General features: G+C 33.6%; 358 protein-coding genes, 5 tRNA genes, 3 rRNA genes, 1 other RNA gene, 2 pseudogenes and 1 riboswitch (2 of these 370 only partly in view). Of the genes and pseudogenes, 149 read left to right on the top strand and 220 right to left on the bottom strand.

The features are described from left to right. The 17 genes from LNQ81_RS12500 to LNQ81_RS12425 form a co-directional block, all read right to left on the bottom strand. A protein-coding gene (locus LNQ81_RS12500) for an SDR family NAD(P)-dependent oxidoreductase (protein ID WP_229947199.1) crosses the window boundary here: on the bottom strand, positions 1-410 show its 5' portion. The gene continues 268 nt to the left of window position 1, outside the view; 410 of the gene's 678 nt are visible here — the first part of the coding sequence; its start codon is at positions 408-410; its stop codon lies off the left edge, out of view. 4 nt (positions 411-414) lie between these two features. Beyond that, a complete protein-coding gene (locus LNQ81_RS12495; protein WP_229947198.1) occupies positions 415-963 on the bottom strand; it encodes a GNAT family N-acetyltransferase in 549 nt (182 codons plus the stop codon). Positions 964-975: 12 nt separating this feature from the next. Then, positions 976-1,926, bottom strand: coding sequence for a hypothetical protein (locus LNQ81_RS12490; protein ID WP_229947196.1), 951 nt, complete (start codon positions 1,924-1,926; stop codon positions 976-978). Then, on the bottom strand, positions 1,923-2,627 hold the full coding sequence (locus tag LNQ81_RS12485) for a WbqC family protein (protein WP_229947195.1): 705 nt from the start codon (positions 2,625-2,627) through the stop codon (positions 1,923-1,925). The genes LNQ81_RS12490 and LNQ81_RS12485 overlap by 4 nt, the downstream gene beginning before the upstream one ends. A gap of 10 nt (positions 2,628-2,637) precedes the next feature. Beyond that, a complete protein-coding gene (locus LNQ81_RS12480) occupies positions 2,638-3,711 on the bottom strand; it encodes a DegT/DnrJ/EryC1/StrS family aminotransferase (protein WP_229947194.1) in 1,074 nt (357 codons plus the stop codon). Then, entirely contained in the window at positions 3,712-4,581 is an 870-nt protein-coding gene (gene rfbA, locus LNQ81_RS12475) for a glucose-1-phosphate thymidylyltransferase RfbA (RefSeq protein ID WP_229947193.1), read from the bottom strand. Between the two features lie 160 nt (positions 4,582-4,741). Then, the gene (rfbB, locus tag LNQ81_RS12470) at positions 4,742-5,788 is read right to left on the bottom strand and encodes a dTDP-glucose 4,6-dehydratase (RefSeq protein WP_229947191.1); all 1,047 of its coding nucleotides are present in this window, start codon (positions 5,786-5,788) and stop codon (positions 4,742-4,744) included. Positions 5,789-6,371: 583 nt separating this feature from the next. Further along, the gene (locus LNQ81_RS12465; RefSeq protein WP_229947190.1) at positions 6,372-8,075 is read right to left on the bottom strand and encodes a sensor histidine kinase; all 1,704 of its coding nucleotides are present in this window, start codon (positions 8,073-8,075) and stop codon (positions 6,372-6,374) included. Beyond that, complete coding sequence (locus LNQ81_RS12460; RefSeq protein ID WP_229947188.1) at positions 8,072-9,202, bottom strand: sensor protein KdpD; 1,131 nt, start codon at positions 9,200-9,202, stop codon at positions 8,072-8,074. The genes LNQ81_RS12465 and LNQ81_RS12460 overlap by 4 nt, the downstream gene beginning before the upstream one ends. Continuing rightward, a complete protein-coding gene (locus LNQ81_RS12455; RefSeq protein ID WP_229947186.1) occupies positions 9,203-10,294 on the bottom strand; it encodes a porin in 1,092 nt (363 codons plus the stop codon). Position 10,295: 1 nt separating this feature from the next. Further along, on the bottom strand, positions 10,296-10,856 hold the full coding sequence (gene kdpC, locus LNQ81_RS12450; RefSeq protein ID WP_229947184.1) for a K(+)-transporting ATPase subunit C: 561 nt from the start codon (positions 10,854-10,856) through the stop codon (positions 10,296-10,298). 7 nt (positions 10,857-10,863) lie between these two features. After that, complete coding sequence (gene kdpB, locus LNQ81_RS12445) at positions 10,864-12,879, bottom strand: potassium-transporting ATPase subunit KdpB (RefSeq protein ID WP_229947182.1); 2,016 nt, start codon at positions 12,877-12,879, stop codon at positions 10,864-10,866. 3 nt (positions 12,880-12,882) lie between these two features. After that, a complete protein-coding gene (gene kdpA / locus LNQ81_RS12440) occupies positions 12,883-14,577 on the bottom strand; it encodes a potassium-transporting ATPase subunit KdpA (RefSeq protein WP_229947180.1) in 1,695 nt (564 codons plus the stop codon). A 102-nt stretch (positions 14,578-14,679) separates the two neighbouring features. Beyond that, positions 14,680-14,757 carry a K(+)-transporting ATPase subunit F gene (gene kdpF / locus LNQ81_RS18260; RefSeq protein ID WP_080694226.1) on the bottom strand — a complete coding sequence of 26 codons (78 nt, stop codon included), beginning with the start codon at positions 14,755-14,757 and terminating at the stop codon, positions 14,680-14,682. 456 nt (positions 14,758-15,213) lie between these two features. Then, the gene (locus LNQ81_RS12435; protein ID WP_229947179.1) at positions 15,214-15,924 is read right to left on the bottom strand and encodes a DUF3307 domain-containing protein; all 711 of its coding nucleotides are present in this window, start codon (positions 15,922-15,924) and stop codon (positions 15,214-15,216) included. Next, positions 15,912-16,517 carry a SatD family protein gene (locus tag LNQ81_RS12430; RefSeq protein WP_229947177.1) on the bottom strand — a complete coding sequence of 202 codons (606 nt, stop codon included), beginning with the start codon at positions 16,515-16,517 and terminating at the stop codon, positions 15,912-15,914. Before LNQ81_RS12430 ends, LNQ81_RS12435 begins: the two co-directional genes overlap by 13 nt. A 110-nt stretch (positions 16,518-16,627) precedes the next feature. Next, the gene (locus LNQ81_RS12425; RefSeq protein ID WP_229947171.1) at positions 16,628-17,977 is read right to left on the bottom strand and encodes a sigma-54-dependent transcriptional regulator; all 1,350 of its coding nucleotides are present in this window, start codon (positions 17,975-17,977) and stop codon (positions 16,628-16,630) included. Positions 17,978-18,150: 173 nt separating this feature from the next. Between LNQ81_RS12425 and LNQ81_RS12420 the strand changes: the two genes are divergently transcribed. Beyond that, complete coding sequence (locus LNQ81_RS12420; RefSeq protein ID WP_229947169.1) at positions 18,151-19,059, top strand: glycosyltransferase family 2 protein; 909 nt, start codon at positions 18,151-18,153, stop codon at positions 19,057-19,059. 68 nt (positions 19,060-19,127) lie between these two features. Here LNQ81_RS12420 and LNQ81_RS12415 read toward each other — a convergent pair whose 3' ends face one another. The 10 genes from LNQ81_RS12415 to thrA all read right to left on the bottom strand — a co-directional run bounded on the left by LNQ81_RS12415 (position 19,128) and on the right by thrA (position 31,353). After that, positions 19,128-19,673: a YncE family protein gene (locus tag LNQ81_RS12415; protein WP_229947166.1), complete on the bottom strand. Its 546-nt coding sequence runs from the start codon at positions 19,671-19,673 to the stop codon at positions 19,128-19,130. Further along, positions 19,657-20,169, bottom strand: a complete 513-nt coding sequence (locus tag LNQ81_RS12410; RefSeq protein ID WP_229947164.1) for a YncE family protein — start codon at positions 20,167-20,169, stop codon at positions 19,657-19,659. Before LNQ81_RS12410 ends, LNQ81_RS12415 begins: the two co-directional genes overlap by 17 nt. 10 nt (positions 20,170-20,179) lie before the next feature. Beyond that, positions 20,180-21,370, bottom strand: coding sequence for an alpha/beta hydrolase (locus LNQ81_RS12405; protein ID WP_229947162.1), 1,191 nt, complete (start codon positions 21,368-21,370; stop codon positions 20,180-20,182). A gap of 10 nt (positions 21,371-21,380) precedes the next feature. Further along, entirely contained in the window at positions 21,381-22,670 is a 1,290-nt protein-coding gene (locus LNQ81_RS12400; protein WP_229947159.1) for a hypothetical protein, read from the bottom strand. Position 22,671: 1 nt separating this feature from the next. Next, positions 22,672-25,038: a TonB-dependent receptor domain-containing protein gene (locus LNQ81_RS12395; protein ID WP_229947157.1), complete on the bottom strand. Its 2,367-nt coding sequence runs from the start codon at positions 25,036-25,038 to the stop codon at positions 22,672-22,674. A 271-nt stretch (positions 25,039-25,309) separates the two neighbouring features. Further along, on the bottom strand, positions 25,310-25,819 hold the full coding sequence (locus tag LNQ81_RS12390; RefSeq protein ID WP_229947154.1) for a hypothetical protein: 510 nt from the start codon (positions 25,817-25,819) through the stop codon (positions 25,310-25,312). A 64-nt stretch (positions 25,820-25,883) separates the two neighbouring features. Next, a complete protein-coding gene (locus LNQ81_RS12385; protein ID WP_229947152.1) occupies positions 25,884-26,612 on the bottom strand; it encodes an MBL fold metallo-hydrolase in 729 nt (242 codons plus the stop codon). A gap of 82 nt (positions 26,613-26,694) precedes the next feature. Continuing rightward, a complete protein-coding gene (gene thrC / locus LNQ81_RS12380) occupies positions 26,695-27,984 on the bottom strand; it encodes a threonine synthase (protein WP_229947150.1) in 1,290 nt (429 codons plus the stop codon). Beyond that, entirely contained in the window at positions 27,984-28,904 is a 921-nt protein-coding gene (locus LNQ81_RS12375) for a homoserine kinase (RefSeq protein WP_229947149.1), read from the bottom strand. The genes thrC and LNQ81_RS12375 overlap by 1 nt, the downstream gene beginning before the upstream one ends. Position 28,905: 1 nt before the next feature. Beyond that, on the bottom strand, positions 28,906-31,353 hold the full coding sequence (gene thrA, locus LNQ81_RS12370) for a bifunctional aspartate kinase/homoserine dehydrogenase I (protein WP_229947147.1): 2,448 nt from the start codon (positions 31,351-31,353) through the stop codon (positions 28,906-28,908). Positions 31,354-31,457: 104 nt separating this feature from the next. Between thrA and LNQ81_RS12365 the strand changes: the two genes are divergently transcribed. Then, complete coding sequence (locus tag LNQ81_RS12365; protein ID WP_229947145.1) at positions 31,458-31,661, top strand: hypothetical protein; 204 nt, start codon at positions 31,458-31,460, stop codon at positions 31,659-31,661. Between the two features lie 214 nt (positions 31,662-31,875). Here the strand turns inward: LNQ81_RS12365 and LNQ81_RS12360 are convergent, their stop codons facing one another. From LNQ81_RS12360 to LNQ81_RS12345, 4 genes are all read right to left on the bottom strand, one after another. Beyond that, a complete protein-coding gene (locus LNQ81_RS12360) occupies positions 31,876-32,928 on the bottom strand; it encodes a CNNM domain-containing protein (protein WP_229947143.1) in 1,053 nt (350 codons plus the stop codon). Positions 32,929-33,216: 288 nt separating this feature from the next. Further along, positions 33,217-34,473 carry a hypothetical protein gene (locus tag LNQ81_RS12355; RefSeq protein WP_229947134.1) on the bottom strand — a complete coding sequence of 419 codons (1,257 nt, stop codon included), beginning with the start codon at positions 34,471-34,473 and terminating at the stop codon, positions 33,217-33,219. Between the two features lie 4 nt (positions 34,474-34,477). Next, positions 34,478-34,981 (bottom strand): DUF2199 domain-containing protein, encoded by a 504-nt coding sequence (locus LNQ81_RS12350; protein ID WP_229947132.1) that lies wholly within the window; start codon positions 34,979-34,981, stop codon positions 34,478-34,480. Then, positions 34,981-36,051, bottom strand: a complete 1,071-nt coding sequence (locus tag LNQ81_RS12345; RefSeq protein ID WP_229947131.1) for an SMI1/KNR4 family protein — start codon at positions 36,049-36,051, stop codon at positions 34,981-34,983. The genes LNQ81_RS12350 and LNQ81_RS12345 overlap by 1 nt, the downstream gene beginning before the upstream one ends. Before the next feature lie 93 nt (positions 36,052-36,144). On the opposite strand from LNQ81_RS12345, the gene LNQ81_RS12340 reads away from it, so the two are divergent. Then, on the top strand, positions 36,145-36,675 hold the full coding sequence (locus LNQ81_RS12340) for a GNAT family N-acetyltransferase (protein ID WP_229947129.1): 531 nt from the start codon (positions 36,145-36,147) through the stop codon (positions 36,673-36,675). A 227-nt stretch (positions 36,676-36,902) separates the two neighbouring features. On the opposite strand, the gene LNQ81_RS12335 is transcribed toward LNQ81_RS12340, so the two are convergent. Further along, positions 36,903-37,745: a hypothetical protein gene (locus LNQ81_RS12335; RefSeq protein ID WP_229947127.1), complete on the bottom strand. Its 843-nt coding sequence runs from the start codon at positions 37,743-37,745 to the stop codon at positions 36,903-36,905. Between the two features lie 191 nt (positions 37,746-37,936). Beyond that, positions 37,937-38,821: a hypothetical protein gene (locus tag LNQ81_RS12330; protein WP_229947125.1), complete on the bottom strand. Its 885-nt coding sequence runs from the start codon at positions 38,819-38,821 to the stop codon at positions 37,937-37,939. Between the two features lie 112 nt (positions 38,822-38,933). On the opposite strand from LNQ81_RS12330, the gene LNQ81_RS12325 reads away from it, so the two are divergent. Beyond that, positions 38,934-40,322 (top strand): hypothetical protein, encoded by a 1,389-nt coding sequence (locus LNQ81_RS12325; RefSeq protein WP_229947123.1) that lies wholly within the window; start codon positions 38,934-38,936, stop codon positions 40,320-40,322. Between the two features lie 405 nt (positions 40,323-40,727). On the opposite strand, the gene LNQ81_RS12320 is transcribed toward LNQ81_RS12325, so the two are convergent. After that, on the bottom strand, positions 40,728-40,967 hold the full coding sequence (locus tag LNQ81_RS12320) for a hypothetical protein (RefSeq protein WP_229947117.1): 240 nt from the start codon (positions 40,965-40,967) through the stop codon (positions 40,728-40,730). Positions 40,968-41,395: 428 nt separating this feature from the next. Further along, complete coding sequence (locus LNQ81_RS12315; RefSeq protein WP_229947115.1) at positions 41,396-41,605, bottom strand: HAD domain-containing protein; 210 nt, start codon at positions 41,603-41,605, stop codon at positions 41,396-41,398. A 251-nt stretch (positions 41,606-41,856) separates the two neighbouring features. On the opposite strand from LNQ81_RS12315, the gene LNQ81_RS12310 reads away from it, so the two are divergent. Both LNQ81_RS12310 and LNQ81_RS12305 read left to right on the top strand, forming a co-directional pair. Then, a complete protein-coding gene (locus tag LNQ81_RS12310) occupies positions 41,857-42,183 on the top strand; it encodes a TM2 domain-containing protein (protein WP_229947113.1) in 327 nt (108 codons plus the stop codon). After that, a complete protein-coding gene (locus tag LNQ81_RS12305; protein WP_229947111.1) occupies positions 42,176-42,481 on the top strand; it encodes a DUF2752 domain-containing protein in 306 nt (101 codons plus the stop codon). Before LNQ81_RS12310 ends, LNQ81_RS12305 begins: the two co-directional genes overlap by 8 nt. A gap of 88 nt (positions 42,482-42,569) precedes the next feature. Here LNQ81_RS12305 and glyA read toward each other — a convergent pair whose 3' ends face one another. Continuing rightward, positions 42,570-43,844: a serine hydroxymethyltransferase gene (glyA, locus tag LNQ81_RS12300; RefSeq protein ID WP_229947109.1), complete on the bottom strand. Its 1,275-nt coding sequence runs from the start codon at positions 43,842-43,844 to the stop codon at positions 42,570-42,572. A 166-nt stretch (positions 43,845-44,010) separates the two neighbouring features. Here glyA and fahA point away from each other — a divergent pair, with 166 nt between their 5' ends. Continuing rightward, the gene (gene fahA, locus LNQ81_RS12295) at positions 44,011-45,294 is read left to right on the top strand and encodes a fumarylacetoacetase (protein WP_229947107.1); all 1,284 of its coding nucleotides are present in this window, start codon (positions 44,011-44,013) and stop codon (positions 45,292-45,294) included. A 324-nt stretch (positions 45,295-45,618) separates the two neighbouring features. Here fahA and LNQ81_RS12290 read toward each other — a convergent pair whose 3' ends face one another. Both LNQ81_RS12290 and LNQ81_RS12285 read right to left on the bottom strand, forming a co-directional pair. Continuing rightward, the gene (locus LNQ81_RS12290) at positions 45,619-45,975 is read right to left on the bottom strand and encodes a four helix bundle protein (RefSeq protein ID WP_229947106.1); all 357 of its coding nucleotides are present in this window, start codon (positions 45,973-45,975) and stop codon (positions 45,619-45,621) included. Positions 45,976-46,176: 201 nt separating this feature from the next. Then, positions 46,177-47,106 carry a hypothetical protein gene (locus LNQ81_RS12285; RefSeq protein WP_229947105.1) on the bottom strand — a complete coding sequence of 310 codons (930 nt, stop codon included), beginning with the start codon at positions 47,104-47,106 and terminating at the stop codon, positions 46,177-46,179. A 272-nt stretch (positions 47,107-47,378) separates the two neighbouring features. Between LNQ81_RS12285 and LNQ81_RS12280 the strand changes: the two genes are divergently transcribed. Continuing rightward, a complete protein-coding gene (locus tag LNQ81_RS12280; protein WP_229947104.1) occupies positions 47,379-48,104 on the top strand; it encodes an SDR family NAD(P)-dependent oxidoreductase in 726 nt (241 codons plus the stop codon). Between the two features lie 156 nt (positions 48,105-48,260). Here LNQ81_RS12280 and LNQ81_RS12275 read toward each other — a convergent pair whose 3' ends face one another. Both LNQ81_RS12275 and LNQ81_RS12270 read right to left on the bottom strand, forming a co-directional pair. Further along, positions 48,261-49,145 (bottom strand): FG-GAP repeat protein, encoded by an 885-nt coding sequence (locus LNQ81_RS12275; protein ID WP_229947103.1) that lies wholly within the window; start codon positions 49,143-49,145, stop codon positions 48,261-48,263. Positions 49,146-49,248: 103 nt separating this feature from the next. Continuing rightward, complete coding sequence (locus LNQ81_RS12270; RefSeq protein WP_229947102.1) at positions 49,249-49,431, bottom strand: hypothetical protein; 183 nt, start codon at positions 49,429-49,431, stop codon at positions 49,249-49,251. A 323-nt stretch (positions 49,432-49,754) separates the two neighbouring features. Between LNQ81_RS12270 and LNQ81_RS12265 the strand changes: the two genes are divergently transcribed. After that, complete coding sequence (locus tag LNQ81_RS12265; protein ID WP_229947101.1) at positions 49,755-50,189, top strand: DsrE family protein; 435 nt, start codon at positions 49,755-49,757, stop codon at positions 50,187-50,189. Positions 50,190-50,242: 53 nt separating this feature from the next. Here LNQ81_RS12265 and LNQ81_RS12260 read toward each other — a convergent pair whose 3' ends face one another. Both LNQ81_RS12260 and ytxJ read right to left on the bottom strand, forming a co-directional pair. Next, a complete protein-coding gene (locus tag LNQ81_RS12260; RefSeq protein WP_229947100.1) occupies positions 50,243-51,181 on the bottom strand; it encodes a DUF7638 domain-containing protein in 939 nt (312 codons plus the stop codon). Position 51,182: 1 nt separating this feature from the next. Further along, on the bottom strand, positions 51,183-51,521 hold the full coding sequence (gene ytxJ, locus LNQ81_RS12255) for a bacillithiol system redox-active protein YtxJ (RefSeq protein WP_229947099.1): 339 nt from the start codon (positions 51,519-51,521) through the stop codon (positions 51,183-51,185). Positions 51,522-51,684: 163 nt separating this feature from the next. Between ytxJ and clpB the strand changes: the two genes are divergently transcribed. Further along, positions 51,685-54,270, top strand: coding sequence for an ATP-dependent chaperone ClpB (gene clpB / locus LNQ81_RS12250; RefSeq protein ID WP_229947098.1), 2,586 nt, complete (start codon positions 51,685-51,687; stop codon positions 54,268-54,270). Positions 54,271-54,756: 486 nt separating this feature from the next. Here the strand turns inward: clpB and LNQ81_RS12245 are convergent, their stop codons facing one another. Together LNQ81_RS12245 and LNQ81_RS12240 are read right to left on the bottom strand one after the other, a co-directional pair. After that, positions 54,757-55,656, bottom strand: a complete 900-nt coding sequence (locus LNQ81_RS12245; protein WP_229947097.1) for a DnaJ domain-containing protein — start codon at positions 55,654-55,656, stop codon at positions 54,757-54,759. 194 nt (positions 55,657-55,850) lie between these two features. Then, positions 55,851-56,042, bottom strand: a complete 192-nt coding sequence (locus tag LNQ81_RS12240) for a hypothetical protein (RefSeq protein WP_229947095.1) — start codon at positions 56,040-56,042, stop codon at positions 55,851-55,853. 254 nt (positions 56,043-56,296) lie between these two features. Between LNQ81_RS12240 and LNQ81_RS12235 the strand changes: the two genes are divergently transcribed. Next, complete coding sequence (locus LNQ81_RS12235; RefSeq protein ID WP_229947094.1) at positions 56,297-56,515, top strand: putative signal transducing protein; 219 nt, start codon at positions 56,297-56,299, stop codon at positions 56,513-56,515. Positions 56,516-56,556: 41 nt separating this feature from the next. Here LNQ81_RS12235 and LNQ81_RS12230 read toward each other — a convergent pair whose 3' ends face one another. Together LNQ81_RS12230 and LNQ81_RS12225 are read right to left on the bottom strand one after the other, a co-directional pair. Further along, positions 56,557-58,479 (bottom strand): LTA synthase family protein, encoded by a 1,923-nt coding sequence (locus tag LNQ81_RS12230; RefSeq protein WP_229947093.1) that lies wholly within the window; start codon positions 58,477-58,479, stop codon positions 56,557-56,559. 658 nt (positions 58,480-59,137) lie between these two features. After that, on the bottom strand, positions 59,138-61,063 hold the full coding sequence (locus tag LNQ81_RS12225; protein WP_229947092.1) for an LTA synthase family protein: 1,926 nt from the start codon (positions 61,061-61,063) through the stop codon (positions 59,138-59,140). A gap of 876 nt (positions 61,064-61,939) precedes the next feature. Between LNQ81_RS12225 and LNQ81_RS12220 the strand changes: the two genes are divergently transcribed. The 7 genes from LNQ81_RS12220 to LNQ81_RS12190 all read left to right on the top strand — a co-directional run bounded on the left by LNQ81_RS12220 (position 61,940) and on the right by LNQ81_RS12190 (position 70,759). After that, positions 61,940-63,715 carry an AMP-dependent synthetase/ligase gene (locus LNQ81_RS12220; protein WP_229947091.1) on the top strand — a complete coding sequence of 592 codons (1,776 nt, stop codon included), beginning with the start codon at positions 61,940-61,942 and terminating at the stop codon, positions 63,713-63,715. 89 nt (positions 63,716-63,804) lie between these two features. Beyond that, a complete protein-coding gene (locus LNQ81_RS12215) occupies positions 63,805-64,242 on the top strand; it encodes a MarR family winged helix-turn-helix transcriptional regulator (RefSeq protein ID WP_229947090.1) in 438 nt (145 codons plus the stop codon). Between the two features lie 55 nt (positions 64,243-64,297). Then, on the top strand, positions 64,298-66,703 hold the full coding sequence (locus LNQ81_RS12210) for a 3-hydroxyacyl-CoA dehydrogenase/enoyl-CoA hydratase family protein (RefSeq protein WP_229947089.1): 2,406 nt from the start codon (positions 64,298-64,300) through the stop codon (positions 66,701-66,703). A 29-nt stretch (positions 66,704-66,732) separates the two neighbouring features. Beyond that, complete coding sequence (locus tag LNQ81_RS12205) at positions 66,733-67,914, top strand: acetyl-CoA C-acyltransferase (protein WP_229947088.1); 1,182 nt, start codon at positions 66,733-66,735, stop codon at positions 67,912-67,914. A gap of 33 nt (positions 67,915-67,947) precedes the next feature. After that, complete coding sequence (locus tag LNQ81_RS12200; RefSeq protein ID WP_229947087.1) at positions 67,948-69,741, top strand: acyl-CoA dehydrogenase family protein; 1,794 nt, start codon at positions 67,948-67,950, stop codon at positions 69,739-69,741. Between the two features lie 256 nt (positions 69,742-69,997). Further along, a complete protein-coding gene (locus LNQ81_RS12195; protein ID WP_229947085.1) occupies positions 69,998-70,369 on the top strand; it encodes a hypothetical protein in 372 nt (123 codons plus the stop codon). 108 nt (positions 70,370-70,477) lie between these two features. Beyond that, positions 70,478-70,759: a DUF3817 domain-containing protein gene (locus LNQ81_RS12190; RefSeq protein ID WP_229947083.1), complete on the top strand. Its 282-nt coding sequence runs from the start codon at positions 70,478-70,480 to the stop codon at positions 70,757-70,759. Positions 70,760-70,782: 23 nt separating this feature from the next. Here the strand turns inward: LNQ81_RS12190 and LNQ81_RS12185 are convergent, their stop codons facing one another. After that, entirely contained in the window at positions 70,783-71,208 is a 426-nt protein-coding gene (locus LNQ81_RS12185; protein WP_229947081.1) for an NUDIX domain-containing protein, read from the bottom strand. 165 nt (positions 71,209-71,373) lie between these two features. On the opposite strand from LNQ81_RS12185, the gene LNQ81_RS12180 reads away from it, so the two are divergent. The 3 genes from LNQ81_RS12180 to LNQ81_RS12170 all read left to right on the top strand — a co-directional run bounded on the left by LNQ81_RS12180 (position 71,374) and on the right by LNQ81_RS12170 (position 75,161). After that, entirely contained in the window at positions 71,374-72,615 is a 1,242-nt protein-coding gene (locus LNQ81_RS12180) for an OmpA family protein (protein WP_229947079.1), read from the top strand. A 96-nt stretch (positions 72,616-72,711) separates the two neighbouring features. Next, positions 72,712-74,697, top strand: a complete 1,986-nt coding sequence (gene uvrB, locus LNQ81_RS12175) for an excinuclease ABC subunit UvrB (RefSeq protein ID WP_229947077.1) — start codon at positions 72,712-72,714, stop codon at positions 74,695-74,697. Between the two features lie 32 nt (positions 74,698-74,729). Further along, complete coding sequence (locus LNQ81_RS12170; protein ID WP_229947073.1) at positions 74,730-75,161, top strand: DUF1456 family protein; 432 nt, start codon at positions 74,730-74,732, stop codon at positions 75,159-75,161. Between the two features lie 124 nt (positions 75,162-75,285). Here the strand turns inward: LNQ81_RS12170 and sucC are convergent, their stop codons facing one another. The 3 genes from sucC to LNQ81_RS12155 all read right to left on the bottom strand — a co-directional run bounded on the left by sucC (position 75,286) and on the right by LNQ81_RS12155 (position 79,609). Continuing rightward, positions 75,286-76,479: an ADP-forming succinate--CoA ligase subunit beta gene (gene sucC, locus LNQ81_RS12165; RefSeq protein WP_229947071.1), complete on the bottom strand. Its 1,194-nt coding sequence runs from the start codon at positions 76,477-76,479 to the stop codon at positions 75,286-75,288. Between the two features lie 143 nt (positions 76,480-76,622). Beyond that, a complete protein-coding gene (locus tag LNQ81_RS12160; RefSeq protein ID WP_229947068.1) occupies positions 76,623-77,243 on the bottom strand; it encodes an L-threonylcarbamoyladenylate synthase in 621 nt (206 codons plus the stop codon). A 29-nt stretch (positions 77,244-77,272) separates the two neighbouring features. After that, the gene (locus tag LNQ81_RS12155; RefSeq protein ID WP_229947065.1) at positions 77,273-79,609 is read right to left on the bottom strand and encodes an ATP-dependent helicase; all 2,337 of its coding nucleotides are present in this window, start codon (positions 79,607-79,609) and stop codon (positions 77,273-77,275) included. Positions 79,610-79,731: 122 nt separating this feature from the next. Between LNQ81_RS12155 and LNQ81_RS12150 the strand changes: the two genes are divergently transcribed. Both LNQ81_RS12150 and LNQ81_RS12145 read left to right on the top strand, forming a co-directional pair. Beyond that, positions 79,732-80,265 carry a DUF7935 family protein gene (locus LNQ81_RS12150; protein WP_229947063.1) on the top strand — a complete coding sequence of 178 codons (534 nt, stop codon included), beginning with the start codon at positions 79,732-79,734 and terminating at the stop codon, positions 80,263-80,265. Between the two features lie 11 nt (positions 80,266-80,276). Continuing rightward, a complete protein-coding gene (locus LNQ81_RS12145) occupies positions 80,277-81,068 on the top strand; it encodes a DUF4197 domain-containing protein (protein ID WP_229947061.1) in 792 nt (263 codons plus the stop codon). Positions 81,069-81,293: 225 nt separating this feature from the next. Here LNQ81_RS12145 and LNQ81_RS12140 read toward each other — a convergent pair whose 3' ends face one another. The 12 genes from LNQ81_RS12140 to LNQ81_RS12085 all read right to left on the bottom strand — a co-directional run bounded on the left by LNQ81_RS12140 (position 81,294) and on the right by LNQ81_RS12085 (position 95,800). Further along, complete coding sequence (locus LNQ81_RS12140; RefSeq protein WP_229947059.1) at positions 81,294-82,094, bottom strand: ABC transporter substrate-binding protein; 801 nt, start codon at positions 82,092-82,094, stop codon at positions 81,294-81,296. Further along, positions 82,091-82,912 (bottom strand): orotidine-5'-phosphate decarboxylase, encoded by an 822-nt coding sequence (gene pyrF / locus LNQ81_RS12135; RefSeq protein WP_229947058.1) that lies wholly within the window; start codon positions 82,910-82,912, stop codon positions 82,091-82,093. Before pyrF ends, LNQ81_RS12140 begins: the two co-directional genes overlap by 4 nt. Positions 82,913-82,987: 75 nt before the next feature. Continuing rightward, positions 82,988-84,061 carry a peptide chain release factor 1 gene (gene prfA, locus LNQ81_RS12130; RefSeq protein ID WP_229947056.1) on the bottom strand — a complete coding sequence of 358 codons (1,074 nt, stop codon included), beginning with the start codon at positions 84,059-84,061 and terminating at the stop codon, positions 82,988-82,990. Between the two features lie 95 nt (positions 84,062-84,156). After that, on the bottom strand, positions 84,157-84,765 hold the full coding sequence (locus LNQ81_RS12125) for a YceI family protein (protein WP_229947055.1): 609 nt from the start codon (positions 84,763-84,765) through the stop codon (positions 84,157-84,159). 170 nt (positions 84,766-84,935) lie between these two features. Next, on the bottom strand, positions 84,936-86,408 hold the full coding sequence (locus LNQ81_RS12120) for an aminoacyl-histidine dipeptidase (RefSeq protein WP_229947053.1): 1,473 nt from the start codon (positions 86,406-86,408) through the stop codon (positions 84,936-84,938). Positions 86,409-86,745: 337 nt separating this feature from the next. Further along, on the bottom strand, positions 86,746-87,378 hold the full coding sequence (locus LNQ81_RS12115; protein WP_229947051.1) for a LexA family transcriptional regulator: 633 nt from the start codon (positions 87,376-87,378) through the stop codon (positions 86,746-86,748). Between the two features lie 1,006 nt (positions 87,379-88,384). Then, positions 88,385-88,963 carry a helix-turn-helix domain-containing protein gene (locus LNQ81_RS12110; RefSeq protein WP_229947050.1) on the bottom strand — a complete coding sequence of 193 codons (579 nt, stop codon included), beginning with the start codon at positions 88,961-88,963 and terminating at the stop codon, positions 88,385-88,387. Positions 88,964-89,022: 59 nt separating this feature from the next. Then, positions 89,023-89,511, bottom strand: coding sequence for a hypothetical protein (locus LNQ81_RS12105; RefSeq protein ID WP_229947048.1), 489 nt, complete (start codon positions 89,509-89,511; stop codon positions 89,023-89,025). Between the two features lie 14 nt (positions 89,512-89,525). Further along, complete coding sequence (locus tag LNQ81_RS12100) at positions 89,526-90,617, bottom strand: efflux RND transporter periplasmic adaptor subunit (RefSeq protein ID WP_229947047.1); 1,092 nt, start codon at positions 90,615-90,617, stop codon at positions 89,526-89,528. 4 nt (positions 90,618-90,621) lie between these two features. Next, positions 90,622-93,780 carry an efflux RND transporter permease subunit gene (locus tag LNQ81_RS12095; RefSeq protein ID WP_229947046.1) on the bottom strand — a complete coding sequence of 1,053 codons (3,159 nt, stop codon included), beginning with the start codon at positions 93,778-93,780 and terminating at the stop codon, positions 90,622-90,624. Positions 93,781-93,786: 6 nt separating this feature from the next. Next, a complete protein-coding gene (locus tag LNQ81_RS12090) occupies positions 93,787-95,178 on the bottom strand; it encodes a TolC family protein (protein WP_229947044.1) in 1,392 nt (463 codons plus the stop codon). Positions 95,179-95,386: 208 nt separating this feature from the next. After that, complete coding sequence (locus LNQ81_RS12085) at positions 95,387-95,800, bottom strand: HYC_CC_PP family protein (RefSeq protein WP_229947042.1); 414 nt, start codon at positions 95,798-95,800, stop codon at positions 95,387-95,389. Between the two features lie 480 nt (positions 95,801-96,280). Between LNQ81_RS12085 and LNQ81_RS12080 the strand changes: the two genes are divergently transcribed. Further along, the gene (locus LNQ81_RS12080) at positions 96,281-96,778 is read left to right on the top strand and encodes a GNAT family N-acetyltransferase (RefSeq protein WP_121965048.1); all 498 of its coding nucleotides are present in this window, start codon (positions 96,281-96,283) and stop codon (positions 96,776-96,778) included. Between the two features lie 58 nt (positions 96,779-96,836). Here LNQ81_RS12080 and LNQ81_RS12075 read toward each other — a convergent pair whose 3' ends face one another. Next, positions 96,837-97,829 (bottom strand): hypothetical protein, encoded by a 993-nt coding sequence (locus LNQ81_RS12075; RefSeq protein WP_229947040.1) that lies wholly within the window; start codon positions 97,827-97,829, stop codon positions 96,837-96,839. A 91-nt stretch (positions 97,830-97,920) separates the two neighbouring features. Next, the gene (locus tag LNQ81_RS12070) at positions 97,921-98,295 is read right to left on the bottom strand and encodes a winged helix-turn-helix transcriptional regulator (RefSeq protein WP_229947038.1); all 375 of its coding nucleotides are present in this window, start codon (positions 98,293-98,295) and stop codon (positions 97,921-97,923) included. A gap of 144 nt (positions 98,296-98,439) precedes the next feature. Between LNQ81_RS12070 and LNQ81_RS12065 the strand changes: the two genes are divergently transcribed. Then, entirely contained in the window at positions 98,440-98,814 is a 375-nt protein-coding gene (locus LNQ81_RS12065) for a DoxX family protein (RefSeq protein WP_229947037.1), read from the top strand. Positions 98,815-98,958: 144 nt separating this feature from the next. Here LNQ81_RS12065 and LNQ81_RS12060 read toward each other — a convergent pair whose 3' ends face one another. From LNQ81_RS12060 to LNQ81_RS12030, 7 genes are all read right to left on the bottom strand, one after another. Beyond that, positions 98,959-99,795 (bottom strand): bifunctional transcriptional activator/DNA repair enzyme AdaA, encoded by an 837-nt coding sequence (locus LNQ81_RS12060; protein ID WP_229947035.1) that lies wholly within the window; start codon positions 99,793-99,795, stop codon positions 98,959-98,961. A gap of 168 nt (positions 99,796-99,963) precedes the next feature. Further along, positions 99,964-100,920, bottom strand: coding sequence for an AraC family transcriptional regulator (locus tag LNQ81_RS12055; RefSeq protein ID WP_229947033.1), 957 nt, complete (start codon positions 100,918-100,920; stop codon positions 99,964-99,966). A 12-nt stretch (positions 100,921-100,932) separates the two neighbouring features. Continuing rightward, positions 100,933-101,436, bottom strand: coding sequence for a DUF2938 domain-containing protein (locus tag LNQ81_RS12050; protein WP_229947032.1), 504 nt, complete (start codon positions 101,434-101,436; stop codon positions 100,933-100,935). Between the two features lie 13 nt (positions 101,437-101,449). Then, complete coding sequence (locus LNQ81_RS12045) at positions 101,450-101,755, bottom strand: thioredoxin family protein (protein WP_229947031.1); 306 nt, start codon at positions 101,753-101,755, stop codon at positions 101,450-101,452. Positions 101,756-101,911: 156 nt separating this feature from the next. Beyond that, positions 101,912-102,490 carry an NAD(P)H-dependent oxidoreductase gene (locus LNQ81_RS12040; protein ID WP_229947029.1) on the bottom strand — a complete coding sequence of 193 codons (579 nt, stop codon included), beginning with the start codon at positions 102,488-102,490 and terminating at the stop codon, positions 101,912-101,914. Beyond that, positions 102,490-103,515: a saccharopine dehydrogenase NADP-binding domain-containing protein gene (locus LNQ81_RS12035; RefSeq protein WP_229947027.1), complete on the bottom strand. Its 1,026-nt coding sequence runs from the start codon at positions 103,513-103,515 to the stop codon at positions 102,490-102,492. Before LNQ81_RS12035 ends, LNQ81_RS12040 begins: the two co-directional genes overlap by 1 nt. A 61-nt stretch (positions 103,516-103,576) precedes the next feature. Beyond that, positions 103,577-104,161 (bottom strand): Crp/Fnr family transcriptional regulator, encoded by a 585-nt coding sequence (locus LNQ81_RS12030; RefSeq protein WP_229947025.1) that lies wholly within the window; start codon positions 104,159-104,161, stop codon positions 103,577-103,579. Between the two features lie 85 nt (positions 104,162-104,246). Between LNQ81_RS12030 and LNQ81_RS12025 the strand changes: the two genes are divergently transcribed. Beyond that, a complete protein-coding gene (locus LNQ81_RS12025) occupies positions 104,247-104,774 on the top strand; it encodes a thioredoxin family protein (RefSeq protein ID WP_229947023.1) in 528 nt (175 codons plus the stop codon). A 34-nt stretch (positions 104,775-104,808) separates the two neighbouring features. Here LNQ81_RS12025 and LNQ81_RS12020 read toward each other — a convergent pair whose 3' ends face one another. Beyond that, positions 104,809-105,384, bottom strand: a complete 576-nt coding sequence (locus LNQ81_RS12020; protein WP_229947020.1) for a hypothetical protein — start codon at positions 105,382-105,384, stop codon at positions 104,809-104,811. A 237-nt stretch (positions 105,385-105,621) separates the two neighbouring features. Between LNQ81_RS12020 and LNQ81_RS12015 the strand changes: the two genes are divergently transcribed. Beyond that, the gene (locus tag LNQ81_RS12015; RefSeq protein WP_229947018.1) at positions 105,622-106,434 is read left to right on the top strand and encodes a hypothetical protein; all 813 of its coding nucleotides are present in this window, start codon (positions 105,622-105,624) and stop codon (positions 106,432-106,434) included. A 96-nt stretch (positions 106,435-106,530) separates the two neighbouring features. Here the strand turns inward: LNQ81_RS12015 and LNQ81_RS12010 are convergent, their stop codons facing one another. From LNQ81_RS12010 to LNQ81_RS11975, 8 genes are all read right to left on the bottom strand, one after another. After that, entirely contained in the window at positions 106,531-107,733 is a 1,203-nt protein-coding gene (locus LNQ81_RS12010) for a YncE family protein (protein ID WP_229947017.1), read from the bottom strand. A gap of 9 nt (positions 107,734-107,742) precedes the next feature. Continuing rightward, entirely contained in the window at positions 107,743-110,103 is a 2,361-nt protein-coding gene (locus LNQ81_RS12005; RefSeq protein WP_229947016.1) for a TonB-dependent receptor, read from the bottom strand. Between the two features lie 581 nt (positions 110,104-110,684). Then, entirely contained in the window at positions 110,685-113,570 is a 2,886-nt protein-coding gene (locus tag LNQ81_RS12000; protein WP_229947014.1) for a glycoside hydrolase family 3 N-terminal domain-containing protein, read from the bottom strand. Between the two features lie 84 nt (positions 113,571-113,654). Continuing rightward, positions 113,655-114,140, bottom strand: a complete 486-nt coding sequence (locus LNQ81_RS11995) for an ABC transporter ATPase (RefSeq protein ID WP_229947013.1) — start codon at positions 114,138-114,140, stop codon at positions 113,655-113,657. 7 nt (positions 114,141-114,147) lie between these two features. Further along, positions 114,148-114,939, bottom strand: coding sequence for a (Fe-S)-binding protein (locus tag LNQ81_RS11990; protein ID WP_229947010.1), 792 nt, complete (start codon positions 114,937-114,939; stop codon positions 114,148-114,150). Positions 114,940-114,990: 51 nt separating this feature from the next. After that, entirely contained in the window at positions 114,991-116,316 is a 1,326-nt protein-coding gene (locus tag LNQ81_RS11985) for a 4Fe-4S dicluster domain-containing protein (RefSeq protein WP_229947008.1), read from the bottom strand. Positions 116,317-116,379: 63 nt separating this feature from the next. Then, entirely contained in the window at positions 116,380-117,342 is a 963-nt protein-coding gene (locus tag LNQ81_RS11980) for an MlaD family protein (protein ID WP_229947007.1), read from the bottom strand. Positions 117,343-117,398: 56 nt separating this feature from the next. Beyond that, the gene (locus tag LNQ81_RS11975; protein WP_229947005.1) at positions 117,399-118,556 is read right to left on the bottom strand and encodes an N-acetylmuramoyl-L-alanine amidase family protein; all 1,158 of its coding nucleotides are present in this window, start codon (positions 118,554-118,556) and stop codon (positions 117,399-117,401) included. A 122-nt stretch (positions 118,557-118,678) separates the two neighbouring features. On the opposite strand from LNQ81_RS11975, the gene LNQ81_RS11970 reads away from it, so the two are divergent. Together LNQ81_RS11970 and LNQ81_RS11965 are read left to right on the top strand one after the other, a co-directional pair. Then, positions 118,679-121,375: a putative LPS assembly protein LptD gene (locus tag LNQ81_RS11970; protein WP_229947003.1), complete on the top strand. Its 2,697-nt coding sequence runs from the start codon at positions 118,679-118,681 to the stop codon at positions 121,373-121,375. Between the two features lie 63 nt (positions 121,376-121,438). Then, entirely contained in the window at positions 121,439-121,819 is a 381-nt protein-coding gene (locus LNQ81_RS11965; protein WP_229947001.1) for a RidA family protein, read from the top strand. 71 nt (positions 121,820-121,890) lie between these two features. Here LNQ81_RS11965 and LNQ81_RS11960 read toward each other — a convergent pair whose 3' ends face one another. The 6 genes from LNQ81_RS11960 to LNQ81_RS11935 form a co-directional block, all read right to left on the bottom strand. Continuing rightward, a complete protein-coding gene (locus LNQ81_RS11960) occupies positions 121,891-122,946 on the bottom strand; it encodes a linear amide C-N hydrolase (RefSeq protein ID WP_229946995.1) in 1,056 nt (351 codons plus the stop codon). 128 nt (positions 122,947-123,074) lie between these two features. Then, a complete protein-coding gene (locus LNQ81_RS11955; RefSeq protein WP_229946994.1) occupies positions 123,075-123,461 on the bottom strand; it encodes a methylglyoxal synthase in 387 nt (128 codons plus the stop codon). 8 nt (positions 123,462-123,469) lie between these two features. Then, positions 123,470-124,315 carry a BadF/BadG/BcrA/BcrD ATPase family protein gene (locus LNQ81_RS11950; protein WP_229946992.1) on the bottom strand — a complete coding sequence of 282 codons (846 nt, stop codon included), beginning with the start codon at positions 124,313-124,315 and terminating at the stop codon, positions 123,470-123,472. Positions 124,316-124,328: 13 nt separating this feature from the next. Beyond that, positions 124,329-125,330, bottom strand: a complete 1,002-nt coding sequence (gene gap, locus LNQ81_RS11945) for a type I glyceraldehyde-3-phosphate dehydrogenase (RefSeq protein WP_229946990.1) — start codon at positions 125,328-125,330, stop codon at positions 124,329-124,331. A 23-nt stretch (positions 125,331-125,353) separates the two neighbouring features. Continuing rightward, positions 125,354-126,340 (bottom strand): 6-phosphofructokinase, encoded by a 987-nt coding sequence (gene pfkA, locus LNQ81_RS11940; RefSeq protein ID WP_229946988.1) that lies wholly within the window; start codon positions 126,338-126,340, stop codon positions 125,354-125,356. 71 nt (positions 126,341-126,411) lie between these two features. Continuing rightward, positions 126,412-130,848, bottom strand: coding sequence for a translocation/assembly module TamB domain-containing protein (locus LNQ81_RS11935; RefSeq protein WP_229946986.1), 4,437 nt, complete (start codon positions 130,846-130,848; stop codon positions 126,412-126,414). A 203-nt stretch (positions 130,849-131,051) separates the two neighbouring features. Here LNQ81_RS11935 and tsaD point away from each other — a divergent pair, with 203 nt between their 5' ends. The 7 genes from tsaD to LNQ81_RS11900 all read left to right on the top strand — a co-directional run bounded on the left by tsaD (position 131,052) and on the right by LNQ81_RS11900 (position 137,352). Beyond that, the gene (gene tsaD / locus LNQ81_RS11930; protein ID WP_229946985.1) at positions 131,052-132,074 is read left to right on the top strand and encodes a tRNA (adenosine(37)-N6)-threonylcarbamoyltransferase complex transferase subunit TsaD; all 1,023 of its coding nucleotides are present in this window, start codon (positions 131,052-131,054) and stop codon (positions 132,072-132,074) included. Between the two features lie 9 nt (positions 132,075-132,083). Next, positions 132,084-132,788: a 16S rRNA (uracil(1498)-N(3))-methyltransferase gene (locus tag LNQ81_RS11925; RefSeq protein ID WP_229946983.1), complete on the top strand. Its 705-nt coding sequence runs from the start codon at positions 132,084-132,086 to the stop codon at positions 132,786-132,788. A gap of 10 nt (positions 132,789-132,798) precedes the next feature. After that, positions 132,799-133,893 (top strand): AI-2E family transporter, encoded by a 1,095-nt coding sequence (locus LNQ81_RS11920; protein WP_229946982.1) that lies wholly within the window; start codon positions 132,799-132,801, stop codon positions 133,891-133,893. Beyond that, positions 133,890-135,068 carry a class I SAM-dependent methyltransferase gene (locus tag LNQ81_RS11915; RefSeq protein WP_229946980.1) on the top strand — a complete coding sequence of 393 codons (1,179 nt, stop codon included), beginning with the start codon at positions 133,890-133,892 and terminating at the stop codon, positions 135,066-135,068. Before LNQ81_RS11920 ends, LNQ81_RS11915 begins: the two co-directional genes overlap by 4 nt. Positions 135,069-135,634: 566 nt before the next feature. Then, positions 135,635-136,213: a hypothetical protein gene (locus LNQ81_RS11910; protein ID WP_229946979.1), complete on the top strand. Its 579-nt coding sequence runs from the start codon at positions 135,635-135,637 to the stop codon at positions 136,211-136,213. A 279-nt stretch (positions 136,214-136,492) separates the two neighbouring features. Then, positions 136,493-136,933, top strand: coding sequence for a hypothetical protein (locus tag LNQ81_RS11905; protein ID WP_229946978.1), 441 nt, complete (start codon positions 136,493-136,495; stop codon positions 136,931-136,933). A 197-nt stretch (positions 136,934-137,130) separates the two neighbouring features. After that, on the top strand, positions 137,131-137,352 hold the full coding sequence (locus tag LNQ81_RS11900; RefSeq protein ID WP_229946977.1) for a hypothetical protein: 222 nt from the start codon (positions 137,131-137,133) through the stop codon (positions 137,350-137,352). 238 nt (positions 137,353-137,590) lie between these two features. Here LNQ81_RS11900 and LNQ81_RS11895 read toward each other — a convergent pair whose 3' ends face one another. The 6 genes from LNQ81_RS11895 to mnmE form a co-directional block, all read right to left on the bottom strand. Beyond that, a complete protein-coding gene (locus LNQ81_RS11895) occupies positions 137,591-138,058 on the bottom strand; it encodes a copper resistance protein NlpE (protein ID WP_229946975.1) in 468 nt (155 codons plus the stop codon). A 347-nt stretch (positions 138,059-138,405) separates the two neighbouring features. Then, positions 138,406-139,089, bottom strand: a complete 684-nt coding sequence (locus LNQ81_RS11890; protein ID WP_229946973.1) for an MBL fold metallo-hydrolase — start codon at positions 139,087-139,089, stop codon at positions 138,406-138,408. A gap of 53 nt (positions 139,090-139,142) precedes the next feature. After that, entirely contained in the window at positions 139,143-139,742 is a 600-nt protein-coding gene (locus tag LNQ81_RS11885; protein ID WP_229946971.1) for a Crp/Fnr family transcriptional regulator, read from the bottom strand. A gap of 822 nt (positions 139,743-140,564) precedes the next feature. Next, on the bottom strand, positions 140,565-140,921 hold the full coding sequence (locus LNQ81_RS11880; protein ID WP_229946970.1) for a helix-turn-helix domain-containing protein: 357 nt from the start codon (positions 140,919-140,921) through the stop codon (positions 140,565-140,567). Between the two features lie 3 nt (positions 140,922-140,924). Then, positions 140,925-141,218 carry a type II toxin-antitoxin system HigB family toxin gene (locus LNQ81_RS11875; protein ID WP_229946968.1) on the bottom strand — a complete coding sequence of 98 codons (294 nt, stop codon included), beginning with the start codon at positions 141,216-141,218 and terminating at the stop codon, positions 140,925-140,927. Between the two features lie 766 nt (positions 141,219-141,984). Next, positions 141,985-143,376, bottom strand: coding sequence for a tRNA uridine-5-carboxymethylaminomethyl(34) synthesis GTPase MnmE (gene mnmE / locus LNQ81_RS11865; RefSeq protein WP_229946967.1), 1,392 nt, complete (start codon positions 143,374-143,376; stop codon positions 141,985-141,987). A 239-nt stretch (positions 143,377-143,615) separates the two neighbouring features. On the opposite strand from mnmE, the gene LNQ81_RS11860 reads away from it, so the two are divergent. Further along, complete coding sequence (locus LNQ81_RS11860; RefSeq protein WP_229946966.1) at positions 143,616-144,449, top strand: universal stress protein; 834 nt, start codon at positions 143,616-143,618, stop codon at positions 144,447-144,449. Between the two features lie 579 nt (positions 144,450-145,028). Here LNQ81_RS11860 and LNQ81_RS11855 read toward each other — a convergent pair. From LNQ81_RS11855 to rlmF, 4 genes are all read right to left on the bottom strand, one after another. After that, entirely contained in the window at positions 145,029-145,676 is a 648-nt protein-coding gene (locus tag LNQ81_RS11855) for a DUF6891 domain-containing protein (protein ID WP_229946964.1), read from the bottom strand. Between the two features lie 6 nt (positions 145,677-145,682). Continuing rightward, positions 145,683-146,789 (bottom strand): enoyl-CoA hydratase/isomerase family protein, encoded by a 1,107-nt coding sequence (locus LNQ81_RS11850; RefSeq protein WP_229946962.1) that lies wholly within the window; start codon positions 146,787-146,789, stop codon positions 145,683-145,685. A gap of 560 nt (positions 146,790-147,349) precedes the next feature. Continuing rightward, positions 147,350-148,993, bottom strand: coding sequence for a mechanosensitive ion channel family protein (locus LNQ81_RS11845; RefSeq protein ID WP_229946960.1), 1,644 nt, complete (start codon positions 148,991-148,993; stop codon positions 147,350-147,352). Between the two features lie 157 nt (positions 148,994-149,150). After that, on the bottom strand, positions 149,151-150,059 hold the full coding sequence (rlmF, locus tag LNQ81_RS11840; protein ID WP_229946958.1) for a 23S rRNA (adenine(1618)-N(6))-methyltransferase RlmF: 909 nt from the start codon (positions 150,057-150,059) through the stop codon (positions 149,151-149,153). A gap of 189 nt (positions 150,060-150,248) precedes the next feature. Continuing rightward, a riboswitch (cobalamin riboswitch) is annotated at positions 150,249-150,411 on the top strand. A 92-nt stretch (positions 150,412-150,503) separates the two neighbouring features. Between rlmF and LNQ81_RS11835 the strand changes: the two genes are divergently transcribed. Both LNQ81_RS11835 and LNQ81_RS11830 read left to right on the top strand, forming a co-directional pair. After that, entirely contained in the window at positions 150,504-151,316 is an 813-nt protein-coding gene (locus LNQ81_RS11835; RefSeq protein ID WP_229946956.1) for a DUF4465 domain-containing protein, read from the top strand. Positions 151,317-151,524: 208 nt separating this feature from the next. Then, the gene (locus LNQ81_RS11830) at positions 151,525-152,883 is read left to right on the top strand and encodes a hydroxymethylglutaryl-CoA synthase family protein (RefSeq protein ID WP_229946955.1); all 1,359 of its coding nucleotides are present in this window, start codon (positions 151,525-151,527) and stop codon (positions 152,881-152,883) included. A 220-nt stretch (positions 152,884-153,103) separates the two neighbouring features. On the opposite strand, the gene LNQ81_RS11825 is transcribed toward LNQ81_RS11830, so the two are convergent. The 3 genes from LNQ81_RS11825 to LNQ81_RS11815 all read right to left on the bottom strand — a co-directional run bounded on the left by LNQ81_RS11825 (position 153,104) and on the right by LNQ81_RS11815 (position 155,032). Then, on the bottom strand, positions 153,104-153,766 hold the full coding sequence (locus tag LNQ81_RS11825) for a phosphatidylserine decarboxylase family protein (protein WP_229946953.1): 663 nt from the start codon (positions 153,764-153,766) through the stop codon (positions 153,104-153,106). Positions 153,767-153,802: 36 nt separating this feature from the next. Continuing rightward, positions 153,803-153,873 (bottom strand) — tRNA-Cys (locus tag LNQ81_RS11820). Between the two features lie 16 nt (positions 153,874-153,889). Then, on the bottom strand, positions 153,890-155,032 hold the full coding sequence (locus LNQ81_RS11815) for a DegT/DnrJ/EryC1/StrS family aminotransferase (RefSeq protein ID WP_229946951.1): 1,143 nt from the start codon (positions 155,030-155,032) through the stop codon (positions 153,890-153,892). Positions 155,033-155,258: 226 nt separating this feature from the next. Here LNQ81_RS11815 and LNQ81_RS11810 point away from each other — a divergent pair, with 226 nt between their 5' ends. After that, on the top strand, positions 155,259-155,987 hold the full coding sequence (locus LNQ81_RS11810) for a beta/alpha barrel domain-containing protein (RefSeq protein ID WP_229946949.1): 729 nt from the start codon (positions 155,259-155,261) through the stop codon (positions 155,985-155,987). A gap of 19 nt (positions 155,988-156,006) precedes the next feature. Here the strand turns inward: LNQ81_RS11810 and LNQ81_RS11805 are convergent, their stop codons facing one another. Continuing rightward, positions 156,007-156,909 carry an arginase family protein gene (locus LNQ81_RS11805; RefSeq protein ID WP_229946945.1) on the bottom strand — a complete coding sequence of 301 codons (903 nt, stop codon included), beginning with the start codon at positions 156,907-156,909 and terminating at the stop codon, positions 156,007-156,009. Positions 156,910-157,001: 92 nt separating this feature from the next. Next, positions 157,002-157,871 (bottom strand): helix-turn-helix domain-containing protein, encoded by an 870-nt coding sequence (locus tag LNQ81_RS11800; protein ID WP_229946943.1) that lies wholly within the window; start codon positions 157,869-157,871, stop codon positions 157,002-157,004. Positions 157,872-158,178: 307 nt separating this feature from the next. Here LNQ81_RS11800 and LNQ81_RS11795 point away from each other — a divergent pair, with 307 nt between their 5' ends. The 10 genes from LNQ81_RS11795 (at position 158,179) to lgt (ending at position 172,057) form a co-directional block, all read left to right on the top strand. After that, positions 158,179-159,345 carry an MFS transporter gene (locus LNQ81_RS11795; RefSeq protein WP_229946941.1) on the top strand — a complete coding sequence of 389 codons (1,167 nt, stop codon included), beginning with the start codon at positions 158,179-158,181 and terminating at the stop codon, positions 159,343-159,345. Positions 159,346-160,223: 878 nt separating this feature from the next. After that, positions 160,224-162,953 carry a TonB-dependent receptor plug domain-containing protein gene (locus LNQ81_RS11790; RefSeq protein WP_229946940.1) on the top strand — a complete coding sequence of 910 codons (2,730 nt, stop codon included), beginning with the start codon at positions 160,224-160,226 and terminating at the stop codon, positions 162,951-162,953. Between the two features lie 6 nt (positions 162,954-162,959). Further along, on the top strand, positions 162,960-164,351 hold the full coding sequence (locus tag LNQ81_RS11785; protein ID WP_229946938.1) for a DUF4876 domain-containing protein: 1,392 nt from the start codon (positions 162,960-162,962) through the stop codon (positions 164,349-164,351). A 3-nt stretch (positions 164,352-164,354) separates the two neighbouring features. Next, positions 164,355-165,842, top strand: coding sequence for a DUF6850 family outer membrane beta-barrel protein (locus LNQ81_RS11780; protein WP_229946937.1), 1,488 nt, complete (start codon positions 164,355-164,357; stop codon positions 165,840-165,842). Continuing rightward, complete coding sequence (locus LNQ81_RS11775; protein ID WP_229946936.1) at positions 165,842-166,972, top strand: cytochrome-c peroxidase; 1,131 nt, start codon at positions 165,842-165,844, stop codon at positions 166,970-166,972. The genes LNQ81_RS11780 and LNQ81_RS11775 overlap by 1 nt, the downstream gene beginning before the upstream one ends. Positions 166,973-167,150: 178 nt before the next feature. Continuing rightward, positions 167,151-167,618 (top strand): hypothetical protein, encoded by a 468-nt coding sequence (locus LNQ81_RS11770; protein WP_229946935.1) that lies wholly within the window; start codon positions 167,151-167,153, stop codon positions 167,616-167,618. Between the two features lie 932 nt (positions 167,619-168,550). Continuing rightward, positions 168,551-169,222 (top strand): GTP cyclohydrolase I FolE, encoded by a 672-nt coding sequence (folE, locus tag LNQ81_RS11765; protein WP_121965587.1) that lies wholly within the window; start codon positions 168,551-168,553, stop codon positions 169,220-169,222. Between the two features lie 17 nt (positions 169,223-169,239). Beyond that, positions 169,240-170,715, top strand: a complete 1,476-nt coding sequence (gene cysS / locus LNQ81_RS11760) for a cysteine--tRNA ligase (protein WP_229946934.1) — start codon at positions 169,240-169,242, stop codon at positions 170,713-170,715. A gap of 49 nt (positions 170,716-170,764) precedes the next feature. Beyond that, the gene (gene yidD / locus LNQ81_RS11755; RefSeq protein WP_229946932.1) at positions 170,765-170,989 is read left to right on the top strand and encodes a membrane protein insertion efficiency factor YidD; all 225 of its coding nucleotides are present in this window, start codon (positions 170,765-170,767) and stop codon (positions 170,987-170,989) included. A gap of 138 nt (positions 170,990-171,127) precedes the next feature. Further along, positions 171,128-172,057, top strand: a complete 930-nt coding sequence (gene lgt / locus LNQ81_RS11750; RefSeq protein ID WP_229946930.1) for a prolipoprotein diacylglyceryl transferase — start codon at positions 171,128-171,130, stop codon at positions 172,055-172,057. A 68-nt stretch (positions 172,058-172,125) separates the two neighbouring features. On the opposite strand, the gene LNQ81_RS11745 is transcribed toward lgt, so the two are convergent. Then, positions 172,126-172,317 carry a DUF4177 domain-containing protein gene (locus LNQ81_RS11745; protein ID WP_229946929.1) on the bottom strand — a complete coding sequence of 64 codons (192 nt, stop codon included), beginning with the start codon at positions 172,315-172,317 and terminating at the stop codon, positions 172,126-172,128. 194 nt (positions 172,318-172,511) lie between these two features. Here LNQ81_RS11745 and LNQ81_RS11740 point away from each other — a divergent pair, with 194 nt between their 5' ends. After that, positions 172,512-174,644 (top strand): class I SAM-dependent methyltransferase, encoded by a 2,133-nt coding sequence (locus LNQ81_RS11740; RefSeq protein WP_229946927.1) that lies wholly within the window; start codon positions 172,512-172,514, stop codon positions 174,642-174,644. A gap of 159 nt (positions 174,645-174,803) precedes the next feature. Beyond that, on the top strand, positions 174,804-176,852 hold the full coding sequence (locus LNQ81_RS11735) for a M48 family metalloprotease (RefSeq protein ID WP_229946925.1): 2,049 nt from the start codon (positions 174,804-174,806) through the stop codon (positions 176,850-176,852). Between the two features lie 145 nt (positions 176,853-176,997). Here LNQ81_RS11735 and secDF read toward each other — a convergent pair whose 3' ends face one another. The 8 genes from secDF to LNQ81_RS11695 form a co-directional block, all read right to left on the bottom strand. Continuing rightward, positions 176,998-179,997 (bottom strand): protein translocase subunit SecDF, encoded by a 3,000-nt coding sequence (secDF, locus tag LNQ81_RS11730; protein ID WP_229946924.1) that lies wholly within the window; start codon positions 179,995-179,997, stop codon positions 176,998-177,000. Between the two features lie 141 nt (positions 179,998-180,138). Then, a complete protein-coding gene (locus tag LNQ81_RS11725) occupies positions 180,139-181,068 on the bottom strand; it encodes a malate dehydrogenase (protein ID WP_229946923.1) in 930 nt (309 codons plus the stop codon). A gap of 77 nt (positions 181,069-181,145) precedes the next feature. Further along, on the bottom strand, positions 181,146-183,086 hold the full coding sequence (gene gyrB, locus LNQ81_RS11720) for a DNA topoisomerase (ATP-hydrolyzing) subunit B (protein WP_229946921.1): 1,941 nt from the start codon (positions 183,084-183,086) through the stop codon (positions 181,146-181,148). A 922-nt stretch (positions 183,087-184,008) separates the two neighbouring features. Then, on the bottom strand, positions 184,009-184,506 hold the full coding sequence (locus tag LNQ81_RS11715) for a hypothetical protein (protein WP_229946920.1): 498 nt from the start codon (positions 184,504-184,506) through the stop codon (positions 184,009-184,011). Between the two features lie 123 nt (positions 184,507-184,629). Next, positions 184,630-186,393 (bottom strand): TonB-dependent receptor, encoded by a 1,764-nt coding sequence (locus LNQ81_RS11710; protein ID WP_229946918.1) that lies wholly within the window; start codon positions 186,391-186,393, stop codon positions 184,630-184,632. Positions 186,394-186,418: 25 nt separating this feature from the next. Next, entirely contained in the window at positions 186,419-189,442 is a 3,024-nt protein-coding gene (locus LNQ81_RS11705; RefSeq protein ID WP_229946916.1) for a tetratricopeptide repeat protein, read from the bottom strand. 247 nt (positions 189,443-189,689) lie between these two features. Continuing rightward, on the bottom strand, positions 189,690-190,388 hold the full coding sequence (locus LNQ81_RS11700) for an LrgB family protein (RefSeq protein ID WP_229946915.1): 699 nt from the start codon (positions 190,386-190,388) through the stop codon (positions 189,690-189,692). Next, a complete protein-coding gene (locus LNQ81_RS11695; protein ID WP_229946914.1) occupies positions 190,385-190,729 on the bottom strand; it encodes a CidA/LrgA family protein in 345 nt (114 codons plus the stop codon). Before LNQ81_RS11695 ends, LNQ81_RS11700 begins: the two co-directional genes overlap by 4 nt. Before the next feature lie 462 nt (positions 190,730-191,191). Between LNQ81_RS11695 and LNQ81_RS11690 the strand changes: the two genes are divergently transcribed. Beyond that, positions 191,192-191,881 (top strand): cell division ATP-binding protein FtsE, encoded by a 690-nt coding sequence (locus tag LNQ81_RS11690; protein ID WP_229946912.1) that lies wholly within the window; start codon positions 191,192-191,194, stop codon positions 191,879-191,881. Positions 191,882-191,948: 67 nt separating this feature from the next. Here LNQ81_RS11690 and LNQ81_RS11685 read toward each other — a convergent pair whose 3' ends face one another. From LNQ81_RS11685 to thrS, 5 genes are all read right to left on the bottom strand, one after another. Then, positions 191,949-192,467, bottom strand: coding sequence for a class IV adenylate cyclase (locus LNQ81_RS11685; RefSeq protein ID WP_229946910.1), 519 nt, complete (start codon positions 192,465-192,467; stop codon positions 191,949-191,951). A gap of 137 nt (positions 192,468-192,604) precedes the next feature. Continuing rightward, positions 192,605-192,949, bottom strand: a complete 345-nt coding sequence (rplT, locus tag LNQ81_RS11680; protein ID WP_121965571.1) for a 50S ribosomal protein L20 — start codon at positions 192,947-192,949, stop codon at positions 192,605-192,607. A 103-nt stretch (positions 192,950-193,052) separates the two neighbouring features. After that, positions 193,053-193,250, bottom strand: coding sequence for a 50S ribosomal protein L35 (gene rpmI, locus LNQ81_RS11675; protein ID WP_121965570.1), 198 nt, complete (start codon positions 193,248-193,250; stop codon positions 193,053-193,055). Between the two features lie 53 nt (positions 193,251-193,303). Next, positions 193,304-193,798: a translation initiation factor IF-3 gene (infC, locus tag LNQ81_RS11670; RefSeq protein WP_229949290.1), complete on the bottom strand. Its 495-nt coding sequence runs from the start codon at positions 193,796-193,798 to the stop codon at positions 193,304-193,306. 105 nt (positions 193,799-193,903) lie between these two features. After that, entirely contained in the window at positions 193,904-195,856 is a 1,953-nt protein-coding gene (gene thrS / locus LNQ81_RS11665) for a threonine--tRNA ligase (protein WP_229946909.1), read from the bottom strand. Positions 195,857-196,276: 420 nt separating this feature from the next. On the opposite strand from thrS, the gene LNQ81_RS11660 reads away from it, so the two are divergent. Beyond that, a tRNA-Ser gene (locus tag LNQ81_RS11660) sits at positions 196,277-196,361 on the top strand. A gap of 790 nt (positions 196,362-197,151) precedes the next feature. Next, entirely contained in the window at positions 197,152-197,895 is a 744-nt protein-coding gene (locus LNQ81_RS11655; protein WP_229946907.1) for a hypothetical protein, read from the top strand. On the opposite strand, the gene LNQ81_RS11650 is transcribed toward LNQ81_RS11655, so the two are convergent. From LNQ81_RS11650 to LNQ81_RS11635, 4 genes are all read right to left on the bottom strand, one after another. Next, complete coding sequence (locus LNQ81_RS11650) at positions 197,882-198,775, bottom strand: IS1595 family transposase (RefSeq protein WP_229946906.1); 894 nt, start codon at positions 198,773-198,775, stop codon at positions 197,882-197,884. The genes LNQ81_RS11655 and LNQ81_RS11650 overlap by 14 nt on opposite strands. A 236-nt stretch (positions 198,776-199,011) precedes the next feature. Further along, positions 199,012-200,241, bottom strand: a complete 1,230-nt coding sequence (locus tag LNQ81_RS11645) for a S41 family peptidase (protein WP_229946904.1) — start codon at positions 200,239-200,241, stop codon at positions 199,012-199,014. Between the two features lie 48 nt (positions 200,242-200,289). Then, positions 200,290-200,856 carry a hypothetical protein gene (locus tag LNQ81_RS11640; RefSeq protein ID WP_229946903.1) on the bottom strand — a complete coding sequence of 189 codons (567 nt, stop codon included), beginning with the start codon at positions 200,854-200,856 and terminating at the stop codon, positions 200,290-200,292. A gap of 127 nt (positions 200,857-200,983) precedes the next feature. Next, positions 200,984-201,532, bottom strand: a complete 549-nt coding sequence (locus LNQ81_RS11635) for a GNAT family N-acetyltransferase (RefSeq protein ID WP_229946901.1) — start codon at positions 201,530-201,532, stop codon at positions 200,984-200,986. Positions 201,533-202,184: 652 nt separating this feature from the next. Here LNQ81_RS11635 and LNQ81_RS11630 point away from each other — a divergent pair. From LNQ81_RS11630 to LNQ81_RS11620, 3 genes are all read left to right on the top strand, one after another. Continuing rightward, positions 202,185-202,910, top strand: a complete 726-nt coding sequence (locus tag LNQ81_RS11630) for an SDR family oxidoreductase (RefSeq protein WP_229946900.1) — start codon at positions 202,185-202,187, stop codon at positions 202,908-202,910. A gap of 510 nt (positions 202,911-203,420) precedes the next feature. Further along, positions 203,421-203,930, top strand: a complete 510-nt coding sequence (locus tag LNQ81_RS11625; RefSeq protein ID WP_229946899.1) for a GNAT family N-acetyltransferase — start codon at positions 203,421-203,423, stop codon at positions 203,928-203,930. 26 nt (positions 203,931-203,956) lie between these two features. Next, the gene (locus tag LNQ81_RS11620; protein WP_229946897.1) at positions 203,957-204,763 is read left to right on the top strand and encodes a hypothetical protein; all 807 of its coding nucleotides are present in this window, start codon (positions 203,957-203,959) and stop codon (positions 204,761-204,763) included. 66 nt (positions 204,764-204,829) lie between these two features. Here the strand turns inward: LNQ81_RS11620 and LNQ81_RS11615 are convergent, their stop codons facing one another. From LNQ81_RS11615 to LNQ81_RS11590, 6 genes are all read right to left on the bottom strand, one after another. Then, complete coding sequence (locus LNQ81_RS11615) at positions 204,830-205,342, bottom strand: hypothetical protein (protein WP_229946895.1); 513 nt, start codon at positions 205,340-205,342, stop codon at positions 204,830-204,832. 84 nt (positions 205,343-205,426) lie between these two features. Next, on the bottom strand, positions 205,427-206,833 hold the full coding sequence (locus LNQ81_RS11610) for an aminotransferase-like domain-containing protein (RefSeq protein WP_336245918.1): 1,407 nt from the start codon (positions 206,831-206,833) through the stop codon (positions 205,427-205,429). Between the two features lie 364 nt (positions 206,834-207,197). After that, a complete protein-coding gene (locus LNQ81_RS11605; RefSeq protein WP_229946892.1) occupies positions 207,198-207,848 on the bottom strand; it encodes a metallophosphoesterase family protein in 651 nt (216 codons plus the stop codon). 74 nt (positions 207,849-207,922) lie between these two features. Continuing rightward, complete coding sequence (locus LNQ81_RS11600) at positions 207,923-208,099, bottom strand: histone H1 (protein ID WP_121965554.1); 177 nt, start codon at positions 208,097-208,099, stop codon at positions 207,923-207,925. A 326-nt stretch (positions 208,100-208,425) separates the two neighbouring features. Continuing rightward, the gene (locus tag LNQ81_RS11595; protein WP_229946890.1) at positions 208,426-208,851 is read right to left on the bottom strand and encodes an acetyltransferase; all 426 of its coding nucleotides are present in this window, start codon (positions 208,849-208,851) and stop codon (positions 208,426-208,428) included. A gap of 59 nt (positions 208,852-208,910) precedes the next feature. Continuing rightward, positions 208,911-209,489: a Crp/Fnr family transcriptional regulator gene (locus LNQ81_RS11590; protein ID WP_229946887.1), complete on the bottom strand. Its 579-nt coding sequence runs from the start codon at positions 209,487-209,489 to the stop codon at positions 208,911-208,913. Between the two features lie 259 nt (positions 209,490-209,748). On the opposite strand from LNQ81_RS11590, the gene LNQ81_RS11585 reads away from it, so the two are divergent. Together LNQ81_RS11585 and LNQ81_RS11580 are read left to right on the top strand one after the other, a co-directional pair. Further along, positions 209,749-209,833 (top strand) — tRNA-Ser (locus LNQ81_RS11585). Positions 209,834-210,107: 274 nt separating this feature from the next. Then, positions 210,108-211,430 carry a site-specific integrase gene (locus tag LNQ81_RS11580; protein ID WP_229946884.1) on the top strand — a complete coding sequence of 441 codons (1,323 nt, stop codon included), beginning with the start codon at positions 210,108-210,110 and terminating at the stop codon, positions 211,428-211,430. 271 nt (positions 211,431-211,701) lie between these two features. Here the strand turns inward: LNQ81_RS11580 and LNQ81_RS11575 are convergent, their stop codons facing one another. Then, positions 211,702-211,956, bottom strand: coding sequence for a helix-turn-helix domain-containing protein (locus LNQ81_RS11575; RefSeq protein WP_229946883.1), 255 nt, complete (start codon positions 211,954-211,956; stop codon positions 211,702-211,704). Positions 211,957-212,172: 216 nt separating this feature from the next. On the opposite strand from LNQ81_RS11575, the gene LNQ81_RS11570 reads away from it, so the two are divergent. Further along, the gene (locus tag LNQ81_RS11570; RefSeq protein WP_229946881.1) at positions 212,173-212,589 is read left to right on the top strand and encodes an XRE family transcriptional regulator; all 417 of its coding nucleotides are present in this window, start codon (positions 212,173-212,175) and stop codon (positions 212,587-212,589) included. 232 nt (positions 212,590-212,821) lie between these two features. On the opposite strand, the gene LNQ81_RS11565 is transcribed toward LNQ81_RS11570, so the two are convergent. Both LNQ81_RS11565 and LNQ81_RS11560 read right to left on the bottom strand, forming a co-directional pair. Continuing rightward, positions 212,822-213,391: a hypothetical protein gene (locus LNQ81_RS11565; protein ID WP_229946879.1), complete on the bottom strand. Its 570-nt coding sequence runs from the start codon at positions 213,389-213,391 to the stop codon at positions 212,822-212,824. Positions 213,392-213,419: 28 nt separating this feature from the next. Then, positions 213,420-215,144: a hypothetical protein gene (locus LNQ81_RS11560; RefSeq protein ID WP_229946877.1), complete on the bottom strand. Its 1,725-nt coding sequence runs from the start codon at positions 215,142-215,144 to the stop codon at positions 213,420-213,422. Between the two features lie 404 nt (positions 215,145-215,548). On the opposite strand from LNQ81_RS11560, the gene LNQ81_RS11555 reads away from it, so the two are divergent. The 15 genes from LNQ81_RS11555 (at position 215,549) to LNQ81_RS11485 (ending at position 231,762) form a co-directional block, all read left to right on the top strand. After that, on the top strand, positions 215,549-215,914 hold the full coding sequence (locus LNQ81_RS11555; RefSeq protein ID WP_229946876.1) for a BfmA/BtgA family mobilization protein: 366 nt from the start codon (positions 215,549-215,551) through the stop codon (positions 215,912-215,914). Positions 215,915-216,100: 186 nt separating this feature from the next. Beyond that, positions 216,101-217,006 carry a DUF5712 family protein gene (locus tag LNQ81_RS11550; RefSeq protein WP_229946874.1) on the top strand — a complete coding sequence of 302 codons (906 nt, stop codon included), beginning with the start codon at positions 216,101-216,103 and terminating at the stop codon, positions 217,004-217,006. A gap of 88 nt (positions 217,007-217,094) precedes the next feature. Next, positions 217,095-218,714 (top strand): hypothetical protein, encoded by a 1,620-nt coding sequence (locus tag LNQ81_RS11545; RefSeq protein ID WP_229946872.1) that lies wholly within the window; start codon positions 217,095-217,097, stop codon positions 218,712-218,714. Positions 218,715-219,067: 353 nt separating this feature from the next. Then, on the top strand, positions 219,068-219,298 hold the full coding sequence (locus LNQ81_RS11540; protein WP_229946871.1) for a DUF2188 domain-containing protein: 231 nt from the start codon (positions 219,068-219,070) through the stop codon (positions 219,296-219,298). A 3-nt stretch (positions 219,299-219,301) separates the two neighbouring features. Next, a complete protein-coding gene (locus tag LNQ81_RS11535) occupies positions 219,302-219,925 on the top strand; it encodes a Cap15 family cyclic dinucleotide receptor domain-containing protein (RefSeq protein WP_229946869.1) in 624 nt (207 codons plus the stop codon). Position 219,926: 1 nt separating this feature from the next. Further along, positions 219,927-220,934 (top strand): cyclic GMP-AMP synthase DncV-like nucleotidyltransferase, encoded by a 1,008-nt coding sequence (locus LNQ81_RS11530; protein WP_229946867.1) that lies wholly within the window; start codon positions 219,927-219,929, stop codon positions 220,932-220,934. Then, a complete protein-coding gene (locus LNQ81_RS11525) occupies positions 220,924-221,547 on the top strand; it encodes a hypothetical protein (protein ID WP_229946866.1) in 624 nt (207 codons plus the stop codon). The genes LNQ81_RS11530 and LNQ81_RS11525 overlap by 11 nt, the downstream gene beginning before the upstream one ends. An 80-nt stretch (positions 221,548-221,627) precedes the next feature. After that, positions 221,628-222,323: a hypothetical protein gene (locus LNQ81_RS11520; RefSeq protein WP_229946864.1), complete on the top strand. Its 696-nt coding sequence runs from the start codon at positions 221,628-221,630 to the stop codon at positions 222,321-222,323. A gap of 165 nt (positions 222,324-222,488) precedes the next feature. Continuing rightward, complete coding sequence (locus LNQ81_RS11515) at positions 222,489-223,085, top strand: DUF4145 domain-containing protein (RefSeq protein ID WP_229946862.1); 597 nt, start codon at positions 222,489-222,491, stop codon at positions 223,083-223,085. Between the two features lie 35 nt (positions 223,086-223,120). Next, the gene (tnpA, locus tag LNQ81_RS11510; RefSeq protein ID WP_229946861.1) at positions 223,121-223,411 is read left to right on the top strand and encodes an IS66 family insertion sequence element accessory protein TnpA; all 291 of its coding nucleotides are present in this window, start codon (positions 223,121-223,123) and stop codon (positions 223,409-223,411) included. Beyond that, complete coding sequence (tnpB, locus tag LNQ81_RS11505; RefSeq protein ID WP_255669468.1) at positions 223,411-223,749, top strand: IS66 family insertion sequence element accessory protein TnpB; 339 nt, start codon at positions 223,411-223,413, stop codon at positions 223,747-223,749. Before tnpA ends, tnpB begins: the two co-directional genes overlap by 1 nt. 49 nt (positions 223,750-223,798) lie before the next feature. Beyond that, entirely contained in the window at positions 223,799-225,373 is a 1,575-nt protein-coding gene (tnpC, locus tag LNQ81_RS11500) for an IS66 family transposase (protein ID WP_229946857.1), read from the top strand. Positions 225,374-225,764: 391 nt separating this feature from the next. Further along, complete coding sequence (locus LNQ81_RS11495; protein ID WP_229946855.1) at positions 225,765-228,299, top strand: AAA family ATPase; 2,535 nt, start codon at positions 225,765-225,767, stop codon at positions 228,297-228,299. 778 nt (positions 228,300-229,077) lie between these two features. Beyond that, on the top strand, positions 229,078-230,724 hold the full coding sequence (locus LNQ81_RS11490; RefSeq protein ID WP_229946853.1) for a serine hydrolase domain-containing protein: 1,647 nt from the start codon (positions 229,078-229,080) through the stop codon (positions 230,722-230,724). A gap of 630 nt (positions 230,725-231,354) precedes the next feature. Continuing rightward, complete coding sequence (locus tag LNQ81_RS11485) at positions 231,355-231,762, top strand: hypothetical protein (protein ID WP_229946851.1); 408 nt, start codon at positions 231,355-231,357, stop codon at positions 231,760-231,762. Between the two features lie 38 nt (positions 231,763-231,800). Here the strand turns inward: LNQ81_RS11485 and LNQ81_RS11480 are convergent, their stop codons facing one another. Together LNQ81_RS11480 and LNQ81_RS11475 are read right to left on the bottom strand one after the other, a co-directional pair. Continuing rightward, positions 231,801-232,994: a helix-turn-helix domain-containing protein gene (locus LNQ81_RS11480; RefSeq protein ID WP_229946848.1), complete on the bottom strand. Its 1,194-nt coding sequence runs from the start codon at positions 232,992-232,994 to the stop codon at positions 231,801-231,803. A 2-nt stretch (positions 232,995-232,996) separates the two neighbouring features. Continuing rightward, positions 232,997-234,211: a LuxR C-terminal-related transcriptional regulator gene (locus LNQ81_RS11475; RefSeq protein ID WP_229946847.1), complete on the bottom strand. Its 1,215-nt coding sequence runs from the start codon at positions 234,209-234,211 to the stop codon at positions 232,997-232,999. 384 nt (positions 234,212-234,595) lie between these two features. On the opposite strand from LNQ81_RS11475, the gene LNQ81_RS11470 reads away from it, so the two are divergent. The 4 genes from LNQ81_RS11470 to LNQ81_RS11455 are packed head-to-tail and all read left to right on the top strand — an operon-like array spanning position 234,596 to position 237,807. Then, entirely contained in the window at positions 234,596-235,495 is a 900-nt protein-coding gene (locus LNQ81_RS11470) for a CsgG/HfaB family protein (RefSeq protein ID WP_229946845.1), read from the top strand. Between the two features lie 19 nt (positions 235,496-235,514). Then, positions 235,515-235,991, top strand: coding sequence for a hypothetical protein (locus tag LNQ81_RS11465; protein ID WP_229946843.1), 477 nt, complete (start codon positions 235,515-235,517; stop codon positions 235,989-235,991). Further along, the gene (locus LNQ81_RS11460) at positions 235,991-236,911 is read left to right on the top strand and encodes a DUF6175 family protein (protein ID WP_229946841.1); all 921 of its coding nucleotides are present in this window, start codon (positions 235,991-235,993) and stop codon (positions 236,909-236,911) included. The genes LNQ81_RS11465 and LNQ81_RS11460 overlap by 1 nt, the downstream gene beginning before the upstream one ends. 2 nt (positions 236,912-236,913) lie before the next feature. Then, complete coding sequence (locus tag LNQ81_RS11455) at positions 236,914-237,807, top strand: hypothetical protein (RefSeq protein WP_229946839.1); 894 nt, start codon at positions 236,914-236,916, stop codon at positions 237,805-237,807. A gap of 151 nt (positions 237,808-237,958) precedes the next feature. Here LNQ81_RS11455 and LNQ81_RS11450 read toward each other — a convergent pair whose 3' ends face one another. The 7 genes from LNQ81_RS11450 to LNQ81_RS11420 all read right to left on the bottom strand — a co-directional run bounded on the left by LNQ81_RS11450 (position 237,959) and on the right by LNQ81_RS11420 (position 248,111). Further along, on the bottom strand, positions 237,959-239,119 hold the full coding sequence (locus LNQ81_RS11450; RefSeq protein WP_229946837.1) for an efflux RND transporter periplasmic adaptor subunit: 1,161 nt from the start codon (positions 239,117-239,119) through the stop codon (positions 237,959-237,961). Between the two features lie 142 nt (positions 239,120-239,261). Then, the gene (locus LNQ81_RS11445) at positions 239,262-240,653 is read right to left on the bottom strand and encodes an efflux transporter outer membrane subunit (protein ID WP_229946836.1); all 1,392 of its coding nucleotides are present in this window, start codon (positions 240,651-240,653) and stop codon (positions 239,262-239,264) included. Between the two features lie 29 nt (positions 240,654-240,682). Beyond that, a complete protein-coding gene (locus tag LNQ81_RS11440) occupies positions 240,683-243,844 on the bottom strand; it encodes an efflux RND transporter permease subunit (RefSeq protein WP_229946834.1) in 3,162 nt (1,053 codons plus the stop codon). 46 nt (positions 243,845-243,890) lie between these two features. After that, positions 243,891-245,075, bottom strand: a complete 1,185-nt coding sequence (locus tag LNQ81_RS11435) for an efflux RND transporter periplasmic adaptor subunit (protein WP_229946832.1) — start codon at positions 245,073-245,075, stop codon at positions 243,891-243,893. A 295-nt stretch (positions 245,076-245,370) separates the two neighbouring features. Beyond that, on the bottom strand, positions 245,371-246,138 hold the full coding sequence (locus LNQ81_RS11430) for a LytR/AlgR family response regulator transcription factor (protein ID WP_229946831.1): 768 nt from the start codon (positions 246,136-246,138) through the stop codon (positions 245,371-245,373). A 27-nt stretch (positions 246,139-246,165) separates the two neighbouring features. Next, positions 246,166-247,308, bottom strand: a complete 1,143-nt coding sequence (locus tag LNQ81_RS11425; RefSeq protein ID WP_229946829.1) for a sensor histidine kinase — start codon at positions 247,306-247,308, stop codon at positions 246,166-246,168. Between the two features lie 275 nt (positions 247,309-247,583). After that, the gene (locus LNQ81_RS11420) at positions 247,584-248,111 is read right to left on the bottom strand and encodes a hypothetical protein (RefSeq protein ID WP_229946827.1); all 528 of its coding nucleotides are present in this window, start codon (positions 248,109-248,111) and stop codon (positions 247,584-247,586) included. A 247-nt stretch (positions 248,112-248,358) separates the two neighbouring features. Here LNQ81_RS11420 and LNQ81_RS11415 point away from each other — a divergent pair, with 247 nt between their 5' ends. The 4 genes from LNQ81_RS11415 to LNQ81_RS11400 all read left to right on the top strand — a co-directional run bounded on the left by LNQ81_RS11415 (position 248,359) and on the right by LNQ81_RS11400 (position 255,276). Beyond that, complete coding sequence (locus LNQ81_RS11415) at positions 248,359-249,033, top strand: response regulator transcription factor (RefSeq protein WP_229946826.1); 675 nt, start codon at positions 248,359-248,361, stop codon at positions 249,031-249,033. A gap of 130 nt (positions 249,034-249,163) precedes the next feature. Further along, a complete protein-coding gene (locus LNQ81_RS11410) occupies positions 249,164-250,519 on the top strand; it encodes a sensor histidine kinase (RefSeq protein WP_229946824.1) in 1,356 nt (451 codons plus the stop codon). Positions 250,520-250,839: 320 nt separating this feature from the next. After that, positions 250,840-253,887, top strand: a complete 3,048-nt coding sequence (locus LNQ81_RS11405) for a SusC/RagA family TonB-linked outer membrane protein (RefSeq protein WP_229946822.1) — start codon at positions 250,840-250,842, stop codon at positions 253,885-253,887. A gap of 12 nt (positions 253,888-253,899) precedes the next feature. After that, a complete protein-coding gene (locus LNQ81_RS11400) occupies positions 253,900-255,276 on the top strand; it encodes a RagB/SusD family nutrient uptake outer membrane protein (RefSeq protein WP_229946820.1) in 1,377 nt (458 codons plus the stop codon). Positions 255,277-255,463: 187 nt separating this feature from the next. Here LNQ81_RS11400 and LNQ81_RS11395 read toward each other — a convergent pair whose 3' ends face one another. From LNQ81_RS11395 to LNQ81_RS11375, 5 genes are all read right to left on the bottom strand, one after another. Further along, positions 255,464-256,375, bottom strand: a complete 912-nt coding sequence (locus LNQ81_RS11395; RefSeq protein WP_229946818.1) for a helix-turn-helix transcriptional regulator — start codon at positions 256,373-256,375, stop codon at positions 255,464-255,466. 625 nt (positions 256,376-257,000) lie between these two features. After that, positions 257,001-257,843 (bottom strand): CvfB family protein, encoded by an 843-nt coding sequence (locus LNQ81_RS11390; RefSeq protein ID WP_229946816.1) that lies wholly within the window; start codon positions 257,841-257,843, stop codon positions 257,001-257,003. Between the two features lie 40 nt (positions 257,844-257,883). Beyond that, positions 257,884-258,624 carry a hypothetical protein gene (locus LNQ81_RS11385; RefSeq protein ID WP_229946814.1) on the bottom strand — a complete coding sequence of 247 codons (741 nt, stop codon included), beginning with the start codon at positions 258,622-258,624 and terminating at the stop codon, positions 257,884-257,886. A 26-nt stretch (positions 258,625-258,650) separates the two neighbouring features. Then, the gene (dnaX, locus tag LNQ81_RS11380) at positions 258,651-259,736 is read right to left on the bottom strand and encodes a DNA polymerase III subunit gamma/tau (protein WP_229946812.1); all 1,086 of its coding nucleotides are present in this window, start codon (positions 259,734-259,736) and stop codon (positions 258,651-258,653) included. 47 nt (positions 259,737-259,783) lie between these two features. After that, entirely contained in the window at positions 259,784-260,479 is a 696-nt protein-coding gene (locus tag LNQ81_RS11375; protein ID WP_229946810.1) for a DUF4294 domain-containing protein, read from the bottom strand. Positions 260,480-260,560: 81 nt separating this feature from the next. Between LNQ81_RS11375 and LNQ81_RS11370 the strand changes: the two genes are divergently transcribed. The 4 genes from LNQ81_RS11370 to punC all read left to right on the top strand — a co-directional run bounded on the left by LNQ81_RS11370 (position 260,561) and on the right by punC (position 264,570). Beyond that, positions 260,561-261,652, top strand: a complete 1,092-nt coding sequence (locus LNQ81_RS11370; RefSeq protein ID WP_229946809.1) for a M42 family metallopeptidase — start codon at positions 260,561-260,563, stop codon at positions 261,650-261,652. A 116-nt stretch (positions 261,653-261,768) separates the two neighbouring features. Further along, on the top strand, positions 261,769-262,545 hold the full coding sequence (locus tag LNQ81_RS11365; protein WP_229946808.1) for an enhanced serine sensitivity protein SseB: 777 nt from the start codon (positions 261,769-261,771) through the stop codon (positions 262,543-262,545). 6 nt (positions 262,546-262,551) lie between these two features. Then, the gene (locus tag LNQ81_RS11360; protein WP_229946807.1) at positions 262,552-263,214 is read left to right on the top strand and encodes a CatA-like O-acetyltransferase; all 663 of its coding nucleotides are present in this window, start codon (positions 262,552-262,554) and stop codon (positions 263,212-263,214) included. A 180-nt stretch (positions 263,215-263,394) separates the two neighbouring features. Next, positions 263,395-264,570, top strand: coding sequence for a purine nucleoside transporter PunC (gene punC / locus LNQ81_RS11355; protein WP_229946806.1), 1,176 nt, complete (start codon positions 263,395-263,397; stop codon positions 264,568-264,570). Positions 264,571-264,664: 94 nt separating this feature from the next. Here the strand turns inward: punC and LNQ81_RS11350 are convergent, their stop codons facing one another. From LNQ81_RS11350 to LNQ81_RS11330, 5 genes are all read right to left on the bottom strand, one after another. Continuing rightward, entirely contained in the window at positions 264,665-265,924 is a 1,260-nt protein-coding gene (locus LNQ81_RS11350; RefSeq protein WP_229946804.1) for an aminotransferase class I/II-fold pyridoxal phosphate-dependent enzyme, read from the bottom strand. 238 nt (positions 265,925-266,162) lie between these two features. Continuing rightward, positions 266,163-268,568 (bottom strand): alpha-ketoacid dehydrogenase subunit alpha/beta, encoded by a 2,406-nt coding sequence (locus LNQ81_RS11345; protein ID WP_229946802.1) that lies wholly within the window; start codon positions 268,566-268,568, stop codon positions 266,163-266,165. Positions 268,569-268,793: 225 nt separating this feature from the next. Further along, complete coding sequence (locus LNQ81_RS11340; RefSeq protein WP_229946800.1) at positions 268,794-269,429, bottom strand: nitroreductase family protein; 636 nt, start codon at positions 269,427-269,429, stop codon at positions 268,794-268,796. Between the two features lie 10 nt (positions 269,430-269,439). Then, complete coding sequence (locus LNQ81_RS11335) at positions 269,440-270,393, bottom strand: phosphoribosylaminoimidazolesuccinocarboxamide synthase (RefSeq protein WP_229946797.1); 954 nt, start codon at positions 270,391-270,393, stop codon at positions 269,440-269,442. 33 nt (positions 270,394-270,426) lie between these two features. Beyond that, complete coding sequence (locus LNQ81_RS11330) at positions 270,427-272,412, bottom strand: alpha-ketoacid dehydrogenase subunit alpha/beta (RefSeq protein ID WP_229946795.1); 1,986 nt, start codon at positions 272,410-272,412, stop codon at positions 270,427-270,429. Positions 272,413-273,238: 826 nt separating this feature from the next. Between LNQ81_RS11330 and LNQ81_RS11325 the strand changes: the two genes are divergently transcribed. Beyond that, complete coding sequence (locus LNQ81_RS11325; RefSeq protein WP_229946794.1) at positions 273,239-273,664, top strand: acyl-CoA thioesterase; 426 nt, start codon at positions 273,239-273,241, stop codon at positions 273,662-273,664. Between the two features lie 166 nt (positions 273,665-273,830). Here the strand turns inward: LNQ81_RS11325 and LNQ81_RS11320 are convergent, their stop codons facing one another. The 5 genes from LNQ81_RS11320 to LNQ81_RS11300 form a co-directional block, all read right to left on the bottom strand. Next, positions 273,831-274,766: a siderophore ABC transporter substrate-binding protein gene (locus tag LNQ81_RS11320; RefSeq protein ID WP_229946792.1), complete on the bottom strand. Its 936-nt coding sequence runs from the start codon at positions 274,764-274,766 to the stop codon at positions 273,831-273,833. A 20-nt stretch (positions 274,767-274,786) separates the two neighbouring features. After that, on the bottom strand, positions 274,787-275,545 hold the full coding sequence (locus LNQ81_RS11315; RefSeq protein WP_229946790.1) for an iron ABC transporter ATP-binding protein: 759 nt from the start codon (positions 275,543-275,545) through the stop codon (positions 274,787-274,789). Then, positions 275,542-276,489, bottom strand: a complete 948-nt coding sequence (locus tag LNQ81_RS11310) for an iron chelate uptake ABC transporter family permease subunit (RefSeq protein WP_229946788.1) — start codon at positions 276,487-276,489, stop codon at positions 275,542-275,544. Before LNQ81_RS11310 ends, LNQ81_RS11315 begins: the two co-directional genes overlap by 4 nt. Beyond that, positions 276,482-277,432 (bottom strand): ABC transporter permease, encoded by a 951-nt coding sequence (locus tag LNQ81_RS11305; protein WP_229946786.1) that lies wholly within the window; start codon positions 277,430-277,432, stop codon positions 276,482-276,484. The genes LNQ81_RS11310 and LNQ81_RS11305 overlap by 8 nt, the downstream gene beginning before the upstream one ends. Positions 277,433-277,745: 313 nt before the next feature. Continuing rightward, entirely contained in the window at positions 277,746-278,639 is an 894-nt protein-coding gene (locus LNQ81_RS11300; RefSeq protein WP_229946779.1) for a LysR substrate-binding domain-containing protein, read from the bottom strand. A 90-nt stretch (positions 278,640-278,729) separates the two neighbouring features. On the opposite strand from LNQ81_RS11300, the gene LNQ81_RS11295 reads away from it, so the two are divergent. After that, the gene (locus tag LNQ81_RS11295) at positions 278,730-279,956 is read left to right on the top strand and encodes an MFS transporter (RefSeq protein ID WP_229946777.1); all 1,227 of its coding nucleotides are present in this window, start codon (positions 278,730-278,732) and stop codon (positions 279,954-279,956) included. Positions 279,957-280,007: 51 nt separating this feature from the next. Here LNQ81_RS11295 and LNQ81_RS11290 read toward each other — a convergent pair whose 3' ends face one another. Both LNQ81_RS11290 and bioB read right to left on the bottom strand, forming a co-directional pair. Further along, positions 280,008-280,451, bottom strand: coding sequence for a hypothetical protein (locus LNQ81_RS11290; RefSeq protein WP_229946775.1), 444 nt, complete (start codon positions 280,449-280,451; stop codon positions 280,008-280,010). A gap of 813 nt (positions 280,452-281,264) precedes the next feature. Next, a complete protein-coding gene (gene bioB, locus LNQ81_RS11285; RefSeq protein WP_229946773.1) occupies positions 281,265-282,236 on the bottom strand; it encodes a biotin synthase BioB in 972 nt (323 codons plus the stop codon). A 410-nt stretch (positions 282,237-282,646) separates the two neighbouring features. Here bioB and LNQ81_RS11280 point away from each other — a divergent pair, with 410 nt between their 5' ends. Next, positions 282,647-284,728 carry an LTA synthase family protein gene (locus tag LNQ81_RS11280; RefSeq protein WP_229946772.1) on the top strand — a complete coding sequence of 694 codons (2,082 nt, stop codon included), beginning with the start codon at positions 282,647-282,649 and terminating at the stop codon, positions 284,726-284,728. 372 nt (positions 284,729-285,100) lie between these two features. Beyond that, positions 285,101-285,673 carry a Crp/Fnr family transcriptional regulator gene (locus LNQ81_RS11275; protein ID WP_229946771.1) on the top strand — a complete coding sequence of 191 codons (573 nt, stop codon included), beginning with the start codon at positions 285,101-285,103 and terminating at the stop codon, positions 285,671-285,673. Between the two features lie 45 nt (positions 285,674-285,718). Here LNQ81_RS11275 and LNQ81_RS11270 read toward each other — a convergent pair whose 3' ends face one another. From LNQ81_RS11270 to LNQ81_RS11255, 4 genes are all read right to left on the bottom strand, one after another. Continuing rightward, on the bottom strand, positions 285,719-287,209 hold the full coding sequence (locus LNQ81_RS11270; RefSeq protein ID WP_229946769.1) for a PH domain-containing protein: 1,491 nt from the start codon (positions 287,207-287,209) through the stop codon (positions 285,719-285,721). After that, complete coding sequence (locus LNQ81_RS11265; protein ID WP_229946768.1) at positions 287,196-287,768, bottom strand: PH domain-containing protein; 573 nt, start codon at positions 287,766-287,768, stop codon at positions 287,196-287,198. The genes LNQ81_RS11270 and LNQ81_RS11265 overlap by 14 nt, the downstream gene beginning before the upstream one ends. 368 nt (positions 287,769-288,136) lie before the next feature. Further along, positions 288,137-288,859, bottom strand: coding sequence for a hypothetical protein (locus tag LNQ81_RS11260; RefSeq protein ID WP_229946766.1), 723 nt, complete (start codon positions 288,857-288,859; stop codon positions 288,137-288,139). Between the two features lie 101 nt (positions 288,860-288,960). Beyond that, on the bottom strand, positions 288,961-289,485 hold the full coding sequence (locus LNQ81_RS11255; RefSeq protein ID WP_229946764.1) for a hypothetical protein: 525 nt from the start codon (positions 289,483-289,485) through the stop codon (positions 288,961-288,963). 528 nt (positions 289,486-290,013) lie between these two features. Here LNQ81_RS11255 and LNQ81_RS11250 point away from each other — a divergent pair. Then, a complete protein-coding gene (locus LNQ81_RS11250; RefSeq protein ID WP_229946763.1) occupies positions 290,014-291,807 on the top strand; it encodes a hypothetical protein in 1,794 nt (597 codons plus the stop codon). A 65-nt stretch (positions 291,808-291,872) separates the two neighbouring features. On the opposite strand, the gene LNQ81_RS11245 is transcribed toward LNQ81_RS11250, so the two are convergent. The 10 genes from LNQ81_RS11245 to LNQ81_RS11200 all read right to left on the bottom strand — a co-directional run bounded on the left by LNQ81_RS11245 (position 291,873) and on the right by LNQ81_RS11200 (position 313,174). Then, positions 291,873-292,304: a carboxymuconolactone decarboxylase family protein gene (locus tag LNQ81_RS11245; protein ID WP_229946762.1), complete on the bottom strand. Its 432-nt coding sequence runs from the start codon at positions 292,302-292,304 to the stop codon at positions 291,873-291,875. Positions 292,305-292,372: 68 nt separating this feature from the next. Next, positions 292,373-292,960: a Crp/Fnr family transcriptional regulator gene (locus LNQ81_RS11240; RefSeq protein WP_229946760.1), complete on the bottom strand. Its 588-nt coding sequence runs from the start codon at positions 292,958-292,960 to the stop codon at positions 292,373-292,375. Between the two features lie 26 nt (positions 292,961-292,986). Further along, on the bottom strand, positions 292,987-293,934 hold the full coding sequence (locus LNQ81_RS11235) for an alpha/beta hydrolase (RefSeq protein WP_229946758.1): 948 nt from the start codon (positions 293,932-293,934) through the stop codon (positions 292,987-292,989). A 67-nt stretch (positions 293,935-294,001) separates the two neighbouring features. Further along, entirely contained in the window at positions 294,002-294,571 is a 570-nt protein-coding gene (locus tag LNQ81_RS11230) for a Crp/Fnr family transcriptional regulator (RefSeq protein ID WP_229946757.1), read from the bottom strand. A gap of 197 nt (positions 294,572-294,768) precedes the next feature. Continuing rightward, positions 294,769-295,284: a hypothetical protein gene (locus tag LNQ81_RS11225; protein WP_229946755.1), complete on the bottom strand. Its 516-nt coding sequence runs from the start codon at positions 295,282-295,284 to the stop codon at positions 294,769-294,771. A 427-nt stretch (positions 295,285-295,711) separates the two neighbouring features. Further along, complete coding sequence (locus tag LNQ81_RS11220; RefSeq protein WP_229946753.1) at positions 295,712-296,326, bottom strand: alpha-ketoglutarate-dependent dioxygenase AlkB family protein; 615 nt, start codon at positions 296,324-296,326, stop codon at positions 295,712-295,714. Positions 296,327-296,605: 279 nt separating this feature from the next. Beyond that, positions 296,606-299,305 carry a hypothetical protein gene (locus LNQ81_RS11215; protein ID WP_229946752.1) on the bottom strand — a complete coding sequence of 900 codons (2,700 nt, stop codon included), beginning with the start codon at positions 299,303-299,305 and terminating at the stop codon, positions 296,606-296,608. 51 nt (positions 299,306-299,356) lie between these two features. Further along, positions 299,357-301,867, bottom strand: coding sequence for a hypothetical protein (locus LNQ81_RS11210; RefSeq protein WP_229946750.1), 2,511 nt, complete (start codon positions 301,865-301,867; stop codon positions 299,357-299,359). A gap of 26 nt (positions 301,868-301,893) precedes the next feature. Further along, on the bottom strand, positions 301,894-312,102 hold the full coding sequence (locus LNQ81_RS11205) for a hypothetical protein (protein ID WP_229946748.1): 10,209 nt from the start codon (positions 312,100-312,102) through the stop codon (positions 301,894-301,896). A 682-nt stretch (positions 312,103-312,784) separates the two neighbouring features. Next, on the bottom strand, positions 312,785-313,174 hold the full coding sequence (locus LNQ81_RS11200; RefSeq protein ID WP_229946746.1) for a group III truncated hemoglobin: 390 nt from the start codon (positions 313,172-313,174) through the stop codon (positions 312,785-312,787). A 58-nt stretch (positions 313,175-313,232) separates the two neighbouring features. On the opposite strand from LNQ81_RS11200, the gene LNQ81_RS11195 reads away from it, so the two are divergent. From LNQ81_RS11195 to LNQ81_RS11175, 5 genes are all read left to right on the top strand, one after another. Further along, positions 313,233-313,982, top strand: coding sequence for a Rossmann-like and DUF2520 domain-containing protein (locus LNQ81_RS11195; RefSeq protein WP_229946744.1), 750 nt, complete (start codon positions 313,233-313,235; stop codon positions 313,980-313,982). Then, the gene (locus tag LNQ81_RS11190; RefSeq protein WP_229946743.1) at positions 313,982-314,509 is read left to right on the top strand and encodes a KdsC family phosphatase; all 528 of its coding nucleotides are present in this window, start codon (positions 313,982-313,984) and stop codon (positions 314,507-314,509) included. The genes LNQ81_RS11195 and LNQ81_RS11190 overlap by 1 nt, the downstream gene beginning before the upstream one ends. A gap of 24 nt (positions 314,510-314,533) precedes the next feature. Then, positions 314,534-315,118 (top strand): Maf family nucleotide pyrophosphatase, encoded by a 585-nt coding sequence (locus LNQ81_RS11185; protein ID WP_229946741.1) that lies wholly within the window; start codon positions 314,534-314,536, stop codon positions 315,116-315,118. A gap of 5 nt (positions 315,119-315,123) precedes the next feature. Further along, positions 315,124-315,648: a mechanosensitive ion channel domain-containing protein gene (locus LNQ81_RS11180; protein WP_229946740.1), complete on the top strand. Its 525-nt coding sequence runs from the start codon at positions 315,124-315,126 to the stop codon at positions 315,646-315,648. Positions 315,649-315,985: 337 nt separating this feature from the next. Beyond that, positions 315,986-317,674, top strand: a complete 1,689-nt coding sequence (locus tag LNQ81_RS11175) for an SLC5/6 family protein (RefSeq protein ID WP_229946739.1) — start codon at positions 315,986-315,988, stop codon at positions 317,672-317,674. A gap of 305 nt (positions 317,675-317,979) precedes the next feature. Here LNQ81_RS11175 and LNQ81_RS11170 read toward each other — a convergent pair whose 3' ends face one another. After that, positions 317,980-318,588, bottom strand: a complete 609-nt coding sequence (locus LNQ81_RS11170; protein ID WP_229946737.1) for a trimeric intracellular cation channel family protein — start codon at positions 318,586-318,588, stop codon at positions 317,980-317,982. A gap of 17 nt (positions 318,589-318,605) precedes the next feature. Beyond that, entirely contained in the window at positions 318,606-319,343 is a 738-nt protein-coding gene (locus LNQ81_RS11165) for an RDD family protein (RefSeq protein WP_229946736.1), read from the bottom strand. Positions 319,344-319,360: 17 nt separating this feature from the next. Between LNQ81_RS11165 and LNQ81_RS11160 the strand changes: the two genes are divergently transcribed. The 9 genes from LNQ81_RS11160 (at position 319,361) to LNQ81_RS11120 (ending at position 329,617) form a co-directional block, all read left to right on the top strand. Then, the gene (locus tag LNQ81_RS11160) at positions 319,361-320,326 is read left to right on the top strand and encodes a stage II sporulation protein M (RefSeq protein WP_229946734.1); all 966 of its coding nucleotides are present in this window, start codon (positions 319,361-319,363) and stop codon (positions 320,324-320,326) included. Positions 320,327-320,329: 3 nt separating this feature from the next. After that, entirely contained in the window at positions 320,330-321,259 is a 930-nt protein-coding gene (locus LNQ81_RS11155) for a hypothetical protein (RefSeq protein WP_229946733.1), read from the top strand. Beyond that, positions 321,256-322,080, top strand: coding sequence for a DUF4129 domain-containing protein (locus LNQ81_RS11150; protein ID WP_229946732.1), 825 nt, complete (start codon positions 321,256-321,258; stop codon positions 322,078-322,080). The genes LNQ81_RS11155 and LNQ81_RS11150 overlap by 4 nt, the downstream gene beginning before the upstream one ends. A gap of 1 nt (position 322,081) precedes the next feature. Beyond that, positions 322,082-323,287: a hypothetical protein gene (locus tag LNQ81_RS11145; protein ID WP_229946731.1), complete on the top strand. Its 1,206-nt coding sequence runs from the start codon at positions 322,082-322,084 to the stop codon at positions 323,285-323,287. A gap of 9 nt (positions 323,288-323,296) precedes the next feature. Beyond that, positions 323,297-324,295 carry an AAA family ATPase gene (locus LNQ81_RS11140; protein WP_229946729.1) on the top strand — a complete coding sequence of 333 codons (999 nt, stop codon included), beginning with the start codon at positions 323,297-323,299 and terminating at the stop codon, positions 324,293-324,295. 13 nt (positions 324,296-324,308) lie between these two features. Then, positions 324,309-325,643 (top strand): DUF58 domain-containing protein, encoded by a 1,335-nt coding sequence (locus LNQ81_RS11135; protein WP_229946728.1) that lies wholly within the window; start codon positions 324,309-324,311, stop codon positions 325,641-325,643. A 4-nt stretch (positions 325,644-325,647) separates the two neighbouring features. After that, complete coding sequence (locus LNQ81_RS11130) at positions 325,648-326,442, top strand: TrmH family RNA methyltransferase (protein ID WP_229949288.1); 795 nt, start codon at positions 325,648-325,650, stop codon at positions 326,440-326,442. A 113-nt stretch (positions 326,443-326,555) separates the two neighbouring features. After that, positions 326,556-329,153, top strand: a complete 2,598-nt coding sequence (locus LNQ81_RS11125) for a tetratricopeptide repeat protein (RefSeq protein WP_229946726.1) — start codon at positions 326,556-326,558, stop codon at positions 329,151-329,153. Further along, positions 329,153-329,617 carry a GNAT family N-acetyltransferase gene (locus LNQ81_RS11120; protein WP_229946724.1) on the top strand — a complete coding sequence of 155 codons (465 nt, stop codon included), beginning with the start codon at positions 329,153-329,155 and terminating at the stop codon, positions 329,615-329,617. Before LNQ81_RS11125 ends, LNQ81_RS11120 begins: the two co-directional genes overlap by 1 nt. A 475-nt stretch (positions 329,618-330,092) precedes the next feature. On the opposite strand, the gene LNQ81_RS11115 is transcribed toward LNQ81_RS11120, so the two are convergent. The 5 genes from LNQ81_RS11115 to LNQ81_RS11095 all read right to left on the bottom strand — a co-directional run bounded on the left by LNQ81_RS11115 (position 330,093) and on the right by LNQ81_RS11095 (position 336,484). Continuing rightward, positions 330,093-331,466, bottom strand: coding sequence for an MFS transporter (locus LNQ81_RS11115; protein ID WP_229946723.1), 1,374 nt, complete (start codon positions 331,464-331,466; stop codon positions 330,093-330,095). 147 nt (positions 331,467-331,613) lie between these two features. Then, positions 331,614-332,378 (bottom strand): ABC transporter ATP-binding protein, encoded by a 765-nt coding sequence (locus tag LNQ81_RS11110; protein ID WP_229946721.1) that lies wholly within the window; start codon positions 332,376-332,378, stop codon positions 331,614-331,616. After that, positions 332,378-333,427, bottom strand: coding sequence for a FecCD family ABC transporter permease (locus LNQ81_RS11105; protein WP_229946720.1), 1,050 nt, complete (start codon positions 333,425-333,427; stop codon positions 332,378-332,380). The genes LNQ81_RS11110 and LNQ81_RS11105 overlap by 1 nt, the downstream gene beginning before the upstream one ends. Continuing rightward, a complete protein-coding gene (locus LNQ81_RS11100; protein ID WP_229946717.1) occupies positions 333,414-334,307 on the bottom strand; it encodes an ABC transporter substrate-binding protein in 894 nt (297 codons plus the stop codon). Before LNQ81_RS11100 ends, LNQ81_RS11105 begins: the two co-directional genes overlap by 14 nt. 11 nt (positions 334,308-334,318) lie before the next feature. Then, on the bottom strand, positions 334,319-336,484 hold the full coding sequence (locus LNQ81_RS11095) for a TonB-dependent siderophore receptor (RefSeq protein WP_229946715.1): 2,166 nt from the start codon (positions 336,482-336,484) through the stop codon (positions 334,319-334,321). A 200-nt stretch (positions 336,485-336,684) separates the two neighbouring features. Between LNQ81_RS11095 and LNQ81_RS11090 the strand changes: the two genes are divergently transcribed. Beyond that, the gene (locus tag LNQ81_RS11090; RefSeq protein ID WP_229946713.1) at positions 336,685-337,587 is read left to right on the top strand and encodes a helix-turn-helix transcriptional regulator; all 903 of its coding nucleotides are present in this window, start codon (positions 336,685-336,687) and stop codon (positions 337,585-337,587) included. A gap of 100 nt (positions 337,588-337,687) precedes the next feature. After that, a complete protein-coding gene (locus tag LNQ81_RS11085) occupies positions 337,688-338,158 on the top strand; it encodes a GNAT family N-acetyltransferase (protein WP_229946710.1) in 471 nt (156 codons plus the stop codon). Between the two features lie 132 nt (positions 338,159-338,290). Here the strand turns inward: LNQ81_RS11085 and LNQ81_RS11080 are convergent, their stop codons facing one another. Continuing rightward, the gene (locus tag LNQ81_RS11080; RefSeq protein WP_229946709.1) at positions 338,291-338,560 is read right to left on the bottom strand and encodes a hypothetical protein; all 270 of its coding nucleotides are present in this window, start codon (positions 338,558-338,560) and stop codon (positions 338,291-338,293) included. 1,041 nt (positions 338,561-339,601) lie between these two features. Here LNQ81_RS11080 and LNQ81_RS11075 point away from each other — a divergent pair. The 8 genes from LNQ81_RS11075 to LNQ81_RS11040 all read left to right on the top strand — a co-directional run bounded on the left by LNQ81_RS11075 (position 339,602) and on the right by LNQ81_RS11040 (position 351,028). Then, positions 339,602-341,818 (top strand): RelA/SpoT family protein, encoded by a 2,217-nt coding sequence (locus LNQ81_RS11075; protein ID WP_229946707.1) that lies wholly within the window; start codon positions 339,602-339,604, stop codon positions 341,816-341,818. Between the two features lie 97 nt (positions 341,819-341,915). Beyond that, entirely contained in the window at positions 341,916-342,386 is a 471-nt protein-coding gene (locus LNQ81_RS11070; protein ID WP_229946705.1) for a Fur family transcriptional regulator, read from the top strand. Positions 342,387-342,413: 27 nt separating this feature from the next. Further along, positions 342,414-343,685 (top strand): adenylosuccinate synthase, encoded by a 1,272-nt coding sequence (locus LNQ81_RS11065; RefSeq protein WP_229946704.1) that lies wholly within the window; start codon positions 342,414-342,416, stop codon positions 343,683-343,685. Between the two features lie 211 nt (positions 343,686-343,896). Then, on the top strand, positions 343,897-345,579 hold the full coding sequence (locus tag LNQ81_RS11060; RefSeq protein WP_229946703.1) for an OstA-like protein: 1,683 nt from the start codon (positions 343,897-343,899) through the stop codon (positions 345,577-345,579). Positions 345,580-345,583: 4 nt separating this feature from the next. Further along, the gene (locus LNQ81_RS11055) at positions 345,584-346,777 is read left to right on the top strand and encodes an aspartate aminotransferase family protein (protein WP_229946702.1); all 1,194 of its coding nucleotides are present in this window, start codon (positions 345,584-345,586) and stop codon (positions 346,775-346,777) included. A gap of 27 nt (positions 346,778-346,804) precedes the next feature. After that, entirely contained in the window at positions 346,805-348,196 is a 1,392-nt protein-coding gene (locus LNQ81_RS11050; protein ID WP_229946701.1) for a tetratricopeptide repeat protein, read from the top strand. 45 nt (positions 348,197-348,241) lie between these two features. Then, positions 348,242-348,997, top strand: a complete 756-nt coding sequence (locus LNQ81_RS11045; protein ID WP_229946700.1) for a shikimate dehydrogenase family protein — start codon at positions 348,242-348,244, stop codon at positions 348,995-348,997. A 132-nt stretch (positions 348,998-349,129) separates the two neighbouring features. Then, positions 349,130-351,028 carry a DUF349 domain-containing protein gene (locus tag LNQ81_RS11040; RefSeq protein ID WP_229946699.1) on the top strand — a complete coding sequence of 633 codons (1,899 nt, stop codon included), beginning with the start codon at positions 349,130-349,132 and terminating at the stop codon, positions 351,026-351,028. 45 nt (positions 351,029-351,073) lie between these two features. Here the strand turns inward: LNQ81_RS11040 and LNQ81_RS11035 are convergent, their stop codons facing one another. Then, entirely contained in the window at positions 351,074-352,342 is a 1,269-nt protein-coding gene (locus LNQ81_RS11035; protein ID WP_229946697.1) for a tetratricopeptide repeat protein, read from the bottom strand. Positions 352,343-352,367: 25 nt separating this feature from the next. After that, entirely contained in the window at positions 352,368-354,896 is a 2,529-nt protein-coding gene (gene gyrA, locus LNQ81_RS11030; protein ID WP_229946695.1) for a DNA gyrase subunit A, read from the bottom strand. Between the two features lie 250 nt (positions 354,897-355,146). On the opposite strand from gyrA, the gene LNQ81_RS11025 reads away from it, so the two are divergent. Beyond that, positions 355,147-357,681 (top strand): ATP-dependent Clp protease ATP-binding subunit, encoded by a 2,535-nt coding sequence (locus LNQ81_RS11025; RefSeq protein ID WP_229946693.1) that lies wholly within the window; start codon positions 355,147-355,149, stop codon positions 357,679-357,681. 203 nt (positions 357,682-357,884) lie between these two features. Here the strand turns inward: LNQ81_RS11025 and LNQ81_RS11020 are convergent, their stop codons facing one another. Continuing rightward, positions 357,885-358,055, bottom strand: a complete 171-nt coding sequence (locus LNQ81_RS11020; protein ID WP_229946690.1) for a hypothetical protein — start codon at positions 358,053-358,055, stop codon at positions 357,885-357,887. A gap of 1,154 nt (positions 358,056-359,209) precedes the next feature. On the opposite strand from LNQ81_RS11020, the gene rimK reads away from it, so the two are divergent. Together rimK and LNQ81_RS11010 are read left to right on the top strand one after the other, a co-directional pair. Continuing rightward, complete coding sequence (rimK, locus tag LNQ81_RS11015) at positions 359,210-360,574, top strand: 30S ribosomal protein S6--L-glutamate ligase (protein ID WP_229946688.1); 1,365 nt, start codon at positions 359,210-359,212, stop codon at positions 360,572-360,574. A 48-nt stretch (positions 360,575-360,622) separates the two neighbouring features. Beyond that, positions 360,623-361,786, top strand: a complete 1,164-nt coding sequence (locus LNQ81_RS11010; RefSeq protein ID WP_229946686.1) for an LETM1-related biofilm-associated protein — start codon at positions 360,623-360,625, stop codon at positions 361,784-361,786. Between the two features lie 3 nt (positions 361,787-361,789). On the opposite strand, the gene LNQ81_RS11005 is transcribed toward LNQ81_RS11010, so the two are convergent. Further along, positions 361,790-362,440, bottom strand: a complete 651-nt coding sequence (locus LNQ81_RS11005) for a carbonic anhydrase (protein WP_229946684.1) — start codon at positions 362,438-362,440, stop codon at positions 361,790-361,792. 4 nt (positions 362,441-362,444) lie between these two features. Beyond that, a complete protein-coding gene (locus LNQ81_RS11000; RefSeq protein WP_229946683.1) occupies positions 362,445-363,089 on the bottom strand; it encodes a carbonic anhydrase family protein in 645 nt (214 codons plus the stop codon). A 483-nt stretch (positions 363,090-363,572) separates the two neighbouring features. Between LNQ81_RS11000 and metK the strand changes: the two genes are divergently transcribed. Next, entirely contained in the window at positions 363,573-364,865 is a 1,293-nt protein-coding gene (gene metK, locus LNQ81_RS10995; protein ID WP_229946682.1) for a methionine adenosyltransferase, read from the top strand. A gap of 262 nt (positions 364,866-365,127) precedes the next feature. On the opposite strand, the gene LNQ81_RS10990 is transcribed toward metK, so the two are convergent. The 7 genes from LNQ81_RS10990 to LNQ81_RS10960 form a co-directional block, all read right to left on the bottom strand. Continuing rightward, positions 365,128-367,056, bottom strand: coding sequence for a polysaccharide biosynthesis protein (locus LNQ81_RS10990; RefSeq protein ID WP_229946681.1), 1,929 nt, complete (start codon positions 367,054-367,056; stop codon positions 365,128-365,130). A gap of 533 nt (positions 367,057-367,589) precedes the next feature. Next, a 5S ribosomal RNA gene (gene rrf / locus LNQ81_RS10985) occupies positions 367,590-367,699 on the bottom strand. A 135-nt stretch (positions 367,700-367,834) separates the two neighbouring features. Beyond that, positions 367,835-370,729 (bottom strand): 23S ribosomal RNA (locus LNQ81_RS10980). Positions 370,730-370,863: 134 nt separating this feature from the next. Next, a tRNA-Ala gene (locus LNQ81_RS10975) sits at positions 370,864-370,937 on the bottom strand. Between the two features lie 83 nt (positions 370,938-371,020). Next, positions 371,021-371,094, bottom strand: a tRNA-Ile gene (locus tag LNQ81_RS10970). A gap of 77 nt (positions 371,095-371,171) precedes the next feature. Continuing rightward, positions 371,172-372,689 (bottom strand): 16S ribosomal RNA (locus LNQ81_RS10965). Together the 16S, 23S and 5S rRNA genes with 2 tRNA genes alongside form the textbook arrangement of a ribosomal RNA operon. 1,155 nt (positions 372,690-373,844) lie before the next feature. Further along, positions 373,845-375,833, bottom strand: coding sequence for a S8 family serine peptidase (locus LNQ81_RS10960; RefSeq protein WP_229946680.1), 1,989 nt, complete (start codon positions 375,831-375,833; stop codon positions 373,845-373,847). Positions 375,834-376,075: 242 nt separating this feature from the next. Here LNQ81_RS10960 and LNQ81_RS10955 point away from each other — a divergent pair, with 242 nt between their 5' ends. After that, a complete protein-coding gene (locus LNQ81_RS10955) occupies positions 376,076-378,202 on the top strand; it encodes a M3 family metallopeptidase (protein WP_229946679.1) in 2,127 nt (708 codons plus the stop codon). A 164-nt stretch (positions 378,203-378,366) separates the two neighbouring features. Here LNQ81_RS10955 and LNQ81_RS10950 read toward each other — a convergent pair whose 3' ends face one another. The 3 genes from LNQ81_RS10950 to LNQ81_RS10940 form a co-directional block, all read right to left on the bottom strand. Beyond that, entirely contained in the window at positions 378,367-380,790 is a 2,424-nt protein-coding gene (locus tag LNQ81_RS10950) for a hypothetical protein (RefSeq protein WP_229946678.1), read from the bottom strand. A 56-nt stretch (positions 380,791-380,846) separates the two neighbouring features. Continuing rightward, positions 380,847-383,300: a hypothetical protein gene (locus LNQ81_RS10945; RefSeq protein ID WP_229946676.1), complete on the bottom strand. Its 2,454-nt coding sequence runs from the start codon at positions 383,298-383,300 to the stop codon at positions 380,847-380,849. 120 nt (positions 383,301-383,420) lie between these two features. After that, positions 383,421-389,096 carry a hypothetical protein gene (locus LNQ81_RS10940; protein ID WP_229946675.1) on the bottom strand — a complete coding sequence of 1,892 codons (5,676 nt, stop codon included), beginning with the start codon at positions 389,094-389,096 and terminating at the stop codon, positions 383,421-383,423. Positions 389,097-389,452: 356 nt separating this feature from the next. Between LNQ81_RS10940 and LNQ81_RS10935 the strand changes: the two genes are divergently transcribed. Further along, positions 389,453-389,980 (top strand): NADPH-dependent FMN reductase, encoded by a 528-nt coding sequence (locus tag LNQ81_RS10935; protein WP_229946674.1) that lies wholly within the window; start codon positions 389,453-389,455, stop codon positions 389,978-389,980. A gap of 44 nt (positions 389,981-390,024) precedes the next feature. On the opposite strand, the gene LNQ81_RS10930 is transcribed toward LNQ81_RS10935, so the two are convergent. Next, positions 390,025-390,381, bottom strand: coding sequence for a hypothetical protein (locus tag LNQ81_RS10930; protein ID WP_229946672.1), 357 nt, complete (start codon positions 390,379-390,381; stop codon positions 390,025-390,027). A gap of 284 nt (positions 390,382-390,665) precedes the next feature. On the opposite strand from LNQ81_RS10930, the gene LNQ81_RS10925 reads away from it, so the two are divergent. Next, positions 390,666-391,787, top strand: coding sequence for an FUSC family protein (locus tag LNQ81_RS10925; protein WP_229946670.1), 1,122 nt, complete (start codon positions 390,666-390,668; stop codon positions 391,785-391,787). A 48-nt stretch (positions 391,788-391,835) separates the two neighbouring features. Here the strand turns inward: LNQ81_RS10925 and LNQ81_RS10920 are convergent, their stop codons facing one another. From LNQ81_RS10920 to LNQ81_RS18215, 3 genes are all read right to left on the bottom strand, one after another. After that, positions 391,836-393,356, bottom strand: a complete 1,521-nt coding sequence (locus LNQ81_RS10920; RefSeq protein ID WP_229946668.1) for a WG repeat-containing protein — start codon at positions 393,354-393,356, stop codon at positions 391,836-391,838. Positions 393,357-393,765: 409 nt separating this feature from the next. After that, on the bottom strand, positions 393,766-395,442 hold the full coding sequence (gene ggt / locus LNQ81_RS10915) for a gamma-glutamyltransferase (RefSeq protein WP_229946666.1): 1,677 nt from the start codon (positions 395,440-395,442) through the stop codon (positions 393,766-393,768). A gap of 102 nt (positions 395,443-395,544) precedes the next feature. Continuing rightward, entirely contained in the window at positions 395,545-395,673 is a 129-nt protein-coding gene (locus LNQ81_RS18215; RefSeq protein WP_336245917.1) for an HPP family protein, read from the bottom strand. Between the two features lie 605 nt (positions 395,674-396,278). Here LNQ81_RS18215 and LNQ81_RS10910 point away from each other — a divergent pair. Then, positions 396,279-396,773 (top strand): hypothetical protein, encoded by a 495-nt coding sequence (locus LNQ81_RS10910; RefSeq protein ID WP_229946664.1) that lies wholly within the window; start codon positions 396,279-396,281, stop codon positions 396,771-396,773. Further along, positions 396,760-397,008 carry a hypothetical protein gene (locus LNQ81_RS10905; RefSeq protein ID WP_229946663.1) on the top strand — a complete coding sequence of 83 codons (249 nt, stop codon included), beginning with the start codon at positions 396,760-396,762 and terminating at the stop codon, positions 397,006-397,008. Before LNQ81_RS10910 ends, LNQ81_RS10905 begins: the two co-directional genes overlap by 14 nt. 80 nt (positions 397,009-397,088) lie before the next feature. Here the strand turns inward: LNQ81_RS10905 and LNQ81_RS10900 are convergent, their stop codons facing one another. Both LNQ81_RS10900 and LNQ81_RS10895 read right to left on the bottom strand, forming a co-directional pair. Continuing rightward, complete coding sequence (locus tag LNQ81_RS10900) at positions 397,089-397,817, bottom strand: ZIP family metal transporter (RefSeq protein WP_229946661.1); 729 nt, start codon at positions 397,815-397,817, stop codon at positions 397,089-397,091. Between the two features lie 4 nt (positions 397,818-397,821). After that, positions 397,822-398,553 (bottom strand): class I SAM-dependent methyltransferase, encoded by a 732-nt coding sequence (locus LNQ81_RS10895; protein WP_229946658.1) that lies wholly within the window; start codon positions 398,551-398,553, stop codon positions 397,822-397,824. 227 nt (positions 398,554-398,780) lie between these two features. Between LNQ81_RS10895 and LNQ81_RS10890 the strand changes: the two genes are divergently transcribed. Further along, entirely contained in the window at positions 398,781-399,929 is a 1,149-nt protein-coding gene (locus LNQ81_RS10890; RefSeq protein ID WP_418887961.1) for a THUMP domain-containing class I SAM-dependent RNA methyltransferase, read from the top strand. A gap of 2 nt (positions 399,930-399,931) precedes the next feature. Continuing rightward, complete coding sequence (locus LNQ81_RS10885; RefSeq protein WP_229946655.1) at positions 399,932-400,165, top strand: hypothetical protein; 234 nt, start codon at positions 399,932-399,934, stop codon at positions 400,163-400,165. 219 nt (positions 400,166-400,384) lie between these two features. On the opposite strand, the gene LNQ81_RS10880 is transcribed toward LNQ81_RS10885, so the two are convergent. Beyond that, the gene (locus LNQ81_RS10880; protein WP_229946652.1) at positions 400,385-400,930 is read right to left on the bottom strand and encodes a GNAT family N-acetyltransferase; all 546 of its coding nucleotides are present in this window, start codon (positions 400,928-400,930) and stop codon (positions 400,385-400,387) included. A gap of 165 nt (positions 400,931-401,095) precedes the next feature. Between LNQ81_RS10880 and LNQ81_RS10875 the strand changes: the two genes are divergently transcribed. Then, positions 401,096-402,466 (top strand): Gfo/Idh/MocA family protein, encoded by a 1,371-nt coding sequence (locus LNQ81_RS10875; protein WP_229946650.1) that lies wholly within the window; start codon positions 401,096-401,098, stop codon positions 402,464-402,466. A 364-nt stretch (positions 402,467-402,830) separates the two neighbouring features. Here the strand turns inward: LNQ81_RS10875 and LNQ81_RS10870 are convergent. Further along, positions 402,831-405,035, bottom strand: a pseudogene (locus LNQ81_RS10870) (S9 family peptidase). A 415-nt stretch (positions 405,036-405,450) separates the two neighbouring features. Between LNQ81_RS10870 and LNQ81_RS10860 the strand changes: the two are divergent. Continuing rightward, positions 405,451-406,860: a glycosyltransferase gene (locus LNQ81_RS10860; RefSeq protein WP_229946645.1), complete on the top strand. Its 1,410-nt coding sequence runs from the start codon at positions 405,451-405,453 to the stop codon at positions 406,858-406,860. Positions 406,861-407,182: 322 nt separating this feature from the next. On the opposite strand, the gene LNQ81_RS10855 is transcribed toward LNQ81_RS10860, so the two are convergent. From LNQ81_RS10855 to ffs, 7 genes are all read right to left on the bottom strand, one after another. Beyond that, positions 407,183-410,146 carry a S9 family peptidase gene (locus tag LNQ81_RS10855; RefSeq protein WP_229946644.1) on the bottom strand — a complete coding sequence of 988 codons (2,964 nt, stop codon included), beginning with the start codon at positions 410,144-410,146 and terminating at the stop codon, positions 407,183-407,185. A gap of 62 nt (positions 410,147-410,208) precedes the next feature. Continuing rightward, positions 410,209-411,861: a fatty acid--CoA ligase gene (locus LNQ81_RS10850; protein ID WP_229946643.1), complete on the bottom strand. Its 1,653-nt coding sequence runs from the start codon at positions 411,859-411,861 to the stop codon at positions 410,209-410,211. A 166-nt stretch (positions 411,862-412,027) separates the two neighbouring features. Next, a complete protein-coding gene (locus LNQ81_RS10845) occupies positions 412,028-412,360 on the bottom strand; it encodes a hypothetical protein (RefSeq protein WP_229946642.1) in 333 nt (110 codons plus the stop codon). A 164-nt stretch (positions 412,361-412,524) separates the two neighbouring features. Next, positions 412,525-413,931, bottom strand: a complete 1,407-nt coding sequence (locus tag LNQ81_RS10840; protein ID WP_229946640.1) for a sigma-54-dependent transcriptional regulator — start codon at positions 413,929-413,931, stop codon at positions 412,525-412,527. A 412-nt stretch (positions 413,932-414,343) separates the two neighbouring features. Next, complete coding sequence (tamL, locus tag LNQ81_RS10835) at positions 414,344-416,653, bottom strand: translocation and assembly module lipoprotein TamL (RefSeq protein WP_229946639.1); 2,310 nt, start codon at positions 416,651-416,653, stop codon at positions 414,344-414,346. Continuing rightward, positions 416,634-421,682 (bottom strand): translocation/assembly module TamB domain-containing protein, encoded by a 5,049-nt coding sequence (locus tag LNQ81_RS10830; RefSeq protein ID WP_229946638.1) that lies wholly within the window; start codon positions 421,680-421,682, stop codon positions 416,634-416,636. Before LNQ81_RS10830 ends, tamL begins: the two co-directional genes overlap by 20 nt. 108 nt (positions 421,683-421,790) lie before the next feature. Then, an RNA gene (gene ffs, locus LNQ81_RS10825) (signal recognition particle sRNA small type) lies at positions 421,791-421,889 on the bottom strand. A gap of 88 nt (positions 421,890-421,977) precedes the next feature. Here ffs and LNQ81_RS10820 point away from each other — a divergent pair. Continuing rightward, positions 421,978-423,072 carry a glutaminyl-peptide cyclotransferase gene (locus LNQ81_RS10820; protein WP_229946637.1) on the top strand — a complete coding sequence of 365 codons (1,095 nt, stop codon included), beginning with the start codon at positions 421,978-421,980 and terminating at the stop codon, positions 423,070-423,072. 468 nt (positions 423,073-423,540) lie between these two features. Here the strand turns inward: LNQ81_RS10820 and LNQ81_RS10815 are convergent, their stop codons facing one another. The 3 genes from LNQ81_RS10815 to LNQ81_RS10805 form a co-directional block, all read right to left on the bottom strand. After that, positions 423,541-424,215, bottom strand: a complete 675-nt coding sequence (locus LNQ81_RS10815; RefSeq protein WP_229946636.1) for a DUF2461 domain-containing protein — start codon at positions 424,213-424,215, stop codon at positions 423,541-423,543. Further along, on the bottom strand, positions 424,212-424,709 hold the full coding sequence (locus LNQ81_RS10810) for a DNA-deoxyinosine glycosylase (protein WP_229946635.1): 498 nt from the start codon (positions 424,707-424,709) through the stop codon (positions 424,212-424,214). Before LNQ81_RS10810 ends, LNQ81_RS10815 begins: the two co-directional genes overlap by 4 nt. 817 nt (positions 424,710-425,526) lie before the next feature. Further along, positions 425,527-426,348, bottom strand: a complete 822-nt coding sequence (locus LNQ81_RS10805) for a helix-turn-helix domain-containing protein (RefSeq protein ID WP_229946634.1) — start codon at positions 426,346-426,348, stop codon at positions 425,527-425,529. 121 nt (positions 426,349-426,469) lie between these two features. Between LNQ81_RS10805 and LNQ81_RS10800 the strand changes: the two genes are divergently transcribed. Then, entirely contained in the window at positions 426,470-427,393 is a 924-nt protein-coding gene (locus tag LNQ81_RS10800) for a GNAT family N-acetyltransferase (protein WP_229946633.1), read from the top strand. A gap of 64 nt (positions 427,394-427,457) precedes the next feature. On the opposite strand, the gene pdxY is transcribed toward LNQ81_RS10800, so the two are convergent. The 3 genes from pdxY to LNQ81_RS10785 all read right to left on the bottom strand — a co-directional run bounded on the left by pdxY (position 427,458) and on the right by LNQ81_RS10785 (position 430,241). Then, complete coding sequence (gene pdxY, locus LNQ81_RS10795; protein WP_229946632.1) at positions 427,458-428,315, bottom strand: pyridoxal kinase; 858 nt, start codon at positions 428,313-428,315, stop codon at positions 427,458-427,460. 195 nt (positions 428,316-428,510) lie between these two features. After that, the gene (locus tag LNQ81_RS10790; RefSeq protein ID WP_229946631.1) at positions 428,511-429,578 is read right to left on the bottom strand and encodes an SDR family oxidoreductase; all 1,068 of its coding nucleotides are present in this window, start codon (positions 429,576-429,578) and stop codon (positions 428,511-428,513) included. Positions 429,579-429,668: 90 nt separating this feature from the next. After that, positions 429,669-430,241, bottom strand: coding sequence for a Crp/Fnr family transcriptional regulator (locus LNQ81_RS10785; RefSeq protein ID WP_229946628.1), 573 nt, complete (start codon positions 430,239-430,241; stop codon positions 429,669-429,671). 82 nt (positions 430,242-430,323) lie between these two features. On the opposite strand from LNQ81_RS10785, the gene LNQ81_RS10780 reads away from it, so the two are divergent. From LNQ81_RS10780 to LNQ81_RS10770, 3 genes are read left to right on the top strand one after another with little or no spacing between them, the layout of a single operon-like run. Then, positions 430,324-430,698, top strand: coding sequence for a hypothetical protein (locus LNQ81_RS10780; RefSeq protein ID WP_229946626.1), 375 nt, complete (start codon positions 430,324-430,326; stop codon positions 430,696-430,698). Between the two features lie 11 nt (positions 430,699-430,709). Then, positions 430,710-431,366, top strand: coding sequence for a hypothetical protein (locus LNQ81_RS10775; RefSeq protein WP_229946623.1), 657 nt, complete (start codon positions 430,710-430,712; stop codon positions 431,364-431,366). Positions 431,367-431,375: 9 nt separating this feature from the next. Next, positions 431,376-431,864 (top strand): GNAT family N-acetyltransferase, encoded by a 489-nt coding sequence (locus LNQ81_RS10770; protein ID WP_229946621.1) that lies wholly within the window; start codon positions 431,376-431,378, stop codon positions 431,862-431,864. 12 nt (positions 431,865-431,876) lie between these two features. Here LNQ81_RS10770 and LNQ81_RS10765 read toward each other — a convergent pair whose 3' ends face one another. The 3 genes from LNQ81_RS10765 to dnaK form a co-directional block, all read right to left on the bottom strand. Further along, the gene (locus tag LNQ81_RS10765) at positions 431,877-432,221 is read right to left on the bottom strand and encodes a type II toxin-antitoxin system RelE/ParE family toxin (RefSeq protein ID WP_229946619.1); all 345 of its coding nucleotides are present in this window, start codon (positions 432,219-432,221) and stop codon (positions 431,877-431,879) included. Positions 432,222-432,225: 4 nt separating this feature from the next. Next, the gene (locus tag LNQ81_RS10760; RefSeq protein ID WP_229946617.1) at positions 432,226-432,462 is read right to left on the bottom strand and encodes a hypothetical protein; all 237 of its coding nucleotides are present in this window, start codon (positions 432,460-432,462) and stop codon (positions 432,226-432,228) included. A 133-nt stretch (positions 432,463-432,595) separates the two neighbouring features. Beyond that, positions 432,596-434,491 carry a molecular chaperone DnaK gene (dnaK, locus tag LNQ81_RS10755; protein ID WP_229946615.1) on the bottom strand — a complete coding sequence of 632 codons (1,896 nt, stop codon included), beginning with the start codon at positions 434,489-434,491 and terminating at the stop codon, positions 432,596-432,598. A gap of 1,061 nt (positions 434,492-435,552) precedes the next feature. On the opposite strand from dnaK, the gene LNQ81_RS10750 reads away from it, so the two are divergent. The 5 genes from LNQ81_RS10750 (at position 435,553) to LNQ81_RS10730 (ending at position 440,957) form a co-directional block, all read left to right on the top strand. After that, on the top strand, positions 435,553-436,977 hold the full coding sequence (locus LNQ81_RS10750; RefSeq protein ID WP_229946613.1) for an L-serine ammonia-lyase: 1,425 nt from the start codon (positions 435,553-435,555) through the stop codon (positions 436,975-436,977). A 4-nt stretch (positions 436,978-436,981) separates the two neighbouring features. Then, complete coding sequence (locus tag LNQ81_RS10745) at positions 436,982-438,160, top strand: SH3 domain-containing protein (RefSeq protein ID WP_229946612.1); 1,179 nt, start codon at positions 436,982-436,984, stop codon at positions 438,158-438,160. Between the two features lie 54 nt (positions 438,161-438,214). Next, positions 438,215-439,033 carry a 3-methyl-2-oxobutanoate hydroxymethyltransferase gene (gene panB / locus LNQ81_RS10740; RefSeq protein WP_121965489.1) on the top strand — a complete coding sequence of 273 codons (819 nt, stop codon included), beginning with the start codon at positions 438,215-438,217 and terminating at the stop codon, positions 439,031-439,033. Positions 439,034-439,111: 78 nt separating this feature from the next. Continuing rightward, positions 439,112-439,810: an RluA family pseudouridine synthase gene (locus LNQ81_RS10735; RefSeq protein ID WP_229946610.1), complete on the top strand. Its 699-nt coding sequence runs from the start codon at positions 439,112-439,114 to the stop codon at positions 439,808-439,810. Between the two features lie 70 nt (positions 439,811-439,880). Next, complete coding sequence (locus LNQ81_RS10730; protein ID WP_229946608.1) at positions 439,881-440,957, top strand: hypothetical protein; 1,077 nt, start codon at positions 439,881-439,883, stop codon at positions 440,955-440,957. Between the two features lie 65 nt (positions 440,958-441,022). On the opposite strand, the gene LNQ81_RS10725 is transcribed toward LNQ81_RS10730, so the two are convergent. Then, on the bottom strand, positions 441,023-441,865 hold the full coding sequence (locus LNQ81_RS10725) for a sulfurtransferase (RefSeq protein WP_229946606.1): 843 nt from the start codon (positions 441,863-441,865) through the stop codon (positions 441,023-441,025). 34 nt (positions 441,866-441,899) lie between these two features. Further along, the gene (locus LNQ81_RS10720; protein ID WP_229946605.1) at positions 441,900-442,850 is read right to left on the bottom strand and encodes a hypothetical protein; all 951 of its coding nucleotides are present in this window, start codon (positions 442,848-442,850) and stop codon (positions 441,900-441,902) included. Positions 442,851-443,094: 244 nt separating this feature from the next. On the opposite strand from LNQ81_RS10720, the gene LNQ81_RS10715 reads away from it, so the two are divergent. Continuing rightward, positions 443,095-445,629, top strand: coding sequence for a heavy metal translocating P-type ATPase (locus LNQ81_RS10715; RefSeq protein WP_229946603.1), 2,535 nt, complete (start codon positions 443,095-443,097; stop codon positions 445,627-445,629). 603 nt (positions 445,630-446,232) lie between these two features. Here LNQ81_RS10715 and LNQ81_RS10710 read toward each other — a convergent pair. After that, positions 446,233-446,541 (bottom strand): DUF6804 family protein, encoded by a 309-nt coding sequence (locus LNQ81_RS10710; RefSeq protein ID WP_229946602.1) that lies wholly within the window; start codon positions 446,539-446,541, stop codon positions 446,233-446,235. A 218-nt stretch (positions 446,542-446,759) separates the two neighbouring features. Here LNQ81_RS10710 and gcvT point away from each other — a divergent pair, with 218 nt between their 5' ends. Then, complete coding sequence (gene gcvT, locus LNQ81_RS10705; RefSeq protein WP_229946600.1) at positions 446,760-447,842, top strand: glycine cleavage system aminomethyltransferase GcvT; 1,083 nt, start codon at positions 446,760-446,762, stop codon at positions 447,840-447,842. Positions 447,843-447,943: 101 nt separating this feature from the next. Then, complete coding sequence (locus LNQ81_RS10700) at positions 447,944-448,654, top strand: YebC/PmpR family DNA-binding transcriptional regulator (RefSeq protein WP_229946598.1); 711 nt, start codon at positions 447,944-447,946, stop codon at positions 448,652-448,654. Between the two features lie 62 nt (positions 448,655-448,716). Here LNQ81_RS10700 and LNQ81_RS10695 read toward each other — a convergent pair whose 3' ends face one another. Then, positions 448,717-449,700: a helix-turn-helix domain-containing protein gene (locus tag LNQ81_RS10695; RefSeq protein ID WP_229946596.1), complete on the bottom strand. Its 984-nt coding sequence runs from the start codon at positions 449,698-449,700 to the stop codon at positions 448,717-448,719. 120 nt (positions 449,701-449,820) lie between these two features. On the opposite strand from LNQ81_RS10695, the gene LNQ81_RS10690 reads away from it, so the two are divergent. From LNQ81_RS10690 to LNQ81_RS10680, 3 genes are all read left to right on the top strand, one after another. Next, positions 449,821-452,226, top strand: a complete 2,406-nt coding sequence (locus LNQ81_RS10690) for a TonB-dependent receptor (RefSeq protein ID WP_229946593.1) — start codon at positions 449,821-449,823, stop codon at positions 452,224-452,226. A 267-nt stretch (positions 452,227-452,493) separates the two neighbouring features. Beyond that, positions 452,494-453,351, top strand: a complete 858-nt coding sequence (gene ypfJ, locus LNQ81_RS10685) for a KPN_02809 family neutral zinc metallopeptidase (protein ID WP_229946590.1) — start codon at positions 452,494-452,496, stop codon at positions 453,349-453,351. Between the two features lie 121 nt (positions 453,352-453,472). Then, positions 453,473-454,255 (top strand): hypothetical protein, encoded by a 783-nt coding sequence (locus tag LNQ81_RS10680; protein ID WP_229946587.1) that lies wholly within the window; start codon positions 453,473-453,475, stop codon positions 454,253-454,255. Here LNQ81_RS10680 and LNQ81_RS10675 read toward each other — a convergent pair. Next, positions 454,247-455,791, bottom strand: a pseudogene (locus LNQ81_RS10675) (YifB family Mg chelatase-like AAA ATPase). The gene LNQ81_RS10680 and the pseudogene LNQ81_RS10675 sit on opposite strands and share 9 nt — an antisense overlap. 311 nt (positions 455,792-456,102) lie before the next feature. Between LNQ81_RS10675 and LNQ81_RS10670 the strand changes: the two are divergent. From LNQ81_RS10670 to LNQ81_RS10660, 3 genes are all read left to right on the top strand, one after another. Next, positions 456,103-457,245, top strand: coding sequence for an efflux RND transporter periplasmic adaptor subunit (locus LNQ81_RS10670; protein WP_229946585.1), 1,143 nt, complete (start codon positions 456,103-456,105; stop codon positions 457,243-457,245). Positions 457,246-457,310: 65 nt separating this feature from the next. Continuing rightward, positions 457,311-460,460, top strand: a complete 3,150-nt coding sequence (locus LNQ81_RS10665) for an efflux RND transporter permease subunit (RefSeq protein WP_229946584.1) — start codon at positions 457,311-457,313, stop codon at positions 460,458-460,460. Positions 460,461-460,471: 11 nt separating this feature from the next. Continuing rightward, a protein-coding gene (locus tag LNQ81_RS10660) for an efflux transporter outer membrane subunit (protein WP_229946582.1) crosses the window boundary here: on the top strand, positions 460,472-461,373 show its 5' portion. Its footprint extends 571 nt past the window's final position; the window shows 902 of its 1,473 coding nt (coding positions 1-902); it begins with the start codon at positions 460,472-460,474; the stop codon falls past the right edge of the window.

The raw sequence follows: 461,373 nt of genomic DNA, 5'->3' as shown, positions 1-461,373 counted from the left end.
GCATACGCACTAGTGCCTGCAACTCCTTTTTGAGCTACTACTGACGAAAAATTAACGATTCTACCATAATTCCCTTCTCTCATAAAAGGCAACAACTGCTGTGTTAAGTTAAACAAACTCAACAAATTAACATCTAAAACCTTTTTCCACTCCAAGAAATCAGTTTTATGAGCAAAGGCATTATAAGAAATTCCCGCTGTATTAATTAGTACTAGATCAGAAAAAGAATGCTTATTGTTAGTTACAAATAATTTTACCTCTTCTTCATTTGTTATATCAATTTTATAATAATCATCTAAACAAGAAGGTACAGTTGTATTGTAAAAACCAATTACACTCTTGCCTTCCTGTTTGAATTTATCAAATAAAAATTTACCTATCCCTCTTGAAGCACTCGTTATTACAATCATATTTCTACAAATTATAGGTACTTTTAATTAGCTTATACTCTTCTTCAATAATACTCAACAGCCACGTATTTAATGAATTGCCATTTTTAAATACATTTTTTCTCATCAATCCTTCTTTGAAAAACCCTAATTTATCTAACATACGTATAGCTGGTTGATGTCCCTCTTGTGCTTGTGCTGTGCAACGAACCATTCTCATTTCTTCAAACACATGATTTAGGACAAGTAGTCCAACTTGTAAACCGTATCCTTTTCCTGCAACACTTGGAGATAGTTTAATTCCACTCCAAAAACAACTACCATTTCTATAATCGATATCTGAAATAGAAGTATATCCTATAATAGAATCCGATTCAGATGTGGTAACAGCAAAATACATTACAGATTGTGAGTCACCTAAAATGATGTCTTCAACCCATTTCTGTTCTCTACACAAAGATACATATCGTTTAGATCCTCCTATATACTTCTCTCTCTCATCTTCATTTCTAAGCTGATTGATAAATAAAGCATCTTCCTTTTCAAAAGCTCTAAGTCTAATATTAAATTCCATTATAGTTTTTTTTTAGTTTAAAATTAGTTTAACCATTTCTTCTAAATCTTCAGGTAACACCCTTTGATCGATTGGCAAATAAACCACTTCTTTAGTTAATTGATATGCTAAATTTGATTGTTCTGTCCATTGCAATACATTAGCCCAATATGTTGCAGTATAATATCTTTGTTGATGTAATTTCTCTTTTATGTTTTTATCAATCCAAAGTGGAAATACCATAGGTACACTTTCTTTAGCTAAGGGCAAGTTTAATTTATTTACTTTTTTAAACACTTCGTATAAATACATATAGTTGCTTACTCGCTTTTCTCTTATTCCCTTGTGATCTTGACTATCAATTAAGTGCTGTGTCAACACTGACATTTGCTTTATTGGTTGTCTGTTTAAGCTTTCTTCATTAATCAAGAAATCACTATAACCTGCTTCAGCTCCAAGTTCCAAGCGTTTTAATAGGTGCATCATTCGGTTGTATGATACGTCCTTTTCTTCTACAATTAAAGTGTGATTACAATATACATAGCCACCATCTGCTACTCCCAGAAACTTACGAGGAGAATAAAAGCTATCATACATAGAAGGCACCTCTGCATAAAAAGCTTGTGCATTATCTATAATAAAATGACAAGGATATTTTACCAATTCTTTTATATAACTATCTTTTACTCCAAAATAGTTAGTATACATAAATACTTCATCTGTTTTGATTGTTTGCCAATCAAATAAAGGCTCTAAATTGATATTGATATCGTAAAATTCATAGAAAAGCCCTTCCTCTTTTATTGTATCTAGGACAACATCACAAGTAAAGTAAGGAAGATAAATCTTCTTATATTTTTTTGCTTGCAAAATATAACGCAACCCATTGCGTCCAGTATTTACCGCAATAGCTTGCTTGTGCATCAAATCCGTTTTTTTTTGTGCTAGTGCTAATTCAAAATACCCTCCTTGTGCTTTCTTCATACCAATTCGTATTGATCTAAAATTATATTAACTTCTTCAATACTATTAAACATCAAAATATCTATGATAGATAACCAAGGTACAAACTCGTTATTAAACTGCTTATACTCCTTTTTAATAGATTGAATAAAATACAGCTCTATCCCTTGCAAAGAAAACTCTTCTTTATCGTATAATTCTTGCCCTCCTATGGGATTGATATAAACAGTAGCTTGTTCTTGATCACAGATAGACATGACTCTATGTTTTCCAGACAATTCACTATTATTATAATTAGTAGAACTATATACAAATGTAGTTGGTAATTTCAAATATTGAGCTACTGCAATAATACCTTGTTTTGCCAGTACACTAATATGGCTAGTATCAATATCTAAAACACTCCTTACTAATTGATAAACCTCTAAGAAATATGGCGCCTTTTTATAGTTTTGTTCTATGGAACGAAGAAACTTTTTTTTCCAACTTTCAAACAAAACAGGGTGTAACTTCACTTCATTTATTTTGGAAAAAGAACTTGCTTTTTCTAATGGCAAAGTAAACAACGAAGCTTGACCTTGCAATAATAAATTGTTCCTATTAATCCATCCTTGTTTAATGTAATTTACATCATCATAAAAAATAAACTTATCTACTGCTTTTATCAGTTGAAAATAACCTATATAAGGCATAAAATAAGGTTGCATAATAGCAATTTTCATCTGTGTTATTTTATAAGTTATTCATTATCTCACATATACGCTCTACCTCCTTTATTTCCAAATCATAATAGAAAGGCAAACATATCACGCGTTTTGCAATATCTTCTGTCACTTCTAACACTTGCTTGGGTAGATATGGAAGTGATGAGGCTAAAGAAGGATAGAAATATCGTCTAATGTGAATATCCTCTTTTAATAATGCTTCTTTAACTTTAAACAACAATGTTTCACTCTCTAAAACTATTGGAAAATAAGGGTAATTCATAGTAGCTCCTTCTCGCCAAACAGGTTGAACTGAGGCAAATGATGTTAACCCTTTTGTATATGCTTCATATAATTCCTTACGTTTACTAGATATCTGGTCAATATACTTAAGATTGGCAATCCCCATTGCTGCATGCATTTCGGAGTTCTTACCATTTATTCCTAAATCAGAAAATAGATCAAAACCTGCTATTCCAAAATTTCGAATACGCTGCAACTTTTCATTGATATCATCATATTTAGTAACTATAAATCCTCCTTCTGTTGTATGATATAACTTAGTAGCGTGAAGTGAACAAGTAGAGATATCGCCGTACTGGAAAATTGACTTCCCCTTATACTCCACTCCGAATGCATGTGCACCGTCGTAAATTACTTTTAAGTTATGCTTCTTGGCTATCATATCGATAGCTTCTACATCACAAGGATTACCATACACGTGGGTAGCCAAAATAGCAACTGTGTCTTTAGTAATAGCCTGTTCTATCTTGGTTACATCTATTGTAAGACTTTTTTCATCAATATCAACAAATACAGGAGTACAGCCTTCCCAAACAATAGTGCTTGTAGTAGCTACAAACGAAAATGGAGTTGTAATAATCTCTCCCTGCAACTCTAATGCCTTAATAGCCATTTGTAACGCAACTGTTCCGTTAGTCACAAACAACAGGTTCTTAACCCCCAATTGCTTTTGTAACTTATCCTCTAATTCTATCGCTAAAGGCCCCATATTAGTTAGCCAATGACGTTCCCAAATTCCTTTTAACAACATTTGATACTCGTCAAATGGTGGTAAAAATGGTTTAACAACTGGAATCATTTATAAAAATCTTTTTTTAATATAGTCGTAATAATCTCCTTTTAAACCCTCTATCTGCTTTGCAATATCTTGCTTAGATATCCATTGATAGGTTAATGCTATCTCCTCTAAACAAGCTATTTTCAACGAAGTACGTTTCTCTACTGCTTTTACAAACTCTGTGGCCTCTGTTAGTGACTCATGTGTTCCTGTATCTAACCAAGCAAAACCGCGACTCAAAGTCTGCAACTTCAATTGATTATTATCTAAATATGTTTGATTAACAGTAGTTATCTCTAACTCTCCTCTATGCGATGGTTTAACTCCTTTTGCTATCTGTACCACTGAGTTAGGATAAAAATATAGTCCTACCACAGCATAATTAGACTTAGGTGTAATCGGCTTTTCTTCTATACTCAAAACATTACCCTCTGCATCAAACTCTGCTACTCCATAGCGTTCTGGATCATTGACATAATATCCAAAAACCACTGCTTTATCTTCTTGTTTAACGGTCTCTACTGACCTCATTAAAATCTGCTGCAACCCTGCCCCATAGAAGATATTATCTCCTAAGACCAAACATACATCGTCATCCCCTATAAACTCTTGTCCTATAATAAAAGCTTGTGCTAATCCATCAGGACTCGGCTGTTCTGCATAACTCAACGATATCCCAAACTGACTACCATCTCCAAATAACTTCTTGAAGTTTGGCAAATCGTGCGGAGTTGATATAATCAAAATCTCCCTAATACCCGCCAACATCAACACTGACAGTGGATAGTATATCATAGGCTTATCGTATATAGGCAACAATTGCTTTGATACCGCTAAAGTTAGAGGATGTAAGCGAGTACCTGATCCACCTGCTAATATTATTCCTTTCATTTCTTATTGTCTTTTTGTGATTTTGTTGTTTTATCCTTTTGTTTAAGATATTCTCTATCAACAAGAGTACAAACTAACAAACAGCATTTTTATAATTCTATAATTTATTAGGCGCAAAGTATTGTTTCTCCACCTTCGTAAACCACTAACTGTCAACTTATTATTTATACTGCTCTTTATAATAATCAGCATACACTCCACTTGTCACATTAGCCAACCATTGTTGATTGTTCATATACCAATCTATAGTCTTGGCTAATCCTTCTGGGAAAGTAACCGAAGGACTCCATCCTAACTCTTTATTAATCTTAGTGGCATCAATAGCATAACGCAAATCATGTCCTGGTCTATCCTTAACAAAAGTGATTAACTGTTCACTTTCTCCTTCTGTACGACCAAGTACTTTATCCATTTGCTTACACAGTTCTCTGACCAAGTCGATATTCTGCCATTCATTAAATCCTCCTATGTTATACGTCTGAGCATTCACTCCCTTGTGAAATACATCATCAATTGCTCTAGCGTGATCAATCACGAACAACCAATCGCGCGTATACTTGCCATTTCCATAGATTGGCAACGGTTTGTTATTAATTATATTGTGAATACACAGTGGAATTAGCTTTTCAGGAAAGTGATTAGGACCATAATTATTTGAACAATTACTAATAACATAAGGCATATTATAAGTCTCTCCATAGGCCCGTACAAAGTGATCAGAGCTCGCTTTAGACGCTGAGTAAGGCGAATTAGGATCATAAGCAGTCGTTTCATAGAAGAATCCCGTTTCTCCTAGACTCCCATATACTTCATCTGTACTTACATGATAAAAGCGCTTTCCTTCCCAGTTATCTTGCCACACCCCTTTAAAGGCTTGTAACAAATTAACCGTTCCTATTACATTTGTCTTCACAAAAGCCAATGGGTCAGTAATGGAACGATCTACATGAGACTCTGCTGCTAGGTGAATCACAGCATCAAACTTTTCTTTCTGAAATAGCTCTTGAATAAATAGCTCATCTGTAATATCTCCCTTTATAAAAGTATAATTAGGTAGATTTTCTATATCTCGTAAGTTCTCTAAATTACCCGCATAAGTCAAGGCATCCAAATTATAAATATGACAAGCTGGATATTTAGTTACAAATTGTCTTACAACATGAGATCCAATAAAACCTGCTCCACCAGTGATTACTATCTTTTTCATTAATTTACTTTATACTTTATCTACTCACAATCAATACATTTCTATTTGCCTATTTCTTTAATCAATTAAAAATATACTATATCTTATCTAAAGATATTTCTAATAATTTAAAGAAGTAAACAAATTTAAGTTTTTACTCTTAAAAAGACTACTCATTTACAATAAACTTACTACCTACATAGCTTCCTTCTGTAATATCCAAGAAACAAATAAGGAGGAATAATGATATCTACTATTCTTCAACACCTCGACAACACTTCTATAGCATTTCTTCAACAAATAACTCGTCTACTAAAGCAATCTTGGAGAAATCTTGAATGAATAAAGTAAACTGCATAATATCACAAATTTGAAGGGTTAATCTCTCACAAAAAAACACAACACTTTGTTTTACAAAAAAAAAAGGATTGAACAAAGTCAATCCTTTTGGGTTATCAAGTAAATCTAGAAACAACATTAGCCATATACAACAACACAATTCTACTTCATAGCTCTTTTATTAGTTCCTCAACAATAGTATGCTTTAGTCACTAACTCAGGTCTCTCTTGTATAGATACTTTTTGTTTATCTGCCGACTCTAGGTTAAAAAATCAATACAAACTCGCTTCCTACACCATATTCACTGTGCACTTCAACTATTCCGTGTTGTGCTTCTATGATCTCCTTGCTGATAGAAAGCCCTAATCCTGTACCTTCCTTATGTGTACCAGGTACTCTAAAATAACGGTCAAATACACGTCCTAAGTACTCAGGTGGTATTCCCATTCCTTCATCTTTTACCTTTATGATGGTATGAAACTCATCTTGTGTTACATTAACCTCAACTATTGATGATTCGTGAGAATAATTAATTGCATTAGCAATAAGGTTTGTCAACACCCAAGTAGTCTTTTCTGCGTCTAATCTAATTTTATCGATTCGCTCCGGTATTTTTACACTTAAAGTAATGCTTTTTTGGTCTGCTTGAATGTGGTTTGCCTCCACCGCATACTGTACGATCTGCGCTATCTCAGCTGGTTTGATATTCATACTTATTTTACCACTTTCGATCTGTGTGAGATTAAGTAATTCGGAAGTAATCTTTAATAATCGCCCTGCATCATCTTGAATACTGTCTATTAGCGTGCTTTGCTCTTCATTTAGATTGCCTATTCGCTCGTTTTTCAACAACTGTAAACTCATCTTCATAGAAGATATAGGAGTCTTAAATTCGTGAGAAACTGTCGCGATAAAGCGTGTCTTAGCCGCATCTAACTCTTTAAACTCTGTGATATTCTTTAAGATGATTACGTGCCCAACCAGTTCTTTGTGTTCCTCTCCTGTAGGGGTAATCTCAATGTGTAAAAACTCCTTGTTAAAGTAGTTCTCTTTATCGTTGTGAATAATCTTTAACGGTTCTTTCTCTGTCTGCTCTACATTCATTTCCTTTAGTAGCATACGCATTAGATCGTTGTAGATAGCAATATCTTTGCTACTCTTACCAACCATCTGCTCTTCTGTTAACCCCAATACCTTACAGGCCTGCTCATTCACAAATATCACTTGCATATTCTCGTCTAACCCTATAACCACATCAGGCATATTGTTAATCAGCGCTTCTATCCTCTTCTTCTGACGCATTAGTTTTGCCAAGTGGCTATTGTTGTATTCTTCTAACTTCTGTGCCATCGTATTAAACGACTGTGCCAACTCACCAAACTCGTCATTCTTATCTAAAAACACGCGCTCCTTATAGTTGCTACTGGCAATCTGTTTAATACTCATGGTCAGTTTCTGAATCGGATTAGCAATATTAGAAGGCAGGTTAATCAATAACCCTAAGGCAATCACAAAACATGCTGTCCCAGCGATAGCTATCCATACTGTTGCTTGTATTGCAGTCTTATTAGCTAGTTCACTCTTGAGTTCGATAGCCTGCATATTCATTTCCATCACCTCTATTAACCACTCTCTAATCTGAAGCAAATCTTCGCTGCGTTGACCATCATTCTTATACGCTTCAAAATAGGTGCGCAGCGTAGCATTCATCTCCTTTTCACCCTCTTCTGTGGCATTGCCCTCTTGTTTCTTTAACTGCTCTTCAAATTGGGCTAAACGACTATCTCCAGACTTATCTAAAGCGCGTAACATACTCTTCGCATACAAAAGCGAATTGTAGTTATCGTGTAGGATATTACGCGTATCAAGCTTCAAGAAGTGAATATACACAGCTGCTATTGCCCCTAAGAAAATAATAAGTGTAAATAATAGTCCTAAACCTAAAGTTAGTTTTGTTTTAATTCTCATTTCGAAAAGATTATAATATCAATGGGTAAAGACGACAGTTTCTTCAACAATTGATTAAATACATTAGTTGCCAAAATAATCTGATATAAACGCAGCCTTGGCTTGCCAATACAGATAGTAGTGACTTGTCGTTGATCTACCTGTATCATAATTGCTTTGGCTATATTCTGATGTTCACTCTTTATAATTTCAGCTCCCAATTCTGTAGCTAATTTAAAATTATTAATCAAATGTCGTTGCTTGTCTAACGCTATTTTATCAGGGTGTTCTTTTGGCGTCTGTACATAGAGTACATACCACTTCGAATTAAAATATCCTGCTAGGCGAGCTGTCTTTCTAATGACAATCTTTGCATTTCGATCATTCGAACTAATACACGCCATAAAGCGATTGGGTTTAGCAGAGATAGACATACTTACTTCACTTGCCACCTTATTCTCTACGTGAGAAGCCACCTCCCTTAATGCCAATTCTCGCAATTGCAAAATATTAGACGAAGTAAAGAAGTTCTGCAATGCAGCAGGTACCTTTTCTGCTGGATATATCTTCCCCTCTTTTAATCGTTCGATTAGATCGTCAGAAGTTAAGTCAATATTCACTACCTCATCTGCTTCTTGCAACAACTTATCTGGCACACGTTCTGTGACATCGATATTCGTAATGTCTTTTACTGCATTATACAGACTCTCTATATGCTGGATATTAAGGGCAGATATCACATTGATACCTGCCTCTAATATCTCCATTACGTCTTGCCAACGCTTTGCATTTTTGCTTCCTGCAATATTAGAATGAGCTAATTCGTCAATAATAACTATCTCAGGGCGATCATTAAGGATGGCTTCAATATCCAACTCCTCAATCATCTTTCCCTTATAGAAAACTTCCTTACGTGGTATAATAGGCAATCCCTCTAATAGGGCGTGCGTCTCCTTGCGATTGTGAGTTTCTATAAACCCCAACTTCACATCTATGCCATTTCGCTGCAAATCTCTTGCTTCTAATAGCATACGATAGGTTTTACCCACCCCTGCACTCATCCCTATATATACCTTAAACTTACCTCGTTTAGAACGACGAATAAGTTCTAAGAAATCTTCTGCACTTTGACGACTTTCTCTTTCCATCTACAACCGAATTGAAATACTACTTCCTATAAATGTTTGTCCTGATACCTCTTTATCATTTCTCATAAAGATAGCATCTTTACTGCTTAAAGACCTTGCCTCTATGCGCCATAATACCTCATCTGTAATCTGATAATCTACATTGACAGAATATCCCCAAGTCTGGAAGCCATTAGAGGTATCTGTACCTATAATTACTCCGTCTTTATCACAGTAATACTCAGCTCTTGCCGCTACTCGCCACTTATCGGTTAGCTTATACTGCCCCATAACCAAAGGCGCATACCAATTGCTATATGCCTTACCGTCTTTCTCCTTTTGTTGAACACCAATATCAAACCCCGCTAGTAACTTTAAGTTCTCATCCCATTGATAACAGGCATATAGATTGTGAAAATAACGCATCTTTCGCTCTACATCTGGTGTATCACTACCTATAAATGAACTACTGTTGATTGTCCATTTGCTATTAGGTGTATAAGTAACCTGGTGTCCCACTGCTATAGTAGAATTTCCTTCAGGACGCTCAATACGTTGCCAACCGTTCATTACATTCAAGGCAAGCATCCACTTCTGATTTGGCGTTAAATAAGACAGTTTCACTGCAGAAGAAAAGTACGGAGAGTTCTCCGCCATCATACTGCGTGACATTGTCATAATATCCGATCCTATATTACTCTCAAACCCTATATGAGAAGGCATAATTCCTGCATCTAACCACAACTCTCGCGTTGACGATAGTTTAACTCCTATATTTGCCTCATAGATATTTTTTAGTTCATCAGGTTCATTCACAAGATTAGACTTGACATAAGTCCCTGCCATAAAGGCAAGGTTAGCCCGTACACGCTCTTTTGAATAGTTTAGTTTAACCATTGCGAAGTTAAGATTCACCTCGTTATGTCTATTAAACGAATATAGAAAGTTGTTAAGTTGTCCTTTTTTAGGTTGGTTGAAGTCATATGTATAATATAACTCCCCATAGGCTTGTACTTTAAGATCATCTGTCCATTTGCGCTCTTGAGCTTGGACTGATGAAATAGCAAGTGCACCGATGACAAGTGCACCTACTAAAGAAATTCTCTTCTTCATCTTATTTTAACGCATCTAATGCGATATTTAATTCTATAACATTCAGTTTTTCTGGTCCTAATATACCTAACAGTGGTGTTTGTGTTTGTTCTACCACTAATTGTTCTAAGCGACTCGCTTCAATTCCCCTTGCTTTAGCAATACGAGCGATCTGTACTTTAGCTCCCTGAACAGAGATATTTGGATCTAGACCACTACCACTTGCAGTGACTAAATCAACAGGTATATCTTCTTTCTTAACCTCAGGATTCTTAACCAAGAAGTCGTCTATACGCTGCTGTACAGTGCTTAAATATTCTCCATTGGTAGTCGCCTTATTACTTGCTCCAGAACCTGCCGCGTTATAATCAACAGCTGATGGACGAGACCAAAAGTATTTATCGGAAGTAAACGACTGTCCGATGTTTACATAGTTCTTTCCATTAGCGGCTTCAGTTACAAATCCCTCTCCTGAGTTAGGAGAAAGCTTAGCTATCCCCCACATCGTTAGAGGATAAGCACCACATAGTAATACTAATAAGGCTGTGGTTAATATAATAGAGGGTAATAGATTTGTTTTCATTGTTTTATTACATAAATAGTGATACAAAAAGGTCGATTAGCTTAATCCCTATAAAAGGAACAATCACACCACCTAATCCATAGATTAGTAAATTGCGTCGCAATAGTGCGCTTGCACCGATTGGTTTATACGCCACTCCTCTTAACGCTAAGGGAATTAAGAATGGAATAATAATCGCATTGAATATTACAGCAGATAAAATAGCACTCTCAGGGCTGTGAAGATTCATAATATTTAAACCTTGTAAAGCTGGAATAGCTGTAATAAATAGAGCTGGTATAATAGCAAAATACTTGGCTACGTCATTGGCTATACTAAACGTAGTTAAGGTACCACGAGTCATTAGCAGCTGTTTCCCTATCTCTACAACCTCAATCAGTTTGGTTGGGTCGTTGTCAAGGTCTACCATATTCCCTGCCTCTTTAGCCGCTTGTGTTCCGCTGTTCATCGCTACCCCTACGTTTGCTTGTGCTAAAGCAGGCGCATCATTTGTACCATCTCCCATCATTGCTACTAAGCGTCCTTCTGCTTGCTCACGCTTGATGTAATTCATCTTATCTTCTGGTTTTGCCTCTGCGATAAAATCATCCACTCCAGCCGCATTAGCGATATACTTTGCCGTCATTGGGTTATCTCCTGTCACCATCACCGTCTTAATCCCCATTTTTCTCAATCGAGCAAAGCGCTCTTGTATTCCTGGTTTTATTACGTCTTGTAGTTCTACCACACCTAAGACTTGCTCGTTTTGAGATACCACTAATGGTGTACCTCCATTCTCTGCTACATTGCGCACACTTGTTGCCACCTCGTCAGGAAATACGTTACCTGCTTGTACACATATATTCTTAATGGCATCTACTGCTCCTTTGCGTATGCGTATATCGTCATAGTCAATACCTGAACTTCGAGTCTCTGCTGTAAAGGAAATAAAGCGGGGGTTGTTAACTGTGAAATCAGTAGGATCTACACCTGCCAACTCTATAATAGACTTCCCTTCTGGTGTATCATCACTTAACGAGCTCAAGACTGCTGCCTTGATCAGCACATTCTTATCTACACCATTTGCAGGATGAAAGTTTGTTGCCTTACGGTTACCAATAGTAATCGTACCTGTTTTATCTAATAGCAACACATCTATATCTCCTGCTGTCTCTACAGCCTTACCACTTTTAGTAATCACATTAGCTCTTAGCGCTCTATCCATCCCCGCGATACCGATAGCAGATAATAATCCACCTATCGTAGTAGGGATTAAACAGATATACAGTGATATTAAAGCGCTAATTGTAATCGCTACATTAGCAAAGTCAGCAAAGGGCTTTAATGTAATAATAACAATAGTAAACACTAAGGTAAAACCTGCTAATAAGATTGTCAGGGCTATTTCATTTGGCGACTTCTGTCTATTTGCTCCCTCTACTAAAGCAATCATCTTATCAAGGAAGCTTTCTCCTACCTGAGCAGTGACACGTACCTTAATACGATCAGACAATACCTTGGTACCACCAGTCACAGAACTCTTATCTCCTCCAGCTTCTCTAATCACAGGAGCACTCTCTCCGGTAATAGCACTTTCATCTATAGTAGCTAAACCCTCTATGATCTCCCCATCTGCTGGGATTATATCTCCTGCTACACATACATAGATCATTCCTTTTAGTAAAGTAGAAGACGATACTTGTGAGCCATCATCTAAAGTTGCAGGGGTTTCCTCTCTTGTTTTGCGCAAGCTATCTGCTTGCGCTTTTCCTCTTGCTTCAGCGATAGCCTCAGCAAAGTTGGCAAACAACAGAGTCACAAACAACAACAAAAAGATGGTGAAATTGTATCCAAAGCTACCTTGGCTTGTTTCACCTAATAATATCCATATACACACCCCTAACATAATCGCTGTTCCTATCTCTACTGTGAACATCACTGGATTGCGCAATAGCGTTCTTGGGTCTAACTTAATAAAAGCTTCTTTTAATGCTTTCATCACTACCTCTTTTTGAAAAAGAGCTTTATTATTTTGAGTTGCCATTTTCTATAAACTTATTATTGTAAAATAATCAGCAATTGGTCCTAAAGTCAATACTGGGAAGAAAGCTAATGCCGCTACGATTAAGATCACGGTAAGCACAATCAATCCGAATGTTGAAGTATCTGTTGCCAGTGTACCTGCGCTCTCAGGCACATAGCGTTTCTGTGCTAAACATCCTGCTAATGCTACAGGCCCGATGATAGGTAAGAAACGTCCAAGTAATAATATGATACCTGTCGAGAAGTTCCACCAAGGTGTATTATCTCCCAGTCCCTCAAATCCACTACCATTATTGGCTGCAGAAGAAGTGTACTCATACAGTATTTCACTAAATCCGTGGAACGAAGGGTTGTTTAAAGTCTCTCTTGTCAAATCAGGAAAGGCTGCCGCTAGTGCTGTACTACTCAAGATAAGCATTGGGTGAATTAACGCTATCACCATCGCTATCTTCATTTCCTTTGCTTCTATCTTCTTACCAAATAACTCAGGTGTTCTACCTACCATCAGACCACTGATAAACACTGCTAATACAATGAATACAAAGAAGTTTAAGATACCCACTCCTACACCGCCGTAGAAACTGTTAATCATCATTGCCAGTAGTTCATTCATTCCCGATAACGGCATAGAACTATCGTGCATAGAGTTGACCGAACCAGTAGAAATAACAGTTGTAACTATACTCCAGAATCCTGAAGCAGTAGCGCCTATACGCACTTCTTTCCCTTCCATAGACCCGATAGAGTTATCTATACCCATCGCCGTAATATTAGGATTTCCTCCTGCTTCCATTAGTACGTTTGGTACCGCTAGACATAAGAAACCTACTGTCATTACCCCAAACATCATCCATGAGAATCGCTTGCGTTCGATATAGTACCCAAAAGCAAAGATCATCGCCAATGGAATAATCAACTGAGCGATCATCTGAGTCATATTAGTCAAGTAAGTAGGGTTCTCAAAAGGGTGCGCGGAGTTGGTTCCAAAGAATCCACCACCATTAGTTCCCAAGTGTTTAATGGCGATAAAAGGAGCCGCTGGTCCACGCGAAACCTCTACTTGCTGTCCTTCTATTGTTGTAATGGTATCTTTTCCTTCAAAAGTCATTGGTGTACCTTGAAAAATCAAGATAGCAGCCACGATAACACTTAGAGGTAATAGAATACGAGTAATCGACTTCACAAAGTACACATAGAAGTTCCCTAACAGTGTTGTTGTTTTGTGTTTAAATGCTTCGAACACTGTTACTGCAGCGGCCATTCCTGTTGCTGCACTTACAAATTGTAAGAACATCAACCACATTTGTGTCAAGTAAGTTACTCCTGTTTCTCCTGCATAGTGTTGTAAATTACAGTTGACTAAGAAAGATATTATCGTATTAAACGCTAAGTCAGCAGGCATACTTGGATTGTTATCTGGATTAAGGGGTAACGAGCCTTGTGTCATTAATAAGATAAATCCCATTACAAACCATACAGCATTTATTGTTAGTAAGGCTACTAAGTGCTGCTTCCAGTTCATTCCTTCCTCAGGCTTAATCTTACTGCTTTTGTAAAACAGATTCTCTAAAGGCGACATGATGCCGTCTAAGAAGGTAGGTTTACCTGCGTATACCTTTGCTATATATTTCCCTAAGGGAATTGAAATCCCGACTGCCACTAAGAAAGTGACAATGATTCCGATCATTTCTGTATTCATTATAATTAATCAATTAATAGTAATAGTTGATGTATTAAATACACAGTGATAAACACTAGTATAAAAATCAATAAGGCTGCCCCTATTTCCTTTTGTATTTTCTTAGAATTTTTCTGGTTTAAGTAAGACATAACACAGATAGGCAAATACTGCCAAAGCAATAATTAATAATAGAATCATTGGTTGTTGAATTATAGATTGTCAAAAAACTGAATGGCTTTGTAAAACAAGGCAAAGCACACAACGCCTAAAACGATACACGCTAAAATTGTCATTGATAATATATTTAAGTTAGGTTTGATTGTTTGTTATAGCTCTAAGAGCTATATTTTGTAGGTAGAGTAATCTTTTGTTACGCCTACTTTGTAATGTGTATTGTGTTTTCATTAAGTATTGTTTTGCCAATGTATAAGCGAATGGCGTACCACTTTGGCACAAAAAACAAACATCACTATCAATCAATTAGTTATAAAAAATTGGCACAGATGCCAAAAAAGAAACCCTATCGTTTTGATAGGGTTTTATGGAGTGAACCTTTCATTTTGAAAGGGGTATATAAGTTATTTATAAAGCTTCCCTTATTCTAAGGCATAAAAAAGCTCCCTAATCAGGAGCTTATATATCATAAAAATATCTCTAAAGTGAAATAACAAAACTATACAGTAACGCTATCGCAATTCCCAATCCAAAACTCATAAGGGTTCCAATCAAAATATACTCTGTCAGTTTGACTTCTTTATTTGCTTTCAAGTCTCCGAATCTAAAGATAGACTTAGCAGCTAATAGAAAACCTATTCCCTCCCAACGTTGCAATACCACAAATAAGAATATAAACAAGCGTTCTAAGATACCGATATACTTTCCTGCATTAGCTAATCCATTACTAGGTACAGTAAAATTTAGAAGCTCTATCAGTTTCTTAATAATAATCGGAGATGCATATACTAGTAATACTATTGCGCTATAGAGTGCTAAAGCATTTTTACCCATTATTATGGTCCAATTTACCTCAAAAGGATAATAATAGTACACAAACAAAGCAATACTAATAGCGTGTAGTCCTTGATCAATAAGTAGTACCTTAATTGAGTTTAGTTTTTTTGACAAGTAAATCTTAGTAAAGATATCAATCACTAAATGTAACATAGATAATATCCACACTCCTATGATATACTTCTGTTCAAATCCTGTAATAACTAATAGAGTGATAAAATGAATAGCAGTATGCGTAAGTAAAGCTGGAGACTTAATCCCCTTATGCTTAATGTCCGCTACCATTTTATTTGTTTGCAGTACAAAATCTCCTATTAAATGAGCAAATACTACTTTGATGATTAAGTCAAGCATAATGTTACTTTATTAGCATATAATTTTAGAATATCCGTTATCTCTTCATAAGCAGCTCGTTTTAATGCTCTACTAATAGTAGTACTGTCTTTATTCATCAATACAGCTATTTCTTTCTGCAACATATTTCTATTGCTTAGTGCATAGAAGACTGCTTCTGCTGTTGCAGGTTTCCATTGATCAGCTATAAAACTAATCAACCCTAAGATAGGGTTAAAATAATCGTCAAACTTTCTGTCATTCGTTTTTATACGCAGAGTCTTATCCTTTAATTCTTCAAACGCCTCTCCCGAATTAATGAATGCTTGTCCATAAGACTCTGTTACTTTCTCAGAAGTATAACCTTGCTCACCTATTCCTATGCTCATTCTCACATCAAGATTACTGATGTGTTTAACTAGAGCCTTAATCATCAAAACAAGTTCAAAAGCCTTTTCTATCGTTGTTTCAATCTGAAAACTATCTCCTCTATATACTTCCCATTTAGACATGTTATTAATGCTTGTCTCCAAAAAAGACTTCAATTGAGGTTGCCATTCCTTGGGATCTACACTTCTCGAATTAACAATATCTCCAGTAATAACTGCTATCATAACTATCTATTTACTTCTACGAATATACATAAAAAATGCACTAATTAATACATCTTTTAGAAAATGTATTAATTAGTGCATTTTCATACAAAGTGCTATAATTAGCACATCTACCCTATCCCATACTCTGCCATCTTGCGATACAGCGTAGTTAAGGCGATACCTAACAGTTCTGCTGTCTTGGTCTTATTGCCATTAGTATGTTGGAGTACTTTTTGAATATGTTGTTTTTCTACAGACGCCAAATCAAGAGCTGATAAACCGTCTTCTGTAGGTTTGTATTTTTGTTGTACTTCATAAGGCAAGTCTCCTACCTCTAACTTGGTGTGCATACACAAGATAATGGCACGCTCCATAGCATTGCGCAATTCTCTGATATTACCCGGCCAAGGATATAACTTCATCGCTTCTAATGCCTCAGTAGAGATAGCCTGTACAGCACTGCGTTGTTCTGCTGCAAACTGCTTTCTAAAAAGCTCTGCTAATAACGCAATATCATCAATGCGTTCTCTTAGTGCAGGTAGGTTAATCTCAAATACAGAGATGCGATAATACAAGTCCTCTCTAAAGTGCCCCTCGTTTATCTCCTTCTCGAAGTTGCGATTAGTAGCCGCGATTATACGCACATCTACCTTCGTGGGTTTGGTATCTCCTATTTTTAAGAACTCACCTGTTTCTAATACACGAAGTAACTTAGCCTGAAGTTCTATTGGCATTTCTCCTATTTCGTCTAAGAATATAGTTCCTTGATGTGCTTCTTCGAATAGCCCTTTTTGGTCTTTCATCGCATTGGTAAACGAACCAGCTTTATGCCCAAACAATTCACTCTCTAATAAGTCTTTACTAAAAGCAGAGCAGTTAAGCGCGACAAAGCTGTGTTTCGATCTAGTACTTGCACGGTGTATAGCCTGTGCGAATACTTCTTTTCCTGTTCCTGTTTCTCCAGTTAATAATACCGTAGCATTAGTAGGAGCAACTCGCTTAGCCAAGTGAATAGCTGCCGTAAAGGAAGAAGACTTACCAATTACTTGATCAAAGCCTGTAATCTCTTCTTCTATGTCCACTTTACTCTCTGCTAAAGTGCGATTTACTGCCACGCGTTCTAAGGCGCGATATAGTAATGGAAGTATTTTATTGTTGTCATCCCCTTTAGTGATATAGTCAAAAGCTCCATTTTTAATGGCTTGCACCCCATCAGGAATATTCCCATAAGCTGTAAGCAAGATGACCTCAACAGTAGGATGTACTAATTTAATATGTTCTACGAAGGCTACTCCATTTCCATCAGGTAACTTGACGTCGCATAACACTACGTCGATAGGCACTTGTGCCAACTTTTTAGTCGCTGATTTTAAATCAGGGGCTTGATGTACTTCAAAACCTTCTAACTCTATAATACGCGATAAGAGCTTGCGCAACTTCTCTTCATCATCTACCACTAAGATCTTCTGTAGTGCCATATCCACTGATTTTATATAAAGGGATAAAGGTATGAAAGAATTAACTAGACTGTCAATCCTCTTTAAAATTACTTTATACGAAAAGTACAAAAAATCCTTTATAGTCTTTTTTTTTAATACAATGCGCATTATCTTTAACACCATTCCATTTTTATTATTAATCTTATCCCTATATGGTCAAAGAACCTTTAATATCAGTAATAGTTCCAATATATAATGTAGAAGACTATCTAGGAGAATGCCTAGATTCTATTATTAACCAATCTTACGAAAATTTAGAAATCATTCTAATAAATGACGGTACTCCAGATAATTCTGCCGAAATATGTAGGGAGTATGCGGCTAGAGATAATAGAATCGTTTTCTTAGAAAAAGAAAACGGAGGCCTATCTTCGGCTCGCAACTTTGGTCTAGATCACGCTACTGGAGATTATATTTCATTTATTGATTCTGATGACTTTATCCATGAAGATTACTTTAAAATCTTAATTGAGTACACTGAAGATCACGAACTTATATTCTGTAATTTCTCAGCATATTATGCTAATCAACCTCAACATGAAATAACGATAGAAGATTTTAATTCATTTGAATCTGTAACGTTTACTTCTACCGAGTTATTAAAACAAATAAGTACATTTAAAAGGCCTTTAGTTATTGTTGCTTGGGCAAAACTATATAAAAAAGAACTTTGGACTAAGCTAAGATATCCTATCGGCAAAACCCATGAAGATGAGTATGTGGTACATCACTTTATAGATAAGGCAAAGAAGATAAAGTTTATTGATCTGCCTCTTTACTACTACAGACAGGATAGAGAAGGAAGTATTATGCACACTCAGTCTGAAAAGAAAATAAGAGATTACTATAACTCTTGTCTAGATAGAGAACAATTTTTCTTACAAAAAGGAATGAAAAAAGATGCTAAAGCCACCTATAATAACGGCAAAAGCTACCTCATTAGACATCTTCTGAAAATTAAAATAAAAAATGAAGACAATAGCTTTAAGGCTATTCTAAAAGATAGTAAGCTATCTATCGCAACTAAACTAGAGTTGCTCTTCAAAAGACTAATAAAATAAATCTATACAAAAATGGCTACCCCACCACAGGATAGCCATTTTCTAATTATAATAGATGAGCTTTGATTTTACAACTGAACTTTACTAACTGTATCTCCGTTAGTATCTACTTGAGCTTCTTGCCCTTCTACTACAGGCATTTTCTTAGTCTTATTGGTTACATAAGCAATACCTGAGTTTTTATTTACAGCTACAGTATTAGGATGACTTCCTGTCTCTAATTCTTTCACTACCTCATAAGATTTACCATCTACGATAACAGTCTTACCGCCTACTCTATTTGCCAAGACAATTTTATCTTGTTTTGGCAAGTAGTTAACTCCTAAAGAACCTCCATTAAACTTAACTACTTTAAGTAATTCTCCGCTATCTGCATTTAATACAGTTAGACCTGTTGACGAATTAGTAACAAATAATCTTCTTCCTGCTTCATCGATTGATACGTTGATAGGACTTTCACCACCTGAAGCGAACTTCTTGATTACTTTCTTGCTCTGAGGATCAATAATAGCCACCTCATTTGTTCCCATATTTACAGCATATAGTTTTTTAGTCTTTGTGTCAAACGTCAGACCAGCTGTATGAATTCCTGTGTTGTCAATATATCCTTTCAATATATCCTTTCAATACATCTTTCGCTCCATCAATAATCCAAATCTTACCGTCTTCTTGTGTATCTGAAGCATAGATAGTATTTGTCTTTTCATCAATAGCAATTTCTCTATTGTGTCCACTTTCATTAGTACCAGGGATTACTTTAGTTTCCCCTGTTTTAAGGTTTAATACAGTTACAGCATTTGTGATTGTATTGGTTCCATAGATCTTTTGAGACTTCTCATTTACAGCGATACCAAACACAGGGTTTCCATTCACACTATACTCTTTCTCTACAGATAAGTCATTTCCATTTAACTTAAAGATCTTTCCTTCTTTTGTTTTAAAATCAAGTACAGAAGCTACATAAACTCCATTGTCTACACTGTTATAAGCTACCTCATAAAGTCCCTTTCCTACTTGTTGATTTTTATCTATCGTTTGTGCTGTAGCAGTAGTTCCCATTGCTGCTAATACCGTAGCACTCATAAATGTTAGTGATTTGATGTATTTCATATTGTTATTATTAAAAATTATTACTTTCTATTTTAGATAAGTCTGCTATCATCCAATTAAAAGCCTGTTGCCAATACCAAGCGCCGTGCTTTCCTCTTGGATTAATATTTAACTCATAATTCAACTTTAATCTAGACTGGTGTACTTCTAAAAATCTCAAGATATCTTCATCCATTCTAACTACATTTCCATCTGCTTTCTTTCTATTCTCACGTTCACCACCATAGATATAATACTTTTGTTTTTGAATTTTCTCTAGTTGATTAGCAGATAACTTATTTATATAAGTATCTAGATTATGGTCATCTTGCCATATCGACGGAGAGAATACCCCAATCTTGCCAAATGTCTCTGGATATGTTAATCCTGCATATAATGAGATTAACCCTCCTAGTGATCCTCCTGCTATACCTGTATACTTAGCCTCTTTTACAGTTCTATACTGTGCATCGACATAAGGCTTTAAGGTCTTTACGATAAACGAGATATATGCCTGTCCTTCAGCTATCGGGTTTCTTTGAGTAGGAAAGAATGAATACTCTTTCTCCCTAAGATTCTTTTGATAATCGTGGTCTATCCCTACGATGATATATTGATCACCATATTTAGCTACAGTCTCATCGACTTCCCATTCTACAGGTCCTAATCTCCCCTCTGATGTTGCCTCGTCAAACAAATCTTGTCCATCGTGCATATACCATACAGGATATTGTTTTGCACTAGAGTCATAATCTTTCGGTAGATAAATTCGTATATCCCTTACTCTGTTGAGTTCTGGCATATAGAAGTTCTTTAGAACGATCAAATCCTCAGGAGCAGTAGAAGCTTTAAACTGATCTCTCCACGCCTTGATTTCATTCTTTAGCACAGTATCTTCTGTTATCATCACATCGTGCAGATTGATTAATCTTCCCTTAGTAGAAGACTCTAAAGACTGCCAAGTTCCTCTTGTGAATTTGTATTCTAACACTCCCAGAGCAATGTTCTCTACCTCTACAGCATACTGATTCCCAGTACCTGCTACTTTCTGCATTAGATAGCGCTTATCTTTAGGTTTCCACTGATTGAAATTTCCCGTTAGATAAATTGCATCCTCTGTCTTAGCGAAGTCATCTACTGTGACCTCTACCCTTACTTTAAAACTATTCTGTGCTTGCATACTCATTACCATCATTAAAACAATAAACACATACTTCTTCATTGATAATCTCTTATAACTTATTTACTTTAAAAATCCCCTGAGGTTTACCTCCTTTTTGAATCTCTATAGACGGAGTTGCTTTCTGCAAATCACTTGATAATTCATAGTACCCAAGCTTGGTGTCATTCACCACGCGGATAAACTTCTTGTCGTCTACTTTAGATACTCCTAAAGAAGCTGCTGGTGTCTCTACTAATGTTACTCCTTCTATCTCAATAGGTTTAATAGCCTTACTCTTGATATCAATAACGACATATTTCCAAATAGGCGTTAAATTAATCTTCTGTGGGTCTGCTAACGGTACATCATTTACTAGTGTTACGATCTTGCCTTTCTCTACATAAATAGTTGAGAATTTACCTGGAGAAACACTGTTGAATAAACTATTGAAATCTAACTCCCAAGACTGGTCTACTTCATTTGAACCATTCTTTATACGAGCGATCTTAGATTGGTCTCCTAATCCTCCTGTTTTTATCCCTTGACAGATAAAATACAAGTCCTTATTCTCATCGAAGTAGTATAATGGATTCTCATCCACAAAGGCGATATTCCCTGTGTTTTTCACACTTGTATCCCCTATCCATTTGCCATTAGTCAAATCAATAACAGCAATATGCACATCTTTAGACACTCCATCAAACATACCTCCCTGAGCACCTTGATTCTTTCCAAAAGTGATATCTGCATATAACTTATTGCCATTGATTGCTAGTAGATGCTGACCTATCGCTTTAAAGTTCACCCCTTGTAAGTTTAGCTTTTTCTCTAATGCATTAATCTGCTGTGAGTAATCACCTAACATGCTTTTCTTTGCCATACTCACGGGATCAAAAACCTGTAGTTGAGTTGGTTGTGCTCCCTCAAAGTAATACCCTGTTGTAAAGTCATTTGTCAATGTAAAGTTTCCTGAACCTGCAATCTTAGGCTCTACAGCAATACTTTTAGTAGTATAAAATCCTTTCTCATCAAAGACAAATTGTCCTAAAGCGCGAGAGTTATTGTCATCAAACATTCTATATACACGGTTACCATACTGACGGTAACCTCCCATTCCTCCTGATGCAGTAGTATTACCTGTTGCATTGTCTATCGCTGCTTTTGGCAAGGTAGAATAGGCTTTTAAGAAACCATTTTTAATAGGTCCTTTCCCCTCAGATAAAGACATTACGAAATATTGACTTGGTTTAACTTCTGGGTCTACTGGAGTGACAGGACTATTGTCATCAGAAGAAGAACAAGATGTCATCACAAGTGCAAACACAAACGACATTGATAATAGTGGTTTTATAAGTTTCATACTAATTGAGTTTATAGTTAAGTTTTAAATAGATACTTCTACCTGCTTTTTGTATTTTGAAGTAGTCATATAAGTCTTGATTCAATAGATTTCGAACCTCAACACCTACAGACACTCCTTTATCTTTTAATTCATACACTGTTCCTAACGTAACTGATGTTTGATCAGGAACTATGTTCTTTACATCTCCTTTACTACTGCCAAATAATCCTAAGAATCCACTTGGTTCCATTGATTTGTCTATGGGTTGAATATAGAACTCACGCACGAAGTTTACATTCATATACGCAGTCCATTGATCTTGTTTGCGCAGTATATTATCGAACTTGGCTTCAGCTCCTATATTTGCGAAGAAGTAAGGAATATTAGGCACTCTATTGCCTTTTAGCCATTTGTCAGCAGCTTTATCAAACTCCCCATAGCGAATACTCTGCCAGGTAAAGTTTCCATAAAACTTGTAATGATTAGCTACCTTTAGACTTACATCTCCTTCAAATCCATAGCCATTAGCCTTCTCCTTATTCACATAAATAGAAAGAGGTGGGTTACCTGAAACTAAAACAACTATATCTCGTGTATGTCTGAAAAAACTATTAAAACTATACGCCAAGTTTCCCACCTCTTGCTCTATCCCTAAATTTAGATTTAGACTTTCTTCTGGTTTTAAATTAAAGTTTGATGCTATAAATATATAATCACCAAATAACTCCGTATATCCTGGTAATCTTCTAGCATTCTCTATAGAGAAGCGAAGATTAGTTTGTTTGCCTATTTTATATTTAGCGCCTAATGCCCACCCAAAATCACTATCTGACACACTGTGTATATCTCTAGCTGTTAGATCTACATTACTCCCTGTGTTCAGTCCTCTACTTGAATAATTATACATCTTAAGGATAGCATTAGTCTCTAACTTATTATCCAACCACTGACTCGTTAATCCTACTGCTAATACATTTTTCTTATAATGTGTAGGCAACTCTATCACTGTTTGATTTAAATCTTGAAGAACTCTTCCATAAGGATCTACTCCTTTTCGCTTAGTATAATTATAAGTATTGTTTAACCACAATTGATGATTGGTATTTATCTCATAGCCGATTAATGTTCTAGAAGTAAAGAAAGTCATATCAATATCAGCATCCATCGGCATATCTCCTTCTGCTCTAAATCCTCTAGGAGTAAACTCTCCTAACCAATTATATCTCCCTTTCAGGGTATCTATAGCTTGTGATTTAACAACGTTATAAGAAAGGAATTGATCTACAGAAATCTTGTCATTTAGAAACTTCTTTTTATAGCGAAGTGTAGGAACGATACTGTGTTGCTTATCTTGAATACCTCCATAAGGAACAGCCATAGAAGTAGGGCTATTCTGAAGTTGTTTATCTATCGTATAATAACTAATTCCCAACTCTAGCTTATCAGCCCAAGATAGATTATTAGCTCCGATATATGCATTGCTATAGAAGTGTTTATAGCGATTGTGAAACAGCTTAACCTTAGCGTGAGTCTTTGCTAACTCTGCATCTGGTGTATTAATCCTATAATTGTTATCTGAATAGTTATAGAATACTTCACCTCCTATATAGAAATTGTCATTTAGATTATAATGCCCTCTCACAGCAGAGCGCACAGTATTAAATGATCCATACTCGGTAGAAACTCTTAATTGATTGTTTTGAATAGCAGAAGAGACTAAGTTAACCGCTCCTCCTAATGCATCACTTGCCAAGTGCACAGGAATAATCCCTTTATACACTTCCACTTTATCTAACACATCTAGAGGTACATTTGACAAGTTATATCCCTGCCCCATATAGTTAATAGGAATGCCATCTTTAAAGAATCGTATCGCATTTCCCTGAAAGCCGTTTAGATTAATATTCGTCTCTGCCCCTAATCCTCCTGCTTGTCTGACACGTATACCAGTTGTCTTATTCATCAAGTCATTTAGAGAACTTGGACGTAGTATTTCACTCTTGGTATCCACTGTAACTGCGCGAATAATATCGCGATTACTACTCTTCTGTTCATCTCTAGTGTGAACGACAATATCAGATAGCATCGTGTTATCCACATCTAAGGCTATCGAATTACTAATCTGCTCAATAGCGGTTACTGTCTTAAAAATGCTTTGATAGCTATCTGCAAAAACTTGAATCGTGTAGGTGGCATCTTGTTTTAAGTCAAACTGTACCTTCCCTTCCCTATCTGTCTTATGCTGTTGATCATTAATAACTACCACAGCACTCTTCACTGCTTGATTATGGTGATTCGTGATTATTATGCTCTTCTTCACTTGACTCCAACCTATGGAAGTCATCGTTAGTGCCATCAATAATGTAACTTTATTCAGCGTACTCACTTGTTATTTAGAATTACTTTAAACAGTAACAAATGTAGACTTATTTATATCACTAACAAGAATAATTCTAAATAGACAGCATAACAACACCTATTATAAAACAATAAAGTACACAGAAAAGACTAATTAAAAATAAAAAGTATAGAATTATAAATTATATAACTCAATATATCTATCGATAAAATAAAGAAAACTCAGAATAGTTAAAGTTTAAATACGCCATAGACACAACATAAAAAAACCTTCTAATCACAAGACTAGAAGGGTTATATTATTCCTCTTTATTCCATTTGACAAACCACTTGGCTATTCTTCCGAAATTAGTCAAGAGTAAAAATCCTAAAAGTGCATTACCAATAGCTACAAAGAAAGAATAATTATCATATACATTGGCATTGATACCTGATACGTCACTATAAAATCGCTGTATAACCCACGATATAGTATAAGGAATATTATTAATAAAAAGCATTACTCCCATAATAAACACTCCTACTTTAACTATGTCAGCTGCTACCAAGTTATCTAAGGCTATAAAATCTCTCTCATAACCTTTATTCAAACGAAAGATACTTACTATCTTATCTCCATATACCATCAAGATAACGGATAATACAAGTAGAGCAACATATAATCCTATATCTGAAGCTTGATACCCGAAAGAGTTTCTCTCTCCTAATATTAAATAGTAGGCAGTATTCAATAAAGAAGTAAAACTTCCCATAAAACTAGAAAAACCAATTAACTTCACTAACGCAATAAACAAATCTCTTTTACTCATAGCTACTCATATTATAAGAATGAGTATCTAATATACAATACTTTAAGAGATTTATTATAACTTCCTACTCACAACTATACACTGCTCGTTCCATATCGTGATAGAATAACACTGTCCAATGCTCTGCCTCCGCCTGTATCTTCCATTCAGTACGCCACTTCATCGCTAGTTTGCCATCATAATCACTCTTAAATGCCATATTAAACTCTAAGTAACTATGCTTCGGTAGATTATCCGCACCATAGAATATGATTTGCCCTTCATCTTTAATCCAAAATACCTGCATATACGGCGTATGCCCTCCTACCACTTGATAAGTAATCTGTTCATCAATACTTCCCTGATTATCATTCATCCATACAATATTTGGCAAGGCTAATGCCTGCTCTAAAATATCATAATCAAAAGAAATATCATCCATCGACAACTCTGAAAAGGCAACCTCTCTACGCTGAATGTATATCTTCGCATTCGGAAAACGCCCTTTATATCCATTATCTATTTCTTCTACTAGTCCATTGATGTGATCTTTGTGCAAATGTGACATCAGCACCCTGTCAATATCTAAAGGAGTTAACCCCTCTTTTGCCAATAGTTTATCGATGACATACTCCCCATTCTCTTGATAGCCTAACCCAACATCAAGTAATGTATTGTGATTATCAGTTCTAATTAAAAAGGGTTGTACTGCTAACTGTATTTCTGTGGTTAATACCTTATCTCCTATGGATAAAAAGTTCTTCACCTCATCTTCATAAAAATCTCCTTCTTTTAAGGGTACTACTTTAATCATATTCACTGTATTTTGAGGTGTAAAGATAAGTAGAAATAAAGAAAAAGGATTGTTCTAATCACAATCAGAACAACCCTTTCTATTATTTTAAAAGCACTCGTTTTAACTCTTCATAATTCTGAATCACAATACTCTTCTTCTCTCCTTTCATAATATCTTTAAGTCGATCTGGAATAGGAATCTCAATGTTTAGCAATTGTTCTATGCACTCAGGAAACTTAACAGGATGTGCTGTTCCTAAGAACACACCTGTAAAATCTTGATGCTCTTTAGCATATTCCTTAATCCCTAAATAGCCTACTGAAGCGTGAGGGTCTAATAGATACCCATTCTTAGCATACTGTTCTTCTATTAGGGCTAGTGTAGCCTTATCCGTAAATGAATAGGCTGATAAATCTCTGCCTAACTCTTCAGCATCCTTAGCAAATAGCTCTAAAATACGCACAAAATTACTCGGATCACTTACATCCATCGCATTAGAGATAGTCTCTATTGTTTGTTTTGGGGTGTATGCTTTAGACCAGAAGAATCTTGGTATGGTATCATTAGCATTAGTAGCTGCGATAAAATGGCTGATAGGCAATCCCATTTGCTGTGCGAGCATCCCTGCGCAAATATTCCCAAAATTACCACTAGGCACAGATACCACTAATGGTTTATTTAGGTGTTGTAATTCCTTATACATCAAGAAATAGTAAAACATCTGTGGCAACCAACGTGCGATATTAATGGAGTTAGCAGAAGTTAGATGACAGTCTTTTAAACTCTCATCTAAGAATGCTTTTTTCACCATCGCCTGACAGTCGTCAAAACTTCCCTCTACCTCTATTGCCTTAATATTCTTGCCCAATGTAGTTAGTTGCTTCTCTTGTATGCTACTCACTTTCCCTTTTGGATAAAGGATAACAACCTCAATGCCCTGTACATCATAAAATCCGTGAGCTACAGCTCCTCCTGTATCACCCGAAGTAGCCACTAGAATAGTCACTTTCTCTTTCTTCCCTTTGACAAAACTTCTCAAGCATCTAGACATAAATCCTGCCCCAACGTCCTTAAACGCTAACGTAGGCCCGTGAAATAATTCTAATGTATAAATGTCTTTATCTATCGGCACTACAGGAAAATCAAAAGCTAAAGTCTCTCTGACAATTTGTCTTAACTCTTGTTCTTCAATATCGTTGCCCACAAAGCAAGAGATAACTAGGTACGCTATCTCTTCTTTGCTTAGATGCTGCATATTATCAAAAAACGCCTTGTCTAATCGAGGAATCTCCATTGGAAAGAACAATCCTTTATCCTCTGCAATACCTTGTATTGCCGCTTCTTTAAAAGAAGCGATTCGCTGAGGGTTATTTAAACTATAATACTTCATTACAATACTTTTATACCTTGTGAATTAATAGGTGACACGTGAATATCAAATTCATATCCTGCATCTTTAACTACTTGTCTCATCGCTTCTGCTACGCGCTCTGCATTTGCTTTTCCTTTACTTAGGGCAAATACAGAAGGGCCTGATCCTGAGATACCACCTCCTAATGCTCCGTTATCACAAGCCGCTTGTTTTAACTGTGCATAGTTAGGAATTAGCAGTGAACGCTTAGCTTCGACGAACTCATCGTGCAATGAATTACCTATCAAATCATAATCCGAAGTATAAAGCCCGCAGATCAATCCACCTAGATTACCACATTGTGTAATGGCTTGCTTTAATGTCACTGATTGTTTTAAAACCGAACGAGCATCTTTAGTCTTTAACTCTATCTGCGGGTGAATAACAGTAGCGTATAACTCCTCTGGGGCCTTAATATGTATAATATTTAAAGGGGCATAGCTGTGTATAAAGGCAAAACCACCTAATAACGCAGGAGCCACATTATCAGCGTGAGGTGCTCCACTTGCAAGAGCCTCCCCTTGCATTGCGTAGTAGATTAACTCTTTATTAGATAGTGGATATCCGCATAACGCATTGATACCATAGACCGCACCTGCACTACTAGCAGCGCTACTTCCGATACCGCTTCCTGCCTTGATATTCTTGTGAATAACAATCTCAAAACCAAAGTCAGGTTGCAACTTCTCTAATAAGGCTAAGGCTGCTACTCCTGCTACATTCTTTTCTACTTCGAGTGGTAAATCAGCGCCTATAATCGCCTTGATACGCACGCCTTTTTCTGCTGTCTTAGTGATGATCATCTGATCACCTACATTATCTAAACACACTCCTAATACATCGAATCCACAAGATAGATTAGCGATAGTAGCAGGACAAAATATCTTAATTTCTTTCATCTTATAACAATTTACTTCCTATTCTTATTACATCAGAGAATATCCCTGAGGCTGTAACTTCTGCTCCGGCACCGGCTCCTTTTATCAATAGCGGTTGTTCTTTATAACGATCTGTGTAGAACATCACGATATTATCTTTACCCTCTAAGTGATAAAATGGGTGATTAGACATAATCTCTTGCAGACCTACGCTAGCCTTACCATCTTTAAGTGTTGCCACTACTTTTAGACAAGCTCCTTTTGCTTTTGCACTTTCATACATCGCCTTAAAATGAGCTTCTTCTTTAGCTAAAGCAGCTATAAATGTATCAGCATTCTTTGCCTGCATACAAGACACCGGTAAAAAATTAGCTACTGCGATATCCTCTTCTTCTACCCAATAATTACTCTCACGCATTAAGATCATTAGCTTTCGCTTTACATCTACACCACTCAAATCAATCAATGGATGAGGCTCTGTGTACCCTTCTTTTTTGGCTAATGCCACAACCTCAGCAAAAGGTTTAGAACCGTCATATTGATTAAATATAAAGTTTAGACTTCCACTTAATACCGCTTGAATTTCTTTTACTTGATCTCCTGATGCCACTAAGTTTTTGATTGTATCTATAATCGGCAATCCCGCTCCTACATTCGTTTCATATAAGAATGGAGCATTGTATTTCTTTGACAGGTTTTTTAATTCCTTGTAATAATCCATAGTAGAAGAACAAGCAATCTTGTTACACGTTACCACAGCGATACTGTTCTTTAAATAAGCACCATAAGTCATCGCCACTTCAGCAGTAGCAGTATTATCCACCAATATACTGTTGCGCAAGTTCAATTCCTTAATCTTATCTAAGAAGCCCACCTGAGTCATCGGGGCGCCGCAGTTAGACAAATCCTTTACCTCTGCCAAATCAAAACCCTCTACATTAAAGCACATCAATTTAGAATTAGCAATACCTACTACCCTGATATTTACCTTAAGGTGATCTCTTAAATAGTTGTGCTGTTGTACGATTTGCTCTAAGAATTTACCTCCTACATTTCCTATTCCCATCACAAATAGGTTCAACTGAACCACCACTTCCTCAAAGAAAGCCTCGTGCAATACATTCAGTGCTTTCTTGACATCTTTCTCTAAGATTACAGCAGAGATATTACGCTCTGATGCCCCCTGGGCGATAGCACATATATTAATATTATTACGCCCTAGTGCGCTAAACATTCTACCACTTACCCCTTGGTGACCCTTAATATAATCCCCCACCGCAGCGATAATAGACATTCCCAGTTCTACACGCACCGGTTTCACTTTCTTATTGTGTATTTCGAATTCAAAAGCAGTGTTGATTACTTTCTCTGCTTTCTCAGCATCTGCCGCGATAATAGCAAAACAGATAGAGTGCTCAGAAGAAGCTTGTGTAATGAAAATAACGTTGATATCCTCAAGTGATAACACCTCAAATAAACGCTTAGAAATACCTGCTACACCTACCATACCGGGTCCCTCTAATGTCAACAACGCTAGATTGTCAATATTGGTAATTCCCCTTACAGGATTAGGGTCTGTACTTCCCAGTGCACTCACTAAACTCCCCTCCGCTTCAGGTTCAAAAGTATTCTTTACGATCAATGAAATCCCCTTAGGTAATATAGGTGCTAAAGCAGATGGATACAATACTTTCGCCCCAAAGTGAGAAAGCTCCATTGCCTCTTGGAAGTTGATGTGTTTAACTATTTTAGCTTGCTTCACTACCCTTGGGTTAGCTGTATAAATACCACTTACATCAGTCCATATCTCCAATTCCTTTAGGTTCAATGCCGCGGCAATGATAGCTGCTGTATAATCAGAACCTCCACGCCCTAGTGTAGTCACTTGCTTTTCTTCAGACTCTGCAATAAACCCAGGAACAATAGTCACTGCACATTTATGCTCTTGAAAATAGTCTACAATTAAGGCATCTGTCACCTCGAAGTTCACTGCCGCCTTTCCAAACTTGTCATTTGTTTTGATAAAGGCACCACTGTACCCCTGACGACAGTCTTTCCCTTGTGCTTTTATCACCTCAGCGATAATGTAAGATGATAAACGCTCCCCAAATGACATAATTAAGTCCTTAATACGAGCAGATAATTCGCGAAGTAGGTAACACCCCTGTAACAATACCTCCAGCTCATTTAACTCTCTAATCACACTGCTTAATATACCTGCCTGTTCATTCACAGGGATTAAAGCACGTATAACTTCTAAATGGCGGAAGCTAATTTCTTTAAATTGGTCTACGTATTCATCCTTGTGATCTGCTGCTTGTACAGCTGCTAATTGTAGTAAATCTGTTACTCCACTTAAGGCAGATACCACCACGATAACCGGTTCTTCTATATTGTTGATGATATCTATACATCTGTTTATATTCACGGCATTAGCCACTGATGACCCGCCAAACTTTATTACTTTCATAAAAATTTCATTGATTTGGTTGAGTCCAAAAAAAGTAACTAATTGATACTGTTAATTTTGGACAATAAATAATACAGCCGTTAAAAAATAAACGACCACAGACGATGGTTATATGTAATAAATTCCCCCTTTACAGGGTTGAGATAGACGACGATGACGATGATGTCAACGTAGATGTAGTTACTGTAGAAGTAGTAAGGTTAGAAACACGAGAAGTTGCACCACTTAAGACAGTAGTGTTTAAAACAGGGTTATATGTTCTAAAATTCGCGTTCATTGATAAGGCTAAGATACCAAAACCATTTTGAAATAAACTAATAAATTATTAAAACAATTCAAACATTCTTAATTTAGAGGCAATTATATTATAACCGTATCTCAATGATATCAAGGTTTTAGAGATATATAGTTGTTAATGAAAAAAATCACAGAAAGGGTATAAAACAACAAACTCTACCACAATCAAGTGATAGAGTTCGGTGTTTTTATCTTTTATAATTCAACAGACAGTGTCTGTTGAATCTATTTATCCTCTGCTAAATAAGCATATTTCTTTTGTCTGTTTTGCCATCTCTCTTCTGCAAATTGTCTCAAGTCAACAATCTTGTCCTTCTCGTCCACAATCTCAAACCCCAATAGTGTTTCTAAGATATCTTCCATCGTCACTACACCATCTACCTCACCGTATTCATTAACGACAATAGCGATATGCTCGTGATTCTCCTTCATCTTGTTCCAAGTCGTAATTACATTCAACTTCTCAGATACAAATAATATCTTTCTCTTGATGTCTTTTAGTTTCACATCAAATCTATCCTCGGCCAAGTACTCAAAAGCAACTTCTCTCAATACATAACCTGTGATATTATCTTTCGAATCGCTATACACTGGAATCCTTGAGAAATGCAATAGCTCTTTATTCTTTAGGAATTCTCTCAATGTCATCTCCTGATCAGCACTCACCATCATAATACGCGGTGTGTGAATCTCATCTATGCGCACTGCATTTAGTTTAAATACGTTTTGGATAATCTTATTCTCCTTTACAGCGATAATCCCTTCTTGCTCACCTATACTCGCTAAAATAGCGATCTCTTCTCTACTGGTAGATGACTCTGTAGTCTTCTTGCTCAATCGCTTTGTTAAGAAAGACGACATCACCACCAAAGGGTAACTCACTATCATCATCACTAAAATAGTAGACGCCATAGATCCGTAGATATCTTTTGCATAGTTAGCACCTAATGTTTTTGGGATAATCTCTGTCAATACTAAGATCAACAAGGTCAATACAGCAGATACCACACCAAAATAAGCTTCGCCGAATACAATAGTGGCTTGTGCACCTACTCCTGCTGCACCTACTGTGTGGGCAATAGTATTTAAGGATAGAATAGCAGAAAGAGGCTTGTCTACATCTTGTTTTAATTCAATCATTTTTAAGGCTTTCTTATCTCCTGATTCTACCTTTGTTTTTAAGAATGAAGTGGATAAAGAAAGTAAGGTTGCTTCTGCGATAGAACAGATAAATGATACCGCTAAGGCTAGAAACAAGTAAACTAATAATAATGTCATCTATTTTTAAATATATCGACAAGATTACTCATTTAAACCACGTAATTAGATAAATAACTAATCAAAACATACAAAATAAGCACTGAAACGTCAATATATTTAACCCAAAATACGCGTTAGTCAAATACTACAAAGCAATCTTACTTCATAGCTCTTTCATTAGCTCTTTCATTAGCTCTTTCATTAGCTCTAAAACCATACTATAGTATGCTTGTATCATTAATTCAGACCTATCTTGTATAATTACTTTTCGTTTATATGCCTATCACGTATTTCGGGTTTAACTGATTAAGTACACTGCATCACATATCCGCTCACTCTACTCTTCTCACAGTAGAAAATATAACATATTCCGCCACTGCCGTAATAGACTTCGCCTCCCTGCACATCAGGGATTTCAGAATCTAATTGCATAATGAATTGCATCTTCTCACCGCTAATCGGACACGTTAATAAATCTGCATTCTGTACCCAAGTAGGCTCACCACCTATTCTGAACAAGTTCTCCCTACTGTTACTACTTGCCCAAGATTGGTATGCCCATCTAGCTTCTGTTGGTACTATACTTACTTCTGTAGGTACCATCGCGTGCTCTTCTGTCCATTCGATCGTTCCTAATTCTCCTATCTTATGTGGTATCCCTTGCTCATCGTGTTGATAATAGACTACGCCATTTTCATTTAATTCGCGTAAATGACACCCTAATACTAAAGCAGGCAAGCTTATGTTTAAGCCTTTAGGAATAGGGTCTAACGTGATGATATGCATAAACGGATTGTTCTCGTCTTCTGCTAAATACCCACCTACTTTATATTTATCCACTAAAGATGTACCATTCCATGTTGGGTGATCTGTACGGTTTAGATGAACTACACTTGACTTGTTTAGGTAATTTGGTTCAAATAGAATATGATAGGTTTGATCAGAACAATAGCTCTTTACTTTTCCTTGCTCACTATAAAGCCCTACACTTTCTAAATACCCTTCTATATAATCTGAAGCACTTGCATAAATACTCAATTCTAATGTTAGTGCGTGTGGAATAAGCTGTTCTATCGTATGAATATTACGTGATTCAATTAAACAGTTAAACAACTTTATCTTCGTTTCTAAATCTGTGTCTATATGTAAAAACTGCATTAGATAAGGCTGTAGCTGTGCTGATGGTAAGTAACGCCAATAATAATCAGCGTAATAACTATCACCATTGGCATTAATAGCCAACAATTCTTCTACATAAGGATGAAGAATATGAGGCATTTGAATACTTGCATATTCTAATAAGCTCTCAGCTAACTTACTCTCTTTTTCTTGCAATATTGAGATAGCAGTCTTTGCCAAAATGCTAAAGTGCTCTTCGCTAACGTAGCTTAATGCAGCATCAAATAAGGTACTCCCCTTTATATTATTGGTCAGAAACTCCAAGCAGAAAGCATACACTTCCTCTTTGTCTTTCATTATTGCTCTAAGCTGGTTATAGACATTGGGAGTATTCCACTCTGTCTGCTTAAAAGCTATGGCTAATTGTTGTCCTGTGTTATTCATCTACTTACTGATTTATTAAAGCATCTATTCTACGCAAAGCTTCCTCTGTAGAGATACCCTCGTAAAACTCCTTGATAAAGATAGAATCACCTTTTTGATGAGGAAGAATAGTTGGTATTCCCTTGCTATTATCCACCTCAACATTAGTTGGTAAAGCAAACGAGGTACTGGGTGGATAATTAGGCAGATTAGTCACTAACCAACCGAAGTAAGTAGTCTTATATTCTTTGTCTTCATAATGTTCATAGTAGTCCTTCATACTCTCTGAGCTAAGGCTTACCCATACCCCGTAATCCAAATATTGACAAGCATCATAGACATACTGTGTTAACACACCTCGTAGATACCACAGTGTCTCTCCATCTTTATCTATACTACACACCTCACTGGTTAGATCAGCATGTTCTCTTTCTTCGTCTGTTAACCCCAGATATGTATCCGGAGCTTTAAACACTAACGCAGGCCAGTCTTCGTGTTCTTGCCCACAATCTGCACATATATACTTCATTAGAATGTTCCGTTATCAATTATAAATTGTTGATGTTCTGTTACCTCTGCTTCTAAAGATTCTATCTCTCTATAAATTAGTTCTTCTAAACAAAACGCTATGACAGTGCGTTGCCAAGACTCGTTCTGCAATTCTATAATTTGCCCATACATACCCGTCTCACTTGGATCCGTATCTATCAGTAGATAATCTCCATTCTTACCTTCTGCAAAAGGAATCCATTTGGGGTTAGTATAACCTGTACATTTTAGTTGTACATCATACTCTGCCAATGTATCTTCATCCACATCCTCGTCATCATCGAACAATTCATTGATACCTTCCCACTCATCTGCTATCTTCTCAAAAGGCAACAAATCATAATCCCAACCATTCACTTGTAGGCTTAAAGCTGAAGTTACTGCATTCCACTTGACATTGGCTATTTTATAGAAGTTAACTAAAATAGCAGGTAATTCTACTGCGTCTAGTTGCGCGACGACAGTGTCTAATTGTTCTTGTGTAATACCGTGAGTAGGGTTATAGTATTTATTATCTGCTCCTACTCTATTTTCTATTACTTTTTTCCACTCATACCACACTGCTTCTAGGTATTCGAAGTTTTCATCTACCTCAAGTAATGCTACTTCTTCTTCCTCTACCTCTTCATAAGCTTGTAAAGAAAGAGAGTACAGCTCTTCCCTTCTGATACTATACCACACCGTCACATCATTAAATACAAAAGCCCCTGTATCATCAGTATCCCAAAGTTTTATACGTTCTTGTTTATGTTCGTTATAATACTTGATTACATCTGATTCCCCATTTAGCTTTAATTGACCTATAAATGCTGATTTCACAGCTGTGGTGTAATCTTCTACCATATAGGTTACTTCTATGGTGTTAATATTTATCCTATCCTTAGCGAAAGCTCGTAATCCTACTGTATGCCAAATATAAACATCATTGTGTTCTCCTGTGAATACCTCTGGCTCTCCAAATAATGCATATAGATCTTCTTTAGCTATCGGAAAGCTGTATTGTTTGCCATTTATCTCAAATCCTTTTGATGTAAAATCAAAGTTTATCATCTTTTTTATTTTGGGCTAAAATACTATTAATTTCAAACAATAAATTCACTGAATATATGGAAGTATTTATTATTTTTATAGAAACCTTAAACTATGAAAACACTAGAGTTAACCACAGAACGCCTTCTTTTAAATCAACCTAATCTACAGGATATCCCTGGTCTGATAGAGATAATGAAGGACCCAGTATATCATCAGAATACCACTAATATTCCCTTTCCTTATACGGAGACAAGTGGTCAGTTTTGGGTGAAATTAGCAAAGGAAGGACTTGAGGCTGGTAATGCATACATCTTTGCTATTCGTCTAAAAGGTAGTTCTACAATCATCGGAGGCATCGGATTAGGAATAGACAAAGCAAATAACAAAGCGGAGATGGGCTATTGGTTAAATAGTGAACATTGGAATAAAGGCATCGTGACAGAAGCTGCAAAGACGATACTACAGTTTGGTTTTGACACCCTTCATTTAAAGAAGATCTTTGCTAGTTACTTTACCTTTAATAAGGCTTCAGGAAAAATTATGCAGAAGATTGGTATGCAAAAAGAAGGAGTACTAAAGGCACATACTTTAAAAGATGGTAAATATATTGATCATGTATTTTATGGTATTGTTAATAAATAGTAAGATACCTTTTTCTCCCACATCTGGGTATTCCAACGCTCATTAGCTTATAACGAAAAACGCTCTCAAGAGTTAGCTACACTAACTGCTGAAGAGCGTTATAAAAGTTGATTATAGAACACCTTGAAATACTCAGGTATATCCCTATTCAATATATTGCATCTTTTTTAGGGGTGAACCCTAAAAGCTTAAATCGTATTTGCAAACAGATTAACAAATAAGAAGCCTTACTCTTTAAGCTTTACTTTTACTTTTTGAGTTGTATTATTTGTTACATTAATTGTCAGGCTTTCTTCAGTTTCAATGTTCATGGTAACATTTGTTGAACCTGATACAGACTCAATATACTGTTTCTCTATATTATAGATTACTTCTTTTGTTCCTTTGCCTTTTACCTTAGCAAATTTTACTGATTTACTCTCTGATGTAATTGTTGAGAGAATAACTAAATACGCCTTTTTATTCTCTATTTTGCTAAACTTAATATCTTCACGAGTTAATACATCTACTTCATTATCTTCAGATAATTTCATTACCTTATTATTTTGTACTGAAAATGTGTCGTTTACTTTAATTGGTTTAGATGGATATCCTTGACTATTAAATAAATCGTCTAATAAGGCTAGAATATCACTATTCTCATTCTTATATTTTGCTTCAATATCTTTCGTTGCTTTAACCCCTTCTTTACCTAAATATCCATTGGTTATTCCCTTTTCTTCACCTTCATTAAGTGTACTCTCTAAAGCGTTTGCTTTAAAGTTTCTTATCAATTGTTTGACCAAATCTAATTCAAAGGTAGCTTTATTCTTATCTGCTTTCTTCCAGTTCAACATATACTTAGCAGTAAACTCTTGCGTTTCATATTTAGGAAATTCAGAGCCTTCTTGTTTTAATAGTGCAATTAATTCTTTATTCCCATTAAGATTTGTAATCATACTGTTTTTATCCTCTGTTGTGATTTCAAAAACAGCATTAGGTTTAGCATTCAACACTAAAGCAACAGACTCTTGTGCATGTAGTTGAACAGTAGCAAGCACACAAGAAATAACTAATAATAACTTTTTCATAACCTTTTATCTTTTTCAAAAACCTCAACAAGATTAGCAGATTTTAACAATTAAACTAAAATGTGCAATATTTGTGAAGTGTGTTGATTCTCGCCATTTGCACAATAAAACAAGTCATCAGATATAGAACCAAACAACTTACCTCTAGTGTCAGGAGCAATGATCACTTAGGCGATAACTGAGTAAGACTATTACTTCCACATGCTCACCGAGTATATCAGACTTCTCAAATCTTGTTGTACAGTACGTACACTCGCTTGGAGTTCATTATTCATATCAGACATTAAGTGAATATCATCAGACTTGAATAAACCTCCTCTACCAAAATACAACTCCTCCTCTTTCTTATCTACTTCCTTGTCAAAAGCAAATAACAGCCATCTATTCTTTAAAGTCTGTACCAGTGATAACTTCCCTTCGTTACTAAACGATTTATCATTCATCACTCTCCATAAGGCTGGTGGAAATGCGATATCGTCATTATTCTCCCTCCATACGTTTCTCAGCAAACTGCGATATGTCCTCAATTCAATCTTCTTCCCTTTTGGGTTCAACAGTAAGAATCCCAATCCTGTACCTACTACCCCTCCTGCTATATTTAGCCCTTTATTTGTATTGTCATTGGTGATTAAAGCAGTAGATAAGGTTACAGCTGCACCTATGGCGATAGACGCTACAGTCAACTGCGTGTTACTAGTATTATTCTTTGAGTCTAGCACACGAGCCAACTGATCATATCGCTCGCCATTACAATCTAACTCTGCTGCCAAAGCATCTATCTCTGTCTGGAAAAGCTGTGTACTGATTATGATCTGTTGCTTTGCTTCTATTTTCTCTATGGGATCTGTACTGTTTAGAAACTTAGCCATCTGAGGAACTAATCCAAGGTGTGTAGCAAGGTTATAATCGTGCTGAGAGAGTTTTTCAGCGACTAGTGTGTCTTTAAAACTCCTTTGCTCGGCTGTCGTATTATCTTGGTAAGCAATATTCGGTGCACAGTAATTCTCTTGTAAGGCAGTCACTCGTGAACTCTTAATTACAGAAGAACACGATGCTAAACTTCCAAGTACTGCCATAACATAACACAAACTAGCTTAAGGGATTTCATTGTCATACATTTTAAGGTAAAAATAGTTAACAAAAGTTAAAATAGTTGTTATTATTTGATATTTTTACAAAAAAAATACTATGCTAAATAATATACTAAGTGTATTCACAACGCAATCAGCATTAGCCTTTAAAAAATGTTGGATGCTATTATTGTTATTCTTCTTTACCGAATTATTAATTCAGTATGATGTGATAATAGATATTACTATTATCCGTATTAGATATATAACAATATTTAGTTTACTAACTAGTTGGTATTTTATTGTAAACAAACAATGGACAAAAGCTATTGTTACATTTATATTGAATACTCTTTTTTACTTAGTTCATACTAGTTTTTTTATTGATTTTATTTTTGAACAATTTCAATTTGACACTGTTGATGCTAATGACTCACTAGCGATTATGTTTCTAAAAATAGGTGTTTTGCTTACAACAGCTTTAATTACCTCATATTTTTACCTCAATACAAATACTAAAATCAAAAGGAGCATATTCATAGAGTCTATCCTGATAAACATCATTTTCTTATTTGCATTTAGAACTATTGTAATCAATAATGACATTTTAGATCTTATCATTGAAAAAGCTGGTTTAGAATTTATAATACACGTAGTCTATGGTCTTTTAATATCTATCTATCTTGGTAGTTTATTCTATATTTACTATCTATTACTTACTAACTATCAACAACATGGGTCTTTAGTTAAAATAAACGAAAATACGTTAAACAAAATATCTGACAACTTTATTCTAGCCTTTCCTCTTTTGTATCTAGCCTTAATATTTACAATATTTTACAATGTATTTGAATATATGTTGGGAAGTCTTTCATACTATTATTTCATTCATACCTTTTATGAGTACATACAGTTATTCATAACATACTTAACACCTCTGGTTTTCATTATTATTATTAGTCAAATACTTCGAAATAAAACCATTAGAGAGGATAGTTTTTTTGGTCTTTTTGGAATCCTACTATATATACCTATAGTCAATCTATTATTTTATGGTCTATTGCTACTAAATCAAAAATATAAGATTTTCTCTATTAATAAATTCTATACCCATAAAGTAGCTCATGTACTTATCGGTTTAGTCTTAATTATCTTATATTTTGGTTATAAACAAAACAATTCTTACATAGGTCCGAATGCTGGAGAAGTCATAACAACACTTGTCATTTACGTTATTAGTATAATCAATTTTAAAAAGATATGGTTTGTTTCTCTATCAATAGCAATATTATCATTAGTTGTTTTTGATTTATCTGATTTAATTACCATCAATCGTAATTTCTTTATGGATCAAGCCCCAAAAAGTGATTTCGTACTTATGCTAGAAGGTATATTCGATAACTCTCCAAAACTAACAGTAGTGATATTATTAAAATGGATTAGCTATGCTAGTTATATCTATATACTACGCTACTCTTTCTTAACTAAAGAAGAATGGAGTGAATAAGAGTTATTCTAAAACCTGACTATAAAAAAACGAGACTGATTAATCTTGTTTTTTATATTACTTTATCCTATATTTATCTCTATCACCTTGCTTAAACATCTACAAAATCAACAGGGTCAACTTTATATTTACTAGACAAGTGATCTACTAAAAGCTCAAACAGCCCCTTAATCTGCATAAGATAGTTATAATCTACCCCTGCTTCATTAATGTAAAGAGCTAGCTCATAATGACCATCAAATAAGATTTCTTCTTCCCATATTCCTTTATTTTGACTTATAAATAGTCCTTCTATATTTAGATCAATATATAACTTGCGAACAATGGTGTTTAGGATGCTTCCTATATCGCGATTAGAAGAATGCAGTACATACCGCTGATCAAACTTTTTATCGTTTGTTTTGATTAATTTGCACTAAACACATTGACTATCTTATTGAGAAAGCCTGCTCTATCTATCCTTAATTCAATTGGATAAGCATAAGCAAATCTACAGTAGACTCTGGTTACTCCACGATACTCGTCAAATACAATACTAAAGCCCTTATATGTATATATAGCTTTTGCAGAATACCAATAAGCAGCCTCGTTAAACTGTCCGTTAATTAGTGTACTAAATTCTGTCCAATACTCATTATTAGTCATCGCAATCCTATTTATCTACTCTGTTTAGTTTTAATAGTCAAACTTACAACAAACCTTGTTATTCTATTAAGGCTTTATACTTGTATTAAAAATAAGCCTCACAGAAGTATTAGTAAACAAATCTGCTATTACTTATAATCAACCGTATCCTCAGTCACATTATTAGTCATATTCAGAATTTGATATGTAGTAGTCTTATTAATAATGGATGAAATAGAAGGAATATCACTATTACATAAACCCCTAAAAGAGCTAGTTAGAACTACTCTTTCCTTGAGAAAAAGAGCCAAACCATTTAGAGTCTTATCATCATCCAAAATAATTATTTCATTCGTATCATAATTCCTCTTTACTATCCACCACATTATTTCTTCTCGTCTAGATCTTGTAAGGGATTCACTGTCAATTCTTGATACTTTATCAAACTGCTACCCTCTATCTTTGAGTAATTCATTCCACTGCTCTAAAGTAAATCTATTCTTATGAGAAGTCGAAAGAATGATTTCCTCAACAGGTATAGTGTTAAAAACGTCTACTGCTTCGTCTAAAAAAGCATAAAAGCCATCCTCAGCCATCTCAACTCTCTTGTTGGGATTACTGTGAACCATTACACCTTCTATGTCTAAAAAAACTCTCATAAAAGCATCTGGACATTATTAAGCATCTATATTTCATAAAGTTAATAAATTATTCTTAAGCTTAAATAAGTACAAGCATTTTAATTAGTGTCACAATAACACTAAATAGTCAAAGAGAAATTGGTATATACTTTAATTAAATACATTGTTAAAATCATTTCATTATTAAACACTTTATTTCATAAATTTGGCGTTATATAAAATTGTATATAAAATATTTTAGTTAGAAACTAATAAAACATTATCAAAGAATGAAAAGTATAAGTGAAAAGTATTGCTCTGAATGTGGTTCATTAATCAACGTAAAAGCTGAAATATGTCCTAAGTGTGGTGTAAGACAAGCTGTAGCAATCGATACTCAAGCACAAGAATTAAAAAGCAAATGGTTAACCACTCTTCTACTATGTTGGTTTTTAGGTCCATTAGGTGTACATAGATTCTACACAGGACATACAGGAATTGGTATTATCCAACTATTTACATTAGGAGGTTGTGGTATCTGGTTTCTTATTGATTTTATTATGATAATTGTTGGAAACTTTAAAGATGCAGATGGAAATATTCTGAAGAATGCTTAAGCTGATAATATCATATATTAAAAGCTATAAGATTATAGTAGCTATAGGAATGTATATTATTTTGTCAGTACTTTTAAGAGCTACTACAGGAATTGATGTATGTATTCCTTGTCTATGGAAAACTTTATTTGGAGTTGAATGCCCTGGATGTGGTCTGACAACTGCTTTTGAAAGGTTAATACAATTAGACATAAATGGCGCTAAAAAAAGTAATTGGTTAATATTTATTATAATACCTTGTGCATTAAGTTACATTGTAAAGGATTTTCTTAGTTTTAAAAAAAGACAATATTTATAATAATATAAACTCTACTTTCAGATAAAAGAATAAAAAAAGGGCACTCATCACGAGTGCCCTTTCTTATAAAATTATATGTATTAGAGAACTACCAAACGAACATTGGTCTTTCTTCCATCATTTCATTTACTTCATCAGCTACAGCTTCTAGAGTAGCCTCATCTGTATGATTCATAATAACTCTATCGATAAGATCTACGATAGTATCCATATCTGCTTCTACAAGACCTCTTGTAGTAATAGCTGGTGTACCGATACGGATACCAGATGTTACAAATGGAGATTTGTCATCGAAAGGCACCATGTTTTTATTTACAGTGATTTCTGCTTTTACTAACGCTTGTTCAGCATCTTTACCAGAGATATTCTTATTTCTAAGGTCGATAAGCATCATGTGGTTATCTGTACCACCAGAGATAATGTTATATCCTCTCTTAACGAAAGCTGCAGCCATAGCCTTAGCATTCTTCTGTACTTGCATCATATAGCGGAAATACTCATCCGTTAATGCTTCACCGAACGCTACAGCTTTAGCAGCGATAATGTGCATTAATGGTCCTCCTTGATTTCCTGGGAATACAGCGCTGTCTAATAAAGCAGACATCATACGTACTTCTCCTTTAGGTGTAGTTAATCCAAATGGATTAGGGAAGTCTTTACCCATCATGATCATACCTCCACGTGGTCCTCTCAATGTCTTGTGAGTCGTCGTAGTGATAATGTGACAATGAGGCACAGGATCGTTCATTAATCCTTTAGCGATTAACCCAGCTGGGTGTGCGATATCAGCCATTAATAAAGCTCCTACGCTATCAGCGATCTCTCTAAAGCGTTTAAAGTCCATATCACGAGAATATGCAGACGCTCCAGCGATGATTATTTTTGGTTGCTCTTTAGTAGCTACTTCTTGAATCTTGTCATAGTTTAACAATCCTGTCTCTTGATCTACTCCGTAGAATACAGGGTTATATAACTTACCTGAGAAGTTAACTGGCGATCCGTGAGTTAAGTGTCCACCGTGAGATAAGTCAAATCCTAAGATTTTATCACCAGGCTTAAGACATGCGAAGAATACAGCTGTGTTAGCTTGTGATCCAGAGTGAGGCTGTACGTTTACATACTCAGCACCGAATAAAGCTTTAGCACGGTCTATCGCGATTTGCTCCACTACGTCCACTACTTCACATCCACCGTAGTAACGTTTGTTAGGATATCCCTCAGCATACTTGTTAGTCAAGCAAGAACCTGCCGCTTCCATAGTCTCTTCACTCACGAAGTTCTCAGAAGCAATTAATTCAATACCATGAATTTGTCTATCCTGTTCTTCTACGATCAGGTCGAAAATTTCAGAATCTCTTCTCATTTAGTTTGTGTGTTTCGTTAATTTGATTCCAAATGTACAAAAAACGTTTGTTATATTCAGTCTTAATTATATATTTGGATATACTATTAACGAAGCTCCTTTTTTTAATTAAAACTCCTGAAAACAGGCATAATTAATCAAAAGGACTAAACAACTAAAAACAATTATGATGATAAGTGCGAATGATCCGATGAGAAAAACGTGGTTACCGGTAGAGAAAGATTCTGACTTTCCAATTCAGAATATTCCGTTTGGCGTTTTTATCACCAAAGATGATATTATAACTATAGGAACTCGTATCGGGGATTATGCGATTGATCTGAGTGCCTTACAAATGCTTGGATACTTTAAAGGTATTGAGCTTACAGATGACGTTTTCTTACAAGACACCCTGAATGACTTCATCTCTAATGGGAAAAAAACGTGGCGAGCAGTAAGAAATAGAATTGCTGAGATATTTGACCAAAATAATACTGAACTAAAAGACAACTCTAAACACAGAGATGTTATCATCTTCAAGATAGAAGATGTAGAAATGCAATTACCTGTGTATATAGGGGACTATACTGACTTCTACTCTAGTAGAGAACATGCTACTAATGTAGGTACGCTGTTTAGAGATCCTGCAAATGCTTTATTCCCTAACTGGCTTCATATACCGATAGGATACCATGGTAGAAGCTCGACTATCGTCCCTTCTGGAGTAAATGTAAAACGTCCAGTAGGACAGACTTTACCTAAAGGAGCTACTGTTCCTGTCTTCGGAGCATCACAACGCGTAGACTTCGAACTAGAAACTGCTTTTATCACTACAGATGCTAACCTTATGGGAGATAGTGTTCTAGTAGATAATGCAGAAGAGTACATCTTCGGTATGGTACTTCTAAATGACTGGAGTGCCAGAGACATTCAGACATGGGAATATGTACCATTAGGGCCATTCTTAGCGAAGAACTTCGCTTCTTCTATCTCTCCTTGGATTATCACTCTAGATGCTTTAGAACCTTTCAGAGTAGCTGGGCCTAAACAAGACCCTACCCCTCTTCCTTATTTGCAACAAACTGGAGATGGAGCTTTTGATATCAAATTAGAAGTATATCTACAGCCTGAGAATGGAGTAGACAAACTTATTTCTGCTTCTAATCTTAAATATATGTATTGGACGATGAGCCAACAATTAGCACACCATACAGTAAATGGATGTAAAGTTAATTCTGGTGATCTAATGGGGTCAGGAACTATCTCAGGACCAACTCCAGATAGCTATGGCTCTATGTTAGAATTGACTTGGGCAGGGGCTAATCCACTAACCCTAGCAGATGGTAGCACACGTACATTCTTACATGATTATGATACTGTAACGATGAAAGGGTTCTGTCAAAATGAAGAGGTAAGAATCGGTTTTGGCGAGGTAAGAAGTACTTTACTTCCTGCTACAATCAAGTTTTAAACTACTACACCGATCAAGTGTAAAATCACATACGAAAGCGTGAAATAACACTGTTATTCCACGCTTTCATTTTTAATAAACCTGTACTCTTTTCTAATTATTAAGTGCATTTGAACCTTCTACCCAGAATCAGCAATAAACTTATAAACGAAAAGTAATTATACAAAACAGGTCTGACTTAGTGATTCAGGCATACTGTAGTATGATTATAGAGCTAATGAAAGAACTATGAAGTAGAATTGCTTTGTAGTATTGGGTTAATGCTAATTCTGGATTTAAGACAAACAGTCTTTTTCCTTAGTTAGTACTTCGTAGACTCCCTCTTTATTCCTTGTTCTTTTTCAGTGATTTGATTAAAGTATACAGCATACTTCTGATTTCTGTAATAGTAGAATCATATTGAGCGATATTATCTAAATAATTTAGATCATGTGCTATCACTAATTGAGTTTCTAACTCTGCTAGATTTCCTAAAGCAATATATAAAAACTGTTTATATTCCTTATTCCCTTTTCTAGCACCACCCTCTGCTATATTAGAAGGGATAGCTACAGCACTCTGTCTTAACTGATTGCTCAATCCATATATTTCCTCTTTAGGAAAGTCCTTTGTAATATCATAAACAGTAGAGACAAACTCTACACTATACTTCCAAACCTCTAAATTTCGATGTGTATTCATAATTAAATTTTTGCCGAAACTACTTATAATAATGAAGGTATAGACTATCCTAAATATTACGAAATAATTAAGTTATCGTAAAGTAGAGATTACACACTCCTCTACACTTACATCCTTAATGTAAAGTAAAAAAGCCTCCTAGTAATTAAACTAAGAGGCTTTTAAAAAAGTACATTTATTTACTCTGAAAGTAAATCGCAATTAACACCCTATACTTTCGTGTGCCGCTACCGGCTGTATAGAAACATTATTATTGGTTGTATCTGATAGATACAATGTCGGTCTAGAGATATTGTACTGCGTAGAAGTATTAATCAATATATCTATTATATTATCACCATTAAGATCTCCACTAAAAATCACTTTAGGTACTTGCCCTTCTTCAAAGTACTTCTGAGATAACAGCATCATTTCACTGATTTGCTCTCCATCTTTTACCTCTATACGCAAAGTATAATTCTTTACATAATATTTAGGCATTTCATAACCTTGCTCTACAGAGTTTAGGAAGTCTGCTTCACTTACTCCATTAAGTTTTCTTGTACCTGTAGCATATAAAGTATATTCCTTTCCTTTAAAACTAAACTGTACTTTCTCTCCTGGATAAATATAGGAAGGGATATTTGCTGCCTCAACAACAGTTTCTTTTAGAGAGCTATTCTTCTTCTCTATAAACATCAGACAAGCCTGTTTTCCATTGTTAGAAATGGCTATTCCAGTCATTCCTTCCTCCTCTTCAGCCTCTCCTAATATTTTCGATACCATAGGTGTCATGGTAACTAACTTATATGTATTAATGCTGTCAGATATTAATCCTAGCCATTCTTTAGATTCTATTCTTTCAGGAACTTCGTCTATATGAAATGCCCCCGGTGTAAGAAGGGTATTGTCAAAAGAAAAATGTTTTGGATAATCTTTAATGTTTTCGGTTCCAGACACTATACTATAGTGTTCAAAACCATCGTCATCTATTCCTAAGTTACTGATGACTATCTCTTCAGGTTCTAGGTTAGCGTAACTAATATTCCGCTCGCCTTCAGTAGATATTTCGTCTACTTCTTTGTTTTTACAACTGTTCATAGCTAGACCAATTGTCAAAACCATCACTGCAATTAGTGATTTTCTTTTCATCGTTATTTCGTATTTTTAAGGTGGTGCAAAATTAGATGTTCTTATGACATACTAACTATAAAAAACAGACTTTAACACTATACTCAAACAACTACAAAACAACACTTTACACTATTAAACCACAACATATCCTTGCTATTTAATGTCAAAACACCTAAAAACGTTCCTAAATAGTTCACCTTACTTCTTCTTTTTGTAAATTGCTGATTGCAAAACAATACGGTCTTATCACTATTTGTATAAGCTCCCTAGAAGACAAATCACAAAATACAATGAATTCTAAAACATACTTAATATACGGTGTAAGCAAAGGCTTAGGCAAAGCTATCACGCAATACATTCCTAATGAACAAGATATCATCTATGGTGTCTCACGCAGTCAACCTGATTATCTAACTACGGCTCTTGCTAATAAACACTGGATAGCAGCAGATCTATCAAACCCTATCTTTGCTACTAATACTCTAAAACAAGAAATAACAGATCAAAAGATCGATTACTTTATCTATAATGTAGGGATATGGGAACACAATGCATTCTCTGTAGACTATACGTTTAGTGATAATACACAAGATGAAATCATCACTATGATTAATACGAATATCTCCTCGTGTATACTAATGGTTCAGGCATTTATAGAGAACTTAAAGTTATCAGATAATGCTAAGATTATCTTGATTGGCTCTACCTGGGGATTAGACAATCACAATGGAAAAGAAGTTGCCTTCTCAGCGACTAAATTTGCCTTAAGAGGAGTTATTCACGCTTTAAGAGAGAACCTTAGAGAGGATAATATTGGAGTCTCTATTCTTAACTTAGGCTATCTAGCCACAGAATATGGATGTGAAGAAACTGCAACTTCTATTATCGAAAAATCTAATGGAGAACTTATCCCTCTACAAGATGTATTACAAGCCATCCGTTTTATTATATCAACCTCTAAAGCTAGTTGTGTTAAGGAAATCAATATGCCTGCAATGAAAGATAGTAATATGTAGTAAAATAGAGACTAAACAAAAACATAACAACCTATAAGTATTAAAAACACATTATAAATACCACATCCTGTATTTAAGGTAGAGACGATTACTATGATATAAACAAAAAGCCTGTGAATGATGTTCACAGGCTTTTGTTATTATATTAGTTACTTACTAGCATCCTAAACTCTCTAGTGCAGCTACAGCTTTTACATTAAGTTGTCCTGATTTTGTATCAGATAGATATAAAGTAGGGCGACTCATATTATAATTATAAGTAGTATTGATCAATAAATCAAGATAACCATCTCCATTTAGATCACCTGCAAACTCTATCGTAGGTGTAGCTTCCTCTAGGCTTTTTAAATCTAATAGAGTAATCACCTTATCTTGCCCCTTTACTTTAAGATATAATTGGTATTTCTTAATCTCGTATGTCTTGATTACCTCACCTTCATTGTTCTCATAAGTATACGGAGCTCCTTTTTCTCCCTCTGCATAGATAGTATACACCTTCCCTTTATAAGTAAACTCCTTACTCTGGCCAGGATAAATTATTGTAGGTAACTGAGCTATCGCAAGATCACTCCCCTGACTAATAAGACCTTCGTTTGTCATAAACACTATCTCACCTACACTCTTAGCAGAAACCTTTACTCCTGTCATTTCTCCTACTTCATCTACCACTTCATCATGTACTATTTTTATAGTTGGATTCATTTTATGTACACTATATGCACCATCTGTTTCTTTGACTAATCCTACCCAAGATTTGCTACTCACATCTGTAGGTACTTCTCCCTCGTGGAACGTACCTGTCAATATCAAATCGTGTTTAAACTTAAATGACGTCGGATAGATCGTGGGATTATATTCCGCTTCATCCCCCTCTATTGCAGCTTCATCTACTGTTGCCATTGGTTCTTCTGTTTGTACAGCAGTCGTTACTTCTTCTGTAGTAGTGTCTGTTGATGGAACTTCTGTCTCTTTATCTTTACACGCTACTGATACACTTAGCACTGCTGTAAAAAAAAATATTGTAGTCAGTCTTTTATTCATATTTTGTGAGTTTTTAAAACTTTGCTAAAATATAAATATTCTTGTATTATTTAATATTCTATATTTTTACTGCAAAACACTATCTATCAACATCTAAACTTGTTTATCTGATTTTACACTGCTCATTTTTACAACCAAAATTAAAAAATGTCTGCAAAAACAAGTATGCTGCCGGAATACTTAATATCCATAACTCCGCATCTATTGCCTGAAACAACAGTAATATCCCCAGTGCTAAGCGAATCCACCTGATCGCTGACCATTTCTTAAAATATGTGATTATCATTCTATCGGATTTAATACTTCAAAACTAATTACTAATTTGGAACCGTACTGTAACCAATGTTACATAGTCATAGTTATCTTTTCTCAATTACGATCTCCCTTAAGAATACGAGCCTAATGCTAGAGGTGTTCTTGCTGAAAAAACTCTCCTGAGCAAACATTCCTCACGAATTGGGCACGAAATAAGCAAGTAACCGCAACATGGAGAGATTTACTCTTCAGGATTTACAAACTTAGTAATTAACTGTTGTGTAACAATTGTTACTTCCCACCTCTACTCCATAGGCTACTTTAGCCACTATATAAACCATAATATAGTAAACAATGAGAAAATTAGTTTTAGCAATTGCTTTATGTTCTATCGTGAGTACACAGGCTGTAGCCTTTAATACATCTAAAGTAGTTACTATAGCCTACGAACAGGATACTAAAGGAGATAAATACGCTATTCTAGTCCAATCTATAAAAAACCTTCGCTCTTCTATTATGACTGGAAGCGAAATCAAGAAAGCTAATCCTAAAGCTGATTTCCAAATCGTAATCATGGGGCAAATGGTACAAGAATTAAACAATAAAGAATTGCGCGCAGAGCTAGATGCTGCTGATAAAGCAGGTGTAAAACTAGTAGTATGTGAGTTTGCTTTAAAAGTATATGGTGTAACATTGAAAGACTTGCCTTTGTACTTTATCGGCACACCTAATGCACATAAATACATGTTTCAGTTAAATGAAAACAACTACAACACACTTTCTATTTAATTAAGAAAGTCCCCCTTGTATTTATGACAAAAGAGGCCGAAAGCCTCTTTTGTTTATTCTATATCCTCGTGTTTCCAATAATCAGGTCCATATATAATGTCTATATATTCTCCATCCTTACTATCCATATCACCTAAATACATCTGTAGATGTTCAGGGATACGTTCATAAGCTATTTTTAATGCTTCTTTTAATGCTTCACTAGGATTCTCTTGATAAGCATCCAAAGCTTCTCTGCATAACTCAAGTAAAGTCTTCTCTCCATTTAGCTTTCGATAGTCATCTTCTAATTCAACAAATATCTCTTCAATCTCATTGCTGTAAAATTCTTCTGCTATACTAAACTCTCCTAAGTTCTCAATAATCACTCTAGATCCACGGGGAATTGTACTACAAACAATACCTTGGTCTATCAACTTTCTTAAACTTTCAAAGCCTAATACTTTCTCCTCTCCACAACCGTGAACCAAAATAGTTTTATCCTTAAAAAGCAATAGTTGGACTAGGTAATATTTGTCTTCACATATATAAAACAAACTGCGATTCTCTCCTTTCACTTTCTTAGGAAAAAATACATCTACATCCACTGTATCCTCTTTATACAAGGTACCTGTTCCTGACTCCCCTACCGTAACACCATTGACTTTTCGCTCTTGATAAGTATATATATTAGACCAATTAGGATTTAATTCAAGCACTAAACTTTTAATATAGTCGATATAAGATTCAGGTGTATAATACCATTGTACCTTTTCTATTTTCCAAGAGCCTAAGTTAAAACAAGAGATTTCCTCTCCATCAGGGATACTTGTTACTACCCATCCATTCTGTACATCTTTAATAAAGTGCTCAAAATCTTCAAAGTTCCAATTCGCTACTCTACCGTCTTCATAAACATCAAAATGAGTAAAATGGTAGCCTCCATTATGAATAATCCCAGGTGTCTTTACCCCTTGTAAAGTTCTCGTTCTATACACTAATGTTCTGGCCATCTTATAATCTCAACAATAGTTTCTCGGTATCAACCCCATCTATACTTTCGTGCGAAGTATTAAATACTGCTTTTCCTTTAGTAACAATAATCAGTTGAGGAGATTCATGTTGTACTCCTAGCTCTTCCTTAACTTCGATAGACTGCAACCTATTGTTAACTACATCTACTAAATAACAATCTACTGCTGTAGGATTAGTAAAACTAGCTTCAAAATTGCGCAAAGCAAATTTGCTAATATGGCAACGTGGACTGTGCTTAAATATAATAACGGCTTTATCGTTTGACTTCTCGATAAGCTCTTTTATTTGACTACTCTCTGTTATATTGATCCATTTCATAAGACAAAATGTTAGTTTGATTAAGTGTATATACGCAAATTTATGACTTTTTGACATCTTTTACTAATGCGAATTATGCAAACATTGTCAAAATGTCTTAAACTTAGTAATGGAACACCTTTTGTCTATTACGATATAACCAAACAAATAAACAGATCAGTATATGAACTTAAATAATTTTACAATAAAATCGCAAGAAGCTTTACAGCAAGCACAGGTAATCGTGCAAGGCTTAGGGCAACAGCAAATAGAAAATGAACACATTTTCAAAGCGATAATGGAAGTAGACGAAAACGTCACTCCTTTTATCTTAAAGAAACTAAACATCAATGTAGATACTTTTAAATCTGTATTAGATGCAACAATCTCTAGCTTCCCTAAGGTAGACGGAGGTCAAATGGGCTTATCAAGAGAAGCAGGTACTGCTATCACTGAAGCACAGTCTATCGCTACTAAGATGAAAGATGAATATGTATCTATAGAGCACTTGATCTTAGCTATTTTTAAATCTAAGAGCAAAGTAGCACAGATATTAAAAGATCAAGGTGTAACAGAAAAACAACTTGAAGCTGCTATTAACGAAATCAGAAATGGAGCAAGAGTAACTTCTGCATCTGCTGAAGAAACTTATAACTCTTTAAATAAATATGCTAATAACCTTACCAAGTTAGCTAACGAGGGTAAACTAGATCCTGTAATCGGACGTGATGAAGAAATCAGACGTGTGTTACAAATCTTAAGCCGTCGTACAAAAAACAACCCAATGCTAGTCGGTGAGCCTGGAGTGGGTAAAACAGCTATCGCAGAGGGATTAGCACACCGTATCGTACAACAAGATGTACCTGATAACTTAAAAGACAAGCAAATCTTCTCATTAGATATGGGAGCTTTAATAGCAGGTGCCAAGTACAAAGGAGAGTTTGAGGAGCGTTTAAAATCAGTTGTAAAAGAGGTAACTTCTGCTGAGGGAAACATCATCTTATTCATCGATGAGATTCACACTTTAGTAGGTGCTGGAGGTGGTGAAGGGGCTATGGATGCTGCAAATATCTTAAAACCTGCTTTAGCACGTGGAGAACTTCGCTCTATCGGAGCGACTACATTAGATGAGTACCAAAAGTACTTTGAGAAAGACAAAGCCTTAGAGCGTCGTTTCCAAAAAGTAATGGTAGATGAGCCAGATACAGAAAGTGCTATATCTATCTTACGTGGTATTAAAGAGAAATATGAAGCTCACCACAAAGTACGTATAAAAGATGAGGCGATTATCGCTGCGGTTAACTTATCAGAGCGTTATATCACCAACCGTTTCTTACCAGACAAGGCAATTGACTTGATGGATGAGGCTGCGGCTAAATTGAGAATGGAGATCAACTCTAAACCAGAGGAATTAGATGTGCTTGATCGTAAGATTATGCAATTAGAAATTGAGATTGAAGCTATCAAACGTGAGAATGATGAGGACAAACTTAAATCTCTTGGATTAGAAGTTGCTAACTTAAAAGAAGAAAGAAACGATATCTATAGCAAATGGCAATCTGAAAAAGAGGTTGTAGATCGTGTACAGGCTATTAAACAAGAAATAGAAACCTATAAACTGGAAGCTGAAAAAGCTGAACGTGATGGTGACTATGGTAAGGTAGCTGAGCTTAGATATGGAAAAATAAAAGACGCTCAAGAAGACCTTGAGAAAGCACAAAAACAATTAGACGAAAACCAAAGTGGTCAATCGCTAATTAAAGAAGAGGTTACAAGTGATGATATCGCTGAAGTAGTAGCAAAATGGACTGGTGTGCCAGTGACTAAAATGCTACAAAGTGAAAGAGAAAAACTGCTTCACTTAGAAGGCGAATTACACAAACGCGTGGTAGGTCAAGAAGAAGCTATTGAGGCGATTAGTGACGCTGTACGTAGAAGTCGAGCTGGATTACAAGACCCTAAAAAACCGATAGGTTCATTCCTATTCTTAGGAACTACTGGGGTTGGTAAAACAGAGTTGGCTAAAGCATTAGCAGTGTACCTATTTGATGACGAAAGTGCTATGACGCGTATTGATATGAGTGAATATGGAGAAAGACACAGCGTAAGTAGATTAGTAGGAGCACCTCCAGGATATGTAGGGTATGATGAAGGGGGACAATTAACTGAAGCGGTACGTAGAAAACCGTACTCTGTAGTACTGTTAGACGAGATCGAAAAAGCACACCCTGATACATTCAACATCTTGTTACAAGTACTGGATGAAGGACGTTTAACAGACAACAAAGGTCGTCTAGCTGACTTCAAGAATACCATCATTATCATGACTTCAAATATGGGTAGTCACATTATCCAAGAGAAGTTTGAGAATGCTACAAATATAGAACAGGCTTCTGAAGAAGCTAAAAAAGAAGTGTTGAACGAGTTAAAACAGCAAGTTCGCCCTGAGTTCTTAAACCGTATTGACGAGGTGGTAATGTTTACGCCATTGAGCAAAGACAATATCTTACAAATCGTAGATATTCAATTGCAAAGTGTATTCAAGATGCTGGCACAGCAAAACGTACACATGGAAGCCACTGCAGAAGCAAAAGAATTCTTAGCAAACAAAGGGTATGAACCTGAGTTCGGTGCACGTCCTGTAAAACGCGTTGTGCAGAAAGAGGTATTAAACCGCTTGTCTAAAGAAATCTTATCTGGTAATGTAAAAGCAGATAGCATGATCTTATTAGACTCTTTCAACAACGAATTGGTCTTCAGAAACCAATAATATTATTCGAATTGATTAGTTAGTTATAAAAACAAAACCACCCCAAGTCACAATGACTTGGGGTGGTTTCTGTTTTTAATAGATTGTTTATTTCTTATACTATTTAAAAACAATTTATTGAATAACGAAATAAAGATGTGTCTTGTTAGGATTAAACTATAAAAGCAAATTATGAAAACGATTACTAAAAAAGACCTATACTACATTAGTACATTTATGTTTGTGATAGGTTTCTTTGGAGGACTAGCTATAGGTATAGCTAAGTGGTACTAAAAACAAAACACCCCGAGTCACAATGAATCGGGATGTTTTGTTTTATCGCAAAATCAGTGATAGACATATAAACGAAAAGTAATTATACAAAATAGGTCTGAATTAGTGATTTAACCATACTATAGTATGGTTATATAGCTAATGAAAGAGCTATCAAGTAGAATTGCTTTGTAGTATTTGGCTAATTGCTGATTCTGGGTTTATAATATACTTCTAATTAATTACCTTTCCATTTTTAAACTTAACTTTCACTTTTCCATAATACCATATCTCGATATCGCCTTCTATTTTTACATCTGTAGGATCCCCTTTCACCGCCCACACATCATTTTTAGTTGCTCCTACATTAAAAGAGCGTTTCGTACCAAACTCATCTTTTAAATCATTAGTTTTACTCGCTGCTACAGTTTTATCACTAGGAGGTACTTTAGGAGATTTGTCCTTATTCTCTTGTTTTGCTATCACTGGAGTCAGATCTTTTTTCTCTTGTTTTACTACTGGCAGGGTTTCGTTTTCTTCACTCTTCTTAAGAGATTCTATTACCGGTTTTACAGGGGCTTCTACTGGTATCACCTCTGTAGTTTCTTTTGTATTCACAATATCTACTTCTGCAATATTCGATTCCTTCTCTGGAGTTATCACATCACTTTGAGTATCTACTTTTTCTTCTAGGCTGATATCGCTGTTAAATGCAAAATATGCAAAAGCTCCTCCTCCAACAATAATTATCCCAATGATTACAAAAAGAAATACATAGGCCTTATTATTACTATCACCTATGTATAAATCATTGTTCGTACGCTGTAACGTTGGTTGTATTCTCTCCTTACTGTTACTTTGCTTAACACTACTTTCCTTATAAATACTTTCCTCTACTACACTTTCAACAGGCTTTTGAAAACCCTGCTCTACATTGTATTCTATTCGCTTAGTCTTATCACCGAGTATTTCGTATGCTTGGTTGAGTTGCTGATACATCGTTCTTAAATACGCACTATTGGGGTTACTTGAAGGATTATACCTCGCAAATAAAACCTTAAAAGCCTTGTGCAGCTCATCATCAGACACAGCAGGGTCTACTCCTAAAACCTTATAATAATTAACCTTATTCATATCGCTATTTTAAGTCAAAATTATAGAAATAGATTTACAATAAATTACACTATTCAAACATGCATCCATTTTATCTTCCTAATCCATGTGAGCTAGTTCATATCAAATCGCTTACTGAGGTATAGATATAAAAAAACACCATAAGTACGTAGCACTCATGATGTCTTATTTCTCTTTTTCTGCTTATGTACTAGCTACTGAGCTAGTTCTTTTACTATACCATGCCATAAAGGAGGTAAATTAGTTATACTGGACCATTTATCAAACCCTATATTATTAACAATAACAACTGCTTCTAGTATTTGCTTTTTTGAGGCACTCTTATTTGCAATAGTCTGCGCTATATTCGTTAATTGTCCAAATGCCTTTGTCTCTTCTATTTTCATAATCTCATCTCATTTATTAAAAATCAACAAAACTAAATAGTATGTAACACTACTATTTATAAAGTGTTTACTTATACCCTATCACCTCCATAGCTAAATAATATATGGTGATTCAGATAGTAGTACAAATCTTTTATTAAGATAGCATATTTTTTTCAGATTAAAAACTTTTAGATGCTCTAAAAACTATTTTAACCTAATCTTAAAACTCTAGTCCTATATTTTTTTATAACTTACATTCAAATATGATAATTATGGGGCACAAAAAATTATTTGCAGGTAGCGAAATTATGTCACTAGCTGTACGCGATATGCTGGAAGAGAACAACATTCCTTATATCATAAGAGATGATATACAGTCTGCTATTGGTATCGGGGCTGGAACTCTGGATAGGGCTGTACATATCCTAGTCAACGAAGAAGATCTAAATGTAGCACAGACATTATTAAAAGAAGGTGATTTAGACGAATAATAAAAGGGACTCATAGTATGGGTCCCTTAGCTTTTAGATAATTAGTCATCGAGTTTTCGATTGATTATTCTATCGAAATAGTCTTGAAGAAATGCTTTACAGCTCATCTCTAACTCCTGCATTTCTTTATTCTTCTGCTTAATTAGATTTTTGCTCAATGCTTTGTCATTTATCGCATAAAAACCTGTAGCTTTAAGTCCATTAAAACGAACAATATACTTATCTCCTTGATATGTAATTTCATTTGCCCCATAGCTAATAGTAAAGCGATTGTCTACTGACCCGTTAATCAAACTACTTCCCCAACTTCTAAACGGTTCATTATATCCTACTAAATCTAAGATGGTAGGGTATATATCCATTTGTTGTGCTAGTCGATTATCTACCCCCTTTAGCCTGCCATCTGGCGTGTATATCATAATAGGAATAGCCGTCCTATTTACTAGCTCTTTATATTTATTATAATAAATCTGATTAGTATGATCTGCTGTAATGATAAAAATAGTATTCTCAAACCAGGGCTCATTTTTACTCTCTTCAAAAAAACGCTTAAAAGCATAATCCGTATAGCCTACTGGAGCGTGAATCTGCAAGTTTCCCTTTGGAAATTTCCCTTCGTATTCTTCAGGTATTCCAAATGGTTCATGTGAAGAAACAGAAAATAATGTAGCAAAGAATGGAGCCTTTTTTTCGTTTAATGTCTTTCTCATAAACTGAAAGAATGGCTCATCCCATATCCCCCAAGTACCATCGAAGTCATCATCGTTATCATACTCCGTCATACCATAATAATGATCATACCCCAAAATATTGCCAAACCCTAGAAACCCCATAGAGCCATTCACCGCTCCGTGAAAAAAGGAAGTATCATATCCTCTAGAGTTTAATATAGACACTACAGACTCTATCTTCTGATTAGGAAATGGAGACGAAGTAAACGCATCCTTAAACGAAGGAATACCTGCTAAAATAGAAGGAATAGCATGAATCGATTTAGATCCATTAGCGTAAGCATTCGTATAGATTAAACTATGCTGAGCTAGAGAATCTATAAATGGTGTATAACTCCTATAGTTGGGAATATCTGTATCTTTATTAAATGCACCGATGTATTCGCGTCCGAAACTCTCTGTGATAAACAGGACAATATTAGGAGTACTCGGTTTATTGACATTATATTGTTTAACTCCATCTACATACTTAGCTAGAGTTTCTTTATTCATATAATTCACCATCTTATAACTGCTTTTCCCTATCGTTCGCAAGATAGCAAATGGTGTATTTAGCACGATATCACCATGCTCAGGCTTAACAGTATGCCTGTTAGCATCTACAATATTAATAGGTCTTGTCTTTTTAGTAAGTCCTCCTCGAATCCCCGCTACTACTCCTACCGATGCTATGCCTAAAATAACAATACTAGAGATCAAATAAGCCTTAGTAGATTCTCGCTCTACAGTCTTCATTTTTACTCTTATATATAAATAAATCCAAAGAGATGAACAAATCAAAAACAAAAATAACACATGCCAGTAATTTACTAAAAAGTTGGTAAATAATTGTGTCTTATTCTTCTCGTGTTCTAAGCTGTCTAATACCGCTATAGTGGTTCTGGACAAGATAAATCTATAGTAGACTAGGTCTATAAAATTGGTCGAATAAACCAATAGATTAGGTACGAAGTAGGCTATAAATACTAGTTTTTGATATCCTGCTTTTGTATTTATAAATACAGGTGCCATAGATAGCAAGATAAATAGAATACTTACATACAATATAGATGCACTATCAAATGATAATGCATAAAATGATAAAGATAAAAATTGTGTTATCGTATCAACGTTTAATAAATCTGCATTGTAAAAGTAAAATAACAGACGTGCAACGAAGTAAAAAATAAAAGCAAGTGATAATCGATATAACATTACTTTTACCTCGTATACTCTAAACTTATTAGGGGTCATTAGGTTATTTGGTTTTATTTAAAATAAGGTAGCCAAAAATAGCCAAAAAACAACTCTAAAGAGTTAACCTACAACAAGTTTAATACTTCCATTTTTTTTTAATACAATTTTCACAAAAAACAAAATCACCAACATTTCGTTTTTTTACTTAAATTAAGACAAGGTTCTCATGTCAACAATAAAAAAACAAATATCAACAACCTTTTTTATCAAAATACCGCGAAAACCAAAGCGTATTCACATGTTGTGATGTAAGCCCTTGAGTATCGTTTTTCTTAAATACAAGGTATAACTCGTTTAAAAACCAACAAACACCATTTATATGAACCCTAACTCATAAAAAAGAGCTGCATTAGCAATACAATGTCATTTTAACCCAGAATAAGTGATAGACATATAAACGAAAAGTAATTATACAAGATAGGTCTGAATGAACGATACAAGCATACTGTAGTATGGTTTTAGAGCTAATAAAATAGCTATGAAGTAGAATTGCTTTGTAGTATTTGGCTAACGCTGATTCTGGGTTTAACCCCAAATAAGTGATAGACATATTAAAAGAACAACCATCTAGACCAATTACCTAAAACAAAGAGGGTGACCTTACAGGACACCCTCTTTGTTATTATTAAGTATTTATAGACAATTGCATTGCCTTTTATTTATCTAATCGCTTATCTATAATTCGAGAGAAATAATCTTGTATAAATGCTTTACATTTTTTCTCTAACAATTCCATTTCTTGATTCTTTTTACTAATTAAATTAGTATTCATCCCTTTGTCATTGATATCATAGAATCCAGTTATCTCTCTTCCATTAAATCTTGCGATATAATTCCCTTCTTGATAGATGTATTCATTCACTCCGTAGTTTATCGTGTAAGGCTTAGTTATAGTATCATTGACTAAACTTCTTCCCCAACTTCTAAAAGGTTTATCATATCCTATTAAGTCTAGTACGGTTGGGTAGATATCTATTTGTTGGGCTAATCTCTTATCCACTCCTTTTAATCTCTCATCCGGAGTATAAATAAGAATAGGTACAGCTGCGCGATTCACTAGCTCTTTATATTCATCATAGTCAGACTGATTAGTGTGATCTGCGGTAATAATAAAAATTGTATTCTTAAACCATGGTTCTTTACTACTCTCTTCGAAGAACTTTTTAAATGCATAATCTGTATACCCTACAGTCTTGTGTATTTGTTGATTTCCTTTTGGAAACTTACCTTCATACTTAGCCGGAATATTAAATGGCTCATGTGATGATACGCTAAATAATGTAGCGAAGAATGGTCCTTTTTTCTCACTTAAGGTTTGTTTCATAAACTGGAAGAATGGCTCATCCCATATCCCCCAAGTACCATCGAAATCATCATCATTATTATACTCTGTTTTACCATAATAATGATCATATCCAAGTATATTACCAAATCCTAAGAATCCCATAGAACCGTTAGGTGCACCATGGAAAAATGAAGTATCATATCCCTTAGACTTTAAAGTAGAGACTAACGACTCTATCTTCTGTTTAGGATAAGGCGATGATGTAAAAGCATCCTTAAACGAAGGAATACCTGCTATCACTGATGATACACCATGTATAGATTTATACCCATTAGCAAAGGCATTAGGAAATATCAAACTGTGCTGTGATAATGAATCTAAAAATGGAGTATAACTCTTATAATCTTTAATATTCATATCCTTATTAAAAGCCCCAATATACTCACGTCCGTAACTTTCTGTGATAAATAACACGATATTAGGCGTACTCGGTTCATTTGTATTGTACTGTTTCACACTACTCACATACTTATTAAGTGTAGCCTTATCCATATAGTCTACTTTCTTAAAGCTACTAGTACCTAGTGTACGTATGATAGCAAATGGAGTATTTAAGATAACATCAGCATGCTCTGGCTTCTGCACATATCTATTAGCATCTATAATATTTAGAGGACGAGTTGATTTCTTAAGATCTCCTCGAACTCCTGCTAACACCCCTACTCCAGTCAAAATAAAAATAATAACACTTGATATCCAATAAGCACCTTTAGCTTCTACTTTTAAATATCTAGTGAACTTCACTTTCTTATATAGATATACCCATGCTATACATAGTGCGATACAAATCAAGAATACATGCCAATAACTAGTCAAGAAATTAAAAAACAACTTGCCTTTATTTGATTCGTGTTCTAAACTATCGAAAACAGCTATAGTAGTACGAGAATAGATAAATCTATAGTAAATTAGATCAATAAAGTTAGTAGAATACGCAATCAAGTTTGGTATAATATACACATAGAACACCACCTTCTGATATCCTTTTTTTGTATTGATAAACAAGGGCACTATAGATAGTAATATAAACAGAAGATTGACATAAAAAATCGCCATTCTATCAAATGTAATTCCGTGGTAGGCCAACTCCATAAACTGACCAAAAGAATCTACATGTAATAAATCACTATTGTAGAAATAAAATAAGGTACGTGCGATGAAGTAAAAGAAAAAGGCTAAGAATAATCTATATCCTATCACTAACACCTCATTTAATCGATATCGATTAGAAATCATAAGTATTTATTTTTTAGAAACACAAACTTAATCATTTCTATTTTGAATTACAGAACTAGACAAAGCATTTTACATTCCATTAGCATAATTATCTACTTTCGATAATTTATCCTAGTCAAAACAAAGTTTTTTTAGACTTATTGCTCACTATTTTACTTAGAATAAGAAATAGACATATAAACGATAAGAATTATGAAGTAGAATAACTTTGTAGTATATAGCAAATGCTGATTCTAGGTGTAGGTAAATTAGATACAAACATGCTATAGCCAACTCTTAACATTAATGAATCAGTAAATCAGACAATAATTTATAGCTAAATATAGGATGTTATAAAAATAGTTGACTTTTAACACTCATACCCACAAAGCTTTAACTATCAACACAATAACATTATACAAACTAACCTACTAGGTCAAAATTTTAAAACAATCAAATCACAAATTAATAAGACAGCCTAGGCATTTTGAATAACTAAGTTATAAATTAAAATATAGTATAAATGAAAGATATTGGATAAAATAAATTCTATTTTAAATATTAAGATAACCCCACCATCTAAACAGTAATAAAGCTTACTTTATCTACCTAAAAGTAATTATTCTTAAAATTAAATTTCCCGAATTATCCGATATATCATATAGAAACTTCGATACACTTCATATTTCAAATAAAAACAACAGCATCTGAATATCAGTACCTTAAAAACAAGACACCTAATTTAACCTCATTTTACTAGAATAACGAATAATGTAATTTAGAAGAAAATCAACTACAAGAATAGCAATCAAAATATTTAAAACTTGTCAAGTATACATTAAATAGAGAAAATCTTATATTTTTTTCGTACTTTGCGTTTAGCTAATTAATGATAACATGATAAATCCTACAAGACTTTTTGATATTCCCTATTTGCAGAATGAACATTTTCCACTAGCTGCGGCACTAGTTACTAAGGTAAATGGAATATGGGAAAAAACATCCTCACAGGAATATATAGACAAGGCTAATATGGTTTCGCGTGCCTTACTACGTCTAGGTATAGAAGCAAATGATAAAATAGCTGTCATCTCAACAAATAACCAAACTAAATGGAACCTTTTAGATATTGGTATTTTACAAATTGGCGCTCAGAACGTGCCTATCTACCCTACTATCGCTGCAGAAGACTATCAGTTTATTCTGAGTCATTCTGAGGCTAAGTATTGTGTTGTTTCTGATCAAGAAATCTATGACAAACTAATGAGTGTTAGAGATCAGTTACCTGAATTAAAAGGTATCTGTTCTTTTGATCATATTGAAGGTTGCAAAACTTTTGATGAAATTCTTGAATTAGGAAAAGACGAATCTAATCAAGCAGAAGTAGATCGAATTAAAGATTCTATCACACCTGATCACTTAGCTACGCTAATCTATACCTCAGGTACTACAGGTAGACCTAAAGGAGTAATGTTGTCTCATAACAATATACTATCAAACGTAATCGGCAGTTGGGATAGAGTTCCTTTTGGTCGTGAAGATCACTATAAAGCACTTAGTTTCCTACCGTTGTGTCACGTATTTGAAAGAATGCTTATCTATCTATACCAATTCTCAGGAACGTCTATTTACTATGCAGAGTCTATCGATAAAATGGGAGATAACTTAAAAGAAGTTAATCCTAATGTGATGACTGTAGTACCGCGTCTATTAGAGAAAGTATACGATAAGATATTCGCTAAAGGTTCTTCTTTAACAGGAATTAAAAAGCGTATTTTCTTCTGGGCACTTGAACTTGGATTTAAATATGAACCTTATAAGAGAGGCGCATTCTATAACTTCCAATTAAACATCGCTAGAAAACTAGTCTTTAGCAAATGGCAAGAAGGACTAGGTGGAGAAATGAAAATTATCGTTTCGGGTAGTGCTCCTCTTCAAGCTCGCCTATCGAGAGTGTTTAATGCTGCAGGTATCCCTGTGATGGAAGGATATGGTCTTACAGAGACTTCTCCTGTCATCTCAGTAAATGATGCTCGAAATGGTGGATTGAGATTCGGAACAGTAGGGCGTCCCTTAAATAACGTAGAGGTAAAAATAGCAGAGGATGGCGAGATACTGTGCAAAGCTCCAAACGTGATGATGGGATACTTTAAAGACGAAGAAAAAACAAATAGCGTTATAAAAGATGGTTACTTCCATACAGAAGATATCGGTAAGATAGACGAAGACGGATTCTTACATATTACAGATCGTAAAAAAGAAATGTTTAAAACTTCTGGAGGTAAATATGTAGCTCCGCAGATGATCGAAAATATGATGAAACAATCTCGTTTTATCGAACAAATAATGGTAATCGGTGAAGGAGAAAAAATGCCAGCAGCGTTTATCCAAATTGATTTTGACTTTGTAAAAGAGTGGGCTCGTCGCAAGAGATATGACATCGGTACTACAAATGAAGAAATCGTCAAAAACCCTAAAGTTATTGAGCGTATATCAGCAGAGATAGAAGAAATCAACAAAAAATTTGGTAAATGGGAACAAGTTAAGAAATTCGAACTTACTCCAGATGTTTGGAGCATTGATAGCGAGCACTTAACCCCTACTTTAAAACTACGTAGACGTATTATCTTAGCTAAACATCAAGACCTTTACGACAAAATCTATAGAGGTTAATTAAAAAAAATTACACTTAACGAATAAATATTTCAAAAATAGTATGCAAGCATACTATTTTTTTTTATATTTGAATTATTCAATACAATATGAAAAACACAACAATCGACTACGTATTAAGAGCAACATGGCAAGCAGTGGCTAGAATGTACAATGAAGAAGCGTCTAAATATGATGCTACGATGTCTCTTGCATTTGCACTTTTAAGTATAGATAAAGAAGGAACTCCCTCTACTCTATTAGGACCTAATATGGGGATGGAAGCAACTAGTCTTACACGCACACTGAAAAAATTAGAAGAAAATAAATTAATCACGCGTGAGAAGAATCCAAATGATGGTCGTGGTGTAATCATTAAACTTACTCCTCTTGGTTTAGAAAAGAGAGAGCTTTCAAAAGCGAAAGTAAAGCGATTTAATGAAAAAATACACGCACAAATATCTGAAGAAAAAATCAAACACTTTATGGAAGTAACTGAAGTTATCAATCAGTTAATCAATGACAAAGGTATTTTTGAAGACAAATAATTGTCGTATATTATCCAAGTGTTACAATAATTTAAAAACCAAAGAACAATAAAATATGAAAAGAATAATTAAAAAGGTAGCAGTAGTAGGATCTGGTGTAATGGGATCAGCTATTGCTTGTCATTTTGCTAATATTGGACTAGAAGTATTGCTTCTTGACATTGTACCTAGAGAATTAACTCCTGAAGAGGAAAAAAAAGGACTTACATTAGAAAGTAAAGCCGTTAGAAATAAAATAGCAAGTACTCACTTAGCTAATGCACTTAAATCTAAACCTGCTCCTATCTATTCACAAGCTTTTGCTTCACGCATCGCAGTTGGAAATATCGAAGATGATTTAGTAAAAATAAAAGATTACGACTGGGTAATCGAAGTTGTAATCGAAAGATTAGATATTAAAAAATCTGTCTTTGAACAGATAGAAAAATATAGAAAACCAGGTTCATTGATTACTTCGAACACATCAGGTATTCCAATGAAACTAATGGTGGAAGGTCGCTCAGAAGATTTCCAAAAACACTTCTGTGGAACGCACTTCTTCAACCCTCCGAGATACTTACAATTATTTGAGATTATTCCTGGACCACAAACTGCTCCAGAGGTACTTGAATTCTTCCAAAAATACAGCAGTCTATACTTAGGTAAAACACCTGTATTATGTAAAGATACACCAGGATTTATCGGTAACCGTGTAGGGGTATACTCTATGGCTATGGTAATGCAATTAGCTCAAGAGATAGGATTAACTATCGAAGAGGCTGATACATTAACCGGATCTATCTTAGGTCGTCCTAAAACAGGTACATTTAAGTTAGGAGATTTAGTAGGTCTTGACACAGCAATCAATGTAACTAATGGACTAAAACAAAACTGTCCTGCTGATGCAATGATCCAACAAGTAAAAGACAGCAAACCATTAAACTTCTTATTAGAAAACAAATTCTTAGGTGATAAATCAAGAAAAGGATTCTACTATAAAGAGATTGACAAAGAAGGAAAGACTAATCGCTATGCATTAGACTTAGAAAAATTAGAATATCGCCCACTAGAACGCGCTAAAATAGCAGTTCTAGAAACAGCTAAACAAGCTGGTGGAACGAAAGCTAAATTGGCTTTATTATTAGCAGATCAAACAAAAGCTGGTGAATTAATCAGAAAACACTTTGCTTCATTATTTGCTTATGTTTCTCAACGTGTTCCAGAAATTACAGATACCCTATTCCCTATCGATGATGCTATGCGTACAGGATATGCATGGAAATACGGACCATTCCAAACGTGGGATTTGGTAGGTATCGACAAAGGTATTGCTTTAATAGAGAAAGAAGGATATACAGTAGCTGATTGGGTTAAAGAACTTGCTGCTTCTGGAGCGAAGAGTTTCTATAAAGTAGAAAACGGTAAAAAACTATACTACAACCAAAACACAAAAGCTTTTGAACCAATTCCTGGACAGGATGCTTTCATTATCCTTGACAATATTAGAGCAACTAATAAAGTATGGGGAAATAGCGAGGCTTCTTTAATTGACTTAGGAGATGGTATTGTGAACTTAGAGTTTCACTCTAAAATGAATACAATCGGTGGTGGAGTATTAGCAGGATTAAATAAAGCTGTTGAAATCGCTGAGAAAGACTTCCAAGGATTAGTAGTAGGTAACCAAGGTAGCAACTTCTCTGTAGGGGCTAACTTAATGATGATCTTCATGATGGCTGCAGAGCAAGATTGGGATGAATTAAATATTGCGATTAAAACGTTCCAAGATACAATGATGAAAATGCGTTACTCTGGTATCCCAGTAGTAGCTGCTCCTCATGGAATGACTTTCGGTGGTGGATGTGAATTAAGCTTACACGCTGATAAAGTAGTAGCTGCAGCTGAGACTTATATCGGATTAGTAGAATTCGGTGTTGGACTTATCCCTGGTGGTGGTGGTTCTAAAGAGATGACTGTGAGAGCTGCTGACCTATACCGCAAAAATGATGTGGAATTAAATACATTACAAGAGCATTTCTTAACAATCGGTATGGCTAAAGTAGCTACATCTGCACAAGAAGCTTTTGATTTAAATATATTACAAAAAGGAAAAGATATAGTTGTCGTAAATAAAGACTTACAAATTGCACAAGCAAAAAGAGAGGCTTTAGTAATGGCACAAGCTGGATATACACAACCTGCTCTTAGAAAAGACATCAAAGTACTTGGTCGTCAAGCATTAGGAATGTTCTTAGTAGGAACAGACAGTATGTTAGCTGGTAAATACATCTCTGAACACGACCGTAAGATCGCTAATAAATTAGCGTATGTAATGGCTGGTGGAGATTTATCAGAACCTACTTTCGTTACAGAACAGTACTTATTAGACTTAGAGAGAGAAGCATTCTTATCACTATGTGGAGAACGCAAAACGCTAGAGAGAGTTCAGTATATGTTGAAAAATGGTAAACCATTAAGAAACTAATCTTTAACCAATTAAAACGACAGACAAATATGAAAACTGCATATATAGTACAAGGATATAGAACAGCTGTGGGTAAAGCGCCTAAAGGTGTATTCAGATTTAAAAGACCTGATGAACTGGCTGCTGAAACTATCGAATACCTAATGAGTAAACTACCAGAATTTGACAAGACTCGTATAGACGATGTTATGGTAGGTAATGCAATGCCTGAGGCAGAGCAAGGATTAAATATGGGACGTCTAATCTCTCTAATGGGATTAAAAATAGATGATGTACCTGGTGTAACTGTTAACAGATACTGTGCCTCAGGAATAGAAACTATCGGGATGGCTGTAGCTAAGATACAAGCCGGAATGGCTGACTGTATCATCGCTGGTGGTGCGGAGAGTATGAGTTATATCCCTATGGGTGGATATAAACCAACTCCTGATTATGGCGTAGCTAAAGAAGGACACGAAGACTACTACTGGGGAATGGGACTTACTGCTGAAGCTGTAGCTAATCAATTTGGTGTTTCACGTGAAGACCAAGATGTATTTGCTTACAACTCACATATGAAAGCACTTAAAGCACAGGCAGATGGTAAATTTGACAATCAAATCGTACCAATTACTATTAATGAGGTATTCATTAATGAGAAAGGTAAAAAAGATAGCAGATCTTATACGGTAACTAAAGATGAAGGGCCAAGAGCTGGTACATCTATAGAAGCGTTAAACAAACTTAGACCAGTGTTCGCAGCTGATGGATCAGTAACGGCGGGTAACTCATCACAAATGAGTGATGGTGCAGCCTTTGTGATGGTGATGTCAGAAGAAATGGTAAAAGAGTTAAACATCGAGCCTATCGCTCGTATGGTGAACTATGCCGCAGCAGGTGTTGAACCTCGTATCATGGGAATCGGACCTGTAAAAGCAATTCCAAAAGCGCTAAAACAAGCAGGGTTACAACTAAAAGACATCGACTTGTTCGAATTAAACGAAGCGTTTGCTTCTCAGTCTTTAGCTGTAATGAGAGAATTAGATATCAATCCAGATATCGTGAACGTAAACGGAGGTGCTATCGCACTAGGACACCCTCTAGGATGTACAGGTGCTAAACTATCTGTGCAATTATTCGATGAGATGAAACGCCGCGGTTCTAAATACGGAATGGTTACAATGTGTATCGGTACAGGACAAGGTGCTGCTGGAATCTACGAATTATTATAGAATGCTATTAACCAAAATAAAAAAAAATATATTATGAGTAAAGATATCATTAGAGGAGGTCAATTCTTAGTAAAGGAAACTAAATGTGAAAACATATTCACTCCTGAAGACTTCACAGAAGAGCAAGTAATGATGCGTGAATCTGTAAAAGAGTTTATCGACAAAGAAATATGGCCAAATAAAGACCGCTTTGAGAAAAAAGATTACGCATTCACAGAATCATCTATGCGTAAAGCAGGAGAACTTGGACTTTTAGGAGTTGCAGTTCCTGAAGCTTACGGAGGGTTAGAAATGGGATTCATCTCTACAATGTTAGTATGTGATTACATCTCTGGAGCTACAGGTTCTTTCTCAACAGCTTTTGGTGCTCATACAGGTATTGGTACTATGCCAATTACGTTATATGGAAACGAAGAACAAAAACAAAAATACGTTCCTAAATTAGCTTCAGGTGAATGGTTTGGTGCTTACTGTTTAACAGAGCCAGACGCAGGATCAGATGCTAACTCTGGAAAAACAAAAGCAGTATTATCTGCTGATAGGAAACACTACTCTATCACAGGACAAAAAATGTGGATCTCTAATGCTGGGTTCTGTAATGTATTTATCGTATTTGCGCGTATCGAAGATGATAAAAATATCACTGGATTTATCGTAGAAAACGATCCAAGTAACGGAATTACTTTAGGAGAAGAAGAGCACAAATTAGGCATTAGAGCTTCTTCTACTCGTCAGGTTTTCTTCAGTGAGACAAAAGTTCCTGTAGAGAATATGCTTTCTGAAAGAGGAAACGGTTTTAAAATAGCAATGAATGCATTAAACGTAGGTCGTATCAAATTAGCAGCAGCTTGTTTAGACTCACAACGTCGTCTAATCACACAATCTGTAAGATATGCTAATGAGCGTATCCAGTTTAAAACACCTATCTCATCTTTCGGTGCTATCCGTACTAAACTAGCTGAGATGGCAACTAATGCTTATGTAGGTGAAGCAGCATCATATAGAGCTGCAGCAGCTATCGAAGAGCGTATCAACCAACGTATCGCAGAAGGCAATACACACCAAGAAGCAGAATTAAAAGGAGTGGAAGAATTCGCTATCGAATGCTCTATTCTTAAGGTTGCTGTTTCTGAAGATGTACAAAGTTGTGCAGACGAAGGAGTACAAATCTTCGGAGGTATGGGATTCTCAGAAGACACACCAATGGAAAGCGCATGGAGAGATGCTCGTATCTCTCGTATCTATGAAGGTACTAATGAGATCAACCGTATGCTTACTGTAGGTATGTTAATCAAAAAAGCAATGAAAGGACACGTAGATTTATTAGGACCAGCTATGAAAGTAGCTGACGAACTAATGAGTATCCCAAGCTTTGACGTTCCTGATTATTCAGAATTATTTGCTGAAGAAAAAGAAATGGTTAGCAAATTAAAACAAGCTTTCTTAATGGTAGCTGGTAGTGCAGTTCAGAAATATGGACCAGAATTGGATAAACACCAAGCGCTATTAATGGCTGCTTCAGATATGTTAATCGAAATCTATATGGCAGAAAGTGCTATCCTTAGAACTGAGAAATTAGCTAAACTTAAAGGAGAAGCAAATATTAAAGAACAAATCGCTATGGCTCAATTATACTTATATCACGCTGTAGATATCATCGGATTAAAAGGAAAAGAAGGAATCTCTTCTTTCACCGAAGGTGATGAGCAACGTGTGATGTTAATGGGACTACGCAGATTTACAAAATATGTGAACCTACCAAATGTAAATGCACTTAGAGAAACTATTGCTACTAAATTGGTAGAGACTAACGAATACGTATTCTAATTATAGGATACAGACAATTTGGTTTAGTTTGTTTGAAAAAAACCGTCACTTTTCTTCTGAAAATGGCGGTTTTTTGTTTAAATACTACATTGACTATCCAATTTAAAGACCAGAGTAGAAACAAAACACAACTTAACAATCACATATAAAGTATTTTATATAAAAACAATCAAAATATTTCATCTTTTATTTCACTATAATCATCTAAAAAGATTACTTTTGCACCATAATTTTTTATACTTAAAAGATATTTACTGTGGAAAACGCAAATGCTTTAAAATTGATTAAAAAGATTCAATCAGATCTAATTGCTGATGGTCTTGTTGTAGAAAACATTGTAGCAGATTTACAAAAACTTAGAGAATTTGCTTTACTTGAAGAGAAACCTGTGTTAGTTAAGTCTATCCGCTTAGCATACGAACACATTCAAAACAACAATGCATTTTTAATTGCAATTCCTTCTGATGAACCAGTTGAAGAGGAAGAAGAAGGAGCTACTAAATCAGAGCAAGAAGCTAAAAATGATTTAGAAAGCTTACAGTATTTATTATCTTTATACAAAGACATCGATAATAAACATAACTTAGAAGATTTAAGAGACTACAACACTCGCTTATTAGCTTTCTAATTATAAATGTTAATCATAACACAAAAGCCTAACAGAATTCTTGTTAGGCTTTTTTTGTTCTCATAATAAAAGTATATTAGCATACTTAAAACTTCTAATTCAACAAGGATGCTTAAATTATTTAAAATCGTAGCCCTACTAGAGGGACTATCATTACTAGCGCTACTTTTTATCGCTATGCCATTAAAGTATATCTGGGAACAACCAGAGATGGTAAGAATAGTAGGAATGGGACACGGAGTGTTATTCATACTATATATAGTAATGGCAACTGTACTTAAAGGAGATGAAAAATGGAGTTTGAAGAAATATGGATTAATTTGTATTGCATCAATCATTCCTTTTGGGACTTTTGTAATGGAAAAGAGATTACTAGAAAGTAAAGCATAAAAAAAAGGTAAGTCTAATTAGACTTACCTTTTTTTATGCAGCGATATCGCATCTGTAACAATATCTAAATGATCAAATGCCAAATCAGGCAATTCATCTATATTAAACCAAGCTAACTCTTTAGCATCATCAGCAGCTTTACCAACAATATCCCCTGCTACCTCACCATAGAAAGCAACAGTAACCATATGTGATCTCGGATCTCTAAAAGGCTTGCCATAAGCTTTAATTTGTACTAACTCGTTAACCGCTATTGATGTTTCCTCAACTAATTCACGCTTAGCAGCGACAACTAAATCCTCATTTTCGTCTACAAAGCCCCCAGGTAGAGCCCAATAATCGCGAAATGGTTCATTTTTGCGCTTTATTAATAAAACATGTGAATTACTTGAAGATTTTTTAAACAAAACAACATCTACTGTAACGAATATCTTTGAAACATATCCCATATTATATATCTTTTATGAAACAAAAGTAAAAAATATATCACTTTTTACAAAAAAAAGTAAATTTCTGTTTCTATTACAAATCTTTACCGTATATTTGCTCCATAAGCGATTAGTAAATAGTGTGATTATTTTAGATCACATTTAATGGAAATTAAAAAGACAACTATGAAAAAATTAACATTACCGTTATTGGCTTCTGTATTAGCTTTTGGTGCTGTTCATGCTCAAAGTCCTTACAACAAATGGTCTATTGACTTAAATGGAGGATTTGCTAAACCTGCAAGAGTTTTATCTTCAGGATACACAGCTGAGACTTTCAAAAACTTACACTTAGATGGAGGTGTACGTTACAGTTTAAACAATAAGTTTGGTATTAAAGCTTCTTTTGGCTATGATAAATTAGACAACTGGACTAATGATGCTGACTTAAACACAAACCACTACAGAACAAGCTTAGAAGGGGTTGTTAACGTTGGAAGACTTTTAAACTTCGAATCTTGGACTAAAGTATTAAACGTACAAGCTCACGCAGGGGGAGGTTACTCTTGGATGAATGGAGATAAGTTAGAAGGAACTGACAACATGGGACACTTAATGGCTGGTTTAACTGGACAAATTAAAGTTCACCCACGTGTTGCTTTAAACGCTGACTTCACAGTTATTCAAAGTTTACAACAAAACAATACTTGGGACGGATTAAACGCTACAAATCGTTCAATCGCTCAAGGTACTATGTTTAATGCTTCTGTTGGAGTTTCTATCTATTTAGGTAAAAACGGACAACATGCTGACTGGTATGTTGCTGAAGAAGAAGACAACAAATTGTTAGGTGAAATCGAAGGAAGAGTTTCTAAAATCGAAGGTATGCTTGTTGACTCTGATGGAGACGGTGTAGCTGATTACCTAGACTTAGAGCCTAATACTCCAGCTGGTGCTTTAGTTGATTCTAGAGGTAGAAATATCGATAAAAACAACAATGGTATCGCTGATAACATCGAAGCATACATTGCTGAGAAATATGGTAATCAACCAGAGAAAGCTGTAGCTAACACTGGAGATGCTAACATGATTAAAGAATTAATCAACAAAGGATATGTAGCTGCTTACTTTGACTTTGATAAATCTCAACCATCAAACGTTGACGGAATCAACTTCATCGTTAACTACTTAAAAGCTAATCCTAATGCTTCTGTAGAAGTTCTTGGATATGCTGATGCAGTAGGAAACAAATCTTACAACAACAAGTTATCTGAAAGACGTGCAAATGCTGTTAAAGATATCTTAGTTAAATCTGGAGTTTCTGCTTCTAAAGTTTCTGCTAAAGGAAACGGAATTGATGATGCAGTATCTAAAGATTCAGCTGCAGCTCGTAGAATTGCAAGAAAAGTTGTTTTCAAAATTAACTAATTTTAGAATTCAATTTTAATCATATTAAAGCGCAAGATTATTCTTGCGCTTTTTTTGTTTATAATAAGTAACTTTGCATTACTTATTTAAGCAACTATGAAATTTAATCTAAATTCAGAATACAGCCCTACTGGTGACCAGCCTCAAGCTATAAAAAAACTAGCAGACGGAATCAATGCAGATGAAAAATATCAAACATTAGTTGGTGTTACTGGTTCTGGAAAAACTTTTACTATAGCTAATGTAATTAAAGAAGTCAACAGACCTACTCTAATTCTAGCACACAATAAAACGCTTGCAGCTCAATTATATACAGAGTTTAAAAGCTTTTTCCCAAACAATGCGGTCGAGTACTTCGTATCTTACTACGACTACTATCAACCTGAGGCTTTCTTACCTGTTACAGGTACTTATATAGAAAAAGACCTATCTATCAACGAAGAGCTTGAAAAGATGCGACTAAGCACTACCTCTGCCCTACTATCAGGAAGAAGAGATATTATAGTGGTAGCTTCTGTTTCTTGTCTATATGGTATCGGAAATCCAGTAGAGTTTCAAAAGAATGTTATTGCACTAGAAGTAGATCAACAAATAAGCAGAACTAAACTATTACATCGTTTAGTACAAAGCTTGTATGCAAGAACAGAAGTTGAGTTTACTGCTGGTACATTTAGAATAAAAGGCGATACAGTAGAGGTATTTCCTAGTTATGCTGATAATCCTTTTAGAATACACTTCTTTGGAGATGAGATAGAAGATATTGAGGTTTTCAATCCAAGTACTTCAGCAGTTATTGAAAAATACACTAATCTTACAATCTATCCTGCTAATATGTTTGTTACATCACCTGATGTATTACAGGCCGCTATATGGGAAATACAACAAGACCTAGTCAAACAAGTAGATTACTTTAAAGAAATAGGAAAACACCTTGAAGCTAAACGCCTAGAAGAACGTACTAATTTCGATCTTGAAATGATTAGAGAGTTAGGGTACTGTTCAGGAATTGAGAACTACTCAAGATACTTAGATGGTAGAGAACAAGGAACACGTCCTTTCTGTTTGATTGATTACTTTCCTGATGACTACTTAATGGTAATAGACGAGAGCCACGTAACAGTATCCCAAGTACACGCAATGTATGGAGGAGATAGGTCACGTAAAGAGAATCTAGTAGAATACGGTTTTAGACTACCTGCCGCACTTGACAATAGACCACTTAAGTTTGAAGAATTTGAAGCTATGCAAAATCAAGTCGTTTATGTATCAGCTACACCTGCTGATTATGAACTACAAAAATCAGAAGGAGTCTATGTAGAGCAATTAATACGACCTACAGGTCTATTAGATCCGATTATCGAAATAAAACCTACAGAAAATCAAATAGATGATTTGATTGAAGAAATTCACAAGAGAGTAGAAAAAGATGAGAGAATCCTTGTTACAACTCTAACCAAGCGCATGGCTGAAGAATTAGCTAAATACTTCACCCGTGTAGGGATTAGATGTAGATATATACACTCTGATGTAGATACATTAGAACGTGTTGAGATTATGCAAGACCTACGTAAAGGGCTATTCGATGTACTAATTGGAGTTAACTTACTAAGAGAAGGACTTGACTTACCTGAAGTATCTCTTGTAGCGATATTAGATGCTGATAAAGAAGGTTTCTTACGAAGTCATAGATCTCTTACCCAAACAGTTGGTAGAGCTGCTAGAAACGTTAATGGCCGCGCTATCATGTATGCGGATAAAATCACCGCTAGTATGCAACGTACTATAGACGAAACCAACTATAGACGTGAGAAGCAAATGAACTTTAATAAAAACAATAACATTACACCAACAGCTATTGTAAAGAAGATCTCTAGTGAATTAGTCAAAGCCTCTTATGAAGATTTACAAAAAGAATCTATTCTTCAAGCTACAGAAGAAACTCTGAAGTACAAAACTAAAGCTGATATTGAAAAGATTATTAGAACGAAAAGAAAAGACATGGAAAAAGCAGCTAAAGATCTTGATTTTCTAAATGCAGCTCGATTAAGAGATGAAATAAAAGCTTTAAAAGACAAACTGTAGATATTTTAATTACCTTTGCAAAAAGACATTGAATGAACAATAACGATATATTAAAGAAACTGAGAGTCGCTTTACAATTACGCGACGATCAAATAGTAGAAATTCTAGAGTTAGTTGATTTTAGAATTTCGAAAGCTGAAGTTGGAAGTCTATTTAGAAATGAGGATCATCCTAAATACGTAGAATGTGGAGATCAGATTCTTAGAAACTTCTTAAACGGATTAGTTATCCACTTAAGAGGAACGAAAGAAAATCCTAAAAATCCAACAGAAGTACTTACCTCTAATAAAGCAGAAGTAAAACCCTTTAAAGAACAGAAGAAGACTGAAAGTAAAGGCAAATCTTACGCTAAACCTGCTAACAAATCTGCAGACAATAAAAAGAAAAGTACTTTTAACAAAAAGGACTTACCTAAATCTCCTTTAGCAGGAATTAAATTTAATAATGGTAAAAAATCAAAATAATAAAAAAAGCTATTCAGTTTATTGAATAGCTTTTTTATTTCCCTCTACCCTTACACGACAGAACAAATACAATAAAAAAGGCGAACTCAAATGAGTTCGCCTTTTCCTATAACTTTTAAATCAATTATGATAAAGCAACTTTAACTTGGTCTGCAGCTTCTTGGAAAGCGATAGCAGATAAGATTGGCATACCTGATTGGTCAATGATTTCTTTTGCTAATTCAGCATTTGTTCCTTGTAAACGAACAATGATTGGCACTTTAATATCATCTCCCATGTTTTTGTATGCATCAACTACACCTTGAGCAACACGGTCACAACGAACGATTCCTCCGAAGATGTTAATTAAGATAGCTTTTACGTTAGGATCTTTTAAGATAATACGGAAAGCGATTTCAACACGTTTAGCATCAGCAGTTCCTCCTACGTCTAAGAAGTTAGCAGGCTCGAAACCAGCATACTTAATTAAATCCATAGTAGCCATTGCTAATCCAGCTCCGTTAACCATACATCCTACAGTACCATCTAAATCTACGTAGTTTAATCCAGCTTCTTTAGCTTCTACTTCGATTGGTCTTTCTTCAGTTGTATCTCTGTATTCAGCGTATGTTTTTTGTCTGTATAATGCGTTATCATCAAGAGTAACTTTTGCATCAACAGCTAAAATCATGTTATCTGAAGTTTTTAATACTGGGTTGATCTCAAACATAGAAGAGTCACTTCCGATATATGCTTTGTATAAAGCATCTACGAACTTAACCATTTCTTTGTGTGCATTTCCAGATAATCCTAAGTTAAAAGCAATTCTTCTAGCTTGGAATCCTTGTAATCCTACAGCAGGATCAATTTCTTCTTTAAAGATTAAGTGTGGAGTATTTTCAGCAACTTCTTCGATATCCATTCCACCTTCAGTAGAATACATAATCATGTTACGTCCTTTAGCTCTATCAAGTAATACTGACATGTAAAACTCACTAACTTCACTTTCTCCTGGGTAGTAAACGTCCTCAGCAACTAATACGCGATTAACTTTTTTACCTTCTGGTGGAGTTTGCGGAGTAATTAAATCCATACCGATAATGTTACCAGCGATTGTTTTTACTTCGTCTAAGTTTTTAGCCAACTTAACTCCTCCTCCTTTACCTCTTCCTCCTGCATGGATTTGAGCTTTAATTACATACCAACTTGTTCCAGTTTCTTCTGTAAGTTGTTTTGCTTTTTCAACTGCTTCTTCCGCGTTGTTAGCTACTAATCCACGTTGTACTCTTACACCGTAGCTAGCTAATATTTCTTTACCTTGAAATTCATGTAAATTCATAGTGTGATACGTTTAGCTTTTAATTTAAACAGTTACAAAAATAACAATTCAGTTTGAAAAACCCTAATTTAATTAAGGTTATATACTTTGTAACTATAAATTAACCTTGTTAATTATTTATTCTTTAATTTTAATCTATTCTTTTAGAAGATATCAGTATCTCCTTTACCAACTCTGATAACTTCTGGTTCCTCTCCTGAGAGATCGATTACTGTTGAAGCTTCATTATTTCCATACCCTCCATCTATAACTAAATCGACAATATTCTGCCATTTCTCGAAGATTAATTCAGGATCGGTAGTATACTCCAGTATTTCATCTTCATCGTAGATAGAAGTAGACACTATAGGATTACCTAATTTTCGCACTATCTCTCGTGCAATATTATTATCAGGAACACGAATACCTACTGTTTTTTTCTTCTTAAAATCCTTAGGCAAGTCATTATTACCTGGTAGAATGAATGTATATGGACCTGGCAATGCCTTTTTAAGTATTTTAAACGTAGATGTATCTATTTGTTTCACATAAGTTGAAATATTGCTCAAATCATGACATATAAAAGAAAAGTTAGCTTTCTCTAACTTAACCCCTTTTATCTTGGCTATCTTCTCTAAAGCTTTTGAATTCGAAATATCACATCCCAACCCATATACGGTATCTGTTGGATAGATAACTAATCCTCCATCTCTTAATACCTTTACTACTTTATCTATCTCTTTTTCACTTGGATTCTCAGGATAGATTTTTATAAACTGTGACATACTTACTATTATTAGTTTACTTAAATTTACTATAAAACTTGAAGCTTAGCAAATCTCAGAAGTAGTTTTTTGATTCCACCTACATCGAATTTAATTTCTGCTTTCTTATCCGCCCCCATTCCTTCTAATCCTATAATAACTCCTTTCCCAAAGCGCTCATGCATTACAGTTTGTCCCACCACTAAATCTTGATTCCCATTTGTCAAACTGGTCACTTTAGCACTTGAAGCATCTACTGGTTTTAGTTTCCTAATATTTCGATTCTCTCTTGGTTCTTCATTATCTGTAACGTAAGCAGGTGGAGTACCTCCTACAGGTTTAGTTAATCGCAGTTTACTCTTATCTACATCACCAAAAATATCTGCATTAATCGTCGGCTTATACCTATAGTTTGTCTCTACAGGAGTCAAATACTCTAGATATTCATCCTTGACCTCTTCTATAAAGCGCGAAGGATCACTATCTACTAATTTACCCCATCTATATCTAGATTGAGCATAAGTAAGATATGCCTGATGCTCTGCACGAGTTAGTGCCACATAAAACAACCTTCTCTCCTCTTCTAACTCACTTCTTGTATTCATACTCATCGCACTTGGAAACAAATCTTCCTCCATCCCTACACAGAATACCGTAGGAAACTCAAGCCCCTTAGCCAAGTGAATAGTCATTAACGCTACTCTATCATCATCTCCTGTATCTTTATCTAAATCCGTAGCTAATGCCACATCTTCCATGAACTCACTTAAAGCTCCCCTAGCACCGTCCACTTCTTTCTGCCCATCGATAAAGTCTTTAATACCATTTAGAAGTTCCTCTATATTTTCCATACGAGTGATCCCCTCAGGTGTAGTATCTTTTCGCATCTCTTGTACCAGTCCAGTCTTCTTCACGATATGCTCTGTTAACTGATAGGCATCCATTGTTGTTTCTAATGCTTGAAACGCCTTAACCATATTGCTAAAGTCACTCAACTTATTACGCGTTCCTGCAGTAATCTTCAAGTCGATTTTATCGATATGCTCTATAACTTCAAATATCGAACGCTTATAGTGATTAGCTGCTATAGTTAATTTATCCATTGTAGTATTTCCAATACCTCTAGCAGGATAATTTATCACACGCACTAGCGCCTCTTCATCCTTGGGATTAATCACTAATCTTAAGTAACATAATACATCCTTGATTTCTTTGCGTTGATAGAACGACAATCCTCCATATATGCGATAAGGGATATCTTTTTTACGCAGGGCATCCTCCATCGCACGTGACTGCGCATTGGTTCTATATAAAATAGCAAAATCACTATTGTTCTTTTGATTCTGCATTCTTTCTTCAAAGATTGTTGACGCTACAAAACGTCCTTCCTCTCCATCTGTTAAAGATCGGTGTACTTTTATTTTTGGTCCATTATCATTAGCAGTCCATACTACTTTATCTAACTTCACCTTATTGTTATCGATAACAGAGTTCGCCGCCTCTACTATATTTCTAGAAGAACGATAATTCTGTTCTAGTCGATACGTTTGCACCCCTTCATAATCTTTCTGGAAGTTCAATATATTGTTAATATTTGCCCCTCTAAAGGCATAGATACTCTGAGCATCATCTCCTACCACACAAATATTCTGAAAGCGATCTGACAACGCTCTTACAATTAAATACTGTGAGTGGTTTGTATCTTGGTACTCATCTACTAAGATATATTTAAATCTATTTTGATATTTTGACAACACATCTGGAAAACGAGTAAGCAACTCATTGGTCTTTAATAATAAGTCATCAAAGTCCATTGCACCTGACTTAAAACAGCGCTCTACATAATTCCCATATATTTCTCCAATACGCGGTCTTTTACTCATCGCATCAGCCTCCTGAAGTTCTGGATTATTATAATAAGCCTTAACCGTTACTAAACTATTCTTATATGAAGATATTCTACTTAATATCTCTTTAGGTTTATAGATATCCCTATCTAATTGCATTTCCTTAATAATCTGACTTATAAGACGCTGACTATCCTGAGAATCATAGATAGTAAAATTACTTGGATAGCCTAATTTATCAGCCTCAGCTCGTAGTATTTTTGCAAATACAGAGTGAAATGTACCCATCCACAAGTTCTTTGCCTCAGAACTACCAACTATCTGTGCAATCCTAACTTTCATTTCACGAGCTGCTTTATTAGTAAAAGTCAGTGATAAGATATTAAATGCATCCACTCCTTGGTGCATTAAATAAGCTATACGTAAAGTCAAAACCCTCGTTTTCCCTGATCCTGCTCCAGCGATTACTATCATTGGTCCTTCTTTTTGAAGTACAGGCGCTCTTTGAGCCTCATTTAACTGATCTATATAATTTTGCATATCTAATTTACTCGAAAGTGTCAAAATTACAATTACTATACCTTTATAACAAGTTTTTTACTGCTATAAAAATTAGCACTTAAAACAGAATATTCCATACTTTTGTTTAAAAAAAAATCGCAATGAGTATAGATTTAATACTACAGCTAGTCGCATATACATTTCCTGCGCTAGTCACGGCAGGTATAGCGTACATGGCTTTTAATAAAATACTGGAGAAACAAACCAGAAAAGACCTTTACCTATTAGAACAATTAAAGTCTCAAAGTACTGTAGATATACAAGCGTTGAAACTACAAGCTTTTGAACGCTTGGTCATTCTTGTGGAGCGAATAGACCTAAAGAAACTTGTTCTTAGAGTAAATCCAAACGCTGAGGATAAGAATCTTTACCTTATCAATCTGATTACGCATTTAGAACAGGAATTTGACTACAATGTTTCACAACAAGTTTATGTAAGCACAGAGCTTTGGCAAATATTAGTACAAACTAAAAATGATATTACTGAACTAATTCAACTAACTGGTGCTAATCCAAACATACTGGACGCAACACAATTAAGACAGGCTTTAATAACCAAAACGATTCAAATAGAACAAAAACTAGATGTCGTTAGAAAAGCAGTAAAACTAGAAGCAAATACAATTACAAAATAATAAAAAACACTATGAAAAAAACAATGATTGCTACTGCATTGATGATATGTGCTTTAGCCAATTCCCCAATCGTTAATGCTCAAAGCAAAAAAACAAATAATCTTATCAATAACATCACTCAAGATAAAGTAGCTAACGGACTTAAAGAAGCCCTAGATAAAGGAATCGCTGATCAAGTTAGCAAATTGTCTCAACCTGATGGTTTCTTAAAAAATGAGTTAGTTAAAATCGCTATGCCAGAGGAGTTTAAAAAAGTTGAAAAAGCTTTAAAAAGAATGGGAATGGGAAGTTTAGCTGATCAAGGCACTACTTTAATCAATCGCGCAGCAGAAAGTGCTGTCAAAGAAGCTACTCCTATTTTTGTAGATGCTGTTAAAAACATGACTTTTAGCGATGCTAAAGATATATTAATTGGAGGTAAATCTGCAGCAACTGATTACTTAAAGAAAAGTACTACTAAAAGTCTTTATGACAAATTTAACCCTGTAATTCAATCTTCACTATCAGATGTAGGCGCTGATGTAATTTGGGAAAAAATGTCAACTACGTATAACGCACTTCCTTTAGTATCTCCTGTTAATACTAATTTAACAGACTATATCACAACCCAAACAATGGATGGAGTATTTAAAATGATATCTATTGAAGAGAATAATATTAGAGAAAATATAGGTGGAGCTAGAAATACGAAATTACTAAAAGACGTATTCGCAATTCAAGATAATATAACAAACTCAACCAAAAATAACACATCAAACAATTCTACCAAGAAACAATTGATAAATAAGCACAAAAACAACTAAACAACTATACTAATTATTGTTTTTTGTACAAAAAAATAAAAATAACATTATTATAACATTCAATTAACTCTCCTATTGAGAATTTTTTTTGATATTTGCTGTATTAAAATGATTGATTTCATAACAGTTAGGGTTAGTTAAAAAAAGCCGAGTAGTTTCACTACTCGGCTTTTTATTTATAGTACATTGGGTTAAACCCAGAATCAGCCAAAAACCTAATTCTACTTATTCTAATCGCTTGTGTATCTGTTTAAAATAGTCAAATGCATTGTGTAAATGGGTACCGTGCCATGAGAACATTTCACCATCTACAAATATCGTTTTTGCATGATGGGAACATCTACCTATCTCAAACGCATGCTCTTCTTTAAACGGATAAGGCTCAGAAGACAAAAACACTAATTCGGGATCCCCCTGTATTCTCATTTTTCTAATCTCTACCTCTGGATATCTTCCTTCCTTATTAGCATATACATTCGCAAACTTATTTAGTGTCATCAGCGTATTGATAAACGTATTGTCTCCAGCCGCCATATAAGGCTCTCTCCAGATAAAGTAAGCCGATGTCTGCTGCTCTCTTGTACTGATGAAAGACATAAAGTCCTTAATCGCGAAGTCAATCTTGTCATTCCATTTTTTGGCTTCTGTTCTTTTATTAAACAATACACCGAAGTCTTCAATCATTTGCTTATTATCTTCTAAAGTAACTACATCAGTTACCCAAACAGGACATATCCCCTTAAGACTTTCAACGATCTCAAGTGTATTCTCCTCTTTATTAGCGATAATAATATCAGGATTAAGTGCCTTTATCTTTTCTACATGCACCTTCTTAGTTCCACCTACTTTTATTTTTACTACTCCTAAGTGATAAGGGTGTACACAGAACTTAGTTATCCCCTTAATTTCATCTTCTAATCCCAAATCACATAATGTTTCTGTCTGTGATGGAACTAACGAAATTATTCTCTTGGGTACATTTTCGAAGTGATGCTCTTGCCCTATCTGATCTTTTAATACTATCATACCATTTTATTTAATATCTCTTCCATTTCTATCTGGATAGCCTTAGCTTCTAATCCTGCTTTCTCTGCAAAATCTTCCGCCTGTGATGCAAAGATAATTCCTCTAGATGAATTGATTAGTAATCCTACATTTTTATTTAATCCGTATTTGCATACATCTTGTAAGTTTCCTCCTTGAGCTCCTACTCCAGGTACTAATAAGAAACTATCAGGTACTATTTTTCTAATTTCCTCAAAGTATTCTGCTTTTGTTGCTCCTACCACATACATTAGGTTTTCTGCATTTTCATACTCTTGAGAAGTCTCTAATACTTGCTGATAAAGCGGTTTACCATCCACCTCTTTGGTCTGAAAATCAAAAGCTCCTTTATTAGAAGTTAATGCTAATAGTATCGTATGCTTATCTTTAAAAGCCAAGAAAGGCTCTACCGAATCTTTCCCCATATAAGGAGCTACAGTAACACTATCAAACGACATATCCTCAAAGAATGCCTTCGCATACATAGAAGCAGTATTTCCGATATCTCCACGCTTTGCATCTGCTATAGTATATAGCTCTGGATAATACTCATTAATATACTCTATCGTCTTGTTTAGTGACATCCATCCCTTAATACCATAAGCCTCATAAAATGCAATATTGGGCTTATAAGCGACAGCATATTGATGAGTTGCATCTATAATTGCCTTATTAAAACTAAATATAGGATCTTCCTCTTTTAATAAAAAACTAGGTATCTTATCTAAATCAACATCTAATCCTACGCATAGAAAAGATTTCTTTACTCTGATTTGCTCTATTAATTGTTGTGTAGTCATTGTGCAGCAGTTGTAGTTTAAAAAAAACCACACTATACATAAGCAAGTGTGGTTTATAATATTTAATAAAGACGATTAATAAACGTCTCCTTCTTTTAATTTCTCTGTATTACTTACTAATTGTAACTCATCGATAACTTTCTGAATATTTCCATTCATTACACCATCTAGATCATATAATGTAAGTCCTATACGGTGATCAGTTACACGTCCTTGAGGGTAGTTATAGGTTCTAATCTTAGCAGATCTATCACCACTACTTACTTGAGAAGAACGTTTAGTGGCATCTTCTGCTTGTTTTTTCGCCAACTCCATCTCGTATAAACGAGAACGCAATACAGTTAAAGCTTTGTCTTTGTTTTTGTGTTGAGATTTCTCATCCTGACATTGAGCTACCAGTCCTGTAGGAATATGCGTCATACGTACAGCTGATTTAGTTGTATTTACAGACTGACCTCCAGGTCCTGATGAACAGAAAAAGTCAATACGAACATCATTCATATCTATCTGCACATCGAACTCTTCTGCTTCTGGTAATACCATTACAGTCGCTGCTGATGTATGTACACGTCCTTGCGTCTCCGTTTGAGGAACACGCTGTACACGATGTACTCCAGCTTCATACTTTAATGTACCATAAACATCCTCTCCTGTTACCTCAAAGATTACCTCTTTATATCCTCCTGAAGTTCCTTCATTCACATCTACTACAGATGTTCTCCATCCTCTACCTTCACAGTATTTAGTATACATTCTGAATAAATCTCCTGCGAAGATACTCGCCTCATCACCACCTGTACCAGCACGTACCTCTACCATTACGTTCTTAGCATCCTCAGGGTCCTTTGGTATCAATAAGAATTTAATCTCTTCTTCTAATTCTGGCAAACGTCCTTTAGCTTCGTCTAACTGCATCTTAGCCATCTCCACCATCTCAGCATCACTTCCATCAGCTAATATCTCATTAGCCTCATCCATATTACCTTTAAGAGTTACATATTCAGCGCGTTTCTCAACTAGCTGTTTTAAATCTTTATATTCTTTATTTAACTGTACGTAACGTTTTTGATCAGCTATAACATCTGGCTGAATAATCAAGTCAGAAACTTCGTCAAAACGTTGCTTAATAATTTGTAGTCTATCTAACATATCCTAAAATAGATAATTTATTTGGTTTGCAAAGGTAAAAAAAAAGAGGAATATTTTATCATACTCCTCTTCAATTACACTACAAAAGTAGTTAATTATTTTTTAATCTCTGCAGAAAGCTCTACTTCTGTGAAAGTTTTACCTTCGTGTAAATCTTTACAAGCTGTATGTAAGCTATCAAAAGCTGCTTGTGCTGTAAAGTCTGCGATGATGTCAATACCTCCATTTAACTTAAGCGCATCTCCTTCTACTGTGTAAGTAAACTCTTTCTCTTTACTTACTCCATTCATTGTCAAGTTTACCATTACTTTACCGTCTTTAAACTCTCCAAAGAAACCATTGATATTTCCCATCATCTTAGCGAAGAACTCTACTTTTAATTTCTCATCTCTTCCTGCATCATTAGTACTTACAGACGAAGTAGTAATCACGAAGTTAGCTCCTTTTAAAGATTCTTCTAAAGTCGCTGCATCAGCTTTGACATCATTTAATTTGATATCTGTAAAAGTTCCTTTAACACCTACTTTTTTAGGAGTTTTAAAAGCTGTCCATTCCATTGTGTAGGTCAACTCTTTTGCTACAGGTGCTTCTACTTGCTCTGTTGTAGTTTCAGTAGTTGGTTCTGTTGTATTCGCATCTTTTTTCTCACCACAAGAGATTGCAAAAGCTCCAATAAAAGCTAAGGCTAAAAGTGATTTTTTCATAAATATTGAGTTTTTATTTGATAACGTCTAAAGTACTAATTTCATAACAGTTTAATCTTAATTAAACATTAATTTTTCTATAGCCTCAAAAAAGGTTATCTATCCTTACTAAAATAACAACAATAAAAAAGACGCCGATTAAGGCGTCTTCTATATGTAACTATATTAGATTATTTCTTCTCAGGTATCTGAGTTAAAATCTCTAATAAGAATTTCCAATATTTCTGTACAGATGCGATATTAGCACGCTCTACAGGGGAATGAGCTCCACGGATAGTAGGTCCAAAAGAAATCATATCCATATCAGGATAGTTAGTTCCTAAGATACCACACTCTAATCCAGCGTGACAAGCTACTACACTTGGTTTCTCTCCTACTTGTTTTTCGTAGATATCTACTAATACATCTAAGATTTCAGATTCTGAGTTAGGAGTCCATCCTGGGTAAGAACCAGAGAACTCTACTTCACATCCCATTAATTCGAATGCAGAACGCAATCCATTAGCTACATCTAACTTAGATGATTCTACTGACGAACGCGTTAGACACTTCACTACTAACTTTCCATCTCCTAATTCTACCTTAGCGATATTATTAGATGCTTCTACTAAATCTTCGAAGTCAGGAGCCATACGGTGTACACCATTATGAGCTGTATACATCGATCTCACAAAGAAGTACTGTGCCATAGAAGGCATTACTAACTTAGGAGTCTCTGCTTCTTCTAACTTATCAAATACTACTTCAAAGTCAGGGTCTACAGTATGTAACTCAGCTTTGATTTCATCTACGATAGACATCATATCAAATACGAATGCCTCGTCAAAAGTACTTGCGATGATTACCTCAGCAACGCTCTCTCTAGGAATAGCATTACGCAAACTTCCGCCTTTAATCTTAGCAATCTGTAATCCAAAGTTGTCAAAAGCATCAAATAACAATCTATTCATGATCTTATTTGCATTTCCTAACCCCTTGTGAATATCCATACCAGAGTGACCTCCTTTAAGACCTTTTACAGTGATTCTATATCCTACAGATCCTTCTGGAGTAGCTTCTTCATCATATTCAGCAGATGCAGTTACATCCACACCACCAGCACATCCGATATCTATCTCGTCATCCTCTTCAGTATCTAAGTTCAAAAGAATCTCTCCTTCTAACATACCACCTTGAAGGCCTTTAGCACCAGTCATACCAGTCTCTTCATCGATAGTAAATAACGCTTCGATAGCTGGGTGAGGGATTTCATTACTCTCTAAGATAGCCATGATAGAAGCCACACCGATACCGTTATCAGCACCTAATGTAGTACCTCTAGCTCTAACCCATCCATCTTCTACATACATGTCGATTCCTTGTGTGTCGAAGTCAAATACTGTATCGTTATTTTTTTGGTGAACCATATCTAAGTGTGATTGCATCACAATAGTCTTTCTGTTCTCCATTCCTTTAGTAGCAGGCTTTTTAATAATAACATTACCTACTTCATCTTTTATAGTTTCTAAACCTAAAGACTTACCAAAGTTCATCATAAACTCAATCACACGTTCTTCTTTCTTTGAAGGACGTGGCACTGCGTTTAGATCAGCGAACTTGTTCCATAAGTTCTTAGGCTCTAATCCTCTAACTTCTTGACTCATATCTTAATCTATTTTATTATTCAAAATATCACTTCAAATTTAGAACATTCTAAACAAATACAAGGCAATTCCCTAATAAAATTCAATAATCTAATTGTTAATATAAATCCTTATGTTTACCTAACTTAAACACTCCTTTTAAGCAAAAAACACTCTTTCCTAGTCTATTACACTAAATTTAAATCTGTATCTCTCCAACTCATCAAGATGATTCTATTTCTTTAAAAACAATTTGATTCTATTGCGCAAGAATCAACATCCCCTTAATTAATCAAAGTGAATATAAAAAAAAGGTTTCCACATAGTGAAAACCCTTTTACTAAAATAAATATAAAAACTATGAAAGATTTTTCAAATTCCCTAAGAAAGCTCCTCTTACACAGAATACTTCCCTAACATCCTGAGGGCTAACAACCAAATTATCGTAGGTCTCATTATCACTAATAAATGATAACTCACCACTCTCTGTATATCTCTTAAATCTATAACACAATACCCCTTTACCTTCTATGACTACTACATAAATACCCCATGGTTTAATATCTTCGATTGTTATTCTTTTTGTCAAAACATACGAAGACACCTTAACAGTAGGATACATATTCTCTGCCGAAATCTGAAAGGCTGTATCAATTTCTTCTTCCGTTGGAAAAACAAAACTAGGTGATGTAGCCCACGTTCTCTCTGGATTTAAGAAATACTCAAAGTGGTGATCTACTGATATCATTTTGACCTTTCTCTTTTGCAAATCTGTATTAAACACTTTATGTGTATTAGAGAAAAACAACTCATTCAAATCTATTTTGTGTTCTTTACACAGATTCATGATTTTTTCATATTGCAAAGTTTCTCTAGATTTCCATGAAGAAACTGTATTTGGTTTTACCTCTAATATATTAGCTAATTCTAAATCAGTTTTGATTCCTAATAACTGTTTTAACTTCTTAATTACACTTTCACTATTTTTCATATTTTTCGCATTTTTTAATTCTATTTTTTTTCAACCACTTTATTCGCATATTGACAACTAAACAATTATTATGCCATTAAATTAACTCAATATATTTTTATTGACATTTATTTCAAAAACAAAAAACCAAACAATTAAAAATCAGCAAATTAAATACATATACATTAACAATAAAAGTAGACTTGTAATTTTTCAATCAAGCATTATAAGGTCATATTCTAATGAATAAGTGAAGTTCTATCTAATTTAAAATCACAAATAAGATTGAACTGATTGACAATACTATTAATCGCTTTACCCTCTCCTTTCAGTACCTATATAGGTATATTTGACGTTTAAAAGTAACGGTATACACAAGCTATCCCATAGAATAACAGGTTATTTTCGGTTTTATTAGGGTATATATTACAGTTAATAAAAGCCTTTATGTAAATAAAAATTTCTCTTGTACAAACATAGATTATTCAACAATACAGTCCACACTTTGAATTTATTTTCAATAAAAATCACTTTAAACAATATTTTACATAACAAAATACCAACAATTAACTTATAATATATATTTAAAAAACAGTACAACAAATCAAATAAAACACATAGAAACAATCTTTAAAACACATTTAATCACTTAATGAGAATATCACATTTATAGCTTTTTATCAGCAGAGACATAATCTCATTCAGTGACTAAATCACAAAAAGCTAATTCCTTATTTTATATTCAATGTATAATCGCCCCTACTTTATACCCTTAGGGTATAAAGTGACATATTAAGATATAATCCTTTAGAAAAAACTCATTTAATCATAAAAAACATGGCTAGTATTACTCTTATTATTCTACAAAAAAAGAGGATCATCTCCCGACGTCCTCTTTTAATCCTGAATTACAAATAGACAGGCTATTCTACATTCAGGGTAAGTACAAATAAAAAAATACTATGCACTCTCACCTGCATAGCGCATCAAACTAAGTAATAATCTTAAACTCTTAGTAGTTTCAGATTTAAGTAATTATTTTATCAATATAATTTCTATTATAATTTTGTTCCTTTTTATATTGAGATGGAGACATTCCCATTACACTTTTAAACTGTTTGCTTAAATGACTTAAATCGTTGTAATACATCTTATTGGCAATCTCTAATAAAGTCATTTCCCCATAAGATATATACTCTTTCACACGCTCAATACGTTGATAGATATAAAACTTCTCTATCGTAATAGACTCTCGCTCCGAAAACATCTTACTTGCGTAACTATAATCTATCCCTAGATTCTCTGATATCAAATAAGATAATTTAGTAGCTAGTCTTGTGTCCTTCTGAACAATCTCTAGAATTAACTGTTTAATACTCTCTATAACGATCTCTTGCTTCTCCACTAACAACTCAAATCCTAACACCTGTAATCTTTCCTCAAAACTCGTAAGCGTCTGTTCACTTAAACTATACATGAGTGCCACTTTACCTAACTGTACCTTTGCTTCTAGTATTCCTATCTTCTTAAGCTCTTGCTCCACGACTAAAATACATCGATAGCAAACCATATTTTTAATGTGTAAAATAACTGAATACTCCTCCATATCTCCTCTTTTTAAAAAGGAGTGCCGAATGACTAATCAGCACTCCTATTATTCTATTATTAACCTAGTTTACCTTCAGCCACAAACTTCTTGTAGTTATCTTCGTTTTCGAAGTAAGCTACCTCTCCATTGTTACCGATTATTACAATGTAAGCCTCTGCTTTATCCACCGATTTTAATGAATAAGGATCTACAGCTGCACGTACAGTTGCATCCTGTGGGATTCTTGTTTTACACATTTCACAACATCCGTAATACATTTTTCCTTCGTGCTCTACTTCTAATTGTTTGTTCCCCATGTACGCATCATTTACCATACACACTAAATCACTTGGAACAGCATCTCCTTTTTTAAACTGACCATTGGCAGCCATCGCTCCAGCAGGTTCTTCGTTTTTATGCATTGAATGCATGTCGTGGTTTGCGTGATCCGCATGGTTTTCTTGTGCAGGAGCTGCTTCTACTACAGCTTCTTTTTTCTCTCCACAAGCGATAGTAAGTAAACTTAATCCTACTACTGCTAAACTTCTAATTGCAAATGTTCTCATAATCATCATTTTTATTACATTAATTTTTGTTCATTCATTATCTCTTCTGTTGCCATCTTTAAGATTTTAGCACCTGGTGTTATATCACCGAATACCTCTACCATCATTCCGTTTACACGTCCTTTAGCAACTTTTATATGGTAAGCTGTACCATTCTTTACCTCTATTATATACATCCCAAGATTGCTATCTACTAAGGCTGACTTAGGAACAAAGAATGTAGGCTCAGTACTTTTTAAGTTTACAGTAGCATCTGCTATCATATTGGGCTTAAGTAAATGCTCACCATTGCTGATATCAGCTTGGATCTGCTCAGAACGCAACTTTAAGTCTAAACTTCCTGCCCTACGTGTTACTACACCTGTAAACTCCTTTTGTGGTAGTGTACGCACTTTAAACTTCACGGTATCTCCTTCTTTTACATAAGGTGTATTAGCCTCCGAAATAGATAAATTTAAACGCAACTTACCTGTATCCTCTACAATAAGAAGTGGCAACTTACTCATCGGCCCTACATAAGCTCCTTTATCCACCTGTCTATCTGTAACTACCCCGTCAAATGGCGCTCTAATCACTAAGTACTGATCGATATTTTTCATCTCCTCATACGCTGATTTAGATGCTGCTAACTGTGCTTTATCAGCTAACATCTTAGCGGTTACTTGCTCTAAATAATCAGGTGCTATCGCTCCCTGCGTCTGATTTGCTTTTAATGTTCTGTCGTACGTTGCTTTAGTTGCAATATAGATTGCCTCTTGTCCTTTCCATTTAGACTGTGCATTTGCTACCTGTGCTTGTATCTCTGGAGCGTCAAGTATCATCATCACTTGTCCTTTCTTTACTGTACTCCCGATGTCTACTTTTAGGTCAGTCACATAACTGTTCACTTTAGCAAATATCTCTGTACGCTGGTCTGCTCTTAACTCACCAGGCAGTTGTAAGGGAACAGCAGGATTCATCTTCTCTATCGCTACTGTTTCCATTTTATTCATCGCCATATTCATTCCTCCCTTTTCATCTTTTGCGTCTTTTACTTCAGGAGTCTTCTTATCTGCACACGCCGTAAATACAACAAGGCTAACAAGTGCTATATATAATCTTTTCATTTTCTTATTTATTTTCAATCGGTGAATAATGAGTACTTTCTTCGTCTTCTGGGTCTAATGATGGAGATGTTCTATCCACTTTATTCATTACCCAAGCAAATACCATCGGCAAGATGATCAACACAGATACAGTAGAAGCTAACAAACCTCCGATAACTGCTCTTCCCAGTGGTGCTACCTGCTCACTTCCTTCTCCGTGTCCTATCGCCATAGGTAACATACCTGCTATCATCGCTATCGTTGTCATCGCAATTGGTCTAATACGAAGCTTAGTAGCCTCTATAGCCGCAGCTGTTGCTGTCCATCCTGTTTTTCTCAATGTCTCCGCATTGTTAATCAACAGTACAGCATTGGCAATAGACACCCCGACTGACATAATGATTCCCATATAAGACTGTAGATTGACAGTAGACCCCGTTGCTTTCAGTAATAATAAAGATCCCAACATAACAAATGGCACTGTAGTCAAGATCACAAACGACACTTTAAATGATTGGAAGTTAGCCGTAAGCATTAAGAAGATTACTATAATAGCAATTAACAGTCCACTTGCCAAGCTATTCATCGTATCATCTAACACTGGAGCCATACCCATTAACTGTACGTTTACTCCTTTTGGCAATTCACCTAATTCAGCTATCGCTTTTTCCACATCTTCTTTTGCTCTATTTAAGTCTGTTTTATGCACGTTAGCAATCACAGTAATGTATCCCATCGTTCCCTCATTGTAACTTTCTGCAAGTGCTTTGCCCTCTGTTACTGTAGCCACGTCACTTAACACAGGTCTATCTGAGTTCTTGCTCAACGGAATATTCTCTAATTCCTGCTTACTGTTTAATTGATTTTGAGGCATCTGTACTTGTACATCATACGCAATACCCATCATACCTCCTACCCACATATTACGATTCGTATAACGAGACGAAGCAGTAGTAGCTACTAATGATTTGGCAATATCCATAGCGTCTAAGCCAAGCTGTGCTGCACGTACTCTATCTATATTGATTTCGTATGATGGATAATTCATTGAGATAGGCATCTTCTGATCACGCATATAGTCTATCTCATTTAACTTCACTAACAACTTATTAGCTGTCATCATATTCATCTTACGCATCATACCAGATACCCTAATCTCGATAGGCGTATTTGTTCCTTGACTCAAGATCTTCTCTGTTAATTCGATCGGTTCGAATGTCAGTTTTAACTCTGGCATTTTCTCTTTAATACGCTCGCGTATCTGATCTTTTAACTCATCTGTATTACCACCGAAATCTTTAAATGCGATCTGCATAGAAGCTTCGTGAGGCCCTGCATTATATAAGTAAATAGGGCTTACCGCAAACGATGAAGGGTGCTGTCCTACGAAAGCTGATGATATCGCTATCTTCTCTTTTCCAAACAAGTCTTCTAACTCTGTCAACAGTTTCTTCACTTTAATTTCCGTATGCTCGATACGCGTCCCCTCAGGTGCTGTAATACGCAGTTGTACTTGACTTGAGTTCACTGTTGGCAATACGTCTTTACCAATGTTTTGGTACATAAATGCCACTGATAAAAACGCCAATACAATAGATCCTACAACAATCATCTTCTTCATTGGCATCACTTTCTCGATACCTGCCACTACTCTATTCTTAAACTTATCAAATCCTTTGGCTTCTTCAGGAATCGCGTGCTTAGATGGATCATACTTCATCAGCCAGTTAGCCATAATCGGCACGAAAGTCTGAGATAATAAGAAGGATACTGTCATCGCAAATCCAATAGACATCGCCAATGGCATAAATAATGCTCCTGGAATACCCGTCATCATAAAGGCTGGTGCAAATACCGCCAAGATGCTAAATAAGATTAACAGCTTAGGGAACGCAATCTCCTTACACGCATCCCATATCGCCTGTGCCTTATTCTTGCCAAGGGCAAAGTGCTGATGTATATTCTCTATGGTCACGGTACTCTCATCCACCAAGATTCCTATCGCTAAGGCTAATCCAGATAAAGTCATAATATTAATCGTCTGACCAAACATCTTTAAGAATAGTACTGCTGATATAATAGCAATCGGAATAGTCATAATCACGATTAAGGCTCCACGTGGATCTCTTAGGAACAGCATAACCATTAACCCTGTTAACAATGCTCCTAGTACTCCCTCTACGATTAAACTCTTTACCGCATTAATAACATTCACTGATTGGTCAAACTCATAAGAGATTTTCACATCATCAGGTAAGTTATTCTGAATCATTGGCAACGACTCTTTTAACTTCTCTACTACATCATATGTAGATGCTTTACCTGATTTAGCAATGTTGATATATACAGATCGTTTTCCATCTACTAAAGCGTATCCTGTAGTAATATCTGCACCATCTTTTACCGTTGCAACATCACGGATAAACACGTTATCTACTTGTCCTTTAAACAAAGGAATATCTCCAAACTCCGCTACTGTCTTAAGCGTATTATTAGTAGGAGTCAAATAGTTCTTGTCTCCTACATATACGTTACCAGAAGGCATCGTTACGTTTTGTCTAATAATCGCTTCTACCACTTGCTCTGGGCTGATATGGTGTGTGCGTAGTTTATTTGGGTCGATATTAATCTCTATCGTACGAGGCGATCCCCCAAATGGTGGTGCTGTAGTCAGTCCAGGAATCTTAATCAAGAAAGGACGTGCAGCAAAGTTGGCAATATCTTGAAGCTCATTATTCGTCTTCGTTTCTGAACGGAATACTAACTGCCCAACAGGTTGAGAAGAAGCATCAAAACGAATAATAAACGGTGGCGGTGCTCCTGGTGGCAAGAAGATTACTGAACGGTTAGACAGTGCTGAGATAGACGCAATAGCCTCTCCCATATCTGTACCCTCGTAAAACTCTATTTTCATCAGGGTCAACCCTTGTGTATTCTTAGTATCGATACTCTTAATACCATTGGCGAAAAGCATCATATTCACATACATCTTCGTGAAATAACCTTCCATTTGCTGTGGTGTGTACCCATTAAATGAGTGGGCAATGTACACCACTGGTAAGTTCATTTCAGGAAGTATATCTACTGGAATCTCTTTAGAAGACTTTATTCCGAAGAACAACAATCCTATTACCAATACCATAATAGATATCGGCTTGCGCAGGGCAAAACGAATTAAATTCATACTATCTTATTTTAGGGGAATAGCGTTTAACAAATATTGAATATCACCATAAGCTGATGCTTGTAACAGTAGCGATTGCCACACATTGTTTTGAGCGATTTCGTAGTCTATCTCTGCGCGTTGTAGGGTATACAGCGCTTGAGTAAAATCAACTAAGTTGCTCAATCCATTGTCGTATAAAGCTTTCTGTTGTTTAAAAGCTACATCTGCAGCCTCTAACTGTATCTTGCTTTGTGTCCACACCGCTTCTGCGTTAGTATACTTCTCTTTGGTTAAAGTGATTTGGTTAGCCAATTCTTTATCCATTTGATCGAATTCATACGCATAGCTCTTTGTGATGTATTCTTGTTGTTTACGCTTATATGTTGTTCTAAAATAATTAGATATATTCCAAGTCAATTGAAGCCCTACTAAGTAGTTCCCTCTATCGATACCTACCCCCTTACCATAAGCTGTAGAGTAAGCACTGTTATCCTGCACGTAGTTATAATCAAACCCAGATCCTCTACCTTGTAGTACTCCGAAGGCATTCAGCGTAGGTAGACTACCTTTAGTCACTAAGCGTTCCATAGACTCACTTTGCTCTATTTTGCTCTCTTGCCATAATAGTACAGGGTGTTGATCTCTTGATTTAGTAGGCTCTTCTAATAGCATAGGCTTGTCTAATACGAATACATCATCTAACGTATAAAGCTTCGTTTGCTCATCTAATAACACTGCTAAGTGTTTATTAAACTCTATCTCTTTATCATACGATTTGATGTGTAATGCTTCTGCATTAGCTACTTCAGCCATTGCTAATCGCTCATCTACTTGTGGTAATAAGCCACTCTTTGCCTTAGCAGCTGTAACTTCGTGGAATACTCTCGCGCGCTCCAAATTCTTTTGTTGCACATATTTAATACGCTGAGAGGCTAATAGGTTCAAGTACGTAGCACTTACTTTTACTTGTTGTTGAAAAATCTCTTGTTCTAAATCCTTAAGATTAACCGACTGTTGAGCCTTTGCCATAGTTATGCTTTCCTTCGTTTTACCAAAAGAGAAGATATTCCAATTGACATTAGCAAAATATAATGAACCAAAAGCTGCATTCCAACTCTGCTCTGCTAAGGGCATAGAGGTAGCTGCAGATCCTAATCCTCCGTATGCATACATCGGACCGTTCTGCGCATTGATGGTACCGAAACTTTGTTGGGCACCGAATGTTAAATCAGGAAAGTAATTTCCTTTTTGGTTGGTAGTATTTTCTTCAGAAGCACGAAGTCTTGCTTCTTTGACCTTAATCAGGTCATATCGTTCTATAGCCTGTTTTAATGCAGCGTCTAACGTGAGTTTTTGTCCATAAGACATAGACGTCGCACCCAATAGGACAAACAGTGCTATCCTATTAATTTTCATATGAAAAGATGTGATTAATTATACAATATTATTGTATACTTATCCTCCTCTTTAGGGCAATATTACCCTACTAATTAAGCCTATATATCTATTAACGATTCACAAGACCTCCAGTCTTAGCTAATCAGATAAGGACAATAAATGGATAGGGACAGTATCTGCTAAAGCAAAATACGGTGAATAAGTATGCTTAAAACATTGTATTTAATCAAAGTCTATAAACGCAATTCTTGATATACAGCGGGATAGATTTAACCTTGTATAAATAGTAAGTATAAGTAGTAAAATTATCTTGTACAGTAGTGGCGAACTCATATACAGCACCGAAGTAACGGTGCAATATCGCATCTGCAAAGAAGTTTATTTTTAAGATTTTAAATGAATTGTTCTGTACCTCAGCTTTCACCTTTACCACTTCTACTTTTTCTTCGCAGCAGTACTTCTTAGGTTCTTTTACTGTCTTACCTGTTCTTGCACAGAATCCACAGTTATAATCGTCAGTCTGGGTATTAGACATACTCGTTTGCTGCACTAATCCTTGGCAGATGTGCTGATATGTACTGAAGCCTGAAGCCAAGCCTGTGTACAATAATGCGAATAATATGACGAATAGTTTTTTCATAATCTTAGGGTCAAAAGTAATACTCTCATCCCACGGAGTTGTTATATTATTTTGGTTAGTTGTTGTATAATTATTGTGTTTATCTCTTTAGTTGATAGTTATAAAGAAGTTCTAGCAAGTCAGACTGTGAAGTATTAAAAGAATAACCTCCTAAGCGGTATGCTTAGGAGATTATATATTTTCAACTATACTATAACCGAAACTCTTAAATCAAGAGTCCTCTAACTTTAGTTCATTAATTAACAGCACTTTTGTTTCCATTATTCCCTTTTAGCTTCTTATCCTAAATCATCTTCTATCATTTTATCTTGACTTTCTATACACCTTCATAAAGTTAACCGTTACTCTCTCAACGCACTATCACTATTCAAAAACATTTACCACCTCCCACAGGACTACTAAACTATTTAAAAACTGGTCTATTCTTCCCTACCTAATTTACAAGACATTTGCCTCGAAATTTTAAACGAATAAATACTTATGACAACAACTAACACTGGAGTAACTAAACTACAAGTAACTCTTAAAAACACAACGGCTACTCTAGTAAAAGCAACTTTAGAACACTTAGAAGACGCAGCGATGTTATTCGATATGTATCGCGTATTCTACAGACAAGAATCTAACTACGAGAAAGGAAAACAATTCTTAAAAGACCGCCTATCAAATGATCAGTCACATATCTTCTTAGCCTATGTAGATGGGCAGGCAGTGGGATTCGTACAGTTATACGAACTGTTTCACTATATCAAACTAGAGAAACAATGGCTGTTAAGTGATCTATTCGTACACCCAGAGTACAGAGGTATTGGGCTATCAGTGGCGATTATCGACAGAGCGAAGCAGTGGTGTGACGAGACGAATGCGTGTGGACTTATGCTAGAAACAGAGAAGACGAACGACATCGGTAATACACTATACCCTAGATGCGGATTCGTATATGACGGTGGACATAACTATTACTACTGGTGGAAGTAGTATTTGGCTAATACGTGATGTAGGTTAAAAAGGTATTCTCACGAATACCTTTTTTTGTTTATTTTATATAGCCATTGCTCTTAAATATCTCAATCGCTTTTTGGTAAAAGTCTTCTTGATTATCCCCTTTAGTCGGCAGTAGGAATCTTCTTACTTTTCGCTTGCCTATACTATCCTTAAATCGAATATCAAATCCTATGGTATTGATATTCGTACGTTTGACAAATTCAACATCGATAACGTCTTTCTTCTCTATTACACTAGCTTTAGATAAATCACTGTTAGTATAAATACTATAAATAAGATACCCCATAATAGCCAGTGGAATAAGAGCGTAATACCAACTCACATAGATGTAGGAAAGTACTGATAACACTATCATAATCAAAACAATAAACTTCATCCACTTCAGGAATCCTTCCTCTTGTCCTAATACGATTGCTTTTTTATATGTGATATTACCGTCGTGTGTAAACACTAATCGCTCACTCGGTTCTAAGATAAGATGGCAATATTCGCTTCTGCCTTTTATTACAGCCTGACGCACTGTAGACTTATCAACTTCTGTAATACTTAGCTTATATCTATAACAATTAGCACTTTCTTCTAATTGCTCGAAGTCTTCTTCCATTATATCAGTCAGTGTATCCCAAATCAATTCAGACACTTCTTTGCCTTCTTTTTCTATCGCTAGAGGAGTACCTTCACTGACTATCTCCTCGTCATTAGTAGTGATCAGTACACGCTTATGACCTACTCCATCACTATACATAATCCTAGACATCTTCATCGTGTCTGATAACACAAAGGTCATCACCTTAGCATCCTTAATCAGATACATCTCCTCACATAGATTCTCTTCTATAAACACTACCGTTCCATGATCCGTAAAGCAGATATCGCAGTATCCGTGCTCGGTATTACCCGAAGTCGCTTCTTCGAATGAAATCTCTTTCACCAATTCTAACTCTAAACCGATCTGTTTTTTTAATAGATCAAGAGAATTCTTATATGTCTTACCAATGACAATGCCCGATAAACTGTAACCCATAGTCTACTTTATTAGCTGTTCAATATCAATACTAAATTTACATTGTTTTTAGATACAAAATACTGATAGCTATAAGAAAATGAAAAAATAATTACATTTGATTACCATTACTATTAAAAACTGTTTTTCGATAGTGCTGTCCCCACGCCATAATCTCAGTGATAACTCCCTCTAAGGTCTTGCCATATTCTGTTAATTCATACTCCACAGTAATCGGTTTTGTATTTACCACAGTGCGGCTAATTAGGTGATTTGCCTCTAAGTCCTGAAGTTCTTTTGACAGCATCTTAGTACCTATTCCCTCTACTTCACGCATCAGATCCATATACCTCATCTTCCCTCCATATAAGAGCGTTCCGATGATATACACCTTCCATTTTCCCGAGAGTAAACTCATGGTATCCTTGATTGCAACTATTCTAGTTTGGCATTGGGAAGACTTGTTTAACGGAGTTTTATCTTTCATCTCTATTTCTTTTTTAATACCTATTTTAGGTACTATAAAAGTAATTATTTCAGTAGTAGTATCCTATAGGAAAGTAGTTCCTTTTTGGAAAGTAATAGGGAAGCTCTAAACTAGAATCTTGACCTTTGACAAAAATACAATATTATGAAAACAACAAAAATAACCTTTTGGGTATCCACTTCTTTATTTTCTCTTTTTATGTTATTTAGCGCCTATAACTATATAGCATCACCAGAGATGAAAGAGGCGTTTGTATACCTAGGGTTTCCTGATTACTTCAGAATAGAATTAGCCATAGCAAAAGCATTAGGAGCCATCGTTATCTTACTTCCATTCTTATCATCAAAGATAAGAGGATTTGCCTATGCAGGGTTTACCATTAACCTAATATCCGCAGCAGTAGCACATCTATCAATGGGAGAACCTATTAGTTCATTAGGTTTTATAGTAGTGGCAGCAGTTTTATTAGGAGTTTCTTACTGGAGTTCATTAACCCAAAATAGCACTAAGCAAAACTAATTCTATTGCATTAAGGCCAGACTAGATAAGTCTCGCCTTAATGCATTTATGTACAGATCTACTATAAAGTAAACAAGATTATCTACAATTATCCCAAAATCATCGTTAACTAAATACTACAAAATAATTCTATTTCATAGTTCATTACTGCTGAGCCTTGCTTAGCTCCCAACTCACGATAAGTCTTTTCTTCTCAGGTCCCCACATATATCCACCTAGTAGTCCCGTCTGCTGTATCACACGATGACAGGGGATTAACACTGCGATAGGATTGCGTCCTATGGCTGTCCCCACTGCTCTACTAGCTCCAGGATTTTCTAACTGCTCAGCCAATAATCCATAAGTACTTAATTGCCCTTCAGGAATCTGTAACAACGCCTCCCAAACTTTTAATTGGAATGGAGTTCCCTTTAGGTGTAGTTTGACTTGGGTTAAATCTCCTTGTCTGTTTAATATACTGATAACCGCCTTATGTATCTCCTTCTTCTCTTCTATTAATGTCGCATTTTTAAAGTCTTGACGTACCCGATCTAATCCATCATTATCATCCACGACAAATGCGATATGACATATCCCCTTCACAGTAGAGGCGACAACCATCTTGCCAAACAAGGTATCCCAATAGCTGTAGCTAATCACTAAAGTAGCTCCCCCATTAACATACTCATTCGGAGTCATTCCTTCGATAGACACAAACATATCGTGTAGTCGGCTACTACTGCTCAGTCCTACCTCATCTGCTACATCAAACAGGGTGTTTTCTAACTTCGCTTTGATGACATATTTAGCATAATTCAGTGTGATATACCTCAAGAATTGCTTAGGACTACTACCTACCCACGCTGTAAATAAACGTTGAAAGTGAGAATCACTTAACCCCACAGCACTTGCTATCTCAGATAGACTAGGCTGTCGATAGTGATTAGCTACGATATAGGCTATCGCTTCTCTTGCTGTTTCATATTGTTTATTTACTTCCATATCATTCATTAGGTTATACAAGTATACAAAGAAATACAATCGTATTAATTCCTACAATCCATTTCTTGCTATTCATTAATAATAGCTTTATACAACAAAGCTTACTTATATTATATTTCTTTGCTACATAACTAGTTACTTTCTAAACATATAATATGGGGTACAACATTAATGCTGCTTATGCTGTTTTCTATATTGTATAGGTGTTAACCCTGTCTTCTTCTTAAAGAATCTCCCGAAGTATGACTCTTCTTTAAAGTTCAAGTCTAAAGCGATCTGAGATACCGTAGCATTAGTCTGTATTAATCTACTCTTAGATTCTTCTATCAGATATTTATGGATAAAATAACTAGCGGGTTGATTAGATATCTCTTTCACTAGATCATTGAGGTAATGAGGGTGTACATTGAGCAGTTCTGCATACTGAGACACTTGTTTTAATTCTATCGCACGCTGAGTAACTAAGAGCTGATACTTCGCCACTAATTGCTCTTGTCTAGATAATACAAAAGGAGTTGCTGTGACTTGTTTATTATAAATACGCTCTGCTTCAATCAAGATAATATTCAAGAACATTCTCACTAATAGATCATCGTTGAAAGTTTCCTTTTGACATTGCTCTTGGTTCAACTTCCAAAACAGGTGACTCATCATCTCTACCTCTCTTTCTCCGAGCTGTACATAAGGAGCCTTATCCATCTGAAAGAATGGGATGCTATTTAGCTTTATCTGATGCTTAATACACAACAAGAAGTAATCTGAATCAAATAGGCACATAATCCCCTCTAAATCTTCTGTCCACGTTTTAATCTGGTGTAACTGATTATCAGATACGAAGTACATCATCTGCTCGCCAAACTTATATTCTTTATGTCCTATGGTTTCTATCACCTCTCCTTTAGTCACTAGTACCATACTGTAAAAACGCTTGCGTGTACGGCTTCCTAAGAATAGGTCACCTCTCTTCTTTAAATCAGCTAAAGAAAAGACTTCCATATACCCTGCACCTTCCTTATAAAGGAGTGTGCTACACTCTTCACAGCTGTTATCCTCAGGTACTAAGAAATGATTCTTAAAGTCCTGTATAGTATCTAAATCCTTGATTTCTTTATTCTTTTGGCTCATACTTAATCTATGCTATTGCCCTATTATTAAACTTATCACTACTCCTGCTAAATATAAACCTACTCCATAAATAGTATGCGCCTGAAGACTGCGAAATCTTACTATACTAGGTTTGGGTGTTTTAGAGGCTGCTATTCCAAAGCCAAAGGCGGGTTGCATCATAAAGAATGGAAACACAGTCGTCCCTATTCCTATAATTAAAGCAGGTAAGAATGTAGGTGCTGAAAGCCATTCTATTCCACAAATCAACAGTAATACAAAAGCAAAACTTATACCAATCATATAATGCACTACCCAGCCTAATACTCGCTCATTCTTCACAGGGGTAGCCTGCATAATATTGGGGTGGCTAAATATTCCTTTAGGGAATGAACCTATCCACCTACCAACCATCGCATAATCTAAAGAAGGGATATTAAATAGCTTCTTAATCACTACTGCATACACATCCATAAATATAGTCGCTCCAATACCTAGTAATAAAGCATACTCCACTAATAATACAACGTTATTCATTATTCTAATTAAATTATTCTTTATCTACTTGCCACACGTGCTTCATTATTTCTTCAGGAGAAACCACACCAGTTTGACGCCAATAAATATCTCCCTGCTTATTTAATAAAATCATCGTGGGTACAGAACGAACAAAGAACTCATCTTTTAGCTCTTTACATTGATCTATATCTGCTCTTATCAGATCTACCTCGGCTTCTATATCCGCCTCTATATGGTCGATTATACCTGATAGTGTCTTACACGGTGCGCACCAATCTGCGTAAAACTGTACTAACACAGGGCGTTTTAAATCGTCAAAGTCTATAAACTCTTCCATTGTTCTTGTCTTTTTTAAAATTGAATAATAACGTTGTTGCTATTTGTATGTAATAAAAAAACGCTATTATTTTGACAATACAAAACTAATAGCGTTCTAATTATTTCTTCTTACTCTTATGGGAGATAAAATAGGACAAAATACAGATTATGACAACTAACTTAATTGAGTACCTAAATACTCGGCTTTAGTAATCCATTTGGCTCTTTGTACATCTGTTGAATTTCTGATAATCCCCATATATGTAACCTTGACAGGAGACACTCCACAGAACTGTAGTGTTGATTTCTTTAGTTGATTCACACTAGGTCTTCCATACATCAGGCGATAGTACCATCCTGGCTGATCTAAAGTCGTGATAATATGCGCAGTCTTTCCTTTCAGTAGTTTGTCCCATAGCATGCTACTCTCTCTGTACTGATACATAATACCAGGTAGGAAAGTCCTATCTATAAATCCCTTAAGCAACGCAGGTACACCACCCCACCATACTGGATGCACCCATACGAGGTGGTCTGCCCATTTGATATCTTCTATGGCTTTTAATAAATCTGGTTCTAGCTCTATACGCTTCTGATACCCATATTGTAAGTTTGTGTTGAAGCTCATCTCTGCTAATGTGACTTCTCTCACTTCGGCTCCTTTAGACTTGGCTCCTTTTATGTATGCTTCTACAATAGCGAAGCACAGTGATTCTTGATTAGGATGCCCGTTGATTATGGTTATTTTCTTCATTATATCTCTTTTACTATTATAGAATCATATTGTTCTAAACCTGTGAAAAGTGCTTTATCTTGGTGAAGTTGATGTGCAAAATACTGCCCAGGTAGAACTTCATTACTAACTAAAGCTTCTGTATGTAATACGGCTGATAAAGCTGTTAATTCTGCTTGTCCTTTTTCACTCTTTAATAGAATCCTTCTCACTTGTTGGCTCCCTTTAATAATGATTTCGAAGACTGAGATATCTCCAGCTCCACTACCTCCAAATATCTTTCTCCTTGCCTTTAAAGACATTCTCTTAAATACACCGAACTGCTGCATCCAACCTAATACACGAGTTACAAACTTAGAATTATAAGTCATCTTCACACTTACAGTAGGTACAGCTTCTACTTGATTCAAAATATATAAATCAGGAGTATCAAAGTTGTAAACTTGCCTATTTCTCAACCCAAAAGAGAAACAATAAGATTCACTATCTAAAAAGTGTAAAACTTCCTTAGGTTGATTCTTTTGATACTGAACAAAAGGAATTGCAACATGCTCTGCCATAAAATGAGCTGAACTTTCGCCTGCTTTATCTTTTATAGAGTAATACACCATCAGTTGTATGCTCTCTATTTTTTCTGTAGTAGGTACAGCAGATTTGACTAATCCAGGAACAATCCCTCCCATCCAGCCTGAGCCAAATACAATACGGCTATTAAACTTATTATAGTCTGTAGTAATCTGTATTGCCTTATGTAAAGCGGGTGTTGGTTTAGTAATATCCAGATAATCAATCCCATACTCTATCGCAAAACGCAGTACATGGTCCTTCTGGTCATTAACAGATAAAATAATTAAACTGATACTTCTAGATAGAATAACTTCTAATGAAGATGGGGTATTCACATCTATCTGTACTTCTTTTTGTAGATTCTTAGGAGCTCTTGTTCCTAAGACTATATTGTATTGAGAGTTTCGCTCTTTTAAGATACGAGCTATAGTACTCCCTACTAACCCCTTACCTCCTATGATTAAAATATTGTTCTGCATAATTGATTTGATTTGCAGACAAAACTAATAGCATATAGAGGTCTAAATACTGGACAAATGTCTAAAAAGAAATTTCTTTCCTGATACGGCTAAGGTGACGCTGAGTAATCCCAAGATAAGAAGCTAGATACTGTAAAGGGAGATATTGAACAAAAGTAGGATGGTTAAACAGCAAGTGCTTATAACGCTCCTGAGCTGTAGTTCGTTGAAACTGTATAACGCGCTGCTCCAATTCTAGATACTGCTGTTCCGCTATCGTTTTTAAGAAAGTGTTCCACTGTGGTAGTGTATTTGCTAACGCATCTAAATCTCTCTTGTCAATCACCCATACGACAGTAGAAACTACCGCCTGAATACTCTCAATACTCTTGCCTGCTGTGATAAATGCAGAATATGCACCTACCAAATCATCTGGAAAGCGAAAACAATAGGTTAACTCATCTCCTGATTCTATAGTATAAAAAGATCGAAAGATTCCTGATTCTATAAAAGCTATTTCTTCACAATAGTCACCTTCTCGTACCAAATAATCAGCTTTGGCAATAGTGCGTTTTGTAAATAGAGATAATATTGACACTATCTCTTGTTCTGAAAATAGAGTAAAGCGTTGAAAAAATGTTTTAAGCATAATAGATACCATGTTCATGGTAAAAGTAAGCTTATCTACCTAATATCTTATTATTTTTTATTACATTTCCACCGCAAAACAACAATATCTAAAACTTCAATTTATGAAAAAATTAATTCTATCAGCATTATTAATTACTTCGAGTTTATCTTTTGCTATAATAAAAGACAATGGAAAAGTAAAAGCTATAACTTCTAAAGAAACTGTACAACAAGAGAAAGAATCTTTTTCTAAACCTTATAACGACGAGGAAGATGCCGATGCAAAGCTAACTCAACTAATAGCTAAAGCTAAAAAAGAGGGCAAAAACGTATTCGTACAAGCGGGTGGTAACTGGTGTATATGGTGTCTTCGTTTTAACGATTTTGTTCAAAAAGATAAAAGTATTAAAGCGATTGTAGATAAAAACTATGTATATTATCACTTAAACTATAGCCCTAAGAATAAAAACACAGCTGCTTTTGAAAAATATGCTCCAGAAGGACAGAAGCTAGGATACCCTTTCTTTATTGTTATCAATGGACAAGGGAAAACAACTAATATTATCGCTTCTGGCGATTTAGAATCAGGAAAGAGTTACGATGTAGCAAAAGTGAAAAAATTATTCACTGACAATGCTCCTAAGAAATAATAACAACAAAGGCTGTCTAGAAGAACAGCCTTTGTTATTTTATAAGAATTCCCTGTAAATTTGCTGCAATAGGTACTACAAACACTCCTTTTTCTCCGATGAAAAGAAAGAGTGTATCACTTGTCTTTCCTATGAGTATTCCCTCTACTTTATCTCCGTTTATATAATATACCTTCACATTATCTTGTGTCAAGGTATTCTGATATGATATCTTACCATAATACTGAGAGACCATGGTCAAATACCAAATAAAAATCACAAAAAACAAAGCTCCTTTTATTTTTCTATACCAAGAGTAGCGCTCTAAGTTAAAAGAGGACTTACTATAACTAGATGGAAAGTTCTCTTTCCAATACACATCCCCTTTAAACAGTAAATACGTTAATAACAAGGTCAAAACTGTAAAAGCAACAATCTTAAAGTCTGCAAATGGTGCTATAAGAAAATCAAAGATAGAAGCATAATCAAAGATATTAATCTCAAATGCATCGTACTTCTGATAGTTAAACAACATTCCTATTGCTATAGCCATCAGATAGGCTAAAGTCAACACTAGTTGTGCTGATTTCATTAATTTATTAACTAGTTTTTTTACTATATTTTCATCCATAAAAAGAGTTATAACAATAACACAAAACAACCTCTCTGTCTTTATCAAATATATACTTTTTTTAAACTAGAATAAAAAATAGTTATGCTTAGACCCTTATTATCATAAAAATAATGGAAGTAATATATAGATGATTCAGAAGCTAACTATATTAGCTTATCTTTGGACATATAATTCATTATATACAAAGGTTTTAGTCTGTTCAATCTATTGATTGTTTCACTACATTTTCTATCCATGTCCGTTATTCGATATCTTCTTATCTCTTTTCTAATGATCTTACTCTTGAATGGGTGTACAGATAAATTAAGTAATCAAGATGATACTGATTCTTCTATTCGCTGGAAAGCCTATTTTGATATAAAAGGCGCGAAAGTTCCTATTATCTTTACCCTAGATAGCATTCCACTTAATATTCATGGCTATCGTACTATCTTTATAGATGGACCGATTACAAATCAAAAAGAATATACCAAAATAGCTGGTGATAGCTTTATCAATCCTTTAGATTACAGCGGTCATGTACTCCTAAAAGGAATTATAAAAAGTGATACAATCAAAGGAACATTTGAAGATAAGAAAGATAAAAACACTTTTATGAGCATCCCTTTTATAGCTTATAAGACAGAAGATCCTCGTTTTTCTCTTCCAACTACTTATACAGATATTAATGTAACTGGACAGTGGGAATTTACTTTCTCAGAACAAGACTCTTTAATTAAATTTACAAAATACTCTAAAATAGAGAACTTCCATTTATTCCAAAATGAAGGTACACTTATAGCACGTACTGTAAAGAATGAAGGGTTTGAAGGAGTAATGACTAAAGAAGGTTTTATCTGTTCTTCTATGACTAAAGATAGGCCTACTCTTCTTCAAACTACTCTAATTGACACGAATCACTTAGAAGGAACTATTCTTACTTCTGATGAATCATTCTCCTTTACTGCTAAACGAAAAAGCAAACTCGAAAGCACTAGTGAAAACAGTGTAACTCTATTTAAGATGCTAAAGAATCTATTCAAGGCTTATGATGAGTATCCTAAATAAAAAAGGCCACTCCATCTTGGAGTGGCTTCTAACCTTAACCAAACTAATAGAAAGATATTCCTTCCTATAAAAAAATCAAACTTATTATTCTAATTACTAATCGTAGAACTTATCAAAACGAGCAAATCCTGATATTTTATCTGGAATAGACATCCCTTTAGTTACCTTATCGGTCTTCAGATCATAGATCCAAACATAGTTACCCCCTTCTGCACTATTAATCGCTATATAAGTTTTATTATCATCTGTAAAGAACCCTAGTTCATAAGGTTCGTCTAATGGTAATTCTGTCAATGTTCTAACTACACGCTTTGTCTCTAAATCAATAATAGCATAACGCGCATTATAACTTCCCCCTTTAGAAGTATCTCTATAAGAGATAATCATTTTATTATCTCCTATATAATCTAAAGCAGTCTCTGGTCTTATCCCACCTAATACCTGAGATAAATTCATGCTATAGGATTGATCTGAAGTTTGTTCTCCTGTCTTCGCTCTAAATAGATATATATCATTTTGACCTGTCTCAGGACGTGGATAGCAAGTGTAATAAAACGTAGCGTTATCTTTAATAAATGAGTTTTTAAAGTAAGGAGAACCACTTCCTATACCTAGACTACGTGCATCTCTATCTGTCTTGATTACCTTAAAGTCGCTATAGGCTACTGTAGCAAAATTATGAAACTTCGGAGTAAGCCATTTATCATCTCTAAACCCATACTGCATATACACCACTCCGTCCATATAAGCTATCGCCCCAATGTCATAATGATTATAACCTTGAGGAAACATTTCTAATCCCTCTATTACTCCTTGCTTAATAACCTTTAATGTTGTGGTATCAAATACAGCATAACGAATTTGTGCAGAATCATTTGGCAAGCCCAACACCAATAAAGTCTTACTATCAACCCAAGTAAAAGAAGAAACATCATTAATATAGGTAAAAGGCACTTCTAATTCGGTCACTAACTTATCCTTTGTATACTTCATTTTCTTAAATACACCTTGGTCAGTCTTATAGTTATATATATACCCATTCTTTACGATATAGGCATAGGTACCTTTAGAGTTAATCTCATCCCCTTCTCTATTTAAGTCAATCGCTCCTTGGGTAACATCATTAGTACCCGTCATATAATGTACGGTATTAGGCCAGCTACCTAGTGCAGATAATAAAAAGTACTTATAGGTCTCTTCTCCTTCAAACCCTCCACTTGATGAAGGTTCTTTACTACATCCTACTGCTGTTAATACAAGTAATAAAGCAGATACGATTGAATATATTTTATGTTTCATCTGTAATGTCTATTTTAAAGAATATCTGAATTTGAAATAAAAGGCTCTACCTTGTTTTTGTAACTTAAAGTTGTCATAAGCAAGAGCATCGCCAACATTAGTACAGTTTAAAGCAAAGTTATACTTCCCTTTTGACATAGAATAACTAACACCTATATCGTGTAGCGTCTGACGAGGGATAGTCGGTATATTGCGTTTGTTTCCATACGCTTGCCAGTTTTTATAGAACCACTCTGTCATACTAACTCCCCAAGATACTTCGATACGAGAGTCTTTTTGAAACAAATCATCCTGTCCTACACTCACATCTATATTTCCGTATAACCAAGGTTGGTTAGGTACTTCTTTTTTATACGTAGCTGACTCTACATTATCACTCTTATTTGCATACTGTGTATTATCATACGCGTAATTATAAGTAATATTAGCCATTACATTCACGATATTCTTATACTTATAATTAAACTCCCCTTCTACCCCTTTAGTAAAGATATTAGATAAGTTCTCATATTTAAAAGTACTGCTGTACAAGTTAGGAACGGTGTAAATGTAATCTTTCGTATCTCTAATATAACCTGCTACATCCACACGCATAAAGTGATCTCCAAAACTCTGACTATAATATGTCCCTAAATTATAGTTATTACTATTCTCAGGTAGTAAATTCATATTACTTGTAATAGATATACCATCACCGAATATCTCTTGTGTCTCTAATAAGCGATACGCTTTCTCGAAAGAAGCTTTAACACCCCACTCATTCGTTATCTTAAAAGTAGAAGCTATACCATATCCCCAGTTACCAGTTTGATTTTTTACAGATGTACCAGTTTTAGTCCAAGCATTCCATATCGTTTTTTGCAAATCAACCATATAGTATTTCCCAAAGAACAAATTAGTCCAACGTTTATCAAACCAATCCTGTTGGTAGTTAAACGAGAATATTTGCTTTGCCATCTTAGCAGCAGGAGTCGTTTCTTTACTTTCATACACCGCATTGTAAGTAGTGTTCTTGTTATAATCTAACATATAGTTTAGATTAAATTTATGAAAGTCATTAATTCTATACTCCGTAGTCAATTGAGAGAATACGCGTTCTGTATGTTGTCTAGTTAATGATAATCCACCTAACTCACTAGCAGATGAAGGTAAATAACTACCATCCCAACTATACTTACGCATCAAGGTATCAGTCCCTTTGTCAAGGCTTTTAGAATATCCTAAATAGTAATTAATATCAAAGCGACCATTCATTAAGTCTTTCTTTTTGTACTTTAAGAAGTAGTTATTCGCATCACCTTTTTGCTTTACTCCACCATAAACAACCTCTTGATTAGAACCTGTTTGAATTTGCTTGTCAAAAAGAGAATGTGATAATCCCACAAATAACATATCAGCCCAAGACTTATCTTCAATACCGAATTCGGTCATTACGAACATTGACTTGTATTGATCATTAAAACGCTTCACATCTCTATACTCATACTTACCAGCAGTAGCGTTATATATCTTCATATCACGCATCTTATAATCATTATCAGAATAATTATAGAACGTATTTAACCTCATTACGATACCTGTCTTTTTATCCTTAAGTTGACCGTTTAGATTCACTTTATGTGTATTAAACGACCCTGTAGTATAACTGGCATCTAAATAATCTTTAGAGCTTCCGTTTGTGATAATATCAACAGCACCTCCCATAGCATCCGTACTTAAGTGTACAGGTACCACTCCTTTATAAATCTCCACGCGCTTAGCCATATTAATAGGTAGCGTATTCATATCTACTCCCTTACCTAACATCTCTAAAGGAACACCATCTATAAAGAACTTTACAGACTTACCTGACATACCATTAACTGAAAAGTTGTAATCTGATCCGACACCACCCTGCTGTCTAACCTTAATCCCACTACTTTTATTAAGTATCTGGTTTAAGTCAAAAGTACTATTAGCCATCTTCTGCATATCAACAGCACTAACAGTAAAAGCCTGCTCTTTTAAAGCATCTACTTTTCCCTTTACACTTACCACCACATCGTCTAATACTGACTGTTCATCTTGCATAACAATAGTATACGATTTAGGGTTATTTGCAAATTGAACAATGCGACTTTCTTCAATAAGTCCAACATAGCTAAACACTAAAGTTTGTTGACTTTCTTTGTGCTCTAATTCGAATTTACCATCCAAATCGGTCTGAACACCAATTGTACTTCCTTTAATTGTTACTGAGACTCCAATAACTGGGCTTTTTTGAGAATCTAAGACGACCCCTTTTACCTTACCTATAGTACCTTGAGCAAATATCAAATTCGGTAGAAAAAGTAGTAAAAAACAGAAATAAACTTTCTTAAACGGTTTCATTATTTAAATTTGTTATAAATAGCAAAAGTATTGGCATTGTTAATAAAAACCAAAGAAATAAGCATTTATTTTTAAACAGTCTAATTAATAGTATCTATCAACTAGAACAATACTCTTATAAACAACTCCTTAACAAAGAAAAAGAAGCAAACCATTTGATTGTCAGAATTAACACCTCTAACTTAAGCTCAGAATCAGCGTTAGCCAAATACTACAAAGCAATTCTACTCCATAGCTCTTTCATTAGCTCCTCAACCTTATTATAGTATGCTTTTGTCTCTAATTTAAATCTATCTTGTATAATTACTTTTCGTTTATCTATCTATCACTTATTCTTGGCTAAAAGTTCTAAAACTAACCATGCTTTAACTCCAAGCCCAACAGTAGTAGAATACGAGAACAATCCTTCGACAAAACACCCCTTTTTCTACCAATAAACCAGAAATACCTCACGAATAGTGCAAGGATTTTGTAGTCGTAGAATTCACTATAAACAATCTCCTAGAATCAAATAGACAATAAATTGTTCTTTTTAGACCATAAAAAAAGCACAGACTAAGCTGTGCTTCATTCTTATTTAATTAGTCTTTAATCGACTCGTAAATCACTTTCTGAATATCTTCTCTAATATTTGCTTTAGATAACTTATTTACGTTGCTATCTGGGTAGGTACGGTTAGACAAGAATACATAAACTAAGTCTTTCTCTGGATCAGCCCATGCCATAGTACCTGTGAATCCTGTATGCCCAAAACTAGACATTGATGCGCAACCACATGTTGGTCCTGCTGAACCAGGTTTTTGTGGTTTGTCAAAACCTACTCCTCTACGGCTTCCTTTTGTACAATAAACACATTCATTAAATGCATCAAAAGTATTCGTAGAAAAGAAATGTTCACCACCATACTGTCCTTTATTTAAATATAATTGCATCATTTTAGCTACGTCTAAGGCTGATCCGAAAAGTCCAGCGTGTCCAGCTACTCCTCCTTGCATAGCTGCTCCCATATCATGAACATAACCGTGAACTGTCGTATAGCGATAATAATTATCTTCTTCTGTTGGTGGAATCACATTAATATCAAACTTACGCAATGGTAAATAAGTCAAACGCCAAGCTCCTATCTTATTGTAAAACTCCGAATCAACTACTTGATCTAAAGACTTGTGATATTTACTCTCCACATACTCTTTCATCAGGATGAATCCTAGATCACTGTATTTATAATCCTTTTTAGAACTCAATGTTGATTCACCGATCTGTTTTAGCATCTCATTTGTGTATCCCTTTTTTATATAAAGATTCTCTGACACCTGCGTAGGGTAGTCGGGTGTATAAAAGTAACTATACAAACTAGGGTCAGGACGATTATTCTCTGCCAAAGTACGTTTATAAAATGGAATCCATGCTACTAACCCTGACTGATGCGTTAGTAAATCCTTAAAGGTAATATCTTCTTTATCTGTATGTTTCATTACAGGAACTAAAGTTCCTAACTTCGAGTCCATTTTAATTTTGTGTTCATCAAACATTTTTACTAATACTGGTAATGTACCTAGTATCTTAGTCAAAGAAGCAAGATCATATAGATCTGTATTCTTAACTGCTGTGTTTTTATCATAAGTATGATATCCAAAAGCTTTTTGATATACTACCTTACCACGTCTAGCTACTAGTACTTGAATACCTGGTGTATATTGTTTATCAATAGCTCCTTGAGCAATCTCATCTATCTTAGCTAAGACTTTAGGATCCATGCCTTCATTAGCTGCAGTAGAAAAACCTAATCGATCTATAGCTTTAGTAGAAACACCTGTGTCTACTGTAAATTGGCTATTGATAGACACAGGTAACTTTCCTTTTGCGCCAATCGCTCCAAAAAGAACTTGTGCAGCCGCATCCTGAGCAAACTTATTATTCTGATACCCTACTACAACTCCATTAACTTTATCCATAGGAACACTAGATAATGCATAAGGCTTAGCAAAAGAAACTAATACAGTCTTATTTTTAGCAGAAAGATTTTGTACTAATGCTTTTTCACTGTCAGACATATCGTGTTTACGCCATGGATTATCTACTTTATGATACCCAATTACAATAGTACTGTACTCTGAAAGATCGCCCAAACTATCTATCTTAATATCATTTAGCTCAGTCACCTCTGCATAATTACGCATCATTTCTAAAAAGCCTGTTCCGTCATCATCACCTAGTTTTACGTAAGCTATCTTTTGTTTTTCTAAATGTTTAAACGGAATAAGTCTATCCTCATTTTTAACAATAGTCATTGCCTCTTGATAGAGCTTTTGATTTAAATCATCATATATAGGCGCATTTAGGTCTTCAACCAACTTGTTTACTTCGATTGGAGTGAATTTATTCATTCCAGATTTATACTTATAAGCCAATACTTTTTTCACAGAATGAGCTAGACGCTCTTCTGTAATATCTCCAAGATTATAGGCTTCTAATATTTTTGCTAAAGCTGTAGGAACATCTTCAGAAAATAACAACAAATCATTACCTGCCTTAAAAGCGGCTAAATCTACTTCTCCTGGTTTGAGAAAATTAGAAGCTGCTTTCATATTCAAAGCATCAGTAAAAACTAATCCTTCATACCCCAACTCCTCTTTTAATAATTTAGTCACGACATTATAAGAAAGAGAACTTGGTACATTAGGATCTGGTTCAATTGCAGGCAAATTTAAATGTGCAATCATCACACTTGACAATCCTTCTTCAAACAACTTTTTATAAGGATATAGTTCTACTTTATTTAAACGTGCCTTATCAAAATCAATAACTGGTAATTTATGATGTGAATCTGTAGATGTATCACCGTGCCCAGGGAAGTGCTTCCCTGTTGCAAAAATATTTTGACTTTGATATCCTCTAGTAAATGCAGCAGCTCTATCAGTAACAATCTCTCTTGTTTCTCCAAAAGAACGAACACCGATAATAGGGTTCTTAGGGTTGATATTAATATCTAGTACAGGGCCGAAATTAAATTGCATGCCTAAACGTTTCGTTTGCATAGCCATAGCTACACCTACTTTCTCTATTAAATCTAAATCTTGAACAGCGCCTAAAGTCATATTAAAAGGAAAGCGATACGTATCTTCTAAACGCATACTCAATCCCCATTCCCCATCTATACCAACTAACATCGGTATGCGACTTAACGCTTGTAGACGATTAGTCATATCAGCTTGCTTAACAGGTCCTCCTTGAAAGAAAATTAATCCACCTACATGCTGTTCTTGTACAAGTTTTTCTAAACTCTGTACATGTGCTTCATTTTTATTTGAATAAGCTGCAATCATAAAAAGTTGCCCTATTCTCTCTTCTACACTTAATTTATTATATACACTATCTACCCATTGCGTTTGTCTAGTAGTATTCACTTTCGTTTGTCCGAAAGCACTAGAAGCAACTAAAAGCAGTATTACAGTCAGTCTTTTCATCAGTTCTTTTTTAAATCAAAAAAAAATCATCACCAAAAGTCTATTTGATGATGATTTTGATATCGTAAATATAATTATTAGATTCTATTTAAAAAAGCGTGAATGCCAACTTTCCTCTGCTGGAACTTCCCAAAACTCTCTAAATTCACCTAAATCATTAACTAAATTATTGAATACAATTGTATTAGCAGAAACTGCTTTAGATTTTACAAGACTTTTAAACTCGATTAAAGTTTTAAAAGCGATAAACTCACCTGTTTTATAAGTTACATTCATCTTGTCTAATAAATCTACACTGTATTTCTGTTCAAGATCTTGTATTACACGTACAGATGCATCAATAGAACATCCTGATGCAGGATGAACTTCTTGATCTACTGCCAATACTATAAAACGATTATAGAATATCTTATAAGAAGCTTCTAAAGGTGTAGCATGTGCTGCCCACTCAGCTACGAATGCAGCTAAGTCTTTGTCTATATCTTGAACCTCTTCATCTGAGAATTTACGATTAGATTGGTAAATCCAAACTCTCGAATGATCAGGCATTTCTTCAAATGGTTTGTACATAATTATTTTATAAATCTGCTGCGTTAGCAATTAACTCAGCTACGTCTAATACTTTCACTGAGGTTTCTTTATCTTTAAACTTAACTCCATCTGTAAGCATTGTATTACAGAATGGACATCCTGCAGCGATAATCTCTGCATTAGTATCTATAGCTTCTTCAGTGCGCTCTACGTGTACTTCTTTTGATCCGTGTTCTGGTTCTTTAAAAAGCTGTGCTCCACCAGCTCCACAACACAATCCATTTTGTCTAGAACGTTTCATTTCAACTAATTCTGCATCTAGCTTCTCAATCAATTGACGAGGTGCCTCATATACTTGGTTAGCTCTTCCTAAATAACAAGGGTCATGGAAAGTAATTCTTTTCCCTTTAAACTGTCCCCCTTCTATGGTTAATCTTCCATCATCTAGCAATGACTTTAAAAACTGCGTGTGGTGAACTACTTCATATTTCCCTCCTAAATCAGGATACTCATTCTTTATGGTATTAAAACAGTGAGGGCAAGCCGTTACTATTTTCTTTACTTCATAACCATCTAGCACTTGGATATTCATCATAGCAGCCATCTGAAAAGCAAATTCGTTACCAGCTCTTTTGGCTGGATCGCCAGTACATCCTTCTTCTGTACCAAGTACAGCAAATGATACATTAGCCTTATTTAATATCTTTACGAATGCTTTTGTAATCTTTTTTGCTCTATCGTCAAAACTCCCTGCACAACCAACCCAAAAAAGTACTTCTGGTTGTTCTCCTCTTGCCATCATTTCTGCCATTGTAGGCACTACTAAATTTGCTGACATAATATTTGTATGTATTGAGATAATCCCCAAAAGGATTATGATAGTTAATGTTTAATTCTCGTCTTTCCAATTCAAGCGATCCATTTGATTGTATTGCCATGGAGCTGCATTGTTTTCGACATTTTGCATCATATTATTTAATTCTATTGGAGCAGCACTTTGTTCCATAACTAAGAAACGACGCATATCCATAATAATAGAAAGTGGACTAATATCGATAGGACATTCTTCTACACAGGCATTACATGTATTACATGCCCATAACTCTTCTGGAGTGATATAGTCATTCAATAATGTTTTGCCATCATCTACAAACTTACCATTATTAGCATCTAATATTTTACTTACATCTTCTAAACGATCACGTGTAGACATCATAATCTTACGTGGAGATAGCTTTTTACCTGTAATATTCTGTGGACAAGATGAAGTACAACGACCACATTCCGTACAAGAATAGGCATTCAATAGTTGCACCCAATTTAAATCCATCACATCTTGTGCTCCGAACTTTTCTGGTTCTCCTACTGGTTCAGCAGGCGCTGCATACGGATCCGCATTAGGATCCATCATTAGAGAAACTTCTTTTTTAACTGCTTCAAGATTATCAAACTCACCCATTGGTTGCAAGTTTGCAAAATACGTATTAGGGAAAGCTAAGAAAATATGTAAGTGTTTAGAATAGTATAAGTAGTTCATAAACACCATTACTCCTGCTATATGTGCCCACCAACAAAAACGCTCTATAAAAGCAACTGTTGCTGGATTAACTCCATCAAAGATAGGGCTAATTAAGCCAGAGATAGGAAATGCTCCTACTGTAGTATAGTGTGTATAACCAATGCCTTGAAGATAGTAATCTGCTGCATTCATGATTAAAAAGAAACACATCAATACTGTTTCAATATAGATAATATTATTAGCATCTCGTTTTGCCCATCCTTCCATCTCTGGTTGATTAAAACGTTTCAACTTGATAATATTTCTACGAATCCAGAATACTACTACTCCAAAAATAACTAAGAAAGCTAGTACCTCAAAGATTCCTATTAAAGCATTATAAGCAGTTCCTAAAAAGCTAAATGCTCGGTGAGTACCAAACAAACCATCCACGATGATTTCTAGCATCTCAATATTGATAATCACAAAACCCGCATAAACAAAAATATGCAAAATAGCAGGGATAGGTCTTTTCACCATTTTTGACTGTCCTAGTGCTACGCGGATCATATTTTTCCATCTAGCAGAAGAATTATCAGTTCTATCAATATTCCTTCCTAATTTGATGTTGCGTACAAGTTTCTTCAAATTTTTAATAAAGAAACCGAACCCAACAACTAAAAGAAGTAAAAATAATACTTGGCCTAAATACTCCATAGTTGTAATAATTGTTTCAGTAAATTGTTAGTTTTTTGTTAGTTGGTTAGATTTGTTTGAACATTATTTTTCTTGTTCTTTTAATTCTTCTTTAGATTCTTGATAAGGTGTCGCCTTTTTACCAAACAAAGAGAAATGAACATAACGCTTAGGGTTTTCTTTTAAATCACGTAATAAACCTTCTAGTTCTTTACTTGCTCCTTCTAGATTACTATAAAGTTGTTCATCTTTAAGTAATTTTCCTACAGACCCTTTTCCATTCTGGATATCACCCATGATTTTATCCATATTTGCTGTAGCGTTATCTAAGTTACTAAAAGTAGACTTGATATCCAAAGTTTTTAAATCTGCTGAAAGAGAAGCAAAATTACTACTCATTGTATTTAAGTTGGTTAGTGTACCATCTAACTTTGGTTGAGTAGACGCCACTAATTTATTAGTAGTAGACATTAAGGTATTAGCTCCAGCTAATGTCCCGTCTAACTGATTTACGGCACTTTTAAGAGTAGCTTGAGTATTCTCATCCATTATATTATTTACAGACGCTAACATCGTATTTAAGTTTACTAATGCCTCTTCTATCTTTTGTTGTAATGGTGCGATTTGACTAGCTAGTTTTTCAGTCATATCTTGTACCACCTCACCTTTTAAAGTTTGTCCAGACTCTGCATAAACCGTCTCTCCAAACAAAGGATCAATCATAATCCCCTTACCCCCTAATAGACCAGGAGAATAAATTTTAGCGATACTATTCTTAGATATATTTACTTTTTGCGTCATTAAAAGCTCCACTTTTAATTTACCGCTTGTATTATCTAACTCTATTTTCGATACTTTCCCTACAACTAAACCATTAATAGTAACAGTTGAAGACATAGTCAGTCCTTCGACGTTATCATACTCTACATAATATCTAGTACTGTTATCAAATAGGTTTCTTCCCTTTAAAAATGAGTATCCCCAAATGAACAAAGCTATAGCCCCTAATACTAAAATCGCTGTTTTAATTTCTCTTGATATTTTCAAAACTTTTCATTTTTATAACACGCAAAAATAAACTTTTATTTCTAAAGCGCTTGATATTATTTTAATGCTTCATCTACATTGATTACAGTACCATCTTTAAAAGCAACTATAAAAGCTGAACTATGCCCGCTATTTTTAGCTACTTTCAAGTGCTCTTTAACTGTATCATAATCACTTGTCTCTCCATAATAGTATCTACTAGTACCATTAGTACGAATGGTAGTAACACCTCTTAGTCCTTTAAAATTCTGAGGTTTTAAAGTCAGAATAGATGAACCCGCAGCTATTTGTACCTTAAATACAATTCCTTTAGCATTAGAAGAGGCTGATGAAGTCTCTTTAATTGTGTTTTTAGTCTCTGTTGTTTCTTTACTACTATTCTTAGAACTACTAGAGTCTTTCGCTACAGTTTTATCACTAGAACTTACAACTAAGTTCTTGCTTCCACCATAATAAGCTGCCTTGTAATTAATAATTCCTTGAGCGATTGAACTTGCTAATTCCTTTTGCCCGCGGCTAGAACTTAAGTAACTTCCCTCTTCTGTGTTAGATACAAACCCAAGTTCAATTAAAATACTAGGCATAAACGCTCCATGAAGTACCCAAAACGGTCCTTGTTTAACACCTCTGTTTTTTCTTTTCAAATCATTGGTAAAACCATCTTGCACTCTACTTGCTAAATCAATACTTTGATGAATATAGTCCTCTTGTATAAGAGTTAGACCAATAATAGACTCAGGTGACTTAGGATCAAACCCAGCATACTTAGTCTTATAATCATCCTCCATCATAATTACGGAGTTTTCTGTTTTTGCTACATCTAAGTTTGATTTATTCTTACTAAGCCCCATCACATAAGTTTCAGTTCCTGAAGCCGACTCAGTATTCACACCATTACAGTGGATAGACACAAATACATTTCCATTATTGTTGTTAGCCAGAACAGATCTTTCTTTTACAGCAACAAAGACATCCGTTTTACGGGTATAAAAAACTTCTATATCAGACTGCTTCTCTAAAATCTTCCCTACTTCTAATGCAACGGCAAGTACAATGTCTTTCTCAACATTTCTTTTGTGATTAGTTCCTGTATCTTTTCCACCGTGACCTGGATCCAATACAACTTTGAACTTCTTACCATTCTGCGCACTTACAGAAAAACTCAATAATAAAATGGCTAATAAAGCAAACAGTTTAGAACGACTGCAATTCATAAAAAAGATGTTTATAATGTTTTATAATTTAAATAAAAATACATTTTTCAGAAAAAATATATGTAAGTTTGACACGTTAAAAACAACGCGCTTAATTTTACAAAAATAGCATATATATAGGTTTGCGAACAAATATTTTTAATATCGTTTTCATTTTATCTGTTCTTGGAGCTACTTTAACACAAAAAAGTATAGCACAAGACTACGATAAAAAATTTACTGCTGTAAATACTACACAAAAAAAAGACTCCATATTATCAACAAAAGATACTATAGAGAAGTCTTCTATGCCTCAAACAGACTCTTTAAAAAAACCTAAAGACACACTAGCTTTAAAACCAAAACCTTTGTTAGAGGACATGGTTTACAGAAAAGCAACAGATTACGAGTCTTTAAACTTAGCCAAAAAAGAGATAACCTTATATAATGAAGCTGAAATACGTTACCAAGATTATGAACTTAAAGCTGGTAAAATAATTTTTAATTATGAAAAGAATGAAATCTATGCTGGTGGGATTAAAGATAGTGTTGGAAACATGTCACAATATCCCGTTTTTAAACAAGGTAGCCAAATAGTAGAACCTGATTCTATTCGATTTAATACTAAAACCAAGAAAGCACTTGTATTTAAATCTCGTACTTCTCAAGGAGAATTTAGAATCAAAGCTCAAGTAAGTAAAAAAGAAAATGACTCTGTTTACTTTATGAAGGATGTAATCTTTACTACTGCGAAAGACTTAGATGATCCCGAATACTACTTCAAAACTAATAAAGTAAAACTAGTTCCTGGTAAAAAGGTAGTTACAGGAGTAACTAATATGGTTATAGCAGATGTACCGACTCCTCTTGGTTTGCCATTTGCATTTTTCCCCATGTCAGAGAAAGCTGAATCAGGATTTATCATTCCTAGCTTTGGAGATACTAACCAACAAGGTTACTATATCCAAAATGGTGGATACTACTTTGCCATTAGTGATAAAATGGATTTAAATCTATTAGGTGATTACTATACTAATGGAAGTTGGGGACTTCGATTAAGCAGCTCTTATGCAGAAAGATACAAATACAATGGTAGAGTATTACTTCGCTATGAAAATAATATTTTTTCTGAAAAAGGATTACCTGACTATTCATCTAGTAAACTATATAATATCCAATGGAATCACAGCCAAGACGGAAAAGCAAATCCTAACTCAAGGTTTTCGGCTTCTGTGAACTTAGGTAGTAGCCAATATTTTAGACAAACAAATAATACCTACAACGTAGGTTCTTCTCTAAATAATACGATGAGTTCGTCTGTTAGTTACCAAAGAACGTTTGAGTCTGTACCACAGGTCAATATGTCCCTTACAGCAACACACTCTCAGTCTACAAATACAAAAGAGATCAATATGACTCTACCTACACTACAAGTGAATGTAGACCGTATATTCCCTTTTGCCCCTAAATATGGATCAAAAAAAGGTATCATAAAGAACTTAAACCTATCTTACTCTGTACGTGGTGAAAATCGCGTTAAGACTCATGAAGATTATTTCTTTAAAAGAGAAATGTTCGATAGTCTGAACACTGCTTTTCAACATAGTATTCCTATTGCTACTAACTTTAAAGTATTTAAACACTTCTCAGTTACAGCAGGAGCTTCTTATAATGAAGTATGGTACTTTAATACAATAGAGAAAAAATACAATGCACAAACAAATAAAGTAGATGATATAAGAGTAAATGGCTTTGATAGCTTTAGAACCTATAGCGCGAATGCAAGTGTTGGTACAACTATATATGGTACTTTCAATTTTGGAGAAGATAAGAAATTACAAGCTATACGCCACGTAATGCGTCCTAGTGTTGGTTACTCTTATACTCCTAGTTTTGAACAGTATTACGATACTTACGCAATAGATGCTACAGGACAAACGATGCAGGACTATACTCGATTCCAAAATGGTATCTTTGGTGCCCCAGGCAGATATAACTCTAACATGATGTCGTTTAACTTAAGTAATACATTTGAAGCTAAAGTCAGAGATGATGAAAATGAAAAAGGTGACCCTAAGAAACTAATGCTATTAAATAGTTTGAACTTCTCTTCTAGCTATAATATGTCTGCGGATTCATTAAAATGGTCTCCAGTTCGAGTTAGTGCAGGTACTGCTATATTTAAGGATAAGATGCAAATTAACCTAGGAGCTACACTTGACCCTTATGCCTTAGATAATAATAATCGTCGAATAGATACTTATAATATAAACAATGGTGGAAGTCTATTCCGTCTTACAAGTGCAAACTTAACGGTAAACTGGTCAATGTCTAGTAAAGATGCTTTATTCGGTGGTACTGAGGATAAGAAAAACCAGAACTCTTTAGATAATGGTGGTCGTGCAGATGACCTGTTTGGTAGAGCTGTAGATTTAGGTAATCAAAGAAAAAGTACACTAGGAGATGAAGATGAAGACAAACCTTTTGGTGGCTTCTTTAATGCAAAACTCCCATGGGATTTAACCTTTGCTTACTCCATGACATATAACAACTCCTCTAGGCAAAATGAAATAGTCAATAACTCTGTCATGATGTCTGGAAATATAGAAGTTACACCTAACTGGAAAGTTGGATTTTCTACAGGATATGACTTTGTTCAAAAAGGAATTACCTTTACTCAATTGAGGTTTGAACGGGATCTTAAAAGCTGGCGAATGGACTTCTCTTGGGTTCCAATCGGTACCTATACAAGCTGGGGATTCTTTATTGGTATTCGCTCTTCAATGCTAAGCGATATTAAATGGGAAAAACGAAAAGCTCCAGACAAATTATACAGATAATATTTATATATCAGAGGAGGGAGTATTATTTTACCCCCTCCTTTTTATTTAAAACCATAAACCATGAAAAAAATAATCAACTCTGACAAAGCACCTAGTCCTATTGGACCATATAATCATTCTGTTATGACGGGAGACTTACTATTCATCTCAGGACAAATCCCTTTTAATCAAGCTACAGAAACACTTGTAACAACAGGTATTGAAGATGAAGCAAAGCAAGTAATGACTAACCTAAAAGTTATTTTAGAAGCTGCTAATATGACTTTTGAAAATGTAGTAAAAGCTACTATATTCTTGACAGACATGAATGATTTTGCTAAAGTAAATGAAGTCTATGGAAATTTCTTTACAGCAGAAACTGCACCAGCAAGAGAATGTATTCAAGTGGTAAAACTACCTAGAAATGTAAACGTTGAAATCTCAATGATTGCTTCTAAATAAACATAGAATGACAATAAAAAAGGCGTGATCACCATAAAGATAATCACGCCTCTTTTATATATATTATACAACTAAATTCCTAAAAACTGAAATGCTTTAGCTTTCTCTAGTTTGTTATTAACTAGCCCAGCATGTTGTTGTTTCTTAGATACATCTAATTTTCTAACACCTGCATTAGCACTAAAATCTATTGCTTTCAAATCTAACCACATTGGCGTTAAAGCTATCGGATCTTCGTAATAATAAACTAAGTTCTTTTGATCAGAAACGGTTCTCCACTTAGTAGAAGATAAGTTAGGTTCGCCATCTATGTGTACTCCATAAGGTACAGATACATTACGTACAATACTAAATACCGCACCTACAGATACACGTTCATCAGCACTCTGCTCTACTGCAGTAGCATAATATGAAGCTCTAGCAAAACGATCTTCTGATCTTCCTGTACCAGGTAACACCTTATTTCCTGGCAAATAATTCCAATAATCTCTAATCGCCAATTGCTTATCATACGTAGGAGAGTTAGTAACTACTGTATAAGATGAATCGTGATATATCTTAAGTTTGCCATCTATAAACTCAAAAATAGCATTATCCCCTTTAGCATCAGAAATAGTCAAGTGAACTGTAGCTAACGTAGTACGACCAGGAGTATTAGCAGTTACAACTATTAAAGGATTTTTCTGCAAATCAAGCACAGCTTCATTTACATCAGCATAATTATCTAATACATACTGAGCCCAAGCTGCTAGACTTATTCCTTTATCTGTTCCATCAGGATTATATTCTGGATATTGAGACTCTACTAACCAAAGAATATTGGCTACCAACCCTTTTTCGTTCATTCCATCAGTAGTAGCAATATCAAAAGCTGAAGTAGTCACACTACCATATTTTGACTTCCATTTGACAGATGCCTTACCTACTTCCCCTGTTCTTTCCATTCCTCTAGGGAACACCCATATATTAGGCATGATTTCTTCTTTCCAGTCCATAGAACGACCTGTAATAACAGTATTATTAGGTCCTTTATAAACAACGCGAGTACATGCGTCAGCGTCAGCTGTCCCCAACACAAATGCTCCTAAAACTACAGCTCCTGTCAAGACTCTTTTTATTTTTTTCATAATTTACCAAGTTTTGTTTCTACTAATTTAAATCTTTTTATTCTAACTCTCACATTAACAAATCAAAAACAATACCAATAAAAAAAGGCGCAATAATATGCACCTTATCTATATCTGAGAATAAAATTTTATTCTTTTACTACTTCTTTAATACTTATTGCGTTTAACAACAATTGAGCAGATGCTTCATTTGTAGCTAAAGGAACATTATGAACGTCACATACACGAAGTAACATATTAATATCTGGTTCATGAGCATGCTTACCTAACGGATCTTTAAAAAACAAAACCATTTCTGTTTTTCCTTCTGCTACACGACCAGCTATCTGAGCATCTCCTCCCAAAGGCCCTGAAAGCATTCTCCTAACTTCAAACCCCACATCTTGAGCCATACTCCCTGTTGTACCAGTTGCAATTAATTGGATTCCATCTGCTGACAAGATCGTTCTATTTTTTTTGATAAACTCCAGCATTTCTTTCTTCTTAGCATCATGTGCTACAATAGCTATTTCCATAATTTATCTTATTTATGATATTCGATTAAACCATCTAGTGGTTTTTGTATTATTTTACCAACTTGAATATTATGCTCACTCATCACTTCTCTAAAATCGTCTTGTAAAAAATAAGCTACAGAACCCACAAAGTGAACAAGAACTTCTTTATACTCTGGGTGATTCTTAATATAATAATCAGCAAAGAAAGCTATTTGCTCTCTTATCATTTGTTTAAAAAAAGGTTTGTCTTTATGTTCTATTAAAAAAGGAAGAAATGATGCCATATACGCATTAGGATTTTCTTTTTTATAAAAATTATACTTTACCACATCTGCATCCAAGTCATATTTACTCTTAAACGAAGTAGCTAAGTCTACAGGCATCATATTTAAAAACAAACTCTTAAGCATTATTCTTCCTAATGCACTACCACTACAGTCATCCATAGCCATAAAACCGAGAGACTGTACACGCTGGTGCACTTTGACACCATCAAAATAAGAAACATTAGACCCTGTACCATTTATACAAACAATACCTGATTCGCCCCTACCTACTGTAGCATAAACGGCTGCATACGTATCTTCGTGAACATTAATATTAAGACAATTGGTAAAATATTCTTCTGCGAATTTTTTTACGATATTCTTTGTGCGATCAGATCCGCATCCTGAGCCATAAAAATAAAGTTCTTTAACCTCGTCTTTATTCTTACAGATATCTGGCACTGTATTAACACGGGTAAAGAACTCTTCTAAAGTAATAACTTCGGGATTTAGCCCAAGGCTAGTCACCGAAGTTATAACATTATTATTTTGGTCAAAGAAAATCCAATCTGCCTTAGTTGAACCACTATCGACAATTATTTTCATTCAAACCTTTTTATTATTTGATACTATTTAATAGAATAGCCATTTCAACCATTTTAGCTGAATAACCATACTCATTATCATACCAAGCAACTAATTTAAAGAATGTATCATTTAAAGCAATACCTGCTTTAGCATCCACTATACAAGTATGAGTATCAGACACAAAATCTTGAGATACCACATCATCTTCTACGAATGCCATGATTCCTTTAAGCTCGTTCTCACTTGCTTTTTTAAGCACTGCCATAATTTCTTCATATGTAGTACCTTTGGCTACTTTTACAGTTAAATCAACTACTGATACATCTGCTGTAGGAACACGCATTGACATACCTGTTAATTTTCCTTTTAGCTCAGGAATAACTTTACCGACAGCTTTTGCAGCACCAGTAGAAGCTGGAATAATATTATTCAACGCAGAACGTCCTCCTCTATAATCTTTTTTAGATGGTCCATCAACAGTGAATTGCGTAGCAGTAGCAGCGTGAATAGTAGTCATTAAAGCCTCTACAATACCAAAGTTATCATTAATCACTTTTGCTAATGGAGCTAAACAGTTCGTTGTACATGATGCATTAGATATAATTGTATCTGCTGCCGTAAGTTTACCTTCATTAACTCCCATTACAAACATAGGAGCTGTTCCAGATGGAGCAGAGATTAATACTTTTTTTGCACCAGCATCAATATGTTTTTGAGCGCTATCCAATTCTTTAAAAATACCAGTACAATCAGCAACTACATCTACTTTAACCTCATCCCATTTCAATAGAGAAGGGTCTTTTTCAGCTGTTACACGAATTGTCTGACCATTCACCACTAAATGACCATCCTTCACTTCAACAGTTCCATCAAAACGTCCATGAACAGAATCATACTTAATTAAATAAGCTAAATGCTCTACTGCCATTAAATCATTAACTGCAACAATCTCTACATTAGGATTTTTAGCAGCTTCTCTTAACATTAAACGTCCGATACGACCGAAACCATTAATACCAATTCTTGTTTTCATAATCTTTATGTTTTATTATTTCTTTAAATTGTTATGATATCAGAAACTCTTAAAAGATCCTGATCAATAGGAGAATGCCCTTTTACAGCTTGTTCTAATGGAGTTAAAGCTACTTGGTCATTAATTAACCCTACCATATAATTACTTCCACCTTCTAGGAGAGTCTCAACAGCCTTAACACTAAGTCGGCTAGCTAATACCCTGTCAAAACAAGAAGGAGCTCCTCCTCTTTGCATATGTCCTAAGACAGATACACGTACTTCATATTCAGGTAAATTAGTCTCTACATACTCTCCTATTTCGAATACATTCTTACCTAATTTTTCTCCTTCAGCAACGATGACAATACTTGATGATTTTCCTGATTTTTTACTTTTCTTAAGGGATTCTAATAATCGTTCCATCCCCATATTTTCTTCAGGGATAAGAATTTCTTCTGCACCAGCACCTATACCAGCATTTAAAGCGATATGTCCAGCATCTCTCCCCATTACTTCTACAAAGAATAGTCGTTTATGAGAACTTGCAGTATCTCTTATCTTATCCACAGCATCTACAACTGTATTTAGCGCTGTATCAAATCCAATAGTATGGCTTGTCCCGTGAATATCATTATCTATGGTACCTGGAATCCCCATTACAGGAATATCATATTCTTTACTTAGAACCATTGCACCTGTGAAACTACCATCACCACCTATTACTATAAGTGCATCTATCTCTGCTTTCTTTAAGTTTTCATAAGATGTTCTACGGCCTTCCTCTGTTCGAAAAGCAACACAACGTGCAGTTTTTAGGATAGTACCTCCCTTGTTAATGATATAGTTTACATCACGAGGACCTAGTACTTCAAAATCTCCTTCTACCAACCCTTGAAATCCCCTAAATATACCAACACACATTACATTGTGGTAAGAACAAGTACGAACAATTGCTCTAATTGCTGCATTCATCCCTGGAGCATCTCCTCCAGAAGTCAAGACACCGATTTTTTTAATCGCCTTACTCATATTTTATCGTTTTGAGTAAATTTACGAATATTAGACCATTTTAACAAAAATAGACTCTCTAATTATTGTTCTTATTTTGTTAAATTATAAGTGTCTGTAGAAGGGCCTGAAGACTTCCTTCTTGTTTCGTAAAATTTGATAAAATCCCTATTAAAATCAGAGTCTGGCAACTCTTCTGATCGATTATTTTCTTGTTGCTTTTTGTTGTTTTTTTGTCCTTGTTTATCGTCAGCTTTATTTAATATTTTTGAAAGTAATTCCTTAAAAGTATCAAAATCCACCTCATATGACAATCCTACACCTTGTGTATATCCAATTCCCTCACCTATATAATTTATATCATTTTCGCGATTAAATACTCTGGCACTTAAAGAACCTGATTCATTTAAACGCAGTAAAACTTCTACGTCACCAACAATAACAGATTGCTCCACTCCTCCTACTGGCACCCCTAGTTTACCATTGACAGAAATACGATCATTAACCTTAGTCGAAAAAGTTACTCCTACACGCCCTTCTGTTTGTGTATATGGGTTACGCTCTCCTTGAGCATAGTTTAAACCTACTTTAAATTTATCATCCTCATCAGAGAACAAATCATCAAAAATACTACTTGCACGCTCAAACAAACTTCCTGCTAGAGTAGACGAAGAGTTATCTGAAGAAAAGAAAGCACCCGTAGCCAATAAAGCCATCGCTTGACGTTCACGAGTATCTCTATCACTTAATTTATAATCTAACTCTGATTTAACAACTGAACTTACTGTAGGGAAGTTTATCTCAAAGTCTACCTCTGGACTACTTAAACTTCCGTTTAAAACAATGGCAACATCAGTAGGCACTTTTCTATTTATTATTGAATTATCTACAATAACACTTGGGTTAGCATCAGTGTGATAGATTGCCTGTAAGTCTAGTATTGCATTCATAGGATCTCCATCCCATCTAATGGTTCCATACTTCTTCACAACAAACTTCTTATCAATCAATCCTCCATATCTAAAATTATACTCCCCTTCATAAGCTTGGAAATCACCCCACATATTAAATTTACCCAAAGTATTAATCTCCATAGTGATGAATCCTGCGCCACGTCCACGCATAGCATGCCCTGACTCTCTATCTAAAATGATTTCGATCAAAGCATCTGGTGTCAAAATAAACTCGAAGTCTAATTCTATCCCACTATTTCTATATTTATAGGCATCGTAATCTTTTCCTTTTAATCGCAAAGCTTTTTCTAGGGGAGTTAAGAAATAAATAAAATTATTCTCTCCAGTACCCTGAGCCTCTTTTAAAGGGATTTTAATAGCAGTACCTTTATTAGATGTCGCGTTAATACTAATAGACAACATTTCGACTGGTCCGTTTAACTTAGCCATTCCATTGATAAACGCTGTCCCATAATAAATACTTCCTTCTTCGTACTGAGTGTCTAATGCTAATAAATTAGCAGATGATAAAGATAAATTTAACGCCCAATCATTAAACATCTTATGAGAAATATCTCCATCTATAATTCCTTCAGTTTTATACTTAGTATCTAGTATGCGTACTTTACGGAAAATAAATTGTCTCTCTGTCAAATCTAAAGCAGCATCCTCTTCAAAATTATAGTCTACACCAGTAAATTTAGATTTCATACCTGCTTTATTCAAATGCAATCTTCCATTTACTTCTGGTTTCTTAGCTGTACCTTGTATATTTATTTTACCAGACATTGTCCCTCTTACATTAGAGACGATAGAAGCTAATAAGGGTTCTATTGGCTTAACTTCAAAATCTTTAAACCCTGACTCCAAATTAAGCTGCATCTGCTTATTGACGATATCTAAATCTCCATTTAGATAAAATCGTTCTATATCATTATCTGTAATGTTTGATCTAACATTAAACTTTCTCAAACGCTCATCACCATCTACATTAAGAGCAAGATTACCTAATCTTACCTTATTAATCGCCAAATCCTGAATACCAATATTCACATTAGGCTGAAACACATCTTTTATTTGGGAGAAATGAACTTCTCCATCTATATTACCTGCAAAATCTAGATTATTCAAGTCAGGAGTAAACTTAGCCAAATCGACTTGCTTAAATTCTAAATCGAAATGCTTATACGTGGAATCTCTAACAGCTCCTTTTAAATTAACCTCTTGACCATTATGAGATAGCGACAAATCATTAATTGTAAAATCTTCAAGTTTTTTATTAAAGACGATATTATTCTTTTTATCATCCTTTTCATTTATACTCCACAAGAAATCTTTAAAAAACACATCTGATTTTTTAAATCCTACAACAGATAAATTATCGTCATTGATAGTATGGTACAAGTTTAAGTTAAACTTATCCCTACCACTTACTCCTCCTTTAAATTCAGATCGAACAAATAATGTATCATTATGTGTTACATTTAACAAGTTAAAATCTGATACTTTATAAAACTTAGATTTCATACTATCTACAGAAACATAAGCATTATAAAGTGGATTAGAATTATTGACATCTAAAAGAATATTATAGAAATTAAAATCCTCTATGCCAATACTAGGTGACGAAAAATTTAGTTTAAAAACATTGTTATCATTATCAATATTCCCTTCCACATGAGTGGATGCACTGACTGTTAATTGAGGTAAAAAAACTTCTATCAATCTATTGTGTACAGTAATATCAAAGTCTAAATACTGATCTTCTTTTATCTTATAAGGAGAATAATTAGTATACAAGCTACCTAATGCATTTGTAAATAAAGCACGCAAATCTTTAAATAAGAATTTACCTTTGACATATCCATCTATTGCTTGCTCTGAGCTAAATGATATATGGCGTTCTCGCTGTTCATTAAAAATAGAATTTAATGTAAAGTTCGTAAATACATAGGTATCTTTACTATTAACATACTCTGTATTACGCATAGTGAATGTCCCTGCTAAATCATCCAACGTATTCCCTGTGGCTTTAAACTCAAACTCTCCTTTAAACTTAGATAATGTATCATTCACTAAGTTTAAAGCATAGAAATCCGCATAGTCAATTTGTGCAACAAAGTCATAATTCTTAACCTTAGAACTTAAATCTATTACTCCGTTAAAGTCTAGCTTTAAATTAGGGTCTTCACTGTGCAATAATCCTCGGTAATATGGCATCTTCATCAGACCATCTACAGCGATATTCGTATATTTATACTTAGCAAAAACAAACGAAAACACATCTCCTTTTATAGTCGTATTTAATGATTTTTGGTTAAACCCGACTCCATCTATTTCTAAATCTAAGGAAGATACTCCAAAGTTATTATCTTTAATAAGTTCGCCAATATCAAATTTATCAAGTACAATATTACCTTTATAAGCTGCTAAATTAGGGTTGTCTAAATTCTCTATTTCTATTAACCCTCTTCCTTTGCCAATTGATGTTAGAACATCCACATTAGTCTTCAAGGTACGCTTAGTCATTTCTATATTTCCACTAAGATCTACTGTTCCAAGACTAGACAACTCTACAGGAAGTAGTGCTCCTAACAAGTCAGGCATTAATCCGACGATATTATCACGTGTGATATATAATCTATCAACATCCGCATTCATCCAAAAAGGTTTGTCTTGGTCAAAAACATTCTTAAAATGAAACAAACCTATAATATTAGACATATTAGGATCAACTAGATTTACATTCTTCATATAAAAATCATTCATCACTCCATCTATATGTCCAGTCACATAAACCATCTTATTCTGAGCGAATATCCCAGTAAAAGTATTTAAATCAGATGAATTTAGTGCCCCTTTTCGAATCTTAAAATCCCATTTTACTTTATCCGTAAAATACTTCATATCTCCTAAAGAATAAGTAAACTTCAAATCTCCCTCTATCGCAGATTTTGTAGTTTGAAGGTCTAACTTATCCATTGTGATACTTGTCTTGGTATGTTCAAAATTACCAGATAAATTAGTAACTCCCATCCCCCAATTATCTTTAAAGCTCGACTTAATCACATTAGCATAAATATTAGGTCCTTTAATAAAAAAGTCTTTTATCTGTGCATTAATGTCTCTAAAATCTATTGCAACAGGAGTCGCTGCTTCATCATCAGATATAATAAGGTGAGTATCTTTAATAGTCACAGAAGAGGATTTTAATCTAAACTTTCCTTGTCCTTCTTTTCCATCATCAAAAGCATTAATAAAATGATCCAATGTGGTTAACTCTTCACCTTTATATTTGTGAATTCTAAGGTACAATCCATCTACATCTGCTTTTCCAAAATACAAACGTCCGTTAATAAGTTCATTAAAATCTAAAATACTGGTAGTAAAGGCTTTTATTTCAATAAAATTAGTGTTGTGGTTATCCTTTGCAGTAACCTCATTTAATGTAATTTGTCCAAAAATAGTAACACCTAATCTTTCAATACCTAATTGCGTACCAAATTCATTGTTGATTTTTTCTACTGCTTTCTGAGCTAAGAATGTCTGAACCCCTGGTAGAGTCAATGCTCCCATAATGATAATAATCAATGCGAACACACATACAACTAAGCGAAAAAGTATTTTATTAAATTTTTTGATAACGTTTTATGTTTTAAATTTGCCTAAATCTACTCATACGTTTACAAAACAAACGTAACAACTAGCAAATTTAAGTAATTTTCCATAGGGTTGAGTAGATTTAGCTCTAATAAATTATCTAATTATAGAATAAAATAATGTCTTCAAAACCCATCTATATTTTAGCGATAGAAAGTTCGTGTGATGATACTTCCGCAGCTATCCTAGCAGACAACAAAGTACTATCTAATATCGTAGCTAGACAGGAAATACACGAAGAATATGGAGGTGTAGTACCTGAACTCGCATCACGTGCTCATCAACAAAACATCGTTCCTGTGGTAGATATCGCTCTTAAAAAAGCAGGTATTACTAAGGCAGATTTAAATGCCATAGCATTCACACAAGGTCCTGGACTAATGGGATCTCTTTTAGTTGGTGGATCTTTTGCTAAGAGCTTATCACTCGCTTTAGGTATTCCATTAGTTGCTGTTAATCATATGCATGCCCATATTTTGTGTCATTTTATAGAAGAGGAAGGTTATGACAAGCCAGAATTCCCTTTTTTAGCCATGACTATTTCTGGTGGGCATACCCAAATCGTCAAAGTAAATAGTTTTTTTGATTTAGAAATCTTAGGAGAAACGACAGACGATGCTGTTGGAGAAGCATTTGATAAGTCAGCCAAAGTACTTGGTTTTCCTTATCCAGGTGGTCCCTTAATCGACAAATACGCTAAAGAAGGCAACCCTAAAGCATTTGCTTTTACCAAACCAAAAGTAGAGGGGCTTAATTTTAGTTTTAGTGGACTAAAAACGCAGATTCTGTATTTTATACAACGAAATGTAGCTATCAATCCTAACTTTATAGAAGAGAATAAGGCAGATATCTGTGCATCAATACAATACACAATTATTCAAATCTTACTCGACAAATTAAAATTAGCAGTTAAAGAAACTAATATAAAACAAATCGTTATCGGCGGTGGTGTTTCGGCGAACTCTGGTATTAGACAAGCACTAAAAGATGGTGAGACAAAATACAAATGGAAAGCTTTTGTACCCAAATTTGAATATACTACTGACAATGCTGCTATGATTGGTATAGTAGGCTATTACCGATTTAAAGAATCACTTTTTGCTGATTCTTCTGTAGTTTCTAAAGCGCGTATTGAATTTTAAAACTTAGCTATGCAATTATTTTATTCTCCTGAAATAGAAAAAGGACAGTCATCTTTCACTTTTGACAAAGATGAAAGTAAACACATTATTAAGGTACTTAGACGCAAGATGGGTGATACTTTACATGTTACCAATGGAAAAGGAACTCTTTTTACCACTAAAATAACTTTAGATTCTGATAGAAAATGTGTTACAGACATTATTAACTCTGAAGATCAAGCATATACACCATTTCGTTTGCACCTAGCTGTTGCACCAACTAAGATGAATGAGCGATATGAATGGTTTTTAGAAAAAGCTACAGAGATTGGTATTCACGAGATTACTCCAATTATTTGTGATCATTCTGAAAGAAAGATAGTAAAAACTGAACGCTTTGAAAAAATCATACAATCTGCTATGAAACAATCTCTTCAATACCACTTACCTATCCTCAATGAGCCAATTAGTCTTAAAGATTTTTTAAATCAAGATCACAAAGATGAATTATATATAGCTCACTGTGAAGAAACAGAAAAAATCTTATTAAAAGACTGTATAGACACTCATAGAAATTACTTACTTTTAGTAGGTCCAGAAGGAGACTTCTCTACCTCAGAAATAAACTTAGCACTAGAGAAAGGCTATCGCCCTGTATCATTAGGACACACTAGATTAAGAACAGAGACAGCTGCACTAGTTGCTGTACATAGTTTTGTATTTGCTAATGAATAAAAGTAAAAATATGACAGACGCTAAAACGATTTCGAAGGGAATAGTACGTGCAGTTTTAATTTTGTTTGCACTAACTATATTAGGAGCCATGCTTCTAAAAATCACTTCAATTATTGTATACATGGGCTTTGCCTTTGTACTCGCTTTAATAGGAAAACCCATAGTGGAATTCTTAATGAGAAAACTACGCTTGTCAAAAGTGATATCTGTAACAATTACGATTACCATATTCTTAGCTTTTTTTCTAGGCTTTATCTTTATGTTTGTACCACTGTTTACAACACAAGCGCAAAACCTTTCTGTACTAAACACATCACATCTACAAGAAGACTTTAATGGACTAATCCAAAAAATAGATTTCTACTTAGATAACAAAGGATTTAGTTTAGACAAAATATTAGAAGACGCCAACTTTAAATCTCATATTAAACTTGATTTCGTACCAAATTTATTCAACACAATATTAGGATTACTTAGCGAGTTTGGTATGGGAGTATTTGCTATTCTATTTATTACTTTTTTCTTTCTAAAAGATCAAGTATTGTTAGAGTATCAATTTAAGAAAATATTCCCTTTAAAACACGAGAACAAAGTATTAAAATCCATTGATAAAATTAATAATCTTTTATCACGTTATTTTTTAGGACTAGTAGCACAGATGACCATTATATTTGTACTATCATTTATATTACTTGCTGTCGTAGGAGTCAAAGGAAGTCTTATGATAGCTTTCTTAGTGGCTATTTTGAATATTATTCCCTACATCGGCCCCCTAATTGGGAATGTGCTGTCTGTATTATTTACAATGCTTAGTTTTATAGGAGATAACTTTAGTGAAGTGACACTACCAAAAGCAATAACAGTAATGATCGGATTCTTAGCTATACAATTAATAGATAATGTATTCAATCAACCACTTATTTTCTCCAATAGTGTTAAATCACATCCATTAGAAATATTCATTGTCATACTAGCAAGTGGAATGTTTGGAGGAATATTTGGAATGATTGCGGCTATACCTATTTACACTTGCTTAAAAGTTATTGGCAAAGAGTTTTTGCCTAATAACCAATTTGTGCAACTACTTACAAAAAAACTATATTGAAAACGGAACTATTATTGTCTGAAGAAGTACAACAATACATACTAGATAACTTAGATAAAGATTTAACAAAACTCGCTTTCAAAAAAAGTCCTTTTGAAGGCATTGAAATGAGTGAATTATTAATTCAGTTGGAATCTAAAAAAAAGTCTAAAACAAAACTACCTACTTGGTTTAAGACAAATAATATTTTATTTCCTCGAAAGTTATCTATAGAGCAAACTTCTTCTGAGCCTTGTGCGGCATATAAAGCATCCTTAATACAAGGAAATACGTTAATAGACTTAACAGGCGGTTTTGGTATTGACTCCTTCTATTTTAGTCAAAAAATAAAAACTGTTTTACACTGCGAAATGCAAGAGGGATTAAGTAAAATAGTAGCTCTAAATAACCAAGCATTAGGAGTAGACAATATAGAATATTACACTGGTGATAGCCTATCCTACCTAAACGCTAACAATAAAGATTGGGATTATATATATGTAGATCCACATAGACGTAATGATGCTAAAGAAAAGGTATTCTTTCTAAGCGATTGTTTACCCAATGTCCCAGAGCATTTAGATTTACTCTTCTCTAGAAGTAGCAACATACTTATAAAGACCTCTCCCTTGCTTGATTTACAAGCTGGTATAGGCGAATTAAAGTATGTTAAGAGTATTCATATCGTTGCTTTAAATAATGAAGTCAAAGAGCTTCTATGGATCTTAGAAAAAGGATATAAAGAAAATATTGAATTAGTAGCCATTAATATTACCAAAGAAGATACCCATGTATTCTCTACTGTATTAGAGCAAGAAGCTATATCTACGTTCAGTATACCACTAACCTATCTATATGAGCCTAATGCAGCTATCTTAAAAACAGGCAAATTTGATGCAGTTAGTCAATATTTTAACTTAGCTAAACTACATCCTCTCAGTCATCTTTATACCAGTGACACCCTAGTAGGTTTCTCTGGTAGGAGATTTAAAATAGAGCAAGTACTCCCATATAATAAACAAACGGGTAAAGAATACTTACTTAATCTAAAAGCAAATGTTACCACACGTAACTTTCCTATAAAAGTAGAAGAAATTAAAAAGAAATGGAAAATGAAAGATGGTGGAGAAGTCTATTTATTCTTTACCACAAACCTAAAAGATGAGCGAATCATCATCCTCTGTAGTAAACTATAACCTGGTTAAATATAAACTAACCAAAGCCAAAATACCAAAGTGTAATTTGGCTTTTTTATTTCTTCTAAAATTTATCATTAGATAGTACGATTTGAAGAATTTTACTTAAAAAATTTCAAAAAAAATCAGACTCTCATTATCCGTAAAAGATAAAAATAACAAATCATCACCCCGATTCATTCCCATCAAATATCCATAGAGCAAAATTAGTTTGCCGTGTGTCTTCTAGAAGGTCTCTTGAGGTTCTCTTGCAGTTTTCTTAGAGAAAACCACCTTTCAGGCAAGGAATACTCAAGGAAACTCTTAGAGCCCCCAAAAGAAGTGCTAGCTAAACATTGTTTTATTCCTCATAAGTAATGAAGTCAAAATTCTTTGTTCAATTTAGAAAGCTAAGAAGATGCGAGTGAATGACAATCCATATACTTTTGAATAATGACTCTTATTTTGTATATTTCAACATAACTCCTTTATTCCATTTGCTTAAAATATTTTTTAATCGCGTTGAGGCTATAAATATTGTAATTCTGAAAATAATATTATAATTTGCCTCAAAACCATTTAACCAAATGAAAAAAGCTACACTCTTACTACTACTCGCTTTAGGCTTTAATACGTTAAGTCAAGCACAAACAAAAAATTGCTCTATAGACTATGAAGAAAAAACGGATTCAATACATTTCAAAAAAACTGATAATGTATTGGTCTATGAATTCGATAGAGTTTCGACTACTAGCTCCTTGTTTTTCTCTCTAATTACGAGTAACGATCATCCCTTCCTAAACATTCAATACTTACAAAAGAGTTCAGAATTTATACCGATTACATGTGTTGCAAGAAAAAGTATCGTATCTATCAAACTAGTAAACGGAACTACGGTATCGGCTCACTATATCGATGAAGATAAATGTGATACTTTTACATATGATAGTGAAGGAAAAAGAAACATTAGAATACTAGATGCTAATTTTTACATTAAAAAAGAACACCTAGCACTATTAAAATCCTCACCTATATCGATGGTACAAATTAGATTTGCTGGATCGAATGAACTGTTTATTATACAAAATGAATTAAAATCTACTATCGTCGATGTAACAACTAATCCAACTCAATTCTTTATCGACAACATTCCATGTATTGAGTAGCTATATTGAGAATATAACAACTAATAATAATCACTATTTATAAAGGTTTTTAGAAATTCTAAAAACCTTTTTTTGTATCTTTAACCGTCATAATTTGACATTTCAATAGGTTTAAATTTAGCGCATTAGAAATTAAAACTAGGTATATAGATTAGACACCGTTACATTAAAACTACATTTTATTAAAAAATAATTTGTTATTGTTATAATTTTATCATAATTTTAATTACAATTAATAATCAAGACCACCACATTTGATTATGCTAAATTTAACAAACTATGAAGAAATTTATCGTATTTTCCGTTTCCTTGTTATCGATTTTAACGATTTCAATGCTTCAAAGTTGTTCTACTTCAGAAGAGAACAACCTACTCCAAGAATCGCAAAGTGTAACAATTACACAAAACAATTTAGATAAAAAATGGTTAACTACATTTTATGGCTTTACTAATGCTATAAGTCAAGCTAGTAAAACCGCATATCAAGTTTCTTCTGTAGAAATACATCTCAACAATGGCAAGTACAATATTTATGATAGATATAGTGAAAAGAAGGATAAAGGAACATATCTTTTAGATAAAAACACATTAACACTAACGTCAACTGAGACAGGAGAAACTATTCTATTTAAAATAGAAAAGCTGACACAAACAGAAGTATTTATATCTGTTATAAACCATAAAGATTTAACAGCTGTAGAATTAATAGCAATAAGATAAGTTATAAAATGCACTAATATAAAAAGCTTCCATGTGGAAGTTTTTTTTTGGTCTGACTTTTGCATAGTCATATTTAAAGTTTAATACTATCATTAAACTAAAACCATTTAAATAAAATAAATCAATAAATTATATTTTATAACAAATTATACATTTATTTTTTTATACATTAAACTAATGATAAAAACTAGAGTAATATGAAAAGAAAACTAAAACTTACAAGCTGTTTCATAATCATTGCTTCTTTGTTTATACTAGCTTATCAACTTTATAGTTATAGTACACATGTTGAAACACTAAAGCATTTAGATAGCTTTAATCCAAGTGAATTAGACAAAGAAATCTTTATCAGCATTGTTATGTTAGTAATTGGTTCTATTATGTTTCTTAGATCAACTAAATTAAAAGAAGAAAGTTAATTCCTCTTTAACCCAAAATATGCAATTAGTCAAATACTAGAAAGGAATTCTACTTCACAGCTTTTTCATTACCAATATAAGCTTACTGTTATCGATAATTTAGAGTTGTCCTGTATAATTAATTTTTAATTTATATATCTATTGCGTATTTTAGGTTTAACAATAGACCACCTTACGCTATAAAACAAAAAAAACCTTTCTTGCGAAAGGTTTTTTTATTGACACTAAAGTGTATCTATTATTTTTTCTTTAATTCATAAAGTTTAGCAGTATCACCAGTAATTTCTTTACCTTCTTGATCTAACTGTAAAAGACTTCCTTCTTGTACTTTATATTGAAACGCATCTCCACCATCAGCTTTTAAAGTAACAATAGTACCTTCTGCATTCCAAGTAAAACTTCCTTTTTCTTCAAACTTCTCATCTGCTTTTTTATCTGTATAGATAGAAGTTTTTGCGAACGTTTTATCTTGATTTAATACAATAGTCGTTTTGATATCACTGTTAGCTCCTGGAAGAGTTCCCTCATAAGTACCAGCCCAATCTAATGATGTTTCTGATGTATCTGCAGTTGGAGTAGTTTCTACCTCAGGAGTAGCAGTTTGCTCTGTTACAGGAGCTGCTTCTTCTTTTTTCTCTTCTTTACATCCTACAAATACAATACCTGTAACTAGTACAGCTAATGCTAACATTTTTTTTCCTTTCATATCTCTATTTTTTTAATTATTTAAGTGACTAAATTACAACAAATTTCACATCAACCAACATTCATTATATTTTTTTTCATAAAATCAAATTTAACCCCCTTTTTTTAACTATTATAACAAAAAATATCTAAGACAAGATACTTTCTAGTAATTCTAAGAGTTACTAATTAATTATACTTAGAATCTTAATTAGTAGCTCTTTTTTTTATGTGAAGTTTATTTATCTTGTTATAATCTAAAGCTACCTGTATCATAATATCTAGAGACACAAGTACTCCGAAATCACCGGCACTAATCGAATCTTAATATCTACGAATTTAATGCTTTACATAGCCAATAGGATTGCTTTAAACATCCATACTATACTTAGCTACAAAATCCTCAAACTCTTGATTTGTATTTTTCATAATTGGTCCATGACCAAAACAGATAATAGTAGGCTTTAATTCTGCTAACTTTTGAAGTGATTGAATATTTTGCTGTTGATCTGATGTAAAAATATTGGGTGGAAGTCGCAGACCACTGACTGTTGTAAGTAAGTTCATATTTACTGCCGCATCACCAATTATCAATACCCCATCTTTTTCTCGGAATAATGAGATATGACCATCAGAATGTCCTGGTGTTTCTATTACTTTAAAATTCCCAATCATATCATTTTCAACTATTGTCCTTTCAACTATATGTCCCTGACCTGCCCAATACCTTTGTTGAAGTTTTGCTACCCAATTTTGAGGATTTGGATAATCATTCGTGACAATACCTGTTTCTGTTCTAAAGACTTCCTTTGGATGACAAAGCAAGGGTATAGAAAACTCTTTACATATTTGATCACTGCATCCTTGATGATCTGCATGAGCATGTGTAAGTACATGCTGATTGACAGGGATTTCTTGAATAGCTCTTTTTATAGCTCCATAGGAGCTTCGTATTCCTGAATCTACTAATACTCCTTCGATAATATAACAGTTAATGCTGTTTCTTGGCGTTAAGGGTATTTGAAATACTTCCTTTGCAATTTGATGTAACATATTTTTTTTTCAAATCTACATTACTCTTTTAAGCCATTACATAGACATTTGTCCTATAAAGTATTCTTATGTATTTGTCCTTTAGCTCGTGTAAGTGATCGTTGTGTGATTCCTAAATACGATGCTAAATCTTGAGTTGTTACACGTTTGATTAGCATTGGTTCGTTAAACAACATATAAGTATATTTCTCTAAAGCAGTCTTATTATTATAATTCAGCATATATCTTTGCTTTTGATTATACTCCTGCTGCAAAACTGATTGTATAATTTTGTTCCAAACTGTAACCTTATCAAGTAGATACAAGTAATCTGAATAACTTATCCTATAAATTATACAATCTTCAATAGCTTTAATACTTCTTATAGAATTCCCTTGAGATATAAACTCTGAAAATGAAGTAACAAATTCATTTTCAAACTTAAAACAAGTTACATTCTCCTTATCCTCTTTGTCACTACCATACGCTTTAACAGCGCCGCTAGCAATAAAACCGATAAAGCGACATACTTCATTCTCCTGAATAAAAAATTCTCCTTTTTTTACTAAAACAGATTCAAAAAACTGTGAGGATATATTAATCTCTTCAACTTGTAATGCCCCTGTTGAAACTAGATAATTTTTAAATATATCAGTCATTTCGATGTTATCCATTACCCTATTGTTATTATTAATCTTTTATTGAGCTCTATCTCTAGTTGAATATTCAAAACTAAAAAATATTTTTAAATACTATACATCTTCATTTCTCAGTCTAAAAACTATTATTCATAATCAAATCTTAAATGAATATTTAATAGAAACCAATAGATAAAACTCCCTCGAATCACCCTGACAATGAACTATTGTATAAAAACTTATGATTGTACAAGGGAGTAGTTACTATTAAACCAAGTTAGTTTTCCTTGATTAAGATTTTGTAATTTAAATTTTTCTACGAAACCCTTATCCAAAGCAGTTTTAAATGATGGAGCAAAGTTTAAAAGTAGTATTCTAAAACACTTCATTCTTCTTAAATACCTCTTTTTTTCAAAGCGTACTTACGAGCGTTATCTTGAATCTGATCTTCCGAAAGAGACTTATTTTTTAAAAGCCACTGGTCCATTTCTGATTTTTGAAAGAATAGGTATTTGCCATTAGGTTTGGAGTATGGAATCTCACCATAATGAACTAAATGGATATTCCACTCTATACTGCACCACGAATCTAGACTAGACTGGTGCACTTTCACCGGAATATACAATCTTGAACTGTGAAAAGTAATGTGTTTGTGAATACCCGCTCTGTTACACCAACAAACTATTTCATTGTTGTAAACAGCTGAGTATTTAAGACCAGTGAAAAACGATTTGATTCAGTGATTCTCTATTCCCTACGAGTTTTCTTGATAGCTAACTAATTTGGAAGGTTTTTTATTAGTTAGTTGATATGTATAAAGGATTTAAGTAGTAAAGCCTCCTCTTAAGGAGGCTTTTTTTAATATGTTTGAATTAAAACTTCTGAAGGAATATGCAATTTTTTGGTTAGTGTGCGGATCATATCTAAAGATAATTTTCGCTTTCTATTTAAGATTTCACTTGCTCTACTTTTTAATCCGATCATTTCTGCTAAATCCTTTTGTGTGTAGCCCATTTGCTCCATTCTAAACTTAATCGCTTCAATTGGATCTGGTAAATCTATAGGATAATGTTCTTTTTCATATTTTTCAATCAACATTCCCAAAATCTCTAATTCATCACTATCTTCCGTTCCAGGAAGTGCATCAAAAATCAACTCTAGTCTTTCTAAAGCTGCTTCGTAATCTTGTTCTGATTTTATCGGTTTCAATTTCATAATTTAAATGGTATTAGCATTGATTTTATCATATTCTGCGTGGGTTCCTATAAAGCGAATCCACATCATTTGATGCGCAAAGTTTATTTTGACAATTAATCGGTAATGATTTCCTTTAATATTAAAACATATTCTATTATCATCTAATATACTTGCGCTTGGATATTCGGCCTTTATTTCATTACTATTTTTCCAAGTTGCTTTTTCTGCCTCTTGATACCAAGCCTTTAATTGTTGCTCACTGTCTGCATGCTTTGTCCAAAACACACGTAACGTTTTTATCGCTATTACTCTCAATTAAAATAGTTTATACAAATTTACAAATTATTTCCCAATTCGGGAACTTCTTTTAAATGTTTTATTGAATTACTCTCTAGGATGTAATCAACTCCTTAGTTTAAAAACCAAACTCATTAAGCTCAGGAATAAGCTCTGAAGCTTCTTTCATCTTGCTGTTGAGTATTCCAGTCCAAACTGAACACGTCATCTAAAGTAAATGTTGTAGAGATACAGCGTTTCAAATGAAGTAATGTCGCTGTCCAGTTTCCATAACTTTTAGGACTATCGTATTTTTCTTCTGTCTTCTCATGAAAGAAGTCTAGAACAACGTTGTCCTTTTGTTTGTTTTTAATTCCATACTTACCTCGCAGATTTTCACTCTGTCTAATAGCTAAGATATTTTCAGCCGTCTGGAGGGATTCTTTATTCTCTTTTCGCTCTTGCGCATTTGAAGGAGGAGATCCATGAAGAAAGAGTTTGAGTTTTTCAAACTCTCTGATATGTCTTTTTTTGCCCTCTAGGGAAACTTCATACCCTTTATAGTATTCTATTTGAAGGTTGATTCTAACACTAGGTAGTTTTCTTTGTTTAAGTGTGATGTTTATAATTTCTATATTAGGTTAGGGAAACCATTTTTGTACCACATTTGTATCACACTTTTCAATTATGTGGTACAATTGCGGTACATAATATAGAAAATAAAGACATCTTATAAAAAAACATAACATTTAATTATTTGATTTCCAATACAAACTAAATCAAACAAAAGCATTAAAAAGATAGATTATTTACCGATACAAAAGTTCGCAAAAATATTACCTAATAACTCATCATTTGTAACTTGTCCTGTTATTTCTCCAAAGAAATATAATGCTTGGCGAATATCAATAGCCATTAAGTCAGCTGACAAATTAGTTTGAAGTCCCCATTTCACTTTTTCTATTTCTTCTAATGCTTTTAGCAGTGAGTCATAGTGACGTGTATTTGTTATTATCGTTTCATTATTGCGTAAAGCGCCAGTATTTACGAAGCCTAATAAAGCTTGTTTTAACTCCTCTACTCCTAAGTTTTGTTTTGCAGACATCAGCATCAGATTCTCAATATCAGATTGATATAATGCTATTTGTTCAGCAGATAACAAGTCTTTTTTATTGCATACCACTAATAGTGGTTTTAAAGGATACTTGTTCTTTAATTTCTCTAATTCTATCTTGATATTATCTAGAGAACTACTATTAAGTTGCGCGCCATCGATAAGGTAAATTACTACCTGTGCACTCTCTATTTTCTCAAAAGTCTTTTGAATACCAATACTCTCCACAACATCTTTAGTCTCACGGATACCTGCAGTATCAATAAATCTAAACCCAATACCATCTATTACTAATTCATCTTCGATAGTATCACGAGTAGTACCAGCTATATCAGAGACTATAGCACGTTCTTCATTAAGCAAAGCATTTAAAAGGGTTGATTTACCTACATTGGGCTCGCCAACAATAGCTACAGGTATTCCATTTTTAATTACATTCCCTACTGCAAAAGAATCTATCAGGCGTTTTAAAACAAATTCTATACGTTCTATTAACTCTCTAAACTGTGTACGATCAGCAAACTCTACATCCTCCTCTGAGAAGTCTAGCTCTAACTCAATTAATGAAGCAAAGTTTAATAACTGCTCTCTTAATAAAGCAATCTCACTAGAGAAACCACCGCGCATTTGTTGCATTGCGATTTGATGACTCGCTTCATTATCTGACGCGATTAAGTCAGCTACAGCTTCTGCCTGTGATAAATCTAACTTTCCATTCAAAAAAGCACGCATCGTAAACTCCCCTGCTTGTGCCATTTTTGCCCCTTTTCGCAAACACAATTGAATAATTTGTTGCTGAATAAAAGTAGATCCATGACAAGAAATCTCTATTGTATCTTCACCTGTATAAGAATTAGGTCCCTTAAAAAGAGAAACTAATACCTGATCTAATACTCGTTCCTGATCTATAATATGTCCTAAATGTAAAGTATGTGTCTTTTGTTTGGTTAAGTCTTTATTCTTGATCGATCTAAAGATACTATTTACTAAAGTAATAGCCTCTTTACCCGATACTCTAATAATGGCAATAGCTCCTGCACCTGAAGGAGTAGCTAAAGCTACGATGGTATCTTGTAATATCATATCTGTCTATAAATATCAACAAAGATAATATTTATTCAACCATTTTAATCACATTGGCCTACCCTCTATAGATGAACGCTCTAATTTAGAACGCTAAACATATACCTTAAAGGTATAATATATTCATATTATCATAAATTAATGATAGTGCATTACCATTTTACAACTTTTGAAGCATATAATACTAGAAGAAAATAAACTTTATTCTTATCTTTATAGAAATAAAACAATTGAACACCATGAAAAAAATACTTTTCCCAACAGACTTTTCTGAAACAGCAAATAACGCTTTAGTATATGCTTTAAGAATGGCAGACAATCAAAAAGCAACTCTTTTTGTGTTGCATGCATACGAAATGCCCGTAATATCTGCCACTGCTAACCCTGTAATGGTTCAGGATGTATACAAATCAATTGAGCTTAGTAATTTTGAAAATTTTAAAGACCAAGTTCCTCAAATTAGAGATATAGCTAAACAGCATAATTTAGACCATGTCCCTATGCATTTTATCTTAGAAGAAGGTTTCTTAAATACGATAATGAAGAAACGTGTAAAAGAAGAAAACATTGACCTTGTCGTAATGGGTACTAATGGAAATTCAGGATTAGATAAAAAAATACTTGGTTCAAATACTGCTAATGCAATAGGTTCATTAGGAGTCCCTGTTTTAAGTATACCTCATGATGCTATATTTGACGGTATTAAATCAATTGCATTTACTACCTTATTTAGCTCTCAAGACAAATCTACTTTAGAAACTATAATCCAAATTGCCAAAGGATTTGATGCTACTGTTAAATGTATCCATGTTGCAACTAATAAAGACAAAGTAGATGCTGCTGTGATCAATAGTTGGAAAGAAAACTTTAAAAATGAAAATGTAAAATTCAATATTATTGAAAGTAATGATGTTGAAAAAGCTGTCTTTGATTTCTTAGATCAAGAAAATATTGACCTGCTGGTTTCTGTAAAAAGAAATAGAGGTTTCTTTGAGAAATTATTTACAAGTAGTATGACAAAAAAATTAAGCTATCACAACTACGTTCCTGTATTAGCTTTCCATGAAGATTAACACTCTTTAAGTATAACAAAACAAAGGATATTAACTGTAGTTAGTATCCTTTGTTTTGTTATAAAGGTTTTACATTAAAAAAAACTCTCTACATGGGAGATGTAGAGAGTTCATATATGTACCTATATTTCTTCAATAAAATAATAGATTAGAGAAAAGTATACCTAATAATTGTGCGCAATTATCCAGTTGTAAATATTTCTATTAGTTACATGATAGAATCCTTTTATACAGATACATTAAATTAGTTGATTTATTAACAACTTTATTTTTTAAACTTTATAAAAAACAATATACTTTTACTAGTATTAGCAAATTCCACTTAAATATTTATAGTAGAGAATCTCTTTTAAAAATCTCTAATACATGTAATCTTATTAGAAAAAAGTTGTGCTTTTTATTTATAGTACAAAATACGATATTATAATTAACTGTAAACATGATAAATAACAGTTTTTAGCTATTTTAGTTAACTGTGAATTAAATATTCATGTAATTATTGATATCAGAAGCTATATAACAATAAAGAAGCTTTTCTCAAACCATATAACTGCAGTAAAATAAAGTACAAAATGTACCCTATTTTATACCTAACAATCTTTCCGTTACATTATCGTAATCTAAAATACTAGTATTCTCAGGCTTATAAACTTGTTGCCAAGCAAAGTTCTTTATTGTTATTTTCTCAGATACAGTATTATTCCATTCAGTCAAAAATCCATTGTTATTTAATACCTCAACTATACTTCTACCTACTGCTATAGAATCCTGCTCTTGATTAGAGTTTAAATCATAAAATGCTAATGTCAATATCGGATCCTTTGTATCAAAACTTCTCTGAAGATCTTGCTCATGATAAAAACAAATACCTTTAGATTTTTTGCCATTCTCTCTTAACCTATCTTCTATTTGTTCTACTTCATAATAACCGTCCTCTGAGGAATACCCCGCATGATGAAGAGCAATTATATTTTTATCAATTAATTGATCAAAGGCTACCATTAGTTTCTGAGTAGTTGTAGGTACATGCCAATTTTTACTCTCCTTTAGTACATTCCTTTGTTCTTTCTGAATAATCTCTTTTACCCATTTCTCACTTACCTCTTTCTGCAACTCATTTTCCTGGATCTCATGTGTAATGAATTCCTCTATTTCTTCAGTATCCCAAAATCCCGATTTAACTAGGTAACTTATTGACTCTAATATAAACTTTTGTTCTCTTGTCATGATCTATTATTGTTTTAATGTATTAAAAGGATGTTTTGAACTATCCCAAAGTAAACTAAAGTGACTTTCTACCCAGTCTTCAGTAACTTCTAGTAATCTACTAGGGCTCCACTTAGGAGACTGATCTTTATCTATTAAAAGTGCTCGAACACCTTCCGAAAAATCCGGATGTAATGTAAATTGGCAAGTCAAATTCAATTCTGATTTAAAAACTTCTTCTAAGCTATATTTTCTACTATCTAACAACTGTTTTAAAATAACACGAGTAGAGGTAGGCGATCCTTTTTCAAAGAAAGAATATCCTCCTGCTATCCAATCATTGGTTTTAGAAAGAGGTTCTACAATTTGAACAAAATCTTCAACTGTATTTATATTTTCTAATTCTAAAATAAAAGGTTGATGATTTCTTGCTTGAGATATTGGCTTTTCTTTATCTTCAAGTTGTACTTCATTTAATATTGAGGTAATATTATCGCTTATATCACCATTGTCACTCATACCTAGTAAAGCATCTATCACTTCTTGCTTTTTAAGAGAAGAGATACAATAATCTGCTATTCCTAAGAATAAAGCGTCCGAACAATTAAATCTAGTTCCTGTAAGTCCTAAATATAAGCCATAAGCTGAAGGCATTTTATTAAGAAAATAAGATGCACCAACATCAGGATATAAACCAATACTTATTTCAGGCATAGCGAGAAGACTTCGTTCTGTTACCACTCTGTGAGAAGCACCTGCTAATAATCCTAGTCCACCTCCCATCACAATGCCATCTCCCCATACTACTATAGGTTTACTATAAGTATGTATTAAATAATCTAGGCTATATTCCGTCACAAAATACTCAATACACATTGGAGAGACTTTAGACGAGTCTATCTTCTTTTGTTCTTCCATCGCTTGGCGTACTTCGCGTATATCACCTCCAGCGCAAAAAGCTTTTTCGCCTGCTCCTTGTAAAAACACACACTTTACACCATCTTCATCTTTCCACTTTACTAATGTATTTTTTAGCTGTGTTACTATCTCCATTGATAGTGCATTAAGTGATCTTTCTGAATTAATCGTTATTAGACCTACACTCCCTCTTATATCAGTAATAATTACACTCATAGTTCATTTTATATTTAGAATTTATAGAACACTCATTTTGCTTAATTCTTATTACAAAGCAAAGCCACTTTAAATTTAGTAAAATATAAATAAACAGCAGCACTGTGATAGATAAGTTAAAAATAAGCATAAAAAATCCGAGTAAGGTGTTACTCGGATTAAAAGCGCTAGTAAGAAAATTAAAATACTCTTTATTGTTAGTAGTATATTTTTTATAATGGATTTAAAAGAATATACTATTATTTTTAAAATAATATTTGCAACAACAAATAACTACAATAATTAATCAAATATAGCATTTTTAATAACATGTATACTACTATCTTAAATAATGACTCATCTTTCAATGTTAAAACAAATAATTATGCACTATATTATTTGTTAAAAAATATGTTTTTAATTACAATTAAAGCAAACAAAGACAACCCTTGTCAGTGATATATCTTTTAAAAAAAAGAAAAACACAATAATATCTAAAAAAAAATATCGAATTAAACTATGTAAATTCTAAGAGTACTATCTCTGAATTTAATGTCTAAACAAAAGAAGGATGTCATTTTCTACTTCTCTGGTTGTTCTTTTATATATTTAGGTGGTACGGTACTATCCTCGCCATCTACTATGCGATTTACACTAAAATGAGGAGCTACCATTTCTATATTATTCTCTGCAAAAACATCTTGGGCATGCTGACGCAAATCAGAATAAACCTTTGCACTAAGTTTAGCTTCTTTAATATATACGTTCAATTGATAGTCTACATAAAAATCTCTAAACTGATCCTGTAAGATAAATGGCTTTTGACGTTTTAACACATGCTCCGTTCTATTCGCTATCTCATATAGCATCTCGTGTACCTTTTGCCAAGGTACATGATATCCAGCACCTATAGTTAAGTATAATATTAAGCCATGTTCTTTAGCTGACTGCGTATAATTTACCGTCTGAGCAGACATAATATTAGAGTTAGGTATAGTGATAACTTCGTTTTTAGGAGTCTTTATCCTAGTCACTAATGCTGTCTTCTCTAATACATCTCCTGTAAATTCACCTAACTTAATTCGATCGCCTAACTTAAAAGGTCGCATATACGTTATAACTAACCCCGCAACTAAATTTCCAATGACTGATGTTGATCCCAGTGATAACATAATACCTGCAAATACGGATACTCCCTGAAATATTTGTGAATCTGAATTAGGTAGATAAGGGAAAATCAATATAAACATAAAGATAAATAACAAGCCACTGATAAGATTATAAGTCGGCATTGCCCAATCAGGATAAAACCCTTTAATTGTTATTTTATTTGTTGCTATCTTCTCTGCTAGAGATCGTATGAACTTTTGGATGTATTTAAAGATAAATACTATTACTGCTATCGTGAATAATTTAGGCATATATGCTTTCACACTCTTACCTACTGAACGAAGAGGTGATAAGACATATTCTAAAAGTTGATCCGAGATATGTTTTGTATAAGGGAATAATTTAAAGACTGCTAATAACCCTAAATACAAGAAGATTAAAACGACTAAAAACTTAATTACTTTCGCTATTGAGATAGTAGTAAGCATCGCTCTATGATCATCGATAATACCGAATATTCCTTTAATCTTCTTACCTCTTTGTTTCCAGATAGCGACTTTACATCTTCTATAGAAGTATCGTATTCCTTTAAGAATAAAGAACTCAACAATTATAATACCTACTGTCCCCGCAACTTGAATCAATATCTGTTGCCAACTTGTATTTTCTTTTTGTAATTCTACCGCAGATATAATCTGATTCTTATAATATTGTGCTGCCTGTGCTTTCGTTTTACTCTCTTGTGCAGCTTGTATACTATCTACGCTCATCAGAATCTCGTTCTGATACATTAGATTTAAATAATTACCTGTATCCACTAATCGAATAGAATCTCCAGCAAACTGATAATTCTCCGCTAAGGCATCTATCTTGCGTTCTATTGATTTAGCTCGCTGCTTTGAAGTAAACGAACCGATATTGCCATAGACGTTAAACAACGTATCATTAAAACTAATAACAGGCGTCTTTTCCATAACGACCACTACTGTGCGTATTACCTCAACTTGCTCAGGAGTTTTAGCAGCAGGTTTCTTTGATTTAGCCCAAGTAAAACCAGTGGTAAAAACCAGCATCAACAAAATAAAAAAGCGAATATTCGGCATGGTGAATCGCATAAAAAACAATCTTAAAATTAAAGTAAATGTAATCAAATTTTACAAAAACTATACCGATTGTGATTTATGTACTCCTTTTTAAACAAGAAATCAATATTCATACACTAGCGCGTAATTAACCAAAAAACAAAAGGTGCTCATAGCGAACACCTTTCTCTTAATATTTCCAAGCCAATATACGGCTAACTTTATTTCCTTGTTCCATATTTATCACGCGTACTTCCTTTGTTTCTGACTTCTTAAGTAAGGACTGTAACGGTTTTAAATGCTCTTTATTAGAGACCAATGTTGTGAACCATACAGCTTGTCTCTTAAAGTGTTTACTCTCATAAATATAATTAGTTATAAAAGCGAGTTCTCCTCCATCACACCATAGTTCATTATTCTGCCCACTGAAGTTCTGTACTGGTTTTCCTACAACCTGTTTTCCTAAGTTTCTAAGCTTCTGAGTAGTCTTAGCTAACACCTCTTCTCTAGATTTAAAGAAAGGAGGGTTACAGATTACTAAATCAAAGTACTCTCTTTCTCCTACTATATTCTTTAGAATATTTCGCTTACTTACTTGCTGGCGAATAGTTACATTACTGTTTAGATGTGGGTTATTTGTTATGATATGATTTGCCGTTTTTAAAGAGACTACATCTATCTCAGATCCTACGAACTCCCATCCATATTCTGCTACACCTATGATAGGATAAATAACATTAGCTCCTATCCCTAGATCTAACACCTTTACTCCTGTCCCTGTAGGCACTTGTCCATTATTACCTTCTGCTAATAAATCAGCTATATAATGTATATAATCAGCACGACCTGGGATAGGTGGACATAGATTCGTCTTAGGCATATCCCAAAACGTGATCTTATAATCCTTCATCAAGATAGCCTTATTAAGTAATACAACTGCTTCTGGCAATGCAAAATCAATAGTGTCTATTCCTGATGGATTCTTAATGATGAAAGCCTCTAACTCTGGCACCACACGTTTCAACTTATCAAAGTCATATAACTGTTGATGCTTATTGCGTTCATGTAATTTCTTCTGCGTTTTTTTAGAGTCTTTCATTATCTTGATATTTGGTGCAAAATTAGCGTATTTAAACGGTATTTCTATATCCTTTATACAACTTCTAACCACAAATAATATTCTTAAAGAACCTAGTCCTAGTAAAAACAATAACTGATATACAATCACTTAAAAAACAATTAAGTTAAATTAACAACAATCCAACTATCTAATCAACTATTTATCTACTTTAGCACTCTTAATTTCGGATTCACTAATTGCCTTCGCCTTTAGAGATGAAAAGGGGAATTAGGTGCAAATCCTAAACAGACCCGCTACTGTAAGTATAGTTATACTCCTTGATGGAAATAGCAATATAAGTCAGAGTACCTACCAAAGTTAACAAGACTAATAACCTGCGGGAATCAGGGGTGATGTCATTTATCTATCTTTTTAGGTATCCTACACACTTCTAATACTCGCCTTATACATATTTAAATAACAATGAAACGTTTAAACCAAAAACTAACTCACTTGTTTAGCTTGTTACTTATAGCAGGACTAACATACTCATGTAGTAGTGATAACGATGTGAAGGTAACTCCTACTCATACAATTACTTTCGAAGATGTAGAAAGAGATTTTTTAGCAGGTCCTACTTCTTATGGAGAGAATCTATATCCTCACTATGATGGTTCTACTCCTGCTAAATATACTGGATACGTAGATAAAGTAACAGGGCTAACATTTAATATGACGACTTCTGGTTACGGATTTGCATCTGGAGGAATTGCTATCTCTCAGTGGAACAATAAAGAAGAGGCGGGATATACTAACCAATCTAGTGTATATTATGGTGACCACGATAAGAAAAATGGAGGTAACAACAACTCTTCTACATTTGCCGTAGCCTTTACATCTACGAGTAATAACTCTGGTGCTTTTATGTCTTTTAGCGAAGGTACAGAACACACTTTTGACCATGCTTATTTTACTAATAATACCTATGCAGTCTTATCTATGACCAATGGGGATGGTTTTGCTAAGGCACATACCTATGAAAGAAAAGATTGGTTTAAACTAATCGTTGTAGGAATGGACAAAGATGGTAAACAAACAGGAGAAGTAGAAGTTATGCTTTCTGACTTTAGACAAGCTGATGCTCCTGGAATAGTAAAACAATGGGTAAAAGCAGACTTAAAACCTCTAGGAAAAGTTAATAAAGTCTACTTTAAGATGGCTAGTTCAGATGGAGATAGTTACTGGATGAATACGCCTGCTTACTTCTGTATGGATGACCTAACGATTAATTTATAAGATCAATAGCAAAAATATAAACAAGAAATGCTCTCTAATATAGAGGGCATTTCTCGTTTATATTATTTCTCCATTTAAACATTGCACTCAACAAAATCATCAACTTCCAACCAACAATCCCATATTATATGACAAACTTTATTCATTTTATCTAGTTATTTATTCCAAATGCCTGTAATTTTACGGTTCACTTAAATACCAGATTAAAATGAAAGTCGGAATAGATAGTTTAGCATACTTTATCCCTAAAATTCACCTTCCTATAGATACATTAGCCATAGCACGTAATATCGAACCTTTAAAACTGACTAAAGGACTAGGATTACAGAAGATGGCACTATTAGATACTTATCAAGATGTCATCACGATGGCTGCCAATGCTGCTTATAGCTTACTTCAAGATAACCCTACTGTATTACCTCAAGATATAGCTAAGATCTACGTAGGTACAGAGAGTGGATTAGACAACTCTAAACCTATTGCCTCTTATACACTAGGACTGTTAGAGCAAATCTATGGTCAAGGGACTTTCAGAAACTGTGATGCTGTAGATCATACCTTTGCTTGTATTGGTGCTGTAGATGCCATGCAAAACGCAATTGACTTTATCAAAGCAAATCCTACGAAAAAAGCGATTGTTATTGCTACTGATTACGCAAAATATGACCTTGCCTCTACAGGAGAATATACTCAAGGAGCAGGTGCTATTGCTTTATTAATCACTGTTAACCCTCGTGTCCTAGCTTTTATAGGTCAGACAGGAGTTGCTACAGATAGTGTATTTGACTTCTTTAAACCATATCATTCTATAGAGAAACAATCTATCACAGGTAACGCTACAAATGAAGCTTGGCATGGAATAGAAGAAACAGAAATCTCTATTCACAAGGACCAACCTGTATTCGAAGGTCAATATTCTAACGAGTGTTATATCAACCGAATTACGGAAGCTTACACACACTTTAAGAAGCTAAATAGTAAACAAAACAAAAAAGTATATCAAGATTGGAAAGCAATCTTAATGCACCTTCCATATTGTTTTCAAGGACGTAGAACATTCCACGAGATTGTATTACAAGAGAATCCTACTTTAATAGACAGAACTGCTGATAATGCTAAAGACCAAATCAAAGCTTTTGCCAAATCAGAGGAGTATATGCAAATCGTAAATAGCAAGATATCTCCATCAGAACTAGCATCTGGTGATGTAGGGAACATCTATACAGGCTCTATCTTCTTAGGGTTGTTATCTACTCTTACACACTTCGCAGATACGAAAGAAAACTTAATAGACAGTACATTAGGATTTATTGCTTATGGTTCAGGTTCTAAGTCTAAAGTATTCGAAGCAGAAGTTCAAAGTACTTGGCAAGAAGGATTGCCTAAGACTTCTATCTTCAAAACTTTGAAACAATCAGAAGCGATTGACTTCAATACCTATGTTGCACTACACAAAAAAGAACAAAAAACAGCGATTAGAACAGCCTCTAATGAGTTCGTACTAGATTATATCGAATCATCTATCCCTCATCTATTAGGAGCGAGATATTATAAGTTCGTCAAATAATTTATAAACTAAACCCGGAATACGCGTTAGACATATAAGCGAAAAGGAATTGTAAAAAATAGGTCTGAATTAGTGATTTCAGCATACTATAGTATGATTAAAGAGCTAATGAAAGAACTATGAAGTAGAATTACTTTGTAATATATGGTTAACGCTGATTCTGGGTTAAAGAAACCACCACTAGTAATTCTAATGGTGGTTTTCTCTTTGTGACAACTAATCACTTCCACTTGGCTAAAGTAGTTATACCACTTTTGACATTATCTCCTAATTTTACATTAACCTTTACATCTAAAGGCAATAACAAATCCACTCTAGATCCAAACTTAATAAAACCCATTTCTTCACTCTGCTTCACTACAGTACCAATAGTAAGATAATTAACTATTCTGTTAGCCAAGGCTCCTGCTATTTGTTTTGCTAATACTTCTTCTCCATTTTGATGTTGATAGACTACAGTATGTCGTTCATTCGCTGTTGACGACTTAGGATGCCAAGCCACTAGATTTTTTCCTTTATGGTATTGGCTATACATTACTTCTCCTTCTATAGGGTTGCGATTGACATGAACATTAAACACGCTCATAAAGACTGAAATCTGTAATCTCCTTTGGGTGAAATATTCGTCAGGCTCAACCTCTTCTATCACTACCACCTTTCCATCACAGGGAGCTAATATTAAACTATCTCCTTCTAACAATGTTCTTTTGGGTATTCTAAAAAAAGAAATCACCCATCCTGTAATCCCTATTGTCAGTAATAAGATTATACCTTGTATTATTACCCACTGTTCACTAATAAAAATATATGACAACAGATTCAATACAAAACAACTAATCAATGCTACTAGAATAGAACCTTTTCCCTCTTTGTGTATGTTCATTTATTTAAATTTTAAAACTCAATACTGATAAAATAGAGGTTCCGATTGGATTCGAACCAATGTATTGGCTATTGCGTAGCCAAACCTAACCACTCAGACACAGAACCATTCCATATATAAGAGTTATTTTTTTCCTCTTAACTCTTCTACAACCTTTAGCACTCCTTCTGTTATAAAAATAAACTCCTCTTCTGATAACTCCGTATGTATAGGAAGAGATAATACCCTTGATGTCAGATATTCTGTATTAGGTAATATATACTCTCTATCGGTTAGATGTTTAAACATCTCTTGTTTATGACAAGGGATAGGGTAATAAATCATACTTGGGATACCTAATTTGGCTAACTCGGTATGTACCTCATCTCTATCTACACCTTCTAATATCATCGTATATTGATGATATACATGATAACTATATTCAGGTTCAAAAGGAGTTATAATCGCAGGTGTATTTGCGAAAGCTCGATTGTAGTAATGGGCAACTTCTCTTCGTTTATCACAGTATTCATCTAAGTATTTTAACTTGACATTTAGTACAGCTGCCTGTATAGAGTCTAGTCTGCTATTTACTCCTACTATTTCATGATAGTACCGCTTTTCTGATCCGTGATTACATATCTTACGCATCGTATCAGCGAGTGTATCATCATTAGTCATCATTACTCCTCCATCACCATAAGCTCCTAAGTTCTTAGAGGGAAAAAAAGAAATACAACTAACAGTCCCCATCGTTCCTGTCTTATGACTATTACCATCCGCTATATAGTGCCCTCCTATACTCTGTGCATTATCTTCTATGACTGCAATATTATGTACATCCGCAATCTTCAGAATATCTCCCATATTAGAACATTGTCCATATAGATGAACGGGAATAATCGCTTTAGTATTAGGAGTAATCGCTTGCTCTAAGCTATCTGTATTAATGGTAAACGTATCTTTATCTACATCCACGAACACTGGCGTCAATCCTAACAATGCTACGACTTCCACAGTAGCAATAAATGTAAACGAAGGTGTGATTACCTCATCACCAGCCTTTAATCCCAACGCCATAAGTGCTATCTGTAATGCGTCAGTTCCATTAGCACAAGGAATTACATGTTTAACTCCCGTATACGCAGCTAGATTATCTGTAAATTCTTTTACAGCAGGTCCATTGATATAAGTACTTGTTTTAATAACCTGTTCTATACCTGTATCTATTTCACTTTTTATCTTTGCATATTGACGTTGCAAGTCAACCATTTGTATATTCATCATTCTCTATTTTGAAAGACAAATGTAGGACTGGTTTTTGTCTGCTGCATAGTCCAGTTTTCAGATTAACTAACAAGCCAGATAGAGGAGACTTGATTAATACTACTTATATCCATTTCATTACACAAATTCCCTATTTGACTACACTTATACATAAGTTAACAGCAGAGTCCTCTCAACAACAGACAAAAAAACAAAACTTTGTACTACTAATTCTAAATCAGTAGCTATGAGTATCGCCAACAATATAAATTCGATTTGGGTTAATACTAGGCATAAAAGAAGTCTTATAGATATCCTATTATTTTGGAAAAAAAGACCATGTCCTAATGTAAAACTCCCTACCCCGCTACACCTCATCAACTCGTGCAAAGGGCTTATCTTAAATAACCAGAAAATAAAGTCTATCCTATTCTCTACAGATATAGCACTAATAGAGAATAATGATGCAGATGCCATACTTGCTGTTTACCCTTTCGCCCCATCAGAGCGAATCATAAAAACCTTGATAGAGTTCTGTAATAAACCTGTTATCTGTGGGATAGGTGGAGGAATTACCCAAGGAGAATTTGCCATAAATATGGCAAAGAAAGCCCAAGGCTTAGGAGCCTCAGCTGTTATTGTAAATCAACCTTTTAAAAATGAGGATATAGCAGCTGTAAAGCAGCATATCAATATCCCTATTATCTCTAGTGTCTCTACTTTAAACTTTGATTTTAAAGCGCGCATTGAAGCAGGTGTATCTTGTTTTAATGTTACAGGTGGAGCAGAAACACAAAAGATAGTCGATTACATCAAAGCAACATTTCCTAACTTCCCTATTATTTCAACGGGAGGAAAGACTATTCAGTCACTTAAAAGTATAACTGACAAGAAGATAAATGCTGTCATTTTAACTCCACCATCTAATGGAGATCTATTTCGTTCTATTATGGATGGCTATAGAGAGACTGAATAATCTTTAGCCCTGAAATAAGCTATAGACATTTAACTGTTTTAATCACTGATACGATATGCCCTATAAACTCCTGTGTATACGCACCTGTAGGGTCTAAATCAGGATCAAGAATAGTAATCTCTATGCCATAACACTTCTTGTTTATAAGCAATGGCAGTAAGACGCTTTTTAATTCCTCATAACTTAGGCCGTCTGCTTGTGGACAATCCACTGCAGGCATTACCTCATCATTCAGTACATCTACATCAAGATGCACGATATACCCATCTAGATTCTCTACCTCTACCATAAATAGAAAATGTGTAACTACACTATCTACCCCCACATCTCTTAATCTATCCAGAGGATAATAATTGACTTGAGATTCTTTTATTGGTCGTTCATAGTCTTCATCATATTCACGATTCCCCACAGCATATACATGGTCTTGCTCTACATAAGGGGCTAAGTCCATAATATTGGTCAAGTTCTGATGTCCATGTCCACAGACAATACTTAGATCCATACCTGCTGCCCCGTGTGTATTAGACTCCGCAGGGATCATATAATCCGTATGTCCATCTAGATAGAACATACCGAAGCGTCCTTTTCGTCTAAGCGCCAATGCCGTACCAATTAATACACTACAGTCCCCTCCTAATAAGACAATAAATGTATTCTCGTTAATCTCTTGTTCCATCATGTCCATCTGCTCAGTAGCATACTTTATAATAGCATCAGCATTTCTCACCTGTGTGACTACATCTAGTTCCATTGCGTATTTAGGAGCTTCCAACCGAAGTGTTTTAGAAGGGCTAACTGCCTTATGAAAACCCCATTGTCTAAGCCAGTCAGGTAATTTATTTACTCCAGGTTCACGTGCATATTCACTTTGAGCAAGACCTAAACTAGTTGGACATTCCATTATGATTATTTCTTTCATCTGTTTTTATCATTTTCATTTTAGCACGCTAAGCTATCTTATGAGTATACTCATTCACCCGAAGTTGCATCATTTCAATCAACTTAACTATTCTATTGATTCTTATATTCATTAGGTGTCATCCCTATATATCTCTTAAAATATCTACAGAACAACGACGCATCAGCAAACTCTAGTTTATCACTGATTTGCTTTATTGATAATGGGGTTGTATTCAGGTATTCTTTTGCTTTATTAATGACTTCATATCCTATCCAAGACTTCACTGACTTCCCTGTTCTCTTCTTTATCAGCGTACTTAGGTGTTGTGGTGTTAGATGAAGATGGTCTGCATAGAACGCTACATTTCGCTGTACTGCCCCATGTTCATTTAATAACTCAAAAAAATGATCTGTAATCTCATTGACTCTATTTTTCTGCAAGTTCTCTTTTTCTGATAGCGAAACATAGCTTTTAACTACAGCTGTCACTAGTGAGAATGCGAGGTACTGTATCATCTGTTCTAACATCAGTGATTTTGGCATGTCATAGTACTTGCAGATTAGTAGTGATAACTCTTCTATCATACTACTATCTTGTTGATTTGGAGAAACAGCTAACTGATTCAATACCTCTTTATTACTACTAAGTTCTGGTAATATCGAATACTTTTCTATAAAGTCATACGCCATCACAAAAACAGCAACATCCAAATCCTCACTCCATTTAACAGGAGATACAATCATTTCTGGTAATATCGTCAATACCTCTCCTTTAACTACACGATAGCTTATATTATTAACCTTAATAGCTAATGTTCCCTGTTTACAAAATAATAGAATCAACCCTCTAAATTGATAATTCAACTTAAAGAAGGAATCATTCCACTGCTTATTATAATTAATAATAAACAAGCCATCCATCGAAATAGGATAGTCAATACCGTACATCTCATTAAGATCAATAACTTTTAGGAGGTTCATTGTTTTTTATTGTAAAAATATAAAACGTAACAACAGTCCATACACATTCTCTAAGTTAATTCGTATCAATACTTAAAATGGAACATAAATACATTAAAATGGAATATCTCTAAAAGTACTCAGTACGCTACTTTCGCAACGAAATAAACCCAGAATAAGTGATAGACATATAAACTACAAGATAGGTCTGAATTAGTGATACAAGCATACTGTAGTATGGTTTTAGAACTAATGAAAGAGCTATGAAGTAGAATTTCTTTGTAGTATCTGGCTAACGCTGATTCTGGGATAAACACAACTTATCAATATGACACAAACAAACAACAAACAATACAGCAGAATACGTTTAGCAGTATCTCTTTTCTTCTTCTCACATGGGCTAATATTGTCTTCTTGGGCAAGTAGAATACCTACTATAAAAACATACTTAGGGATATCAGAAGCTGAATTAGGGACATTACTTCTACTAATGCCCATCGGACAGATTAGCACAATGCCTTTATCAGCCAAATTAATAAATCAATATAGTAGTAAAACCATTGTCAAATTTGGGTTCTTAATTTACCCAATTATCTTATTAATCTTAGGGCTATCTACGACTTATATCCAATTAGCAATAGGACTATTCTTATTTGGCGTTGCAGGTAATCTATGCAATATCTCTATCAATACACAAGGAGTCGAATTAGAATCCCTAACACATAAACCCATGATGTCTTCCTTCCATGGGGTATGGAGTATATCCAGTTTTGTAGGTGCTTTGATAGGGTTATTAATGTTTAGCCTAAAACTAACTACTTCCATTCACTTCGCTATAGTTATGATTATAATATTCACAATATGGGTACTTAATTTTAAGTTATTAGTTCACACATCCCCTACTAACAAGGAAGAACAAGACAAAGGTTCTATTTTTAAACACCTGGATAAAACACTTATTCAATTAGGACTTATTGGTTTTCTGAGCATGGCTATAGAGGGTGCTATGTTTGATTGGAGTGGTGTCTACTTTCAGGATATTGTTAAAGCACCAGAACAATTGATTATTATCGGTTATACTTCTTTTGTATTAATGATGGCTATAGGACAGTTCTTAGGGGATTATCTAGTCACTAAATTAGGCAGAAAACATGTCATACAACTATGTGGTACATTTATGAGCACAGGACTTATCATCGCTGTACTGACTCCTAATATTTGGGTATGCACCTTTGCTTTTATGATTGTCGGATTAGGAAGTTCATGTAGTGTCCCTACAGTATTTGGCATCGCAGGTAAGCACAGTAAGGTTAGTGCTAGTATCTCCTTAACCTTAGTGTCTACTATCTCTTTCTTAGGTTTTTTAATAGGACCTCCAGCTATCGGATTTATAGCCCAATGGCTAGACCTAAGATACTCATATGCGTTATTCGCTATGTTTGGTATTATTATGGTGATTATGGCAATTAGATTAAAGGTATTGCAAGATAACTAGCTAATATTTACTTTAAAATAAAATATAAGGGTGTAGTAAAAATGTTATTGTTTTTTATATATCTTTAAAAAGTACTGAATATCAATATTTTTTATCATTTTTTCAGACCAATCTTCCAAGTCAGTATTTAAACTTACTATACCATATATTAAGAGAACCAAAACAAGTGTTTTATGTTTCCGTTCGAGTGAGTCCATAGTGATTCCATTAAAACAGCCTTTTTAATGGAATCACTATGGATTTACTATGCTATCAATATACTTTCATACAAAACAAAGCAGCAACATCATAAAAAGGAATTGGTAAAAAACTAAGTTTATCTTGCGATAAGTAATAAGATAGAAACTATAATCCTTTTTTGGACTAGTACAATTGATTTCTAATGAAATAGGAGTCATTAGGACAAATAAAAGTACAAATTTAAAATGAACATTTTCGAAAAAGAGAAACTTGACTAGTTATATTTTTTAAAATACGTTATTATCTAAATCAAGGTTAACATAAGATATCTCAACTCCTTTATTTTACTATTCTATTTACTTTCATTATAATTAAAGACCTACATTATGACATAATACAGACTATATATACTGGATTTAATCAACTAAAATGACAATAACAGACACTTAATCTCACTTTTGTGAATATTTCTTATTTCACCTGTTATATTAGAGTTATTCTAAATAATATAACTCTATTTAGAATTAATATAATTAATTAGTAATTCAAATCATTCTAAACTCTCAATTTCATTAATAAAATACACTTACCTAATTACCAATAAGTTAAATAAAATAAACAACACAGCTATTTTAACTGAATTTTTACTATTGGGATAATATCTACATTTGCACTACTATTTTAATTAAGTCCAAATAATGAAATTATTATCAAATGTAGTTAAGTTACTCTCACATTACTTAATCTACATATTTCTATTCCTACTTGCGGGAAATAGTGTCGCCCAGAATGCTAAAAAGTTTACAGGAACAGTCATAGACTCCCAAAGTATTCCCTTAGAATTTGCTTCTATTGTACTGAATAACAATGAAGTGTATTATACTAACAGTAAAGGGGAATTCTCTTTTACGATTAAGAAAGACTTTGAACCGTTTAGCATCAACTACGCCAATAAAAAGTCTGTTTTCATTTCCGACTTAAAAGCATTTAACGCTTATAATCATCGTTTTACGTTAGTAGATCTATCAATCACCTTAGAGGAGATCAATATTACAGCTCCTATCTTAAAAGCCCAATCTGGCTCTAACTCTGCGATAGTCATCGATAAAGAGAAGATTAGTGAAGCGCAAGCCTTCAGTTTAAAGGATGTCTTAAATACACTGCCTGGTCACGCTACTGTAGCTCCTAATCTAAATACAGCCCAGACGATTAACCTTAGAGGAGCTAGCTTTGATAAGATGACTGGCGGTACGTTACAGTCTATGAATAACTCCTTCGGAGTAGCTATCATCGTAGATGATGTAACGATATCAAATGATGCAAATATGCAGGCACGAAGTCTAAATCAGTTTGGTATCACTACTAGTGCGAATGTAGGTAGTATAGCTAACCTTACCTATCAAGGGGTTGACTTACGTGAAATACCTGTGGAGAATATTGAAAGTATCGAAGTGGTACAAGGGGTTGCTTCTGCGAAGTATGGAGAACTAACAGATGGTGCTATTATCATTAATAAACAGGCAGGAAAGACACCGTATAGCTTCACTACGAATATCAATAGAGGGTCTACCTCATATAGTTTATCTAAGGGATTTGGACTGCCTAATAAATGGGGAGCACTTAACTTCTCAATGAATTACTCTAAAAGTAACAATGACCCTAGAGATAAAATCAAAGAATACAATAGAATAAATCAAAGTGTACTGTGGACTAAATCATTCTCTCCTCGAGTTAAAAACAACTTAAGTTTAAGCTTTAGCAAGAGAATGGACGGGGTACGGGAAGATCCAGATGATCAGCAAGGCCGTAAACTAAAGGCAACAGACGAATTCTTTAGATGGTCTAATAGAACAACTGTACAGTTGAACTCAAGGGTTATCAAATCATTAAACTTAAATATAAATGGGGCATACGGTATTAGCAATACCTATAATCAAGAAAGGATTAACAAAGGCCCTTTCCCTATCGCCAACAGAGATACTACAGGCGTCTATCAGGGATATTATGTAGATGGTAGATATATCGCTGTAGAGGAAATACAAGGAAGACCGTTAAGTTTAGGATCAACACTTAGTATCTCTTCTGATGCATTCGGTAATAAGTTAGAACATCTTATCACAGCAGGATTTTCAGTAAACTACCACGACAATCTAGGAAAGGGTACAATCTATAAAGCTGACCAACCACGTTGGTTTCAAAACAACAATCAAAATGAGCGTCCTTACGACTTCAGAAAGAATGAAGGGCAGACTAACTATGGTGCTTACATTATGGACAACTTTAAGTGGTATCTATTTGATAAGCCCATTGATGGTAACTTAGGGTTCCGTATGGATGTACAGAATAATAAGGCCAGCTACCAGCCAAGAATCAACTTAGCTTACCAAGTATCTCCTAGTAGTAGATTAACCTTAGGATATGGTATCTCTACTAAAGCGCCTTCGTTAGCACACCGCTACCCTGCTCCTATTTGGTTAGACTTCCCATTGTTAAATTACTTTGATGATTCGAATATTACCAATAGCTTATACCTTGTCAAGACAGTAAAAGTAGAAAGTGACAATAATCACTTAAAGCCTTCTACATCTACCCAATTTGAGATCGGATATACATTCACGAATAAGTTTTTATCGAATAGCTTCTTTGGATATTTTAAGGATAATAAAGATGGTTTTGGAGTCAAGAAAGAATTCTTTCCTATTGATGTTCCTGAGTATAAGATCATAGGTGAATTAGAAAAAGGAAAGCCTATAGAATATGAAGATACAGGTAACTATAAGACACTGACGAATTATAGCATACGCCGTATGACAAATAGTGTACGCTCTAAGTCATATGGTTTTGACTGGACTATGTCTACCCAAAAGATTAAACCTCTAAATATGTATTTATCGCTATCGAATAGTCTTTCATACAGCGAGTATTATGATAATAATCCTACTTATAACGAGGTAACAGAAGAAAACTACAAGCAAGACTACGGTGTGTATTATACTGTCTTCTATCCTAATAAGACCAAATCACTTTCTCTAATGAGTAAGTTAAGATTGACATATCACATCCCTAAGATAGGATTTATACTAACGATGAACAGTGATGTATTTTGGTTTAGAAAGAGCTTTAATACAGAACAGAAGTATGCTAATGAGTACTTAGATATCGCAATGCAACCAATTAAAGTTGAGTTGCCTGAAGATATAAAACAGTCGATATCTACAGCAGGTAGTAATTATGAGCAACCAACATTCTACGTAATCAACTTAAATGCAACTAAGGAAATACGCAAAAACATCCGTATAGGTATAAATACGTACAACTTCTTTAATATCAGAATAAACAAAGAGAAAGAGTTATCTGATGGAACAAGGTCTATTATAAACTATAATGCTCCATTTAGTATAACAGGTTCTATATCAATTAAATTTTAAAACAAGATGAGAAATACACTACTTTTACTACTTGCTATCGTAAGTATAGCCTTTACTACTAGCTGTAGTAAAGATGATAATGCTAGCGACTTCGCTAATACACTTAATGTCAACTTCATTACTACAGTCTCACAAACAAATACAAACCTTACTATTCCACTAGAGGGAACTACAATAGAATTTACCAATAGAGCTAATGGAAATAAAAACACAGTCACACTAGATAAACAAGGTCTTGCGTCTGCTAATCTACGTGTAGGTAACTATAACATCATCGCTAAACTGACAATGAGTAAACAAGCTTATAATCAACTAATCGATGCTAGTAATAGCAAGGAAGAAAAGATAGAAGAAGACTCTATTACGTTTACGGCTAACATAGATAACCTAACTGTAAATGACGCTAAGGATATCAAGATCGAACTACAGATGAATAAGATGAGTACATCTGGACTAATCTTTAAACAAATATTCTACGCGGGATCAAGTATAAATGAAGGTTCAGGATATAGAGATCAGTTTCTAGAAATCTATAACAACAGTTCTGAGACACTATACTTAGATGGTATTATTGTAGCGATGCTTCACAACACTACAAATAGACAAGCTACAGGACCCAACGACATCAGTTACTTACCTTCTCGCCAATATGACTGGTCAAAAGCTCCAGAAAACTCAGGAAGTGGTAATCTAAACAACGATTATGTCTATGCAAAAAAAGTATTGCGTTTCCCTGGAAGTGGTACACAACACCCTATCGAAGCAGGTAAAAGTATCATCGTAGCCTCTACGGCTATTGATCACACTAAGAACTTCCTTACAAATGAATCTTCTAAATTAGTTGACCCTACCAAAACTATTGATTTAAGTAATGCAGACTTTGACGTTTATATCTTAGATTACCTTCAGAAAAAATATGGTGTTGATATTACGCAAGCTAAATACCGTTATAGCTTAAACACACTAGGTATTTATAAAATGCAAGTAATAACAGCACAACAGAGTGACTTAGCGATGCGCTTCGCTACAGATGATGGAATATTACTCATACAACTTCCGAAAGATGTAGCTGTAGAATCATTCCCTACAATCAAAGCTCCTAAGAGTAACGACTCTACACAGTGCTTAAGAATACCTGTGGAATACATCATCGATGGAGTACAAGTAAGACACTCTACAGAGAGTCGTGTTGCTCCACGTAAAGTACCTGTATCTGTAGACCGAGGTAGCTCATTCGCTCCTAATGGAACTTATTCTAGTCAATCTTTATTAAGAAAAACAAGATATAGATTAAACAATGGACGTCGTGTATTACAAGATACAGATAACTCTACAGAAGACTTCGTAGTAATCAATAAACCAGTAGCATCTAAAGGAGAAGATTCTTTTACCAATTAATACATGAGAAAATTATATATCTTCATAACGCTATTTTTAATTCAAATGCTAAATGCTCAGAACCATTCTGAGCATTTAGACCTTTGGTTAATACAGAAGAATAAACGTAGTTATGTACCAGAGCACATTCTGTTTCTAAATAATCAGACTAGTGAGTTTGGACGTTTAGCCGTGGATTATAACAACACAAAAGGAGACTACAAAAAAAGTCAAGAAGCTAATGACAGTAAGGACTTTAAGTTCTCTGCTGAGGGATATACTGATATATATAAGTTTAAGGCGTATGGAAACTTTGTATATGGAAAGACTTTTGAGAACGAACTAGCAAATGATCTTAGAGGGAAAAAAGATGAGTTTAACCCCTACTACTTCTATGCTAATCACCCTAACAACTTTCAGAACCAACAGTATCTAGCCAATACTATGTTTAGTTATGAGTTAGTGAACAAAAAACTAACAATCGGTTTTGGTCTTGACTTTGATTATAATTGGACTACGGGTAATAATGATCCTAGACCAGATGTAGTGAATTACTTTATCCGTTATAAAGCAGATATTGCATGGAAGATACAGAAACACGCAATAGGATTAGGTGTTGCCTATGGTAAGGTAACTGAGGAAAATAACATCATGTATAAAAACAATCAATACAAGAGTAGCAATCAGTATAAAGATCGCTTCTTAAACATTAGTTTAGGATACGGAGATATTGTATTGAGTGATCAGAATCTTCTACTTGATAGAAAGGCAAAAGAGAATTCATATAAGCTAGCGCACCTTTATACAGGTGACAAATTAGAGGTAGCAACATTTGCTAAGATAACGCATTATGACGAAAACTCTGAACTAAATAAGTATAAGCAGAGTTTTGATGTGTATAATCGGTTTAAAAATAAGCAACTCACAGTACAAAGTATGTTGACTTATACACCCTCTGATGCTAATCAATATCAACTAAGCTTAAAGTATAACAACTATGATGGTAAAAACCTTAGAGAGATAGAAGGGCTGAATTATAAAGTCGATCACTACAATTTTAATACTCAGCTATTAACTTCTTTTACTAATCTATGGAAGGATACAGATATACAGATAGGATTAGATCACACACTTTATTCTACTATCCGCAAAGACTATGCTATCGGAGTATACAGTGATGAAAAGCAACTATTAAATAAACTTATAATCAACACGATATTTAAACATGAAAGTCACTTTTATCAAATTAGTGCCACTCCCCTATATAAGTTGAAACTAGTAAATGATCTGACCATACCTGATACGCAACACACTAATTTTACAGATAGTGTAATTATACCTAACTACTATTACAACAATAATAATGCATGGGGACTACAGGGTGAAGTAGGATACGGAAACAAAACGTGGCTTAACCAATACAGCCTTTATTTCTCTGTATCAGGCCACTTCTTAAAATCAAATGGTTTGGACCGAAGCAGTATTAATCTCAGCTTAAAACTATATTTATAATGAACAAGGCTATCTATCTAGCTATATTACTATTTACACTATTATTTCTAAATTTTCACAAACTAACATATACCTACTCAGAATACCAATCTATAGAAGATCTACGTCAGGCTTATGAGCGCAACAGTACCCTATGGCCTGCTGCAACTATAGATAGTACAGTTGTTTTTAAAGAACTAGGAGTATTACTCGCTCCTCCTGTTGTAGTTAAAGAAGATATATATAAAGTAGAATTAGGTAAGTTACTGTTCTATGATCCAAGGTTGTCTTCCTCTAATCAAATCTCTTGTTCTACCTGTCATATTGATAAAGAACATTGGGCAGATAAACAGACACTAGCCATCGGACATCAGGGATTAGTAGGAACGCGCAATACCCCAAGCATAGAGAATACATGGATACAACAAGAGTTATTTTGGGATGGAAGAGCAAATAGCTTACAGGAACAACAAATAATGTCTATCGAAAATCACGTAGAGATGTTTCAAGACATAAATGAACTACCTACTAAAATAACGCAGATCAAAGGGTATAAAAAACACTTTAAAAAAGCATATGGAAACAATCAAATAACGAAAGATAAAATACTAGATGCAATAGCGTTATTCCAAAAGACGATTGTCTCTAATCCTACTCCATTTGATGCTTTTATAAATGGAGATTATCACAAGTTGTCAGATCAGCAAGTACACGGCTTACACTTGTTTCGTACCAAGGCTAGGTGTATAAACTGTCACAGTGGACCTTACTTCACTGACTTACAGTATCACAATGAAGGTTTTACTTTCTACAAGCGAAAAAGAGAAGATCTCGGGAGATATAACGTCACACATAAAGCCTCTGATGTGGGTAAGATGAAAACTCCAGGACTGCGTAATGTGATGCATACGGCACCGTGGTTTCACCAAGGAATATTTCCTAATATTCAGAGTGTTATAGGAATGTATAATGCAGGAATGAATATTCCTCATCGAAGAGAAGAATATAAGAATGATTCGTTATTCCCTGTAACTTCTCCCCTTATTAAAAGATTGGGATTAACTAAAGAAGAACAACTCGCAATCATTGCTTTCTTAGAAGCCCTTTCTTCAGAACCAATGCTTATAGAGAAACCTATTTTACCTAGATAAAAAATCACATAAACTAATTATATACCTTGCCTTTGATTAAGTAATATTGAGCTTTAATATGTGATATAAACACCATTTATCAAATAAATTTATCTTTTAACCGTTTTTAAAACATAATGGCGAAATTTGACTTACATATTTTTTAAAAAAATCGTATTTTGCCGACAAATTATAAAACATGAAACTACACTTTACTTACATACTATTTTTTGTGCTCTTTACAGTGAATACATTCGCTCAAAAACTTGAGTTATATACGAATGATGGCAAAGAAGAATACCTAGGTTGTTTAACTTGTGATGCTAAAGACTCTAAATCCATCTGGAATTCTTATGGTACTTATGGCAATCTTTATAACCCTAAGTCTATCTGGAATAGATATGGTATATACGGAGACCAGACTAGCAGTTTCTCTCCATGGAATATACATGCTGATAATCCTCCTATTGTTAAGAAAGATGGTGTGCTCTATGGTTACTTCACGATGAATAAACACTTTGTAGGCAAACGCGTAGAAACAGAATTGACTAAAATGTTGTTCGAATACTACTTAGACATTAAAGAAGATCCTTCTAAATGGAGTAAAGGTAGTGAAGGAGTTAAAGCAAAAGAGATAACAAAAGCAAAAGAAGTTACCAAGAAATAATAAAAAAGTGATGGACTACCATCACTTTTTTTATTTTAATTATACTCTCTCTCTCCTAACCATGTAATCTTGGCATAAACTTCATTCTTAAAATACTCTTTCATCAAAAAATCCAAAAAGTTTCGATCTAAAAATAACAACTTATTTTTTTAAACTCCCCAAATCCCACTATAATCACTTCCCACTTAAACCTTTGATAGATTGTTTTTTTTCTAATTGTCCGAAATTTGAAGTTTTAAGATGTTCTTTTTAAACAACAAACAACATAAACAGCTAATAATAAAGCACTAACACTTCTTTTCTACTTTTTCTCTTTATAAGAGTCGCGTCACAATCCCAACAAAAGTCAATATTAATGGTAAATTGCTCAATAATTACTCGTGTATTAGCCCTAAATGGTGGGCAGAGAAACTATATTCTACGAAGACTTCTCATATAGATAGGCAACTTATCACCAGCTGAGCGTTTAGATTAAAATGTGTTATACTCTAATTAACTTCAAATAAAAAGTTATTGAAATTTTTCATTCTAAACTCACAACAAGCGATACACATATAAATTAAAAGTAATTATACAAGATTGATCTGAAGTAGATACAAGTACACTATAGTATGGTAAAAGAGCTAATGAAAGGGCTATAAAGTAAAATTGATATGTAGTATTTATTAATGGTAGTCTGGAGTAAAGCGCAAAAAACTAATACAGCACACAATATGGTGCACCTATTCATAAACTATCACAACTGCTATATAACATCATTCAGAAACCAAGTATCAAATGTTAGAAACATCCCTAGAACTAATACTGTGGCCAAACTTTAACTATTCACTAGGCTTAGACGTAGATTATTTATAAATAAGCGGGGAGTTATATCTATAATAATTATTTATATTTGTAGCGAGTTATAACAATATGTATTAAAAAGAAATAGAATGAATACAGACGAAAAGTTTCACGACGAAATGGGAGACAACCACATCGCATCTAGTGATGCTACTCCACTTAGAAGTGACGCATTTGACCTTACAGATGACCAAAAAATAGAATCAATAAAGAAAGATGTAGAAAGCATCTTAAACACTTTAGGATTAGACCTTACAGATGACAGTCTTAAAGGGACTCCTAATCGAGTAGCTAAGATGTTTGTAAAAGAAATGTTCGGTGGGCTTAATCCTGCTAAGAAACCTAGTGCTTCTACATTTGACAATAAATATAAGTATAACGAAATGCTAGTAGAAAAAAACATTGTTGTTTATTCTACTTGTGAACACCATTTATTACCTATCGTAGGGAGAGCTCACGTAGCTTATATCTCTAATGGTACTGTAGTAGGCCTTTCTAAAATGAACCGTATCGTTGATTTTTATGCAAAAAGACCTCAAGTACAGGAGCGATTAACAATCCAGATAGTAAATGAGTTAAAGCGTGTATTAAATACTGAAGACGTAGCATGTATCATCGATGCAAAGCACTTATGTGTGAACTCAAGAGGTATCCGTGATATCGAGAGTAGCACTGTAACTGCTGAGTTCGGTGGGAAATTCCAAGACGAGAATGTTCGCAAAGAATTTTTAAACTACATCCAATTAGAAACTAAGTTCTAATCACTATAAATTAAACTATGTTATATCAAGAACAACAACTAAAAATGTACAACTCCATCACTGGAGAAAAAGAAGTTTTCAACCCTATCCATGAGGGTAAAGTAGGTATGTACGTATGTGGGCCTACTGTCTACAGCTATGTACACCTTGGGAACTGCCGTACTTTTATATCTTTTGACTTGGTATATCGCTATTTAAAACACTTAGGGTATTCAGTGCGTTATGTGCGTAATATTACGGACGTAGGTCACATGGTGGATGATGCTGACGAAGGAGAAGATAAAATCGCTAAAAGAGCGCGAATTGAACAAATAGAACCAATGGAAATCGTTCAGAAATATACGTTGAACTTCCACAATATTCTAAAACAGTTTAATAACCTACCTCCTAGCATTGAACCAACAGCAACAGGGCATATTATCGAGCAGATAGAGATTATTCAATCGATTATTGCCAATGGTTTTGCTTATGAAGTGAATGGTTCTGTATACTTTGATGTGGAGAAATACAATCAGTCTCACCAATATGGTATTTTAAGTGGTCGTAAGATAGAAGATATGATTTCTAATACTCGTGAGTTAGATGGTCAGTCTGATAAACGCAGTCCATTAGACTTCGCATTATGGAAGAACGCAGAGCCTCAGCATATCATGAGATGGCCTTCTCCTTGGGGTGATGGATTCCCTGGATGGCACTTAGAGTGTACTGCGATGAGTACTAAATATCTAGGTAAACAATTCGACATACACGGAGGAGGAATGGACTTAAAATTCCCTCACCACGAATGCGAAATAGCACAAAATGAAGCTTCTACTGGTAACTCTCCAGTAAACTACTGGATGCATGCTAATATGCTTACGTTAAATGGTAAGAAAATGGCGAAGTCAACAGGTAACAATATTTTACCTGAAGAATTATTCTCAGGAGAGAATACTATTCTTAGTAAGGGATTTGCTCCTGCAGTAGCTCGTTTCTTTATCTTACAAGCACATTATAGAAGTATCTTAGACTTCTCTGACGACGCGATAATAGCTTCAGAAAGAGGATACCAAAGATTAATGGAAGCTATTAAATCGCTAAAAGACTTAAAAACTTCTAGCAATTCTTCTGTTGATGTAGCGAAGTGGAAACAATCGTGCTATGATGCAATGAATGATGACTTTAACAGTCCTATCTTGATTGCTAATATCTTTGAAGCAATTAAGTTTATCAATCTTATCAAAGAAGATAAAGAAACGATAACAGCATCAGATTTAGAAGACTTAACAACTAGTCTAAACGCCTTTGTATTTGATGTATTAGGGCTTGAGGATAGTGAAGGTACTAGTGCTAATAACGAAAAACTAGAAGGTGTAGTGAATATGCTTATCGGTATGCGTAATGAAGCCAGAGCTAATAAAGACTTCGCGATGTCAGATCACATCAGAGATGAATTATCTAGAATAGGTATTCAATTAAAAGACGGTAAAGAAGGTACTTCCTTCTCACTATAATACTTAAAAGCTATAAGTTCTCTTATAGCTTTTTCTCATTTGATCTATTATGATAAAGAAAATACTAATCTTCCCATTTATCCTACTTGTTCGATTTTATCAAGTAGCAATCTCCCCTTTGTTTCCACCAGCATGTAGATATAGCCCTACATGTTCTCAGTACACACTAGATGCATTGAGAAAACACGGTCTTTTTAAAGGAGGATGGCTAGCCATAAAACGCATTATAAGTTGTGGACCTTGGGGAGGTAAAGGATATGATCCTGTCCCATAAGGAACAACGAACAAAAAAGGAAAATAAAGAAATAAAAGATTAGTCACTTTCTTCTAATTACTTTTCACTGATTACTAATTACTTTTTCACAGATAAAGTTTATTTCATACATTTATCATCTAACAGTATAGAAACACTATGATACATTCATTACATATGGTATGGAACCCTTCAGAGGGACTTGATTTAGGATTTATAAAACTGAGATATTACAGTCTTATGTTTGTTATTGCATTTGGTTTAGGATGGTTTATAATGAAGAAAATCTATGACCGAGAAGGAGAAAGTGTCGAGAAACTAGACAAATTATTTATATATACTGTACTAGCTACATTAGTAGGAGCGCGTTTAGGCCATGTATTCTTTTATGATTGGGCATACTATAAGGATCATTTATTCGAGATTATATCACCTGTTCGTTTCACTCCTAAGTTTGAGATAGTAGGTTTTAGTGGACTAGCGAGTCATGGGGCTGCTATTGCAGTGATTACTGTAATGTATTTTTATAGCAAGAAGATAGTCCAAAAGCCTATATTATGGACATTAGATAGAATAGCATTACCTATTGCTATCGGTGGAATGTTTGTGAGATTAGGAAACTTCTTTAACTCAGAGATTATAGGACATGAGACTACTAGTGCATTAGCAATACGCTTTATCAGAGATAAATTCACTCCTAGAGAGGCAATGCAGATCACAGGTCTTAATGATTATAATCAAGCGTATGACGCCATACAGACTAATCCTCAGTTCACTGAAGCTTTAAATCTAGTAGTAGCGAAACACCCTACTCAGTTATACGAGGCTTTCGGATACATATTAGTTTTCTTAGTTGTTTACTATATGTATTGGAAAACAGATGCCCGTAACAAGCTAGGGTATATCTTCGGTGTATTCTTAGTACTACTATGGAGCGTGAGATTCGTAGTAGAATATATGAAAGAAAGTCAAGGTGGTTTTGAGGATCAACTAGGTAATGTATTATCGACAGGACAGTGGTTAAGTATCCCGTTCATCTTAGTAGGTATCTACTTATGGGCAACTGCAAAAAACAGAAAATACGAGTAATAATACTCAACATTATACCAAAAAGAGCTAGTCAATATTGATTAGCTCTTTTTGGTATAATACACTTCTTAGATTTCTCTTTTAAACGACAGGAGATACCCTGTAGTTGTTCCTGTTGAATTTATATCTATCATAGTGACTAATTCCCAGCCTTGTTTTCCGTACTCATTTAGAACATCTTCTACCTCTTCTACACTTACATTAAAACTCCACAAACTAGACGGCTTAAGTTGTATTGCCTTGTATTCAAATCTTTTCATAGTATTTCAGTTATTTATAATACCCTAATATAGCTAATTAATCTCTACTATTACTTTACTCTATCAAATTAGATGATTGTATTTAATTGCTATAGAATTAACACCTTATAATGACTGTAAAGAAACAAAAGTTTAATCATGATATATATTACCAGATAAATGTATTACTTTTCTGGTACAATTGATATGACACTATGCAAACTAAATATACCACCCAAGATAGAGGTGATAAACAAAGCTATCAACAATACTTAGAGGCCATGGATACTATTGCTATTGAGAAAGTAGCATCTGCTAGTGTATTCTTTGAATCTAAAGAAGGTAATATCCTTGTGGATGTAGGAATGGCATCAGGAACAAGTACAGCTATATTAGCACAGTTATTTCCTAAGCTTCAAATAGTAGGTGTGGATATCAACCCTAAGATGGTAGATATCGCTACTGACTTATATAAATTACCTAATCTATCGTTTAGAGAAGATGATGGAGAAAAACTATCTACTTTTGAAGAGAATACTATCAGTGGATTCTTTAACTGCTCTGCCATACATCATATCACTTCATATAATGATTATGACAACAACAGAGCGCTTAATACCTTGGGTAGACAAGTAGAGCTACTTAAGGAAAAAGGTGTCCTGGTCATAAGAGATTTCGTCAAAGTAGATCAGCAAGTAGTTATCTTAGAACTATCAACCACGGAGAAAAGTAATCGACCAAGTGATGCTGACCTTTTTTTACAATTTGCTAAAACAGCGAGATCACTTGCTACCGAACGTGGTTTTCCTATAGAAGAATTAGATACACTGACATCTGATACCAGAAGATTCCAGGCATTTTATACAGACGTAGTAGAGTTCATTCGTCGAAAGGACTATTTTGCAAATTGGGATATCGAGTTACAAGAAGAATACGGCTATTTCACACAAAGAGAATTTGAGAATGTCTTTAAAGAACTAGGATTGCGCATCATTCTATCTACACCTATATACAATCAATGGATCATAGAGAATCGCTATAAGAATCAATTCAAAATATATAATCTACAAGGCCAAGAAATAGGCTTCCCTCCTACTAATTATCTTATCGCAGGAGAGAAAGTAACAGGTGCCAAAGAGTTACAACTAACTAGGCATTTACCAAAGAATGAAAGACCTTATTTAATCCACTCTTCTTATGTCAATACTAAAAACAATAGAATATATGATGTAGTAGCTCGCCCAAATAGTGTTACTGATATCATTCCATATTATAAGACTACTAACGGCTTAAAAGTCATAGCAAAACACGGTTATCCTCGTCCATTAACTACGATTGCTACAGATAGCCCAGTAATAGATGGCAAAAAATATAGTGGATACATTCCTGAAGGAATTGCTATTGCTAAAGATAAGGATATCTATGAAGAGTTACACAAGAGATTTGGCATTGCATATAATATGATTAAAGCAAGTACTCCAGCACTTAGCTACTATACTTCACCAGGTGGTATAAACGAGAAAGTAACTTCTATTTACCTAGAGTTAAATAACCCTATCAAGACAAATATCCCTTTAAGAGAGGGTTTTTCTGGCTTCACAGATTCAGGATATTTACAGCATTATGATGCAATGCAATTGTTAAATACAGCTCAGACAGGAGCGTTAGTAGAAGCTCGATTAGAACTTAACATCTATAATCTATTTTTAAAACTAAACATCCCACTACCTAAATGGTTGGGACAAAACATAGTGATAAAAGATACAGAAAATATAGCAGTGACTTCATTTGAAGAGTTATCTACAACACAGTACACAGACTATGAAGAGACCAATAAGAGTGGAAGTTTTCTAAAAACAAGTAGAGCTAACTTTAGTGAAGTTGGTATTAATCATAGTAATGCTATTTTAGAATTTGTATACCCTAGTAACTATAGTGCTAATACATTAGTAACCATCCCTGTCTATAAATGTCAAGAAAACATATATGTCGGACTAGAAATCAGAAGCCTACCTATCCCACAGTTATACTCAGGTAATAGTGCTATTGTGACAGTTCCAGCATTTCGTTTACCCAAAGAGATAGAGAACTTCTATGACTTAGAAAACTTTATCAAACAAATACAAATAGGACAAAGCAATATAATACACTACTCAAAACTAGGAGAAAAATACTTCCCTAGCATAGGTATTACAACAGAACAAGTATATCCTTTTATAGTAACGCTAGAAACTCCGACAGACAACCTATGCTGGGTTAACATTAACGAATTATCCTCTAATCTAGACCACATAGATGATGCTCATTTACTCATAGCATTATGTAGGCTAAAACATAGTTTATCGTAAAAGACACCTATACAATGCATGAAAATAGGGATCATCATCCCTATTTTATTTCCCACTACTTTAATCCTTAAAAAACACACCAATAAACCTTTAAATTACCATAGTTTAAAATCTTAAAAAGAGTTAAATTAGCTAGATAGAACGCCTAACTTTAATAAGATGAATAAAAATATAGAAGTATCGAAAGAATTTAAAAACACAGCTACAAAAGCGATAATAAGTATTATTTTATTTTTGCTTTTCTATATCACTATTTTATCTGCAGCTATCTATGGTGTATGGTTAGCAATACAAGCTGGCGTGGCTATTATAACAAATAAACCAACATTTGGATCACTGTTTGTAGGAATCTTAATTATAGGATTTACAGTATCAATCTTATTTTTCTTAATCAAGTTTGCCTTTAAATCAAATAAATATAATCGTTCAAAATACGTTGAAATAACTAAAGAAGATGAACCTAAGCTATTTGCTTTTGTTAACGAGATAGTTATAGATGTGGGTGTCGATTTTCCTAAAAAGATATATCTAACCAATGAAGTTAATGCTTGTGTATTTTATGATTCGAATTTCTTAAGCATGTTTATGCCTGTACGAAAAAACTTAATGCTTGGATTAGGCTTAATAAATACGTGTACAGAACTAGAACTAAAGGCGATAATAGCACATGAATTTGGACACTTTTCACAGAGAAGTATGAAGATGGGGAGTTATGTCAGTAATGTGAATCACATCATTTTTAATATGCTTTATGACAATGAAGGCTATAACAACTTTATTAATAAAGCTTCCAACATACACGGTTTTATCACCCTACTAGTCTTCATTATTCAATTAGTTATATTAGGCATAAAATGGGTCTTGATACAACTATATGGTCTAGTGAATAAGAGTTATCTCGCATTATCTAAACAAATGGAATATCATGCAGATGAAGTTGCAGCTACATTAGTAGGTTATAAATCGCTAGAAACTTCACTATATCGCATGGAACTAGCTGATCAAGCATATGATTCTGTGTTAAACATTTACGTTAATCAGATCAAAGAACACACAAGAAGTGAAAACATATTTTTAGAACAGTCTTATATTTTAACCGAATTAGGCAAAGAAAATGACAGTGAATTTCATGGTGGATTACCACTTGTAAAAGAAGGTGATACCAAAAGATTTAATCGCTCTAAAATAGAGTTTAGTGATCACTGGAACTCTCACCCAAGCACATTACAACGTATAGAAAAACTTAAATCACTATACTTAATCGAAAGAGAAGACAATCTCACCCCTGCAGGACATTTATTTAAAGACTTTACTAAAACACAAGTAATGCTCACAGATAGACTCTTTGATGAAGTATCAGAAAACAAAATATTACCTCTAACAACTCTAGAACAGTTTAAGCAATACTATCAACAATACATTAAAGAAAACACATTTAATAAATTCTATAGCCATTATTACGACTATAACAATATTAAGCTTTTTGACCTAGAAACGGCATCTCTTATAGAAAAACCAATAGATCATCTAGAGATCTATAACATGGTTAACACAGAACTTTCTCTTCAATTAGCAGGTCTATATGATGACCACAGAACCATGAATGATCTAATCCAAGATAATAATGGTATAGAGTATTTACACTATAATAAAGAAAAATATCTACACAAGCATTTTAAACAACTAAACAACAATCTAATAGAAAACACAAAAGATATTGAGAATAGATTAAAATCACATGATATTAAAGTTTATCAATATTTCTTACATCTAGAAGGTCAGCAACATAGAGAAACAGACTCTAAGTTAAAAGCTTACTATCAAGACCTGTTCGATGAGGATGTGAGATATGACAAGAGAATGGAGTACTACAATCAAGTCATGGAACAAACTGCTTACTTAGCTGGTGACATAGATCTTGATAAAGCAAAGGTAATAATCAATCAACTCAACATCGTTTTAAAGCCTTTTAAAGAAGAAATGCAGTTCTTATTAGAACTAGAAGCCAACCAAAAAGAGATCACATTAGAGACAGCTAAATACTTTAATGACCTTATAGATACTAAGACCTTTCTATATGGAAACAAATTAAATGAAGTAAGTTTCGAAGCATTAATAAACTGCCTTGACACATTTAAAGTACTTACTTTAAAACACTTCTTTTATATGAAGAAAAGAGTGCTAGATTACCAAATTACATTATTATAAGAATTAGTTATAAGCCGATTAAGCTACAACAATTTTTCACTAGCATAAATAGTAAGTAGACAATACCTTTAAACCTCTTTTTTGCACATAAAAAAAGCCACTCTATAACTAAATAGAGTGGCTTTTATATTTTAATCTACAAAGGTTAAGCTTTCTCAGCTAACAGCTCTTCTTGAGCTTCTTTGTGTCTTCTTTCAATTTCTTCTTTATCTTTTCTTGGCATCGTATCCACTAATACTGGAGTAGCTAAGAATAATGAAGAGTATGTACCTACGATAATACCGATTAACATCGCGAAGATAAATCCTCTAATAGAATCACCTCCGAATACGAACATGATTAATAATACAAGGATTAAAGTAAGTGAGGTATTAATAGTTCTTGATAATGTAGTATTTACAGAGTCATTAACGATTTTGTTGAAATCACCTTTTGTTTTACCTGCGATGTACTCACGTACACGGTCAAATACAATAACGGTATCATTCATAGAATATCCGATAACAGTTAAGATAGCAGCGATAAAGTGCTGATCAATCTCCATATGCCATGGCATAAACTTGTAAGTTAAAGAGTAAATACCTAATACGAAGATAACGTCATGCGCCACAGATACAATAGCTCCTAATGAATATTGCCATTTACGGAATGAAATCACTAAGTAAACGAAGATCGCTAACATAGATCCTAATACAGCCCAATACGCATTTTGTTTAACGTCTTTTGCCATACTTGGTCCTACTTTAGAAGCTTGAATAACTCCTAATGTTTTACCTTCTGTAGCATTTACGAATTGCTCGTAAGTCATTGGCGAAGAATAAAATCCTTTTAATCCTTCATATAATTTCTCGTTAACCTCTTGGTCAACTGAAGCACCTTCTTCTTCTACTTTATATTTAGTAGTAAGTTTTAACTGTTGTTTGTTTCCAAACACTTTAGCCTCAACATTTACCCCGAATACTTCTCCTAACTTATCACTTACTTCATTAGCAGTAACTTCTTTATCAAACTTAACTTGGAATGTTCTTCCTCCAACAAAGTCTGTTCCTTGGTCAAATCCATTGACAAAGAAAGAAGCAAAAGAAACAACTACAATTATTAATGATAAACCATAAGTAACTTTCTTAACTTTAAGGAAATCAAAATGGAAATTAGTAAACCAATTCTTAGTTACACTTGTACAGAAAGCTAATGATCTACCTGCTTTAACATCTCTATCCATAAAGATACGAGCGATAAAAATAGAAGTAAATAAAGAAGTAGCGATACCAATCAATAATGTAGTAGCAAATCCTTTAATAGGTCCTGAACCGAATGCAAATAAGATAACACCTGTCAAGATATGAGTAACGTTAGCATCAACAATAGGACGCATAGCACCATGCCAAGAATAAGATTCTTTAATCGTCTCAGCCAAGCTCATCCCCTTACGAAGACATTCCTTCGCTCGTTCTGAGATAATGATATTAGCATCTACTGCAGTACCCATAGTAAGTACAATACCCGCAATACCAGGTAATGTCAATACAGCACCTAAGCTAGCTAAGATACCAAACATGAACAGTAAGTTAGCTAATAAAGCTACGTTTGCATACCATCCAGCTCTACCATAGTAGAATGCCATCCATGCAGCTACAATTATTAAACCAGCTACAGCTGATAACATACCTGCGTCAATAGCTTGTTGTCCCAATGAAGGTCCTACGATTTCAGATTGAACAATATCTGCACCTGCAGGTAATTTACCAGCACGTAAGATATTTGCTAAATCTTTTGCATCAGCTACTGTAAAGTCTCCAGAGATAGAAGATCTACCACCTGAAATAGGTCCACTAGTAACTCCTGGTGCAGAATAAACAATATTATCTAATACAATTGCAATATTTGAATGTTCTGTATAGGCTTTTCCAGTTAACTCTTCCCACACTTTAGCACCCTTAGGACTCATAGTCATACCTACCACAGGGCGGCTAAACTGATCATACTCATCTTGAGCACCAGTAATAACACTTCCACTTAATGGAGGAATACCTTCTCTATTTGTTTTTAAAGCGTACAACTCCACTAAATCTGGAGTTTTCTTACTAGGTTTACCCCATGCAAAACGAGCATACTTTTGATCTGCAGGTAATAAATTACGCACATCTGCTCTATTTATAAATGAGTTTACCTTAGCTGTATCTTTAGTTTGGAAATATCCTAAAATTGGACTTCCTTGTTGTCCTCCCATAGCAAATAAATCTAATAAAGGATTAAACTCCTTACTAGCTGTATTCCCCATCGAATCTTTAGCAACTGTTCCTAATAATGCTTCTACATCAGATTTTGATTTATCATCTTGAGTTTTATCAGCTACTACATCCTTAGAAGTAGATTGCTTTTCTGTAGTTTTTAAATACTCATTAGCAGACATGATATAGTTTCCTATTTCATCTACTTTATAAGTCTCCCAAAACTCTAACTGAGCTGTACTTTGTAATAAATTTTTAATACGGTCAACATCTTTTGCTCCAGGAAGCTCAACTAAGATACGTCCTGAATCTCCAAGCATTTGAATATTTGGTTGAGAAACTCCAAACTTATCTATACGCTCTCTAAAAACGCGATAAGCACTCTCAATAGATTCTTTTACTTTTTTGTCTAAAATAGATTTAACTTGACTATCAGACATACCAACAGTAATCTCACTTAGATTTCTGTTTGCAAAAATATCTGCTGAAGCTAACTTTACATTTCCTTTTGCTTCTTTGTCAAAAGCCACAAAAAAAGCATCTAGATAACTTTGATTACCTTGTCTTTGTGATTCTGCTTCTGCTAAAGCTTTATTGAAAGTTGCATTTTTTGAGTTATTAGCTAAACCTTTTAAAATGTCTTTGATTGATATTTGCAACGTAACATTAATACCTCCTTCTAAGTCTAATCCTTTATTGATCTGCTTAGCTCTTACTTCATTGAATGTTTGTCCTAGAAATACCGTTTGGTTACCAATTGAATCAAGGTATTGTAATTCTTTTGTTGAATCACCACCAGCAAAAGCTTTTGCTTTATCTTCATAGTGACTGGTAACAAAGGTAAATGACAGTTGGTAAATACTTACCAATGCAAAGATAATTGCAAAAAATTTAACGAGTCCTTTGTTTTGCATTATTACTAAAAATTAATTATTTACTTTTTTTAAAACGAGCAAATATATGATATAGACAATGATTAACCAATTCTTTCGTTAAGAATATCAACAAAAGAAACAATTTATTTAACCTATATTTTAACATTTAAACTCTTACTCCTAGATATTCGTTAATTCTTTATTTGTATCACGAACAACATTAGCACTTGCTAAGAACAATTCCTGCTCTTTATCACTTAATTCTAATTCTACTATCTCCTCTACTCCATTCTTACCAATTATACATGGAACACCGATACAAAGGCCTGTCTGTCCATATTCTCCCTCTAAGAAAACAGAACAAGGAATCATTCTTTTAAAATCATTTAGAATACTTTCCACAACATTAGCCACAGCTGCTCCAGGTGCATACCATGCAGATGTACCTAATAATTTAGTTAGAGTAGCCCCACCAACCATCGTAGATTTACATACTTCTTCTTGTTGCTCTAAGCTCAATAATTCACTAACTGGAATTCCTTTATATGTAGCATATCGAATCAAAGGTATCATAGTAGTATCTCCATGACCACCTATAACTATACCTTCTATATCATAGACTGGTTTGTCTAACTTCTCAGATAAGAAATATTTAAAACGAGCTGAATCTAAAGCTCCTCCCATACCTATAATTCTCTTACGATCTAAACCTGTAATCTTTAAAGCCGCCAAAGTCATAGTATCCAAAGGATTTGTAACAATTATAAAAATTGCTTCAGGAGAATGTTTTAAAGCTTTTTCAATTACTGTTTTAACAACAGTAGCATTAGTACCGATCAACTCTTCTCTTGTCATCCCTGGCTTTCTTGGAATACCAGAAGTAATAACTACTACATCACTATTAGTTGTTAACGAATAATCATCAGTAGATCCTTTTACGATAGTATCAAAACTTGAATTAGATGCACATTGCATAATATCCATAGCCTTACCCTCTGCATATCCATTTGCTATATCCACCAAAACCACTTCACTAGCAATACGTCTATTTGCAATAACTTCAGCACATGTAGCTCCTACATTTCCTGCCCCTACAATAGTAACTTTCATAAACTTTATATTTTTTGTTGAAAAAAAGGTCAAGGCATTTAAAATGCTTGACCTCAATTAAATTATTTATCTAAATACTAAGCATCAATTTTAGCATAAGTAGCGTTCTTCTCAATAAACTCTCTACGTGGTGGAACTTCATCCCCCATTAGCATAGAGAAAACTCTATCAGCTTCTTGTAAACTATCAATTGTCACTTGTCTAAGAGTACGATGCTCAGGATTCATTGTAGTATCCCATAACTGTTCTGCATTCATTTCTCCAAGACCTTTATAACGTTGAACACTAGATCCTGAACCCATTTGTTCCATTAATTCAAGACGTTCTTCATCTGTCCAAGCATATTCTTTTTTCTGTCCTTTCTTTACCATATATAAAGGTGGAGTAGCAATATACACATGTCCGTTCTCAATCAAACCTCTCATATATCTGAAGAAGAAAGTCAAAATTAATGTAGCAATGTGACTACCATCGACATCGGCATCACACATAATCACAATCTTATGATAACGAAGTTTTTCAATATTCAATGCCTTGCTATCCTCTTCTGTTCCCATTGTCACACCAAGTGCAGTAAAGATATTTTTAATCTCTTCACTCTCAAATACTTTGTGTCCCATTGCTTTTTCAACATTAAGAATCTTACCTCTTAATGGCAAAATAGCTTGGAAATTTCTATCACGACCTTGTTTTGCAGTTCCCCCTGCAGAGTCACCCTCCACTAAGAACACTTCACATTTCGTAGCATCTTGCTCTGAACAGTCAGATAACTTACCTGGTAGACCTCCTCCGACCATCACAGTCTTACGCTGAACCATCTCACGTGCTTTTTTAGCAGCATGCCTAGCTTGAGCAGCTAAAATAACTTTCTGAACTATTATTTTAGCATCATTAGGATGTTCCTCTAAATAACTTTCTAGCATCTCTGCTACAGCCTGACTAACAGGAGATACAACTTCTCTATTACCTAATTTAGTTTTAGTTTGTCCTTCGAACTGTGGTTCCATAACCTTTACAGATACAATCGCTGTCAAACCTTCTCTAAAGTCATCTCCAGTTATTTCAAACTTTAATTTTTCTAATAATCCTGAAGCATCAGCATATTTCTTAAGAGTTCTAGTTAAACCCATTCGGAAACCTTGTAAATGCGTACCCCCTTCATGGGTATTAATATTATTTACATAAGAATAAATATTCTCAGAATAAGTATCATTATAAATCAAAGCTACTTCTACAGGCACTTCACCTTTATCAAGTTCCATTGAGATAACATCTTCGATAATTGGCACACGGCTTCCATCTAAGAATTTGATAAACTCTTTTAGTCCCTCTTCAGAGAAAAACATTTCATTTTTAAACTCTCCTTTTTCTTCAACAACCCTTCTGTCGGTTAAAGTAATTTTCAATCCTTTATTTAAAAAAGATAATTCTCTTAAACGACCAGCTAAAGTATCATAAGAAAACTCTAATATTTGAGTAAATATCGTAGGGTCTGGTTTAAACATAACCGCCGTACCACGTTTCTCAGTTTCGCCAATAACCTTAACAGGATATAAAGCTTTCCCTTTTGAATACTCCTGTTCATAAACTTTTCCATCTTTATAAACAGTTGCTCTTAACAAGTCTGATAACGCATTAACACACGATACCCCTACTCCGTGAAGACCTCCAGATACCTTATAAGAATCTTTGTCAAACTTACCTCCTGCACCAATTTTAGTCATTACAACCTCCAATGCTGACACTCCTTCTTTCTTGTGAATATCTACAGGAATACCACGTCCATTATCCTCTACAGTAACAGAATTATCCTCATTTATAGTAACACTTATCGTATCACAGTAACCAGCTAAAGCCTCATCAATAGAGTTGTCTACCACTTCATAAACTAAATGGTGTAATCCTCTTACTCCTACATCACCAATATACATCGAAGGACGCATCCTTACGTGTTCCATTCCCTCAAGAGCTTGGATGCTATCCGCTGAATAATTATTCTTATTTGTTTCTTGGCTCATAATAATAATCTAAAATATCTAACGTACAAATATAACATATTCTATAGACTTTATCAACTCTAATCTATCTTAAAATACTGTATTCATACTCCTTTTTCGAAAAATATATACTTTTTGCAAGCAGATTAGTTTAATCACAAAATGAGCTATTATTAGTACAAACAATATATACTCCACTAAGAACCCAAAAAAAACAAATTCGCTATACCTTCTAAATATTAGAGATGATATCACTTACCCCAAGACAAATATCATTTTCTATCTACGAAGTTACTATATAGCTTTATATAATAGTAGATTGACAGCATCGTATATCCATAGTGACTCCATTAAAACAAGCTTTTAATGGAGTCACTATGGACTCAACCGAACCAAGGTTGCATAAAAATAGCTATCCATATTATTAACGTATATTTCTCTGATTATTCCTAAATTTCAGCCTAGAAGATTGGCCTAAAGAAAAATACTGAATACTTAAAATCAATACTATGCAAAGATACATATTTAAAAAAAAACTATTTTATACCTCTTTGTTTTTTTACTATAACCTAATTAATAAATTCAAGAAATCTAGGTTAAATCTAATATTACAATAATGAATAACACGCCTGATATAATCCACGATTATGCGATAAATATATACACAAAGAGAGCTTATACAAAATAATGCAGAAGTACCGAGTAAAGCATACTACAGTATGTTTTTGGAACTAAGTAAAAGAAATGTGACAAGGAGTTGCTTTGTAGTATTTGACTAATGCTAATCTGGGATAATGCTCAGAAATAAGTATTGTAACAAGCGTACAGTTAAAAGTAGGATTCTAAATAATATCTGTACAGATATGGGGAAAACGGATATAGAATAAACAAAAAACGCAGATGTATACACATCTACGTCCTTTATCTTTTTTTAAAAGTCTTTTTAGACTAATTCATGTATTGTAAATTCACAATTATTAAATGTAAATCTATCATGTAACTTTCTTCCTAATATCTCCTTGGCGATTGGAGCATCCATAGAAACAGCTAATACTGAACGATCATCTACGATAATCTTAGGCAATGCTGCTGAGAAAAATAAATACACTGTATTGATTTGCACTAAGCTTCCGAATTCTACTACTGAGCTAACTTTTTCTTCGTCTATCTTATTTACTATATCACGCATAGCAATATTTTCTAAGATTTTTCTACTCAAGTTTTCTTGTTCTAAATGCATCATTGACAAACCTGTCTCATGCTTATCCCCAGCAGAACTTTTGGCGTCGTTCTGTGCGTCTAAAGACATATCTGCTATGATTCCCTGCAACGCTTCTACCTTGTCATTTAACCGTTCTAAACAAATTGTTTTTAACTTCTTTTTTAATGTCATCATTACGTCTTTTAATCCCTTTACTTTTCTTGCGAAAAAGTAAAACATGTTTTGTTGTTTGTGAGGACAAAAGTAAGTTATTAATCAATGTAATAAAACAGTATTGTGCATCTTTTAGCAAGTTTTAATCATAAATTATCAGTTTTTAGCCTTATTTCTAACTACAAAATCTCAAAAATCGAATTTATACATTGCTCCTCCCATAACTTGTAATCCTTGTGTCCTAAAATTATCCCACTGATTATACTTTTGATTAAACAAGTTATTAGCCTTTAAAAACACAGTCCAATTCTTAGTAGGTCTGTATCCTACTTTCATATTTAAATCTACATAATCTTTTACATCGACTATCGTTGGGTTTTCCCATGTATTATACTCTCCTATCAAGCCCGTAGAATCAATCACAAAAACATCCTTGCGTTTACCAACATAGAATACATCCATAGTAGCAAACCACTGTTCTGTAAAATCAAACTTAAAATCAGCACCCGCTTTTACAGACGGAAGATTCCATGCCTCTAGTGTATTTGTATTATAACTATTATACTCTCCATGAACCCCTATAGATACATTGTCTTCAAAATCAAAACGCAACTCTCCAAATAGGTTTAATGTTTTTACATCTGCATATTCTACCCCAAATGAGTTACCAAACATATAAGGAACCCTACTCTTATTTAGCGAATACTCATTATGTAAGAACATGGCTTTATCTTTCTCACGTTTATAAGACCCTTTTACATTATAAGAGATATTATTATCTAACTTCCCTTTTAACCCGATGTATAAGTCATATTTCTTATCTGTCGGAGTGATTAAGATATTAGGTGATATAAACGGATTCTCTTCTGAAAATTGTTGAAAAGAATTTTGTTCTAAACCTCCTTCTATTCCAGCATAAGTAACTAAAAGGCCTGGTACTAAATCAAGTGAAGCTTTTACATTAGGATATATATAAAAACTATTTTGGGTTTTGCCTGCTAATTCACCATTATTGTAAAATGTACTAACTCCTAATTCTAAAGAGTAATTATCATCTCTAAAAGTAAGCGTTGGTTTTAATCCTACATTTAAATGATTGTATTTATCTGTGGTACCTACAAAATAATTTTTATACGTAGTCCCAACATAATCCACTAATAAACCAACATTTAATTCCCCTATTTCCAAAGCTGTTTTTACATTTGGACGTATTTTAAATCGATTCTCTACTGTTCCAAAATCATCCCAGAAATAATCGTATCTAAAATCCATATTGGTAAAAGGAGAATTTCTAAACTCTAGTCCTCCATTGACAAACACGTTCTTATAATGTTGTGCTTCACTTACACCATTCACGTCTGCACGATCTAAATCAATCTCCTTAGTTGGCAATCCATAATAATTACTTAATTGGTATCGTGCTCCTGCTTCTACTGTCCAACCAAAGTCTTTTAATTGACCTCCATAAACTAGCCCTCCTTTAGTATTCGAAAAACTATCATCTAAAATCTGATTTTTAATTCCACCTTGTGAAGAGAAATGGCTTGCATACCCAGCTAAGAAACTATTCTTATTCAGTTTATGACTAAGAAAAACCTCGCCATTAATATTAGTATAATTACCCGCTGACAACAACGCATAATTATTAAAACTCATTAATCTACTTGATTTTTCCACCGCTGCTGCTTGTCCCTTCTCTGGAACAAACGTTGACGCTACAGGAAATGAGCTGATTGTATAAATCACTGGTTTCTTATTACCTACTGCATCATCATCACTATTAGCTGTTGTTCTAACCTTAAATGCATCCGAAATAGTAGCATCATAAGCTCTTACAACATTAACTACCTCTGTCCCTAACTTATTAGGATCTGTATTCTTATCTTGAGCAAAACCTACCCCACATACTAATGTAACAGCAGATAATATCGTATATATGTTCTTATTGTTCATTTTAAATCAATTCTTTATTAAAGTACTATTGAGCAATCGAAGAGTTGCGTTTAGCCTCTTGATTTTTTATTGTCTGAAGCTCTTTCTTAGCTTCACTTACTACATCTGGGTAATCAGTAAAATTATTAGTAACACTTTCCAGAATATAAGTTGCTTGATAACTATCTTTTAACTGATAGAAGTTCTTAGCCATTAAGACTAATCCTTTTGCTCCATAATACTTATAGCCAGAATATTCCTTAGCTATTTTTTGTACTGTTTCGTTTGAAGCATCATATTTACCTTCTTTATTCTTAAAATAAGCATCATAATACAACGCCTCAGCCGCTAATTCTCCCTTAGCTATCTTTAATACCTCTTGATATGCTTTCTTAGCTTTTGATTCTTCATTAGTCGCCATAGCTGTTCTAGCGATAACTACCTGAGCATCACTCTTAACTTTATTATCAGTCTTTGGCATCTTTAATACAGCCTCTGCATAAGTAAGCGCTTCAGCATAGCTGTTTTGCTCATAGTACAACTTCATCAAGTTAGACTTAGCGAACACAACATTCTGCTCTTGTACAGCTTCTGTATCCAATCGTTTTAAAGTACTAATCGCTTTTGACGTATTCTTATTCTTAAGGTAAATCTCAGCTAAACGAGCTAGTGAAATCTCTGAAAACTCATTCTTATCTCTACTAACGACAGCTTCATAATTCACTACAGCCTTATCCATATTGTTCTCTGCAAAATACATTTGCCCTAAGTAAAAATGTGCTTGCAGCGCCTTTTGACCAGTTGGGAAGCTTTTTAGATACTTCTCATACCCTTCTATTGCTGTTTTTGTATTATTCTGAATATACTGTTTCTCTGCTGATTCATAAGTATCTTTATCTAACTCAGCATCTGTGACCTGTATAAAAGACAACCCTTTTACCCAAGCTGCATACTCGTCTACCTTACCATTATCTACATAGATTAAACGAGCATTCTGCACTGCTTCTAATGCTTCTGAAGAATCTGGAGACTCTTTCACCACCTGTTTAAACTTCACTAATGCTTCATTAGGTTTATTTGCATTGTAATTGATTAACCCTTGACGTAATACCGCTCTTGGCTTATAACTTGACGTTGGATAGTCTTTTAATAGTTTATCAAAAGCAACTAATGCTTTCTGATCTTGATTCATCACATCATACGTAACACCAATCTCATACTGTGCATCATCTGCCAGATTAGACTTCGGAAAATCCTTAACGAATTGTGTCAAGTCCTCTATCTTACGTGGATTTCTGTCAACGAATCCATAACTAACAGCCTTCTGAAAACGAGCATACTCAACATCAACTTTATTTGCCTCGATAACTTTGTTATACGCTTCCATAGCAGGCCAGTATTTACCCGTAACGAAGTTACAATCTCCTAATCTCAAGAAAGCATCTAATCGACGAGACTCATCTTTAGGTGTACCGTCAGTGTATTGTTTAAAATACTCACCTGCCTTAGTATAATCCTTCTGTTTAAAGTAAGAATAAGCTAAAGCATAGTATAAATTATCGCGTTCTGACAATCCCTTAGACGATGTATTTTGTTCAAAGGCATTAAACTGCGCTATTGATTCTTTAAAATCATTTAGATAGAATAGAGTTTCTCCTTTCCAATATTGTGCTTTTGCTGTATACTTTAAGTTTTGCTTCTCTGTCAATGATTTATCAAAAAGTCCTAAAGCCCCTTTAAAATCACCTTCATTAAACAACTCTTGACCACGTAATAAAGTTACCTGTTGGTACACTTCTTTATTTCCTACAGAACGGCTCTTCTCTAATAGAACTAAAGCCTCCTTATAGTTACGTGATGACACATACGAATCAATCAACAATCCTTCTATCTCAGCTTTATAAGCAGAGTTAGGGTATTTACTGATATAGCTATTTAACACACTCGGTGTACTCTCGTAAGCATTACCTATATCGTAACTAAGCTTAGCATAGTTTAAGAAAGCATCTTCCTGAATACCTGCATCAAATCGCATTTCAGAAGCATTCTTAAACGCGTTTAATGCTTGTGTTTTCTTGTGCGTCTGTAAGTAACTCTCTCCTAAATGATAATACGCATTCTGAGCGATCGCGTTATCTCCACCGATAATTTTATTAAACTGTTCGATTGCTTTAGGATAGTCTTTTGACTTATAGTATGTATATCCTAATTGATAAAAGTCAGTATTACTCCACTTCCCACCTTTACCTTGATAAGCTAAAAGGTGAGGTAGTGCTTTATCATACTGTTTTAGGTTAAAGTAACTCTCTCCTATGATTTTTGACAACTCTGACTTCTCTTGAGGAGTAGCTTTACCTAACTGATCTACACCTTGGTCGATTGCAGTTTGAAAGTTACCAGTCTTAAAACTCATATCTGCTTGATAGTACCCCATCTTTTCTTGATACGAAGACTTTGTCTCTACCTTGTTAAACAATTGCTTTGCTTCATCAAACTTATCAGAATCATAAGCAATATAACCTAAGTAATAAGTTGCCTGTTCTCCCCATTCACCACGAACATTAACTTTCTTTAGGTAGCGTTCTGCTTCTTTCTTATTTTTTGTATAGAAATAACTATACCCCTTCTCGAAGTTGAAACGGTCTAGTTTTTTTTCATTTGTAATAGCATTCTCTTTTACCTTAACAGCATATTTAAGAGCCTTAGGGAAGTCACCTTTACTAAAATAATAATCAGTAACTTCTACATAAGCTTGATTTTGTTTAGAACTAGTAGGATATTTCTTTACAAATGCATCAATTTTATCTTCAGCTCCATCTTGATTAAGACGTATAGCACAATGAGCAATATAATAAGCACAATCAGACTCTACCTCTGTGTTTTCACCTACATGAGCCTGTTTTACTTTAGAGAACAACAATTGAGCTGCTAGATATTGTTCTTCATTATATAGGGCTACGGCATGATTATAATCAGCTAACCTATCTACATAAACAGCTGACTGTTGAGCACTTGCAGTTATACTCCCTAGTGCAAGAGTTAATAAAGTTAATCTATTATTTTTATGCATTTCAATTCAGTTTTATATAACGTCAAATATATCATTTTATACTCTTTTAAACTCATTTTTCAGCAATATATTGCCTTTTATATTATCAAAAATATATTTAAAAGCGAATTTAACAACACGCAAAGCAATCAAAAAAATCACAATCTCATCCTCTGATATATAACATTGACAATATAAACTCATCTATATAATAAGCTACTAAATAAAAAACTCGAGCTTTTATACGCTCGAGTTGTCATTTTATATATCACAAATAAGCAGATAACAGTCCTAAAATAATAGGAGCCAAGATAGCCGTAAAGATTCCATTAAATATCATCCCGACACTAGCAAATGCTCCATACTTATCACTGACCTCCATCGCTTTCATCGTTCCCATCGCATGAGATGATGTTCCCATAGCTATACCTTGAGACATGGGATTGCTAATACGAGTAAGGTTAAGCACCTTAAACCCTACCATACTACCGAATATCCCAGCAATCATAACTGCTGCGGCTGTAACTGAAGGAATCCCCCCTACCGACTTAGATATCTCTAATGCAATAGGTGTACTAACGGATTTAGGCGCTAATGACAGTATAATCTCCTGGTCTGCCCCTGTTATTTTAGCTAAGATCACAACAGACACTACTCCAACAACACATCCAACAAGTTGACTAAACAGGATAGGAAATAACTGCTTTTGTATTTTCTCCCATTGTATATATAATGGCACAGCAAGAACTACAATAGAAGGTTTTAAGAAAAAATCAATATAATGCCCTGCTTCTTCATAATTGGCATACGGAATATCTAAGATGAATAAATAGCCCATCAAAATAACCATTGATAAAATAATAGGATTGAAGATAATCCATTTTTTCTTTGTTGATAACCACATACCACCAGCATAAAGAGCTAATGTCATAAACAACAAAAAAGTCGGGTTTGCTAAAAAAATCATTTCTTCTTTCTTAATAATTGATGAGTAAATCCAGTTACAAAAATCACAATCACTGTACTAACAAGTGTTGCAATAACAATAGGAATAATCGATTTACTTAGAATACCAAAATAATTCAACATCGCCACACAAGGAGGCACAAAGAAAATACCCATGTTTTTAATTAAGAAGTCAGTGATTCCACCAATATCAACGACCTTCACCCACTTCAGTTTTAGCAATGCAAACAATGCTATTAAACCTATAATACTTGAGGGTAGTTTTAATCCAGTAAGATAAACTACTAATTCTCCAAAGGCAAGACAACCTATAACAATTGCCACCTGTTTAATTAAATTCATTTTATCTAAATATTTATCACAAAATTACTAAACACATTCTCTGTAAAACCACTATTTCCAATAAATATAATTATTTTAACAAAACAACATTACCAAAACACTCCCTGATAAGTTTGCTATTGCATTACAATCTAATAGCTATTTAGTAACTATTACTTAATCTAAAACCCACCACAAAACAACATCTTTGTAGTGTAAACAAATAAGAAAATTATGCAATAAAACATAAATTATTAAATTGGTTAGTTAGAACGAAATGAGAAACTTGTAGCAAGTTTCTCATTTTGGTTTTAACCACCCCTTACCCTCCTTCTAAATTGATTGATAAACAATCCCTACCACTTTGTTGACTAATGATCACAATAACATTAAAGTTTCTTAGCTTTTTGTTTATCTTTTCATCCTAACCCATACGTTATTATTGTTTATCTTAGTACTTTTACCTCAAAATAATCGAATACTATGTCAAAGACAGTTTTATCCCTTCAAGCAGTAGATATCTTTCAAAACAAACACAAAGTTCTCTCTAATGTAAACTTAGAAGTTAACAAAGGTGAATTCTTATATATTATTGGTAAAACTGGTTCTGGTAAAAGTAGTTTTATGAAGACACTTTATGCTGACTTACCATTAGAAGTAGGAGAAGGATCAATTGTAGATTACGATCTAAGAGCTTTAAAAGAAAGAGACATCCCTTACTTAAGAAGATCATTAGGTATAGTATTCCAAGATTTTAAATTACTTCCTGACAGAACAGTTTACGCCAATCTTTACTTTGCCCTAAAAGCAACAGGATGGTCTGAAAAAGAAGCTATGGACAGAAAGATTCACGAAGTCCTTGACAATGTAAATATGCTTGCTCATATTGAGAAAATGCCTCATCAATTATCAGGTGGGGAACAACAACGTATAGCTATCGCAAGAGCACTACTTAACGATCCAGACCTTATATTAGCAGATGAACCCACAGGTAACTTAGATCCTCAGACAAGTGCTGAAGTAATGGAGTTACTCTTGAATATCAATAAAAACGGTAGAACAATCATTATGGTTACTCATGACTATGCATTACTACTTAAGTTTCCTGCCAAAACATTAAAATGCGATGCAGGAACACTCTTCGAAGTTGTACACCGTACTACACAAGGATAAAAAAGTGACGTTTATAAAAATAAACGACTATAAAAACCAAGTTTTTCATAGTCGTTTATTTTTTATACTATTTTGTTTTTAGCATTATCAAATCACTATATGAAACTGCTATCAAATCTTCTTTCTTTAGCTGAAGAAGATTAAAAAACTCATCGCATTGTGCTTTTAAATCTATATCTTCTTCTGCACCTACGCTACACGCTTCTACTTCTACAAAAAGGCCTAAACCATCTACATTATCAAGATGTATACTGACATTCTTATACGTTAAAACCTTACGCACTTTAGATACCTTTACTTTAACTCCAAACTGCAATTCTAAGATAGCACCTAAAGCAGTATTTTTATCGTGTTTATAATAGATAACATCAGATCCCTTCGCATCTACTCCATCAGTTCGATTATAGTAGATCAAAGAACTATATGAATCATATTCCCTCAGTTTCACCCTACCGATGGGCACATTATAATAGGTATCCACTTGGGTATAAACTCCGTCTAAGACAAGCCCTAATCCACTTAATCTATCTTCCATCACAGCTAGATCAGCTACACGAGCTTTAAACTCTACATTCTTTAATTCCATATTGCTCTAAGTTTAGTAAAACCAAACTTAAACCTAAAAAACAAACTATCAACTATTGTAAAATTAAAAAGCCCTACTGCGTATAGTAGGGCTTTTAAATATATTAAGTAAGATTAATCCGATTTGACAAACGTTTATTATTTTACTCTATTAACGATAGCTGCGAAAGCTTCAGGGTGATTCATAGCTAAATCTGCAAGAACTTTACGGTTCAATTCGATATTGTTAGCTTTGATTTTACCCATGAATTGAGAATAGCTCATTCCATGTAATCTTGCACCAGCGTTGATACGCATAATCCATAAAGCACGGAAGTTTCTTTTCTTTTGTTTTCTATCACGGTAAGCATATACCATTGCTTTTTCTACCGCGTTTTTCGCTACTGTCCAAACGTTTTTACGTCTACCAAAGAATCCTTTGGCTTGCTTCAAAATTCTTTTTCTTCTTGCTCTTGAAGCTACTGAGTTTACTGATCTTGCCATTTCTAAAAATGTATTTTTGTAGTGGGCGGTTTTATTTCAAACACTTCCAAAAATTAATTTGCACCACTCCAGGGTTATTAAAAAATTTTAACCGTGATTAAGATTAAACTAATCTTAACTGATTTTTGATACTATGAGTATCTGCTTTAGACACTAATCCAGAGTGTGTTAAAGCTAATTTACGCTTTTTAGATTTTTTAGTCAAAATGTGACTTTTAAAAGCGTGTTTTCTTTTGATTTTTCCAGAACCAGTCAACTTGAAACGTTTCTTAGCACTAGATTTAGTTTTCATTTTAGGCATTATTTCCTAGGTATTAATGATTATCTTACTTAACTATCTTAATATACTAAATACTATTTTTTCTTCTTAGGCGCGATAAACATAGTCATACGTTTACCCTCTAACACAGGCATGGTTTCTACTTTACCAAATTCCTCAAGATCTTGCGCTAATCTTAATAACAAGATTTGTCCTTGATCTTTATAAATAATTGAACGCCCTTTAAAGAATACAAATGCTTTTAATTTAGATCCTTCTTTTAAGAATTTAACAGCATTCTTCTTTTTAAACTCATAATCGTGCTCATCTGTTTGAGGACCAAAACGAATCTCTTTTACAGTGATTTGAGTTGATTTTGCCTTAAGCATCTTCTCACGCTTCTTTTGTTCGTAAAGAAATTTATTATAATCAGTAATTTTACAAACAGGAGGCTCAGCGTTTGGCGAAATTTCAACCAAATCTAACTCTAATTCTTCTGCTAGACGCATTGCATCTGCTAGTTTAAACACACCTGCTTCGACGTTGTCTCCTACAAGACGAACTTCAGGAACTCGGATGGCACCATTAATTCTATGCGCATCTTTCTTTTCTTCGCGAGGATTTCTACCTCTGTTTTGTCTTATTGCTATGGCTATAATATTTTTTGTGCTTGTTTACCAAGCGTTATACGTTTCTTATTCTCCAAATTGTTTAACAGAACCATTTACCATCTCATTAACTTGAGTAATAAATTCTTCTATTTTCATTGTCTGATTAGACTTACCATCATCCCCATGTCTTCTAACAGAAATCGTACCATTTTTCTCCTCATCCTCACCTACAATTAGCATAAAAGGATATTTCTGTACTTCTGCCTCTCTAATCTTTTTACCAATAGTTTCATTACGGTTATCTACCAGCGCGCGAATTTCGCTATTTTCTAGCAAATCTAAAACTTTTTTAGCATATTTTTCATATTTCTCACTCAAAGACAGGATTATAGCCTGTTCTGGCATCAACCAAAGCGGGAAATTACCACCTGTATGTTCTAACAGAATCGCGATAAAGCGCTCCATAGATCCAAATGGTGCTCTGTGAATCATCACAGGACGATGTAATTCGTTATCTGATCCTTTATATGTTAATTCGAAACGCTCTGGTAAATTATAATCCACCTGAATAGTTCCCAACTGCCAGCTTCTACCCAATGCATCTTTAACCATAAAGTCTAATTTAGGTCCATAAAAAGCAGCTTCCCCACTCTCGATCACATAATTAAGCCCTTTATCCTTAGCTGCATTTATAATTGCATTCTCAGCTTTTTCCCAGTTATCAACATTCCCTATATACTTATCAGGATTACTTAAATCACGTACTGAAACTTGAGCTGTAAAGTTTTCGAATCCTAACGAACCAAAAACATACAACACAAGGTCAATTACTTTTTTAAACTCTTCATCTAATTGTTCTGGAGTACAGAAAATATGCGCATCGTCTTGAGTAAATCCTCTTACACGTGTCAAACCATGTAATTCTCCTGACTGCTCATAACGATACACTGTTCCAAACTCAGCAAAACGCTTAGGTAAATCTTTATAAGACCAAGGTTTTGCGTTGTAAATCTCACAGTGATGAGGACAGTTCATCGGTTTTAACAAGAACTCTTCTCCTTCTACTGGAGTATGTATTGGTTGGAAGCTATCAGCTCCATATTTTGCATAATGTCCAGATGTAACATAAAGCTCTTTTTGACCGATATGAGGAGTCACTACCTGCTCATATCCTGCTTTCTTCTGTGCTTTACGTAAGAACTGCTCTAATCTATCTCTTAATGCAGCACCTTTTGGCAACCATAATGGCAATCCTTGTCCTACTTTTTGAGAGAATGTAAACAACTCTAATTCTTTACCTAATTTACGGTGATCACGTTTTTTAGCTTCTTCTAATAATGCTAAGTATTCAGTTAAATCCTTTTGTTTAGGGAATGAAATACCATAAACACGTGTTAACTGTTTATTCTTCTCATCTCCTCTCCAGTAAGCACCAGCAATAGACAACACTTTAAACGCTTTGATAATTCCTGTATTAGGAATATGTCCTCCACGACATAAATCTGTAAATGTATCGTGATCGCAGAAAGTAATCGTTCCATCAGCTAAGTTCTCAATCAACTCAACTTTATAAGGGTTTTCTTCTTTTTTATAAAACTCTAATGCTTCAGCTTTAGATGCTGAACGCATAGAAAACTCATGTTTACCACGTGCAATTTCCAACACTTTATCTTCAATAGTCTTGAAATCAGCATCAGTTACTTTGTGATCCATAAAATCCACATCATAGTAGAATCCATTAGTTATTGCTGGACCTATTGTCAACTTAATACCTGGATACAAATCTTGTAATGCCTGTGCCATTACGTGTGAAGTAGAATGCCAAAAAGCTTTTTTCCCTTCATCATCATTCCATGAATATAAAACTAGACTACCATCCGTGGTCATAGGTGTTGTGGTTTCGATGGTGGTACCATTGAAGTTTGCAGAAATAATATTTCTAGCTAAACCTTCGCTTATACTTTTTGCAACATCGAAAGGAGTCGCACCTGAGGCGAACTCTTTCACTGAACCGTCTGGTAATGTAATTTTTATCATAATAATTTTAAAAAATAAAATGCAAATATACAGGTTTTACAGTAGAATCACAACACTTAAGGCAAGTGAACTCATTTTTTTTAACAGTTCCCTTTCTAGAACCCCAAAAAAAAACACTTAACTCGAAAACAGCCATTTACGTATAAAACACCTATTAATACATTTATAAACTACATTTTTATATCTTATAGTTTACAATTGATATTCTTCAGTAACCTAAACATAATATTTGACAAGTATCTCTTAAATCATTACTAACACTTCATATCTAAGTAATATTTTTTTATTCCACTACTTATTCATAAAGAACAAGTTGCAAATAAATATATAATAAAAAAGTATTATTTTTCACTATAACCTTGCAAAACCTAGTATTTGCTGTATATTTGCACTCGCATTACGAAAGTGGTGCAGACCAAAGGAGGAATGGCAGAGTGGTCGATTGCGGCAGTCTTGAAAACTGTTGACTGTAACAGGTCCGGGGGTTCGAATCCCTCTTCCTCCGCTGAAAAGCCTGATAACACTAGTTGTCAGGCTTTTTTTATGTCCTTGTGCACCTATTTTGCACCTAGAGCAAAAAATATTTAACCTAACTATAATCCCCTAAGTCTTATTCATATAATTCTTAAAAAAGCTACACTGTTTTCTAAAAAGCTTCATTTTATACTACCTAAACTATCTCTATTTTATTATTTGGTTCTACTAATTTTAGAAAACGACTCCATATTCATCCTGTTTAAGTTCTTAAAGCTAAAAAATGCTCTTACTTTTTTTAATAGCCAAAACACACAACTTACTGAAATTTAAAAAGTTATAAATTACAACTCATTTTAATCAGTTTTCCATAGCCTTTACAATACCAGTAATAGCCTGTCTTTATCCTAAATTACTCGACAATTGGTGGAGAATATCCCGTACATGGTGGAACTGAGGATACGTTAGTCGATGAATGCTTCTTCTATTGATCAGGGACTGTCCTCCTATTTAAAGCTTAGATTAACTGAGGCTGCCCACACCCTATCTAGCGCTATAATTATACTAATAATAAAAGATAATCTAAGATAAAATACCAACAGAGACTAATAGAAAAAAACAGAGTTATTTTTAAGTAGTCACAATAATTTCAACACTTTACTTATCGGTATGTAATCTTTTTTTACTATTATTACTTTATTATGATGCAAATCAATTCTAGATTATACAAATACAGAACAGAAGAATAAATAAACTCTATTTATATTGATCTGATTAAGAAACATCCTAAATTACAATATGAATAACATAATCAAAACACAATGAACACTTTAAAACATATTCTAGTAGCTAGTTGCATACTTTCTTTGACGACAATATTCTCACAAGAGCTGAAAGACAAGGATTCTAACTTACTTATATCAGAGCTGTTCCAGAAAGAACAAGACATCTGTAAACGTTGTGAAACACTTAGCTCTAATCCTAATAGTGATCAAAAAGAGCTTTCTAACTGTTATATAGCAATGTCTAAAATTGATAGCGAAAATCAACAATTAGCCTTACCACTTCTAGATTCATATTTAAATAAACAGATCAGCCTAAACAATGAATCTCTGTCTAACCTATATTATATTATACAACACGCTGGTGGGGAAACACAAGGGAAATACAAAAACTTTATTTCTGATTTATTTACCAAGCAAATTATTACAAACCAAGAATACGCTTGGTTTACAGATAGATTAAATGTCAGAAACAATAAAGCTCAGACCTTTGGTTTTCAAGTAAAGTATTGGTCCGATACACAAGATACTCTTCCCTATCCTATTGATATTAATGCAGAAAAAAACGCCTCTCAGATAGGATTAGAATCTAGTAAACAATATATGCTAGAGAGCTATACTAATGAGTATAGCCCACAGTATATCACCAAAGAAGAATTTGTTTTATTTGGGCATATCAAAAACTCTTTTGATACTAGTATAACTCATATTCTCATTAATAATAAAGAGAAGGTATCTATTAATAATAAAGGTTTTTTGAGTTATTGGTTTAGTTTCCGTTAATCATATTTAAGGTAGTTGGTTTCGCTTTAACCATCTTTACAATTGTGTTATGAAAAATAGTTCCCTTAAATAAGGATCTATTTAATCTATATACGAATTCATTAAAGTAAGCTTGGATGTATTTCTTATTGATATGTGAAGGTACAGTCCTAATCCAGGATTTAAGTTGGTGAATTACTACGTGTAATTCTTTAAAATTAGCCCCTTTATCACTTTCTTTTTGAGTGATGTTATACTTTTTTTTCAAAGGATTATACCCTCTCCATTTATCCGTAATTACATTAGCATCTTCTGAAATATGTTGTTCAAATATAGTAGTTAATGATTTAGCAGAATAATCGTCAATACACTTAACATATGCTCTTTTTACTTTGCTATCAGTAGTTAACTCAACAGCTATCACTGCTTTAGTTTTTTGGGTATCATAACTTCTCCCTGGTTTTCCTTGTTCATATCCCCCCACAACGAACTCATCTACATGGACTGTCTCAGTCATAGGATATTGTTCACTACTTTGCATAGCTAGGCGAACCTTGTGCATAAAGCCCCATGCTGTTGGCTGGCTTATACCATAACGTTTACCCATTTGAATGCTAGAGATGCTTTTGGTAGAAGTTGTCATCTCAAACACAATCATAAATGCTTTATGTAAACCAAACTTAACTTTATGAAATAAAGTATTAGCAGTTGAACTCTCAACATGTTCACAGTTATAACAATAGTAAGAATGATTAGTTTTTAAGCAACCTTTTTTATGACCACATTTTACACAAGTAAAACCGTTTGACCACTTAATTTTACTTAAATAAGCTTTACATGCTTCGTCATCTGGTAGTTCTTTTACTAAGTTCAGAATGTTTTGACCCTTAAATATTTCCATACTATTGATTTTAAGATACTAATATACGGATGTTAAATTAATAACTCAAAAGGTTTTTATATCATTAAACTTCATACTCGACCTCAAACTATCTCTGTAAAGCTGATCAAAAATAATGAAGTCGTAGACTCTCAAGATATTCTAACTAACCAAAAAGACTGGATAGAAGTTGACTTTTTCTAATAATCAATTTAAGATAAATACTGTAAATAGTAGGTACACTATTTACATTTCTATTATTTGCAATATTCTCTGGCCACCTGTTCTACCCAGTCTTCAGTAGAGGATAAATAGTAATTAGGTGTTACTCCTTTTCCCTCATAGGGCAAATACTCGCGCCAATGCGTGTCTAAATCAGTAAAATGTATTCTAAAAAAAGCCGAAGGACTTACCTTATCTACAGCATAATTTCTACCATAAGTAATCATTCCTCTGGTATTATCACCTAATACCATCACATTATTTAATTTCTTCATTTTTAGTGTGAATTGCTCTGCATTACTAATGGTATTAAAATTTACAAGTATATATATATTTCCTTTAAACTTCTTAAACAGGTTATAAAACTGGGCAGAGCTCTTGTCTCCTCCTCCACTATTATTTCTTAAATCAAGAATAAGGTTTTTGCTTTGAAGGTTACCCTTAATAGAATTATAAAAAGCAGTAGCTTCTTTAATCCCTTTACTTGATGAATTGAAGCTTCCTAGTTTGATATAGATACACTCAGCATTTAGCTTTTTCTTTGTAAATGTCTCTGTTAGAAAACCAACATTATAATAATCCGTTGCTGCTCTCTCTTTCTCCCAATTTAAACTTAGAAATCTTCCTGCTCTAAAATAATCTATAGTAGAAATAAGTTGTTTATCGATGAACTTACCACTGAACAATCTAAATCTATTATTTCCCTTATAGACTAAATACAATATAGTCTCACCTGGTTGCCATGAAGGTATTTTAGTATCTAAAATGATTCCTTCAAATATCGTAGTAGACTTCTGTACAATAGCTAATTTAAAATACTCTTTATAATAATAAATGCCTTCATAATCTGTCAACACTTTTTTAGACAAAACCGTTTCTAGACTATCTAAATTCTTTGTAGATTTGGGATAGAAATTATAACGTGGTTCATTGAGAATATCTGTTAAAAATAATTCATCCTTTAGATCTTCGTATTTAAAGCTTGGAGTGTTTCCATATATTTCGTTGTGATAATCATCTACCTCATCTACCAAACTATACAGTTTTACATAACTATCTAATATACCATATGTTATACCTGATTCTTTTAGCTCTACATATTTATTATCTATAACTTTATGTTTATTTCTCAGTGTTTTATAAGAAGCTGATTTCTTTAAATTTTCATACACAAAATCTAGATCATTATTAAAATCCTTATGTGTGTATTGTCCAAAACAAAATATAGAAATCAGACTCAAATAAAAAGAAAAAACATATTTCATAAACAATTAGTTCACTAGGTTATACATTAGAAAAAAATACCATAGTTATCACTTCTTATTCCCTTCTTTCTCCATCAGCTCTATACGCTGTTCTAACGTATTTTCTGTCTGAATAATATCTAATACGACCATCTTAAAAGTCTGTTTGATACTCTTATCCGTCTTATCCATATTAGAATACAAAAGATTCATTAGGAAAGCACTCTTATTACTTAACATTTGCTTTAAGTCCTCAATATTAGTCATAGCAGCGACCTTATCATAATCAATTAGATCAATCTTAGTCGCTGCAATAGAACGCCAAGCAGTTGTTTTAATCTGAGGAATGAAAATTCCTTTAGACTCCATGACTATCTGTTGGATAGTTTTCTCTTCGTTATCAGCATGTTTTTCTAAGGCTTTAACCAAATCACTCTGTATGGGGACAATAAACTCTATTTCTTCTCTAGATTCTTTTAACTCACTATGAATCGTTGAAAACACTTGATTGATATACGCTTTATCTTTTTGCTGAGAATTCCAGTTATCTATAAACAAGGCTATCAGTATACCTACAACTACAGGGATGATCTCCTTAATAAACTGAACAGTGTATGTTTTAATTCTTTTCTTCATTAGTTTGAATTTTGGCTACTACTAGAGATCTCTATTTCTTAGACCATACAGCTAATTTAACTAAATAATTAAAAGATAGATATAAGGCAGAATAAAATACTTTATTATAAAAAACAAGGTATTACACCTACTTCTCTAATCTCGAATACACCAACGTATCTAAGAACTTACCATCATAAAACTCGTTCTCTTTAAAATGAGCTTCTTTAACGAATCCGCACTTCTCTAAGACTTTCATAGACCCTATATTATCGGGATCTATTAACGCCTCTATAGAGTGTAGTCCCATCTCACTAAATCCAAACTTCACTATACGATTTAGTGCCTCTGCTACATATCCTTTGCCGTGATAAGTAGGCAAAAGCATATACCCAGCTTCTGCTCTATAATGTTCTAACTTCATGCGATAGAATCCTATAGTCCCTATCATCTCACCATTCTCTTTTAATGTGATAGCCCAGTTAATACATTCTTTAGCTACCATTCTCTCTTCAAGTGAATTAATATAATCTACAGCCTCACTTACATCCGTTGATAGTGGTCTAGGAATATACTGCATCACCTTAGCATCAGAACGCATAGCATACATCTCATTTGCATCATTTAAATCAGCTTTTCTAAGCACTAATCTCCCTGTCTCTAGCACAGGAAATATCTTAAAATTTATATCTAACATTTATTATTGTTTGTTTGTTTCTAAAATAGGAAAAATTACTATATCTTAAATAATCATATAATACTGATAAATATATAGGTTAAAAAATTAATTAACAGTCTAGTACTAAATTTAATTCAAACACACAACCGCTATAGCATTAACTAAAGCAAGAGAAAACACAATTGCTTTGTAATATATAGCTATTAGTCATTCTAGATAAAGCTCCATTAATTTTCGATCTAATTCTTCTACCTCTTTTACTGCTGCTAATTTGTCCTAAATTACTATCTGACAAACTTCTATTCCAATAAGTATCCTATTTTTTAGGATACTCTACAGCACTACCTATAGAGCTCTGACAATCATTTTTAGCATAACTAAATGGCAATAATTCTATTGCGTTTATGAACTTCATCTCTATAAGTTTAACTCTTTTATACGAAGATATTATAAAACCTCTTTAGTAAACTTATAAAGCACAATCTTTATAAAGCATTTTTAATAACATTTGTACAAGTAGATATAACAACCGTTTTAAAGGATAAATCTGTTTTTATTATCCATCATACTCTCCCCTATAAAAATATCTATATATAAAAAAATAGATTCTACTTTCTTACTATAAAACCAATATTGTCAGTAAATTGCACTATAAAAATAAACTATACAAATGGAAAAGAAATTAGTAGTAATCACAGGTGCTAGTTCAGGCTTTGGTAAGGAGCTAGCCAAAGAATTTGCTCAAAGTGGACATCCTCTATTGCTGTTAGCAAGAAGATTAGAGAAGATGGAAGCTCTAAATCTACCTAATACACTTTGCAGAAGTGTAGATGTATCTGATAAAGATGCTTTCGAGAACACAATCCGTGAAGCTGAATCTGTATATGGCAAGACTGACTTATTAATTAATAATGCAGGAGTAATGCTATTAGGTGATCTAGCAACTCAAGATCCAAATGAATGGAAACGTATGCTAGATATCAACGTCTTAGGTGTAATGAATGGTATGCAAGCGGTAATGACTGATATGAAAGAAAGACAGTCTGGTACGATCATTAATGTATCTTCTATTGCCGGAATATTACCATTCCATAACCACGCTGCTTACTGTGCTAGTAAATATGCTGTAAGGGGAGTTACTCAGACAGCTCGTTTAGAACTTAGCCCTTTTAATGTACGTGTTATCTCTGTAGAACCAGGTGCTGTAGCTACAGAACTATTAGGACATACTACTAGTGATGATATCATTGGTGGATATAAACAATGGATGCAGAACACTGGTGCTAACCGCATCAAAGCTATCGATGTAGCCCGTACTATCAAATTTGCTTACGACCTACCTCAAGGAGTCTTACTACGTGAGTTAATCATCTCTGATACGAAGCAGGACGCTTAATACTTAGGTATTGACATAAATAATTTAAAGAAAACACTCATAGTATCTATTCACTATGGGCGTTTTTTTTATTATATTTTTCTCTTTTACCTTTTAAAACAGTCAAAAAATTAAAATATACTCTTCTAAATAGTCCTTTTCTGATTATTTATCATCGTATTTGTACTTGAGCGTTTCGATAATACACTTTTTTGCACATTTTTTTTTATACTAAAAAACATAGTCAATTAATAAACAAACACTGATTATCCACTAAAGTTAAAACCCCCTTTAACCCCAATAAATTCGGGGTTTTAGTGCCGAATACTAGGACCAATAATAAGAGATTAGTAGGGCTAAAAGATTTTTTACCCAAGAAAAATCCTTTTATTCTTCCGCTACTCTTCTGTAACTAAAGATCAAATACACATTAACCCGATATTAGGTATACTATTTACTCTTTATAATCGTTAAACTGTTATCTACTTAGAACAATATTTATTGTACTATTGCTTAGCTAAAAAAATAACATTGAAAAAGATTATTACAGATAGACTTTACTTAATCCCTTTTACTATTGAGATTTGCAAAGCATTGCTTCAAGGGAATACCACTATCTTATCACAGTGTGGACTAAAGCCCTCTATAGATTGGCCTGATAAGGATATGCTAGAGACCTTACCTCGTATTATTACTAATCTAGAGAAAGTACCTGCACCATCAGGATTCGAATCGTGGATGATCATCAAGAAAGAGAATAATACGATCATTGGTGATATTGGATTTAAAGGAGTACCTAATTTAGGAAGTGCCGTAGATATAGGGTATGGTATTACTTTAAATGAAAGAAGAAAAGGTTATGCCAATGAGGCTATAGCTAGCCTGATCCAATGGGCATTTAGTCAACCATCAGTAAAACTCATTACTGCACAATCTCTTTTAGACAATACAGGATCTGCTAAAACACTAGAGAAACAAGGATTTAAAAGAACTGGGCTCTTAGGAGAATTTATCCAATGGCGATTAGTCAAAAAGAAATAGTTATATTTATCTAAACTACTAACCAAATGAAATCACAACTCTATTTTATTGTATTGCTAGTATTAATTCTAAGTAACGGTACTGCAAATGCACAATACGTCAAATTAGACAATAAGCAAATTATACATTTAATCAAAGTTGACTCCCTAAACAATAGAATATATAAAATACTATCTCCTAAAAATCAAGTATTATCTAAAGGACAATTAAGTGAATATCCTATGTCTAGTTTCTATGTGGATCGTTATTTAGACAAGAGCAATGATTCCATAGTTATCAAGTTCAGAAAGCTGAAAAAATCAGATAACGTTCTAAAAAAAGATATAAGTTTCTATCTCACTTATGGAGTCTATGCTGATAGTATCACTTCTAAGATAAATATAGACTGTAACAACATAGATGCACTGCTAAAAGAAACTTACCAACTAGATAAAAAAAACAGAACCGATGGTAACAACGATCAAAAAATAGATGCCCTAAATCAAAGGCTATTATTCAACATATTTGATACTTGTGATTTCTTATATACTATTAAAAACAAGAAAGAAAGTAGTCATTATGCATTAATAATACTATTACATTCAAATACTAGGTTTCAGAAAAAATATCTTCATCTAATAGAAAAAGCAGTTAAAAAAGGATATCTAACAAATAAAGAAGTTGTTTACTTATATGATAAAATATTAGTTGATGATAAAAAACTACAAAAATACGGTACACAATCTTATTATAACGAACAAGGCAACTTAGAACTATTACCTTATGATAACATTTATAAAGTAAATAAGCGTAGAGTCAAAGTAGGTCTAACTAGCATTACGCTTTCAAATTAAAAAGTCAATAGCCATAAGTATACAGTTATAGTTATTGACTTTAGGTTTTAATGTGACATTGACTAATTAACTATCTTTTTTGCGAATCATAATATAAGATGGCTTACCAAAAGGAGACATAAATCGCTGTTCTTCTATCTTAAATCCGCACTGTTCTAAGAATGGAATCTGAACATCATCCTGAAGTATTTCTATCCAGATAGCATCATAGTTGCGCGTTAGCGATAGACACTTATTCCACAGAGATTCTCTTACTTCGGTTGTATCATGAGATGAGATAATAAAGAAAGGCGCATAGTTAATCACTTTTAATTCTTTAAGACTATCAGGACTAGGCACCTGCTGTATGATAACATACCCCACAGCTTCCTCTTTGACAAATACAGATAACATCTGTGTACTTAGATTATTAAGCTCTAATGTGGCCTGTTTAGGATCTAGTTGTGTACCAATATACTGATTAAGAGCATCAGCATCTACGGTATTACTATACCACTGATTAAATTGGGCTTTGCGAAGAGAAAATAATTGTCTTAACCCCTGCTCTGTTGCTATTGTGAATTTTGATATTATATCCATTGTTTTACTTGTTTAATAACAAATATAAAAACAACCAATCAGCTATCTTCGATACAGTTTGTCAAAAAACTATCAGTACACCATTTATAATATAGTCCCTCCTACTCTCTTTATAGCTTCTAAATCAAATGGTGTTAACTGTTTAGCAAAAACTGCTCTAAAACAAGTATCATAAACATCTGTAAAAGAAAAAGTTGCTCCTGGAGTAAACTGTACTCCTTCTTCAGCACATCGCTTATAAAACTGAACCATATCAGTTTGTAATGGTAACTGCGCCCAAATACAGTATCCTCCTTTTGGAAACTGTATATGAAGAGAATCAGGAAACGCACTAATCAACTGTCCTACTAATTGCATAGCTTGACGTTCTAACTGTTGGCGAAACACTCTAAGATGTTTATCATATGCTGAAGACTGTAAGAGCTTTATCATTAATTCCTGATTTATGGGAGATATTGATCGACCAAGTGCAAACTTAAGGCGTTCTATCTTAGAGAAGAACTGCCCTGCTGCTAGCCAACCTAACCTTATACCGGGTGCTAACGATTTAGAAAATGATGAATAAGTAAGTACTAATCCTGCTTCATCATAGTTGCGAATATTACTTGGTCGAGTACCATTAAAATAAAGATCTCCGAAAATATCATTCTCTATTATAGGGATATGATGATGTAAAGCGACTTGATAAACAGCTTTTTTACTCTCATCAGTCATTAATACACCTGTCGGATTATGAAAATTAGGAGTTAATACAATAGCCTTTATATCATTAGTCAGACATACTTTTTTTAAATAATCAGTATCAAAGCCTTCATAAAAACGCACAGGTATTTCTACTGTTCTCAGCTTAAGATTAGCGATAACTTCTAAAATAGAAAAGATACAAGGACTCTCCACTGCAATAATATCATTCGGTGAAGTAATAGATGCTAAAGCAATATATAAAGCCTGTAAGGCTCCATCTGTAATGAGCAGTTCATCACTAGAGATAGAAGCTCCGTGTAATGCTGATCTCCTCACTAATAACTCCCTAAGCTCTTCAGAACCATTATTAGGATAATATCGGAGTAAGGATGCTCCTTTGTCCTTTATAACTTTCTGCATTGTCTTTAATACCAACTTCTGTGGAATAAAAATATCAGAAGGGCTTGCTTCATTAAGTACTGTTTGTCCTCTATAATTACTTTGATTAGTAATCAGATGCACCTTCTTTCTAAAGATGGCATCTTTAGGAATCGCGGATAATTCTATTTGAGGTAATTGTTGTATAGATTGACAAGCTACTATATATCCAGAACGTGGTACTGCGGTAACTAATCCTTTAAACACAAGGTAATCATAACCACTTTGCACGGAACTGACACTTAGATTATACTCTGATTTAATCGTTCTAATTGATGGGAGTCTATCACCTTCTTTTAATAATCCTGTTAGTATAGCCTCTTCTATCTTAGAAGTGAAGATTTTGTATTTATAATCCTTTTCCATAATATAAATCTGTACTGAGCAAAAATACAATTATAACTAAAACATTAAATACAGAAATTCAGATTTACACACTAAAATGATAGATTTTTTAGCCGTATAAATGTCTTTTTACCCCAGAATAAATAATAGACATATAAACGAAAAGCAGTTATACAAAATAGGTCTGAAATAGTGACTAAAGCATACTGTAGTATGGTTGAGGAGCTAATGAAAGAGCTATAAAGTAGAATTACTTTGTATTATTTTAATAACCTTGATTCTGGATTTATTTACTTTTACAACTACTATTCTCATTATTTTTCCCCCTCCCCAATTAGTTTAAACTAAGGGCATTATTCACAGTCCTTCGCTAAATCAAATTCACTACTCATTCTATATCCCTGCTGTCAGTAGAAATAGTGATAATCTCTAATATATCAGCATTAAAGCTTAGTTTAATCCCTGTCAAGCCATATCCATAATAAGCACCTGTATCTATATTATACGAATTACTATCTAGAGTATATTGAGGATAGTTTTGTTTTAAAGGAGTATGTCCGTGCACTTGCAGTTTACGAAGATTGGCTAATGGCTTACGTGTCCATAATATTCCATCCCAATTAGACTCATCATATGGATTAATCGTATCAGATATTCCTGCGTGTGTGACAATAAATAAGGGAGTCTCATACTTAAGGGGAAGATTCTCTAACCAAGGTAATAATTCAGATAAGTCAACCTTATACTTCTCAAAGTCTGCTAAAGTAGCTAATCCACACTGCGAAGTCCATACATCGTGATGTCCATCGTGGATATATTGGATTAATTCAGCTTCGTGATTACCTTTAAGAATAGTGACAGATACAGATGGCTCTGCTAATAAAGCACAACATTTATTGATGACTAACCAACTATAATTTCCTCTATCAATAAGGTCTCCTACTAGAATCAGGTGTTCTGTCTGAGAATCCCACTGTTCTAAAAGAGAACAAAATGTGTGGTAACAACCGTGTATATCTCCAATGATAAAATATTGCATAAGATCCGATTTGAACCATGCAAAAATAAGGAATAATAAAAAGCTCCTACTTATTCGGTAGGAGCTTTTTATTATTATTGTTTTGAAGCGTCTAATGAAGCTTTTCTAAACTCTTTTAAAAGTTTCTCGATAGATAAAGAAGCTTTACGAGCTCTAGTACCTGCAGCTTTGTTTCCGTTTTCTGATTGTAAAGCTGAATCTTGTTTGAACGCTTCAAATTCAGCGTTGATTTTTTCAATTAATTCTTTCATGGTAATTTTTACATTTTAAATATGTATTACAAAAATAGAATATAATCTCACATATACACAGTATTTACTGACTTTTTTATCATTTTACTCCTCTGTTTTGATGCATCCTATTTAGGTTTTTCTACATTTTATTTTCCAACACAAACCTAATTCACTCACATTCAATACCCTTAACCTAAAACAGTTGAATGCACCGTCATTACTACTCTTAGCTAAAAAAGTGAACAAATACTGCTCAAAATAATGGCGAAATTATAGATTTAAGCCCTAAAACATAGTGTTTTTTATACAAAAAAGCATTTCTCATTCCTCACAAACAGAAATAATCACAAGCCTAAATGTAAGATAGGATAAGGCTTACCTTGTCCATCTGTTTCAGATCTATTTAATAATTTGAACCCCATATGTTCATAAAAGCCTACTGCCTGATGATTCTGTTCATTGACATCAACTTTTAAAATATGTAATCTATCTATAGCATAGTTAAGCAATAATTTGCCTAACCCACTTCCTCTAAAATCATTGTGAATAAATAACATTTCCAAATTATCATCTGCAATACCTATAAATCCTGTTATTTGCTCAGCGCTATTTATATGCACATACAGTTCGACGAATTCAAAATAGTTTGAAATATTCTTCTTAAAGTACTCAAAGTCCTCTTTCGCTAGAAAGTGATGTGTATTACTTACTGCACTGTCCCAAACTTCTTCTAATCTAGGATATTCATTAATCTTAACTCTTCTAATCATAATATTAAATTTAGTAAGGCAAAGTTCCCCACATTGCTTTTCTTTCCACTGAACCTGGGTTAAAAAATACGCTTGCGAATGCGACTTAATGCCTGAGGAGTAATCCCTAGATAAGATGCAATATCCTTTAAAGGAATATAATTAATAGCGGCTCCATACTCATCTATCAACTTCAAATAATACTCTTCAGGAGAATATTTGATCACATCAATATTGCGTTGTAACAAACGATTGAGGAGTATAGCAGTCAAACCGCCAAATACTAATTTTAGATGGGGTATAACGCTATATAATTCATCTATCTTATCTTTGTGTATTTTATAAACGATAGTATCTGTAACAGCCTGTACTGAGAAATTAGCTCTTTCTTGTAAAGTAAATGAGATATTAGACATCGAGAAAGTCCCCTCCTTGCAAAACCAAAAGGTCTGCTCCTCTCCATTGGGATTTAAAGTCCAACATCTAAATATCCCCTCATAGATAAAATAGCTATACAACTCTACCTCTCCTTCTCTTATCAGAAAATCACCCTTCTTCACATTACTTGCTTCAAAATAAGTATCAAACAGAGCGATTTGCTCAGTAGAGAACACTGATATATCTGTATCAAACTCAGCAAGTAATTTCTCTAAAAGCATTTTACACGTATTTATATATCCTTAACTCTGCATTTACTGCAAATTTAAGGCATAAAACAGATACTATAAATGTTCTTTACTTACTTTATTCACGATTATCATAGATTTTCTTAAAATTCACAAGAACTTTACTCACTCAAAACAAACAAGTTATAAATAAAGAGTAAAAAACTTTATTACTTTTACACAAAACCACTTGCAAAGCCCAGTATTTGCTGTATATTTGCACTCGCAATACAGAAGTAAAGCAAGACCAAAAGGAGGAATGGCAGAGTGGTCGATTGCGGCAGTCTTGAAAACTGTTGACTGTAACAGGTCCGGGGGTTCGAATCCCTCTTCCTCCGCTGATTTATAAAAGATAACTTTTCAAAAGTCATCAAAAGCACATAAAACCTATGATTCTCAATGAATTATAGGTTTTTTCTTTTTTAGCCATATCGCATTTTATTCAAAAGTGCTCAAAAAATTACGGCTAATTAGGTGCACAAAATAAATTTGAAATTTTGTGCACCTTTTAGGAGAGCAAACCCAGACGCCAAAAGGTGCCACAGAGTTTTAGATTGTGATATTGGAACGTTTTAATTCGACATTTATTAAATAATTAAAAACAGTTGAATTATGTTAGAAAAAACTTTATCACTCAATTTCTTTCTCAAAGCCGATAGAGAGAAAAGTAATTTAAGAGGTCTTTACCTAAGAATTACAGTAGATGGAAATCGCAAAGAGTTTTCCTTAAATCAGAAATGGGACATCAAAAGATGGAACCAAAAAGCAGGTCGTGCCAATGGTGTTAAAGAAGATGCCAAGACACTTAATTATCTATTAGATACAATCATCTCTAGAATTACCAAGTACAAATTAGAACTCCTAAGTAAAAATGTTCCTATTACAGCTTCTCTATTAATGGATTATGCGCAAGGAAAAGGAACTGACCGTTCAAGAGTCTTAGAGGAGTTCCAAAAGCACAATGATGAAATGTTTAAGCTTGTACCTAAAGAGTACGCTATTGGAACACACGAAAGGTATGTAACAGCAAGATCGCATGTCGGTGAGTTTATCAAAAACGTTTACAACAAAGATGATATTGAATTCAGAGAACTTAATCACGAGTTCATCATTGGTTATGAACACTATTTAAAGACCGTTAGAGCGTGTTCTAACAATACAGCGATAAAGTATATCTCAAACTTTAAAAAGATTGTTCTTAGAGCACTTGCCAAGGGAATTATTTCTTCTAACCCCTTTTTACAGTACAAGCCCAAGAAAACAAAGCTCAATAAAAGACCTTTGTCTAAAACTGAGTTAGCTATTTTAGAAAACAAAGAGTTTAATAGCGAGAGACTGAGTATTGTAAGAGATGTATTTGTATTTCAGTGTTACACTGGATTGGCTTATATTGATGTATTTCAATTGAAGAAGAGCGATATAACTAAAGATGAAGAAGGTAATTTTTGGATAAGAACCAATAGACAAAAAACGGATGCTAATATCACTATACCTCTACTTCCTAAAGCTGTGGAGATAATGGAGAAGTACGATAATCATCCCGATTGTACCGGTAAAGATATAGTACTGCCTGTTCGCTCTAATCAAAAGATGAATGAGTACTTAAATGAAATTGCATCTATATGTGAAATCAGTGATTTAAATACTCACAAAGCAAGGCGAACTTTTGGAAGTACGGTAACTCTTGCTAATGGAGTACCTATTCACGTGGTCAAAGAAATGTTAGGACATCACTCTGTTAAACAAACAGAGGAATACGCTTTAACGGAAGAGGAAGCAATCAAGAATGAAATGCAGATATTAAAAGGTAAGTTAGAAAAGAAGCCTTCTAATGATTCTGATAAATACAGTGGTTTAATAGATGGACTAAGAACATTAGATTTAAACCAAGACAAAATAAATCAGCTAACCAACTTTATAATGAAGTTGGTTTAAAAGATAAATTTACTCCCTTGTACAATCATAGGCTTTTATGCAATAATTCAACTGTTCTATACAGTCAGGGTGATACAAGGGAGTATATTTATTCATTAGTAGATAGGTCAATGGTCTGCGTTTGTTTCGTCCATTCCCCGCCGATTTATTCGGATTATTCCCCATTGCTTTTTTACAAAAGCATGTCGAATAATTCCGAGAACAAGCGTAAAGGTTTAAACATTGGGTATCTCAGCATCCATTAGCGTTATTGCAGATGATAGTGCTTTATCTACTCCTTAAAAAGATTCTCTATATCTTGTCTATTGTAATAATACGAACCAAGAACCTTTCGGTATTGCAATTTACCGCTAATGCGAAGTGTTTGTAATGATGCTGGTGAGATACTTAGCAACTGTCTTGCTACTTTTGCTTTCACCCAATCAAGTGATAACTCACTTGTTTTCTTGTTTAAGAACTCTTTTAATGTGCTAATGATTGTTTGGCTAAACAGTCTTAAATCTTCTTTTGTGATCTGATTGTCCATAGTAGTTGTTTTTTAGGTTAAACTACTAAGCTAAGGATGCTATAAATAGATTAGCAGAGTTGGAAGGTAAAAAGAGTAATTGGCTTTGTTATACCAACAAAACAACTATAATATTCTCATATAGGGATATCATACCGAATAATTTTCTAACTTTACGATTCAATCTTTTAAATCAATGGCTTTATCTTTGAGCCTTCTTAAATTCAGCTATTAATTATGGAACATAAAATACACCAAGGTAGAAATGTAAAGCGTTTTAGAGAGATGCTTGGAATCAAACAAGAGGTTCTTGCTTTTGATTTGGGAGAAGATTGGAATCAAAAGAAGATATCAATATTGGAACAGAAAGAAGTAATTGATAATTCACTGCTACAACAAATATCTAAAGTACTTAAGATACCAGTGGAAGCAATTGAAAGTTTTGATGAACAGCAGGCGATTAATATTATCAATAACACAATAACAAATAATGACAATGCAGTAATGCATGCTTTGTATATCAATAATGCTACAATTAATCCTGTAGATAAGATTGTTCAACTTCACGAAGAAAAGATTGCTTTGTATGAGCGTATGCTTAAAGAGAAAGATGAGATGATGAATCGTTTGGAAAAGTTGATTCAAAATAAATAGAAACATGAAAGCTTAACCTTATGGTTAGGCTTTTTTTTGTAACTTGTAAAAACAAAACAAGCTAGAGTTCAAAATTGGGTTTGATCTAGCTTGTTTTTACTTCTTATGTTGTCATAATTAATACTCTCATCATCTTACCAATTTTGCGACCTTCGGGAGAAAAAAGAGTGGTCTTTGATACTGGAAAATTTTCAATTTGTAAGGACAAAGACACATCTCGATAATTCTAACGTTAAATCATTGTGGTTAATAACCTCTCAGAATCTTTAAGATAATCTCGTTTATGTATTAACCAACAAGCATCAAGTAATTTATTTACGGTTATAAAAGTCGCACTCAAGCTTTTTGGTGGTGGATCATCTGAAAAACTACCTATTGCATATTGAATAATTTGATATAAATCAATTTCTATTTCTTTATAGGATTGCTTTTCAAATACATTTTTAAATGTCAGATAAGGATTTAAATATTCATCATATAATAGATTACCAATAAAAAGATGAAAATTAGTATTATCTAAAGGTGTTAAAGGTAATTGTACATGATACTTTTTTGGTTTACAATACATTTTATAACTCACCCGAATAATTGACCGAAGAAAGCTATATACTTCTAAAGTTTTTGCAGGAGTTCTACTCATACATATAGCTAAGCTATTTACATAGTACATTAACTCATTAAAATCTGTTCTTAATTCAGAGGGATTAGTATAGGAAAAAACTGCTTTAAGTAGACTATGCGGAGTTTTAAGATCTTTTACGTACCATAGATGTCCTTCTAAGGAAATAGTTTCTTTTTTCATAATTGTAGTTTTTTTAAGGATTACACATTCACTTATACAATTGGGGTACGATTGACAACGAACTATCTTTTAACTCTTCTTTTGTAAATGAGTATATCATATCACAAAAGGAGTCCAATTCTTTAATATCCTCTAGCGTACAATCTACTATAAATTCATTTGGTTTAGGATAATATTTTATAAAACAGTCTTTATTAAATAGAACTTTCCTTACTGTGGGTAAATCGCTGATGTCTTTATAAATAGAAGGATAGCACCATTGAATTAAATCCCATAAATAACTTAGATTAATAATATTGGGAATCAGGTCAAGTTTTTTATAAACAAGTAGTAGAAGTGATTGTTGTATAACAAAATGATACAGCATTGCTTGTGCTTCACAGAATCTTTCATCACTATTTTCTTTAATATTTAAATAAGCTCGATTAAGTGATTCGAAACATTCTTGAGTATATCTATTTTTATTATAAGCTATAATATCTTCGTCCTTGTCATAGCTTATATAAATTGAATTACCATAAAATAAGTTTACATTAGTGAAATGTTTTTCATAAAACTCTAAAAACTCAGGAATGTTTCTTGTCCAATTATTTGCTTTTTGGAGTAGTACAGAAACTTTAACTTTTCCACTAGTTTGTTTAGTAATTAAATTACTAAACTGCCTGATTTCCTGATAATTTCTTTTTTGAGTTAATACTACAATAAACAAATGGATTCCTTTTTCATACTTTAAATCAGTTAGTGGAATATTAAAGTATTTCTTTGAAAGTAGAAAAACAGATTTAGGCTTATAAAAGGTTTTAAGAGCTTCTTTTACTTGATTCTCTAGAATATCTTCCCATGATTCTACACTAGTTTTAGCTTTTTCTATTATAATGTGAGTTTCTAATTGCTTAACACGTTGTTTAAATATATCCGAATAATCACTATTAAAATCTGTTGATAATGCTTCTGCAAATAAACCTAGATTGTTAATTAATAGTTTTATGTCATATATATCTTCTTCTATAGTAGATGACTGATAGTTTAGTATAGATAATAAATATTTAATTGATAGAGGTGATTTTGTTAAATCATAAAAATCTATACTGAGAATAGTAGTATCTCTATCGAATTTGTTTTTGACTGTATTTGAGTGTGCCACTAGAAATGATAGCACTTGCTCTGTAGTATAGCTTTTCAAGAAACCCTCCATAGGATGAAATATAACTTTAAAGTCAGTTATTATTTCTTCTAATAACTGTTGCAGTCGTTTTAGTGTAAAAACAAAATTGGCACTATCTTTTTCTTCGTTATTAGTATAAGATACAAGCGACTTAGTATAAGCTTCTTCCTTTTGTTTTAACCATCTTCTTGTTTTTTTGAGAAATTTTTTTTCTCCGTTATTTTGAAAATATGCTATCTCTTCATCATAAAAGTCATCATTATAAAAAATTAATTGATCCCATTGACAATTTAAATTATAATAAATATTGTGAGGTGTTTTTTTGTTAACGATTATTTGGTCCATTTCAATTACGTTAATAATGATATTGTATAATTCAATACTATTGTTAACCCAATCTTGATTTATTAATTCGTCCATAACTTTACCTTCCCCTATAATTGTTATTGTTGGAAGATTTAATATGTTAGCTTGCGCATGAAACACATAGTATATCCAATTATCTTGATTAGATATAAATTCACTAAGGTTATCTTTAACATCCTTATGAATACTTGAACTTGAAATGAGGTTTTTAGTTGATGACATAATGCTTGATTTTTAAGTTATTCAATTGCAAGTTGTTCGGATTTTATTGGATAATATATTCTTCCAAAGGATTAATTATCCTATGCTCTTTCTTTATTAAATTTTAAAGGTTCTATTTGGCTAAACATGTCTTACAATATTTTCAATCATATTGATTTACTTTGCTTTAGGAAGTATTAAAAGAGTAACATATAACTACTCTTTACTTTTACAGTAATATATGGTTTTGAAAAAAGCAAGCGGGACTTGGGCAGAGCCCTAGTCGCTTGCCTTTTTACTGACGTGCAAAGGGTTTGAGTATACTTAAGGTATACTCTGGGGCTTTCAGCCTTTGTAAAGATGAGATTTGGGTATACTTGAGGGTATACTCTTTTTAAGATTAATGAATTTAAAAAGGAATTTGTATGAAACAATTAGACACAAGTAGTATTCGCTTTTCAAAACCAGTCAATGAAAAGCTTGAAAAGCTCGCTTTAGGATTTAAGCGAAGCAAGAAAGATCTGTTTGCTCAGATGGTTGATTACTTCTATAGAAGTAAGAAAGATCCATCAGACTTTGGTGATGAAGTTTTAAAGCGAGAATTATCCGCAGGAATCAGTCGAATAATCTCTTTTATAAGGCAACAAGAGAAAGATTTCTTATTGCCAAGTTTTACTGATATAGGTATTTTAAAAGTTGCTACTGCTCAAACTAAAGATAGCTTAGTCAAGCTTAGTAATCACTTGACTAAGGAAAGTGAAGTAACCTCTTCAATCCTAAAGAGTACTTAGAACTTACTAACAAGTATTAAAGTACTCATAGCCTATCAAAAGCAAAAAGAAGAACTTAAAAAGCAGTTTAGTGAGCTTTTAGAATACTACATCCACTCTCGTGAAGAAATGGAGTGGACAACAGCAAATGTCAAGAAAGAACAGCTTGTTGAGCACGTAAGAAGATCATTAAATAATATGTAGCCTATGTTTATTAATATCACTGATTCAGAAACGGGAAACAATAAAGGGAGCTCAGCAAGACTTGTTGCCTATTTAGAAAAAGAAAACAAGCTAAAGACTGATAACGCAGAGAAAGAACTCTGGTTTACTAATGGTAGATTTGATGTGCCACATCAAGAAGTAAGAGTCGAGCTTGATAATAACGTAGCTAAACTTTGCAAAACGGATGATAAGTTCTTCTTAGTTAATATAAGTCCAAGTGAGAAAGAGATTCTCTTTTTAAAACAGAAGTACGGAGAGGATTTACTACAGCAGAAACTAAAAGAATATGCTACTGCTGTTATGGATGCTTATGCCTTAAACTTTAAGAAAGATAATGTTACAAGTAGCAAAAACCTACTTTGGTTTGGCAAACTTGAACACTTTAGATACCACTCTAATACGGATGAAAAAGTAAAAAGCGGAGAATTGAGTACAGGTGATATTAAAGAAGGAGAACAAATGCACGTGCAGATTATAGTTAGTCGAAAGGATATAACCAATAAGATAAAACTAAGCCCTAAAAATAATTCAAGAGGTAAAAATGTAGAACACTCTGCTAAGTTTGGACAGTTTGATAATCTTGATTTTAAAGAGAATAGTGAGAATATTTTTGATCAGATGTTTAACTATCAACGGGCGCTTAAGGAGAAGTTGGTGTATTCCGTGACGATGAATAACGGAAGTAGTGAGGATAAAAAGTCAATGAGTTTCTTAGATCAGATTGAGGGTAATTTAAATGAGTCAAGTAAGAAAACTTATCTTGATATTATGGAAGATGTTTCATTAGCTAATATTTTGGATCTTGAAGATATTATAAAGATATTTGATTGTAATGGTATTGGATTCTTTACAAGTTTCTTAAGCCATGAACAAAATAGATATACTTAAAAACCAAATATTAATCATAAAAAAAATAAAAAATTAAGAAAATAGCTTTAATAACTATTTTAGAGTAATTTAAAAGAATAGCTAATATATGATACTAAGTGAAAATCCTACTAATAAAGCATTACATTCTAATTGGAGACTGAGAATTCAAAAAGAATTTCCAAATAATGATTTTACTTCAACTACAGATTATTTATGTTTGATTAACTATTTAGATAAAGCACCTCAGAAATTCTACTCAAAACAAGCTTTTAAAGAGTATTTAAATTTCTTAGAAACGGCAAAAGAACTAAATCCAAAACTATTGGCTAATATTCTAACCGAAGCAGAAACTCTTTTAAGTCTTTCAAATAAAACTTTAACAACGATAAATGATAAATCTATACATGATATTCTATTACCAAAGTATAATAATGATCTAATAGATTTTATTGATAGAGAGGTTCATTATAATCTATTAAAAATATATGAAACTCCTTTTTATCAATTTACTAGAATAATAACAGAATATAAGTGGATTGAATCACAAAGAAAAACAGATGGTTTGGATCTTTTTAATTCTGTTGAATACTTAAAAAAAAATGGATTTAACTTTATAAATGATTTTTATCTTCATAATGTAAGAAATGGAATTGCACATGGTAAAATTGTATTTTCAGATAGAGATATAACATATATTGATAAAAAGGGAGGTAAAGCTAAGGTAGGAATAAAAAATATTATTGATATTTTTGATGGTATTCTAGATATAACTAATGGATTTTGCTTAGCGTTTAAAATTTTTGCATTTACTAACTCTACTTTCTTTGAGAAACATAAAATATCTATTCCTCAATCTATTTTACTAGAAGAACTACAATCAAAAGTAAATGTACCAGCTTGGACGATTACAAATTGCTTGGAAAGCAATACTATAGATAATAGAAAGCAGTTAATTGTTTATATCAATAATAGCAATTGGGATTACAATAAAGTACTTTATTATTCATTTACAACAGCGTTGTGGGCAGAGTCATTAATAAAGTCATATGATCGAATTTTCCTTTCCTTTCATTCAAAATATAGCAAATCATATCCAATAGGTTGGGCATCATATGATGCTAATAAATTAAGGTATCTACGAAATAGAAATGAAACAAACTTTGAAGCTTACAAAGGAATATTAGAGGATGATTTACTTGCCTTTGATTCTAAATTTAAGTTTCCAAAATTCATTTATAAATTAGGAAATTTTAATAATGCAATAAAAAATTTAGCTCCTATAGTCTGGAACAATTATTTAGAAACATATTTTCCTAATCCTTTTCATATTCGTGAAACACAAATTCATTCAAAAAACTTATTCACTGTAATTCAGGACACTAGTATCGTTGTTAAAGGTGGTTATCAAACTAATATTGAGGATTTAATTCGGAAAGATAGTAAAAGAATAATTAAAAAAGCAATAAGCTATTCACGTAAACAATGTAGTTGGTTTTCTAAAGAAAAATATTTACCAGTCAAATATATTCGTGTGTTTATCTATAGTACAGATAAAAGACTGCGTAACCTACGTAATTCTGGATTAATCCCTTCTCTAGTTGCTACTATTGAAATTAATAAAACGAAACGGATAAAAACGATCGATATACTTGGGGGAACACTTGAACAAAATGGTAAATATAGAATTGTATGGAACAGTAATTGGTTAGAAAAGAAATTTAAATAAGATATTTTAATAAAGATTCTCTAGTAAAACGTATTTAAAATTAAATATAGTTACCCTATTCAAAAGCTATGTACGCAATCTACCTGCGTACATAGCTTTTTTTATTTTAAAATAAAATTAAAATACACTGTTTATTAGTTACTTATGAATAAATATTAAAATTAATCAATTACGCAATTAGATTACGTAGAACAATATCAACTTTGTGATGGTAAAAAACTAAAACATATTCTAAGTCATGATTGGTTACAGAATACATTATTACTTAGCAATTATTTAGCTTGTATTTCATCAGTAATACATTACTAATACTAAGTATACAAATCAATAAGGAGCATTAAAAAATATTCAAAATGAAAAAATACACCATTTCAAAAATTGATGGTAGATATCAATATATAGAGGACAAGATAAATAGTTATAACAACACAAATGCAACAAACAAGAAAGAAGCAATTAAAATTGCTAAAAATGACATTATTAATAATGGAGGGGGATCTCTAAAAATCAAAAAACTTGATGGTAAGTTTCAAGAAGAAAGAACTTATCCAAAATCAATAGATCCTATAAAATCAAAGGGCTAACATATGACGAAGAATTATTTTATATACTATAATGGTACGAGAATAATAATAACAATACTCTTGTTAGGGATATTGATTAATCAATTAGTACTATATATAGCAGAATTATTAGAGTCTTTCTTTAATATTGATTACTTAAAGTTTCCTTCTACTGCAGCAATACTTGGAATTATAATTACACTAATAGATAAATGCTTATGGAATAAATTTCCTTTTAAATATTTATATGAAGTTAAAGATATTAGTGGTAGATATGAGGGTAATATCTCTTTCAAACATTATTTAACTGGCGAAGTAGAGCAAAGGGATTGTGCTATAGAAATAAGGCAAACAGGATCAAGCTTGAAAATTAGAACTTATTTTAAAGACTGTACACAAGGTACTAGTTATTCAATTACTAAAGACCTTAAACTAACCATCGAGGATAATCATTATACAATTTTTATGATCTACCATAATTTAGGCAATTCAGTGCTAAATATTCCTGAGCATCATGGGACTAATATTTTGGATTATTCTCTTGATAATAAAACTTTAACAGGTAGATATTATACAGATAAAGAACCCCAAACTAAAGGAATAATGACATTAAACTTTACTGATAAAAATTTAAAAAACAGATATTAATATGGCAACTTTAAATAAAGAATACACATCTTTTGATAGTAATATTAAACTTACTAAAACAAGAAAAGACTCATTAGCAACAAGTAGAGCTAATATTCGTGAGCAAATAAAAAAATGGTTTAAAGAAAACAAACCAGATGAGATTCAACCAAAATTTCATCCACAAGGTTCTTCTGAAATGAGAACTACAATAAACCCATTAATAGAATATGATGAATCAGGGAATTCTATCATCAAATATGATACAGATGATGGTGTATACTTTATTAAAACTAAATCTGAGCATAATAAACGAGCTATTAACACCTTGCATGAATGGGTGTATCAAGCAGTAGATGGTTATACTAATCAAACTCCTATTAAAAAAGCAACTTGTGTAAGAGTTGTTTTTAATGATGGGCATCATATTGATCTTCCAATTTATTATAAAGAAGAAGATTTAATAGAATTAGCTCACAAAAACAATGGATGGATAGAAAGTGATCCTAAAGCTTTTTATGAATGGTTTAATGAAGAGAAGAAAGCAAAATATAGATTGGAAGCTGTGGTTAGATGTTTAAAATCATGGAAAAATTATAAAGAACAAAACAACTCTAACCTTAAACTTCCAAGTGGTTTTGAATTAACAATACTCGCTACTGAGAATTATTATTATGCCGATAACTTGGATGAGTCATTTAGAAAAACTGTAGAGGCAATCTATAATACATTATCAAAGCTTAATGGCTTCAAGTGTATACGTCCAACTACTCCTAAAGGAGAAGATGTTTTTGCGAATTATTCAGAAACACGTAAAAATAATTTTTTGAATGTTTTAAAGAGTTTAAAAGAAGATTGTATTAAAGCATTTGAGGAACCTAATTACAAAAAAGCTTCTGAGATTCTTAGAAATAATCAGTTTGGGAATAGATTTCCATTAGGTACAGATAAAACAGAAGATACTAAAAACAGAGCACTATCTATTGCATTGACAACCTCTTTAATTAAACCAAAACCATATGGATATTAATAATCAGATTAAACAAGTTCTTCAGAAACATAAAGGACTTAAACTAGTAAAAGATAGTTATATTCTATATGGAAATTTATTAATTAGTGAAGAAGATAGTTATGAAGTGAAAATAGATTTTAAAAATTTTCCTACATATTTTCCTATAGTGCATGAAATTGCTGATAGGATTCCTAAAAAGGTGGAAAGACATATTTATTCAGATACAGGCTCTTGTTGTTTTACAACAAGAGCTAAAGCTGATGTTTTTTTGGAAACACAAATATTTACTCTTTTAGATTTTATAGATAAGATTGTTATTCCCTATTTTGAAAATAATTCATACTATGAAATCAATGGTAGATATCATGGAGAAGAGCATTCACATAACAAACAAGGTGTAATAGAAGGATATTATGACATATTAGGGATAACTGACATAGTATCTGTCTCTAAGTTAATCTTAAATAGATTAAATGGTCAAAAATTAAAGTTAAAGAATAAATGTTATTGTGGTTCGGTAGAATCTTTAAAAAAATGCAAGAATGGTTTACATCAAAGAAACTATAGAAGCTTTAAAAAAATTAAAAGAGATACATTATTAATTGATTGCGTCACCATTAACCAAATATAAAGTTACTAAGAATTACTTTTTTTAAGTAAATTCACTAAAGTATCATTTTTTAATCTCCCTTTATTTTAATTAGTACAAATATGACAGGATACGATCGCCTATTTGAGGAATGCGAAAACAGCATTGATTTTTATACTAATCATTTGATCAGTTTAAGAAAAAATATTGTATTACAAGAAAAAGCTATTACAATGCTTCTTAGACTTAACCCAGAAACTGATCTTTCTGATTTTAATGAATTAGAGAAATTTAATAATTATAATGGTTATATTACAATTGCGATGCTAGATTTAGCAGTCAATTTAAAAAATTTGATAAAATCAAAAACAGAATGGGAAAAAGCTTTCTTTATAAAAAACTCGTTTCTCATAATTCATGAAACAACTAAGAAATTAAAGCCTTTTAAAGGGAAATCATTTGTTCAGATTACAGTTGAAAATAAGTATAAAGAACTTAATGACGTTCTTAAGAATTTGTATAATGAGATAGACGATTTTAGAAATGCTCCTACTTATAACAAAATTTCTAAAACAAGACATAGCATAGCAGGACATATTGAAGAAAGTCTAAAATCATATTATGATACTGTTAAAGAATTAGATGGAGAAGAAGCGGGAAACCTAATAAGTAAATTCATGAATATCCTAAATAAAGCTCTAAATTTAACTACAGATTTAGCTATTGCTGCTAATAACAAACAAAAAGAAAAAAATGAAAGTGTCAATTCTGAAATTTTACTAAAATTGAATGAAATAAAAAATATACTAAAGAAGTAAATTACTTGAAAAATATATATTAGGCTAAAGTACTAGTTTATTGAAAACATTGAGTTAATTTAATTTGTTCTTGTTAATTATACTCGTATTTTTATAAAAAACTATACTATACTTTAGTATGTTAATTTCACCAAAGCTATCTGAACTTTATATTTATACATAACTATGGAAAACCAAAATACTGAGAAGGAGATGAAATTTTGTCCTCAATGTAATTCGATTGTAGAAACGGAAATAATATATAGTTATAATATTGAAGAACATTATAATGGGGATTTTGAAGGTGGAGGAATATTAATAAATCTATCCAAATGTCTTCGATGCAAAAAACCATTTTTAACTAAAATTGATTTTAGCTGTGTTGAAGAACGTTATTGGGAGAACTCAAACATTCAGCTCTTCCCAAATACTGAAAATGATGCTATAAAGAATTGTCCAAAAATTGTTATTAATCCTTATGAAGAAGCATTAAAGTGTTATCGAGCACATGCATATGATGCTTGTGTGATAATGTGTCGTAAAGGGATTGAAGCTATATGTATAGATAAAGGTGAAAGTAAAGGAAATCTTTTAACCAAACTTAAAAATTTAAAAGAAAAAGGAATCTTGGAGGGAACACTTTTCAAATGGACAGATGAATTAAGATTAATAGGAAATGATGGAGCTCATTCACATGAACAGATTGTTAATCAAGAAGATGCGAAGGATGCCTTGGGTTTTTTTGACGTATCCACCCGAGCAACCACATATTTCATAAGCTAACGTAAGGTAGTAAGTTTGCTTCAAATAATAAATAGATGAGCAAACAAGAAATAATGTACTCTCACGTAGAGGATTGGCAAGTAAGTGGATTAACACAGACAAGATACTGTGAAAATGTAGGAATTAAGTTAGCAACATTTAGTTATTGGGTAGTCAAGTATAAGGCAGCGTCAATCCAATCAGTGGATAGCAATTTTATAACTGTAAAAAAGGATCCAATAGCTAGTAGTATTCAAGAATATGAGATTATGTATCCTAATGGTGTAAAGTTACGAGTACATACAGATAATCTAAGTGAACTGTATTCATTAGTAAACTTAGTTTAATGTTTAGCTTGAGTAGTTCTCATCAATTTCATTTGTATAAATCAGCTTGTGATATGCGTAAGAGTTTTGATTCTCTGTGTGGTATTGTTCAAAACGAACTTAATCAAGTAGCTCATAATGGCAGTGTCTATGTCTTTATCAATCGCCGAGGTAATCAAATGAAGCTCTTACATTGGGAAACAGGTGGGTTTGTGTTATATCACAAACGCTTAGAGCAAGGTACCTTTGCTTTTCCGGTTCATAGTAAAACACAAATAAGTTGGAGTGATTTAGTACTTATGATAGAAGGTATACAGGTTATAAAAAGTAGTCAAAAAAGAAGGTTTTTATTGAAGTAAAATACGCGCATACCTTGTGTAAACGGGGCTTATGTCGTATATTTACTGTATGGAAATAGACTTAGAAAATTTATCAAAAGAACAACTTTTGGCGCTTATAAAAAAGCAGTCAAAGACTATTTCTAAACAAGAGAAGGCAATCTCAAAGCAAGAACATAAAACATCTGTTTTAGAAGAGAAAAATTCTAAATTAGAAGATAAAAACACAGAATTAGAGCGTTTAGTCAAACTACTTCAACGTATGAAGTTCGGTCAGAGTCGTGAACGCTTTGAAGACCCTAATCAAACTCAGTTACCCTTAGACGTTGAACAAGCAGTTTTAGAAGAACAAGAAGAAGTAATCAAACAAGAGATTACCTACTCTCGTGAGAAAAAGAAACATCCAGGACGAGCTAAACTGCCAGATCACTTACTTGTAGAAGAAACACATATCTATCCAGAAACAGACTACTCAGATATGATTTGCATTGGTAAGGAAATCACAGATATCTTAGATTACGTTCCAGGCTATTTTAAAATAAAGAGACTTATTAGATATAAATACGCTACTAAAGATAAAGACAATACTAAAATTAGTATTGGCGATCTTCCAGAGCGAATTATTGATAAAGGAATAGCTTCAGAAGGACTTCTATCAACAATATTAGTTGACAAGTACGTAGATCACCTTCCTTTATATAGACAGAAGCAACGCTTTTCCAGAGAAAACATCGATATAGCTTCTTCTACAATAGATGGTTGGGTCGCTCAAAGTATGGATGCTTTAAAGCCTCTATATGAAAAGCTTGTGATGGATATCAAAAACGAAGGGTATCTTCAAGTTGACGAAACCACCATCAAAGTTTTGGATGAGAAAAAGAAAGATAAGTCTCATCTTGGCTATTATTGGGTGTATCACGCACCTATATCCAAGCTCGTGATGTTTAATTACAGTCCTACTCGTGCCAGTAGCGCTGCACTACCTATATTAGAAAACTTCAAAGGGTATCTGCAAACCGATGGTTACGCAGGGTATAAAGCCTATGGAAATAAGTCAGATGTAACGCATCTTGGGTGCTGGGCACATGCTCGTCGTGAATTTGAAAGAGCTTTAGACAATGATAAAACAAGAGCTCAACATGTACTTGCTGAAATACAGAAGCTATATGCTGTGGAACGACAAGCTAAAGAACAAAACTTAACTCCACAGCAAATTAAAGAGCTTCGTCTAAAAGAGAGTTTACCTATTATCAACGAACTTGGTAAATACATGTTTACTCAAATGAAACTTACCTTGCCTAAAAGTCAAATAGGTAAAGCCTTTGCTTACTCACAAACAAGATGGGATAGTCTTAGTGCGTACTTATACGACGGAAACTTACAGATAGACAACAATCTTGTAGAAAACGCTATTAGACCTGTAGCTCTTGGTCGTAAAAACTACTTATTCGCAGGATCACACGATGCAGCGCAAAGAGCAGCTATGGCGTATACGTTTTTTGCTAATTGTAAAAAGCACGATGTCAATCCATATCAATGGTTAAAATACGTATTGAAAAATATTCAATCCATAAACCACAAGAATATTACAGATTTATATCCTCATAACTACAAGAAACTTATCGTAGATAACGTAGAAGAATAATTATATCTCACAAGATGCACTTGCTCGGGGGCTTACTTTTTGACGCATTAATTACTTATTTATATCATTTAGTTAGTCAATATGAGGAATTAAAAAATAGAAGAAAAAAATAATAGCCTATTACACATTGTAAATAATTAAAATGCTTTTTCAATATAATATAATTTTCTATAAAACCTATAGCAAAGCTTCTGAAAATATAATATAAATTAAGCACAAGCTTTCTAAGCAACTTGCTCTTATTGAGGAGTTACAAGCAACTTTTGGCTCTTTTATTTATTTATGTTCAACTATTAAATCGTCTCAAAATATTGAGTGCTTTACGGATTTCCTTATTATTATAAAAATGTAATTTATTATGTTTGAGGATTAATAATAAAAATACAATATTATGGATATTCAGAAAAATATTACAGAATGGTTGATGGGATTAAAAGGCTGGCAGACTGAATTAGCTTATAGAATTTTAACCAAAAATATTGAGGAGTACGATTTAATAGAAATAATCGGAATGGTAAAATCTGAAATAAAATTCGATATTAAAAGTTTCCCTAATTTTATAAATATTGAGAATGAGAAATTAGTTAGGTTATTATCTATTGAATCAATTCAAAATATCGAAAGACTTGCACCAAGAAATCCTCTAAAGTTTGAACAAGATAAAAATTTAGTAGTTATTTATGGATCTAATGGTTCTGGAAAATCAGGATACACAAAAATTTTAAAAAAAATAAGTGGCAAAGCTCGTACTGTAAATCTAAAATCCAATGTATTTGCACCTAATACAGAAGGTAAGTGTAAAGTGAAATTCTCTATTGATGATATTGAACAAGAGTATGAATGGTTAATAAATAGTGAACCAATAAAAGGTTTAGGTACCATTGATGTCTTTGATACTAATATAGGTAATAGCTATATAAATGAAGCAAATACCATAACTTATACACCTAATTTTTTAAGATTATTTACAGCTTTATCACATTACTATTCAAAGGTTCAGGAAAAAATTAACTCTGAAAAACTTAGTCTTTTGAAGACATTACCTAATATCCCAAATGAGTATTTAAATACCCTCTCAGGAACACAATATAATAATTTAAAAAAGGATGATAATGACAAGAAACTTGAATCTATAATAATTTGGAATGAAGAAAAAGAAAAAAACAGATTAGATCTAGAAAAAAGGTTAAAAGAACAGGATCCATTAAAATCAGCAGAAGAAGTTAGAAATCAAAAAAATGAGATAGATAAGATTATTAAAGAAGTTGTAGAAGCATATTCACAGGTTAGTGTAAACTCTATAACGCAAATCAAAGAATTGGAAGCTAATGCTTTACAAAAAAGAAAAATTGCAAAGGAGAGTATACAAATTATCTCTAATGAGTCAAACATAAAAGGAGTTGGTAGTTCAGTATGGAAATCTCTTTGGGAAGCAGCTAGAGTTTTTTCATACCAAGAAGCATATGAAAATGATACTTATCCAAATATAAATGATGAAGCAAAATGTGTATTATGCCATCAAATATTAGATAGTAATACTAAGAACAGATTACTTGCATTTGAAAATTTTGTCAAAAGTGAGTTAGAAAGTGATGCCACAATAGCAGAGAAGTTATATCTTGAAAAGATAAACAATTTACCCACATCTTTACACAAGGATTTACTGATGACAAAATGTAGCGCAGCTAAATTAGGTGAAGTCTGGCTTAATTGTTTAATAACTATATGGAAAATAATTGGAGAAGCATCAAATTCGATAAAAAACAAGAAAGAATATATAGTAGATGTGAAATTTATTCAAGATAATTTAAAAATACTAGAAGAAATGTCAACATCATGTGAAGCTTCAATTCAACAACTTCAATTTGATGCTCAACAATTTGATAGAGTAAAAGCTATTAATCAATTATTAGAATTGAATACTCAAAAATGGTGTTCAATGCAAAAGGATTCTATTTTAGGAGAAGTAGAGAGGTTGAGGAAATTATCTAATTATGAAATATGGATTGCTCAGTGTAATACAAAATCAATTACTTCAAAATCTAGTGAATTATCAGAAATATTTATAACGGATGAATATGTAAAGAGATTTAATAAAGAGTTGGATTATTTTCAAGCAACTAGAATAAGAGTTGAATTATTAAAAGAAAAAGCAGTTAAAGGGACTATTACACATTCATTAAGATTGAAGGGCATAAGTGGTCATAAACTAGCAGAAGTCTTAAGTGAAGGGGAGCATCGTATAATTGCTTTAGCATCTTTTCTTGCCGATGTTACTGGTGGCAATAATAACAACCCATTCGTTTTTGATGATCCTATATCATCACTTGATCAACAATTTGAAGAGAAAACTGTTGAGCGATTAGTGTTACTAAGTCAAACAAGGCAAGTTATTATTTTTACCCATAGATTAAGTTTATTAGGATTATTAAATGATAAAAGTGATTCAAATAATATTCAAATAATAGGAATAAGAAATGAAACCTGGGGAGCTGGTGAAGTAGGTGATACTCCCCTTTTTGCAAAAAAAACTATAACTGCATTAAATAATATCAAGAATGAAAGAATAGCTAAAGCAAAGAAAATACTTAATGATCAAGGAAGTGAAGAGTACTATCCATTTGGAAAAGCTTTATGCAGTGATATAAGAATTTTAATAGAACGTATAGTTGAACTTGATTTTCTAGCAGATGTTGTACAAAGATATAGAAGATCAGTGAACACAATGGGAAAAGTACAAAATTTAGCTAAAATTCAACAAGAAGATTGTGAAATGATTGATAATTATATGACTAAATATTCTTGCTATGAACATAGTCAACCATCTGAAACACCTATTGAGATACCCGATCCTGCTGAATTAGAGCTAGATGTAGATAAATTATTACATTGGCTAAAAGAATTCAATAGCAGAAAAGTTAACTAAAAAGTAGTGTTGATTTAATATATCTTTCATATCTTTACACGAGAATCAAACGATTCTAATCATAAGTTTACAACTCTGCTAATTAGGTGCACACAACTATTTTTAAAATGTGTAACCTTCTATTTATAAAGCATACAGAGCATAGGGGACGAACCCTCTTCCTCCGCTGAAAAGCCCGATAACACTAGTTATCGGGCTTTTTTTTGTGCTATGTGCACCTAATTTGGGATCAATCTCAAAAGTTGTGGATCAATCTCAATTTGCACCTTTAGCAAAACTTTCGTTTAGGATATAAATAGTTTAATTCTATCTGTTGATTATTAACCAATTCATAAATTTTCTTGATTATTCCAACTAAAGAACACTGATAAAATGCACTAATATTATCTTGAAATACTTTTTTATTAATAAAAATTTCAATCTAAGCAATCGGAATTTTATTAAGCGAATGATATTTACTGATATAATTTAAGAATATTTATGCATAACCAGAATACGGATTTATGGTATTATTAGTATATTGGTTATGGAAGGTTTTTAGAATTGTTTCACTATCCATACTTAAGTGAAATTAATTTAACTTATTTTATTTCACTATCCACAAAAAATATTTCTCTAAGTATCTAATTTACAAAACAACAACTATATTAGTATATTATTTAACGAAATACGCATATAGTTGGAGTTTTACGAAACAATACCGTGTTTTATTTTGTGAAAAATAATATTATACATCATTTTAAAAGACGACCGTGCTAAAAATTAACAAACAGAAATAATGAATAAAAAACTCACATTATTAGTAACGATTATTCTAACAACAATTCAACTGTTTGGGCAGACAACTAACATTGTAAAGTGCGACAGTATAACTTATTCAATTCACAAAGCAAATATTGGAAAGATTGCTTTTATGAGTAAAGTCGTTCCAATTGAAACTTTTACACAAACTGACTTCTTAACAACATTTGAGTTTAAAGAAAATACTGATCTAGATATTAGAGTTTTTTTGGATAACTCGTTGACAAATTATCTGCATTTACTAGCACCCGAATTATCGATAGACGAGCTAACAAAAAGCGGAAATTATCAATTCACTTTCTATATTGACAACAAAAAAGTATATACTGAAAACTTGAATGTTGGGGCAGGAAGTATAGAGAGTAAAAATCTAAGAAATGTTTTCAGAGTTCCTTTAATAAGTTCAACTAATGAAGATTCTTGGGGAAGGTTTCTTTGGAATAGATTTTATGGAAATGGTGGTCAGGACGCTTTAATTGATGGAGAACATTTACTTAAAATTGAAATTAGACCTTATCTACAATTTAATGAAACTTTACTTGGAAACATAATTGCAGAAGGAGAAATGAAAATTATTGTTCCCGAAATAAAAATCAACGAAGGACTTGTTAAAGTTCAAAAAATTAAACCACTTAAAGACTTTAAAGTTTCTACAAGTCAAATTGATACTGCAAAAATTGAGGAACTTAATCGAAAAATTGGTAAACAAAACTTCAAATATATAACGAGTATTGTAGTTTTAAAAGATGGAAAACTTTTACTTGAAGAGTATTTTAATGGTGCACAAAGAAAAACACTTCACGATACTAAGTCTGTGGGCAAATCATTTGCCTCAACGCTTTTGGGAATAGCCATACAAGATAATTACATTAAAAGCGAACAACAAATCTTAAATGAATTTTACAAACTCAATACCTTTCAAAATTATTCCACAGCAAAAGACAGCATTACTTTAAAAGATTTACTTACAATGAGCTCTGCTTTTGACGGTTCTGATATGAACTCGGAATCACCAGGAAACGAAGAAAATATGTACCCAACAAAAAATTGGGTTGAATTTGCTTTAAATCTTCCAGTTGACAAATCAAAAGTGGCAAATAAACAATGGGATTACTTCACCGCAGGAGTTGTTGTCCTCGGCGACATAATTCATAAATCTGTTCCAAATGGTTTAGAGAAATACTCAAACGAGAAGTTATTCAAACCATTAGGAATTACACACTATAAATGGCAATTTACACCTCAAAACGTTGCGAATACAGCAGGGAGTGTTCAATTGCGTTCCTTGGACTATGCAAAATTTGGACAATTATATAAAAATCAAGGTACTTGGAATGGAAAACAAATTCTATCAAAAGGTTGGATAGCAAAAAGCTTTTCACATCAAATGGCAATTTCCGAGGATGAATATTATGGTTATCTTTTTTGGAATAAGACCTACAAAGTGAATGGAGTAAATTACGAAGTATATTATTCAAGTGGAAATGGTGGAAATAGAATTTTTATCTTCAAAGACTTTCCAATTGTAGTTGTAATTACTTCAACTGCATATAACACGCCTTATGGACACAAACAAGTTGACAAAATAATGCAGAACTATTTAATAGAAGCAATAACAAAATGATAAAAACGGCATATAACAACAAGGGGGTTGCAATAGTGGAGCAAAACTACAAAATTCAAGTGCAGTTCTTCGAGCCAACTTGTTGTGCAAAATTGAAGTTTTGTGCTAGTCCTACCATCTCAAAGCCCAGAACCTTTATGTGCAAGCGGTCTAAAACACAACGTACATTTCAGACAACTAATTAAATGGAAAAGAAAAAGAGAACAAATGGCTACTGTTGTATTGATGACTTGAATTCACATAGGGGTCATAATCAAAAGCTGAGAACTTAGCAATTTATTTGAGACAAGAGCTCATCAAGATTAGGGCAAGAATCCTTCAATAAAAAGGACTTATAATAGAACAATGTTGTGGTAATGTTGAAGAAGTGTTGAAGGGGTTGTATAAAGGTTACACAACCTCAATAATATCAATGGTTTTACAATTAAATCTTATTTTTCACCCTACTATAATTCAAGGATTCACTTCCCACTACTTCTTTTAAATAAGCATAATCTTTACGACTAATTCGGTGCGCAAAGTAGCATGGTGATTTTTGCGCACCTTTTACGCTTCTATAAATCAAATTATTAATAAACGATTAAAACTAAAACAACCTTTTTTACGTTTATATAATAAACTAGTCAGTATATGAAAAAACTGTTTATTCTAATTCTTGGCTTGTGTCTTACATCAGGATATGCTCAAGATCTTACAGGTACTTGGGCGATAGATAAGATTATCTATACTACCGAAATAGAAGAATATATTCTTACTCCAAAAGGGGATAATATCTTTGGAACATTTATCAACTTTACCGAAATAGATACTTTTGAGAACTACAACGCTTGGCCTTGTGGCAATGATTGTTTCATTACTACTAAAGGGACATATAAGTTGTCACAAGACAACATCAGTATCTTCGTTAAGACAGTAGAGGCTAATAACTATTGTGACATCCCTAATCCTATTCAGAATACAAGTTTAGGGGTATTTAAAATATCTTACTTAAATGGTAACATCATTCTAAAAAAGCTTAAACAAAAAACAAGTCGTTAATACTATATACCTAATTAATGATATTGTAAGCAAGATTTCTATACTAATAAATCTGTTCTCCCTTTTACCTTTAGTACTTCGTAAATAATCTTTAAATGATACTTAACTGTATTTTCAGAGACAAACAATTCACTTGCTATTTCTTTATTTGTTTTTCCCTTTTGAACAAGTAATACGATTTCTTTTTGCCTAGTGGTTAGCTCTTTGTTGTCAATATCTATAACGTGCTTATCTTGCACACTTAAAGATTCGTAATTCACTCTAAGAGTCTCATTTTCTTTAAGTACTTGTTTATGTTTGACAAGATTACGTCTATACAGCAGTAAATAAACTACTATACAAGCAAAAGCTATTGCTAAGAAAGCTTGTAAAGCTTTCTGAATACCCGTATTCTTGTTTAATGCAGCATCTTCTTCTAGTAATTGCTTCTCTAGAATATTTAGTGAACTACTTAGATTAACAGTATCATACTTCGTTGCCAGTGCTAAAACTAAACTACTTGTGCTTAGACTCTTTTTGTTCTCTCCTATTTGTTGATAGTAAATTGCCATAAAGCGATGCAATTGTATAAGCTCACTGCTCCACTGAAACTGCTCTGCATAAGCAATGCCCTTTTGATAACTATCTACAACGTCATTATGCTGTCCTAAAAAGGCATAAGCTCTCAATAATTCCTTGTAAACAACCGGTAAATACTGAGGATATACTTCTTTAAAGATTTCTATAGACTTCATAAAATAATCTACGGCATCCCGATACACTAAAGTTCTTTCTAGGGCATCTATCCCCTTTAAAAAAAGGTATAATCCTAAATCACTTCCTTCTAAAAGAATTGCATCAACTTTTAGGTTATTAAACCTTGATAGAGCTTGTTTATACTCTAATTTTTCACAATAAGTACTTGCCGTTTCAAGTTCATACTTTATGGTAATTAGATCTTTACTGTCAGTCATTTTGCCATAAGCAAAAGCTTCGTCCAGATTTACTAGAGCTTCACTATAAATAGCAAGTCGTTTAAAAAGCTGATATTTTTGATAATAAGCAATACTCTTGTCTATATCTCCACTATTCTTGTCTGCTATAATTTTATGAAGTCTAATAATTGATTTCTTGTAGTCTAGAGCTATATTATTTTGTTCTATTTCTTCAGCAAGCTTTATAAGATCAACTGTTTGCCCCAAGATAGCTGAACTTACAAAAAACAACACGATAAGCAATATCTTATTTTTCATAACTAAAGTTCTTCTCTACTGTTGACACTTAACACTTTATAAATATTTTTTAAATGATACTTGACTGTATTTTCTGAGATATGTATCTTGTCTCCTATCTCCTTATTCGTTTTGCCTTCTTTAACCAATTTGACAATATCAGATTGACGCTCAGTTAATTGTAATATTGGATCGTTATGTGGTTGTTGATTAGATTCAGACAATAAAGACATTATATTAACTCTTAATTCATCGTTCTTGGATTCTAAAGTCTCTTTTCGCTGTTTAGTCTTAAGGGTATACTTATACAGCAAATACAATATCGCTATAACTAAAAGAGAAATGACTACAAGTAACGCAATAGAGAGCAAATCTTCATGTTTCTCACTTTCTATACGATTAGCATACAATTCCTTTTCTAACACATTTAAGCGCCCTATAACTGTTCTTTCATCATACTGTTTTGCAAGCAAGTTACATATTTCTTGAGTTATTATCGCATTATCATAATCCTGAATTTGATTATAAAAATAAGCCAAGTCGTAATACATGTTTAAAATATAAATATCCATATTATACTTCTTAGCATAATAAAGCCCCTGATCAAAACTCTCTAAAGCTTTGTCATATTGATTCATTTGCCTATATATATCTATCTTCTTACGATACATTAATGGAAGATCTTCTGGCTTATTCTCCTCTAATAGTATTATAGCTTCATCTAAGTACTCTATCGCCTTACTAAAATTCATTGCTTTACTCTGCATTACTGCTAACACAGCTAAATAAAAAGCATGTGTATTAGGCGATATATACCTTAAGTCCTGTTCTGTAATATCATCTAACACACTTATAACTTCATCAAATTTTAATAGATCAAAAGCCACAAAGAGCCTTTCCAGTTTTACTTTTGCCTTAATCTGTTCTCTATTTTGATTACTTTTAAGTCCTTCTTGGAATGCCAATTCTAAATTTGCTTGAGCTTTATCGTAACTAAACAAACGCTTATAAGTAATATATTTCAAAAAATAAGCTTGATACTTCTCATCTGCAGTAGCTTTCTCATTAGCGATAACTTCTTCTAATAAGATAATGGTATCATCATATTTACCTACATTATTAAACGAGGTAACATCTTTAGATATTTCTTCAAAATTATAAGATTGGGAAAAGCACTTTCCTATACAGCAGAAAAGAAAAATAGATCCAACTATTCTAAACAACAAATTAGTTGACATAACTGTAATACAAATTAACTCGGGCAAAAATATATAATTACAAACAAGAAAACTACGATTAACAACAACAAAAGTTCACATTATATAATTATACGTAAGATATCTGTCTTCATTATTAGAAAATATGAGCTTAAAACACCGAGTTGTATACACATTATTCATATCCATAGAGTAATACCATTCTTTATCAAATAGAGCAAGCAATTACTTTAATCGAAAACAACTAATTAAACTTCAAATAGATAAATAACAGACTACCCGTGGGTAGTCATTCTCCAAAAGCGTATCAAATAAAGAACTACCCTTTAACTACCTACTTGAAAACTTGTTTTAGCATAACTGTTAGCGAGTTTTGCAAACAGCAAATCTTTTAAATAAATCAATATGAAAACAACTGTAACCTTATTGTTTTTGATCTTAACTTGTATACAAACACTAGCTCAAAACAAAATAAGCGTAGCATTTATTCCAATTACTTATGACTCTGAAACAATCTCTACCTCTAATGCTAGAATCATACAAGAGTCAATATTAAATTCCTTTGTGGAAGCTAAAAAATTTACAGTAGTAGACAGAGATAAATTAGCAGAAATAGAGGTAGAAAAGAAACTTCAAAGAACCGAATCTTTTATGGACAGTAATGATGTCATTACAGATGGTATTAGCAAAGGGGCAAGTTATCTTATCTCGCCAAGTATATTAGGGGTTAGACATACTAACAACAAGAAAGATTGGGAAACAATGTTACAGGTACAAATAAAAGTTTTAGATGTGTCTACAGGCGAAATATTAGCTACATCAAATATAAACAGTGAATATATCAATCCTGAAAAAACAGTTCAAGATGCTAGGTCTAAATGTATCCAAAAAAAAGAACTAAAAGAGTTTGATGCACGCCAAGATAGACTACAGAAAGTACAAAAACATCAAGAAGATGCTTTTATTATAGCTTTAGAACGTCTTAGTGATAATGTAAAAGCATTCACTACAAAACACTTCCCATTGACCTTAGATATTACAAACTGGGATGGTAAAAACAAAAATGCGTTAACAATATCTGCTGGAAGTAATGTAGGTCTTCTTCCTGGTCAAATGATAGATATAATGAACATTACAGAAGTAACAATAGGAGAGCGTAATGTACAACGAACTCAAAAAATAGCAACTGGTTGTATCATCAAGGTAGAAGATCCTTATTTCGCTGATGGAATAATCCTAAACTCAGAAAAAACATTTAAAAAACTCCGTGACAATAATGCTCTTTTTAAAGTTATAACAAGATAACCCTTAATATTTTAAACCTATGAGAAAAATTTATTTTACAATAGCAATAGTATCATTGTTATTAGGTAGTTGTGCAAAAAAAATGTACAGCCCATATTCAGATTCACAGTTAGTTAACCATACTACACAAGGCTCTCTTACTCTAAGAGGTATTGGAGATGAAGTGGACGGCAAAAAAGGAAAGTCTAAAGAAGATGCTGTAAAACTTGCTCATAAAAAAGCAATTCAACAACTCTTATACTTTGGATTTGTTGGTACTGACTTTAAAAATCCTATTATTCGCCAGGGTATTGCTGTTGAAAGTAAACACAAAGCTTTCTTTGATAAATTCTGGAGTAGTGGATACCAGCGTTTTGTGACTGACTCTAAGAGTGATTTTTATGACTGTGCACAAAAAAGCAATTGTGTAAGTGCTGTTTCTGTATTTACCTTAAACTATAATATGTTGAGAAAAGAATTAGAAGATAATAAAATAATCAATAAAATAGGGTTCTAATGCCAAATACGAAAAGTAAATATCTATCTCTATTAATACTTATGCTGATGGTCTTTGTTAGTAGCGAATACGCCTTCTCACAAGCACCTACTATCGCAGGTACTAGAAGTGAAGAGTCAGTTAGAGCTGCTGCTAAAATAATGGTTATACCCTATAACAAACAAAATGAAGATATTAGAACTGTTTTAGATGATAACCCTTATATAAGAACAGCTGTTTCTAAAGTAAAAGAAGCTTTTGACCAGCGTGGATGGTCTACCGTTGACTTTGTAGCTAACCTTAGAGCTGCACAAGCTAATGCTGCATTCACAACAGATAGGCAATCTAGCTTTAAATCTGATCTATTAACTACATCAGGTGCCGATTTCTATGTCCAAGTAGATGTTCAAGTAACAACAGATCAGACAGGTACTAATACAGTATTAAACCTTACAGCTTTTGAAACTCATACAGGTGCCAGTTTTTCTAATAAGACTGGTACTAGTAAATTTGTAAGTAATGACTACGAGAAATTAATATCAAAGGCTTTTGAACGTATTCAAGAAGAATTTCTAAATACATTAATGGTTAAAACAGATGAAATACGTGAGATCGGTAGAGCTACTACAGTAGAGTTTAATCTAGATGAAAATGCGACAATCGACTTTGACAGTGCTCTAGCATCAGGTGAATATCTAAACGAATTAATAGAAGATTGGATAGCAACAAATGCTTATAAAGGAAGAGCTAATTTATCAGGTATTTTAGATAATAAAATGCTTTTTGACGAGGTAAGAATACCTCTTTATGATCAAGATACCAATAAACCATACAATCTAAATCGCTTCGCTACAGAAGTAATAAGATATCTTCGTTCTAAAGGAGTACAAGCTACAAGAAATATACACGGTCAAAAAATGTATGTAACTATTAAACAATAAAAATGAAATACAAAGTACATACTTTACTCTTTTTCCTTTTTTGGTCAATTGTTACATTGGGACAAAATAAGGAGTACCAAGCTAATTATATAATAGAAGAGCCAGCTAAAAAACAAGTAGCTAGTAAATCACAGCTTGAAGATCTAAATGAGATTCTCAAACAAAACTATACAGGAGGTTCTCTTTTTTCAAATCAAAGTCCTTTTGTCATTATTCCTTCAATTACTATTATTAGTGAACAAACTGCTGGAGAGGTACAAGTCGTTAAAGTCATTAAACTAGAAATAGGGTTAACCTCACAAGGTAAAGATGATAGGTCTATATTTAACCGATTTAGACATTCTTACATCATCACTGCAGAGGATAACTCTGAGGCAATTGATAAAGCCTTAATACAGTTTAGAAAAGAAAAAAAGATAAAGACTTTCTTTGAACAAAGTAATCAAAATATTGTAACATTCTATGAATCAAATTGCTCTACTGTACTCAATACAGTTAAAGTAAATATAGAGCGAAAAGAATACTTAAAAGCCTTTAATTATCTTAGCTATGTACCTGAAACTACTTCTTGTTACAAAGAATCTGAACAAATAATAACTAAGATTTTTTTAGACTCAAAAGAAGAAAGTTGTAGAGCAATGGTACAAAAGGCTCTTAACGAAGAAGCAAAAAGGAACTATAATAAAGCTTTGTATTATTTACAATTTGTAGAAACAAATACTACGTGTTATGATTCTGCCACTTCATTAATAAACGGAATTAGTAATAAAATAGATGAGGCAACAATACGCAACTTCGAAATGGAAAAACTTAAGTTCAGTAAATTAACAGACTTGCAAAAAATGGAGATAATTGCCAAAGAGGTTAATTCAATCAGCTTAACAATACAAGAATAATAATTGATTTGTTTATTGAATAATATAATCAAAATTAGCGAAGCTATTGTATTCTAATTACAGTTTTTTGTTTTAAAAACATCACTTACTAAAAAGCATAAAACAAAAAACGAGTCGTTAATAGCGACTCGTTTTATTTATGCTTAAAAGCTTATTTATTATTTCGAATAGACACCCCTTCTAATGTACTATCACTTACTAATACGTAAGATGCATACTTGCGAATAGGATTAATACTTCTCGTCATATTCTCTCCTGCTGTGTTTAGTACAGTAATATCTTGCTTACCCTCTGCATCGGTATTTATAGCAGACATCGGTATCTCTATAACATCTTTATACACAATAGATAAAATAATCTTATTATCTATACTGCCATCCTCCTTAAATCTAAGGTTTTCTAACACCTGAGTTGATCTATCAATAAAGACAATCTCACTATCTCCTTTAAAATTCAGTTTAAACGCAATACGCTGTCCTCCTATCCCTTCAAAAGAACTCACTACAGTATTGGCATTATCAGTAGACAATCCTCTTTTCCATTGAGGCAATTCGCTTGTAGGAACATCAAAGTAAACATCATATCCCACTAGGCTATATAGCGTATTCTTATCATTAGCAGACAACATATCACCTACTTTTATACTTAAGTTTCTCACAATACCTTCGCGCTCTGCCTTTATAGAATATCTTGTATACTTCTTATCCCCTCCATTAATACTCTCATTAAGCGTCTTTAGCTCTACACGCATATCTTCAACTAACTGACGTTGTTTTAAGAATGCCACAGTATCCTTTCTTGCTAACTTTTGCATTTTATTCTCAGCGCGTTCTATATCTTTCTTTAGGCTCTTATATTCACTAAGCTCTCTGTCTTTTTCTTTCTTAGATATTTGTAGATTACCTACTTCTACTTCATACATCACTTGACCATCAGAGACTAATTGTCCTTCCTTAGCCAGTACAGATACTACACGTCCTTCGAGAGTCTCCTTAACAGGTGTATGATATTTCATCTTCACTTTTGCAACATATTCTCTAGTATAAGTATGGTATTTACTATTTAACACTAAGACTGATGGTGCTAACACTTCTATTTTCTCCTCTTCTTTAGCTTCTTCAGACAGTACTTCACTTTCTGCTACTTGCTCTTCAATATGATGATCAGCTACCTTTTCTACTTCGGCTACTTCAGTTGATTCTCCTCCTTCGTTGTGTTTATTCTTATTACCATAATACCCCACCCCTACTAAGAAAGCCACACTTAGTACAGTCATTACAACTTGCTGTATTTTAACACTTTTATTATTCATATATCATTCTTGTCGTTACAAAGATAACTAACTGATGCAAAGGACAGAAAAAAAAACAAACCAAACACACCCTACTATACAAAAAAAACCAATATTGCGAACAATATTGGTTTAATCCTCAATCAAAAATCTACTTATAGTATTAATGTCCTCCTAAAGCTCTATACAAGTCAACTAGAGATGCTAAATAATCTCTCTTTAACTCTGCAAAGTTTAAATTACCTTGCAATGCTAGACCTTGTGCATTAACAACCTCTAAGTAAGATGCCTTATCCATCTCAAACATAAATTTAGTATTGGTAAGAGAAGTGTTCAATATATCCACTCTCTTTTGCATTACTTCTTCTTTTTGAGAAATCTTATCTATTTTTACCAATGCATTATGTACATCTGTAAATCCTACTACTACTTTATTCTTAAAGTCAATACCTGCTTTTTCTCTTTCTAAAACAGCTATCTCATAAGCAGTCTTTAATTTCTTTTGATTAAATAACGGTTGTGTTAATCCACCTGCTACCATACCAAATAAAGATGCTGGTGCACTAAACCAATTAGATACTTCAAAAGCATTAAACCCTCCTTGTGCAGAGATAACTAAGCTAGGATACATCTGCCCCTGGGCAGCACCTACTTTAGCATTAGCAGCCTTTAGAGCATACTCTGCTATCTGTACATCAGGACGATTACTTAAAAAATCCGCAGGTACTCCTGTATTTAAATCCGTAATGAAATTTAAATCACTTATTACAACAGAGCGAGAGATCGCCTGCGGGTACTTATTTAAAAGCAAATTCAATCCACTTTCTTGTAGAGCTATCTCCTGTTCTATCTGTGGCAAAAGCTCTTTAGATTCTAACCATTGTGCTTCTGCTTGTTGTACAGCTACGATAGTCTCATTACCAACTTCGAACATCTTCTTTGTTAGAGAATAAGTATTCTCTCGTAAGACAATTCCTTCTTTAGCTATCTTATGTTGTTCATCTAACATTAGCAAGTTGATATAACTAGTCGCTACTTCAGCTACTAATCTATTTTGCACAGCGCGTTTTACTTCTTCTGTCTGCATTAGAGTTGCTAGAGCAGCCTCTTTCTCTCTTCTAATCTTCCCCCATATATCTGCTTCCCATGATAAATCAAGTCTTGCATTAAAATCATCGTTAATACGCCCTGCATCATTGGCAGCTAAATAGCTATTCTTAGAAGACTCTGTTCTACTAGCCCCAACATTCATTGACAATTGAGGTAATAAAGCCATCTTAGATTGAGTGAATAACAATTTTGTTTGCTCTATATTCTTTATTGCTAATTGCAAATCAGTATTTCGCTCTAACGCAATTGTGATTAATCCAGTCAACTCTTCATTTTTAAAGAATTGCTCATATCCTAACTGTGCCAAATCATTAGCTATAGTATCCGAAGCAGTTTCACTATAAAACTGCTTTGGTGTTTCTACAGATGGTCTTTCATAGTTTTTCCCTACTTTACATGCAGTGAATAACATTGAACCTATTACTATATATACTACTTTTCTCATTCTCTAATTAATTATAGTCTGTTGAAATACTAGTCTTCTAATACTTCTGGTTGTTCTGGTGCCTTCCCACTAATTTTCTCTTGAAGATATTGGAAGAATACATAAAGGAATGGGATAACAAATATTCCCAATATAACCCCAAAGATCATCCCTCCTGCAGTACCAATACTAATAGAGTGGTTTCCTTGTGCTGAAGAACCTTGAACAAACATCAATGGTATCAAACCTGCTACAAACGCAAATGATGTCATTAAGATAGGACGAAGACGTAAGCGTGATGCTTCTACTGCTGCATCTACGATACTCATTCCTCCTTGGCGTTTCTGTACTGCGAACTCTACTATCAGAATAGCATTCTTCGCCAGCAAGCCGACCAGCATAATCAGTCCCACCTGTACATAAATATTATTTGCAATACCCACTGAACCTATAGCTATAAATACTCCCATAATACCTACTGGTAATGATAATAATACTACTAATGGTAAGATATAACTTTCATATTGTGCCGCTAAAATAAAATAAATGAATAATAATGATAGTCCAAAGATGAATGCCATCTGTCCTCCTGATTTCTTCTCTTCCTTACTTAATCCTAACCACTCAATTCCATATCCTGCAGGTAATTTCTCTGCTGCCACTTTCTCTACAGCTGCCATTGCATCTCCAGTACTTGTACCTGGATTGATAATACCATTGACAGCGATAGAGTTAAACAAGTTATGTCTACTGATAGCCTGAGGTCCATACACTTTCTCTAAGTGAGCTAATGAACTAATTGGTATCATCTCACCTGATCCAGCCGTCACATAGATTGTCTTAAACGACTCTTCATCCGCTCTAAACTGTGAATCTCCTTGTACAAATACCTTAAACTGTTTTCCGAAACGGTTAAAGTCATTTACCTGTGCAGATCCATAGAATAACTGTACTGCGCTCATCATATCACTTACATCTACACCGTGCATCTTCGCTTTTACAGGATCTACTACTATTTTATACATTGGGAAATCAGCTTTAAACATCGTGAATGCACTTAACACCTCATTTGTCTCACTTAAATCCTTATTAAACTGATTCACCACATTAGCGAAATCATCTATACTTCCCCCTCTTTTATCTTGTACTACTAATTCTAATCCATCAAAGTCTCCAAATCCTGGTACTGTAGGGTTAGCAAACACATAAAAATCACCCTCTTTTAATACTTCTAAGTCTTTATTTAACTGTGCGATTAATTCATTTATATCTTTTACATCTCCTCTGTCTTTTAAATCTTTAAATGAGATGAACCCCATTCCATAAGCTGGACTGGCTGCATTACCTAAAATATTAAACCCTGAGATAGTAGTTACTGCCTTAATAGCTGGATGATTTCTCATAATCTCATCACCTTCTTTTAATACTTTAGCAGTTCTATCAATAGAAGAACCCGGAGGTAACGAAAGAGCAAACATCGCAAATCCCTGATCCTCATTAGGAATAAACCCTTTAGATGTGCTATTCATTAACAATACCATACCTACGATAGATCCCACTAGAATACATAAACTAAGTACCTTTCTTTTGATTAAGAATTTAACACCACCGATATACTTATTAGTCAATGAAGTAAATCCAGCATTAAATGATCTAAAGAATCTAGTTTTAAACCCGTTCTTCTTTACTTCTCCTGTATTTTCTAAGTCATGATGATGATTCTTTAATAAAAGAGCACATAACGCAGGACTCAATGTTAAGGCATTAACTGCCGAAATCATAATAGCTATCGCCAGCGTATAGGCAAACTGCTTATAGAACACCCCTACTGGTCCTTCCATAAACCCTACTGGTAAGAATACTGCAGACATTACTAATGTAATAGATATAATCGCCCCAGAGATCTCACTCATCGCTTTAGACGTAGCCTCTTTTGCATTTAAGCCCTCGAGTTCCATCGTACTATGGACTGCCTCCACTACCACGATGGCATCATCGACGACAATACCAATGGCTAGTACTAATGCGAATAACGTTAACATATTAATTGAGAACCCTAATAAATTCAAGAAGAAGAACGTACCGATTAACGATACAGGTACTGCTATTGCAGGTATGATTGTCGATCTAAAATCTTGTAAGAAAATATAGACAATCAAGAATACCAATAAGAATGCCTCCACTAGAGTAGTCTTCACCTGATTAATAGACTCATCTAATTGTGTTTTATTAGCAAAAGTTACGTTATATCTTAACCCTTTAGGCAACTGAGGTGTTAAATCCTCTAGTACTTTATATACCTCTGCTTGAATCTCATTAGCATTTGATCCTTTTGTTTGGAAAATCATCATACTCACTGCGTCCAAACTATTGATCTTATTCTCCTCATCATAAGCTACTGCACCAAATTCAATACGAGCCAAATCTCTTAAGTACAACACATTACCACTCTTATCAGCCTGAACCACAATATTCTCAAACTGTTCTGGAGTATTATACTTACCTGGATATGTCAGAGTATACTGTACTGCACCACCTGCATTCTGCCCTAAGTTACCTGCAGCTACCTCCATACTTTGACTCTGGATAGCACGCTCTACATCTTTAGGAGTTAAACCTCTATTTGCTAATTTGTGAGGATCAAGCCACACACGCATAGCATAATCTTTCTCACCGAATAACTGAACTTTACCAATTCCTTTAATACGTTTCAACTCACGTACTAAATTAATACGAGCATAGTTTTGTACGAACGTCTCATCATATAGTGATGCATCATCACTGATAAGATCTACAATCATAATCATACCACGCTGTTCCTTTTGTGTAATTACCCCTGCTTGTAGCACCTCTGCTGGTAATATACCAGTTACCTGAGCTACTCTATTTTGGACATTTACTGCGGCTTGATCAGGATCTGTTTCTAAATCAAAAAATACTGTGATAGAAGCAGTACCATCATTACTTGCTGTAGACTCTATGTGAGTCATATTCTCTACCCCATTAATAACCTCTTCTAAGGGTGTCACTACTGACTTTAATACAGTCTCAGCATTACCTCCTGGATAAGAAGCCATAACCGAAACACTTGGAGGTGCAATATCAGGGAACTGAGCGATAGGTAACTGTGTTAAACCTACTGCCCCTAATATTACTATAATAAGAGATATAACTGTAGCCAATACAGGTCTATGTATTATCTTTTTAAGCATTTGTTCTGTTTGTTTTAATTAAAATAAAGAATCTTTTTAAGATTGCTTACTCACTTGCTTTAGCTGTTTGTGGCTCTACATTCCCTCCAGCACTCTTAGTTGGCGTTGTTACTACAGCAATAGACATACCATCTTGTAATTTATCCACACCTGTAGTCACTAAAGTTTCTCCTTGCTTAACACCTGATTCTACAAAATAAGTATGGAGGTTCTTACCGATAATCTTTAATTGTCTTTGATCTACAGTATTATCTTTATTCACTACATAAGCAAATATTTTATCCTGTAAATCAGCCGTTGCAGCGATAGGTACCTGTACCACATCTCTATGTGTAGCCATTAAATTAACGATACCTGTACCACCATTTCTCAATAATCGATCTGGATTATCAAATACGGCACGTACACTAATAGAGTTAGTCCCAGCATCAAATTCTCCATTGATTACATCTACTTTACCTGTGATAGGATATTTATCTCCATTACTCAATTCTAATTCAATAGGCATCTTCAATACATTCTCAGCAGAACCATTCTCTTTAATTAAGTTGAAATAATCTGCTTCTGTCAATGAAAAATAAGCAAACATCTGAGAGATATCAGACATCGTAGTTAACTCTTCTGCCTCACCTGCTGTTACTAAGTTTCCTACACGTTTAGTAATACGTCCTAAGAACCCATCTACTGGAGCGGTGATTGTACAGTAGCTTAAGTTTAACTTAGCCTCTGCTACAGCTGCCTGAGCTTGAGCTACATTAGCCTTAGCATTGTCTAAGACTGCCTCTGCTGTTTTTAACTGTATTGGTGATACGAACTTATTATCTAATAAAGACTGTACTTTATCTTTTTCTAACTGTGCATTGACTAATGCTGCCTGCGCTGCTCTTAAACTAGCATTGGCATTATTTAGTTGTATGCGGTAAGGTTGAGCATCAATTAGCATTAATGCTTGCCCTTTTTTCACATAGCTTCCTTCTTCAACTAATATCTTTTCTATATACCCAGAAGCTTGTGCACGTACCTCTACATTAACTCTTCCTTCTAATGATGCAGTATATTTTTTTAACACTAAGGCATCACCTTTCTCCACTACATTGGTTTTTACTTCTAAAGCAGCTACTTCTTCAGCTCCTTCATTTGACTGATTTTTACAACTAACGAAAAATACAGATAAACCAAATAATAGTCCTCCTAAAAACAAAACTTTCGTACTTCTATAAATTTTATTCATTTCTAACGCTTTTAACACAACAAAAGTCAAAAAAAATAGAACGCCAACTTCTATAATTAATTCGAAGCGTAAAAATTCGAACCTGAAACGTCAAAACTTGTTACTAATACGAAATAGCATTTATCAGCAACTAGAAAACAGACATTACCAATGGATTAATCTCTATATTTTACTGTGAGTTAATTAAGAATATTTTAACCCTTAACACATCTAATAACCTATAATCTTAGCCAAAACAAAAGCCCATATAGCATCTCTACTATATGGACTTTTCTAATGACTATTTTAATGCTTATTAGCTATTTAACCAACTCTTTAATAAAGGAGCTTTCTCTCTACTTATAATCACTTCACGCTGTGGATCTTTTACTAAGCTAACTTTAAGTTTTCCATTGTGATAATTTTGAATGTTATCTATACTATCCACACTTATTATATGCTGTCTATTTGCCCTAAAGAATATTACTGGATCTAGTTCCTCTTCTAATTCCTCTAATGTTTGTCCTACAATAATCGTTGACTTATCTTTAAGTACTAAATGGGTGATTTTTAATTCCGAATAAATAAAATCAATCTCACCTACTTTGACGGTTTTAAAACCATCTTTATAAGGTATTAAAAAACGAGATCTATAAAAAGTTTCTTTCTTATGTAAGCTACCTAAAATATCTTTTATAGATTCGCTTAACATAGGAGTACTACTCCTGAGTGTCTTAAACTTATTCAAGGCCTGTTCTAATTCTTCTTCTCGGACAGGCTTCATTATATAATCAATACTATTTACTTTAAATGCCTTAAGTGCATACTCATCATAAGATGTAGTAAAAATAACAGGTGATTTAACTTCTATCTGTTCAAAAATTTCAAAACACAAACCATCTTCAAGCCGTATATCCATCATGATTAAAGAAGGCTCTTCATTATCCTGTAGCCACTCCACACATTCCTTTACACTTTCTACCACAGCCACTATTTCTATATCCGAATCTAGTACCTGTAACAACCGAGATAATTTATTTGCATTTCTTACCTCATCTTCTACGATTAAAACTTTCAACTGCATATATTTACTTTTCTTTATAGCTAATTATTATCTATCATTCTTATTTATAAGCAAAGGTAATTTTACCATAAAATTACTTTCTGTCTTCTCTATAACTACCTTATGTTTACTTAATAGACGATATCTTTCTTTAATATTAGTTAGCCCTACTTTAGAAGATGGAAGATTTACTACTAACTCTTGTATATTATTACTCACCACTACATAGTTACCATCTACATAAATGTCTATGATTAAAGGATGATCTTTAGAGACACTGTTATGCTTTACCGCATTCTCCACTAACAACTGTATAGCAATAGGAGCTACAAAGAAGTTCTTTTTAATTTCTTCTAACACGTTAATATTCAGAACAACTTTAGTTCCCATTCGTTCTTTAATAAGATAGAAATATGATTCTACAAAAGTTAATTCTTCTAAAAGACTAACTGTATTCTTCCTAACATTAGACAACATATACCTGTATACTAATGACAAATTATCTATAAACTTAACTGCCAGTCCTTGGTCTTCAACAACTAACTCTGATAAAGTACTAAAGTTATTGAACAGAAAATGTGGATCTAATTGCATTTTTAAAGACTCTAGTTCAGCCTGACTTGCAATACGTTCTAACTGTTCTGCTTTTAATTTTAGATCTGCAGCATCTACCATAGATTTTTTCCAATTATTAATCAAAAAATACCCAGTATGAATAGCACTAATAAAAATACCTGTGTTAAAGCTAATAATCAAGGACTGCCAAATATCTATTTTAGCTTCCAAATCTATAATGTCAAATGACTCATAAGGAGATAAATAGATATAAACAAAATTGATAGCAAAATATATAATAAATATAAATAAAATAAGCAGAACAAACTGAACTACCACGCGCATAACAGGTAACTTGTCCCATGGCAAAAACTTATTTAGCACCTTACTCAACTGTAAACTAACTTCTGTAATAGCCATACAATAAATAAACAATACTAAAGCTGATTCCCACATCTCTTTCACATCCATAGTAACCCAATCTGCGTCATATGGATTTAATAGAAAATGGGAAAACAAATAAAGAACAAATACTAATGGTATAACCATTAGCCTATAATGCCTTAAAAACATTGACTCTTCTTTTACTTTCTTTGCCGCCATACTTTTATTAAATTCTTTTAATCTAAATTCCACATTAGCCTATTATAGAATCTAGACTTAACAAAAGTACTTTTATATTTCTATATCTGTATATTTAACATTACCCAAAGTGATATATAATTACTTGAAACGGAAAAATGACTAACTAACTTGAACAAAAAATACCGTATTACGAATTTTAATTCTCAAAAATAATGCATTCAATGCGAAAAAAACATTGACGGAAAAAGTAAAAAAAATAGTGCAATACCAATGGACTACACTATTCACAGCTAAAATTTCTAAAAAAAATTACGATAAATACAGCACTAGCATCTTATTTCACCTGTGACTAATAACCTATTCTCTAAAAAGTCTATAAAAGAACACTCTAAAAGCTTAATAATTCCAAGTTCTTCTGATAATAAGGTATTAACAGTTTTAAAATCGCACTGGAGATGATACTCTACATTATCTATATCTAAATCTTCAAGTAACTCTTCAATACTATCTATATCGCAATACTTATCTTCTTCGATTAGAACAATAGCTCCTTTATGTGATCCCACTAAAACCTCTCCTATTAATTTATCTTCAGTCCATCTTCCAACAATAAAAATATATGGTGAAAAAATACAATCTTCATTTGTTTGCTCTAAAAAAACCAAATTATCATACATACAAGAAGAACTGATATTAGTCGATATTGTAATTAGAGGCCAATTGCCATTAATCAATAAAAAACGAAAATAATCATCAGAAAATCTAAAAACCTTTTGCAGACTTTTTATTTCGCTCTTACAGAAAACATCTACTCCTGAATCTACCAGAAATCGATAACGTAAAAATTCATTCATATTAGTAGTATTGGTTCATTTAAAAGTACGCTATTAAAATCTAATTACTGCCATGCCAATAAAAACATAACATTCTAATAACATTCACATTAACAACAATACAATCACTTTCTCCTTGCCATTGTATTGATACTTATAATCCACCTTAATACAACTCTCTAAGTAAATTCTAACCGTAGATTAAATTTCTCTAATGCTTCACTAGTGGCTCGATATATGCTTTAGCTTTGTTATAAAAATCAGCCCTATGAACATACTTTTAATAGAAGACGAGGTAAGTGTATCTAACTTTATCAGAAAAGGACTAGAAGAAAGTCAACATCAAGTAGCCTTTGCCTATGATGGGATGATAGGGCTACAGCTAGCGATGGAACAAGAGTTTGACCTGATTATATTAGATGTTATTCTTCCTTATATGAACGGATTCGAACTGTGTCAACAGATCAAAAAATACAAAGGTGATATCCCTATCCTGATGTTAACAGCATTATCTACGCTAAATGACAAGGTAAAAGGATTTAATATGGGAGCAGATGATTATCTAACGAAGCCGTTTCACTTCGAAGAATTACTTCTGCGTATAAAAGCCCTTACACGTAGAAACACGATGTCGATGCCTACCCTAGAGTATAAGGCAGCTGACCTGGTAATGAATACCTATAAAAAATCAGTCTCTAGAGCGAATAAAGATATTGTACTAACGCAGAAAGAATACACGCTATTAGAGTATTTCTTAGTCAATAAGAATAGAGTATTAACGCGTACTCAGATAGCTGAAGCTGTATGGGGAATAGGTTTTGACAGAGGGACTAATCTAATAGATGTCTATGTCAACTATGTGAGACGAAAAATAGATAAGGAATACAACACCCAATTAATTCATACTGTTATTGGTATGGGGTATATACTAAAAGATGAATAGTTTTATTTGGTTAACAGTGTACGGTGTACGGTTTTTAATTTGTGTTTAAAAAAGTATTACACTAGTGAGGTCAATAATTTAGTGAAGTGTCCTAATTAACAAAATCACGACTTCACAAAAAACAATAAAAATGAAAATACGCAATAGACTTTCTCTTCAATTCTCAGGGCTATTTACTATCCTCTTATTAGGGGTATTAGTGGCAGTGTACTTTGTTGTTTCTAATCATTGGCAGAATACGTTCTTTAAACAATTAGAAGATAGAGCATTCACTGTAGGGCATAACTATCTAGCTGAAGACAACTTTACAAAAGCAGAGTTTGACGAAGTCTTACGCAAATACCCACGTACTCTACCTCAAGAGGAGATAAGAATCTATGACATTAATTATGAGCCTACTTTTATAGAAGAAGGAGATCTCAAATGGGACAAAGCTACTCTAGGACAGGTAGTCGATAAGAAAAAAGTATATACTAAGATGGAAGATGACTATGTAGTGGGAATCTTCTATAGAGATAACTCTGGTGACTTTATCGTGATGGCTAAAGCGGCAAATGAGAAGGGGGTTGCTGCACTTCAGCAGCTCAGAACAGTGATGCTCATTAGCTTAGTTATTGCATTACTGATTACTTTTTTTCTATCTCGCCTGTTTGCTGGTTATTTCTTGATACCCATTACCCGTATTAACAAACACATCTCGAAGAAGAATATCTCTACCCTCTACCCTATCCCCACACAGGATATGTCTAAAGATGAGATACGTATACTTAGCGAGACCATTAATGAGTTGTTTAGAAGATTACAAGACTCTTTTGACAACCAACAGGCTTTCGTATCCCATGCCTCACACGAGCTAAAGACACCTATTGCATCTCTAATGGGCAATGCGGAGATAGCCTTGAGACAATCGCGTTCTGAACAAGAATACATCACAGTATTACAAGGAGTAGTACACGATGCTACCCATATGGATCAGATGATTAATAATCTACTAGCATTATCTCAGCTAGATAGTTCTGTCTATCCGTTACACAAACACGCTTTTGAAGAGTTCTGGTGGACAATGATAGATCACTTGATAGCCGCACAGAAAGACTTAAACCTAGAGATAACAATCAATACGGATCAAGAACTTCACAAGCTATTCTTTAATGGCAATGGCGGTCTATTAGAACTTGCCTTGTCTAATGTGATACTAAATGCAAGTAAATTCTCACAGAACGAACCTATAGAATTAATCTTAGATACAGATAAGGATAATATCATCGTTATGGTCAAAGATCAAGGTATCGGAATAAAAAAAGAAGACCTAGACAAACTATTTCTCCCTTTTTACCGTTCTAGTAATGCATTTGGTATTAAAGGGACTGGTTTAGGACTGTCTTTAGCGTCAAAAATAGTTCAGTTGCACAAAGGGCAACTAACCATAGACTCTGAATTAGCGGCAGGAACAACAGTCGTTCTTAAGATACCTAAAAGCGTTTAAAACAAATGTCTCAATCATTATCTAAATTATAATTCGTAACAGCGAGTGTAGTCATCTATACTCGCTGTTTTTTTTCTTTTGTTTTTTTGTGGAGTTGTGATGTCGTGATGTTGTTTGTTGTAAGAGTTTATTATACTTTCTAAGATTATCTAACTATTAAACGACAGATGAAAACTGTTCACTGTTAACCGATTACTGTTAACCTCTATCTTACATTAAATTTTTCTAATCTCCTTTTAATCTTCTACTCATATCCTTCTAAGACCATACTAATTACCTTGAAATAAGTTTGTACTGTTAAATAAAACAATAACTTATTTATGCATATCACTAAAAGATCGCTGTTGTCACTTGCCTTATTTATGGCTATGACCTTAAGCAGCTACGCACAACAAAAGAAAGCTCCTATCGTGGTGAGAGATGCCGAAACGCTTCTTCCTCTACCAGGTGTTATGATCGAAAATATCACTAACGATGCAGTAGATCTTACACAAGACGATGGTAAGTTCGAATTAGAAAACAACGATTTAAAAGAAATAAAACTTCGCTTATCATATATCGGTTACTTTGATAAAGAGATTACTATAAAAGCGGGGGCATACCCTTCATTTATAGACTTAGATATAGAAGATAATATATTAGAAGGTATTGTAGTAACGGGATATACTAAACAGTCTCGCTCTAAAACTACAGGTGCCGTTAGTAAAATAGAGGCGCAAGCGATCAATAGATCACAAGTGAGTTCGATGGATCAAGCCCTTCAAGGGCAAGTACCCGGACTATATGTAGCCTCTCCTTCTGGACAGCCAGGTACTCCTGGTAGAGTCACTATCCGTGGTATCGGATCTATGCAGGATGAGAATACTAATCCACTGTATGTATTAAACGGAATACCTATCTCACCGGCTACCTTCTCAGCGCTTAATCCAGATGATTTCGAAGATATCACTGTGCTTAAAGATGCTGCTGCGACTGCTCAGTATGGTTCTCGTGGAGCAAATGGAGTAATCGTGATTACCTCTAAAAAAGGGCCTAGTGATAATGATGGAATGCGTGTCACTTACCAAACCCAATACGGATATTCTGAAGCGAATAACAGCAAATGGGATATGATGAATACCAACCAACGTCTACAGTTTGAAGAAATGCTTCAAGATCAAGACTTACCTGGATGGGCGTATTCTAGAAACAACCCTTATAAAGTAGTCAATGGTGTACAGACAGCTAAGACAGAGGCTGACTATGCAGATGGAGATTTGCGTCTAGCAGAGCTTAGAAGAACGAATATCGACTGGAAGAAGAAACTAATGAGACGTGGGATTAACCAATCTCATAACCTTAGCTTCCAAGGGGGTAATGCAGAGACACAACATTATACTTCTGTGAACTACTTCAAACAAGATGGGGTACTGTATAACTCAGGCATAGAGAAGTTCAACGTGAATAGTAATATCCACAATAAGTCTGGTAGATTAAGCTCTAACTTCTTCATCAACTTAGCGAATATCAATAGCCAGACTTCAGAGTCTGACTTCGATGTGAGTGAGACTAATCCTGTAGCCTCTATGTATTTCGCTCTTCCATATGAGAATCCTTATGACGAGAATGGAAAACTAACACCAGGAGCAAATAGGTTTGGTACGAATGCATTAGCTATGTATGATGACGTTAGCAGAAGAGAAAAACAACAAAAAGCGGTATTAGCAGGGAACTTCTCTTTTGACATTACTGACGATTTAAAACTGACAAGTACACTTGGAGTTGACTATACGAAACTGAGTAACACACATATTATCAAGCCTGATACCTACTTCGGTGATTTAGTAGAAGAAGGTGGACAAGGGATGTATAGTCAAGGTGATCAAACGAACATTGGTTTAATGGCTAACTTCGGTGCCAACTATAAATACAGATGGGGAGCTAATGAGCTAGAGGCTATCGCATTGATGGAAATGAATAGACAGAAGTATAACTATCACGGATTTACAGGATATGGATTAATAGATGGGTTAGATCACACTGCGGGTGGTATCACGCCAGGTACGCCGGAGAATGACTTTATCCCTAAAGTGGAAGGACGAGCATCTGAGAATCTGCTACTATCTCAGATAGGTTTATTGAGATATTCGTATGAGAACAGATTTACCCTATCTACTAGTTTGAGAAGAGATGGTTCATCTCGTGTACCGAGTAACAATAGATATAAATACTTCTATGCCGTAGGGGGTAGTTGGAATATGAAAGTGGAAGACTTTATGCAGGATATAGATATTATCTCTATGGCGCGTCTTAGAACTAGTTATGGTCTGACAGGTAATGCAAATGGGTTCGCTAGTGACTTCGGTTATCGCCGTCTTTACGGACCTGGACAGTATAATGGAGGTACAGCCTTTAACCCACTTTCACCAGGTAATAGCCAGTACAACTGGGAGATGAATAAGATTCTAGATATAGGAGTTGAGTTCGGTCTCTTTAACAATAGATTGATTGGAGAAGTTGACTTTTACAACCGTATTACGAGTGATTTATTCTTAGATAGAACACTTTCTAATACTTCAGGTTTTGAATCTATAGCAGATAATATGGGTAAAATCAGAAACCGTGGTATTGAGTTTAAAATATCAGGGGATGTGATTAGAAGTGGAGATTTCACCTTTAACTTAGGAGTGAACTTCGCTTATAACAAAAACAAAATCTTAAGCTTAGGTGACGAGGACGAAATCATCACTGAGGACTACTCTATCCATCAAGTAGGAAAACAGGTAGGTCACTTCTATATGGTCAAATGGGCTGGTGTAGATCAGCAGACTGGTGCACCGCTATATTATGACAAAGAAGGAAATATCACTAGTACTTATGACCCTGATAATGCTGTGTTAGTAAAAGGAGGTTTTGATCCTGCTATAAAAGGAGGTTTCACAACTAACTTTAAATATAAAAACTTAGAAGTAAGTGCATTGTTCTCATTCATTAAAGGAATGTATCGTCTAAATACAGGAGAATTTTACAGAACATCAGCAGATCAGACTTACCGTATCTATAACCAATCAACAGGGATGTTAGATATGTGGCAAAACCCAGGTGATGTAAGCGATAACCCGAGTGCTAAGTACGCTCGTTATATGACAGATAGAGAATTGCAAAAAGCAGATTACTTAAAACTGAGAAACTTAAACATCAACTACAAGTTTAAAGATTTCGGCAAGTGGAACAAGGTGGTCAAAGAGGTAAACATCTTCGCTCAAGGACAAAACTTATTGACGTGGACCAACTTCAAAGGACAAGATCCTGAAGATGACAACAACTGGTACCAATACGAATATCCGCTACCACGCACGATAACAGCTGGAATAAAAGTAATCTTTTAAAAACGACAACAAATGAAAACAATCTTATATAAAATCAATATTGCTGTATTACTTATCACCGGAGCTATAAGCGTTCAGAGTTGTGATAGTATGCTAGATATAGATCCTAAAGATGCTGTAAGTGATGATCACATTTACAGTTCAGTCAAACAGTTTGAATATGGTGTATTAGGAGCATACACACAGTTAAACATTGATTATAATACACTTATAGGGTCTGTTATGGCAGATGACTGTCAGTTGGCTCCAGGTAATGCAGGAGTTAATTCCTATGCTGTGAATATCAACAGATGGACATTTAGCGCTGACGACGATATCTTACAACAGATATGGATCGACTATTACCACAGTGTGTATAAAGTAAATGTTCTTTTAGAAAATATACATAGAGTACCTGTGACATCAGAAGCAGATAATCAGAAGTTAATAGAGTTGAAAGGAGAACTACACGGGTTAAGAGCCTTAGTACACTTTGAGTTACACCGTATCTTCGGACAGTCTGAGTACTTAGGGATGAACGCTTATACCATACCGTATAAGACGAAATCTGATGTGTACGAAAAACCAAGTAAACAAACCTTAGTTGACTTCTATAAACAGCTATGGAACGATATTAACGAGGCACAGGAGCACTTAACGACAGACTCTAATATTCGCCTTAGTCACGATGCTATTATCGCTTTAGGAGCACGTGTATCGCTTTATGGAAAGGATTATGACAAGGCTAATCAATATACAACTGAGTTAATCAATAAATATCCTCTTGCATCAGCTAGCGAATTTGAAGGAATCTGGGAAGATACTTCTAATGCTGAGATTATTTTTAAGCTTAAACGCAATAACGACGATAATATCAGACCAAACATTTTCTGGTATGACTTCAGTAGTGGTAAGACTTTATACTATGCTTCTAAAAAGTTAAGAGATCAATTTGATACAATCAATGATATGAGGTATGAACACTATTTCGGTGTTGAAAATGACGATATAATCAGTAAATATGATGGTAGTGCATTTAACGATCGTATTAATGATTACAAGGTATTTAGAATTAGCGAAATGTATCTAATCCGTGCAGAGGCATTACTTAAAGTAGGTAATTCACAAGGTGCTACTTCAGATATTAATACATTGAAAGAAAATAGGATCAAGAATGTAGCTAAGTTTAATACTGTAAGCTTAAGTGATATCTTACAAGAACGCTTCTTAGAGCTGTCTTTTGAAGGACATAGATACTTTGACTTAAAGAGACTAGGAATGCCTCTAGAGAGAGAGAAACAAGATCTAGCGGTAGATACTGATGAATCGATCATAAGTCCTTTTGCAGCATATTATCAACTACCTATCCCACAGAAAGAAATACAAGTAAACCCTGATTTAAAATATTAAGATCTTTTAGTAAGAAAGTGATTGAATTAGACCGTTCCTAGTGAGCGGTCTTCTTCTTTATAGAAACGAAAATAGCAGGCCCCCGCCTGCTATTTCCTTAGAAACAAACTAACCGTTGTATCTGTATATTTTGACTTAATAATAACTTATCATATACAGGACAACTTCTTACATTAATTCCCCCAAACTAATGTAGCTTTATGTATTCTTCTTCGTGTTGCTCTAAAGCAAAACGCAATTCTTTTATAATATCTTCTTTCAGATCTACTGGTGAGATAACTTTCACTAGTTTACCAAACTTCATAATTTGCTGTTTAAGCTCAAAATTTGGTTTTACCATTAGAGTCACTATTAGACGATCATTAGTCAAATCATCACCAATAACTTGTGAAGAATGAAGAGGACTAGCTTGTAGCAAATTCTTCTGATGTTTATCAAAAGATAGTACAACTTCATTTAAATCACGCCCCGTAAAATTAAGACCAATAATCTCACTAAACTTATCTCTAGCTGATTCAGAACATGCTTTAAACTTTTCATTCTCTATTCTCACATCCGAAATAGTGTCAAGAAAATAGGTAGTATAACTATTATCCGCCTCAATGGCAACTACATACCATGTATCTTCAAATTGTTTAAAAAGAATAGGTGCAATTTTTAAATGGCTTGAACTACCTTTCAGATGATTTGTATAAGTAAACGATATCTTTTGGCTCTTCGTCATTGCTGTATAAATTAGCCTAACTACATCAATAGGTATTACCCCTTTCTTTGATTCTGCATCTATAAAAATAGATCCTCCAGACTTTGATCCATTGTGAGCATTTAATATATCAGTTGTAACTAAATCTTTAAGTTGTAAAAGAACCTGATTAGCTGTCGCTAGATACTTAGGAGCTATATAGTACCCCTTTTTAGTATTATCTAAAGAAACTTCTACTCCGAACTCTGTAGACAAGTCACTAAGTGCACGATATAATGTACGTTCACTAATATCGATATCATAACTTGCTAAGTACTCTAACAGTTTTTCCCGTGAAGGATAATGGTTTTGGTTTAGGTAATTTAATACCAAAAAATAATAGCGTAATTTCTTCATTTTAACCCCAATTAAAATTAAGTGATAGTTGTATTTTTTATCAATAACTAAAGTAGTTTTTATTTTGAATATAAAAAACTATCTAATTGGGATACAAAAGTAATTCTATAAAATAGAAGCTATTAAAAAATTGGGTGAAACTGTATATTTTCTTAGTTAAGAATTATTTATACTGTTGTATTTTTTATTAAAAAAATATAAAACAGAATCATTAGTAGTTTAATCCAAACCCCCATAATAGCAAAATATGACAAAGAAATTCTATCTCATATCTCTTTCATTCACTCTATAACCATACTTTAAGATGCTTTTATCTAATTCAGACCTACTTTGTATAATTATTTTTCGTTTATCTACCTACCCCCATTTCTCTGATTTAGAAAACTAACCTATAAGGTTTGTTCTTTGCAACCAAATAAAAATGCCTATTAAAAAATAGGCATCATTGGGGACTTAAAAACAATTCTTTCATTCTACTGAAAAAACACGTAAACTTATTCTTTTAAGAGCACTTAAAGTTCAAAAAAAAAGTGAAACAAGAGAAAAATTGAGTAAACAAAGATTTATAGCCTCTTATAAGCACAAAAAAAGAGTTGAATAAAAAACTCAACTCTTTTAATATTTTTTACAACAATGGTTGTCTTACTAAATAAATACCATCTTCTTTAATCTCTATCTTTCTTTCTTTATAAAGGGTTCCCACTGCTTTCTTAAATGTTTTCTTACTCATATTTAAGACTGTCTTGATATCTTCTGGATGACTGTTATCTGTCAACCCTAAAAAACCTCTATTATGCTCTAGTTCTCTAATAATTACATCTGCTCCATCAGCTATTCCTCCAAATCCTACTTTAGTTCTACTAACATCAATCTTTCCATCTGGACGAATTGATTTAATATATCCTAAGATACGATCACCAGTATGTAATTCTTCAAACACCTCATTCTTATACATAAGCCCTGCATGTTTCTCATTTATAATAACATTAATCCCTAAATCTGTTATATGAGATACGACTAACTCTACTTCCTCTCCCTCTTTTACAGTTATATCTTTATTATCGACAAACTGTTTTAATTTACTAGAACCAACTAATCGATTAGTCTGATCATCAAGATACATATAGATAAGATATTTGTTTCCGTCCTTCATAGGTCTAGCTTGTTCTCTAAAAGGCACAAACAAATCTTTCTCAAGCCCCATATCCATAAAGGCTCCAAAATCATTTATATAGTTAACTTTTAGTAAAGCAAACTCATTCACATATATTCTTGGCTCTAAAGTAGTTGCCACAGGTCTTTCTTCTTGATCCAAGTAAACGAAAACAATTAGTTCATCTCCTACTTTATAATCACTTGTCTCGTATTTAGTTGGTAAAAGAACTTCCTGCTCTCCATCAGTCAAATAAAGTCCGAAACTAGCAAAACGAGCTACTTTTAATTTATTATCATCTCCTATTTTTATCATAATCTTCTATATCTTAATTATTGTAAAATACCTTTACTTCTTACCTAATCTCTAAATCAAACATATTTTTTAACACTTCTACTTCTGGATTAATAGATACGAAATGTTGATACTTATCTTTAGAATCCAATACTTTCTTAACTAGCTTAATTTCTTCGTTCACAAAAATAACAAGCTCGATATCAAAGTTCTGTAACTTTTTCCTTAAGTAGTTAACTAAATCATACTTATTCTCTTCAAAGCTTAATTTAGAACCTGCATTAGGCAATTCTAGCTCTATTCTTGCTTCTTTTAACTCTGGTCTAGCCATTCCCATAAGCGAAGCCATTAACGGCAACCCTCCTCTTAACAAACGATCTGTATAATAATTCCATTCATCCATCAATTGATTATAAGTAAATGGTTCTTTTGGTAAATCATCTGGATTAACTACATGTTTTTCTAAAGAAGAAGCTAATTCTTTTCTATTTCTAATACTGCTTAATGACAGTGCAGAAGTTCGTTTAGGTTGTTGATTTTCGACATTATTAGGCACAGAATTGTTTTGAGTAGTTTCTGGAGCGCTATGCTCAGACTGCGAGTTTACAACCTCCTGAGTAACCACACTACTAGCCTGTTCACTAAAAGTATTATTAGGATAAACAGGCGAGCTTACATTACTATCACTGCTAACAGTAGCAATAGGAATTAAATCATTACCACCTCTTTGATCAACGGTATAAGCACTATTGTTCGCGAGCTGATTTAGTGATACTTCTTGATAAGGTATAACGTTCTGCAACAACTCTCTCAGTGCAGAAGCAGGTATTATAAATTGTTTATCTTTTTTTTTTCGCCTTCAAAAGATAAAGACGCTAATTGCATAAGACATAACTCCACTAATAATCTCTGATTCTGACTAGTTTTATATTTTAAGTCACAGTCATTTGCCACCTCTATTGCTTGTAGTAATAAAGACATAGAAGCATGTTGAGATTGTATCTCAAAAAGCTGTTTCCCGTGATCTCCTATCTCTAATAAACTTATCGTCTCAGGAGTTTTACATACCATCAAATCTCTAAAATGAGAAGCTAATCCTGAAACAAAGTGATGACCATCAAATCCTTTAGATAGAATATCATTATAAGCTATCAACAAGGCAGGTATATTATTCTGCAAGATAAAGTCTGTAATGCGAATATAGTACTCGAAGTCTAATACATTCAGATTCTCAGCTACAGCTTGTCTAGTTAGATTACGCCCACAGTATGATACTACTCTATCGAAAATAGATAAAGCATCACGCATAGCTCCATCTGCTTTCTGAGCAATGATACGAAGAGCATCATCTTCATAATTGACCCCTTGGCTTCTAGCCACTAGAGCTAAGTGATTAGCCGCATCAGCAATAGTGATACGTTTAAAATCAAAAATCTGACATCTCGATAAGATAGTTGGTATAATCTTATGTTTCTCTGTAGTCGCTAATATAAAGATAGCATGACGTGGTGGCTCTTCTAATGTTTTTAAAAATGCATTAAAAGCAGCTGAAGACAACATGTGCACCTCATCAATAATATATACTTTATACTTTCCTGTCTGTGGCGGGATACGAACTTGATCAATAAGACTTCTGATATCATCCACTGAGTTATTAGACGCAGCATCTAGTTCAAATACATTAAATGCAAAGTCTTCATTTGGATCGTCATACCCCTCTTGGTTTATCTTTCTAGCTAGAATACGCGCGCAAGTAGTCTTCCCTACCCCTCTAGGTCCTGTAAATAATAAAGCTTGTGCTAAGTGATTACTCTCAATAGCATTAACTAAAGTACTTGTAATAGCTTGTTGTCCTACTACATCTCTAAAGGTTTGTGGTCTGTATTTACGGGCAGATACGATAAATTGTTCCATAGGTGTCTTATTATCGCAAAGGTAGTTTATTTTTTAGAATACGGAAATTATTCTCTTAACTCTGCTGGGAAAAACTCCTCAGTACTAATCTTTTTAGACCACTGTTTTCTCAGTTCATTCAGATTAATAGGCTTATGAGGTTGCCTATTTTCTAATTCAAAACTATAGAACAAATATTGTAATTGTACTTCAATATAAAAATCATCTAAATAAAGTTCTGGATGGTATTCTGATTTTAAATCCAGACTAAAAGTTCTCGCTGCAGTATTAGACCAAAATGCCTTCCATCCACTCTTAAACTCTTTGATAAGCTTATAAACTGTCTGTCCTGTCTGTCTGTCTATTAACTTAATCAGTATTTTACCATCGTTACGTGATAATTTCTTTAACTTTTCTGTGAATTGTTCTTCTAAGTATTTCTGTGAACGTTTAATATATCTACGTTTATCACCATTACTTGACATTTTCTCTAAGTTGGCATTTAAGATAACCAAATTCTCAGCTGTTGCTTTAGCATACGGATATACTCTTCTTAGCCTATTGCGAAGGATAATCATATCGCGGCGATATTTTTCATCTTTTATATCGACCCCTATGAAGATTTCTGGGATAGCATACTCCTGTATTGTATCTCCATTAACAATGATTTCGTGTGATATATCTGGTACGGGCACTAGCTCTTTCTCTTGTGCTATTAGCAACTGATTCACTATAATAAACCCAAACAACAAAAGCTTTTTCATAACTTTAAAATATACATCAAAATTATCTCTTTTTGTTGAGTAATAATAATGTATTGGGTAAATTAGCAAAAAAATAAATTCATGAATACAAAGACAATCTTAGATGACAATTCACTAGCGTTTTTAGAAACATATTTAAACAATGCCTCTCCTACAGGTTTTGAGTCAAATAATCAAAAGACGTGGATGGAATACCTAAAACCATATGTAGATAGCTTTTTCACTGACACTTATGGTACTGCAGTAGGAATCATTAATCCTGATGCTCCTTATAAAGTCGTTATCGAAGGACACGCTGATGAAATCTCTTGGTATGTTAAGTATATTACTGACGATGGTTTTATTCATGTCGTTAGAAATGGTGGTAGTGATCACATGATTGCCCCTTCTAAAAGAGTACATATCCATACTAAAAAAGGAATCATAGAAGGAGTATTCGGATGGCCAGCTATCCACATTAGAAATAGGGCTGGCAAAGAAGAATCACCTAAAATAGAGACTAACTTTATCGATCTAGGATGTGATACTAAAGCAGAGGTAATAGCACTAGGTGTACAAGTAGGATGTGTAATCACCTATCCTGATACCTTCACTATCTTAAATGGAAATAGATTCGTATGTCGAGCTATTGACAACAGAATGGGTGGATTTATGATCGCACAGGTAGCACGTCTATTAAAGGAAAATAACAAAACACTTCCTTTCGGTCTTTATATCGTAAACGCTGTACAAGAAGAAGTGGGACTAAGAGGGGCCGAAATGATCACACAAACAATCAAACCTAATGTCGCTATAGTTACTGATGTATGTCACGATTCTAACACTCCTATGGTAGACAAAAACATAGAAGGTGATAATAAGATCGGTAGAGGTCCTGTAATAGGATATGCTCCTGCTATTCAGAATAACTTAAGAGAATTAATTGAAGATACTGCTGATCTTAATAACATCCCATACCAACGCAATGCAATGTCACGCGTGACTGGTACAGATACTGATGCATTTGCCTATAGCAATGGAGGAGTAGCTTCTGCTCTAATCTCATTACCACTGAGGTATATGCACACTACAGTAGAGATGGTACATAGAGATGATGTAGAAAATACAATCAAGCTTATCTACGAAACACTTCTTAAAATAGAGAATAACGAAACATTTTCTTACTTTAAATAATACATTAAGGCAGCTTTTAGCTGCCTTCTTTTTATCAATTTCCCGCCAATTTCGTACAAACAAATCAAAGGAATATGATTAAATCCTCTATCTTTGAATAAAAATACCTTTAGATAATGTCGAATTACAATCGCAATAAGAATACAAGTACCAAATTAAACACAAATCTAACTTTAGCTCAAATCATAGAGCTAGCAGGTACTAATCCTGAGTACAGAATTGTATTTTACAATCGTTTCTTAAAAGATCAAATCTATGTACTTGTAGAAAAAGACCCTTCTGGAAATAATAATTTTGACGATAATAATCCTCCTGCAATTATAGCTTTTGAGAATAATCGCATTCCTGTTTTCACTCATCCAGATCGAATTTATGACGGTGGAGCTATACATGAAGAAATGGATTATATGAAAGTCCCTAGTAGAGCATTCTTAGAAATGACTTTAGGCGCTAGTATTATCGTAAACCCTTTCTCTAAAGTGTACAAAGAACTTGTTGTAGAAGAGATAGCCGAAATGTTAAATGGCAGTATATTTAATACCCTAAACAGCCCTATCTTAAAAGCACAAATGAATGTACAAATAGGTAAACCAGAAACAGAACCTAAAGCATTAATCGAAGAATTAAAAGAAATATTCTCTAAAAACGATTTGATAAAATCAGCTTACATTGGATGGACTTTTAATGAAATACTAGATAAAGAACCTCATTATATTTTTGCTATCGAGAGTGAGATAGAATTAGCTAACTTTAAAGAAGTGGCAGATATTATATCAGAACTATGTAAACCACACTTAGCTAAAGAGGAATATATAGATATTATAAAGTTAGAAAAGAATGGAAACTTCAGTGATTATTTCTACAATCAAGCAGAACCATTCTATGTAAAATAGTTACCTATGGATACTATCGCAACCTTCACTCCTGTTGATTTAGAAACCTGGTCTCGTACTCCTTATTATGAGTATTACCGAAATATCCTAAAGACAAAATATACAGTTAGCATAAAGATTGATATCACAGATATCGTTGCTATATATAAGAACAAAGGATATAAGTTCTTTCCTACATTTCTGTATGTAGTAATGAAGGCACTAAACAATAGTGAAGAATTGCGTACTAGTATTCACAATGGCAAACTTGGCACTTGGAATTATTTGACTCCTCAGTTTACCTTATTCCATGAAGATGACAAAACATTTTCTGACTTGTGGAGTGATTACAACGAAGACTTTAGAACATTTCATCAAAACATTATTAATGATATAGAAAAGTACAAGGATGTAAAAGGAATAAAGATAAAAGCTGGTCTACCTGCTAATTTCGTCCCTATCTCTTGTGTTCCTTGGATTAGCTTTGATAGCATCAGCCAAGATACTTCGCATGATTCTGATTTTCTCAAACCGATTATTCGCTTTGGCAAATATTATACAGAACACGAAAAGCTATTCATTCCCCTATCTGTCTATATCAATCACGCAATAGCAGACGGATATCACACCTCAATGTTCTTACAAGACATACAAAACATAGCGAATGATGCTAAAAATTGGATAAAATAAGGATTGTCTTTTTAATACAATCCTTATTTTTATACACAACAACCTTATTTTTAATAACATATATTCTATCTAGCTTTTACTATTATAGTTCTCTATACATTCTATAAAAACAAACAATCGTATTTCCTATCAGGCTTATATAATTAGCGTACTTTTGCCGATTCTAAAATTTTTAAATATATGCCACAAAATAACAAGAATAGTTTTGTCTTTTTAATATACCTTGTAGGATTGAGTATTATTGGTTTTCTCGCTACTGACATGTATCTTCCAGCATTTGACAAAATGCGTATTGATCTAAATACTTCCAAAAGTAACATTAGTGCAACATTAAGTTTATTCTTAGCAGGATATGCTATAGCACAATTAATGTGGGGACCAATCTCTGACAAACTAGGTAAGCCTAAAACTATCATCATAGGATTAAGTATATTTACTCTATCTTCACTTGCCATATATTTCACAGAAAGTGTTACTGCATTTATATTTTTACGCCTTATACAAGCGATAGGTGTATGTGCAGCAGCAGTTAGCTGGCAAGCCTTAGTAATAGAAAAATACCCCTCAGATCAAACCAACAAAGTGTTTGCATCTATTATGCCTTTAGTAGCGTTATCACCTGCTTTAGCTCCACTACTAGGTGTCTACTTACTTAATCACTTCGGATGGAGATCTATCTTTATTACACTAGCCATTATCTCAGTATTGCTAATCCTTTATACATTCACCATAAAAGAAGAAAAAAAAGAAATTAAAGAACATGAAGCAAAACCACAGAGTGCATCATACTTCTCCTTATTAAAGTCAAAAAAATACCTAGGAAATGTATTGATTTACGCACTTTGTTCAGCAGCATTCTTTGCTTGGTTGACAGGTTCACCTTTCTTCTTAAAAGAAATGGGGTATAGTGAAAGTGAAATAGGCTTTAGTTTTGTTCCCCAGACAATAGCCTTTTTGATAGGAGGTTTTGGATACAGAACATTATCATCTAAAGTAGAAGGAAATGTATTAATGCCTTATTTTATAGCTTTATACATTATAGCTGTAGGTTCACTTACGGCATTAGCAATATTCACAGCTCCAACTTTAACTACATTATTAATACCATTTTGTTTAATGGCTTTTGTCAATGGTGCATGTTACCCTATAGTAGTGTCAGAAGCGTTAAAATTATATCCTAATAACTCTGGTAAAGCAGCAGGATTACAAAACACAATCCAATTAGGCCTATGTTTTATTGCTAGCTCTATTGTCTCTCTATTTACAGCTGATGCATTATACACTACAGTACTCGTAATGACAGGAACAATACCGTTGATATACATTGGGTATAAATTATCAAGAAGTACTAAATAATATACTCTAATTACATTTATAGAAATTTAAAGACAAAAAAAAGGAACCTAACATTAGGTTCCTTTTCTTTATCTATGTATTAACTGTATTTGCCTTAAGATACATCCACAGTAGTTGCTTCTGCAATCTGCTTATACGTTCCATTTTCTAATTTTTCACGAATATCTTCATAAGCCTTAAGAGTCTCATCAATATCCTCTTTAACGTGAGTAGCTGTAGGAATCATTCTCAATAAGATAATTCCTTTAGGGATAACAGGATAAACTACAATTGATAAGAAAATACTATAATTCTCTCTCAAATCATTAACCATTACCATTGCCTCTGGAATACTTCCCTCTAAATAAACAGGAGTAACACAAGTATTAGTATCACCAATATTGAATCCTCTGTCTTTAAGTCCATTCTGAAGTAAATTTACATTCTCCCATAACTTAGCTTTTAAAGAAGGATTAGTTCTTAAAAGTTCTAAACGTTTTAATGCTCCTTTTGTAAAAATCATTGGTAATGATTTTGCAAACATTTGAGAACGTAAATTATATTTTAAATAATCTATAATATCCTTATCTGCTGCAACAAATGCACCAATAGAAGCCATAGACTTAGCAAATGTAGAAAAGTAAACATCAATACCATCTTGACATTCTTGCTCTTCTCCTGCCCCAGCACCTGTAGCACCCAAAGTACCAAATCCATGTGCATCATCAACTAATAAACGGAAATTATACTTCTCTTTAAGAGCTACTATTTCTTTTAATTTACCTTGTTGACCTCTCATTCCGAATACTCCTTCAGTGATTACTAAAATACCTCCACCTGTAGTTTCGGCCATTCTAGTTGCTCTCTCCATGTTCTTTTCGAAACTCTCAATATCATTGTGTTTATATGTAAAACGTTTACCCATGTGTAAACGAACACCATCAATAATACATGCATGTGAATCTACGTCATATACAATCACATCATTCTTAGTCACTAAAGCATCGATAATCGAAACCATCCCTTGGTAACCAAAATTTAATAAATAAGCCGCCTCTTTATGTACAAATTCAGCTAATTCATTTTGTAATTGCTCATGCATTGAAGTATGTCCTGACATCATACGAGCTCCCATTGGGTATGCAGCTCCGTATTCTGCAGCTGCCTCAGCATCTACTTTTCTTACTTCTGGGTGATTAGATAAACCTAAATAATCATTGATACTCCAGTTAATAACTTCTTTTCCATGAAACATCATACGATTTGACAAAGGTCCCTCTAACTTAGGAAAAACATAATATCCTTCTGCTTGAGATGCCCATTTTCCTAATGGTCCTTTATTTTTCTGTATTCTGTCAAATAAATCGTTTACCATAATATAACTATGTTTAAAAAAACAATTGCAAAAATAAAGATATTTTGTATGCTTTCATAATAAATACAGAACTATTTACCCCTAAAGCATTATAACTCTATTAGCATTCAGGCACTTTTAAGTAGATTCTGTCAATAGAGAAATGCGAATTAAAAAAGCGCTTTCTTTACAATATTCCCAAAGAATAGGATTATTAAAATAAAAACCTCCCGAATTGGGAGGTTTTTATTTCTTATTTTTAATATAACGCAGGATATAAATTAGGATTTACCTCGTTCATAATTGCATAAATTTTTTCAAATACATCTTCTGCTGACGGTTTAGAGAAGTAATCTCCATCAGTTCCATAAGCAGGTCTATGTGCTTTTGAAGTCAAAGTTTGAGGCTCACTATCTAAATGGTGATACCCTTTTTGTTCTTCTAACACTTTTTGAAGAATATACGCTGAAGCTCCTCCTGGTACATCCTCATCTATTACTAATAAACGATTAGTCTTAGCAAGACTCTTCACGATATCGTGATTTAAGTCAAATGGCAATAATGATTGTGCATCTATAATCTCTACATCGATTCCTACTTCTAATAACTCCTTAGCAGCCTGTTCGATTACTCTTAATGTAGATCCATATGATACAACAGTAATATCTTTACCTTCCTTGATTGTTTCTACTATACCGATAGGAGTTTTGAATTGCCCTATATTATTTGGCATTTTCTCCTTTAGACGGTACCCGTTTAAACATTCTATTAATAATGCTGGTTCATCACTTTCTAATAATGTATTATAGAAACCTGCTGCTTTAGTCATATTACGAGGTACTAAAACATGCATTCCTCTAATAGCATTAATGATCATCCCCATAGGTGATCCTGAATGCCAAATACCCTCTAATCTATGACCACGTGTTCTTACTATCAATGGAGCTTTTTGACGGCCTACTGTTCTATATTGAAGAGTAGCTAAGTCATCACTCATGATTTGGATAGCATATAGTAAGTAATCTAAATACTGAATCTCAGCTATAGGTCTTAATCCACGCATTGCCATACCGATACCTTGCCCTAGAATAGTAGCCTCTCTAATACCTGTATCAGTCACTCTACTTATACCGTGTTTCTCTTGTAGTCCTTCTAGTCCTTGGTTAACATCTCCAATAGTTCCAGAGTCTTCCCCAAAGATCATGACGTTCTTATGGTTTTCTAAGATATAATCAAAGTTTCCTCTTAACAGTACACGAGCATCTACTTCTTCCGCATCTGCATCATAAGTAGGTTCTATACTTTGTACGTTGATCGCTTGATGTTCTGTCTCAGACATTAGGTGTGAACTGTAACGAGGTTGGTTCTTAGCAAAGAACTCGTTAATATACTGCACTAAAGTAGCTTTACCCGCATCTTTTATTACCATTCTAAGCGCTTTACGCGCTACAGTAATAATGTCTTTTCTAATAGGCTCTTTGATACCAGCTAAGTCATTAGCCATTTTCTCAATAAACACTTTATTAGTACTAGAAGCTGCTACAGTTCCTAATAATACAACCAATTCATCACGTTCAGCAACAATAGGATCTACATAAGCTCTCCATGCTGCTTTCTTTCCATCTAATACCTCTTTCTTAAGTTGTTTGTCTAACTCATCTAACTCTTCCACTGTAGCTATATCAGAAGCTAGCATCCAGTTTCTCATCTGTAAGACACAGTCTTTCTCTGCTTCCCATTCTAGACGTTCAGGAGTTTTATATCTCTCATGAGATCCAGAAGTAGAGTGTCCCTGAGGTTGTGTTAATTCCTGTACATGAACTAAAACAGGTACATGTTCTTCTCTAGCTATTTTAGATGCTTTCGTATAAGTATCTATTAATGCTACATAATCCCATCCTTTAACGCGAAGAATCTCATATCCATTGCCATTTTCATCTCTTTGGAATCCTTTTAATATCTCTGAGATATTCTCTTTTGTCGTTTGGTACTTTGCATGTACAGAGATTCCGTATTGATCATCCCATACATTCATTACCATAGGTACTTGCAACACCCCTGCAGCATTGATTGTTTCAAAAAACAAACCTTCTGAAGTAGAAGCATTCCCTATCGTACCCCATGCTACCTCATTACCATTTACAGAGAAGTTACCCTCTTTATCTGCATCTGCAAACTCTCTATAAAATTTAGAAGCTTGAGCTAATCCTAAAAGTCTAGGCATTTGTCCAGCCGTAGGCGATATATCTGCACTTGAGTTTTTTTGGTCAACTAACTTCTTCCAGTTACCATTCTCATCTAAACTATGAGTAGCAAAGTGTCCACCCATCTGACGCCCTCCTGACATTGGATCATTATCTATATCCGCATGCCCAAAAAGTCCTGCAAAAAATTGTTCTACTGTCAATTGTCCTATCGCCATCATAAATGTCTGATCGCGGTAATATCCAGATCTAAAGTCTCCATTCTGAAAAGCCTTCGCCATAGCTAACTGTGGCACCTCTTTTCCATCACCAAAAATTCCAAATTTCGCTTTTCCTGTAAGTACTTCACGTCTACCAAGTAAACTACACTCTCTACTTAGTTTCGCAATTTTATAATCTTGAATTACCTCTTTCTTAAAATCATCGTAAGAAAGAGCCGTTTTTGTTTCTTTTTGACTCATTGTAAAATACATAATTTACTTGTTACGAATATAAAATAATATCACCAAAAAAGCTAGCACATACTTCTTCATTATATTGAATTAATACATACATCTTTTGATAATCAATCAAAAAAAAAGTAAAAAAATTACACTATGTAAAAATTAAAGTATTTTTAACAAAACGATATTATGAATTTCGTAATCATCTATAAAAAAATATCCCCTCCAAAGAGGGGATATATATTATTCGATAATTGTTAAAATATCTTCTAGCGCAAAACGTACTTTCTTCATAGGTAACAACCAATCATTTTCATGATCCCTTTCTCCTATAGCTAAAATAGTTACACTTTTAAGTCCTTTTTTATCTAACCCTAATGCTTGGTCTAATTGATCATTATAGAATCCCTCCATAGGTGATGCATCTACTCTTAACTCAGCTGCAGCAGCGATAGCCATACCAAAAGCAATATAAGCTTGACGAGCTGCATGTTCAGCCTGCTTCTCTTGTGACATAGCGGCAAAGTTCGCTTTAATAGAACCTTTGTAATCATTCATAGAACCAGAAGCTAACTCTCTTGTCTTTTCTACATTATCAAACACAGCATCAATGCGCTCTTCTGTATAGGCTTCCCAAGACGCAAAAACCAAAACATGAGAACTATCTACTACCTGACTTTGATTCATAATCACAGGTAATAGCTTTTCTTTTAAGTCTTGATTCTTGATTAAGATCATCTCGAAAGGTTGTAATCCAGAAGAAGTAGGTGCCATACGAGCTGCCTCGATAATCTGCATTACTTTTTCGTCTGCTATCTTAACTGAACTATTATATTTCTTAGTAGCATAACGCCACTGTAAACTCTTTAGTAACTCCATAATTTATAAATTATCTCTTAGCTAAAAAAGCTAAAACATTATTCTCTATACGTTCATTAATACTAGACACATCAGCCTTCACAAATGGTTCTCCAATAATCTTCTCATATAGCTCTATATATCTATCTGATACACTAGTGATATACTCATCTGTCATCTCCGGTATAGCTTGCCCTTCTTTCCCTTGAAAGCCATTACTGATCAACCATTGTCTGACAAACTCTTTAGACAATTGCTTTTGAGCCTCCCCTTTTGCTTGTCTTTCTTCATAGCCCTCTGCATAGAAGTATCTAGAAGAGTCTGGCGTATGTATCTCATCGATTAACACAATCTTTCCATCTTTAGTCTTACCAAATTCATACTTAGTATCCACTAAGATCAAACCGCGCTCTGCTGCTATCTCACTTCCTCTCTGATACAGTGCATGTGTATACTGCTCTAATACCAAATAATCTTCCTCAGAAACAATCCCTTTAGCCAAGATATCTTCTCTCGAGATATCTACATCATGAGCTCCTAAATCTTCTTTAGTAGATGGAGTGATAATAGGTGATGGCAATTGATCATTCTCTTTTAACCCTTCAGGCAATGTCACTCCGCATAACACTCTCTTTCCTTCTGCATACTCACGAGCAGCATGCCCAGCTAAATAACCTCTGATCACCATCTCCACTTTAAACGGCTCACATACATGCCCCACCGCTACATTAGGATCAGGTGTAGCTACTAACCAGTTAGGAACGATGTCACTCGTCATCTCCATAAACTTAGTTGCTATCTGATTTAGAATTTGTCCTTTAAAGGGAATTCCCTTAGGCATAATAACGTCAAAAGCCGATAATCTATCTGTAGCAACCATAACTAATAAGTCATCTGCTATATTGTAAACTTCTCTTACTTTTCCGCGGTAAACTGACTTTTGATTTGGAAACTCAAAACCCGTTTTTGTGATTGTGTTATTCATATTCTTGTTATAGTTGTGTAGTTCTTTTCTATTCTAGTAGGCTATCAAATCTAATAGCGCTGTTTCAAATCTGTCCTTAGGCAGATATTGATCTTCTAAAGCTTTCACAAATGGTATGGCTGTTTCTAAACTAGCAACCCTTTTTACAGGCGCGTCCAAGTATTCAAAACAATTCTCCATAATCATCGCCGACATATCACTTGCGATTCCTCCGAACAAGGAATCTTCTTGCAAAATTATAACTTTATTTGTTTTTTTTACTGATTTAAATACAGTTTTCTCATCTAAAGGTTGTAAAGTTCGCAAATCTATCAAATCAGCCTTAATATCAGGGTGCTTGTCTAACACTTCCATTGCCCAGTGTACTCCTGCTCCGAAGGTCACTATGGTCACATCTGCCCCTTCTCTTAACACACTCGCCTTTCCAAATGGCAGTGTATAATAATCTTTTGGTACATCCTGATAAATACTTCTATACAGCATCTTATGCTCAAAGAAGATCACAGGATTAGGATCATTAATAGCTGTCGCCATCAAGCCTTTCGCATCATAAGGAAATGCTGGGTACACTACCTTAAGTCCAGGCGTTTTTGTAAACCAAGCTTCATTGGTCTGTGAGTGGAATGGCCCTGCCTGCGTACCACCTCCACACGGCATACGCACTACTACATCCGCCTTCTCATTCCATCTGTAATGTATCTTAGCTAAGTAGTTCACAATCGGATTAAAACCAGTAGACACAAAATCGCCAAACTGCATCTCCATTATCGCCTTCCCTCCCTTGATAGAATATCCCATTGCAGCAGACACTACCGCACTCTCACAGATAGGTGTATTGCGAATACGCCCTTTGCCAAATTGCTCCACAAAGCCATCTGTTACCTTAAATGCTCCACCATACTCAGCAATGTCCTGCCCCATAATGATCAAATCATCATGACGTTCAAAAGATTGTTTCAATCCTTCTGATATCGCATCTATCAATCTAATATTTGCTACCTCAGCTGTTGGCTTTACCTCCTCGTATTCAAATGGCGCATACATATCTGCCAATTCAGTAGCTAAATCAGCTACTATAGCGGGCTCTTCTTGTGTTGCCTTCCAGTCTTTATCTATCTCTAATTTAAATTCTTCTCTAATTTGATCATCCACTTTATTAGATAATACACCTATCTTCTTAAGATACGCTCTATAATTCTCTACAGGTTCTTTTAATAGCCACATATCCATCAGTTCCTGAGGCACATACTTTGTACCACTAGCTTCCTCGTGTCCACGCATTCTGAAAGTTAAGAACTCTATCAATATAGGTCTAGGGTTCTCACGCATAGATTTAGCTAAAGCACTAATCTGCTGATATACCTCTAAGATATTATTTCCGTCGATGATATGACTTTCCATTCCATACCCTTTCGCACGATCAGCGAGATGCTCACATCTGTACTGTTCATTGGTAGGTGTAGATAAGCCATAGCCGTTATTCTCAATCACAAAAAGTACAGGTAACTCCCATACTGAAGCAATATTTAACGCCTCGTGAAAGTCACCTTCAGATGTACCTCCTTCTCCTGTGAATACAGCCGTTATCTTCTTCTCTTTTCTTAATTTGTGTGCTAAAGCGATCCCATCAGCTACTCCTAACTGTGGTCCTAGATGAGAGATCATCCCCACGATATGGAATTCTTGCGTTCCGAAGTGGAATGAACGCTCACGACCTTTCGTAAAGCCATTTGCTTTCCCTTGCCATTGAGAGAATAAGCGATGTAGAGGAATATCTCTAGAAGTAAACACGCCTAAGTTGCGGTGCATAGGTAGGATATATTCGTCCTGCTCTAAACTAGCAGTGACACCTACACTAATAGCCTCCTGTCCGATACCTGAGAACCATTTAGATACCTTACCCTGTCTGATCAAGATAAGCATCTTTTCCTCTATCATACGAGGCTTAAGTAGTTTTTTATACAATCCAAGTAACTCTTGGTCAGTTAGTTTTTTGCGGTCGTAATGTAATTGTTTCATAATTGGTTTAATAGACTCTAAAAATAAACAATTGCCTCTATTAAACAAATTAATTCTAAACAAGTAATTACATCTCCTTATAAAAACATATGATGAGATAGACTATACAATTGTTATGATAAAAAAGCTCCATAAGTGCATAAAGGTGTGCCTGTTTTACACTAATACTATTTGATATGATTTTTTAAGATATTGACCTTGAAGAATGATCTTATAAAATTGTTTTATTTCAAACCTTTAATACAATAAACACAGGGTAGTAAAAGGATTTTTACACCAATAACATTTTGTTTTGCTACAACCTAACTTCCTATTAAAGACAAGCTAACTCTATTGAGAAGAGTAATATTATATTATTATTTTCCTTTTATTGATACGGTAAAGTTAAGCTATTTAAATAAACTACTCTTATCCTTTTTACTTGTACTCTGAACAGTTTAAAATAGATAAACTCACAACAATCCCCTTAAATATTGCCTAAGATTTAAATTGTATTTATCATTTCCCATTATTAGTACTTATATTTGCAACGTTATATGTTAACTAACAAGTTCTAGTTAGGGGAATCGTGTGAAACTCACGAGCTGTCGCGCAACTGTAAATAATAGCACCCTATTATAAGTCAGATTACCTTCTAAGCTGTTATATATAACATTATGGTATTGCTTTCGCGATTTGAAGCAACATTAGCTGTACATACACACCAACTTTCACTTATGACAATACGAAAGAGCTGTACAGTGAAGAGATTAAAGCCAAAATAGCTATTCCATAATTATGAGTAATTAATAGTAATCATTAATAGACAAAGAATCATTACAACAATATGGAAGGTCAACTAACAAACAGAGAATTACGCATCCAAAAAAAAATAAAGGATTCGGAAACACACGTATTTAAAGCTGTATTCCCAGGTCAAACGAATCATCACAACACAATGTTCGGTGGTGCCGTTATGTATATTATGGACGAAATAGCATTTATGACTGCTACACGATTCTGTCGTAAGCCTATCGTGACAGTATCTAGTGATAAGATTGACTTTAATCACCCTATCCCTGCAGGAACACTAGTCGAACTTATCGGAACTGTGGTTCGAGTAGGTAGAACGAGTTTAGATGTTCGTGTAGAAGTATTCGTAGAGAGTATGTATAGAGATGGAAGAGAAAAAGCAATGACTGGTACATTTACATTAGTAGCCATCAATGAGAGTAAACGCCCTGTGCCTGTTTTTGATGAAGTAGAAGAATAACAACCGCTTATCTAAATACAAAAATCCCTAATGTTAGTTCATTAGGGATTTTTTTTATACAATACACACTTGTCTGTCACTATAACCAGTACAAGACAAGACACAACACTATTTCACAATAAAAGCTACCTCAAGAGATAGCTTTTATCGCAAAATTAAAGATTAACTATTCAGCAATTGCTTGCTCCACTTCGTCTAACATCATTTTGATAGACTTAAATCCTCCTCCTGATAAATACCATACTTCTGGATTTAAGAATATGATTTTATCATTTTTATAAGCGTTTGTTTGTTTAACTAAAGCATTAGCAAACTCCTCTTTCCCCATAGTAGCTCTTTTAATAGCTGCTCCTCTATCAATAACAAAGATATAATCAGGGTTTAATTCTTTAATAAATTCATTAGAGATTGCCTGTCCATGAGTAGATGCCTCTATATTTTGATCTGCAGGTTTCACTCCAAATACATCGTGAATAATCCCAAAGCGAGATCCTTTTCCATACGCACTTAAACGTCCTTCATTAGCTAAAACTACTAGAGCTGTCTTAGTTGACTTAGCTGTAGTTTCATTTATTTTAGCCACTCTCTCATCTATTACTTTAAGCTCTTTCTCTACCTGCTCCTCTTTGCCAAATAACTTACCTATTGTACGTTGATTCGCTTTAAAAGAATTCATATAATCCTTAATATCAATATCTAAATTAACAGTTGGCGCTATTTTCGTAAACTCATCATACATTGATGCAGTACGAGCAGATATAATGATTAGTTCTGGCTCTATAGCATTGACCTTTTCCATATTAGGTTCCTTGATACCACCTACATCAGTAATATTAGTATCATTAGCATATTTAGACAAATATTCTGGAATATTCCCCTTAGGAGCACCTTTAAACTCGATCCCTAGATCGTCAAATGAATCCATTATACCATAAGTAAGAACGACTGTATTCTTAGGGTTTACATTTACTTCTGTAGTACCAGATAAATGTTCTACCGATACCTTCTCTACATTTACATCTGTAGTCTCTGTTTTGTTCTCTTTACAAGATGTAAAGATTAAAGCTGAAGCTGCCACGCAGCTTATCAAAAATTTACTCATAACAACTCGATTGGTTTTAATTATTTAAAGTATATGCATACTTTATTATTACAGTTATCTACGATCGTCATATCAATATCAAAGACTTCCTTCATGATGTCTTCTCTAATAATATCATCTGTCAGTCCAAAATGAATTATTTTGTGATCTTTAACTGCAGCAATATAATCTGCATACGAAGACGCATAATTAATGTCGTGCACTACAATAATTATCGTTTTTCCATAGTCATCTGCTAAGACACGAAGTATCTTCATAATCTCAACAGAGTGTTTCATATCTAAATTATTTAATGGTTCATCAAGCAAGATATACTCTGTATCCTGAGCTAAAACCATTGCTAAGAAAGTACGCTGACGCTGTCCACCACTTAGCTCATCTATATACTGATCTTGTATATCTGTCAATCCCATGAAAGCCACACTCTCATCTACCTTCTCTTTATCCAAGGTGGTCATTCTTCCCTGTGAATGAGGAAAACGTCCGAATGCAACTAATTCTTTTACTGTTAGCCGTACATTAGGATGATTAGCCTGTTTTAAGATAGATAGCTTCTTAGCAAAGTCTCTATTCTTAAAACCAACAATATCTTTATCTAATAGATTTATTTGTCCCGAATCCTTTGCTACTAATCTACTGATGATAGACAGTAACGTGCTCTTACCTGTACCATTTCCACCTACAAGACATGTGATCTTTCCCTTGGGAAAAGAAACAGACACATCATTTAGGATCATCTTTTCTCCATATAACTTAGATACATTCTTTACCTCTATCATCCTCTGTTACTCTTTAATAATAAATAAATAAAATACACTCCTCCAACAAAATTTATAATGATACTAATAGTCGTACTCATATTAAATAGGTGCTCTACTAGATACTGTCCTCCTATTACAGTCACGGCAGTTAGTAGACAACATACAAGTACCATATGACTGTGCTTACTGCTCTTGACTAACTCATAAGTTAAGTTAGCTACTAAGATCCCTAAGAAGGTTATAGGCCCCACTAAAGCAGTCGAGATAGCTACCATAACTGATATAATTAATAGATTGCCTTTGATTACTTTGTGATAATCGACTCCTAGACTTATGGCATTCTCTCTTCCTAGACTCAACACATCTAATTGTCTGAAATACCTAATACCAATCAACATCGACACGACAAGTAATACTGCTGATATCCCAAGTAGGTTGAGATTAATTTTATCAAATGAAGCAAACATAGCAGACTGTATGATCAAAAACTCATTAGGATCGATTAGCATAACGATAAACGAGGAGAAACTTCTAAATAATGTCCCCATCAACAACCCTACTAATAAAAGTAGATACATACTCTTGCTCTCTCTCTTAAATACTAAGAAATACATCACTAAAGAAAAACCAAGCATTAGGACAACAGATATTGCAAAGTTTGTCTCCGAATTTAGAACTTGAAAGGTTCTATCTCCATACATTAATACTAATACTGATTGTAACAAAAGATAGAAAGAATCAAATCCCATAATAGAAGGAGTTAAGATTCTATTAGCTGATATCGTCTGAAATATAATAGAAGAATACCCTATAGCAAATGAGATTAATATCATCGCTATAACTTTATATCCTCTTCTAGGCAATACATAATCAAGCTTTGTTCCTGTAAAAGTGAACATATAAATAGCAATCAACAACATCAAAACGACTGCCAAAACTGTAATAATCTTTCCCTTATACATGCTTCGCTCGTTTAAATATTAATACTAAGAATATCACTCCACCTATGATACTTACTGTAAGTCCAATAGGTATTTCGTAAGGTGCTATTAACAATCTACTAATGATATCACAAATCATTAAGAATATAGCTCCTATCAATGCTGTATAGCTAATAGTCTTTTTTAGATTATCTCCAAACATCAAACTCACAATATTGGGAATAATAAGCCCTAAGAATGGAATAACACCTGCTGTCAACACAACTACTGTAGAAGTTATCGCTACGAATATCAGTCCTAAATAAGTAATCTTCTTGTGATCTAATCCAAGGCTACTAGCAGTATCCTCTCCTAGTCCAACAATGGTAAACTTATTAGCATACAAATAACTTAGCAACACAATAGGTACTCCTAAGTATAATATTTCATAATTTCCTTTTATGATAGAAGAAAAGTCTCCTATCAACCATCCTTCCATATTCTGTACTAAATTTGTCTTATAAGCAAAGAAAGTAGATATTGCATTCAAGATATTACCAAATACAATTCCTACTAAAGGAATGAAGATGACATTACGCATCTTGATTTTACTTGAAATCTTTAAAAAAACCACACTTGCAATTAATGCAATAGCAAATGACAAGATCATCTTATACATCATTCCCCCACCTGGAAATAGAATCATACTAAATAGTATTCCCATTTTACAAGCGTCGAGTGTTCCCATTGTAGTAGGAGACACGAATTTATTCATTGAAATCTGTTGTACGATTAATCCAGAAATACTCATTCCTATTCCTGCTATCAACACAGAGATCATCCTCGGCAACCTACTTACTAATATAACCAACATTTCATCCTGAGTTAGTCGGTGAATATCAAAAACAGAGATATCCTTCACACCTACAAAAACGGAAATAAAAGAAACTATTATCAGTATAAGAATTAAAATTATTCTTATCATTTACTTACTATATTTATTTAGAATCAAATTAAATAATAGCAAATATAAAAAAGTAAACTTGCTAACAAAAGAAAAAAGCTTTTCAAATATTGGAAATACAAGTACTTATATTATGAGTATAATAAATTATGACGCTTTTGAATCAGACATAACCAAAATATATAGGTTCTTATTTAAATTAATTAAAATTTATAACGCTTAAACTAAAATTATGACAAATCGACCTAACTCGAAAAAAACGAGCTCTTTTATATTATTCAAACAAAGAATACGACTCACATTAATCAAAAACACAAATCAATGTCAATAGATTCTACAATGTGCTATATTCATCTTTATTCTCATTTAATAACAAGTCAATAAATATTCGCACTCCTTTTTTATGATAGCTATCTTTTAGCTGAATAACTACAGCTTCGCGTTTCATATCTATATCTTTAATTGGTATTGCCTTTAAGTTAGCCTCATTATGTACAGTCGCATGGGTAAGCACAGTCTGATACGCTCCTAGTTCTACTAAGTCAACAATCATAGAGGTCTGATTAGTTTCAATAGCTATATTAGGCAAGATATTGTGCTTCTTAAATACTCTATCCAAAAAATCACGTGTACTAAATCCTTGTACTGGCAAAGCCAAGCGATATTGTTCTATTTCTTTTAATTTTATGCCTTTTAAACTTGCTAGAGTCGAATCTTTAGCAACCATTAAAGCCATATCAGAGGTCAGGACAGATTCATATATAAAATTTTCTTCATGTACACCATCAAAGTAAGTTAGAGCAAAGTCTATCTTCTGCTTTAATAGATCTTCCATCAACTCATTAGTTGTACCAAATGTCACTTCTATCTTTACTTCTGGATAAGAGTTATTAAATATCTTTAAGGAAGACAAAGCCAATGACTTAAGCCCCCATGTCAATCCAATTTTTAATGTACCTGTCTTTAATCCTTCTAGATCTTCTAGTAATAGTTTACCATCTTCAGCAGCACGTATACTTCGCTCCGCATAAAAAGCAAAGAGTTCTCCCGCCTCTGTTAGCGTAATACGCTTACCTATTCTATTAAATAAAGGTTGTCCCAGCTCTTCTTCTAGTTGTTTTATCTGTTGTGAAAGGGTACTTTGAGTGATATACAAGCATTTTGATGCCTCTGTAAAATTGAGTAATTCCTTTGCTTTTAAGAAGTATTTAAGTTGTCTGAGCTCCATAAATTGATCGTTTTTATCGATTGATATAATAGAAAAATACCGTTTTACTAATATATAACTTCCTATTACCTTTACCAAAAATAATATCAAATGGATACCACTACATATACTGAAAGCTTACAAGAAGCAAGAGCAATAAAAGGAACAACTACCTATAAGCGAATCAAATGGTGTATCTTTTTAGTAGGAGTATCTGTGTTCGCACAACTCTATAACTTCCAACCTATATTATCCGAAATAACCACATATTTTAAAGTTACACCTGCAGAGAGTAGTTACCTTGTATCTGCGGGTACGATGGGAATGGCATTAGGGCTTCTACTGTTCGCTTTTATAGCTGATAGTTATCCACGTAAGGATGTTATACTATTTTCGCTTGTCACCTCAACGATGTTAACCTTGTTATCAGCCTTTGTCAATGACTTTTCTATTCTAGTAAATATCAGTTTTATTAAGGGAATGTGTATATCTGGAGTATCGGCAGTAACCTTAGCTTACCTAGCAGAAGAAATCGACTCTAAGTATATCGGTATTGCCATTAGTTTTTATCTTGCAGGTAATACCTTTGGTGGAATGTTTGGACGTATAGTAGCGGCTCTAGTCTCTGGATGGTTAGGATGGCAAGCGGCAGTATTTACCATTGGAATTATAGCCCTGGTCATAGCAATCACATTTTATATATTCTTTCCAGATTCCAAATTCTTTGAACCAAAGAAACTTAAAATAGGAGACAAATTATCTCAAATGAAATCTATCTTTAAGAACTATAAGATAATGGCAATGTATCTAGTTGCTATTTGTTTAATGGGATCTTTTGTTAGTGTATATAATTTCCTTGGATTTAAGTTAGAAGCAGCGCCTTATAACTTACCACATTATCTAATCGCCATGATATTTTTAATGTATGCTTTTGGCATTTTTGGCAATATGATAGCTGGCACATTATCTGACAGATACTCTCCGAAAAAAATAATGCTAATAGCATTAAGTCTGATGCTATTAGGTACAGTAGGTATGTACATGGATAACTTATTTATTATACTAGTAGGGCTTACCTTCTTTACAATTTCATTTTTTAGTGGTCATACTATAGCTAGTCGTGTAGTTACAACATTAGGAAAAGAAGCTAAGAGTTCCGCTACAGCTTTGTATTGGTTTTTCTATTATGTAGGTTCTAGTATAATTGGAACTTCCACTGGGATGTTTGTCAACAATGGAAATTGGAATGGATTCTTCTACACTATATTAGCGATGGTATTTATAGCTCTAATCGCCACTTACATCAGTACAGGAAAACAAATAAAAAAAGCAACCTGAAAAGGTAACAGGTTGCTTTTTTTTGTAGTTAGTAATGTGAAGTTGTTCAAGTTATTTTGAAAAACTCACTAATTCAATTCTTGAGATTTCCTTACAACTAACAGGGCTCACAGTAGCGTCAGCTCTATTAAGTTCTTCAATTCGGTAACTCAAGACAATCCCTGTGGCACTGTCGCTAAAGCTTATCACATCTCCATTAAGTTCCCATTGACCTTTAGATTTCTCTAAATTGTACTTGTCAACAGCATTGTACACTCCGCCTTTCATAATATCAATCTCTACGGCTGATTTCTGATAAGCCTCTTTATGATTTCGATCAATACCTGCTTGAAAATCATAGTGAGCTACAATCCACTTTTTTTCAATGTTAATACTACTTACTGTTACTGGAGTTTCTTTCATTAAGTTATAACTCTCATCGGCACTACAACCAACAAATAAAGAACTTAAACTTAATACCAAAACTCCAACTAAAACTTGCGCACATCGTCTCATAATGCAAAAATTAAAAAAAATTAATGAAAATCTTTTTTAATCCGTACCTACTTCCTCTCCCTAAGAAGTATTAATACATCAACTGCCTTGTATTTCCCCATCTCGACGTTTATAGCAAAAAGGAATTTGCTATAAGTAATAAACACAATTAAGTTTACATAATAAAAAACAGACTAAAAAAGAACGTTTTAAATATTAGGTAACACCGACATTGTTACCTTTCTCTTATTTACTGGTACAAATGTATGATGGTCCTTTTCACTCGAATATGACAATAATCATAAAAACTACGCACTTTTGGTTATAAATTAATGAAATACGCATAAAAATATCACAATATTTTAAACAACTTCACCTAATTAGCAAATCACATATTGAGATTCAGATAACAATACTTCATTTTATTAACAATACCTGGAAATGAAAAATAATCTTTTAATTTTTAGTTACGACTAAGAACAAAAAAGGCAGCAAAAAATATCTTAAATTCTTGTTGCCTTTTTTACATTTCATAAAATAAGTTAAACTTTACTTTTTTATATCCTATAAACTATAATTATCCGTTTATTTCTATCTATTTCAAACCAAACACCTCTATCCCATCATTAGTTCGTCTAATTCAGAGTAAGATTCCAATAAATACAATAATCTTTATTATCATAAAAAAATCAGCAAGCCAATAAACACTATAACTTCTACTCTACAAATAAAAACACACCATTTAATTCGTGCTACAAAATATAAGCCATCCATCCTGTGTTGAAAGAATACAAAAATATCTATCTATTTTATATCATGCATCCACAGATTATGTCACATTAATCTGTTTTTGACTTTCATTGGGTTTAGCCCTAGGGTATTCAGTAATAATTGATCGGCTGATAAACTAGGATTAGGAGTAACAAGCAAGGTTTCATTATCTCCTGAGAACATTGAGTTAGCTCCAGCCATAAAACACATTGCTTGTTCATATTCAGTCATTTCAATACGACCAGCACTTAATCGCACCATTGTCTCAGGCATCAGAATACGTGCAGTAGCAATCATTCTAATCATATCCCATGTATCTACTCTAGGCATATCTTCCATAGGCGTCCCTTTCACTCGAACCAGTGCATTAATGGGTACTGACTCTGGGTGTTTCTCCATTGTAGCAAGAGTACACAACATTGAGATCCTATCTTCGCTCTTCTCCCCTAATCCAATGATACCACCCGAACAAACAGTAATACCAGCCTTTCTTACGTTATCAATAGTATTCATACGATTAGAAAAACTACGTGTCGATATGATCTTATCATAGTGATTCTCAGAAGTATCTAAATTATGGTTATAGGCATAAAGACCCGCTTGTTGTAATCTACTTGCCTGTTCTTCTGTCAACATCCCCAAAGTACAGCATACCTCTAATCCTATTTCATTCACTCCCTTTACCATATCAATTACTTTATCGAAATCTCTGTTGTCACGGACTTCTCTCCAAGCAGCCGCCATACAAAAGCGAGAAGAACCACTCTCTTTAGCTTTCTGCGCAGTCTCTAAAACAGTATTTAAAGATAACAACTTTTGTACTTTTATATCCGTGTGATATCGAGCTGCCTGACCACAATAAGAGCAGTCCTCTACGCAACCACCTGTCTTAATAGATAAAAGAGTACTTACTTGTACTTCATTAGGATTATGGTATTTACGATGTACACTTGCTGCTTTATAAATTAATTCTAATAAAGGTGTGTTATATATCACTTGTATCTCCTGTTTTGTCCAATCGTGTCTAATGTTCATGTTGTTTATTTACTTTTTGATTTTGTCAAAACTATAAGGAAAGAGTTAATCATCACTAGTCCACTTTCATATTCTAACCTCATCCACTAACCAAACTCTAAACTTATAAAAATCACAAACGAAATTAAGATTCTTTAAAAATAACGTATCATTTAACGGAAAAACACAACAACACACTAAATAACTAAAATTCAATACATTAATACTAAAAATTGGAAGATAAAAAAGATTAACAACTCAACAAACTCTTGTATTCTTTAATCTTATTTAAACCGAATACAATATACAAAACCATATTCTTACATTTATATTTATTTTAATAAACTAAACACAATAAATTCATACTTTTAAAGTTTTAAATTCAAACAATAACATTTTTATTGAGAAATTAAATAATTCAAAAACAAGAAATGTCAACAAACTCATCATTTTTTACTCCTTATAAGTACTTAATATCCTTTTATCTTGTACTTAATATCTTACTAAGAATAGTGTTAATCAACCATCCTATTACTTCTTCACTATTCGGGTTCAAAGAAGTATTTATTATTTTTTCAATAGGATTACTTAGAGATATTGTCATATTCAGCTTAGCTTATCTATTGTTCTGGATATACTTCATATTCATATCTAATGATAAATATAATAAACCGTATGGTTACATCTTATTTATAGCGTTAAGCGGACTCTGGATATGGGTAACTTTTGGGAATACTATTTTTAATGAGTATGGCGGTGTACTTCCTGAAATAGCTATTACATTTTTATCTATTAAAACAGCACTATTTGGACTGTGTTTATTTTTACCTAAGAAAAGACAACTAATACGAAAGTTTAATTATGCATTTGTTATATTCCTTTTCACTCTGATTTTACTTCAAAATACAATAAGCGAATACTTCTTTTGGAATGAGTTTGGCGTTAGATACAACTTTATTGCAGTAGATTATCTAGTATATACTAACGAAGTTATAGGTAACATAATAGAATCATATCCCGTAATACCTTTATTTATTGGTATACTCATCACAACGTTAATAATCACATACTTTATTTACAAGAAAACAGTACATGCAGTAGTGAATATTGTTCCTCTAAGACGCAAAATAATCTATACTGTAGCTTATCTATTTATAGTTGGTTTTTCGCTTGCTTTTGCAAATAAAATCATGGCACCTATAAATAAAAACAACTTGTTTAGTGAAGAACTAGAAAGCAATGGAGTGTATAAGTTCTACCAAGCATTTAATAATAGTGTAATAGACTACTTCAAGTTTTACAAAACCTTACCAAACCAAGAGGTCGTTGAAAATATAAAACAGTTTTACCCTAGCTATAAGGGAGAGGATTCTCTATTAAGAAGTATCCAAACAGATTCTACACCTAATAAAAAGAATGTAGTATTAATATCTATAGAGAGCTTAAGTGCAGACTATATGTCCTTTTTTGGAAATGAAAAAGAACTTACTCCATTCTTAGATAGCTTAGCCAACAAGAGTTTATTCTTTCCAAACACTTTTGCCACAGGAAACAGAACAGTTAGAGGCTTAGAAGCAATCACAATGTGTATTCCTCCTTCTCCAGGTGAAAGTGTGGTAAAACGTCAAGACAATAAGAATAAATTCACAACAGGATCTGTATTTGCTAAAAATGGATATACAGTAAAATACTTGTATGGAGGGGATGCGTATTTTGACAATATGAAAAACTTTTTTGAAGGAAATAACTATAACATTGTAGATAAAGCGAATTTTACGTCAGAACAAATAACCTTCGAAAATATATGGGGTGTAGCTGATGGTGACATGGCAAACAAAGCAATTGAGGTTATGAATGAAGAATATGCTTCAGGACAACCTTTTTTTAACCATATCATGACTGTTAGTAATCACAGACCATTTACATTTCCAGAAGGAGTCATCAATACCTCTGACTTAGATGATGGAAGAGATAAGGGAGTGAGGTATACAGATTATGCAATCAAACAGTTCTTTAAACTTGCAAAACGACAACCTTGGTATAACAATACTATATTTGTCATTCTATCAGATCACTGTGCTTCTAGTGCTGGCAAAACAGAATTGCCACTAGATAAATACAGAATCCCAGCAATGATATTTACTCCCTCTGGATTAGAGCCTATACAGTTTGAAAAAATGATTTCACAAATAGATGTCATGCCTACATTATTAAGTATTTTAAACATAAACTATGACTCTAAATTCTTTGGTACTAATGTACTTGATCCCAATTATATCCCTAGAGCTTTTATCGCTACCTATCAAGACCTTGGCTATATAAGAGATAATACACTTACTATTCTAAGTCCTAATCAGAAAGTAAAACAATATACGTTTGAAAATAACACGGTGTCTAAATTAGTCAATCCTCTTACTGAAACATCCAAACCAAATAATAAATATATAAACGAGGCAATATCTTTTTATCAATTCACAGCAAAACAACTAAGAGATAAAAAATATAATAGGTAAAACAATTAATTGATAAAAAAAACGGGAAAGCATCACTTACTTGCTTTCCCGTTTTGATTAAAAAACATTTATCACTTAATAATAGAATAAAAAACAGTGTTTTATATACTATTATACTTAAAAAAAACGGGAGAGTACCACTTACCTTACCATCCCGTTTTTGATTTAAAAACACTTATCACTTGTAATATAATTGAAAAAAACTTATCAAATTTAATTAAAGAAAACACCAGCACAGCATTCTTCTTAATCTTTGTATAAAACTTCTTAAATCTTTTAGATTAATAAGTATTAATACTTAATTTTGATACTGCAAAAATCATTATTATTGTATTACTCACATAGGACATTTGTCCTTAAGGCTATAAAAAAATGTTAAGAATAAATATTGACTTTTTATCATATATCGAATCGTTAGCACAAACTGATGTGTTTAATGATAAAATTATACTACAACCTTATAAACCAAAAGAAATACTATTACATCAGGGAGATCCTGTTACCAAAGTGATAGTTATTAAAGATGGCATAACAAAGTGTTTTATAACAGAAGAAAATGGCAAGGAATATATCCCTGAGTTTTTAAGTACTGGAGAAATTATGGGGGAAATAGAATTTATTGGAAAAAAAAACTGTTTATGCTCTGTAGAAGCTATAACGCCATTAAATGCTTACATTATTCCTCTATCTGTTTTTGAACACTTGCTTAAGACAGACATAACCTTTAATAATACTTTGTTGGAAGTAGAAACATTACGTGTATACCATACAAGTCAAAGGGCTTCTTTCCAACAACTTTATACGGTAGAACACGCCTTAGAAAAGCTACTAGAACTTCAAGAAAAAGAACAAATACATATATCCAAAGAAGATATGGCTTCTTACTTAGGTATAACTACCCGTACATTAAATAGGGCATTAAAAAAGGTACAAGAAGAAAAATAATTAATTACAGCATAAGAAAACATAATTCTTCTATGCTGTAATTCTTTACATCCAATTCAAAGAGGTTGATTCTACTTGATAAAGCCATTTATCCCTAAGTTTGACTAATTCGTTATAGTTTGTTGTACTAAACTTCATTCTTCCTCCTGCTGTGTAAATAACTAGGCTACCTATATCTGATGATTGTTGCCACCACAATTGAGATAAAACGACTTTCTGTATCTTATGAGGCTGGATGTAACTATAAGAAATATCCCAAATCCCCTTGCGAATTACAATGAATGAATCACTCACATACAATCTTCCTACTCGATATAGCCTCAGAAGTGCTAATCCAACTACGAGACTGTAAACAAAAATAATACTGACAAAAGTAGATACTGTAAACTCCTGGATAAACAATAAACTAAAAACAGCGACTGGAATCCCTATAAATACAAATATTCTAAAACCTAAGTATCTATAGTTATATCTTAAAATAGTAGAATACTCGATCTCCCCTTTCTTCATCAAGATACTAAACAATTCGTTCTTCTCTGAAACAGAACATCCTGGTATCTGTAGTCCTGAGCGTCTATTATCAGTATCCTCTCCAGATACTTGACTAATTTTTAAGATACATATATCTAATAGGCTTTGCAAATAATTCTGTACTATTTCTATCTTCTGCACTCTATTAGGACGAATAATAGTGTTACGAGTGGACAATAATCCATGTGATAACAACAAAGTTCCCTTAGATAAAACTACCTTGAAGTCCCAGAACTTAAGAAATGTTCTACTCACATTAACAATAAGTACTATAATTACCATCAGAATTATTACATAGAATATCACAACAGCTGGTATACCTCTATTAACATAAGTATTTACCTCATCTGTATTCACATACTCCTGTATAGCAAACTTATTGATCAATGTGTCATAGAGCATATTAAAAAATAGTAATATAGCCCCTAATGTATATAAGTAATTCGCAGTCATCCCAACCTTAAACAAGGTCAACACACTAATTCGTCTAATAAAGGATTCTTCTTGAACACTATTATTTTCTATTGCACAATTACTGTTTGTAGAATTCAACAAGATATATTTCAAAGCATTTGCATCAACTAAGGACATAGAAGGGATGGTAGCTTCTTTATCTTTACTTCCTGCAGAGTCTATTTCCACAGAATAGACATTAATCATTCTATTTATAAAACTCTGATTCAGATTCACTTGTTGTATTTTGTCTAACTGAATCGTAACTTTAGATTTATTAACGATTCCCTTTTGAATAATAAATGAATTAGTCTCCTTATCTATATAAAATAAAAAGTTTCTATAGCTTAAGTAAGCTATTCCTAGACTTATTACACCTCCAAAGATCATGAGTCCCCATATACTAACAGGAAGTTCCATGCGCTTATTAACAAAGAATACTATTAATAAGGGAACAAATGCTCTAACAATCTTCTGTAAAGCATTTAAAAAGTTTGCTATAATTCCAATAGTTGCTTGCCTTGTAGGTCGATAAAAATTACTTTGTCTCATTTATCTCCTCTATTATCTGTTCACCTACATTAGCATGTATCGATTTACTAATCTTCTGTACAACATAAGCTTTTAGTCGATCTCCTTCTTCCTTAGATATGCCAGATATCTTCAAATCCCCTAAAGCACCACCTGCGGTAAAAAACTCAACTGTACACAGATTAAATACTCTTAGTAAAGCACTCTCATAAACAACAACATGCTGAACCCTATTAAAGGGAATGATAGTCTGAGTTCTGGTGATAATCCCAGACTTATATACAATATCATGTTCTCTAAGGGCATAGCCTTTCATTCCCACGCCTTTTAACGTAGTACTACACATAAGTATAGATATAATAATACCTAATATGCCTATCAACAAAAGCAATTTACTACTTAATAAAATTACCTTTAAGTACTGAAGTACATAAGGTGAAAAAGATAGCAACAGTAGACAAAAAGTAACAACTGACAACCTTATACTTACTACAGTTTTATACTTAGAGTCTAAGCTATTAAACTTTACCTCCTCTACTAATGGTAGTTTATTTATGTCAATTGGATGATTTTCAAACATAATTTATTTTTATTATATACTATTCTTAATACTACTGATACTCTCACAGATAAGAAAATTTTAATCTAAAGTAAAGATATTACATAAAAACAACTGTGTTACAACGAGCCTTCTAAAATAACATATCTTTATAGTCTAATTTGATACTATTCACATGCCTTTATTATTGATTTATTTCTTTATATGAGCTTAGGTACACATCCCTTACCTAGTGCTTTAATTTAGCCTATCAGTTACTTCACTAAGAAAAGTAGCCTGAAGCCCAACAAAAATCCACCCTTACTACACGAGTAAATCATTATATCAAAAAATCCCTTAAGAACACTGTGGTTCCCAAGGGATTTTTGTACATCATAAAAAGCTTTTTCTTACTTCACAGCTTGATTAATAATTCCAATATAGTATGGTTTCTCTTTGTTATCCTTAGAACCTATCAAGATGATAGAATAATATTGAGAAGGATTAAAAATTACTTTATCTCTGGTAACTAATACTTTTCCTTCTTTATCTTTTATCGAGATCATATATGTTTTAGATTCCACTGTAGAAAACTCTTGAGTTTTAATTGCTGTTTTCTCATCATCTTGCACTCGAGCTTCGAATTCTTTCACTAAGATTTTGTCATCAAACTCAACAGTTGCCGTAACATCATCTGAACTCAAATTAAAAAAGCGAACCCCTGATTGTTTTGTCCCATTCAAAGGATTTATCTTCTTAATTTGATCTTCAGTAATAAAGTGAATTACTTTCTTAGAGCTTCCTCCTATAAATGAAGTATAAAACTTTTGACTCTCAATCTTCTGTATGTTTGAAGTTAATCGTTTATTAGAAATACTTCCCAGTACATCTATATTACGTATACCTTGCCATAGATTAACATATCCTACACTTTGATAAAACAATGGATAATAAGGATTCTGTACAGGACGCCCATCTGCCACATATAATACAGCAGCATCACTCTCGTATGCATTCACCATAGTAAAACCGCCAACTAAATTACTTAAATCATCATAGTTATCGTCAGTACTACAACTAAACAACAATACACTCAAGAATGCAGTTGATAAAAGGCTAAAAATTTTCTTCATAATAAATCTTTTAATATTGGTTAAAATATATTCGTTTGCTTTTCTAATAATCAATAATCATGCAATTTATCGATAGAGTAAATTAAAAAATTCTAATCTTATTATTCACTAAGCTTCCTATTTGTATACAGTAATAAAGATTCTACGTAATCACTATCAAAGTCAATTTTATAAACCTTAGAAATCTTAAACTCTTCTATTTCTTCAAACCATTCACCAGAGGCAGATAATTCTTCAAACGCAAAATAATCATTATCTTCACTATCAACATACTTACCAACGTAAACACAATCCTCTTCTTTAAATTCTAATCCGAAAGCCCCATACTTATTACCTATTTCGATCAAAGTTTCGAAAATATTACTTTTAAGCACAATTGGGATAGTATGGAAATCAATATGTTTAGCTTTAAGCACCTCTTCAATAAAAACAATATTTTCTCCACGTTCTATAGTCGATATTTTATCTATTGGTATCAGCTCGTATCCATCTACTACATAATCAACTGAGTTACATTTAGTCAATACCCATTTCTCATTACAAGCTAATACAATCCCATGTATTAATTCTTTTTTTCTACCTTTTAAACGAATGCCCACTAATTTATTCAAATAATCATTTATCATAGTACAAGAGGTATTAATGAATTAAGTTATTTTTTTATATCACAATAGATCACCAAAAGCCTTAGTTAGTGCTTATATATGTTACAAAATCAATTAAATTTAAAAATAATTCAACAATTATTTTAATATTATACTAAAATAATTACTCAACTATTTAAGATTGCAAATAATACATTATAAATCAGTATGATATAAATAAACTAAACTTTCCCTATTGTAAAAAATCAACTATAAGGTGCTAAGAAATATACATATAATGATAGATTCAACACCTTTATCTCTTAAATCAATGTTAGCTAAATACCACAAAACGATTCTACTCCCACTTCTTTTAATAGCTATATAATCTTACTAGTATACCCTAAGATCGCTAATTCAGATGTACTTTGTATACTTACTTTTCATTTATCTAATCTATAGTCAATTTTGAGTTTAACACAATCATAATCAACTACATGATAAATATCAGCTTCTATATGAGTTTTTTTAATGAATTTCCTCAGCTTTAAGAATAATTAAAAACACCAAATGAAACTAAAACCAATACATTCATTTCATATTCCTGTAATGGGTTTAGCATACACTATAGATAGCCCTATACGTGTGGCTCAATATGGAATTTCTTCTACTATTTCTGTAATGGATGATGAACTAATAGAACGCATGAATCGCTTTTATTGTGAGAAATTTGAATTGCCTTACACTGAAATTACTAAAAAAATTGAAGACTTTAGAGCAAAAAGAATTACTGCATATCTAAATACAATAGACTCTATTGTCAAGGAAAAGTTTAATAAATTAAAAACAAATCTATTAGAAAGTAGAAAAGAATTAGAGGATTACAAAGAGAGTTTACCTAATCTATCTGAAATCAGAAAGGGAATACAAAGACATATTGATGAAAAACTATCAATAGAAAACCTAAAGAACATCATTGACAATTACATTCATCCAGGAGAAATAGATGTAAATATCATGACAAAAGTAGACCGTGAAAACTTCAATAAAAAAGAGGCTTTACCTATCGAATTTAATGATGCACATGCTGCCTTACGTGGATTTGCAAATAGTAGTTTAAGTTCTTCTGTTGTCCTTTCTGCAGGAATGAATCCTCGCCTGTTTAGTTACTTCGAGAACTTTGACGCTTTCTTTCCTCATCCAGAACATGGACTACAAAAGAGGATTATACTTAAAGTAAGTGATTTTAGATCAGCATTAATCCAAGGTAACTTCTTAGCTAAGAAAGGACTTTGGGTATCTGAATATCGCATAGAATCAGGGTTAAACTGTGGAGGACATGCTTTTGCTACCGATGGATACCTATTAGGAGTAATATTAGACGAGTTTAAAACTAGAAGACAGGAGTTAATAAATTCTACTTTTGATTTAATGTGCAAATCACTAAGTCAAAAAGGAAAATACGTTCCCAATACTCATCCAGAGCTAAAAGTAACTGCTCAAGGAGGAGTAGGAACCTCTGTTGAACACCAATTTTTATTAGATCATTATCAACTTGATTCTGTTGGATGGGGCTCTCCATTCTTACTTGTTCCTGAAGCAACCTCTGTAGACTCAGAAACACGTCAACTTCTAATAAATGCAAAAGAAGAAGACTTATATCTAAGTAACATTTCTCCTTTGGGGATTCCTTTTAATAGTATAAAAGGTACATCTAATGAAGCCATACGCTCTGCTAGAATCATAAAAGATAAAGCTGGTAGTTCTTGTCCTAGAAAGTACTTAGCCCTTAACAAGACCCATGATAATGAAGGACTATGTACTGCATCGCGAAAGTTTCAAACGATAGAACTACAAAAACTTGCTCTTGAAAAAGAGAATATGACAACAGAAGAGTACAAAGTAAAATTCAATACATTAACTGAAAAATCATGTCTGTGCATTGGCTTAGCAAATGCCTCATTTTTAGACCTTAAACTCCCTATAAAAGGTGAATCACAAGGAGTTGTAATTTGTCCTGGTCCTAATATTGCTTATTTCACTAAAGAAGTTTCATTACAACAAATGATTAAACATATCTATGGAAATGACAATGTTATAGAGACAAACTTACGCCCTCATTTTTTTATAAAAGAGCTAAGAATGTACATTGATCATTTTAAGAGTGAAGTAATCGCTCTATCTACTGATTATACTGCTGTTAAAGCAAAGCAGATTACAAAAATAAAAGAGAATATCTTAAATGGTATTAACTATTATAAAGATTTATTCCTTAATGATAACCAATACTTTAAAAACGAAAAAGACATTGCTTTAGCAGAATTGAATACAATAGAAGTAGATCTTACTACTAACTATAAATAAAAGATTTACCAACTAAATAAAACAAATAGAAAAAGGGACTGTTTTTATAAACAATCCCTTTTTTATTACTTTGCTTTAAGATGAGTAGCTACTCCTATCCTATTCCAAGCATTTATTGTGACCATACACATTATTAATTGAGCTAAATAAACTTCGTCAAACAGCTGAATTGCTTTGCTATATAACTCATCACTAATCCCTCCAAGATGAACAAAAACAAGTGCTTCTGTCATATCTAGAATTACTCGCTCTTCTTCACTAAATAACTCTGTTTCTTTCCATGCAGCCAATACCAAAAGTCTTCTACTAGATTCCCCTAGCTTTAACGCATCTTGTGTATGTATATCTAAACAATATCCACAACCATTTAACTGAGAAGTCCTTATTTTTATAAGTTCTTTATGTATAGGTGTTAATTTTGACTCACTAAGATATTTTTCTAACATAAACATTCCATCATAAGCCTTTGGATCTGTTTTATAAATTGCTTTTCTCATTGTTTTTGTTTTATCATTTTAACAACAACAAATCTATAGCTATAACACTCCAAAAAACTTAAACCTGTTTAAGAAAACTTTTTCTTCTTAATTTCACTTAAATACTCTGGGCTAAAACCTAAATAAGATGCCATTAAATACTGAGGTATGCGCTGTACAAATTCAGGGTAAGATTCTTCGAAATGAAAATATAACTCTTCTCTACTAAATTCATATAAATACTTGAGTCTATATTGAGCTGCTGCATACGCTCGCTGAAATACACATCTAAAATACTTCTCCATTATAGGGGATTCCTCTAACAATAAAACAAACTGTCTCGTTGTTATCATTAAGATATCTGTGGCCTCAATTGCTTGAATAGAAAAGCTACTTATAGTTCCTTCTTCAAATGCTTTATTATCCGTAATCCACCAATTCTCTATTGCAAAGTCTATTGTTTGTTCCCCCCCATTAGTCTTTACATAATAACTTCTAAGACATCCTCGTAAAACAAAGAACATCTTATCACATAGCATACCCGACTCCTGAATGCATTCTTTTTTCTTAACTGTAAGTTGTTCAAAATATGAAACAATAATCTCTACCTCAGTAGTTGGTAGTTTTCCTAGGAATTTTTCTAAGTGTTTTTTGAAGTGTTTTTTGAAGTTATCCATATAATATATTAAAACACTAAAGATACTTACAAGGAATGTAATTTCTTAAAATACTCTACTTTATACTTTGTAAAATCATCAGTTAATCTACATTCAAAAAAATCAAATGTATGTACTGCCCCTTGCACTTGCTTTACTTTCACATTCCCATTATTTGCTATTATAGCCTTTATATATTCTTTTGCCTCATCAATTAAAGGATCATATTCTGCTAACACAAAAACCATTGGTGGTAATCCTTTATAATTACACATTTTATTAGGAACTGCGTATTCCATCCATTTAGTACTATTTCCAGATAAGTAATACTTCCACATATAACGAGCACTTTTCTTAGATTGCATAGGTGCGTTTGCATAAACTTGCATAGAAGAGGTATTTAATTCATCACATGTAGGTGGATATAAGAAAAAACCACTGGTTATAGGAATATTATCATGATCTCTATTTAAGTGAAGTAATGATAGTGCTATAGTTCCTCCAGCGCTACTACCCATTACACTAATATTATTTCTATTCCCACCAAAAGCTTCTGCATTTTCATATATATACTGTAATGCATTTACACTATCCTCTAATGCTGCAGGAAAAGGATATTTGGGAGCTAATCTATAATCTACCGATACAATGATAACATTAGTCTCTTGTACTAATGGATACATCTGAAAGTCATATTGATCACCAGAACCGAAAATAAAAGCGCCGCCATGAAAGAATAAAATCATAGGAAGATTATTGACTATTTGCTTAGGCTTGTATATTCTCAAAGAGATTAAGCTCTTCTTATCTGTGCTCTGAATCTCTTTATTAAACACTTGAATTGCATCAGGCGTTTCTAATGCCCCTTCCTGTTTCATTAAGTTATTTTCTTCTATGCGTATTTGTTCAGGACTAGTCTCTAGGAGTAACTCATAAGGAATTTTAGTCCAAGCACTAGATTGCAATACTTTTAGTAGTTGCTTATCAATGTTCATATTTATAGTTACTTTGATTAAAGCCACAAAGTTGTATACTTTTGTTTATAACAAACAGGACATAGGTCTATAAAACAACTTCCTTGCGTATTCTACTAAGGTGTCTTGGGCTTATGTTTAAAAAAGAAGCTAAATAAATACCAGGTATATGTTGGATATACTCTGGATGATGATGTAATAATTTTAAGTATCTCTCTTTAGCTTGCAAACGTTGAATATCAAAAAGTTTTTCTTCAAGTTCAATAAACTGCTCTTCTAACAACTTTTTAAAAAAAATAGTCCATACAATACTATCCTTACATAACATGTCGACATCCTTCTTATAGAGTATATACAACTCTGTTTTGCCAATAGATTGAATATTTTCTTTAGAAGATTGCCCTGAGATAAATGAAGTCATTGCAGTCATCATACTCCCATCAAAAGTGATACAGTAAGTACGTTCTTCACCATTCTCCAATAAAAAATAAGAACGTAAAATCCCATGCTTTATCCATACTATTTTATCAGCAATTTCTCCCTGTTTAATTAACATGTCTTTATTTTCTAAAGTCTTTTGATGTATTAACGAGCACAAAGACTGCCATAAATCATGATTGATCACATTAGATAGTGTACTAAACGACTTCCTTGTCATATTTATTCTTTTATAACTACAGTTCTAAAGGTAAGATTTATACATGGAGTATTTACCATCTTAGTTATAGAATCTGTGTAATCAAATCTATTGCTGAGTTGGTTTTATCACTACAAGACCACCATGGTTTAAGATAATATCTATCTTTACTCCACATTTAAAAAAAACGCCTAAGAAAACTCTTAGACGTTTTAAGTTTATTTTACAGCTTTTAACACATACTGAATAAAGCGAGTTTCTTTAGGTAAATTACTACTTATAGCTTCCTCTTCTGTATATTCGTTATTCTTTACAAAAAGAACCATCTTATCTTTAGTCATCTCTCTAATTTCGAAAAAAGCTGGAACTAATTGATCTCCATCATTTACAATTATTGTAACTAATTCTTTATCTTTTAATGAATAAGGTACTGTCTTTTTATATTCATCACATGTATTTAGATCTGGATCTTTATGATACATTAAGTCTATCCTTGATTCTAGATTAAATTCCCAAATATTATTCTTACATTCATATTGTCCAGCTGAAAGATAATCTTTAAGTACTTTTTTATCTTTATCTAAAGTCTGTATGGTTGTAAACTCCCACTTTTTCTGAATATCTTTTTTCAAGTCAATAGAAGGTTCTATAACAGGTTTATTATCATCACTAGAGCATGCAACACCTAAAGCTCCTACTAATAATACAACAAGGAATAATGATTTTTTTTTCATAATAAATATTTTTTTGATTAGTTCTAACAAAACTATAAATGTATCTCCGTTTAGTGTCATACTGGTAATTTATAGGTTAAAGGAACTGATCATGTAAACAAGTAACTAGTTAATATACAGTAATTGTAAAAATTGGTATTATCTAGTTTAATGGGATAATTACAACATTACACCCTCTTATTACATCAAACGGACATACATTAAACTATACTAGCTAACTATCAATAAAATATAACTATCAAACTATTTATCTCTTTCTTGTTAAGAAATGAAATATTTACACTAAAAAATATATGCACTAATATATATAGTCTATAAAATTATCTTATTTCTATAAACTCAAAAAAACACCTATAAAACATGAATCTATTTAGCGACAGTTTCTTCACTGAACTGATTAGCATTCTGTTATTTTCCAATATCTTATTTACTCTTTTATTTCAATTGTTCTAAATGTAAGATTAATACGAGGTGTATGCACCAATTTAGTTGGAGCAAGTCTATGCAGCCAATTCTCTTGTGTATTTCCTTTCATAACTAAAAGACTACCATGGTCTAAGACTACATCAATTTTCACCCCATTTTCTTTATGCTTAAAAGCAAACTTTCGTACTGCTCCAAAGCTTACAGAGGCAATCGCTCCATGCTTTTTTAGATCTTTCTCTGCATCACTGTGCCAAGTCATTCCCTCTTGTCCAGAGTGATATAAATTAAGTAAACAAGAATTATAAGTTTCTCCTGTCTTTTCTTCAACAAACTTCTTTAAAGCTAACAAATCCTCTGTCCAAGCTAGGGCAGTTTTGGTAATATTTGAATATGTATAATTAAAAGCTATATCCCCATACCAAGCTACTTTACGTTTTGTTATTACTTTTTTGCCAAATATAACAGCTTGATCATTTTGCCATTCTATATCAGACATAAGTTGTGTGTAGTAAAAATCACTCTGTTGTTTATTTAAAACAATACCATAATAATCCACTTCTCCATCATAAGGAAGAATAGTAGTAAATGCTTGACTATAATCACTAAACAAATCCATAACACTATATTTAAGAATACAAGTTTAATTATTACCCCTTTTAAAATAAAGTATTTAATGCGATAAATTAAAGCAATATTGATACAATAAAACAGTCAAACTTAAATACATTACTACTGAATATTTTGAGCCTGTTAATTGGATTTTAATAGCTAAGTGAGTTATCTACTCACGCAAAACTATAGGCTTACCCAAACATAATAGGTATAAAAAAAGCGCCTATGGCATAGACCATAGGCGCTTTTTAAATTATTTTTTAAATTAATATTTTGCCCTAAGTTATTCAACTTTGTTTTCTTGAACATAATCAATTGCCCAGTGAACTAAGTTTAATAAGAACCAAGAGTTATAAACTTCACCTCCTGTAAAGTTTGTTGTTAAAGGTTTTCCTAAATAAGATCCTGTAGGATAATTATTATTTCCTCCTGATGTTACCCTATTATATCCTCCCATAAAGTTCGAACTATTTACTCCTACAAAACCTAAATCTCTATGAACAAAAGCAAAAACATTATTATTCCCAGAACTCACTCCATTACCTTGAGCAATTATTTCATATTGATAAGGTAAGCTATTTATAAAAAATTCACTTCCTGTTGTTTGCCCACCAAGTAACTTACCACTAAGTGACAAACTTCCATAAGCTTGTCCAAAATATTTATTACTCTCTCCTAAAATCAATCTATTCTTTGTACTTAGACTTGAAACAATTCTATTTGCTAGATTATGCTGTGTTCCAGAAATATTACTAGAGGATCCAGATCCTGTACCTAAACTATTCATAAAATCAGTCATGTGATTAGCTATTCCCTCTCCATATACTAACGCTCCTTTTTTATTCACAACAAAGTCTCTTAACATGGTCATTTGAGCTGGTTGTTTTACAATATTACCTCCTGCACTTCTAGCACCAATAAACACCATATCTGCTTGAGAAATATTAGTACTAAATGTTCCAGCCATCCCACTATTACTCATGTGGTTATCTGTATTCTGAGTATCATTATCATTTCTCAGTAACAAAATTTTAAGATCAGCAATCCTTACTATACCATTCCAACCAAAATTATCCTTATTTCTCACTAAATAAGGGCCTCCACCCCATACTCCAGTAAGTCCTCCAGGGTGCCAACCTTCATTACCAATTGAATACATCGTCATTTGACGATACACAAAATCAACATTTACATTCAACCCAGTGTTTAATCCAAAATTAGAAAGATTATACCTTTGTGTTGGCATATCTGATCCAGATTTTCCTTTTGGATATAATGTGATTGTCTGTGTTCCTACATTAGAGATAGAACCTTTTGCAGTAAAAGTAATTCCATTAATTTCCTGTGTAGTAAAATCATATTCACCTACCTCTAAAACATTTGTAGTTAATAATAATCTGAAGTTATTTCTATTTCCTTTATTATCAATATCTGTACGTGGTGTAAAGAAAGAAACACTTGAATACTTTAAGTTACCTTCAAATCTTAAATTGGTATTTCTAGAAAAATCAAACTTAGCTTCTCCTTTTACATTAACTGGATAAGTACATAGAGATTTTTCAACTATATTATAGTTTGGATATGTATCTCCATACTCAGCTGGTCCTTGACTTTCTAATTGAATATCTAAATTAGTCACCCCACTTTTTAATGGAATTCCAGATTTATAATTCAATTTAACATATCTAACTTGTCCTGTAGTACCTGTATCAAAACTAAAATCTTCTATATCTGAAGCAAAAACTATTGTAGTTCCTTGATTAGAAGTTCTTGCTACAACTCTTGCCTTTCCTGGTGCTAATACACGAATAGCTACCAATAAATTATGATTAACTGTAAATGGTTTATTTACTTCCCAATCACCTTTAACTTGAAAAGGATAGATATTATTGTTACAAATAAATTCTAACTTAACATTCTCTACTTTGACATCTTTATTAACTACAACTTCACGTTCTCCTTGACTATAATCAACATAAGAATTAGATCTAAACTGCATTGGTGTCACCATAGGAACATAAGCAGTACCTTTGGCTACTAACTTAATTGTAGTTGTTCTATTTTTTACATCAGTAGGTGTTAGTACATATGATCCACTAAATAGCATACCATTGTCAGATATGCTACTGATTTCTATTCTTCCTGGCATAGTAATATTGGTAACTACAGCCTCTAGAATATCATTACGCCCTTCTATACTTGCACCTTTATATACCTTGTTGGTAAGGTTTTGATTAATAGTAAAATCATATTTTAAAGCCTTACTCTCTACAAAATTATATGCGATACAACTAGATTCTTTTCCATTTAAAACAAATCTAATATTATCTCCTTTTTCTATCTGTTCTCCAGATGTATTGCGCAGATACCCTTTAATAGGTGTACCGCTACCACGTAAGGTTACATTATAGATACCAGCTGTAGGGAAACTTCCATTTGTTGTAAAAGAATAACCATTCTTAGTATTTCCATTATAAGCTTCTGCTTCTATCTGATAGGTACCTGAAACAGACACACTTACTTGTAAATTAATAATATTTGCTCTTGGATTTAAAAAAACCCCTTCTGCATAATTTCCAGAAATAGTAATATTGTTACAATTAGCATTAGAAATTTCAAGTTCAGCAGGAGCCTTTTCATCTCCACATAAACTTAGCCACAATTGGTGACTTGCACTATAAAACTCAATACAATCAATAGTTGTATTATAAACCATTAAACCTGGTTTTATATCAGCAATAGATATTGCTGATCTTTCTTCAGTTGACATACGAGGCAATAAAAAACCTCTTTCAACAGAACTTAAATCTAGAATACTAAACGTTAAAGGATTGTGAACCGTACTTAGTACTGTACCATCCGATACTTGAGTCCCTTTAGTAGTATTGGTACTTTGAGCTTGTACTACCACTGAAAACAGTAGAAAGAATGCAAACTTCAAAAAATACTTAAGACTCTTTTTATATGAATCATTTATAATCATAAACTTTATTTTATAAAACCAGATTAGAATATCTCCTAATCTGGTTTTTAATTATCTTATTGGTTTATGTTGTTTAACATAATCTATTGCCCAAGCCATAAGGTTAGCATATAGTACACTATTATAAACTTCTGTTCCTTGCCAATATGGTTTAGCAATAGGAGTACCATCGGCTAAATATCTTGAAGGCCATACATTAGTACTTGTATTATTAGTTGTTCCAACTGGCCAACCTCCATCTCCAAAATAAGCAAACCCTAAAGTTTTATGCTTCAATCCCCAAACTTCACTAGAACTACCTTCTTTTGAAATTAAAGGTGTTAATTGGTTATTGCTATTTACACCTTCATAATACCAACCATTACTTGCATCATTCCCGATAAGTTTACCACTTAAATTCCCGAAAGGTCCTTTGATAATTGATTCATTATTTGCAGAACTCAAAACAGGATTCACCATAGTATATCTACCATTTGCAGCCCCCACACTTTGACCTGTTAACATTTCAATGAATTGTTTTGTTGATGTATGGGCTGTATTCTCATCACTAATAATTAAAACACCCTTATCTTTTTCAACAAAATCCTTAAATACATTTAATGTTGCATTATTTGCGTTATACCCAATTACATTATGTATAATATCTACTTTATTACTATTTAGGTAAGTACGTAGAGATTCTCCTTGAAGACCTGTGTTTAAAATTCTAATATTGTTAACTTTCACTATACCATTTGATCCAAAATTCTTAGTACTCTTTAGTATAGCACTTCCAGCATAAGCATTCCCTGAAGGACTCGCTCCATAATTCACATTACCTAGGGTTAAGATAACTATTTCACGTTCTCTAACACTTACAGTTGCAGAACAAACATTACTTCCAACAGAACTATCTGTTGTAATTGTATAATTAATGAATCCACCTGTGTGATACTTTCCTTGAGCAAATAACTTAATAGTCTGTTGTCCGTTACCACTAAAAGTTCCATTGGCTACAAATTTGACTCCATTTACTTCATTGGTTGATATATTATATACACCTGGATAATCAACATTTACAGTCATTTCAATATAATTATCTCCTGTTAAATCTATTTCAGTATGATAATTACCATTAACTCTAACAGAATTACAAAGAACACTATAACGAATCTTCTGTACATCTACTTCAATCTTCGGGAAACCAGTAGCACACCAATTTACAGTATTTGGAGAAATTCCATTAAACTCTATTGATGTAACACCTTTATCTATTGTGATATCTCCTTCGGGATAAAGAGTAATATATTGTATATTATCTCGACTCGCGTTAAATGTTAAAGTGACATTTTTAGCCACATATCTTATGTCTCTAGAAAAATTATCTCCTATTAACTTCCCTTTTAATGCTATCTCAGATACAACACCTGGTGCGTTCACCTTAATAGGTAATAATATTGCGTTATTATTAGTTAACTTAGTATCTTCTTTATATTCACCTCTAAATTCCACAGGGTACGAAGGATCATTACAAACCATTTCAAAACTAACTGGCAATACATAAACGCTTAATTTAATAGTAGGGTTATCACCCTTAGTTGAATTGGTTCTAAATGTAAATACATTAGGTTTGCCTACCTCTGTCTCTTTAATTGGGACTCCTTGTCCTACTAATTCTATTTCTTGATCTCCAGTGGTAATAAATTGTCCTGAACCACTAAAAGACATACCGTTTATAGAAGATGGACTACTTGACATTTGCCAATATCCAGTATTAACTACATTTACTTTTACTTTTACAGTATTTCTAGATGCTGTTAATGGAACACCTATATATGCCTTCCAACTTGCTTCTATATTCTGATCAAGAATTGAGAATTCTATAGCAGAAGACAACACCTTTATTCTAAAATTATTACATAATCCAGATTTCACACCATTAATAGTAAAAGATACTAAATCTCCTATATCCTCATTACTACTTAAGGGTGTACCTAGCCCTTCTAGTGCTAAAGTATAAATACCCGCAGAATTAAAAGTACCCGACCTTGAGAATGAGTAACCATTATCAGTATTTGCACTAATATTATACGTTCCAGACTCTCTTACCTGTACTGTAATGTATAGAATATCTGTATCTCTCAAATACTCACCTTGCTTAAGGGTATTACTTCCATGTAAAGAACTTAAGTAAATATTCTCACAGTTAGTAACATTAACAATAGCTGGTGGTAATGTACCACATAAACTCAACCATCTACTACTTACTTTACTCCAATAATTAATACAATCTGTATCAATATTATAAATAGACAGCCCATTGCCTCTTTCTTTATCAGCTATACTAATAGCATCACGTTGAGCATTTGTCAACCTTGGTAACAAGAATCCTTTATTAGAACTTTCCAATTCTAAAATTGATGTACTAGATGCTGTAACTTCACTGTTAGCTACCGTTCCATCTTTTATCTTAGTCATATTCATATTTCCTTGTCCTAAGGATGTAGCTATGTTGAAAAACATAGCTACAATCAATAGAACAATTGAATGAATTGATACTTTATTTAAACCTTTATTATTCATCAACATAATATTTGATTAATATTTAATTACTTCAATAATGCCTCTAAAGCCTCTAATCGCTTAGTTAAATCATTAACATCTTTTCTTAAATCAAGAATCTCGCCATCTTTTGCATTTAACTCTTTTTGTTGTTCAATTACGTGTAAGAATAATTCTTCTGTTTTTTCTAACAACTGAATTGACAATTCTGAAACATTAAAAGAATAGCCTGTTTCTGTTTTTTCAAGTTCACTAATTGGCGTAATACCAGGTAAGTGTCTATTTGACTTAATATAGCTATCAACAGAACTTAAGTCATTAAACTTATAATCATATTTCAATGAAGAATACCCATCAAAGTAACTTTCAAATACATAATCAGCATAGTAACTATTTGTTGCTGTAATACTTCCATTTACACGTAATCTCTCATTAGGAGCACCTGATTTCTCTTTATAACCAATTCCAACCCATCCCATTGTATAGATATCTTGGTTATTCTTAGTTGCTTGTACATCATTTCCAGTATACCAAGGTTCTTGTACAATTCCATCATAAGAAATATAGCTTTCCTTCTCTTCCTCATTTTTATAGACTAACGCTCTTTTTGTATCATCTGCTTTTAAACTAGTAATTGTCTCTGATGATTGGAACAATTGATCAATAAATATTGGTGTTGAATTTTTCTTCTCATCTTCATAAACTAAAGCAGGTCTAGCCACTATACCATTAGCTGCATCTTCACCATACTTATCATCAAAAGATAAAGAAGTTAATGTCTCAATAGTATTGTTTCCATCTTCAGATCCTCCACCAAACAAATCGCTTCCTTTGATCTCTTTTTGCTCATCTTTCTCATTTGTATAAACATATTTAGTAGCCATATAATCCTTACCTAAATAAGAATATCCTTTAGCTAATAGCTCTTCATCTGTGAATTTAACTTCGCTCTCGATTTGCTTATTAGCATTAGTGTCTAGATAAACATACACAGGATACTTAACAGATTCTAAAGTTGTTACTGTTTGTTTATTTCTAATTTCGTCAGATAAATTAACTTCTAAACCACCTTTACTTTTGATAATTATATCCTCACCTACTTTTACAACAGATACATCTCCTGCAGCATTAGAAATAAAAGTGTTTAAAGTATTCTTGACATTATCGAACTTAACTAATTTATCAAACTCATCAATGATAGTTTCTGAAACTTTAATAACAACATCATCTCTTTCTTCTCTCTCATCTATAAAGTAATATTCTTTAAGCTCTATCTCTTCTGTACCAACAACATGTTTACTATAACCTTTCTCAAGCTCAGTCAATGTCTCAGCAAAAACAACCTCTGCATTATTAGTACCGTCTTTAAATACAAATCCAGCCTTAACATTACCTTTATTACCATTATCTCTAGTAACTAAGTTAGCTATAATTGAATTCTCTTTAATTAGTTCTTTAAGACTCTTTTCTACTGGCTTATTATCTTTGTCCTTCCAATTAAAGATAAAGTCACCGTCTTTCTCCACTACTGTTACTGTACCAGGTCCTGCTTCTTTCTCTATTTGATTGATTATCTCTTTGATAATTGAGTTATCCTCAAATATAGTTTTGCTATTATCTATAACTGACTGAATTACATCAATCTCTGTAACTACATTCTTCTCATTGGTATAAGTATACTTTCCTGTTAACTTACCATCGCCATCTTTCTGAGCAACTAAAGTAGTTTCTGTCTCTGCAAACTTCACTAGATCATTAATATTGATCTCCTCCGTTTTATAAACATCACCTTCTTTTACTGTCACATAGAACTTACCACCCTCATAAGTAACATTCCCTTCAATGTTCTCGGTTACATATTTATTTAAGATCTCTTGTACTTCTTTCTTGTTGATAATCTCTTCAAAATTATTCTGTACATCACTAACTACTGAAATACGCATTGGTGCATATCCTGCTGTAGCGCGATCCTCGTTAAAGTAATCGTAGTTTCCTGTGCGTTTTCCTGCTACTTCTTCAGCTACAATTGTGGTAATCGTTTGATCTACACTTACCGAGCTTACAAAGTTTTTCAAGAATTCTTGGAATACATTACTATTTTGTAATAAGACTGTTAAATCTACATTCTGAATAGCATTGTCTTCATCTTTATATACCAATAAAGCTTTATCTCCATCATTTGACCCTGTCAATGATGTCAATGTTTCAAACTTAGATACAAGCTCTTTTATAGTTGTGGTGTGTTCTTTTCCTGTGGCATCCTTCCAATTAAAGATAAAGTCACCGTCTTTCTCCACCACTGTTACTGTACCAGGTCCTGCTTCTTTCTCTATTTGATTGATTATCTCTTTGATAATTGAGTTATCCTCAAATATAGTTTTGCTATTATCTATAACTGACTGAATTACATCAATCTCTGTAACTACATTCTTCTCATTGGTATAAGTATACTTTCCTGTTAACTTACCATCGCCATCTTTCTGAGCAACTAAAGTAGTTTCTGTCTCTGCAAACTTCACTAGATCATTAATATTGATCTCCTCCGTTTTATAAACATCACCTTCTTTTACTGTCACATAGAACTTACCACCCTCATAAGTAACATTCCCTTCAATGTTCTCGGTTACATATTTATTTAAGATCTCTTGTACTTCTTTCTTGTTGATAATCTCTTCAAAATTATTCTGTACATCACTAACTACTGAAATACGCATTGGTGCATATCCTGCTGTAGCGCGATCCTCGTTAAAGTAATCGTAGTTTCCTGTGCGTTTTCCTGCTACTTCTTCAGCTACAATTGTTGTAATCGTTTGATCTACACTTACCGAGCTTACAAAATTTTTCAAGAATTCTTGGAATACATTACTATTTTGTAATAAGACTGTTAAATCTACATTCTGAATAGCATTGTCTTCATCTTTATATACCAATAAAGCTTTATCTCCATCATTTGACCCTGTCAATGATGTCAATGTTTCAAACTTAGATACAAGCTCTTTTATAGTTGTGGTGTGTTCTTTTCCTGTGGCATCCTTCCAATTAAAGATAAAGTCACCGTCTTTCTCCACCACTGTTACTGTACCAGGTCCTGCTTCTTTCTCTATTTGATTGATTATCTCTTTGATAATTGAGTTATCCTCAAATATAGTTTTGCTATTATCTATAACTGACTGAATTACATCAATCTCTGTAACTACATTCTTCTCATTGGTATAAGTATACTTTCCTGTTAACTTACCATCGCCATCTTTCTGAGCAACTAAAGTAGTTTCTGTCTCTGCAAACTTCACTAGATCATTAATATTGATCTCCTCCGTTTTATAAACATCACCTTCTTTTACTGTCACATAGAACTTACCACCCTCATAAGTAACATTCCCTTCAATGTTCTCGGTTACATATTTATTTAAGATCTCTTGTACTTCTTTCTTGTTGATAATCTCTTCAAAATTATTCTGTACATCACTAACTACTGAAATACGCATTGGTGCATATCCTGCTGTAGCGCGATCCTCGTTAAAGTAATCGTAGTTTCCTGTGCGTTTTCCTGCTACTTCTTCAGCTACAATTGTTGTAATCGTTTGATCTACACTTACCGAGCTTACAAAATTTTTCAAGAATTCTTGGAATACATTACTATTTTGTAATAAGACTGTTAAATCTACATTCTGAATAGCATTGTCTTCATCTTTATATACCAATAAAGCTTTATCTCCATCATTTGACCCTGTCAATGATGTCAATGTTTCAAACTTAGATACAAGCTCTTTTATAGTTGTGGTGTGTTCTTTTCCTGTGGCATCCTTCCAATTAAAGATAAAGTCACCGTCTTTCTCCACCACTGTTACTGTACCAGGTCCTGCTTCTTTCTCTATTTGATTGATTATCTCTTTGATAATTGAGTTATCCTCAAATATAGTTTTGCTATTATCTATAACTGACTGAATTACATCAATCTCTGTAACTACATTCTTCTCATTGGTATAAGTATACTTTCCTGTTAACTTACCATCGCCATCTTTCTGAGCAACTAAAGTAGTTTCTGTCTCTGCAAACTTCACTAGATCATTAATATTGATCTCCTCCGTTTTATAAACATCACCTTCTTTTACTGTCACATAGAACTTACCACCCTCATAAGTAACATTCCCTTCAATGTTCTCGGTTACATATTTATTTAAGATCTCTTGTACTTCTTTCTTGTTGATAATCTCTTCAAAATTATTCTGTACATCACTAACTACTGAAATACGCATTGGTGCATATCCTGCTGTAGCGCGATCCTCGTTAAAGTAATCGTAGTTTCCTGTGCGTTTTCCTGCTACTTCTTCAGCTACAATTGTGGTAATCGTTTGATCTACACTTACCGAGCTTACAAAGTTTTTCAAGAATTCTTGGAATACATTACTATTTTGTAATAAGACTGTTAAATCTACATTCTGAATAGCATTGTCTTCATCTTTATATACCAATAAAGCTTTATCTCCATCATTTGACCCTGTCAATGATGTCAATGTTTCAAACTTAGATACAAGCTCTTTTATAGTTGTGGTGTGTTCTTTTCCTGTGGCATCCTTCCAATTAAAGATAAAGTCACCGTCTTTCTCCACCACTGTTACTGTACCAGGTCCTGCTTCTTTCTCTATTTGATTGATTATCTCTTTGATAATTGAGTTATCCTCAAATATAGTTTTGCTATTATCTATAACTGACTGAATTACATCAATCTCTGTAACTACATTCTTCTCATTGGTATAAGTATACTTTCCTGTTAACTTACCATCGCCATCTTTCTGAGCAACTAAAGTAGTTTCTGTCTCTGCAAACTTCACTAGATCATTAATATTGATCTCCTCCGTTTTATAAACATCACCTTCTTTTACTGTCACATAGAACTTACCACCCTCATAAGTAACATTCCCTTCAATGTTCTCGGTTACATATTTATTTAAGATCTCTTGTACTTCTTTCTTGTTGATAATCTCTTCAAAATTATTCTGTACATCACTAACTACTGAAATACGCATTGGTGCATATCCTGCTGTAGCGCGATCCTCGTTAAAGTAATCGTAGTTTCCTGTGCGTTTTCCTGCTACTTCTTCAGCTACAATTGTGGTAATCGTTTGATCTACACTTACCGAGCTTACAAAGTTTTTCAAGAATTCTTGGAATACATTACTATTTTGTAATAAGACTGTTAAATCTACATTCTGAATAGCATTGTCTTCATCTTTATATACCAATAAAGCTTTATCTCCATCATTTGACCCTGTCAATGATGTCAATGTTTCAAACTTAGATACAAGCTCTTTTATAGTTGTGGTGTGTTCTTTTCCTGTGGCATCCTTCCAATTAAAGATAAAGTCACCGTCTTTCTCCACCACTGTTACTGTACCAGGTCCTGCTTCTTTCTCTATTTGATTGATTATCTCTTTGATAATTGAGTTATCCTCAAATATAGTTTTGCTATTATCTATAACTGACTGAATTACATCAATCTCTGTAACTACATTCTTCTCATTGGTATAAGTATACTTTCCTGTTAACTTACCATCGCCATCTTTCTGAGCAACTAAAGTAGTTTCTGTCTCTGCAAACTTCACTAGATCATTAATATTGATCTCCTCCGTTTTATAAACATCACCTTCTTTTACTGTCACATAGAACTTACCACCCTCATAAGTAACATTCCCTTCAATGTTCTCGGTTACATATTTATTTAAGATCTCTTGTACTTCTTTCTTGTTGATAATCTCTTCAAAATTATTCTGTACATCACTAACTACTGAAATACGCATTGGTGCATATCCTGCTGTAGCGCGATCCTCGTTAAAGTAATCGTAGTTTCCTGTGCGTTTTCCTGCTACTTCTTCAGCTACAATTGTTGTAATTGCTTCGAACTTTTCTACAATATCTTTCCAATTAATAGATTCAAGGGTACCATCCTCCTTAATGTAATAGAACTCCTGTGTAGAAGAATTATATCCTACGTTTCCGTATTTCCCCTCTAACTTATTGATGATGTTCTCAACAAACTCATTGTTGTTAGTGATATGCTCTACAAACTCGATATTGTCTCCTAACTTAGTGATAAACTCCTTGTTCTCCACAAGCTTAGTTACAAACTCACTGTTCTCTGTAAGGTTTGTTACAAATACGCTGTTTTGAGCAATAGTCTTACCTAGCTCATCTGTTGTAATTTGTACTGTATGTCCTTTTGAATCTGTGATTACTAGGTTCTCTTTAGCTGGGTCAAAACCAAATGATATATTTACTGTATCTAGATCTGACCATGAGATTGGCTGTACTTGTCCTGTTACATCGATATAGAAGAATTCTTTCTTAGATACGTCATATCCTACGTTTCCGTATTTTCCCTCTAACTTGTTGATGATGTTCTCAACAAACTCATTGTTATTGGTGATATGCTCTACAAACTCGATATTGTCTCCTAACTTTGTGATGAACTCCTTGTTCTCCACAAGCTTAGTGACAAACTCACTGTTCTCTGTAAGGTTTGTTACAAATACGCTGTTTTGAGCAATAGTCTTACCTAGCTCATCTGTTGTAATTTGTACGGTATGTCCTTTTGAATCTGTGATTACTAGGTTCTCTTTAGCTGGGTCAAAACCAAATGATATATTTACTGTATCTAGATCTGACCATGAGATTGGCTGTACTTGTCCTGTTGCATCGATATAGAAGAATTCTTTCTTAGCTACGTCATATCCTACATTTCCGTATTTCCCCTCTAACTTGTTGATGATGTTCTCAACAAACTCATTGTTATTAGTGATATGCTCTACAAACTCGATATTGTCTCCTAACTTAGTGATAAACTCCTTGTTCTCCACAAGCTTAGTTACAAACTCACTGTTCTCTGTAAGATTTGTTACAAATACGCTGTTTTGAGCAATAGTCTTACCTAGCTCATCTGTTGTAATTTGTACGGTATGTCCTTTTGAATCTGTAATTACTAAATTCTCTTTAGCTGGGTCAAAACCAAATGATATGTTTACCGTATCTAGATCTGACCATGAGATTGGTTGTACCTGTCCTGTCGCATCGATATAGAAGAATTCTTTCTTAGATACGTCATATCCTACGTTTCCGTATTTTCCCTCTAACTTGTTGATGATGTTCTCAACAAACTCATTGTTATTGGTGATATGCTCTACAAACTCGATATTGTCTCCTAACTTTGTGATGAACTCCTTGTTCTCCACAAGCTTAGTGACAAACTCACTGTTCTCTGTAAGGTTTGTTACAAATACGCTGTTTTGAGCAATAGTCTTACCTAGCTCATCTGTTGTAATTTGTACGGTATGTCCTTTTGAATCTGTGATTACTAGGTTCTCTTTAGCTGGGTCAAAACCAAATGATATATTTACTGTATCTAGATCTGACCATGAGATTGGCTGTACTTGTCCTGTTGCATCGATATAGAAGAATTCTTTCTTAGCTACGTCATATCCTACATTTCCGTATTTCCCCTCTAACTTGTTGATGATGTTCTCAACAAACTCATTGTTATTAGTGATATGCTCTACAAACTCGATATTGTCTCCTAACTTAGTGATAAACTCCTTGTTCTCCACAAGCTTAGTTACAAACTCACTGTTCTCTGTAAGATTTGTTACAAATACGCTGTTTTGAGCAATAGTCTTACCTAGCTCATCTGTTGTAATTTGTACGGTATGTCCTTTTGAATCTGTAATTACTAAATTCTCTTTAGCTGGGTCAAAACCAAACGATATGTTTACCGTATCTAGATCTGACCATGAGATTGGTTGTACCTGTCCTGTTGCATCAATATAGAAGAACTCTTTCTTAGATACGTCATATCCTACGTTTCCGTATTTTCCCTCTAACTTGTTGATGATGTTCTCAACAAACTCATTATTATTGGTGATGTGCTCTACAAACTCGATATTGTCTCCTAACTTAGTGATGAACTCCTTGTTCTCCACAAGCTTAGTTACAAACTCACTGTTCTCTGTAAGGTTTGTTACAAATACGCTGTTTTGAGCAATAGTCTTACCTAGCTCATCTGTTGTAATTTGTACGGTATGTCCTTTTGAATCTGTGATTACTAAATTCTCTTTAGCTGGGTCAAATCCAAACGATATGTTTACCGTATCTAAATCTGACCATGAGATTGGCTGTACCTGTCCTGTTGCATCAATATAGAAGAACTCTTTCTTAGATACGTCATATCCTACGTTTCCGTATTTTCCCTCTAACTTGTTGATGATGTTCTCAACAAACTCATTGTTATTGGTGATGTGTTCTACAAACTCGATATTGTCTCCTAACTTAGTGATAAACTCCTTGTTCTCCACAAGCTTAGTTACAAACTCACTGTTCTCTGTAAGGTTTGTTACAAATACGCTGTTTTGAGCAATAGTCTTACCTAGCTCATCTGTTGTAATTTGTACGGTATGTCCTTTTGAATCTGTGATTACTAAATTCTCTTTAGCTGGGTCAAATCCAAACGATATGTTTACCGTATCTAAATCTGACCATGAGATTGGCTGTACCTGTCCTGTTGCATCAATATAGAAGAACTCTTTCTTAGATACGTCATATCCTACGTTTCCGTATTTTCCCTCTAACTTGTTGATGATGTTCTCAACAAACTCATTGTTATTGGTGATGTGTTCTACAAACTCGATATTGTCTCCTAACTTAGTGATAAACTCCTTGTTCTCCACAAGCTTAGTTACAAACTCACTGTTCTCTGTAAGGTTTGTTACAAATACGCTGTTTTGAGCAATAGTCTTACCTAGCTCATCTGTTGTAATTTGTACGGTATGTCCTTTTGAATCTGTGATTACTAAATTCTCTTTAGCTGGGTCAAATCCAAACGATATGTTTACCGTATCTAAATCTGACCATGAGATTGGCTGTACCTGTCCTGTTGCATCAATATAGAAGAACTCTTTCTTAGATACGTCATATCCTACGTTTCCGTATTTTCCCTCTAACTTGTTGATGATGTTCTCAACAAACTCATTGTTATTGGTGATGTGTTCTACAAACTCGATATTGTCTCCTAACTTAGTGATAAACTCCTTGTTCTCCACAAGCTTAGTTACAAACTCACTGTTCTCTGTAAGGTTTGTTACAAATACGCTGTTTTGAGCAATAGTCTTACCTAGCTCATCTGTTGTAATTTGTACGGTATGTCCTTTTGAATCTGTGATTACTAAATTCTCTTTAGCTGGGTCAAATCCAAACGATATGTTTACCGTATCTAAATCTGACCATGAGATTGGCTGTACCTGTCCTGTTGCATCAATATAGAAGAACTCTTTCTTAGATACGTCATATCCTACGTTTCCGTATTTTCCCTCTAACTTGTTGATGATGTTCTCAACAAACTCATTGTTATTGGTGATGTGTTCTACAAACTCGATATTGTCTCCTAACTTAGTGATAAACTCCTTGTTCTCCACAAGCTTAGTTACAAACTCACTGTTCTCTGTAAGGTTTGTTACAAATACGCTGTTTTGAGCAATAGTCTTACCTAGCTCATCTGTTGTAATTTGTACGGTATGTCCTTTTGAATCTGTGATTACTAAATTCTCTTTAGCTGGGTCAAATCCAAACGATATGTTTACCGTATCTAAATCTGACCATGAGATTGGCTGTACCTGTCCTGTTGCATCAATATAGAAGAACTCTTTCTTAGATACGTCATATCCTACGTTTCCGTATTTTCCCTCTAACTTGTTGATGATGTTCTCAACAAATTCATTGTTATTGGTGATGTGCTCTACAAACTCGATATTGTCTCCTAACTTAGTGATGAACTCTTTGTTTTCAGTCAAGTTAGTTATAAATACACTATTATTAGCAATATCCTTAATAGCTAAGGATACAGTATTATTTTGACTATCTGTAATAACTAGTTTTTCTTTATCATCACTAATAGTAAATGTTTTATTGGTGGTATCTGTAAATGTAGATCCAGACATTAATGCTGCCCATTTATTTTGATACCAATAATAGAATCCTGCCTTCATATTAGCAGAACCAAGATTATATACCAACAAACTTTCTATATGTTGTCCCTTTATTGTAACTGTATCTGTATCACTTATTAATGTTACTCTAGGAAGCAATACTCCTTTATCTTTAGCCGATACATCAAGCATAGTTGCTTCAGATGGTTTTTTAACTCCTATACCTACCTGAGCTGATACATATCCACTAAAAAAAAGTGCTGCTAATGGAATAATTTTCTTAATCATAATTTTACCTTTTTTTCTTTATTTTCCTTTTCTTAACTAACTAAACAAATTTACGTAAAATTAATTATTCTCATTCATATCAACATTTTTTAATCAAAAATTCAATAAAAAATCATAAATAAAACACGAAAAACACAAAAACAAAGTAAAAATAAATTAATTCGCTATTTATAATAAGTATAAATAGACAAGATTAGTAAACACTATAAATCAAACAAATCACATACAATCACACTTTCAAATAAAACTATTATAGTCACACTTAAACATTCACATATAGCGAACAATTACAAAAGGCACTTTAAATGCATTTTTGTTATTGAATTTTATAATAAAATAATCTTTAAAAAGTGATAAATTGTCTTTTTACATCGAGCTCAAGTCATTTAAAGAAGTTTTAACAATACAAAAAGAGCTACTAAACTCAATATATTTTACTCCCTCCTATCCTAGATACCTGACTATTAAAATTATCTATCTTTTTAAACAGATAATTAATACAATAGTTCAGATTTAAAATTATTCATTTTGAATTTTAAATAGGTTTTCATTAACAAAATTATTCTTAATTCAAAACAAGCTATGTTTCTTAAAAATTAGGTTATAAAAAAGAGAGCATCCTACCTAGGTGCTCTCTTAATAATATTAACGATAAAAACCACATAATCTAACTATATAGTCGTTATTCTAATGGCTTTGTATTTGCTTGTTTAAAATACTGTATTTTACTCAAAAACATTGCTGCCATGCGTTCAGCCCGCCATTTTGCTTCTTCTGCTATTTTTCCTTCATACAATTCATCAACTGTAGCATTAAATATTATTTTCCATTCCTCAAAATGTTCACCCTCTACAGGTAACTGTGCATGCGGAGGAAAAGGTTTTCCTTTATAAGTATACTCTTCAAGCAAAATAGTTTGCCAAAAAGCGTACATCTTCTCTAAATGCTCTGGCCAACGTCCTGCCAATTTACTTTCGAAAATAGGCCCTATAAATTCGTTTTGCTGTATTCTACCATAAAAAGTATCAACTAAGACTTTAATATCTTCTAGGTTTTCTATATCTTTTCTCATTACAAATTACTAATTTTACACATTATCAGTTTACAATTTAATGCTAAACTTCACTGCTATGATTACAATATCTATTTTAGGTTCAGGTAAAGTCGCTCATCATTTGATTTTAAAGTTTTTAGAACACGATAATATCAAATTACAACAAGTGTATGCTCGAAACCATAACAAAGTTAAGAACTTAGTCGCTCAGAATCAAATTATTTCGGACATCAATGATCTATTACCTGCAGATATTTTTATTATTGCAGTAAGCGATGATGCTATAGAAGAAGTATCCGCTTCTCTTCCTATTAATAATGCCTTTATAGTACATACATCAGGTACAAAACCAATGGAATCCATAGCAAATACTAATAGAAAAGGAGTCTTTTATATGTTGCAAACTTTCTCCTTAGATAAAGAAGTAGATTTTAGTTTGATTCCATATTGTATAGAAGCAAATAATCCTACTGACTTCCAATTATTAGAAAAAATAGCTTTATCTTTTTCTGAAAGAGTATATAAAATATCTACTGATCAAAGACAGTCTATACACTTAGCAGCTGTATTTGTAAATAATTTCACTAATCATCTCTATAAAATTGGCCAAGAGATTTGTCAAGAAAATATGGTTCCCTTTGATATACTAAAGCCTCTTATATTAGAGACAGCTAATAAGGTACAAGTACTATCCCCTAAAGAAGCACAGACTGGACCAGCAATACGCAATGATCAAAGTACTATACAACGCCATTTAAAAACGTTAACTGATCCAAACAAAAAAGAAATTTATCAACTTATAACTAATTCAATACAAAATAACTAATGTCTAAACATTTTAAAGAAATAATGAATGACATCACTACTTTTATCTTTGATGTAGATGGTGTTTTAACTGATGGTACTGTTCATGTAGCTCAAGATGGTAACCTATTAAGAGATATGTTCATTAGAGATGGATATGCTATGAAAACTGCTGTAGAACTAGGATACAATGTATGTATTATTTCTGGTGGTAGTAATGATGGGGTTCGCACTAGATTTAGTAATTTAGGTATTAAAGATATACACTTAGGAGTGTCTGATAAAGTAAAAATATTTAAAGAATATATCGCTGCTAATAATATCTCACCTGATACAGTACTGTATATGGGAGATGACATTCCAGATTATCATATTATGCAGGAAGTAGCACTTCCTACTTGCCCACAAGATGCTGTTGCTGAAATAAAAAGAATCTCTAAGTACATCTCTCATCTTAATGGAGGTAGAGGTGCTGTTAGAGACGTAATAGAACAAGTATTGAAAACACAAGAAAAATGGTTTCAACACTTTAATGCTAAATTTGACTAGGATTTATTTATTTATTTATTAAATATGTTAAATAATTTATTAAAACAGTACAAAATAGTCCTAGGCTCAAACTCTCCACGTCGAAAACAATACTTGACAGATTTAGGAATCAACTTCACTGTAAGAGCATCTGATATAGATGAGTCTTATCCAGATAATCTGGTAAAAGAGCAAATAACTGACTTTATTGCTAAAGCTAAGGCTGATGCAATAGCCATAGAGTATGATAACGAGATAATAATCACAAGTGATACTACAGTTTGGAATAATAACGAGTCTCTAGGAAAACCAGAAAATAGAGAAGATGCTTTTAAGATGCTTAAAAGTTTATGTGGTCATGAGCACGATGTAGTAACATCAGTATGCCTAAAAAGCAAAAACAAAATAAGTTTATTCCACTGCGTTACCAAAGTCGGTTTTTCTGACCTATCAAACGAGGCCCTATATTACTATATCGATAACTATAAACCTTATGACAAAGCAGGTGCATATGGCATCCAAGAGTGGATAGGGTTAGTAGGGATAAATAAAATAGACGGATCATACACTAATATAGTAGGGCTTCCTACAAAAGAATTAGTGGACGAGCTATTAAAATTCATTAAATAAACAATATGCTTAAAGAGTATTATACAGAGATTATAGCCACAGCAATTACATTAGCTTTATATATTCCATTTAGAAAACTAATAGGATATATTATACGCTCTTTTTCTACAAAAGAACAACGAAAAGATAGCCGGGTACTTTTAATCATTAGATTATTTAACACCTTATTATCTGTAATTTTCCTAATACTTATCTTAACAATATGGGGAGTAGAAGCTAAGAATTTTATGTTTACTTTGACATCTGTATTTACTGTTATAGGTGTAGCAATGTTTGCACAATGGTCTTTATTAAGCAATATTACTGCAGGAATTCTATTATTCTTCTCTTTTCCTTTCCGAATTGGAGATACAATTAGAATACAAGACAAAGATTTCCCAATAGAAGCACAAATATTAGATATAAAAGCTTTTTGTACCATATTATTAACCATTGATAATGAGAAAATCTCTTATCCTAACAGTCTACTATTACAAAAAGGTATTGTAATAGTAGATAAAAAAGAAGATACGAATACCCCCACTATATAATAGTGGCACAGAATTTGTAATTACCATTATGGTTTAAATAGTCAAATGGTAGTAATATAAGGCTAGTTTACCTCTCTGCAGGTTTTACTAGCCTTATTTTTTACAACTAAAGGACACACTATACTTTAGAAGAATACAATGTAGCGTGCAACATACTACACATAATGGTAACTACTATATAAACCACATCTAACAACCCTATTTTACTATTTAACCTCAATGAATAATAAGCGCCTATAGCAACAGCTGTATAAAGTGCTATTTTAATAATAAAAATAAAGTGTACACTAATTCTCATTAAGAATATAGAGAATAATACACCTTAAATCTATGAGGAATGAATCTAATTGAATGGAGCGTATTTATAATAGTACTAGTGACCATACTGGCTGTAAAACAATTTAAATTACAGAAAGTAAGCAATTATTCTATTTATGAAAAATCAACACTTAACTATGGAATTAAGCTAATCGCAGTACAGTCTTTCGTTTATGCATTTATCTCTTTACCAGGTCAAGCATATTCACAAGGAATGACTTTCTTACAACTTTACTTAGGTGTTCCACTAGCTGTAATATTCACCTTCCTCCTAATAATCCCTAAATTCAAAATAGCAAAAACAAAAAATGCTTTTGAATACATTAAGAACAAGTCAAATTCTAAAATTTACCACTTAACAATAAGTATCTATCTTTTACTCCGAATTCTTATACTCACGATAAGCTTCTATGCCATCGCAATGATACTCTCTATTTTAGTTAAAGTTGATTTCAAAATCTTATTAATTCTAATCGGCATTGGTTTCATATTACTCAATTTTCTTTTCAGAAACAAGGGATACCTATTCCCTAAGCAAAATCAACTCTTGTATTGTACTGTTATAATCATTATTATTTTTCTATGTATTATCTATAAACTACCTACAGGCATGTATCTAGATGATACACTTAACTTTACAGCATCTTTTGACAAACTTACGATAGTAGATACTAAACTAGCCGAAAAAGACAACTTTGACCTTGCTAAATGTCTTATTAATGGTACTATTCTGTTTGCCTCAATATTGGCTATAGATACCAAAACTTTACAGATATATAGACAAAGTAAATATTCATATAAGACTAAAGATGGTCTAATCCTATATGGGCTCCTTAATGTCCCATTTCAAGCTTTAATATTATTAACAGGATGTATATTATTTACATTCTATCAATTTAACGATGCTCCCTTGCACTATAATCCCAATAATGTATACACTGTTAAACAATCTGAATATGCTGACCAGTACAATCAAATAAAAAAAGAATATCACAACATTCTCTCTCTAAAGAAAGAGGCTAGCTTACTTTACAGTGGACAGATCTACCAAAACTACAGCAATCAAGTGCTAAAAGATCAGATATTAAGCCTAACCGAAAATGCCAATAAGCTACAACAAGATGCTAAAAAACTAATTAAAAAAGCAAATGACAATGTAGAAGTGAATGACTCAGACTTTATACTCTTACACTTTATTAATTTTTATGTACCTGATGGATTAGCAGGTTTTATAATCGCTATTTTCCTGATTACTATTATCTCTATTGCTTTAAAAGAAACAAGTTGGATAACTAAAACTATTATGCATCTCCTTTTTGAGAAAACAACCACATCCTCTATAGAAGGCTCTTACTTAAAAAAAACTACTATCGTAAACCTATTTGTTATAATCACAACATTTACAATCACCTATAATATACCTGTATTTCTTAATCTAATACAAATATTATGGACATATGCCTCACTTTTTTCAGGTACTCTACTAGCTATAGTACTTATTTCCATTTATGGAAACAGCAACAATACAGCTCTTTACACTAGTATCATTACTGCACAAATACTTGTAGTGGTATTATATTTCTATACTAGTATTCATTACCTATGGTTTAATACAATAGGTTTATTGCTTACAATCACACTAACGGCCTTACTTACAGTTCTAAACAATGTATATGACAAATTGCACAATAGCTACAATCCCAAATAAACAAACCATGAGTTAACAAAACTATAATTACCTAACCTTAATTAAATATCATAGTGCCATACAAAAGCATCGCAAACTTACCATATTAGATTTCATAATACTCAATAGTCTCTTGACTTTATATAATCAACTTACTATTCCACAGCCCTTATTCTTATATGTAAACAAAGGTTAGTACTAGTTAGCTCTTAAAACAATGTACTGAAACTAGTATATAACATAAAAAAGTGTTTTACTTATCTCATAAAACACCTTTTTGTGTTAAATATCGCTAAATAGATAAGATTACTTCTATCTATAGTTTTTTATACATTAGCAAATGGAAGACTCCATTTGTACTTCACTGCCAATACTCTAACTACAATGATAATACCTGCAGTACTGATATACATAATATCTTTACTCAATTCAAAATAATTTAATAAATAGTACACTAATCCACCTAATATACATGCTGTCGCATATATCTCTTGTTTAAAAATCAAAGGGATTTTATTGGCTAAAATATCTCGTATAACTCCGCCAAAACAAGCAGTAATAGTACCTAATGTCACACATATAATCGGATGTAACCCTACAGTCATTCCCTTTTCAATACCAATAAGGGTAAAGACTGCAATACCAATGGTGTCAAACAAAAATAAGGAGTAACGTAAAAAATTAAACTTCTTGTAGAATACAATGGCCATAACTACTCCTAACATTGTCACATAGAAATAACTTAAATCTGTCACCCAGGTAACTGGTGTCCATCCTATCATCATATCTCTTATAGTACCGCCTCCTATAGCTGTAGCAAATGCAAGGATAGTCATCCCAAATAAATCTAACCGTCTTTCACGCCCCGCTAATGCTCCAGAAATAGCGAAAGCTAATGTTCCGAGCAAATCTAAAATATCGAAAAAAGTAAACATTAAATAAAAATAATCCGCTAACTCTTAGCTGTTAAATAATTGTAGTCTTTTAAAATAGTTTCAACAAACTCAATTTCTGACTCGGCCTTGGTATCCACTATTGCCAAAACATCTTTGAGTTTATCTACTAATTTGTATAGTAATTGAATATCTCTACTGGCTTTAATTCGAATCAAAGCTTCTTTTATAATATAAATATCTTTATCATTTAAACTTAGTACTTGCGAAAACAAAGGGACATAATGTTCTTCTATTTCCTGAAATATAGTTGCTGACAGGAACACTCTCTCTTTGGTAGAGATGACAGATGTACCTGCCAAAATATCTCCTAATCGTTGTCCTTTATTTGAACAGACAACACTTACCAATCCAATGACAGCTGATCCGATCCAAAAATCTATTAACCGCATCACCCATCTTGTTGCATAATCCACTATAGTTGCCTGATACCCATCAATTTTTATTACCTTAATTCTCATAATTTTCTTTCCAGGAGTTGCTCCTTGTAAAATGGCTTCAAAAAATAAAGAATAAAAGAATATAGGAAGTAAGACTGTTATCACTATAGCTGCCTTAGACCAATCATCCGAAACTTTGTTAGTAATCTCAAACTCTGCTACTACATAAGCAACTAGAAAAACATATAAAAGCTTAAACACAACATCTAGTATAGATGCAACCATTCTCTCCCCAACTGATGCTGGAATAAATTCTATTTTAATATTTTGTGTTGTATTTATTGTTAAATTAGCCATAAATTACATGCTTTTAAATGAGAGAAGTAGCATTTATCAAATATAATAAAGAAAAATGGATTGACTTCGAGCATACCTTGTATGCCGAAACAAATCATAAACCTGACTACCTAGCGGATATGTACATTCAGATAATGAATGACTTATCTTATGCTCAGACTTATTACCCTCAGAGTAAAGTTACACAATATCTTAATAATTTAGCGGCACAAACTTATCAAAAAATTTACAAAACTAAGCGTATTGAAGAAAATAGAATAGTACATTTTTTTAAAACTGAGGTTCCTCTTATTGTTTACCAGTATAAAAACTATCTATACTTCTCTGTTTTGACTTTTATTATCTTATTTTCTATAGGTTTTGTCTCTGCTCATTATGACCTAAATTTCATCAGACTGATTCTAGGAGATCACTACGTAAACACTACTCTTAATAATATCAAACAAGGAGATGCTATGGCTATTTATCAGTCAGGAAGTAACTGGGGAAGCTTTATAGGAATAGCGTTTAATAATCTCTATGTATCTCTAATGTTTTTTGTCTATGGTATATTTGCTGGAATAGGCACCTTAGTTTACCTTTTGTATAATGGTATTATGGTGGGAGCATTTCAGTACCTCTTTATAAAAGAGGGAGCATTTCTTGATAGTTTACGAGGTATCTGGCTACATGGAGCTATCGAAATAACAGGAATAATTATAGAAGCTTTTGCAGGATTTGTATTTGGTGGTAGTATATTGTTCCCAAAAACCTACTCGCGTAAAAACTCCTTTATCTTAGGGTTTAAGAATGGTTTCAAAATATTTATCGCTATGATTCCATTTGTTATCACAGCTGCATTTATAGAGGGATTTATCACTAGATATGCCAAAGATATGCCTAATATACTAAACTACTTTATCATCCTAAGTACCTTCTCGTTAATCATATTTTACTTTTTTATTTATCCTAAGAAAGTTCATTCAAAACTTAATAATCAATAGTCTATGTTCATAGTATTTAAAAGAAGAACCTTTAGTAACCTAATGAACGATACTATCACATTTTTTAAAACTGAAGGGGCTGTATATTTCAGAAATTACTTCTCTATTTGCGGTGCTTTAATTATGTTATTCTTATTATGTTCTTACTTTCTAATCGATGTAATCTATAGTTCTATACAAGCCAGTAAATATGAAACAAGTTCTGTAGATTCATTTATTGAAAATAATATAGGTTTTATATTCATTCTAGTAATCATCTCAGTTATTCTTGTTTTAATCATCGGCACTATTACAGCTAGCTATCCTATATACTATCTTAAAAACATAGAGGAAAACCCTACTGTATATCAGAACTTAAGCTTTATAAAAGGACTAATCAAAAAGGATTTTTTGAGGCTATTATCTTTTGGCTTAGGAACATTCTTTCTTATTGGACCATTAACCATATTGCTATTTAGTCTGTCAGTCATATTAACGATGTTTGTTATTGGGATTCCTATAATGATTACCTTACTTCCTGCTATTACTTCATGGGTAAGTTTATCTTTATATGAGTATATTACCAATAGAAAAGGTTTTTTTGAATCTTATAAAATAGGCTTTAATATGATGCTTAGTCAGTTTTGGATTATTATAGGTAATACCGTGCTTTTCTATATGATGGTACAAATTTTCTTAGGATTAATAACTTCACTTCCCCAAATATTATTTTATGGAAACCTTCTTCTCTCAGAAAAAAGCAATACAGATTTTTCGGAAACACAAGGTTTTAAATTGATGCTGGTGGCTATACTTTTACTTGCATCTTTAGTGTCATTTATCGCTAATAATGTATTGCTAATTAATCAAGGGCTGATTTATTATAGTATTAGAGAAAACAAAGAAAACAAACAGTCTTATGCAGACATTGATATGATAGGAACAAACTCATGAATAAGTTATATCTAAAAATAATATTATCACTATTTACCTTACACACTTTCGCACAGGTAGAACGCGATACTCTGACAGAACCTTCAGCAGATTATGCTAACATGGATCAAGAGGATTATAAAGACGAAGACTATGAAGAAGTCGAACGTGTAGTCAATGTATTGCCTTATAGTGAAGATAATAACGCCAATATCACCCTAAGCAAATTTAAAACTGATTATAAGAAAAAGTATAAGTCAAATGATGAATTTGATTATTCAGAAAAAACAAAAACAGACTCTCTTTGGAAACGATTTAAAACGTGGTTAAAAAAGAAATTAGATGAACTATTTAAACCAGTACACATAGAAAGTGATACTAGTCGAAATATAAATAACATTTATCGAATTGCTTCTATCTTAGTAATTGCATTGTTAGTATACTATATTATTAGAGCATTGATACAAAAAGATATGTATTGGTTGTTCAAGAAAAAAGCTCGTACTATAGATATTCCTGTAGATGATATAGAGCTTAACCTAGAGACTGTTAACTTTCCGATCCTTTTAAATAAAACAATAGACGAAAAACAATATCGTTTAAGTATACGTTATTATTACCTATGGTTATTACAACGCTTACAAGAACAACAACAGATCGTATGGAATATAGAGAAGACAAACTCTGATTATTTAAATGAAATAAAAGACGAGAAGCTTAAAGAAGAATTCCAATACCTATCCTATATCTATAACAATATTTGGTATGGTGAGTTTGAGATTACAGAGACTGAGTTTAAAAAAGCTCAAGACTCATTTAAAACACTATTAAAACAAAGTTAAAATGAATAATACATCTAAAAAAATGTTGTTCCTTTTTATAGTAATAATTGGCTTTGTATTTTTTATAGAGTCAAATAAAACAGATCCTATCAATTGGAATGTAACACTAGATAACACGAGTAAAAGTCCTTATGGAACTTATATCCTAGATCAAGAAATAGATTATTTGTTTGCAAATGACAGTTTAGTGCGTATCACAGATAATCTCTATGATTTTTTCGAGAAACATCAATATGACAGTATAAATAGAAATAGTCTATTCTCATTAAACAATTATAGTTTTCTAGATTCTTTCTCAAGAATTAGTCTTAATGAATATCTAATAAAGGGAAATACAGCGCTTATTTTCCAAGAAAACATAGATGGATTAATACAGGGTATAGAGGCTACTTCTTTATATTATGATGATGAATATAATGATTCTGATCAAACAGAAGTTACTATGACATTAGCTAATCCTGCTATATCAACCTATTCATTTAATTTAAAAGGAGCCAATGTTTACTATTTCGACATTGTAGATTCTCTTAGAAATAAGGTAGAAGTACTTGGGTATTTAAAATATAAAGGCAAAAAATACCCTAATCTCATCCGCCAAAAACAAGGTAAGGGGCAATTGATACTAGGATTACAACCTATCGCTTTTACCAATTACAATATGTTAGAAAGTAATAACCATCTATATACCCAAGGTATTTTATCTTATTTACCTCAACAAAAAACATATTATACTGTTACAAAACTTTCGACAGATACAGAATATCACTCAGAATCTATTCTAAGGTTTATATTTAAAAACCCTTCTTTAAAATGGGCATGGTATTTTTTCCTTGGTACATTGATTCTATTCATTCTGTTTACAGCTAAGAGAAAGCAACGAATAATACCTATTATAAAGCCTCTTAGTAATACAACAGTAGATTTTACAAAAACAGTTTCTAATCTCTATATTCAAAATAAAGATTATGACGATTTAATGAATAAGCAAATAATATATACATTAGAAAAATTTAGAAGAGAATACTGGTTAGATACAACTAAACTAGACGAGCGTTTTATCAATAACCTTCATTCTAAAACGAAAAAGAACAAAGAAGATATTGTCAATTTTATCAATTTTGTAGAAAAATTTAGAGCATCTAAGAATTCTGCTTCAGAAGCTCTCTTAATAGAGTTAAATAAACTAATAGAGAAAATCATCGATTAAAGATATACTATGGAAAACACAATCAACACAGAAGAAAACTTACATTTCGAATCAAGACTTGATTTAAGTCAACTACTAGATAAAGTACAGGCTATCAAGAGCGAAATTAAAAAGGTTATTGTTGGACAAGATAAAACTATCAATCAGTTAATTGTAGCACTTCTCGCTAATGGCCATATTCTCTTAGAGGGTGTACCTGGTGTGGCCAAAACACTATCAGCAAAACTATTAGCTCAAACGATTGCTATTGATTTTAGTCGTATTCAGTTTACACCAGACTTAATGCCCTCAGATATTTTGGGAACATCGATTTTCAATATGCAAAAGAGTGAGTTTGAGTTTAAAAAGGGACCTATCTTTTCTAATCTAATTTTAATCGATGAGATTAACCGTGCCCCAGCGAAAACTCAAGCAGCTTTATTCGAAGTAATGGAAGAACGTCAGATTACTATAGATGGACATTCTTACCAGATGACTGAGCCTTTCTTAGTAATAGCTACTCAAAACCCAATCGAACAAGAAGGTACTTATAGACTACCAGAAGCCCAATTAGACCGTTTCTTATTTAAGATAAATATTGAATATCCTACCTTAGAAGAAGAAATCGCTATCGTACAACGAGAACATCAATTACTCAATGAAAATAAGTTAGCTAAAATAAATAAGGTGGTATCTCCTTCAGATATTATTTCTTTTCAAAAATTAATTAAAGAAATAATTGTAGAAGAAAAAATCATTGAATACATCGCTAAGATAGTAGCTGATACACGTACTAATCCTCTATTATATTTAGGAGCATCACCTCGTGCATCGATAGCTATTTTAAATGCTGCTAAAGGCTTTGCTGCTATTAACAATAGAGATTTTGTTACTCCTGAAGATATTAAAGAGGCTGCTATCCCTGTCTTGAGACACCGTATCATTGTGTCACCAGAGAGAGAGATGGAAGGTATAACAGCAAATGATATTATTAATCAAATCATAGAATCAATAGATATTCCTAGATAATAAAACACTTACTATGTTTAAATTATTCAAGCAACTTTATTTGCAAAAAAGAGTATATATAGCCTTAGGCTGTATCATTGCTCTATTTGTTATTGCATTTATATTTCCTATCTTATATAATGTTGTTTGGGGATTATTCTTATTATTATTTATTACAATTCTTGTTGATATTACTTTATTGTTTACTAAAAAAGAAAATATTAAGGCTGTTCGTATCTTACCAGAGAAGCTATCGAATGGTGATGAAAATATCATTTACATCTCAGTAGAAAATAAATACAACATAAATGTAAGTTGCGAAATTATAGATGAGATCCCTTTTCAATTCCAAAAAAGGGATTTCGAAATCACTAAATATATCCTTTCCAAAGAATCAAAAACAATTAGTTATACTTTAAGACCAACTCAAAGGGGTGAGTATTTTTTTGGTAAATTAAACATCTTTGTATCTAGTCCACTTCACTTGGTCTCTAGAAGATTCTCTTTCTGCGATCAAGCTATTCTGGCTACTTATCCCTCGTTTATTCAGATGAAGAAATACGATCTTATAGCTTTTTCTAAAAATAAATATGCTTTTGGAATGAAGAAAATCAGAAAGATTGGGACAACTACTGAATTTGAGCAAATCAAAGAATATGTTTTAGGAGATGATATACGAAATATTAACTGGAAAGCAACAGCTAAATCTAGTCAGTTAATGGTGAATCAATTCCAAGATGAAAACACTGAAACTATTTATAACATCATTGATAGAGGTCGAGTAATGCAAATGCCTTTTAATGGGTTATCATTACTTGATTACGCTATTAACTCTACTCTGGCATTGTCAAATGTCATCTTAAAAAAGAATGATAAAGTAGGACTAATGGCATTCTCTGAGAACATTACTAATCAATTGCCCGCAGAAGGAAAAATAAGTCAATTACAAAAGATTATGGAACAACTCTATAGAGTCAACACTAACTTTGTAGAAAGTGATTTCGGAAAACTATACGCATATATTAAACATAAAATTACACATCGAAGTCTAATCATTCTGTACACTAATTTTGAATCTCTATCAAGTCTGAAGAGACAGTTGCCTTACCTTAGAGCTATCGCTAAAAGTCACGTTTTGTTAGTTGTATTCTTTGAAAATACAGAGCTCACTAAACTGACAAATAAGAAGGCAAAAAACACAGATGATATTTTTGATAAAGTAATCGCAGAAAAATTTAACTTTGAAAAGCGTTTAATAGTGAATGAATTGACTAAATATGGTATTCAATCCATCTTAACTCCGCCAGAAGAATTATCCCTAAACACGATTAATAAATACCTGCAAATCAAAGCTAAAGGTACCTTATAATATGATGATTAAAAAAATAGACAGCCCCCAAAATGCACTAATCAAAAGTATTGTTCAACTACAAGAAAAATCTAGAAACAGAAAGCAATCTGGTACTTTTATCATTGAAGGGCTTCGAGAAATAGAATTAGCGACTAAAGGTGGCTATACATTTAATACCCTTTTATTTGTTTCTGATATCGTAACAGATGCACAGTTAAGGCCTTTTATATCTAAAGAAATAGAACTAATAGAGATTTCTAAAGATGTCTATCAGAAACTTGCTTACAGAGATACGACAGAAGGTGTGATCGCTATCGCTAATGCGAAGACATTAGCCTTAAATGAGTTAACTCTTTCTGATACCCCAATTATTCTAGTAGCAGAAGCAACTGAAAAACCAGGTAACCTAGGAGCAATACTTAGAACAGCTGATGCGGCTAATATAGATGCTGTCATCATCGCTAATCCACGTACTGACTTGTATAACCCTAATGTAGTGCGCTCAAGTGTAGGCTGTGTATTCACTAATCAAATAGCAATGGCATCTACTACTGATACTCTTGCCTTTTTAAAGAAACACAATATCAACATCTACTGTGCTACTTTACAAGACTCAACCGCATATCACACAAGAGATTACAAGGAAGCTACAGCATTCGTAGTAGGTACTGAAGCTATAGGACTTACTCAAGAATGGAGAGACGCTAGTACGAAGAATATTATCATCCCTATGAGTGGGGTGATAGATTCGATGAACGTATCAGTTGCAGCTTCTATCCTACTGTTTGAAGCTAAACGACAACGAGACTTCAAATAAACAGTCTATAAGCACCTTGTACAAGGTGCTTTTTTTATTTATAATTTAGCTATAAATAGGTACTAGTAAATAGGGCTTTTTATTCTATTTTTGAGTTCAAAATATTAGACATAATGGGACATAGACATATAGTTACAAATATAGATTTAACGCTACAAGGTGAAGTAGAATATCACTTCATAGGAGAATGGAAATATGAGATTCCTTTATTCTTTTTTCCACTATTCTGTATCCCTGTACAGTCTAAAGAGTTAAAAGACTATAGCCTTAAACCTTCTTATCTTCTATACTTTAGAATGAAAGAAGCTATACCTCTATTTGAACAGTTTCACCAGTGGATCCAATCTAATATAGATACACTTATTCCTAAAGAACACCAACCTAACTATTTCGAATCCTATAATAAACAGATCTATTACTTCAATAATTTAGAAGGAGATAGCTTGGTATTAGATGGTTCAGATGTTTACAATATGAACGAAGGAAGTCATAAAAAGCTAGCTAAAGAGTACTTGGTTACTCTTGAAAGATTAGCTGTTGAGTTTAAAGAACTATTAAATAGCAATGCAAGCGTAGAACAGTTTAATCACTCTGATATAGCGAGTTACTTTTTCCCTTTTAGCACATTTAAAGAGTACTTAAATAATGATAATGCTAACTATGGCTGGGATTGGTTAGAAGTTGCATTTGAGAAGAACTACGACTTTGAGCATTTTGAAGAGAACGAACTTTGGGGTATTAGAAAACTAAATGGTGAAATAATACTCCCTCCATTGTATGAAGGTATTGGAGAATTTGAAGAAAGTGGCTTAGCGTATATCATTCTAAATGACAAATGTGGCCTAATCGATAAACAAGGAAACATTATACTTGAGCCTGTATGGGATTATGTAAGTACTACAAGCGTTACATACCTCCAAGGAGAAACTGACAAGGCTGATGACTATCAAACTATTATCACTTGTTCTCTAGAGAAAGATAATAAGTATGCGCTGTATAACCTGACAGAAAAAGCTTATATCACAGACTTTATATATGATGAGATAGAGCTGCTAAAAGACGATTATTACAATGTACTACAAGGCGAGTTATACGCTATTTTTAATTATAAAGGAAAAGAGTGTATACCATTCACCTCTACTGCTCCATTCGAATACTACTTTCAGTATTTCTGTGGTAAACAGGAGGATAACAACATCATGTATTCTAATGAATATGGCTTTATCGGCAACTTTGATTACAGTGATATCTCAGATATTGGGACAGGTAATTGTCTATTAGTACCTTCAGCTAATGGTCCCAAGCTTAAAAAGATTATTGATGCACAGGGAGAACTTATTTTAGATAATGTAAAGATGGCTGAAGGGCTTACAGATAAATGTATCAAGGTCATTACAGATCAAGGAATGACTATCTATGATTTAGAATTAAAAGAGAACCTAATTGAATATGTGAAAGGACGTATCGAGAAATACATCTTAATGGATATCAATCTACAAATCGGACAGGTATACATTAGTTCAGGAAAGAAAAAAGGAGTTTTTGATTGTATCAATCGCTTATGGGCTATCCCGTTGCAAGTAGCCACTGAACTTAAAGTTTTAGGCATAGAAGCTTATGCAATTAAAAATAACCTATGGAATATAACACCGATTGGACAAACAGCACCTGTGGTAGAAGATTGTAATTACATTGCCTTACATCCTCTCAATTACGAACCACAAGTTATAGTTGTTTACAAGGATAAAATGTTATATCAATATCAAGACAACGTTTTAGAGGTACTACCACATACGCAATTAATTGCTTTAGCAACTCGTATGCACTATAATCAGGAAGGAGAAGTAGGACTGTTTAAACCTTACTTTATGGAACAAACTAAACTAATGTCTATCGGTGATTACCTAAGTTTAGAACCTTTCTATATCCGTAGAATTAAAGACTATTATTTAGAGAACGACTTCACAGAAGCATATGAACAGTTGTTAAGTTTTGCAGAACAGTTAAATGATGATGAACTTCTAAATGAATTAGCCTATAGACATTTGACAGAAGAACAGTACATCGACTATCCCAAAGCAATGAAACTCTTTCTGATGGCTTCTGAGCTTGGCAATCATCACGCAGCCACCAATATTGGTTATATATATTTTGAAGCCTTAGGAGTGCCTTATAACAGTGAAGAGGGATTAAAGTACTATATCCTTGGCGCTGAAAGAGGAAACAACCAAGCGAAGATGAATCTTGCTGCACTCTATTATGAAGGAGCAGAAGGTATAGAGGCAAACTACCAAGAGGCTTTAAAATACTTCTTGCCATTAGAAAAGGTATGGGACTTCTATGTTTCCCATTATATTGCTGATTGTTATTTCTTATTAGGAGAATACAAAAAAGCAATGAAGTATATCAAAAAGGACATTAAGGAAGAAGATCATTTAGGCTCTTTCTTAATGGGTAAATGTTATAATCTAGGGTATGAAGTAAAACAAGATACTGTCAAAGCGATCGAATACTTTGAACAAGCAGTACAAAAAGGTTATACACAAGCAGTGACAGATTTATTATACATTTATGCTTATGATGAAACTCATAAAAACAGTGAGAAATTAGCTTATTATCTAGAAATGGCAAAAGAACATAATGTTTATATACCAAATGAACTACAACAAAAAAGTTTTTTAAAGAATCTATTAGGTAAATGGTTTAGATAATGATACAGATACAACCAGCAACAACAGGAGATATATTACAAGTACAATTGCTCTATAAAATGCAATTAGATGTAATGCAAGAGCATCAACCCTATTACTACAAAACTGACTTCATAGATCTCTCTTTCTTACAAGAAATGATTGAATCTAACGAAAATGACTTTTTATTAGCTATAGATAACAACAAAATAATAGGAATGGTAGCTTTATTTATAGAGCATACGCTACCGTATGAATGCTTTGTACAACATAGATACCTCAACTTTGCTGATATTTATGTGGAACCAGAATATCGTAGTAAAGGTGTAGGTAAACAATTAATCGATGCGGTTAAACAATGGGCTAAAAGTAAAAAGGTAGATTATATAGAACTCTATGTCGTTAAAGAAAATCCTCGTGCTTATGACTTATATATCAAAGAACATTTTGAACCTGTGCATACTGTTATGAGGTATAAGATATAGTGCATTCGCATTACAAGTGCAATTGTGTCCTCACTGAGGACACAATTATAACTAACTAAATAACAACAAGTTATTTATATATCATGAAGATTAGCTATTTTTAGTAATCAATTATTTCCTTCACTTTTCAAACATTACAATTATTTAATATTACCACCTTATCTAAAAAACCTAACTTGTGCTTATACAACTAATTAAGCACAATAATGGAACATCTTTTTACAGACATCATCCAGATAATTAAGCAATCACAAAACAATGCGATTAAACCCAGAATAAGTGATAGGCAAATAAACGAAAAGTAATTATACAAAATAGGTCTAAATTAGTGTCAAAAACATACTATAGCATGGTTGAGGAGCTAATGAAAGAGCTATGAAGTAGAAGTACTTTGTAGTATTTGGCTAACGCTGATTTTGGGTTAAAACTGTCAATGTTGAACTTATCAATCTCTATTGGAATATTGGCTTTTTATTTACTCTTTCAATACCTTCACTAATCGAATACTCAAGAGTAATCCTATAAACAACAATACACTAATTAAGACTAAAACGATTGCAAAAGCAGATGTATAATCTATTCTATTTGCTACGCCAAAGAATACGCTCCCTATAGCTGCTACTCCAAATGCTGAACCTATCTGCAAACCGCAATTGACAACACCTGAAGCTAATCCTGCAAACTGAATAGGTATATTACTTAAACTCAATCTCACTACAGAAGCTAATGTCAGTCCCATACCACTCCCGATAACGAATAAGTCAAGTTTAAATAGCAGTGGATGATAGTTATATAACGTTCCTAATAATAAGAGAAAACCTACTCCATAAGTAACTAACCCTACAGATAGTATGGTTTGTTTTAAAAATTTACTGATAAGGGATGAACTAAGCGACATAATAATAAAGCCTATACCAAACGGAATAATAGCTTTGCCCGCTTCCATACTGGTCCAATGTAATTCTTCTTGCAAATAAATACCGAGAACCAAGTAAAACACTCCGCTTGCATAATAAAGAAAACTTGTGATTACTCCCAACTTTAGATTCTTAAACTTAAAGATAGCAAAGTCTACCAAGATACTCTTGTCCTCTAGTTTTCGCTTATTCTGTACCTTAACGAACAAGTACAAAAACACAACCGACGTCACTAAAAATACAACAGTCTGTATATCTATTCCCTTCTCTACTATCTTGGTCAAAGGATAAATAAAACTCATTAACCCTAAACTTAATAAAGCAGTTCCTCTATAATCAACTTTTTCCATTGACTTGCTCTCTTGTTTTGGCAAGGCTATAATTGCCATTACCAATGCAAATACCCCAACAGGCAAGTTAACCAAGAATATCACTCGCCAACCTAAGTTAAACACATTCCACTCTATTAACACAGCTCCAAGATATTGTCCTAATGCAGCGGCTATCCCAAAAGTAAAACTATACAACGCCATTACCAGACGTTTCTCTCTTTCATCAAAGAGTGTATGTAATATCGCCAATACCTGAGGAATCATTACTGCTCCTGACACGCCTTGCATCACTCGCCCAGCTATCATAACAGTGGGTGTTTGCGATATTCCACATAAGACTGAGGAACTAATAAACCCCACTAAACCGATTATAAATATCTTTCTCCTTCCATAGATATCACCGAAGCGACCTCCTGATATTTGAAACACTGCATAAGCACAAGTATAAAACGAAACTATCATTTGTAACTCACTGTTACTTGACTTCAGTGAATGTTGTATAGATGGCAATGCCAAATTCACAATATAAAAATCTAAGGGAGAAAGTATAGTGGCTACTAACAGAATGAATAGTATAAACCATTTATCTTTAAAAATCATAAAACACATTTTAAAAGCTTAACCTAAGTTTTACCTCAACTAAGCTTATTATTACACTACAAAATTCTTAAAGAATCGTTCCTAACTCATAACGCATATAGAACTATAAACAACCCAAAAAGTTATTTAGCATTAGCTTAAGAACACTTACTGATAGCTAAAGAACAACTCATTGTCCTCCCCGTGTATCACTTTACAGCGAACACCAAAGACAGTCTGAATATTCTCAGGTGTCAATAAATCTATTGGTCTCCCCATACTGTGTACTTTTGTGTTTTTTAACGCGTAGATATACTCACAGAAGTTAGCCATTAGCGACAGGTCATGCATCGTTGCCAATACACCAATATTTAAATCCTTTACTATTCTTAGTATTTCTAACTGAAAGCGAATATCCAAGTGATTAGTCGGTTCATCTAAGATGATAAGTTCCGGCTGTTGTGCCAATGCTCTTGCCAGAAAAATACGTTGCTTCTCACCTCCTGATAGTGTAGATAGAGAGAGATCCTGATAAGCTAACATATCTACCTTCTCTAAACTTGATAAGGCAAATTGATAATCTTCTTCATCAAAAGCCTGCCATCTTGATTTGAATGGTATTCTTCCCATTAGCACGACATCTAATACTGTGCTGTCAAAAGTGATATCGTTAAACTGTCCCACTACTGCTATCTTTCTGGCCATCTCTTTTAAGCTAAAGCGCTTTATGTCCTCTGCTTTATACCGTACTGTACCGTGTTTTGTCTTTAATACGCTATAGATTATCTTTAACAAGGTAGACTTACCACATCCATTACTACCTACAATACCTACGAACTGCCCTGCCTTCACCTGTATACTTACATCATTCAATATTTCTCGTGTAGGATAACTAAAAGAAACTCCCTGTACATCTAATAATACCTCGCTCATTATATCCTTTTCTTATTGGTTAATAATATGATAGCAAACAGCGGACATCCTATTAAAGCAGTTACGATACCGATAGCTACTTCACTCTGCGCAATCAAAACTCGTGATAACCAATCTGCTGCTACTAAGAAAAACGCTCCTATCACTGCACTAAATAACAACGTCCAATAGTGCTTACTCCCTACTAAACTTCTAACGATATGGGGTATAGTTAATCCAACAAAACCAATGACTCCACAGAATGAAACCACTAAACTAGTAAGCACAGTCACTAATAGGATCATCACTACACGCTGTACATTAGGGTTAATCCCCAAAGTAACAGCAGATTCATTTCCCATCATCATAGCATCTAATTCTTTTGCGTGTAACAGGAAATATCCCAACACCAAAATCAAGACCATAAATACAATACTTACCTGTGTCCAACTCACTTGTGCCAAGCTACCCATACTCCAGAACGCCACTGCTCTCACCTTCTCACTATCCTCTGCTACATAGACCAAGGCGTTAGACAGCGCTCCACAGAATGCATTAATCACTGTTCCTGCTAATATCAAATAGAGTGTAGATACTCTACTATTCTTTAAGCTCAACATAAAGATAAAGAACGTAGCCCCACTCGCTCCGATAAAAGCTATCACAGGTATTCCCAGTTCACTTAATACTGTTCCACCTACACCGATACCTAAGACTATCGCAATTGTAGCTCCTAGTGATGCTCCTGATGATATCCCTAATAAGAAAGGATCAGCTAATGGATTCTGTACAGTAGACTGCATGACGGCACCACAGATAGCTAAAGATGCTCCTACCCCTATAGCCATGACTACTCGAGGCATACGCATTGTTAATAATACTTCTTCTATAATACTTAGCCGAATGTCTCCTTCTGAATACAGCACTGCTGTATCATCAGCATTTAATATATGTTGCAAATCGTTTAATGTAATGGGGATTTGACCGGATACCATAGCCCATATAGCCATAAAGACTACTATAACAACTAAGGCTACCAAGTAATAATACTTGTGTTTATTTTGTTTCATACTTTATTAAGGGATAAAAAAAAGAGACTAATTGTTCATATAGCGAGACAAACTCTAAACCGCCACTTACTGCATTAGAATAATCTACTGTCATAATGCGGTTATGCTGTACTGCATCTAACCGCTTTAAAACTTTGTGTTCTTTAAAGTATTTTAATAAGTCAGATAGACTATTCGCTTGAAAGCTTGACAGGATAATATAATCAGGATTTAGGCTTACCATATACTCTATAGATACGGGAATAACCATATTGGTACTTGTTAGAAACTCTACATTAAAGTCTGCTAACATAGCCCCTACTAAACATTTGTCTTGTGTGTAGCAGTAGTAAATATCACTTGAGCGCACATTGGCTAAAAACAATACCTTTTTAGGCTTACTGCCTTTTGTTATGGGTAATTTGTCTTTTAGTTTTTTAAGTTTATCATTCTCCTCTTTAATGAATTGTTCTACTTCTTTCTGTTTATTAAATACGGTACTAAAAGTGCGCAAGTCTTTATAGAATACTTCTAAGGTACGGGCTTCATTAAAGTCAAAAACAGAGGTTATCTCAACACCTTTCTTCTCCCAGAACTCCTGACTACCACTTCGCTTCGCCTTAAAAGCAGATTCCATACCGAACAGATGGCTTGGTCTTGTGACAATGATAGATTCTACAGATGGCCATAATGAAGTAAGGATAGGCCAATCCGTATATTCTCCTTTCTTCACTTTCTTATCGAGATACCCCACGCCTACTACTTTCTCCTTACCGCCGAAGTGCTTGACCATCTCCATAGCCTGCTGACCGAATATTACTATTCTATCATTGGATTGACTAAACATTCCTTGACAGAATAGCAACAAACAGCCTATTGTAATTATTCGCTTTATCTTCATTAATCTCATCCTTAGAAGTTATAGCTCAAACTTAGTTTTAAGTTAATAGGATCCTCAGGTCTCCAGTAGTAGAACCCTCCTCTTGAGTTGTAATAGGCTCCATTATATAAATATCTATCGAATAGATTATTCACTAATAACGATACTTTCAAGTCGTCCTTTTTCCAGCTTGCACCTACATCTACACGAGTGTAATCAGGTAATGGATCTCCTCCACCTCCACCGAATGCCCAAGTCTGACGGTCTCCCATAAAGGTAATCCCTCCCATAAATGACAAGTTCTTAAGTGCTCCCTCTTCTATGGTGTAATCTACCCACGCATTAGCGATATGCTTAGCATATCCACTTACTTTAGTACCTTTCTCAGTTCCTTTAGTAGCTTTAGTTACTTCAGAATCTGTATAAGCGTAATTCACATTGACATTTAATCCCTTAATTATTCTACCTGTAATATCTACTTCTATTCCTTGTGTTCTTGTTTGCCCTAATTGTAGTACATAACTCTCTCCTGGCGAATTACCAGGGTCATTAGATAAATGATTGTTCTTAGTAATGCTATAAAGTGAAACTGTTGATTGCAGTCGTTTATTAAACAAATTATTCTTCACCCCAAACTCTATATTATGTCCTGTCAAGGGTGTTACCGACGAGCCATCTTTCTTGATTCCCGTTTGAGGTACGAATGTCTGATCATACAGTCCGTATAGATTCGTATGATATCCCAGCTTATAACTCACACCTAAGCGAGGTGTAAACTTGCTGTTATTTCTATTATCCCTATTTCCATTCTCTTTTACAGTGGTATAACGCCCTGCTATTGTTACAAACAACTTCTCCTCGAAGAATGCCATTTCATCTTGTACATACACTCCTGTATAGCTTTGTCCTACATCAGCCTGCCCTATGCCATACTCTGCTACACGCTGTGTTAACGGTTTACTTCTATCAAACTGAGGATAACCGTGTATTGGCTTTTGATAATCATTATTGTAAATATTAAATGTACCGATGTCATCATAATCAAACTTCTGACTCCAATCCACCATATAGCGCTTATGCCCCATATCTATTCCTCCTAATAACTTGTGCTTAATCACCCCTGTCTCTACATCCCCATTAACGAATACCTGACCTACAGTAGCTGTATTCTCAGCATCCCACAGATTACTTGTTCTCACGAAGTCTCCTTTATCATCGATATGTGTCACCCACATATACTGCCCCTCTTGGTTAAACTTAAAGTAGCCCAACTGTGCATTTAACGTCCACTGATCATCTAACTGTGTTTTTAGATGTGTATTAAAACTGTGGTCATTCATCACTGATGGCTCAAACCCTGGATCTCCAAAAGTACGCTTGCGAGGTAGTGTAGCGAATCCCTCCTTAGAGAATAGATAATCAGCTCCGAAGTCTGACAGTTTTAATCGTTGATAGACATACTCTGTAGTTAGCGTAGTCTTGTCACTCAGTTTGAATAAAAATGAAGGAGCAAAGGCTATACGCTTATTAAACTGAAAGTCTCTATACCCATTCTTACTACTCCCCATTACGTTAATACGATAGAATACTTTATCACTAGCAGGAGTTAGATTTCCCTCCACATCAGCACTTGCACGCATATAATCAAAGCTACCATAGCTTAGCTCTACTTTTTGCTTTGTATTCATCGTAGGCTTTTTAATGACCACATTATAAATCCCAGACGGTTCACCATTAGACATCATAAAGCCTGCAGGCCCTTTCACAAACTCTATATGATCTACAAAACTCATATCTTCTGCCATCGGGCCATAAGTAGAAGATACATTCATTCCATTTCTAAACGCACTCGCTCTTGAGCCACGCATATTAATACGAACATAGACATCTCCCCATTCTTCTAATCGCACTGCACCACTGACATTACGAGTAACGCCATCAGTTAACGTAGTAATTTGGCGTGCTTCTATTAATTCGTTTGAAATAACTTGAATATTTTGTGGTACATTCTCTATCGCCTGACTTAGTCGTAAAGACTCTGATGTCTTCGTTTTTACAAATGAGCTCTTCTCTAAAGTGATTATTACATTTTCTAACTGCTGAGATGGCACTGTTAAGCTATCTTTTACTTCCTGTGCCAATAACCCGTGATTACAAAGACTCAACAGTAATGACAGACTGGTTATATGTTTATTCATGACTATATGTGTTTATATTATTTAAATCCATTTTAAATAACTAATCGCAAAAGTCCTATATTCAACCTTGTTAGATATAACGCTATAAGGTCACAAAACAACGTCAAAAGAAGTATTACAACTAACTACAAATCATTTTAATAGCAACTTATTTAAAACCAATATAAATACTTACTTTTGCAATGTCAAATATATTTAGGATGTTACATACAGACACTCAGAAGAACATAAATAGTCAGAACTACCATATCAATGGTTCTCATTATACTATGGATATAACGACTATAGAAACGTCTATTGTGAGTATTAAACACGGTATTTACACAGCAGAACAAGACTTCTATCACGCTGTCTTACCCACAAAAGAATCCATCTTGACTTGCAACTGTATTCAAGGAAGTAGTCTTACCCTTAACCACGATAATCTAAATATACACGAGCAAGGGGGACTATTGTTTCAAGAGCAAGCTGTGCCTTATGAGCACATTATGAAAACGGATAAAGACAACAAAGGGGAATTCTTAGAGATCGCTGTCAACAAGAGCTTTATCACAAATTTATTTGAAGAAGAAAAGGCATATTTAGAAGAGTTATTAGGTATCAACTCTCCTAAACTAATGTTTGATTTAAACTTGAACACAATCCAAGTATTACAACAATTAGTATCTAATCCTTACCAAGGTAAACTAGCAGAACATTACCTAAACAATAAAGTGGCAGAAGCACATCTATTACATTATACAAATTGGTGTTATACCAACACGCATAAGGAAATACCTTTGCATAAAAAAGATGAACAAGCACTTCACGACATTAAGAAGTATATCACAGAGAATTATAACAAAGACTTTACCATCCAAGAATTGGCATTAAGAGTAGGAATCAATCAAACCAAGTTAAAGAAAGGATTCAAAACACTCTTCGGAACAACAACCTTTAAGTACATCCACGATCTTCGAATGCAGCGAGCACTTGAGATGATCCAATCTAATGAATATAACATCTACGAAATAGCAGAATATGTAGGCTATAAGCACAGTCACCACTTCTCTTCTGCCTTTAAGAAATACTATGGTCAACTGCCGACTAAGGTGAAGGTATAACTTATACTGTTATAACCACTCCCCCCTTATATAAAACTTCCATATACATTAGCCAATCTAATGTTAAACTCTTATTTTAGCCTATAAATTGACCATTAATATGATTAGAAAAGCAACTATAGAAGATCTTCTTTCAATACATAACTTATACAAAATTCTTTTTGATAGGATGGTCGAATTAGAGCCAAACTATATGAAGTCTGCCACTCAAGATACTACATTTATAAAAAGCGTTATTAAAGGAGAAAATGATTTTACTATTTTTATAGCAGAAGACAATAAAGAAGTTCAAGGTTTTGCTATTGCTCAGTTACAGAGCGCTCCGCTATACAATTGTTTCATACAGCAGCGATGTATCTACCTAATGGATTTAATTGTTAGTCCAGATAATCAGGGAAAAGGTTATGGAAAAAAACTAATACAAAGTATCAAAGAATGGGGAGTTCAAAATAAGGTAGAATACTTCGAACTAAGTGTTTTAACTGAGAATACCAGAGCTATTGCATTATATGAGATAGAAGGTTTTACGGCGTTTAATCAATCTATGCGTATGCGCTTGGATAACAAATAGGAATAACTATGAATAAACAAGAATATGCGATAGGATTACAGATCCCATTACTTTTCTTGTTTCTGTTACTCATTATACTACATTTCATAACTACACTACTATTCCCGATTTTTTAGCTATTACCAACTCCACTTATCCTTCAAAGAAAAAAGGAATATTATCCTCATAACCATTCTTAATTCTTCCTTTTACTTTTTCAAAAGCCAATAAAGAAGCTTCGAACTTTGGTTGACCAGTTACAAATATTGGTTGATTTAAATCATCATACCAGTAATATCTACCACCGAAATTTCGCTTCGCTACTTCGAATACATAAGCCCCGATAGCTTCAGTAAGTCCCTTTTGACCTTCCTCTTCCATCTTATCAAAATAAACAGCTACTCCTTCTAAAATTCTATCCACGACTTTTAGGCTATCAATACTAAAATCTAACCTTTCAAAATCATCACTAAATTTTTATACAAAAAGTGCAGCTTTATCTGCCATTTCCTCTGAAAACTGTTCTTCACGCTGATTAGAATCATTACTACTTTCAAAGTCCCTCTTTTTCTTAAACAAATCAAATAATCCCATATCTATATTTTAAATTACCATCAAACATTTAAATAAACACAAATTTATCCTATACAAATATAAAAAATTAACAACAAACCATACTTATAACAAAATTATTACTCCTTAACAACATCTCTTTACAACCTTATCCTACATCCCATTAAAGAATATCCTATTAGAAAAACTAATTAAAATCAGTAAATTTCAAATTACATTTTTTGTTAACTACTGTCTTTCTTGCCAAAAATTAAAATTTTATCAGTTCATAAGTTACTTTTTATTCTATTCTCCTCTCTAAATATGCTTTAGAAAGTTTTAATATGCTTTTTTTATACATTTTTATTTAAACCATTTTCAAATAAACAATTGATAAACAACAATATAAAAACAAAACATTAATTACTCCCTATTCCTTAAACCCTCTTTAAACCCAATAATTTAAAGGCTTGGTATTAACTCCAAGGACAGTTTAAGGACAATAGTTGGGTAAACAGCAGTTTTACCCAACTATTGTCCTAGTATACTTCCTTTATTCTTCTTCTATTAAACAATAAATTTGAAATTACATATTCTTTAGATTAATTGAAGTCAGACTTATAAGACATAAATTCTATCACTTCATTTTTCTAAATGAGAAAACAGACACTTTATCTCTTCTGTTATCCTACCTATCTATACACATTTTATTACTTATCTAACGGTTTGTTTTGTTACTTCTATTTCACTAACTCTATAGATTTATTATAAAGAATTGAAATTAAACACAGTATAACTTCGTTTATCGAATCATAATTCATCATTTTTTTAACAAATGATAGACTGAGTATAACTTAATTTTCCTTATATTTAAACAACAGTATTTTAGATATAAAAAGTTGCGAATTATATATGACAGAGGAAGAAATAGAATTAGAAAACAAAGCAATCGCCAAAGAGTATAAAGAGCTTTTAAAGATTAGTTACCAAACTTTATCTGAAGAAGATAAAAAATTAATCCGCAAAGCATTTGACGTAGCTGTAGATGCACATAAAGATCAAAGAAGAAAATCTGGAGAAGCCTATATTTTCCACCCTATCGCTGTTGCCAAAATTGTAGCATCAGAGATTGGATTAGGAGCTACCTCTATTGCAGCCGCATTGATGCATGACGTGGTAGAAGACACTGATATTACAGTAGAGCAAATCGAAGAATGGTTTAACCCGAAGATAGCCAAAATTGTAGAGGGATTAACGAAGATGGCTATGTTAGAGCCTGACCCACATATCTCAATGCAGGCAGAGAATTATCGCAAAATGTTATTAACATTAAACGATGATGTCCGTGTAATCTTGATTAAGATAGCTGACCGTCTACATAATATGCAGACGATGGAAAGTATGGTAGATTATAAACAGGCGAAGATAGCCTCTGAAACTTTATATATCTATGCTCCGTTAGCACACCGTTTAGGATTATTTAATATCAAAACTAAACTAGAAGATTTAGGTCTTAAATATACTGAACCTCGCATTTACCAAGACATTCTAAATCGAATGAAAGAAAGTAAAGAAGAGCAAGATCAGTACATACAATCCGTTAGTAATATATTAAAAAAATCTCTTGATGAAGAGCAAGTAGAATACTCTATGAAAGGTAGACCAAAGTCTATCTACTCTATTCGTCGTAAGATGAAAGCGCAAAACGTAACTTTTGATGAAGTCTATGATAAATTTGCTTTGCGAATTATCTATAAATCTACTCAACATGATGAAAAGTTTATTGCATGGAAAATTTATTCAATTGTAACGGATCACTTCCGTCCTAGTCCTAACAGACTTCGAGATTGGATTTCTGCCCCTAAAACTACAGGTTATGAAGCTTTACATATTACTGTAATGGGACCTAAAGGCCGCTGGATCGAAATACAAATACGAAGTGAGCGAATGGATGAGATAGCAGAAAAAGGATATGCTGCTCATTATAAATACAAACAAGGAGTAACTGAAGAAAACAGTTTAGATAAATGGCTTAACCAGTTAAAAGAAGCACTAGAAAATGCAGAAAGTGATGCAGTAGACTTCGTAGAAGACTTTAAACTGAGTCTATATGCTAAAGAGATCTATATATTCACACCTAAAGGAGAGATTAAATCACTACCTAAAGGAGCTACTGCATTAGACTTCGCCTTCTCTATACACTCTGAGGTAGGTCTACGCACAAGAGGTACTCGTGTCAATGGCAGATTAGTTCCTCTAAATCATATATTAGCCAGTGGAGATCAAGTAGAAGTTATCACCTCTGAGAATAAAAAACCTAGTGTGAGCTGGTTAGAGTATGTTACGACTACTAGAGCTAAAAACAAAATCAAAAATGCGTTAAACGAAGATACCAAACGTATTGCAGAAGACGGTAAAGAGCAGTTGATTCGAAAACTGAAGCACTTAAAGATTAATTTAGATGAAAAAGTAGTCAACGAAATGGTTGCTTATTTTAAACTAAAAACGAGTCAAGACCTATTTTATCGCATTGGCGCAGGAGCAATCGATAACGTACAATTAAAGGAATATGCAGCTAATAGAAATAATACGCTGTTTAACTTCTTTAAAAAGACAATTAAGAGAGCTCCATCAATACCAGCAGTAACAGATAATACCACAAGTAAGGCTGGAGACTTACTTGTCTTTGGAAAAGAAAAAGAAAAGCTAGATTATAAACTAGCAACCTGTTGTAACCCTATACCGGGCGATGATGCTTTTGGATTTGTAACCATCAATGAAGGAATTAAAGTACACAAAACAGACTGTCCTAATGCTATAAGTATGCGTTCTAATTATGCTTATCGAATCATCCAAGCATTCTGGGTAGATTCTAAAGAAGCAATGAACTTCGAGGCAACAATAAACATCACAGGAATGGACTCAGCAGGATTAACTGGTGATATAACGCGAATTATTATTGAAAGTAAAGTAATAAATATACGCAGCATATCTTTAAGTGAAAATGCAGGTATCTTTAAAGGATCAATAACAGTCATCGTACCCAACAATGATGTATTGAAAAAGATGATGAGTAACCTTAAGAAAATAGAAGGAATTGAAAAAGTAACAAGAGTCAATCCATCATAAAATAATGATAATTTATCGCGATATAGACTAAGCTTATTTTAAAAGTTTCGATACGAATGAAAATAACTCTATATTTGCAACTAAGATATTTTTTAATATGGGAAGTGAAAAAAATCAAGAAATCGTTAAAAATGTTTTCACGAAGTTTCTAGAAGAAAGAGGACATCGTAAAACACCTGAAAGATATGCTATTCTTCAAGAAATATATGATAGTGAAGAGCACTTTGACATTGAGTCTCTTTACATTAAGATGAAGAACAAGAACTATAGAGTTAGTAGAGCTACTTTATATAACACTATTGAAATTCTTTTAGAATGTGGATTGGTAAGAAGACATCAATTTGGACAAAACCAAGCACATTATGAGAAGTCTTATTTCGATAAGCAACATGACCACATTATCTTAACTGACACTGGAGAGGTTATAGAATTTTGTGATCCACGCATACAAACAATTAAAAAGACAATTGAAGAAATCTTTAATATAGATATTCACAATCACTCACTTTATTTCTATGGAAGTAGAAAAAATACTGAAGCTGAAGAAACTGTGGAAAACAACAACTAAATTTCAAACTTTTTAACAACACAAACAATGACAGTAGACTTACTACTAGGCTTGCAATGGGGCGATGAAGGAAAAGGTAAAATCGTAGATGTACTAACTTCTAAATATGACATCATTGCTCGTTTTCAAGGAGGACCAAACGCAGGACACACTTTAGAATTTGACGGAATTAAACACGTATTGCGCACTATTCCATCTGGGATATTCCATCAAAATTCTATTAACATCATCGGTAACGGTGTAGTTATTGACCCTGTGGTTTTCATCAAAGAGCTTGAGGGATTAGAGAAGTTCAATATCGACATTTATACGAGATTATTAATTTCTAGAAAAGCTCACTTAATCTTACCTACTCACCGCTTACTAGATGCTGCTTCAGAAGCTGCAAAAGGAAAAGCGAAAATCGGATCTACACTTAAAGGTATTGGCCCAACGTATATGGACAAAACAGGTAGAAATGGTTTAAGAGTTGGAGATATCGAACTTGCAGATTTTAAAGAGCGTTACCGCACTTTAGCTGATAAGCACGAGGCAATGATTAAGTTTCACGATGTAGAATTACAGTACAACTTAGCTGAACTAGAAGAAGAATTCTTCACAGCAGTTGAACAATTAAAGAAACTGACGTTCATTGATAGTGAAAACTATATCCATACTGCCTTAAGAGAGGGTAAATCAGTATTAGCTGAAGGAGCTCAAGGGTCATTGCTAGACGTTGATTTTGGAACATATCCATTCGTTACATCATCTACTACTACAGCAGCAGGTGCTTGTACAGGATTAGGTATCGCTCCTAATAAAGTTAAAAATGTATTCGGTATATTTAAAGCATACACTACACGTGTAGGTAGTGGACCATTCCCTACGGAATTAAGTGACGAAATCGGTGCTACTATGGCAAACGTAGGTCGTGAGTTCGGATCTGTTACAGGTCGTGCTAGACGTTGTGGTTGGTTAGATTTAGTTGCTCTTAAATATGCAGTAGATGTAAATGGAGTAACAGAACTTTATATGATGAAAGCTGATGTATTATCAGGATTTGAAACATTAAAAATATGTACTAAATACCAATATAAAGGGCAAGAGATCACTCACCTACCTTATAATATAGAACCAGAAAACGTAGAGCCAATCTATGTAGAGAAAAAAGGATGGAAAGCTGACTTAACAGGTATGACAGAATATAGTCAACTACCTGAGGAACTTAAAGAGTATATCAAATTTATCGAAGATGAAGTTGGTGTACCTGTAAAAATAGTTTCTGTAGGTCCTGATAGAACACAGACTATCGTAAAATAATATATACTAAAAACACTTCTTCGGAAGTGTTTTTTTTTGCTTCTTTCACAAATGAAGTAACTCTTTCTTACTTTATATTATTACTAAAAGCGTAGAATACCCAACTATTTATCTCTCAGATACATCATTACTACACCGATTGTTTATAAATTCTTCTTAACTAAATTCTTTGTGCGTATTTTTTACTTAAATTTGAAAAAAATATAGCGTCTTGAGAACATTACCGTATTATATACTTTTTATATTATTCGCACTACTAGGTTTTAGTCAAAACAAAAAAAAAATCATTATACATCACGCAGATTACTCCGATATCAATTACGAAGTATTGCCTGATGCAGTAATTCTTACAGGTGATATATCAGCTGAGCATGATGGAATGACAATGACATGCAATAAAGCATACTTTTTTGAGAAAGAAAACTATCTTAAACTATTTGGTAACGTACAAATAGTCCAAGGAGATACACTTACACTAAATAGCAAATACGCTGAATACAATGGTATTAATGGATTTGCTTACGCACAAGGAGATGTCGTTATGACTTCTCCAGATTCATCACTTGAAACAGATACTCTAAAATTTGATCGTTCTAAAAACTTAGTTTTTTATGATACACATGCTACCATTCACAACAAAGGCAATGTACTAGAAAGTCAAAAAGGAAGATACTATACAGCAGAGAAAAAATTTCAATTCTTCACAGCTGTAAAAGTAACGTCTGAAAAAGGAACAGTAATTAAGTCTAATCACTTAGATTTTTATGAAGTTCCACAACATTCTTATGTATTTGGTCCTTCAACTATTACTAACAAAGAAGATTATATCTATACAGAAAATGGTTTTTATGATGTAAAAAAAGACCTTGGTAAAATGGTTAAAAACTCTTACATCTGGTATGATAAAAGAAAAATAGAAGGTGATTCTATTTACTACTCCAAAGCCAAAGACTTTGCTTCTGCTACTAATAATGTAAGAATCACTGATACAATCAATAAAAGTAAAATCACGGGGCATTATGCTGAATTGTACAAAGCTAAAGATTCAGTATTTGTAACTAAAAAAGCACTAGTAAGTATGAAATCACAAGAAGGCGATTCTGTCTACATGCATGCGCCACGTATACTACTTACTGGAAAAGATAAAGAACGTGTAATAAGAGCATTCCATGACGCTCGTATTCTACGAGATAGTATGAGTGGTAAAGCTGACTCAATACATTGGAGTGAAAAAGCAGGATTAACACAAATGATAGGTAAACCTGTTCTTTGGAATGGAGATAGTCAACTTACAGGACGTTTTATCCACTTGATCAGTAATGTAGCTACTCAAAAAATGGATTCCCTAAAAGTATTAGAAGAGGCCTTCATCATCCAAAAAGATACTGTTGGAGCAGGGTTTAACCAAATGAAAGGAGTAAATCTCTATGGTAAATTCAAAGAAAACAAATTAGATGAACTAGATCTAGTTAAAAATGCTGAAATCATTTACTATATGTATAATGATAGGAATGAATTGGTTGGTATTGACAAAGGAATCTGTAGTCACATTAATGTTAAATTTGAAGAAGGAAAAATTAGTAGTGCTACAAAATTTGTGAAACCTGATAGTGAATTATATCCAGATCAATTACTTCCCAAAAACGTTCGTGAATTGCGAGGATTTACCTATCGTATAGAAGAAAAAATTAATACTCTCTCTGATATTTTTACAGTAGAGGAAATAGATAAAGAAAAACAGGGAAAACAATTGAGAGATGAAAAGAAAGAAGGTTATAATAAACCTATTGATGTTTTACCCGAAACAATTAAAGGAACTCCTGGTTTGTCAAAACAATTAAAGGGAAACAAAAAACAAAAACAGAACAATACGTCTAAACAAGACAAAAAGTAATGTAATGAAAGAAGATTTTTATAAATACCAAGCACAGACATCACCTAATCCACTAGCAATGCAAGTAGCGTACGCTAAGGGATCATATATATATGATATAAATAACAAAGCATACTTAGACTTCGTAGCAGGTGTATCAGCTTGTACTTTAGGACATCAACACCCGAAGGTTAATCAAGCAATAAAAGATCAACTGGACAAATATTCACATGTCATGGTTTATGGAGAATACATTCAGGATCCTGCTGTAGAATTCTGCAGAATATTAGCAGAGAATATCCCTGCACCACTTAATAAAACATACTTAGTAAACTCAGGTACAGAAGCTACAGAAGGAGCTTTAAAATTAGCAAAAAGAGTTACAGGTAGAAGTCAACTAATTTCATGCTTTAATGCCTACCATGGTAATACAATGGGATCAATGAGTGTGATGGGATTCGAAGAGAGAAAACGCGCATTCAGACCATTACTACCTGATGTAGATTTCATCCATTTTAACTGTGTAGAAGACATACAAAAGATAACTAATAAGACTGCAGGCATCATCTTAGAGACTATTCAAGGTGGAGCAGGTTTTGTAGAGCCTTTTGATGGTTTTCTAACTAAAGTTAGAGATAGATGTACTGAAGTAGGTGCGATAATGATTGTAGATGAAATACAACCAGGTTTTGGAAGAACGGGTAAGTTATTTGGTTTTCAAAACTATGATGTAGTCCCTGACGTTATTGTTATGGGTAAAGGAATGGGAGGTGGAATGCCAGTAGGAGCGTTTACGGCAAGTGATGCACACATGGATTTACTTTATGACAACCCTAAATTTGGACATATTACAACATTTGGAGGACACCCAGTTATCGCTGCAGCTAGTTTAGCAACATTAAAAGAACTAGTAGAAACAGATATCATGGAACAAACTCTTGTCAAGGAGCGATTATTTAGAGAATTATTAGTTCACCCATTGATAGAAGAGATTAGAGGTCGTGGATTAATGATAGCTCCAATGACTCCTAATGCTGACATAACAAATAGAGTTATTATGAAATGTCAAGAAAAAGGATTAATATTATTCTGGTTATTGTTCGAAGGAAAAGCTATTAGAATAACTCCTCCATTAACAATATCAGAAGAAGAGATAAAAGAAGGATGTGCTATCATAATTGAAGCACTAAATGAAGTACAAAAAGAATTAGGGTTATAGTATCCTAACTAATCAATTAAAACAAATATGCATTTAGATAACGAAGAAGAAGAATACAAATTATCACTATCTCGTTTTGAATCAATGTTAAAGACTAATAAAGTTTTATTTTTTGATTCAGAAGAGTTTGAGAATATCATTCTACACTACCTCGATTCTGGAAAGCTAAATTTAGCAAAAAAAGCATTAAAGCTAGGATTAGATCAACATCCTCATTCTATTGGTTTAAAACTAGTAGAAGTAGAACTATTGGTCTTCCAAAATAAACTAGAAAGTGCAGATCGCTTACTAACAGAAATAGAAAGTATCGATCCTGAGAATGAAGAAGTTTTTATTCAACGTGCAAATGTTTACTCTAAAAAAGGAAGACACGAAGAGGCTATTATATCATTACAAAAGGCATTAACGTTAACTGAAGACTTAGCAGATGTATATTCTTTACTAGGAATGGAGTATCTCATGTTAGATCAAATCGATCTAGCAAAAGACAATTTTATATTATGTCTAGAACATGATGATGAAGACCAATCCGCATTATACAACGTAGTCTATTGTTTTGATTTTTTAAGCGAAAACGAAGAAGCCATCGAATTCTTAAATAAATTTATTGATAAGAGTCCTTATAGTGAAATAGCATGGCATCAATTGGGGAGACAATATTTTATCATTAAAAATTATGAAAAGGCAGAGTGGGCATTTGACTATGCTACACTTATAGACGAAGAGTTTATAGGAGCATATATCGAGAAAGGAAAAACACTCGAAAAGCTTAATAAGTTTAAAGAAGCAATAGATAACTATATGACAACTATTGAGCTAGATGATCCTAACTCATATGTGTTAATGCGAATAGGCTCTTGCTATGAAAGCTTAAACAATTTCCCACAAGCTTATCAATATTATAAGAAGGCTGTTCATGAAGATCCGATGCTAGACAAGGGCTGGATAGCTTTAACAGATCTATGTATTCTAGAAGCGAATTATGACAAAGCACTGTTCTATCTTCAAAAAGCATTACAAATAGATGAATTCAACGAGAAATATTGGATTCGCCATGCTATTTTAAATAAAACATTGTTTAATTTTGAAGAAGCTGAAAGAGGTTATAAAGTAGCAGCAGAACTTGGAAATGATATTGTAGAACACTGGACTGGATGGGCAGATGTATTGTATCTTCTAGGAGATTTTGATACAGCTATTCAAAAGCTGCTACAGATTGCTAATTTCCATGTCAATGAAGCTGAAATAGATTATAGATTAGCAGTTATATACTTTACTACACACAATATAGATAAAGGAACAGAACATCTAACTAATGCCTTAAATAAGGATTTTGAAAAGAGAATACTAATACAAACGTATTTTCCAAATCAATGGGAAAATCCAATAGTACAGAGCATTATAAAAAATCATATATAACAAAAAAGCTATTCCTAATGAATAGCTTTTTTTATAAAAATAATTATGGCTAAACGATACGGATTAATCGGTAAGAATATAGAATACTCATTCTCTCGTGCTTATTTTGCGCAGAAGTTTAAGAAATTGAAAAAAGAGGAAAATAGTGAGTATGTCAACTTCGATTTTCAATCTATTAGTGAGTTTGGAAATCTCTTAGAAACGCAAAAGAACCTAAGAGGTTTTAATGTTACTATACCTTATAAAAAATCTATTATTCCTTACCTAGATTCTCTTTCTAAAAAAGCGAAAACTATTGGAGCAGTCAATACCATTCAGATAACAAAATCAGGTAAACTTAAGGGGTATAATACAGATTGGTATGGCTTCTATCACTCTTTAAAACCACTTTTAAAATTTCATCATAAAAGAGCATTAATACTTGGTACTGGAGGCGCAAGTAAAGCAATAGAATATGCTTTAAAAAAATTAGGATTAAAATACACCTTTGTCAGTAGAGTCAAGGATACTAACACCCTACTCTATTCTGAATTAACAGAAGAAATCATGTCTAAATATACTTTGATTATCAATACTACACCAGTTGGTACATTTCCTAATATTGATCTTATGCCAGAAGTGCCTGTTGAATACCTATCAGAAAGGCATATCGTTTATGATTTAATATACAACCCTAAAGAAACAGCTCTAATGAAAGCCGCTACATTAAAAGGGGCTAAAACTAAGAATGGTTATGAAATGCTGGTGTTACAAGCAGAAAAAGCATATAAAATATGGAACAAACCTTTTGGAGGTGATTAATACTAAATAATTGATTTCTTAGTAACTAGCAAAAGAAAAATATATTTCATTCAATATTTTTTACTAAATTTGAGTGAACACGATTATTTATTGTGCTTTACTAAATATTGTTTAAATAAATACTTTTGAAACATGTTAGAAAATAAGAATGACAACCTGCATGAGCTAGCAGATGGACAAAAACCGGAATCAAATTCAAATGTGGTTGTCCCAACTGATACAGAAAAAGCTCTTGATTCCATTACAGCCTCTAATGCAGAAGAAGGTGAAGACTTAGCAGCTATAGATGATGTAAGTATCCCTTCTATAAATTATGAAAAGTTAGATTTAGAAAAGCTAAACAAGGAACTTCACAAATTAATCAAACATCACAAAGTAACTACTATCAAAGATCATGTAGAAGATATTAAAAAAGAATTCTACAGAAAGTATAGTGATTTAATAGATGAAAAAAGAGATGCATTCTTTGAAGAAAACCCAGATGCAAACGACTCTGACTTTCAATACATACTTCCAATTAAAAGTGAATTCGATCATAATTACGAAGAATATAGAGTAGCTAAAAATATTTATTTTAAGCAGTTACAAAACAACTTAAATACAAATCTAGAGAAGCGTTTAACTATTATAGAAAAGTTAAAAGACTTAATTGATAATAGTGACAATAACGGAGATGCTCTAAAACTCTTAGGAGAATTTAGAGATGAATGGAAAAATGCAGGCCCAATACCTAAAGATAAATATAATCACGTTTGGAATAACTATCACTTTCATGTAGAAAGATTCTATGATCAACTACACTTAGATAGAGAATCTAGAGATCTTGACTTTAAATACAATTTAGAACAGAAACAAAAACTAATATCTAGAGCTGAGGAACTACTAACGAATAATGATGTAATCAAATCCTTTAGAGAGCTTCAAACTCTTCATAGAATATGGAAAGAAGAAATTGGACCAGTTGATCGTGATATACGAGAGCAAATATGGGAGCAATTTAGTGAGATAACTAAACAAATGCATGATAAGCGAGAAATACTGTTCGACCAACTAAGAAGTGTTGAAAAAGAAAATCTTGTCTTAAAAGTAACGATAATAAGTGAAATAGATCAGTTATCTAAACAAAAGATAATCAACCATAACCAATGGCAGAAAGAAATAGCAAAAGTAGAAGAACTAAGACAACGTTTTTTCGCTATAGGAAAGGTACCAATAGATAACAATGAAGAAGTTTGGGATCTTTTTAAACTAGCTACTAGAAACTTTAATAGTAACAAAAACGCATATTACAAAGAGCTTAAAAAGGAGCAACAAGATAATTACTCGAAAAAATTAGCTCTTATCCAAAAAGCGCAAGAATTAAAAGATAGTGAAGACTTTATTAAAGTTACACCTATCATGAAAAAAATACAAGATGATTGGAAGCTAATTGGTCATGTACCACGTAAATATTCTGATCAACTATGGGCTGATTTTAAAGAAGCATGTAATTCTTATTTTAATCGCTTACATACTGTTAAGAATAAAGAATCAGAGGTAGAACTAGATGCGTATAACAGAAAGAAAGAATATCTTGATTTATTAAAAGGATTTCAATTATCTGGAGATCATAAAACAGATTTAGGTGAGATTAAAAATCATATAAACAATTGGAAATCTATAGGAGCAGTTCCTACTAATAAGCGCTTTATTGAAGGTAAATTCAATAAAATACTAGATGCACTATTTGATAAACTGAGCTTAAGTAAAAGAGAATCAGAAGCTGTTAAATTCAATAATAGACTAGAATCTATATTAGAAACTAATGATAAGCGCAAGCTACAAAATGAGGCAATCTTTATTCAACGTAAAATTGAAGAAGGAAATTCTACAATAATACAATTAGAAAACAACCTTGCATACATACAAAATCCAAGTGATGATAATCCTTTTGTAAAAGAAGTTCGCAAGAGTATTGAAAAACAGAGGGAAGATTTAAAAATCTGGGAAGATAAACTAACTCAAATAAAAAACTTAAAATCAGATAATTAACCAATAAAAAAAGACTAGATATAAATATCTAGTCTTTTTTTTATATTAATTCTTAGCTTCTAATGCTTTTAATTTATCATTCATTTCTAATGCACGATAAATATTTCTCAAAGTACTAACAGCCGCTTCATTATTAGGATTAATCGAAATAACTTTTTCTAAATCATTCATAGCATCTCTATAAATCTCATGTTTCTGCTTTTTATAAGCATCATATTTTTTATTATCAGCTGCAGACATTCCAAGGTTATTCATCTTATTAGTCAATTCTTGATCTGGTTGTAACTTAAGGAAAGCCATATTTAGATAAGCATTTTCAGACTTAGGATTGATTTTGATTGCTTGTTCATAATATTTACGAGCTTCGTCAAAACGTCCAGCATCAAAGCTAGTAACTCCTAAATTATATAATAAAACATCATCATTTGGATTCTTAGCTAAAGCTTGTTTAGCTAACTCCTCATATTTACCCATATTATTAGACTTTAAGTAAAGATCCATATGAGTTAATAATAAATTAATATCATCTGGGTTAGCCTCTCTTGCAGCAACAATAGCTTTCTCAGCTTCTGCAGTTTTCCCTTCTTGATTATAAATTAAAACTAAGTTTTTTAAAATCTCAGGACGCTTAGAATCCTCTTTTACAAATTTAGGATCTGTATGAGTTCCTTGCTTAACCATTAAGTCACGCATTTTAGAGTCTTTTCCAAAACTTTGTACTTGTCCTGATGCTTTATCTATGGCTGTATAATAGGATTCACTTCCGTTATATCCTATCTCAACTAATTTTTTATACTTCTCAACGGCATCTGCATAATCCTTCGAATTAATTGCTGTAGACGCAGCATAATATAAATAAACAGTATCTCTAGGATTTAATTCATACGCTTGATTAAAACGTCTGCTTGCTCCTTTATAATTAGCAGAACCATTATCTTCTATAGCTTTAGCAACTACTTTCCCTGCAACAGTATTAACCTCTTCTTGAGCTTGCTTTACAATCTTACTTCCTTTATTAGATTCAAATTCATTGATCTTCTTAAAAGAAGCAATTATAGCATCAACATTATTATCTACGTCAATATCTTTTTCTACCTGAGTAAAAGCTAAAGTATTTTTCAAAGCATAAAACTGAGCTTTCTCAGTATTACTTGCATTGTCAAGAACACTTTCTACTGCTTTTAGAGCAGCAGTAGCTTCAGTTACATTACCTTTTTTAACAGCTTTCTCTGCATCTTTTAGCTCTTTCTTTTGAGCCATTGTCAAGCCTGAAAACATTAAAGCTGACAATAAATAAACATATCCTTTATTCATAATTGTATAGATTGTTGTTTTGTTATTACTCTAAACTATCATTTATTTGATCTTCTATATCAATGATATTATCAACATCTCCTTCGATCATTTCACCCTCTATCATTTCTTCTTCATCCTCACGCATTACTTTACATACTGCAGCAATAGAATCATTACCTTTAATATTAATTAAACGAACCCCTTGTGTTGCACGTCCCATTACACGTAAATCCGAAATTTTCAGACGTATAGTCAGCCCAGATTTATTAATAATCATCAAATCATCTGTATCTGTTACTGAATTAATAGACACTAATAATCCTGTTTTATCAGTAATATTCATTGTCTTAACTCCCTTACCTCCACGATTCGTTTCACGGTATTCATCTAGAGAAGAACGTTTACCATAACCATTCTCAGATACAACAAGAATCTCACTTTCAAGATCACTTACAGATACCATTCCTATTACTTCATCTGTCTCATTTGCCAAAGTAATACCTCTAACACCTGACGCTGTTCTACCCATTGGACGAGTTTTCTCCTCATCAAAACGAACTAATTTACCAGAACGCAATGCTATAAGTACCTTGCTCTTACCATCAGTTAATTTAGCTTCTAATAGCTCATCATCTTCTTTAATAGTAATAGCATTAATTCCATTCTGACGCGGACGAGAATATTGCTCTAAAGGCGTTTTCTTAACTTGACCTTGTTTAGTAGCCATGATAACAAAATGCTCATTGATGTATTCCTCGTTTTTAAGGTCTTGAGTACAGATAAATGCTTTTACCTTATCATCATTCTCTATATTAATCAAATTCTGAATCGCACGACCTTTACTTGTTTTAGTTCCCTCAGGTATTTCGTAAACTCTCATCCAGAAACACTTACCTTTTTGAGTAAAGAACAACATATACTGATGGTTAGTAGCAACATACATATGCTCTAAGAAATCTTGATCTCTTGTACCAGCAGACTTCTGTCCTACTCCTCCTCTATTCTGAGTTTTGTATTCAGACAATGGCGTACGCTTGATATATCCTGCGTGAGAAATAGTAATAACTACTTGCTCATCAGCAATCAAATCAGTAATACTAACGTCACCTCCTGCATATTCAATCACAGAACGACGTTCATCGCCATATTTATTTTTAATCTCAATTAACTCCTCTTTAATCAAGTTCATTCTTAGCTCTTTACTAGCTAATAATTCTCTTAAATGAGTAATTAATTTCATTATTTCTTCATACTCCGCACGCAACTTATCTTGCTCTAGTCCTGTTAACTGACGTAAACGCATTTCAACGATTGCACGAGCTTGAATCTCAGATAATTTAAATGCTTCTATTAATTTAGCTCTTGCTTCATCTGCATTATTAGATGCGCGGATTAGTCGAATAACTTCGTCTATATTATCAGAAGCAATAATTAACCCTTCTAAAATGTGTGCACGTTCTTCAGCTTTTCTTAATTCAAACTGAGTTCTGCGAGTAACTACATCATGTCTATGTTCAACGAAATGGTAGATTAATTCTTTCAGATCTAATGTCTGAGGTCTACCATTAACTAAGGCAATGTTATTAACACTAAACGAAGACTGAAGTTGAGTATACTTATAAAGTGTATTTAAAACAATATTAGGTACTGCATCTCTTTTTAAAATATAGACAATTCGCATTCCCTTTCTATCTGACTCATCGCGAATGGTAGCTATACCTTCTATTCTCTTTTCATTAACGGCTTCAGCAGTTTTCTTAATCATCTCTGCCTTATTCACTTGAAAAGGAATCTCAGTCACAATAATACACTCTCTACCATCTACCTCTTCAAAACTTGCTTTGGCACGCATAACGATACGACCTCTACCTGTTTTAAAAGCCTCTCTTACTCCTTCATAACCGTATATAACACCTCCTGTTGGAAAATCTGGTGCTTTAATATGATTCATCAACTCATCAATCTCAATATCATTGTTATCAATATAAGCTAATGTTCCATCTATTACCTCAGATAAATTATGAGGCGCCATGTTAGTTGCCATCCCAACCGCAATACCTGAAGCTCCATTTATCAATAAAGTAGGTACTCTAGTTGGCATTACTTTAGGCTCTTCCAATGTATCATCAAAGTTCAACTGGAAGTCCACTGTTTCTTTATCAATATCTGCAAGAATATCTTCTGATAACTTCTTCATTCTTGCTTCTGTGTAACGCATTGCTGCAGGACTATCGCCATCTACAGATCCAAAGTTACCTTGTCCATCCACTAGTAAATAACGCATACTCCAATCTTGAGCCATACGCACCATCGCATCGTACACAGAACTATCACCGTGTGGGTGATATTTACCTAAAACTTCCCCTACAATTCTCGCCGACTTTTTATGTGCTCTATTAGCCATTACGCCAAGCTCATACATTCCGAATAATACTCTTCGATGAACAGGTTTTAATCCATCTCTAACATCAGGAAGCGCGCGCGATACAATTACAGACATTGAATAATCAATGTATGCTGATTTCATTTGCTCCTCAATGTTAATAGGAATCAACTTTTCTCCTTCAGACATATGTATATAAAATTAAAAATTGTCAATTATTAAACGCGCTAATATACAGTTTTTATAGGTTTTATACACGTAATTATACAAGTATTTCATTTGATTATTGAACAAAATCTTTTTTTAATAAAAAAACTCTTTCTTCCTTTTTTATTATACTTTTTTTTTGTCAATTAGCTATTGTCAGCTTTTTTGCAATAGGTACACTTTTTGTATCTTTAAAAATTAAAATGAATATTCACCTAATTTGAAACGAAAAATGGATGATAATTTCTCACAAGAAGTAAAAGATGTTATTTCTTATAGTAAAGATGAAGCTATCAGGCTTAACCACGACTCTATAGGTACTGAGCATCTATTACTAGGACTATTAAAAATAGAACAAGGTGAAGCCTCTAATATTTTAAGTAACCTAGATATAGATATTGATTTTCTACGCCATAAAATAGAAACTTTAAACCCCGCTTCTCACAATAAAGAGTTGTTAAATAACAAAGTACAATTACATTTAACAAAACAAGCTGAACGAGCATTAAGATTGACTTATCTGGAAGTTAAACTATTTAAAAATGACGAAATTAACTCAGTTCACTTACTACTTTGTATCTTAAAAAATAGTGATGATCCTACTACTCAAATTCTAAACAAAATGAAAGTAGATTATGAAGCTATTAAACAAGAATACTTAAGTACAACTAATGATGTAAAGAACGCTACGGAAGAATTATTTGATACACCTAAAGCTCAAACTTACGATGAACCAAGTCAAGATGACAGTAAAAACACTGACAGTACTGACAGCTCTACAACTAAATCATCTAAAAGAAGTAAAACTCCTGTTTTAGATAATTTTGGTCGTGATTTAACAGAAATGGCGGAGAATGGCAAGCTAGATCCTGTTGTAGGTCGTGAAAAAGAGATCGAGAGAGTATCTCAAATCTTAAGTAGACGCAAGAAAAACAACCCTCTTCTAATCGGAGAACCTGGTGTGGGTAAATCTGCTATTGCAGAAGGATTAGCACTGCGTATTATCCAGAAGAAAGTTTCTCGTATTCTTTATAACAAAAGAGTTGTGACATTAGACTTAGCCAGCCTTGTAGCGGGTACGAAGTATAGAGGTCAGTTTGAGGAGAGAATGAAAGCTGTGATGAACGAACTAGAGAAGAATGATGATATCATTCTATTCATAGACGAGATTCACACTATCGTAGGTGCAGGTGGAGCTACTGGTTCACTAGATGCGTCTAATATGTTTAAACCTGCTCTAGCTAGAGGTGAAATCCAATGTATCGGTGCCACTACCCTAGACGAGTTTAGACAGCACATAGAGAAAGATGGTGCTTTAGAGCGTCGTTTCCAAAAAGTAATCGTAGAACCGACTACTGTAGACGAGACGATTACTATCTTAAACAACATCAAAGATAAATACGAAAGTCACCATAATGTAACGTACACTGATGAAGCTATCGAGGCGTGTGTGAAACTTACGAATAGATATATGAGTGACCGATTCTTACCAGACAAGGCTATCGATGCTATGGATGAAGTAGGATCGCGTGTACACATCACGAATATCAATGTACCTGATAATATCGTTGATCTTGAGCAAAGACTAGAGCTAGCGAAAGAGCAAAAGAACGAAATGGTACAAAAGCAAAAGTATGAAGAAGCTGCTCGATTAAGAGATGATGAGAAACAACTAGAGAAGGACTTAGCTATCGCTCAAGAAAATTGGGAACAGGATGTTAAGCAGAACAGAATAGTGGTTACTGAAGAGGACGTTGCTGATGTGGTGTCTATGATGACTGGTATACCTGTAAATAGAATAGCGGAGAAAGAGATTACTAAACTAGCTAATCTTCCTCAGTTAATTAAAGGTAAAGTAATCGGTCAGGACGAAGCTGTCTCTAAGATCGCTAAGGCTATTCAGAGAAACAGAGCTGGACTAAAAGACCCAAATAGACCTATTGGTTCATTTATCTTCTTAGGACAGACTGGTGTAGGTAAAACGCAGTTAGCGAAAGTTATCGCTAAAGAGATGTTTGATTCTGAAGAAGCACTTATCCGTATCGATATGAGTGAGTATATGGAGAAGTTCGCGATCTCTAGATTAGTAGGAGCGCCTCCAGGATACGTAGGATACGAAGAAGGTGGTCAACTAACTGAGAAGATCAGAAGAAAACCATATAGTGTAATTCTATTTGATGAAATCGAGAAGGCACACCCAGACGTATTTAATATGTTATTACAAGTGTTAGATGATGGACACCTTACAGATAGTTTAGGTCGCAAAGTTGATTTTAGAAATACTATCATCATTATGACTTCTAACATCGGAGCTCGTCAACTAAAAGACTTTGGTCAAGGTGTTGGTTTTGGAACAAATGCAAGACAAGAACAAACTGGTCAAAACTCTAAGTCTGTAATAGAAAACGCACTGAAGAAAGCTTTTGCTCCTGAGTTCTTAAACAGAATAGATGATATCATTGTCTTCAATGCTTTAGAACGCAACCATATCGACCTAATCATCGATATCGAACTTAAAAAGTTATTTACTCGCATCACTGACTTAGGTTATAACCTAACGTTAAGTGACGATGCGAAAGATTTCATCGCTGAGAAAGGATTTGATAAACAGTATGGAGCTAGACCGCTAAAACGAGCTATCCAGAAGTACATCGAAGACCCACTAGCAGAAGAGATCGTAAACTCTAAAATAACGCTAGGTGATAGTATCGAAATGAAACTAAACGAAGCAAAAGACGCATTAGAAGTATTAGTTAATGCACAGTAATATAAGTAAAAGGGGCTGTCTCAAATGAGACAGCTTTTTTTATTTCTATAATTAACCTTATAACATATCACTTTAGATACTAATACTTATCTCTCCTAATTCTGATCCTATTACACTCCCTAGTACTCCAAGCAAAGACAAAAAATATAAATATCAAACAAAAAAACTCATTATACTACATCCCATTTAGTCTACTAACCTTATCACTCCTTCTGTTCCTCTCTAATATTATCGACCTCTAAAATAGAGCGTGCTCCATCGATTACTCCCTCATCAGATTGTTTACTTTTAAGGGGAGTTTCTACTTCATTAGACTCTTTGCTGATTGCTTTAGTTACTAGGCGTATATAGCCCGGTGGGATCCATTTTTTCAATCCTCCTTCTTTGAAGAGGTGCCTGAAAGAGAAGGTGTCATTTTCCCTGTTTCCAATATATAAAAATCAGCATACCAAGTACATAAGTAACAAGAAAAAATCACCCCCTATTCAGCCTAGTGATACTCTCGCTTGATGATTAAATACAAATCAATTAGGCGTGATAAAAGGTTTAATTATTTTATTTTTTAGTCAAATTTTATCTTATACTGTTGAAAATATAATTTAAAATGAATGTGCCATTAGAGAAGAATAAGTGCAGATTACAAGCAGTATAATAGGGCAAAATATTCTCAGTACAACTATTGTCCTATAACTGTCCTATCATTGAGTATAAAGTACATAATTGCTTGGGATTAAGCTAGGTATTAGTGATGTAGTATAATTCGATATTTGTCATAAACCAACTACAAATCAACAACTTATATTAATTAGTGATTAAAAAAATATACAAAAAAGTACACTAAAGGTATTCTAGAGGCTTTATACGGGAGATGATATAAAAAATGGTGTATTCAGAAAGGTCAGGATTTGACTTTTATCCTATAAATAAGTGATCAATAAAGAAAAAATATAAACTATTTTGAGTGAGATATCTAAACAGAAATACTTGAATGCCTAAAGATTATCTTTATAACAGGAGATAAAATCACGAAAACGAAGAATATAATTTACTAGTCTAGTGTTTTGTTTGACACCATTTCTCATCATTCTCTTAGGTTAAATCCATAATCAGCGTTAGCCAAATACTACAAAGTAATTCTACTTCATAGCTCTTTCATTAGCTCTAAAACAATACTGTAGTATGATTTTAGAGCTAATTCAGCCCGTTTTATATAATTTATTTTCATTTATATGTCTATCACTTATTCTGGGTAGAATGAATTGTAAAATCAAACCATTAGATTACAAAATTGCTGAGACTATAACTACATCTTCTAACTATACATCAGATAAGCGATTCTAGGGAAAGTGCTCCACTTTAATAATTACTAAAACAAAATAGGGGTGCAAACGAAATCCCTACTCCACTATACTTCTTCTTATCACATCTATAATATGTTGCGAAATCATTAAATTTTATATTTTTTTTCATTGTCATATAAAAGCATTATATTTAATACAGTACATTCGCATTAGATTTTTATTATTATATGTTAGACAAAGTTATTGTTGGTAGTGAAGAATGGTGTTCTTTTTCTACTTTAAATATCCCCGCTATTAAAGCTAGAGTTGATTCAGGTGCTAAAACATCAGCATTACATGCTATAAACATTGTTCCTTTTGAAAAAGATGGAGAAAAGTGGGTTAAATTTGATGTCAATCCTCTTCAAAACAATGGAAAAACAATTATCCACTGTGAATCTAAAGTTATCGATAAAAGAATCGTCAAAAGTTCTAGTGGATCTAGAGAATCTAGATATGTTATCCAAACTGAGATCTCTATCGACAACACTACTTGGGTTATAGAATTGACTTTAACGAATAGAGATTCTATGGGATATAGAATGCTATTAGGTAGAGAAGCTATGGGTGGTCGCGTATTAGTAGATCCTGAGAAACACTTCTTATTAGGTCAGCCTACAGTAGAAAAATTAGAAGAATACTATACTAAACCTAAAACAGATAAAAAAGGTCTTCGCATTGGGCTATTAGCAAGTAATCCTGAACTATATAGTAATAAGAGAATTATAGAAGCTGGTGAATTAAGAGGTCACGAGATGCACTTCCTTAATCTTAAGTACTGCTATATGAAATTAGATGCTAACCAACCTGAGATTCACTATAGAGGCGGTAGAATATTAAACGACTTTGATGCCGTTATTCCACGTATCCGCCCTAGTATGACATACTACGGATGTGCATTAACACGTCACTTCGAGTCTCTAAAAGTATACAGTCTTAACAATGCTGCTGCTATCACACAGTCTAGAGATAAATTATTCTCACTACAGTTATTATTAAATAACGGAATAGATATCCCTACTACTGGTTTTGCTAATTCACCTTTAGATACGAATGACTTAATCAAGATGGTCGGTGGAAGTCCACTAATCGTAAAGTTATTAGAAGGTACTCAAGGAAAAGGTGTAGTATTAGCAGAAACGAAGAAAGCTGCTGAGAGTGTTATCAATGCTTTTAAAAGTCTTAACGCTAACATCTTAGTTCAAGAGTTTATTAAGGAGGCAAATGGTAAAGATATTCGCTGTTTCGTAATAGACGGAAAAGTAGTTGCTGCTATCCAACGTGAGGCTGTTCCTGGAGAATTCAGAGCAAATATACACTTAGGGGGTACTGCTTCTATAATCAAAGTAACTCCTGAAGAAAAGAAAATAGCAATTAGAGCAGCTAAAGCAATGAACCTAAAAGTAGCGGGGGTTGATATCATTCGATCAGCTAAAGGACCTCTATTGCTAGAAGTAAACTCTTCGCCTGGATTAGAGGGAATCGAAGGAGCTACAAATTTAGATATCGCATCAGAAATGATCAAAGCTATAGAAAAACAAGTTAAATGGTAAACTGTAAGTGATGGCTAATAACCATCACTTTTTTTTAATTAGACTCGCATGAACCCATCTACTAACGGCTGGATAAAAAAGTATTTTACAGAGAAGAACCAATATCAAATATTCGCTTCTGATGATAGCGAGCAGATCTCTACTATAATTAGAAAAATAGGGTTTAGTTATGGTATCATCGATATGGCTGAACTTCCTGATATCTATAAAAACTTTAAATATACGCAAGAAGAACTATCTAAGATATGCTACTTACAACTCTTAGAGAAGGTCTTTAATATTCACCTGAAGTCAGATGATACAGATCAATTCATAACGACGTTAATAGGCTTTTACGATATACTTATTCCTCATAAGACTAATATTATAACTGGCTTTTTTAACGATAAGAACCCGTATAATAAACTAGAGAATATATTCTCTATACGCTGTAAAGAACACTTCTTTTCTGAATCTAAGAGCAACGATTTTGTGTTAAATATGATTCTATTATTCATTGATATACTTGCGTTTGAAGCCTTTATCAATGAAAAAATTGATCCTAATGTATTCACACAACATATAGTAGAACAACTAAAAGAGATTACCCTTTCGTTTAAAAAGAATCAAAATCAACCCAGTAAAAAGGATTTACAACTAATCAACTTTTTAGAATCTAATAAGTCACTAGACACAGATCCTATCAAATTGAGGCCTAGTATCAACTTTGAAAGTAATTTCATTATTGATTACATAGTCTGTAACTCATGGGATAACGAGTCACAAGAAATTGAGCTACCAGACTTTAACCAGGTACCTTATGCTACTATATTATACAGTGAGGATAAACTAAAAGAGAGTATATTCTACTTTGAAAAAGTATTAGAAAAAAACAATAATGAATATTATTACTATAAATCTAGTAACCTATTCGACAATGTGATTAAGAATTCTAGTAGTTATATAGAACTTTTACTTACTAGGAACAAAGGAAGGCTAATCAAAGAGTTGCAAAAGAATACACAACTTATGAAGCTATTAGTAGATTCTACACATAGAGACCTAAATAAGGAAGAAAAAAAGATGGTTAAAAAACAAACTATTGAAGTTATTAAAACCATCCCTTCTCTTGCTATCTTTATTTTGCCCGGAGGGACTATTCTATTACCTATTTTACTAAGGTTTATCCCTTCCTTATTACCTTCATCTTTTAATGAAAATACGGATGACTAAAAGTTATATCTTCTTAAAACGAAGTTGATATACTTCATCTAGATCATTATTATTCATCAAGTTTACACCTAAGTCAGTAACATATCCAGAGTTAAGTCCGTAAACCCAACCATGTATACTCAAATCCTGATTACGAGCCCAAGCCTCTTGTACGATAGAGGTTTTCGCTAAATCATAGACTTGTTCATGTACGTTAAGTTCTACAAAACGATTAAAACGAGCCACTTCATCATCTATCTGATCTAGCTCTTGATTATGTAGCCTATACACCGTCTTGATATGGCGTATCCAGTTGTCTATTAGTCCATACGACTCATTCTTCATAGCAGCTAATACACCACCACAACCATAATGTCCACACACGATAATATCCTTAATCTTTAAGATATTAACTGCATAGTCTAGTACGCTTAGCATATTCATATCTGAGTGAATGACCATGTTAGCAATATTACGATGTACGAACACATCTCCTGGTTCAGCTCCGATAATCTCATTAGCAGGTACTCTACTGTCCGAACAGCCTATCCATAATACTGGAGGAGTTTGCTTCTCTGATAGTCGCTTAAAGTAGTCAGGATTAACTGATAGTCTATCCTCTACCCATTCTTTATTGCGTTCTAATATCTTCTTGTAAAACTCACTATGTGCCATAGTTCTAATTTTTATCGATAAACATCTCTTTAACGATGTTTACCTCTCCTGTTTCTACTTTATAAAATGCACCTACGATACCTATCTCTCCAGCTTCATACATTTCACTTAATACTGTACTTGTACTAAGAATATGGTCAATAGTATACTCTACATTGTGATAAGCTACTAAATCCACTGCTTCTTTAGAATGGATATCTAAATCGCTATTATTCGATTTTACATAATCTATAGATGGTTCTACCTTAGCTAATAGATTAGTCAAGTGTCCTAGTTTAGCCCCTTTACATGCTCCAGTAATAGCTCCACAATGTGAATGACCTAATACCATAATAAGCTTACTATTTGCTAATTTACATGCAAACTCCATAGAACCAATAATATCTTCATTTAAAACGTTACCAGCTATACGTGCGCTAAATATATCCCCTAATCCTTGATCGAAGATTAACTCTGCTGAAGTACGGCTATCTATACAGCTAAGTATAATAGCGAAAGGATATTGTCCTTCTTTAGTAGAATTAACCTGTTCTAATAAATTACTATGAGCTTTCAAGTTTTCCACAAAGCGTTTATTCCCCTCAGTTAAAAAAGAAAGTGCTAACTGTGGCGTAATTGATTTTTGGTCTTCTATGTTATGTAGTCTCATTCTAATTGTTGTTTATAATTCTAAACTGTTGACAAAAATACAAAACAATCAATATAATATGTCATATTAATATTTTTTGAACATATTTTTATCGATAAGGCAATTCGTAAACACTTTTTAACACAAAAGCACACTCCCATGCACATACATTACTTTGTAAAAGAAACAAAAACAATAGAACTTCCTAAGTTATTAGAATATGTTGACAGTTGACATCTATTTTAAAAAGATATTTATATTTATAAGATCTCTCAGAGATTAAAAACTACTATATCAAGCACTTAATCTAATTGATAAAAGTTAACATAAATATAAAACATAAAAATACTTGGTACTATATTAAAATAGTTAATACATTTGCATCACAAATAACAGGAGGAAGAATTTGTACTGATTGCAACCTCGGTAAAAAATGCTAAAGCAGAAATTAATACTTCCCCTTTAGCCATTTCCTCTATTTTTAATTTATAAAAAATAATTATTATGGCTTATTACTTTACATCTGAATCAGTAAGTGAAGGACATCCAGATAAAATTGCTGATCAAATATCTGATGCTTTAATCGACAACTTTTTAGCATTTGACCAAGATTCAAAGGTCGCTTGTGAAACATTAGTTACTACAGGGCAAGTTATCTTGGCTGGTGAAGTTAAATCAAATACATACTTAGACGTACAACAGATCGCTAGAGATGTAATCAAACGCATCGGTTACACGAAAAGTGAATATATGTTCGAGGCTAATTCATGTGGTATCTTGTCTGCTATACACGAACAGTCTGCAGATATTAATCAAGGTGTGGACAGAAAGAGCCCTGAAGAACAAGGAGCTGGTGACCAAGGAATGATGTTTGGTTACGCAACTAAAGAAACTGAGGATTACATGCCTTTAGCTTTAGACCTTTCTCATAAACTACTACAAGAACTAGCAGCTATCAGAAGAGAGAATACAGAAGTGACTTACCTTAGACCAGACGCAAAGAGTCAAGTTACTTTAGAATATGATGATAATAACACGCCTATCAGAATTGTTACTATCGTTCTTTCTACTCAACATGATGATTTCATCAAACCACTAGACAACTCTGTTGAGGCTAAAAGTACTGCAGAAAAAACAATGCAGGCACAAATAGAAAAAGATATCAAAGAAGTATTGATCGCACGTGTATTAAATAAATATCCTCAATACAAATACTTATTTGAAAACAATGAAGAAATAGAGTATTTAATTAACCCTACAGGTGTCTTCGTTATCGGAGGTCCTCACGGAGATACTGGTCTTACAGGTCGTAAGATTATTGTAGATACTTATGGTGGTAAAGGTGCTCACGGTGGTGGTGCTTTCTCCGGAAAAGATCCAAGTAAAGTAGACCGTAGTGCAGCTTATGCAACTAGACATATCGCTAAAAACTTAGTAGCTGCAGGTGTAGCTGACGAAGTTTTAGTTCAAGTATCTTATGCTATCGGAGTAGCTAAACCTACAGGTTTATATATTAATACTTATGGAACTAGTAATGTTAAACTAACAGATGGAGAGATTGCTAAGAAAGTAAGTGAGTTATTTGATCTAAGACCTTATTTCATTGAAACTAGCCTTAAACTTAGAAACCCTATCTATAGTGAGACAGCCGCTTACGGACACATGGGACGTAAACCACAGACGGTAACTAAGGTATTCACTAGACCAGGTGGAGAAACTAAAGAAATCGAAGTAGAGTTATTTACTTGGGAAAAATTAGATAGAATAGAAGATATCAAAACATCTTTCAATATTTAATATATACCCATACAATTTATATAGAAGAGGAACTGTTTATAGCAGTTCCTTTTTTTATGCACTGACTTTTCTCATTCGTATTTTAAGCACATATACTAACTACTTACTTGATTAACTCACTAGAATATCGCATCCTAATTAAACCATCTTAAAACTACCATAAAGAGTCAAATAAAACAATAACCTACTACAACATAAAACAACCATAATGAAAATATTATAGAATATTCAATCAAACTATACTACAAAAAAAAATGTTCAGCTAATTAGCTGAACATTCTTCTACTTTATCTAAGCATTCAAAACGAGAGTTCTGCGATTTAAATTCTGGTACAATACTCTTTAATTGCTTCACTAATCCCTCCACATTATCTTGCCCCTGATTATGACATACATTTTCACACATTAATTCTATCTCTACTTTCATCAGATTAAGATCTTGACTACGCACTTTAGCAATCATTATCTTCTCATGATGAGTTTTGACAGTATTTTCATCATTAGCTAATAATTCTTCAAAAATCTTTTCCCCAGGTCTTAATCCTGTAATTTTAATATCTATATCTTCAGGATAACTAAATCCACTCAATCTAATCATACGTTTAGCTAAATCAAATATTTTCATAGACTTACCCATATCGAAGACAAATATCTCTCCACCATGTCCCATAATAGAGGCTTCAAGCACTAGTTGACAAGCTTCAGGAATAGTCATAAAAAAACGTGTTATATCTTGATGTGTAACTGTTAGTGGCCCACCTAAATCAATTTGTCTCTTAAACAATGGAATAACTGACCCATTAGAGCCTAAAACATTTCCGAAACGCGTTACTATAAAACTAGTAACTCCATTATCTGTTAAACTCGATACATAAATTTCAGCTGCACGTTTAGTAGCCCCCATTACATTAGTAGGATTCACTGCCTTGTCAGTAGAAACCATCACAAATTTTTGTACCTTATACTCAACAGATAGGTCTGCTATAACTTTAGTTCCTTTTACGTTGGTATGTATAGCCTCATAAGGAAAAGATTCCATTAAAGGAACATGTTTATATGCTGCCGCATGATAAACTAATGATGGACGATATTGATCAAAGATAGTATCCATCTTTTTCTCATCTCGTATATTACCAACCACATATATTATATCTGAACATTTATCAGAGACCATAGTTTGTTGCACATCATACAACGGAGATTCCGCATGATCCACAAGAATCAATTTCTTAAAATTAAAACGAGCTACCTGCCTTGCAATCTCACTACCGATTGAACCAGCAGCCCCAGTAATCAAAACCACCTTACCATCAATCTCTTTAGCAATAATTGGATTATCTAGTTGAATAGCTTTACGTCCTAATAAATCATCAATCTTTAATTCTTTAATTTGTTTGTTAGTATAAGAACCGTCTAACCAATCTGTCGCTGGAGGGATAATTTTAATCTTTACAGGTAACTTTTCTAAAACCTCAGAGATATCATTTAGACGTTCCCTAGTTATATTCTGGATAGATATAATGATTTCGTCTATTCGATTTGTTAAGATGTAGTTCTCATCTAAAATAGATGGATTGTATATTCTATAACCTGCTAATCTATTTCCACTTTTACTTGAATTATCATCTACAAACCCAACAATATGAGTTCTAATTTTTGTATCACCTTGTAATGCACCAACAGTTATAATTCCAGAATCACCTGCACCATAAATAATAACACGCTTGTGATTTCGAACATCTAACACATACGATCTATAAAATTGGCTATAAAATAGACGAGCTAAAATCAATAATCCAGAAGTAAAAAATAGATGTAATAAAACAAATGAATACGAATATCGTAAATAATCTTCTAAAGTAAGTCCAAGAAATTCATTTCGTTGCAATGAACTAATAAGCATTACAACAGCACCAGAAAACAAACATGATATAAATATATTCTCAATATCTTTAGTACTTGTTTGTCTAATAACACCTTTAAAAGGTTTAAAAATCATAAAACTAATAATATAACATACAAGTAATACAGGTATGCGCTTTACCATTAATTCTAATGAAAAATTACCAAAAAAATTAGTTAATAATATACTCGATATAAAATATGTAAACAAGACAATCAATAAGTCTATACTAAATATAATACCCCTTGGAGTATCACGTTTTAACTGTCTTTTTAATGCATTACTCATTTCCTTTTTCTTGATAATAATTATTACAACTTTCCAAATACAAATATAATGCATAAAATATCATAAATTTTAGCATTCACTAGAAATAATAGTACTTTCACCATATTTCATGTAATAGATAAATAACTTAAATTCAATAACAGCTTAATTATTGTTCTAAAGTAAAAAAACATTCTATAATTGATACTTTTAGCTATAATCCCATAGAACTTAATATTACAATACAGAGAAAAACTTGAGATCATTTTGTAATTAAATCCTAATAAGAAATAATCTTTTAATACAAAAATTAAATACCTCCGTATAATGTATAGAGGTGTTAGGGATGAAAAGTGTTTCCTCTTTAGATTAACTAGACTTTTTGTATAGTCCCCAACTTTTGACCATGATCCCTTTTTGCCTAGTCCCCAACTTTTGACTATGATCCTGCATAAACACAACTTTTGAGATTGATCCTAAATGAAGGATCGTCTTTATCGCAATATTTATAAAACAAAAAATCCCCAACCTCATACGAGATTGGGGATTCTAAAGAAAGGCGGCGACATACTCTCCCACTGGTTAGCAGTACCATCTGCGCTAGCGGGCTTAACTTCTCTGTTCGAAATGGATAGAGGTGAGCCCCGCTGCAATAACCACCTTAAATCGGTTGTTACATTGACGTAACTAATATTTTTGAACTATATTGATATGCCTTAACTACTTTGTTAGACTTTTTTTGAATACAAGCGTTTGTGTTTTAGAAAGTTGCCCTCCCCTTGTATTAAACAAGGGGAGTACACATAAGCTTACGGGTTATTAGTACTACTCGACTCTGACATTACTGCCTTTACATCTATAGCCTATCAACGTTGTAATCTCCAACGACCCTTTAAAGAAATCTCATCTTGTGGTGGGTTTCGCACTTATATGCTTTCAGCGCTTATCCCTTCCCAACGTAGCTACTCTGCGATGCCCCTGGCGAGACAACAGATGCACTAGAGGTTGGTCCAAATCGGTCCTCTCGTACTAGATTCAGATCCACTCAAATTTCTAACGCCCACAGTAGATAGAGACCGAACTGTCTCACGACGTTCTGAACCCAGCTCGCGTGCCACTTTAATGGGCGAACAGCCCAACCCTTGGGACCTTCTCCAGCCCCAGGATGTGACGAGCCGACATCGAGGTGCCAAACCCCCCCGTCGATATGAGCTCTTGGGGGAGATCAGCCTGTTATCCCCGGCGTACCTTTTATCCTTTGAGCGATGGCCCTTCCATGCGGAACCACCGGATCACTATGCTCTACTTTCGTACCTGATCGACCTGTATGTCTCTCAGTCAAGCTCCCTTATACCATTGCACTCTACGCACGGTTACCAAGCGTGCTGAGGGAACCTTTAGAAGCCTCCGTTACTCTTTTGGAGGCGACCACCCCAGTCAAACTACCCACCAAGCAATGTCCTCCACAATCGCGGAGTTAGATCTCAAATAAGCAAAGGGTGGTATTTCAACAATGACTCCACAACGCCTAGCGACGCCATTTCACAGTCTCCCACCTATCCTACACATCACTTATCCAAGAACAATACTAAGCTATAGTAAAGGTGCACAGGGTCTTTTCGTCCCACTGCGGGTAATCGGCATCTTCACCGATACTACAATTTCACCGAGCTCATGGCTGAGACAGTGTCCAGATCGTTACACCATTCGTGCAGGTCGGAACTTACCCGACAAGGAATTTCGCTACCTTAGGACCGTTATAGTTACGGCCGCCGTTTACTGGGGCTTCAATTCAATGCTTCTAAACAATTGCTCATCTATAACATCTCCTCTTAACCTTCCAGCACCGGGCAGGTGTCAGGCCCTATACTTCATCTTACGATTTTGCAGAGCCCTGTGTTTTTGATAAACAGTCGCCTGGACCTTTTCACTGCGGCCAGCATTGCTGCTGGCGACCTTTCTCCCGAAGTTACAGGTCTATTTTGCCTAGTTCCTTAGCCATGAATCTCTCGAGCGCCTTAGGATACTCTCCTCGACTACCTGTGTCGGTTTACGGTACGGGTACTTATAATCTAAGTTTAGAAGCTTTTCTTGACAGCCCTTAGGCACACTATCTCGTTGTCCGAAGACGCAAAGTACTATCGCATTTCTCCTAGTCTGACGCATTTTACTATCAAACCAATAGGTACGTGCTTCAACGAACTATTCCGTCAGTTCGCGGTGCTTTCATCACTGTGTCACTCCATCACAATTATAAGTAGTACGGGAATATTAACCCGTTGGCCATCGACGTCCCCCTTCGGGTGTGCCTTAGGTCCCGACTAACCCTAAGCTGATTAGCATAGCTCAGGAATCCTTAGTCTTACGGCGGGGGTGTTTCTCGCACCCCTTATCGTTACTTATGCCTACATTTTCTTTTCTAAAAGGTCCAGCAATTCTCACAAATCACCTTCTACCCCGTTAGAATGCTCCCCTACCACTCTCGCATATGATGCGAAAATCCATAGCTTCGGTAGTATACTTATGCCCGATTATTATCCATGCTCGATCGCTCGACTAGTGAGCTGTTACGCACTCTTTAAATGAATGGCTGCTTCCAAGCCAACATCCTAGCTGTCTGGGCAATCAAACCGCGTTATTTCAACTTAGTATACATTTGGGGACCTTAGCTGATGGTCTGGGTTCTTTCCCTCTCGGACATGGACCTTAGCACCCATGCCCTCACTGATAGGTATCATTACTTAGCATTCGGAGTTTGTCAGGAATTGGTAGGCGGTGAAGCCCCCGCATCCAATCAGTAGCTCTACCTCTAAGTAACTATCGACTATCGCTGCACCTAAATGCATTTCGGGGAGTACGAGCTATTTCCGAGTTTGATTGGCCTTTCACCCCTACCCACAGGTCATCCGAAAACTTTTCAGCGTTAAACGGTTCGGTCCTCCATTTAGTGTTACCTAAACTTCAACCTGCCCATGGGTAGATCACACGGTTTCGCGTCTACCACTACTGACTAAAGCGCCCTATTAAGACTCGCTTTCGCTACGGATCCATGACTTAATCACTTATCCTTGCCAGCAACGGTAACTCGTAGGCTCATTATGCAAAAGGCACGCCGTCACTTCACGTAGAAGCTCCGACCGCTTGTAGGCGTATGGTTTCAGGATCTATTTCACTCCGTTATTCACGGTTCTTTTCACCTTTCCCTCACGGTACTGGTTCACTATCGGTCTCTCAGGAGTATTTAGCCTTGGCGGATGGTCCCGCCGGATTCAATCAAGGTTTCACGTGCCCCGACCTACTCAGGATACCACTATTCTTATCTTCTCTTACTTATACGGGACTATCACCCTCTATGGTCTACCTTTCCAAGTAGTTCTAATTCAATCCGCAAGAAATATCGTGGTCCTACAACCCCAAAATTGCCGTAACAACTTTGGTTTGGGCTATTCCGCGTTCGCTCGCCACTACTTGCGGAATCACTTTTGTTTTCTTCTCCTCCGCCTACTTAGATGTTTCAGTTCAGCGGGTTCGCCTCCTTATTGGATACTATGTCTTCAACATAGTGGGTTGCCCCATTCGGATATCTACGGATCAATTCGTGTGTGCCGATCCCCGTAGCTTTTCGCAGCTTATCACGTCCTTCTTCGCCTCTGAGAGCCTAGGCATTCCCCATACGCCCTTATTTTGCTTATGTGCTTACAATTCTTTCGAATCGTACTTTCTATAAATTTTAATATATTTCTATATCTTGTTTGTATTCTTTTCTAACTTTATTTTGTTAGTTAAGTTATCAATATGTCAATGATCGTTTTGGCTTTTAAAGCCTAGTGGAGAATATCGGAGTCGAACCGATGACCTCCTGCGTGCAAGGCAGGCGCTCTAGCCAGCTGAGCTAATCCCCCGTTTTTTTCTATCGGTATCACTACCACAAAACGGTTAGCTAACCTCTAGTATTTCCTTTTAATACATAACCTTAAGTATTTAGTAGTCCCGGGCAGACTCGAACTGCCGACCCCTACATTATCAGTGTAGTACTCTAACCAGCTGAGCTACGAGACTCTATACTTATTGTTTGTATCTTTTTTTTTGGTATTAACAGCGAGAGTAAAGTTATTATAATCCTAATTATTCTCTAGAAAGGAGGTGTTCCAGCCGCACCTTCCGGTACGGCTACCTTGTTACGACTTAGCCCTAGTTACCAGTTTTACCCTAGGCAGCTCCTTGCGGTCACCGACTTCAGGTACCCCCAGCTTCCATGGCTTGACGGGCGGTGTGTACAAGGCCCGGGAACGTATTCACCGGATCATGGCTGATATCCGATTACTAGCGATTCCAGCTTCACGGAGTCGAGTTGCAGACTCCGATCCGAACTGAGACAAGCTTTGGAGATTCGCATCCTGTTGCCAGGTAGCTGCTTTCTGTACTTGCCATTGTAGCACGTGTGTAGCCCAGGACGTAAGGGCCGTGATGATTTGACGTCATCCCCACCTTCCTCACGGTTTGCACCGGCAGTCTTGCTAGAGTCCCCGCCTTAACGCGCTGGTAACTAACAATAGGGGTTGCGCTCGTTATAGGACTTAACCTGACACCTCACGGCACGAGCTGACGACAACCATGCAGCACCTTGTAAATTGTCCGAAGAAAAATCTGTTTCCAAATCTGTCAATCTACATTTAAGCCCTGGTAAGGTTCCTCGCGTATCATCGAATTAAACCACATGCTCCACCGCTTGTGCGGGCCCCCGTCAATTCCTTTGAGTTTCATTCTTGCGAACGTACTCCCCAGGTGGGATACTTATCACTTTCGCTTAGCCACTCAGACCGAAATCCGAACAGCTAGTATCCATCGTTTACGGCGTGGACTACCAGGGTATCTAATCCTGTTCGCTACCCACGCTTTCGTTCATCAGCGTCAATAAATACGTAGTAACCTGCCTTCGCAATTGGTATTCCATGTAATATCTAAGCATTTCACCGCTACACTACATATTCTAGTTACTTCCATATTATTCAAGCTCTGCAGTATCAATGGCCGTGTCCTAGTTAAGCTAGGAAATTTCACCACTGACTTACAAAGCCGCCTACGAACCCTTTAAACCCAATAATTCCGGATAACGCTCGGATCCTCCGTATTACCGCGGCTGCTGGCACGGAGTTAGCCGATCCTTATTCTTACGGTACCGTCAAGTCTCTACTCGTAGAGAGGTTTCTTCCCGTACAAAAGCAGTTTACAATCCATAGGACCGTCATCCTGCACGCGGCATGGCTGGTTCAGAGTTGCCTCCATTGACCAATATTCCTCACTGCTGCCTCCCGTAGGAGTCTGGTCCGTGTCTCAGTACCAGTGTGGGGGATCTCCCTCTCAGGACCCCTAATCATCGTCGCCTTGGTATGCCGTTACCATACCAACTAGCTAATGATACGCATGCCCATCTTATACCGATAAATCTTTATTATTAATGTGATGCCACATCAATAAACCATGGAGCATTAATCCGAATTTCTTCGGGCTATTCCCCTGTATAAGGTAGGTTGCATACGCGTTACTCACCCGTGCGCCGGTCTCAAAGAAGCAAGCTCCTTCTACCCCTCGACTTGCATGTGTTAGGCCTGCCGCTAGCGTTCATCCTGAGCCAGGATCAAACTCTTCATCGTATATTTTTAATTTCGTAAATTAAAAACTATAATCCAAATCTTGCGATTTGCCTTACTCTCTTATTTATATGCTGTCAATCCAATATGTCTATGAACGTATTCTTCTATCCTATCTCACTTCTGTTTCAAAGCGAGTGCAAAAGTAAAAAACTTATTTGAATTAGCAAAATTTATTTTGAGAAAATTTAATCCCTCTTTTTCGCTAACCCCTTGTCTTTACTGAAGCGGACTGCAAAGATACTACCTTATTTTATTGTTATCCAAATTTATTTTTATAAATTTTTAAAACTATTTTTAAGTAATACTTGCTTCACTATTTTTATATGATCGTCTGCTTTTCGATTCCTAGTTACCGTGGTAACTACTTCTCTAATGCGGATGCAAAAGTAGCATCTTTTCCTTTACTTGCAAACTTTATATTGCCTTTTTTTGAAAGTATTTTATAACTCGCTATTATCCGACGTTTTAGCTAGTAAAGTTTTTTTTGCCTTTGGCAGGTTTCTCTTGTGGATGTGCTTCTGATAGGGGTTTTGATGTTGTAGTCTATATATTATAGTGTACTCTTATATATAGCGAGCTTGTTTTGGTTGCTTTCTATTATATCGCGTCCTGAGGCTGTAATACCTATTGTAGGTAAATATTGAGATTTTAAATTCTTTCTTTACTATTATATATAGATAGAAATGCGAATACCTCTTATATAACGTGTTTTTGATTCTTTGTACCTTACTTTCTTGTTTTGGGCTGTGTCTATTTCTTATTATGTACGTTTATTGTGTTGTTTACAGCTACTTTTTTCTATTAATCAGTTCTATTTTAACCTTCTACCTAGATTTTGGACAAAAAGTGGTATAGTTTTTTTCGTTCTCATTATGTGTGTTTAAATTTACAACTAATTGTTTTTCAGTTATTAATACATATTTCTACTATTTCCCTATAAATTGCCTAATACCTCCTAAGCCCAACAAACATCTACCTCTATACCATCCCCTTCAACATTACCACAAGATTGCTCTGCTAGAAGAGCCTTTTATTGAAAAACTCTTGAAGAAGTGTTGAAGAGGCTGCTGTTCACTAAAGTGCATAAAAAAACCCGAAGCGAATAGCTTCGGGTTATACTTGATTGTATTTTTAAGAAAAAGTCTATGTGTCTAATTATTTCTTGATCAGTTTTGTTCTTATATTTTCTCCTCCAACATTAATATTAAGTAAATATACTCCTTTACTGAGGTCAGTCATATCAATCACTGCTCGATTAGTAGAACCAAATTTTACTTTCTTAACCAACCTATTACTTAAATCAAATACTTCTAAATCCGAAATATGGAATACCTTGTCTTTTGTGACTTCTATATTTACAACATTTTCAACAGGATTAGGCCAAACCAAAATACTATCAGGCTCAACACTTTTAGCATTTATAGCCTTTTCAATTCCTTTTAAATTATCATCACTAATAATTAAACTAAAATCCTGTCTCCCATATCTTAGATTTCCCTTATGATTAACTATTACTACATACTCGCCAGACTCAGCATCATCTATTTCAACACGCTCTATTACATCAACATCATTATCTCCTTTAAAAGCAGTCAAATAACTATAATCCTTGGTTAAATACCACGGTTTATATTCTACTCCATCTTTAAAAACACGTACATCTAAATCATTAACTAATTTCTTTACATTTAAACCACTAGATGATGAGAATTTATTATAATCTCCTTCAGGATCAGTCCAACTAAGAGTAACAAGCAACTTTTTTGTATACTGATCTAAATTGAACTTATATTCATATTCCTTTTTTTCTAATAAAACACTTTCTTTTAATATAGCGACATCCTTTTTTATATTTTGTAATAAACTAATACCACGATGAGCGTTTACAACTCCCCAACCAGTCTTTTGATTAGGTTTTTGCTCTTCTATGTATAAAGCTGTATGGCTCAATAAAGCCCTTAGTGAAGCAGAACGCATTGGAAATCCAAACGTTTCTATATATCCTTGTTGCCACAGGGTAAGAATTGCAGAAACTGCAGGTGCAGCCATTGAAGTACCGCTTGAAGCCTTATATATATCTGTTGCATCATTAGTATTATTCCTTGATAGCTCGTAAGCTGTAGATATAACTTTTACACCTGGTGCAGCAATATCAGGTTTAATTCTAAAATCACTAGTTGGTCCATAACTACTAAACTTAGCTATTTCCAGCTTACCATAATCATTCAATCCTACAGCAGCAACTACTACCGCATTTTTTGAATTTGCATTACCTAATAATAAGTCATTTTCTTTCTTAGACGGATTAATAATTGAAAAAAACTCTCTATCATTACCAGCCGAAACAACTGGTTGATAATAAGGAAAGGTGTAAGTCAATTGATCCATTTGATAAGCATCTTTGTTATAATAACCAAAATAAGATATAGGTAATAGTGGTTTAAGCTCATCATCTATAGCAGAGATACCATAAGAATGATTAGACACAAGAAGTCCTTCTTGTGCAGCATTTGCCATTTCTACAATATCATTATTCCAATCATAACTCCATATCGTTGCTTCTGGTGCTAATCCTTTAGAATTCAGATTAACACCCTTTGCAATAAGAGTACCTGCCACATGTGTAGCATGGCTTTTCGCTTTCTCTGCATCTAATAATTCAAGTCCCCATAAAGCATGAATCGAAATACTATGATCTCTAAGTAAGACTCTACTTCTATTTTCCTTTATAAATTCACGATGTTTATCAAAGACAGCTTGTCCATCCCAAATACCAATAATCATATCTTTACCTTGCAAGTCAACTCGAAGATCCCCTCCCTTTTCTAAATCATCTACTTCTAATATCTTCCTTGTTAAGGCATTTTGTGTTGAATAAAAAATAGGTAAATTTCCATTATCAATTCTTCGTAGCTGAAAAACACGACCATCCTTATAACTTCCACTTTTGTTTATACTGTATTCTTGCTGATATCTATTAACATTTTTACTATCTATTACCAATTCATTCTCCAAAACTTCTACTAATTTATTTCCTTCAATCAAATCATGTTTCTTGGAAATCTCTTCTCTTAACAAAGAATTCTGTCCTAACAAAGAGCCATAAATCAACAAAATAAAACTTGTAACAATAATCCTATTCATCCTTAACTATTCAAGGTTAACCTTCTAAAAATTTAATATAAAAATACAATCTAATTTGTAATCATTATTTAATAGTGTTATAAATAATCTACAAAAACAGATAATACATTCAACAGCATAATTAATAATATTACTTCTTGATTACAAAAAAACACAATAATACAACCGCCTAAATACAATATTCTTCCGAAATCATCATAATTCTTTATATTTGAGCAAATCTAACAATAACCTTAATATTTATGAGAATTAAAAAAACCGTACTAGGTGTGGTTGCAGGAGCATCTATTTTGTCAATGTCGTGCAATAAAGTAAAGAATCAAGCAGCCTCATCTGGAGATTGGAATGAAAGTAATGCTTTCTTTAACGAAAGTACACTACCTTATTTTACAGCAGATTTTGAAAACATCAAAAATAAAGACTTTAAACCTGCTTTATTAGAAGGAATGCGTCGTCAAATTGAAGCCATCGATAAAATCGTAGCCAATCCAGATGAACCTACTTTTGAAAACACATTAGAAACTCTTGAACGATCAAGTGAATTACTAGATAGAGTTAGTTCAATTTTCGGGCTACTTACAGGTGCTCATACAAATGACAAGTTAAAAGAAATAAATGCAGACTTAGCTCCTAAATTCGCAGCCCATAATGATGCAATCTATTTAAATGATGGACTATTTCAACGTATCAAGAAACTTCATGATAACAAAGCTGCACTTAAATTAAACGAAGAACAAGCTAGATTATTAGATGTTTATTACCAAAACTTCGAGATAGCTGGAGCTAACTTATCCACTAAGGATAAAGAGAAGCTTAAAGTACTTAATCAAGAATTAGCCACTTTAAACAATCAATTTGGTGATAAACTTTTAGCTGCTACTAAACAAGGTGGAGTAAAATTTACAAAAGCGGAGTTAACTGGATTATCAGATGATGAACTAAACTCAATCAAACAAACTGATGGTAGTTACTTAATTGCATTAAATAACACAACCCAGCAACCTGATCTAGATAAATTAACAAATAAAGAGACTAGAAAAAAACTATTTGATCAAGCATGGATCAGAGCAGAGAAAAAAGATGATAATGATACGAAATCAACTATTCTTACTTTGGTACAAAAACGTGCTGAAAAAGCTAAACTATTGGGCTTTAACAATTACGCTGAGTGGAGCTTGCAAGGCACGATGGCTACAACACCTACAAATGCTATCAATATTTTAAAAGATTTAAGTCCATATGCTGTAAACGCTGCAAAACAAGAAGCTACAGATATACAAGCACTAATCAATAAAGAAGCAGATCCATTTACTCTAACAGCTGCTGATTGGAATTATTATGCTGAAAAAATAAGAGAAGAAAAATATGCTTTAAACCAAAATGAACTAAAGCCATACTTTGAAATGAATTCTGTTTTAGAAAATGGAGTCTTCTTCATGGCAAAGCAGTTGTATGGCTTAAGTTTTAAAGAGAGAAAAGATATTCCTGTATGGCAGGAAGACGTTAAAGTATACGAAATCTTTAATGAAGATGACAGCCAAGTAGGTTTATTCTATACAGATTACTATCAAAGGGATTCTAAACGCGGTGGTGCTTGGATGAGCAACATTGTTGGACAATCTAAATTATTAAATAAATTACCAGTAATATACAATGTAGGGAACTTCCCTAAACCTGCAAAAGGTCAACCTACCTTACTATCGCAAGATAACGTAATTACAATGTTCCACGAATTTGGACATGCGCTTCACGGATTCTTTGCCAATCAAACTTACCCTACTCTATCTGGCACAAGTGTATCTCGTGATTTCGTAGAATTTCCATCACAGTTTCACGAACATTTTGCATTTGAGCCTTCTGTATTAAAAAACTATGCTAAACATTATAAAACAGGTGAAGTGATTCCAGCGTCTTTAGTAGAGAAAATGAAAAATGCTGCCAACTTTAACAAAGGGTATAGCATGACAGAATTATTAGGCGCATCTCTATTAGATATGGAATGGCATACTATTTCAATTGATAAAAAAATAACAGATGTTATTGCTTTTGAAAAAGAAGCTTTAGCTAAATACGGTTTGGACAACTCAACAGTTCCACCAAGATACCGCTCTACATACTTTAGTCATATTTTCGCTGGAGGATATGCCGCTGGATACTACTCATATAAATGGTCAGAAATGTTAGATTTTGATGCTTATGATTGGTTAGAACAAAATGGTGGTATGACTCGTGATAATGGTCAAATACTAAGAGACAAAGTTTTCTCAAGAGGTAACTCTGTACCTTTAGATAAACTATATAAAGACTTTAGAGGTAAAAATCCTACTATCGATGCTTTGTTAAAGTATTCTGGATTTACCAAGAAGTAAAGGAAATAAATTAATGTAAAGATTAACTAAAGAACCTTTATACAAAAAGTCATCTATTCAAGATTTGAATAGATGACTTTTTTATAGATTCATAATAAAGAAAAACTAAAATACACATTTTAAATTATAGTGTATTAAAAAAATGATTTCAATCTAAATAGCTACTACTTAGGTTTTATTTCATTAGGTTGATTAGTTTGAGCATAATCAATAGCCCAATGCACTAAATTTAATAAAAACCAAGAATTATAACTATAAGCTCCTTTACCATCAAGATTTCTTTTCAAAGGTGTCCCATCAGTAGTTGCAGATAAAGGATAGTAATTATTTCCACCTCCATCATTATAAAAACCTCCCATAAACACAGAACTAGCAACTCCTACAAAACCTAAGTTTTTATGAACAAATGCAAAGCTTCCATTATTACCTGCAATAGGAACTACATCACTGGTGGACATGTTAAAAGTTATTTGAGTATTATTACCATGACCTCCTAAAGACAACCCCGCTAATCCTCCTAATGCATCACCAGAACTAAAATACTTATTAAATACACCAATAATCAATCTACTTTGAACTTGTGAATTTGATTCTACTCTATAAACCGCCCCTGTAGCAGTATTATTACTAACAGTACCACTAAGTCCTAAATTACTAAAAAAGCTCTGCATCGTAGCAACATCTCCCTCACCATATACTAAAGCTCCTTTCTCTACGCCAACATAAAGAGCTAAATCACTTAATTGTTGAGGTCGTTTTGTTAAATTTGAACCACCATATCCACCAACAAATACCATATCAGCTTTCTTTAAATTATCTTTAAAAGTAGAAACGTTAATAGCAGACGTTGAACTCATATGTACACTTGTATTAAGTCCAGTCACTTTTGCATCAAAAACATCAATATCTAAAATATTAAGATTAGCAATACGGACAACTCCATCCCAGCTAAAATGTCTATATTGACGAACTGTTCTAGGTCCTGCTGACCACGTAGCATTTAAGTTGTTCCCACCTGGGTGCCAAGATTGATCACTCCCACCTCCGATAGAATACATATTCATTGGCCTATACACAAAATCCACAAACATAGTGCCTGTATTGCTAAGAGCTGGGTCTAGATTATTTCCTGTAAAATCAAATCTACCCAAAACAAGAGGCAAATCTACATCAGATTTTCCATAAGCTCGTAATCTTATCGTTTTAATACCTGCCCTTACATCAGCATCCGAAATAGTACCAGTTCCCTCAAACCATACTCCATTAATTTTCTCTGATTTAATTACATATTGACCTGCTGCTTTTGGGCTTATAGTCACTACAGCCTGAAAATCAGTAGTTCCATTGGTCCCCATATTAGTTTTAGGAGTAATATAAGGCGTTCCATATGTTACAGATGCTCCATTTTTATCCTTCGTGTCTAATTGAGATGTAAATTTACTTTCCAACTTAATTGCTCCAATACTGTACTTAGGGCCATCACTTGCTACTTCTATACTAAAATTACAACCATCTACTATTTGTTCAATAGGATCAACAAATGGATCATAATCATGTTTCCCATTAGATACCAGCTTCAACTTACCATTAAGAGTACCGCCTGTGGTAGGCTTTCCTGTATCAAAACTAGGGCTCAAAATCACTTCCTGCACCTCTCCTGGTAATGTTGGTCTAAAATCAATTTGATTAGACTCATATTTTATAACCTCTGTCTGACTTCCAGAAACAGGTATTTCCCCATATACCTTTGCTCTACCAGCTTTAGTTACTTTAAAAGGAACTATGATTCTATTGCCATTATTTAAAGCTATTTTTTCTTTATATACACCTTCAGTCTTAATAGGATTAGAACAATCAAAAGCAATTACCAAAGGTTCAAAATCAGGTTTTACATGATTGTACACAAAGCATGTAGATAGTTTTTTATTTAAAACAAATGTTATCTTATCTTTAGTATTAACATTAGCATATCCTTTTTTAGGTGTTCCTTGACCTTTTAAAACTAACAAAAAATTTCCGCTATTTGGAAAAACTCCCTTAGCTTCAAATACATAGCCATTCTCTGTTCCTGTGGTATTATCATAAGCAATAGCTTCAATATCAAATGTTCCAGGGGAACTAACATTTACTTCTAATGTAATAATATTTTTTCTTACATCTAATAGCATTCCTTGAATATAATCACCACTAATCTTTATAGTGTTACATTTTTCAGTAGGAATAGTAAAAATTGCAGGTTCGACATCACCACATAAATTCATCCATATTTGACGAGTAACATTATAAAACTCCACACATCCCATAGTCGTATTATAAATGGTTAACCCTGCAATCAATTTACTTGTAGGAATATTAGAACGTTCAGCAGTAGTCATTCTTGGCATTAAAAATCCACGTTCAGTAGAGTTTAATTCCAGTAGACTAAATGCTAAAGGGTCTAATGTATGAGGTGCTGTATTATCAGATATTTGAGTACCCTTAGCCGTTTGAGGTATTTGGGCAAATACATTATTAGAGTGAACAAATAAAGTTAAAAACAATATCAACACACCCCTAATAAAGCATTTATAATTCATATATTTTTTCATAAACTGATTTTAAATTAAAAATAAGCTAGAGCTAATGCTCTAGCCTAAAAGTTCAATTATTTATTTTTTAATATAAATTCAATAGCCCATTTCAAAGTATTAGCATATAATAAACTATTTTGAACTTGATAAGTTCCCCCCTTACCATAATTCAAATAACTCTTACTTAGCAACGTTCCGCTAGCATCAAACTTAACAGGGAAAATAACATTTGAATTATTAGTTGTGTTTCCAGCAAAAATACCTCCATCACCTAAGAAAATAAATCCTAAAGTCTTATGTCTAAATATCCAAACTAAACTTGAGTCTTCAGTACTCACTGCTATTGGAACATAATCAGATGGTAAATTTTTAAAATATGATATGCGCGCATTATAATCATTTCCTAAGTACCCATTAAACATTGACCCAAACTCAGAACTAACAATAGGATCAGTATTTGGTCCCACAACTTTATTAACTAATGTATATTGAGAATTTGTTCCAGCTGAACCTATGTAAGCTGGTAGATAAGAACTTCCAGCAAGATCTGCAATAAGCTGATTTGTAGATCCAATAGTAGAAGTACTAGGATTATCTCTTAAATTTAATTCATCAGCCATAATCACTACAATCTTTTTCCTTTTGATGAAATCTTCTAGAACTACACGTTCATCATAACCATAAGTGGTAGGATATCCAATCAATACAATATCAACGTTATTCGCTTCTAAATATGAACGTAAATTTGAAGGAAATCTTGCTATATAATTATTTGTCAAAACCTTAATACTATTAACCTTAACAATCCCATTCGGACCAAATAATCTTGAATTATTTAAAATAGCATTAGTTCCATATCCATCACCTCTTCCAGTAGGAGCATAAGCTTGTGTTCCTAGAGCAAGAATTGTTATGTCAGGTCCTACAAAACTAATAGGTACAGTACATGTTTGTATTACTTTGCCATCTTTTGCTATAACTGTAATCTCAAAATTAAAAATTCCCGCCTCTAAAGGAGTTCCTCTACCAGGTAGAATAACTTCTGTAGTTCCCTTTTCGCGATCTGCATCAGTAAAGACACCACTTTGTTCAAATGATACACCATTGAGTTCGTTTGTTTTAATTGTATAATTGTCAGCAAATCCCACGTCGACACTAACATTTAATCCATCTTGTCCAGCTACTAAAGCTCTATTGACTCTAATCATTCTTAGTGGAGATACATAATTACAATTAACAGTATACACTTTAGAACGTTCTGTTACAGTAATTATAGGGAAATTATTACAAAAAGTAACAGAACCAGGTGTTATACCAGTTAATGTAATCCCTGTTGTATTTAATGGTACTTTAACACTATTGGCATATAATGTTATCAATTGCACTTCTCCTGCTTTACTTAAGAAAGTACCTGGTGCGCTAAATTTCACTATCGCGGTAGAACCTGAACCTGTAAAAGATCCAGTCATTTCAATATCAATTAAACCTGGGTTAACAACTTTAACTGGTACAGTAATAGAATTTCCTCTATTAAGTGTTGATCCTTCTTGAAACACTCCTCTTGGCACAAATTTTTCAGCAACTTGGTCACAAGCAAGTTCAAAAGCTGCTGCTAAAACAGTAATATCGACAGTCACATTAGGAGTTTTATTATTTGCAGAGTTAGTAACAAAACTAAATTTATTTATTCCTACATCTCTTGGACTACCTTGAGCATAAACATAAATTTTAATATTCTTACCTACCTGATCTTGATCAAACTCACCAGATCCACTTAAACTAATCCCATTTTCTGTTTTATCACCTTGAATTCTCCAGAAACCAGCTGTATTAACTTTTACTTCAAGTTCTATCTTGTTTATTTCTGCATTTAAAGCAATCCCTTTATAGGCTTTCCAGCTAATAGGAGTTGCATTTAATACTTCAAAATCAATTGCTGAAGACTTTACTTTTATTTTAAAATCTGTACATGTAGTATTCTTTTTCCCATTCATAGAAAAAGAAACAACGTCTCCTGGATTAATATTATCTGCCATTGGAGTTCCAAATCCCTCTAAAGCAATAGTATATACTCCAGTTGTTTCAAACACTCCCGATTTACTAAATGAATAACCATTCTCTGTAATAGCACTAATAGAAAAAGAACCTGTATGAGTAACATTAACAGATACATACAAAATATCAGTATCTTTTAGACTTCTTCCTTGAGTTAATTCAGTTTGTCCAGTTGCATTTAAAGAAATCTTACTACAATTTAACTCCATAGTAGCTGGTGGCAATGCCCCACATATACTAAGCCATTTGTTAGATAAGCTACTCCAGTAATTGATACAATCATCATCTGTGTTGTAAATCGCCAAACCGTTACCTCTTACTTTATCTGTAATTTTAAGAGTTAAACTATTTCTTTGCTCTGTAGTCATTCTAGGCAATAGAAAACCTTTTGTAGTACTTTCTAATTCCAAAATAGAAAACGACACTGCTGTAGGAGTACTTGCTCCCACAGAACCGTCTTTTATCTTTGTCATATCATTTTGAGAAAACAATAATGTCACATTCAATAAAAATGCAATCATTATTAATACAACCGAATGAAATGACTTTATATATAGATTTTTACTTCTCATCAATACAAAATTTAATAATTACTACTTAACTAACAATACTTCCAATGCCTGTAAACGCTTAGCCATTTCAGACATTTCCGATTCTAACTTCTCTATACGAGTCTCTTTCGCGTTTAACTCTTTTTGTTGATCAATTACGTGTAAGAATAATTCCTCCGTTTTTTCTAACAACTGTATTGATAATTCTGAAACATTAAAAGAATAACCAGTATCTGTTTTTCTTAATTCATTAATAGGAGTGATTCCTGGTAAATGCCTATTAGTTCTAATAAAATTATCAACTGAATTTAAATCATTAAACTTATAATCATATTTTAAAGAAGAATATCCGTTAAAATAACTTTCAAATACATAATCTGCATAGTAGCTATTAGTTGCTGTGATACTACCATTAACTCTCAAACGCTCTTTTATATCATTAGCCTTCTCAGATTTTTCAGAATAACCAATTCCAACCCACCCCATTGTATAAATATCCTCATCATTTTTAGTTGCTTGTTTATTAAAAGTTTGAGTTGCAGATTTAGCAACAAACCAAGGCTCTTGTATTAAATCATCTAAAGGTATTTTTACAATCGCTTTATCTTTCAATTCTTGTTGCTCTTGAGATATTAACTCATTAGTATATACTAATTCTCTATTTACTTTTGATAATTCTAAAGTTGTCGTTGTCTCTGATTGTTGAAACATCTTAGAGATTAATATAGGATTTAAAGCACGCTTTTCATCACTATAAACTAAAGCTGGTGTCCCTTTATTAGTTCCATCAGATCCATAATTTGGATCAAGATATAAAGACGTTAGTGTTTCAATACTTCCTCCTGCATTTCCATTTTCGTCTTTACCACCAAACAAATCACTTCCTTTAATATCTATTTCCTCACCTGCTTCATTTGTATAAACAAATTTATTAGTTATATAAGTATCCTCAGGAACTTCATTAGGTCGTTCTATTTCTGTATGAACTTTCTTACTCTCAAATGTATTAGGATCTATTTCTTCATATACAAATATCTTCAATGGAACCATAGTCACTTTAGTCAATGTCTCAGCAAACTTCACATCACTAGAACTAGTTTTTCCATCATTAAAAGTAAAACCTGCTTTAACCGCATTTACATTATTGGCAGCCGCGGTAAGCTCTAATTTAGCAATAGCTCCATTAGCCTTGATAAGATCTGTAATATTAAAGTCTTCTTTTGTTTCAATATTAGTAATAATAATATTGTCATTTGTATCTTTAGAAATAGAAGCATTTCCACCAGTTTGCTTAATCAAATTCTCTAAAATAGTCTTATTATTTTCAACTATTTTACTAAAATCATCACTTACATCCTGAGAAACACTGATATAGCGTTTTGCTTTATTTTCATTCTCATATTCATAGAATATCATTCCTACAGCAGGCTTAGTTTCAATAGCAACCTCTACCCCAGCTGCATTAGTTTTTTTAATATCAGTTTTAGTTTCCTTCTCACCAATAAGTGTTGTTAAATTAACTGTCTCTACTTTATCTCCATCTTTATATCCAATAATTATATCTCCTGTAGGACCTTTTGTTATAGTTACACTTCCTGTTGCTCCAGATATGAAGTTATTTAACTCTGTTATTACTTTTGTGTCTTTTATAATCTCATTAAAACTTTCAATAACATCTGATGTTACGGTAATCTGTGATGTTGCATTTTGACCAGTTTCATCTTTATAATTATAGGCTATAAAGTTTGTACCTGGGTCTGTTCCTGTTTGTTTTGCTTTTGCTATAGTAGTTAGAGTCTCTGCAAACTTAACTTCTGCATCTCCTGCTTTACCTGATGAGAACTTAAATCCTCCAAGTACTTTACCAACATTTTCATCCACTGGTGTTACTTGCAATGATGCTAAATACGCATTGTCTTTTATTATTTCTTCAATGGTAATTTCCTTTTGCTCATAAGTATCTCCATTTTTTACTGTATAATAAAACTTGTTGTTTTTGTAAACCACATTACCCTCCACATTTTCTGTTAGGTATTTATTAAACACAGTTTTAAACTCATTATTATTTATTACCTTATCAAAGTTATTTGCAACATCCTCTACTACATTGATAGTAATCTCTGCAGATTTCTCTGACTTATATTTATACTCCCCTGTGTTTACTATTGCTTCACCAACTTTTTTAGTTGTTGCATTAATAGGTGTATCTGTTTCAGAGAATTTTACCAAATCAGATATATCAATAACTTCTTTAGTTATTTTTCCTGCTTCATTCTTTACATAATAAAACTTACCTCCTTCATAGGTAACATTACCTTCTGCATTTTCTTTTAAATACTTATTGATAATATCTTGGACTGTTTTTGTATTGATTATTTTATCAAAATTATTTGTAATATCATCTACTACTGTAATTTGTACATCTACCTTGTCCTCGTTTTTATATGTATAAACTCCGGTGCGTTTTCCTCCTGGTGTTTCCTCTCCAATAGTTATTGTTGTTTTAGTTTCCTTCTCACCAATAAGTGTTGTTAAATTAACTGTCTCTACTTTATCTCCATCTTTATATCCAATAATTATATCTCCTGTAGGACCTTTTGTTATAGTTACACTTCCTGTTGCTCCAGATATGAAGTTATTTAACTCTGTTATTACTTTTGTGTCTTTTATAATCTCATTAAAACTTTCAATAACATCTGATGTTACGGTAATCTGTGATGTTGCATTTTGACCAGTTTCATCTTTATAATTATAGGCTATAAAGTTTGTACCTGGGTCTGTTCCTGTTTGTTTTGCTTTTGCTATAGTAGTTAGAGTCTCTGCAAACTTAACTTCTGCATCTCCTGCTTTACCTGATGAGAACTTAAATCCTCCAAGTACTTTACCAACATTTTCATCCACTGGTGTTACTTGCAATGATGCTAAATACGCATTGTCTTTTATTATTTCTTCAATGGTAATTTCCTTTTGCTCATAAGTATCTCCATTTTTTACTGTATAATAAAACTTGTTGTTTTTGTAAACCACATTACCCTCCACATTTTCTGTTAGGTATTTATTAAACACAGTTTTAAACTCGTTGTTATTTATTACCTTATCAAAGTTATTTGCAACATCCTCTACTACATTGATAGTAATCTCTGCTGATTTCTCTGACTTATACTTATACTCCCCTGTGTTTACTATTGCTTCACCTACTTTTTTAGTTGTTGCATTTATAGGTGTATCTGTTTCAGAGAATTTTACCAAATCAGATATATCAATAACTTCTTTAGTTATTTTTCCTGCTTCATTCTTTACATAATAAAACTTACCTCCTTCATAGGTAACATTACCCTCTGCATTTTCTTTTAAATACTTATTGATAATATCTTGGACTGTTTTTGTATTGATTATTTTATCAAAATTATTTGTAATATCATCTACTACTGTAATTTGTACATCTACCTTGTCCTCGTTTTTATATGTATAAACTCCAGTGCGTTTTCCTCCTGGTGTTTCCTCGCCAACAGTTATTGTTGTTTTAGTTTCCTTCTCGCCAATAAGTGTTGTTAAATTAACTGTCTCTACTTTATCCCCATCTTTATATCCGATAATTATATCTCCTGTAGGACCTTTTGTTATAGTTACACTTCCTGTTGCTCCAGATATGAAGTTATTTAACTCTGTTATTACTTTTGTGTCTTTTATAATCTCATTAAAACTTTCAATAACATCTGATGTTACGGTAATCTGTGATGTTGCATTTTGACCTGTTTCATCTTTATAATTATAGGCTATAAAGTTTGTCCCTGGGTCTGTTCCTGTTTGTTTTGCTTTTGCTATAGTAGTTAGAGTCTCTGCAAACTTAACTTCTGCATCTCCTGCTTTACCTGATGAGAACTTAAATCCTCCAAGTACTTTACCAACATTTTCATCAACTGGTGTTACTTGTAATGATGCTAAATACGCATTGTCTTTTATTATTTCTTCAATGGTAATTTCCTTTTGCTCATAAGTATCTCCATTTTTTACTGTATAATAAAACTTGTTGTTTTTGTAAACCACATTACCCTCCACATTTTCTGTTAGGTATTTATTAAACACAGTTTTAAACTCGTTGTTATTTATTACCTTATCAAAGTTATTTGCAACATCCTCTACTACATTGATAGTAATCTCTGCTGATTTCTCTGACTTATACTTATACTCCCCTGTGTTTACTATTGCTTCACCTACTTTTTTAGTTGTTGCATTTATAGGTGTATCTGTTTCAGAGAATTTTACCAAATCAGATATATCAATAACTTCTTTAGTTATTTTTCCTGCTTCATTCTTTACATAATAAAACTTACCTCCTTCATAGGTAACATTACCCTCTGCATTTTCTTTTAAATACTTATTGATAATATCTTGGACTGTTTTTGTATTGATTATTTTATCAAAATTATTTGTAATATCATCTACTACTGTAATTTGTACATCTACCTTGTCCTCGTTTTTATATGTATAAACTCCAGTGCGTTTTCCTCCTGGTGTTTCCTCGCCAACAGTTATTGTTGTTTTAGTTTCCTTCTCGCCAATAAGTGTTGTTAAATTAACTGTCTCTACTTTATCCCCATCTTTATATCCGATAATTACATCTCCTGTAGGACCTTTTGTTATAGTTACACTTCCTGTTGCTCCAGATATGAAGTTATTTAACTCTGTTATTACTTTTGTGTCTTTTATAATCTCATTAAAACTTTCAATAACATCTGATGTTACGGTAATCTGTGATGTTGCATTTTGACCTGTTTCATCTTTATAATTATAGGCTATAAAGTTGGTCCCTGGGTCTGTTCCTGTTTGTTTTGCTTTTGCTATAGTAGTTAGAGTCTCTGCAAACTTAACTTCTGCATCTCCTGCTTTACCTGATGAGAACTTAAATCCTCCAAGTACTTTACCAACATTTTCATCCACTGGTGTTACTTGTAATGATGCCAAATACGCATTGTCTTTTATTATTTCTTCAATGGTAATTTCCTTTTGCTCATAAGTATCTCCATTTTTTACTGTATAATAAAACTTGTTGTTTTTGTAAACCACATTACCCTCCACATTTTCTGTTAGGTATTTATTAAACACAGTTTTAAACTCGTTGTTATTTATTACCTTATCAAAGTTATTTGCAACATCCTCTACTACATTGATAGTAATCTCTGCAGATTTCTCTGACTTATATTTATACTCCCCTGTGTTTACTATTGCTTCACCAACTTTTTTAGTTGTTGCATTAATAGGTGTATCTGTTTCTAAAGATTTAATTAAATCTCCTAAAGTAATTGTCTTTTCTTCTTTTGTAGTCTTATCAATCCAAGTAAAAATAAAATCTTTACCATCATTAGTAGTTATACTAACATCCCCGTCTTTAGCTGTCTCTTTAATATACTTAATTAATGTACTATTTGATACTAATGCATTCCATTTGTCAGCGGCCCAAAAATAAAAACCTGCCTCAATTTTAGACAAACCTTTTCCTGTGTTATAAACCAATAAACTTTCTGGATAAATTCCACCCTTAACAGTATTAACATCTGTCTCATTAACTAATTCCACGCGAGGTATAAGCACCCCTTTGTCTTTTGAGGAAATTTCTAACTCTGTTGTTCCATGAGGTAGTGTAGTTCCTATACCAGTTTGAGCATATGCTCCTATTGTACCTAAAAGCACAACTAAAGGGATAATTTTCTTTTTCATAGTAATTATATTTTATAGCAAATTTAACTTAAATAAAATAACAATAAACACCAATATAACAACAAACAATACAATAACAATGTTTATTAAGTTATTTTAAAAAAAATAATTCATAAAAATCACAAAAAGATTAAACAATACAGTACACTCTCTTTGAAAGCTTTAAATATTCTATACCTATTACTTCTTTTATACCTTTAAATAATAAAAAAATAAAATTTTTAAAATATAAATATTACAACTGAGTTAAGTTTGTCCAGAAAATATCTAAACTATTTAAATCTTATCCTAGATTAAGTACACAAAGACATTAGTCCTTATACCTTTGTTTCATCAAAACATTAATGATTAAAACAATGAATATATTAGCTTTTGCTGCTACAAACAGTAGCACTTCAATAAATTTAGAATTAGTAAAAAGTGTAACTGCTCAATTTGAAGAGCACAATATCAACATATTAGACATTAACGATTACGAAATGCCTATATATTCTCAGGACAGAAACAATCAAGGCGTACCAAAGCAAGCTTTAGATTTTAACGAAGCAATAAAGAATGCTGATGCTATAATAATAGGTTTAGCAGAACACAATGGAACCTTTAGTACAGCATTTAAGAATATATTTGATTGGGGATCTAGAGTAGAGAAAAACTTCTTCCAAAATAAACCAATGATGTTGCTTTCTACTTCTCCTGGTCCAAGAGGAGGGCAATCTGTTATGCAGAGTGCTTCTTCTATATTTCCGTATTTCGGAGGAAATATAAAAACACAATTCTCTTTACCTAGTTTTCAAGATAACTTTAGTAATGGAACAATTAAAAAGTCTGATCTAGCTGCTCAATTGAGTGAGAAAATTTATAATTTTAAGCAGCAACTTTCTTAAGTATTTAAAATAATATCCCTACAAGTTTTTGTAGGGATATTATTTTAAATACTCATATTGTTATATATAGAAGATAACATCTTTATTATTTCCTTTAAATCTTCTCCTATAAAATTTAATTCAATACACTCGTTATTTCTTAACCACAATTTTAAAAGTGATTTTTGACTGTCTATGTCTGTGATAGAATAAGAAATAACATGCTTAACAGGTACTACTCTATATTCAACAGCACCTCCTGACCTAGTAAAGCTAAACATAAACTGACTATAGGTAAAAGTCATCTCTCCATTTGTTCCCTTGTATCCTACTTTAAATTTAATCCAACTAGAAAATTTACTAAATGTCATTTTAATAACACTAGTCTCAGCTCTCTTCAATCCATCAATTACGTACTTCATTTCTCCCATATTTACTTTTTATTTTAAAGATATACAATTATACTTACATTCTTTGATTCTTAAAAAAAATGATTAAGTAATACTGTATATAATATTTAATGCTCATAATTGACAAATCGAATTCAACTCCCTATCTTTTACTTCTTTCAGCCGAATTTATTACCTTTGTCTTGTTCAAATGCTTATCAATACTAAAAAAACAACTTATCTCTTATATCTACACGATAAGTAATAGCATTTCCACAGCAATTATCTCAATTGAGAAGTCTTTTAGAATCAACGAAATGAAGAATAACTTTTTTGTAAACTTGTTACAACAAGAGAGCAAAACACTTTTTAAATTAAAACACAGTGAGCGATTATGGCATATCCCTTTAATGGCAATGCTAGCCACAGGAGTACCTTTATTAACAGGATGGTATTTCGATAACTTACAAGCAGGGTTACTAGCCTGTTTAGCAGGATTAGTTATCCTGTATCTACCCTCTAATATACCTATACCACAGCGAATGATTACTATGTTAGTATGCTCATTTGGGTTTATGTTATCATTTGCTGTTGGCATATCCTTTAGTTTTAACTTTATAGTCTCTGCTATAGCCTTCGGTGTATTTGTCACCGCAGTGCATTGGATCAATCTATATTTTAATACACGCCCTCCTGGTAGCTTCTTTTTTATTATGATAGCTTCAATGTCTAGTAATATGCCTTTTAACTTAGCTACCATCCCTAGCCGTTTAGGATATATAGTCATAGGGACTATGTTTGCTTGTACTCTAGCTCTAATATATAGTGTAATAGTAGGTAAGAAATACAACAGCAAATCAACGATACGTCTAGTACGTCCTGTCCCAATCAAAGACCAATTTGATTACCTTATCAAATCTGTTATTGTAGGTACCTTCATGTGTATTTCTTTATTGGTAGGTCATCTATTGAAATTTGACAACCCTTATTGGATTCCTATTTCCTGTGCTGCCATTATGCAAGGTATCTCTTTATATCACGTCTGGCAACGTGCACTACAGCGCATTGCTGGCACATTTGTCGGACTAGGACTTTGTTGGGCACTTATCTCAGCCTCTACAGCACCATTATATTTATGTATTTGTATAATGGTACTTCAGTTTATTATAGAAATGTTTATATCGCGCAACTATGCTGTAGCTGTTATCTTTATTACAGCGCTTACCGTGCTCCTTGCAGAGGCTGGTAATCCTATCATCAGCACCCCTAATATCTTAATACTAGCTCGCTTTATTGATATCGTGATTGGCAGTATTATAGGAGGTGTCGGTGGATGGTTCTTACACCATGAGTATCTAAGAAAACAAACACGCGATAGTTTACGTACCACAAGATTACAATTACTCAAGAAAAAAAGACATAAAGTAGTACAACAATAAACCTTAAAATAAAAGCCTATATGAGTCTAATCTATATAGGCTTTTTCGTTATAATAATTTAAATTTAAACTCTAAAATATCTTTTCCAGGATGGAACTCCTCTCCACTCACTAAGTTTATATAAAAACAATTATATACATTCTTTACTTCATCCTTCTCTCTTTCTAACTCAACTTTAGCTAAGTACTCTGCCCCTCCTTTTACATCGGTAAATACAGGTTCATACACAACAGTCCTAGTAGTAATATCTAATATCCCATACAAGCCATCTTCTTCTAACTGGAATACACAAAACTTAATATTATCCATCAAATGCAAAGAATAAAAAACAGGCGATAACAACCACTCCCGAAGATCTAAATTCCACACTCCTACTCTACTTACTTGATCCTTTTTAATAGATACAAAATAAAGAGGTTCTTTTATACTACTTATCGTTCTAATCTTCTCTAATAAGAATCCCTGAGGAATATCTTTCTGATCTATTAGTAGTTCTTTTGCAGGCCAAAGTACCTCATTATAATAAGAGGTAATAGAATAATCGCTTGGTTTATCTAGACAATCTTTAAGTACACCATGTTTCGTTAAAATATAGAATTCATGTACTCTACTCTCTACTATAACAGGTGATACTTCTACGATAAAAAAATGTTTAGAGACAACGGGATAAATATTCAATACATTCTTCCAAATATCCTGTATACTGCGTTCGTTTTTAACATCAATTACTTTGAGATGAACAGGAACATACATATCAAACTCATAGTTGACATAATACCTTCCATTTCCTACCGTATCTCTACAAATCGTCGGTTTAGCCATTAAGTGAGACTTAGCCGTCTGCATGCACACCTTATATTCCTTCCCTTTATACGTAATTAGAAAAATAGGTTGAGGAATTACTTCATAGGATTTAACTCGTTTGCCTTTCAGATTATACACACTCACCTCCTCCTCATTCACTTTTCTCACCCAGCGTAGCCCATTGTCATAAGTACTAACTACTTTTTTGACTATCCGTTTTAATCTATCTTTTTTTGCGAAATATAGATCATCTCCTACCTGAATTAACTTACTACCGATCTGTTTTATCTTAATAGATGTGCCACTTCCATAAAGATTATCTTTAGTAATCGTCTTTGTATCTAATACCTGTCTTGTATCTAATGCTAATACGGTTATTCTCTCTCTCATAACATCTGTTCCCCACAATGGTTTAAAGGAAGAACTAGTGCTCAGAATTTTAAAGTTAGGTAGGAACTTCCATTGCCAAAAACGACTATGAACAGTATACGACTGCGCAATATTAGCTACCGTAAAACACCCAACCTCATACAACTCTATTCGATCATATCGACACTTCAACACCTCTTTATTCTCTAGGTCTATCACACCGTACATCCCTTGTTTATCACGTACTACCGCATAACCAGACTTAGTGAATAATCCTCCACTAGCATACTGCTGAATAATGACAACTTGTTTATCTTGATTACAATATCCATACATCCCCTTTTCATCAACAAAAGGATATATAGCAACGGTCTTATTAATTAATGTGGTGTTCATAAGCCAGAAGTTTTAAAAAGTCTTCTAAATATAATGAATTTTTAATTTGTAATCTCTTACATATCAGAGTTTTTTACTTTAAACCCAGAATCCGAATATCCCCAATTCAACACACAACGAATCTCCCCTAGATATGTCTTCCTAAGAAACTCTGCAAAAGCAGAATATGTAGGAAGGATCTCATTATCTGGAGATAGCTTGTAAGGAGTGCATAGAATTACGAGTGAGATTCTTCCTTACGTCAGAAGGACATAGCGAGACGCACAAACTTCATTACCAATCAACATCTCGTTTAACATCTACAATCAAAAAAAACAGACCTCATAAAAAAAGACCATCTAATCAAAGACAGCCTTTATATTACTATGACTAAAAGCCATAAATTTCTATTTTTTAATTCCTTATTAAATCAATATCCTACAGCGACATCATCTCCACGAGTATCTGCTCCTGCCTGGTAAGTACCATTTTTATTTACTAAGATTCCTTCTACCCGTCCATAAGGCTTGCGCTCTTTTAGGATATATCCTTTATCAGTAAGCGCTTTGCGCACACCAGCTGTAATTGCTGTTGGTTCATAATCGATATGATCAGGAAGCCATTGATGGTGAAAACGAGGTGCTGATACCGCCTCTTGCATGTTCATCCCAAACTCAGTAACATTTAATATCGTTTGGAATACCGAAGTAATAATTGTCGATCCGCCTGGTGTACCTACTACCATGTACAACTTTCCATTTTTCTCTAAAATTGTTGGAGACATTGAACTTAACATTCTCTTTTCTGGTTCTATTGCATTAGCTTTTCCTCCTACTAGTCCGTACATATTAGGTGTACCAGGTTTCACAGAGAAATCATCCATCTCATTATTCAATAGGAATCCCGCACCTCCTACAATAGTCTTAGAACCATACGAATCGTTTAATGTAGTCGTCGCAGACACAGCATTTCCCCATTTATCCACGACACAATAGTGCGTTGTTTCTTCACTCTCATATCCCCCTAACGTACCAGCCTTAATATCAGCACTCTTTGTTGCCTTGTCAAAAGACATAGATGCCATACGCTCCACATTATAATCTTTATTTACCAGTTGCTTTACTGGAACTTTATAAAAGTCAGGATCTCCTAAGTGTTCCGCTCTATCTGCATATACTCTACGCTCAGCCTCTACCATTACTTGCACTGTTTTCTCAGACTGGAATCCCCACTGTGACAACGGATATTTTTCTATAGATTGGAACAACGAGATTAACGCTATCCCTCCACTACTTGGTGGTGGCATAGAGATAACCTTCATTCCCTTATATTCTCCTGTGATTGGCGTTCTCCACTTCGCTTCATAACGTTTCAAATCCTCCAGTGTCATCATCCCATTCCCTCTCTTCATTTCCTCTACGATTAACTGTGCAGTCTTCCCTTCATAGAATCCCTTTCTTCCTTCTTTCTGAACGCGTTTAAGTGTCTCAGCCAAATCTTTTTGAACAAACAAATCTCCTTTATTCCATTGTGATTTATCTGTGATAGATGTCTTTTGGGTACTAAATTTCACAAAATTATCGTGTTGCTTAGTGAACTCTCCTGCTTGTTTTTCAGTAATATAAAACCCTTTCTCAGCTAGATCAATAGCAGGTTGTACCAACTCCTCCCATTTTAACGTACCATACTTAGCATGTGCTTTTACCATTCCATCGATCGTACCAGGTACTCCTGATGCTAACCCACCTTTCATACTCAACTCCGTAATCGCTTCTCCATCTCCACCCCAGTACATATTCTCTCTCGCCTGCATAGGCGCTTTTTCTCTATAATCTAGTGCATCTACCTTTCCATCGTGGCTGCGATATACGATAAATCCACCACCACCTATATTACCCGCATTAGGATACACCACCGCCAGAGCCAACTCTACTGCCACAGCAGCATCAATAGCATTTCCTCCTTTTTTAAGAATATCTACTCCTACTCTACTTGCTTCTGGATGTCCGGATACGATTACTCCATTTTTATACACCTGTGGGTTCTGTGCTACTACTTGTAATATACTTCCACATAGTACAAAGGCTGATAATATAACTTTCTTCATGTTTTGTTGTTTTTGTAACTGCAAGATAAATATTTTGAGTTTATTATCAAGAACCTACTTTAAATAGTTCTATAGTATTAGAAACAATCATCACTTCATCCATTACCACCAATACTTCGGGTACTTTCTTTTCTTGCTTATGTTATTAAACAGCAAGGCTATAACAGTGATAATAACCGCTCCTGTTAATACAGGGTTAATTATAAAAGAGCAACTAGCGCCTCCTAATATAATAACTACTTGATTTTAGCTATCAGAATATAAATACTACACATTTCTTACACACAAAATCCAACATCTGACATTTTGGGCAAATTTTTTATACAAAAACACTTCCCTACACGACTGCATAGGAGACAAGAAGTGGACTAGTAGAGGTCTAGAAGGAAACCTCATATAAAATTCAAAGATTCTACTCTATCATCTCTAACGCATTTACAGGCTTCAACTACTATCTTCTTTTGTTTATGGCAAAAAACGTTTTTTGTTCATCACTATTCAACTAATCATAGTACACCCTATGGTACAAGTACTTTACAATAAGTATTTTTCCATTAGAATTTTAGCGCATAACTAACCAAAAAAAACATTCTATCACACAGAAAAAAAACAAGGTTAGCCAAGTTAAAAAAAGAGAATGTTAGATCAAAAAAAATGTACTGTTAGAGTAGGACGAGACATATTTCGGTTCGGATGAGTCCATGATGAGTCCATGATGAGTCCATAGTGACACCATCAAATAAGTCATTTTAATGGACTTATTATAGATGCACGGTGCTGTCAATATACAATCAAGTGGAAGAAGAGTCAATCAATTAACCTTAAATAGTAGAAAAATGGCAATTATCAATTCGAAAGGACAATCAAAAGGAAATCTAGGTCCAACAACGACTTGTGTAGTAAATGGGGTAAACATTGTACAAGCTAGAAATCGAAAACCTAAACAAACGAAAGAAACAAAAAAAGCCGCATCTGATTTTGGCTATGCTTCTAAACTGTGTAAAGTTCTACGAACATCAGTTGTTCAAATTATCAGTAAAAATCATGATAATAAACTATACATTCGCTTTACTACAGCTGATACAAATCTACTAAAATTAAATCCAGCTATTCCGAAAGGACAAAGGACTTTAATGAATACAGACATGACAGGTCTAATAGGTTTTGACTTTAACATTAACAATCCATTTGCTCACTATTGTCGGTTGCCAATAGAAGTAAAAAGGATTAGTGACAATCAACTTGCTGTAAATACCCCGGCTTTTGCATCTAAAGATTTCTTTACTTTCATAGAGAACACACAAAGTGAAAGTCGGATTGACATTAATTAGTCAACCACTAATAGAATACACTCGTATGGTTAGTAAACACTATTCCTTTACAGCATCATTAGATAAAATATATGAAGCTCAAGAATGGATTACAGAAATCCCTTCAAATGATAACTTTAATATGATTATCGCTACACTTACTTTTACTAAGGACTATACTGGTCATAATGAAATAAGCATTAACAACAAAGATTTTAACCCAAGTACTATCCTCTATATCGACAATAATCTATAGAATGATTAGTCCACTCCCCTTTACTTCATAAAAAAAGACGATTCGAGAGAATCGTCTTTTTTGTTATATCTACTATCTTATTATATAAAATACGCTGCTACTACACCTAGTATAATAGCGATTAGCTTATTGATATTAAATGAATGCCCTTCATTACTCTCAAAGATAATCGTCGATGAGATGTGAAATAAAATACCAACTACGATAGCTGATATCTCAGCATAATACTTACTTAAGAAAGCTACATTACCAGATATTAATGTTCCGATCGGTGTCATTAATGAAAAGATAATCATAAACATAAATACGACTTTCTTATTCATATTTGCATTAATAAAGAAAGCGGTAAGAATCACAGCTATTGGCAAATGATGTATTCCTATTCCCCATGCCAATTCCTCATGCTGACTTACAGGCATTCCTTCAAATAATGCATGGATGCACAAGCTTATAAATAATAGCCAAGGCACCTTATCTAATTTGTCATGAGTATGTACATGTCCGTGCTCAGCCCCCTTAGAGAAAAACTCTAATACAATCTGGAATACTATCCCTATCATAATAAAGAATCCAATATTACCAGAACTATGGTCATGTCCATGATCATGGGTATGACCTACATGTTCAGTTATAGCAGCTGCTTCACTAGCTGCATATACATCAGGTAATAAATGGGTAACCGTCAATGCAAGTAGAAATGAACCACTAAATGCCATTAATAGTTTAAGGTTTTTCTTGTTTTTAGGTTCTAATATCACTGCTATTAGATATCCTATGATAACGGCTAGTAACGGAATAATATAAACCATAGGCTTATTTGAATATCATAATTAATCGATCTGATTCTTGTCTGTAAAACTTTCTCAACTTATAATCACCAAAGACATCTAATAAATAAATTTCTTTTTCGTTCATCATTGCTTCGAAATCTTCTAATCTCAAGGCTTTTACTTTCTCCATATACTCGTGGTGCTCACCATCTGCATCGAAGATAATTTCTTTGATGATAAAACCGTCTTCATATTTACGTGTAATATTAAACTCTATACCATCTACTGTCTTTACTTCAGAAGGTACTAGATTTGCTATTACTTTATCTACGTTCATAAAATCAATTACTGCCAATCCAAACTCATTAACACTTTTATGAATAGCATCTAAGGTACGCATATTATCAGCTGGGTCAGGGAAGTAACCAAAGCTAGTAAACAAATTAAAAATGGCATCATACTTCTCTTCAGAAGGTTCGCGCATATCCCTAACTTCAAAATGTAGCGTATCAGTAGCATACTGACTTGCTTCGGCTATACTATTAGGTGACAAGTCTACTCCTGTCACATCATAACCTAATGAATTTAAATATATAGAATGTCTCCCTTTTCCACAAGCTAAATCTAATATTTTAGCTCCTTCATCTAAATTTAAATATTGAGTTAAATTATCAATTAACACTTGTGCTTCACTGTAATCTCTATCTTTGTATAAAGTATGATAATAAGTGGTGTCGAACCACGACTTATACCAGGCTTTGTTCTCTGTTGACATATATTTATTTTAAAACTTCTTTATTAGCCTGCAAATTTACTTTATTTTTGCGGATTAAACATGGCATATATCACAGACATATCAGGATTTTAAATTCGGTATAAATAGTCTTGTTGTAATAGAGAAAAAATTGTATCTTAAACGGTATTATGTCACATATAATGTTTTGGTTTATAGTTGAATAGTCAATTATTCCTTATATAATAATAAAGATGGAAAATTTTAAAATGGTTGCGAAGACATTCTTCGGTTTTGAAGAAGTATTAGCAAAAGAATTGCAGTTATTAGGTGCGTCAAGTGTACAAGAAGGTACTAGAATGGTGAGTTTTAAAGGAGATAAAGGTTTTATGTATAAAGCTAATCTAGCCTTGCGCACTGCTTTAAAAATACTTAAACCTATTAAAACTTTTGCAGTCTATAATGAAGGTAATTTATATAAGGGAGTTCAGAGTATTGACTGGAGTGAATATATCAATGCTAATCAATCATTCGTTATAGATGCTACTGTGTTCTCAGATAACTTTAATAACTCACAATTTGTATCTTTAAAAGCAAAGGATGCTATCGTGGATCAATTTAGAAGTAAGACTGGTGTACGTCCTAGTATTGATAAAGATTACCCAGATTTGAGAATCAATATCCACTTACAACAAGATTTATGTACAGTATCTATTGATTCTTCTGGAGCTTCTCTTCACCACCGTGGATATAGAACGGCTACTAATATAGCGCCTATTAATGAGGTGTTAGCTGCTGGGATGTTATTAATGTCAGGATGGGATGGTCGTACAGACTTTATTGATCCGATGTGTGGATCGGGTACTATTCTGATAGAGGCTGCTATGATAGCTTGTAATATTCCTGCGAATATCAACAGAAAAGAGTTTGCCTTCGAGAGATGGAATGATTGGGATGCAGAACTATTCGATACTATCCAAGAATCACTTTTAAAGAAAGTAAGAGAATTTCACTATACTATCAAAGGATTTGACAAGGCGCCTTCTGCAGTAGCAAAAGCTATTGACAATGCTAGAAATGCGAACTTAGATGAATATATCAGAATAGAAGATGGCAACTTCTTCGATTCTCAAAAACAGACTGAAGGGCCACTACATATGGTATTTAACCCTCCTTATGGAGAGCGTATAGATATTAACCTAGAGCGTTTCTATAGAGAGATCGGTGATACATTAAAACAGTCTTATCCAGGTACAGAAGCTTGGTTTATAACTGGTAACGTAGAGGCATTAAAATTCGTTGGGCTTAGACCTTCAAGAAAGATCAAACTATTTAATGGTAAACTAGAAGCTAGATTTGTCAAATACGAATTATACGCAGGTAGTAAAAAAGGTAAATACATGAACCAAAACGATTAATCATGAGTATAAATACAAAAACAATATTATTACAGTTTGCTAGTTTTGCCATACTATTTATATTATGTCGTTTAGCATTTACAACGTTCACAGCATTAAGTGGCTTTTGGCTACCAGCAGCAAGTGCTGTAGCTGCTACTATTCTTGCTCCCCAATTTAAAGTCTTCAAAACAGATAAGGGAGATAAGATTTGCGTACGTTGGATATTCTTAAAAGGTGTAAAGATTTTGAACTAAAAACAAAGCTTTAAGAGGGGAAAGACAACTTAATTCTCTTAGAAAACAGGTAAATAGGCAACTATCTATAAAAAATAAAAGAACGTATTAAAAAGACTATTTTTAACTTTTATTGTAGAAATAAATAACCTACATTTGTCTCATATCCCTTTAAAATTACAAATATTAAAAAGCCAATCGAGCATTGAAAAAATGACGATTGGCTTTTTACTTTTATAATTATTTGTTAGTAATAACGGCTAATAACTCTCCATCTATATAACGTCCTTTCTCTAAGAAATAATCTCTAAGTACGCCTTCTGTTGTCATTCCATTTTTAAGCAGTACGCGACGTGAGACATGATGATCAGGATTAATAAATGCTTCTATACGATGTAATTCGAGTTGGTTAAATCCATACTCAAGCATTAGTTGTACTGCTTCACTTGCAATCCCCTTTCCCCAACGTTCTGGTGTTACCTCATAGCCTATCTCTGCTCTATTATTCTCCATAGACATACTGTGAAATCCACATGTACCGATTAACTCATCACTTCCTTTAAGTGTAATAGCCCAACGTAGCCCTTGACCTTCCTTTACTCTATTATTCCAAATATGGATAAGATCTATCGCTTGATCCACAGAAGTAAACGTTGCCAAATCATAGAACAAGGTTACCTCATCTTTAGAAAAATAAGCAAATATATTCTCCGCATCACTTAAATGTAGTTCGCGTAATACAAGGCGGTCACTCTCTATAATGGGCATTTGTTTTACTATCTTCATATTATTCCTTTTTCACAAATTATAGCAATTTACTCTTTTCTATCAAACCTTATTGATACAAAAACCAATAACAACTATACAGAAAGAGAAATAAGTCACCTTTTTATTTTTAAATCCCCTCTCAATCTTCTATTTTTGAGTTCTAACCTAATAACTATAACTATTATGAACAGAAGAAGTTTTCTTCAAAATACCAGTATGGCAGGTATAGGAGCACTTATCCTTCCCTCTTCCCTTTTTAGCTTTTCGAATAACGCAAAAAAAGTGCGTATTGGTATGATTGCAGTAGGATTAAGAGGTCAAGTACACTTAGACGAATTACTTAAGCGCAACGATGTGGAGGTAATCGCAATGGCTGATCCAGATGATAGAATGATCAAAAGAGCACAAAAAATAGTAGATAAACACAACAAAAAACAACCTATCATATATGGAAACGGTGATTATGACTACCGTAACCTACTTAAACAAGAGGATATCGATGCTGTAATTATTTCTTCTCCATGGGAATGGCATGAAAGACAAGGGACAGAATCTATGCGTGCAGGGAAGATAGTGGGGATGGAAGTATGTGGCGCTATGACTCTAGAAGAATGTTGGAAATACGTAGATGTATATGAAGAAACGAAAGTACCACTGATGATGTTAGAGAATGTGTGTTACCGCAGAGATATTATGGCTGTCTTTAATATGGCTAAGAAAGGTAAGTTTGGGGAGTTAATCCACGGTACTGGTGGATACCAACATGATCTGCGTAATGTCCTCTTTAATGATGGTGTACAACCTTATGGCGGTGGCGTAGAGTTTGGTGAGAAAGGATTTAGTGAAGCAAAGTGGAGAACAGACCATTATGTGAATAGGAATGGGGAATTATACCCTACACATGGTGTAGGTCCGTTAGCGGCAATGTTCAATGTCAACAGAGGTAATCGAATCACTCATCTTACTTCTATGGCTTCTAAAGCAAGAGGATTAAATAAATATATCATAGAAAATAGTAGCCAAGATCACCCTAATGCTAAAGTTACTTTTAAACAAGGGGATATCGTGACGACTACACTTAAATGTGAAAATGGTGAAACGATGGTTCTAACGCATGACACTTCTCTTCAGCGCCCATACAACTTAGGTTTTAAGGTACAGGGAACTGAGGGAATTTGGCAAGAAATAAGTTCTGGTGGTTTTGACAAAGGATTTATTTACTTCGAAAAAGAGATGAATCACTCACACCAATGGGTTAACTCAAAAGAATACTTAGAACAATATGATCATCCGCTATGGAAAAATAATGCGGATAAAGCTGTAGGTGCTGGTCATGGCGGAATGGATTACTTTATGATTAATGCCTTTGTCGAAAGTATCAAAAGGAATATAGAGTTCCCATTTGACATTTATGATTTGGCGACTTGGTATGCGATTACACCATTAAGTGAGAAGTCAATAGCTGAGCATGGTCAAGTACAGGAAATGCCAGACTTTACTAAAGGTAAATATGTGGATAGAAAAACTGTTTTTGGTTCTAATAGTGAGTATTAGAAGTGAGTCTATCGCTACGCAGTTATTCTTTTACTTTTTTGTCTTAACACAAAAAAGTAACAAAAAAAGTCAAGGCTGTAATTCCTAAGCGGTCAATCATGCTTATACATTAAGGCCAAGAGGGCTTCGCAAGGTTAATTACTTTTAATAAAGTATTTCATTTTATCACTTTGTATAGTAATAATGTGAAACATAGTTTATATTACGTTCTACCCGTCCCACTATGATTGTGTGCTGACAGGGCATGATATGAATTGTAAATATTTGCACGAAGTCGGAAGAGTTTCTCTTGAACACATATAGTCAGTGAAATTAATAATAAACAAACAGTCCCATAATAATACTTATTATGGGACTGTTTTATTTATTTTAAATGCTCTGAGACGAATCCCATCATACATTTATAGAATGCGATACTGTTCTCTTCTTTTGAGAAGCCGTGCCCCTCGTCATACTTGACCATATAAGGAACTTCAAATCCTCTTGCACGTAGTGCTTCTACGATTTGGTCTGATTCTGCTATCTTTACTCTAGGGTCATTAGCTCCTTGAACGACAAATAGTGGTTTGTTTATTTTGTCTAATTGATACACTGGAGATACTTCTCTTGCGATTTCTCTTTCGTCTTCCTTATCTAAATCATACCATATCTCTTTCACCATGTCTTTATATGGTTTCCAATATTCTGGGAATGATTCAAAGAAAGTAAATATACTTGATACACCAACATAGTCAATCCCACAAGTATAAAGCGCTGGTGTCTTCACTAGCCCCATAAGCGTAGCATATCCCCCATGACTTGCTCCATATATTGCAATCTTAGATGCGTCTACCCATCCATGTTCGATTACATAGTGCACTCCATCTTCTACATCATCCATTACCTTGCGGCCGATTTGCTTAAACCCTGATTTAAAGAACTCTTTACCATATCCTCCTGAGATACGAAAGTTGACTTGTAAGGTAGCGTATCCTCTACTAGCGAATAACTGGGTCTCTGGGTTAAAGCCCCAACTGTCTCTAATACCTTGCGGTCCTCCGTGTGGATTAACAATAAGGGGCACTTTATGTCCTTGTTTAGCTGATTTAGGTAATGTGATATACCCGTGTAATTTTATACCATCACGACTCATAAAACTAATTGATAACATCTCTGCCATATCCTCTTCTTTAAGTTGAGGCATTAAATCATAAAGTAGTGTTACTTCGCCTGAATCCTTATCGTAATTATAATATCTACCATAAAGTTTATCACTCTGTACTATCACTAAATAACGGTCTTCGTTCTCTGTCTTAGCAGCAATAGAATATTCATACCCTTCAAAATGGTGTTCTAAGTCTGTACTTATCTTCTTAAACGTTTCGCTTACTGGCTCTATAATCACTTTATCTCCCTCATAACCAAGGTAATCAATTTCCCAATTTCTGTTACGAGATAACCCTATAATAGAAGCATCATATTCAGCATTAGCATATACTTCCTTAACGACAGACTTCGATTTAAAATCATATAATACAATACGTTGCTTATCTGAATCTAAATTCGTCAATACATACGCTTCGTCTTTATTCTTAGAAGCATAGTTAAATGCCATTAATGAAAAAGTATCCGACCAGTTAATCGTGTGGAATAATTCATACTCACTTCCTCCTTCTACTTTATAGAAATACTGTGTCTGTACGCCATTATACATTTTAGAATATCCTCTAAGATTACCATCTTTATCAAAGTCATAATCAGATACAGGGTTAGATGGATCATCATTAGTGAATAACTTGGTGTATTCACCTGTATGGATATTTATTTTATACGGCTCGAAGATTTGGGTATTCTCTAAGTTCATCGAGATAATAATATAGTCTTTCTGCTCTTTTAGCATATTCAATATACCTGCCTGAACCTTATCAAATGGAGTTAAATCTATATTATTCGTTCCGTCTACATTAACAGCATAAATATGATAGTTCTCGTCTCCTCCATTATCCATCATATAGGCTAATCGATCATCATTTATCCACCCATATCCGCGTACTAATTCTTCTCCCTCTTCTATAACGCGAATAACACTACCTGAAGCAATTTCTTTTACATAAACGTGTCGTTTATTCTTCTTGTCTTTCTCACGGTAAGATAGATACTTCCCATTCGGTGATAACTGAAAACTAGATGATGTAGGACGCTGAAAATAGTCTTCTACACTGTACTAATAGGTTCCCTGTTCTTTATTAGCCAAAGCTATTAGTTCTTCTTCTGTAGAGACAAGAGAAGGGTTACCTGGAAGGGGAATAATCGTTTTTTCAAAAACAACTGGTATTTCCTGTTCCATCTGCTTAATCACTCCCTCTATTTTATCTTTTACGAGAACTCCTGAAAAGTTCATAGCCATAGCTGTTATAGAGAATGTAACAGCTGCATCATTGATTACAACACTACTTGCTTCAAGTGCCATTGCCCCTTGACTAGGCAAATCTATTGTTACTTCTTTATGTTCGTTAATATGTAATACTAGATCTAGTGTCATTGCTCCTAAATCAAGTGTTGCTTTATAATCTCCTATTAATTCTTTCATACTTCATTGTTAAAGTTATGCCTGTTCACTTATTTGTATACAAAAATAGCCTTTTTACTGTATCTCATAAAGAATTATAGTATCACTTTATCTCTATTAATATTCTCATTACATCATACATCACTGTAGAATACAAGACAAAAAGTAACGATAAAAGACAAAACAGAGTATTCCGTCCTCACTTAATTCCCCAACTATCTACACAATGGGTCACATACAATGTTAAAAAAGCCTATATAAGCCGTATAAAGGGGATGGCACAACTATTGAAACAATATTTATAGACTATTTGATGATTTAGCCTGCTATTAGAATTTATTTACGAACAACCTAAATGAATTCTACGCAAGATAAACGAAAGCAGATTAAAGAAACAAAACCACAAATAGTATAACAATTATTAAAAGATAAGGTTATGCAAACGAACAAAACAGCCAATTCACAAGACGCCATAAACGATAGTAAAAAAAGACTTAATCTCCTAAATGGCAAATCACTTTCTATCACAGATTATATTGTCTTAGGAAGTACATTTCTACTGATGGGGATAGGTTTATATTTTATCTATAGGTTACAACCATACTTTGAAAAAATACACTTCGAAAGACTTAAAACTTTCTGGGGAGCTAGTATTATAAACTTTGGGCTAATTCTATTTGTACTGCAGATAAGTTTCTTATTATATATCGTGTATTTATATTTTAGATATAAACCAGTAGCTTCTGTTAGTGATGAAGAATTGCCTACCTGTACAGTGATTGTACCTGCTTATAACGAAGGAAGGTTAGTATATGATACTTTAGTAAGTTTAGTGAACAGTGATTACCCAGCTGAAAAAATCGAGATTATCTCTCTAGATGACGGTAGTAAAGATGATACATGGAACTGGATGATTAAGGCTAAAGCTGAACTAGGAAATCGAGTAACTATCTTACAACAAGAACGAAATCAAGGAAAAAGACATGCATTATACAGAGGGTTTAATATCGGTAAAGGAGAAGTATTCGTTACTGTAGATAGTGACTCTATCGTTAAGAAAGACACACTTAGAAACTTAGTAAGCCCTTTCGTAAACAATGAGAAATGTGGTGCTGTAGGAGGAAATGTTAGAGTATTAAACACTGCAGATGGTATTATACCTAAGATGCTTAATGTAAGTTTTGTCTTCAGTTTTGAATTTATTCGTTCTGCACAGAGTGCTTTAGGTTCTGTATTATGTACGCCAGGTGCTTTAGCTGGATATAGAAGAGAGGCTGTAATGAACTGTTTAGAAGAATGGATTAACCAAACATTTATGGGGCAACCTTCTGACATCGGTGAAGATAGAGCAATGACCAATATGATCTTAAAGCAAGGGTATGATGTATTGTTCCAGCGAAATGCTTATGTCTTAACTAATACACCTGAGACTTATAAAACACTGTACAAAATGTACATCCGTTGGGAGAGAAGTAATGTAAGAGAGAATATTGCGATGAGTAGATTTGCTTTTACTAACTTTAGAGAAGGTTCGAAAATAGGACCAAGAATATTATTACTTAACCAATGGTTAAATGTATTAATGGCTTATCCTATAACAATACTAATGCTTTATTTCGTAATTACTCAGCCGCTTATGTTTATAAGTTCTGCTTTAGTGAGTATCTTTATTTTCTCAAGTATTCAAGTATTCTTCTATTCTAAAAGATATAATTTATTAGAATCATTCTGGGCATATCCTTATAGTATCTTTTATACATTCACGCTATTCTGGATTACTCCTTATGCAATCATTACAGCAAATAAAAGAGGTTGGCTAACACGTACCCTACCTATTGAAAAATAAAAAGTAAAGTAGATTTATATATTTGATTGAGTAAAAAAGACAGCATGCACTTCGCTGTCTTTTTTCGTTTCTATAAATTACCTAAATATTAAAGAAAATTACATTAAACCCAGAATCAGCGATAGACAGATAAACGAAAAGCAATTATACAAGATAGGTCTGAATTAGTGATTTCAGCATACTATAGTATGGTTATAGAGCTAATAAAAGAACTATAAAGTAGAATTACTTTGTAGTATTTGGCTAATGCTGATTCTGGGTTAAACACCAAAGGCTATTCCATTACAGAATAGCCTTTAGTTTATAATTTATTCAAAAGAGATTATTTTACTTTCTCATCTGTTAAGTCAAATCCCCAATCTTTACCTTTCATAGTAGCAGGAACTCCTTTTACCATCCATACAGGTGCTTTACCATCTTTTAAATAATAGTCAAAGAACTGTTGTTGACGAATCTGAATATCCTTTCTATTTTGGCGTTTCATTAAGTTGTGTTCATCTCCATTATAGTTAAGCATCCACGCTGGTTTACCTAGACGTCTTAAAGCCATAAACATTTCAATACCTTGGTACCATGGCACTGCTCCGTCATTATCATTATGCATAATAACTACAGGTGTTTTTACATTAGGCATTTTAAATAATGGTGAGTTCTCAACATATAAGTCATACCCTTCCCATAGTGTTTTACCTATTCTACTTTGAGTCTTCTCATATTGGAACTGACGGCTCATACCACTTTGCCAACGGATACCTCCATAAGCAGACGTCATATTCGCTACTGGAGCACCAGACCAAGCTGCTGCATACATATCAGTCACCGTGATCAAATGTGCTACTTGATAACCTCCCCAACTTTGACCTTGGATTGCTATCTTATCCCCATTCACCCAACTATTCTTCTTTAGATGCTCTACTCCAGAGTTAATATACTCTTCTGCAGATTTACCTGGTTGTCCATCTACATAACTAATATCTGGTGTGAATACTAAATAACCATTACTTACAAAGAATGGAATATTCAAACGAGATGGCGTAGGTGCTGGTGACTCATATCTATTTAAATTATCAGATACCTTCTCATAGAAATACACGATCATCGGGTATTTTTTAGTAGGGTCAAAGTCTTCTGGTTTAAATAATACTCCTGTAGAAGTATATCCTTTAGGTGTAGTCCATTCTACTAATTCGTTAGTTCCCCAGATATAGTCCTTTTGTTGTTTATTGATATCACTTAATTGAGTAGCAGTTGCTAGATTATCTGTGACAAATAAGTTAGTCGGTTCTACAAAAGATCCTTTTACATACCCATATACATTAGCATCTTTTGCTTTAAACAATGAACTATATCCATTATAAGCCTCCATTGAAACTTGCTTCAATGCATTAGTATTATTAATCTCTGTAGTAAAGAATCCTGCTTCTTTATTTTTCTCATTAAACACAGCTAAGATCAACTGTTCTGTTCTACTAAAAGAACGCTTCTCTTCATCTAATTTTAAGATGTCGAATGCGATATTATTTTGACGACCATATCCATTGGTAATCATTCTCGGTGCTTTATTACTTTTTAAATAAAACTCCCAGATATCAAAACGGTCTCTGATCAATACAGACTCATCATTGTCTGTCCAAGCTTGAATACCGTAAGCTGAAGCATTATCAGGCATATCGAAAGTCTCATCAGCAAATGACACTGTTAATCCTTTATTTAATTGCTTAGTGATTTTAGTCTTCACATCATAAGCATACCAATTCTTCTCCTCACTATTATAATACACAACTGCTGTACCTTTAGGAGATATACGCGCTGAACCAGGCAAGTCTGCAACTACTTCAACTTCCTTCCCTGTATTAACATCTACAATATAATAAGATGCTACTCCAGAGATATCCCACTGTCTCTCTACTCTACGACCAAAGTCTGATGAATTAAATACAATGTTTGCATTTCCTTCATCAACTAACTGCGTACCGTTAACTTTATCATTTGCTAAAGTAACCAATTTGCTTCTGTCCTTAAGGTTGATAGTCGCCAAGAAACTCTTTTTAAGATCTTTATCTAAGTTCACTAATTGCTGTGGTTGGATATAGTCTTCGCTATAATGCCATACATCAACTACTGCATGATCATCAGCAATTAATGTAGTGTCCTTAGCGATAGGCTGTGGTGCTATACCAAGATATAAACGTCCACCATTCTTACTAAACTTAGGCTTGTTATTCTCTGATACTATCCAACCTTTTGGCATACCTTTAATGGTATTAGAAGCTAGTACAGTAGCACCAGTCGTAAGGTTAGTATAATATAATTCGTACTTCTTTACTAATACTTTCTCTTCATCATTTGTACCAATGAATACCAATTGTTTTCCAGTCTCATCAAAAGAGAACTGTGTGTATTTACCATTACCCTCAAGAAGTGTCTTAACTGCTTTAGTCTTTAAATCAACAACAAAAACTCCGAAAGGTCCTTTAGCTACTTCCTCTTTAGCTATTGCTTCTGTACTAGTAGCTACTTCTTTATTTTCTTCCTTCTTGTCCTCGTCCTTTTTATCTTCTTTCTTATCGTCCTTTTTCTTCTCTGCAGGATCTTTCGTTACAAAAACTAAGTATTGACCATTAGCATCAAAGTAATAATCAGTAACATTTTTATATGATAGTTTCTCACCTGTCACTAGGTTTTCAAAGACTAACTCTAGTGGAGCATCTTTTCCAGGTTTTTTAGCTGCAGGTTTTTTAGCATCTTTCTTATCTTTAGCTTTAGTAGTATCCTTAACTGGCTCTAATAAATAAGCTAAGTAATCACCTTTCTTCTCAGGTATTTTAAATGACTTGATATCAGACTTCTTCGTTAAAGCTCCAGTTTTTAAATTATAAATACCTAAAGAGTCTTTTGCTATCTCGTCTTCTTTCTTTTTCTTATTCTTTACTGCTTTTAAATCAGTATATGTAGGGCGAATAGAGAATACAGAGAAATTAGATGTCCCAGTGAATACAGGCTTCTCTCCTCTGGGAATAGTGATTTTCTTTGTATTTTTGGCTGTTGAAATATAAAGTATTTTATCGCCTTCCTGTGGATTAACTTGATATAGCACCCATTCGCCATTATTAGAGAACGACTTTTCACCTATATTTTGCCATCCATCATAAACAGTATGATCTAGTGGCTTTTTTTGTGCATGGGATGTAAGGGTACCCAGCACAAAAAGACCCAATCCTAACTGTTTCCAGAAATAACTAGGATTAGATCTTTTTGATTGTTTTGTTGTTTGTGTTAATCTCATATTACGTTAGTTAATTTAAGATTCGGAAGTTAACGCAAATTTACTATATCACCAAACAACGGCTACAATTGATTCATTTTTTGCAATTCTCTAATACGTTTCTTGCTAATTTTTCCAACACTGGTCTTGGGAATATCCTTGACAAATACAAATCTATCTGGAATAGCCCATTTATTAATAACAGCCTTATCTACATAGATTTGCATATGGTTCTTTAACTGTTGTTCTGTAATTATCTCTCCTTCTTTAACTACTACTAAAGCAAATGGTCTTTCTCCCCATTTCTCATCAGGTATCCCCACAACTGCAGCATCTAATACACCAGGATAACTACCTACCATCTCCTCTAACGCGAGTGAAGACATCCATTCTCCTCCTGTTTTAATCACATCTTTAGAGCGATCAACTATTTTTACATCATTATTAGCATCTATCCATGCGATATCGCCTGTGTGTAAATATCCTCCCTCCCATAACTCTTCACTCTTAGCTTTATCTTTATAATAGCCCATTGTTAGGTATGGAGCACGTACTACCAATTCTCCCAAGGACTTTCCATCTTTAGGTACCTCATTCCCTTGCTCATCTACAATCTTTAAATCTACTAATAAAGCAGCTCTACCTGTCATCGTTCTTATGTTTAACTGAGATTCCAGGTCACTCTTAATAGTCTCTAATGATAGATAAGAAGTAGTCAATAATGGACAGGTCTCAGACATGCCATATCCTGTTACTACAGATATTCCTCTCTCCATCGCTCTGCGAGCTAAAGGTTTACTCAATGCAGAACCTCCAATCAATACACTCCAATTAGAAAAATCAATATCACTAGCAGCAGGGCTAGTCAAAAGCATATTTAAGATAGTCGGTACACAGTGAGAGATTGTTGGCTTTTCTTTTCTAAAGGTTTCTAAGAAACTTACAGGTTCGAACTTACCTACATATACCTGTTTTAAGCTTAGAGAAGTCGCTACATAAGGAAGGCCCCAGGCATGGACATGGAACATCGGTGTTAGTGGCAAGTACACATCTTTAGAGTTTATCTTAAACGCTTCGTTCATTAGAGATAATACACTCATCTCTACCATCGTATGAAGCACTAACTGTCTATGTGTAAAATACACTGCTTTAGGATCACCCGTTGTTCCCGTTGTGTAAAACAAAGTCGCTACTGCTTCTTCAGAAAAATCAGGAAAAGTATATTCACTAGATGCCGATGCCACAAGCTCATCGAAATATCCATTAATCTCAAGTGGTGTATCTACTACATTATTATGATCTCTGATAACTATGATTTGCTTTACTGTAGTCATCTTATCTTTTATCGATTCAATTATAGGTAAGAAGTCCTGGTGGACAACTAATAACTCATCCTCTGCGTGATTAATCGTATATAACATTTGCTCTGGCGCAAGACGCCAATTAACTGTATGCAATACATTGCCTGTAATCGGTACAGCAAAGTAATTCATCAGATAACGATGACTATCATAATCTATGACTCCTACTACACTTCCTCCTTCAAGACCGAAGTCACAGTACATATTACACAATTTCTTGATTCGTTTATATAACTCATAATAATCGAATCTAACTTCATCTTTATAGGCTATCTCATGCTGAGGGTTTACTCTCAGGGAATTCTCTAAGAGATCTTTTATCAATAATTGATAGGAATGAGCATTACTAACTGATTCTATTGTTTTAATTTTCATAATTCAGGTATATGTTGGTTATCCACAATATACTGAAAAATAATCACCACCACAATACTTACTATTTAGCTATCAATACGATATAAAGCAATAACATCTATATAGCGTATAAAAAAAGCCCTGTAAACAGGCTGTTCACAGGGCTTACTATATGTTTATAACAAATCTAACTTCTCAATGAAGCGATGAATTCTTCCACATCCGAGTCAAAGGTTGTCTCTTGAATCAACTCTAATGCATATTTAGTCATTTTCTTAAAATGAGTCTTAGAGAAACTTCTTCCTCCGAAACTCTCTTTACAAAAATCACCTATGATACCAAAGACTCCATTCACTTCGTCCATAGTCACCTCTTTCTGGTCTGCATATCTACCTCTTAATACAGCAGCACCAACATAAGCTCCTATCTTAACAACTAAGTCTGTATCTAAAATCCCTTTCTTATCTGCTAAATAAAATAACTCATCTAAATTATGATGTAATAGCGTTTTAATATCCATATTCTCTAACTCTCTAATTTATGCAAAGGTAAAAAGAAAACTACAGATATACTTAGAGCCTGTTTAAATTCGTCTATGTATTTTACTTATTCTCTTTTTAGAAGGAGAATATAGGTAAAGAAAAAAAGGTATCATAACAATCTGCTATGATGCCTTTTTAATTATTATAATTCTATATTATACAACTTCATCTTGTTATACAATGTCTTTCTATCTATTCCTAATACTTGAGCAGCTTTCGTCTTATTAAACTTAACTTTCTCTAGAGCTGTACGAATTACTTGTTCTTCGTTACGAGAAGAGAATAACTTTAAATCATCTTCAACAGATTCACTAGAATTAGTCATCAATGTACTCTCTGATTTAGGTACTAATATTTCTTGTGGTAATACATCTTTTTCGATTATATCTCCACGAGTCAAAAGAACAGAACGTTTAATAATATTCTTCATCTCTCGTAAGTTACCTGGCCAATCATAAGTTAAGAATATACATTCTACTTCTGATGAGAACTTCTTTACTGTCTTCTCTAGTTCTATATTTGATTCATTCAGGAAGTGTGTAGCAAACATTAAGATATCTGCACCACGATCAGCTAATCTAGGAGCTACAATACCAAACTCATTTAACCTGTGGTATAAATCCTCTCTAAACTCACCATCTCTAACTGCTTTAGGTAAATCTTCATTCGTAGCAGCGATAACTCTAATATCTACATCTATTTCATTACTACTACCTACAGGTTTCACTTTGCGTTCTTGTAATGCACGAAGCAATTGTACCTGAACTTCGTAAGATAAGTTACCTACTTCATCTAGGAATATTGTTCCTCCATTAGCAGCCTCAAAGTGACCTACTTTATCATTAACTGCCCCTGTAAAAGATCCTTTAATATGTCCAAAGAACTCACTTGAAGCTAAATCTTTTGGTATAGCACCACAATCAACTGCAATATAAGGTTTATCTTTTCTTTTACTTTTTAAATGAATAGAATGCGCTATATTTTCTTTTCCTGTACCACTATCCCCAATAATCAAAACAGACATATTAGTAGGAGCTACTAGATCTATATATTCATGTAATTGCGTCGAAACATTACTTTCTCCACGTACATAATCTAACACCTCTTCCTGTTCAATATCATTACTAGTAAAAGCAACTATTGTCTTGGTTTTGGGTTTGACACTTTCTCCACTTTCCAAAAAAACCTTTCTCTCAAGCGCTTGTTTAATAGTCAAAAGTATTTCATCCGGATTAATAGGCTTAGCGACATAATCAAATGCACCAAGCTTCATCGCATTCACTGCTGTTTTAATTTCGGTATACCCAGTCATTAAAATAACTTGGGCTGTTCTACATTTTGATTTTATATATTTTAGCAACTCTAAACCATTACTATCAGGCAATCTAACATCTGTAAGAACAATATCGTAGCACCCTTCATTGATGCATTGTTCCGCTTCTGTACTACTAAATGCATTAGAAACTATATAACCTTTTTTAGTTAAAAAAGTTTTTAGCATTTCGCAAAAAGGAACATCATCATCTATTACCAGAATCTTGTGACTCATATTATTAATATTTTAGTGCTATTGGCAAATTTAAACTTTTTATCATTCAATACCAATTGAGACATAAAATTAACCTTTTTAGAAACAACAAAAGGGAGCCTAAGCTCCCTAATTGTTTGAAGATCTCTCTTCTTCACCTTACTAACGATCTAACTGTTATCTCACGATAACATAACTTTTAAATAAACACTTAAATTTTCTTTTTCAAAAGCATGAAGTTTTTCAACTTTTCACTTTTTTTATAACACCTTACTAATAATACTATATACAAAACCGTGCCAAATCTAAAAAAAAGACACCCTACGCACATATAACATTTATTTTCAACATATTATACATAAAACAAAGATGCCCCTCAATTTTTTCCAATATGAAAAATTGAGGAGCATCTTGTGTATAGTTTCCACACTTATTAGAATGGATACCCAATTGCGAAATTAAACATTAAGTTATCTTTTCTCCACTTACTATCACCAAACTTAATATCTTCCATTACCCAACGACTTCCTGACTCATTATATGGTATTCTCAATGGAAAAGCAAAGTCAAATCGCAATACTAAAAATGTTATATCAAATCTAAGCCCTGCTCCTGCACCAATAGCAAATTCATTTAAAAAGTTACCACTAAACTTCCCACCTGGTCTATCTGATACATCATTCAAGTTCCAAATATTCCCTGCATCAACAAATAAAGCTCCATGCACAATACTAAACAATTTCTTGCGGTATTCTAAATTCATTTCTATAAGCATGTCTCCTGATTGATCTGGAATAAACTTAGCATTATTAACACTTGGATCAAAGGATCCTGGACCAATAGTTCGCGCTCTGAAAGCTCTAATACTATTAGATCCTCCTACATAAAATTGCTTAGTATAAGGCATCTGCTTAGAGTTTCCATAAGCTATCCCTATACCTGCATGGATTCTACTAACTAATTGAGATGTCTTGCTTAACTTTAGATAATGTCTAAAATCATGCTCTGTCTTTACATATTGACTAAATGGCACACCTACAATACTCTTTTCTTTATCGTTATCTGCATTAGCTCCCATTAATAATCCTGTGATATTAGCTGATAAATCTAATGAACCACGATAATAAATCGTATTCTTTTTAAATTTTTTTGATGTATTTGTATAGGTATAGGTATAAGTCGGACCAAAAGTCAATTGTTTATCTAAAACACGTTCTAAAGAAGGATTACCTGCTGCATACTCCTTATAATAATCAGTAACATTTCCTGGTTTTACATAATTAATATCTATTACCTTTAAATCGTGTTCTCTAAAAGCACTCTCTTTCCATAAATATCCCCATGAAGCTTTAAAAGATTGCAAAGAATATAACTGACTTCTCTCTAAATACTCTCCTCCTAAAATAGCTCTCGTCTTAGGAATAAAAGCGCTTGTTGATTCAATATTAAATGGAGATATTATCTTGGGCCAAGTTAAACTAGACTCTAATCCAATCTTGTAAACATTATATCCATTGTTCGCTGATGACATTTGAAAATCAGCTCCTCCATAAGCAGATACAGAAAAAACCTCAGCTCCTTTAAAAAAGTTTTTGTTACTCCAATTCAAGTTGAGTTCAGCACCATTATAACTAGCTGAATTCATTTTACCTAATAACTCTAAGCGTATTGCCTTTGGATTATCAGGTGTCAAAAAATAATACGCATTTAATTTATGATTTATACTATCTGATATTTCGAATTGATTCTTAACAAACTTAAAAACTCCTAAACTCACTAATCTATTCAAAGACAAATTATGATTATTTCTATTATAAATCTCTCCTGTTTTTAAATGAATAGCATTATCATAGATTGACGGCTTAAACTTTTCTTTTGGATCTACTATAGTAAAGTCCTTATAAGTTTTAGCTGAATCTAAAGCTTGTCTATAATCCCCATCTGATAAAACATAATCCGAAAATATAAATATCTTATCTATTGTGTAAGGGGCTAATGCTAATTTAGGTGTATTGTCTTTTACCTTTAAAAACAAATCAACTTCATGTTTTCCCACGGTACTATCAACTTGAACTAACAAATTATCTGCACTAAAAAAATAATATCCTTTATTTTTCAAATAATTATCAAAACGTACACGTTCTTCTTTTATATTATCTAAATCATAAGCTAAACCATTCTTTAACCTCGTAAAACGCATAGCTTTACTCAACATTTTATTAAGATCTGTTGAATCTTTAACGAAATTAAAATCGCGTATTTTATACTGTTCACCAGGCTTTATTGTATACTGAATTCCCCTTTTTTTCAAACTAGGAGTTAATGTGTCATACGTTACATTTACATTAAAATAACCTTGATTCTCTAATCGGTTAGATAAAATAGCACTGTTTTTTTCGATATCTACTTGATTGAATAAGACAGGAGCTTCACCCATCTTATTTCTCATCCATCTTCTCAATTTATTACTCTTCTCTGGATCACCTGCTAAATTATAAAAGAACAACTTAGTATATATCCCTAGAATAGATGCATTAGGTATAGGACGCATTAGCCCACTAAGTTCTTCATTCATAGTAGACTTCTTAGACTTTGTTAGAGAGTCTCCTTCGAAGATTAACTTTGTTCCTGAATATAGGTACTCATCATTTCCAAGGTGACGTGTTGTATTACATGAGAATAAAGACAAGAATACCACACATCCAACCAATCCATAATATATTTTACTCTGCTTTAGCCTCATCCCTTAATCGTTTTTTTAATTGTCTTTTGTCCTTACTGCGTTCAAAAAGCTCTTTGAATCTTTCATAACTCATTGTGATAATAAATCCTACTCCTGTTTCCACTATTTGTCCTTGTAGAGCTACTTCATAAGTGTTTTTTCTATAAACCCTTAGTAAATACCTTCCATCTTGAGATAATGCATATTCCAACTCTATATCTCCAGCGATATTAGCTGCCTGTTCATTCTCACGAGCATTTCCTTCTACTTCGAAGCTACTCCCTACAGTTACCTTTAATCTATCTGAGAACAATCGCTTAGATACAGCTACATTAAGATCTGTTCTATTCTCTCTACTCCCTGTCGAAAAGTCCTCTGATGATTCTAGATTAAAATTCAATTCAACTCCTGAGATTAGATTACTAGCTAGATTATTAAGCTGATCTGACAATAGTTTACTAACACTTTGTCTAGCCATAGAACCCGCAGATGTACCTCCTGCACTACTCTCAAAAGGATTTTCACCAATAAACCTATTCAATAATAACAAAGCGAACACTTGTTTATTCATCTCTGATTCATTCTGTCTAAGTTGTTCTAATTTTGTTTTAGTATTAGTTAAAACATCTCCAGCTACACTTGTAATACCTTCTTTCAACTGTACATCAAATGATATTTCTGGTGTAAGCAACTCTCCTTTCATTTTTAACAAAGTTTGAAATGGAATTTTCTGCTTATACATATTTTGTTGAGTAGGAGAAAGTCCACTTAATTGATTGCCTAACAAATCTATTGGTGCAGTCTTTACTTCGTAAATAGCTGTCAAATTTAAATTAGCATCTGTAGGATCTCCTGCCCAAACAATATAACTTCCCTTCTCTATCTCAAACTTTCTCTTCATCATATTAAATGATAAATCATAAGAACCTTGTGAGAATTCATACCTCCCTGATAGAGTCACTTTCCCAGAAGGATCAATACCTCCTACTAAATCAGCTTCTCCTTTTAATATAATTTTATCTCCACTAGATTTATCCATAATCATAGTAAAAGTAGCCTCTTTATCAACTTTAATTGACACTGAAACATCCAACCCTTTTAAGGCAGAAGTATTAAAGTCTTCTTCATACTTCTTTATTTCGGCTAACTGTAAACTATGTTCATCAACGAATTCAACAATACCTTCTCGATCCGCTATACTTGGATCTTCTTGTGGTAATACAAAAGAGAAGTCTGTTTTCTTTCCTATTTCTATCCCACCTGTAACTATTGGTTTGTTTAAATCTCCTTTAATCTTAATATCACTGTCAAAGACTAACTTCCCATAGTACATATCATTATCCTTAGAGGTAGAGTTAACTGCTTTGAAATCTATCGCCTTCACACTAAGATTAAATGCAAAATCTTTATAGGTTTTAGTTAATACTTGTCCATCGACAACCAATAGGTTACCATCTATATCTGTTACACTAAACTTATCTAACTCTATTCCCCTATTAGTAAAAGATATTCTCTCATTAATTTTTTTAAAATCAGCATTCAATTGATTAACATGTAATCCTACATTATTAAAATCCATTGCTCCTAAAATCTTAGGATCACTAAACTTCCCTCCTATTTTTATATTTCCTGAGAAATATCCTTCAGTTTCTGAAATATACTCTTTAGCAAAATATTCTAGAGCCCCCATTTGGAACTTGTCTAAGTTCACTTTCATATCCACATCTTGTGCATCTGCATCAACCCAACCACCTATGGATATTTTATTTTCTCCTCCTTGAAGAACTATATCTGTTATAAACTTACTTGCGCTTTCATTTTTAACTCCTACATGTAAGTCACCTAAACCTATCTCCATTACGTGCAGTTTAGTAATATCTATATCTGATATAAATCTAAAATCTGTAGCTAAATCCTTTAAATATACTTCCCCATTAATAAAACCACTTGCTAACAAGACATCTTTTTTAATAATTTTAGTAAGTGTCTCAATACTGAAATCATTAAATGATAATTTTAATGGACTATTAGCCACCTCATCCTTAGAAACGATTTCTAAAATACTTTTGCCATAAGATAACCTAAAGTCACTAACATAAAATCCTTCAGGCTTTACTACAAACTTATTCTCTGTGTCAACTGTCCATTTTTGATAGTCTAACATAAACCCATCAGGATGCAAACGCGTGATTAAATCCCCATTACGTGCTGTAACATCCCCCGCAATCAAATAGACAGGTGCTCCTATTTTATCTTTTAAATTTAAATTATAATTAATCGTATTATTCTTTATATCACCTTCTAATACCATTCTACGTAAGGCTACACTTGCATTTGCTATTTTCTCTACTCCTAATGCGTAAGTTAATGCTCCATCTACAGGTTTTACATCTAATGAGATATTACTTATCTCATTATCTCCATAATGAATAGTAGGAATTACTCCATTAAAACTAATAAAGTCAGTACTAGATTCATATCTTCCTTTAAAATCGATAGGCTTTAGCTCCTTTAATTCAGGGACTAAAGAATGAATCAGTGGATTGTCTTTGATCTGCAAACTATATGTAAAATAATGATTTAATATCCCTAATTTACGATCGTTTAGTTTGTCTTTTAGTTCCTTATCAGTATTAAAATAAGTACTAAATGTAGTTGCTAACAAATCAGCTAATAGCGTTAACTTATATTGTCCCTGCATATTAAAATCAGCTAGCTCAGAAGTAAGACTAAGTGACTTATCATTACCATTGGTAATGGCATTAAGTTCTATTGGTTTTAAATTAAATACTTTATCATTTACACTATAAAACAAATCATTAAGGATCACACTTCCATCTAAATCATCAGGTATGATATTATTTAGTTTAGTAGTTATCTTTCCTTTAAACACAGAAGGTGTATCAACTAATTTTAATTTGAATAAATCTATATAATTAAAGTCTGCCAATAAATCTAAACTAATCCTATAGTCAGTCCACAATCCACTAGCAGCAATAGCAAAACTCAGATTGGGATCCTCATTAATCGAATTTACTTTATAACTACCTTGATCAAGTGCTGCACCTACCTTTAGATTACTATAGTTATAGCCATTATACTCAGCCTGATCAATCTTAACCTCTCCTTTTGCAATAGCTTTATCTGGATTAAACCCTACCCCTGATACATTAGCTGACATTGTCAACGTACCAATAGAATCATTCTTTAATATTTGTCCTAACTTTAGTTCAGTAAGGCTAGCATCTAGCGAATACTTCTCTTTTCCTTTAAAACGCTGATCTAAAAAGGCTTTTATATTAGCATTTCCAGAAGTAGTTTTTAATGATAATTGTGTTTGTATTGTGTTCATACTTCCACTAATATTACCTGATAAAAATAAATGAGCAGGGATTTCTATATTAGTAGGTACAATTCCTTTAGGAGCTATGCTAAATATATCCTTAGCAGAAGTTTGAAACTTAGTCAAATTCAAATTAACAATTGCTGATTTTGGCTTAGTTGCCTCTTTTATATTTCCTGACACATTTATTTCAGTAGAATGTAAGCCTTTTACTAAAAACTGATCTATAGTCAAATCACCAATCAGTCCCTTTATCTTTACATCTATCTTAAGATCTTTTTGACTTAAAGCAATTAACCCAGCTTGCTCAAATATAGTTGGCATAGCCAAATAAATATCTTTCAACCCTAAATGTGATTTTTGTATTCTGACATCTAGAGAAGTATTTTCTAAATCATCTGCAAGTTTATTGACGTCTTTGTAATTTAATAAAACACTAGCAGCAAATTTTGAATTAGGTGTTTCTAATACAAAGTCTTTAATAAAAGCTGTTTGATCGCCATAAAGGAAGTAAGTCTTAAACTTATCTAACTGCAATCCACTCTTTTCTTTAAACGAAAAACCTTCTAGATTACCTGTTATTGTAGACGGAGAAAATTGAAAATCCTTTAAATCAAAATTAATATCAGTAAATTCTATATGATTAGGATCTAAACCAAAAGTCAATGCCTTAAAATTATCATTATCGAACTTGACATCAATAGAGTTTAAAGAAAACTGTTTTATTCCAAGCTTCCAAGGAGTAGATTCTTCCACTACAGGAGTAGTATTCTCTTCTACGGGTTGTACTTTCTTAATCGTTGAAGAAAGCAAATGAACAACAGCCGTAGTATTATCTAAACTGATTTCTTTTAAATCAATCTGTTGATTCTTTAAATCTATTTGTTCAAATGTCGTTTTAAAAGACCCTAAAGCGAGCTTAGCATATAATTTGCTCTCACTATCCTCAAAAATAATATTACCATCTGTCCATTCTATAGTACCTAAATCTACAATAGGCATAATAGACGCGTTAATATCTTCCTTTTCTGATTCTACTAATTGCTGTGCCTCAATAGAAACCTGAGAAGGCAATTCTTTTTTATAATTTAAATCTATACCAACAATTGATATTTTTGGAATAGCAAATTTTAACTGATCTAAATCAAACTGTTTAAAGCGTGTGATGAACCTTTTTAGACCAAATGAGACATGATGACCATCATAATCATCATTATACTTTACTTCGATATTACTAAGACTTATCTCACCTACATCTATAGCCATAGAACCACTGTCCTCTTTATCCTCTTCTTCCTCAGAGGCAAAAGCTTCGATGATATAATCAAAGTTAAAACGACCTAGACTATCTCGCTTTATATCGGTTTTAAGTCCATCTAGTTGAATGCTATTAACATCTACAGAACTTTTTAAGAGAGCAAATAAACTAATATCTACACCTAGATAATTAGTATACAACAAGGTATCCTGCTGCTGAGATTCAACATAAAGATTCTTTACAACTATCTTTTTAGGAAAGGCTATTTCTATTCTATCTAAGGATACAGGAGTTCCAATTTTATCCTGTACATACGTTATAGCTACATCCTTTACCTTATTTTGAATATAAGGAATCTGAATAGCTACTATAAGAATAAGGAGTATAAGGAATAAACTAAGTAAGAACCAGCCTAGTATCTTACCTATTTTAATTGTTATCTTCTTCAAAACAAATTTTTTTATACAAAAATAACAAAATTAACACCTTACTAAAAATGTTAATCAAATATATAACAAAAAAAATCTCCAACATGGAGATTACATAAGATAAGAAAAAAATGGCAAGCTACCTACATCGCACCGCTACAACCTCTGACCTTTGCTGCGTTCCCACCCTGGAGGATTAAGAGGGAGCTGGTCGTGTAGGACTTGCCATTGCAAATATACAACGGTTTTTTATTTTTCCAAGCTTTTTCAACTATTCACATTAGATTTGTATATTGTATCAAATTAAAAAATAACCATGAAAAAATATAACATTCTAATTCCGTTAGTATTAGGAATAGCTTTTATGAGCTGTTCAAACAAAAAAAATTTAGAAAAAAATGTTCTTTCGATCGAAACTGGGCATCTAAAGCAACTATATAAGGGGAATGAGGACATAAAACTAAGTCTAAAAACTACCGAAAATGCCCAAGTAGACTCTGTAATTTATTTCTTCAATGACAAAAAAGTAGGTACTTCTTTGAAGAATGATGTTCTGAATATAAACTTAGAGCAACAAAAACTTGGCAAAACAACAATCAAAGCGATAGCTTATGCTGACACAGCTAACAAAGAATTTACAACGGGTATAGAAATTACTGCTCCTAACGCTCCTGCTTTTTACACGTATAAAATAGTAAATACATATCCACACGATCAAGAGTCTTATACTCAAGGACTAGAATTTTACAATGGTATATTATATGAAAGCACTGGTAATGGTGAAGGTGGAGGAACAACTGCAGGAAGAGGTACAGGTAAAAAAGGTATTTCTAGTGTACGTCAAGTAGATTATAAAACAGGTAAAATCATCAAGATTCACAAACAACCAATGGAAATCTTTGGTGAAGGGTGTACTATCCTAAATGGTAAACTATACCAACTGACCTATCAGAATAATGAAGCTTATGTCTTTAATCCGGAGACATTAGTACAAGAGAAAACACTACCTTACTTTCAGAAGATGGAAGGATGGGGACTGACTAATGATGGTAAACATCTGTATATGACATCAGGCTCTGAGTTTATCTACAAACTAGATCCAGAAACATTTAAAGAAATAGACAGAGTAAGCGTATATACAGATAAGAATGTAATCCCATACGCTAATGAAATGGAATGGGTAGACGGTAAAATATATGCTAACTTCTACGCACAAAATGCAGTAGCAGTAATCAATCCTAAAACAGGTGCGATAGAGGCTATTATAGACTTTAGCGAGTTATTAAATCTTACAACATACCACGAAGACAGAGATGTAATGAATGGTATCGCTTATAACCCACAGACTAAAACATTCTTCCTAACAGGTAAGAACTGGGATAAGATGTTCGAAGTACAGATTATTAAATAATTTAGGGAACTAAATAAAGAAAACAGGTAACTGGAAACTGATAACAAAAAATGCTGACCGTAGTCAGCATTTTTTTATTGTATAATCCTATTATCTATAAGACTTGAATCCTGTGATATACTTACTCTGCTCTCAAAGACTTTCCCATGGTGACATAGTGAGTAGATAGACTAACTAACCATTACTATACACTCAAGACATCCATTGAGGGTAACTAACCACACAGTATGTCTTGCTGACAAAGTAAGCTTCTCACTAGTAACTCTACAGCTATAGAATGAGATTCTTCGCAAACTCAGAATGACATACGATACGGATATACTACTGGTCATATATTGTCTTAAGCAAGATACACACACCTCCTTTCTGAAAGACAAACATCTGTAATTTTCACTCCCTAAAAGGAGTCCTCTGTTCCCTGTTCTCAGTTTCCTGTTCTCAGTTTCCTGTTTCCTTAAACAAACCCCTCTACTCATACAGACTCACCCCATTCACATCGGTAGTCAGTATATCTGACATATAGTCAAACAGTGGTCTCATCGCTATAAATGTCTTGATAACTTCCTCTTTAAAATTAGATGCTAACACCTCTTTATCTGTGAACGAACGCATCACTAGATACTGCTTCTTACGCAATAAGTCGATAGCAGGATGCTCCTTGTCAAATCCCTTAGGAGCAGTCTTTAATTCTCCCCCTTGTAGTTCTCCAAAGTACTGCTGGAATTGTTCTTCTGCTATAATCTCACGAAGTTCACTATCGTCCATAGCGATTTCCTTACGGATACGCAATAAATCTTCCTTATTAGGTTCCCAAAAACCACCTCCTACAAAACTTCTACCTGGCTCTATATTCACATAATATCCTCCTCTAAGCATCGGCTTAGTACGTCCTAAATGCAATCCAAAATAAGTTTTATAAGGTGTCTTGTCCTTCGAGAAGCGCACATCTCTATAAATGCGGTGTACATGTAATAGATCTATACTATCATGCTGTAACATCTCATCGTGTACTACTTTAAAGAAAGCCTTCACCTCAGCGAATAACTTATCGAACTCTGGCTTATGATCTGCAAACCAAGGTTTATTATTATTCTGACTTAACGTCACTAAGAAGTCTATATGTTCTTTTTTTAAATGTTTCATACTTTATTTTTTAATTCTTGCCAATGAGTTACTTTCTCTTGAAAACTCATTCTTGCATTTGCTCCACTCGGCGAAGGTAAAGTTAGTAAAGATACCCCCTCTATCTGCCCTACGTATTTATCGAAATATTGTCTTGCTTTTTGACTGGAGAATACGATTGTACGGATATTAGGATATTCTATTAGTAATCCCTTAATATCGTTAACTTCTTCTGCTATGATATCACTGTCTAAACTACTCTTGCGTTCGCAAGACTGCAAGACATCCCATAAGGCTATCCCATTGCGCTGAAGCAAATCGAGCTTATCCTTATACACATCGCTATAGTCTTCTCGAAAAACACTAAATATTATCTTCCAAAACACATTCAGCTTATTGCCGTAATACTCCTGAAAGTCTAACGATTTAATACTCGGCATCGTACCTAATATCAATACTTTAGCTTCATCAAAAACTACAGGTTGAAAAGAATGTATTCTATTTACTTCACTCATATTCCAAAGATATTAATTTTTATCTCAACGAAATAGTTATCAATTCTTTATTGCTTATTTTGCTATAATTTAGAACAATTCCTTAATCTTCATTTTCTTTAAAAATTGTTTTAGAGCACATCTCTTATTTTTGATAAGCACAGTATTCCTTCTACTACAGCACGTTAAACCCTGATTCCACATTAGCCAAATACTACAAAGCAATTCTACTACATATCTCTTTCATTAGTTCTTAAACCATACTATAGTATGCTTTACTCACTAATTCAGAGCTATTTTGTATAATTACTTTTTGTTTATATGTCTATCGCGGAATCTGGGTTTAAAAAAGCATCCCTATTTTTTTACTTTTCATTTAAAAAAGCGCGATAAAACAGCTATTAAAAAGATTATTTACTCACTTTTTTTACAAAAACACCCTAAAAAATTGCTTGTTACATAAATATTTCAAAAAAGAGGTGCATTTTTTTTAATATCAAAAAACAATTAAAACACTATATACAAACACATTAATCCTAAACAACCTCTATTGTATTAAAACAACAAACAGCTCTCAAACCTAGTAAATACAGGCATTGTTTTGATTTTCTTCGACAATATATGGACAATAACCTGAGAATGGTAGACTAGAAAGGTTGTTTGTCCAAGAAATGTTCTTTTACTCTCCAGTTATCCTCCTCTTATCTAAAACTAAAATATACTGAGGATTCTATCTAAACTGAAATAGGATAGTATCCACATAAAAATTACGCGGTTCAAATCGTATCGCTAAGATTACTCTAGGAGGAATGAATAAACTAAATCCTAAACTGACAGCCTATAAATGCGCTTGTCTATAGGCTAAGGGAGATAGTCCTGTAGATTTTTTAAAATAACGACAGAAGCTGGTCGTATCTAAAAACTGAAGCTCTTCAGCTATTGTGTAGATAGGTTTATCAGTTGCGATAAGATAAGACTGCGCTTGAGTGAGTACTAACTCATTAATAATAGCAGACACAGTCTTACCTGTCTGCCTGCGTACCAAAGTCGTTAGGTACTTAGGAGTAAGCTTTAATTGATCAGCGTAGAACTGCACTGTATGTTCTGCTAAATAATGCTGATGAACCAAGTTATACAGTCTAAAAACGGTTGTTTCTTTCTTAGAACTTGGTTTCAACTTTACCTCATCTTGTTCATAGAATCGGTTGATATGAGCGATTAAAGAATACAATAAATACTTCATCGCATCAGGATAAAAAACAGATGTATCTGTACTGCGATTAGCCAACAACAATTGGTAATAATCTATAAAAACTTTTTGATCACCTTCATTCAAATGAATAATAGGGTGTCTGACCAACTCGTTTAAAAACTGATAATTAGTAGGTAGAATAAGGTCTTTAATACTATCAAGATCAAACAGCACACATAGATACTTCCCCTTGCTTTCTGAAGTGGGAATAGAGAACAAACGCTGTGGAAATACTGTCAATAGAGAACCTACTGTGAATGTTTCTGTTCGGTTGTCTACTTTGAGCTCATTACTTCCCTCCATACAATAAGACAGCAGTATTCCTTTCTCTCTATGTGTAGTAGTAGAAAATAAAGAGGGAATAATATTATCTGATATTACCATCCGAATAGGAAAATGTTGACTCATCACACTGTAGTTAATAAGTCAAAGTTAACAATAAAAACAACGTATTGCACATTTATTAAACAATACTGTCAATAGATAAGTAAGGTATTATTCAGAACTTTGCACCAAATAAATAAGAACTATGACCAGTAAATCAGTAATTATAAAAGATACATCTTATACCCTGTATATCAACTATCAAGATGATGAACAAAAACGAAAAGAGTTCAATAGAATGTGTCAGGAAGTATGGGAGTTTGACTTCGAAGCATATTACCAATCGGGATATTGGGGAGAAGACTGTATACTGTTTTCATTATTTCTAGATACTAAAATAGTAGCACATACGACTTTAAGCCTATTCGAAATAACGAAGGATAAGAAAATGTATAAAGCAGGACAATTAGGTACGGTGATGACAGAACCAGCCCATCAAAACAAAGGTTTATCAAGATTCTTATTAGAATACATAGAAGTAGAATACAAAGATATAGTAACAGGCTACTTCTTGTTTGCAAACGATACAGTACTAGACTTCTACCCAAAATTTGGGTATGTGCCTGTACAAGAGTATCAAGCTACACTAAAGACGAATATGAAATCTTCTACTCTATCGAGTTTAGAGAAATTAGATTTAGACAACCCTGCATCACTTGCTTTATTTGAAGAATATGTCAAAAATGGATATACATATAATAGGCTAAATACTAAAAATGTAGGCTTGGCTTTCTTTTATTGTTATGCTAATTTAGATTTTGGTTTTAAAAACTCTATTTATTATAGCAAAGCATTGGATGCCATTATCATCTATGAGCAAGAAGAAAGTGAGCTAACGATCTATTCTATTTACCAAGGAGATCACCATGTCAAACAACTCGATGCAATAATAAATGCATGCTGCACAGAAGAGACACAGACTATCTATTTTGCTTTTAACCCTGAGATAGGACAAGCTACTTATAGTTTATACAAAGAAGATGATGATATCACACTGATGGTGACAAAAGAGTTAATAGGCTTATTCTCTGATCAGAAGACTATGGTAGCTTCGTTATCACATACATAAGTCCTTAATATTCTAGGTTAAATAAGAAAGGTAGTACGATATGATATCATACTGCCTTTCTGTTTTATTTATACTTTACTGCCAGCACATCTTGTGCTTGTAAGATAGCCATGGCATTCATCTCCTTTAATCCGTGCTGATGAACATATCTCAATACTTCAGACAAGAAGTTCATACTAATCTGTATAGCTTCTTCTATCGTACGACCTTTCGTTAGCTGTGCAGAAAATGTTCCGGTGAACAAATCTCCTGTTCCTACTACTTCTACAGGTATATTATCAGCATAAAAATGAGTCAACTCACTTTGATTAATCAAGATGACTTCTACTTGATGATTAATATTCTCTTTCATTTCTGCTGTAGTCAAAACAATGATTTTAGAAGACAATACCTCATCTGCCTGTACAGCTACTATTAGCTCTTGCTCATTCGTTATACGCTTACCTAAAAGGTATTCTAATTCGAAGTGATTAGGAGTCAAGATATCACTTAACGCTAATAATTGTTCTTTAGAATAATCTGCCTGTTCTTTAGGAATATACAGTCCATCTGTACGCGTATCTCCAAATACGGGATCATAGATATAGGTGATAGTATGCTCTGCTTTTAATTGTTTTATAAACTCTGCTGTCGCATCTATTATCTCTTTGCTCTTTAAGTATCCACTTACTACATACTGCGTAAGTTGAGCAGTGTTAATTTCTAATACTCCACGAGCCAATTTCTCGAACAATTCTTTAGGCACTGCTTCTCCATAATAAACGGGCTTGTCTGTGTGACTTGATAAAAGAATGGTAGGCATCGCTACACAATTAATTCCGTGAAGCTGTATAGCAAAACTAGCTGAGTTATTCCCCACATATCCAGTAGAGACAGTACTCTGTATAGATATAATATGAGGATCTATTGTGTTATTTGTCATGATAATGAAATGAGAAAACACTTCTATACTCTTATCTATTTACTTCTGTAAGACAAAGAAGATATACAACTGTGCTTCTTAAATTATTTTTTACAAAAATACAACTATAATCAGCAAGCGAGATAGTCCAGTTTAAATAAAATTGATTGAAATAATATCAATAAAAAAGCAAACCGAAGTCTGCTTAATTCTATCTTATGGTATAAGACGTTCTGCTTTTAATTGTTCAAATAATTCTATAAAAGAGTCTTTTGTTGGTTTAAAAGTTGTAAAGCCTAACTTCCTACTTTTAGACATATCAGTAATTACTTCTATAGGGCGCCCTAAATCTGCATCTGTATGCCATGGAGAAACTAATATATCTAAATCCATAGTTTGTAGTTTATGCTTCGCTATAACAGTCTTCCATACCTCACTCTTCTGCAATAAGGCTACCTCTAATGGTCTGATAGTATCCTTATACCCTTCAAAAGGTATGTCAAAATAGTTAGCTATTTCTTCCCATAAACACTTCCATCTAAACACATCTCCATTGGTAACATTGAAGGCTTGATTCTTAGCTGTATCAGTAGTAGATGCCCATACCAACTGTTTTGCTAATACGCCCGCATCTGTTACATCTGATACCCCATTCCACTGTGCTTCTGATCCTGGCCACACCATAGGAAGACCTTCTTCCTTACATATACTCGTATACACAGCAAGTGTAATCCCCATATTCATCAGATTACCTACTGCATGCCCTATCAAAGTATGAGGTCTATGTACACTCCAAGTAAAGCCGTCTCTCTTAGATGCTTTATACACTTCATCTTCTTGAGCATAATAGAAATTCTCTAATTCTAATCGAGGGTGTTCTTCTCTAACTGGTGTGATAGGTAGGATACCAGATTTCACATAAGATTCAAAAGGACCTAAATAATGTTTTAATCCAGTCACTAAAGCTACATGTTTTACTCTCTGTTTAGGAGATAATACATCTAGTAAGTTCCTTACTAAAGTAGCATTGACAATGATATTCTCTGCCTCTGTGTCCTTGCGCATCCATGTGGTAAAATAAACATGGGTAGGCGCTATATCTTGTAAGGCTATAGCTAAACCTTCTGTATCTAATAAGTCTGCAGCGATGGGAACGACTCCATCTACAATCCCTTTTGGATTTCTTGCTAATCCATATACTGTCCAATCTTGAGCGATTAGTTCTTTTGCTAGATTACTACCAGCAATACCACTAACGCCTACTACTAATGCTTTGTTCTTCATGATTCATTTCTTTGAAGACAAAGCTAAAGCAAGTAAAATAGCTGTGCATTGACCTAAGATAAGTCAATCCCTTGATCTAGATCAAGTAGATTACTTCATTTTTTTCTTAATACGACTAATTGTTTCTGGGGTCAGACCTAAATAAGAAGCTAAAAGATGCTGTGGAATACGGTTGACTAAGTCAGGATAACAAATAATGATTTGCGCGTACTTCTCCTCTGCATTATAGGCTATATTACTCAGTATACGTCTATCTTTATTCGCTAAGCTACGTTCATAGAATATTCTGAAGTAGTTACTCATTACAGGCATATCTATCACTATTCTATCATAGTCTTCCTTACTTATAAGTAGTAATTCCGCTTCTTCTAAAGCATCAATGTTCAACTCTCCTTTTTTACCTGTAAAGAAACTATAAGAATCTGCCATCCACCAGCCTTCCCAACCAATGAAGTTAATATTCTCTATCCTTTTTTCGTCTATCACATAAGACTTCAGTACTCCTTTCACAACAAAAGCCATGTGCTTACACACGTCTCCTTCTTGCAATAAGTATTGCTTTCTCCTTAGTTTTTTAACTGTAAAATAATCTCCTAAACGAACAGTTTCTTCTTTAGTCAACTGTACTTTTTCTTGAATGTGTTGAATTAATAGCTCAAACATAATAAGTCATATAACATCATATCAACAAAAATAAGTTTTTTAAAACTGCTTTTGATTACCTTTAGCTATTCATTATAACATTATGCCGATTATATCTCAACAAAACTTACTTATTCCTTATCCGCAAAAAGTAGCACTATCTATACAGTTTGATTATGCTATCGTGGATATACACAATAGTTTTGATTACTTAGAAGAACTATGGGAGGATATTGTTTTGACGATTGCAAATGCTTTTAATGACAGAGGAATTAGTATTCTAGAGGGTACAACCAATATCAATGAGGACTATACTGTTATCAGCTATGAAGTGGTAATATTAGCTGTACCTCCCAATATTAATTTCTCATTTATACATGACGAACTTATAACTAATGAACTACCACATCAGTTACTATTAACTACTCCAAATCATTACAATAATGAGGAGCTTGATATATTATTACAAACAAAATAATCTAGACTATTATGAAATTGAACACAACAAATAGAGCTGACTTACCTAATCCTAAAGTATTAAAAGAACTGTGTAAATCACTTGCTACATTAGATGCTATACTATGTCAAGATTGGGAATATAGATACTATTTATACAATCATATTTGGTCTGATGATGAAGAATTCTTTCAGATGCGAGATGGTGAAGGCAATGATATGGTTATACTGTTTAGAGTAGATGGAACAATAATCAATGGATTTGACCATGAACTATATGATTTTGAGAAAAACCTCCCTAATAAAGAAGATCTAACAGCAGGACTTCCTAATCAATACATAGAGTTTATTTTTGGAGAGTATATTAGTGGTATTGGTACAACTTATTGTATCTGGAGTGATAACAACCAACAATGGACAATAGGCCAGGTAGATAATGAGGAGGATGGTTCAGATGATCAATTATACATCTTTGACAATAATCCGGAAACATACATTAATTGGGCAACCAACTATTACTTCGATGAAGAAGAAGAGTCTATGACAGCTGAAAAGAAAGAGATTATCAGACAAATTTATCAAGGTAAGACACTAACTAAAGAAATGATATTAACTCTAAATTCTGAATTAGAAGATTGGGAATTACTAAAAGAGGACATTAATGACATTGGTTATCCGTCTACCATTTAAGCTATTACTATGATAAAACCACTTACAACAGCTTATCTATCTCAAGCGTTAGAAGTGCTTGATATTGTAAAAAATCATATGATAAAACAAGGTCTTGATCAATGGGATGAACACTATCCTAATCAGGAGACCTTGACTACTGATCTACATAAACAACAAGCCTATATCTATTTAGAACATGGAGAGATACTTGCTTATGTGGTGCTAAATGAAGAATATGATGTAGAATACGATGATTTGGTTTGGTCTACAAAGACACCATTTCTCGTTATTCACAGATTATTTGTTCATCCTATAGCACAGGGCAAAGGTATATCAAGCCAAATGATCCTCTATGCAGAACAATATGCTAAGGAACATAAGTACCCCTCTATACGCTTTGATGCTTATTCTCTTAATGATACAGCTAATGCAGTATACCTTAAAAAAGGTTATACACACGTAGGAACTGTTACATTTAGAAAAGGGGTATTCAACTGCTATGAGAAAGCTTTATAAAAAACCGAGCCTTTACAGACTCGGTTTACTATTCTTTCTCAGACTTTCTTCTCTATCTTCATTGACATACATCTTGTAAGGAGATTGCTTGGTATGAAAGATATCCAGAATAACAATACTCTCTTCAGTTACCTCATATAGAATTTTATACTCATAAACTAAGAGATATCTTCTCTCGAATCGACTATACATCATACCTTCTTTCTGTCCTAAATAAGGAAAATTAATTAACTGCTTGATTGCTGTAATAATATTATCCTTTACCTCTTTAGCCTTGCTTACACTGACATGATTAACATAATAGAAGTATATATTCCTTAATTGACTAGTTGCAAAATCAGATAATATTATTTTCATACTACTACCATTTAGCACTCATCTCTTCTACTTCCTCTAAGGTATAATACCTTCCCTCTTCATAATCTTTACGAGATATAGCTAATCTGCGCTCTAACTCTTCTTCAGACATAGGCGTAAACATATCCTTTCCTACATTTTTAAGAGAGCTTACATATTCACTTATCCTATCGATTAAGTCCTCATCATTTATATCCTTAAGGAAGCTTACTAACTGTTCTCTTTTTGTTTCTATACTCATAACCTATTCATTTACAACACAAAGTTAATCATAACATTTTAAAATAAAATATAACAATCAAACTTTACCTCATAAAAAAACCGAGCCTATACAGACTCGGTTTCTCTCTTTATAACTATAAAACGGGGAGGAATTATTTTACCTCTTCGTATTCTACATCTTGTGTACCATCAGCATCACCACCTTGGTTAGGTTGTCCTTGTTCAGGAGCACCGTGTCCACCTTCAGCTTGTGCTTTGTACATTTCTTCAGAAGCAGCTTTCCAAGCTTCGTTTATTTTATCTAAAGCTGGTTGAATAGTATCTACATTTTTAGTTTCAAAAGCAGTTTTTAATTCTGCTAAAGCTCCTTCGATGTTAGACTTATTACCATCAGATAATTTATCTCCGAATTCTTTTAACTGTTTCTCTGTTTGGAATATCATAGCATCAGCTTCGTTGATTTTTTCAACAGACTCTTTCGCTTTTTTATCAGCATCAGCATTCGCCTCAGCTTCTTGTTTCATTCTTTGGATTTCTTCTTCAGTTAATCCAGATGAAGCCTCGATACGAATATCATGAGATTTACCAGTTCCTTTATCTGTAGCAGATACTTTGATTAAACCGTTTGCATCGATATCGAAAGTTACTTCGATTTGAGGAACACCTCTTTGTGCAGGTGGTAAACCATCTAAATGGAAACGACCAATTGTCTTGTTATCAGTAGCCATTGGTCTTTCTCCTTGTAATACGTGGATTTCAACCGATGGTTGGTTATCCGCTGCAGTAGAAAACACTTGTGATTTCTTAGTAGGAATCGTTGTGTTAGACTCAATCAACTTAGTGAATACGCCTCCCATAGTTTCGATACCTAATGAAAGTGGCGTAACGTCTAATAACAATACGTCTTTTACATCTCCTGTTAATACTCCTCCTTGAATAGCAGCACCGATAGCAACTACCTCATCAGGGTTAACTCCTTTATGTGGTTTTTTACCGAAGAACTTCTCTACTTCTTCTTGGATTCTTGGGATACGTGTAGAACCTCCTACTAAGATTACCTCATCGATATCTGATTTAGATAAACCAGCATCTTTTAAAGCTTTCTCACATGGAAGCATAGAACGACGTACTAACTCATCAGACAATTGCTCAAATTTAGCTCTTGTTAATGTTTGTACCAAGTGTTTTGGTCCAGAAGCAGTAGCTGTTACATAAGGTAAGTTAATCTCTGTTTGTGTTGCAGATGATAACTCAACTTTAGCTTTCTCAGCAGCTTCTTTTAAACGTTGTAATGCCATAGCATCTTGACGTAAATCTACACCTTCAGCAGCTTTAAACTCTTCTGCTAACCAGTTGATGATTACATTATCAAAGTCATCTCCACCTAAGTGAGTATCTCCATTAGTAGATAATACTTCGAATACACCATCTCCTAACTCAAGGATAGAGATATCGAATGTACCACCACCTAAGTCATATACTACTACTTTTTGATCTTTTCCTGTTTTGTCTAATCCGTATGCTAACGCAGCCGCAGTAGGCTCGTTGATAATACGTCTTACTTTTAATCCTGCGATTTCTCCTGCTTCTTTGGTCGCTTGACGTTGTGCGTCATTAAAGTAAGCTGGCACAGTGATTACTGCTTCTGATACTTCTTGTCCTAAGAAATCTTCAGCTGTTTTTTTCATTTTTTGCAAAGTCATCGCAGAGATCTCTTGTGGAGTATATAGACGTCCGTCGATATCTACACGTGGAGTGTCGTTATCTCCTTTAACTACTTTGTAAGGTACTGAAGATGTCTCTTTCGCAGCCTCACTATATCTCTCTCCCATAAAACGTTTGATAGAAGCAACCGTTTTTGTTGGGTTAGTTACAGCCTGACGTTTTGCAGGATCACCTACTTTAATCTCTCCACCTTCTACGAAAGCTACGATAGATGGTGTAGTTCTTTTTCCTTCAGCGTTTGAAATTACTACTGGCTCATTTCCTTCCATTACAGAAACACAAGAGTTTGTAGTTCCTAAGTCAATACCAATTATTTTACTCATAATATTTTCTATAGTTTATTTTTATACTTAATTCATTGTCGTGAGCATCAAGCTCGGTTACTCTTAAACAATCTTTATGCCAACAGAAAAAAGGATTGATTTTGTCTGTTTTTAGTCAGTTTTAGGCATTCTATAATGTCACAATGTCACTTTTAAGCCTTTCTACGATCATCTTATCGCCTTTTCCGTCAGTTTATATTGTCAGTACACTTGCTCCTAAAAGAGCACTTAACTACTTTTTATCCTTTGTAAAAATATAATTCACTTTAATGCCCTTCTATCAGATCTGCTCATTTCTATTTCATAATTTTGCACTTGATACTCATTTCTATTTCATTAGAAATCAATGATCCTATTTCATAAAGATTAAGCTTATTTTACCCTATCCCATTCCAAAAACACTTTATTAATAGCTTTTTTTTAAAATTGTTCCTATCTTCATTCATATGAATGTATACTGACAGCATTGTTAGAACATAGTGACTCCATTAAAAAACCTGTTTTAATGGAGTCACTATGGACTCATCCACACCAAAACTGCATAAAAATCCCTATTCTAGCCTACTAACAAATGATAAGATTATTTTTAAATATTGACCTAGAAGAATGGTCTTAAAAATTCCAATAAACCTAATATTCATTGCTTTGCAAAGATATTAATTTAATATTAAGATTTTACTACGCCCTTAATTTATCTTGAGTAAGAGATTTATCGATAATTCACTAGGTATAGATATTAAACCCACATTACATTAGCCAAATACTACAAAGCAAATTTACTTAATAACTCTTTCATTATTTCTATAATCACACTATAGTATGCTGAAATCACTAATTCAGACCTATCTTGTATAATTACTTTTTGTTCATATGTCTATCGCATAATCTAGATTTAAAACAAATGCGAGATAATAGTCTCAAGGAGCATTAAACTAATTATCAGATAGTACTAAGTAGTATATCGTTAGAATGTACTTCTCAACTTGCGTTAAATAAGTCTCTAAAAGTTGTCTCTGATTAGAATTTAGCTATCTTCGTATTATTAAACTCACTACTATTTTATGGAATGTATTTCTGTATTTGATATGCTAAAGATTGGTGTAGGACCATCGAGTTCACACACTTTAGGCCCTTGGAGAGCTGCAGAGCTATTTTTAAAAGAATTGCGCGAACGCAATATCTTTGACCAAGTTTCATCTTTAAAAATCGACTTATTTGGTTCACTATCTCTGACTGGAGTTGGGCATGCTACTGACTTAGCGGTTATGCTAGGACTTAGCGGAGCTGATCCAGAATATGTTCCTATAGACGATATTAGTGGTATTATTGAACAAATCAATGTTTCTCAATCACTTCTATTAGGAGGTAAAACATCTATACACTTTATTCCTAAAGAACACATTGTATTTAATAGAAACTTTTTGCCATTTCACGCTAATGGAATGACTTTTTCTGTTATATATGGTGAACATAACATCTATGAATCTACCTTCTACTCTATTGGTGGAGGATTTGTTGTTAAAGAAGAAAGTGTTGAGAATATAGAAAACGAGGAGATTAAAGCAACTTTCCCTTTCCCAATTGAGAAAGCTACCGAATTATTAGCATACTGTAAAGAACAGAATATGTCTGTATCTGAGATAGTATATGAGAACGAAAAATCTATACGCACTGAGGAGGAGATACACCATGAGTTAATGCGTGTATGGAATACAATGCTAGAGTGTATGTATATAGGTTGTCATACCGAGGGGGTCTTACCTGGAGGACTTAATGTACGTAGACGCGCTTATGATACACATACTAAACTTAAAGGAGATTTACCTTATAACACACCTCAAGAGTGGCTACAAACCATCAGAAAAACGAAAGTTTACTTTAGACAAATTCTAAAATGGGTAAGCTGCTTTGCTTTAGCGGTAAATGAGGTAAACGCATCTCTAGGTCGTGTAGTAACAGCTCCTACTAATGGTAGTGCTGGTGTTATCCCAGCAGTATTAATGTATTATCTAGTAATAGAAAATCACAAAGCAGGCGAAAAAGAAATCAAACAATTTCTGATGGTAGCTGGCGAGATAGGTAGTATATTTAAAAAAGGAGCAACAATTTCTGCAGCAATGGGAGGATGTCAAGCAGAAATTGGAGTATCTAGTGCTATGGCTGCTGGAGCGCTATGTGAAATGATGGGAGGAACACCAGAACAAGTGACCGTTGCTGCTGAAATAGCAATGGAACACCACCTAGGCTTAACATGCGATCCTATTGGAGGATTAGTACAAGTACCTTGTATTGAACGTAACACAATGGGAGCAATTAAAGCAATCAATGCTGCAGAGCTAGCTTTAGATACTGACCCTAAAAATGCAAAAGTACCTTTGGATAAAGTTGTAAATACAATGTGGGAAACTGCAAAAGACATGAATAATAAATACAAAGAGACTTCAGAAGGAGGTCTTGCTGTGGCTGTAAACTTATCAGACTGCTAAGAAAATGAAAAACACCTTCAGAATATTATGCTTATTAATCTCATCAGTTGCGTTGGGACAAAACCAATTATATGTAACCACTCCTACTGTAGCGTACGATGATGCTAATGGATCTACACAAATAGGTGTATATGTACGTGGAGCATATTTAGAAAATATAGAAAAAATAAATAAAGATGTATTCAAAATAACAACGGAAAACCTTGGTATTACATACATCTTAGATGGTAAGAACCTAAAAACTATCACATCTAGCGAGGATGAGATTGAAAAATCTCCTTCACCTATTATAGACTTTGATGATTATTATGGCAGTCCTCATCTATTTACACTAGTAGGGGGACTTAAAGTTAGAACAGCTCCAAATCATCAAGCTGAAACATTGGGGGTACTTTATAATGGTACTCCTGTAGGAATTAATTACTATCCTTACGATAAGGAAGCATGGATCAAAATCACGTTTAATGAAGGGCAAGGATATATCCCTGTGAAGTATCTTGGTAAAAGGCCTATATTAAATAACCTTATCACAAACTATAAAAAAGCTACTGATCCTAAAGAACAAAAAAGACTAGTGCAACGCATCGTAGAACTAGGATGGAATAGTACTGATGAAGAAGCCGCAAAAGCTTTATTAGTGTTTGCAGACTTTGCTGAGAGAAATGGACAACCAGAGAAAGCTACTATTGCTAGATTACAATCTGAAGTACTAAAAGCTTCTCCTGAGGAAGAAATGTACGATAAGATATTAGCGATGGTGAGCAAAAAACAACTTGGTTTTACGTTAAATAATGTGATAGAACCAACAAAAGGTTTTAGCTTAGCCACATTAGAGAAAGCTTTTGGAAGAATTAAAGAAAGCTATTCTAACTTAGATGATTGTGCTCTTGATAATTATGAAAGCAATATTAAGTTCAATAATGCTGAATGTATCGGTCATGATGTTAATAAAACTTATACCTTAAGAATAGTTAATATCGCCAATGGTGCAGGTTTTAAGATAAACAATAGCATCTTAAACGAAAATACAACTGAGAAAGAATTTTTAAAAATTGGAAAGGGATTAATTAACTTAATTCTATCTACTGAAAAAGCTTATCAAATACCTATAGGTGATTCAGCATATCGATTCACATTTGCAGAAGGTAAGTTAAGTAAGGTAGAGTTAATATATTTCTGTTAGTCTTACTTCTAATATTTATATATTATTTTATAATAACCCAAAAAAACAAGAAAAATGTCTGTAGCAAAAAAGGACTATAAAAAAGTGACAACTAAGTCGCTAATAGATATGAAAGCCAACGGAGAGAAGATATCAATGCTTACGTGTTATGACTACTCTATGGCCAAAGTATTAGAAGCAGGTGGAGTTGACGTTATGCTTGTAGGAGATTCTGCTAGTAACGTTATGGCTGGTCATGAGACTACCTTACCGATCACACTAGATCAGATGATCTATCACGCACAGTCTGTAGTACGTGGAGCTGACAGAGCGCTAATTGTTGTGGATTTACCATTTGGTTCTTACCAATCTGATCCTAAAGAAGCATTGCGTTCAGCTATTCGTATTATGAAAGAAAGTGGAGCTCACGCTGTCAAGATGGAAGGTGGAGAAGAAATCAGAGATGGTATTAAGCGTATCTTAGATGCTGGTATTCCTGTGATGGGACACTTAGGTCTTACTCCTCAGTCTATTTATAAATTTGGTACATATACTGTAAGAGCGAAAGAAGAAGAAGAAGCTAACCAACTTATCAAAGATGCTAAGATGTTAGAAGAGATAGGGTGTTTCTCATTAGTATTAGAGAAGATTCCTGCTTCACTAGCGAAAAAAGTAGCTGAGAGCATCTCTATACCTGTTATTGGTATCGGTGCTGGTAATGGCGTAGATGGACAAGTATTAGTTATCCATGATATGATCGGTCTTACACATGAATTTAGTCCTAAATTCTTACGTCGTTATATGAATATCTATGAAGATATGAAAAACGCAGTAGCACAATATGTTGATGATGTAAAAGCTGTTGACTTCCCTAACGAGAAAGAACAGTACTAGAATAAATTTACTTATTTAAAATACAGAGAATATCCTTTTTACATATAAAAAGGATATTTTTGTTTAAAATTATTACAGATGAAAATTGTCTCTACACCCGAAAACCTACAAGTACTCCATGAAGATAACCATATTATCATTATAAATAAACGTGTAGGTGATCTAGTACAAGGTGATCAGACAGGCGATATGCCGTTAAGCGAAATAGTAAAGCTTTACTTAAAAAAGAAACACAACAAACCTGGTGAAGTATACCTAGGCGTTATACACCGTCTAGATCGTCCTACATCAGGGTTAGTAGTATTCGCTAAAACGTCAAAAGCACTAACGCGATTAAACGAATCTTTTAAAAATAGAGAGACGCAAAAGACCTATTGGGCAGTGGTAAAAGACGCACCTCCTAAGGTAGAAGATACGCTAGAACACTTCTTAGTAAGAAACCCTAAGAATAACACTTCGAAAGCGCATAAAAAAGAAGTTCCTAATAGCAAGAAAGCTAGACTTACTTATACAATGTTTCACCAGTTAAAGAACTACTCTGCTTTAGAGATAGACTTATACACTGGAAGACATCATCAGATACGCTGTCAGTTAGCCGCAGTAGGTTGTCCTATTAAAGGAGATCTAAAGTATGGAGCAGATAGAAGTAATCCTGATGGAGGTATACACTTACACGCTCGTAAGCTTACGTTTATTCATCCTGTGACTAAAGAGAGTATGACTATCATTGCTCCTACTCCTGATGAAGTGATATGGAATAATATAGAACCTAAATAATATGAAAGGCTATTCAGAGAAGAATAGCCTTTTCTAATTTAATGTATATTCGTATTAAAAATTGCAACAGATGAAAATCGAAAAGAAAGGCACTTACACAATTACCACAGAAGAGACTATCCTCTCTGCTGCGATATCTAAAGAGAATGAAATAGTAATGGTACTGAGTAATGGTGATCTAGCAAGGTATAACTTCCTGTCTAATGAGACTATTAAAGTATCTAGTCTAAAAGATAGTATGGGGTATACAGATAATGGCTTTGAGTTAACTGAGCCTATCTCTATTTATACACTAGATGATATCATCGTTATAGTCAATAACTTTAAACGTCATGGTTATGTATTTAACCCTAAACAAGAATATAGATTACACTTATGGAGGGGGGATTATCACACTAATATTACTAAATACCCTATCTCATTATATAAAAATGATAACGACGTACCACATCTTATCTATGCTGATGATTGGAACCGTGTACAGATAATGAATCTAGATACTCGACAGGTGCTTACCGCTGCTAAGTCTTTAATAGAAGAAGGTGCTGAAGAAAAACATATTGAGTTTCATAAAACACATGAAGAAAGTAACAAACTAGCTTGGCCTAGTACTTATGACTATTTCTATGGTGAATTAAAAATTTCTCCTGATAATAAACACTTTCTGAGTTCTGGATGGGTATGGGGGTCATTCGACTATATAAAAGCTTACAATATTAATCATTTCATCATTGACAATAGGATAAAAGACATCAATATTTATGGAGGTGAACATGAGTCAAGACAAATATGTTGGATTAATGCCAATACAGTTGCTATCGAACATGATCCTTATGTGGAAGGTGATGACGAAGCTACCAAGGAAACTTTAAAAGAAATTCACTTATACCAGATAAAAGAAAATACTTCTACCCTATTAAACAAAATACAAATACAACTAAAAAATATCAAATACCACAATATGTACTTTGACACTACACTAGATGCCTTCGTATTAATCAACTCAAATGAAGCTGTATATATCGTTTCAAGAACAGGAGATGTACTACATCAAGATAATACTATTCGTACTAGTGCATATAACACTACTTATCAGCAGTTCTTAGAGTTTAATGAGAAGAGTGTAACTATTTATAAACTAGTATAATTAAAACAAAGATTTTAAAACAGTAATAATACAAAAGGACTGTCTTTTCAGACAGTCCTTTTGTATTACTTATCAGTAGCAATAGTCTTACCACTTCTAGACCATTCACTCCATGAGCCAACATATAACTTAGGAGTTGGTAATCCCGCTGCTGTAATAGCTAATAAAGTATGACAGGCAGTAATACCTGAGCCACAGTGAACTGCACTATTTTCTGCTGAGTAATTATTTAACACTGCAGAATACTTCTCTCTTAATAACTCTTCACTTAAGAATAGTCCTTCACTATCTAGATTAGACATATAGGGAATATTAACCGCACCAGGAATATGTCCTGCTACGGTATCTATAGGTTCTGAGATTCCTTTATATCTATTCTCCTCACGCACATCGATTACGATATAATCTTCGCGCTCTGTATTAGCTTCTATCTCATTAATATCAGCTAATGGCAACTGCCATACAGTAGTAGGATATACCCCTACTTCACTTATTTTTACTTTATTGTTATTGACTAGATAACCTACTTTTTCTGCAGCGGCCATCCCTCCACTTAATACTTGTACCTTTTGATGTCCTACTGCTGTAAGCATCCACCAAAAGCGCGCTGCTGAATTACCACCGAATACAGTATCATAAATAATCACATGACTATCTGGTGTTATCCCTAAGTCTTGAAGACTTTGTCCAAACTTCTCTACAGAAGGCAAGGGATGTCTCCCTCCCTTAGAAGCATCCTCTCCTATCTCTGCCAACTGCGTATTCCCATCTACGAATATTGATCCGTCTAAATGTTGGTTGTCATAATTCTCTCTCGCGACTTTACTATTGGTAGCATCTATCAATACAAATGAAGTATTAGAGTGTTTTAATGCTCGTAGTTCTTGTGGTGTAATAATTGGTTTCATCTATTTACATGGTTTGTTTTTGGTTACATTATTTTTATAAACTAGGAGGAACAACAATCTTAGCAATGCTTACATTAAAAGATGAGAAGTCTTTATTTTCCTTAATTAAGACAAATGCTTTTGTAGCTAATATAGAAGTTTCGTCTTCTATAAGTTTACGTTTAACAGCCATACTTGCTTGATAGATCATCTGAATACTATGCTCTGATTCTGATAATTCTACTTCTAGCTTTAAGATTCCCTGTTCTTCTGCTACCCAGTAAGGCATTACTTTATTAATAACAGGATTAAAAGACTTACTACTATAAGCTATCACAGACTTAGGTAGAATACGTTCGCCAGATATCACAGATGGCTTGCGAGTATATATAATCTTCTCTACTGCATAACCCGCTATTTCGCTAACCTCACCAGTAGCTACTCGATCGTACTTATCTAAGGTAATATTCGTTTGCAACTGTTCTGCTTCTAGAAAATCTTTACCATAGCTAAAGTTTAGCTTCGTATTAGGCACTATGGTAGACCCAGCATATCCTTGTCCTTCTTCTAGTAATTCATTCCATCTATTCTCTAATATATAACTAACTCCCTCTCCTTTAAAAATCACCTCATAGCCCGCCACATAGATATTATTTTTTAAGAATGGAAATGTGCCATATCTAGTGATAAAGCCAGGATTAGCCTTTAAAAAGAAACTTAAATACTCCGCTTGCTCAGTAGGTAATTGACTAATATACTTCTTCGCTAATTCCTTACTATACAAAGGATCCTCACTTATCGCTCTAATAAACTCATCAACTATAGTATCGCTAAAAGACATCTGATAAGTCAGTGCTCCTTCTTCAAACTTACCTAAGACTTCTACATTATCTGATTTTAAACCATCCTCTACTACAACTATCTCATTAACAATACTTTTTCCTTCCTTTTTACAGCCTATTAGTAATAATCCAATAACGAATATTCCTGTACCTACTCTTCTCATATTCTCTTTGTTTCAAAAAACTAAAATACAAAAAAACTACTCTTACCTGGCCTATTTCTCTTTTAAATCTACATGATTTCGACTATCATTAAAGTACTTATCAAATGAATATGAAATAACAGTATAGTAATCACTATGAACTCACAGGTATCCAAAAAGATATAACCCTTCATCATAATTGTATAACAACTAAACTGTCTTTTTATTCGTACTTTGTATAAGTAAATAAGAATACCTTATAGATATGAAAAAAGAATATAAAGTAAGTGGTATGAGCTGTAATGGTTGTAGAACCAAAATAGAAGATACACTTAATGAATTGCACGGTATTAAAGCTGAAGTCTCTTTAGAAAAAGAATATGCTAACATAGAATCACATCACGATATAGATACATTAACCTTGCAAAAAGCATTGCTTCAAAAAGGAAACTATATTTTACAAGAGATAGTGACTAAAGAAGATGGTACGCAAGAGATACTTCCTGCATTAGAAATAAGTGAGGAAGATATGTATCAACAAGAATTACCTGAAGGTATGGCTGATAAAGCGGGTAAATACTTCTGTCCTATGCTATGTGAGGGAGATAAAGTATATGATACCAATGTAGGATGCCCTGTGTGTGGAATGAACTTAGAACAAATACCTGCTCCTAAAATAGAAAAGACTGTATATTACTGTCCAATGCTGTGTGAGGGAGATAAAACGTATGACAAACCAGGTAACTGTCCTAAATGTGGGATGAATCTAGTCCCTAAAACAATAATGGTAGAACAGGAAGACACTACATACACTGATATGCTTAAGAAGTTGCGTATATCAGTTGGTTTTACTATTCCTGTCTTTATACTAGCCATGGGGTCTATGATACCAGGTGATCCGATCGGTAAGATAGTACCACACGAGTGGAATAATTATATACAGATGTTGTTTACTATTCCAGTAGTATGGGTATGTTGGATGTTCTTTACTAGAGCGTGGACTTCATTCAAAACTTGGAATCTGAATATGTTTAGTTTGATTGGATTAGGATCAGCTGCTGGTTTACTATTCAGTGTAGTAGCCCTATTCTTCCCAGACTTGTTTCCTCAAGATTTCAAAGGAGAACATGGTATACATCTTTATTTTGAATCTGTTGCAGTTATCCTAACGCTAGTATTAGTTGGGCAAGTAATGGAGGCTAAAGCACATAGCCGTACTAATACAGCTATCAAAGAATTATTAAAACTATCACCTACTGAAGCTACTTTAGTAACTGACAGTGGTGAAGAAGTAATCCAAATAGAGAAAATAATAAAAGGGGATCGCCTGCGTGTAAAACCAGGAGAAAAAATACCTGTAGATGGTGTGATCAGCGAAGGAGAATCTAGTATAGATGAATCTATGATTACAGGAGAACCTATCCCTGTACACAAGGTAAAAGACGATAGAGTAGTCTCTGGTACAATCAACGGAAATAGTTCATTCATTATGACTGCAGAAAAAGTAGGTAATGAAACTCTATTAGCACAGATCATCGAAATGGTGAATAACGCAAGTAGATCTAGAGCCCCTATCCAGAAGTTAGCAGATCAGGTAGCGAAGTACTTCGTACCTATCGTCGTTCTGATTTCTATAGCGACATTTATTCTATGGAAAGTTATGGGACCTGAGCCTAGACTTGCTTACGCATTCGTAAATGCGCTTGCTGTATTAATTATCGCTTGTCCATGTGCGTTAGGATTAGCTACTCCTATGTCTATTATGGTAGGTATCGGTAAGGGAGCTCAAAATGGGATTCTAATAAAGAATGCTGAAGCTTTAGAAACAGCCAATAAAGTAAATGTATTAATCACTGACAAAACAGGTACCCTTACAGAAGGAAAACCTTCAGTAGAGAAAATAGTAAGTGTACACCCTGATTATACTGAAGAGGAGTTATTAATGCTTACAGCTTCATTAAATCAAAATAGTGAGCACGCACTGGCTACTTCATTTACTAATAAAGCGAAAGAACAAAAGATGCAGTTAACTCCTGTCAAAATGTTTAATAACATCACAGGAAAAGGAATACAAGGTGTGGTAGATAAAAAGCGTGTTTCTCTAGGGAATAAAGCGCTTATGGAAGTAGTACAAGCTGAAATAACAGCTAGTATTCTACCACAAGTAGAAAAAGAACAAAACTTAGGAAAAACTGTGTCGTATATAGCAGAAGGAAATACAATCATCGGATACGCTGTACTGTTTGACAAAATAAAAGAAAGTAGTAAACAAGCTGTAAAACAATTACAAGACAAAGGTATCGAAGTGATTATGATCACTGGTGATAACCCTAATACAGCTAAGGCTGTAGCTAATGAATTAGGTATTAAACATTTCTTAGCTGAAGCGATGCCTGAAGACAAATTAAATGAAATCAAAAAATTACAAGAACAAGGCAAAATTGTTGCAATGGCAGGTGATGGAATAAATGATGCTCCTGCTCTAGCACAGGCCAATGTAGGTATCTCGATGGGTACAGGTACTGATGTAGCTATAGAAAGTGCTGAAGTAACTTTATTGCAAGGAGATTTAATAGGTATACCAAAAGCAATTAATTTAAGTCATGGAGTAATGAAGAATATTAAACAAAACTTGTTCTTCGCATTTATCTATAACAGTGTAGGAATACCAATAGCAGCGGGGATATTATATCCAATGTTTGGTATTGTATTATCTCCTATGATAGCAGCTGTAGCGATGAGTTTTAGTTCTGTCTCTGTTATTACTAACTCATTAAGACTTAAAAACATTAAACTTTAATCATCATTTTTTTATAATACCTTTCATTTTTTAAGTCGGAGCGATAGCAATAGCTCCGACTTTTTTTGTGTGACTAGTCCTAAAAGAAGAAAGCCAAGGCTAACTATCCTTGGCTTTTTTTACCTTAAAAACTAAAATTGTGAACACAAATACCAATTATTAGTTGAGTAAGCCTAAAAAAGGCCATCCTTACGAATGGCCTAATCAGAATCATCTATATAAGAAAAAACAAGTCCCCACTCTGTTTTTTAATAATAATTTAGATAACCTGCTTAATATTTTCTTGCTTAGCAAATGCTAATGTACTAAAAAAACATCAATATTAACATAAAAACAAAGTCAATACATAAAATTAATATATTAACAACAAATCAATCATTAAAATAACATTAAATATAACAATACAACCTACATATATAAAGTTTATTAACAAATACATGATAATACAAAAAAAACAAAAATACTTATATGTTGTAAATTCAATAGACTATGCCTCCAAACATTGATTACCACACGCTTTTACTTAAAATAAAGAACTTTCATAAAACAAAAACAACTCCATTTTATACAAAAGGAGTTGTTTTTGTTTTATGAAATACGGTACTAAGCATTATTATCTTTCACCTTAGAACGAGAGATAAATGTAGAAATAACCAGATACACAGCTACAACAAGATTAATTATAAACCACCATTTAGAATCAATTGGCAACTCATAAAAAGGTTGAAACATACCTATAATCACTAAATACATCGTCATCTCAATCAATTTCTTATTTAGATGGGAATTATAAGCTAAGATACCTAGGGCTACTATGACTATAAATCCAACTAAAAGATCTAAATCAGGTGAAGATGTAAATGCACTCAAAATTAAAAAAATTGCTACAGCTATTTTTATTGCTCTTTCCATAATTAAGTTCTTTAAAAATTAGATTACATTAAATATAACTAAAACACTAAACAATTAAAAATCAATATCAAACATTTAACATCTATATCTCGTTGGTAATAATACAAATAAAATAAAATAGCGCTTATAACAATAAAAACAACGATATAAAGTCGCTTTTATTTAAGATAAAAAAAACTTACTTTAGCACCTAATTTAATTAAATCATTAACAACACAATGAAACAAGTAACTTTAAACCACATACACGAAGCTTTAGGAGCTAAGATGGTTCCATTTGCAGGTTTTAATATGCCTGTGCAATATGAAGGAGTAAATGCAGAACACGAAACAGTAAGAAACGGAGTTGGTGTATTTGATGTATCTCACATGGGGATTTTCAAAATATCTGGGCCAAATGCATTAGCATTAATCCAAAAAGTTACTTCTAATGATGCATCTGTTTTAGTAGATGGAAAAGCACAATATTGCTACTTCCCTAACACAACAGGTGGAGTAATTGATGATATTATTACTTATAGAGTAAATGAAAGTGAATATTTGATGGTTGTAAACGCATCAAATATTGAAAAAGATTGGAACTGGGTAAGCTCTCATAATGATGTGAATGCTACTTTAGAGAATCTATCTGATGCCTACTCTATCTTAGCTATACAAGGACCTAAAGCTATTGAGTCTATGCAAAGCTTAACTGCTGTAAACTTAGCTGATATCAAATTCTACAACTTTGTGATTGATACTTTCGCTGGTGTTAAAGATGTCGTAATCTCTGCTACAGGATATACAGGTTCTGGAGGTTTTGAAGTTTACGTAAAAAATGAAGATGTAGAAGCTCTTTGGAATAAAGTATTCGAAGCTGGTGCTAATTGGGGTATCAAGCCTATCGGATTAGCTGCTCGTGATACACTACGTTTAGAAATGGGATACTGCCTATATGGAAATGAACTAAATGATGAAATCTCTCCATTAGAAGCAGGATTAGGATGGGTAACTAAGTTTACGAAAGACTTTATCAACTCTGATAATTTAAAGGCTGAAAAAGAAGCTGGTATCAAAAATAGATTGATTGGTTTCGAACTAGTTGGTAAAGGTATTCCTAGACATGACTATGAAATCGTAGATGCTCAAGGTAACGTAATTGGTAAAGTTACTTCTGGTACACAATCTCCTTCATTAGGAAAAGGAATTGGAATGGGATATGTTCCTGTAGCATTAGCTGCTGAAGGAAGCCAAATCTTTATTCGTATTCGTAAAAATGATATTGAAGCAAAAGTGGTAAAAACACCATTTTACAAAAAATAAGACAAATAGAAGAGAGTTTAGAAATAAGCTCTCTTTTTTTTTGTGATATATTTGAATAATGAGTTATTTTTGCACTACTAAAAATTAAGTAAATAATTATTATGGGAAGAGCGTTTGAATTTAGAAAAGGACGTAAGCTAAAACGTTGGTCTGCTATGGCTAAAACGTTTACAAGAATTGGTAAGGATATCGTAATGGCTGTTAAAGAAGGCGGACCTAATCCTGAGGCTAATTCACGCCTTCGTGCAGTAATACAAAATGCTAAGGCAGCGAATATGCCTAAAGAAAACGTAGAACGTGCTATTAAACGTGCTACAGATAAAGATACTGAGAACTATAAAGAAGTTATCTTCGAAGGATACGGACCACACGGAATCGCTTTCTTAATCGAAACAGCAACTGATAACAATAATAGAACAGTAGCAAACATTAGAAGTTACTTCAACAAATGTAACGGAACAATGGGTACACAAGGTTCTGTTGAGTTTATGTTTGACCACACGTGTAACTTTAGAATCCCTGCTGAAGAAGGTAGAGATTTAGAAGAGTTCGAATTAGAATTAATAGACTTCGGTATCGACGAAATCTTTGAGGATGAAGATGGTGTAATGATTTATGCTCCTTTCGAAAGCTTTGGTGCTATCCAAAAAGAATTGGAAAGTAGAGGTATCGAGATTTTATCTTCTGGATTTGATAGAATTCCTCAAGTAACAAAAGAATTAACAGAAGCTGAAATGGCTGATGTTGAGAAATTGTTAGACAAGATCGAAGAGGATGACGACGTACAAAACGTTTTCACTACAATGGCTTAATAACCGTTGACTAAAATATAAAAAGAACGAGCTATTTAAAATTAAACAGCTCGTTTTTCTTTTTATATATCTGTTAGACAGAATTTTTTAGGAGGATACCCATAGTGCTTTTTAAACGCTTTAGAAAAAGCGACAGAAGATGAATATCCTAGATCAAAAGCTATCTCTGTTATAGTGTGCTTAGCAGCTTCCAACTTCTGAATAGCGACATTCATTCTTCTCTGTTGTGCATATTCAAACAAACCTAAATTATACAAATACTTAAAGCCTTTTTTTAATTTATACTCATTGATAAAAAACATCTTTGACAGCTCCTCTGTAGTATAAAACTCTTTATAGTTTAGATCTATAAAATCACGTACATTTAATAAGATTGCCTCATCTTCCACTGTCAGTTTTATACCGAGTTGTAACTTAGTACACTCCTCTACTCTCTCTTCTTTCTCATTTAACAAAATAGAGACAATTTCTAAAACTTTACTTTTCACAAAGATTTCCTTTGCAATACCTTTATAGTTACAAGTCTTGATTGCATTACATAAGATTAGTAACTCTTGAGTCAATTTTACCCCTTTCACTAAACTATAAGACTGATTATTCTTAATCGCATTAGTAAACTCAGCAATAGTCTCATCATACTGGCTCCATTCATTAAAAAAATCTAGAGGCAAATAGATATCTAAATGTTCATATACAGCATCTTTCTCAAATAGTACATCTGCTGTACTACCGCATTGAAGATATCCTAAATAACAATGAAATGGAAGGTATCTATTCGTTTTCCCATTTAAAACATCCCGTACAATATGCTTCCCAAAAAAGAAACTTAACTCTATATAATCAGTCTCTTCAAATACATACTGCAACTTATAATCTTGATTATACTTTAGATAGTATTGTCTTATAATAATATCCACACTATCGAATATATAATAAGTAGTAAACATTCCTAAATCATTTACAAGCTCTTTCTTAGTTTGGGACATAGCTTTAGTCACCATATTCTCTATCACAAAGAACTCTACTATCTCTTCTCCGTTTTTCATAAACTACTACTTAGATTACTAAAATGCTATTTTTTATTCCCTTTTGGCTAAGCCAGTCCATAATAGAGAACATACTTTTGTTTGCGAATTCAAATTTATTCAATCTAAATTAACTATTTGATGAAACCACTATTTTTAATTAAAACAAGTCATAAATATCTATTTACAGGTCTACTACTAGCCTCTTTAAATAGCTTTGCACAAGAGAATGGAAACCTTAAAGGGACTATTGTCAGTCATACACAAGAGAAACTAGCAGGGACTAGTATTATCTTAAACAATAATGTATTTACAGCAATAGCTGATAACAATGGAAAATATCTATTCGAAAACATTAAATCTGGGAAGTACCTTATAACGGTACAATATAAAAATACAATAGAGAGAGATAGTATTACGATAACAACTAATCAAACATTATCAAAAGACTTTATGCTTTATGATGACAATAGCGAAACACTAAATGCTGTGGTCATTAATACAAATAAGAATATTCGTTCTTCTTCTTCATTGCGTACAGCTGCTAATTTACTTGACGTACCACAAAATATCCAAGTCATCGATAAAGGGTTAATGGATGACCAAATTAGTATTACGATGAGTGATGCGATCGCACAGAATGTGAGTGGTGTTCGTTCTGTATTACATCAAGAACAAGCTGGTGCAGGTATTTATGCTCGAGGATATACTGCTACTAACTTACGTAATGGGATGGATATATCTGGTACTTTCGGCCCTCTGCGAGAAGATAATACTTTTATAGAACGAGTAGAATTCGTTAAAGGACCGGCAGGTTTTATGATGGGAAACACTCAGCCTGGTGGATTCTATAACATTGTTACCAAAAAGCCTATGGGGGCTAATAAGACTACTATCAGAACTACACTAGGTAGTTATAATCTATATCGTGCAGAAGTAGATGTGGATACTAAACTGGCAAAAAATGAAAAACTATTATTCCGCCTAAATGGTATGGCTACCAAAACAAGTTCATATCAACTATACAATAAAAACAGTTATCTATCATTTGCTCCTTCTCTAAAATACAACATTAGCGAAGATACCAACGTTACTTTTGAATATATATTTAACTCTAATGAATTCGAAGGTGGGTTTGCGAAATATGCCTATTCTAAGAATGGTTTTAAAGACCTTCCGCGTAAATTTACTTTTAGCGATCCTATCATAGACCCTACTACGATTAAAGAGCATAATGTATTCATTAATCTTAATCACCGTCTAAATGATGATTGGAATCTTACTGCTAAACTAGGGTATGTAAAAGCAACTATGGAAGGAGAGAATATGTATCCAATTTATAATTCTATAGATGATCAAGGTAATGTCACACGCGGATTATCAATAAATGATGCATTAAACACTGCTAAAGTAGGTCAAGTGTATATGAATGGTAAATTTAATATCACTGACAAGATTAAAAACAATGTTCTTTTCGGTTTAGATATGGGGCAAAAAGAACATATGGCTGATTGGTCAGAAATTGCAGATGATAAGGGGAATATCATTCAAGTTGGGCCTAAATTCAACATCTATAATCCAGTATATGGAAAACTAACAAAAAAAGACATTCCTACTTATGATCGCTCTCGTTCTTTAAGAGAAAGAGCTGCTGGTAATATACAGGAGTATAGCTACATCTCATTATACATTCAAGATGAGATATTATTACTTGATGAGAAACTTAGACTAGGATTAGGAGTACGTTACACCTCAACAGAAAAAACAACAAGTGCTTCTAAAGGAGATGTTGTAAAAAATCAAGCTTATACACCAAGATTTAGTGTAAGTTATTCTATTACACCTGCATTAACAGCTTATGCACTTTATGATCAAAGCTTTCAAGAACAAGCAGGTAAATTAGAGAATAACAAAACAGCAGATCCTTCTAAAGGAACTAACAAGGAGTTTGGACTTAAGAAAACTTGGTTTGAAAAGAAACTATTCACCTCTTTAGCCTTCTATCAAGTAGATAAAACTAATATATTAACTCCATTAGATGCAAGTGCTAATAATCAAATTATGGTGCAAAGTGGTAAAGCTAAATCTAAAGGAATAGAGTTTGATATGAATGGCCAAATCACAGAAGGATTAACATTGACTATGAACTATGCTTATACAGATGCTAAGATAACTGAAGACAATAATCCTAATAAGAAAGGACAACTACTTCCAGGAACTGCAAAGCACAGTACTAATGCTTGGTTAACGTATAGAGTGTCATCAGGAACCTTTGAAGGTTTAGGTTTTTCTCTAGGGTATCAATATCAAAAAGATCGCTCACAAGCTCCTGTCCAAGCCAAAACATATTTACCTGATGATTACTTCACTCTTGACGGTGGTGTATCTTATAAGAAAGACAATTATGCCTTTAATCTTATAGTCAACAATATTACAGATAGATATAACTATGTGGGATATTTCCCAGGAGCTTGGGGATATACACATTATGGTTGGAGAGCTACTCCTCCTCTATCATTTAAACTTAGTCTAGCGTATACTTTTTAAGTAGACAATTTATTTAAACCCAGAATAAGTGATAGATAGATAAACTAAAAGTAATTATACAAAATAGGTCTGAATTAGTGAAAGAGTTATGACGTAGAATTACTTTGTAGTATTTGGCTAATGCTGATTCTAGGTTGAACTCCATCCCCTTCAAAACATTTTTATTGGAGGGGATTTTTCTTTCTAACCTCAACCTTCTATCAATATTCGCATTAATTGACTCAACATCCCCTATTTTTGCTATTTTTGCAATAAAAATTTTTCATTATGAAATGGGAAGGTAGACGAGAAAGTAAGAACGTTACAGATAACAGAGGTAAATCTACAGCTGGTAAGACAGCTTTAGGTGGTGGTTTAATTGGTATAATAGCTACCTTACTTTATTTGTTTGGAGGAGAAACTGGTAAGCAGATTGCTCCTGTTATTGAACAAATGGGAGGCAATAATCAACAAACAGAACAAGTAGACACTAGACAACTCTCAAATGAAGAGGTCGAAATGGGAAAGATGGTAGCTGTTATGTTTGCTGATACAGAAGACGTATGGCATAAGGTATTCAAAGAAAATGGCATGCAATACCGTGAACCTAAAATGGAATTATTTGATGACAAAGTAAATACACAATGTGGTAGCGCTACAGCTGATGTAGGTCCTTTCTACTGTCCTGCTGATGAGACGGTATATATGGACTTAAGATTCTTTGAAGAACTACACACTCGTTTTGGAGCAGAGAGAGGTAACTTCGCTATAGCTTATGTCATCGCTCATGAAGTAGGACACCACGTCCAAACTCTTCTTGGTACAAACAGCAAAGTACATCAAGCACAACAAGGTATAAGTAAAAAAGAAGCAAATAAATTATCTGTAGGATTAGAACTACAAGCTGATTTTTACGCTGGTATGTGGGCTAAATACAATCAAAAGTATTTAGATGCTAAAGATATTGATATTGCACTAAGTGCTGCTCAAGCTGTGGGAGATGATGCTATTCAGAAAAGAGTATCAGGACAAGTTAACCCTGATTCATTTACTCATGGTACATCCAAACAACGAAAAGAATGGTTTATGAAAGGATATGATACTGCTGATCTAAAACAAGGAAATACCTTTGATTTTATTAGATAGAGATGTCTAAAGTAATATGTATTCCCTAGTAGCACTAGAATAACTAACTCTTATTAGACTTATGCGAAACCTGAGTTTAATACAAAAAAAACAATACTCTACACAATAGAGTTTAACACCCATGACAAACTTAAAAGATATCTTAAATAATATTAAACAGAATAGTTATGCTTTAGCTCCATTTCAAGTAATGGCTGAAGCATTTCTCTATTATAAAAAAACCTTTTTCTTAGTAATTACTTCTCTATTATTATCATTTTTTGCATTTACATTTATAGGATCACTTATACTTGGGCAATTTATTACTTTTGATGAAAACCCAGAGATACTACAAGAACAAGTAAAAGAACTAACATTAAAGATTATGGAAGTTCCATACTTCTATTACTACCTTGTCTTTTTTGCAATTTTTAGCGCATTAGGCAGTGTATTGATTGCTGGTTTTTATAAAGTTAATGCAGAAGTCTCTTTAGGTAAAGTCCCTTCATTTTTAAATTCCTTTAAATATTTCTTTAGTATTAAAGGACTTTATGTTTTCATAGCTCATTTATTAATAGCAATAGTGTTTATGGGAATAACTATTCCCTTAAAAATGATGAACCTAGAGATGGTATCTATGGCAATCAACTGGATTGTAAGTACACTGACTATATTTACTATTCCATTAATAATATTTGGTCATCTAAACCCTATAACAGCACTTAAGAACAGCATAATGGTAGTAAACAAACAACCTATACCTATTATACTAACCATCATATTAAACTACTTTTTCCTAATCAGTGGTTTATTATTTTTTGTCGTAGGTATGTTATTTGTTTTACCTTACTTATTTGCTGTATATTTTGTGTTGTACAAACAAGTCATTGGATTTAACCTAGAAGAGGAAGAAAAATTATCCTAACCATCCTTCTCTATCTAGACTGCGATACTGTAATGCCTCAGCTATATGCTGAGGCATTATATTTTCTGACTTATTCAAATCTGCTATTGTTCTAGATACTTTTAAAATCCTATCATACGCTCTTGCGGATAAATTAAGCTTATCCATTGCCTTTTTTAATAAAGAAAGAGAATCCTCTTGTAAGGCACAATACTTTCTTAATAGAGCCACAGACATTTGAGCATTATAGTGTACTCCTTTGTGATTTAAAAAGCGAAGTGATTGTATATCTCTTACCTTAACTACCCTCTCACGAATATCCTTACTAGGCTCAGACAATTGTTTGTCAGATAATTTTTCAAAAGGCACAGGATTAACCTCTATATGAATATCTATTATATCTAATAATGGACCTGATATTTTACTTAAATAGCGTTGCATTTCTACTTGAGAAGACTTTACTGGAGCATCTGGATCATTAAAATATCCACTAGGCCTAGGATTCATACTTGCTACTAACATAAAGGAAGATGGATAAGTAATTGTAAATTTTGCTTTTAATATTGTTACTTCTCTATCTTCTAATGGCTGTCTCATGACTTCCAATACTTCTCTTTTAAATTCTGGCAACTCATCTAAAAACAACACCCCATTATGGGCTAGTGATATTTCACCAGGTTGAGGGTAACTCCCTCCTACTACTAGAGCTACAGACGAAGCAGTATGGTGAAGGTTTCTAAAAGGCCGTGCTCTCATGAGCCCACAGTCTTTTGCCTTTGCCACGACACTGTGTATTTTAGTTGTTTCTAATGCCTCATCTATCGTCATAGCAGGCAATATACTTGGTAGTTGCTTTGCTAACATTGTTTTTCCAGATCCTGGCGGACCTATCAGGATAATATTATGCCCACCAGCCGCCGCTCTCTCCATCGCTCTCTTTATACTTTCTTGTCCTTTTACATCTTTAAAGTCTATTTCTAAATGTTGTTCTGCCTCCGTATTAAACATTTCCTCTAGATTAATACTTATAGGAATTAACTCCCCTCTCCCTTCTATAAAATCAATTACCTCACTTATATTACTTACTCCAGATACTTCTAACTCTTCCACTATAGCAGCCTCCATCTCATTCTCTTTAGGAATAAGAATCCCCTTAAACCCTACCTCCTTAGCTTTAATAGCAATAGGCAGTGCTCCATTAATACACTGTATAGAACCATCCAGAGATAGCCCCCCCCCCCATCATAATATACTCAGATAATTTATCATTAAGACTGATTTGATCAGAAGCAGCTAAAATCCCTATAGCTATAACGAGATCATAAGCAGATCCCTCTTTGCGTAAATTAGCTGGCGCGAGGTTAACTGTAATCTTTCTTCCTGGAAGCTTAAATGTATTATTCTTAAGGGCTGCTGCTATTCTATAGCTACTTTCTTTAATAGCAATATCAGGCAATCCTACTAGAGATACACTACTCCATTATCAATGTGAACTTCCACTGTAATAGTGGTAGCTTCTATTCCAAATACCGCACTTCCAAATAAATTAATTAACATAATTTATCATTATTAATTAATATTTACTTAATAATATTGTTTATTTCTTACCTTTATAAGGCTCCTTGAATAGTCAATGTGTAGAGCGATACCACATAATTCAACAACTTTACAAAATAACCTTAGCTAAAATTAAACAATATGATTAGTTCCACCACTACACAATTCAAACACAAACACTTATTATTCAAATATTTAATACAAAAAAAATACTGAAAATTATCAGATTTTATGTTTTTGGCATTAGTATTGAATACCTACACTATGGAGATAGACTCTCACCTTCAAACAACAATTAGTATTTTATAATTATGATTACAAGTAGAAAAACAGTTTTAGTAGCATTCTCAGCGTTGATAATGTTTGGTACATTGATAGGGATTAACAGCTGCAATATAGGTTCTTCTAAAACATTAGATCCTAAAGAAAATGCATTAGCATTGCCTATCATAAAAGTAGATACAACAACAGCTATTACGATTAAGGATTATATTGGAAACATAGAGGGAAAGGTAAACGTAGAAATCAGACCTCAAGTAGAAGGTATACTAGAAAAAATATTTGTTGATGAAGGAGCTTTCGTTAAAGAAGGACAACCTTTGTTTCAAGTAGATCCACTTCCTTACCAAGAAGTATTAAACAATATGATAGCTACTGAAAATGTAGAAAAAGCAAAACTAAAAAACGCTAAATTAGAAATAGATCGTCTAAAACCTCTTATTGATAATGAGGTAATCGCTCAAGTACAATTAGAAACAGCTAAATCAAACTATGAGATAGCTAAGGCGTCACTAGCTAAAGCAACTGCGGCAGTTAATAGTGCTAAGATTAGTCTTGATTATACTATTATTAAAGCACCTGTTAGTGGGTATATAGGTCGTATGCCTAAACGTATTGGTAACCTTGTCTCTAAAGGAGATAAAGATCCGCTGACGGTCTTATCTGATGTAAGTGAAGTGTATGTGTACTTTGGTATGAGCGAATCAGATTTCCTATATTTTAGCAAAGGAAACAAAAGAGAAGATAGCGTAAATACAGGACAATACTTACCTGATGTAGCTTTAATATTAGCTGATGGACATGAATATGCTGAGAAAGGAAAAGTAGATATGATCAATGGACAAGTAAACAGAACTACAGGATCTATATCTCTAAGAGCCTCTTTCCCTAATTCTAAAGATGTAATGAGATCAGGTAACACTGGTACAATTAAACTGAAAGAAACAAATCCTAATGTTATATTGATTCCACAAGAAGTAACCACTTCTATTCAAGACAAAACATTCGTGTATACGTTAGATAAAGAAGACAAAGTAAAGCTTAAATCTATAGAACTAAACGGAGTATCTGGAAATAACTTTATTGTTTCTGAAGGTTTACACATTGGAGATAGAATTATCAAAACAGGTTTTGATAAATTAACTGAGGGAATGTATGTAAAGCCATTGAACTAACTTTCCTAAACAAACTGAACAAAACCAAATTAGAGTATTTACTCACCTTACAAAAAAAAAACAATATGCTTAAAGCCATTATAGAACGTCCTATACTAGCCACTGTAATCTCTATTATGTTTGTATTACTAGGACTAGTTGGACTCACATTATTACCTATTACTAGATTTCCTGAGATCGCTCCCCCTAGTGTAAGTGTATCTACATCTTATCCTGGAGCTAATGCTGAGACTGTAGCACAGAGTGTTTTACTCCCAATAGAAGAATCTATTAATGGAGTAGATAACATGACCTACATAAGCTCTAAAGCTAGTAATAGTGGATCTGGAACAATTAATGTATTCTTTAAAGCAGGTACTGATCCAGATCAAGCTGCTGTGAATGTACAAAATAGAGTAAGCAAAGCTGCTGGTGACTTACCTTCTGAAGTGAATGAGAATGGTATATCAGTAACACCTCGTCTTAGCGGGAATATTATGACTATTAACTTCTACAGTGATCACCCTGAAGAAGTATATGATGAGACATTCTTACAAGCTTATACTCAGATTAATATTAACCGTGAATTACTTCGTGTACCTGGAGTAGCTTCTGTGAGCCGTATAGGTGCTCGTGATTACTCTATGAGAACATGGTTAAACCCAGAAAAACTAGCTCTTTATAGCCTTACTCCGCAAGATGTAATCGCTGCTATCAAAGATCAAAACTTTGAGATTGCACCAGGTAGTTTTGGAGAGACATCCGATGAAGCCTTTGAGACGGCTCTAAAACATAAAGGTAGATTCAGTCTTCCTGAACAGTATGAAAATATTGTTATCAAAACAAATAAAGATGGCTCTGTTCTTTTGTTAAAAGACGTTGCCAGAGTAGAATTTGGCGCTTCTAATGTGGGAAGTGATAACAGTGTGAATGGATACCCTGGTCTAACGATGAATATTACACAAACGAATGGTTCTAATGCACGTGATATTGATATTGCAGTGAGAAAAGTATTAGAAAAACTCTCTAAATCTTTTCCTCAAGGTGTCCATTATGAGATAAGTTATTCTGTAAAAGCACAGATTGACGAGTCTATAAGCCAAGTTAGAAGTACACTATTTGAAGCATTCTTCTTGGTGTTTATAATTGTTTATCTGTTTTTACAAGACTTTAGATCTACAATAATTCCTGTTATTGCCATTCCTATTTCATTAGTAGGTACATTATTCTTTATATACTTAATGGGATTCTCTATTAATATATTGACAATGTTCGCCTTAGTACTAGCCATAGGTATTGTGGTAGATGATGCCATCGTAGTGGTGGAAGCCATACACGAGAAGATGCATCACACAGGTATGAAAGCGAAGGAAGCTACTATCGTGACGATGAACGAAATCACTAGAGCGATTATATCTATTACTTTAGTGATGTCAGCAGTGTTCTTACCTGTAGGTTTTATGCAAGGACCAGCTGGGATATTCTATAAACAGTTTGCTTATACATTGGCTTTTGCTATTCTTATCTCTGCTGTAAACGCATTGACATTGAGCCCTGCTCTATGTGCCTTATTTTTAAAACAGCCATCTGGTGAAGAATATGCTGCTCAGAAACAAGAAAAAGGGATCAAAAGAGCTGCAGGTAAATTCTTCTTTGCTTTTAATACTGCATTTGATAGTTTCACAGAGAAATATGTAGTGACAATAAAAAAATTGATTACAAATAAGAAAGTGGCTATTGCTGGATTAGCTTTAATAATAGGTGTAGGAGTGCTCTATTTATATAAGACGCCTTCATCATTTATACCCAGAGAAGATGATAGCTACCTTACCTACTCTTTAGCTATGCCTCCTGGCGCATCATTAGCTCGTACAAAACTAGTATTAGCTAAAGCTGATAGTATCTTAAAGCTACGTACTGATATTGTGGGAATGACAGCTATCTCAGGTTATAACACCATAGATGGTAATGCCAGTCCTTCATTTGCTGTAGGTTATGTTAACCTAAAACCTTATAAAGAAAGAGGTGACGTTAAGAATATAGACAAAATTATAGATGAGATACAGTCTGACCTATCTCAGATCAATGAAGCTTCTTTTAACGTATTCCCTAGACCAACTATATCAGGTTTCGGAGACTTCGGTGGTATTGAATTTGTACTTCAAGATCGTATGGGAGGTGGATTTACAGAGTTTAACCAAGTAAGTGATGATGTTATTAAACAACTAAAAGAAAAAGAGGAAATATCAAATGCCTTTACTTCTTTTAAAGCGAATTATCCACAGTATCTACTAGAGATTGATTATGTAAAAGCTAAATCTTTAGGAGTTAGTGTGAAGGACTTAATGACAACGGTTAAGAACTATTACGGTCGTGTGAAAGCCGGAGATTTTAATAGATTTGGTAGAACATATCGCGTATATATGCAAGCTGACATACCGTTTAGAGAAAGTCCACAGTCATTCTCTTCTATCTTCGTCAAAAATAAAGATGGTGAGATGCTTCCTGCTAATACATTGATTAAACTAAAGAAAGTATTAGGTCCTGAGACAGTGACTAGATATAATTTATACAATTCTATTTCTGTAAAAGTAACACCTGCTCCTGGATACAGTACAGGTGACGCGATGAAAGCTATAGAAGATATTACAGGTCAACTACCAGGTAATTACTCTTACGAGTACACTGGTATGTCATTAGAAGAAAAAGACTCTGGTAATCAAGCTATAATTATTTTTGGATTGAGTATCATATTCGTTTATTTCTTATTATGTGCGCAATACGAAAGTTACTTATTACCTGTAGCCATTCTATTGACAGTACCAACAGGGTTACTAGGTGTTGCATTATTTGTCAATCTAGCTGGATTACAAAACAATATTTATGTACAAGTAGGTCTAATTATGCTTATTGGATTGTTAGCCAAAAATGCAATTCTTATTGTAGAGTTCGCTTTACAGCAACGCAAAAATGGATTATCTGTATTCGATGCAGCTGTTGAAGGAGCCAAGATGCGTCTAAGACCGATCTTAATGACGTCCTTTGCTTTCGTAGCTGGTCTAGTTCCATTGATGTTTACAGTAGGTCCTTCAGCTCAAGGAAATCACTCTATCAGCTTCAGTGCGGCAGGTGGTATGTTATTTGGAGTTGCAGCAGGTATATTTATTATCCCTGTATTATTCTTCATCTTCCAAACTTGGGACGAAAAACTTAAATCTAAAATAACTAACGACTAAATATAGAAACCATGAACAAAAAGAGAATTATAAAAAGTACTTTGTATGTATCGGTGGTTTCAGTAGCCTTAGCGTTACACTCATGTGCGCCTCAATCAAAATACAAAGCGCCTAAACTAGACTTACCAGAACAATATAGAGGTCAACTAGACTCTATTAATAATACTAGAGACTCAGTCGGTATTGCTGATATAGATTGGAAATCGTTCTTTGAAGATGAGAAACTAATCGAATTAGTTGATAGAGGGCTTATACATAACTTTGATATGCAAAATGCCTTGAAAAATATAGAAATAGCAGATCAAAAAGCAAGACAGGCTAAACTAGAATGGTTACCTGATATTGATTTAACGGCAGGTAGTGTAGGCTATCAGTATAAATCATCTAATTACTATGGTTCTGCATCTGGAAAGTATTATGAAAATAAAGGGAAAGATGCTCCTAAAAACATGTATGTAAACTCTGCTCAATATATCTCCTCTTTATCTGTAAGTTGGGAAATAGATATATGGGGAAAAATGAAGAGCATCAGTGCTGAAGCATTAGCTGCATATCTACAAACTCATGAAGCTAAAAAAGCAATTCAAACAGCCCTAATAGCTAATATCGCTGAAGGGTACTATAATCTATTGTTACTAGATGCTCAGATGGAGGTAGCTCAGTCTAACTATGAGTTAACTAAAAACACATTGAAAATAGTACAATTACAAAGAGATGCTGGTCAAACTACTTCTCTAGCTATACAGCAGACTCGTAACCAAATGTTAGTCGCTAAAGCATTAATCCCTTCGTTAAAACAACAAATAGCGATTCAAGAAAATGCACTATCACTACTGACAGGTCAGTTACCTGATGCTATAGAACGTGATACTAAATTAGCTGATGTAAAATATGAAGAGACATTAACAACAGG

Origin of the sequence: Myroides oncorhynchi (assembly GCF_020905415.1) — a bacterium.
Lineage (GTDB): Bacteria > Bacteroidota > Bacteroidia > Flavobacteriales > Flavobacteriaceae > Flavobacterium > Flavobacterium oncorhynchi_A.
This window is presented reverse-complemented; position numbering and strand designations above follow the sequence as displayed.

Excerpts from the sequence above, each read along its gene's own strand:
- LNQ81_RS12495 (WP_229947198.1), bottom strand. The coding sequence starts at position 963 with ATGGAATTTAATATTAGACTTAGAGCTTTTGAAAAGGAAGATGCTTTA.
- LNQ81_RS12490 (WP_229947196.1), bottom strand. The coding sequence starts at position 1,926 with ATGAAGAAAGCACAAGGAGGGTATTTTGAATTAGCACTAGCACAAAAA.
- LNQ81_RS12485 (WP_229947195.1), bottom strand. The coding sequence starts at position 2,627 with ATGAAAATTGCTATTATGCAACCTTATTTTATGCCTTATATAGGTTAT.
- LNQ81_RS12480 (WP_229947194.1), bottom strand. The coding sequence starts at position 3,711 with ATGATTCCAGTTGTTAAACCATTTTTACCACCATTTGACGAGTATCAA.
- rfbA (WP_229947193.1), bottom strand. The coding sequence starts at position 4,581 with ATGAAAGGAATAATATTAGCAGGTGGATCAGGTACTCGCTTACATCCT.
- rfbB (WP_229947191.1), bottom strand. The coding sequence starts at position 5,788 with ATGAAAAAGATAGTAATCACTGGTGGAGCAGGTTTTATTGGATCTCAT.
- LNQ81_RS12465 (WP_229947190.1), bottom strand. The coding sequence starts at position 8,075 with ATGAGAATTAAAACAAAACTAACTTTAGGTTTAGGACTATTATTTACA.
- LNQ81_RS12460 (WP_229947188.1), bottom strand. The coding sequence starts at position 9,202 with ATGGAAAGAGAAAGTCGTCAAAGTGCAGAAGATTTCTTAGAACTTATT.
- LNQ81_RS12455 (WP_229947186.1), bottom strand. The coding sequence starts at position 10,294 with ATGAAGAAGAGAATTTCTTTAGTAGGTGCACTTGTCATCGGTGCACTT.
- kdpC (WP_229947184.1), bottom strand. The coding sequence starts at position 10,856 with ATGAAAACAAATCTATTACCCTCTATTATATTAACCACAGCCTTATTA.
- kdpB (WP_229947182.1), bottom strand. The coding sequence starts at position 12,879 with ATGGCAACTCAAAATAATAAAGCTCTTTTTCAAAAAGAGGTAGTGATG.
- kdpA (WP_229947180.1), bottom strand. The coding sequence starts at position 14,577 with ATGAATACAGAAATGATCGGAATCATTGTCACTTTCTTAGTGGCAGTC.
- kdpF (WP_080694226.1), bottom strand. The coding sequence starts at position 14,757 with ATGATTCTATTATTAATTATTGCTTTGGCAGTATTTGCCTATCTGTGT.
- LNQ81_RS12435 (WP_229947179.1), bottom strand. The coding sequence starts at position 15,924 with ATGCTTGACTTAATCATCAAAGTAGTATTTGCTCATTTAATAGGAGAT.
- LNQ81_RS12430 (WP_229947177.1), bottom strand. The coding sequence starts at position 16,517 with ATGATAGCAGTTATTACTGGAGATATTGTTAATTCGAGAAGTGTAGAT.
- LNQ81_RS12425 (WP_229947171.1), bottom strand. The coding sequence starts at position 17,977 with ATGGCACTACAGAAGATCTTAGTGGTAGATGATGAAGAGAAGTTGCGC.
- LNQ81_RS12420 (WP_229947169.1), top strand. The coding sequence starts at position 18,151 with ATGGTCAAAGAACCTTTAATATCAGTAATAGTTCCAATATATAATGTA.
- LNQ81_RS12410 (WP_229947164.1), bottom strand. The coding sequence starts at position 20,169 with ATGAAATACATCAAATCACTAACATTTATGAGTGCTACGGTATTAGCA.
- LNQ81_RS12405 (WP_229947162.1), bottom strand. The coding sequence starts at position 21,370 with ATGAAGAAGTATGTGTTTATTGTTTTAATGATGGTAATGAGTATGCAA.
- LNQ81_RS12400 (WP_229947159.1), bottom strand. The coding sequence starts at position 22,670 with ATGAAACTTATAAAACCACTATTATCAATGTCGTTTGTGTTTGCACTT.
- LNQ81_RS12390 (WP_229947154.1), bottom strand. The coding sequence starts at position 25,819 with ATGAGTAAAAGAGATTTGTTTATTGCGTTAGTGAAGTTAATTGGTTTT.
- LNQ81_RS12385 (WP_229947152.1), bottom strand. The coding sequence starts at position 26,612 with ATGATTAAAGTAGTACCCTTAAAAGAAGGAGATTTTTATGAAGATGAG.
- thrC (WP_229947150.1), bottom strand. The coding sequence starts at position 27,984 with ATGAAGTATTATAGTTTAAATAACCCTCAGCGAATCGCTTCTTTTAAA.
- LNQ81_RS12375 (WP_229947149.1), bottom strand. The coding sequence starts at position 28,904 with ATGAAAGAAATTAAGATATTTTGTCCTGCTACTATCGCTAATCTATCT.
- thrA (WP_229947147.1), bottom strand. The coding sequence starts at position 31,353 with ATGAAAGTAATAAAGTTTGGCGGGTCATCAGTGGCTAATGCCGTGAAT.
- LNQ81_RS12365 (WP_229947145.1), top strand. The coding sequence starts at position 31,458 with ATGGTTATATGTAATAAATTCCCCCTTTACAGGGTTGAGATAGACGAC.
- LNQ81_RS12360 (WP_229947143.1), bottom strand. The coding sequence starts at position 32,928 with ATGACATTATTATTAGTTTACTTGTTTCTAGCCTTAGCGGTATCATTT.
- LNQ81_RS12355 (WP_229947134.1), bottom strand. The coding sequence starts at position 34,473 with ATGAATAACACAGGACAACAATTAGCCATAGCTTTTAAGCAGACAGAG.
- LNQ81_RS12350 (WP_229947132.1), bottom strand. The coding sequence starts at position 34,981 with ATGAAGTATATATGTGCAGATTGTGGGCAAGAACACGAAGACTGGCCT.
- LNQ81_RS12345 (WP_229947131.1), bottom strand. The coding sequence starts at position 36,051 with ATGATAAACTTTGATTTTACATCAAAAGGATTTGAGATAAATGGCAAA.
- LNQ81_RS12340 (WP_229947129.1), top strand. The coding sequence starts at position 36,145 with ATGAAAACACTAGAGTTAACCACAGAACGCCTTCTTTTAAATCAACCT.
- LNQ81_RS12335 (WP_229947127.1), bottom strand. The coding sequence starts at position 37,745 with ATGAAAAAGTTATTATTAGTTATTTCTTGTGTGCTTGCTACTGTTCAA.
- LNQ81_RS12330 (WP_229947125.1), bottom strand. The coding sequence starts at position 38,821 with ATGGCAGTACTTGGAAGTTTAGCATCGTGTTCTTCTGTAATTAAGAGT.
- LNQ81_RS12325 (WP_229947123.1), top strand. The coding sequence starts at position 38,934 with ATGCTAAATAATATACTAAGTGTATTCACAACGCAATCAGCATTAGCC.
- LNQ81_RS12320 (WP_229947117.1), bottom strand. The coding sequence starts at position 40,967 with ATGACTAATAATGAGTATTGGACAGAATTTAGTACACTAATTAACGGA.
- LNQ81_RS12315 (WP_229947115.1), bottom strand. The coding sequence starts at position 41,605 with ATGAGAGTTTTTTTAGACATAGAAGGTGTAATGGTTCACAGTAATCCC.
- LNQ81_RS12310 (WP_229947113.1), top strand. The coding sequence starts at position 41,857 with ATGAAAAGTATAAGTGAAAAGTATTGCTCTGAATGTGGTTCATTAATC.
- LNQ81_RS12305 (WP_229947111.1), top strand. The coding sequence starts at position 42,176 with ATGCTTAAGCTGATAATATCATATATTAAAAGCTATAAGATTATAGTA.
- glyA (WP_229947109.1), bottom strand. The coding sequence starts at position 43,844 with ATGAGAAGAGATTCTGAAATTTTCGACCTGATCGTAGAAGAACAGGAT.
- fahA (WP_229947107.1), top strand. The coding sequence starts at position 44,011 with ATGATGATAAGTGCGAATGATCCGATGAGAAAAACGTGGTTACCGGTA.
- LNQ81_RS12290 (WP_229947106.1), bottom strand. The coding sequence starts at position 45,975 with ATGAATACACATCGAAATTTAGAGGTTTGGAAGTATAGTGTAGAGTTT.
- LNQ81_RS12285 (WP_229947105.1), bottom strand. The coding sequence starts at position 47,106 with ATGAAAAGAAAATCACTAATTGCAGTGATGGTTTTGACAATTGGTCTA.
- LNQ81_RS12280 (WP_229947104.1), top strand. The coding sequence starts at position 47,379 with ATGAATTCTAAAACATACTTAATATACGGTGTAAGCAAAGGCTTAGGC.
- LNQ81_RS12275 (WP_229947103.1), bottom strand. The coding sequence starts at position 49,145 with ATGAATAAAAGACTGACTACAATATTTTTTTTTACAGCAGTGCTAAGT.
- LNQ81_RS12270 (WP_229947102.1), bottom strand. The coding sequence starts at position 49,431 with ATGATAATCACATATTTTAAGAAATGGTCAGCGATCAGGTGGATTCGC.
- LNQ81_RS12265 (WP_229947101.1), top strand. The coding sequence starts at position 49,755 with ATGAGAAAATTAGTTTTAGCAATTGCTTTATGTTCTATCGTGAGTACA.
- LNQ81_RS12260 (WP_229947100.1), bottom strand. The coding sequence starts at position 51,181 with ATGGCCAGAACATTAGTGTATAGAACGAGAACTTTACAAGGGGTAAAG.
- ytxJ (WP_229947099.1), bottom strand. The coding sequence starts at position 51,521 with ATGAAATGGATCAATATAACAGAGAGTAGTCAAATAAAAGAGCTTATC.
- clpB (WP_229947098.1), top strand. The coding sequence starts at position 51,685 with ATGAACTTAAATAATTTTACAATAAAATCGCAAGAAGCTTTACAGCAA.
- LNQ81_RS12245 (WP_229947097.1), bottom strand. The coding sequence starts at position 55,656 with ATGAATAAGGTTAATTATTATAAGGTTTTAGGAGTAGACCCTGCTGTG.
- LNQ81_RS12240 (WP_229947095.1), bottom strand. The coding sequence starts at position 56,042 with ATGAAAATAGAAGAGACAAAGGCATTTGGACAATTAACGAATATAGCG.
- LNQ81_RS12235 (WP_229947094.1), top strand. The coding sequence starts at position 56,297 with ATGGGGCACAAAAAATTATTTGCAGGTAGCGAAATTATGTCACTAGCT.
- LNQ81_RS12230 (WP_229947093.1), bottom strand. The coding sequence starts at position 58,479 with ATGACCCCTAATAAGTTTAGAGTATACGAGGTAAAAGTAATGTTATAT.
- LNQ81_RS12225 (WP_229947092.1), bottom strand. The coding sequence starts at position 61,063 with ATGATTTCTAATCGATATCGATTAAATGAGGTGTTAGTGATAGGATAT.
- LNQ81_RS12220 (WP_229947091.1), top strand. The coding sequence starts at position 61,940 with ATGATAAATCCTACAAGACTTTTTGATATTCCCTATTTGCAGAATGAA.
- LNQ81_RS12215 (WP_229947090.1), top strand. The coding sequence starts at position 63,805 with ATGAAAAACACAACAATCGACTACGTATTAAGAGCAACATGGCAAGCA.
- LNQ81_RS12210 (WP_229947089.1), top strand. The coding sequence starts at position 64,298 with ATGAAAAGAATAATTAAAAAGGTAGCAGTAGTAGGATCTGGTGTAATG.
- LNQ81_RS12205 (WP_229947088.1), top strand. The coding sequence starts at position 66,733 with ATGAAAACTGCATATATAGTACAAGGATATAGAACAGCTGTGGGTAAA.
- LNQ81_RS12200 (WP_229947087.1), top strand. The coding sequence starts at position 67,948 with ATGAGTAAAGATATCATTAGAGGAGGTCAATTCTTAGTAAAGGAAACT.
- LNQ81_RS12190 (WP_229947083.1), top strand. The coding sequence starts at position 70,478 with ATGCTTAAATTATTTAAAATCGTAGCCCTACTAGAGGGACTATCATTA.
- LNQ81_RS12185 (WP_229947081.1), bottom strand. The coding sequence starts at position 71,208 with ATGGGATATGTTTCAAAGATATTCGTTACAGTAGATGTTGTTTTGTTT.
- LNQ81_RS12180 (WP_229947079.1), top strand. The coding sequence starts at position 71,374 with ATGAAAAAATTAACATTACCGTTATTGGCTTCTGTATTAGCTTTTGGT.
- uvrB (WP_229947077.1), top strand. The coding sequence starts at position 72,712 with ATGAAATTTAATCTAAATTCAGAATACAGCCCTACTGGTGACCAGCCT.
- LNQ81_RS12170 (WP_229947073.1), top strand. The coding sequence starts at position 74,730 with ATGAACAATAACGATATATTAAAGAAACTGAGAGTCGCTTTACAATTA.
- sucC (WP_229947071.1), bottom strand. The coding sequence starts at position 76,479 with ATGAATTTACATGAATTTCAAGGTAAAGAAATATTAGCTAGCTACGGT.
- LNQ81_RS12160 (WP_229947068.1), bottom strand. The coding sequence starts at position 77,243 with ATGTCACAGTTTATAAAAATCTATCCTGAGAATCCAAGTGAAAAAGAG.
- LNQ81_RS12155 (WP_229947065.1), bottom strand. The coding sequence starts at position 79,609 with ATGCAAAATTATATAGATCAGTTAAATGAGGCTCAAAGAGCGCCTGTA.
- LNQ81_RS12150 (WP_229947063.1), top strand. The coding sequence starts at position 79,732 with ATGAGTATAGATTTAATACTACAGCTAGTCGCATATACATTTCCTGCG.
- LNQ81_RS12145 (WP_229947061.1), top strand. The coding sequence starts at position 80,277 with ATGAAAAAAACAATGATTGCTACTGCATTGATGATATGTGCTTTAGCC.
- LNQ81_RS12140 (WP_229947059.1), bottom strand. The coding sequence starts at position 82,094 with ATGATAGTATTAAAAGATCAGATAGGGCAAGAGCATCACTTCGAAAAT.
- pyrF (WP_229947058.1), bottom strand. The coding sequence starts at position 82,912 with ATGACTACACAACAATTAATAGAGCAAATCAGAGTAAAGAAATCTTTT.
- prfA (WP_229947056.1), bottom strand. The coding sequence starts at position 84,061 with ATGTTAGATAGACTACAAATTATTAAGCAACGTTTTGACGAAGTTTCT.
- LNQ81_RS12125 (WP_229947055.1), bottom strand. The coding sequence starts at position 84,765 with ATGAAAAAATCACTTTTAGCCTTAGCTTTTATTGGAGCTTTTGCAATC.
- LNQ81_RS12120 (WP_229947053.1), bottom strand. The coding sequence starts at position 86,408 with ATGAGTCAAGAAGTTAGAGGATTAGAGCCTAAGAACTTATGGAACAAG.
- LNQ81_RS12115 (WP_229947051.1), bottom strand. The coding sequence starts at position 87,378 with ATGAAAAATAGTGAAAGTGTAATTAAGAAGTTAAAACAGTTATTAGGA.
- LNQ81_RS12110 (WP_229947050.1), bottom strand. The coding sequence starts at position 88,963 with ATGGAGGAGTATTCAGTTATTTTACACATTAAAAATATGGTTTGCTAT.
- LNQ81_RS12105 (WP_229947048.1), bottom strand. The coding sequence starts at position 89,511 with ATGAGAACATTTGCAATTAGAAGTTTAGCAGTAGTAGGATTAAGTTTA.
- LNQ81_RS12100 (WP_229947047.1), bottom strand. The coding sequence starts at position 90,617 with ATGAAAAGATTATATATAGCACTTGTTAGCCTTGTTGTATTTACGGCG.
- LNQ81_RS12095 (WP_229947046.1), bottom strand. The coding sequence starts at position 93,780 with ATGAATTTAATTCGTTTTGCCCTGCGCAAGCCGATATCTATTATGGTA.
- LNQ81_RS12090 (WP_229947044.1), bottom strand. The coding sequence starts at position 95,178 with ATGAAAATTAATAGGATAGCACTGTTTGTCCTATTGGGTGCGACGTCT.
- LNQ81_RS12085 (WP_229947042.1), bottom strand. The coding sequence starts at position 95,800 with ATGAAAAAACTATTCGTCATATTATTCGCATTATTGTACACAGGCTTG.
- LNQ81_RS12080 (WP_121965048.1), top strand. The coding sequence starts at position 96,281 with ATGACAACAACTAACACTGGAGTAACTAAACTACAAGTAACTCTTAAA.
- LNQ81_RS12075 (WP_229947040.1), bottom strand. The coding sequence starts at position 97,829 with ATGGGTTACAGTTTATCGGGCATTGTCATTGGTAAGACATATAAGAAT.
- LNQ81_RS12070 (WP_229947038.1), bottom strand. The coding sequence starts at position 98,295 with ATGAAAGATAAAACTCCGTTAAACAAGTCTTCCCAATGCCAAACTAGA.
- LNQ81_RS12065 (WP_229947037.1), top strand. The coding sequence starts at position 98,440 with ATGAAAACAACAAAAATAACCTTTTGGGTATCCACTTCTTTATTTTCT.
- LNQ81_RS12060 (WP_229947035.1), bottom strand. The coding sequence starts at position 99,795 with ATGGAAGTAAATAAACAATATGAAACAGCAAGAGAAGCGATAGCCTAT.
- LNQ81_RS12055 (WP_229947033.1), bottom strand. The coding sequence starts at position 100,920 with ATGAGCCAAAAGAATAAAGAAATCAAGGATTTAGATACTATACAGGAC.
- LNQ81_RS12050 (WP_229947032.1), bottom strand. The coding sequence starts at position 101,436 with ATGAATAACGTTGTATTATTAGTGGAGTATGCTTTATTACTAGGTATT.
- LNQ81_RS12045 (WP_229947031.1), bottom strand. The coding sequence starts at position 101,755 with ATGGAAGAGTTTATAGACTTTGACGATTTAAAACGCCCTGTGTTAGTA.
- LNQ81_RS12040 (WP_229947029.1), bottom strand. The coding sequence starts at position 102,490 with ATGAAGAAAATAACCATAATCAACGGGCATCCTAATCAAGAATCACTG.
- LNQ81_RS12035 (WP_229947027.1), bottom strand. The coding sequence starts at position 103,515 with ATGCAGAACAATATTTTAATCATAGGAGGTAAGGGGTTAGTAGGGAGT.
- LNQ81_RS12030 (WP_229947025.1), bottom strand. The coding sequence starts at position 104,161 with ATGAACATGGTATCTATTATGCTTAAAACATTTTTTCAACGCTTTACT.
- LNQ81_RS12025 (WP_229947023.1), top strand. The coding sequence starts at position 104,247 with ATGAAAAAATTAATTCTATCAGCATTATTAATTACTTCGAGTTTATCT.
- LNQ81_RS12020 (WP_229947020.1), bottom strand. The coding sequence starts at position 105,384 with ATGGATGAAAATATAGTAAAAAAACTAGTTAATAAATTAATGAAATCA.
- LNQ81_RS12015 (WP_229947018.1), top strand. The coding sequence starts at position 105,622 with ATGTCCGTTATTCGATATCTTCTTATCTCTTTTCTAATGATCTTACTC.
- LNQ81_RS12010 (WP_229947017.1), bottom strand. The coding sequence starts at position 107,733 with ATGAAACATAAAATATATTCAATCGTATCTGCTTTATTACTTGTATTA.
- LNQ81_RS12005 (WP_229947016.1), bottom strand. The coding sequence starts at position 110,103 with ATGAAACCGTTTAAGAAAGTTTATTTCTGTTTTTTACTACTTTTTCTA.
- LNQ81_RS12000 (WP_229947014.1), bottom strand. The coding sequence starts at position 113,570 with ATGAAAAGACTGACTGTAATACTGCTTTTAGTTGCTTCTAGTGCTTTC.
- LNQ81_RS11995 (WP_229947013.1), bottom strand. The coding sequence starts at position 114,140 with ATGTACAAACCATTTGAAGAAATGCCTGATCATTCGAGAGTTTGGATT.
- LNQ81_RS11990 (WP_229947010.1), bottom strand. The coding sequence starts at position 114,939 with ATGTCAGCAAATTTAGTAGTGCCTACAATGGCAGAAATGATGGCAAGA.
- LNQ81_RS11985 (WP_229947008.1), bottom strand. The coding sequence starts at position 116,316 with ATGGAGTATTTAGGCCAAGTATTATTTTTACTTCTTTTAGTTGTTGGG.
- LNQ81_RS11975 (WP_229947005.1), bottom strand. The coding sequence starts at position 118,556 with ATGAATTGCAGTCGTTCTAAACTGTTTGCTTTATTAGCCATTTTATTA.
- LNQ81_RS11965 (WP_229947001.1), top strand. The coding sequence starts at position 121,439 with ATGAAAAAAATAATCAACTCTGACAAAGCACCTAGTCCTATTGGACCA.
- LNQ81_RS11960 (WP_229946995.1), bottom strand. The coding sequence starts at position 122,946 with ATGAAAAAAATAAAAAGAGTCTTGACAGGAGCTGTAGTTTTAGGAGCA.
- LNQ81_RS11955 (WP_229946994.1), bottom strand. The coding sequence starts at position 123,461 with ATGGAAATAGCTATTGTAGCACATGATGCTAAGAAGAAAGAAATGCTG.
- LNQ81_RS11950 (WP_229946992.1), bottom strand. The coding sequence starts at position 124,315 with ATGAAAATAATTGTCGATAGTGGTTCAACTAAGGCAGATTGGATTTTC.
- gap (WP_229946990.1), bottom strand. The coding sequence starts at position 125,330 with ATGAAAACAAGAATTGGTATTAATGGTTTCGGTCGTATCGGACGTTTA.
- pfkA (WP_229946988.1), bottom strand. The coding sequence starts at position 126,340 with ATGAGTAAGGCGATTAAAAAAATCGGTGTCTTGACTTCTGGAGGAGAT.
- LNQ81_RS11935 (WP_229946986.1), bottom strand. The coding sequence starts at position 130,848 with ATGGGAGCATTGACTCTACCAGGGGTTCAGACATTCTTAGCTCAGAAA.
- tsaD (WP_229946985.1), top strand. The coding sequence starts at position 131,052 with ATGTCTTCAAAACCCATCTATATTTTAGCGATAGAAAGTTCGTGTGAT.
- LNQ81_RS11925 (WP_229946983.1), top strand. The coding sequence starts at position 132,084 with ATGCAATTATTTTATTCTCCTGAAATAGAAAAAGGACAGTCATCTTTC.
- LNQ81_RS11920 (WP_229946982.1), top strand. The coding sequence starts at position 132,799 with ATGACAGACGCTAAAACGATTTCGAAGGGAATAGTACGTGCAGTTTTA.
- LNQ81_RS11910 (WP_229946979.1), top strand. The coding sequence starts at position 135,635 with ATGAAAAAAGCTACACTCTTACTACTACTCGCTTTAGGCTTTAATACG.
- LNQ81_RS11905 (WP_229946978.1), top strand. The coding sequence starts at position 136,493 with ATGAAGAAATTTATCGTATTTTCCGTTTCCTTGTTATCGATTTTAACG.
- LNQ81_RS11900 (WP_229946977.1), top strand. The coding sequence starts at position 137,131 with ATGAAAAGAAAACTAAAACTTACAAGCTGTTTCATAATCATTGCTTCT.
- LNQ81_RS11895 (WP_229946975.1), bottom strand. The coding sequence starts at position 138,058 with ATGAAAGGAAAAAAAATGTTAGCATTAGCTGTACTAGTTACAGGTATT.
- LNQ81_RS11890 (WP_229946973.1), bottom strand. The coding sequence starts at position 139,089 with ATGTTACATCAAATTGCAAAGGAAGTATTTCAAATACCCTTAACGCCA.
- LNQ81_RS11885 (WP_229946971.1), bottom strand. The coding sequence starts at position 139,742 with ATGGATAACATCGAAATGACTGATATATTTAAAAATTATCTAGTTTCA.
- LNQ81_RS11880 (WP_229946970.1), bottom strand. The coding sequence starts at position 140,921 with ATGAAATTGAAACCGATAAAATCAGAACAAGATTACGAAGCAGCTTTA.
- mnmE (WP_229946967.1), bottom strand. The coding sequence starts at position 143,376 with ATGATATTACAAGATACCATCGTAGCTTTAGCTACTCCTTCAGGTGCA.
- LNQ81_RS11860 (WP_229946966.1), top strand. The coding sequence starts at position 143,616 with ATGAAAAAAATACTTTTCCCAACAGACTTTTCTGAAACAGCAAATAAC.
- LNQ81_RS11855 (WP_229946964.1), bottom strand. The coding sequence starts at position 145,676 with ATGACAAGAGAACAAAAGTTTATATTAGAGTCAATAAGTTACCTAGTT.
- LNQ81_RS11850 (WP_229946962.1), bottom strand. The coding sequence starts at position 146,789 with ATGAGTGTAATTATTACTGATATAAGAGGGAGTGTAGGTCTAATAACG.
- LNQ81_RS11845 (WP_229946960.1), bottom strand. The coding sequence starts at position 148,993 with ATGCGATTCACCATGCCGAATATTCGCTTTTTTATTTTGTTGATGCTG.
- rlmF (WP_229946958.1), bottom strand. The coding sequence starts at position 150,059 with ATGAAAGACTCTAAAAAAACGCAGAAGAAATTACATGAACGCAATAAG.
- LNQ81_RS11835 (WP_229946956.1), top strand. The coding sequence starts at position 150,504 with ATGAAACGTTTAAACCAAAAACTAACTCACTTGTTTAGCTTGTTACTT.
- LNQ81_RS11830 (WP_229946955.1), top strand. The coding sequence starts at position 151,525 with ATGAAAGTCGGAATAGATAGTTTAGCATACTTTATCCCTAAAATTCAC.
- LNQ81_RS11825 (WP_229946953.1), bottom strand. The coding sequence starts at position 153,766 with ATGAACATACACAAAGAGGGAAAAGGTTCTATTCTAGTAGCATTGATT.
- LNQ81_RS11815 (WP_229946951.1), bottom strand. The coding sequence starts at position 155,032 with ATGATGAATATACAAATGGTTGACTTGCAACGTCAATATGCAAAGATA.
- LNQ81_RS11810 (WP_229946949.1), top strand. The coding sequence starts at position 155,259 with ATGAGTATCGCCAACAATATAAATTCGATTTGGGTTAATACTAGGCAT.
- LNQ81_RS11805 (WP_229946945.1), bottom strand. The coding sequence starts at position 156,909 with ATGAAAGAAATAATCATAATGGAATGTCCAACTAGTTTAGGTCTTGCT.
- LNQ81_RS11800 (WP_229946943.1), bottom strand. The coding sequence starts at position 157,871 with ATGAACCTCCTAAAAGTTATTGATCTTAATGAGATGTACGGTATTGAC.
- LNQ81_RS11795 (WP_229946941.1), top strand. The coding sequence starts at position 158,179 with ATGACACAAACAAACAACAAACAATACAGCAGAATACGTTTAGCAGTA.
- LNQ81_RS11790 (WP_229946940.1), top strand. The coding sequence starts at position 160,224 with ATGAAATTATTATCAAATGTAGTTAAGTTACTCTCACATTACTTAATC.
- LNQ81_RS11785 (WP_229946938.1), top strand. The coding sequence starts at position 162,960 with ATGAGAAATACACTACTTTTACTACTTGCTATCGTAAGTATAGCCTTT.
- LNQ81_RS11780 (WP_229946937.1), top strand. The coding sequence starts at position 164,355 with ATGAGAAAATTATATATCTTCATAACGCTATTTTTAATTCAAATGCTA.
- LNQ81_RS11775 (WP_229946936.1), top strand. The coding sequence starts at position 165,842 with ATGAACAAGGCTATCTATCTAGCTATATTACTATTTACACTATTATTT.
- LNQ81_RS11770 (WP_229946935.1), top strand. The coding sequence starts at position 167,151 with ATGAAACTACACTTTACTTACATACTATTTTTTGTGCTCTTTACAGTG.
- folE (WP_121965587.1), top strand. The coding sequence starts at position 168,551 with ATGAATACAGACGAAAAGTTTCACGACGAAATGGGAGACAACCACATC.
- cysS (WP_229946934.1), top strand. The coding sequence starts at position 169,240 with ATGTTATATCAAGAACAACAACTAAAAATGTACAACTCCATCACTGGA.
- yidD (WP_229946932.1), top strand. The coding sequence starts at position 170,765 with ATGATAAAGAAAATACTAATCTTCCCATTTATCCTACTTGTTCGATTT.
- lgt (WP_229946930.1), top strand. The coding sequence starts at position 171,128 with ATGATACATTCATTACATATGGTATGGAACCCTTCAGAGGGACTTGAT.
- LNQ81_RS11745 (WP_229946929.1), bottom strand. The coding sequence starts at position 172,317 with ATGAAAAGATTTGAATACAAGGCAATACAACTTAAGCCGTCTAGTTTG.
- LNQ81_RS11740 (WP_229946927.1), top strand. The coding sequence starts at position 172,512 with ATGCAAACTAAATATACCACCCAAGATAGAGGTGATAAACAAAGCTAT.
- LNQ81_RS11735 (WP_229946925.1), top strand. The coding sequence starts at position 174,804 with ATGAATAAAAATATAGAAGTATCGAAAGAATTTAAAAACACAGCTACA.
- secDF (WP_229946924.1), bottom strand. The coding sequence starts at position 179,997 with ATGCAAAACAAAGGACTCGTTAAATTTTTTGCAATTATCTTTGCATTG.
- LNQ81_RS11725 (WP_229946923.1), bottom strand. The coding sequence starts at position 181,068 with ATGAAAGTTACTATTGTAGGGGCAGGAAATGTAGGAGCTACATGTGCT.
- gyrB (WP_229946921.1), bottom strand. The coding sequence starts at position 183,086 with ATGAGCCAAGAAACAAATAAGAATAATTATTCAGCGGATAGCATCCAA.
- LNQ81_RS11715 (WP_229946920.1), bottom strand. The coding sequence starts at position 184,506 with ATGTTTTACTTTTTCGCAAGAAAAGTAAAGGGATTAAAAGACGTAATG.
- LNQ81_RS11710 (WP_229946918.1), bottom strand. The coding sequence starts at position 186,393 with ATGAACAATAAGAACATATATACGATATTATCTGCTGTTACATTAGTA.
- LNQ81_RS11705 (WP_229946916.1), bottom strand. The coding sequence starts at position 189,442 with ATGCATAAAAATAATAGATTAACTTTATTAACTCTTGCACTAGGGAGT.
- LNQ81_RS11700 (WP_229946915.1), bottom strand. The coding sequence starts at position 190,388 with ATGATTTTTTTAGCAAACCCGACTTTTTTGTTGTTTATGACATTAGCT.
- LNQ81_RS11695 (WP_229946914.1), bottom strand. The coding sequence starts at position 190,729 with ATGAATTTAATTAAACAGGTGGCAATTGTTATAGGTTGTCTTGCCTTT.
- LNQ81_RS11690 (WP_229946912.1), top strand. The coding sequence starts at position 191,192 with ATGTCAAAGACAGTTTTATCCCTTCAAGCAGTAGATATCTTTCAAAAC.
- LNQ81_RS11685 (WP_229946910.1), bottom strand. The coding sequence starts at position 192,467 with ATGGAATTAAAGAATGTAGAGTTTAAAGCTCGTGTAGCTGATCTAGCT.
- rplT (WP_121965571.1), bottom strand. The coding sequence starts at position 192,949 with ATGGCAAGATCAGTAAACTCAGTAGCTTCAAGAGCAAGAAGAAAAAGA.
- rpmI (WP_121965570.1), bottom strand. The coding sequence starts at position 193,250 with ATGCCTAAAATGAAAACTAAATCTAGTGCTAAGAAACGTTTCAAGTTG.
- thrS (WP_229946909.1), bottom strand. The coding sequence starts at position 195,856 with ATGATAAAAATTACATTACCAGACGGTTCAGTGAAAGAGTTCGCCTCA.
- LNQ81_RS11655 (WP_229946907.1), top strand. The coding sequence starts at position 197,152 with ATGAACACTTTAAAACATATTCTAGTAGCTAGTTGCATACTTTCTTTG.
- LNQ81_RS11650 (WP_229946906.1), bottom strand. The coding sequence starts at position 198,775 with ATGGAAATATTTAAGGGTCAAAACATTCTGAACTTAGTAAAAGAACTA.
- LNQ81_RS11645 (WP_229946904.1), bottom strand. The coding sequence starts at position 200,241 with ATGAAATATGTTTTTTCTTTTTATTTGAGTCTGATTTCTATATTTTGT.
- LNQ81_RS11640 (WP_229946903.1), bottom strand. The coding sequence starts at position 200,856 with ATGAAGAAAAGAATTAAAACATACACTGTTCAGTTTATTAAGGAGATC.
- LNQ81_RS11635 (WP_229946901.1), bottom strand. The coding sequence starts at position 201,532 with ATGTTAGATATAAATTTTAAGATATTTCCTGTGCTAGAGACAGGGAGA.
- LNQ81_RS11630 (WP_229946900.1), top strand. The coding sequence starts at position 202,185 with ATGGAAAAGAAATTAGTAGTAATCACAGGTGCTAGTTCAGGCTTTGGT.
- LNQ81_RS11620 (WP_229946897.1), top strand. The coding sequence starts at position 203,957 with ATGAAATCACAACTCTATTTTATTGTATTGCTAGTATTAATTCTAAGT.
- LNQ81_RS11615 (WP_229946895.1), bottom strand. The coding sequence starts at position 205,342 with ATGGATATAATATCAAAATTCACAATAGCAACAGAGCAGGGGTTAAGA.
- LNQ81_RS11605 (WP_229946892.1), bottom strand. The coding sequence starts at position 207,848 with ATGCAATATTTTATCATTGGAGATATACACGGTTGTTACCACACATTT.
- LNQ81_RS11600 (WP_121965554.1), bottom strand. The coding sequence starts at position 208,099 with ATGAAAGAATTAATTGAAAAAATCAACGCTGAATTTGAAGCGTTCAAA.
- LNQ81_RS11595 (WP_229946890.1), bottom strand. The coding sequence starts at position 208,851 with ATGATTAGAAGAGTTAAGATTAATGAATATCCTAGATTAGAAGAAGTT.
- LNQ81_RS11590 (WP_229946887.1), bottom strand. The coding sequence starts at position 209,489 with ATGCTTTTAGAGAAATTACTTGCTGAGTTTGATACAGATATATCAGTG.
- LNQ81_RS11580 (WP_229946884.1), top strand. The coding sequence starts at position 210,108 with ATGTTAGAAAAAACTTTATCACTCAATTTCTTTCTCAAAGCCGATAGA.
- LNQ81_RS11575 (WP_229946883.1), bottom strand. The coding sequence starts at position 211,956 with ATGGACAATCAGATCACAAAAGAAGATTTAAGACTGTTTAGCCAAACA.
- LNQ81_RS11570 (WP_229946881.1), top strand. The coding sequence starts at position 212,173 with ATGGAACATAAAATACACCAAGGTAGAAATGTAAAGCGTTTTAGAGAG.
- LNQ81_RS11565 (WP_229946879.1), bottom strand. The coding sequence starts at position 213,391 with ATGAAAAAAGAAACTATTTCCTTAGAAGGACATCTATGGTACGTAAAA.
- LNQ81_RS11560 (WP_229946877.1), bottom strand. The coding sequence starts at position 215,144 with ATGTCATCAACTAAAAACCTCATTTCAAGTTCAAGTATTCATAAGGAT.
- LNQ81_RS11555 (WP_229946876.1), top strand. The coding sequence starts at position 215,549 with ATGAAACAATTAGACACAAGTAGTATTCGCTTTTCAAAACCAGTCAAT.
- LNQ81_RS11550 (WP_229946874.1), top strand. The coding sequence starts at position 216,101 with ATGTTTATTAATATCACTGATTCAGAAACGGGAAACAATAAAGGGAGC.
- LNQ81_RS11545 (WP_229946872.1), top strand. The coding sequence starts at position 217,095 with ATGATACTAAGTGAAAATCCTACTAATAAAGCATTACATTCTAATTGG.
- LNQ81_RS11540 (WP_229946871.1), top strand. The coding sequence starts at position 219,068 with ATGAAAAAATACACCATTTCAAAAATTGATGGTAGATATCAATATATA.
- LNQ81_RS11535 (WP_229946869.1), top strand. The coding sequence starts at position 219,302 with ATGACGAAGAATTATTTTATATACTATAATGGTACGAGAATAATAATA.
- LNQ81_RS11530 (WP_229946867.1), top strand. The coding sequence starts at position 219,927 with ATGGCAACTTTAAATAAAGAATACACATCTTTTGATAGTAATATTAAA.
- LNQ81_RS11525 (WP_229946866.1), top strand. The coding sequence starts at position 220,924 with ATGGATATTAATAATCAGATTAAACAAGTTCTTCAGAAACATAAAGGA.
- LNQ81_RS11520 (WP_229946864.1), top strand. The coding sequence starts at position 221,628 with ATGACAGGATACGATCGCCTATTTGAGGAATGCGAAAACAGCATTGAT.
- LNQ81_RS11515 (WP_229946862.1), top strand. The coding sequence starts at position 222,489 with ATGGAAAACCAAAATACTGAGAAGGAGATGAAATTTTGTCCTCAATGT.
- tnpA (WP_229946861.1), top strand. The coding sequence starts at position 223,121 with ATGAGCAAACAAGAAATAATGTACTCTCACGTAGAGGATTGGCAAGTA.
- tnpB (WP_255669468.1), top strand. The coding sequence starts at position 223,411 with ATGTTTAGCTTGAGTAGTTCTCATCAATTTCATTTGTATAAATCAGCT.
- tnpC (WP_229946857.1), top strand. The coding sequence starts at position 223,799 with ATGGAAATAGACTTAGAAAATTTATCAAAAGAACAACTTTTGGCGCTT.
- LNQ81_RS11495 (WP_229946855.1), top strand. The coding sequence starts at position 225,765 with ATGGATATTCAGAAAAATATTACAGAATGGTTGATGGGATTAAAAGGC.
- LNQ81_RS11490 (WP_229946853.1), top strand. The coding sequence starts at position 229,078 with ATGAATAAAAAACTCACATTATTAGTAACGATTATTCTAACAACAATT.
- LNQ81_RS11485 (WP_229946851.1), top strand. The coding sequence starts at position 231,355 with ATGAAAAAACTGTTTATTCTAATTCTTGGCTTGTGTCTTACATCAGGA.
- LNQ81_RS11480 (WP_229946848.1), bottom strand. The coding sequence starts at position 232,994 with ATGAAAAATAAGATATTGCTTATCGTGTTGTTTTTTGTAAGTTCAGCT.
- LNQ81_RS11475 (WP_229946847.1), bottom strand. The coding sequence starts at position 234,211 with ATGTCAACTAATTTGTTGTTTAGAATAGTTGGATCTATTTTTCTTTTC.
- LNQ81_RS11470 (WP_229946845.1), top strand. The coding sequence starts at position 234,596 with ATGAAAACAACTGTAACCTTATTGTTTTTGATCTTAACTTGTATACAA.
- LNQ81_RS11465 (WP_229946843.1), top strand. The coding sequence starts at position 235,515 with ATGAGAAAAATTTATTTTACAATAGCAATAGTATCATTGTTATTAGGT.
- LNQ81_RS11460 (WP_229946841.1), top strand. The coding sequence starts at position 235,991 with ATGCCAAATACGAAAAGTAAATATCTATCTCTATTAATACTTATGCTG.
- LNQ81_RS11455 (WP_229946839.1), top strand. The coding sequence starts at position 236,914 with ATGAAATACAAAGTACATACTTTACTCTTTTTCCTTTTTTGGTCAATT.
- LNQ81_RS11450 (WP_229946837.1), bottom strand. The coding sequence starts at position 239,119 with ATGAATAATAAAAGTGTTAAAATACAGCAAGTTGTAATGACTGTACTA.
- LNQ81_RS11445 (WP_229946836.1), bottom strand. The coding sequence starts at position 240,653 with ATGAGAAAAGTAGTATATATAGTAATAGGTTCAATGTTATTCACTGCA.
- LNQ81_RS11440 (WP_229946834.1), bottom strand. The coding sequence starts at position 243,844 with ATGCTTAAAAAGATAATACATAGACCTGTATTGGCTACAGTTATATCT.
- LNQ81_RS11435 (WP_229946832.1), bottom strand. The coding sequence starts at position 245,075 with ATGAATAAAATTTATAGAAGTACGAAAGTTTTGTTTTTAGGAGGACTA.
- LNQ81_RS11430 (WP_229946831.1), bottom strand. The coding sequence starts at position 246,138 with ATGCAGTTGAAAGTTTTAATCGTAGAAGATGAGGTAAGAAATGCAAAT.
- LNQ81_RS11420 (WP_229946827.1), bottom strand. The coding sequence starts at position 248,111 with ATGAATGAATTTTTACGTTATCGATTTCTGGTAGATTCAGGAGTAGAT.
- LNQ81_RS11415 (WP_229946826.1), top strand. The coding sequence starts at position 248,359 with ATGAACATACTTTTAATAGAAGACGAGGTAAGTGTATCTAACTTTATC.
- LNQ81_RS11410 (WP_229946824.1), top strand. The coding sequence starts at position 249,164 with ATGAAAATACGCAATAGACTTTCTCTTCAATTCTCAGGGCTATTTACT.
- LNQ81_RS11405 (WP_229946822.1), top strand. The coding sequence starts at position 250,840 with ATGCATATCACTAAAAGATCGCTGTTGTCACTTGCCTTATTTATGGCT.
- LNQ81_RS11400 (WP_229946820.1), top strand. The coding sequence starts at position 253,900 with ATGAAAACAATCTTATATAAAATCAATATTGCTGTATTACTTATCACC.
- LNQ81_RS11395 (WP_229946818.1), bottom strand. The coding sequence starts at position 256,375 with ATGAAGAAATTACGCTATTATTTTTTGGTATTAAATTACCTAAACCAA.
- LNQ81_RS11390 (WP_229946816.1), bottom strand. The coding sequence starts at position 257,843 with ATGATAAAAATAGGAGATGATAATAAATTAAAAGTAGCTCGTTTTGCT.
- dnaX (WP_229946812.1), bottom strand. The coding sequence starts at position 259,736 with ATGGAACAATTTATCGTATCTGCCCGTAAATACAGACCACAAACCTTT.
- LNQ81_RS11375 (WP_229946810.1), bottom strand. The coding sequence starts at position 260,479 with ATGAAAAAGCTTTTGTTGTTTGGGTTTATTATAGTGAATCAGTTGCTA.
- LNQ81_RS11370 (WP_229946809.1), top strand. The coding sequence starts at position 260,561 with ATGAATACAAAGACAATCTTAGATGACAATTCACTAGCGTTTTTAGAA.
- LNQ81_RS11365 (WP_229946808.1), top strand. The coding sequence starts at position 261,769 with ATGTCGAATTACAATCGCAATAAGAATACAAGTACCAAATTAAACACA.
- LNQ81_RS11360 (WP_229946807.1), top strand. The coding sequence starts at position 262,552 with ATGGATACTATCGCAACCTTCACTCCTGTTGATTTAGAAACCTGGTCT.
- punC (WP_229946806.1), top strand. The coding sequence starts at position 263,395 with ATGCCACAAAATAACAAGAATAGTTTTGTCTTTTTAATATACCTTGTA.
- LNQ81_RS11350 (WP_229946804.1), bottom strand. The coding sequence starts at position 265,924 with ATGGTAAACGATTTATTTGACAGAATACAGAAAAATAAAGGACCATTA.
- LNQ81_RS11345 (WP_229946802.1), bottom strand. The coding sequence starts at position 268,568 with ATGAGTCAAAAAGAAACAAAAACGGCTCTTTCTTACGATGATTTTAAG.
- LNQ81_RS11340 (WP_229946800.1), bottom strand. The coding sequence starts at position 269,429 with ATGGAGTTACTAAAGAGTTTACAGTGGCGTTATGCTACTAAGAAATAT.
- LNQ81_RS11335 (WP_229946797.1), bottom strand. The coding sequence starts at position 270,393 with ATGAATAACACAATCACAAAAACGGGTTTTGAGTTTCCAAATCAAAAG.
- LNQ81_RS11330 (WP_229946795.1), bottom strand. The coding sequence starts at position 272,412 with ATGAAACAATTACATTACGACCGCAAAAAACTAACTGACCAAGAGTTA.
- LNQ81_RS11325 (WP_229946794.1), top strand. The coding sequence starts at position 273,239 with ATGGAAGGTCAACTAACAAACAGAGAATTACGCATCCAAAAAAAAATA.
- LNQ81_RS11320 (WP_229946792.1), bottom strand. The coding sequence starts at position 274,766 with ATGAGTAAATTTTTGATAAGCTGCGTGGCAGCTTCAGCTTTAATCTTT.
- LNQ81_RS11315 (WP_229946790.1), bottom strand. The coding sequence starts at position 275,545 with ATGATAGAGGTAAAGAATGTATCTAAGTTATATGGAGAAAAGATGATC.
- LNQ81_RS11310 (WP_229946788.1), bottom strand. The coding sequence starts at position 276,489 with ATGTATAAGGGAAAGATTATTACAGTTTTGGCAGTCGTTTTGATGTTG.
- LNQ81_RS11305 (WP_229946786.1), bottom strand. The coding sequence starts at position 277,432 with ATGATAAGAATAATTTTAATTCTTATACTGATAATAGTTTCTTTTATT.
- LNQ81_RS11300 (WP_229946779.1), bottom strand. The coding sequence starts at position 278,639 with ATGGAGCTCAGACAACTTAAATACTTCTTAAAAGCAAAGGAATTACTC.
- LNQ81_RS11295 (WP_229946777.1), top strand. The coding sequence starts at position 278,730 with ATGGATACCACTACATATACTGAAAGCTTACAAGAAGCAAGAGCAATA.
- LNQ81_RS11290 (WP_229946775.1), bottom strand. The coding sequence starts at position 280,451 with ATGAGACGATGTGCGCAAGTTTTAGTTGGAGTTTTGGTATTAAGTTTA.
- bioB (WP_229946773.1), bottom strand. The coding sequence starts at position 282,236 with ATGAACATTAGACACGATTGGACAAAACAGGAGATACAAGTGATATAT.
- LNQ81_RS11280 (WP_229946772.1), top strand. The coding sequence starts at position 282,647 with ATGTCAACAAACTCATCATTTTTTACTCCTTATAAGTACTTAATATCC.
- LNQ81_RS11275 (WP_229946771.1), top strand. The coding sequence starts at position 285,101 with ATGTTAAGAATAAATATTGACTTTTTATCATATATCGAATCGTTAGCA.
- LNQ81_RS11270 (WP_229946769.1), bottom strand. The coding sequence starts at position 287,209 with ATGAGACAAAGTAATTTTTATCGACCTACAAGGCAAGCAACTATTGGA.
- LNQ81_RS11265 (WP_229946768.1), bottom strand. The coding sequence starts at position 287,768 with ATGTTTGAAAATCATCCAATTGACATAAATAAACTACCATTAGTAGAG.
- LNQ81_RS11260 (WP_229946766.1), bottom strand. The coding sequence starts at position 288,859 with ATGAAGAAAATTTTTAGCCTTTTATCAACTGCATTCTTGAGTGTATTG.
- LNQ81_RS11255 (WP_229946764.1), bottom strand. The coding sequence starts at position 289,485 with ATGATAAATGATTATTTGAATAAATTAGTGGGCATTCGTTTAAAAGGT.
- LNQ81_RS11250 (WP_229946763.1), top strand. The coding sequence starts at position 290,014 with ATGAAACTAAAACCAATACATTCATTTCATATTCCTGTAATGGGTTTA.
- LNQ81_RS11245 (WP_229946762.1), bottom strand. The coding sequence starts at position 292,304 with ATGAGAAAAGCAATTTATAAAACAGATCCAAAGGCTTATGATGGAATG.
- LNQ81_RS11240 (WP_229946760.1), bottom strand. The coding sequence starts at position 292,960 with ATGGATAACTTCAAAAAACACTTCAAAAAACACTTAGAAAAATTCCTA.
- LNQ81_RS11235 (WP_229946758.1), bottom strand. The coding sequence starts at position 293,934 with ATGAACATTGATAAGCAACTACTAAAAGTATTGCAATCTAGTGCTTGG.
- LNQ81_RS11230 (WP_229946757.1), bottom strand. The coding sequence starts at position 294,571 with ATGACAAGGAAGTCGTTTAGTACACTATCTAATGTGATCAATCATGAT.
- LNQ81_RS11225 (WP_229946755.1), bottom strand. The coding sequence starts at position 295,284 with ATGAAAAAAAAATCATTATTCCTTGTTGTATTATTAGTAGGAGCTTTA.
- LNQ81_RS11220 (WP_229946753.1), bottom strand. The coding sequence starts at position 296,326 with ATGGATTTGTTTAGTGATTATAGTCAAGCATTTACTACTATTCTTCCT.
- LNQ81_RS11215 (WP_229946752.1), bottom strand. The coding sequence starts at position 299,305 with ATGATTATAAATGATTCATATAAAAAGAGTCTTAAGTATTTTTTGAAG.
- LNQ81_RS11210 (WP_229946750.1), bottom strand. The coding sequence starts at position 301,867 with ATGAATAATAAAGGTTTAAATAAAGTATCAATTCATTCAATTGTTCTA.
- LNQ81_RS11205 (WP_229946748.1), bottom strand. The coding sequence starts at position 312,102 with ATGATTAAGAAAATTATTCCATTAGCAGCACTTTTTTTTAGTGGATAT.
- LNQ81_RS11200 (WP_229946746.1), bottom strand. The coding sequence starts at position 313,174 with ATGAGAAAAGATATAGAAAACCTAGAAGATATTAAAGTCTTAGTTGAT.
- LNQ81_RS11195 (WP_229946744.1), top strand. The coding sequence starts at position 313,233 with ATGATTACAATATCTATTTTAGGTTCAGGTAAAGTCGCTCATCATTTG.
- LNQ81_RS11190 (WP_229946743.1), top strand. The coding sequence starts at position 313,982 with ATGTCTAAACATTTTAAAGAAATAATGAATGACATCACTACTTTTATC.
- LNQ81_RS11185 (WP_229946741.1), top strand. The coding sequence starts at position 314,534 with ATGTTAAATAATTTATTAAAACAGTACAAAATAGTCCTAGGCTCAAAC.
- LNQ81_RS11180 (WP_229946740.1), top strand. The coding sequence starts at position 315,124 with ATGCTTAAAGAGTATTATACAGAGATTATAGCCACAGCAATTACATTA.
- LNQ81_RS11175 (WP_229946739.1), top strand. The coding sequence starts at position 315,986 with ATGAATCTAATTGAATGGAGCGTATTTATAATAGTACTAGTGACCATA.
- LNQ81_RS11170 (WP_229946737.1), bottom strand. The coding sequence starts at position 318,588 with ATGTTTACTTTTTTCGATATTTTAGATTTGCTCGGAACATTAGCTTTC.
- LNQ81_RS11165 (WP_229946736.1), bottom strand. The coding sequence starts at position 319,343 with ATGGCTAATTTAACAATAAATACAACACAAAATATTAAAATAGAATTT.
- LNQ81_RS11160 (WP_229946734.1), top strand. The coding sequence starts at position 319,361 with ATGAGAGAAGTAGCATTTATCAAATATAATAAAGAAAAATGGATTGAC.
- LNQ81_RS11155 (WP_229946733.1), top strand. The coding sequence starts at position 320,330 with ATGTTCATAGTATTTAAAAGAAGAACCTTTAGTAACCTAATGAACGAT.
- LNQ81_RS11150 (WP_229946732.1), top strand. The coding sequence starts at position 321,256 with ATGAATAAGTTATATCTAAAAATAATATTATCACTATTTACCTTACAC.
- LNQ81_RS11145 (WP_229946731.1), top strand. The coding sequence starts at position 322,082 with ATGAATAATACATCTAAAAAAATGTTGTTCCTTTTTATAGTAATAATT.
- LNQ81_RS11140 (WP_229946729.1), top strand. The coding sequence starts at position 323,297 with ATGGAAAACACAATCAACACAGAAGAAAACTTACATTTCGAATCAAGA.
- LNQ81_RS11135 (WP_229946728.1), top strand. The coding sequence starts at position 324,309 with ATGTTTAAATTATTCAAGCAACTTTATTTGCAAAAAAGAGTATATATA.
- LNQ81_RS11130 (WP_229949288.1), top strand. The coding sequence starts at position 325,648 with ATGATTAAAAAAATAGACAGCCCCCAAAATGCACTAATCAAAAGTATT.
- LNQ81_RS11125 (WP_229946726.1), top strand. The coding sequence starts at position 326,556 with ATGGGACATAGACATATAGTTACAAATATAGATTTAACGCTACAAGGT.
- LNQ81_RS11120 (WP_229946724.1), top strand. The coding sequence starts at position 329,153 with ATGATACAGATACAACCAGCAACAACAGGAGATATATTACAAGTACAA.
- LNQ81_RS11115 (WP_229946723.1), bottom strand. The coding sequence starts at position 331,466 with ATGATTTTTAAAGATAAATGGTTTATACTATTCATTCTGTTAGTAGCC.
- LNQ81_RS11110 (WP_229946721.1), bottom strand. The coding sequence starts at position 332,378 with ATGAGCGAGGTATTATTAGATGTACAGGGAGTTTCTTTTAGTTATCCT.
- LNQ81_RS11105 (WP_229946720.1), bottom strand. The coding sequence starts at position 333,427 with ATGAAACAAAATAAACACAAGTATTATTACTTGGTAGCCTTAGTTGTT.
- LNQ81_RS11100 (WP_229946717.1), bottom strand. The coding sequence starts at position 334,307 with ATGAAGATAAAGCGAATAATTACAATAGGCTGTTTGTTGCTATTCTGT.
- LNQ81_RS11095 (WP_229946715.1), bottom strand. The coding sequence starts at position 336,484 with ATGAATAAACATATAACCAGTCTGTCATTACTGTTGAGTCTTTGTAAT.
- LNQ81_RS11090 (WP_229946713.1), top strand. The coding sequence starts at position 336,685 with ATGTTACATACAGACACTCAGAAGAACATAAATAGTCAGAACTACCAT.
- LNQ81_RS11085 (WP_229946710.1), top strand. The coding sequence starts at position 337,688 with ATGATTAGAAAAGCAACTATAGAAGATCTTCTTTCAATACATAACTTA.
- LNQ81_RS11075 (WP_229946707.1), top strand. The coding sequence starts at position 339,602 with ATGACAGAGGAAGAAATAGAATTAGAAAACAAAGCAATCGCCAAAGAG.
- LNQ81_RS11070 (WP_229946705.1), top strand. The coding sequence starts at position 341,916 with ATGGGAAGTGAAAAAAATCAAGAAATCGTTAAAAATGTTTTCACGAAG.
- LNQ81_RS11065 (WP_229946704.1), top strand. The coding sequence starts at position 342,414 with ATGACAGTAGACTTACTACTAGGCTTGCAATGGGGCGATGAAGGAAAA.
- LNQ81_RS11055 (WP_229946702.1), top strand. The coding sequence starts at position 345,584 with ATGAAAGAAGATTTTTATAAATACCAAGCACAGACATCACCTAATCCA.
- LNQ81_RS11050 (WP_229946701.1), top strand. The coding sequence starts at position 346,805 with ATGCATTTAGATAACGAAGAAGAAGAATACAAATTATCACTATCTCGT.
- LNQ81_RS11045 (WP_229946700.1), top strand. The coding sequence starts at position 348,242 with ATGGCTAAACGATACGGATTAATCGGTAAGAATATAGAATACTCATTC.
- LNQ81_RS11040 (WP_229946699.1), top strand. The coding sequence starts at position 349,130 with ATGTTAGAAAATAAGAATGACAACCTGCATGAGCTAGCAGATGGACAA.
- LNQ81_RS11035 (WP_229946697.1), bottom strand. The coding sequence starts at position 352,342 with ATGAATAAAGGATATGTTTATTTATTGTCAGCTTTAATGTTTTCAGGC.
- gyrA (WP_229946695.1), bottom strand. The coding sequence starts at position 354,896 with ATGTCTGAAGGAGAAAAGTTGATTCCTATTAACATTGAGGAGCAAATG.
- LNQ81_RS11025 (WP_229946693.1), top strand. The coding sequence starts at position 355,147 with ATGGATGATAATTTCTCACAAGAAGTAAAAGATGTTATTTCTTATAGT.
- rimK (WP_229946688.1), top strand. The coding sequence starts at position 359,210 with ATGTTAGACAAAGTTATTGTTGGTAGTGAAGAATGGTGTTCTTTTTCT.
- LNQ81_RS11010 (WP_229946686.1), top strand. The coding sequence starts at position 360,623 with ATGAACCCATCTACTAACGGCTGGATAAAAAAGTATTTTACAGAGAAG.
- LNQ81_RS11005 (WP_229946684.1), bottom strand. The coding sequence starts at position 362,440 with ATGGCACATAGTGAGTTTTACAAGAAGATATTAGAACGCAATAAAGAA.
- LNQ81_RS11000 (WP_229946683.1), bottom strand. The coding sequence starts at position 363,089 with ATGAGACTACATAACATAGAAGACCAAAAATCAATTACGCCACAGTTA.
- metK (WP_229946682.1), top strand. The coding sequence starts at position 363,573 with ATGGCTTATTACTTTACATCTGAATCAGTAAGTGAAGGACATCCAGAT.
- LNQ81_RS10990 (WP_229946681.1), bottom strand. The coding sequence starts at position 367,056 with ATGAGTAATGCATTAAAAAGACAGTTAAAACGTGATACTCCAAGGGGT.
- LNQ81_RS10960 (WP_229946680.1), bottom strand. The coding sequence starts at position 375,833 with ATGAATAGGATTATTGTTACAAGTTTTATTTTGTTGATTTATGGCTCT.
- LNQ81_RS10955 (WP_229946679.1), top strand. The coding sequence starts at position 376,076 with ATGAGAATTAAAAAAACCGTACTAGGTGTGGTTGCAGGAGCATCTATT.
- LNQ81_RS10950 (WP_229946678.1), bottom strand. The coding sequence starts at position 380,790 with ATGAAAAAATATATGAATTATAAATGCTTTATTAGGGGTGTGTTGATA.
- LNQ81_RS10945 (WP_229946676.1), bottom strand. The coding sequence starts at position 383,300 with ATGACAAAGATAAAAGACGGTTCTGTGGGAGCAAGTACTCCTACAGCA.
- LNQ81_RS10940 (WP_229946675.1), bottom strand. The coding sequence starts at position 389,096 with ATGAAAAAGAAAATTATCCCTTTAGTTGTGCTTTTAGGTACAATAGGA.
- LNQ81_RS10935 (WP_229946674.1), top strand. The coding sequence starts at position 389,453 with ATGAATATATTAGCTTTTGCTGCTACAAACAGTAGCACTTCAATAAAT.
- LNQ81_RS10930 (WP_229946672.1), bottom strand. The coding sequence starts at position 390,381 with ATGAAGTACGTAATTGATGGATTGAAGAGAGCTGAGACTAGTGTTATT.
- LNQ81_RS10925 (WP_229946670.1), top strand. The coding sequence starts at position 390,666 with ATGAAGAATAACTTTTTTGTAAACTTGTTACAACAAGAGAGCAAAACA.
- LNQ81_RS10920 (WP_229946668.1), bottom strand. The coding sequence starts at position 393,356 with ATGAACACCACATTAATTAATAAGACCGTTGCTATATATCCTTTTGTT.
- ggt (WP_229946666.1), bottom strand. The coding sequence starts at position 395,442 with ATGAAGAAAGTTATATTATCAGCCTTTGTACTATGTGGAAGTATATTA.
- LNQ81_RS10910 (WP_229946664.1), top strand. The coding sequence starts at position 396,279 with ATGGCAATTATCAATTCGAAAGGACAATCAAAAGGAAATCTAGGTCCA.
- LNQ81_RS10900 (WP_229946661.1), bottom strand. The coding sequence starts at position 397,817 with ATGGTTTATATTATTCCGTTACTAGCCGTTATCATAGGATATCTAATA.
- LNQ81_RS10895 (WP_229946658.1), bottom strand. The coding sequence starts at position 398,553 with ATGTCAACAGAGAACAAAGCCTGGTATAAGTCGTGGTTCGACACCACT.
- LNQ81_RS10890 (WP_418887961.1), top strand. The coding sequence starts at position 398,781 with ATGGTTGCGAAGACATTCTTCGGTTTTGAAGAAGTATTAGCAAAAGAA.
- LNQ81_RS10885 (WP_229946655.1), top strand. The coding sequence starts at position 399,932 with ATGAGTATAAATACAAAAACAATATTATTACAGTTTGCTAGTTTTGCC.
- LNQ81_RS10880 (WP_229946652.1), bottom strand. The coding sequence starts at position 400,930 with ATGAAGATAGTAAAACAAATGCCCATTATAGAGAGTGACCGCCTTGTA.
- LNQ81_RS10875 (WP_229946650.1), top strand. The coding sequence starts at position 401,096 with ATGAACAGAAGAAGTTTTCTTCAAAATACCAGTATGGCAGGTATAGGA.
- LNQ81_RS10860 (WP_229946645.1), top strand. The coding sequence starts at position 405,451 with ATGCAAACGAACAAAACAGCCAATTCACAAGACGCCATAAACGATAGT.
- LNQ81_RS10855 (WP_229946644.1), bottom strand. The coding sequence starts at position 410,146 with ATGAGATTAACACAAACAACAAAACAATCAAAAAGATCTAATCCTAGT.
- LNQ81_RS10850 (WP_229946643.1), bottom strand. The coding sequence starts at position 411,861 with ATGAAAATTAAAACAATAGAATCAGTTAGTAATGCTCATTCCTATCAA.
- LNQ81_RS10845 (WP_229946642.1), bottom strand. The coding sequence starts at position 412,360 with ATGGATATTAAAACGCTATTACATCATAATTTAGATGAGTTATTTTAT.
- LNQ81_RS10840 (WP_229946640.1), bottom strand. The coding sequence starts at position 413,931 with ATGAGTCACAAGATTCTGGTAATAGATGATGATGTTCCTTTTTGCGAA.
- tamL (WP_229946639.1), bottom strand. The coding sequence starts at position 416,653 with ATGAGGCTAAAGCAGAGTAAAATATATTATGGATTGGTTGGATGTGTG.
- LNQ81_RS10820 (WP_229946637.1), top strand. The coding sequence starts at position 421,978 with ATGAAAAAATATAACATTCTAATTCCGTTAGTATTAGGAATAGCTTTT.
- LNQ81_RS10815 (WP_229946636.1), bottom strand. The coding sequence starts at position 424,215 with ATGAAACATTTAAAAAAAGAACATATAGACTTCTTAGTGACGTTAAGT.
- LNQ81_RS10810 (WP_229946635.1), bottom strand. The coding sequence starts at position 424,709 with ATGAGTGAAGTAAATAGAATACATTCTTTTCAACCTGTAGTTTTTGAT.
- LNQ81_RS10805 (WP_229946634.1), bottom strand. The coding sequence starts at position 426,348 with ATGAGTCAACATTTTCCTATTCGGATGGTAATATCAGATAATATTATT.
- LNQ81_RS10800 (WP_229946633.1), top strand. The coding sequence starts at position 426,470 with ATGACCAGTAAATCAGTAATTATAAAAGATACATCTTATACCCTGTAT.
- pdxY (WP_229946632.1), bottom strand. The coding sequence starts at position 428,315 with ATGACAAATAACACAATAGATCCTCATATTATATCTATACAGAGTACT.
- LNQ81_RS10790 (WP_229946631.1), bottom strand. The coding sequence starts at position 429,578 with ATGAAGAACAAAGCATTAGTAGTAGGCGTTAGTGGTATTGCTGGTAGT.
- LNQ81_RS10785 (WP_229946628.1), bottom strand. The coding sequence starts at position 430,241 with ATGTTTGAGCTATTAATTCAACACATTCAAGAAAAAGTACAGTTGACT.
- LNQ81_RS10780 (WP_229946626.1), top strand. The coding sequence starts at position 430,324 with ATGCCGATTATATCTCAACAAAACTTACTTATTCCTTATCCGCAAAAA.
- LNQ81_RS10775 (WP_229946623.1), top strand. The coding sequence starts at position 430,710 with ATGAAATTGAACACAACAAATAGAGCTGACTTACCTAATCCTAAAGTA.
- LNQ81_RS10770 (WP_229946621.1), top strand. The coding sequence starts at position 431,376 with ATGATAAAACCACTTACAACAGCTTATCTATCTCAAGCGTTAGAAGTG.
- LNQ81_RS10765 (WP_229946619.1), bottom strand. The coding sequence starts at position 432,221 with ATGAAAATAATATTATCTGATTTTGCAACTAGTCAATTAAGGAATATA.
- LNQ81_RS10760 (WP_229946617.1), bottom strand. The coding sequence starts at position 432,462 with ATGAGTATAGAAACAAAAAGAGAACAGTTAGTAAGCTTCCTTAAGGAT.
- dnaK (WP_229946615.1), bottom strand. The coding sequence starts at position 434,491 with ATGAGTAAAATAATTGGTATTGACTTAGGAACTACAAACTCTTGTGTT.
- LNQ81_RS10750 (WP_229946613.1), top strand. The coding sequence starts at position 435,553 with ATGGAATGTATTTCTGTATTTGATATGCTAAAGATTGGTGTAGGACCA.
- LNQ81_RS10745 (WP_229946612.1), top strand. The coding sequence starts at position 436,982 with ATGAAAAACACCTTCAGAATATTATGCTTATTAATCTCATCAGTTGCG.
- panB (WP_121965489.1), top strand. The coding sequence starts at position 438,215 with ATGTCTGTAGCAAAAAAGGACTATAAAAAAGTGACAACTAAGTCGCTA.
- LNQ81_RS10735 (WP_229946610.1), top strand. The coding sequence starts at position 439,112 with ATGAAAATTGTCTCTACACCCGAAAACCTACAAGTACTCCATGAAGAT.
- LNQ81_RS10730 (WP_229946608.1), top strand. The coding sequence starts at position 439,881 with ATGAAAATCGAAAAGAAAGGCACTTACACAATTACCACAGAAGAGACT.
- LNQ81_RS10725 (WP_229946606.1), bottom strand. The coding sequence starts at position 441,865 with ATGAAACCAATTATTACACCACAAGAACTACGAGCATTAAAACACTCT.
- LNQ81_RS10720 (WP_229946605.1), bottom strand. The coding sequence starts at position 442,850 with ATGAGAAGAGTAGGTACAGGAATATTCGTTATTGGATTATTACTAATA.
- LNQ81_RS10715 (WP_229946603.1), top strand. The coding sequence starts at position 443,095 with ATGAAAAAAGAATATAAAGTAAGTGGTATGAGCTGTAATGGTTGTAGA.
- LNQ81_RS10710 (WP_229946602.1), bottom strand. The coding sequence starts at position 446,541 with ATGGAAAGAGCAATAAAAATAGCTGTAGCAATTTTTTTAATTTTGAGT.
- gcvT (WP_229946600.1), top strand. The coding sequence starts at position 446,760 with ATGAAACAAGTAACTTTAAACCACATACACGAAGCTTTAGGAGCTAAG.
- LNQ81_RS10700 (WP_229946598.1), top strand. The coding sequence starts at position 447,944 with ATGGGAAGAGCGTTTGAATTTAGAAAAGGACGTAAGCTAAAACGTTGG.
- LNQ81_RS10695 (WP_229946596.1), bottom strand. The coding sequence starts at position 449,700 with ATGAAAAACGGAGAAGAGATAGTAGAGTTCTTTGTGATAGAGAATATG.
- LNQ81_RS10690 (WP_229946593.1), top strand. The coding sequence starts at position 449,821 with ATGAAACCACTATTTTTAATTAAAACAAGTCATAAATATCTATTTACA.
- ypfJ (WP_229946590.1), top strand. The coding sequence starts at position 452,494 with ATGAAATGGGAAGGTAGACGAGAAAGTAAGAACGTTACAGATAACAGA.
- LNQ81_RS10680 (WP_229946587.1), top strand. The coding sequence starts at position 453,473 with ATGACAAACTTAAAAGATATCTTAAATAATATTAAACAGAATAGTTAT.
- LNQ81_RS10670 (WP_229946585.1), top strand. The coding sequence starts at position 456,103 with ATGATTACAAGTAGAAAAACAGTTTTAGTAGCATTCTCAGCGTTGATA.
- LNQ81_RS10665 (WP_229946584.1), top strand. The coding sequence starts at position 457,311 with ATGCTTAAAGCCATTATAGAACGTCCTATACTAGCCACTGTAATCTCT.